Genomic DNA, 457740 nt, shown 5'->3' with positions numbered 1-457740 from the left:
GGGCTGGCAGCGGGTAGCGCCGACGGTCCCAGCGGTGCAGCAGCTCGGCCTCGCGTTGCTGCGCGGCGGCGAGCTGTGCCGCGCGGACGTGACCGTAGCCGCGCACCTGCTGCGGCAGGCGTGCGATCTCGACGGCCAGCGCGAGGCGGCGTCGCCGAGCCGCCGGGTCCGGCGCGGCGCCTTCGGAGGCGGGGTCCAGCGCGGCCCCTGCGGAGGCCGGTGCGGCATCGGCTGCCAGCCCGCCCAGAAGCTCGTCGATGCGGGCCTCGAAGGCGTGCAGCAAGGCTCTGTCGGCCCGCCGTTCGGCGCTGTGGCCGAAGGGGTCGAACCAGCGCCCGCGCAGGACCTTGCCGTGCTGCAAGGCGGACAGCAGCGGGCGCATCCAGCGATCGGACAAGACGAGCTTGCGTGGCGCGCGGCCGTCCGCGCCGAGGCGTGACAGCAGCGGCGGGGCCATCAGGAAGTCCAGCCGGTAGTCGACGCCGGGCTCGCCCTCGTAGTGCTCGCGCAGTTGCTGGCGAAAGGCCGGATCGCTGTAGAGCCGCGCCACCTCGTATTCGTCCTTGACGGCCATCAGCGGCCGCACGGCGCGGGCGACGGCGCGGCTCAGCGGCAGTGTGTCGTCCAGTCCGAGGGCCCGCTCTTGTTGCTCGACCGCGCGCACGCGGGCCTCGTAGCGCTGGGCCCAGGCGCGGTCCTGGTAGGCGCTGAGGTGGGCGATGCCGAGCGCCAGCAGACCGTCCAGAGTTTCGGGCTCATGGTCGGGCACACGTTCTGGCTCACGGTCGGGCGCCCCAACGGGCGCGGTGGCTTCGCCGGCCAGCCAGCGTGTGCAGGCCTGTGGATCGGCGGCAGCCAGCCGGCCCAGCGCGAAGGCCAGCTGGTTGGCCGGCACGGCCACGCCGTTGAGCGCGATGGCCTGTTGCAGGGCCGCCAGCTCCAGCGGCACCAGGCCCATCTGCCAGGCGTGACCGAGCGCCAGCACGTTGGCGGTGACGGTGTCGCCCAGCCCGGCCTCGGCCAGCGCCTGGGCGTCGAAGGTGCGGACCTGGGTGTCGCCGGCCGCATGGCGCAGCTTGGCCAACAGGTCGGCCACCGGCAGCTGGGCATCGGGTTGCCGGACCGAATCGGCCACCGGCACCTCATGGGTGTTGACCAGCACGCGGGTGCGGCCGTGGCGCACGGCCTGCAGGGCCTCGGGCGCACAGGCCACGACCAGATCGCAGGCCAGCACCGCGTCGGCTTGCTGGCTGTCGATGCGGACCTGGTTCAAGGCCTGCGGCGTGGCCGCCAGCCGCACGAAGCTGAGCACCGCGCCGCCCTTCTGCGCAAAGCCCATGAAGTCGAGCACGCTGGCGCGCAGTCCCTGCAGGTGCGCGGCCATGGCCACCAGCGCGCCGACCGTCACCACGCCGGTGCCGCCCACGCCGGTGACCAGCAGATCCCAGGGCGCGCCGTTCCAGTCGTGTGCCGAGGCGTCGGGCAGGGCGGCGACGGCGTCCAGCAGCGCCTGCCGCGCGGCACCGTCGGCCGCGCCGACCCGGCGCCGCAGCCGGGCACCGCGCAGCGCGACAAAGCTGGGGCAGAAGCCGTCGGCGCAGCGTTCGTCCTGGTTGCAGGCGGTCGCGTCGATGCGGCGCTTGCGGCCCAGCGCGGTTTCTTGCGGCAGCAGCGCGACGCAGTTGCTCTGCACGCCGCAGTCGCCACAACCCTCGCAGACCGGCGCGTGGATGTGCAGCAGGCGCGGGGCGGCAGCCATCTGGCCCTTCTTGCGGCGGCGGCGCTTCTCGGCCGCACAGGTCTGCTCGTAGATCAGCACGGTGACGCCACGCACCTCGCGCAGCCGGCGCTGCACCGCGTCCAGTTCATGCCGGTCGTGGAAGGTGGTGCCGGCCGGGAAGCGGTGGCGGATGCCGTCGTAGCGGCTGAGGTCGTCGCTCAGCACGGCCACCTCGCGCACGCCTTCGCTGTCGACCTGGCGGGCGATCGCGTCGACGCTGATCGGGCCGTCGACCGGTTGGCCGCCGGTCATCGCCACCGCGTCGTTGAACAGGATCTTGTAGGTGATGGACACGCCCGTCGCGACGCTGGCGGCCACCGCCTGCCGGATCGCCAGGCTGCCGGAGTGGTAGTAGGTGCCGTCGCCAAGGTTCTGGAACACATGCGGCGTGTCGGTGTAGGGCGCATGGGCGATCCAGTCGATGCCTTCGCCGCCCATCTGGATCAGGCCGGCGGTGTCGCGGTCCATCCAGTTGGCCATGAAGTGGCAGCCGATGCCGGCCCGCGCGTGCGAGCCTTCGGGCACCACCGTCGAGCTGTTGTGCGGGCAGCCGGCGCAGAAGTAGGGCAGGCGGCGCACCGCATCGGCGGCGTTGTGCAGCAGGGCCGGCGGCGTGAAGTCGCGCAGGTGGACCAGCAGCTCGCGCGGATCGCCCAGCCGGGGCTCGTCCGGGAAATGAGCGGCCAGCCAGTGCGCCACCGGCTCGATCAGCCGCGACGGCCGCAGCTCGCCGTGTGCGGGCAGCAGCGGCCGGCCAGCGGCGTCGCGCTTGCCGATCAGGCGCGGCCGCCGTTCGGGGCGATGGGCGTAGGCATGGTCGAGCAGCTCGCGCAGCTGGCCTTCGACCACGCCGGCCTTTTCCTCGATCACCAGGATCTCGTCCAGCCCTTCGGCGAAGGCCGTCAAGCGGGTCGGCTCGACCGGCCAGGCCAGGCCGACCTTGTAGAGCCGCAGGCCGATCGCGGCCAGCGTGTCGGGTGTGATCGCCAGCCGGCGCAGCACCTCCATCAGGTCCGCATGCGCCTTGCCGCAGCTGACGATGCCCACGCGCGCCTGCGGCGAGACGATCACCTCGCGGTCGATCGGGTTGATGCGGGCAAACGCACGCACCGCATCGAGCTTGTCGGCCAGGCGCGTCTCCAGCCGCAGCGAGGGCAGGTCGGGCCAGCGCAGGTGCAGGCCATCGGCTGGCGCGACATGGCCGCTGCGCGCGGCCACCGCGTCCGCATCGGCCCAGCCCGCGACCCGGGCGTGGATCGCATCGAGGTCGACCGTGGCCGAGCTTTCGACCACCTCCGACAAGGCCGCCAGGCCGACCCAGGCGCCGCTGTAGCGTGACAGCGCCCAGCCGTAGAGGCCGAACTCGATCAGCTCGGACACGTCGGCCGCTTGCAGCACCGGCAGGCGCCAGGCCATCAGCACCTCGTCGCTCTGGTGCGGCATCGACGACGAGACGCAGCCGTGGTCGTCACCGGCCACCACCAGCACGCCGCCGTGGGGCGACGAGCCGTAGGCATTGCCATGCCGGATCGCGTCGCCGGCCCGGTCCACGCCCGGCCCCTTGCCGTACCAGAGGCCGAACACGCCGTCGACGCGCCGGGCCGGGTCGGACTCGACCCGCTGCGAGCCCAGCACCTGGGTCGCGCCGAGTTCCTCGTTGATCGCGGGCAAGACCCGGATGCCGGCGGCCGCCAGCGTGTCCTTGGCCTTCGACGCTTCCTGGTCCAACTGGCCCAGCGGCGAGCCGCGGTAGCCGCTGATGAAGCCCGCCGTTTGCCAGCCGCGTGCGGCGTCCAGCGCGCGCTGCGTCAGGGCCAGCCGCAGCAGCGCCTGGGTGCCGCTCAGGAAGACGACGCCGCTGGCCGCGTCATAGCGGTCGGCAAGCCGGTAATCGGGTCGGGCAAGGGTGGGCATGGAGGCTCCGCAGCAGGCAGTCCGAAGCCATGAAGATTAGGTCGATGCGAGCGGAAATTGTTTTCTCCATGACGCCTGAATGGCAGGATCTGGAGAACATCATTCTCAGGATCGACCATGAGCGAGAACAATCCGGTTCTTGACCGCCACAGCATCGCCTTGCTGGCCGAACTGCAGCGCGACGCCCGTCAGACCGTGGCGCAGCTGGCCGAGGCGGTCGGCCTGTCGGCCACGCCGTGCTGGAAGCGCATCAAGGACATGGAGGCCAGCGGCGTGATCCGTGGCTACAGCGCGCTGGTCGACCGCCAGCGGGTGGGGCTAAACCTGGCGGTGGTGGTCGAGTGCAACCTGAGCCAGCACAGCGAGGATCTGGTGCGCCGCTTCGAGGACGCCGTGCGCGCCACGCCGCAGATCGTGCGCTGCCTGTCGACCACCGGCCAGAGCGACTACCTGCTGACCGTGCTGGTGAGCGACATCCAGCGCTACGAGGCCTTTCTGCACGCCGTCATCTTCAAGCTGCCGGGCGTGACACATGTGCGCTCCAGCATCGTGCTCAGGGAGGTCAAGTCCGAGGTGACCTTGCCCATCGTCGCGGGCGGCTGAGGCCGCCGCCGCGCTCAGATCTCGTCGATCGGCGTGCTGCGCGCGCTGGCCGGGTCGGCGGGGATCGAGAAGCGCTCGCGCGTGGTGGTGTAGAAGCTCGCGCCGAAACGTCCGACCGGGTGGTAGTCCTGCAGCCGCACGCGCCAGCGTTCGGTGTCGACCAGGCCGTCGCGGGCCCAGAGTTGCAGCACCTCGCCGATGAAGACATAGCGGCTGGGCGATTCCAGGGTCTCGCTCAGCCGGCATTCGAAGGCGACCGGCGCCTCGGCGATGCGCGGCGGGGCGACCTTGCGCGACGGCACGGGTGTCAGGCCGGCATGCACCAGCTCGCTCTCGTTCGGTGGCAGCGCGTCGCCGCAGGCGTGCATGGCGGCGGCGATGGGCTCGTCGCACAGGTGCACAACGAACTCGCGCCGGGCCAGGATGTGGGTGGCGGTGTCCTTCATCGCCCCGTTCTTGCCGACGCGGTTGATGCTCAGGAACAGCGTGGGCGGGTCCTCGCCGAGCATGTTGAACATGCTGAAGGGGGCGGCGTTGATGGTGCCGTCGGCCCCCAGCGTCGTCACCAGCGCGATCGGCCGGGGCACGATCAGGCTGGCCATCAGCTTGTAGCGGGTGTAGACGTCCAGGGTCTCGAAGTCGATGTCCATCGGCGTCCTTGTGCAAGGCCTGTGCCGCGCCGTGTCTGCGTCAGCCTGCAGAGGGCGTGGCCGCTGTCGTGGCCGCCGCCTGCAGCGCCCGCGCCATCACGCCAGCCAGGGCGGCCGAGGCCTTGCGGGCGATGGCCGGATCGGCCCGGCTGGTCAGCGCGATCGGCACCTTGGCACCCAGCACGACGCCGCTGGCGGACGCGCCGGCCAGGTACTCCAGCTGCTTGGCCAGCATGTTGCCGGACTCCAGGTCGGGCACGACCAGGATGTCGGCCAGCCCGGACACCGGCGAGACGATGCCCTTGATGCGGGCGGCCTCGGCCGAAATGGCGTTGTCGAAGGCCAGCGGACCGTCCAGCGTGGCATGGGCGATCTGGCCGCGGTCGGCCATCTTGCACAGCGCGGCGGCGTCCAGCGTCGAGGCGATGCGCGGCGTCACCGTTTCGACCGCCGACAGCAGCGCCACCTTGGGCCGCGCCACGCCCAGCGCACGCGCCAGATCAATGGCGTTGCGCACGATGTCGGCCTTGTCCTCCAGCGTCGGGCTGATGTTGATGGCCGCATCCGTCACCAGCAGCGGGCGCGGGTAGGCCGGCACCTCGAAGCGGAAGGCGTGCGACATGCGCCGGCCGGTGCGCAGGCCGCGTTCGGCCAGCACCGCGCCCATCAGCTCGTCGGTGTGCAGGCTGCCCTTCATCAACATGCCGACCTCGCCCCGCGCGGCCATCGTCGCGGCGACGGTGGCCGAGGCGTGGCTGTGCTCGGTGTCGACGACCTCGATGCCGTCCAGCGACAAGCCCAGGCCCGCAGCCAGCGCCAACAGCCGCGCGCGAGGTGCCACCAGCACCGGCACGATCAGGCCGGCGTCGGCCGCATCGAGCGCGCCGCGCAGCGAGGCCTCGTCACAGGGATGCACCACCGCGCAGCGCACGGCGGGGTGGCCCTGCAGCGTCGCCAGCCATGCCTCGGTGCGGGCCTCCGGGTCGAACAGGTGCAAGGTCGGCAGGGTCGCGCGGGGCCGGCTGACCTTGACGGTGGGCGCACGCACCACGGCGTCACCGCTGACGACCGGATCGCCATGCTGGTTGAGCACCTGGCAGTCCATGCGGACATGGCCCTGGGCATCGTCCTTGGCGCGCACGCACACGGTGACCGTCAAGGTGTCGCCAACGTGGACCGGCCGCATGAACTTCAGGCTCTGCTCGACATAGACCGTGCCGGGCCCGGGAAACTCGTTGCCCAGCAGGCTGGAGATCAGTGCGCCGGCCCACATCCCATGGGCGATGACGCCGTGGAAACGGGTGCCCTGGGCGTATTCGTCGTCGACATGGGCCGGGTTGATGTCGCCCGAGACCAACGCGAAGGCGCTGATGTCATCGCGGCTGAGGGTGCGGCGCAGCTGGGCGCACTGGCCGATGCGCAGTTCGTCGTAGGTGATGTTCTCGATGACTTCTTCAGAGGCGATCATGGCGAGGTCAGGCAAGAGGGTGGGCAAGCGGTGGTCGCAGGCGGTGGTCGCAGGCAGCAGGTCGCGCCAGCATGGCGAGCACGCCAGGCCTCAGTCTGGACCTCATCCGTGAAACCGCAAGCTCAGGAGCATGTCATGACACGACGCGTCGCCATCATCGGTACCGGCTGGGTCGGCACCAGCGTGGCCATGGCCACCTTGCAGGCCGGCGTGGCCGATGAACTCTGGCTGCACGACGCCCGCAGCGCCGTCGCGGAGGGCGAGGCGATGGACCTGGCGCACGGTGCCGCCTTCTACCCGCCGTGTCTCGTGCGGGCCGAGCCCGATCTGGCGGCGCTGCGGGCCTGCGATGTGGTGGTCGTGGCGGCCGGTCGCAACGGCAAGCCGGGCGAGTCGCGCCTGGACCTGCTGCGCGACAACGCCCGGCTGGTCGCCGACATCGGCCGCACGCTGGCCAGCGGCTTCGGCGGCATCGTCGTGCTGGTCACCAACCCGGTGGACGTGCTGACCCAGGTCATGACCGAGGCCAGCGGCCTGCCACCGGCCCGTGTGCTGGGCACCGGCACCATGCTCGACACGGCCAGGCTGCGCCAGATGCTGGGCGCGCAGCTGCGCCTGGACACCCATTCCATCCACGCCCAGGTGGTCGGCGAACACGGCGATTCGGAGGTCGTGCTGTGGTCCGGCGCCCGCGTCGGCGGCATGCCGCTGCGGCAGTGGCACGGCTGGGACGCGGCGACGCTGGAGCCACGCATCGCGCTGGATGTGCGCCGGGCTGCCTACGAGGTCATCCAGCGCAAGGGCGCCACCAACCACGCGATCGGCCTGGTGACCGCCAGCCTGCTGGGCACCTTGCTGCGTGGCGAGCGCCGGCTGCTGACGGTGTCGCGGCTGCAGACCGGTGCGGCTGGGCTCAGTGGCGTGGCCTTGTCCCTGCCGACGGTGGTCAGCGCAGCCGGTGGCAGCGAGGTGATCGAGCCGGCCATGGACGAGGCCGAACGGGCCGCGTTGACCCATTCGGCCGAGGTGCTGCGCGCGGCGATCGGCACGCTGGCGGGCTGAGCCGCCGGTCAGCGCAGCGGGGGAGGCCCGGGCGGGCGCGGCCGCTCGCGTTCGAGGTCGTCCAGACAGGCGTTGACCAGCGGCTGCGCGGCGGCGTCTCGGCTGGCGCGCAGCAAGGCGGCCACCGCATCGACCTGCCAGGAGATCCAGTCGGGCAAGGCCGTCGTCGGGCGATGTTCACCTGCGGGTCCGGCGTGCGGGCAGGCGCTCAGGACGGGCTGGCTGCGGGCGCCATGGGCAACGGCCAGCGGCAGCACGCCGCAGCCGTCGGCATCACACCGGCTGGCATGCGGGTCGTCGCGGCTCTGGATCATCCCGACCTGCCAGCGCGTGGTGTCGGCCAGATCGCTGCGTTGCCAGACCCCGTCCATCACCCTTCCGGGGGGGAGGTAGCCGGCATCGACCGTCAGCACGGCCCGCACCCGCCACCCCGGCGAGCCGCGCGAACCGGGTTGCCAGGCGCGCGCCAGCGCGTCGACTTGCGCCGCACCGCTCGGGCCATGGCCGATCAGCACCAGCGCGTCACAGGGGATCGCCGCCCGGCCTGATGGGTCTGACGGGCCGTATGGGCCGAATGTGTCGGACGGCGGCGCCGTCGCGCCACAACGGGCGTCGATGGCGGCGTGCAGTTCGTCCCGCGACGGGGCACCACCGGCCGGCCACAGCGTGGCATGGCCGGCGTCTTCCAGGGCCTGCGTCGCCGCCTGGGCGGCCGGCGTGCGGGCGTCGCCCAGCAAGACCAGCCAGGCCCGCTGCGCGGCGACGAGCGGCGGATCGCCGGTGGCTGGACTGCCAGCGTTACCGCCACCGCCACATCCGCTCACCAGCAGCATGACGAGCCAGGCCGACGCCGCACACCGCCCCAAGCTGATAACGGCGTAACTCGATTGGGAAATGACGTAATTTTTAGTCACGTCCGCAAGTTGACTGCAGGACCAAGTTGCGCCGTATCCCTCCAAGGTGGGTACGGTGCCGACATGACCCAGGCACGGGCGCAGTTTGCGCTTCGGTTACGTGACGCGATGTTGGCCGCCGGCTATGAGCCGCGGCCGGCCGTGCTGGAGCGCGAGTTCAACATGCGCCACTGGGGCAAGCCGATGACCTTGCATGGCGTGCGTCGCTGGCTCAAGGGCGAGACGCTGCCGTCACATGCCAAGCTGATGACGCTGTCCGAATGGCTGCGTGTGCCACCGGAGGACCTTGTCTTCGGCGTCGGGCCGCGGCGTCGCCTGGAGGCCCGCCAGGCGGCCTGGGACCAGGGCATCGGCTATGTCGAGCGCGACCTGTTCGAGCTGTTCCTGAAGCTGCCGCCGCCGGCCCGCAAGACGGTGCGCGAGGTGATCGTGGCGCTGGCGGTGGCCAACGGCATCGCCAAGCCCAGGGCCCCGGAATGATCCCAGGCTGTCAGCCCAGGCCGTCATCTCAAAACTGAGCGCCAGCCGGCTTCAGGCCAGTGCCGCGCGCCAGTCCTGCTGGCGGGCTTGCAGGGCCAGGTCCAACGAGGCCTGCAGGGCGGCGTCCGGGCCTTGCGGATGCAGCGGCAACAAGCGGCCCGCCGTCGACGGCGTCAGGCCCTGCAGCGGCCGGGTCAGCAGCCAGGCGCCTCGGGCGGTGCCTTCGAGGTCGTCGTCCGGCCGCAGCAGCACGCGACCCGGACAGAGCCCCGCCAGCGCGCGCAGCCAGGCGGCATTGCCGGCCAGCGGACCTTCGAGCACCAGCGGCCGCGCCGCGCCTCCAGCATCCAGTTGCGTGACCAGCTCGGCCGTCAGCTGGGCGCAGTAGAGCGCGGCCAGCGCCGGCCGCAGCGCCGCCGGCACGCAGGCCACGCCGGCTTCGACGACATGGCCGTGGCGCAGCAGCTGCGGCGTCCGCCCGGCATAGGGGCCGCCCGATTCGGCATAGGCGGGCAGGGCGAGCCAGCCTTGCGCCAGCACCTCGGCCAAGGCGGTCTCGTCGGCCCAGTGTGGATCGGCGTCGCCGCAGATCGTGGCGAACTCGCGCCCGCCCATGTAGCGCGCGGTGGCGACCGGCCGGCCGTCGGCCGCGACGTTGACGAGCTGGTCATGCGCCGGATCGAGCCGTTCGGTCGGCGCGCCCGGTGCCATCAACACGCACCAGGTGCCGGTGGACACCACCGTGGCATCGGGCTGACTGCCCAGGTAGCGCGCCAGGCAGGCGTTGCTGTCGTGCGAGCCGACATGGACCTGCACGTCGGCGGGCAGACCGAGCCGCGCGGCCAGCGCCGGGCGGACCGGGCCGAGCACGTCCCAGGCCCAGCGCATCGGCGCGAAGCGGGCGGCCAAGCCGCTGTGCACGGCCCAGTCGCTCGGACGGTCATCGGCCGGCCGCCACAGATCGGTGTGGCAGCCGAGCGAGGAACGTTCGCTGGCCGCGACCGCGCTGAACCACCAGGCCCAGTACTGCGGCCAGGCCAGCCAGTGGCGCACCCGTGCGCAGGCCGCCGGGTGGTGTTCCAGCAGCCAGTGCAGCTGGATGCCGGCGTTCAAGCCTTGCGGCAGGCGCGGGCTGCCGCTGTCGGCATAGGCATCGACGAGCGCGGCGTGGCGCGTGTGCAGGTCGCCGTAGCCGTCCCACTCGTAGTCCATCGGCGGCAGGACCAGACCGGCCTCGTCGATGCCGCAGAAGGCCGCGCCGTGGGTGGTGATCGAGATCCGCCGCACGCCGGCCCGGTCGGCCAGCGTGGGCACCGCATCGAGCAGCCAGGCCTGCAGCGCGGCCACGCCCAGGGCGGTGTAGCCGGGGCCGTCGACGGCGGCGGGCGTGCTGGCATTGGCCCGCACATGCCGTTCGCGCACATGGCCGTCGGCGTCGATCAGCAGCAGCTTGGCGTTGCTCTTGCCGATGTCGAGCACCAGCGTCAGGTCGTCGTGTCCGGCCATGGGCGCAGGCGCCTTCAGTCGAGGTGGAACAGGCAGGCCAGCGGCTCGGCCACCGGCGAGCCATCGGGGTTGGCCCGCATGATGTCGGCCATGTGGGCCCACCAGCGTTGCATCACCGGGTGCTCGGGCAGGCGGTGCATGGTGTGGCCCGGGGCACGCCGCAGCACCGCGAACAGCACGAGGCTGTCCGGGTCGAGGTAGATGCTGTAGTCGCTGATGCTGCTGTCCTTCAGCAGCGCGACCAGCTCGGGCCAGATCGCATCGTGGCGACGCCGGTATTCATCGATCTGGCCGGGGTTGAGGAACATCCGGAAGGCGAACTTCTCGGTCGCAGCGGCTAGGTCGGCGTGGCTCATGTGGTGATCCTCATGTCGTGATCTTCATGTCGTGATCTTCATGTCGCCTGGGCGGCCAGCTTGGGGGTGGGGCGACGACGCAGCCAGCGCGGCAGCACCATGGAGACGATCAGCAGCGCGCCGACGATCATCGACATGACGATGCCGGCGACGTTCATCATGCCCAGCGCAAAGGTGAAGCCGCCCATCAGCACGGCCGCCAGGGCGACGCCGACGATGCTGCCGCGCCCGCCCTCGATGGCCACGCCGCCGAGGATCACGATGGTGATGGCGTCCAGCTCCCAGCCCATCGCCAGGTTGGGCCGCGTGCTGCCGATGCGCCCGGTCAGCAAGATGGCGGCCAGCGCGGCCATGACGCCGGCAAAGATGAACAGGCCAAGCCGGTAGCGGTCCACCGCAATGCCCGAGAAGCGCGAGGCGATCGGGTTGGCGCCGATGGCGTAGACACGCCGGCCCATCACGCTGCGGTGCAGGAAGAGGCCGACGGCCAGCGTCGCCAACAGCATCACCGCGAACTCGATCGGCACGATCAGCGCGGTCGGGTCTTCCAGCCCGAACAGGTCGCCCAGGCTGCCATTGCCCCAGGTGCTGAGCGTCTCCGGGTAGCCGGTGATGGCCTGGTCGCCCAGCAGCACCAGGGCCAGTCCGCGGTAGAGCGACAGCGTGCCGATGGTGACCACGATGCTGGGCAGTTTCCAGCGCGTCACCAGCCAGCCATTGAGCGCGCCGCACGCCACGCCGGTGGCGACGGCGGCCAGCAGCATGAGCGGCAAGCTGGCGCCGGCCTGCATCGCGTAGCCCATCGCCAGCGAGGCCAGCGCCATGGTGGCGGCCACCGACAGGTCGATCTCGCCGGCCACGATCAGCAGCGCCATGGCCAGCGCGATCAGGGCCTTCTCGCTGAAGTTGAAGGTGCTGTCGGCCAGGGCATAGGGCGACAGGAAGTTGTCGACCGTCAGGCCAAAGAACAGGTAGACGAGCGCGATCAGGCCGATCAGCACGCGCTCCCAGGTATCGAGGGCCTTCATGCGCGGTTTCCTTGCGGGACGGGTGTGGCGGGGGGGGCAGGTGGGGCAGCTGATGCGCTGACCGTGCCTTCATGGCGTTCGAGGATCTGCCGGCCGCGCTGGCGCTGCGAGCCGGCGTTCAGGGCGACCGAGATCAGGATGACCGCGCCGGCTATGGCCTGCTGCCAGAACGGCGAGACCTGGATCACCGGCAGCGCGCCGTTGACCACGCCGATGAACAGCACACCCAGCGCCGCACCACCTACGGTGCCGACGCCGCCGCCGATGCTCACGCCGCCGATCACGCAGGCGGCGATCACGGTCAGCTCGAAGCCCGAGGCCAGTTCGGTGAAGGCGATCGAGTAGCGCCCGACCCACAGCAGCCCGGCGACACCGGCCAGCAGGCCCGACAGCGTGTAGGCCATCAGCAGGCGCTGCGTCACGGGGATGCCGGCGTAGACGGCCGCCGACGGGTGGCCACCAAAGGCATACAGCTCGCGCCCTTCGCGACGCCAGCGCAGCAGCCAGGCGCCGAACAGCAGCGCGGCGGCGGCAAACCACAGCAGGGCGGGCAAGCCGAACCAGGTCTCGCGCGGCAGGCCCTTGATCAGCGGGTGGATCTCATGGTCGGAGATCCAGGCGCCGCCGCTGGCCACGAAGATCGCGCCGCGGTAGGCCGACATCGTGCCCAGCGTGACCACGATGGCCGGCAGGTTGAAGCGCACGATCAGCCAGCCGTTGAGCGCGCCCAGCAGCGCGCCGATGCCAGCGGACATGGCCAGCAGCACGACCAACGGGATGCCCGGCCAGGCCCGGCCGGCCAGCGCGCACAGCATGCCGGTCAGCGCCAGGTTGCTGGCCACCGACAGGTCGACGCCACGCGTGAGCAGCACCAGCATCTGGCCGATCACCAGGATGGCGAGGATGGCCGAGTCGTTGGCGATGTCCAGGCCGTTGCGCAGCGTCAGGAAGACCGGCGCGCGGGCTCCGACGGCCAGCGCGATGGCCGCGATGATCACGAGCAGGATCCACTCGCGACGCAGGTTGAGGCTCGGGCGCGTCATGTGGCGCTCTCCGTTTGAAGGTGCAGGCCCGAAGCCGCCGCGACGATGGTTTCGGCATCGGCCTCACCGATCGCGAACTCGGCCACCGGCCGGCCACGCCGCATGACGATGGTGCGGTGCGCGAGGTGCATCACCTCGGGCAGTTCGGAGGACACCAGGATCACCGCCAGGCCCTGTTCGACCATCTCGGCGATCAGCTGGTAGACGGCCTGCTTGGCGCCGACGTCGATGCCCTTGGTGGGCTCATCGAGGATGACGATGCGTGGCTCCAGCCCCAGCCACTTGGCGATCACGACCTTTTGCTGGTTGCCGCCCGACAGGCCCGACAGCGGCGTGTCCTGACTGGCGGTCTTGATGCGCAGGCGCTCGATCATGCGGGCCGCCAGGCCCTGCTCGCGTTCGGCCGACAGCCACGGCCCGCGCGACAGGCTCTGACCGATCGCGCTGCGTGGGCCGGCCAGTCCGGCCAGGCTGATGTTGTGGCGCACCGAGAAGCCCAGGATGCCGCCTTGGCGCTGGCGTTCCTCGGGCACATAGGCCAGGCCGGCGGCGATGGCGTCACCGGGCCGGCGGATGTCGATGGTCTTGCCGTCGATGCGGACCTCGCCGCTCGCATCCGGGTTCAGGCCCATCAGGGCCAGCATGACCTCGCTGCGGCCGGCGCCGACCAGGCCGTAGAAGCCCAGGATCTCGCCACGTCGCAGCTCGAAGGACACGTCCGCGAACTCGGTCGGGTGGCTCAGGCCGTGAACCTGCAGCACGGTCGGTCCGCGCCGGTCGGCCACCGGCGGGTAGATGTCGGCGATCTCGCGGCCGGCCATCAGCGCGACAAGCTGCTGCTCCTGCGCCTCGTCGATCCGGCCGGTGCCGACCGAGGCCCCGTCGCGCAGGACCACGTAGCGGTCGCACACGGCCATGATCTCGTCGAACTTGTGGGTGATGAAGAGGACGGCCACGCCCTGCGCCTTGAGGCCGCGCACGATGCCGTAGAAGTCGCGGATCTCGGCCTGCGACAGCGCGGCGGTCGGCTCGTCAAGGATCACCACGCGGGCCTGTTGCGACAGGGCCCGGGCGATCTCGATCAGGTGGCGCTGGGCCAGGCTCAGCTCGCGCACCAGCGTGGTGGACGTGAAGCCGGCGGTCTCGCGGTCGACGACCTGGTCCAGCGCGGCCTGCGCGTCGCGGTTCATGCGGGCCCAGTCGATCACGCGCAACCACGGCGGACCCTTCATGGGCTGGCGGCCGATGAAGATGTTCTCGGCGGCGGTGAGTTCCTCGAACATCACCGTTTCCTGGTGCACGGCGACGATGCCGGCGGCCTGCGCATCCTGCGCGACCGCGAAGCGCACGGCGCGGTCGTCAAGGCGGATCTCGCCCTCGTCGGGCTGGTGCACGCCGGTCAGCGTCTTGACCAGCGTGGACTTGCCGGCGCCGTTCTCGCCGATCAGCGCCAGCGCCTCGCCGGGCACCAGGTCCAGGTCGACGCCGCGCAGCGCATGGGTCGGCCCGAAGCGCTTGTGCAGGCCACGCAGCGTCAGCAGCGCGGGCTTGGCAGGGGTGGAGGTCATGGTGGGATTCTGGACAACGGCCCGCCAAAAAGCGGGCCGTTGCGGGTCTTCAGGGAGCGGGCCTTGCCGGGTCTCGCAGCGGCCAGCAAGCGCTGGGCCGCTCCAAGGTTCCGGTCAGAAGATCTTGGCGAACTGCTCGACGTTGGACGCGTCGTAGGTGAAGGGCTCGGCCATGGCGGCCTCGTTGTCCTTGTCCAGCGTGGCGGTGCCGACGCGGCCCATCTTCAGCTTGGCGCCCGGGGCGGCCTTGGCGCCCTTGACCAGCGCGTGGGCCAGGTGGATCGACGAGTAGCCCAGGTCGATCGGGTTCCAGATCGCGAAGGACTTGACCGCGCCGCTCTTGACGTGGCCGGCCATTTCCGAAGGCAGGCCCAGGCCGGTCACGAAGATCTGGCCGGTCTTCTTCTCGTCGGTCACGGCCTTGCCGGCGGCGGCGATGCCCACCGTCGTCGGGGCCACGATGGCCTTCAGGTTGGGGTGGCTCTTGAACAGGCCGAGCGCCTCGCGGTAGCTCTTGTCGGTCTGGTCGTCACCGTAGACCACGCTGACCAGCTTCAGGCCGCTGTAGGCGGGCTGGGCCAGGACCTTCTTCATCTCGGCGATCCAGGTGTTCTGGTTGGTCGCCTGCGCAGTGGCCGAGAGCACGGCGATCTCGCCGGTCTTGCCCACGACCTGCTCGGACATCTTGACCAGCTTCTCGCCGATCAGCGCGTTGTTCGACGGCGCGAGGTGCAGCAGCCGGCCGTCCTTGCGGATGCCCGAGTCGAAGGAGATGACCTTGATGCCACGCTGCATGGCCTTCTTGGTCACCGGCACCAGGGCGTCCGGGTCATTGGCCGAGACCACGATGGCCTTGACGTTCTGCGCGATCAGCGAGTTGATGATCTCGATCTGGCCTTCGGCCGTGGCCTTGGCCGGACCGGTGTAGATGATCTCGACATCGCCCAGTTCCTTGGCAGCTTCCAGTGCACCTTGGTGGGTGGCGTCGAAGAAGCCGATGCCCATGGCCTTCACGACAAGGGCGATCTTGTCGGCGGCAAGGGCCGGCGTGGTCAGGCAGACCGACAGGGCGGCGGCGGCAATCAGCTTGTAGCGGGTGGTCATCTCGGGTGTCTCCTCGGGCGGGGTTGTGATGCCGCGGGGGTTGCGGCGGGGGGTGAAAACGCGTGGAAAGAAGGGGGCTTCGGGTCGGTCAGACGATGCCGCCGCCGCCGCCGGCAGCCGCCGGGCGCTCGGCGCCGACACGCTGGCGGTAGCCGCTGGCGCGGTAGGCGCCGACCGGGTCGATGGCACCGCCCGCGTCCAGCCGAACGCGCTGCAGGATGGGCGTGACATCGGTCTGGAAGCCCTGCTTGAGCAGGTGGGTGGCGGTCATCGCGTCGTTGCCGTCCTGGGCCGCATCGAGCGCGTGGCGGTCGACCAGCAGGGCCTGCGCGTAGGTGCGCAGGACCTGCACGGCGCTGGTCATCAGGCTCTCGATCGGATCGGTCACGTTGTGGCTCTGGTCGAGCATGTAGGCCGGCTCGAAGGGCACGCCCTCATGCGCGGCGGCCACCAGCTCGTTGAAGACCAGGAAGAGGCGGTAGGGCGAGACGCTGCCGGCGTCGAGGTCGTCGTCGCCGTACTTGCTGTCGTTGAAGTGGAAGCCGGCCAGCTTGCCTGCCGCGATCAGGCGCGCCACGATCAGCTCGATGTTGACGTTGGGGGCGTGGTGGCCGAGGTCGACCAGGCACTGCGCCTTCGGGCCCAGCGCGCTGGCGGCCAGGTAGCTGCTGCCCCAGTCCTGGATCACGGTGCTGTAGAAGGCCGGCTCGGCGATCTTGTGTTCCAGGAACATGCGCCAGTCTGCGGGCAGGCCGGCATAGATCTGTGCCGAGCTGTCGAGGTAGCGGTCGAAGGCGCGGCGGAAGTGCTGCTGGCCGGGGAAGTTGCTGCCGTCACCGACCCACACCGTCAGGGCCTTGGAGCCGAGCTTCTGGCCGATTTCGATGCATTCGAGGTTGTGGGCCACGGCCTGGGCGCGGGTGGCGGCGTCGCTGTGCGTCAGGCTGCCGTACTTGTAGCTGTGGGCCTGGCCCTTCTGGTCGGAGAAGGTGTTGGAGTTCATCGCATCGAAGGCGAGCCCGTAGGCGGTCGCCGTCTGGCGCAGCTCGGCCCAGTCCGAGCACTTGTCCCAGGGGATGTGCAGCGACACCGTCGGCGTGGCGCGGGCCAGTTGCTGGATCACGCCGCAGTCCTGCAGCTTGTCGAAGACGTGGCGCGGCTCGCCTTGGCCGGGGAAGCGGGCGAAGCGGGTGCCGCCGGTGCCCACGCCCCAGCTCGGGATCGCCACGCCAAAGGCGGCGACCTGCGCGCGCACGGTCTCGATGTCGACGCCACGCCGGGCCAGCTGCTCGCCCAGGTGGGCGTAGTCGCTGTCGAGGTCACGTTGCAGGCGGGCGTTGTGCGCGTCGATGACGCTGCGGTCGATCAGTTGAGATGACATGCTTGTTTCCTGATGTAGGCGTGCAAGTGAGCCGAACGTTCTTGCCCAGCGGCAACCGCAGAACCGGCTTTGCCGGGCTGCCCGTTGCGCCCCCTTGAGGGGGAGCGCCGCAGGCGCTGCGGGGGGGGGCCCATTTATCGGGTGAAGGCCGCCAGGTTGCCGGCGTCGACGTTGAGGATGTTTCCGGTGGACTTCGCGCTCAGGTGTTCGGCGGCGAAGAAGTAGGTGGCCTCGGCGATGTCCTCGGGGAACACGCTGCGCTTGAGCATCGAGCGGTCGCGGTAGAAGGCTTCGAGGTCCTGCTCGCTGATCTTGTTGGCGGCGGCGCGCTCCTCGCTCCACTTGCCGGTCCAGATCTTCGAGCCGCGGATGACCGCATCAGGGTTGACCACGTTGCTGCGGATGCCCAGTGGCGCACCTTCGAGCGCGAAGCTGCGGCTGAGCTGGATCTCGGCGGCCTTGGCCGCGCAATAGGCGGTGGCCTGGGCGCTGGCGACCATGCCGTTCTTGCTGGCGATCATCACGATGCTGCCGCCGGTGCCTTGTGCCTTCATCTGCTTGAAGGCTTCGCGGCCGACCAGGAAATAGCCGGTGGCGAGGATGCTCTGGTTGCGCATCCAAAGTGCCAGCGTGGTCTCCTCGATCGGTGCGGCCGAGGCGATGCCGGCATTGCTCACCAGGATGTCGACGCCGCCGAACTCGATCGCGGCGCGGTCGAAGGCGGCGATCACGCTGGCCTCGTCGGTCACGTCGCAGCGCACGCCACGGACATGGTCACGGCCATGGGCCTTGGCCAGTTCGGCGCTGACGCTGTCGAGCGCTTCCTGGTCGATGTCGGCCAGCACCACGCAGCCGCCATCGGCCAGCATGCGCCGGGCGATCGCCTGGCCGATGCCACCCGCGCCGCCGGTCACCAGTGCGACCTTGCCGACCATGGGCTTGGGCTTGGGCATGCGCTGCAGCTTGGCCTCTTCGAGCAGCCAGTACTCGATGTCGAAGGCTTCCTGCTCGGGCAGGCCGACGTACTGGTCGACCGCATTGGCCTCGCGCATCACGTTGATCGCGTTGACATAGAACTCGCCGGCGATGCGGGCGGTGGCCTTGTCCTTGGCGATCGTCACCATGCCGATGCGCGGCAGCAGGACCACGACCGGATTCGGGTCGCGCAGCGCCGGGCTGTTGGGGCGCTTGCAGCGTGCGTGGTAAGCCGCGTAGTCGGCCCGGTAGGCGGCCAGCAGCTCGCCCAGCTTGTCCTTCAGATCGGCACCGCTCAGGCCATAGACCGACTCGGGCACCACCAGCGGACGGATCTTGGTGCGCAGGAAATGATCGGGGCAGGAGGTGCCCAGCGCGGCCAGCGGCGCGAGGTCCTTCGAGTTGACGAACTCGAGCACTTCCGGCGACGTGTTCAGGTGCAGCAACTTGGGCACGATCTGCCCGCCGCGAGGGCTGCCGTCCGCTGCGGACGACCCGGCGCTTGCGGCACCTTCGGCGCTCAGCCCGCGCAGCACCGGCAGCACACGGGCCAGCGTGCGGTCCCGTTCGGCCTCCGGCAGGGCTGCGAAGGCGGTGCCGCCGAAGACCTGGACATGGCGGCGCGCCCGTTCGCTGGTCAGCCAGGTCTGGGCCCGCTCGATCAGGTCGACCGTGTTCTCGTAGCAGGCCTTGGCGCTGTCGCCCCAGCTGAACAGGCCATGGCCGCCCAGCACGATGCCGCGCAGACCCGGGTGGGCGGCATCGTGTGCGGCCAGTTGCTGGCCCAGCTCGTAGCCCGGACGCAGCCAGGGCAGCCAGCCGACGGTGCCTTCGAAGACCTGCCGGGTGATCGCCTCCGAGTTGGCCATGGCCGCGATCGCGATCACCGCATCGGGGTGCATGTGGTCGACGTGCAGGTAGGGCAGCGACGCATGCAGCGGCGTGTCGATCGAGGCGGCGCGGCTGTTGAGGTTGAAGGTGCAGTGCGGCAGGTAGCCGACCATCTCGTCCTCATGCTCGCGGCCGCGGTAGAGGCCCTTGAGGGCCCGCAGCTTGTCCATGTAGAGGGTGGAGAAGCCGTCCAGCTTCATCGAGCCGACATCGCCGCCGGAGCCCTTGACCCACAGCACCTCCACGTCCTGGCCGCTCAGCGGGTCCTTCTGCATGATCTTGGCCGAGGTGTTGCCGCCACCGTAGTTGGTGATGCGCAGGTCCGAACCCAGCAGGTTGGATCGGTACAGCAGCAGGCCCGGCTCGTCGAGCGTGGCGGCGCGGGCGTCGTCCCAGCGCGGGAAGGGGGCGGTGGTGGTGGTCATGTTCGGGTCTCTGGGTCAGGCGTTCAGGCTTCGTGTCGGGACAGCGCAGGGCGATGTCGATGCCGTCAGGTTAGTGAGGCATGCCTTCAAGAGCAATTGATGAAGCTTGATGAAGTTGATCAGGAGATGCTTATGATCTTGGCGATCCGCCGTGCCTGCTCCGGCCTTGCCCGGGGTTGGCGGCGCGCCAGCGGCAAGAACCTCGCTTCGGATCCGGGAAAGTCCCCGGAAGGCCATTCCCAGCAGGGCAGATGACGCGCCGCAGCATCATGTCCACGACCCGTGTCGGACCCGGGTCCGTCCTCCGGCAACGCCATGAGCATCCACTTCAACCTGCGCCACCTGCACCTGTTCGAGACCGTCGTTGCCAGCGGCAGCTTCTCGCGCGCGGCCGAAACGCTGGGCATGAGCCAGCCGGCCGTGTCGATGCAGATCCGCCAGCTCGAGACCGATCTCGACACCACGCTGTTCGAACGCCCGCAGCGCCAGCGCCTGACCGCTGCGGGGCAGGAACTGCTGCAGCACGCCCGCATCCTGCTGGCTCAGGCGCGGGTCGCCGACGAGGCGCTCGACGCCTTGCGCGGTACCGGCGGGACAGGCGGCGCGGGAGATGAGGCGGCGGGCGCCGCGCGCGGCTTTCGGGGCCTGCTGCACCTGGGTGTCGTGTCGACCGCGCACTACTTCGCGCCACGCCTGATGCACGCCTTCCACCAGCGCCATCCCGATGTGCGCCTGAAGCTCACCGTGGCCAAGCGCAGCGAGGTGCTGGCCATGCTCAACGAGCACCGGCTGGATCTGGCGATCAGCGGCTACCCGCCGTCCGAGGCCGACCTGGAGGCGACCAGCTTCGCGCGCCACCCGCACTGCATCGTGGCCCACCCGTCGCATCCGCTGGTCGGACGCCGCGGCCTGGACTGGGCCGACCTGCGTGACGAGCACTTCATCTTCCGCGAGGCCGGCTCGGCCACCCGCCAGTTCCTCGAACACCTGCTGCAGCAGCAGTCCATCCAGGTCCGCGCCGGGCTGGAACTGGCCGGCAACGAGACCATCAAGCAGGCGGTGATGTGCGGCATGGGCATCAGCTTCCTGTCGGCCCACACCTTCCAGGTCGAACTCGAAGCGGGCCGCATGGCACTGCTCGACGTGCGCGGCATGCCCAAGCACATCGACTGGTGTTTCGTGCAGCGCCGCGACACCCAGCTTGGCGGCGTCAACGCGGCCTTCCGGCAGTTCGTGATCGACGAGGGCGCGCTCTACGCGGCCTGCCGCTCGACGTGAGCGCGGATCAGCGCCCGGCGGGCGTGGCCACGTCGCGGAAATCCTCGAAGCACATCATGTGCACGGCCATCTGGCGGTAGACCTTGTGTGGGCCGACGGCCGCGCCGAAGCTGCGGTATTCGGCCAGGAAGATGTTCTCGCGGTGGCCCCGGTTGGCCACGCCGTCGTCGACGATCAGGCCGATCACATGATCGCGCGGGTTGTCGGGGCCGTAGCTGATGTTCTCGCCACACGCGGCCTTGCGACCCAGCGCCTTGGCGGCGCGCCGCGCCGGATCGCTGCCGTCGCTGCCGGCATGGCCGATGGCGCCGCGCGGTCCCTGGTCCTTGACGTGGCTCTGTGCTGCGCTTGACAGGCAGCCGAAGGCGCGCAGCGGCGGCACCGGCCGGGCCTGGCGGAGAAAGGCCACCGCCTCGCGCACGGCGGGCAGGCCCTCGTTCATGCGGATGCGCACGCCGTCACGCAGGTAGATGCGGTCGTCGCCGAGACCGGCGTAGTTCGCCTCGACCACCGCCGCATATCGAGCCGGTTGGGTGCGGGCGAAGTTCAGCTCGTCGAGCATGGCCTGCTGCGTGGTCCGCTGGGCGGGCGTCAGGGTGCAGTCCTTGAGGCGGGTGACGGGCACCTCCGGGCGGCCGCTCATGCCGCGCGATGAGGCATCGTTGAGGTTCGCCGGATCGGTGTCGGCGGGCATCTTGGGGCCGGCGCAGGCGCTCAGCAGCAGGGCGATGGCAAGGCAGGGCAGACGGCGTGGTGGCATGCGCAAAGTATCTCCGTGGCCACTCCCGAACCCGCCCCGGCCGGCGCCGCAGGCGTGAACAAATGTTGACCGCCGCTTGCTGAGTGGGCCACTCGGGGGCCACAAGCAGCTCACTTGGGTGTCACTTGGGGGCCGCTCGACACGAATGTCGCAAATCCGGCTCGGTCGGGATTGCCGGGATTGGCGGCTGCCGTCAACAACGCCGAGTCTGGCCCCGCTCAAACCTCCGGGTTTGCAAGGGTGGCGCCACGCGTTTTGCCCATGAACCAGACCTTGAACGCCCCGACGGTTGTCGCGCGTGTGGTTCGAAGATTAAAGTTGCGACACCACCGTTTGCAGCCCCTGAGGTATCGCTATACTCCGCTGCAGCAGTTTTTTCCGCAGTCCGTTGACTGCAACCGAAACCCACCGCTTCATGGTGGACACGCTTCCCTGATATTCGAAGGATGGACGCCATGTCGAGCATTTCCGAACTGATCAAGCAACGCGAAGCCCTGGCCGCCCAACAAGCCGCCCTGGAACAAGCGCTCAAGGAACTCCAGAACGCCGAGCGCCAGTCGGCGATCGACAAGGTTCGCGCGCTGATGGCCGAACATGGCCTGACCGTGTCGGACATCGCGTCCGTCGAAGGTCGCAAGACCCGCGGCCCGAACAAGGCCAAGGGCACCGACGGCCGCACCGGCAAGACGGTGGCGGCCAAGTACCGTCACCCGGCCACCCAGGAAACCTGGAGCGGCCGCGGCCTGAAGCCGAAGTGGCTGACGGCGGCCCTCGAAGGCGGCGCCAAGATCGAGGATTTCCTGATCGTCGCGGCCTGAACGCTTCGGCCTGAACGCTTCGGCCTTAGCACTTCGGCCTGATCGCCGACAGACCCGCTTGAGCAGGTTGAGCGGGTCGCCCGGATAGTCCGGGCCAGCGTTGAATCATGTTTCTGTCACAAGGGCTCCGGCGCAGGTCGGGGCCCTTGTCGTTTGTGGTGCGTTTGTCGTTTGTGGTGCGCTTCGTCAGGACGTTTTCAGTTTTCAGACGATCGCCCGCAACACCTGCGCGGCTTCCAGCAAGGGCGGCAGCAACCGTTGAAGGCAGGTGTCCTCGGGATAGGCCTGGGCCTGGAAGGTGATGCTGAGCGCGCCGACGCAACGGCCTTTGCGGTCCAGCAGTGGCACAGCCAAACCCCCCAATCCCACATCGACTTGCTGTTCGATGCGGATATGGCCTTGCAGGCGCGCCCGTTCAACCCGTTCGCGCAGGTGATCGGCATCGGCCACGGTGCTGGCATTGAATTTCAGGAAGTCGTGTGTCGCCAGCCACGACTCCAGCGCTTGTTCAGGCCAGGTCGACAGCACGGCAGTGCCCGGGGAAACCGCATGGGCGGGCATCCGGGCGCCGACCTGAAAACCAATGGACACCACCCGGGGGGAATTGCTGCGCACCAGATAGACCACCTCGTGGCCGTCCAGCACGCTGAAGTTGGCCGTCTCGCCGGTCGTCATCGACAGGCGTTGCAGGAAAGGCTGGACCAGGCGTGGCAGCCGGGCCGCCTCCAGATAGCTCTGGCCCAGGCGCAGCACGCTGGGCATCAGCCAGTAATGTTTACCGTCGGTGTCGGCGTAACCGTCGTGGACCAGCGTCATCAGGTAGCGGCGCGCGGCGGTGCGGGTCATGCCGGTGCGCTCGCCACATTCGGTGGCCGTCATGCGCGGCCATTCGTCGCTGAAGGCCTCGATCACGCGCAGGCCCTTGCCCAGGCCTTCGATCAGCAGGGAGCGGTCGACGGGCTGTCGTTCGGTCGTCATGGCGTGGCCTCGGTGTCTTGCCGGCGGGGGATGAATCTAGGGATAACCACTAATGCGGTCGTTGGATGATAGGCCGCGATCGGTGATCGATCGCGGGGCCCATCTTTGGCTGGTGTCGTGTCGGGCACCGACCTACATTGAATCCACTGCATCCCGCGCTTGAAACGAGGAGACAACGATGATTGACAAGCTGATCAGCGCTTATTGCCGCCTCATCGGCTACCTGATCGCCGCCGCGATGGCGGTGATGGTGGTGCTGGTGTTCGGCAATGTGGTGATGCGCTATGGCTTCAACTCCGGTTTCACCATTTCAGAGGAACTGTCGCGCTGGCTGTTTGTCTGGCTGACCTTTCTGGGCGCGGTCATCGCCTTGCGCGAGAACGCCCACCTCGGCACCGACATGCTGGTGGGCAAGCTGGGCCCGACCGGCAAGCGCTTGTGCATGGGCCTGTCGCTGGTGCTGATGCTCTACATCCTCTGGCTGCTGTTTGCCGGCAGCCTGGAGCAGTTCAAGATCAACGTCGAATCCCAGAGCCCCGTCATGGAAGCGTCGATGGGCTGGTTCTACGCCAGCGGCATGACCTTCGCGGTGCTGGGTGCGCCCATCCTGATCATGGATCTCGTGCGTCTGCTGACCGGCAAGATCGACGACGACCATCTGGTGCTGATCCAGGAATCGGAAGACGTGCCGCACGGTGAGGCCGACGCGCCCGCCAACAGCCACCAGCCACCAGCCGCTGAGCCGCTGAGCCGCTGAGCCGCTGAGCCGCTGAGCCGCGCGTCCGCTCCCACTATCCGACAACAAGGCAACGACATGACCGTCATCGTCTTCCTGGGCTCCCTGATCGCCGCCATGGCGCTGGGCGTCCCCATCGCGTTTGCGTTGCTGCTGTGTGGCGTCGCGCTGATGCTGCATATGGGCAACTTCGACGCCCAGATCCTGGCCCAGAACCTCCTCGAAGGTGCCAACAGCTTCCCGCTGCTGGCGGTGCCCTTCTTCATGCTGGCCGGCGAAATCATGAACGCTGGTGGCCTGTCGCGCCGGATCGTGAACTTCGCGATGTCCCTGGTCGGCCACATCAAGGGCGGCCTGGGCTACGTGACCATCCTGGCGGCCGTCATCATGGCCTCGCTGTCTGGATCGGCCGTGGCCGATGCCGCCGCGCTCGCCGCGCTGCTGCTGCCGATGATGGTCAATGCGGGCCACGACAAGGCGCGCTCGGCTGGCCTGATCGCCGCCGGCGGCATCATTGCCCCGATCATTCCGCCGTCGATCGGCTTCGTGATCTTCGGCGTCGCCGGTGGGGTCTCGATCACCAAGCTGTTCATGGCCGGGATCTTCCCGGGCGTCTGGCTGGCCCTGTCGCTGGTCGTGACCTGGTGGTGGCTGTGCCGCAAGGAACAGATCACCCCGCCGCCGCGCAAGACGACGGCCGAGGTGTTCGCCGCCATGCGCAAGGCCGGCTGGGCGCTGGTGCTGCCGCTGATCATCGTCTTCGGCCTGAAGTTCGGCATCTTCACGCCGACCGAGGCCGCCGTCGTCGCCGCGATGTATTCGCTGTTTGTGTCGACCGTCATCTATGGCGAGCTGAACATCAAGAAGCTGGTGCCGCTGTTCATCTCGGCATCCAAGACCAGCGCCGTGGTGATGTTCCTGGTCGCTGCGGCGATGGTCTCGGCCTGGCTGATCACGGTGGCCAACCTGCCGGGCCAGATCGTCGAGCTGCTGCAGCCGCTGCTGGACAGCCCGCGCCTGCTGATGCTGGCCATCATGGTGCTGACCATGGTGGTGGGCACCGCCCTGGACATGACCCCGACCATCCTGCTGCTGACCCCCGTGCTGATGCCGGTCGTCAAGGCCGCTGGCATCGACCCGGTCTACTTTGGCGTGCTCTTCATCATCAACAACGCGATCGGCCTGATCACCCCGCCCGTGGGCACCGTGCTCAACGCGGTGGCGGGTGCCGGCAAGCTGTCGATGGACCAGGTCACCAAGGGCGTCGTGCCTTTCATGATTGCCCAGTTCATCGCCATGTTCCTGATGATTGCCTTCCCGCAGCTGGTGATGGTGCCCGCCCGCTGGTTCTACTGATCGACGCACGACGCACGACGCACGACGCACGACGCACGACGCACGACGCACGACGCACGACGCACGACGCACGACGCACGTTGTCTGTCACCGGTCGTCGTTCTCCCTTCCCCGTCCTCTTGCCGTTCACCGTTCACCGTTCCCTGACCCACCCCCAACTCTTCGGAGACAAGACCATGAAGCGACTGTTCATCAAGACCCTGCTGGCCACCGTGGCCCTGGCTGCCGTCGGCGCCGTCTCGGCCCAGGAGATCCGCGAGCGCACCATCAAGTTCGGCCTCAACAGCCCCGAAGGCCACCCGGCCGTGGTGGGCATGAAGAAGTTCCAGGCGGCGGTGGAAGCCCGCTCGGGCGGCAAGATGAAGGTCCAGCTCTTCCTCAACGGCACGCTGGGCAGTGACCAGGCGACGCTGTCGGCCGTCAAGGGCGGCACGGTCGAGATGGCGGTGATGAACTCCGGCATCCTGGCCTCCGAGGTCAAGGCGCTCGAAGTCTTCGACTTCCCCTTCCTGTTCAACAACGAGAAGGAAGCCGACGCCATCGTCGACGGCCCCCTCGGCCAGAAGATGCACGCGGCGCTGGCCGACAAGGGCATCGTCGGCCTGTCCTACTGGGAGCTGGGCTTTCGCAACATCACCACCGGCAAGCGCGCGATCAACAAGGTCGATGACATCGCCGGCCTGAAGCTGCGCGTGATCCCCAACGCCATCAACGTCGACTGGGTCAAGGCCCTGAGCGCCAACCCCACGCCGATGCCTTTCCCCGAGGTCTACGCGGCACTGGAGCAGGGCGCGATCGACGGCCAGGAGAACCCGGTCTCGGTGATCGCCGCCAACAAGTTCTGGGAAGTCCAGAAGTTCATCGCGCTGACCAACCACCAGTACAACCCGCAGTCGGTCATCTTCAGCAAGCGCGTCTGGGACCAGCTCAACGCCGCCGAACGCAAGATCATCGACGAGGCCGCCGACGAGGCCGTCAAGGCCCAGCGTGAAGGCGCCCGTGCTGCCGTCGCCGCCAACCTCGAACTGCTCAAGAAGAACGGCATGACCGTGACCTCGCTGCCGGCCGCCGAGCTGGTCAAGCTGCGCGAGAAGATGAAGCCGGTGCTCGACAAGCACAGCGTCTCGGCCGGCCCGATCGTGGCCGAGGTGCAGGCCGAACTGGCCAAGCTGCGCAAGTAAGGCCCAAGGCTCAAGGCCGAAGCGCCAAGCGCCAAGCCCCAAGACCCGTTGTGGTCTCGCGGGCCGGACCTCGGTCCGGCCCGCATCCCTCCCGATCCCCTGAGGCTGTCCATGCGTCGCGCCATCGCCACCGTCTCCCTCTCCGGCATGCTGCGCGAGAAGCTGCAGGCCGCCGCCGCCGCCCGCTTCGACGCGGTCGAGATCTTCGAGAACGACCTGCTGCAGTTCCCCGGCTCGCCGCGTGATGTGCGCAGCATCTGCGAGGACCTGGGCCTGGGCATCGACCTGTTTCAGCCCTTCCGCGACTACGACGCGCCGGGCGCGACACAACTGGCCCGCAACCTCGACCGGGCCGAGCGCAAGTTCGACCTGATGCAGGAGCTGGGCACCCAGATGATCCTGGTCTGCTCGAACGTGCAGCCCGATGCCGTGGCCGACCCGGCGGTGCTGGCCGAGCAGTTCGCGCAGCTGGCCGAACGGGCGGGCCGACGCGGCATGCGCATCGCCTACGAGGCGCTGGCCTGGGGCACGCAGGTCAAGCTCTGGAAACAGGCCTGGGACGTCGTCCGCCGCGTCGACCATCCGCACCTGGGTCTGGCCCTCGACAGCTTCCACACGCTGGCCCTGCGCGATGACCCGACCGACATCGCACAACTGCCCGGCGACAAGATCTTCTTCATGCAGCTGGCCGATGCGCCCTGGGTCGCCACCGACGTGCTGACCCACAGCCGCCACTACCGCTGCTTCCCCGGCCAGGGCGAGCTGGAGGTCGCGCGCTTCACACGCGCTGCGCTCGATGCGGGCTATGACGGCCCGCTGTCGCTGGAGATCTTCAACGACGAGTTCCGCGCCGCGCCGGCCCGCTCCAACGCGGTCGATGCGATGCGTTCATTGCTCTGGCTGGAAGAGCAGGTGCGGCTGGACCGCGCCGCCGAAGCCGCCCGGAAGCCGCTGCTGGCGCCGACCCGCAAGGTCGCGCTGTTTGACCCACCGCCGCCGGCCCGGCTCGACGGCTGGTCCTTCATCGAGTTCGCGGTCGATCCGGCGGCCGGCGTGGTGCTGGCGCAGTGGCTGGCGCGTGCCGGCTTCGTGCGCATGGGCCGGCACCGCTCCAAGCAGGTCGACCTCTACGGCCAGGGCGATGTGCGCATCGTGCTCAACCTGGAAGCCGATTCCTTCGCCCGCAGCCACTTCGAGGCCCATGGCCCCTCGGTCTGCGCGGTGGCGCTGGCCGGGGCCGATCCGGCCGTTGCCGTGGCCCGTGCGGAGGCGCTGCTGTGCCCGCGTGCCATCGGCCGCATCGGGCAGAACGAGCTGGCCATTCCGGCGGTTCGGGCGCCCGATGGCAGCCTGATCTATTTCTGCGGCACCACGCAGGACGGCCACCCGCCCTTCGAGGCCGACTTCGTGCTGGACGCCGGTGTCGACGTGGCCGGTGCCTTCGGGCCCGGCGCCGCCGTCGATCACCTGGTGCATGCCGTGCCGGCCGGTCAGGTCGAGCCCTGGACGCTGTTCAGCCGCGCCGTGCTGGGCCTGGTGCCCGAGCGCAACGTCGTGCTGCACGACCCCTATGGCGTGATCCGCAGCCGCGAGTTCGAGTCAGCCGACAAGGCCGTCCGGCTGGCGGTGACGATGTCCGAGCGCGAGAACACCTCGGTGGCCCGCAGCGTGGCGCGCCAGCGCGGTGCCGGCCTGCAGCAGATCGCCGTGGCCGTGCCCGATCTGGTCGCCACCGCGCGCCGTCTCAAGGCCCTGGGCGCGCCGCTGCTGCCCATCCCCGACAACTACTACGACGACGTGCTGGCCAAACACGACGTCGAGCCCGGCCTGCTCGCCGCCATGCGCGAGCTGGGCATCCTCTATGACCGCGAGCCCGATGGGGCCGAGTTCCTGCAGCTCTACCTGCTGCCCTACGAGGAACGCTTCCACATCGAGCTGGTCGAGCGACGCGGCGGCTATGCCGGCTATGGCACGGCCAACGCGCCATTCCGTCTCGCCGCCATGGCCCAGTGGCGCGACGGCCTGCCGCGTCTGGCCGTGGCCGCCTGAGCTTCACAACCCCTCTGCGCAGAACCTGACCATGATCATCAACGGCCACACCGAGATCGTTGCCCATATCGGCTTCCCGACCCATGCCTTCAAGGCGCCGATGATCTACAACCCGTGGTTCGAGAAGGCCGGCGTCAACGCCATCGTCGTGCCCATGGGTTGCCAGAGCGACGACTACGCGACCTTCCTGCGCTCGGTCTTCCAGCTTGCCAACATCCGCGGCGCGCTGATCACGATGCCGCACAAGGTCGTCACCACCGCGCTGGTCGACGAGGTGCTCCCCACCGCCGCGATCGCCGGGGCCTGCAACGCCGTGCGGCGCCTGCCCGACGGCCGCTTGCAGGGCGACATGTTCGACGGCGAGGGCTTTGTGCGCGGCGTGCTGCGCAAGGGCCGTGTGCTCAAGGGCGCGCGTGTGCTGGTGGTCGGCTGCGGCGGCGTGGGCTCGGCGATCGCCGCGTCGCTGGCCGCCGCAGGCGTCGCCGCGATCACGCTGTTCGACGCCCGCGCCGAATCGGGCGAGGCCCTGGGCGAGCGCCTGCGCACGCACTACCCGATGCTGCAGGTCGTCACCGGCAGCAACGACCCGGCCGGCCACGACGTCGTCGTCAATGCCACGCCCATGGGCATGAACGACGGCGACGCGATGCCGATGGACGTCTCGCGCATCGCGCCGACCACCTTCGTGGGCGAGGTTGTCATGAAGACCGAGATGACCGCCTTCCTGAGCGCCGCCGCGGCGCGTGGCTGCCCCTACCAGATCGGCTCGGACATGCTGTTCGAGCAGATCCCCGCCTACCTCGAATACTTCGGCTTCCCGAGCACGACGCCCGAGATGCTGCGTTCGGTGGCGACCTTGAAGTACTGAGGCGCGTCGGCTGGGGCGCGGCCCATCCCGAACGCCATCGCCGCATGTGCCGAGGGCTATGCGGCAGGGTGTTACAGCGCCGCCGTGCTGGGCCGTGCGGCGGCCCCGCGTGCCTGAGCCGGTTCAGCCCTTGTTCGCCGCCGGCACCGTGCCGGCGCCGCTGCTGCCGCCGGCCGCCTGCTCGATCGCGGCGTGCAGGCGCGCCACCGCCTCGGGCTCGCCCTTGATCGCATAGGTGTCGTGCTCGCAGTGCGGGCAATGCGCCTCGAAGGCGGCGGTGATGCCGGGCAAGGCCGACACGTCGACCGCGTCCATCGCCGTCAAGGTGGCCTGGCAATGGTTGCAGGTGATGAACTTCGGCCGCAGAGCCAGTTTCTGGTCGATCGCGGCTTGCTGGCGCTGTGCCAGGCTGCCACGTTGGCGGGCTTGTCCCATGGGTGTCGTGCTTTCTCGGTGTCGGGCCGCTCAGTGTGGCAGGCCTTCGCAGATCGCCTTCAGGCGCTGCAGGGCCTTCGGGTAGGTGTCGCTCAGGAAGGCCTCGAACTCGGGGACGGCATCGACGCAGACCCGCAGCAGCGTGCCCTCGCCGTCGTTTGCCATGTCGAAGGTCTCGTAGGTCTCGTAGGCCGGGTAGATGCTGCGCGCCCGCTCGCTGTCGCGGTCCTCGACGCCGGCCACGATGTCGCCCAGGTGCCGGATCGACACCCGCTCGTGCAAGCGGTGCTCGGCGATCTCCGCCACCATGCCGTCGCCTCCCGGGGACAGGAAGCGGATCTCGGCACCCACGTGCCACGATCCCAAGAAGTAGGACCCGGCGCAGAAGACCGAGGTCCAGTCCCGGTAGCCCGCATCCGTCAGCATGTGTTGCCACACCACCGAACGTGGCGCGGCGATGTGCAAGCTGAATTCGAGCGTGGTCTTCATGGCGGTCCTCGCGTCGTGGGGTGGTCGGGCGGACAGTCTGGCGCAAGGTGGGGGCGGGCGCCCGGCTTGTCCCTTCCCCTCGGCAGGTTGCCGGCGTGCAGCCGACTCAAAGCCAGCGGCGGGTGCGGTGCCGGTAGTCCCGGTAGGCGGGGCCGAACTTGTCGGCCAGCACACGTTCCTCCGGCAGGATCTGGAAGCGTGTCACGTAGGCCCAGAAGGCCAGCGGCCCAAGCCACGTCAGCACGGCGTCGATGCGCAGCGCATAGGCCGACAGCAGCAGCAACAGGCTCAGGTACATCGGGTTGCGCGACAGCCGGTAGATGCCGGCGGTGACCAGCCGCGAGGCCCTGTGCGGCTGCATCGGATTGATCGTCGTGCGGGCCCGCCACAGCGTCCACAAGGCGGCCAGCGCGATCAGCGCGCTGAGCTGTGACAGGGCCACGCCCAACTGCATGCGCCAGGTGCTCGGATCGACCCGCAGACCGATCGCCAGCACGGCGCCCTTCATGGCCAGGCCGATGGTCAGCGCGATGACGGGCGCGGGTATCCGTGCGTCGAGGGTCTTGAAGTTGGGCACGGCAGGCCAGGCAGATCCAGGGGCGACGATCCTAGCGCCGCACCTTCAGGCCGGGATCAGGCCCAGCTGCCGCAACTGCCCGGCCAGCGCGTCGATGTCGTGCCACGGCAGGATGGGCGAGTTCTGGCGTTCGTCAGGCGGGTTCGTGGGCAGGTCGTTCGACCAGCCGCCACAGCCCACCAGCGGCAGCAGCGGACGCCGGTGCAGCCACGCCAGGCAGACCTCCGAGATCGTGCCGGCCCGCCCGCCGATCACCAGGCAGGCATCGCCCGACAGCGCCATCAGCAGGTTGCGTGCATCGCCCATGCCGCACGGCACGACGACGGTGGCAGGCCAGTCCGGCGGCGGCATCTCGTCGGGCGGGACGATGCTCAGCACCAACCCGCCCGCCGCCATGGCCCGTTCGGCCGCCACCCGCGTCGCGGGACTGCCGCAACCGCTGACGACGGTGACGCCATGGCGGGCGAGCAACTCGCCGGCCTGACCGGCGAGTTCATAGGCGGTCGATCCGGGCTCGGCGCTGCCGAGGATGCAGACCTGGGGACGGCGCATGGGGGTGGGCTTGGATGGGTTCATGACCCGGAGCATGGGCCCACGAAGGGGCAGTTGCAAATCGGGCCGGCGGCTTCAACAACGGCTTCTTCGTTCGTCAGCCCCAAAGCGTCTGCGGTCGACAGCCCGTCGGACACGGGGTGTCCGACCTACCGAAGGAGGTCACGGGGCGAGTTGGGTGCGCGGCGGTGTGGTGGTGATGGGTTTATTCATGCCGCTGTTTCGGTCATGTATTCGGTAGGTCGGACACCCCGTGTCCGACGGGCTGGTGCCGATGGGCCTCCAAATCAAAACCTGTTTGAACGCGACAGGCCTCAACGATGGTCGGCGTTTCGACGCACCATCAATTCCGGATAACCCGTCACCGGATCCTGTTCCCGATTCAATTGCCATCCCGGCAATGCCACCAGCAACACCTCGGCCGTCGTGCGGATCAGGCTGCCGACACCCAGGTGGCCGCCAACGACCTGACCTTGGGCATCGGCCACGGTGATGTGCAGATGCGCGCCGTCCGGGCTCAGGCTGCCAGCCAGGGTGATGATTTCGAGCGGGCCTTGCACGGTGACGGGTTCAGCCGCTCCTGCGTATCGAATCCGTGCGTCGTGCAGGCTGCCGATGCCGGCGACGACGAAGGCCGGACGGGCCAACGATTCCAGCGCCAGACGGAGGTCGTCGCCGGGGTTCAGACGCAGGGGGTGTGCTTGCATCGCCGGTCAATGACCACAGTGTTGTTGTTCGCAGGGTATGCCGTCGCCGTCGCCGTCCATTTCGACGCCTGGACAATTTGCCAGGAATCTCTTCGCTTCCTCACACGACGACATCTGCGAACAGTGTCTCCGGCCATCACATCGAAACCCGGCGACGGTCGGGGACACGGGTGTTGCCATGGGCGCAGGTGCTGCTTGACCTGAAGGTTTCAATGCCCAATTCCCCGTTCGATCCTGACCCGCAACAGGCTGCTTTGCCCTTGCTGCATTCAGTTCTGCGGCGCTGGGTGGCTTGCGAACCTCCTTGGTGGGGCAAGGACCCTGCTGGAACGTGACTGTGCCGTTGATCGTGCATTTGTTGATCTGGGCCCAAGCAGGGAAGGCGGTGGTGAACAACAAGGCGGCAAGGAAGGTGATATATGCATTCATGACAGACAAGATTTAAAAGAAACTTACCCCACCCCCAAGCAATACCCGCGCGCCAGCGCCAGCGTGTATTCCTCGAACGGCCCTTCGATCGCCAGCGCGGCGGCAAGTTGGTCGGGGGCTTTCAGGTAGGCCCAGGCCTGGAGCCGGGGCTGGTCAGCGTCTGCCGGGGACAGTTCGAGCGACACCCGCTGGTAGCCGGTCGGCAGGTCGACTTCTTCGAAGGCATCCATTGCCAGCAGCGCGTCGTCGTCGACCTCGAAGACCTGGCCGATGACGCGGTGGCCGCTGCCCGGCTGGTTGAGCAGCCAGGGCGCGCGGCTTTCGTGGGGCAGTTGCACGACCAGCAGCGGGAGGGCTTGCGCGGTGCGGTGCTGGCCACCGATCGGGCGGCCAGTGTTGAGGTGGCGGTTGGGGAAACCGTCCTTGAGGGTGCCGTAGACGAACAGGTGCTGGCTCATGGCGTGATCTTGGCTTCAGGCCGCGCCAGCAGGGCCCGTGCGGCCGCCTCGTCCGTCACCAGCGTGTGGCAGCCGATGCGTGCGCGGGCGGCCAGGATGGCCGGGGCGCGGTGTGCGCCGCCGGCGGCGATCAGCACGTGGCGGGCTTGTCGCACGGCATCCAGGCCGACCGACATGACGCGGTCGTTGACGGGGTGATCGACGCTGCGTCCGTGGGCATCGATGAAGTTGCACATCACGTCGGCGACCGCACCGGCCGCGCTCAGTTCGCGGCGTTCGGCCGGCGTGACGAGCTGGCTGCCCAGCGCGGTGGCGTCCGGGCTGACGTCGCCGACGCTGAGGATGGCGAGGTCCAGCGACTCGGCCAGCCGGTAGAGCGCGGCCAGGCCGCCGTGCTCGATCAGCAAGCGGCGGGTGGCCGGGCTGTCGACCAGCACGGGCGCGGGGAACAGGTGGCAGCGGGCATCGAGCAGGCTGCTCACGCGCCAGGCGAACTCGACCGGGTTGGCGTGATCGGTCTGGACCGTGCCGCCCAGCAGCGACATGACCTGCATGCCCGTGTGACGCGGCGGGCGGAAGCTGGCCAGCGAGGCGGTCAGCGTGCGGCCCCAGCCCACGCCGATGCGCTGGCCGTCGACCAGTGCCTCGGACAGGAATTGGCCCAGCGCCAGGCCGACGGCGCGGGGCGTGTCGGCCGGATCGGGCGGCGAGGGCACGACGACCGCTTCGTCCAGCCCCAGGGCCTGTTCGAGCTGCAGGGCCAGAGCGATGCATTCGCCATCGCCCTCGTCGATCCAGATGCGGACCTCGTGACGCCGCAGCGCCTCTTCGAGCATGCGCACCACCGTGCTGCGGCCCAGGCCAAGGCGCTCGGCGATGTCCTTCTGGGTCAGGCCGTGGTGGTAGTAGAGCCGCGCCGCACGCAGCCGCAGCGAGGCGGTGTCGCTCAGGGCGACCGGGTTGGCGCGGCGCAACCGGGTCATGGCAAGGCGGCGTCGCGCCGTGTTGCGGCGCGAGCCTGCAGGAAAGCCACCAGCGCCTCGTTGACGAACTTGGCCGACTCGATGTGCGGCAGGTGGCCGGCCTCGGGTGCCAGCACGGTCTGGCCGCCGAAGCCGGCCAGTCGTGCGGCGTCGTGCGGGTTGATGGCGTCGTGTGCGCCCCAGACAACCAGGCGGGGCAGGGTGCCGGGGTCGATCTGGGCGACGGCATCGGCGCTGGCCTGCAGCGTGTCGGCCTCGTCGCGCAGCGCACGGGCGATGCGGCGCAGCGCGTCGCGGCGTGCGGGTTCGGCCAGCTGGGCCAGCACCCGGGCGACCAGCACACGGCCGATCAGGCGCGGCTGCACCACCAGGCGCTGCATCAGCGCGGTGGCCTGTGCGGGGTCGTCCAGCTCGGGGTAGCCGTCGAGGAAGCCGGCGTCGATGCCCTTGCCCAAGCCGGCCGGGGCGATCAGCGCGAGCGAGCCGACCAGGTCCGGGCGATCCTGCGCCAGCCGCAGCGCGACCGCGCCGCCCAGCGAGTGGCCGACGAGGTTCAGGCGCGTCAGGCCGGCTGCGTCGACGGCCTGCGCGACCCGCGCGGCCAGCGTGTCGATGCGGCCATCGCCGACGTCTGCACCGGCGCTGCCATGGCCCGGCAGGTCGACCGCATGCAGAGAACCCAGCGGCTCCAGCGCGGGTTGGTTGAGCAACCACGACAGGCTGTCCGAGCCATAGCCGTGCAGCAGCAGCGTGTCGGTGCCAATACCTTGATCGACGCCGCCCAGGCGCTTGAGTGCAGCCATCGTGCTCAGTCGGCGCGGATGACGCCGAGCGTCGCGCCGACCGCCGCCAGGTCGTCGACCGGCACGTGGATCTCGGCCAGCACGCCGGCGGCCGGGGCCTCGATGTCGATGGTGACCTTGGGCGTCTCGATGGTCAGCAGCGCCTCGCCGGCCGCGACGGGGTCGCCGACGGCCTTGTGCCATTGCTGGATGAGCGCTTCCTCGATCTCGTTGCCGAGCTGGGGCATGACGATGGGGGTGTCCATGGGGTTTCCTTGACGGGGCTGAGAGGGAGCAAAAAGGGCGCTGGATGGGTGCTGGAACGGACTCAGAGCGCGCGTCGTGCGAGCGCCAGATCATCCCAGCCGCGCACGCCGACGCGGGCCTCGGGGCGGCCGGGCAGGAGTTCGGTGGTGACGACGTCGACGATGTCCTCGGCCTGCGGGAAATAGGTCGACTCCAGGTCCGCGCCCGGCACGATCCAGTTGGGCGCGCCCAGCACACGCGGCGGCGCCTTCAGGTCGGCAAAGGCAAATCGGGTGACGTTGGCGGCCAGCGTCATCGCGAAGCTGCCGCGCTCGGAGGCTTCCGAGACGATCAGCAGCCGGCCGGTCTTGCGCACCGAGGCGAGCAGCAGGTCGTAGTCGAAGGGCACGAGGGTGCGGGCGTCGATCACCTCGGCGCTCAGGCCGAAGTCCCGCTGCAACTGCTCGGCCGCCGCGATGGCCGGGTAGAGCGATGGGCCGATGGTCAGCACGGTGACGTCCGAGCCGGCGCGCTTGATGTCGGGCTGGCCCAGCGGCAGGCGGTAGTAGGCGGCGGGGACGCCGTCGGGCTGGAACTGCTCGACGCTGTCGTACAGGCGCTGGCTCTCGAAGAACACGACCGGGTCGTCACCGGCCAGCGCCGCTGCCAGCAGGCCCTTGGCATCGTGCGGCGTGGCGGGGTAGACCACCTTGAGGCCGGGGATGTGGGCGACCAGCGCGGTCCAGTCCTGCGAGTGCTGCGCTCCGTACTTGCTGCCCACCGAGCAGCGCAGCACCACCGGCAGGCGCAGCGCGCCGGCCGACATGGCGTGCCACTTGGCCATCTGGTTGAAGACCTCGTCGCCGGCCCGACCGAGGAAGTCGGCATACATCAGCTCGACCAGCGAACGCCCGCCGGCCATGGCGTGGCCCACGGCGGTGGCGACGATCGCGGCCTCGGAGATCGGCGAGTTGAACAACCGGTGGTAGGGCATCAGCTCATGCAGGCCCTTGTAGACGCCAAAGGCGCCGCCCCACTCGCGGTTCTCCTCGCCGTAGGCGATCAGGCGCTCGTCGTGGACCATGTGGTGCAGGACGGCCTCGAACAGGCCGTCGCGCAGCGTGATCGCGCGCATCGGCGAGAGCTTCTTGCCGTCCGCATCCAGCCCGAAGCGGGCCTTCTTGGCGTCCTGGCGGATGCGGGCACAGTTCTCCAGCGGGGTCAGCAGCGCAGCCGGCGTGGCCGGCAGGTCGCTGAGGGCGTCCGAGAACATCAGCCGGCCGATGCGGGTCGGGTCGGCCGCGATGTCGATCTCCGGCGAGATGCGCGGATCGACCGCTGCGGCCGTCACCGCCGCGATCGTGGCCGCCACCTGCGCCTTCATCGCGGCGATGCCCTCGGCGTCGATCAGGCCGGCGTCGACCAGCGCGGTGCTGTACTGCGTGATCGGGTCGTGGGCTTCCCAGGCCGCGAGTTCTTCCTTGGTGCGGTAGGCGTTGGCGTCGCTGGTGGAGTGGCCGCTGACGCGGTAGCACTCGACGTCCAGCAGGGCAGGGCCTTGCCCCGCGAGCAGCTTGGCGCGCGCGCGTTCGACCGCATCGGCGACGGCCAGCGGGTTGACGCCGTCGACCGTCTCGGCGTGCATGGCCTCGGCATTGATGCCCGCGCCGATGCGCGACAGGCGGTCCCAGCCCATGGTCTCGCCGGCGGTCTGGCCGCCCATGGCGTAGAAGTTGTTCGAGAAGAAGAACAGCACCGGCAGGCCGCCGCGCTTGCGGGCGTCCTGTTCGCCCCACAGCGCCTTGGCCTGGGCCATGGCGGCGAAGTTCATGGCCTCCCAGACGGGGCCGCAGCCGGTCGAGCCATCGCCCGCGTTGGCCACCGCGATGCGATCCTGGCCCGACAGCTTCAGGCGCAAGGCCACGCCGGTGGCGATGCCGGCCGAGGCTCCAACGATGGCGTTGTTCGGGTAGGCGCCAAACGGCGGGAAGAAGGCGTGCATCGAGCCGCCCATGCCGCCGTTGAAGCCGTTGGCGCGCATGAAGATCTCGGCCAGCAGGCCCAGCAGCAGAAAGTGCTCGGCCTCCTCGCGCGGCGTCGCGCCGGGCAGGTGTTGGCGCACCGAGCGCAGCAGCGCGCCGTCCTGGTGGCCCGCCAGGATGCCGGCCAACGTGTCGGCACCGAGCCGCTGCACGGCGGCCAGCCCCTTGGCGATGAACTCGCCGTGGCTGCGGTGGCTGCCCAGGATCAGGTCTTCGGCCTGCAGGCCCAGGGCCTGACCGACGGCGGCACCCTCCTGACCGATCGACAGGTGGGCAGGGCCCTTGTAGTTGTAGGCGATGCCGGCGTAGGCGCCCTTGGCCTTGAAGGTCGCCAGCATGGTCTCGAACTCGCGGATCACCAGCATGTGGCGCAGCACCTCGCGCAGCGCCGTGTCACCGCGCCGGGCCCTTTCCTCGGCCAGCGGCCGGGCATAGGCGTGCACCGGGATGGTGGGCACCACCAGCTGGCCGGGCTGGCGGGTCAAGGCGGGGTCGATGTGCAGGCTCTTGGGCATGGCGCTTCCGTGCAGGGCGGTGGGTTGATCCCGATTCTATGCACGTTTGTGTTTCGTGAAAAACAAAAGATCGTTCATTTTGGCAAACCAATGGAAACCCAAGCTGACACGCAACGGGTCCAAGATCGCCGGTTTCCCGTCTTGCGCCCCGGCGCTGAGGAGCACGCCATGAACCTGCGTCCCCATGTCTGTTTTGACCGCATCCTGCCGAGCGAACTGTTCGCGCCCGCTGGGACGGAACAGGTCGCCGGCCGCACCCGCGCGATATCGCCGATCGGCAAGGCCTGGATGAACGGCTCGACGCTGCGTGTGCGCTTCATCGGCGGGACGGCCGCCGAGCGCGCCAATGCGCAGACACAGGCGGGCTGGTGGCAGGCGGTGGCCAACCTGAGCTTCGTGTTCGACGACTCGCCGCAGGCTGAGATCCGCATCGCCTTCAATGCCAACGACGGCGCCTGGTCCTATGTGGGCACCGACGCCCGGTCGATCCCGGCCGATCAGCCGACCATGAACCTCGGCTTCGAGGACGGCGGCACGGCCGCGCACGAGTTCGGCCATGCGATCGGCCTGGCGCACGAACACCAGAATCCGGCCGGCGGCATCCAGTGGAACGAGGCGGTGGTGATCCGCGAACTGGCGGGCGCGCCGAACTTCTGGGACGAGGCGACGACGCGCCACAACGTGCTCTCGCGCTACAGCGCCGATCAGGTCAACGGCACCGAGTTCGACCCCGCCTCGATCATGTTGTATTTCTTCCCGGCGGCCTGGACCACCAACGGCATCGCCACCCGGGCCAACCAGGTGCTGTCGGCGCTGGACAAGTCCTTCATCGGCGGGGCAAAGATGTACCCGAAGGCTCAGGGTCCGACCGTCGCCACGGCGGTCGCGCTGACGGTCAATGCGCGGCTGCGCACGCCAGCGGCCATCGGCACGTTCGGCGAGGAAGACCTCTACACCTTCACCGTCGCGCAGCGTGGCCTGCACGTCATCGACACCCAGGGTCCGACCGACGTGGTGATGAAGCTGTTCGGCCCCGCCTCGCCCACCGCCCTGATCGCCGAGGACGACGACTCGGGCATCGGCCGCAACGCCCGCATCGCGCGTGCGCTGGTGCCCGGCCAGTACTGGGTCCAGGTGCGCCACTACAACCAGCGCAGCGGCGTGGGTGACTACTCGGTGCGGGTGCGGCGCACGGGCTGAGCGGGCGGTGTCGGCCATCGGTGCATCGCACCAGTCTGGCGCTGGCAGGTCCGTCCTGGTGCGGATCGCCACAAACGTCCTGTTGATCGACCGAATCGCGTGTCCAGGACAAGCTAACTTCGTCGCCATCCCAGCCCCACGAGACCGCGACCATGGTTCATCCGCACCAGATCATCGATGCCTCCCGGCGCGTCGGCGAGATCGCCGAGCAGAAGATCGCCCAGATCCAGAAGATCAACCGATCGACCTCCTACCTGGCCTTGAACGCGCTGATCGAAGCCTCGCGGGCCGGTGCAGCCGGTGACGGCTTTGGCGTCGTCGCGCGCGAGGTCAAGCAGGTCTCGACCCAGATCAACGAGCTGTCGCGCGAGCTGGCGGCGGACCTGCAAAGCCAGATCACGCGGCTGATGCAGCTGGGTGACCAGGTCATGGCCCGTCTGCAGGACCAGCAGGGCCAGCGCCTGGCCGATCTGGCGCTCAACATGATCGACATCATCGACCGCAACCTCTACGAGCGTTCCTGCGACGTGCGCTGGTGGGCCACCGACGCGGCGGTGGTCGATGCGCTGGAGCAGCCCGGTTCGGCCACGGCCCGCCATGCCTCGAAGCGGCTGGGCGTGATCCTCGACAGCTACACCGTCTACCTGGACCTCTGGGTGATCGACCCGCTGGGCCGAGTCGTGGCCAGTGGCCGGCCCGACCGCTACCCGCGGGTGACCGGTGCCAGCGTGCGTGGCCAGAGCTGGTTCGACCGGGCCCTGCACACCCGCGATGGCCAGGGCTTCATCGCCACCGACATCGAGACCAACCCCTGCCTGGACGAGGCGCCGGTGGCCACCTACAGCACGGCGATCCGACGGGGCGGCGCCGTCGACGGCGAGCCGATCGGCGTGCTGGCCATCTTCTTCGACTGGCAGACGCAAGCCCGCGCGGTGGTGGACGGCGTCAAGTTCGACGACGAGGAAAAGCCGCGCGCACGCGCCCTGCTGCTCGATGCGCGCCAGCGGGTCATCGCCTCATCCGACGGCGTGGGTGTGCTCGAAGAGGTGGTCGAGATCAAGCGCCGTGGCCGCACGCTGGGCGCCTACCTGGAGCCAGACGGCACCCACATCGGCTATGCCCGCACGCCCGGCTACGAAACCTACAAGGGACTGGGCTGGTACGGCATGGTGGTGCTGGCGCCCGCGCCGACCGACAAGGGCTCATCGGACGCGGAGACAGCGATCACGGCGCCGGCACACCTGGCGAGCGCCGTGCGCCAGGACCTGGTCTCGGGCATGCAGGCCACGCGCGTCGCGGCCTGACGGGTCAGGCCGACGCCAGCACCGCCTCGATCGCCGCCAGTTCATCGGCCGACAAGGCCACTGCGCCGGCCGCCTCGACGGCATCGCGCACCTGTTGCGGCCGGCTGGCGCCGATCAGCACGCTGGTCATGGCGTCGTGCCGCAGCACCCAGGTCAGCGCCATCTGCGCGAGCTTCTGGCCGCGTGCCCGGGCGATGTTGTCCAGCGCGGCGATGGTGCGCAGGCGCTGCGGCGTCAGGTCGGCGGGCTTGAGGAAGCCCACGCCCTTGGCCGCCCGTGAATCGCCCGGCACCGCGCCGCCCAGGTAGCGGTCGGTCAGCAGGCCCTGGGCCAGCGGCGAGAAGGCGATGCAGCCGATGCCTTGTTCGGCCAGCGCCGGCAACAAGGCGGGCTCGCAGGCCCGGTCCAGCAGGTTGTAGCGCGGCTGGTGGATCAGGCAGGGCGTGCCGAGCTGGCGCAGGATCGCGGCGGCCTCGCGCAGCCGATCGGCCGGGTAGTTGGACAGGCCAACGTACAGGGCCCGGCCGCTGCGCACCGCATGGTCCAGCGCGGCCATCGTCTCTTCCAGCGGCGTGTCCGGATCTGGCCGGTGGTGATAGAAGATGTCGACATAGGCCAGGCCCATGCGCTGCAGGCTCTGGTCCAGGCTGCTGAGCAAATACTTGCGCGAACCGCCGTCGCCATAGGGCCCCGGGCCCATCCGGTAGCCGGCCTTGGTGGAGACGATCAGCTCGTCGCGCAGGCCGGCGAAGTCCTCGCGCAGCAGACGCCCGAAGTTGACCTCGGCCGAGCCGGCCGGCGGACCGTAGTTGTTGGCCAGGTCGATGTGGGTGACGCCAAGGTCGAAGGCGCAGCGCAGCGTCTCGCGCTGGGTCGCCAGGCTGTCGACGTCGCCAAAGTTGTGCCACAGGCCGAGCGAGACCGCGCCCAGCTTCAGGCCGCTGGCGCCGCAGCGCCGGTAGGGCAGGCGCTCGTAGCGGTCGGTGGCGGCTTGCCAGGGGCTCGTGTTCATCGGGGTCCTTGAGGAGAGCTGACTCAGGCGTGGGCGTGCAGGGCGATCGGTCCGGCCCCGGCGCTGGCGTGGCAGACGTAGACGGCGGCGGCCTCGCCGCTGGGGGCGCGGTACTGCGCGGCAATGGCCTCGCGGGCGGCCGCGATGCGCGACTCGGGCAAGAGGGCGACGACGCAGCCGCCGAAGCCGCCACCGGTCATGCGCGCGCCACCGTCCTCGCCGATGACCCGCTGCAGGATCTCGACGAGGTGGTCGATCGGCGGCACGGTGATCTCGAAGTCGTCGCGCATGGACACATGCGACGCCGCCATCAGCGCGCCCATGCGCTTCAGGTCACCGGCGGCCAGCGCCTGCGCGGCGTCCAGCGTGCGCTGGTTTTCGGTCACGATGTGGCGGGCGCGGCGGAACACGACCTCGTCGAGCGTGCCGCGCCGCGCCAGCAGGCCGGCCTCGTCCAGGTCACGCAAGGCCGGCACGCCGTAGTGCGCCGCAGCGGCCTCGCACTGTTGGCGGCGGGTGTTGTATTCGCTGTCGACCAGGCCACGCTTGACGCGCGAATGCACGATCAGCACGGCGACGTCTTCGGGCAGGTGCACGGCAGAGACGTCCAGGCTGCGGCAGTCGATCAGCAGCGCATGGCCGGCCGTGCTGCGCGCGGAGATGAGCTGATCCATGATCCCGCAGTTGCAGCCGACGAAGCGGTTCTCGGCGATCTGCGCGAGCTGGGCGATGCGGGTCTGCGTGAGGTCCAGGTCCTGCAGCGTCTTGAAGGCCTGGGCAATGGCGACTTCGAGGGCCGCCGACGACGACAGGCCCGCGCCCTGCGGCACGTTGCCGGCCACCGCGAGTTCGGCACCGCGCAGCACCAGGCCGTCGTCGATCAGGGCCTTGACGGTGCCGCGCACGTAGTTGATCCAGGCATGGTCGGCCCGGCCGGTGACCGGCACGATCGGCGCGTCGATGCGGAACTCGTCGAGCTGGTCGCCGTAGTCGCTCGCCACCACCCGCACCAGCGGCTCGTCCAGCGGCTGCGCGGCCACCAGCGTGTGGTAGTCGATGGCGCAGGGCAGCACAAAACCGTCGTTGTAGTCGGTGTGTTCGCCGATCAGGTTGACGCGGCCGGGCGCGTGCACCACGGTGGTTGGCGCGGCGTCGAAGCTGTCGGCGAAGGACGCCAGCACGCGCGTCAGCAGGGGGGAGGTCATCGTGTCGGTCCCGGTGAGGATCAGGCCTGGGTGGGGCTCATGCCTTGTGGTGTCGGTCGCTGACCGCGCGCAGCTGGGCGGCGGCCTGTTCGGGCGTCAGGTCGCGCTGGGCCTCGGCCAGCATCTCGAAGCCGACCATGAACTTGCGCACCGTGGCCGAACGCAGCAGCGGCGGATAGAAATGGGCATGCAGTTGCCAGGCCTGCGCGTCGTCGCCGAGGTCGCCGTGCACATCGAACGGCGCGCCATGCCAGCCCATTGAATACGGGAAGCTGCAGCGGAACAGGTTGTCGTAGCGCGAGGTCAGCGCCTTCAGCGCGACGGCCAGGTCGCTGCGCTGGTCGGCGCTCAGCTGCGGCAGGCGCTGCACCGGGAAGCGCGGCAGCAGCAGGGTCTCGAAGGGCCAGGTCGCCCAATAGGGCACCACCGCCAGCCAGTGCGCCGTCTGCACCACCGTGCGCTCGCCGCTGGCGGCTTCGCGCTCGACATAGTCCAGCAGCATCGCGCGGCCGTGTTCGGCGCGGTAGGCGATCTGCTCGCGGTGCTCGGTCGCGGCCTCGTTGGGCAGGTGGCCGGTGGCCCAGATCTGGCCATGCGGGTGTGGCTGCGAGCAGCCCATGATGGCGCCCTTGTTCTCGAACACCTGCACCCAGGCATGGTCACGGCCGAGTTCGGCGGACTGGCTGCACCAGGTCTCGATCACGCCCTCGATGGCGGCCAGCGGCAGCTCGGGCAGCGTGCGGGCATGGTCGGGCGAGAAGCAGATCACCCGGCTGGTGCCGCGTGCCGAGGCCGCCGTGAACAGCGGGTCGGACGACGCCGGCGCGTCGGGCACCTGCGGCAGCAACGCGGCATGGTCGTTGGTGAAGACGTAGGTGCCGGTGTAGGCCGGGTTGACGTCGCCGCTGACGCGTGTGTTGCCCGCACACAGGTAGCAGCCCGGGTCGTGCGAGGGCAGGGCGTCGTCGCTGGCCTCTTCCTGCTTGCCTTGCCACGGCCGCTTGCTGCGGTGGGGCGAGACCAGCACCCACTGACCGGTCAGCGGGTTGCGGCGGCGGTGCGAGTGTTCGGTCGGGTCGAAGGTGTGGGCGTTGGCGTTCATGACGGTTCAGGCCACGCGTTGCAGCGTCACGATGAAGGCGGTCTCAGCCTGGGCGCGCGGCATCGGCAGGCCGGCATGGGCCAGCCAGGCGCCGTCGACCACCAGGCCGTCTGCGGTGTTGATGGCGTCGAAGAAGGCCGCCGTGTGGTGGCGTTCCTTCGAGCGCACGGTGCCCTTGGGCAGGACCTCGCGGACGCGGTAGCGCGCGCCCGCATCGAGCATCGGCAGGCGCAGCGTCGGTGCGTAGCGCAGGCTGCTGGGCTGCGGCCGGTAGGCGATCAGCACCAGGTCGCTGGCGGCCTCGTCGCCATGGGCCTGCCAGACCAGCTGGTCCTCGCCTTCGCCCAGCCAGACGCGGCCTTGGTGCAGGCGATCGCGCAGTTGTTTGTAGATGGCGATCCAGTCGCGCAGCACGCGCCGCTCGTCATCGCCGAGGTGGCGCACATCCAGCTCGACGCCCAGGTGCCCGGGCAGCGCGACGGCGGCGCGGAAGGGCATGGTCTGGCTGCGGCCCGTCGTGTGGGACGGGGCCGTGCCGACGTGCGCGCCCATGATTTCGGGCGGGAAGAACTGCAGCAGGCCGCGCTGGATCTCGATGCGCGAGAGCGCGTCGATGCAGTCGCTGGTCCAGACCCGGTGGGTGTGGCGCAGCACGCCGAAGTCGATGCGGCCGCCACCACCGGAGCAGCTCTCGATCTCGACGCCCGGATGGGCCGCGCGCAGCCGCGCCATCAGCGCATAGGCGGCATGGACCTGGGCGCGGTAGCCGGGCCGCCCGTCGCCCAGACCGGCCGGCGACAGGTCGCGGTTGTGGTCCCACTTCAGGTAGGCGATCGGGTGGGCGGCCAGCAGCGCCGAGATCTTGTCGAACAGGTAGTCGGCCGCCTCGGGCCGCGAGATGTCCAGCACCAGTTGGTTGCGCGCGGTCAACAGCGGCCGGCCGGCGACCTGCAGGGCCCAGTCGGGATGGGCGCGGAACAGCTCGCTGTCGGGGTTGACCATCTCGGGCTCGACCCACAGGCCGAACTCCATGCCCAGGGCGTTGACGTGGGCGATCAGCTCGCCCAGGCCGCGTGGGAACTTGGTCTCGTCGGGCCACCAGTCGCCCAGCGCGGCGCGGTCATGGTGACGGCCGTGGAACCAGCCGTCGTCCAGCACGAAACGCTCGATGCCCACCTCGGCCGCCGCCGTGGCGAGTTCCTGGACTGGCCCCGGATGCACGTCGAAGTAGAAGCCTTCCCAGGTGTTGAGGTGCACCGGCCGCGGCTTCATCGCGCCGCCCGGCCAGTTCAGTCGGCGGCGCAACTCGGCGTGGAAGTTGGCGGCGATGCCGTTCAGGCCCGCGCACGAACAGGTTGCGATCAGCTCGGGCGTGTGCAGGCTCTGGCCCGGCTGCAGGCGGCCTTCGCCTGGGGCCAGCCATTCGCCCATCTGCCACTGGTAGATGCCGTCGTGCAGCCACTCGATGGTCTGCTGGTGGTTGCCCGACCAGGCCAGGTGGGCGCCAAAGCACAGGCCGGCGTCCGCGGTGGTGCCCGGCGTCGTGGCGATCGCGCCGGGGAAGCAGTCGTGGCTGGTCCGGCCGCGCCGGCTTTCCTTGCGCCAGAGGCTGCGTGTCAGCGGGTCGACCTGTGGCAGGAACTCATGCATATGCTGGCCGGCAAACGAGCGCACCGTGTCGCAGTGGCTGGGCAGGCGCAGCGTCGCGGCGGCCAGCCATTGCACGTCCAGCGGCGTGTCGCCCAGGTTGTGCAGCACGCTTTGTGCGACCAGCACGTCGCTCGGGCCGTCCAGGCGCAGCGTCAGGTCCAGGCGCAGGCGGGCGACGTGGTCATGCAGGTGCAGGCAGATCGCCGAGCCGGCGACCAGCCACTCGACCTCGCAGCGGGTCCATGCCTGTGCAAAGTCCAGGCCGTCGCGGTGGGCGAGCAGGGCGCTCTGGCCGAACCAGCCCACGCCAAAGGTCGGGGCGACCGTCAGGGGCTGGTCGACGTCCAGCATGAAGCTGGGCAGCGGTCGGCTGTCGCGCAGCGGCATCTCGGGCACGCTGGCATCGCCCAGTCGCGGACCCCAGTAGCGCCACAGCGGCGCCTCATGGTCATTCACTTCGAGGACCAGGCTGCTGGCGCGGCCATGCAGGGCGATGAAGTGCGGGTCTTGCGCGTGCGTGCTGGACATGCTGGGCAGGATCGTGGCGGTCATGTCTTGGAGGGCGTCTGGGGACTTCAGGCCGCTTGCGGCAGCAGCAGATCGGTGTCGGCGATCAGGCGGGGCAGGGCGTGGCCCTGCGGGTCGAACAGGTGGATGGCGGCGGCCGGCATGGCGAGCGCGATGCGGTGGCCGGCGACCGCGTGGGTGTGGCCGGGCGCCTTGGCGACCAGGGCGTCGCCACCGGCGGCCAGGCTGTGCTCGCCGTCGCCGGCGTCGAGGTAGAGGAAGGTCGATTCGCCCAGTCTTTCCTGCCACTGCACCGGCCGCACGATGTGCTGCGTGGCCGTGCCGAGCTCGGTGTGCTCGGGCCGGATGCCCAGCGTCACCGGCGTGCCGCTCGGCAGGGCGCGGGCGTCGACATGGGCTTCGAGGCGCTCGTTCGTGCCGTTGACCGACACCACCGCGCTGGCCGGGCCGGCGCTGACCAGCGTGGCCTTGAGGAAGTTCATCTTGGGCGAGCCGATGAAGCCGGCGACGAACAGGTTGCGTGGCCGGTGGTAGAGCTCCAGCGGCGAGCCGCATTGCGCCACCGAGCCCTCGCGGGCGACCGCCTCACCGGTGTTGAGCAGCAAGATGCGGTCGGCCAGCGTCATCGCCTCGACCTGGTCGTGCGTCACGTAGACGGTCGACGCGCGGCCGAAGTCGCGGTGCAGCTTGGCGATCTCGAAGCGGGTCTGCACCCGCAGCGCGGCATCGAGGTTGGACAGCGGCTCGTCGAACAAGAAGACGCCCGGCTCGCGCACGATGGCCCGGCCGATCGCCACTCGCTGGCGCTGGCCGCCCGACAGGGCCTTGGGCTTGCGCTCCAGCAGGTGGTCGAGCTGCAGCACCTTGGCGGCGGCGCGGACCTTCTCGTCGATCACCTTCTTGTCGACCTTGGCCAGGCCCAGGCCGAAGGCCATGTTCTCGTAGACCGACATGTGCGGGAACAGCGCATAGGTCTGGAACACCATCGCCACGCCCCGGTGCGCGGGCGGCACCTCGTTCATCAGCGCGCCGCCGATGCGCAGTTCGCCGGCGGTGATGTCCTCCAGCCCGGCAATCATGCGCAGCAGCGTCGACTTGCCGCAGCCAGACGGCCCGACGAAGACGCAGAACTCGCCCTGCGCGATCTGCAGGTCAACCTCGCGGATCACCGGCGGCAGGTCGCCGTAGGCCTTGAAGACGTTCTTGAGTTCGATGCTGGCCATGGTGCGGGTGGGGCTCCGGGCGAGGGGTGGCAAAGGGGGCAAGCGGCAAGGGCGGACGGATCGCTGTCGACCGGCGCCGACCGATGTCCGCGCCGGGTTGGATTGTGTTGCTAATAAAATTAGCGATGACTGGTGAAAACCCGCATGCGCCGCTTCGGCGCTGCAGCCCGTCATCGAGCCCGGAATGTCTCTGATGCGTGCGCAAGATCCAGCAAGCGGCTGGGCGTTGTCGCCTTGCTAATAAATCTGGTAGCCGCGCAACCCAGGCTCGATCAGAAAATTACGTAACGCGCTTTAGTCGCCAGGCGTGTGCAGGGGCTGGTCGACACCCGATGAGCGGGTGCCGGGCCTGCGGCGTCAAGCGGTCTCGGGGGGCTGATCTGGCCGGTGCGCAGCTGCCGCATCGGCCTGCAGATGCCGGTACACCCGCCCGCGCGAAATGCCCAGCAGGCGCGCCGCCTGCGAGACATTGCCGGCGCATTCCGCGACCGCGCGCACGATGGTCTGGTGCTCGGTCTCGCGCAGCGGCGCGGGCGCCTCGGCGGGTGCGGGCACCGGCGGCGTGGCGCTGATCGCCGGTGCCGCGACCGCATGCAGCGGCCGGTGGCCGTCGCGGCTGTGCCAGTCGCAGCGCACCCAGAGCATCAGGCCGTTGGGCAGGGCCAGCGGTTGCGGCGCGGGGCCGCTGCTCCAGGCGATCAGCGTGTCCAGCGGCACGCCGACGTGGTCCTCGACCTGTGCAGCGGCAGGCCGGGCCGTGCCGCCGGCCATGCCGAGCAGCCGCGCGGCGGCGCCGTTGAGCCAGTCGATGCGGCCGTCACCGGTGATGCCCGCCAGGCCGGCCATCGGCGTGTCCAGCAGGCTGGGCACGATCTGCATGCGCACGACGAGGTGCTCGGTCGATTGCGCGCACAGCAAGCGGTTCTCGATCTCGGCGGCGTAGTGGCCGACCACCGTGGCGGCGTCGAAGGCGAAGGGCACACCTTCGCTGGACAGGTCCAGCACGCCGGCCAGCCGGCCACGGATGTCGTGGATGGGCGCGGCCGCGCAATGCATCAGCTGCGCATTGCCGAAGTAGTGCTCGGCGCCGCTGACCACACTGGCCTGCGCGGTGCGGGCGGTCAGGCCCGGCGCGGTCGTGCCCACGGCCTCTTCCGACAGGTTGACGCCGACCCGCGTGGTGATGGGCATCAGGCGTTCGTGGCTGCGTGCCTGCGTGAAGGTGCTGCCGACGATCACGCCTTGTGCATCGGTCAGCATGGCCGTGCTGCTGGTGCCGGCCAGCGTGAGCTTGAGGCGCTCCATCTCCTCGGCCGCCGCCGCCAGCAGTTGCTGGTTCTGGCGCAGCGTGCTGTGCACGCGGCTGGGCGTCACCGGCTCGAAGACCGCCGCACGCCGGTGGTCTGGCTCGGCCCGCAGGCAACGGGCCCAGGACTGGATCACCGCCTCGCTGACCATGCCCGAGGGCCGCACGCCGTCCTCGAAGAAACGTTGCCGGGCCAGCGCGATGCGCTGCTCGGCCGAGGCATAGAAGGGATTGGCGGGCAGGTTGGCACCGGGGGTCATCGTCGCGCGTCCACAAGGTCGGTTCCGGCGCGAGTGTGCGGTGCGCATGCCGCGGGCGGCAAGGTGTCGCGCGGCGGAACAACCACCGACGCGGGTTTGCCCGGAAGTGGCCGGCCGGCGTCGCCGACCTATCGTTTTGCCTGTCCGATGCGACACCACAGACGGCAACGTCACCACAAGAGGAGACAGCATGTTCAAGACCATCGCACGCGGCCTGGCCGTGTGCAGCGTGACGACAGCGGCGACGCTGGCCGGCGCCCAGGGACTGGCCGACCTGCGCAATGACGCGGCGACGGCCGGCGACGTCACCACCTACGGCATGGGCTGGGGCCTGCAACGCCACACGACGCTGGGGCAGATCACGCCGGCCAACGTCAAGACGCTGAGCCCGGTCTGGAACCTCAGCCTGGACAACTCGACCAATGCCTCGAACCAGCCGCTGCTGATCGACGGCACGATGTATGTCGCCTCGCACAGCCACACCGTCGCGATCGACGCCGTGACCGGTCGCCAGAAGTGGAAGGTCGGCCTGGACCTGCCGGCCGACATCGCCGGCTACCTGTGCTGCGGCATCCACACCCGCGGCATGGCCGCCCTGGACGGCGTGCTCTACCGCACCACCATCGACGCCCATGTGCTGGCCATCTCCATGGCCGATGGCAAGGTGCTGTGGAAGCAGAAGGCGGCCGACTACAAGGACGGCTATTCGATGACCGCCGCGCCGCTGATCGCCGGGGGTGCGCTGATCACCGGTGTGTCCGGTGGCGAATACGGCACCCGCGGCTTCATCAACGGCTGGGACCTCAAGACCGGTGCCAAGAAGTGGCACCGCTGGACCACCGCCGCGCCCGGCGAACCCGGCGGCGACACCTGGAAGGGCGACGCTCACAAGACCGGCGGTGGCCCGACCTGGCTGACCGGCAGCTTCGACCCCGAGCTGGACCTCGTCTACTGGGGCGTCGGCAACGGCGGCCCGTGGAACGCGGCCACGCGCGGCGGTGATTCGCTCTACATCAACAGCGTGCTGGCCTTGCGGCCGGCCACCGGCGAGGTCGTCTGGCACTACCAGTTCTCGCCCGGCGACCCGTATGACTACGACGGCGTCAACGAGTTGGTGCTGGCGGACCTCCCGATCGGCGGCAAGCCCACCAAGGTGCTGATGCAGGCCAACCGCAACGGCTTCTTCTACGTGCTCGACCGCAGCAGCGGCAAGCTGCTGTCGGCCACGGCCTTCGCCCGCACCGTCAACTGGGCCAGCGGCGTAGACCTGAAGACCGGCCGGCCGATCGACACCCCGATGACGGCCATGGTGCGCAAGACCGAGGAGATGAAGGACTTCATCGAGGTCTGGCCCAGCGCCTTCGGCGGCAAGAACTGGATGCCGATGAGCTACGACCCGGTGCGCCGGCTGGTCTTCATGAACACCATCGACGTGGGCATGAAGGTCCGCTACGTCAAGCAGGAACGCCCGGGCGGCCCGAACTGGTACCTGGGTCTGGAACTCGGCGGCTTCGTCAGCCCGGCCGATGGCAACCGGGGCGCGCTGGTGGCCTGGGACCCGGTGGCGGGCAAGCCGGTCTGGACGGCGCCCAACAAGTCACCCTACTGGTCGGGCGTGCTGTCGACCGCCAGCGGCGTGGTCTTCACCGGTGCGCAGAACGGCCAGTTCATGGCCTTCGATGCCAAGAGCGGCGAGAAGCTGTGGTCCTTCCAGACCGGCTCGGGCATCTCCGGCCTGCCCATCGCCTGGGAGCGCGGCGGGCGTCAGTACGTGACCGTGCTGAGCGGCTCGGCCCATGTCTACGGCGCCCTCGCCGGCGACCCCGACACGGCCAACGTGCCGGCCGGCGGCTCGGTCTGGACCTTCGCGCTGCCGCAGCGATGAGGTTGGCGCTCCTCCTGGCCAGCAGCCTGGTGCTGCTGGCCACGAACGGGCAGGCCCAGACGGCCGGCCCGGCCACACCGGCCGAACAGGCCGAGGCCGGCCGGCGCGTCTATGTCATGTCCTGCCAGCGCTGCCACGGCATCAACCTGGCGACCAACGGCATCGGCTTTGACCTGCGCACCTTCCCTGCGCACGACAGGGAACGCTTCGACCGGTCGGTCCTGCAGGGCGTGCGCGCCATGCCCGCCTGGGGCGGCACGCTCAAGCCAGGACAGCTCAACCAGCTCTGGGCCTACATCGGCTCGGTCAATGGCTGGGCGGTGGCTGCGCAGGCCGCGCCACCGACGGCGGCGCCGGCCCCATCAGCGCCCTGATGGGGCCTCTGCGCTGCGCCCGTCCTTGAGACGGCGCAAACCCAGGCGAGGACGCCAGGTTCTACATATAATCATTCTCTGATATATGCGGCGCAGCCGGCACGGTGGCGCCAGACCTGGAGACCTCTGCATGACCATCGCCTGGGACACCTTCACCCCTTGGGCCTCGTTGATCGGCGGCCTGCTGATCGGCCTGGCATCGGCCCTGTTCCTGATCGGCAATGGCCGCATCGCGGGCATCGCCGGCATCGTGGCCAGCCCCTTGCGGGCGCTCACCAGTGGCCGGTCCTTGCGGCCGGAAAGCACCCGACTGGTGTTCATCCTCGGCCTGCTGCTGGCGCCCTGGTTGTGGCAGATGGTGGCGCCGCTGCCGGCGGCCAGCGTCGATGTGGGCATGGCGGGCCTGGCGGTCGCCGGGCTGCTGGTGGGCGTGGGCGTGCGCATGGGCAACGGCTGCACCAGCGGCCATGGCGTGTGTGGTCTCAGCCGCCTGTCGCTGCGCTCGCTGGCCAATGTGCTGGCCTTCATGGGCGCGGGCTTCGTGACCGTCTACGTGCTGCGCCATCTGGTCGGCTGAGTCTGCAAGGAAGCACGACATGAACACCCTGAAGCACCCCAACCCAACCCTGCGCCATGTCTACGCGCTGCTGTCCGGCCTGCTCTTCGGGCTCGGCCTGATCGCCGGCGGCATGACCGATCCGGCCAAGGTCAAGGCCTTCCTCGATCTGGCCGGTGCCTGGGACCCCAGCCTCGCCTTTGTCATGGGCGGGGCCATCGCCGTGGGCGTGTTCGCCTTCGCCGCTGCCCGTCGGCGCAGCCGTTCGCTCAGTGGCGACCCGATGGAGATCCCCAGCAGCACGGTGATCGACGCCCGCCTGCTGATCGGCGGCGTCTTGTTCGGTGCCGGCTGGGGCGTCGGTGGCTTCTGCCCGGGGCCGGCCATCGTGGCGGCGGGCTCGGGCTTGTCGTCGGCCTGGATCTTCATCGTCGCGATGCTGGCCGGCATGCTGGTGCATGACCGTTGGCTGGCCCGCTGAAGCCACCTCAGTCAGATCACCCAGGAGCACCGCCATGCTGATCTTCCGCCAGCTCTTCGACACCACCTCGTCGACCTACACCTACCTGCTGGCCGACCGCGACAGCGGCGAGGCGGTGCTGATCGATCCGGTCTTTGAGCAACTGCGGCGCGACACGACGCTGCTGCGCGAGCTGGGTCTGCGCCTGGTGGCCACGCTCGACACCCACGTGCATGCCGACCATGTCACCGCCGCCTGGTTGCTGCGCGAACGACTGGGCAGCCGCATCGCGGTTGCGGCGGTGGCTGGCGCGGCCGGGACCGACCTGGCGCTGCGCCACGGCGAGCGCATCAGCTTGGGCACCCGCTGGCTGGAGGTGCGCGCCACACCGGGCCACACCGATGGTTGCCTGAGCTACGTGCTGGACGACCGCTCGATGGTCTTCACCGGTGACGCGCTGCTGATCCGCGGTTGTGGCCGCACCGACTTCCAGCAGGGCAGCCCGCAGCGGCTCTACCGCTCGGTCCATGAGCAGTTGCTGAGCCTGCCCGACGACTGCGCGATCTACCCCGGCCACGACTACCGCGGCCTGTCGGTCAGCAGCGTCGCCGAAGAGCGCCGCCTCAACCCGCGCCTGGGCGGTGATGCCAGCGAAGGCGACTTCACCGGCCACATGCTCAACCTGGCCTTGCCGCACCCCAAGCAGATGGCGGTGGCGGTGCCGGCCAACCTGCAGTGCGGTCGACCCGAAGGCGAACGCCAGCCGCCGGCCGATCCGGACTGGGCCTCGCTGACCTGGGCCTTCGGCGGCTATTGGGAGGTCCAGCCGGCTGTGCTGGAAGACCTCGGCCCGCTGGTGCAGGTGGTCGACGTGCGGGAGGCCAGCGAGGTGGGCGAGCACGCCGATGCCCTGGGCCACATCGCCGGCTCGATCAACCTGCCGCTTGGTGAATTGCCCGCACGTGTGGCCGAGCTTGATGCGGCCCGGCCGGTGGTCACCGTCTGCCGATCAGGCGCCCGTTCGGCCCAGGCTGCCGTGCTGCTGCAGAAGGCAGGCCTGAGCCGCGTCGCCAACCTCGCGGGCGGCCTGCTGCGCTGGCGCGGGCAGGGTCATCCGGTCGTTGGCTCGGGCGATTGAGCCGCGTGGGGCGGCGGGTGGGGGGTCGAACGGGGGGTGTTCGGGCTCATCGCCAGATGCCCGAGGTGGATGGGCGTTGAACGGCAAGACGATCTGCGCTTGTGCCCACTCGCTCTAAATATCAGTTTATGCGAATATAACGTCTGATTGTCCAGGAGCCCCTCATGTCGTCCGCCCTCCCTGTCGCCCTCCCTGTCGCCCTCCCTGTCGCCCTCCCTGTCGCCCTCCCTGTCGCCCTCCCTGTCGCCCTCCCTGTCGCCCACACTGCCGCCCACACCGCGGCCAGCCCCGTCACCCGCCTTCTGGTCGAAGGTCATTTCGACGCCGCCACCTGGACCGTCAGCTACCTGGTCATTGACCGCGAGACGCGCCGTGCAGCGATCGTCGACAGCGTGCTGGACTACGACCCCAAGTCCGGCCGCACCCGCACCGCCAGCGCCGATGCGCTGATCGCGCGTGTCCGCGCACTTGATGTGCAGGTCGACTGGATCCTCGAGACCCATGTGCATGCCGATCACCTGACGGCCGCGCCCTATCTGAAGCAGCACCTGGGCGGTCGCATCGCCATTGGCGACCACATCCGCACGGTGCAGAAGGTGTTCGGTGGCCTGTTCAACGCGGACGCGTCCTTTGCCCGCGACGGCAGCCAGTTCGACCACCTGTTCGCCGATGGCGAGACCTTCGCGATCGGTGGACTGCCAGCGCGTGCGCTGCACACGCCCGGCCACACGCCGGCCTGCATGACCTATGTGGTGGAGGCCGGTGAAGACCGCGTCGCCTTCGTCGGTGACACGCTGTTCATGCCCGACTACGGCACCGCCCGCTGCGACTTCCCCGGCGGCGATGCGCGCACGCTCTACCGCTCGATCAACAAGGTGCTGAGCCTGCCGCCGCAGACCCGGCTCTACATGTGCCACGACTACCAGCCCGGCGGGCGCGAGGTGCAGTACATCAGCACGGTGGCCGATGAACGGGCCCACAACATCCATGTGCGCGATGGCATCAGCGAGGACGCCTTCGTGGCGATGCGCAGCGCCCGTGATGCGACGCTGGACATGCCGGTGCTGATCCTGCCGTCGGTGCAGGTCAACATGCGCGCAGGCTCATTGCCTGAGCCTGAGGACAACGGCGTGCGCTACATCAAGATCCCGCTGAACGCGGTCTGAGCCGACCTGCGGCGCGCCTTGGTCATACAAGCCCAGGCACACGCCAGCAAAAACAAGCAAGAGCCTCACGAGGAGACAACACCATGGACATCAAGAAGCTGCGCCGCGACATCGGCGTGGGTGGACAGATCACCGTCGACGACGTCAAGGCGATCGCCGAAGCCGGCTACCGCACGCTGATCTGCAACCGGCCGGACGGCGAGGCTGGGGACCAGCCGAACTGGTCCGAGATCGAGACCCGGGCACGCGACTTCGGACTGACCACGCACCACCTGCCGGCCATCTCCGGCAAGGTCACCGACGAGCAGGGGCAGGCCTTCGGTGAGTTGCTGGCCGCCAGCCCCAAGCCGGTGTTCGCCTACTGCCGCAGCGGCATGCGTTCGGTGACGATGTGGGCGCTGTCGCAAGCCAGCCAGCGGCCCATGGCTGAACTGGTCGAAGGCGCGGGCAAGGCCGGCTTTGACCTCAAGGGTGTCGTGCGCCGCATCCTCAACGGCGGACGCACGCCCGTCGAGGTGGCTGATGCAAAACACGCCATCGTCATCGTCGGTGGCGGGGCGGCCGGCATCTCGGTGGCGTCGAGCCTGTTGGCCCGCCAGCCGGACCTGGACATCGCCATCATCGATCCGGCCGACGTGCACTACTACCAGCCGGGCTGGACCCTGGTGGGCGGCGGCGTGTTCGACGCCGCCACCACCGCACGCACCATGGCCAGCGTGCTGCCGCGCGGCGTGAAGTGGATCAAGTCGGCCGTGGCCGCCTTCGAGCCCGAGCGCCATGCGGTCATCCTCGACGGTTGCCGGGTCGTGACCTACGAGCAGTTGGTGGTCTGCCCGGGCCTCAAGCTGGACTGGGGCGCGATCGAGGGCCTGAGCGACACGCTGGGCCGCCATGGCGTGACCTCCAACTACCGCTATGACCTGGCGCCCTACACCTGGCACCTCGTGCAGCAGCTGCACCGTGGCCGCGCGGTCTTCACGCAGCCGCCGATGCCGATCAAGTGCGCTGGCGCGCCGCAGAAGGCGATGTACCTGTCGGCCGACCACTGGCGCCGCAACGGTGTGCTCGATGCGATCGAGATCGACTTCTGCAACGCCGGCGCGGTGCTGTTCGGCGTGGCCGACTACGTGCCGGCGCTGATGAAGTACATCGAGCTCTATGGCGTCAACCTGAACTTCGGCCACACCCTGACGGCCGTCGACGGCCCGGCCCGCCGCGCCACCTTCACGCGCGCCCTGCCCGATGGCACGAAGGAGAGCGTGGTCAAGGAATTCGACATGCTGCACGTGGTGCCGCCCCAGCGCGCACCGGACTTCATCCGCGTCAGCCCGCTCGCCGATGCGGCCGGCTGGGTCGATGTGGATGCGGCCACGTTGCGCCACAAGGTCCATGCCGATGTCTACGCGCTCGGCGACGTGGGCAACACCACCAACGCCAAGACGGCGGCGGCGGCCCGCAAGCAGGCACCGGTGGTCGCGCACAACCTGCTGGTCGCGCGCGGCGTGCTCAAAGGCGATGCCGCCTACGACGGCTATGGCTCCTGCCCCCTGACGGTCGAGCGCGGCAAGATCGTGCTGGCCGAGTTCACCTATGGCGGCAAGGTCGCCCCCAGCTTCCCGGCCTGGCTGATCGACGGCACCCAGCCGTCGCGGCTGGCCTGGTGGCTCAAGGAACGCATCCTGCCGCCGCTTTACTGGCAGGCCATGCTCAAGGGCCGCGAGTGGCTGGCCCAACCTGAGCAGGTGGGCTGAAGGTGAGCTGGCTGCCGACGCTGCCCATCCTCGATTGGGGTCGTCGCTACGACCGCGCCACGCTGGTGAGCGACGGCGTGGCGGCCCTGATCGTGACGATCATGCTGATCCCACAGAGCCTGGCCTATGCGCTGCTGGCGGGGCTGCCGGCCGAGGTCGGCCTGTACGCCAGCGTCGCGCCCTTGCTGCTCTACGCCTTGCTGGGCACCAGCAGCGCGCTGGCGGTCGGGCCGGTGGCCGTGGCCTCGCTGATGACCGCCACCGCGATCGGCGGCCTCGGTTCAAGCTTCGCGGTCGGCACGCCGGCCTATTGGCAGGCCGCGATCACGCTGGCCTTCGTGTCCGGTCTGATGCTGCTGGCGATGGGCTTGTTCAAGCTCGGCTTCCTGGCCAACTTCCTGAGCCATTCGGTGATCTCGGGCTTCATCAGCGCCTCGGCGCTGATCATCGCGGCCAGCCAGATGAAGACGCTGATGGGCGTGTCGGCCAGCGGGCATGACCTGCTCGAATTGCTCACCGCGTTGGTCGCCCAGGCACCGCACACGCACCTGCTGACGCTGGGGATCGGCGTGGCCGCCATGGTCTGGTTGTTCTGGACCCGCCGCCAGCTCAAGCCGCTGCTGCGGCGCTGGGGCTTGGGGCCCTTGCTGGCCGATGTCGTGGCCAAGGCCGGTCCGGTGGCGGCGATTGCCGTCACCACCGGCCTGACCTGGGCGCTGGACTGGCAGCAGTCCGGCGTCAAGGTCGTGGGCAGCATCCCGCAGGGCCTGCCGCCACTGACGCTGCCAAGCTTGGACATGGCGCTGTGGCGCGAACTGGCGATGCCCGCGCTGTTGATCGGTGTGGTCGGCTTTGTCGAGTCGGTGTCGGTGGGCCAGACCCTGGCGGCCAAGCGGCGTGAACGCATCACACCGGACCAGGAACTCGTGGCGCTCGGTGCCAGCAACGTTGGCGCGGCCCTGACCGGCGGCTTCCCGGTGACGGGTGGCTTCTCGCGGTCGGTCGTCAACTTCGACGCCGGTGCGCGCACGCCGGCCGCTGGCGTCTACACGGCGGTCGGCATCTTGCTGGCCTCGCTGCTGCTGACGCCCGCGCTCTATTTCCTGCCGCAGGCGACGCTGGCCGCGACCATCGTGGTGGCCGTGCTGTCGCTGGTCGACCTGGGCATCCTCGCGCGCACCTGGGCCTATTCAAAGGCCGACTTCGCGGCCGTCGCGGCGACCTTGCTGGCCACGCTGGCAACGGGTGTCGAAACCGGGCTGATGGTCGGCGTCGGCGTCTCGCTGGCCCTGCACCTGTGGCGCAGCAGCCGGCCGCACATCGCCGAGGTCGGGCTGGTGCCCGGCACCGAGCACTACCGCAACGTGCAGCGCCACGCGGTGCGCACCAGCGAGCGGCTGGTCAGCCTGCGGGTCGACGAGAGCCTGTACTTCGCCAACGCCCGGGTGCTGGAAGACCGCATCAACGACGCCGTCGCGCAGCACCCGGCCATGGTCCATCTGGTGCTGCAGTGCTCGGCGATCAACGACATCGATGCCAGCGCGCTCGAAAGCCTCGAAGCCATCGCCCACCGTCTGAAGGAGGCCGGCATCGCGCTGTCGCTCAGCGAGGTCAAGGGCCCGGTGATGGACCGGCTGCAGACCACGCACTTCCTGAAGGACCAGGTCCACTCGGTCCACCTGACCCACCACCAGGCCGTGATGGCGCTGGCGCCCGAGACGCTGGGCTGAGCCTCTGCCGAGGCCGAAAGGCCTCGGCAGGTCCACGTCAGGTCAGGCGTGCGCCCTTGGCATCGAACAACTGGACCTCGACAGGGACAGGCGGCTTCACAGCTTCACGGCATCGCCGCGCCGAAGCTCAGGTAGGCCCGGATGAAAGGCGGCTTGAGCGCGGCGGCAGCCTTCAGCACCTCAGCGTCCGGGGCTTGTGCGGCCAGGGCCTGGGTCAGTTGGGCCAGGGCAGCGGTCTCGTCCTGCCGGGCTTTGGTCAGCTGAGCCGAGCGTTCTGCATCCAGGCCGTGAGCGGTGGCGTCGACAGGCATCTCGTCCAGCACCCGCCAGAGCTGGCGGGCGGTGGCCAGATCCGCCTGGAAGGCGCTGCGGTCGAGCCGCGTCGCGTTGGCCAGCGTCTCCATCGCACCGTGGTAGGCCGTGTAGGCATCCAGCGGGTAGTCAATGCCAATGGCTCGACGGGCCTCGAACAGCACCTCGCGCACGTGTTCGAGGGTCTCGTGCGAGCCGGCCCAGTCGGCGCTGGCGACCTGGGTGGACGCGCGCATCAGGTGGCCTTGCACGGCCTCCAGCGCCTGGGTCCAGCGCGCATCGCCCGGCACCGCCGCAGCCAGCGCCGCCCGGCGGGCCGGCCAGCCGTCCACCAGCCGCTTCAGTGCGGCGCGGGCCTTGGCCGGGCCGGTCTCGCTCTTGGGCGCGCTGCCGGTCAGGAACAGCCGCGGGATGTAGTGGGCATCGAAGGCCAGCATGGCCTGGCGGGCATCAGCTGACAGCGTTGTGGCGGACAGCGTCGTGGCGGCCAGCAGAGGGCCGGCCAGCAGGCTGCCGGCGAGCAGGGCGACGAGGGTCCGGCGGTGCGGGATGAACGGGTTCACGGGATCTCCTTGGGTACCCGGTTCAGTATGTTCCGGGGGCGTGGAAATCACATGATCTCGATCATGTTCCGAGGCTCAGTCGAACAAGGGCGCGGTCCGTGTGTCGCCGGGCGCGGCGAGGTCCTGTTCCGCCGCCAGCACCACCCGGTCACGACCCGCGGACTTGGCCGTGTAGAGCGCCCGGTCAGCGCGCAGCAACAGGCTGTCGACGTCGTCATGGTCGCGGCAGACCGCCACGCCGAGGCTGACGGTCAGAGGCTCGCCGTGCGGCGTCGGGCTGCTGGCGACGGCTTCGCGCACCCGTTCGGCGATCTCGCGCGCAGCCTCCTGCGGGGTGCCGGGCGCGCAGATCAGGAACTCTTCGCCGCCCCAGCGCGCCAGCGTGTCGCTGCTGCGCAGATGGGTCCGCATCAGCGCGCCCAGGTGGATCAGCACGGCGTCGCCGACGGCATGGCCGTGGCGGTCGTTGACGGCCTTGAAGTGGTCCGCATCGACCAGCACGATCGCCAGCGGCAGGTCGGCCCGGCGCGACGAATCCAGCGTGCTGTGGAGCGTGTCCAGCATCGACCGGCGATTGGGCAGGCCGGTCAGCACGTCCGTCGCCGCCAGCGTGCGCATGCGCTCGGCGCTGGCGCTGGCATCGGCATGGCTGTCGCGCAGCTTGACCACGGCCCACAGCAGCAAGACATACATCGCATGCGACAGGGCGATGACCACCAGCAGCGGGCCGGACTCCCAGGTCCAGGTGGGCAGCTGATCCTGGTGCCACCACAAGACCATGGGCACGAAGATCGCCGATGCGGTGATGCTGCAGACCACCAGCGCCACTGGCAGGGTCAGGAACACGAAGGCGCAGCCATAGGCCAGCGGCACCCAGTAGAGCGTTGTCAGGGTCTGGTACCACTGCTCGGGCCCGGGGCTCTCAAGCAGCGTCAGGTGCAGCGCGGCGATCAGGTAGAGGTTGAAGGCAGAGACCGGGATCGGTCGGAGTCGTGCGTCGAGATCGGGTCGCCGCACCATCACCAGGCCGGTGCCGCCGACGATCACCGCCAGCAGTGGCTCCATCCAGATGTCCCAGGGTGTGATGACCCCTTGGTGGAGTTCGATCTGCCAGACGCACAGGATCACCGTCGCGCCGATGAACAGCAGGATGTGCAGGACCCGTGCGACGGTCTCCGGCATCGGTGACTCGGTGCGGGTGTTTGTCGGAGGCGGGCGGTGGATCGACATGGCTTGGACGGGTTGTCGGCGGGGTCCGATGCGACTTGAGTGTGTGCGACCGCCTGAATCAGGGGTTCGTCACGGTCTGCTCCAGCAAATTCATGAATGCCGGCAAGGGCAAGGGCCGGCTGAACAGGTAGCCCTGGTAGGCCCGACAACCCATGTCGGCCAGACGCACGCGCTGCGACTCCTGTTCGACGCCCTCGGCCAGCACGCCCAGGCCCAGGCTGTCGGCCAGCGCGATGATGGTGCGGGCGATGGCGGCATCGTCGTCGTCCTTGAGCAGGTGGTCGACAAAGAGGCGGTCGATCTTGAGCTGGTCCAGCGGCAGGCGCTTGAGGTAGGCCAAGGACGAATAACCGGTGCCGAAGTCGTCGAGCGAGAAGCGCACGCCCGCCGAGCGCAGCGCCACCATCTTCGGCACGATGTCGTCGAAGTCGTCGACCAGCACGCTCTCGGTCAGCTCGAGCTTCAGGCGTTTCGGTTTCGCGCCGCTGCGTGCCAGTTCGTCGAGCACGCCGCTGGCGAAATCGGGCCGGCGGAACTGGATCGCGCTGACGTTGACCGACAGGTCCAGTTCGGCCGTGGCCGGATCACGCGACCAGCGCGCCAGCTGGGCGCAGGCGGTGCGCAGCACCCAGGCGCCGAGCGACAGGATCAGGCCGGACTGTTCTGCCAGCGGGATGAAGGTGGCCGGCGAGACCCAGCCGCGCTGCGGATGCTGCCAGCGCAGCAGCGCTTCCGCGCCGGTGATCCGGGTGCCCTGTGCGTCGTGGTCGACCACCTGAGGCTGGTAGTGCAAGGAAAGCTGGCCGAGGTCGATCGCGCGGCGCAGGTCATCTTCGAGCGTCGAGCGGTCGATCAGCGCGGCCTGCATCGGGGCGTCAAAGAAGCGCAGCGCGTTGCGCCCGGCTGCCTTGGCGTTGTACATCGCCAGATCGGCCTTGCGCAGCAGGCCATCGACCGTGTCCGAGGTCGACCCAAACGGCACCACGCCGATGCTGGGCGTGCTGGTGCGCACGACGTCGCCAAGCGGGTAGGGCTGACCCAGCGCGGCCATCATCTTGTCGCCGACGACCTGGGCCATCGCCACCGCATCGGCGGCGCTACGGGCGATCGGGTCCAGCACGACCGCGAACTCGTCGCCACCGAAACGGGCCACCGTGTCCTCGCGACGCAGGCAGGCACTGAGCCGGCCGGCCACCTGGCGCAGCAGGCGGTCGCCGACCTCATGGCCCAGCGTGTCGTTGAGGTTCTTGAAGTTGTCCAGGTCGATGAACAGCAAGGCGCCATGCCGGCCATCGGCCGTGGCGGTGGCCAGGGCATCGCGCAGCCGATCGAGCAACAGGCGGCGGTTGGGCAGGCGCGTCAGCGGGTCGTAGTAGGCCAGCTGGTGGATCTCGCGCTCGGTGGCCTTGCGCTCGGAGATGTCCTCGATCACCCAGATGCTGCCGGCACCGGCTGACTGCTGATCCAGCCGGCAGACCCGCAGATGGGCCCAGAACGGGTGTCCGTCCGGAAGCCGCAGCTCGATCTCGGCCTCGCGGGTGTCCGGAAGATCGGGCAACAGCTCGCGCAGCTGCAAGCCGATCAGGCCACCGCGCGGTCGACCGAAGACCTGATCGGCCTGCGGATTGGCCAGGCGCACGACGCCGTCCTGCTCGAACACGATGCCAACGTCGACGTTGTCCAGGATCGCGCGCTGCTGCGCGAACAAGTCCCTCAGGTCGCTGCGCATGCGCTCCATCTGGCTGGCGAGCTGGCCGATCTCGTCCGATCGCTGCCAGGGCAGGGCCCGTTCGAGGTTGCCGCTGGCCAGCTGGTCCGAGAAACGGGTCAGGGCCGACAGCGGCTGCAGCACGCGGGCCCGGAAGGTCCACAGCAGCAACAGCGTCGACAGCCCCAGCTGCATCAGCAGCACCAGCCCCAGCGAGCGCAGCTCGTTCTGAACCTGCTGCTGCGCGGCGGCGGTGTTCACCGTCAGTTCGACCCAGCCTGCGAGTTCGCCGGAATGGCCCGCCGGATCGGTCTTGGCGTTGAAGCGCAGCTCGCGCCGTGCGGTGGCGAGCCTGAGCACCTGATCGCCCGGTTGACGCGTCAGCTCCAGCAAGGGCAGCCACTGCGCGTCGCGGACCTCGATGCGGATCACGCGGTCGTCGAGCATGGCCGCCGAGGCGATCCGGTCCAGGCCATTGCGGTCAAAGTTCCAGGCCGGCACGGCCAGCGCAGACGCCAGCAGCGCGGCCCGTTCGTCGAGCTGGCTGGCCGCATCGACGGCAACCTGCTGGGTGCGCAGTCGCGACAGCATCCAGCCACCGATGCCGGCCGGCACCAGCAGGCCAACGAGGATGCCCAGCACGATGCCGATGGTGAGACCACGACGGGCCAGTCGCCCCTGCAGGTCCCGCAGTCGCTGGAGCCGCTTCAGCATGTCAGGCACATGAGCTGACGGATGTCGGGCTGGGCCATGTTCTCGCGCGTCACCAGCCGGGTCTCGATGGTGAACTTCTTGTTGGCCATGCCCGGTGGCAACGGAGCCGATGCGGGTGCGGGCCGGACATCGCTCATCAGGCTGATCGCCAGCCGTGCACCCAGCAGGCCCATGTGGCGCGGGTCCTGGATCACCAGGGCGTCGATCTCGCCCGAGCCCACCGCGTCGAGCAGAAAGGGCGTTGCATCGAAACCGATGAAGATGTGCCGCCGAGGCCGGGCGACGCTGCGCAGCGCGCGCAGCATGCCGTCGGTCGACGACTCGTTGACGCTGAAGATGCCGTCGACGTCCGGATGGTTGCGCAGCAGTTCGCCGGCCCGGGCCCGCAGGTCCCCGGGTGCGCCGCCGCCAAAGACATCGGCCACCACGCGCACGGTGGGCGCGATGCGGCCCAGTTCCTCGACGAAGCCTCGGCCGCGGTCGAAGGTGGAGGCACTGCCGGCCAGCGTGCGCAGCACCAACACATCGCCCTTGCCACCGAGCCGACGTGCCATTTCCCGGGCCGCTTGTCGCCCGGCGGCGAGGTTGTCGGTGGCCACCAGGGCGCTGTGCGCGTCGCCGTCCAGCGCCGAGTCCAGGATGATCACGGGAATGCCGGCGGCGACGGCGGCCTGCACCGGTTCGAGCAGCCGCGTGCGGTCGTTGGCGGCCAGCACGATCGCGTCGACATCGGGCCGGATGTAGGACTGCAGGATGCGGATCTGCGCCAGCGCATCGCCGCTGTAGGCCGGCCCGCGCCAGGTCAGCCCGACATCGCGGCCGGCCCGCCCGGCCTCGGCCACCGCCTGCTCGACGCCGCTGCGGACCAGATCCCAGAACAACTGGTCGCTGGCCTTCGGGATCACGACCAGATGCCGCTTGCGTTCACCGGCCTGCACAGCGGCCACACCGGCACCCGCCGGCAGCAGCGGCGAGAGTGCCAAACAGACGCTCAGACGGCGTCGCAGCAGGTTACGCCCCAAGGTTCCGTCCCTGTCCTGGTCTTGACCGACCGGTTCGCCGACGACGCCGGACGTGGCCGGCGCAGCCACGTCCGGGTGACGGTCGCCTGGCTGATTCTGCGCTACCCAAGCGAAGACAGGAAGACAGGACCTTGCGTTGGCGTCCCATGTGGCACGGCACTTGATGCGCGTCAGCCCGACCGGGTTTTGCGGGCCCGCACCCCGACCAACAGGTCGTAAAGGTGTTGCGCGGCCGGCGACAGCGTGCGGCCACGTTTGCGGATCAGGCCGACCTTGCGGGTCACCACCGGATCGACCAGCGGCACGCTGACCAGCAGTGGGTGGTCGCGCCCCGGCATCGCCATGGACGGCACAGCCGCCACGCCGAGGCCGGCCTCGACCAGACCCAGCAGCGTGGTGACGTGCTGGGTCTCGTAAATGGCCTGCGGCGCCCGGGCCACGCCCGCCAGCGCCTGGTCCAGCAACAGCCGGTTGCCCGAGCTGCGGTTGACGGCGATGACGTCGTGTTCGCCCAGCTGGCTCCAGCTGACCCGCTTCATCGCCGCGATCGGATGGTCGCGCCGGCAGGCGGCCACGAAGCGTTCCTCCACCAGGGCGCGGAACTCGAGGTCGCCTTCCTGTGCGCCGATGAAGTTCAGTCCGAAGTCGGCGGCCCCGCGCGAGACCGCGTCCAGCGCCTCGTTGGCTCCGGCATCGAGGACCCTGACCCGCACCTTGGGATGGGTCTCGCGGTAGCGCAGGATGACCTGCGAGAGGTAGTAGTTGACCGTCGACGGCACGCAGGCGACGGTGACCTCGCCCATGCGCGTGGCCGCCACACCGCGGATGCTCAGCAGCGTCACGTCGAGGTCGTCGAGCAGCGCGCGCACCTGGCGTTCGAACTCGCGGCCGACGGTGGTCAGCGTGACCCGGCGCGTGGTGCGTTCGAGCAGCCGCACGCCCAGCGCCTGTTCGAGCTTGTCGATGCGCCGGCTGAAGGCGGGCTGCGAGAGGTGGACCGACTCCGCCGCCTTGCGAAAGTTGGCCAGTTCGGCAACGGCGCGAAAGGCCATCAGGTCATTGAGGTCGAAGTTGATGGCCATGAGCGGCTCCCGTCATTGATGCCGATAGGCTATCAATTGATCGCGACAATGCAATTCACGAAAGCTTGGGGGCTCACCATCATGCCGACCCATGCAATCCCTCACCGTCCCCTGCGTCCTGATGCGAGCCGGCACCTCGCGCGGTCCGTTTTTCTTGCGGGAATGGTTGCCGGCCGACGAGGCGGCGCGTGACGAGGCGCTGATCGGCGCGATCGGCGCATCCGATCTGCTGCAGGTCGACGGCGTGGGCGGCGGCAGCACGCTGACCAGCAAGGTCGCGATCGTGTCGCGTTCGAGCCAGCCGGACTGCCAGCTGGATTACCTCTTCGCCCAGGTCGGCGTCGGCCAGACCTCGGTCGACACGCGGCCCAACTGCGGCAACATGCTTTCGGGTGTCGTGCCCTTTGCGATCGAGCAGGGCCTGATCGACGCCGACGACGGCGAGACCACCGTGCGGGTCTACAACGTCAACACCCGCGCACGCATCGACGTGACCGTGATGACGCCGGGCCGGCGCATCACCTACGACGGGCTGACCGCCATCGACGGCGTGGCGGGCACCGCCGCGCCGATCCGGCTGAACTTCCTCGATGCCTGGGGTTCCGTCACCGGCTCGATCTTCCCGACCGGCCAGCGCATCGACGTCATCGACGGCGTGGAGGTCAGCTGCATCGATGCGGCCATGCCGCTGATGATCGTCCGCGCCCGTGATCTCGGCCTGGCCGGACGCGAGGCGCCGGCCGAGATCGATGCCAACCGCGCGCTGCTCGAACGCATCGAGTCGCTGCGCCGCATTGCTGGCGAGCGCATGGGCCTGGGCGACGTGTCCACCAGCGTCATCCCCAAGCCGGTGCTGGTCAGTCCGGGCGAAGACGCCGACAGCGTGACCTCGCGCTACTTCACGCCGCGCCGCTGTCACGCCTCGCATGCGGTGACCGGTGCGATCGGCGTGGCGACCGCGTTCGCCCTGCCGGGCACGGTGGCCAGCCAACCCGCTGTCACCGATGGCCCGCGCCGCATCGCCGTGCTGCACCCACAAGGCCGCATCGAGGTCGAGGTCGTCATCGACGGCCACGGCGCCGATGCGCGCATCACCCGAGCCGCGCTGGTCCGCACGGCCCGCAAGATCCTGCAGGGCGACCTGCACATCCCTGCCTACGTGTTCTCGAAGCCCCCCGAAGGAGACAAACCGATGAAGCCGTTGATCGCCCCTGTGCTCGCCGCCGCTGTGCTGGCCGCATCCGCCCCTGCCGCCCTGGCCTGGCCCGACAAGACCATCACGCTGGTGGTGCCCACCGCTGCCGGTGGCGGCAATGACGCCATGGCCCGCACCATTGCCCAGAAGCTCGGGCCGCTGCTGGGCCAGACCATCGTGATCGACAACCGGGCCGGCGCCAACGGCTCGATCGCCAGCGAATACGTCGCCCGTGCGCCGGCCGACGGCCACACGCTGATGTTCGGCTACATCGCCACCCACGCGATGAACCCGGCGCTGCAGAAGCTGCGCTACGACCCGGTGGCCGACTTCGAGCCGGTCGGCCTGGTGGGCTACTCGGCCACGCTGATGGTGGCGCACGCCAAGACCCCGGTGAAGGACGTGCGCGAGCTGGTCAGCCAACTCAAGGCCAAGCCCGATGCCTACACCTATGCCTCGGCCGGCAATGGCACGGCGCCTCACTACGCCGCCGAGCTGTTCAAGCTGGCGGCCGGGGTCGAGATGACCGGCATTCCCTACAAGGGCTCCGCCCCTGCGGTGACCGACACCATCGGCGGACAAACGCAGTTCATGTTCCCCAGCCTGTTCACCGCCTATCCGCACGTCAAGTCCGGCAAGCTGCGCGCGCTGGCCGTCGCAGGCCCGAAACGCGCGGCCCTGCTGCCGGATGTGCCGACCCTGCGGGAGGCTGGCGTCGAGGGCGTCGAGGTGCAGCAGTGGTACGGCGTGTTCGCGCCGGCCAAGACGCCCAAGGCGGTGATCGATCAGCTCAACAAGGCGCTCAACCAGGTCCTGACGGACAAGGACATCGTCAAGCGCATCGAGGACCACGGCGCCGACGTCGAGACCAGCACGCCGGCCGAACTGGGCAACATGGTCAAGACCGAGCTGACCAAGTGGAAGGCCGTGGTTCAGCGTGCCAAGCTGTCGGCCGAATGACGACACCCGTCACGCGACCACCCCGGAGATGACTCCCATGCAGGATCTCAGCACCTGGATCGGCCGCAGCGAGACGCTGCACGACACCTTCACCGCCGCTCCCGTTCGGGCGTTGAGCGCCACGCTTGACCATGCCGAGGCGCCCGATGCCGCCGGATCGCCCCTGCCACCGCTGTGGCACTGGCTCTACTTCCTGCCGATGCACCGCCAGAGCGAGATCGGGCCGGACGGCCACGCCCGTCGCGGCGGCTTCCTGCCGCCGGTGCCGCTGCCGCGCCGCATGTGGGCCGGCAGCCAGTTCGATTTCCGCCGAGCGCTGCGGGTCGGTGACGCGGTCGAACGCCGCTCGACCATCGAGAACGTGAGCCGCAAGGACGGTCGCACCGGCGCGCTGGTCTTCGTGAAGGTGCGCCACGAGCTGTACACCGCCGACGCGACCGAGCCGGCGCTGGTCGAGCATCACGACATCGTCTACCGCGAGGCGCGCCGGCCCGACGACATCGAGCCGCCACCGCAGCCCGCGCCGACCGGGGCAGCCTGGCGGCGCGAGCTGCTGCCCGACGACGTGCTGCTGTTCCGCTATTCGGCGCTGACCTTCAACGGCCACCGCATCCACTACGACCGGCGCTATGTCACCGAGGTCGAGGGCTACCCCGGACTGATCGTGCACGGCCCGCTGATCGCCACCTTGCTGATGGACCTGCTGCGCCGCGAGTGGCCTGAGGCCGACGTGGCCAGCTTCCGCTTCAAGGCGGTCCGCCCGACCTTCGATGGCAGGCCGATGGCCGTGCATGGCCAGCCCGACGCCGACGGTCGCAGCGTGCGGCTGTGGGCCAGCGATCACGAGGGCTGGCTGACGATGGACGCCGTGGCCACGTTGCGCTGATCCGGACCGGAACGCCCGTCGCAGCCTGCAGCAGCCCGTCTCAGCCCGTCTCAGCCCGCTAACGCCTGCCCGTCACCCACCGCCGGAACCCACCGACATGCAACCTTTGCAAGGCATCACCGTCGTCACGCTCGAACACGCGATTGCCGCGCCATTTGCGAGCCGCCAGCTCGCCGACCTGGGCGCACGGGTCATCAAGATCGAACGACCCGGCGTGGGCGACTTCGCCCGGGGCTATGACACGCGGGTGCGCGGCCTGGCGTCGCACTTCGTCTGGACCAACCGCTCCAAGGAAAGTGTGACGCTCGACGTCAAGCACCCAGCAGCCCGGGCGCTGCTGCAGCGCCTGGTGCTGGAGCAGGCCGATGTGCTGATCCAGAACCTGGCCCCCGGCGCCGCTGCCCGGCTGGGCCTGGGCTGGGACGAGCTCAAGCCGCTCAAGCCCTCGCTGATCGTCTGCGACATCTCCGGCTACGGCTCGGACGGCCCCTATCGCGACAAGAAGGCCTACGACCTGCTGATCCAGAGCGAGGCCGGCTTCTTGTCCGTCACCGGCACGGCCGACGAGCCCTGCAAGGCCGGGCCGTCGATCGCCGACATCGCGGCGGGCATGTACGCCCACAGCCAGATCCTGGCCGCGCTGCTGCAGCGGGGGCGCACAGGGCAGGGCGCCCACATCGACCTGTCGATGCTGGAGGCGCTGACCGAATGGACCAGCTACCCGCTGTACTACGCCTTCGACGGCGCAGCGCCACCGGCCCGCACCGGTGCCAGCCACGCCACCATCTACCCCTACGGACCCTTCCCGGCGGGCGATGGCGGCACCGTCATGCTGGGTCTGCAGAACGAACGTGAATGGGCCGCCTTCTGCGCGGTCGTGCTGCAGATGCCGGACCTGGCACGCGATCCCCGCTTCGACGCCAACCCGAAGCGCAGCGCCGAACGGGTCGCCCTGCGTGCGTTGATCGTCGAGGTCTTTGCGGCCCTGAGCACGGCCCAGGTGCTCGAACGCATCGAGGCCGCGCAGATCGCCAACGCCCGTGTCAACACCATGGCCGAGGTCTGGGACCACCCGCAGCTGCGCGCCCGGGATCGCTGGCGCGAGGTCGACACCCCCGCCGGACCGGTGCCGGCGCTCTTGCCACCGGGCAGCTGGAACGATGGCGAAGGACCACGCATGGACCCGGTCCCCGCGCTGGGTCAACACACCGACGCCGTGTTGGGCGCGCTGGGCCTGAACCCCGCCGACATCGCCGCCCTGCGCGCCGACGGAGCGATCTGAGCATGTCGCCGCGCAGCTACCTGTTCGTGCCGGGCGACCGTCCCGAGCGCCTGGCCAAGGCCTTGGCCAGCGGCGCCGACGCGGTCGTGCTGGATCTCGAAGACGCGGTGGCGCCGACCCGCAAGGCCATGGCGCGAGAGGCGATGTTCGAGGCCCTGTCGACGCTTGCAGCGGCCAGCGATGCGGCCGGGCGATGCGTCGTGCGCATCAACGATCGGTCCAGTCCCCACCATGCCGAGGACCTGGCATGGCTGGCCCGGCTGGCCCAGGCGGACATCTCGCTGGCTGGCGTCATGTTGCCCAAGGCAGAGTCGGCCGACGACATCGCCGCGCTGCGCATGGGCATCGGCACCTTGCCGGTGCTGGCCTTGATCGAGAGCGCCCGTGGCGTGCTGCAGGCTGGCGCGATCGCGGCAGCGCCGGGCGTGCAGCGGCTGGTGTTTGGCACGCTCGACTACGCGCTCGACCTCGATCTGGACCTGGACGCCTGGCCCGAGCCGCTGGCACTGGACGCCGCAGCCGCGACGCTGGCGCAGGCCTCGCGCTCGGCAGGCCTGGTTTCACCGGTGGCCGGGGTCACCGTGCAGATCGACGACGAGGCCCCGCTGCAGCGCGACCTGGCCCGCCAGCGTGCGCACGGCTACGGCGCCAAGCTGTGCATCCACCCGCGCCAGATTGCGGCCGTGCATGCCGCGTTGACGCCCGATGCCGCCACGCTGGCCTGGGCGCGGCGCGTGCTGCAAGCCATCGCCGAGGCTGGCGACCAGGCCGGGGTCGTGCAACTTGACGGCCGCATGGTCGACCGACCGGTGATCGAACGTGCCCGCCGCCTGCTCGCCCGTGCGCCGGGCTGATGCTTGCCCGAGACGTGCCGCGTCCATCCACGCCGAACGCATCCCACCCGCTTCCATTCGCATCCATTCACATCACACAAGCAACACCCCACGAGGAGGAAACCCCATGGCCGCCAGCATCATTGACTCGCAGATCTTCCAGGGCATCTTCGGCACCGAGGCCATGCGCCAGGTCTGGTCCGACGAGAACCGCACCGCGCAGTACGTTGCCGTCGAGCGCGCACTGGCGATCGTGCAGGGCCGGCTTGGCCTGATCCCGCAAGAGGCGGCCGACGAGATCGTCAGCCACTGCGAGATCGGCCAGATCGACATGGCCCGGCTGCGCGAGCAGACCGAGCGCATCGGCTACCCCATCCTGGGCGTGGTCACGCAGATCAACCAGCTCTGCCGCGACGGCCTGGGCGAGTACGTGCACTGGGGCGCGACCACCCAGGACATCACCGACACCGCGACGGTGCTGCAGATCCGCCAGGCCTTGCAGCTGGTCGACGACGAACTGGCCGCGATCGCCCAGGCCATGGCCCAACTGGCCCGCGAACACCGCCTCACGCCGATGATCGGCCGCAGCAATCTGCAGCAGGCCATTCCCGTGACCTTCGGCTACAAGATCGCCGGTCTGCTGTCGGCCGTGCTGCGCCACCGTGAGCGACTGGCGCAGCTGCGCGAACGGGTGCTGGTGGGTGAGTTCGCCGGCGCCGCCGGCACGCTGGCCTCGCTGCAGACCGGCGCGATGGAGACCCAGGCCGCGCTGTGCGCCGAACTGGGCCTGGGCCAGCCGGTGATCGCCTGGCACACCATCCGCGACAACATCGCCGAGGTCGGTGCGGTGCTGGGCCTGATCGGGGGCACGCTGGGCAAGCTCAGCATGGACGTCAAGCTGATGATGCAGACCGAGGTCGGCGAGGTCTACGAGCCCTATCACCACGGCCGCGGCTCCAGCAGCACGATGCCGCAGAAGCGCAACCCGATCAGCAGCTGCTACATCCATGCCGCGATCAGCGTGGTGCGCCAGCATGCCGCCGCGCTGATGGACGCGATGGTGGCCGACCACGAGCGCAGCACGGGCCCGTGGGAAATCGAGTGGATCGTGCTGCCGGAGGCCTTCTGCCTGCTCGCCGGCGCGTTGCGCCAGTCACGCGCCGTGCTCGAAGGCCTGGAGGTCGACCCGGTCGCGATGCGTCGCAACATCGACCTGACCGGCGGTCTGGTGATGAGCGAGGCGGTCATGATGGGCCTGGGCCACCACATCGGTCGCGAACATGCGCACGACCTGGTCTACGACCTCTGCCGCGAATCGCTCGCCCGCCGGGTGCCGCTGCTGGACCTGCTGGCCAGCCACCCGGAAATCACGCCGCACGTCGACCGGGCCGGGCTCGAACAGATGCTCGATCCGGCCAACTACCTGGGTCAGTCCGGGTTGATGGTCGACCGGGTGCTGGCGCAAATGGCTTGAGCGCACGGACGGGGTTGGGGCATCTGCCCGCACCCCGTCTCGCGCGTCACTTCCCGCCGCGCAGCTTGCCCAGCGCTGCCTGGGTCTCGCTCCACAGCTCGGCACCCACGTTGGCGGCGATGGCGGTGTTCACGCTGGCGAGCTTCTCGCGCATGCGGGCCGATTCGGTCGCCGGCAGTTCGTTGATCTGCATGCCCTTGGCCTTCAGCTCGGCCAGCGCCTTGGCGGCTTCGTCGCGGGTGTCCTTGCGCTCGAAGTCACGGGCGCTGCGGGCGGCGTCGAGCAGCACCTTCTGCTCGTCCTTGCTCAGGCCGTCCCACCACTTCTTGCTGACCGTGACGATCCACGGGCTGTAGACGTGGTTGGTCACCGACAGGTACTTCTGCACCTCGTAGAACTTGCTCGACAGGATCGTGTTGTACGGGTTCTCCTGGCCGTCGACCGTCTTGGTCTCGAGCGCGCTGAACAGCTCCGAGAAGGGCAGCGGCACGGCGTTGGCGCCCAGCAGCTTGAAGCTGTCGAGGTAGACGTTGTTCTGCATCACGCGCAGCTTGATGCCGTCCAGGTCTTCCAGCTTCGTCACAGGGCGCTTGGTGTTGGTCAGGTTGCGGAAGCCGTTCTCCCAATAGGCCAGGCCGACCAGGCCCTTGTCCTGCAGCTTGTCCATCACCTTCTGGCCGATCGGGCCGTCCAGCACCGCGTCCGCTTCCTTGGCGTTGTTGAACAGGAAGGGCGTGTCCCACAGCGCCATTTCCTTGCTGATGCCCACCAGCGTGGCGGTCGAGCCGACCATCATTTCCTGGGCACCGCCGATCAGCGCCTGCTGCATCTGCGTGTCAGGGCCGAGCGCGGCCGCGCCGATGGCACGCACCTTCATCTTGCCGCCGCTGGCCTTCTCGACCGCCTCGGCAAAGACCTTGACCGCACGGCCCTGGTTGGACTGCTCGTTCAGGCCGTAGCCGAAGCGGATCAGGCGCGGCTTGAAGTCCTGCGCCAGGCTGGCGAAGGGCGCGGCCAGCGCGGCGACAGCGGCGGTGGCGAGCAGGGTGCGGCGAAGCATGGACATGGTTGTCTCCGTTTTCAGTGGGACGGTTGGGGAAGGGAAAGTGGAGGTTCGGGGAGGGGCAGGCAGGGGCAGGCAGGGGCAGGCAGGGGCCACCCATCCACCGATCAGCGCAGCCACGCGACCGGCGCGGTCACGATCTGCGGGAAGACGACGAACAGCGCCAGGATCAGCGTGTAGGTCAGCAAGAAGGGGTTCACGCCCTTGATGACCTGGTGCAGCGACAGCCGGCCGACGCTGGCGACGACGTTGAGCACCGTGCCGACCGGCGGGGTGATCAGGCCGATCGCGCTGTTGAGCACGAACATCAGGCCGAAGTACACCGGGTCGATGCCGGCCTTGACCGCGATCGGCAGCATCACCGGCGCGAAGATCAGGATGGTCGGGGTCAGGTCCAGCGCGGTGCCGATCAGCACCAGCACGACCATCATCACCGCCATCAGCAGACGCGGGCTCTCGACCAGCGGACCGAGCCAGCCGCTCAGCGTCGCAGGCAGGTCGGCCAGCGTGATCATGTAGCTGGCCACGGCTGCCCCGGCGCACAGGAACATCACGATGGACGTGGTCCGGGCGGCCCGCACCAGCACGCCACCGATCTCGCCGGGCGTCATCTCGCGGTGCACGAACAGGGCGATCACCAGCGCATAGAAGGCGGCCACCACGGCGGCCTCGGTCGGCGTGAAGACGCCCGACTTCATGCCGCCGATGATGATGATGGGCATCAGCAGGGCCCAGAAGGCCTGCGCCGTCTTGCGCAGTCGCTCGACCATCGGCACGGGCGCCGAGCCGGCCAGGTCCATGTCGCGCAGCACCAGGCGCCAGGCCACGATCAGGCCGGCACCCATGATCAGGCCGGGCACGATGCCCGAGACGAACAGCGCCGAGATCGAGGTGTTGGTCGTCACGCCGTAGATCACGAACGGCATGCTCGGCGGGATGATGGGCGCGATGATCCCGCCCGAGGCCAGCAGCCCGGCGGAGGTGTGCATCGGGTAGCCGTGCTGCTTCATCATCGGCAGCAGGATGGTCGCCAGCGCGGCGGTGTCGGCCAGGGCCGAGCCGCTCATGCTGGCCATCAGCACGGCCGCGCCGATCGCGACGTAGCCCAGGCCGCCGCGGATGTGGCCGACCCAGGCCTGCGACATCGCGATGATCCGGCGGCTGATGCCGCCCGAGTTCATCAGCTCGCCGGCCAGGATGAAGAAGGGCACCGCCAGCAGCGGGAAGCTGTCGACGCCGGCCACCATGTTCTGGGCCAGCAGCTGGGTGTCCCAGAAGTCCAGCACCCAGGCCATGCCGGCACCGGTCAGCAGCAGGGCAAAGGCCATGTTCATGCCGATGCCCATCAGCACCAGCATCCCCAGCGAGAAAACGACGAAGGCGCTGGCCTCGGGCGTCATGCCGAACATCATGGTCACTCCACCTCGGCGCTGTGGCCGAGATCCAGGGGTTGCATGCGCAGCAGCTCGACGCAGGCCGTCAGGCCGATCGCAACCGCACACAGGAAGGCCGGCAAGGGCAGCAGCGCGGTTGGGTAGCCGAGCACCACCGAGTGGCTGTTCAGCCCGACGATGACCTGCTGCCAGGCGCCCCAGCCCATCAGCGCGCACGCCAGGATGACCAGCAGGCGGATCAGCGCGCTCATCGCCAGCATCGGCACGCGGCGGTGCTTGAGCAGGCCCACCAGGCTGGTGAAGGCCATGTGCTCGCCCGCCGGGTAAGCGGCGGTCGCGCCGATGAAGACCATCCAGACGAACAGCAGGCGCGACAGCTCCTCGCTGGCCGCGATGCCGCTGCCAAAGCCGTAGCGCAGCACGACGTTGACGAACACGGCCAGCGCCATGACGCCCAGGCAGGTCGCCATCAGCAGCTGGGTGATGCGCTGGAAGCGCGAGACACGGGTGGGCGTCGACGGGCTCATGTCGCTTCCTTCGTGGCGGTCGGGCCGTGCAGGGCGTGGGTGGCGGCGGCCGCGACCAGCGTGTGCAGCGGCAAGGTGGCGTCCAGCGTCAACACGCCGGGTTCGCCGCTCGGGGGCTCCAGCGCCTCGAACTGGCTGCTGACCAGCGTGGGCGAGAAGAAGTGGGCGTTGCGGCCGGAGACCCGCGCCTGGGCCGTGGCGATGTCCAGGTCCAGGAAGGCGAAGCGCAGACCCGGTGCGGCCGCGCGCAGGCGCTCGCGGTAGCTGCGCTTGAGCGCCGAGCAGGTCAGCACGGCGCCGTCCGGATGGGCCTGCACCTCGCGGCCAAGGCGGTCGAGCCAGCCGATCCGGTCGGCATCGACCAAGGGCTGGCCGGTCGCCATCTTGGTCTTGTTGGCCGGCGGGTGAAAGTCGTCGCCCTCGATCAGGGTCCAGCCCAGTTCCCGGGCCACCGCCTCGCCGAGGCTGGACTTGCCGCAGCCGGACACGCCCATCACGACCAGCGCGGGCATGTCAGCAGGCCTCCGTGGGTGCGGGTTGCGGCTTGGACAGCGCTATCATCGACGGACAAAAAAAGGGCCTGCAACAATGCGCCATGGCAACGACGGTCAAGGGGACAAACATGCGGGCTGACATAGGTGGATGCACGGCTGCGAACAGCGTGGCGCTGAGGCCACCTTCCGGGGCTTTCAGCGTTTGGACAGCGCTATCCTAAACAGCTTCAAACCCTTATGAACCAGGGAAAACCCGAGTCAACCGACAAGCCGCGCCGATCGCGCGCCACCGGCCGCGTCACGCTCGATGCGGTCGCGGCGGCGGCCGGCGTCAGCCCGATCACGGTCTCGCGCGCCTTGCGCGGCGAGCGCAGCGTCTCGGCCGATCTGGTCGAGCGGGTGCGTGCCGCTGCCGACCAGCTCGGCTATGTGCCCGATCCGGCCGCACGCGCGCTGGCGTCACAGCGCAGCGCCAACGTTGTGGTGCTGGTGCCGCTGCTGTCGAACGCGCTGTTCGTCGACCTGCTCGAAGCCGCGCAACGCACGCTGCAACCGGCCGGCTACCAGACCCTGATCGGCGTGACGCACTACGACCCGGTCGAGGAGGGCCAGCTGCTGCAGGGCTATCTGGCGCACCGGCCGGCCGGCCTGATCGTCACCGGCTTTGACCGCAGCGAGGCCAGCCGCCAGCTGATCGCCGCCAGCGGCGTGCCCTGCGTGCACCTGATGGAGACCACCTCGGCGCCGGGCGTCCACTGGGTCGGCTTCTCGCAGGTCGATGCCGGCCATGCGATCACGGCGCATCTGGTCGCCCGGGGCCGGCGTCGCATCGCCTTTGTCGCCGCCCAGCTGGACCCGCGGGTGCTGCAACGCGCCGAAGGCTACCGGCGCTGTCTGCGTGAGGCCGGCCTGTACGACGCCCGGCTCGAACTGCTGCATCCGGAAAGCTCGTCCATGGCGCTGGGCGCCAGTCTGTTTGAGGACCTGTTGCGCACACGGCCGGACGTCGACGCGGTCTTCTTCTGCAACGACGACCTGGCCCAGGGCGGCCTGCTGGCGGCGCTGCGGCTGGGCGTCCCGGTGCCGGAGCAGGTGGCGGTGGCCGGCTTCAACGACCTTGCCGGCAGCGACCAGATGATCCCGCCGCTGACCACCGTGCACACCCCGCGCGCCGAGATCGGGGTGGCCGCCGCGCGCATGCTGCTGAGCCTGATGCGCAAGGAGCCGGTGTCGCCGGCCGGCGTCGACGTCGGCTACCGCATCGTGGTGCGCGGCAGCAGCTGAGGCCTGGCCTCAACGTCCCCGCTCACCGACCCCTCTCAACGTCCCCTCTCAACGTCCCCTTTCAACTTCCCCTGCCACCCGCCGATAACCCCGGTGGGCATGCACCCGCTGGCCCGGAACACCGACCCACGACCGCGCTGATCCCGCGACGGTCCCATGAGAGCGGCACGCCATGCACGGCAGAGGACTCAACAGCATCCGCTGGCGCTTCACGCTGGCCAGCATCATCCTGACCCTGGCGGGCGTCACGCTGCGAGACGCCGGGCTGGACCCGGACTGGCGGCCCGATGCGGCCTGGCTGCTGACCCTGGCGCTGCTGACGCTGGCGATCGCGGCGGCAACGTTCTGGATGGCCAGCCGGCTGACCGGCCTGATCGCTTCGCTCAAGCGCAGCACCGACGCGATCGCTGCGGGTGACTTCGATGCGCCGGTCGATGTCGACTGCGCGTGCGAGGTCGGCGGCCTCGCACACAGCTTCCGCCAGATGACCTCGCGGCTGAACGCCAACATCTTGCGCATGAACGCGCTGGCCCATGTCGACGCGATCACCGGCCTGCCCAACCGCAGTGTCATCGACCATTTGCTGCGCTACGCACTGGACAGCGAGCGCGAGGGGCGCTTCCGGGCGGCCATCGTGTTCATCGACCTCGACGGCTTCAAGCGCATCAACGACACGCTCGGTCACGCGGGTGGCGATCAGCTGCTGCGGCTGGCCAGCCAGCGCATCCTGGAACGAGGGCTGCAGCGCACCCATGCGACGCTGGACACCTGCATGGACCCGTTCGGCAACCCGTGTGAACGGCTGCCCGAGGACATCGTGTTCGCCCGTTTTGCCGGTGACGAGTTTGTCGCCGTGCTGCCCGGCCAGACCGATCGCACCCGCCTGGCCGGTGTGGGCGAGGCCATCATCGAGGCGCTGCGCGAGCCCTTCCACATCAAGAACCAGGATGTGGTGGTCGGCGCCAGCATCGGCATCGCGATCGCACCGGACGACACCGACTGCGCAGAGGAGCTCCTCACGTTTGCCGATCTGGCGATGTACAGCTCCAAGCAGGCTGGCAAGGCGCGATGCATGTTCTTTGACAAGAAGATCCGCGAGACGCTGGTCGCGCGTGCCCGTGTCGAAGCCGACCTGCGACTGGCGCTGCAGCGTGACGAACTGCTGCTGCACTTCCAGCCCAAGGTCGACACCCAGACGCTGGAGATCGGCTGCGTTGAGGCGCTGGTGCGTTGGCAACACCCGATGCGCGGCCTGCTGATGCCGGCCGATTTCATCGATGTGGCCGAACAAAGCGGCCTGATGTCGCCCTTGGGCCAACAGGTGATGGTGTTGGCGCTGGCGCAGTGCAGACGCTGGCTGGACCAGGGCATTGAACGACCGGTGGCCGTGAACGTGTCACCGTCCCAGTTCGTCGAGCCCGACTTTGTGCCGGGCCTGCTGAAGCTGCTGTCGCAATCCGGCGTGCCGGCCCGCTTGCTGTCCATCGAGATCACCGAGTCGATCGCGATGACCGACTTCGAGATGAATGTGCTGCGCCTGGGCAGCCTGCGGGCGGCGGGTGTGAGGGTGGCGATCGATGATTTCGGCATCGGCTACTCCAACCTGTCGCAGCTGGCCCGCCTGCCGATGGATGAGCTGAAGATCGACCGCTCGCTGATCGCTGCCATCGGCCGCAGCGAGAAGAGCGAAGCCATCATCCGGGCCATTCTGAGCATGGCTCGTGCGCTGGGCTACCGCAGCATCGCCGAAGGCATCGAGACCGCCGAGCAGCTCGCTTTCCTGAGGGACCTGGGCTGCGACGCCTTGCAGGGCTATCTGTTCGGGCGGCCCATGCCGGCGGCACAGATCGAAGACTGGGCTGCCGCCCGCCGCGCCGGTCTGCAGGTCGCCGTGACGGCCTGAACATGGCCGTTGCCGGCCAGGGCTGCGAAGATCGCGGCATGCCAGTGCCCTCCACGCGTTCGACGCTTTCCACGCTTTCCACGCAGTCATCGGCCCCCTTGAAGGTCGCCATCGCCGGCATCGGCGCGGTCGGCGGCGTGTTCGCCGGCTGGCTGGGCTCGCGCCTGCCGCCCGGCCGCATCGCCTTGTCGGCCTGGGCCCGTGGCACGACCTTGCAGGCGCTGCGCACACACGGTCTGCGGCTGCGGCAAGACGATGGCAGCGAGCTGGCCGTGCCCCTGCACGCCAGCGACGACCCGGCCACGCTCGGCCCGCAAGACCTCGTCATCCTGGCGGCCAAGGGCCCGGCCTTGCCGGCCATGGCAGCGGGCGTGCGCGCGCTGCTGGGGCCACAGACCACCGTGCTGGTCGCCATGAACGGCGTGCCATGGTGGTTCTTCGACGGCCTGCCGGGTGAGGCGGCCGGCTGGTCGATCGAGGCGGTCGATCCCGGCGGCGTGATCGCGGCGGCCATCCCGACCGCTCATGTGCTGGGCTGCGTCGTGCACCTGAGCAGCGCCACGCCCGAGCCGGGCGTGGTGGCCCGCATCCGTCACAACGCCCTGGTGATCGGCGAGCCGGCCGGCGGGCGATCTGACCGGGTCGACGCGCTGGCCGCGCTGCTTGGCGCGGCGGGATTCGCGCTGACGTGCAGCGAGCGCATCCAGCGCGACATCTGGTTCAAGCTGTGGGGCAACATGACCATGAACCCGGTCTCGGCGCTGACCGGCGTCACCTGCGACCGCATCCTGGACGACCCGCTGGTGCGCGGCTTCTGCAGCGCGGTGATGCGTGAAGCCCAGGCCATCGGTGCCCGCATCGGCTGCGCGATAGACCAGCAACCCGACGACCGCCATGCGATCACGCGTGGGCTGGGTGCCTTCAAGACCTCGATGCTGCAGGACCTCGAAGCGGGTCGTCCGCTCGAGATCGACGGCCTGGTCGGCGCGGTGCGCGAGATCGGGCTGCGCCTGGGCCTGGCCACGCCCAACATCGACGCGATGCTGGGCCTGGTGCGCCTGTTGGCGCAGGGCCGGGGGCTGTATCCGGTCGCGTCCGTCGCGTGACGCTGACCGTGCCCGCTGACCGGACCCGCTGACCGGGTCCAAGGAACTCAGCGCACCGCCAGCTGCTTCTCGATGGCCGCGACCAGCTTGCGGTCGTCCGGGGCGACGTTGCTGACGTACTGATCGATGACCTGGCCGTCGCGGCCGATCAGGTATTTGTGGAAGTTCCAGCGCGGTGCCTGGCCGGTCTTGGCAGCCAGCTCGCGGTAGAAGGGCGAGGCTTGCGCGCCCTTGACGCTGCTCTTGGCAAACATCGGGAACTTGACGTCGAAGGTGTTGGCGCAGAACTCGGCGATGGCCTTGTTGTCGCCGCCTTCCTGGTTGAAGTCGTTGGACGGGAAGCCCAGCACCACCAGGCCCTTGTCCTTGTAGCGCGCGTGCAGCGCCTCCAGGCCCTCGTACTGGCCGGTGTAGCCGCAGAAGCTGGCGGTGTTGACGACCAGCAGGACCTTGCCGGCGTACTGGCAGAGCGACTGGTCCTTCTCGTCCTGCAGGCGCGGGAACGTGTGCTTGAGCAGAGCCGGGCAGTTGGCGGCCTGAGCCGGGGCGGGCTTGGCGGTCTGGGCGGCCGCCGGGGTGGGCAGCGTGGCGGACCCCGCAGCGACCAGCAGGGCGGCGAGGGCGGCAGCAAGGGTGGGGCGCAGGGCAGTCATGGCATCTCGATCGGTGGACACGGGCGGTTTGCCGTGGCGACGATTCTGGCGGCGGGCCTTCAGTCGTGCAGCAGGGCGGTCATCACCTGCCGGACGATGGCCAGCGCGGGCGCCTCGGCCCGGCCGGCCAGCACGACCAGGCCGAAGCGCGCGGCGGCGTCCAGCGGCGGGCTCAGGTTCAGCTCGACCAGGCCCGGCGCGGCCTTGCGGATGGCCAGCAGCACCGCGTCGCTGTGTTCGACGACGTCGACCAGGCTGGCGATCTCTTCGCAGCGCAGGGTCACGCAGCGGGCCGGGTGCGCGGCGGGGCCGTAGCGTTCGATCAGGATGCGGGCGACCTCGTCGCTCAGCGGCGTCGACGCGATCGGCCAGGCCTGCAGGTCGGCGAAGGTGATGGCCTTGCGGCGCCGGGACAGCGGGTGCCCGGGCCGGCACAGGAAGGCGCCGCGCAGCTGCGCCACCGCCTCGACCTGCAGGTCGGCCGCCGGCTCGACCGAGCGGGCGTCGACCACCAGCGCATCGAGCCGGCGTTCGCGCAGCTGTTCGACCAGCAAGGCGGTCTGGCCGCGGGCGACCTCGACCTGCACCTTGGGATGGTGTGTCGCCATGTGCTGCAGCAGCGGCGTCATCAGGAGCGCGCCGGGGCCCGAGCCCAGGCCGATGCGCAGCCGGCCGGCCTCACCGTCGCGCATCTGGCGGCCGCTGGCGCCCAGCTCGTCGGCATCGAAGACCAGTTGCCGGGCGCGCTGCAGCACCTCGCGGCCGAAGGGCGTCAGCTCGTTGCGGCGGCCGATGCGGTCGAACAGCGGCTGGCCCAGGCCGTCCTCCAGCGCCCGGATGCTGCGGCTGAGCGCCGGCTGGGTCAGGAACAGCGCCTCGGCCGAGCGGCTGAACGAGCCACTCTCGGCCACCGCGATCAGGTGACGCAACTGGACCAGGGTCATGCGGGACTCCTGAAATGGATGAGTGGAACTCATGCTATCGGAAAGAACAATGCATTGGACTGCGGGCAAGGCCGTCCATACGATGGGTTCACGCGATCCCGATCCCGATCCCGGTCCCGACACCCACCGCCGCGACGACGGCACAGGAGACAAAGACATGCACCCCATCCTTCGACGCCCGCTGCTGCTGGCCGCCGCGCTGCTGATGACCTGCGGCAGCACGCTGGCGCAGACCTGGCCGAGCAAGCCGGTCAACCTGATGGTCCCGTACCCGGCCGGTGGGCCGTCCGACGCAATCGGGCGCATCTTCGCGACGCCGCTGGGCCAGGCGCTGGGCCAGCAGGTGCTGGTCGAGAACCTGGGTGGCGTCAGCGGCGCACTGGCCGCGCAGAAGGTGCTGGCCGCGCCGACCGACGGCCAGTACATCTTCCAGGGTTCGCCCAATGAGGTGATCCTGTCGCCGCTGGCGAACGCCGCCGTCAAGCTGAAGTCGGAAGACTTCCGGCTGGTCCACCCGATCGCCGACGCGGTGATGGTCTTCGTGACCCGCAAGGACCTGGGCGCCAACACCGTCGACGAGCTGATCGCGCTGGCCCGCAAGACGCCGGACCGTCCGCTGACCTATGGCAGCGTGGGCATCGGCTCGCTCTACCACCTGATCCTGGAGAACGCCCAGCAGCTCACCGGCATCCAGCTCCAGCACGTGCCCTACAAGGGCAACGCGCCGCTGCTGCAGGACATCGCCGGTGGCCAGGTCGACTTCGCGGTGCTGGTCTACAGCGCCGGCATGGGCGCGCTGGCCGATCAGGGCAAGCTCAAGGTCATCGCCCAGCTCGGTGAACAACGCTCGGAGCTGCTGAAGAACCTGCCGACCGCCTCCGAAGGCCAGGCGCTCAAGGGCTTTGCCTACAAGATCTGGACCGGCCTGATGGTGCCCAAGAACACGCCCGAGCCCATCGTTGCGCGGCTGCACGAGACCATCGCCAAGACCCTGCAGGACCCGGCGGTGCGTAGCCAGCTGGCGGCGCAGACTCAACTGGCCTCGCCGGCCATGTCGCTGGCCGATGCGGCGAAGTTCTATGCGGCGGAGACGGCGCGCTACCGCGCCATCGCCGCGTCGATCAAGCTGCAGCCGCAGTGAGGGCGGGCGTGAGTGTCGACGCCTGCACCGACAGGCCGGTCTCTGGCCGCTACCTGCTCGCGGCGATGACGCCGCGGGTGGGTGAGTTCATCGCGCTGCGCCGCGACATCCACCAGCACCCGGAACTGGCCTTCGACGAGCACCGCACCGCCGCGCTGGTGGCCGAGCGCCTGCAGGCCTGGGGCTATGCGGTCGAACGTGGCGTCGGCGGCACCGGCGTGGTCGGCACCTTGGTGCGGGGCGATGCGTGCGCGCCCGGCGCCAAGCGCCTGGGCCTGCGGGCCGACATGGATGCGCTGCCGATCCAGGAGGCCAGCGGCGTGGCCTGGGCCAGCGCCCGGCCCGGCCTGATGCATGCCTGCGGTCACGACGGCCACACGGCGATGCTGCTGGCGGCGGCCCGCACGCTGGCCGAACACGGCCGCTTCACCGGCACGCTCAACCTGATCTTCCAGCCGGCCGAGGAGGGCGGCGGCGGTGCGCTGCGCATGATGGCCGACGGCCTGTTCGAGCGTCATCCCTGTGACGCGATCTTCGCGATGCACAACATGCCCGGTGTGCCGCAAGGCCGGCTGGTCTTCCGCGACGGGCCGGCGATGGCATCGAGCGACTACGCCAGCGTGACGATCGAAGGCCAAGGCGGCCATGGCGCCATGCCGCACCGGGCCGCCGACCCGATCGTCGCAGCGGCCAGCATCGTGATGGCGCTGCAGACGGTGGTCTCGCGCAACGTTGATCCGCTGCAGATGGCGGTGGTGACGGTGGGCGCGATCCACGCCGGCCAGGCCAACAACGTCATCCCGGCCCGCGCGACGCTGGAACTCAGCGTGCGCGCGCTCGACCGCGAGGTGCGGGTCCTGCTGGAACGCCGCATCAAGGCCCTGATCGCCGCCCAGGCCGAGAGCCTCGGCGTGACGGCCCGCATCGACTGGCGGCCCGGCTACGCGGTGCTGGTCAATGCCAAGGCCGAGACCGATTTCGCACGCCAGGTCGGGCTGGACCTGGTCGGCGCCGAACAGGTCACGCTCGACGGTCCGGCACTGAGCGGCAGCGAGGACTTCGCCTTCATGCTCGAACAGGTGGCCGGCAGCTACCTGCTGATCGGCAACGGCGTGCCTGCCGGGGCTGGCTCATCCGATGAGCCACGGCCCGGCGCCTGCATGGTCCACAACCCGGGCTATGACTTCGACGACGCCAACATCGCCATCGGCTCGGCCTATTGGGTGGCGCTGGCCGAACGGTTTCTGGCCTGAGGCGACGACCGGCGGGGCTCAGACCCTTGGCGGCCCGGCGGGCATCCCCGCCTGTCGATGCAGCGCGACGATCGCCTCGGTCATCTGGGCGTGGCTCGCCGGTCCGTCGCCCCAGCCGCCACCGGCCTTGGCCAGGGCCTTCAACACCTGCAGGCCGATGTGCTGACCCAGGCTGCGGTAGGCCTCGAACTGGCCTTCGCTGAACATCTGGTCGGCGGTCGACTCGTGAGGGAAGGACGGGCTGCGGGCGCGGTACTCGCGGATCACCTCGTCCTCATCGCCGGTCAAGGACGACTTCAGGTAGAGCAGGTAGCCCGGCTCGGCCTCGTCGGGATAGGTGATCTGGCCGATGGCCCAGTGCGCCGCGCACAGGCCGTTGTCGTGCAGGCGCAGCGCGTCCACGTCGATGTCGATGTGCACGCCCAGGTCAATGCGGGCCGATCGGATCAGCGTGGCCAGGCCGTTGAACAGGTGCTTCGGGTCGGCCTCGCCGTCGCCGATCAGCATGAAGCGGCAGCGCCGGCGCAGCAGCTCGATGCCGGCCAGGTTCTCGATGTGGCCGCCGTCCGACAGGTTGACCCAGCGGTGCTTCTCGTCGAGCCGGCTGGTCATCTCGCGCAACAGCGCGCCGGGCCTGATGCGCCAACTGAACTGCTCGCCGATGGTGCCGCGCAGCCGTGTCGTGCCCGCGCCCATCTGCAGCAGGCGGTGACCGGCGGGGATGCGCTCGCCCTCGGCCACGGCCGGCTCGGCGAAATGGGCATAGCGGTAGCTGCGGCGCTGCACGGCGGGCTGGGCGGGCGCGGCGCTGCCGCGCAGTCGTCGCCAGCCGGCGCGCAGGGCTTGCCAGCCCCGCGCTGGTTCGGACTCGACGTCGATGCGCACGCCGCCGTCTGGCTCGCGGTGCAGGCTGACACGGCCGGCGATCTCGCTCTCGGTGCGCGTGCGGCGGCGCATCAGCGCGCTGATGCTCGAACCCAGGTAGCCACCGCCCGACACGGTCGACATGTAGTCGATGTGGTCGAACAGACCTTGGCTGTGCAGGGCCTGGGTGATGCCCAGGTTGAGCGTGGCCGAGCGGATGCCGCCGCCCGAATAGCCGATGCCGATGAGGTCGTGCCGCACGGTCGGCTTGGGCATGTCGGCGATCAGCGTGCGCAGGCTGCCACCGGGCAATTGCTGCCAGCGGTGGCGGACCTCGCGCAGTTCCTCGGCGAAGACCTCGGGGAAGCCGAAGCCGGCCGGCTCGCCGTCGCGGTCCACCGCTGGCCGGCGCGGTCCGCAGAGGTCCTGCAAGCGACCGGGGTTGGGCGCCCAGATGCCCAGGCGCACATTCATCAGCGTCATGAAGGCCACCAGCGCCGGGTTGGTGGCGCGGCCCATGTTGGGCGAGGCTGCGGCGGCCGAGATCGCCATGGCGGTCGACAGGCTCATCTGCGGGAACACCCGCTCCATCAGCTCGCTGCGGCAGTAGCCGGTGGCACGTCCGCCGATGAAGCGCTTGCTGAAGATGAAGAAGTCGCTGCGCCGGTCGCGCACCCGCACGCTGTCGCTGCCCTGCAGGTTGAGCGCCACATTGATCAGGTGATAGGGCGCTGTCGAGCCGGCCTCGTGGCGCGCCAGGTCGCCCAGATCGAGGTCTTCCTCGATGTCGACGTCGCCGGTGGTGTCCGCGCCGATCAGGAAGGCCGAGGCCAGCCGGTCGCGGTAGAGACCGTGGATGGAGGTCAGGTTGACGTCGACCGTCAGCCAGCAGGCCAGCCACAACAGCAGGGCGACCGACATGACGATCAGGGCCTTGGGCTGGAAGGCGGTGCGGCGGAAGGTGTTTGCCTCGGCTTGGATCTGTGGGTAGAGCGAGAGGTCGTCGATGGTCGAGGACGCCGCGTCCCAGCGGATCTCGCTGAGCAGGTCGTACCAGTAGCCGAGGCGAATTTCTATCGCCAGCAGGCCGTCCAGCAGCTCCCGCGTGGCCGGGTCGTTGCCGCCGAGCACGCGGTGCAGCTCGGGGTAGAGCGCCAGCCCGGCTTCGCCGGTGCCGGGTTCGATGGCGGTGTCGCTGTGATTGCTGTTGTTGCTGTCGGTGTTGTTGCTGCTGCCGCTGTTGCTGTTGCTCTCGTTGCTCACCGTGTTTTCGCCGCCGCTCGCCCCCGCATCGGCTTCGGTCTTGACCAGCGGCTTGACCTGCGACCAGGTCTGGCCGCAGGCCGATGACGGGGACTCGGGTGGTTCGCCAATCAGCAGCGGAAAGTCCTTGGCCAGCAGCAGGTAGCTCAACAGGGCCGCGCGGTCATGGCGCTGTTCGATGTCCTGCCAGGCACTGAGCGGCGCCAGCACGGCGATCCGGCAGTTCAGCAGGTCGATCTCGTGGGTGATGGCGCTGGCCTGATCGGGCGTGACCGGCAAGGCGGCCAGTTGGGTCGCCAGGTCGGCTGCCAGCTCATGGGCCAGGTAGAAGGACGACTGCTGGCCCAGCTTGCCCAGCGTCGCCAGGGCGTCGGGCAGGTTGGCGGCGGGCGCCAGGGTGTCTGCGCTTTTCTGGAAGTCGGGGTCGAGCAGCGCCATCGCACCTGCCAGCTCGTCCCAGCGCCAACCCCAGCTGGCGCGGTCCCAGGCCATGCCACCGGTGCCGTTGTCCGCCGGTTCGGGCTGTGCCTCGGGGTCGTTGCCGATGCCGGCCGCGATGATGGGCAGGGTCGCCATCGCCTTGGCCAGTTCGTTGAGGGACTCGTCGACGCTGGCGTTGAGTTCGGAGAAGCGATGCTCCATCTCCTCATGGGCCACGGCCATGATCAGGACCGAGACGAACAGCGCCCCGACCAGCTTGAGGAAGTCCTTCCAGGAAAAGGCCCGGGCCAGCGTGCCCGCGATCAGCAGCAGGGTGATGCCGGCGGGCAGCAGCCAGGCCATCAGCACCGGCAGTGCGGTGTCGCTGAGCAGCGAGGCCATGGTCGACGGGGAGCCGCGCCAGGACCAGTCGACCCGCGTGTAGACGAGGAAGTCGGCCACCAGCATGACGATCAGCGTCGGGATCAGCAGCCCGAGCGCACCGACCAGCAGCAGCGCGATGCGCTGCGTCAAGCCACCCAGCAGCGACAGCAGCTTGTCCGACAGGCTGGAGAACATCAGCAGCGCACCGAGCAGCGAGGTCACCACCTGCCAGCTGACACCGCTGGCGTTGATGGCATCGTGGAAGTGGCCGAGCCAGGCGGGCAGGGCCTCGAAGGCGGCCACGACCACGATCAGCACCAGCGCGGCGCCGTACCAGCGTTCCCAACGGCTGCGCTGCTTGACGCTGCTGTCCGAGCCGGTCAGCAAGCTGCGCCGGAAGCCCCAGATCCGCAACAGGTAGGACAGGAAGGGAAACAGCACCACGGCGACCGCCGACAGGATCAGCAGCCAGGGTGTGATGTGGAAACCCGGTGCCTCGGGCTGCAGGTGCAGCCAGGCGACCACGATCGCGGTCAGCAGCAAGATGGGCAGCACCACCAGGGCGTTGATGATCATGCCGCGCAGCAGCACGGCCACCGCACGGAAGTAGTCCATCAGGCCGCGCGCGGCCATGTAGTTCGCGTTGTTGCGCACCCAGGTCAGGTAGCGCGACTCGTGCGGCCCGTCGGCCATCGGGAAGGGGAAATCGCCAGGCTTCACGCCGTGACGGCCGGTGTTCTCGGGCGCTTGCCCCATGACCATCCCCCCCCTTGTCGCCCGCAAGGAGCGACGACGTGTCGTCGGGTGTGCTGACACCGGATGCGATCGCCGATGGCCGTTCTGTGCGGCCCGGACGCGCAAAACTGATCATGCCCGGGCGGGCTTCGCTTGGGAATAGGGTCGACGAGCGACCGGCCGCCAGCGGCTCAGCGCGAACGGCGCTCCCGGTCACGCCCGGACTTCGCCGCTTGCCGACCCGCCGCCGGCGCCGCCACCTGCCAGGCCGGCAGGCGCCAGTCGAGGACCACCGCCAGCGCCCTCAACGTGGTGGTGGCCAGGGCAGCGGCCAGCAACGCCAGCCAGGGCGCGGCATCGAGGCGCTGCAGGCCCACCAGCACCCAGCCGCCGGCAAAGGCGCAGACGGCGTAGGGCCGGTGGTCGCTGAAGGCGCGCGGGATCTCGTTGCAGACGATGTCGCGCAGCACGCCGCCGAAGACGGCCGTGACCACGCCCAGCATGACCGCGATCACGCCGGGCATGGCCGCGTCCAGCGCGATCTGCGTGCCACCGGCGGTGAACAGACCCAGGCCCAGCGCGTCGGGCCACTGCATGGCGCGTTCGGTGGGTTCAAGGTGGCGCGTGCGCATGAACAGCATCGCGGCGGCACACAGCGCCAGCAGGGCCCAGACCCAGTTGGCGTGCTGGACCCAGAACAGCGGCCGGCGGTCCAGCAAGATGTCGCGCAGCGTGCCGCCGCCAAAGGCCGACAAGCCGGCGACGACGCAGATGCCCACCGCGTCCAGCCGCTTGCGGGCCCCTTCGATGACGCCCGACAAGGCAAAGGCGAGGGTGGCAACCACCTCGATGGCGGTCTGGGCCTGGGTCAGGGCCTGGGTCAGGCCCGATGGGGTGGTGATCTGCATCGTCGACATGCTGCCTGTCTGTCGATCTGCCGGCCAGGGGTCAAGCCCGGCCCGGGTCCACCGTGGCGGCGTGGCCGACCGCGCGGTGCAGGTGGGCCAGGAACTGCCGCACCGCCGGCTTGAGCAGCGCGTCATGGCGCACGATGGCACCGAGCGTGAGCTGCAGGTGGCCCTCGCTGATCGGCACCACCGTCATGTAGGGCGCAGCGGCCGGATGGAGCGCGATCGGCAGCGGCATCAGGCCGACGCATTCGCTGCTGCCGATCAGGGCCAGCAGCGCGAGGGTGGAATTGACCATCGCCGCCGGCTCGGGCGGTGTCATGCCGTGGCGGGTGAACAGCATGTGGGCGTAGCCGGTGTGGCCCGACAGGCTGGTGTAGACCCAGCGGGCATCGGCCAGCTCGCGCAGCGATCGGGCCCGGGCCAGCGGGCTGCCGCGGCCGACCACAACCGCCATCTCGATGGGCATCAGCGGCTCGACGTGGAATTCGCCAGCCGGCAAGGGATCGGGGATCGGACCCAGCGCGACGTCGACCTCGCCCTGACGCAGGTTGCCGAGCTGGGCGATGTAGAGCTCCTCGCGCACCCGCAGCTGGATGTCGGGGAACTCGCGGCCGTAGGTGCGCAAGGTCTCCGGGATCAGCAGCAGCACCGCCAGCGGCACCGCGCCGATGCTGAGTTCACCGACCATGCGGCCACCGAGCTGGTCGATCTGCGTGACCGCGTCATCGAGTTCGCGCACGGCCTTGCGGGCATGTTCGACCAGCACCTTGCCCTGCGGGGTGGGCAAGACACCCTTGGTGGAACGCTGCAGCAGCGTCGCACCCAGTTCAAGTTCGAGCTCGCGGACCATCTTGGTGAGCGCCGGCTGAGACACGCCGACCCGCCGCGCCGCGGCCCTCAGGCTGCCCTCGTCGACGGCGGCGACCAGGGCCTGCAGGGTGTTCAGCTTCATGAAAACCATGATAACCAGGGGCTATCACCGCTGCGAACAGCGGATCTTCTCCGTGCCGCCCGCCATTCCTAGACTTCGCCGCCATGGCTTGCGGTGGATCAAGGCACCGCGAGACGCTCACCGATCCAAGGAGACCGACTTGTTCCAGATCACGTTCTTGCATCGCGCCGTCGCGGCGCTGACCCTCGGCGTTGCCGCCCTGGCCCCTGCCCAGGCCCAGGAGGTCACGCTGAAGGTGCACCACTTCCTGCCGGCCGGCTCCTACGCCAACACACAGTTCATCCAGCCCTGGTGCGACAAGATCGCCCGCGAATCGGCCAACCGGATGAAGTGCCAGATCTACCCGTCGATGCAACTCGGCGGCACGCCGCCGCAACTGTTCGACCAGGCCAAGGACGGCGTCGCCGACGTGGTCTGGACCCTGCCGGGCTACACCGCCGGCCGCTTCCCGCTGACGGAGGTGTTCGAGCTGCCGTTCATGATGCAGAACCCCGAAGCGACCAGCAAGGCGCTCTGGGACTACATCCAGCAGTTCGACCAGGCCGAGTTCAAGGACGTGCATCCGATCGTCTTCCACGTGCATGGCGACGGCGTCTTCCACATGCGCGAGAAGCCGATCCGCACGCTGGCCGACCTCAAGGGCCTGAAGGTGCGCGCCCCGACCCGCCAGACCAATCGCTACCTGGCCGCGCTGGGCGCCACGCCGGTGGCGATGCCGGTGCCCGCCGTCAGCGAGGCCCTCAGCAAGGGCGTGATCGACGGCGCGGTGGTGCCCTACGAGGTGGTGCCTTCGGTCAAGATCCAGGAGATCGTCAAGTTCCACTCCGAGACCGACCCGGCCGAGCCGGCCTTCTACACCTCGGCCTTCATGTTCGTGATGAACAAGGCGCGCTATGCCGCCTTGCCGCCGGACCTGAAGAAGGTGATCGATGCCAACAGCGGCCAGGCCCTGTCCGGCCAGATCGGCAAGGTCTTCCTGAGCGCCGACGGCGAGGGCAAGAAGCTGACCGCCAAGAACACGACCAACGTGATCGGCCGTGAGGAACTGGCCAACTGGAAGAAGGCCGGCCAGCCCATCGTCGACGGCTGGGTGTCCGAGGTGACGGCCAAGGGCCACGATGGCCGCAAGCTGCTCGACAGCGCCCGCAGCCTGATCGCCGGTCACCTCGCCGGCAAGTGATCCTGGCCTGGACGCGGTGACGAAGCACCTGCCGCGTCACCGCATCGGCTGATGTGTCCTTCCCCGCCCGCGCCGTCCTGGCGCGGGTTCTTCCCCCGACGTCCCTCTGCCATGAATGAACCCCTTCCGGGCGCCGGCCCTGCCGGCGTCCCGCCCGGCTTCGGCCCTGCCGGGCGCCTGTTGCTGCGCACCTGCCAGGCCGCAGCCGTCGTTGGCGGCCTCGTGTTTGTCGCGCTGGTGCTGATGAGCATCGTCAGCATCGTCGGCCGCAAGCTGGCCTCCGCCCCCATCCCCGGCGACATCGAGGTCCTGCAGATGTGCGCCGCCGTGGCCTGCGCGACCTTCTTCGCCTATTGCCACCTGGTCGGTGGCGACGTCAAGGTCGACTTCTTCACCGCCCGCCTGTCGGCGCGCATCTGCCACCGGCTGGACGCGGCGGGCTCGGCGCTGTTTGGCGTCATCGGCCTGCTGCTGGCGTGGCGGACCACCGCTGCCGCGCTGGCCTCGCAAGAGTCCGGCGAGACCAGCGTCGTGCTGGCCTGGCCCTTGTGGATCGCGCAGATGGCCATGGTCCCGGGCTTTGTGCTGATGGCGCTGGCCGGCCTCTACATGGTCGGCGCGCACCTGCGCACGCCCGTGACGGGCGTCGCCACGAACCACGACGAGGTGCGCGCATGACCGGCATCCAGATCGGCCTGCTGATCTTTGCCTGCCTGATGGGCCTGCTCGCGCTGCGCGTGCCCATCGGCGTGGCCATGTTCGTGATGGGCTCGGCGGGCTACTTCGCGCTGTCGGGTGGCTCGTCCGCACCGCTGCTGAGCGCCTGGAAGAACGTGGCCTATGCGCGGCTGTCGAACTACGACCTGATCGTCATCCCGATGTTCCTGCTGATGGGCCAGTTCGCCACCCATGGCGGGCTCAGTGCGGCGCTGTTCCGCTTTGTCGCGGCCTTCATGGGCCACCTCAAGGGCGGCGTGGCGATGGCCTCCATCGGCGCCTGTGCCGGCTTCGGCGCGATCTGCGGCTCCTCGCTGGCGACCGCCGCGACGATGGGGCAGGTGGCCTTGCCCGAGCTGCGGCGCTTCGGCTATTCGGGCAGCCTCGCGACCGGCGCGCTGGCTGCCGGTGGCACGCTGGGCATCATGATTCCGCCGTCGGTGCCGCTGGTGATCTACGCGATCCTGACGCAGGAATCGATCGGCAAGCTGTTCATGGCCGCTGTGCTGCCGGGCCTGATCGCGATGGTCGGCTACATGCTCGTGGTGCGCTTGGTGGTCACGCTGAACCCGTCCGCCGGACCGGCCGGCCCGCGGGTGGCCTGGCCCGAGCGGCTGCGCGCGCTGGCCCAGGTGGCGCCGGTGATCGGCGTGTTCGTGGTCGTCATCGTCGGCATCTACGGCGGCTGGGCCAACCCGACGGAGGCCGCTGCGATTGGTGCAGCGGCTTGCGGCCTGCTGGCGGTCGCCGGCGGTGGCATGCGGCTGCGCGGTCTGCTGGCCAGCACGCTGGGAACGGCCCAGGCCACCGCGATGATCTTCCTGGTGCTGCTCGGTGCGGACATGCTCAACAGCGCGCTGGCCCTGTCGCAGATGCCGGTCGAGCTGGCCGCATGGGTGCAAGGCAGTGGCCTGAGCCCGATGGTGGTGATGGTCGCGATCCTGGTGATCTACATCCTGCTCGGCTGCGTGATGGACAGCCTGGCCATGATCTTGCTGACCATCCCGATCTTCTACCCGGTGGTCATGGGCCTGGAATTCCATGGCCTGTCGCCGACCGACAAGAGCATCTGGTTCGGCATCCTCGCGCTGATGGTGGTCGAGATCGGCCTGGTCCATCCGCCGGTGGGCATGAACGTCTTCATCATCAACCGGCTGGCCCGCGATGTGCCGTTGACCGACACCTTCAAGGGCGTGATGCCCTTCCTTGCCTCCGACCTCGTGCGCATCGTGCTGCTGCTGGCCTTCCCGGCGATCCCGCTGGTGCTGGTGCGCAGCTTCGGTGGCTGAACGATCCAACTTCCAGGAGCACGCCCCATGGCCCGCATCATCGGCGGCATCGCCGCCTCGCACACGCCCACCATCGGCTTTGCGGTCGACCGCAACAAGCGCCACGACCCCGTCTGGGCACCGATCTTCGAGGCCTTCGGCCCCGTCCGGCAATGGATCGAGGAGCGTCGACCGGACGTGCTGCTGATGGTCTACAACGACCACGTCACCTCCTTCTTCTTCGACCACTACTCGGCCTTCGTGCTGGGCGTGGGCGAGCGCTGGGAGGTGGCTGACGAGGGCGGTGGCGCCCGCGACCTGCCGCCCATCGAGGGCCATGCCGCGCTGGCCCGTCACATCGGCCAGTCGCTGATGACCGACGAGTTCGACATGTCCTTCTTCCAGGACAAGCCGCTCGACCATGGCTGCTTCTCGCCCTTGTCCATCATGTGCCCGCCACAAGCCGCTGCCGGCATGCCAGACGGGCCGGCGGGTGCACAGCCCGCATGGCCGGTCCGGCTGGTGCCCTTGCAGATGGGCGTATTGCAGTTCCCGATCCCGAGCGCGCGGCGCTGCTACCGGCTCGGCCAGGCCTTGCGCCGCGCGATCGAGAGCTACCCCGAGGACCTGAGCGTCGCGGTGGTGGCCACGGGCGGCCTGTCGCACCAGGTCCACGGCGAGCGCGCCGGCTTCAACAACCCCGGCTGGGACGCCCGTTTCCTGGCGACCTTCGAGCGCGACCCGGAGCGGCTGGCCGAGATGACGCAGGCCGAGTTCGCCGAGCTGGGTGGCTTGGAAGGTGCCGAGGTCATCATGTGGCTGACCATGCGCGGCGCGCTGTCGGCCCAGGTCCGGCAGATCCACCAGACCTACTACCTGCCGTCGATGACCGGCATCGCCACCGCCATCTACGAGAACCAGGCCGAGCCGCCGGTGGCCGGCGAGGTGGTCCGTCACCGGGCCCGCATGGCCGAACAACTGGCCGGCGTCGAAGGCCTGAGCGGCACCTATCCCTTTGACCTCGAACGCAGCGTGCGGGCCTATCGCCTGAACCGCTTCCTGCACGGGCTGATCGTGCCGGCGACGCGTGCGCGCTTCCTCGCCGACGAGGCCGCTTGCCTGGCTGCGTCTGACCTGAGCCAGACCGAACGTGAGCTGATCGCGCGGCGCGACTGGCGCGGCCTGATCCACCACGGTGCCATCTTCTTCATGCTGGAGAAGCTGGGCGCGGTGGTCGGCACGTCCAACCTGCACATCTACGCCGCGATGCGTGGCGAGTCACTGGAGGCATTCCAGAAGACCCGCAACGCGCCCGGCGCGCTCTACTCGGTGGCGGGCAAGGATACGGCAGCGCCGTCCTGGGACGCACCGCCATCGACCGAACACAAGGAGCCAGCATGAGCACCACGGAACGGCGCATCACCGGCCACACCCAGGTCTTCTTCATCATCGGCGACCCGGTCTCGCAGGTCCGCGCGCCGGAGGTCTACAACGCGCTGTTCGCCCGCCACGGCATCGACGCCGTGCTGGTGCCGATGCGGGTGGCGGCGGCGGACCTGGCCGGCTGGGTGCGCCACACGCTGCGCGCGCAGAACGTGGGTGGGCTGTGGGCGACGATTCCGCACAAGCCGGCGCTGGTCGGCCTGGTCGACCGCATCGACCCGCTGGCGCGGGTGGCCGGTGCGGTCAATGCGGTGCGGCGCTGTGCCGACGGCAGCACCGACGGTGCCCTGTTCGACGGCATCGGCTTCGTCAAGGGGCTGGACCAGGCCGGCATTCCCATCGCCGGCCAGCGTGCGCTGATGCTGGGTGCCGGTGGGGGTGGCCAGGCGGTCGCCGCCGCGCTGCTGTCGCGTGGCATCGGCGAGCTGGCGGTGCACAACCGCAGCCGGGCGCGTGCCGAGGCGCTGGTGGCGCAACTGCAGGCCGAGGCCGCCGTGACGGGATCGGCCAGCGTCATCCGTGTGGCCGATCACAACGACCCCGGCGGCTTCGGCCTGGTCGTCAACTGCACCTCGCAGGGCCTGAAGGCGGATGACCCGATGCCGGTCGACCCGGCCCGCATCGATGTCGGTGCGGTGGTCGTCGACATCATCATGAGCCGCGAGCCCACGCCCCTGTTGCGGGCCTGCGCCGAGCGCGGCATCGCCGGCCACGCCGGCTTCGAGATGCTGGTCCAGCAGGTGCCCGAATACCTGCGCTTCTTCGGCCATGAAGCCCTGGCGCAGACGCTGCAGCAGGACCTCACCGAGGTGCGCGCGCTGCTGCGACCGCGCTGAGCCCTGCCGGCAAGAACCCCGTTCCCATCGACCCAAAACGGCCACACGGCCATCCGGCCCTACGGCCACCCACAGGAGACAAGACCATGCACCCATCCACCCAACGCCGCGCCGGCCTTCAAGCCGCCGTCGCCGTCGCGGCCGCCAGCCTGTTCGCCCTGCCGGCCCTGGCCGCCGATGTCGTCAAGATCGCCACGCTGGTCGAGCTGTCCGGCGCGGGCGCGACCTCGGGCACCAACTTCAAGAACGGTATCGAGCTGGCGGTGCGCGAGATCAACGCGGCCGGCGGCATCCTGGGTCGCAAGATCGAGACGTCGACCTCCGACACGCAGAGCAACCCCGGCGTGGCCAAGGGCCTGGCGCAGAAGGCCGTTGACGACGAGGTGTTCGCGGTCTTCGGGCCGGTGTTCTCCGGCTCCATCATGGTCAGCATGGCCGAGACCCGGCGGGCCGAGGTGCCCAACTTCACCGGCGGCGAGGCGGCGGCGATCACCAAGCAGGGCAACCCCTACATCTTCCGCACCAGCTTCACCCAGGACACCGCGATGCCCAAGGTGGCACGCTACATCGCGCAGAACCTGAAGGCCAAGACCGTCGCGCTCATCTACGTCAACAACGACTACGGCAAGGGTGGCCGCGAATCGCTGATGGCCGCGCTGGAACCGCTGGGCGTCAAGGTCATCGCCGACCTGTCCACCGAACAGGCGCAGATCGACTTCTCCGCACCGGTCCTCAAGGCCAAGCAGGCCAATGCCGACGTGGTCTTCGTCTACACCAACGAAGAGGAATCCGCCCGTGCCCTGCGCGAGCTGCGCAAGCAAGGTGTCACCAAGCCCATCGTGGGCGAGACCACGCTGGTCGGGCAGAAGGTGATCGAGCTAGCGGGCGAGGCCGCGAACGGTGCGGTCGCCCACGTGGGCCTGACGGTCGATGCGCCGTCGCCGGCGATGAAGGCCTTCAACGCCAAGTTCCAGAAGGAATACAAGTACGTCACCGACCACAACGGCATCAAGGGCTACACCGGCATCTACATCCTCAAGGCCGCGATCGAGAAGGTCGGCAAGTTCGACCGCAAGGCAGTGGCTGCCGCGCTGCATGGTCTGACCATCTCCGCGGCCAAGGAGCCGGGTGTCATCATGGACGTGAGCATCGACGCCAACGGCGACCTGGACCGCGAGAGCTTCCTGGTCGAGGCCCGCAACGGCGGCCAGATCGTCAAGGAAGTGCTGCCCGCGCTGGGCCGCCGTTGATGACGGGCGGGCCCTGGGTCATGGGCCCGCCATGACATCCCCTTGAAGGCGGACATGAACATCTTCGACGAGCCCAAGATCGACTGCCACAACCATGTGCTGGACCCCGTCCGGCACCCCTATGCGGCGGATGTCGCCTACCGCCCGGCGGGGCAGGAGATCGGCACGCTGGCCCAGCACCGGCTGGTGATGGACAGCTACGGCATCCGTCATGCGCTGGTGGTCGGGCCGAACTCGGGCTACGGGCTGGACAACCGCTGCCTGCTGGACACGCTGGCCGCCAGTGGCGGGCGCTACAAGGGCATCGCGGTGGTCCGCAACGACACCAGCCGCGAGGAACTGCAGCGGCTGCAGCAAGCCGGCGTGGTTGGCGTGGCCTTCAACGCCACGATCCATGGCGTGGACCACTACCTCGACAGCGCGCCGATGCTGCGCCACCTCGCCGATCTCGGCCTGTTCATCCAAGCCCAGGTCACCGACGACCAGATGGTGGGCCTGGCTCCGCTGCTGCTGGACAGCGGCGCACGCATCCTGATCGACCATGCCGGCCGGCCGGTGCCGTCGCGCGGCCTGCAGCAGCCGGGTTTCCAGGCCGTGCTGGACCTGGCCCGCAGTGGCAGGGCGGTGGTCAAGCTCTCGGGCCACCAGAAGTACTCGGCCGGCCCCTGGCCTTACGACGATGCCGAGCCACATGTTCGCGCCCTCGTCGATGCCTACGGGCTGGACGCCTGCGTGTGGGCCAGCGACTGGCCCTTTCTGCGGGCTGGCGAGCGGCTGGACATGGGCCCGCTGCTGCGACTGGTCGAGCGCTGGTGGCCCGATCCGGCCGATCGGCGCCGGCTGCTGTGGGACACGCCACGGCGACTTTTTCAGTTCGGTCAAGCGGGCTGACACCGATCGGCGGGGCTGATCGGCCCCACTCTTGACCTGCATCGGTCCTCGTGATGATTCCGTCACGCTCCGGCCCCTGCTTCGGGCAACCCTGCGTGGCCGGCCCGAGACAGGTCCGGGACACTCTGAGGATTACCTTAAGCAGTGCTGGGATCGGTGCCGACACGATGAGCGATGACACGACAGACAAGACGCGCGGCCCATCCGGGGCGAGGCGCCGTTTCATCGGCCTGCTGGCCGGCGCAACAGCGGGGCTGATTGGGCATGACCTCGCCTCGGCTCAGGCCGGGCCGCCCAAGGGGCGGGTGATGCTCACCGTCCGGGGCGTCCTGAAGCATCCGAACGTGCCGGATGCGCCTGCCCGCCACCTGTTTGATGCCGACATGCTCGATGCGCTGCCGGTGCAGACCGTGCGCACCCGCACGCCTTGGCACAAGGGGCTGATCGTCTTCACCGGGCCCTTGCTGGCCGATGTGCTGGCCCAGGCCGGAGCGGCCGGCCAGATCGCCCAGATGACGGCCCTCAACGACTACCAGGTCCGCATGCCACTGGGCGAGGTGCTGCCGTACCGGCCCATCCTGGCCCGTCGTGCCGATGGCGTCGAACTGTCCGTGCGCGACAAGGGGCCGCTGTTCCTGATCTTTCCCTACGACGACGTGCCGGAGGTTCGCAACGACCTCTACCACTCGCGTTCGATCTGGCAGGTCAAAGAGATCGAGGTCCGATGACCCAGGGTCTTTTTGCCCGACTGCGGCGTGTCGGACGTGCTGCGACGGCGCGGCGCTTCTGGCAGCCGGCGCTGTCGGCGCTGGTGGTCGTGCTGGTGCTGGGCATCGGCGGCCTGCAGTACAACCAATGGAAGCGCTTCGAGGCCACCGTCAGCCTCAGTCGTGCCGGCGTCGAGTGGGACTTGTTCCAGCTGCAGGCCGAGCGCTACAAGATGATCGCCAAGCTCAACGAGGCGCTGCTCACGCGCGGCGATCCTGCCGTCATGGACGAGGTCCTGCTGCGCTACGAGGTGATCATCAGCCGGCTGGAGATCATGCGTGCGGGGTCCGGACCGCGCGAGGAGTTCCGCGCGCCGCGCAACCGTCCGCTGTTCGAGCGCATGGAAGCGTTTGCACAGGCGGGCGACACCTACTTCCATGACCGGGATCGCCCGCCGCTCTATGACGAGGCCCGCTTGCGCGACCTGCGCCGGGCGCTGGAGGACATGGCCGCGCCGCTGCAGGAGGTCGTCCTCAACATCAACACCCTGCAGAACGAAGAGGCGCTGGCGCGGGTGCAGCAGCTGCGCGAGCAGGCGGTGCTGTCCGGCGCGAGTTCGTTGGCCCTGGCCGCGCTGGTCGGGGCACTCGGACTGCTGGCCTTGCGCCAGTTGCGCACCACGCGGCAGAAGAACGCCGAGCTGATGGCGGTACAGGCCCAGCTCCAGGATGCGCTCGATCGCGCCGAGGCCAGCAACACCGCCTTGCGCGAGAGCGAGCAGCGCCTGACCGGGCTCATCGACACCGCCAAGGACGCGATCATCAGCATCGACCAGTCCCAGCGCATCATCGTTTTCAACTCGGCGGCGGAGGCCATGTTCGGCCGGACGACCGAGGACATGCTGGGCGAAACGCTGGACGTGCTGCTGCCCCTGTCGACGCGGCCGGGTCATGCCGGGTTCGTCGCCCGCTTCGGGGAACTCAGCGGTGCACCGCGTGCCATGGGCACCCTGTCGGGCCTGACGGCTCTGCGCGCCAATGGCGAGGTCTTCCCGATCGAGGCGTCGATCTCGGCCTTCGATGCCGCGGGTCGCAAGGCCTTCCTGGTCATCATCCGCGACATCACCGAGCGCGAACGGGCCTTCCGGGCGCTGCAGGCCAGCGAGGCGTCGCTGCGCGAGGCCCAGGGCAAGGTCCAGCAACTGGCTTATTTCGACAGCCTCACGCAGGTCCCCAACCGGACCCACTACGTCACCGAGATCGTTGGCATCCTGGACCGCGCCCTCGAACATCGCCGGCTCGGTGCGGTCATCCTGATCGACCTCGACAACTTCAAGGCCATCAACGACAACTGGGGTCACCGCAGCGGGGACCGCCTGCTCATCGAGTTCGCACGCCGCATCGTCGAACACGTTCCCGAAGGCACCTTTGTGGCCCGCCTCGGTGGCGACGAGTTCATCGCCGTGCTGACCGGTCTGTCGGCCGATGTGGCAGCCGCTTCGGCCGATGTGCGCGACACCTGTCGCCACCTGCTGCAGGCCCTGCAGGCACCGTGCGTGATCGACGGCCGCGAGCACGCTTGTTCGGCCAGCATGGGTGTGGCGCTGTTTGGCGACGCGCCGTTGAACGCCGATGACCTGCTGAGCCGGGCCGATTCGGCCATGTACCAGGCCAAGGCCGATGGCCGCAACGACTTCCGCTTCTTCGACCAGCAACTGCAGGCTCATCTGGTGAGCCAGGCCGAGCTGGAAGCCGACCTGCGTCAGAGCATCACCCGCGAGGAACTGAGCCTGCATCTGCAGGCGCAGGTCGATGCGCGTGGCGTGATGGTGGGTGTCGAGGCGCTGCTGCGCTGGAACCACCCGACCCGCGGATCGGTCTCGCCCGCCCAGTTCATCGCCGTGGCCGAGAGCAGCGGCTACATCCTCAGGCTCGGTCCCTGGGTGTTGCGCAAGGCCTGCGACATCCTCGCGAGCTGGTCCCGGGACGACGCGACGGCGGCGCTGACCATGGCGGTCAATGTGAGTGCCCGGCAGTTCCACCACCCCGACTTTGTCAACCAGGTGGTGGATGCCTTGCGCCAGTCAGGGGCCAACCCGACGCGGCTCAAGCTCGAACTGACCGAAAGCATGCTCGCGCGTGATCTGGGCGTCATCGCGCAGAAGATGGCCACGCTCAAGGCACTCGGCGTGACCTTCTCGCTGGACGACTTCGGCACCGGCTATTCGTCGCTCGCCTACCTGCAGCGCCTGCCGCTGGACCAGCTCAAGATCGATCGTGGCTTTGTGCATGGCCTGCCCGACGGAGCCAGCGAATCGGCCATCGTGCGCACCGTGATCGCACTGGGTCGGCAGCTCGGTTTCGAGGTCATCGCCGAGGGGGTCGAGACCGCCGATCAGCTCGCCTTCCTGCGGCAGCACGGCTGCGAGCGCTTCCAGGGCTACCTGTTCGGCCGGCCGATGCCCTTGAACGAGCTGTTGGCGGTCTGCGGACACTCCTAAACTGCGGGGCAAACAACCGAAGCGGTACAGGTTCCCTCATGTCCTCGCACGTTCTGTGGCTCGCGCTGTGCCGGTTCGGGCTGGTGCAAGGACTGCTGACGGTTCTGTGCGCCCTGGCCGCTGGCTGGCCCGGCGCGACGCTGGCGGCCAGCCCGGCGCCGCTCATCGAATCCGTGGGGACCGATGTCATCGCCCGCGATGTGGTGGCCGCGCTGGCCCAGGACCGGCATGGATTCCTCTGGGTGGCGACCGGTGACGGCCTGGTCCGTCACGACGGCATCGAGTTCCGGGCCCAGGAGCTGCCAGACAGCGATCCGGCCCGGCGCAGCGTCGGCTGGGTGCGGGCCTTGCTCCCGGCGCGTGATGGCCGGCTGTGGGTCGGCACCGAGTCGCAGGGTCTGGCGGTCCATGACCCCGCCAGCGGCCGCTTGAAGCGGTGGCCGATCGCCGTCGATGCCGAACCGTCCATGGGTCAGGTGGCCGCCCCCGATGCCCCCAATGCCCCCGCGCGTGCGCTGCCGCAGATCCAGGCCCTGGCCGAGGACATCGACGGCGCGATCTGGGTCGGCTACCGCGGCGAGGGGCTTGTGCGCATCGACCTGTCGACCGGCGCGGCGCGGCGGCTGGATGACGCCGGTCTGCCCGATGGCCGCGTCGAGGCGCTGCTGTTCGGCCGCAACGGCGTGCTCTGGGTGGGCACCTGGCGGGGACTGAGCCGGCGTTTGCCTGGCGCGGAACGCGTCGAGGCCGTGCCGCTGCCCGGCCCCGGCGCGGCCGACGGGCCGGCGCGCACCGTGCAGGCCCTGCTGGAAGATGCGCAAGGCAGGATCTGGGCCGGCACGCGCGAAGGCGACCTGCTGCTTGTCGACGGCGGGCGTGGTCCGCTGCGCACGCAACGCCTGGTCGACGGCCTGGGACGCTCCCACGGGGCGCCCGTCACCAGCCTGGCGCAGGCCCGCGACGGCACGGTCTGGGTCGGACGTGCCAATGGCATCGACCTGCACGCCGCCGATGGACGGCCGCTCGCTTCCTTGCGCCACGAGCCCGGACAGGTCGGCGGCCTGGCGGCCGACGAGGTGACCAGCCTGATCGTCGACCGCGCCGGCTGGGTCTGGATCGGTGGCATCGGCCTGGGCCTGCAGCGCCACAACCCGGCCAACCGCGACATCACCCTGGTGGGCATCGCGCCGGCCCTCGGACAACGGCCGCGCGAGGTCGATGTGCGGGGCCTGCTGGTGCGCCCCGATGGTCAGGTCTGGGTCTCGACGCTGGACGAAGGCGTGAGCGTGCTGGACGCCGACCTGAGGCTGAGCCGGCGGGTCAATGTCGACCCGGGGACGCCGACCGGTGCCCGGGAAACCGTCGTGGCGCTGGCCGAAGCGGGGGCCGGGTCGACCTGGCTGGCCACCGGCACGCGCCTGATCCTGCTCGATGCGGCTGGGCAGGTGCGCCGCAGCGTCGTGCACGGCGCAGGCCTTGTTCATGCGCTGCGTGTCGGCCCCGGTGGCACCCTCTGGGTCGGGGCGCAGGGCGGTCTGCATCGCCTCGATGCGGACGCCACCGCGCTGGCCGCCGTCTTGCGCAGCGATGGTGTGCCGCTCGGCGGCGACGTCTATGTGCTGGCAGAAGCACCGGACCGCTCGCTCTGGGTCGGTGGCCTGCAGGGGCTGCATCAGGTGCAGCCCGGCGGCGCGAGGCTGCTTCCGGTCCTTGCCGCCGAGGGCCATGGGCTGGGCAGCCCCGTCGTCATCGACCTGCTGTTCGATGCGCAGGGCGTGCTGTGGGTCGACACCGCCGTGGCCGGCCTGCACCGGATGACAGAAGGGCCCGACGGACCCGATGGCCGGGCCCGCTTCGACCGGGTCAGCCAGCGCCTGGGCATCGTGGGCAAGCCCTTTGGCAGCAACCTGTTGCAGGACCGGCGCGGGCGCATCTGGACCCATCTGCATGTGCACGATCCGCAAGCCGATCGCATCGACACGCTGACCGCTGTCGATGGCGTGCGCATCGGCAACGGCCGCTTCCGCGTCAAGGGCGTCCTGCCCGATGGCCGGCTGCTGTTCGGCGGCACCAAGGGCCTGCTGGCGGTGCGTGCCGAGGCCTGGGACCGATCGACCGACCAGCCGCCGCTGGTGGTCACCAGCCTGCGCATCCATGGTCAGCCACAGGTGACGGGGCCCTTGCCGGCGGTGTTGAAGCTGGCGTCCGGCGAACGCGATCTGGCTGTCGAGTTCGCCGCGCTCGACCTCAGCGAATCACGGCGGCTGCGCTACCGCTATCGCCTGGAGGGTCATGACGACGACTGGCTCGACACCCGCGCCGACCTGCGCGTGGCCAGCTACGGCAACCTCTGGCCGGGCGACTACCTGCTGCGGGTGCAGGCCACCAACCGCAGCGGGGTCTGGAGCGCCCAGGAGTTGGCGATCCGCCTGCGGGTCGAGCCGTCCTGGTGGCAGACCTGGGCCTTCGGGGTGGTGGCCGTGCTGCTGGTGCTGGCCGCTGCCAGCCTGGCCTGGCAGTTGCGCACCCGCGCGCTGCGCCTGCGTCATGATGAACTTGAGGCGCTGGTGCGCCAGCGCACCGCCGCGCTGGAAACCATGTCGCATGAGTTGCAGCAACGCTCTGCCGCGCTGGAGGCCGCCAGCCTGGTCGACCCGCTGACCGGCCTGCACAACCGCCGCTACCTGACCGAACAGATCGACGCGCTGGTGGCGCAGGCGATCCGCCGCCATGACAACCATCGCTTGCATGGCACGCCGCTGGGCGAGGACGCCGACCTGGTCTTTTTCCTGGTCGACATCGACCACTTCAAGGAAGTCAACGACCAGCACGGCCATGCCGCCGGCGATGCCGTGCTGCGCCAGATGCGCGCACGCCTGCAGCAGGTCTTCCGCGCGGGCGATCACCTGGTGCGCTGGGGCGGCGAGGAGTTCCTGGTCGTCGCCGTCGGCACCTCGCGGGCCGGTGCCGAACTGCTGGCCGAGCGCACGCGCGCGGCCGTGGCCGACCGGCCCTTCGTGCTCGACGACGGCAGCGTCCTGAGCAAGACCTGCTCGATCGGCTATGCCTGCCTGCCGCTGGCGCCCGTGTGGCCCCGGGCGCTGGACTGGCAGCAGGTGCTCAACGTGGCCGATGCGGCGCTCTATGCCGTCAAGGGCAGCGGGCGCGACGGCTGGATGGGCGTCATCCAGGCCGAGACCCCGTCGGTCGAGGACTTGCAGGCGCGGCTGCGCCTGCCGCTGGACGGCCCGCCCGGCCCGGTGGTGCTGACGCTGCGCCGTCGTCCGCCGACCGCAGGCCCGCAGGCCTGACGTCGGCGGCTGCTATAAGCGCAGCTTCAACCCAACCGAGGGAAAACCATGGGACTTTTTGATTCCGTCGCCGGCCAGCTGCTGGGCGCCGTCACGCAAGGCGCCGGCGCCAGCGCCGATGCACAGGGCGGTCTGATCGAGGCCATCGGCGGCCTGCTCAACAACCCCGCCACAGGCGGCATCCAGGGTCTGGTCTCGACCTTCGAGCAGCAGGGCCTGGGCGGGGTGATCCAGTCCTGGATCAGCACCGGCCAGAACCTGCCGATCTCGGCCGAGCAGATCCAGGCCGTGCTGGGCAGCAGCCAGGTGCAGGGCATCGCCCAGTCGCTGGGCCTGTCGCCCGACGCGGTCGGCGGCCAGCTCGCCAGCCTGCTGCCCCAGGTCATCGACGGCCTGACGCCGGGCGGCCAACTGCCCGAAGCCGGTGGCGGTCTGGACCTGTCCTCGCTCGGCGGCCTGCTGGGCATGCTGGGCAACAAGGGCTGACGCCGCCCGGGCGTGCCGGGCCGTGGTCGTTCAGGCGACCGTGGCGAGGATCACGTCCGACGGCTTGACCAGTGCGCTGACGGCGCTGCCGGGCTGCAGGCCCAGGTCGGCGATGGCGTGCTGGTCGACGATGGCGACGATGGCGAGTCCGCCAGCGTCCACGATCACCTCGGCGTTGACCGCGCCGGGGCGGATGGTGCGCACGCTGCCGTGAAGGTGGTTGCGGGTCGAGACGCGGGCCGGCCCGCTGGACAGCCCGGTCGCCAACATCACCGACGAGGACTTCACCAGCGCGATCACCGTCTGCTTGAGGCGCAGGGCCAGCGCCTCGGTGCTCTCTCGGGTGACGATGACCGACAGGCGCTGGCCGCCGGCCAGGTCCAGCTCGACCTCGTCGTTGACGGCCCCGGCGCGGATCGCCGCGATGCTGCCGACCCACTGGTTGCGTGCGCTGGTCTTCATGTTGAGGGCCTGGAGGATGGAGAAGTCCTGCGCCAGATCGAGTGCCCGAAGGTCCAGCAGGTCCAGGAAGCGCTGGTGCACCGCCTGGATCTGGCCGTAGCGTTCGAGCAGGCGCTGGCCGTGGTCGGTCAGGCGGGTGCGGCCACCACCACGGCCGCCGGTCACACGTTCGACCAGCGGCGTGCCGGAGAGCGTGTTCATCGCGTCGATCGCGTCCCAGGCGGCCTTGTAGCTCATGCCGTAGGCCTTGGCGGCCTGTGTGATCGAGCCCTGTTCGGCGACCGCCTGCAACAGGCCCATGCGGACCGCGCCGGCCAGGTCCTGATCGCCCATGGCCAGCGTGAGCGAGCCCTTCAGGCCCAGCGCGGGCGTGGCTGGGCGGCGGCGCGGCATCGTCATGGCGTCGTTGCCCCTCGCGGCGCGTCGACCACCCGGCCGGCCCGCACGTGCACGACCTGCTCGGCCAGATCGTCGACGTCCTCGTCGTCGTGCGTGATCAGCAGCATCGGCAGGCCCAGGTCCGTCTGCAAGGCCTTCAGTTCGCGCCGCAATTGCTGGCGCAGGGAGCGGTCGAGCGCGGCAAAGGGCTCGTCGAGCAGCAGCGCGCGCGGCTCGTGCACCAGCGCGCGGGCGAGCGCCGCACGCTGGCGCTGGCCGCCGGAGATCTGGTGCGGCAGGTGGTCGGCGATGGCCTGCAGATGGAAGTCGCGCAGCCAGCGGTCGACCACCGGGTCGGCGATGCGTCGCGGCGGGTTGAACCAGCCGCTGCGCCGGGCGAAGGCGATGTTCTGGCGCACGCTCAGGTGCGGGAACAGGGCATGGTCCTGGAACACGCAGCCCAGGCCGCGCTGCTGCGGTGTCAGCCAGGTGCCGCTGGCGCTGTCGGCCAGGACCTGCTCGGCGACGACGACACGCCCGGCGTCCGGCCGTCCGATGCCCGCGATCAGGCGCAGCGTCTGCGTCTTGCCGGAGCCGGACGGGCCGAACAGCACGATGCGGCCGGCATCGCTGCGGATGTGCATGTCGAGCTCGAAGCGCTCCGGGCCGTGGCGCAGCTGCTTGCGCAGCGAGATGTCCCAGCTCATGACCGCACCATCACGCGCCCCGGCACCAGCCGGCCGGCGCTCAGCAACACGGCGATGCAGGTCAGCGAGGTGATGGCGACCAGGAAGTGGGCGGTGTCGTCCTGTCCGGCCTGGACCGCCTCGTAGACCGCGATCGACAGGGTCTGCGTCTTGCCGGCGATGCTGCCGGCCACCATCAGCGTGGCGCCGAACTCGCCCAGCGCCCGAGCAAAGGACAGCAGCAGCCCGGCCAGGATGCCGCGCCAGGCCAGCGGCAAGGACACCCGGAAGAAGACGGCCGACTCGCTCAGCCCGAGCGAGCGGGCGGCGTCTTCCAGTTGCGGCTCGACGTTCTCGAAGGCCGCCCGGGCGGCCTTGAAGACCAGCGGGAAGGCGACGATCGTCGCGGCGATCACGGCGGCCTGCCAGGTGAAGATCAGGCGGATGCCGAAGGTCGACAGCAACCATTGCCCGAGCGTGCCCTGGGTGCCGATGACCACCAGCAGGTAGTAGCCCAGCACGGTCGGCGGCATGACCATCGGCAGGGTCAACGCGGCGTCCAGCAGGTCGCGTCCGGCCCAGCGCCAGCGCGCCATCGCGTAGCCGGTGGCGACGCCCAGGAACAGGTTGATGAAGGTCGCCCAGCCCGCCACCTTGAGCGTGAGCTGCAGAGCGATCCAGGCGCTGTCCATCAGGGCTTGCCAAAGCCGTAGCGGGCCAGCACCGTTTGCGCCGGTGGGGTGCGCAGGAAGTCGATGAAGCGGGCCCCGTCCACCGGGTTCGGCGCCGCCGCGAGTGCCGCCACGGGGTAGACGATGGCTTGGGCGGTCGGCACCGTGAGGGCGATCTTGACCCGGTCGGGCATCAGCGCCGCATCGGTGGCGTAGACGAAGCCGGCATCGACCTCGGCACGCGCGACGTAGTCCAGCGCCTGGCGCACCGAACTGGCTCCGATCATCTTGGGCGCGATCGCCCCCCAGAGCTTGGCGGCCTCCAGCACGCCCTGGGTGTAACGCCCGACCGGCACGCTGGCGGGCAGTCCGATGGCGATGCGGCCGTAGGCTGGCTGGGTCAGGTCGGCGATGGTCTTGGGCATCGTGGCGCTGCTGCCCGGCACGATCACCACCAGCGTGTTGGACACCACATCACGCCGGCTGCCGGCCTTCAACAAGCCCTGGGCCTGCGCCCGGTCCATCGTCTCCTGGTCGGCACTGATGAAGACGTCGACCGGCGCCCCCTTGGCAATCTGCTGCAACAAGGCCCCCGACGCACCAAAGTTCAGCTGCACCTTGGCACCGGGATATGCCGACTCATACAACGGTGCAATATCCTTGAACGCGTTCGTCAGGCTGGCGGCAGCCGAGACGGTGAGGTCTGCAGCAAACGCACAAGGCGTCAGGAGCAGCGCCGCAGCCAGTGGGTAGAGGTGTCGGAGCGGCATGTTCACACGTCTCAGGAATTCGTTGTATGCGGAAATATACAACGAGGCTGTCCCACCTTGACCGCTCGCGGGACCCGCTGATCCGACCAGCGCCGACGCACGCGGCGGGTTGTCTCAGGACGCAAAAAAGCCGCCTCGGTGGGCGGCTTCTCAGCTTTTTTGCGCTTTCGCGTTTTTGCTTTTTTCAACCTGTCCGCCCTTGAAGGGTGGTGCCGGCAAGAGGAGTCGAACCCCCGACCTTCGCATTACGAATGCGCTGCTCTACCAACTGAGCTATGCCGGCTTCGGCGAAAGACCGCGATTCTAGGGGGAAAAAACGCAAGTGATCAAGCGGGGGCCTCCAAAGTCTGTCGACGAGGCGAGGCGCGGGTGCCGGTTTGTTCACGGACTGCGCCGGCCGGGCGGGCCATCGGGGGCGGTGGCAGCAGCGCATCCTGCAGGCGGCCGGCGAGCAGGGCGGGCTGGAACAGCGGGGCACCGGCGTGGCGGCTGATGCCTTGTTGGCGCTGGGCGAGCAGCGCGCGCGGCTGGCGCAGGGCGGCGAGGGCGGCCTGTTGCCAGGCGTCGATGTCGTCGTGACACGCGTCGACCGCGTCGGCGGCTTTCAACAGCGCACGCACGCGGCCGGACGGATCGGCCGTGCCGGCCAGAGCGAGCACCGGCACGGCGGCGGCCAGGGCCTGGGCGAGGGGATCGGGCAGGGCGTGGTCGTGCCAGTCGGGGGTGAGCTGCAGGTAGAGATCGACGGCGCTCAGCGCACCGCGCCGCAGCGCGAGGGCGTGTGGCCCGGCTTCTGTGTGGTGCAGACGCTCCGGGGCGATGCCGGCCGCGCGGGCGAGGTCGACGATGGCGGCCCGCAGCGCGGGGTCGGCCGGCGCCAGCCACAGGTGGGCGGGAGGACAGGCCTGCAGCAGCGCGAACAGGCGGTCCAGCGCGGGGCGCGACAAGGACTCCAGCGGCGCCAGGCAGGCCAGCACCGGGGCCTTGCCCGGCAGGCCCAGGCGGGTGCGCCAGCGCGACCGCAAGGGACTGGCCGCCTGCAGCGCGTCGGCCGGGCCGGCGCAGGCGAGCGTGACGGGCCAGGGCGACAGCGTTGGCGCGCCCGGGGCGTCGTCCGGCATCTGGCAACGGTCGAAGGCCGCCAGCCGCAGCGAGGCCGGCAGGCGTGGCCACAGGCCCGGTCGGGCGTGACAGCCGTCGCCGTCCAGGTCCACCAGGGCATCGGGTTCGAGGCTCAGGACCTGTCGCGCCAGTTCGGCATCGCTGCCAGCGCCCAGATCCTCGGCATCCAGACCGGCCGGCGTGCTGACCCGGCCGTCGTCCTGCGGGGCCGACCAGTGCCAGACCTGCACGTCGAAACGGCTGCGGTCGTGCTGGGCCAGCAGGCTGCGCACGCCATCCTGATGACGCAGCAGCGCGTGGGGCGAGCCGATGTAGGCCAGCCGGGGGCGGCGGCTGGCGAGGCTGCGGCGTTCGGGCGCTGCGGCATCTGGGGCCGGATGGGCCGGACGCAGCGCGGCGCGGGTGGCGTCGTCCAGCAAGGGCGCCAGGGTGCACCACAGGGCGGTGTCCAGCGCTTGGGCGCGAGGCGCGACGGCGAGCACGGCGGCGGCGGCCGTGGCGCGGCGGTCGTCCGGTGCCACGGTGGGATCGCTCAGGCGCAGCAGCCACCAGGCTTCGAGGTCGCGCCAGGCGAGGTCGGCCGGCGCATCGGCCTCTGGCGTCGTTGCCGATGGGTCGGGCAAGGTGTCGACCGGCCGGGCGAGCCGCAGGAGTTCACGCGCACGGCTGTTCAAGCCCGCTTGCCGATACAGCCGGGCCAGCGTGGCGACCGCCTGGGCGTCGCCGGGTCGGCGTTCAAGACAGCGGCGCAGGCAGGCCGCTGCGGCGTCGGTGTCGCCCCGAGCGGCGTGGGCGCGGGCCGACAGGCGCAGCGCGCGGGCATGGCCGGCGTGGCTGGCATCGAGCTGGCGCAGGCAGGCATCGAGGTAGGACAGGGCGGCTTCGGGCTCGCCGACGCCGATCAGCAAGCTCGCCAGCGCGAGTTGCCAGTCGGTCTCGGCCGGCTGGTGGCCCAGGCCTTCGCGGTAGAGCGTGATGGCGAGGTCGGCGTCGCCGGCGAGGCCACGTTCGTCGTGCAAGCGGGCCAGCGGCCCCCGCACGCCACCGTCCGAAGGCGCCAGCGCCAGCGCGCGGGTCAGGGCGTCGATGGCGGGATCGGTTCGTGCCAGCTCGACCCGCAGCAGGCCCAGGCTCTTCCAGCCGTCCGGCCAGGCCGGCGCGACCTCGGTGACGCGGGCGTGGCAACGCTCGGCCCAGGCGAGCTGGCCGGTGGTCTGGCCGATCAGGCCGAGCAGGCGCCAGGCGTCCGGGCGCTGCGGATGGCTGATCAGCAACTGCAGGGCATGGTCGCGGGCGGCGTCCAGGGCGCCCTGCTGGCAGGCGTTGATGGCCTCGACGACGCCGGCCAGCGCGTCGTCCGGAGACTGGCGGCGCAGGGCATGGCGGCGCGACGGTGCCCACGCGGCCAGGGCGCCGGGCAGGTCCTGCACGGTGACGACGGTCGGCGCGCCGAGGTGGGCCGGTGGGGGCGACGAGGGCAGGTCCGCGTCAGGCCCGCTCGCCAGCCACCAGACTGGCTTGCCGAGCGCCCAGGCCAGCGTGGCCGCTTCCGGCTGGTGGGTCACGAGCAGGTCCAGCGTGGCGATGCGGCGGGCCAGCAGCAGGCGGTCGGTGGCTGCTGCAGCCAGGTCGGGCCAGCGGCCCAGGCGACGGGCGCGGGTCACGTCGTCCAGGCTGTCGACCGGCTCGCGCCAATGCCAGGCGCAGATCCGCAGGGGTTCGGCCAGGCCGTCGAGCAGGTCCATCGCCGGTGCGCCTTGCGGGCTGTTGTCCAGGCAACTGCCGATCCAGAGGGTGTCGGCCCGGTCGGGCTGGCCTTGGGCGTCGGCCTCGTCGAACAGGCTGGTGACGTAGGCCGCACCCAGGTGCAGGCGTGGCCAGGGCCCGTCGGCGACCGCGCCCAGCAAGGCCGGCAGCTCGCCGAGCGGGATCCAGGCGTCGACCGCGCCGACCAGATCGGGCGGCGCGTCGCCCGGGTCGAGCCGGTCCTCGGTGTGGCCTTCCCGGTCGACCGGCCAGACCGCCCAGACGCCCCAGACCCGTGCCAGCCAGTCGGCCTGCGTCGCCGGCAGGCGCAGCAGCACGCGGATGCCCCGCGCGGCCAGCGTCGCCAAGGCGTCGGCGGCGGCGAGGTTGCTGGCCAGGTCCGGGCCGGCAACGACCAGGAGCGCACGCGACGCGGCCAGATCGGCGCCGAGCCAGCGCGGCCACGGCAGCGCGGGTTCTGGATGGGAGGCGGGGGAGGGCAAGGACGGCGAGGACGTCATGACATGGCGGGCAGGGCGGGCTGCGTGGGCGCCGGACCGGATGCCGACGCTTGCCCGCCAGCCTACGCCGCCGCGGTCGTGGCAAGGACGGGAACAGGCCGACGCTTGCCGCCCATCTCGTTCTGGCAGATCTGCACGTCCACCGAGCGCGTGTGCGCCGGTTCGTGACCGATCTCACACCATCGATGGCCCCCAGCTGCGGGATCGGGTTGCAGAGCAAAAGTGTCCGGAACCTGCTAGCCATTTCCTTCGATGGTCACCCTCAAGTTTCCGGCACCGTAGGCGATATCCCGACGAGCAAGCAGATTCCCGGTCCGTCGGCAATCCGCACAACGCCCGCTCATCGCCCCGTCAACGCAGGAAACGTCCATGGCCACCATCGTCCCGTCCCTTACCACCTCCCAGGTCGCCGGCCTGTCGACCCGCTCGATCGCCGCCCTGACGACCGAGGACTGGGCCGCGTTCACCAGCGACCAGATCACGGCGCTGAGTTCGAGCCAGGTGGCTGCGATCGAGACGGCCGATCTGGCCGCGATCACCACCGAGGCCCTTGCCGCGATGGAGACCGCCGACCTGCGCGGGCTCAACACCCGTCAGATGCAGGCGCTGACGACCGACCAGATCGCCGCCTTCACGACCGAGCAGATCGCGGGCTTCTCGACCAGCCAGATCGCCTCGTTGACCAGCACGCAGATCGGGGCCCTGGGCACCGCCTCGATCGCCGCCTTCACCACCGCACAGGCCGCCGCGTTGACCGGCGCACAGCTGGCGGCGCTGAGCACCGACCAAGTCCAGGCCATCGAGACGGAAGACCTCGCGGCCCTCAACACGACCGCGCTGCGTTCGCTGGGCACCGACGCGATCGTCGCGCTGACGACCGACCAGGTCGCCGCGCTGACCACCCGCCAGGTCGGCGCGCTGACGACCTCCCAGATCGCCGCCATCGCCACCGACGACATCGCCGCGCTGACGACCTCGCAGGTGCAGGCCATCACGACGACCCAGCTGGGCGCCTTGGCCACCGACCAGATCGTTGAGCTGACGACCGATCAAGTTGCCAGCCTGCGCACGCAGCAGATCGCCGCGCTGTCGACCACCCAGGTTGGCGCGATCGCCACCGACGACATCGCCGCGCTGACCACCGCGCAGGCGGCGGTGCTGACGTCGACCCAGCTCGGCGCTTTGGGCACCGAACAAATCCAGGCCATCGAGACGGAAGACCTCGCCGCCGTGCGCACCACGGCGCTGCGCGGGCTGGCCACCGCCGCGATCGAGGCGCTGACGACCGACCAGGTCGCCTCGATGACCTCCGGCCAGGTCGCCAGCCTGACGACGACCCAGATCGCCGCCATCGCCACCGACGACATCGCCGCCCTGACGACCTCGCAGGTCCAGGCGATCACGACCAACCAGCTGCGGTCCCTGTCGACCGACCAGATCGTGGCGCTGACGACCGAGCAGGTCGGGCAGCTCGCGACCCGCCAGGTCGCTGCATTGACGACCAGCCAGATCGCCGCGGTCGAGACCGATGACATCGCCGCGCTGACCACCGCCCAGGCGGCCGCGCTCAACAGCGACCAGGTGGCCGCCCTGACGACCGCACAGGTCCAGGCGGTCGAGACGGCCGATCTGCAGGCCATCCGGACCGTCGCCCTGCGCGGCCTGCAGACCGCCGGCGTCGATGCGCTGACGACCGAACAGGCCGCAGCCCTGACCAGCGCCCAGGTGGCAGCTCTGACGACCACCCAGGTGGCCGCCATCGCCACCGATGACATCGCCGCGCTGGGCACTCACCAGGCCGCTGCGCTGACCACCGCCCAGGCGGCGGCACTCGGCAGCGCCCAGGTCCAGGCCCTGACCACCGAAGGCCTGCAGGCCATGCGCACCGCAGCGGTCCGCAACCTGGACACCGACGCCATCGGCGCGCTGACGACCGACCAGGCCGCCGCGCTGACCAGCGCCCAGGTCGCCGGCCTGAGCACCACCCAGGTCCAGGCCCTGAGCACCGACGGCGTGTCCGCGCTCGGCACCGTGCAGGTGGCGGGCATGACCTCGCTTCAGGTTGCCGCGCTGGGCAGCGCCCAGATCGCCGCCTTGACGACCGACCAGATCGTGGCGCTCAACAGCCGCCAGGTCGCCGCCCTGAACTCGACCCAGGTGGGTGCGCTCAGCACCGACCAGATCGCCGCGATGGAGTCGACCGACCTGCGTGGCATGAGCTCGACCGCCATCCAGGCGCTCAGCACCGACGGCGTCGCCGCCCTCAGCTCGACCCAGGCCGCCGGCCTGTCCAATGCCCAGGTGGCGGCGCTGACGACCGGCCAGATCCAGTCGCTCGGCACCGAAGCCTTTGCCGCCATGGGCAGCGCCCAGCTCAATGCGCTGACGACCAGCCAGATCGCCGCCCTGACCACCGACCAGCTGGCCGCCCTGACCAGCACCCAGGCCGCTGGCTTGACGACCCGCTCGCTGGCCTTGCTGGGAACCGACCAGCTGCAGGCCCTGCTGACCGACAACATCGCCGCGCTGACCTCCGCACAAGCGGCGGCGCTGACCTCGGCCCAGGTGGCGGCGCTGACGACCGACCAGGTCCAGGCGCTGGAGACCGCCGACCTGCGCGCCATCCGCTCGGCTGCGCTGCAGGCCATGACGACCGAGGGCATCGACGCCCTGACCACCGCCCAGATCGCCGCGCTCAACAGCGCCCAGGTCGCCGCCCTGACGACCGCCCAGGTGGCCGCCATCGCCACCGACGACATCGCCGCGATGACCAGCGCGCAGATGCGTTCGCTGACCACCGCCCAGATCGCCGCGCTCGGCACCGACCAGATCGCCGCGATGACCAGCGCCCAGCTGGCCGGCCTGAACACCCTCCAGATCGCCGCGCTCGGCACCAGCCAGATCCAGGCCTTGCTGACCGACAACATCGGCGCGCTGACCTCGGCCCAGGCCGCCGCCCTCAGCAGCGACCAGGTCGCCGCGCTGACCAGCGACCAGGTCCAGCAGCTCGAAACGGCTGACCTGCGCGCCATCCGCACCGCCGCGCTGCAGTCCCTGAGCACCGACGCCATCGCCGTGCTCGGCACCGCCCAGGTTGGCGCCTTCTCGACCGCCCAGGTGGCGGCGTTGACGACCGCCCAGGTTGCCGCGATCGGCACCGACAACATCGCCGCGCTCAGCTCGCAGCAGGCGGCAGCGCTCAGCTCCAGCCAGGTTGGCGCGCTGACCACCGACCAGGTCCAGGCCTTGGAGACGGCGGACCTGCGCGCCATCCGCACCGCCTCGCTGGCAGCCCTCGGCACCGACGCGATCGACGCGCTGACGACGGCCCAAATCGCTGCGATGAGCAGCGCGCAAGTGGCCGCCTTGTCCAGCACCCAGGTCGGCGCCATCGCCACCGATGACCTGGCGGCAATGACCTCGACCCAGATCCGCGCCCTGACCACCGGCCAGCTCGGCGCCCTGTCGACCGACCAGATCGGCGCGCTCACGTCCAGCCAGGTCGCCGGCATGACGACCGGCCAGATCGCCGCGCTCGACACCGCCCAGATTGCCGCGCTGGCCACCGACAACATCGCCGCCCTGACGTCCGCCCAGGTGGCCGCCCTCGGCTCGGCCCAGGCCGCCGCGCTGACGACCGACCAGATCGTCGCCCTCGAGACGGCCGATCTGCGGGCCCTGCGCACCGTCGCCTTGCAGGCGCTCGGCAGCGACGCCATCCAGGCCCTCGACACGGCCCAGGCCGCCGCGCTGACCTCCGCCCAGGTGGCCGCGCTGACGACCGCCCAGGTCGCGGCCATCGCCACCGATGACCTCGCCGTGCTCGGCACCGCCCAGATCCGCGCCCTTGGCACGACGTTGCTCGGTGCCCTGTCGACCGAACAGATCGGCGCCCTGACGACCGGCCAAATGGCCGGCCTCAACACCAGCCAGATCGCCGCACTGGGCAGCGACCAGATCGCCGCGCTTGGCACCGATCACATCGCGGCCTTGTCCTCGGCCCAGGCCGCCGCCCTGACCTCGACCCAGATCGCCGCGCTGTCGACCGATCAAATCCAGGCCATCGAGACCGCCGACCTGCGGGCCATCCGCACGTCGGTGCTGCAGGCCCTTGGCACAGAAGGCATCGACGCCCTGAGCTCCGACCAGGTTGCGGCGCTGACGTCCGCCCAGGTCGCTGCTCTGACCACCACGCAAGTGGCCGCCATCGCCACCGACGACCTCGCCGCCATGGGCACCGCGCAGATCCGTGCGCTGACCACCGACCAGATCGCCGCGCTCGGCACCAGCCAGATCGAGGCGCTGACCAGCGGCCAGCTGGCCGGCCTGACGACGCGCCAGATCGTCGCGTTGTCGAGTGACCAGATCGCGGCGCTGACGACCGACAACGTCGCCGCGCTGACCTCCACGCAGGCCGCTGCGCTCGGCTCCGACCAGGTCGCCGCGCTGTCGACCACCCAGGTCCAGGCGCTGGAGACGGCCGACCTGCGCGCCATCCGCACGGCCTCGCTGCAAGCGCTGGGCACCGACGCGATCGAAGCCCTGAGCACCGCCCAGATCGCCGCGCTCAGCTCCGCCCAGGTGGCGGCCCTGACGACCGAGCAGGTGGCCGCCATCGCCACCGATGACCTCGCCGCCATGGGCACCGCGCAGATCCGCGCCCTCGGCACGGCCCAGCTCGCGGCGCTGTCGAGCGACCAGATCGCCGCCCTGACCACCGCCCAGATCCCGGGTCTGAACACCCTGCAGATCGCCGCCTTGGCCAGCGATCAGGTGCAGGCGCTGACGACCGACAACATCGCCGCGCTGACCTCCGCCCAGGCCGCCGCGCTCACGTCTGACCAGGTGGCCGCCCTGACGACCGACCAGGTCCAGGCGCTGGAGACCGCCGACCTGCGTGCCATCCGTACCAGCGTGCTGCAGTCGCTCGGCACCGATGCCATCGGGGCGCTCGGCACGGCCCAAATGGCCGCGCTGACCTCGGCCCAGGTGGCTGCGCTGACCACCGCGCAGATCGCCGCGATCGCCACCGACGACCTGGCCGCGATGACCTCGGCCCAGGTCCGTGCGCTGGGCAGCACCCAGCTCGCCGCGCTGGGCAGCGACCAGATCGGCGCCTTGACCACCGGCCAGGTCGCCGCGCTGACCACCGCCCAGGTGGCCGCCTTTGGCAGTGACCAGATCGCCGCGCTGTCGACCGACAGCATCGCCGCGCTGACCTCCTTGCAGGCCGGTGCGCTGACCTCGACCCAGCTGGCCGCACTGACCAGCGACCAGATCCAGTCCTTCGAGACCGCTGATCTGGCGGCCATCCGCACCGCCGCGCTGCAAGCGCTGGCCACCGACGTCGTGGCCGCCCTCGACTCGGCCCAGATCGCCGCGCTGAAGACGACCCAGGTTGCCGCGCTGACGACCGAGCAGGTCGCCGCGCTCGACACCGACGATGTGGCCGCGCTGACCACGCTCCAGACCGCCGCGCTCAGCTCGGCCCAGGTTGCCGCGTTGACGACCGACCAGGTCCAGGCCCTCGAGACCGCCGACCTGCGCGCCATCAAGACCGCCGCCCTGCAGGCGCTGGGCACCGAGGCCATCGATGCGCTGACCACCGCCCAGGCCGCCGCCCTCAGCTCCAGCCAGATCGCGGCGCTGACGACCAGCCAGGTCGCCGCCATCGCCACCGACGACCTCGCCGCGCTGGGTTCGGCCCAGGTGCGCGGCCTGACCAGCGCCCAGCTCGGTGCCTTGTCGACCGACCAGATCGCCGCACTGGCGACGACCCAGGTGACCGGCCTGAGCACGACCCAGATCGCCCAGCTTGCGAGCGACCAGATCGCTGCGCTGTCGACCGCCAACGTGGCCGCCCTAAGCAGCGCCCAGGCCGCCGCGCTGACCTCCACCCAGGTGGCGGCGCTGACGACCGACCAGGTCCAGGCGCTGGAAACCGCTGACCTGCGGGCCATACGGACCGCTTCCCTGCAGGCCCTCGGCACCGAAGGCATCGACGCGCTGAGCACCGCCCAGGTCGCCGCGCTGGCCACCGCCCAGGTGGCGGCGCTGACGACCAGCCAGGTCGCGGCCATCGCCACCGATGACCTGGCCGCGATGGGTTCGGCACAGATCCGTGCCCTGACCACCGCCCAGCTCGGCGCCTTGTCGACCGACCAGATCGCCGCGCTGACCACCGCCCAGATCCCCGGCCTGAGCACGGCCCAGCTGGCGTCGCTCGGCAGCGACCAGATCGCGGCCCTGTCGACCGGCAACATCGCCGCGCTGACGGCGCTGCAGGCCGCTGGCCTGAGTTCGACCCAGGTCGGCGCGCTGACGACCGACCAGGTCCAGGCGCTGGAGACCGCTGATCTCGTCGCCATCAAGACCACCGCGCTGCAAGGCCTGAGCACCGAAGGCGTCGAGGCCCTGACCACCGCACAGGCGGCGGCGCTGACATCGGTCCAGGTGGCCGCGCTGACGACCGCCCAGATCGGCGCGATCGCCACCGACGACCTCGCCGCCCTGTCGAGTGCGCAGGTCCGCAGCCTGACCACCGCCCAGCTGGGCGCCTTGTCCAGCGATCAGGTCGCCGTGCTGACGACCGCCCAGGTCGCTGGCCTGACGACCACCCAGGTCGTGTCGCTCGGCAGCGACCAGATCGCCGCGCTGTCGACCGGTGCCATCGCCGCCCTGAGCGTGCTGCAGGCCGCCGCGCTGACCTCCACGCAGGTGGGGGCACTGACGACCGACCAGGTCCAGGCGCTGGAGACCGCAGACCTCGCCGCCATCAAGACCGCCGCGCTGCAGGGCCTGACCACCGACGGCGTGGAAGCCCTGACGACCGCCCAGGCCGCTGCGCTGACCGCCGCCCAGGTGGCCGCGCTGACGACCGCCCAGGTCGCCGCCATCGCCACCGACGACATCGCCGCGCTCGGCACCGCTCAGATCCGCAGCCTGGGCAGCAGCCAGCTTGGCGCCCTGTCCAGCGACCAGATCGGCGCCCTGACGACCAGCCAGATCGGTGGCCTGAGCACCACCCAGGTGGCCGCCCTCGGCAGCGACCAGGTGGCCGCGCTGGGCACCGCCCAGGTGGCCGCGCTGACCAGCGCGCAAGCCGCGGCGCTCAGCTCTGCACAGGTGGCGGCGCTGACGACCGATCAGGTCCAGGCGCTGGAGACCGCTGACCTCGCGGCCATCAAGACCGCTGCGCTGCAAGGCCTGAGCACCGACGGCATCGGCGCCCTGACGACCGCCCAGATCGCGGCGCTGACGACCGCCCAGGTGGCGGCACTGACCAGCGACCAGGTCGCGGCCATCGCCACCGACGACATCGCCGCGCTGACCACCAACGAGATCCGCGCCTTCACCAGCACCCAGATCGGCGCGCTCACCAGCGACCAGATCAGCGCGCTGACGACCGCCCAGACGGCGGCCCTGACCACGGCGGAGCTGGCTGCGCTGGGCACCGACCAGATCGCCGCCATCGCCACCGACGACATCGCCGCGCTGACGACGGTGCAGGCCGCTTCGCTGGGTTCGACCGCCCTCGGCGCGCTGACGACCGAACAGGTCCAGGCCCTTGAAGCGGCCGACCTGGCCGCCCTCAAGACCGGCGCCTTGGCCGGATTGGGCACCGATGCACTGGCGGTCCTGACGACCGAACAGGCGGCGGCGCTGACCAGCAACCAGCTCAACGCCCTGAGCAGCACCCAGCTGCAGGCGCTGACCACCGACACGATCGACGCCCTGACGACCGCACAGATCGCCGGCCTGTCGACCACCCAGGTCAGCCTGCTGACGACCGATCAGCTGGTCGCGCTGAGCACCGACGACATGGTGGCGCTGACGACCGCGCAGTTCAACGCGCTGTCGACGACGCAGTTCCAGGCTCTGGAGACCGGTGACATCGCCGCCATCACGACGGCCGACTTCGGCGCGCTCAACACCAGCCTGGTGGCCGCCTTCAGCACCGACCAGATCCAGGCGCTGACGACCGCTCAGATCGTGGCCTTCACGACCACGCAGATCAGCCAGCTGACGACCGATGCGGTCGTGGCGCTGACGACCGAACAGGTTGTGGCGCTGCAGACCGCCGACATCGCCGCGATGACGACGGCCCAGATCGCCGCCTTCGAGACCACCGACGTGGCGGTGCTGAGCAATGCCCAGATCGACGCCATGATCGCGGCCACCCCGATCGTGCTGGATCTGGACGGCAACGGCATCCAGACGGTCTCGGCCGCCCAGGGCGTGACCTTCGACGTCGACGCCAGCGGCTCGGTCGAGCGGACCGGCTGGGTCGGCGGCAACGACGGCCTGCTGGTGCGTGACCTCAACGCCGACGGCCAGATCAACGACGGCCGCGAGCTGTTCGGCGCCGGCACCCAACTGGCCAACGGCCAGCGCGCCGGCACCGGTTATGCCGCCATGGCCGACCTCGACAGCAACCGCGACGGCCAGCTCAGCCAGTCTGACGCCGCCTTCGGCGAGCTGAAGGTCTGGGTCGACCGCGACGCCGACGGCATCACCGACACCGGTGAGCTGCGCAGCCTGGCCGACCTCGGCATCGTCTCGATGGACCTGCATGCGGTCGCTGGCCAGACGGTGGACAACGGCAACCTGCTGGGCCTGACGTCGAGCTACCAGACGGCGGACGGCCAGTCGCACCAGATGGCCGACGTCTGGTTCGCCAAGCAGACCGACACCAGCGGCGCCGCTGCGGCCAACACCACCAGCGTGCCGGTGAGCCTGCAAGACGTGCTGGTCGAGGCGCCCGAGGCCCTGCTGCAGACCCCGGCAACGGGCGACGCCAGCACCGCCGTGGCCGACGCCGCCGCGTCCGCCTCGATGACCGCACCGGCCACCGACCTGCACGCCGCCGTCCTGCTGCCGCAGGACCCGGCCCAGGACGACCTGCTGCGCAACACGCCGCTGATCTGATGCACCTGCCCCGATCCTGATCGAAGGGAACCCCGCCGCCCGCCGGACACGCCGTCACCGAACGGCCCCCGGCCCGGCCCCGAACGCCGCGTTCCGGCCCCTGGCACCTGCCAGGGCCGACGCGGCGTTCTTCTTTGTGCGGACCGGCAAGCGACACGTCCGCCAGCGTCGACCCAGGTCCGCTGTTGTGGTGTGGCGAGGCCGTGCCGGTTCGTTCTCTGGAGGGATGGCGCGCCCGTTGCGCGGGTGCGAAGGTTCTGTCTGGCGCACCCGCCTCATGGCCAAGGTCTATCAGGTCCGGCAGGTCCTGCAGGCCATCGACAAGCTCAACGACGACCGACATGAACACTGACCGCTACACCTATCGCCTGACCTGGTCCACCGACGATCAGGAGCATGTTGGTCTGTGCGCGGAGTTCCCCTCGTTGTCGTGGCTGGATGCCAGTCCGGAGGCGGCGCTGGCCGGCATCCGGCGGGTGGTGGCCGACGTCGTGGCGGAGATGGGCGAGCGCGGCGAGGCCGTGCCGCAGCCCTACGCGGAACGGCAGTTCAGCGGGGAGTTCCGGGTCCGGATTCCGCCGGAACAGCATCGGCGGCTGGTGATCCAGGCGGTGGAGCAGGGCGTCAGCCTGAAACGGTGGGTCAGCCTGAAGTTGTCGGAAGGTTGACGCAAGCCCGGAACTGCGCCGCCGGCCCGGCCGTTTTTCGTGCTTCGGGGTGACGGCATCGGGACAACATCGGTGTCGATCAGGCGCACCTGTCGTGCGCTGGAAAGACCTCGCGCATGGCCGCCACCGACACCCTCGAAGAACGTCCCCAGGCTGAAGCCCAAGCCGTTGCCGGCGCTGGCGTGGACCCGCGCGAACGGCTGATCCAGGGCATCACGCTGCAGAACGCCGGGCGGATGGATGAGGCCAAGGCGCTGCTGCAGGCCTATCTGCTCGACCATCCGGCCGATCCGGCCGGGCTGTATTCGCTGGCGGTGATCCTGCTCAAGCAACCGGACATGCCCGCCGCGCGCGCGCTGCTGGACCGGGGGGTGCAACTCGTGCCGGGCTATGCGCCGCTGTGGTTTGCCCATGCCACCGCCTTGCAGGGCGCCGGTGAACGCGATGCGGCGCTGGCCAGCTATGACCGGGCGCTGGCGCTGCAGGCCGACTACACCGAGGTGCTCATCAATTCCGGCGTGCTGCTGCGCGAGATGCTGCGCCACGCCGAGGCGCTCGATCGTTTCCAGCGCGTGCTGGCGATCAAGCCCGAGCACGAGACCGCGCTGGCCAACTGCGCCGTGCTGCTGACCGACTTCAAGCGCAGCGAGGAAGCCACCGCGATGTTCGAGCGGCTGCTGACGCTCAACCCGGACTACGACTACGGCCCGGGCATGCTGCTCTACGAACGCCTGCACCGCTGCGACTGGACCGGCTTTGACGCGCTGCGCAGCCAGATCGTCGAGGGCCTGCGCCAGGGCAAGCGCACCTGCAAGTCGCTCGCGCTGATGGCGATCACCGACGACGCGGCCGACCACCAGCGCGCGGCCCAACTGTTCTCGCGCCAGCGTTATCCGACGCGTGAACCGCTCTGGCGCGGCGAGCGCTACCGCCACGACCGCATCCGCATCGCCTATGTCTCGCCGGACCTGCGCGAGCACCCGGTTGGCCACCTGATGGCCGGCGTGTTCGAGCGCCACGACCGGCGCCGTTTCGAGACCATCGCCATCTCACTGGGCACCGATGACGGCAGCCGGCTGCGCGCGCGCATGCAGGGCAGCTTCGACCGCTTCATCGACGCCCGCCCCTTCAGTGCGCCGCAGATCGCCCGGTTGATGCGGGCGCTGGAGGTCGACATCGCCATCGACCTGGCCGGCTACACGGCCGACTCCCGCAACGAGATCTTCTCGGAGCGGCCCGCGCCGGTGCATGTGAACTTCCTGGGCTATCCAGGCACGCTGGGCAACCCGCACATCGACGTGATCGTGGCCGACCGCCACGTCATCCCGCCCGAGCACCAGACGCATTGCGACGAGCGGGTGGTCTACCTGCCCGACAACTACCTGCCGGCCGCCGCCGGCCTGGAGATCGCTGAGCGCACACCGACACGCGCCGAATGCGGCCTGCCCGAGACTGGCGTGGTGTTCTGTTCCTTCAACCACGACTACAAGATCTCGCCGCCGATGTTCGCCACCTGGATGCGCGTCCTCGCGGCCACCCCCGGCAGCGTGCTGTGGCTGATGTCGCGCAGTGCCGCGTCGCAGCACAACCTGCGCGCGGCCGCCCAGGCCGCCGGCATCGCACCGGATCGGCTGGTGTTCGCCCAGCGGGTGCCCAGGGTGGAAGACCACCTCGCGCGCTACCGCCAGGCCGATCTGTTCCTGGACACGCATCCCTACAACGCCCACACCACCGCGTCGGACGCCCTGCTGGCGGGTCTGCCGGTGCTGACCTACAGCGGCCAGTCCTTCCCCTCACGCGTGGCGGGCAGCCTGTTGCACGCCGCCGGTCTGCCCGAGCTGGTCACGCACAGCGTGGCCGACTACGAGGCGCTGGCGATCCGGCTGGGCCAGCAGCCGGCCGAACTGGCCGCCTGCAAGCGCAAGCTGGCCGAGGCCCGGCCGGGCAGCGCGCTGCTGGACATCGACGGCTACACCCGCAACCTCGAAGCCATCTGGATCGCCCTCTGGCGCGAGAGCCAGCTGGGCGGGGTGCGTGACGCGATGTCGGGCGCCCTGCGGCGCTGAGGTCCGCGCTCAGGCCGCAATGGCCTTGCACTGCTTGGCGCAGTCGACGCAGCTGTCGGCGCAGGCCTTGCATTCGGCGTGCTTGCTGGCGTGCTTGCGGCACTCCTTCTCGCAGGCCTCGCAGGTCTTGGCCGCCACGCGGGCCAGGTCCTTGAGGATGGGGCCTTGCTGGGCCGCCACCTTGTGCAGCGCGTCGCAGACCGCCAGCAGCTGGTTGACCGATTGCGCGCAGCCCGCCATTTCCTTGTCGCCATTGCCCAGCAACACCAGGCAATGGGCCAGGCAGGCCTGACCCGTGCTGACACAGGCGCTGGCCGCCGCGATCAGTGCCGCATTGGGTGCCCCATGGCCGGCATGGCCGCCGTGGTGGTGGGCATGCGGATCAGCCGCCTGAGCGGCAGCCGCCGTGGCGAAAGCGGCGAGGGCGGTGGTGCCTGCGGTCTGGATGAGGGTGCGACGGTCCATGGTGGTCCTCCGAGCAAATGGTTGAGCGCCGAATCGGTCGTCGGCGTTCTTTCATTTTCGCTGGGCTTGCTTTGGTTTTGCCTGAGGGCCATCACGAGGAACGTGCAACCGTCCGCAACGCCAAGGCCGATCAGCGGGTCCGGCTGCGGGTGACGCCGCCCGGCAGTTCGCCGGCCGACAGCAGCAGCCCAGGCATCAGGCGGACCTTGCGGTTGCCGACGTCTTCGAGCAGGCCGGTGCGGCGGAAGTGCGACACCACGCGGCAGACCGTCTCGTTGGTCGACGCAGTGATGGCGGCGATCGTCGCCAGCGACGGCAATTCGAGCGCGACGGGCTCCTCGTCCGTCAGCCGCGATCCGGGGCCGCTGCAGCCGGTCAGCAAGAGCAGCAGCCGGCGCACCCGCTCGCCGACCGAGCCCACACGCAGATGGGCGAGGCCGGCCTGGGTGTCGCGGCGCAGCAGCGCGTGCAGCAGCAGCTCGCGCCATTCGGCATCGCTCATGCGGCGCAAGGGCGCCAGCTCGCAGTCGGTCAGGGCCTGGATGCGGCGTTCGCCCACGCGCATCTGGAAGGATTCCAGCCCGACCAGGTCACCGGGTTGCAGCAGTTGCAGGTCTTCGGGCTCGTCGATCGGGCGACGGCTGATCGCGTGACCCGACAGCAGCACATGGGGCAGCGTCAGGGACCGCAAGCCGTCGACGTCTTCACCAGCGCGCAGGAACACGCGCGCCGGCAAGCGCTCCGGCGCCGGGCTGGCGTAGCCGCCCGATCGGGTGTTGGCTTGGCCGTATTGGCTGTATTGGCCGTGCTGGCCGTGGAGGGATGCGCTCGCAAGGCCGTGCAAGGGCCGGGACGAGACATGCAATGGGTTCATGTCGGGACTCCGAAAGACAGGGTTCTGGCGTGGCCGGCCAGGGCTGGCCGCGCACGCCGCGCTGAGGACTTGTCGCCGCAGGGCGACGTCGATCAGGGCTGTGCCGGAGGTCCGCGGGACTGGGGCTGCTGCCATGACAGCCGACCGAGCAGGGGCGCGTCGGACGCGCCTCGCCAGGTGGCCGATTCGGCGGGCAGGTGGGCCGGCACGCGCAGGGCGGGCGGGCGGGGAAGGTCGGCCGCTACCACGCACAGGTCGCAATGGACCTTGGCGTGCAGCAGGGTCTTGCTGTCCTGGGTGGACGTGTCGGAGGCGTCGGACGGGTCGGACGTGGCGGTCACACCGCCGCTGCCACCGCCAGCCAGCCGACCGCCCTTGAGCGTGTCCGCCGGCGTGACGCACCAGTCGGCCGGCAGGTCCGCGGACCCGCTGCGCGACGCCAGCGCGAGTTGTCCCCAGCCGGCCATCGCGCCACCCCACAGCAGCGCCAGGCAGGTCAGCCAGACCAGCAGCATCGCCCGCGTGACCCGGCCGCCCATCTGGCGGAAGACAGGGTGTGCGCGAGGGCGGGGAGTGGCGAGGGACACGGCGTGAGTCTAGGCGTGGCGACCCCGGCTTCGGTTTGCCCGATTGACGGTGATCAATCGCATCGGCCAAAAAACGCAGCGCGCGTGAACGGATCGACACGCCCGATCGAGCGCCCGGTCTTCAGTTCGCCGCCTCAGCGCCGAATTGGCGGCCAGACCGGGCCGATATCCGGCCTTCGCGGCGGCGCCGCCTGCCTAGAGTTCCAGCTGAGAAAAGTGAAACCCGCCTCGCCCTTGTGGCCGCTGCGGATCACGTCCCCCTCAGTCCCAGCCTGGAGCCTCAGCATGCGTTTTCTCGTCGTCGGAGCCGGATTTGCCGGGGCCACCTGCGCCCGCCAGCTGGCCGAAGCCGGCCATGACGTGCACGTCGTCGACCGCCGCGAGCACATCGCCGGCAATGCCTACGACCACCTCGACGAGCACGGCGTGCTGGTGCACCGCTATGGCCCGCACATCTTCCACACCAACAGCGACAAGGTGTTCGACTACCTGTCGCGCTACACCGACTGGCGCGCCTACGAACACCGCGTGCTGGCCTCGGTCGACGGCCAACAGGTGCCGATCCCGATCAACCGCACGACCATCAACACGCTATACGGGCTGGACCTTGACGAGGCCGGTGTCGCCGCCTTCCTCGAACGTGTGCGCGAGCCTCGCGAGAGCCTGCGCACCAGCGAGGACGTGGTGCTCAACTCGGTCGGCCGCGAGCTGTGCGACAAGTTCTTCCGCGGCTACACCCGCAAGCAGTGGGGCCGCGACCTGAGCGAGCTGTCGGCCGGCGTGGCCGCCCGCATCCCGACCCGCACCAACGACGACGACCGCTACTTCACCGACCGCCACCAGGGCATGCCGGCTCAGGGCTACACCGCGCTGTTCGAGCGGCTGCTGGACCACCCGCGCATCCGCATCAGCCTGCGCACCGACTGGCGCGACCTGCGCCAGGACGATGTCGCCCAGGGCTGGGACCGGCTGGTCTATTCCGGCCCGATCGATGAGTACTTCGGCTGCGTGCTGGGCAAGCTGCCCTACCGCTCGCTGCGCTTCGAGCATCGCCATGTCGCCGATGTCGACGCGCTGCTGCTGCCGGTGGGCACGGTCAATCACCCCAACGAACACGGCTACACGCGTGAGACCGAGTTCCGTCACCTGACCGGCCAGGACCACACCGGCACGTCGCTGGTGCGCGAGTTCCCAACCGACGAGGGCGAGCCCTACTACCCGATCCCGGCGGCCGAAAACGAGGCGCTGTTCAAGCAGTACCAGGCCATGGCCGAGGCCGAGGCCGCTGGCGGCAAGGGCGTGCTGTTCGTGGGCCGGCTGGCCCAGTACCGCTACTACAACATGGACCAGGTCGTGGCCGCCGCGCTGCACGCCTGCGAGGAACTGCTGGCCGAGCTGGCCGCGCCGCTTTCCGCCACGCCGGTCCGCCAAGAGGAAACCGTCGCATGAAGGTCCACGTGCTTTGCCCGGCCACCACGGTGACCGGCGGTCCCGAGGCGCTGCACCAACTGGTCGATGCCGGCCAGCGTCTGGGCTACGACATGGCGATGGTCTATGCGCCCGAAGGTCATCCGGACCCGACCCCGCCGGTCTTTCGCATGTATGCGCCGCGCACCGCGCTGCGCGTGGCCGACACGCCCGACAGCGTCGTCATCGCCGCCGAGACCACCGCGCCGGCCTTGCTCGGGCTGCAGCACGCCACCCGCGTGCTGAGCTGGCTGAGCGTCGACCACTACCGCAACTTCGCCGAACAGGCCCGGCCGGTCCCGGGCGCGGCCAGCCCCTTCGACTTCGTGCTCGACCCGACCCAGCAGGTCGTGCATGTGGCGCAGTCCGAATACGCCCGCCGCTGGCTGGCCGACCAGGGGCTGGATGCCCTCATGCTGACCGACTACATCCGCGACGAGCTGGTCGACCGCGCGAACGCGGTGCGCGGCTCGGTCAAGGAGGACATCGTGGCCTTCAACCCCAAGAAGGGACTGGAATTCACCCGCGCGCTGATGGCCGCCGCGCCGGCCCATGTGCGCTGGGTGCCGATCCAGAACATGACCCCTGTCGAGGTGGCCGGTCTGCTCGGCCGCAGCAAGGTCTACATCGATTTTGGCGCCCACCCGGGGCGTGACCGGATCCCGCGTGAGGCCGCGCTGTGCGGCTGCGTGGTCATCACCGGCACCCAGGGCAGCGCCGCCTTCGACGAGGACCTGCCCCTGCCGCCCGGCTTCAAGTTCGACGAGCGTCAGGCCATGGCCGTGCCGCTGGTGCTGCGCCGCATCGAGACCGCCCTGCGCGACTACGACAGCCTGAGCCCGCGCTTCGAGCCCTACCGCCAGTGGATCGCCGGCCAGCGCGAGGTCTTCTTCGACGAGGTGCATGTGCTGCTCGCCACGCTCGAAGCCCGGCTGCGGCAAAAACGTGCGTTGCGAGCCGCAGCCTGAACACCCTGCGTTCGACCCCGATCCCGTTCCCGATCCGTTCTCGTCCCGGAGCCCGCATGCCCGCCATCCACCTCTGTGTCGTCCAGCCCGCCGGCCGACCGGCCGAACAACTGCAGGCGCTCGCTGGCCTGGATCTGGCGCTGATGCTGCGCACCGCCTTGCGCCAGTCCGGCCGCGGCCCGGTCACGCTGGCCAAGAACCGGCTGCGCGATGACGCGGTCAACCTCGTGATCGGCGGACACCGGGCTGTCGATCCCGCCGCCTGGGCCGATGCGGCCTGCGTGCTGGTCAATGCCGAGCCGCTGGGGCAGGGCGCCGCCGCGCTGTCGCCGCACTACCTGCGGCTTCTGCAGGAGCTGCCGGTGCTGGAACTCGACGCCGCCAACCTGGCGCTGCATGGGCCGGCGGCGGCGGGGCGTGTCGCCCTGCTGCATCCGTCGGTGGACGCGGCCCGCTCCCGGCGCACGGTGGCCGAAGCGGCCCGCCCGCTGGCCGATCGCGCCATCGAGCTGCTGCACATCGGCCGCCTGACACCTTGGCGCGTGCAACGCCTGCAAGCCCTGCAGGCGCTGGGCGTGCGCGTGGCCCGCATGGATGCCGCCGTGCACGGCCCTGAGCGTGACGAGCTGGTCCGCAACGCCCGTGCCGTGCTGCTGCTGCCCGAGACGCCGGACGGCCGCCCGGAGGCCGTCACCGCGATGGGCGTGATGGCGCTTGGCACCCCGGTGATCGCCGAACTGGCCGACACCACCCGCATCGACCCGCTCTGGCGCGAGACGCTGTTGTGCGTCAGCCCGGAACGCTGTGGCGAGGTCTTCGGACCCGGCCAGTGGAACCAGGCAGCGTTGTTCGCGCGCCTTCAGGCGGGGCAGGATGCCCACGCGCAGCCCGATCTGCAGGCCGAATGGACGGCCTTCGATGCGCTGGTCGAGCCACTCGCCGCGCAACAGGCGGCGCGCCCGGCGCGTCCCGCCCCGGACCGGCTCAACGCCGACATGGCCCACCAGGGCCATCGGCCGGGTTGGCTCAATCTGGCGGCCGATGCGGCGCTGCGGCCCGATGTGTGCGCGTCGCTGGGCGACGATCCCGCCCACGCCCCGGCGCTGGCCGAGCTGCTGGCGCAGGGCGCTGGCCGTCTGGCCCAGGTCGATCTGGGGGATCTGGGTGATTTGGGCGCTATTGGCAATCTGGGCAATCTGGGCAATCTGGGCGAGCGGGCACCGGACACATCGGCCGCTGCAACGCGCATCTTCGACCACGCCCTCAGCCTGTTGCGACCCGGCGGCGTGCTGGTGCTGCGCGCCAAGGGCCTGAGCCCCGCGCAGGCCCGCGAGCGTCTGGCCGCTCAGACCGATGCCTTCTGGCGCAGCGGCTGGTTCCGGCACCGTCTGTCGGTCGACGCGGTGCTTGCCCTCGATGCCCAGGGTCTGCCCAGCCGCGACGCCACGCCACACGCCGTGCGCATCGTGCTGCGCAAGGTCGAGACCAGCCTGGCCGAACGCACGCTGGCGCGTGTCGCCCGCGAGGACTACGCGCTGGACGATGCCTGAGTGCCGCGCGCACGGCATGTGTCGTCGCGCCCCGAACCGATCCTCCACCGCTGCTGGTCCTGCCCATGTCCGTTGTCTTTCTTGAGGAATCCCCCACGCCGATCTATGCCCGCATCGCGAGGGCGCTCGGTCAGGAACTGGCGCGGCGCGGCCATGAGGTCATGCTGGTCAAGCCTTCGGGCTTCAGCACCGCCACCTTCCCGGAATTCCTGCGCGGCCAGCAAGGCGCCGTCTACCTCTCGACCGCCGGCTCCAACGTCATCCAGCAGAGGGCCGAAGGCCGGCCCGGCCACTTCTTCGAGGAGTTCCCCGGCCGGCTGGTCTTTCTGCACCAGGACGCGCTGCTCGGCGGCCTGAGCTTCGAGGCCGCGCAGTCGCGCCTGCGGGCCTGGCAAAGGGTGGCCGGCCGTTCGGCCCACCTGTGCATCGAGCCCGACAGCGTCAGCGCGCTGGCCGCCGTGGGCATCGGCCATGCCGCCTGGGTGCCGCATGCCAGCGAGTTCGCCGCGACCACGCCGCTGGACACCGCCGACTGCCGCCACGGCGCCAGCTTCGTGGGCCATGCGCTGCCCTGGTCCTACCAGCCCAGGATGGCCAACGCCTCTCTCGAACAACTGCTCGGCGGCCTGCTGGAGCAGCGCAGCGCCCAGCTCGACACCGCCCTGCATCCGGCGCTGCTGCCCTGGGTCGACCGCAGCCTGAGCGCCTTCAGCGGCATGCCCGACGCCAGCGACGTGGCCGTCTCGCGCCAGGCCTATGTGCACTGGCTGCGCGGCCAATGCAACCTGCGCACGATGGCCTTCCGCGGCCGCCTGCTCGAACAGGCCGCCGCCGCCGGCATGACCGACGTCACCGTCTACGGCGGCGACCCGGCCTACCTGCACCGGGTCGACCGCCAGGCCACGCTGGGCCACGGCATCCGCCACGAACCACCGGTCTACGACGACGCCGCCGTGCACGGCATCTACCGCAGCAGCGCCTGCAGCATCAACATCAGCTCGCTGCAGTTCGACCATGCGGTGGTCAACCGCGTGCATGACGTCTTCATGGCCGGCGGCCTGTGCCTGACCGACCGCCGCCCCGGCCTGCCCGAGCTGACGCGCGAACACGCCGACATCAGCTACGCCACACCCGACGAGCTGCACGACCGCGTCCGCCACTTCAGCGACCCGCGCCACGCCAGCCAGCGCCGCGCACTGATCGCGGCGGTCCAGCGCGACGTCATGGCGCACTCCGGCTACCCGAAGGTGGTCGACGGGATCGAGCAGGTGCTGGCGCGGATGTGAGGGGGCGGGGCGGCGAACACCGTTCCGGTCCGGAGACCCATCGGCGACACCGCGTCGGACACGGCGTGTCCGACCTACCTTGTCCCAACACGTCGAAGGGTGACGATGGGTTGTCGCCGAACGGCCGAAGCGGACCGTAATGGCTCGTCCCACTGCCCTCGGGCGACACACGTCGTCAGGAGGTCGGACACATCGAGTTCGACGCGGTGATGCCGATGGGCATGCGGCCTTGACACGCGTTGAACACGCCCGTCGGATGTCCCGTCCCCCTGACGGCCCGGATCAAGCCCCCCCGCGTCCCCCTTTTCCACGCGCTGCGGCGGGGCGGGCTGGGCCACAGTCGGGCATGGCGAACCCACGATGGGCGAGCCCGGTGCGTGCCGCGACGAGGGCGTGCGCCGAACGACCCGAGTCCCCACCTGCACGATGACCTCAGCCGCTGCCCACGCCCATGCGCCGGACGCCTACGCGAACGGTGGCCGTGCCGTCGTCGACAGCAGCGACGACGCCTTGCTCGGTGCCGTCATCTGGCTCATCCGCCACCACGGGGTGCAGCGCACGCCGCAGTCGCTGCTGGACGGGCTGGGCATCGCGCAGATGTTGACGCCGCCGCTGGCGGTGCGGGTGCTGGATGCGGCTGGCTTCAACGCCAGCGTGGTCGAGCGTGAACCGCGCCAGATCCTGGCGCTGCTGCTGCCGGCCATCTTGCTGCTGCGCAATGGTGATGCCTGCGTGCTGGTCGAGCGGGTCGTGCGCGGCCAGCAGGTCGCCTACCGCATGCTGATGCCGCCGGGCGAGCCGGGTGGCGCGCCGGTCGAGGTGCTCGCCAGCGAGGCCGAGCTGCAGGCCGAGTACTCCGGCCATGTCCTGATGGCCACGCCGCGTCTGGGTGCGCCGCTGGCCGGTCGGCGTGCCGATGACGATCTGGTCAACCCGCGTGGCCACTGGCTCTGGAGCACGCTGCGCCGCTTCATGCCCTACTACCGCGGCGCCATGCTGGCGGCGTTGCTGAGCAATGTGCTGATGCTGTTCATCGGCCTGTTCACCTCGGTCGTCTACGACCGCGTGATCCCCAACCAGGCCTTCGTGACCCTGTGGTCGCTGGCCGCTGGCGCCGGGCTGGCGATCGTCTTCGACCTGATCGCGCGCCAGCTGCGCAGCCACCTGATCGATCAGGCCGGCAAGAAGGCCGACCTCGCGCTGGGCGCCATCCTGTTCCGCAAGGCGCTGTCGGTGCGGCTGGAACACCGGCCCGAATCGTCCGGCTCCTTTGCCCACCACCTTGCCCAGCTGGAGGTGGTGCGCGACTTCTCGACCTCGGCGACGATGTCGGCGATCAGCGACCTGCCGTTCATCTTCCTGTTCATCGCGATGATCTGGTTTGTCGGCGGCCCGCTGGTGGTCGTGCTGCTGATCGCCGTGCCGCTGATCCTCGCGCTGACGGTGGGCGTGCAGCATGTGCTGCGCAAGGCGTCGACCGCCAACCAGCGCCAGCAGGCCGACATGCAGGGCATCGTGATCGAGTCGATGGAAGGCATCGAGACGGTCCGCGCCGCCAGCGCACAAGGCCACTTCCAGCGCCAGTACGAAGAAAGCAATGCGATGGCCGCACAGGCCGCGCTGCGGGCGCGTGCGCTGTCGAGCTGGGTCAACAACCTGACGATGGTGTCGCAGCAGATCATCACCGTGGTGATGCTGGTCTGGGGCGTGCACCTGATCGCCGAAGGTCATCTGACGGCCGGCGCGCTGATCTCGGCGGTGATGTTCGCCGGCCGCGTCGTCGCCCCGCTCGGTGGCGTCGTCAGCCTGGCGTCGCGCTACCAGGGCGCCCGCGCCGCGCTGCGCATGCTCGACCAGCTGATGGCCCAGCCGAGCGAGCGCGATCCCGCCCATGCCTATCTGCCGCGTGCGCGCATCAGCGGCCAGATCGGCCTGCGCGACACCGCCTTCGCCTACAGCCAGAGCAATGCCGCCGGTGCGACCAGCCAGGGCCCGACGGTGCTCAAGGGCATCAACCTGCGCATCGAGGCCGGCGAGCGGGTCGCCATCCTCGGCAAGATCGGCAGCGGCAAGAGCACGGTGCTGCGCCTGCTCGGTGGCCTCTACCTGCCCACCGAGGGCTACACCGAGGTCGACGGCATCGACCTGCGCCAAATCGACCCGGCCGACTACCGCGCCCAGGTCGGCTTCGTGGCCCAGGAGCCGCGCCTGTTCCGCGGCTCGCTGCGCGACAACATCCTGCTCAGCCGTTCACACGCGAGCGCCAGCACGCTGGCCGAGGTGCTGCGCCTGACCGGTCTGGACCGGGTCGCCGCTGCCCATCCACAAGGCATCGAGATGCCGGTGGGCGAGGGCGGCCGGATGCTCTCCGGCGGGCAACGCCAGCTGGTGGCGCTGGCGCGTTGCCTGGTCACCAGCCCGAAGGTGTTGCTGATGGACGAGCCGACCAGTTCGATGGATGCCCAGAGCGAGATGCAGTTCATCGCTCAGCTGCGCCCGCTGGTGCGCGATCGCACGCTGGTGGTCGTGACGCACCGCCCGGCGCTGCTCGAACTGGTCGAGCGCATCGTCGTGGTCGATGGTGGCAAGGTGGTCATCGACGGGCCGAAACAGGCGGTGTTGCAGGCGCTGGCCGGTGGCCCCAAGCCCGGCGCTGCGCTGCCGCAGCAGGGCGTGACGCCCGGCGCGCTCAACACCGGCATCTATGTCGGACCGGCCGGTGGCATGGGCCAGGCCGCGCAGGCCGCGCACGCGGGTCGCGCACCTTTCAGCGTGGTGGCCTGAGCGCAGCGGGCAACGTCCAACATGGCCTTCAAGCTCAGCCTCCCGCAACCCGGCGCCTGGTTCGCCGCGCTGGCGCAACGCGCGCCGTGGCGGCGCAAGGTCGTGGCCGAGCCGGTGGATGCGGCGTCGGCCGCGCCACGTCCGGCCCTGTCGGCACCGGCACCGGCAGCGACGCCGACCGCCGAGCGACCGCAGGTTGGCACGCGCCGCAACGGCCCCGGTCGACGGGCCACCGACCAGGCTCGCCAGGAGCCTGCGATGGGCCTGGAGGCCGATCTGGCGGCACTGCGCCGGGGTGAGCGCCGGCCGCCGCCCGGCATCGACATGCCCGGTGAGGATGCCCAGACCCCGGGCCTTGCCATGCCCCGTGCCGGAGATCGCGGCTGGGGCGCCTACAGCGCCGAGCGCGACTACAAGGACGATGTCCGGCCCGACCGCCTGGGCCAGGTCCGGCCCGGTGACGAGGACTTCCTGCAAGGCCTGAAGGCCGCCCGCGCGGTCGAGGCCACGCCCGGCGCGCTGTGGCCGCTGTGGCTGCTGGCGCTGATCGTCGCTTGCGCGCTCGGCTGGGCCGCGCTGGCCAAGGTCGACGTCATCACACGGGCCGAAGGCAAGGTGGTGCCCGATGCGCGTGAACAGGTCATCGCCAGCCTGGAAGGCGGGATCCTGAGGGCCCTGCATGTGCGCGAAGGCGATCTGGTCGAGGCCGGCCAGGAGCTGGCGCAGCTCGACCCGACCCGCTTCGCAGCGGTCCAGAACGAGGGCCAGGCCCGCCAGGTCGCCCTGCGTGGCACGGCGGCCCGGCTGGCGGCCGAGGCCAACGGGCGTGCGCTGGTCTTCCCGGCCGATGTCCGCAACGACCCCAGCGTCGTGGCTGCCGAGACCGAGGCCTACGACGCCCGCCGTCGTTTGCTGGAAGAAGCCGCTGCCGTGATCCGCCGCAGCATCGGCCTGATCGACCGAGAACTCGGCACCGCCGAGGCGCTGGCCAGCCAGGGCCTGATGTCGGACGTCGAGGTCATGCGCTTGCGTCGTCAGCGCAACGACCTGCAGATGCAGGTGCAGGAGCGTGTCAACCGCTTCCGCCAGGACGCCAGCACCGAATTGCTGCGGGTGCGCACCGAACTCGCCCAGCTCGGCGAGCAGCAGATCGCCAAGGACGACCAGCTCAAGCGCACCACGCTGACATCGCCGCTGCGCGGCATCGTCAAGAACATCCGCATCGCCACGCTCGGCGGCATCGTCGGGCCCGGCGCACCCATCCTGGAGATCGTGCCGCTGACCGACCGCGTGCTGATCGAGGCGCGCATCAAGCCGGCCGACATCGGCTTTGTGCGGGCGGGGCTGCAGGCCGAGGTCAAGCTCAGCGCCTACGACTACTACACCTACGGCGGCCTCAAGGGCACGATCGAATACCTGAGCCCCGACGCGCTGGGCGACGAACGGGCGGGCGGTCCGGACAACACCTACTACCGGGCCCGCATCCGCACCGATGCGGCCACCTTGCGCGGCAAGGACGACAAGCCCCTGCCGGTGCTGCCCGGCATGACCGCCGCCATCGAGATCCGCACCGGCGACCGCTCGGTCATGCACTTCCTGCTCAAGCCCATGATGAAGGGCACCGAGGCCTTCCGCGAGCGTTGAGTCGTGCCGGTTTCACCGCGCTATTCCCGGCCGACCGGATCGCGAAGAAACGTACAGTTCCGGCAAACGCCGCCTCGCGCGGTCCTGTGGAGCCTGTGCATGTTGATCCGAGTCCGCCGCCCGTCCGCCTCGTCCGCCCCGTTCTCTTCGGCTTCTCCGTTCTCTCCCGGTGCCTTGTGCGGCAGGCTGCGTCCCCTGGCCGTGGCTGGCCTGGTCGCCTGGATCGGCGCCAGCGCGCCGGGCCTTGCGATGGCCTATTGCGACGAGGCCGATGCGGTGGCTGGTGCGCCTGCCGGTCGACCGGCCTTGCCGGACACGCAGGCCTTCAGCGCCTCCGAACTGTTCGATGGGCCGGCCCAGGGTGACGGCATGACCCAACTGGCCTCGCTGGCCCGCGAGGCCGTGCAGGCCAGCTTCGACGTGCGCGGGGCCGAACACGGCAGCCGCGCCGCCCGCCAGGATCTGCGCCAAGTCGAGGCCGGCAAGAGCCCGCAGATCGGCGTGAACGGCACGCTCGGCATCGGCCAGAGTGCCGTGGCGGGCACCACCCAATCGGTCGGCGGCGTCGGCACGGCCGGCGTCAACGCCAGTGCGCCGCTCTACGACGGCGGTCGCCTCGACGCCTTGAAGGACTACCGCCAGCGCCTCGTCTCGGCCAGCGACGAAGGCGTCGGCAACGCCCGCGAACGGGCCTTGCGTGAGGCGCTGCTGACCGTCATCGACCGCAACCGCTACCGCCTGCAGCTCAAGGTGCATGGCCAGCAGGTGGCCAAGCTGAGCTGCCTGAGCCGTTCGATCGAGCAGATCGTCGCCCGCGACCGCGGCCGCGCCAGCGAGTTGGTGCAGGCGCGCAAGGGTGTGCGCCAGGCCGAGATCGCGCGTGACGAGGTCCAGTCCCTGCTGCGCCAGGCCGATGCCCGGCTGCGCCGCGTGGTCGGCGACAACGTCGCGCCCTGGGGCGCGGTGGGCGTGCCGCTGATCGAGCTGCCGGCCCTGGACGGCTTGCTGGCCCAGGTCAACGACAGCCCCGAGATCCGCGCGCTGCGCCTGCAGGCCGAGGCCCTCGACCGGCTGGCCCGCGCCAACGCGGCCGAAGGCGCGCCGCAGGTGCGTTGGCAGGTGGGCGCCAATTCGGCTCGCCAGGCCCAGACCACCACCCACGGCTGGAACGCGGGTCTGGCGCTGAACATGGTGATCGACGACGGCGGTGCGGTGAACGCCGCCGCCAGCGCCAGCCGCGAACGCGCTGAGGCCACCCGTCGCGCGATGGAGTCGGGCATCAACGAACGCGCCAAGCAGGTCAGCACCTTCCACGACGCGGCCCGCAGCGCTTACCTCCGCGCGCGCCATTTCGCCGGTGTCCTGCAGGACAGCGACCAGCTGCGCAACGCGACCTTCGAACAATGGTCCAAGCTCGGCCGCCGCTCGCTGTTCGACCTGATCTCGGCCGAGAACGAGCACTACCAGCTGCGCATCGCCTACATCAACGCGCTGCACGACGGCTTCAGCGCCTCAGCCCAGCTGCGCAACGCCAGCTCGGGTCTGTTGCCCTGGGTGGCGCCGGAGCTGGCGGCAGTGCCGGCGCGCTGAGCAAGGTTGGGGTTCGGAGGCCCATCGGCACCAGCCCGTCGGACACGGGGTGTCCGACCTACCGAAGGCAGGCCGGGCCCAATCGAAACAAGCGCGTTTGGCAGGTCGGGGTTGGGCGGCCCATCGGCACCAGCCCGTCGGACACGGGGTGTCCGACCTACCGAAGGCGGGCCGGGCCCCATCGAAACGAGCGCGTTTGGCAGGTTGGGGTTGGGCGGCCCATCGGCGCCAGCCCGTCGAACACGGGGTGTCCGACCTACCGAAGGCGGGCCGGGCCCAATCGAAACAAGCGCGTTTGGTAGGTCGGGGTTGGGCGGCCATCGGCACCAGCCCGTCGGACACGGGGTGTCCGACCTACCGAAGGCGGGCCAGGCCCAATCGAATCAAACGCTCTTGAATGGTCGGACCAAGGTGGCTCACCGGCACCAGCCGTTCGGACACGATGTGTCCGAACGGCCGAAGGCAGGCTGGGTTCACTCGTATCAACCGTTTTCGGTAGGTCGGACACCCCGTGTCCGACGGGCTGGTGCCGATGGGCCTCCAAACGTCCACGGCGTGGAACGCGCCCACGGGCATCCTGCCCGGGTCGCTCAGGCCGTGAGCCAATGCACCGAGAACAGCTCGTCCGGATCGCTCCAGACCCGCTCGGGCTGCCAGCCGGCCCGCGCTGCCAGCGCCTGGAAGCCCGGCACCGTGTACTTGCAGGAGTTCTCCGTGTGCACGCCATCGCCTTCCGCGAAGGTGAAGGCATGGCCGGCGACGTGCACGGTCTGGGCGCGGCGGCTGACCAGGTGCATCTCGATGCGCTGGTGCGCCGGTGAATAGAAGGCCGCGTGGTGCCAGGCCGACAGGTCGAAGTCGGCGTCAGCCTCGCGGTTGGCCCTTGCCCACAGGTTGAGGTTGAAGGCCGCCGTCACACCCTCGGGGTCGTTGTAGGCCGCATGCAGCCGGGCCGGGTCCTTGATGCGGTCGACGCCGATCAGCAGGCCGCCGCCCGGGCCGATCCAGTCGCGGAAGCGCTGCAGCAGCGCGACCGCCTCGCCAGGCTCGAAGTTGCCGATCGAGCCACCGGGATAGAAGCCGACGCGGCGGCCATCGGCCAGCGGTGCGGGCAGTTGCAGCGGCTGCAGGAAGTCGGCTGTCAGCGGGCGCACCGGCAGCGTGGGCAGGGCATCGGCCAGGTCGGCCCGCAAGGCGTCCGCCGCCGCCAGCAGATGGGCGCCGGAGATGTCGATCGGCAGGTAGCCGGCGGGACGCCAGCCGCCGCGCTGCATCGCCCGCAGCAGCACGCGCACCTTGGTGGCCGAGCCGGCGCCGGGTTCGACGATCTCGGCATCCGGGCCCAGCGCTGCGGCGATCTCGTCGGCGTGGCGGGCCAGCAGTGCGGTCTCGGTGCGGGTCGGGTAGTAGGCCTCGAGCGTGCAGATGCGGTCGAACAGGGCCGAGCCGGCCTCGTCGTAGAACCACTTCGGCGACAGCCGGCGCGGCGTCGCCGACAGCCCCGCCACGAGTTCATCGGCATAGCTGGCCGCAGCAGGGGTCTCGGGGTGCATCACAGGTCCTTGGCCAGCCGCAGGCCGGTGAACTGCCAGCGCGCGGCGGGCGGGAAGAAGTTGCGGTAGCTGTCGCGGGCGTGGCCGTCCGGTGTGGCCAGGCTGGAGCCACGCAGCACCAGTTGGCCGACCATGAACTTGCCGTTGTATTCGCCGACGGCGCCTGCCGCCGGGTGGTAGCGCGGGTAGGGGTCGTAGGACGAGCGGGTCCATTGCCAGGCCACGCCGTGCGACTGCGCCAGCGCGGGTTCGGCGCGGGCAGCGGCCTCCCACTCGAACTCGGTCGGCAGCCGCGCCCCGGCCCATTCGGCATAGGCTGCCGCCTCGTACAGGCTGAGGTGGCGCACGGGCTGGTCGGCTTGACGGGACTGCACGCCATGCAAGGTGAACTGCTGGCCGTCATCGAGCCAGTGCAGCGGCGCGGTCCAGCCCTGGGCCTGCACGGTGGCCCAGCCGTCGGACAGCCACAGCGCCGCGCGCCGGTAGCCACCGTCGTCGATGAAGGCCTGGTACTCGCCTTGCGTGACCAGCCGCGTGGCCAGCGCATGGGGCTGCAGCAGCGCCTCGTGTGCCGGGCCTTCGTTGTCGAACAGGAAGCGGCCGTCGCGGGCCGGGTCGTGGCCGATGCGGGCGATGCCGCCGGGGCGTTCGATCCAGCCGGCCGCTGCACAGGCGTCCAGCGGCAAGGGGCCGGCCCGCAGCGCCGGCCGCAGCGGGTTGAGCGAGAACAGGTGCAGCAGATCGGTCAGCAGCAGTTCCTGGTGCTGCTGCTCGTGGTGCAAGCCCAGCTCGATCAGCGCGAGCACGGCGGCGACCTCCGGCTCGTCGGCACGGGCCTCGGCCGCGCCGATCAGGTCGGCCATCGCGGCATCGACCGCCCGGCGATAGGCCAGCACCTCGGCCAGCGTCGGCCGGGTCAGCAGGCCGCGTTGCGGGCGCGGGTGACGCGGCCCCAGCGCCTCGTAATACGAGTTGAACAGCAGCTGGAAGACGGGGTCATGCGCCGTGCAACCACGCGCCAGCCCGGTCGATGCGGGCTCGGCCTGCGGCAGCAGCACCAGCGTTTCGAAGAACCAGGTCGTGTGCGCCAGATGCCACTTGGCCGGGCTGGCGTCGGGCATGGACTGCACGCACAGGTCTTCGGCCGACAGGCCGTCGATGCGCGCCAGCGTCTGGCGCCTGACCTCGGCGTAGCGCTGCGCCAGCGGGGTCGCCACCATTCAGTCGACCACCTTCACGCCCTTCCAGAAGGCGACGCGGCCGCGGATCTCGGCAGCGGCTTCCTTCGGGTCGGGATAGAACCAGACGGCATCCGGGTTGGCGTTGCCATCGATGAACAGCGTCAGGTAGCTCGCCTGACCCTTCCAGGAACACATGGTGTGCGTGTTGCTGGGCAGCACGTAGTCGTCCTTGAGCGCGCTGCGCGGGAAGTAGTGGTTGCCTTCGACCACCACGGTGTCGTCGCTCTCGGCAACGACCGTGCCATTCCAGATTGCCTTCATGTGGGAGGTCTCCTGCCCGGTCTGCGGGCGTGGGTGGATCGGTGTAGTCGGACAGCGGCGGCGATTCTTTCAGCGGCGCCGGCCGTCATCGGCTGCGGTTCAGCTTGGACGGCGATCAGCATACGTGGCGAACGTTTCTTGTGTGCGACCCCGTAAGAACCATGGGGGCTCGGCCGTCCAAGCAGCACGGTCGCTGGAAAGGGTCCAGCGGCTTGTAACCCCAAGCGATCCAAGCCGATTGCAAGCAACCTTCTGGAGTTCGACATGACCGCTTCCATCACCACCCGCCTGCCTGCCGCCGCTCTCGCCATCGCCCTGGCCTCTGCCTTCACCGCACTGCCGGTCGCTGCCCAGTCGGCCGACAAGGAAAAGTGCTTCGGCGTCGCCGCAGCCGGCAAGAACGACTGCGCCGCCGGTGCCGGGACGACCTGCGCGGGCACCTCCAAGACCGAGCACCAGGCCAACGCCTGGTCCTATGTGCCCAAGGGCAGCTGCATGAAGACCGTCTCCAAGACCTCGCCCACCGGCTTCGGTCAGACCATGGCCTTCAAGGACATGATGAAGAAGGGCTGAGCCCGCGCCCGGCCGCCACTTCAGCGACTTCGACCGCATCGACCGCATCGACCTCCCGGAATCCCGATGAACACGCATCCCATCCACCGCAGCGGACCCGCAGCTGCTGGCATCGGCCTGAAGCACGGCCACGTCGCCGAGCTGCTGGCGATGCGTCCGGACATCGGTTTCCTGGAGGTCCACGCCGAGAACTACCTGGTCGCTGGCGGGCCGCTGCACCACGCGCTGACCGCGGTGCGCGAGCGTCACGCGATCACGATGCACGGCGTGGGCCTGTCGATCGGCGGTGAGGACGCGCTGGACACCGATCACCTCGACCGGCTTGCCGCGCTGCTCGATCGCTACCAGCCCACCGTCTTCTCCGAACACCTGGCCTGGTCCAGCCACGGCCAGAACTTCTACAACGACCTGCTGCCGCTGCCCTATGACGGCGCCACCCTGCAGCGGGTCTGTGAACACGTCGACCAGGTGCAGACCCGCCTGCGCCGCCGCCTGCTGCTGGAGAACCCGTCCACCTACGTCGAGTTCGCCGCGTCGACGATGGACGAGGCCAGCTTTCTCTCCGAGGTCGTGCGCCGCACCGGCTGCGGCCTGCTGCTGGACGTCAACAACCTGCATGTGTCCTGCGTCAACCACGGCCGCAGCCCCGCCACCGACCTGCGCCGTTTGCCGCTGCATGCCGTCGGGCAGGTCCATTTGGCCGGTCATGCCGTCGAACACGACAGCCTGGGCGCGCCGCTGCTGATCGACAACCACGGCTCGCCGGTCGCCGAGGCCGTCTGGTCGCTCTACCGCGAGCTGCTCTGGCGCATCGGCCCGGTGCCCACACTGATCGAACGCGACAACGACATCCCGCCGCTGCCCGACCTGCTGGCCGAGGCCGACCGGGCCCGGCGGGCGATGGATGCGCTGGTCATCGACGACACCCGGGCGGCCGCATGACCACCGCCCACCAACAGATCGCCCGAGCCTTGCGCAGCCCGACCGCGCCCCTGCCGGCGGGTCTGCGCAGCTGGAACGGCTCGGACGTCGGCCAACGTTTCGCGGTCCATCGCAACAACGTGCGTGTGGGCTTGGTCGATGCGCTGGCGCAGAGCTTTCCGGTCACGCGTTGCCTGGTCGGCGATGACTTCTTCCGCGCGATGGCCGGCCACTACGTCGCGCAGCACCTGCCGCAAAGCCGCGTCATGGCGCTCTACGGCGACACCTTGGCGGACTTCATCGACCATTTCGAGCCGGCCACCCAACTGCCCTGGCTGGGCGACGTCGCCTGGCTCGAACACGCCCGGGTCGTTTCCTGTCACGCGGCCGATGCCGAGCCGGTGCAGGCTCAGCGGGTGAGCCAGGCGCTGGCCCTGGGCGAGCGGATCGGCACGTTGCGCTTCACGCTGCAGCCGTCGGCCCGGCTGGTTCGGTCGCGCCATGCGGTGGTCGACATCTGGTTGGCCCATCAGGCGGACGACGGCGAGGTCACGCCCTTCGACCCGGTGGGCGCGCAGGACGCGTTGATCGTGCGCCCCGCCAGCGAGGTCCTGCTGCTGCGCCTGCCGCCGGGCGCCGCAGCCTTCATCGATGCGGCGATGCAAGGCCTGCCGCTGGCCGAATGCGCCGAGCAAGCTATGACCGAAGCACCCGATGTCGACCTGTCGGCGACGCTGGGCCTGTTGCTGGCCCATGGCGTCTGCACCGAATTGAACTGGCCCGAGGACACCACCCCATGAACAGCCCCTACCTCCGCGACGCCCTGGCCCTGTGCCAGCGCATCCCGCAAGACGCCATCGCCCTGCTGGCCCGTGTCTCCATCGCCAGCGTCTTCTGGCTGTCGGGCCAAACCAAGGTCCAGGGCTTCGTGCTCAACCCGCTCAGCGGCGAGGTCCAGCTCGGTTGGCCGCGCCTGTCCGACAGCGTCGTCGACCTGTTCCGCGAGGAATACCGCCTGCCGTTGATCGACCCGACGATCGCCGCCGTCATGGCCGCCGCAGCCGAACATGTCTTACCGCTGTTGCTGTTGCTCGGCCTCGCCACCCGCTTCTCGGCACTGGCCCTGCTGGGCATGACGGCGGTGATCCAGCTGCTGGTCTACCCGGGCGCGTGGCCGACACACGGGACGTGGGCGGCGGTGCTGCTGATGCTGGTGGCCAGCGGGGCGGGCCGGTGGTCCCTGGATGGGTGGTGGACGGGTCGGCGAGCCGGACGCGCTTGAAAGACGGGGTGGCACGAGGCGCCACACCGGCACCGCAGGTGCGGTGCGCTCAGCCCGCCTGCTGCCCTTGCGCCTCGACGTGATAGCGCGTCACGCGCTCCACCTCGTTCTTTGAGCCCAGCATCACCGCGACACGTTCGTGCAGGGCCGTGGGCACGATGTCCATGATGCGGCGTTCGCCGTTGGTGGCGGCGCCGCCAGCCTGTTCGATGAGGAAGGCCATCGGGTTGGCCTCGTACATCAGGCGCAGCTTGCCGGGCTTGTTGGGCTCGCGGCGGTCCCAGGGATAGAGGAAGACGCCGCCACGGGTCAGGATGCGGTGGACGTCGGCGACCATGGACGCGACCCAGCGCATGTTGAAGTCCTTGCCGCGGCTGCCTTCCTTGCCGGCCAGGCATTCGTCGATGTAGCGCGTCACCGGCGGGGCCCAGTGGCGCATGTTGGACATGTTGATCGCAAATTCCTTGGTGTCCTCGGGGATGCTCACGTCCTCGTCGGTCAGCACGAAGCTGCCGGTCTCGCGGTCGAGGGTGAACATCGCCACGCCGTCACCGACCGTCAGCACCAGCGTGGTCTGCGGGCCATAGACGCAGTAGCCGGCCGCCGCCTGCTGCTTGCCGGGCTGCAGGAAGTCTTCCTCGCTGACACCGCGCTGGTTGTTGACCTTGCGCAGCACCGAGAAGATGGTGCCGATGGACACGTTGACGTCGATGTTGCTGCTGCCGTCGAGCGGGTCGAACAGCAGCAGGAACTCGCCCTGCGGGTAGCGGTTGGGCACGACGTGGATGGAGTCCATCTCCTCGGACGCCATGGCCGCCAGGTGGCCGCCCCATTCGTTGGCCTCGATCAGCACCTCGTTGGAGATGATGTCGAGCTTCTTCTGCACCTCGCCCTGCACGTTCTCGCTGCCGGCGCTGCCCAGCACCTCGCCAAGGGCACCCTTGTTGACGCTGATGGCGATGCGCTTGCAGGCGCGGGCGACGACCTCGATCAGCAGGCGCAGCTCGGAGGTGATGTGGCCGTGCTTGCGGTGCTGTTCGACGAGGTAGCGCGTGAGGCTGACGGGTTGGGCCATGTGGGGTTCCTGCGGGACGACAAATGGAGGAGTTTCGCGATCAATCCTGCAAGGCTCGCGTGACGATTTCGCGCGTGTCCGGAGAAAGATCGGCCCGGCCGGACACCCGAATGAGGGCCTCTTGCGCCGCGCTGCGATACGGCTCGGCCAGGGTGCGCCAGCGGTCCAGGCCACGCGCGAGGCGGGCGGCCAGTTGCGGGTTGAAGGTGTCGACCTCGACGACCTTGTCGGCCCAGAAGACATAGCCGGCCGCGTCCTCGCGGTGCAGCGCGGACGGGTTCATGACAAACAGCGTGGCCAGCAGGCTGCGCGCCCGGTTCGGGTTGCGCAGCGAATAGTCCGGGTGCAGCGCCAGCGCCTTGATGCGGGCAAAGACGCGGCCGTCGCGTTCGGGCGTGCCGGCCTGCAGGGCGAACCAGCGGTCGATCACCAGGGCCTCGTCCTTGAACTGGGCGTGTACACGCGCGAGTGCCGGTTCGGCCAGTTCGTGATGGGCATGCAGCAGGGCGATCAGCGCGCCCTGCCGGTCGGTGAAGTTGCCGGCGTCCTTGACGCGCTGGAAGGCCTTGCCGGGCCAGACGGTGTCGCCGGTCCGCGCGGCATCGAGCACCAGATGCGACAGTGCCAAGTTGGCCAGCGCGCGACGCCCGGCCGAGACCGGGTCGGGGCGGTAGGCGCCGTTGTCCTGATGGGCCTCGAAGGCCCAGACCCAGTCCTCGTGCAGGGCCTGCGCCATCTGGCTGCGCAGGGCCTCTCGGGCGGCGTGGATGCGCGGCGGGTCCACCGGGATGCCGTCGGCGGCGAGCTGTTCGGCCAGATAGCCGGCGCTCGGCGGGGTCAGCACCAGGTCCTTGAAGGCGGCATCCAGCGTCGGGTCGCGCAGCACGACGCGCTGGGCGTCCAGCCAGGCGGCATCGAGCTGCAGCGGCTGGCCCGAACGCACCGCAGACAGCAGGCGCTGGACGGCCAGGCGCTGCGCCGCCTCCCAGCGGTTGAACGGGTCGGTGTCGTGGCGCAGCTGGGTGAACAGCGCCGCCTCGTCGGCCTGCGCATCCAGGATGACGGGCGCCGAGAAGCCCCGCAGCAGCGACGGCACCGGCGCGCTGGTCAGGCCGTACAGGCCGGTGAAGACGAAGGTGAGGCTGGCCTGGTCAAGCACCAGCACGCGCTCGGTGCCGCTGTAGCCGTTCTCGCCATCGAGTTGCAGCAGCAAGGGGCGGCCGTCGGAATCGAGCAGGCCCATCGCGACGGGGATCACAAAGGGCGCCTTGACCGGCTGACCGGGCGTGGCGGGGGTGTGCTGGCTGAGCGTCAGCGTGTAACTGCCTTGCTCGGCGCTGTAGACGCCGCGGGCGCTGACCCGTGGCGTACCGGCCTGCGCATACCAGCGCTTGAAGCTGTCCAGGCGGGTGGCCAGCGGGCTGCCGGGGTTGGCGTCCGCTATGGCCTGGGCGTAGTCGTCGCAGGTGACGGCCTGGCCGTCGTGGCGCTGGAAGTAGAGGTCCATACCGGCGCGGAAGCCGGCCTCGCCGACCAGCGTGGCCATCATGCGCACGACCTCGGCACCCTTCTCGTAGACGGTGGTGGTGTAGAAGTTGTCGATCGCCTGGTACTGCTCGGGCCGCACCGGGTGGGCCATTGGGCCTGCATCTTCGGGGAACTGCATCTGACGCAGCTGGCGCACGTCCTCGATGCGCTTGACGGCGCGGGCCGAGGCCTCGCCGGCCATGTCCTGGCTGAAGGTCTGGTCGCGGTAGACGGTCAGGCCTTCCTTGAGGCTGAGCTGGAACCAGTCGCGGCAGGTGACGCGGTTGCCGGTCCAGTTGTGGAAGTACTCGTGGCCGACGACGGCCTCGATGTTCCCGTAGTCGACATCGGTGGCGGTGGCCGGGTTGGCAAGAACGAACTTCGTGTTGAAGATGTTCAGGCCCTTGTTCTCCATCGCGCCCATGTTGAAGTCGCTGACGGCGACGATCATGAACCGCTCGAGGTCCAGGCTCAGGCCGAAACGGGCCTCGTCCCACACGACCGAGGCGATCAGCGAGTTCATCGCGTGTTCGGTCTTGTCGAGGTCACCGGCGCGCACATAGACCTGCAGCAGGTGGTCGCGGCCCGAGCGGCTGCGCACGCGCTGTTCGCGGCAGACCAGATCGCCAGCGACCAGCGCAAACAGGTAGGACGGCTTCGGGTGCGGGTCGACCCAGGTGGCGTAGTGGCGGCCGTGGTCGAGCCGGCCTTGCTCGACCAGATTGCCGTTTGACAGCAGCACCGGGTAGCTGCGCGCATCGGCACGCAGCGTGACGCGGAACAGCGCCATCACATCCGGGCGGTCCAGGAAGTAGGTGATGCGGCGGAAGCCCTGCGCCTCGCACTGCGTGAAGAAGCTGCCGCCGGAGGTGTAGAGGCCCGACAGCTCCAGGTTCTTCTCCGGCGCGCAGGTGTTGCGGATCTCCAGCGCGAAGGGCTCGGCGGGCAGGTTCTCCAGCACCAGCTGGCCGCCCTCGTTGCGAAAGGAGATCGACTCGCCGTTGACCAGCACGCGCGTCAGCACGATGTCCTCGCCGTCCAGCCGCAGCGGCTCGCCCGGGCGCGCGGCATTGGGCTCGACCTGCATGCGGTTGATGACCAGGGTCTTGGCTGGATCGAGGTCGAAGCTCAGGTCGACGCTGCGGATCCAGTGCGACGGGGCGGTGTAGTCCTCGCGCCGCACCAGCGGGGTCGTGCCTTCACGCATGGGAGTTCTCTTTCAGGTCGGAAGATGGGTCGGCAGCTTGTAGCCGGTGTAGTCGGCGATCGAGCCGATCACGTTCGGGTAGGCCGAGAAGGCGCTGGCGGGCAAGGTGGTGGTCAAGGCCACGGCGGCCATGCCGGCGCGGCGTGCCGCCTCGATGCCCAGCGGCGCGTCCTCGAACACAAGGCAGTGTTCCGGCGCGATGCCAAAGCGGCGGGCCGCTTCGGCAAAGATGTCCGGATGTGGCTTGCCACGCAGGGTCTCGCCGGGCGCACCGCCGAACTTGGGTTCGGACGGGCTGGTGATCGTGTCGATCAAGGCTTCAAGCCCGAAGCGCTCGAAGGTGACCGCGATGTTCTCGCGCGGCGCGGCGGTGCACAGCGCAACCTTCAGGCCGCGCTCGCGGGCCTGGGCGCAGATCTCGGCCGCACCGGCGATCAGCTGCAGCTCGCGCGCCGCGATCTCGCGGTAGAGCGCTTCCTTGCGCTCGGCCAGCATCAGGCGCCGGTCGGCATCCCAGTCGGGCCAGTGGTCGCGCACGATCTCTTGCTGGGTCCGCCCGGCGGTGGCCAGGAAGAAGCCGTCCGGGTCGTCGAAAGGCAGTTCCAGCTCGGCATGCCAGAGGATCCAGGACCGCTCGTGCAGCGGCATGCTGTCGATCAGCGTGCCGTCCATGTCGAACAGCACGGCCCGCAGTTCGTGTCCGTGTGCCATCACAGCCCCGACTTCAGGCTGGCTTCGATGAAGGCATCGAGGTCGCCATCGAGCACCTTCTGCGTCGCCGAGGTCTCGTGGTTGGTGCGCAGGTCCTTGATGCGGCTCTGGTCGAGCACGTAGCTGCGGATCTGGTGGCCCCAGCCCACGTCGGTCTTGGTGTCTTCGAGCTTCTGCTGGGCTTCCTGGCGCTTGCGCATCTCGAAGTCGTAGAGGCGCGAGCGCAGCCGCTTCCAGGCGACGTCGCGGTTGCTGTGCTGGCTGCGGCCGTCCTGGCACTGCACGACGATGCCGGTGGGGATGTGCGTCAGGCGCACCGCCGAGTCGGTCTTGTTGATGTGCTGACCGCCCGCGCCCGAGGCGCGGAAGGTGTCGGTGCGCACGTCGGCCGGGTTGATCTCGATCTCGATCGAGTCGTCGATCTCCGGGTAGACGAAGAGCGAGGCGAAGCTGGTGTGGCGCCCGCCCGAGCTGTCGAACGGGCTCTTGCGGACCAGCCGGTGCACGCCGGTCTCGCTGCGCAGGTGGCCGAAGGCGTAGTCGCCTTCGACCTTGATGGTGGCGCTCTTGATGCCGGCGGTGTCGCCTTCGGTCTGGTCCTCGACCGTGGCCTTGAAGCCCTTGCGCTCGCAGTACTTGAGGTACTGGCGCAGCAGCATGCTGGCCCAGTCACAGGCCTCGGTGCCACCGGCGCCGGCCTGGATGTCGATGAAGCAGTTGCTCGGGTCGGCCGGGTTGCTGAACATGCGGCGGAACTCGAGCTTCTCGATCAGCTCGCGCAGGCCGGCGACCTCGGCCTCGATGGCCGCCAGGCCGTCGAGGTCGCCGTCGTCCTTGCTCATGTCGTAGAGCTCGGTGTTGTCGGCGAGGTTGCGCGTCAGGTGGTCGATGGTCATGACCACGTCCTCCAGCGCCTTCTTTTCCTTGCCCAGTTCCTGGGCGCGTTTCGGGTCGTTCCAGACGCTCGGATTTTCGAGCGCGGCGTTCACCTCGGCGAGCTGCAGCGACTTGCGTTCGTAGTCAAAGATACCCCCTTAGCGCGTTCGTGCGCTCGCTGAGGTCGGCCAGGGCGGTGCCGATGGCGTTGATCTGTTCGATGTCCATGGGACGGTGTCCTTCGACGTTTTTCTTCAGGATCCTGGTGCGCGACGGTGTCGTGGCAGGGCGACCTGCTGACCGAAGCGAAGCCCGCGATTTTCGCACGCCGCTTGGGGTTGGCCTGCATGCGGACCGTGCTGGGCCACAGGGTCTCAGCGTGCCAGGAAGGGCTGGATCCACGCGGCCAGCGCATCCGGCTGGTCGTGGTGCAGCATGTGGCCGCAGCCGTCGAGGACGTGGGCGCGCAGGTCGGCGACCCAGGTCTTGCGACGTTCGACCTCGGCGCGCACGGCGTCCTGGGGCATCTGCCAGAAGCTGAAGACCTCCGTCTGCGCCGCTTCGATCCACAGCACCGGCGCGGTGATGCGGCGCCAGCAGGCTTCCATCTCCTCTTGCCGGGCCAGCATCGGGTTGCTGTGCTTGTGGGCCGGATCGGCCCGCAGCGCATGAAGGCCATCGGCCGTTGGCCGCGACCACTGTGCCGCCAGCCAGAGCGCACGTTCGATCGGCAGACGCGGGTTGTTGGCCCGCAGGCGACGCGCCACGCCGGCCAGGTCCGCATACGGGCGCAGCTCGGCCGGCTGGCGCAGCTCGTCGAGCCAGCGGGCGTAGCGATCCGGCGCCTGCACCGCCCGGGTCGGCGGCATGCCGAAGCCTTCGAGGTTGACCGCCCGGCGCACCCGCTGCGGCCGCACGCCGGCATAGAGCATGGTCACGTTGGCGCCCATGCTGTGGCCGATCAGGTCGACCGGTGCGTCCGGGCTGAGCACATCGAGCAGCGCATCCAGGTCGGCCAGGTAGTCGGGGAACCAGTAGGCGTCGACCTCCGCGCAGCGGGTCTCGCCGAAGCCGCGCCAGTCCAGCGCGATCAGCTCGCGGCCGGCCAGGAAGGTGTCGTCGAAGGCGTCGACCAGGAACTGAAAGGACGCGCCAACGTCCATCCAGCCGTGCAGCAGCAGCACCGGGGGCAAGGTGGCTGTCTGCGGGCTGCCCCAGCGCAGCAGGTGCAGGTCCAGCAGCGGCGCGCCGGGCCGGCCACGCAGGCCGATGCGTTCGGAGTGGGCGGGGCGGCGGGGCGTGTAGGCGGTGTCGGGTGTCGTCATGCGTCGGGCGGGTCCTGAAAACCGCCAGCGCGGTAGGTCAGCACGAGGGTGTCGCGCCAGCCACCCGGCTCGGCCGGCTGGATGGGAGTCGATTCATGGATCACGCGGGCGTCGTCCAGCAGCAGCGCGCTCCAGGGCTGGGCCAGCGTGAAGCGCACGCCGCGCGGGCCGTCGGCCTCGAAGACGCGGGTCTCGCCGCCGATCACGCCGTGGCGCTCGACCAGCAGCACGGCGACGAAGGCGACGCCGTCGCGGTGCGCGCCCTCGGGTGTCGGCCGGCCCACGCCGCCGGTGGTGTCGATGCGGAAGGCGTGCGCCTCGATGGCCCAGTGGCCGTCGAAGACCGGTTCGCCTGCGACCGCCGGCAAGGCCCTTGCGGCCTGCGCGAACACCTCGCCCAGGTGCTGGACGACAGCCAGGAAGGCGGGCGACGTGGCCAGCGCCGGCTGCAGGGGATCGAACCAGCGCAGCATGCCGCCGTGCAGGGCGTTGTAGGTGGTCGGCTGCCAGTGGGCGCGGTGCGGCACGGCGTCGAGCGTGCCGCTGGCGGTGTCCTGCACATAGCTGCCGTGGCGACGGCGGCGGTAGCGACCGCCGTCCTTCAGGTGGGCATCGGGCGGCAGGTCGTGCCAATGTGGCGCCAGCGCGGTCAGCGCATCGGGCGGCACCTGGGCCAGGGCGGCGAGCGCAGCGGGCGTCAGGCGCACATGGCCCTGTTCACGCAGCAGGTCGGCACAGGTGTCGAGCGCAGCGGCATCGACCGGGTCGGGGTGTCGGAACATCGGCATGGGGCGCGGATTCTGCCCTTGCCCGCTGCACCGCAGCTTGCGCGTAGGGCTTGCAACCCCGGGTCGTCCCGACGTGTCAGGGCCGGAAGGCGCCGCCTATGCTGACGCACATGAAGTCCACTGCCACGACCGCCCTCGAAGCTCCCGAAGCCGACCACCATGCCGCCCTGCACGGCGATTTCCGCTGGCAGGTGCCACCCGTCTTCAACATCGCCCAGGCTTGCGGCGAGCGCTGGGCCCGCGAGACGCCCGAGCGCATCGCCATCCTGGCCGAAGACGCCGACGGCCCGATCGACGGCCCCGACGGCGCCCTGAGCTGCGCCGCCTTGTGGCGCCAGGCCGGCGCGCTGGCGGCCAGCCTGCGCGATCGGGGCGTGGCGCCGGGCGACCGCGTCGCCATCGTCATGCCGCAGCGGCCCGAGACCGCGGTGGCGCATCTGGCGATCTGCGCGATCGGGGCGGTGGCGATGCCGCTGTCCATGCTCTTCGGTCCGGAGGCGCTGGCCTATCGGCTGGCCGACAGCGGCGCGCGCCTGGCCATCGCCGACGACTCGGCCTGGTCGGCGCTGGTGCAGGCCCGCGCCGAGGCCCCGCAACTGGCCACGCTGGTGGCCGTGGGCGAGGTGCCCGGTCCGGTCGATGCGCAGTGGTCCGAGCTGCTGGCACACCGTCACCCGATCGAGACCGCCATGGCCACAGCCGCAGACGATGCCGCCGTGCTGATCTACACCAGCGGCACCACCGGCCCGCCCAAGGGTGCGCTGATCCCACACCGCGCGCTGATCGGCAACCTGACCGGCTTTGTCTGCAGCCAGAACGCCTGCCCGCAGCCCAGTGACGTGTTCTGGAGCCCCGCCGACTGGGCCTGGACCGGCGGACTGATGGACGCGCTCCTGCCCTGTCTCTACCTGGGCGTGCCCATCGTCGGCCTGCGCGCCCGCTTCACGCCCGAACGCGCCTTCGAGCTGATGCAGCGCCACCGCGTCACCAACACCTTCCTGTTCCCGACCGCGCTCAAGGCCATGATGAAGGCGGTGCCACGTCCACGCGAGGTCTACGACCTGCGGCTGCGGGCGGTGATGAGCGCCGGGGAGGCCGTTGGCGATGCGGTCTTCCAGTGGTGCGACGAGGCGCTGGGCGTGCGCGTCAACGAGATGTTCGGCCAGACCGAGATCAACTACATCGTTGGCAACTGCGGCGCCTTCCAGGGCCGCGACGGCCGTCTGCACCCGGGCTGGCCGGCGCGTCCCGGCAGCATGGGCCGCGCCTACCCGGGCCATCGCGTCGCGGTGATCGACGACGACGGCCACGAGTGCCCGCGCGGCACGCCCGGCGACGTCGCGCTGCACCGGCTGGACGTGCATGGCCAGCCCGATCCGGTCTTCTTCCTGGGCTACTGGAAACGCGAGGACGCCACCCGCGCCAAGTTCACCGGCGACCCGTCCGACAGCTGGTGCCGCACCGGCGACACCGCGGTCATGGATGCCGACGGCTACCTCTGGTATCAGGGCCGCAGCGACGACGTCTTCAAGGCCGCCGGCTACCGCATCGGGCCGAGCGAGGTCGAGAACTGCCTGGTCCGCCACCCGGCCGTCGCCAACGCGGCGGTGGTCCCGCGCCCTGACCCCGAGCGCGGTGCAGTGGTCAAGGCCTACGTCGTCGTCGCCCCCGGTCACGTCGCCGACGACGCCCTCGTCGCGGCCCTGCAGGCCCACGTCAAGGGCAAGCTGGCGCCCTACGAATACCCCAAGGAGATCGAGTTCATCGACGCCTTGCCGATGACCACGACAGGCAAGGTGCAGCGGCGGGTGCTGAGGCTGAGGGAGGAGGAGCGGGCGAAGGGGAGGGCGCTCACCTGAACGACGTCGACATCGTGAAGGTCTGCGGATTGCCGGGCACCGCATGCATCGAGATGGCCATGTCCAAGCCGATTGGCGGGCGCCACATGCGCTTCATGGCCGGGCTGGGCGATCAGGCTTGACCGATCACCTCGGTGTCGCAGTCGCAGCCGATGCCCGCCGCGATCCAGCGCCGGGCGGCGCGTGAGATCGGCGCGGCCAGCGGGCGCAGCCATCGGGGCAGCACCTCGCGCGGCTGGCTCAGCAGGCCGCAGTGGTAGCGGGCGTCGGCTTCGCTCCAGCGCAGGGCGTCGCATGCGCCGTGGCGCTTGTGGCTGAGCAGGGCGCCGACGGGGCAGGGTTCCTGCAGGCAGCACACGCCGCAGCCGTTGCAGGGTTGACCCCAGGCGGGCTTGGTCGGGGCGGCGGGGTGGATGGCGATGACGCGCTGCGCCGCCCCACCCGGCGGCGGCGCGTCCGCGCTCGCCATGTTCAAGCGTCCTGAGCCGCGAGCCGCAAGGGCTCGCGCCGCAGCCAGGCCAGCAGCATGACCGCGCAGGCCAGGCCGAACAGCCAGCCGGGTTGCAGGGCGCCTGCGCCGGTGTTGCCGCGGTCGGCCGAGGCGATGCTGACCGCCGCGTCACCGGCGCGCAGCATCACGGTGCTGCTGCGACTGCCACTCACCTGGGTGTTGCAGGTGGGGGCGCTGGTCGGGCAGACCGTCAGGCGCACCTTGACCATGCCGGTGGCGCTGATGTCGAGCGTCGTCACCGCCGTGTCCGTGCGGTTGCTGCCGAAGCTGGCGATGCCGCTGCCTTCGACCAGCTCCCAGTGGTATCGGACGGCGCCAAAGGGCCGCGAGCGGCCCCCATCGAGCACGACGGTGGTGCCAGGATCGACCTGGGTGTTGGACGGCTCGATGGTGGCCACCGCCTGTCCCGTCGCCAGGGCGCGCGTCAGCGCGGCTTGGGCGTCGAGCAGGCCGGCGCCGCAGGTGGCGGTGGTGCAGGCGCAGCGTGCCAGCTGGGCGCTGGTGGTCACGCTGCTGCAGGTCGACACGTCGCCGCTGGCGGCGGGGAAGGCGCGGGCGCTGGCCGTCAGGTAGCCCGTCAGCTCGGCCACCGAGGCTTCCGGCCGGACCGACAGCAGCAAGGCCGCGACACCGGCCACCAAGGGCGTTGCGTAGCTGGTGCCCGCTGCCCGGTTGGTCGTTCCATTGGTGTAGCCACTCGCACCGGGGCCCGTGGTGCCGAGGTTGACGGTGCTGAGCATGGGGTAGAGACAGCTCAGCGCGACGCAGGCGCCATCGCCCCCGGGTGCGCTGATCGTGACCCGGCTGCCCAGGTTCGAGAAATAGGACTTGTGGCCGTCGTGGTCGACCCCGCCGACCGCGATCACGCCCGCGCAGTTGGCCGGGTCGCCGACGGCCACGCCTTCGTTGCCCGCTGACGAGACCACCACGGCACCCCGTTGCCGCGCGTCGTTGATCGCGGACTGGTAAGTGGCCGAGCAGGCGTTGTTGCCGCCCAGGCTCAGGCTGATGATCCGCGCCGGGTTCGGGTTGTCGGGAACACCACGAACGCTCAAGCCGGCCGCCCAGCGGATGCCGTCGGCGATGTCGGCCGTGAAACCGCCGCACTTGCCCAGCACGCGCACCGGCAGGATGCGCACGTGCCGACCGGTGCCCGCCATGCCGATGCCGTTGTGGGTCGACGCGGCGATCAAGCCCGCCATCTGCGTGCCGTGCCAGCTGCTGCTGGGATCAAGCGCCGCATCGGCGCAGACCCCTGTGCGGCGGTCGCTGGCGACGACCCAGTCGCCCGGATCGCTCGGGTCGCCATCGCGGCCGTTCCCGTCGTTGCCGACATAGGCGTCGCTGACAAAGTCATAGCCCGGCAGGAGCTTGCCCACCAGGTCCGGATGGTCCGGGCGCACGCCGGTGTCGAGCACGGCCACCACCACGTCGGCGCTGCCGGTGCTGATCGACCAGGCGTTGTCGAGGTTGGCGGCGGCGCGCAGGTTGGCATCGGGCGTGCGCAGATACCACTGGCCGGCGACCGGGTTGGTGCCCGCACCACCCGCATGGAGCGGGTCGTTGGGCGCCGCATGCCGCCAGGCGCGTCGGTCTTCCTCGACGTATTCGACCTCTGGATCGGCCGCAAGCTGGCGGGCAATGGCCTGGCCGTCCTGACCCGGATCGACCAGCAGCACCTGCCCGGCCGTGCCCACCGGCGGGCCGTCGCGCAGGCTCAGGCGGTGACGCTGGGACAGGGGCCCGGCGCGGCGCACGGGGGCTTCGTCGTCGTCCGTTGCGTCGGGTCGTGTCCGATCGAGCGACAGGACCCGGGCCTGCACAGCGCCGGTCGGCGCGGCCTCGCGGTACTTGACGATCAGCCTCTGGCTGGGCGCCAGATCACCACCTGCATGGGCTGGGGTCTGCCAGGTCAGCAAGGCCGGCACCAGCCAGCAGGCGACCAGCAGCGCCGCAGAGCGTCGAACAGGGCGGCGGAGCCGGGCGGGCAAGGGCATGGGCAGATCGGGCGCGGTTCAGGGGCGGGCGAGGAACCGTCAGTGTAGACAGCGCCCCCATGCCCAAAGCGCCGAACTGGCCGGCTTGTTGCCACCACCCACGGGGTGTCACACCGGCGTAACAGCCCGGTGGGCCGCGCGATCGCGTTGTCAGGCCGCCCAGGGCAGGCTGAGCTGGACCGGATGGGCCAGGCGCAAGCCGGTCGAGCGCGGCAGGGGTGGTCGGCCGACGGCGGGCGTGCTGCGTGCCAGCGGGCGAGCCAACGGGCGTGCCGTCGTGCGTGCTGCCGTGCGTACTGACGGGTGCAGCGGCGGCAGCAGTCGCACCGGGCGTTGCGGCGCGGGCGTGTCGGCATCCGGGTGACACAGCACGGCGGTGTCGCACAGGCCCCGTGCGATGGCGCGTTCGATCAGCGCGGTGCAGGACGCCGCGTCGAGCTGCAGCGCCAGTCGGGTCCACAGGCGCAGCACCTCGGGGTCGCGCCAAGCGTCCTCGATGGCCCAGCGGCGCTGCAGCGGGTCGGCGGCATGACCGGCTTCCAGCACCCTGGCCAGCAGGGCCAGGAAGAAGCGCTGCAGTGCATCGCGCTGGGCGGCGTGCGGCAGCAGGGCTTGCCAGCCTTGCAGCCGTGCGGTCCAGCCGCTGCGCAGCAGCAGCCGGCTCAGCAATGCCTGCAGGGCCTGCACCGGCTGGGCCAGCTGCAGCCGGTTGGGCGGCAGCACACGCAGCGGTCGCACGGCGGCCTCGGGGTGCGACATCGGCGTGACGTAGCCGAGCAGCGCGGCCAGGCGTTCGCGCTGGGCGGTGTCCAGGCCTTCGATGGCCACGCTGCGATCGCTCAGGTCGTCCAGGTCGTGGCTGTCGAGCACGGCCGCCGCACGGCGGCTCAGCATCACCAGCAGGCCGGCGTCGACCCCTTGCCGGCGGTCCAGCGTGACGAGCCGGGCATCGTCCGGATGTGGGGTGCGTGCCGGTTCGGTCAGCGCGGCGGTATCCAGCCGGCGCCGCGTGACCGGGCAATGGCTGGCGTCGATGCGGCCGACCAGGTGCGGCGTGACGCGGCAGGGCTCGAAGGCCTCGCCGCGCAGGCTCGCCTGCAGCCGCAGGTGCAGCCAACGCCGGGTGCGCTCGTCGGCCGGCCAGGGCCGCAGGCCGAACAGCGCCTGACCGGCCAGCCAGCCGCACCACATCGGGTCGCCGGATCGGGCCAGGCCGCCGGGCAGCGGCAGGCCATGGCGGGCGAAGTCGCGGCCGATGTCGTGGGACACGACGGCGAAGGCGTCCGCGGAAGCGGCGGCAGCGGCCGCGTGGCAAGCGGGGTTCAGGGCACGATCGGACATCGGGATCTCCTGCAGCGACCGGGCGGGTTTGTCCGGCTTGGGTTGCAGTTTCGGGGTCGGGTGGCTCAAGACGTGAGCCACTGCGGCGGGCCGATCTCGCAATCGGTTGCGAGTGGCTGGCAGCTGCGATGCGCCGCCGCGACGGCTGGCCGCGCCCCCCGGTCTGCGGGATCATGCGCAGGCTCGAAGCCCACCCGGGCGCCATTAACATGGTTCGACAGGGCTCTCCGGCCGGGCTCAGGGCCTGAGCCACCATCCGGACGTGACCCCTTGGCAAGGGAATGGAGAACGACGATGGACCGCACCGAACGCTTCTACAAGATCGAGATGCTGATCAAGAGCCGCGGCTCGGTCAGCTTTGCCACGCTGATGGACGAGCTGGAGGTGTCGCGCGCGACGCTCAAGCGCGACCTTGACTACCTGCGCAGCCGCATGGACGCGCCCATCGTCTATGACCGCGACAGCAATGGCTACCGCTTCGAGCAGGCGACCGGCCGGGGCGCCGGTGGCAAGGCCCGCGAGGCCAGCCACGAGCTGCCGGGCGTGTGGTTCAGCGAACGCGAGATCCACGCGCTGCTGACGCTGCACCACCTGATTCAGGGGCTGGACAACGCCGGCATGCTGGGTCGTCACCTCGCGCCGCTGCTGGACAAGCTGCACGGCATGCTGGGCACCAGCGAGGGCGAGGCCCGCGAGCTGATGCGGCGGGTGCGCATCGTCCACCCGGCCCAGCGCCCGGTGGTCGGCAAGTTCTTCGAGCGTGTCGCCAGCGCCCTGCTGGAACGGCGCCGCCTGCAGATCACCTACTACAGCCGCAGCAAGCAGAGCGAATCGCAGCGCGCGGTCTCGCCGCTGCGCCTCGTTCACTACCGCAGCACGTGGTACCTGGACGCCTGGTGCCACGAATCCGACGGCCTGCGCCGCTTTGCGCTCGATGCCCTGCGCGAGGCCGAAGGCCTGACCCAGCGCGCCAAGGACGTCGCGATGAAGACGGTCGAGGCCGAACTGGACGCCGGCTACGGCATCTACGGCGGCAAGGACGTCAAGCAAGCGACGCTGATGTTCAGCGCAGAGGCCGCCCAGTGGGTCGCCAACGAGCTGTGGCACCCGCGCCAGGTGCTCGAACCCCAGGCCGACGGCCGGCTGCGCATGAAGCTGCCGTACACCGACGACACCGAGCTGCTGATGGACCTGCTGCGCCACGGACCGGACGTGAAGGTCGAGGCGCCCGCCGCCCTGCGCAACAAGCTGCAGCAGCGCCTGCAGGCCGCCATCGGCCAATACAACGGCTGATGCCAGCCCGCGAGGACGCCGCCCCGTTCACCCCGGGGCTGCTGGTGCTGCAGGGCAACCGGCTGGAGGACCTGCTGGAGGTCTTGCTCGACTGGCTGGCACAGACGCCGCTGGCGCCGCTCGAAGAAGAGGTCCTGCTGGTCCAGAGCAACGGCATCGCCGAGTGGCTGAAGATGCGCCTGGCGCAGCGCCGTGGCATCTGCGCGGCCACCCGTGTCGAACTGCCGGCCCGCTTCCTGTGGCGCAGCTACCGCGCCATGCTGGGCCGCGACGGCGCGCCCGCCCGCTCGCCCCTGGACGAGGGCCCGCTGACCTGGCGCCTGATGCGTCTGTTGCCCGAACTGCTCGCCGATGTGCGCATGGCGCCGCTGGCGCAGTTCCTGGCTGGGCCAGTGGACGAGGCCAGGGCCGACGCTGCGCCCGATCTGGCCCGTCGCCTGCAACTGGCCCGCCACCTGTCCGACCTGCTGGACCAGTACCAGGTCTACCGCGCCGACTGGTTGGCCGACTGGACCGACGGCCGCGACGTGCTGCGTGACGCACGGGGCATCGCCCGCGAGCTGCCGGCCGAACAAGCCTGGCAGCCGGCGCTGTGGCGCGCGCTGGTCGCGGATGTGCGGACCGACCCTGTCGACGACATCGACCGCCACGATGGCCACCAAGACGCCCGCCATGACGCCCGCGACGTGCTCGCTGGCATCCGCCCTGCCGTGCACCGCCGCTTTGTCGCTGCACTGGCCGAGGGGCAGGCGCCGCGCCGGCCACTGCCGCGCCGCGTCGTGCTGTTCGGCCACAGCCACCTGCCGGGCCAGACGCTGGAGGCGCTGGCCGCCTTGGCCAGCCGGGCCCAGGTCATCCTGGCCGTGCCCAACCCCTGCCGCTACCACTGGGCCGACCTGATCGACGGCCGCGAGCTGCTGCGCGCGCGCCACCACCGCCTGCCGCACCGGTCCGGCGTTGACCTTGGTGCCATCGACCTGGCCGATGCCCACGCACAGGGCCATCCGCTGCTGGCCGGCTGGGGACGGCAAGGGCGCGATTTCCTGCGCCTGCTCGACGACTTCGAGGAACGCCTCGGCGCGCACGAATCGGACGCCTTGCGCAGCCAGCTGCCGCGTGTGGACGTGTTCGACGACGCGCCCGGCACGACGCTGCTGGCGCAGGTCCAGGCCCGCATCCGCGACGCCGTGCCGCTGACAGAACACGCCGAGCTGGCCGGAGCCGAGCTGCTGACGCCCGGCGACGACTCGCTGGTCTTCCACAGCTGTCACAGCGCCTTGCGCGAGCTGGAGGTCCTGCACGACCGCCTGCTGGACCGCCTGGCCGATGCGCGTGGCACGCTGGCACCCCGCGACATCGTCGTGATGGTCCCGGACATCGAGGCGAGCGCACCGCTGGTCCATGCCGTGTTCGGTGCCGTGCCGCCGGGCGATGCCCGCCACATCCCCTACGAGATCGCCGACCTGCGCCCGCGTGGCCGGCACCCGATGCTGCTGGCGCTCGAATGGCTGCTGCGCATCACCGAACAGCGCTGCACCGCCAGCGAGCTGCGCGAGCTGATGGAGGTCGCCCCGCTGGCACGCCGGTTCCGGCTGGCCGATGAGGACCGCGCCGTGCTGTCGCGCTGGCTGGCCGGTGCGGGCGTGCGCTGGGGCCTGGATGTCGAACACCGCGCCAGCCTCGACCTGCAGGCCTGCGGCGAGGCCAACACCTGGGCCTTCGGCCTGAGCCGCATGCTGCTGGGCTATGCGGCGGGCGACCTGGCGCTGGACCATGCGGACGAGGGCGAACGCGATCTCGCTGTCGATGTTGATATCGATGCCGATCTCGATCTCGATCTCGATCGGGAAGGCGCTGGCGACCGACGTCCGCCCGCACCGCCCTGGCACGACATCGCGCCCTACCCGGAGGTGGCTGGCCTGAGCGCCAGCGCGGCCGGTGCGCTCGATGCGCTGATCGAGGTGTTGCGACGCTGGTGGCGCGACGCCCGCGACAGCGCCACGCCCGCGGCCTGGGCCGAGCGCGCCCGCAGGCTGCTGACCGATGTCTTTGTCGCCGCCGACGATGCCGAGCGCGAGCTGCACGATGCGCTCGAACAAGCGCTTGCCCGCTGGGTCCGCGACGCCGACGAGGCCCGTTTTGACCAGTCCGTGCCGCTGGCGGTCTTGCGCGAGGCCTGGCTGTCCGGCGTGGCCGAACCCGGTCTGCGCAGCCGCTTCCTGGCCGGCGGCGTCACCTTCTGCACGCTGATGCCGATGCGGGCGATTCCCTTCCAGCTCGTCGCCCTGCTGGGCATGAACGAGGGCGACTACCCGCGCCGTGCGCCACGGGCCGACTTCGACCTGCTGGGCCTGCCCGGCCAGCGCCGGCCGGGTGACCGGGCCCGCCGCGACGACGACCGCATGCTGATGCTTGAAGCGCTGCTGAGTGCGCGCCGCCACCTGATCGTCAGCTGGGTCGGCCGCAGCGTGCGCGACCAGAGCCCGCAGCCGCCCTCGGTGCTGGTCGGCCAGTTGCGCGACTACATCGCCGCTGGCTGGGGCGCGGCGGTGCTGGCCCGCATCACCACCGAACACCCGTTGCAGCCCTTCAGCCGGGCCTACTTCGCCAGCGACACCGCCCCGCGCCTGGCCACACACGCGGTCGAGTGGCGGGCCGTGCATGAACGCCCGCCGCTGGCTGCATCGACCACCGGGGACACGCCGGTCGCAGCCGCGCCAGCAACGCTGTCCGTCGACCGCCAGCGCCTGCAGCGCTTCTTGCGCAACCCTGCCCGCGATCTCCTGGTCGAGCGCCTGGGCATCCGGCTCGATGCGGTCGACGAGGACCGCGAGCGGGCGCCCGACGACGAGCCGATGACCGTCGACGCGCTGGAAGAACACCAGCTGCTGGGCCTGCTGATCGCCCAGGCCGGCCGGCTCGATGCGACCGACGGGCAGGCGGGCGTGCCGGTCGATGCGGGGGGGCCGGCCTTGCCGGACAGCCTACCGATCACCCCCCCGATCACCCCGGCCGAACGCGACACCTTGCTCGCGACCCTGCAGGCCGCCGCCGCCGCCCTGCAGCGCGAGGGCCGTCTGCCGCTGGCCGGCCTGGGCGAGCGCTGGCAACGCCACTTCGTCGACACCAGCCTGCCGCTGCTGGCGGCCTGGCGGCGCGAGCGGGCGGCCCTGCCGCGCCGCTTGCCGGCCCTGCCGCTGCGGCACGTCCTGGAAGGGGTGGATCCGTCCGGCGCACGCGTGCGCATCGAGCTGTCGGACTGGCTCGACGGCCTGCATGGCGTCCCTGCCGATGTTCCCGCTGATGTTCCCGCCGAAGATCTGGCCGAAGACTTGGCCGAAGACTTGGCCAATCCCGTCGTGCCGGTCTGGCTGGACCTGAGCGCCAGCAAGCTGATCCAGAACAAGTCCCGAAGCCGCCCGCTGCCGCGTGCCGACAAGTTGCTGCCGGCCTGGCTGGCCCTGATCGCGGCAGCGGCCGGCGGCCAGCCGCTGCGCGCCGTGCTGATCGGCCGCGACGCCCGCATCGAGATGCAGGCGCCCGCGCCCGAGCTGGCCCGCGCTGCGCTGCAGTCGTTGCTGATGCACTGGGCCCGCGCGCGCCGCGAGCCGCTGCCGCTGGCCCTGCGCGCCGGTCTGGCGGGCTGCCGCAAGGCCATCGAGGGCCTGTCCGGCCTGCCCTGGAAGGAGGAGGTCTGGGACGCCGTTGCCCAGACCTACGACGGCGGCGGTTTCCGCTCCGGCGCGACGCCCGAGCGCGACGACCCGTCGCTGGCGCGGCTGTGGCCCGATGCCGAGGCGCTGCTGGCCGATCCGGACGCCTTCCAGGCCGCTGCCGAGGACCTGCTGATGCCGCTGCTGCGCTGGAGCCTCGACCCGGCCTGCGTGCGCGTCACCCGCTTGCCGCAGATGGCCGCCGACGGCGCTGACCCTGATGACGCCGGTGGCGCCGAAGACGACGATGAGGCCGGCGATGACTGAAGCCCTGCATCCGACCGCCGTGCCGCTCGATCCGTTGACCCTGCCGCTGCACGGCAGCCGGCTGATCGAGGCCAGCGCCGGCACCGGCAAGACCTGGACCATCGCCGCGCTGATGCTGCGTCTGGTGCTGGGCCACGGCGACGCGGCCAGCGCGCCGCCGAGGGCGTTGGCGCCCGGCGAGATCCTGGTCATGACCTTCACCCGCGCCGCCACCCGCGAGCTGAGCGACCGCATCCGCGCCCGGCTGCTGGAGGCCGCGCGCTGCTTCCGGGGTGAGACCCCGCTGGCCGAGGCGGATGCCTTCCTGCAGCAGCTGCAGGCGGCCTACCCCGACGGCCCGGCCCGCCGAGAGGCCGGCCACCGGCTGGCGCTGGCGGCCGAATCCATGGACGACGCGGCGGTGCACACCATCGACGCCTGGTGCCAGCGCATGCTGCGCGAGCATGCCTTCGACAGCGCCCAGCTCTTCGACGAGGCGCTGGAAGCCGATGAGATCGGCCGGCGACGCCAGGCCGTGCAGGACTACTGGCGCCAGGAGATCTACCCGCTGGACCCTGTTGCGCTGGACACCGTGCTGGCGCTCTGGCCGACCGTCGACGCGCTGGAGGCTCAGGTCGTGAGCCTGCTGAACCGGCTCGATGCGCTGGAGCCGGCCGTGGGCTTGTCGCTGGCCGACTGGCTGCGGCAGATCGACATCGAGCAGCGTGCCGAACTGGCCCAGCTGAAGGCCGGCTGGGCGGCGCGCATCGAGGACCTGCGTGGCTGGTTCATGGCCCGCATGGCCGACAAGGACAAGCCCTTCAATGGCAGCAAGGTGCAGCGTCGCTACGTCGACAGCTGGTGCAACCCGGTGCGCGACTGGGCGGCCTCGCCAGATGCGGCCGGTGTCGCACTCAGCAAGACGGCGCGGCATCGCCTGACGCACGAAGGCTTTGCCGACACGCTCAAGGCCGGCGTGCGTCTGGCGCCACCTGAGGTCTTCCACGACGTGGTGGCGCTGCTGGAGCAACTCGACGCGCGCACACCGCTGCACCAGGCCCTGCAACGCCATGCGGCGCACGCCATCGCGGCTCGGCTGGCCGCGCTCAAGCGCCGGGCCGGCCGGTTCGGCTATGCCGACCTGTCGCTGCGGCTGGACGCGGCCTTGCACGGCCCGCAGGGCGAGGTGCTGGCCCAGCGCATCCGAGCGCAGTTCCCGGTCGCCCTGATCGACGAGTTCCAGGACACCTCGCCGCTGCAGTTCCGCATCTTCGACCGCATCTACCGCAGCGCCCAGGACCGCGCCGAGACCGGCCTGCTGCTGATCGGCGACCCGAAGCAGTCGATCTACGGCTTTCGCGGCGCCGACATCTACAGCTACCTGCGCGCCCGCCACGCCACCGCCGGCCGCCACCATGCGCTGGACACCAACTACCGGTCGACGCAGGCGCTGGTCGATGCGGTCAACCAGGTCTTTGTGCAGGCCGAGGCCGAACGGTCCGAGGGTGCCTTCGCGCTGGGCCGGAACGGCCCGCAGGCCTTGCCCTTCGAGCCGGTCCGTGCCCAGGGCCGCAACGATCGGCTGCTGCGCGCGGGCGCTGCCTTGCCCGCTCTGCAGGCGGGCTGGTTGCCGGCCCGGCTCGGCCAGCGTCCGTTGCGCCGCTTGCTGGCCGAACACGCCGCCGGCATCTTGACCGAATGGCTATCGGACCCGACGACCGGCTGGGCAGACCTGGACGCCAACCTGCCGAGCCGGCCCTTGCGGCCGGGCGACATCGCCGTGCTGGTCCGTGACCAGCACGAGGCGGAGGCGATCCGGCGTGCGCTGGCGCGGCGCTCGATCCCTTCGGTCTACCTGTCGGAGAAGGACAGCGTTTTCGCCAGCCCCGAGGCCGCCGACCTGCTGCGCTGGCTGCGTGCGGTCGACCAGCCCCTGGACGGCGTGCTGGCCCGCGCCGCCTATGGCTGCGCCAGCTGGGACCTGCCGCTGGCCGAACTGGCCGCGCACCTGGATGACGAACGCCTGTGGGACCGCCGCGTCGCGCTGTTGTTGCGCCTGAAGGCCGTCTGGCAACGGCAAGGCGTGCTGACCCTGTTGCGCCAGACCTTGCACGCGCTGGCCTTGCCGCAACGCTGGTTGGCCGACGAGACGGTGCAAGACGATGCCGATGAAGCCGATGAACACAGCCACAGCCGTGGCCGGGGCGCCGAGCGTCGCCTGACCAACCTGCTGCACCTCGGCGAGCTGCTGCAATCGGCCAGCGCGCGTCTTGAAGGGCCGGGCGCCCTGATCCGCTGGCTGGCCGCGCAGGTGCAGGGCGGTGGCCGCGACGGGGGTGCCGGACTGGGCGCTGCCGCCGGCACATCAGCCGTCGTCAGCGACACCGAGGCCCATGTCGTGCGGCTGGAAAGCGACGCCCAGCTTGTCCAGGTGGTCACCGTGCACAAGTCCAAGGGGCTGGAATACCCGGTCGTGATGCTGCCCTTCGCGCATGCCGTGCGCGACGTCAAGCCGCGCCGCACCGAGCCGGTCGAATGGGTCGACGAGCTGACGGGCACGCGCCAGCTGGACTACCTCTGCCGCCCGATGTCGATCGAGCGGGCGCGCCACGAGCGCCTGCGTGAGGACCTGCGGCTGCTCTACGTGGCGCTGACCCGCGCCCGCCATGCGCTGTGGCTGGGTGTGGGCTTGCCGGTGCCGCGCAACAGCCAGCAGGCCGCGCCGACGTCCGCGCTGACGTGGTTGCTGATGGGCGCAACGCCGGACGACCCGGCCCAGCTCGGACTCGCGCTGCAGCGCTGGGCCGATGCGCAGCCGGCGATCCAGGTCCAGCCGCTCGTCGGCCCGCCGTCGCGCCGGGCCTGGCGCGACACCCGCACGCTGGCGCCGCTGCGGCCGCCCTCGGCCTATGACGCGACCTTCGAACGCCGCTGGGGCATCGGCAGCTTCAGCGCGCTGGTGCGCGACAAGCAGGGCGACCACGCGGCGGCGGCGGCGCCGAGCCTGCGGGCACTGGACGCCGACCGGGTCCAGGCCGAACGCAGTCTGGACGAATGGCGCGCGGCGGCGGGCGAGTTGGCGTTGCCGACCCGGACCGCCGCGCGGGACATGTGGCACCGCTGGACCCGGGGAGCGCGGGCCGGCAACCTGCTGCACGACCTGCTGGAGTGGCTGGCCGAAGAAGGGTTCGACCAGGTCGACACGCCCGAGGTTCAGGCGGCGCTGAAGCGGCGTTGCCGACAGGCGCTGGCGCAGGTCCGGATCGCTGGAACGGTCGATGCCGACGCGAATGCAGATGCGGTTGCGGATGCGGATGCGGATGCGGATGCGGATGCGGATGCGGATGCACAAGGCCTGGCCGATTGGCTGCGCGCCTTTCTGCACACACGCTTGCCGCCACTGGGCGCGGCCTTGTGCGAGGTCGGCCCGATGCTGGCCGAGATGGAGTTCTGGTTGCCCAGCCCGGCGCTGGACCCGCAGCGGCTGGACGACATCTGCCAGCGCCACCTGCTGCCCGGTCAGCCGCGCCCGATCCTGGCCCGGCGCACGCTGCAGGGTCTGCTGATGGGCTATGCCGATCTGGTGTTCGAACACGACGGGCGCTGGTGGGTGATGGACTACAAGTCCAACGCGCTCGGCGACGACGATGCCGCCTACACGCCGGCCGCGATGGACGCCGCCATGCTGTCGCACCGCTACGAGCTGCAGGCCGCCGTCTACCTGCTGGCGCTGCACCGCCTGCTGCGGCATCGGCTGGGTGATGCCTACGACCCGACGCAGCACCTCGGCGGTGCGGTCTACGTCTTCCTGCGCGGCTGGCGCGGTGCTGCGGCGGGCTGTGTGTGGCTGCAGGCCGATGCCGACGCCCTGGCCGAGCTGGAGGCTGCGCTGGGCGAAGGTGGCGCGGTGCATGAGCCGGTCGATGCGGAGCGTGATGCATGAGCGACCCGATCCACGAAACGACCGCTGTCGACGACGTGCTCGCCGACCTGGCCCGCTGGGTCGAATCCGGCTGGCTGCGTGCGCTGGATCTCGCGCTGGCACGGTTGCTGGTCACCCAATGCCCGCAAGCCGATGCCGTGCTGCCGCTGGCCGTCGCGCTGCTGGCCCACAACGAAGGGCGTGGCCACACCTGCCTGCCGCTGGACGAGTTGCTCGCGCCGCCTTCGGCCTTCAACGACCCTTGGCTGGCCGGCCCGGTGGCCGCGCAAGCCGAACTGGCCGCGACGCTGCAGCGCCTGCCGGCGCGCACCGTGGCCGACTGGCAGGCCGCCTTGCTGGGCAGTGGCGCGGTCGACGATGCACGCCGTGCAGGTCCGGGCGACCCGCAGGCCGCGCCCCTGCTGCTCGACGGCGCGCGGCTCTACCTGCGTCGTCACCACCGCGACGAGGTCACCGTGGCGCTGGCGCTGCGTCGGCGGGTCACCTCCGATGGCCCGCTCGACACCTTGCTGCGTCCCGATCCGGCCTGGGTCCGGGGCTGGCTGGACCGCCTGTTCGGCGCCTTGCCGGCCGACCGCATCGACCACCAGCGCATCGCCTGCGCGACCGCCTTGCGGGGCCGGCTCACGCTGATCACCGGCGGGCCGGGCACGGGCAAGACCTACACCGTGGCGCGCCTGCTGGCCTTGCTGCAGGCCGATCAGCAGCGGCAACAGGCGCTGGCACCGGCCGCACGGCCCTTGCGCATCGCCCTGGCCGCACCGACCGGCAAGGCGGCCGCCCGGCTGCAACAGTCGATCCGCAGCGCGTTGGACGGCTTGCGGGGGCCGTTGCAAGGCCAACTCGACTGGGACGGTCTGGTCGACGGCACCGCCAATGCCCAGACCCTGCATGCCCTGCTCGGCGCCCGGCCCGGCACCCGCCAGTTCGCCCGCCATGCCCAGCGCCCGCTGGAGGTGGACCTGCTGGTGGTCGACGAGGCCTCGATGGTCCACCTCGAGATGATGGCCGCGCTGTTGCGCGCCTTGCCCGACGGCGCCCGGCTGGTCCTGCTGGGCGACCAGGACCAGCTCGCCTCGGTCGAGGCCGGCGCGGTGCTGGGCGACCTTTGCGCTGACGCGGTCGACGTGGCCTTGCCGGCGGCGGACGCGGCCTGGCTCGCAGCCTGCATGGGCCCGTCGATGCCGGGCGTGGCGGCGAACGAGACGGCGAACGAGACGGAGGGCGAGCGGCAGGCCAGCGTGCTGGCGCCGCAAACCGTGCAGCTGCGCCACAGCCACCGTTTTGCCGGCGCGATCGGCGCGCTGGCGCGTGCGGTGAATGCGGGGGCGCTGGCCGAGGCGCGCGCGTGCCTGGGCTGGCCGCAGCAAGGCGCCCGGCCAGACCGGGTGCAACGTAGCCCGGCCGTGGCTGCGCTGAGCGGCGTCGACCCGGCCTTGGTTGTGCAGGTTGCGCTGGCCGGGCGACCGGCGGACGGTGTGGTCGATCCTGCCGATAGCCAGGCCGCGGAGGCCGCAGAGGCCGCAGAGGCTGTGTCGGCCGCCGGTGCCGGTTATCGCCAGATGCTGCAGGTGCTGGCCGGACAGCGTCCCGGTCCGAAGACCCTGTCCGCCGTGCCCGCTGAAGCCCACCCGGCGCTGCTCGAAGCCTGGGCCCGCGAGGTGCTGCGCGCCTTCGACCGCAGCCGTGTGCTGTGCGCGGTGCGCGAGGGCGACTGGGGCGTCGAAGGCTTGAACCGCGCCGTCGAAGCCGCCCTGCGCCGCGACGGCCTGATCGCGCGCCAAGGCGAGTGGTACGAGGGCCGGCCGGTGATGGTCACCCGCAACGACCCGTCGCTGGGCGTCTACAACGGCGACATCGGCATCGCGCTGCGCCAGCCACCCGGCGAGCGTGCACGCGGAGGCGCGGTTCTGGAGCCCGCTGGCTCATCGCATGAGCCCGAGCCGCTGCGCGTCTGGTTCCTCGACGGCGACCAGGTCCGCTCGGTGCTCGCCAGCCGCCTGAGCGCGGTCGAGACCGCCTGGGCGATGACGGTCCACAAGTCGCAAGGCTCCGAGTTCGGCCACACCGTGCTGGTGCTGCCGCCACGCATCAACCCGGTCCTGAGCCGCGAGCTGGTCTACACCGGCATCACGCGAGCCCGCCTGGCCTTCACGCTGATCGCCCCCGATGCTGCAGTGTTCGATGCAGCCTTGTCGCGCCGGACACGGCGGGCGAGCGGGTTGAGGGGGCGTTTGCTGGGGTGATAGCCCGCATGGGGGAGGCGCGTTCAACGCGCCGGGCGGTCCGGCATGGCGTTCTGGGCATCGGCCAACGATCTGGTTCGGTGGCTGATGGCAATAGCCCGTCGGACACGGGTTGTCCGACCTACCTGGGAATGGACGACCGAGGCTACCTCGCGACACCGGCTTTCGGTAGGTCGGACACGCTGTGTCCGACGGGCTGGTGCCGGTGGGCAACTTGCCCGAAACCGCGTTCAACGCGCCGGGCGGTCCGGCGTGGCGACGTGGGCCGCCTCATCGAGCCCGTGTTCACGGCACCCGGCGGCAGGCCCACTCTTCGTCACATCTTGCAGCCACGCGCCGGGTCGGCGAGACCCTTCGCTGCCAAGCCGACGTTCTTGTTGACCTTGCCGACCACCTGCCGCAGGTAGAAGTCCTGCACCGGGTTGTGGGCCTTGCTCAGCGTGAAGGGGCCGCGCGGGCTGTCGATGCGGGCGGCTTCCATGGCCTTGACCAGGGCGTCGCGGTTCTTGATGTCGCCCTTGACCGCCGCGAGGCCGGCGCCCAGCAGCTGGGCGGCGTCGTAGCCCTGCACCGCGTAGACATCGGGCTGCAGCTTGTAGGTCTTGGCGTATTGCAGACGGAAGGCCTGATCGCGCTTGTTGCTCAGGTCGTCGGCATAGTGCAGCGCCGTCATGATGCCGGCGGCCGCGTCGCCCTGGGCTTCGAGCGTGCCGTCGGTCAGGAAGCCGGAGGCGTAGAGCGGGATCTTGTCCTTCAGACCGGCAGCAGACCAGTCCTTGACGAACTTGACCGCGCCGCCACCGGCGAAGAAGACGAACACGACGTCGGGTTTGGTCGCCGCGATCTCGGTCAGCAAGGCCTGGAACTCGACGGTGGGGAAGGGCAGGTTGAGTTCCTTGACGACCTTGCCGCCGCCGCCTTCGAAGGCCTCCTTGAAGCCGCGCACGGTCTCGTCGCCAGCGGCGTATTTCCAGGTCAGCGTGACGGCGGTCTTGAACTTGCGCTCGGCCGCGACCTTGCCGATCGCATAGCCGGGCTGCCAATTCGAGAAGGAGCTGCGGAAGATGTTGGGCGCACACAGCGGGCCGGTGATGGCGTCGGCGCCGGCATTGGGCACGATCAGCAGCGTGTCGTTGTCCTTGGCGACCTTGGCCATGGCCAGGGCGACGCCGGAGTGCACCGTGCCGACCATCACGTCGACGTTGTCGCGCTTGACCAGCTTGTTGGCGTTGTCGGCAGCCTTGGCCGGGTCAGACTCGTCGTCGACCTTGACGAACTCGATCGCCCGGCCGCCGAGCTTGCCGCCTTGCTCGTCGACGTACTGACGGAAGCCGTTCTCGATGGCCACACCCAGGGCGGCGAAGGTGCCGGTGTAGGGCAGCATCAAGCCGACCTTGATCTTCTCCTGGGCGACGGCCTGCAGGCTCAGGCCGCCCAAGGCGGCAGCCACGGCGGTGGCGAGCGCGACGTGGCGCAGGGTGGAGGAGGGGACGATGGCGTGGGACATGGTGAGGACTCCGGAAAAGATGCCCAACACAATGCACCAGGCCGTCGCGCCGCAACATCCGGACTTGCTTGAGGATCGGCCGTTCGCAGGCCAAAAAGAGACAGGCGGTGGACCCGCTGGCGCAGGGCCACCGCCTGTGAGGTGCAGCCTTCCGTGTTGAAGCCGTCCGTGGTGCAGACGGCTTCGGCGGGCTTACTTCTTCTCGTCCTTGGCCTGCTGCTCGAAGATCGCCATCGGATCTTCTTCGACAGCGGAGGCGGCTCCGCTGGCGCCGCCAGGGCTCAGAAGGCTCGAGGGGTCGACGGCAGGCGCCTGCTCCTGGAAGTCGATCTGGACGTTGTCGACGTTGACCTCTTCCTTCTTGTCCAGCCCCCCAGACACCAGGTTCGGGAAGGCGATGATCAGGCCGACCATGATGATCTGGATCACCACGAAGGGCACGGCGCCCCAGTAGATCTGGCCGGTCGTGACCTTGGGGACCGTCTTGCCCGTGACGCGGTCCTTGTAGTCCTCGGTCGGTGCCACGCTGCGCAGGTAGAACAGCGCGAAGCCGAACGGCGGGTGCATGAAGGACGTCTGCATGTTGACCGCCAGCAGCACGCCGAACCAGACCAGGTCGATGCCCAGCTTCTCGGCGACCGGGCCGAGCAGCGGCACGACGATGAAGCTCAGCTCGAAGAAGTCGAGGAAGAACGCCAGCACGAAGATCAGGATGTTCACCACGATCAGGAAGCCGAGCTGGCCGCCGGGCAGGCTGGTCAGCAGGTGTTCGACCCACTTCGGTCCGTCAACGGCCTGGAAGCTCAGGCTGAAGACCGTCGAGCCGATCAGGATGAAGACCACGAAGGTCGACAGCTTCATCGTCGAGTCCATGGCCTGACGCAGCAGGCGCATGTCCAGACGACGGCGTCCGATGGCCATGGCCAGGGCGCCGACGGCACCCATGGCGCCGCCCTCGGTCGGCGTGGCGATGCCCAGGAAGATCGTGCCCAGGACCAGGAAGATCAGGCCCAGCGGCGGGATGAGCACGAAGGTCACGCGCTCCGCCATCTTCGACAGCAGCTTCAGCCCGGTGACCTTGTTGAACACCGCCAGCACAAAGGCCACGCCCACGCCGACGCACATCGACACGACGATCAACTCGTCGGTCGGGGTGTTGTCCGGCCGGGTCTGGGCAAAGGCGACAGCAAGTCCGACCGACAGCAGCGTCAGCAAGCCCAGCGAGGGCAGGCCGGAACTGCCGCTGGCCTCGCGGTAGACGCGCGCTTCGACGGGCAGGGCCGGGGCCCAGTTCGGACGCCACAACGTGATCAGGAGCACATAGCCAATGTAGAGACCTGTCAGGACGAAGCCGGGGATGAACGCACCCTTGTAGAGGTCGCCCACGCTGCGGCCGAGCTGGTCGGCCATGATGATCAGCACCAGCGATGGCGGAATGATCTGCGCCAGCGTGCCCGAGGCGGCGATGACGCCACTGGCAAGCCGGCGGTCATAGCCGTAGCGCAGCATGATGGGCAGCGAGATCAGGCCCATCGAGATCACCGACGCGGCCACCACGCCGGTGGTCGCGGCCAGCATGGCGCCGACCAGGATCACCGCGAAAGCCAGGCCGCCACGGATCGGGCCGAACAGCTGGCCGATGGTGTCAAGCAGGTCTTCGGCCATGCCCGATCGTTCGAGGATCAGGCCCATGAAGGTGAAGAAGGGGATCGCGAGCAGCGTGTCGTTCTGCATGATCCCGAAGATGCGCAGCGGCAGGGCCTGCATCAGCGAGGCGGGCAGCATGCCCATCTCGATGCCGATGAGGCCGAACAGCAGGCCGCAGGCACCGAGCGAGAACGCGACCGAATAGCCCATCAACAGGAAGATGACGAGCCCGATGAACATGATCGGGGCCATGTTCGCAGAGAAGAATTCCATCACTTGCGGGCTCCTTCAGCCTGAGCCCGGATGGCTTCGGCAAGTTCTTCTTCAGCGGTCTTGACGCCCTTCTTCTGGGTCGGGTCGTCGATCAGGCCCTTGAGGAAGGCCACCCGCTTGATCAGTTCGGAGATGCCTTGCAGGCCCAGCAGTGCAAAGCCGGCGGGGACCAGGGCATAGACCGGCCAGCGGATCAGGCCGCCCGCGTTGGACGACATCTCGCCCGACACCATGGCCTTGATGACCAACGGCACCACCAGGTCGATCACCGCGATGACCAGCGGGAACAGGAAGACCACGATGCCGAAGACTTCGACCTTGATCTGCGTGGGCTTGCTGAAGCGACTGAGCACGACGTCGATCTTGACGTGCTCTTGGCGCAGCATGGTGTAGCCGGCGGCGAGCAGGAAGCTGGCCGCGAACAGGTACCACTGGATTTCGAGGAAGGCGTTGGAACTGGTGTCGAAGACCTTGCGCACCACCGCGTTGGACGCGGAGACGAGCACGGCCGCCAGCACCAGCCAGGCCACCCAGCGGCCGACGAACTCATTGAGTGCGTCGATCCGCCTGGAGATGTTCAGCAAGGCAGTCAAGGAGAGACCTCCGGAAGGGGCAGGAACGTCGAAAGGGAAGGGTTGCGGCGGGGTGTTCCGCAGACGCGAAACCGGGCGGGATGAGCCCGGTTCGTGCGGGCCGTATGACACTCGAAAACCCTGATGTCTGGCATCGGGTGTTACGACTACGCGGCACTACGCACGTGAAGGTGTCAGGTGGCTGCGTCGTCACCGAGGGTCCGGCAACGCTCCACCGCATAGCGGATCAGCTCGGCCTGACCGGCGATGCGCAACTTGCGGCGGATGTTCTGGCGGTGGGTCTCGACGGTGCGCACGCTCAGGTCGAAATGGGCCGCGATCTGCTTGCTCGACAGCCCGCGGGCGAGCGCGTTGAGGATCTCGCTCTCGCGTTCGGACAGCAGCGGCCGGGCCGATTCGTCGGCGGCGACCACCGGCGTGCGGGTCAGCTCGGCACTCAGGTAGCTGCCGCCGGCGGCGATCGCCTCGATGGCGGCGAAGATCTCGCTGGACGGGCCATCTTTGAGCACATAGCCGCGCGCGCCGGCCTGCAGGGCCTGGTGCACGTATTCGGGGTTGTCGTACATGCTGAGCATCAGCACGGCCAGGCCGGGGTGGCGACGCATCAGTTCGGCGGTCAAGGCGATGCCGTTGGACTGGCGGATGCCGATGTCCATCAGCACCAGGTCCGGCTGCAGCTCGGCGATGCGGCTCAGGGCCTCGTCGACCTGGGCGGCCTCGCCGACCACCTGCAGCGAGGGCTGGCTGGCGAGCAGGGCCCTCACGCCCTCGCGCACCAGCGCGTGGTCATCGACCAGAACGATGCGCATCGGCGAGCCTAGTGGACGTGTGGGACGTGTGGGACGTGACACCGGCCGCGTCGCCCGCGACCCCTGCGGGTGGTGCGAAGCGCCGGATCGCTGCGCGCGGCACATCGGCGATCACCCGGGTCGTGCCAGGCCGCGACTGCATGCGCAGCTGGCCGCCGATAGAGGCGAGCCGCTCATGCATATTGCGCAGGCCGATGCCGCGGCGCGGGTCGTCGCGCAGGGCCTCCGCGTCATAGCCGACACCGTCGTCCTGCACCGTCAGGCGCAGACCGCTGGCGCTGTTGACCAGCCGCAGGTCGACCCGGCTGGCGCGGGCATGTCGCTGGATGTTGGTCAGCGCCTCCTGGGTGACGCGGAACAGCACCGTCTTGATCTCGTCGGGCAGGTCGATGGCCGGGCCGCGCTCGCGCAGGAAGAAGGCCAGGTCGGCGTGTTCGGCGAACTCCTCGCCGAGGTGGCGCAGGGCAGCTGGCAGGCCGAAGGTGTCCAGCAGCGGCGGGCGCAGCCGATGCGAGAGCGTGCGGATCTCGCCGAGCGCGTCCTCGATCCGGTCGCGCGCCTTGTCCAGCGTGGCCGGTGCGCCCTCAGGGCCCAGCCGGCGCAACTGGCCGATGGCGCTGTCCATCAGCAGCTTGATCGACACCAGGGTCTGGCCGGTGCCGTCGTGCAGCTCACGCGAGAGGTGGGCCCGTTCGGCCTCTTGCGACTGCACGACCTGACGCGCCATCAGCTGCAGTTGCGCATCGGCCGCCCGCGCGCCGTTGAGGTTGAGCACCAGCGCACAACCGCCGACCAGTGCGATGCCCAGCAGCGCAATGGCGGTGATCCAGGCCATGGTCGTCCAGATGTTGGCGTGGGCCCGCTGTTCGAGCTCGCGCAGCGTGATGCCGACATCGTCGAGGTAGATGCCAGAGCCCATCATCCAGCCCCAGCGCGGCAGGCCGACGACATAGCCCAGCTTGGGCACCTCGGCACGCAGGCTGGGCTTGTTCCAGACGTACTGAAAGTAGCCGCTGCCCTCGCGGGCCTTGGCGATCAGCGACTGCACGACCGGACGGCCGTCGCGGTCGCGGATCTCCCACAGGTTCTGGCCGACCAGATGGGGCTGCGGGGGCAGCACCAGGCACTCGCCGTCGAAGCGGTAGGCGAAGAAGTACTGGTCACCGCCGCCGTTGTCCAGCGAGCGCAGCAGGCGCTTGGCCTCAGCCTGGATGGCTTCGTCGTGGCGGCCGGTGTCGTAGAGCGGCTGGATCACGCTCAGGGCCAGGTCGACCGAGCGCTTGAGCTCGTTCTTCTTGCTCGACATATAGGCCGACTCGACCAGTTCGCGCTCGCTGCGCACCAGCTCTTGGGTCTGGTGGCGCACCGCCAGCGCGATCAGCAGCAGCGAGGCCAGCAGCGGCAGCACCGCCAGCAGCAGCAACTGGCGACGCAGCGCGCGCACGCCTCGCGGCTCGGTGCGGATGGACGTGGCGCTGGCCGTGCTCACGCGAGGTCCCAGGTCCGACCGATGTGCCGATGTGCCGATCAGCCCAGCTCGCAGGCCTGGCTGTAGAGCTTGGTCGAACGAGCGCCGCTGCGGCAGAAGGCCAGCACCGGACCCGGCAGGGTGTCGATCAGTTGCCGGAACGCGGCGACTTCCTCGGGGGTCTGGTAGACGCCCGACACCGGCAGGTAGGCGTACTGCAGACCGGCCGCGCGGGCGGCGGCTTCGATGACGGCGCTGGTCGGTTGTTCCGGGCCGCCTTCGAAATCAGGCCGGTTGTTGATGACGGAGCGGAAGCCGGCCGCTGCAGCGGCAGCCATGGCTTCCGGTGCGAGTTGGGGGGCGACCGAAATCTTCGCGTTCAGGGCTTGGGCGGGCAGCAGGGGAGCGTTCATGGTGAAGCGGGTGTGGTGTTGGAGTTCAGTACTTTGCAGGTTCGGCGTCTGGCGGCGATTGGTCGCGAATGCCGGCCTTCCGGTCGGCGGGCGATCAGGGCTGCAGGGCGCGTTTCACGGCGGCGGAAACCAGGCCCATGTCGGCCTGGCCGGCCAGCTTCTGCTTGACCGCGCCCATCACCTTGCCCATGTCGCCGGGGCCGGTGGCGCCCAGCTCGGTCACGATGGCGCGAACGGCGGCGTCGATCTCGTCGGCGCCCAGGCGGGCGGGCAGGTAGGCCTCCAGCACCAGCAGCTCGGCGCTTTCCTTGGCGACCAGGTCGTCGCGCCCCGCTGCACCGAACTGGGAAATCGAGTCCTTGCGCTGCTTGATGAGCTTGTCGACGATGGCGACGACCATCGCGTCGTCGAGGACCACGCGCTCGTCGACCTCCTTTTGCTTGAGCGCCGCCAGCAACAGGCGGATGGTGCCGAGTCGATCGGCGTCCTTGGCGCGCATGGCGGCCTTCATGTCTTCGGTGATGCGGTCCTTGAGGCTCATGGCAGGTCTCGGCGGAAGTGGGGTGACGGCGGGCGCTCGATCCACGATCAACGATCAGCGATCAAGCAGCAGAAAGGCGTCCTGGAAATGAAAAAGCCCACACGGCGTCCCGCGTGGGCTCATTCGTTCGACTGGCCGGCTGCATGCATCCGGTTCAGCCGCGCGGGGCGATCAGTACAGCTTCTTGGGGAGCTGCATCGAACGCACGCGCTTGTAGTGGCGCTTGACGGCCGCAGCCTTCTTGCGCTTGCGCTCGGCGGTGGGCTTCTCGTAGAACTCGCGGGCGCGCAGTTCGGTCAGCAGGCCGAGCTTCTCGATGGTGCGCTTGAAGCGGCGCAGGGCCACGTCGAACGGCTCGTTTTCCTTGACACGGATGGTCGTCATGAACTGAAGGATCCTTCGGTTGTGCCCTCGGTGGTCGGTGTCTTGATGGGGTTCCGCGCGGAGCGGTCCAAGCCGGGTAGTCCCCGGTTCGGACCGACAACCCTCTGATCACCAACTCGATCAGGCCTATTGCAGCAAAGACCGAAATTATAGACAAAGTTTTCGGAGGCTGGTCCAGCTTCACGCCACAAAATTCCCGGAGGCGGAAAACCGAAGTACTTCGGGGTGGCTTTCCGCCCTGCGTGCGAATACCTGTGCGGTCGGACCGGTGCGGCCGGCTCAGACCTTTTGCCAGGCCAGTCCGCCGCCGGCGAATATCTCGCGCAGGCGACCTTGTTCGGCCAGCTCGTTGAGGCTGCTCTGCAGCGCACGGGCCAGGTCCCCGGAACTGCGCTTGACCGCCATGCCCACCGCCCAGCCGTCGCGCGGGGCACGCGGGATCGGCAGCGGGGTGATGGCATAGCGGGGGTCGTCGCGCAGGGTCGATTCCAGTTCCGAACGCAGACCAGCCGCCACCGGCACCTCGCCCTTGCGCAGCATCAGGGCGGCATCGACGCCGTTGCCCATGTCGGTCAGCAACTGCTCGCGCAGGCGACCGTTTTCGGCGCCGATCATCAGCCAGCCGGCCAGTGACAGACCCGGCACCGCGATGCGGCGGTTGCGCAGGTCGTCCAGGCTGTCGAGCTTGGGGACGACGCTCAGGTCACGCGCGATCACCACACGTTCGCGCCAGTAGGGGCCGAAGATTTCGACCTGTGGGCTGGCATCGATCAAGGGGCGGTCGACCGGCACGTGCAGCAGCACGTCGGCGGGGCCCCAGCCGAGGTAGTGGCCACGCCAGACCATGTTGCGCAGGTCGTCGGACATGTTCTCGCCAGCCGCGAACGGCAGCACCGACGGCTGGACACCCAGGCCGCTGGCCAGCGCCTTCGCCAGCTCGATCTCGATGCCTTTGCCTTCCGTGTGGAAGGGCGGCAGGTCGTTGTAGATGCCGACGATCAGCCGGCCGCGGGCACGCACCTTTTCCAGCGCCGAGGCGCCGTCGGCCGCCTGGGCCAGGGCGCGGCTCGTGGAGGTGGCGGCGCCGAGCGCCAGGGCCAGGGCGCTGCCCTGCTGCAGGAAACGACGACGGTTCATGGCGGGACTCTCTTGGTTCGGCGCTTCGGAGGGCGCCTGGACGATCAGAAGCGACATCGGCGCCACAGAGGCGCCGAACGGGAAAGGGCTGCGGCGGCCAGCCGTCGCTCAGAGCGGCTTCTCGCGGCGGGTTTCGAGGTAGGCCTTGATCGACCAGACCGCTTCCTGCGACAAGATGCCCTCGAACGGCGGCATGTAGACCGCGCCGTTGCGGACCTTGCCGCGGCGCACGCTGCCAGCGAAATAGTCGTCCATTTCCTTCACGCAAGCAGACTTGCGGCGGGCGTCCTTGGCACTGGCGCAGTCGTTGTCGAGTTTGCGCAGGTCGGGCGCGATGCCGCCGGAGATGGCTTCCAGGCCGTGGCAGCGGGCGCAGTTCTGGTTGTAGGCCGACGTGCCGATCGCGATCGCCTTGTCGTTGGCGCGGTACGGGTTCTCGGGCCGCCAATCCTCGCCGAGCGGCGGCAAGGTGCTGGTGTCGACCGCTTGCGGCGTGACGTCACCATGGGCCAGGGCCCAGGTGCTGAGGCCGGCGAGGGCCAGGGCGGCGAGGGTGCGCGCCACGGGGCGCAGGGTCAGGGAGCGGGGCATCGACGTGTCTCCGGATCGTTGGGAAATGTGCTCGGGGCCGGAGTCTGCAACGTCCGTGCCATGCCGACTTCGGCCGTCTCGGCAGCCCAGGTGGCGGGTGGTTTGCGGGGTTGTCCGGGTGCGCTGTTGCGACTTGGCGCGCGCGACACGGTGTCGGCTTGTGTCATTCCGTGGTGCCCTTCGATGTGCTCCATCGTGAGACACACCCGGGACACTCCCGGGTGGCAAGAGGTGCCAGGCTCGACCATCCTTCGGCCTGTCCGATGCCCGGTTGTGCCGGTGCGCGCCTCCGTCACACCCGCAAGAACAGAGTCTGGAGACCTGCATGTCCACGAGTTACCTGCCGCCGATCGGCAGCGCACGCGCCCGCCTGCAGGCCGAGGAGCCCCGCCGCCCGGTCGCCTCAGCGCTGCAACTGCCGGAGGAACACGTCGAACGCATCGACCAGTCGCATGAGCGTTGCCAGGCGCTCGGCCTGTCGCGCATCGAGCGGCCCGATTTTTCGCCGCTCGGCCGCACCGACCTGTCGGTCGTGCGCGAACGCAACCAGCGTCTCTATGCCCACGCCTCGCCGGTCATGGAGATGCTGCACGACCAGATCGTCGAGTCGAAGAGCATGGTGGTGCTGACCGATGCGACCGGCGTGATCCTGCATTCGATCGGCGTGGACGACTTCCTCAGCCGCGCCTCCAAGGTCGCGCTGGCGCCCGGTGCCAACTGGTCCGAGCAGTACAAGGGCACCAATGCGGTCGGCACCGCGCTGATCGAGGAGCGCCCGGTGCTGGTCCATGCCGATGAGCACTACCTGCATGCCAACCATTTCCTGACCTGCTCGGCCGCACCCATCCTGGACCCGCGCGGCAACATCCTGGGCGTGCTCGACGTCTCGGGCGACCACCGCGGCTACCACCAGCACACCATGGGGCTGGTCAAGATGAGCGCGCGGATGATCGAGAACCACTGGCTCACCGACGACTACCGCAACGTCATGCGCCTGCACTTCCACAGCCGGGTCGAGTTCATCGGCACCTTGATGGAGGGCATCGTCGCGGTCAGCCAGGACGGCAAGCTGGTGGGTGCCAACCGTGGCGCGCTGGAGCAGCTGGGCCTGAGCGGCGCGGCCCTGCGCATGCACAGCCTGAGCACGCTGTTCGGCACCACGGTCGCCGCGCTGGTTGACCGCTTCCGCTCGCCGCTGGCGACGCCGCTGCCGCTGGAGACCAACAACGGCCGCCAGTTCCACGTCTACGCACGCTTCAACTGGCCGGTCTGGCAGAGCTTTGACACGATGCTGCGCGAGCAGACCGGCGATCTGGCGACCGGTGGCGCGGCGACGGCGGCGGGCGAGGCCGGCTCGGCGTCCGCCAGTGCGCCTACGGCCAGCACGCCGTCCCCCTTCGCGCCGTCCCCCTTCCCGCCGTCGGGGTCTGCCGGCCCGGTGTCGGGTGCCGGGTCGGTCGCCGCGTCGGGTGCATCACCCGCCGGTGGCGCCGCCCGCGACGGGCTGGCCCGACTGGCCACCGGCGATGCGGCGGTCGGATCGCTGCTCGACAAGATCCGTCGCGTGCTCAACCGCGACATCCCCATCCTCGTGCTGGGTGAGACCGGCACCGGCAAGGAACTGCTGGCCCGCGCCATCCACCAGGATTCCGACCGCGCCAAGCAGCCCTTCGTGGCGGTCAACTGCGCCTCCATCCCGGACACGCTGATCGAGGCCGAGCTGTTCGGCTACGAGGAAGGCGCCTTCACCGGCGCGCGCCGCAAGGGCGCGGTCGGCAAGATCGTCCAGGCCAACGGCGGCACGCTCTTCCTCGACGAGATCGGCGACATGCCGATCGCCCTGCAGGCCCACCTGCTGCGGGTGCTGCAGGAGCGTCAGGTGACGCCGCTGGGCAGCGCCAAGTCGGTCGCGGTCGACGTCATGCTGGTCTGCGCGACCCACCGCAACCTGCGCGAGATGATCGAGCAGAAGACCTTCCGCGAGGACCTCTACTACCGCCTCAACGGCCTGGCCGTGCGCCTGCCCCCGCTGCGTGAACGCAGCGACCTGCTGCCGCTGGTCGAACGCATCCTGGAGCGCGAATGCGGTCGCACCGCGCCCACGCTCAGCGCCGAGGTGATGCGGCTGTTCCAGGCCTATGCCTGGCCCGGCAACGTGCGCCAGTTGTTCAACGTGCTGCGCACCGCCTGCGTCATGGCGGCGGGCGAGCGCGTCATCACGCGCGACCACCTGTCGGACGACTTCATCGAGGACGCCCGTCGAGCGCTCGACGAGCGTCAGGCGCGCGCCGCCGTCACGCCCGAGGGGCGCGCCGAGTTGACGATGCCGGCGGCTGCGGCCCTGTCTTCGGCGGCTGTCGCGGCAACAGCTGTCGCCGACCTGCCGGTGTCGACCCTGGGCTCTGCGAGCCTGCCACCCGGCGTGGCCCGTGGCATGCCGGTGGAGGCAACGCCGCGCTCGCTGGAGGACATCGAGCTGATGTCGATCCGCACGGCGGTCGAGGCGGCCGGCGGCAACATCTCCGTGGCGGCCAAGCAGCTGGGCATCAGCCGCAACACCATCTACCGCAAGCTGCGCTGGAACAAGCCGGCCTGATGCGCGGCGGTCGACGGATGGGTGCGGCGCCTCAGCGCTCGGCGGGCGCCGACTCGAAGGCCTGTTCCTCGCGCTCGCGCCAGGCCCTTTGCCAGTTCAGGGCATGTCGCTCGCCACGGGTCAGCCCGGACGGAACGCCCGGCAGGGAGCTCGGCGCGGGATCGGTCTCGCCGACACCCGCAGCCAGCGCGGCATCGACCGCGCGCCGCAGGGACTGCCAGTACGCCGCCTGTGCGGCGGGCGCGGCCAGCGCGCCGATGTCACCTTGTTCGGGCAGCCAGCGCGGGCTTGGGCCCGGCAGGTCTGCGCCGATCTGCTCCAGCCGTGCCACCCCTGCGAACAGGCCGTCGAGCGTGGCGTCGCGCAGGTCGGGCGCGCCGTCGCTCCAGGACAGGCCGTGCGCCGTCGCCACGCCGCTGGGCGCATGCCACCACAGCGTCGTCACGGTGCCGGGCGTGCGTTCGATGAGCCACCAGTGCCAAGGGCCGAGCCGACCCTGGTCGCCGCTCAGCAGCGACCCGGGGCGAGGGATCGAGACCGGGTCACCCAGGTCACCGGCCTGCTTGCCCAGCCGCGATGCCAGCCGCTCGACACAGTGGCCGCAGCGTTCGGCCATGGCGGCGGCGACGTCGGCATGGGCCCACAAGCGCACGCCGGCCGGCAGCCCGGCAAGTCCGAGCACCAGCTCCGGACGCGGCCACGGCGCGATCGCGTCGCTGACGTCGCGACCAAAGCGGCAGCGGATGTTGGCGGCCAGCGCGCGCCCGTATGCCGCACTCGGCCCGGCGCCGACCAGCCAGGTGCGGGTGCCGTCGATCAGCAGCAAGAGGTTGGATATCGCGCCCCGGTTGACGTCATTGCTGTCGCCCGGTGCACCTGGCAGCCACCACAGGTCCGGGCCCAGCGCTTGCCAGCCGGCAATGGCGGGCTGGCCGGACGGCGTCGTGCAAGGGACGGCCGCGGGCGTGGGCGGCGCGTCCTGGGCGCTGGCCGTGGTCGACACGGTGCTGGACAGCAGGGTCAGCGCCAGCATCAAAGAGCGTCCGATCCGCATGGGAGCCGAAGTGGAGGCGGAAGCCGAGGTAGTAGCGGGGACAGGAGCGGGGACAGGAGCGGGAGCGATGGAGGTCACGTCAGCAAGTGGTTCGAAAAGCTGGGCGCGGTGCGACACAGTGTCACGCCGCCGCTGCGACAGCATAGGGGCGACCGGTCGTGCGACGTGCATGGAGCGCCGAACCCATGCGCCAACGCAGCGATGTGTCACCTTGGAACAGTGTTCGACGGTGCCGGGCGCAGCCGCTGGCGCGGCGTGGGTGGCTGGCTCGGTGTTTTCCATCAAAACGAACGGTCGTTCGGTGGCCGTGCGCGTCAAGTTGACGGGCCTGTCTCGCGGCATGTCTCTTGCTCGACACCGCTTTGACACCGCCCCGCGTGTCGGCGCCAAGACGCCTGTCGGGAGCGGCCCATGAACCAGGCGAGGAAGTACAGCGATGTGGGGTCAGACGTGAAGCTGGTGGTGCTCAAGGGCGGCGTGGACGCCGTGCCGCTGCCCCAGCGCAGCCAGTTGGCGCACATGCCGCCCAGTCGCACGGCGGGCGCGGCGGCGCTGTCGGGCGACGGTCGGCACTGGTTGCTGGTCAATGTGACGCCGGCCGTGGCCGACCAGTTGGCGACCGACGCCCGGCTGCTGCGCCATCCCGGGCTGGCTGATGCCGCCGTGCGCACCGTCGTGCTGACGGATGCGCAGATGGACCATGTCACGGGCTTGCTGAGCCTGCGTGACGGCGCCCCCATCCACCTGTTCGCGACGCCAGCGGTGTTCGAGGAACTCAGCCACAACCTGCCGGTGCTGCCGATGCTGGAGCACTACTGCGGCGTGCACTGGCATGTCATCCCGGTGGCCGGCGAATGCCGCAGCGCGGTGTTCCAGGTCGACGGCCAGCCGCAGCTTGAATTCACGGCGGTGGCCACCGATGGCCCGCTGCCTCGCCACAGTCACCACGCCAGTGGGCCGCAGGTCGGCTCGACCATCGCGCTGGCGGTGCGTGACCTGCAGACCGGCCAGCGCTTTTTCTGCGCTTCCAGCGTGGCCGGGGTTGGCGCCATGGCCGGGGAATGGATGCGCGAGGCCGACTGCGTGCTGCTGGGCGGCAGCCCGGCCAGCCCGGCGCATGAATCGCCGGCCGCCCTGCGCTGGACGCCCGACGCCGCCAACGAGCCATGGAGCGCCCTCGAAGGTGCGCGGGCCAGTCGACGGCTGGTGCTGGAGTCGGCCGACGATGCCCAGACCACGGTGCGTGAGCAACTGATCGAGCGCTGGGGACTCGAACCCGCATCGGACCGCATGGAGGTCGAACTCTGATGAGCCTGAACACCGGCACCCCGCCGATCCTGCGCGTCGACCGACTGGTCAAGCGCTATGGCGAGCGGGTCGCACTCGCGGGCCTGAGCCTGCAGATTCCGCCCGGTCAGCGGGTGGCCCTGCTCGGGCCCAACGGCGCCGGCAAGTCGACCTTGTTCCAGGTCCTGACGGGGCTTTTTGCGGCCGACGAAGGCGATGTCGACGTCGCGGGCATCGCGGTGCGTCGCTCGCCCTCGGCCGCCTTGCGCCACATCGGCGTGGTGTTCCAGCAGATGTCGCTGGATCTGGATCTGTCGGTCGAACGCAACCTGCGCTTTCACGCCGACCTGCATGGCCTGCCACGCAGCGTCACAACCGAGCGCATCGCGCTGGGCTGTGCCGCCATGGGCCTGGGCACCGAGCTGGGCCGCACGGTGCGTGAACTCTCAGGCGGCAACCGCCGCAAGGTCGAGCTCGTGCGGGCCTTGTTGCACCGCCCGGCGCTGGTGCTGATGGATGAGCCGACCGTCGGCCTGGACCCGAAATCGCGCCGCGACCTGCTGGCCGCCATCCGGGCCGATGTCGCCGCCCGGGCCAGCAGCGTGCTCTGGGCCACGCACCTGGTCGAAGAGGCAGAAGCGGCCGACCGCGTCGTGGTGCTGCACAAAGGCAAGCTGCTGGCAGACGGCACGCCGGCCGAGGTGGCCGCAGCGCTCGGAGGCACGCGCTTGGAGGAAGCCTTCATCCACGCCACGACTTGAGCGGAGCCACGCCCCGATGAGGGCGCCATCACGCCCCCATCACGCGCCCAACAACGATCCGAGACCGCGGCCCCGGACGGGCCGCACCGAACCGCCCCTCGATGGGCGGTCGGACCCAGAACACAGGAGACAAACGATGCGCACCCCCTTCCACGGCCGCTGCGGCCGGACGGCCCTTCTGTCCGTCCGTCCCTCGCAGCGACAGGTCCGAACGGTCAGACCGGTCCTGTTGGGCATGGCAGGCCTGCTGGCGATGACGCTGGCGCAGGCCGCAGCCTTCAAGGCCGTGCTGATTGCCCCCGAGGACGACCCGCGGCTGGACCGCAACCGGATCGAGCGGGCCTACCTGGGCCACACCGGCGGTCCGGCGGCCGATGGCATCCGGGTGGCGTTGAAGGAAGCGGCGCTCGAACTGGAGTCGGCCGGCGCGACGGTGAGCTTCGAGGTCGTCAACGTCGCCGCCACGCCGGAGGCCGCACGCGCGGCTGCCGAGAAGGCGGAGAAGGGCGGCGCGACCTTTGTGCTGACCGACCTGTCGCCGGCCCAGACGCTGGCCGTGGCCGATGCGGTCAAGCTGCCGGTCATCAACGTCGGCGATGCCAGCGACGCGCTGCGCGAGAAGGACTGCCGCCCCCGCCTGTTCCACACCCTGCCCAGCGACCGCATGCGCGCCGATGCCTTGGCGCAGACCCTGGTGGCGCAGAAGTGGTCCGGCGTGCTGCTGCTGACCGGCCCGAGCCCGGCCGATGCCCAGCGCAGCGCCGTGGCGCAGGCGGCAATCAAGCGCTACGGCCTGAAGCTGGCCGGCAGCAAGCCCTTCAAGCTCTCGGGCGACCCGCGCGAGCGTGACCTGGCCAATCCGGCGCTGCTGACACAGGGCAGCTACGACGTCGTCTGGGTGGTCGACAGCGACGGCGAGTTCGCCCGCAGCCTGCCCTACCGCACGGTCCTGCCGCGCCCGGTGGTCGGCGATGCCGGCCTGACGGCGGTGGCCTGGCATCCGCAGTACGAGCGCTACGGCGCGCCGCAGGTCTCGCGTCGCTTCACCCGCGATGCCAAGCGGCCGATGGGCGGCCATGAGTGGTCGGCCTGGATGGCCGGCAAGGCCATTGCGGCGGCGGCCGTCGAGGCCCCCAAGGGTCCGGCCGCCGCGGTGCACAAGGCTTTGGCTGCCCTGGAGTTGGACGGCTCCAAGGGCGTGACGATGGGCTTTCGTCCGTGGGACGGCCAGATGCGCCAGACGATGTTGATGACCGACGGGCAGGGCGTCGTCTCGCTGGCGCCGTCCGACGGCATCCTGCACCCGAAGAACAAGCTCGACACCCTGGGTGCTGACGCGCCCGAAAAGCTCTGCAAGGCGCGCGGATGACCTCACCGAACGATGCTGCGGCGCGCACCGGCCTGCCGCACGCGCTGCAGGCGATGTGGGCGATCGTCGCCCGCGAACTCGCCAAGTTCATGCGCCAGACCGGCCGGCTGGTGTCGGCCCTGGTGCGCCCGCTGCTGTGGCTGGCGGTGTTCGCGGCGGGCTTTCGCAACGTCTTCGGGGTGGCGATCGCTGAGCCCTACGACACCTACATCCCCTACGACGTCTACATCGCGCCCGGGCTGATCGGCATGGTGCTGCTGTTCAACGGCATGCAGTCCAGCCTGGCGATGGTCTATGACCGGGAAATGGGCCTGATGCGCCTGTTGCTGACCGCGCCGCTGCCACGCACCTGGATCTTGCTGTCCAAGCTGGTGGCGACCGCCGTGCTGTCGCTGATCCAGGCGCTGGCCTTTGTCGCCATCGCCTGGTTGCTCGGCACCGAACTGCCGGTCTGGGGGCCACAGACGCCGCACGTCATCGTCGCGGCGGTCAGCGCCGCGCTGATGCTGGGCGCGCTGGGCCTGCTGCTGAGCGTCCACATCAAGCAGCTCGAGAACTTCGCCGGCACGATGAACTTCGTCATCTTCCCGATGTACTTCATGTCCACCGCGCTCTATCCGCTGTGGAAGCTGGAGGAGGCGGGCGCCGACTGGGTCTTCCAGATCGCCCGCTTCAACCCCTTCACCCATGCCGTCGAGTGGCTGCGCTTTGCGCTCTACGACAAGGACCCGGGCATGTCGCCGTGGATCGTGCTGGGCACGCTGGCCCTTTGTTTTGGCGTCGCCAGCTGGGGCTATGACCCGCAGCGTGGCTTCGGCGCCCTGACCAAGCGTGGCTGACATGGGTGCGATCCGCAACAAGCGCGACGGCGCACCGGCGATCGAGCCGATCTGGCTGGAGTGGCTGACGCTCGGCGGCCTGCTGATCTTCGCGACCTGGCTGCTGGGCGTGCGCGGGGTCTGGGGTCTGCTGCTGCGCTCCGATCCGACGGGGCTGACGCTGGTCATCATCGTCATCTTTGCCGGTGCGACCCTGTGGTGCGGCGCCCGATCGCGGGAGCTGCAGCACCAGCGCCGGCTGATGGAGGCGGCCCGGCAACGTCCGGTGGCCGGTCATGCCGAACACGATGCCGACGGCTGGGCCGCGAGCTACTGGGCGGCGCTGGCGGCATCGCCGCGCGATGCCGATGCGCCGCTGGACCTGCTGCTTGAACAGGCGCAGGGGCCGCACCACACCGCCTGGTGGGTCAACGGCATCCAGCTCAAGCTGGGCCTGCTGGGCAAGGTGATCGGCTTCTCGATCCTGGCCATCCAGATCGGCCAGCTGCAGAGCTTTGACCCGAACCAGACCCAGGACCTGCTGCGCACGCTGACCTCGGGACTGGGCATCGCCTTGCTGACCACCATGGTCGGCCTGGTCGGCAACATCCTGCTGGGACTGCAGCTGACCCGGCTGGACCGCTATGCCGACCTCTTCATCGCCGACTGCCAGCGCCTGGGCCTGCGCCACGCCGGCACGGCCGGGCAGGGCTGAGCGATGGCACGAGCACGCCGGGCCCGGAGTGGCCGCGAGGCCGAGGTCGATCCCTTCTACGACATGTTGTTCAACATGTTGATCGCCTTCGTCTTCTGCTTCCTGATCGCCTTGCTGGCGATGAACCCGAAGGCGCTGAAGGCCGGCGACATCCCTGCCAAGGCCGAGTACATCGTCACCGTCTCCTGGCCCGACCTGAATCCCAACGACATCGACACCTGGGTGCAGGACCCGGGTGGCAACCTGGTCTGGTTCCGCGCCCGCGAAGCTGGCCTGATGCACCTGGACCGCGATGACCGGGGGCTGGCCAACGACACCATCGTCGTCAACGGCCGTCAGGTCGTGAACCCGCTCAACCAGGAGGTGGTGACGCTGCGCGGCATCGCCCCGGGCGAGTACACCGTCAACGCCCACTACTACGACAGCAAGGACGGCAAGCCGGTGGAGGTGACCGTCAGCATCGTCAAGGTCAACCCGCGCGCCGAGGTCGTGTACTACGGCTCGCTGCCGCTGGCCCGCAAGGGCGACGAAGGCACCGCCGCGCGCTTCACGCTGCTGTCGGACGGCGCGGTCACCCAGATCAACACGCTGCCGAAGTCGCTGGTGCAGCGACTCTGAACGAAGCCGATGAACACGCCGTACACGATGAACCCGATCGACATGAGCCACGCATGACCCTCGCCCTGACCCTCACCTTCGTCGTGCTGGCCGCACTGACCGTGCTGGCGCTGCTGTGGTCCCGCTGGCCTGGCTGGCTCAAGGGCCTGCTGGTGACCGGCGTGGCGGTCTTCTATTTCTGGGCCGACGGCGTGGTGCACGACCTCGCCGGCTGGCCGACCACCGACGCGCTGCCCGAACGCTTCGTGCTGCTGGCCGCCGTCATCGAGGAGCCGACCAACAAGGGCCCGGGCGCGCTGTTCATCTGGGTCCAGGCGCTGCAGGACGGCAAGCCCGTGCGCCAGCCGCGTGGCTACCAGTTGCCCTACGCCAAGGACCTGCATGCGCTGCTCAACGAGGGCATCAAGAAGTCGCGCCAGGGCGTCACGCAGATGGGCCAGGCCGAACCGAAGGCCGGTCGCAAGGGTCTGAACTGGCTGCGGCCGGGCAGCGACGAGCAGGTCGTCAAGATCCGCGACCTGCCCGCGCCGCAACTGCCGGAGAAATGACGTGAACTCGCCGATGCCACGTGAACGTCCCGGTCGACGGCGGGTCTTGTCGGCACCGCTGCGGCGCACGCTGCTGGCTGCACTGATCGGTGCGGCCATCGTTGGCAGCGTGGTGCTGGGCGGCTGCAGCCCGTCCGGCGCGGCCGTGGCGATGTTTCCGCTCGAAGGCGGGCACCGCTGGGTCTACCGCCAGACCAGCACCTGGGAGAACGACGTCGTCGAGCGCGACGAGCTGGTGATCACCAGCCGTGGTGCCGATGACCTGTCCGGCATCGGTCGTGCTTGGCACCGGCGCAGCGACTCGGGCGTCGACTACTGGCTGCGCAGCGACGACAGCGGTGTCTACCGGGTGGCGAGCAAGAACGACACCGAGGCCGAGCCGGTGGCCGATCCGGCACCGCGTTACGTGCTGCGCCAGCCGCTGGTGGTCGGCACGCAGTGGCAGGCCAGCACGACCGCCTACCTGTTGCGGCGCCGGCAGGAGTTTCCGCCCGAGATCCGCCATACCCATGCGCCGGTCATCATGACCTACACGATCGAGGCGGTCGGCGAGACCGTCGACAGCGCCGCAGGCCGCTACAGCCTGTGCGTCCGGGTCAAGGGCACGGCGCAGATGCGCCTGTTCGCCGACCCGGTGCAGGGCTGGCGCGACCTGCCGCTGACCACCACCGAGTGGTATTGCCCAGGCCCGGGCCTGGTGCGCGTGGTGCGCGAGGAACCGGCCAACTCGACCTTTCTGGTCGGGGGCACACAGACCCTGGAGTTGAACGAATGGCACTGATCCAACGCCGCCGCCTGCTGGCCTGGCTGGCTTCCTGCAGCGCCGGTTCGGCCGCCGCGCTGCCGGTGGCCAGCCTGGCGCAGGACGGCCGATTTCCCCAGCGGACCATCACCCTGTGGGTGCCGTGGCCGGCTGGCGGCGCGACCGATCTGACGATGCGCCTGCTGGCCGAACTGGCCAGCCACAAGCTGGGCCAGCGCGTGGTGGTCGAAAACCGTTCCGGCGCCGGTGGCACGCTGGTCATGCCGGTGCTGCAGCAAGCCGCGCCCGATGGCTACACCATCGCCCAGCTGCCCCAGCCGGTGCTGCGCGCGCCACATGTCCAGAAGGTGTTGTGGGACCCGATCCGCGACACCACGCCCATCCTGCAGCTGACCGGCGTGACCTTCGGCATCGTCGTGCCCGCCGCCAGCGAGCTGCGCAGCGTCGAGGACCTGTTCGCCTGGGCCCGCAGCCGTCCGGGCGAACTGACCCTCGCCACCAACGGCGTGGGCACCACCCCACACGTCGTCATGGACGACCTGTTCGGTCGTCGCAGCCTGACCTACACCCACGTGCCCTACAAGGGCACGGCCGAGCAGATGCTGGCGGTGTCGGCCGGGCAGGTCATGGTGGGCGTCAATTCCAACGGCTTCGCGCCCTATGTCGACAGCGGCAAGCTGCGCCTGCTGGCCACCTTCGGCGGCCAGCGCACCCAGCGCTGGCCGCAGGTGCCCACGCTCAAGGAGCTGGGCCACGGCATCGTCGCCAGCTCGCCCTACGGCCTGGTCGGCCCGCGTGGCCTGCCCGCCGAGGTGGTGCAGGTGCTGCACGACGCCTTCCGGTCGGCCCTGAACGACCCGGCCCATGTGGCCGAACTGGCGAAGTACGACCAGACCGTCGACTACCTCGGCCCGGACGACTACGGCCGCTCGATGCGCGAGGCCTATGCGGCCGAAAAGCGCACGGTCGAGCGACTGGGTCTGGCGCGGGGCGGCAGCGGCGGCTGAGCCACAGGCGCAGGATGGGCCTGGTGGGTCGGTTTCGGCGGACCCGCGTTCGGCTTCAGGATGCCGGCCGGGCCAGCACCAGCGTCCAGTAGCGCACGTTGCTGCGGTTGACGACGCAGGCCAGCCCGATCTCGGTGACCGAGGGCGACATCAGGTTGGCGCAGTGCGGTGGACTTTCCTGCCAGAGCTTCATCGCGGCCGCCGTGTCGAGCAAGCCCTTGCGGGCGCTGCTGGCGGGACCGCGGGCGATGTTCTCGGCCACCCGGACATAGCGGTAGCCGGTGTTGGTCACGCGTTGCGCTGGGGTGTCCTGCGCCGAACCGTCGTGCTCGAAATACGACCGGTTGGCCATGTCCAGGCTGTGGACCTGCGCGGCCTCGTAAAGCTGGGCGTTCCAGCGCACACGGCCGGCGGCCGGGTAGCGGCCCAAGCCGCCGCAGACCTGGGGCTGGGCCCGGATCAGCGACAGCCGTTCGGTCGCCACCTCCTTCATCCCGAGCTCGCCGCAGTTGGCCTCGCCGGCGGGCAGCACGGCCTCGCCCGTGATGGTCTGGGTGACCGGCTCGGGCGAGGCTTCGCCGGCAGACCCTTCGGCGCCGGTGGCGCCGTCACTGCCCCCGCCGCCACAAGCGACCAGCGCCAGGTTCAGGGCGACCAGCAGGCTCATCCCGACACGGCTCGGTCCGCTCGCGCGGGGTCGGAGGGGGACGTGATCTTCGACGGTGGGCGCGCGCTTCATGGCCAGTCAGCTTCTGGGTCGGACGGTGTCGTCGCAGCGTCGCAGCGGGACCTGCGCTCGCCTGGGTTCTGACCTGACGATAGTGTGTAAGCTGACGGCCGGGTGATCGGCCTTCGTTCGCTTTTTGCATTTCGGGGCATTTCGTTGCCGTCACGCCACCCAACTCCGTAGAACCCCCAGCCCTATCCGATGCTCGCCTACCGACACGCCTTCCATGCCGGCAACCATGCCGACGTCCTCAAGCACCTGGTGCTGGTCCAGGTGCTGCGCCACATGGCTCTCAAGGACAAGCCCTACCGCCTGGTCGACACCCATGCCGGCGGCGGCGGCTATGCGCTGGACAGCGCCCAGGCGCAGAAGAAGGGCGAGTACCTGCAGGGCATCGCCCGCCTGTGGGACGTCGACGACGCACCCGCCGCCGTGACCGACTACCTCGATCTGGTGCGGGCCTTCAACGCCCGCCAGAACACCGATGGCGGCGCGTCCGGTGGCGCCGCAGGCGGCTCCTTGCCGCTGCGCCACTACCCGGGCTCGCCGGCCATTGCCCAGGCCTTGTTGCGGCCGATGGACCAGCTGCGGCTGTTCGAGCTGCACCCGACCGAGTTCGGCATCTTGTCGGACCACCTCGGCCACGCGCGGGGCGTGCAACTCGCCCAGGCCGACGGCTTCGAGTCGCTCAAGGGCCAGTTGCCGCCGCCGTCGCGCCGGGCCGTGGTGCTGATGGACCCGTCCTACGAACTGGCCAGCGACTACGCCCGCGTGGTCGACAGCCTGCGCGATGCGCTCAGGCGCTTTGCCGAAGGGGTCTACGTGGTCTGGTATCCGCAGGTCAGCCGGGTCGAGGCCGGCCAGTTGCCGCGCCGGCTCCAGGCGCTGGCGCCCAAGGGCTGGCTGCATGCGCGCATCAGCGTCCAGCAGGCCGATGCCCAGGGCTATGGCCTGACCGGCAGCGGCATGTTCATCCTCAACCCGCCGTACACCCTGCACGCCACGCTGGCCGCCTGCCTGCCGTGGCTGGTCGAGCGGCTGGCCCAGCATCACCACGCGACCTACTTGCTGGACCAGCACGTGGTGTGACGGCGTGCCTTGACGGCGTGCCTTGACGGCGTGCATTGACGGCGTGCCTTGACGGCGCGCCTTGGCGACGATCAGGGCGCGTCCGGGCAGATCGCCTCGGCCTGTGCCAGCAGGGCGCTTGCCAGGCGGGTCATGCCCGGCGCGTGGTGCCGCACGCAGGTCTTGACCTGACGCGACAGCAGCAGGGTGGCCACATGCCACCGGTAGCTGGGCAGCAGATCGGGGTCGCCGCCTGCCGCGATGCAGGTCTGCGGCCAGGCGGCCAGCGGCCCGGCCAGGCCGGCCGCCTGGGCCGGGTCCAGCAGGCCGATCAGCATCAGCCGGGTCGACAGCAGCGCCATGTCCCAGGCTGGGTCGCCCACCATCAGGCTGTCCAGGTCGATGAAGGCGACGCCGCCGTCCGGGCGCAGCAGCAGGTTGCCGGTGTGCAGGTCGCCGTGCAGCAAGGCAGCGGGCCGGTCACCCCGCTCAGGCACGCAGCGGCCCAGCCGGTCGGCCAGCGCCTGGGCCCGGTCGGACAAGCCCGGCAGCGCCGCCCGGATCCTTTTCATGACCTTGTGGTCCAGCCGGCGGTGGACCTGCGCGCCGCTCTGGCGCGGCAACATCTCCAGGCCGTCCAGCGGCTGTCGGTGCAGGTCGACCAGGGCGGTGGCGGCCTGCTGCAGCACGGCGTCCCAGCCGCGATCCCGGGCGGCGTCTTCCAGGCGGATGCCGGGCAGGAAGCGCTCCCAGCGCAGCGCGGACGGTTCGGACTGCAGCGGGTCTGCGATCAGGGGCTTGGCGTTCAAGGGCTCGGCCATCAAGGGTTCAGCCACCAAGGGCTCGGCCATTTGCCAGCGCCGCCCCGGTTGCTGCCACAGCCGGCGCAAGGCCGTCGCATGGGCCACGCCTTGGCGCTGGGCCTTCATGACCCAGCCGGCGGAGGCGTCGGCATCCGCCGACAGCGGCGCGTCGGGCCGCTGCGGATCGAGCTGCCAGCGCAACGCCAGCCGCTCGCCCGGCGCGTAGGACAGGAGGCTGGCGCGCAAGCGGGCATGGCGAGGCAAGGTCTCCGGCAGCGCCAGCCGTGCCAGATCGGGCGACAGCCAACGGGCCAGCGGCAGGCCGGCCGGGTCGTCGGGCCAGAGCCAGGCCTGCGCGCGAGCCTGCGGCAACCACCGTGCCGGTTCGGCGGTCAAGGGCTCGGCGCCTGGCGTGGCGAACAGCAGCGTGACCCGACCGCCTGGGGCACACGCCAGCCGGTAGACCACCTGCAGTTGCCGGCCGGGCAGGTAGTAGACGTTCTCGACCTCGGCGGGTGTGGCCGGCCAGCCCAGCGAGGCGGCCAGACCGCTGTCCAGCCAGTCCGAGCCGAAGCACCAGCGCCGTTGCGGGAAGTCGGTCGGTGGCGGCGCGTCGGGGTCGTCGCCATCGCGGTGGGACCAGGGGATGTTCATGGTGTGTCTGTGCCTGTCACCGCATCGTTGGCCAGTTCCACCGGCAGGCCGCAGCGGGCGGGTCCGCCTTCCGGGTGGACCTGAACCGGCAGGACCACGACCGAGCCATTGGCCGGCTTGTAGTCGCGCGTGGCCAGCATGCCGCGCACGTCCAGCGCGCGCAGCCGGCCCAGCAGCAGGCGCAGGCTCCAGAAGTGCGCCACGACAACCACGGTGTCGCCCCGCGACAGCGGCGGCGCCAGCGTCGGCAGCCAGGCATCGACGCGGCGTTCGACATCGGCCAGGCTCTCGCCGCCGGGCATGGGCTGGTCGATGTGTGTGTGCCGCAGCCTCAGCGGCGGGCCGTCCTTGCTGCGGCCGGTGTGGATGCCGTAGTCGATCTCGCGCAGGGCCTCGTGGCGTTGCAGGACCAGTCCGTCGCGGCCAGCCTGGATCGCCTGGGCGGTGACGACCGCGCGTTGCAGCGTGCTGGCGTGCAGCGCGGCGATCGGGCGATCGCGCAACAACTCGGCGGCGCGCCGGGCCTGGGCCTCGCCGACCTCGTCCAGCGGCAGGTCGAGCCAGCCGACGTGCTGCTGGCCATTGCCGGCCGTGCGGCCGTGGCGCACCAGGATCAGGCTGCCCGTCCGGGGCATGACGGCAGCCGGCCTCATCCGCGCACCGGCCGGGCCGCTGGCTGCAGCAGCTCGTCGTAGAGCGCACCGAGTCGGTCGGCACTGCGTTGCCAGCCCAGCGTGGCGACACGGGCCGGGCCGGCCCGACCGAGTGCGTGGCGCCGGTCCGGATCGCGCAACAAGCCGCCGATGGCCGCCGCAAGGGCGTCGACGTCGTCGCTGGCCACCAACTCGGCCGGCCGGTCCCGGTCGGCCAGCTCGCCGTCGCCGACCACCTCGGGGATGGCGCCGGCCCGGCTCGCGACGATGGCCGTGCCGCAGGCCATGGCCTCGACCAGCATCAGGCCGTAGCCTTCCCAGCGCGACGGCGCGGCGAGCAGGTCGATCGCCTGGTAGAGCGTGGGCATGTCCTGCAGGTGACCGGGCAGGCTGACACGGTTGGCCGGCAGGCGCAGCGCGGCGGCGAGGGCCAGCAGCTCATCGCGGGTCGCCGTGTCATCGGCCGAGCCGACCAGCAGCCAGCGGGCCTCGGGATGTGCGTGCCGCAGACGGGCGGCGGCGCGCAGCAGCAGGTCTTGCCCCTTCTGGCGACTGAGCCGGCCGACCAGGGCGATCCAGGGCTGGCTGGCCAGGCCCGCCGGATCCGCCGGGTCTGCCGGATCCCCGTCGCCCGCCGTCCAGCCCAGTTGTGGCAGCAGGCGCTGGCGGGCGGCCAGCCGGGCCGCCGCGTCGGCGGCTGGCCGGAAGCGTTCGCCGTCGACCCCGTTGGGCACCACGACCACCCGGCCCGCCGCCAGCCCCAGGCGCTCCTCGACATGGCCGGCAACCGCCGTGGAACAGGCCACCAGCGCGGCGCTGCGCTCGGCCAGTTGCCGGTCCAGCGCCAGACTGCCGTCGGCCTGCCACTTGTTGTCGTATTGGTTGTGATAGTGCGCGACCAGCGGCAGACCGGTGGGTCCGAGCGCGGCGGCCTGCAGCCGAGCCTGCAGGTTGGGCTTGTAGGAATGGGTGTGCAGCAGCGCGATGCGGTGACGGTGGAGCCACTCGCCGAAGGCGGCTTGCCGGGCCAGCGGACCGTCGCCTGCGACGCAGCCGCTGACGCGGATGCCGGCCGCCTCGAAACGGGCCAGCCGCTCCGCACGCGCCTGGGCGGCCTGGTCGGTCTGGTCGGCACTGCTGGCCGGCGGGCTCATGACGTAGAGGTGGCGCTCCCAGCGCGCGGCCGGCAGGCGCGACAGCAACTGCCAGGCGGCCTCCGGCACGCCGCCCAACCCGGCGGTGTTGAGGACATGGCCGATGGGACGCGCCGTCATGACCATGCCCGATCGCCCGCCAGGCGCAAGGCGCGGTCGAGCCGATGACCGTAGGAGACAGGCTCCAGCGTGTCCTTCTTCAGTGCAAGTCCGAGGTGGTAGATCTCGGCGCAGAGCCGGTGCCAGCGCAGCCGCCGGGCGTCTTGCCGGATCGACTCGGGTGTGCTCGACAGGGCCCGTGCGCGCGCGCCCAGACAGGCCTCGGTCAGCGCGTCGTGGTCGACCTGTGGCCGAGCCTGAGCGGCATCCCGGGCCAGCGCCGGCACGTCCTGGCTGAGCGAGGCCAGCAAGATCCCCAGGTCACGCAGCGGGTCGCCCCGGTGGGCCAGGTCGAAGTCGGTGATGGACCAGGTCGGGTCCGCACCGACCAGAAACTGCGAGCAGACGAAATCGCCGTGGCAGAAGCCGACCGGGCCGTCGATGCCGTCGTCCGGATCGGGCAGGTGCCCGACCGCCTCGGCCAGACGCGCGACCGGGTCGACCAGGTCCGGCCGCATCCAGCCGATCCAGGCCAGATCGGTGCGGGCCTGGGCCTGCCAATGGGCGATGCTGCGCAGTGCCAGCGTCGGCACATCCAGTTGCTGCAGACGGGCGTGGCGCTGCGCGATGCCCTCGATCCAGCCGGTGGCATTGGCCGGCGTGACCTGCTCGGCCAGATCCTCGCCGGGCAGGCAGGTCTGGAAATACAGCGCCTGCTGGGGCTTGAGCGCGATCGGCGCGGAGACCCGATAGCCGTGCTGCGGCCATTCACCGACCGGCGACCCGAACGCCTGCCGCTGCGCCGCCTCGTCGATGAGTCCCAGCAGCCCGTAGGCCTGGGCATAGCGCGAGCGGCGCTTGAACTTGCCGATGGCCACACGCCCGCCCGCATGGCGCAGCCGGAAGGTCAAGCGCCGCAGCGGCACATAACGAAGGATCTGCAGCCCGGCGCCGGCCGGTGTCGCCGCCAGCCAGTTGGCCATCTCGGACAGGTAGGGGTCGTGTGGCAGCCGCAACCAGTCCAGCCGGGCCGGCGCCTGGGGGCGCAGGTCGGCGCTCAGGGTGTAGGCCAACAGGCCGCCGGCGGCGGTGGCGTCGCGTTGCTGGATCGACCAGTAGGCGCGCTCCAGCGTCCAGCGCCCGTCGGGCTGGCGCACGCCCTTGAGTTCGGCCTGTATGCGCGCGTCCGGCGGCGCCACCGGGCCGAGCCGGATCGCCTCGCGCAGGGCCTGCACCGGTTCGGCCCAGGGGTGGTCGTCGGCGACGACGGCATAGGGCCGACGCGCGGGGCGGTCGATCGGATGGACGGCATGGCTGTCGATGTCGAGCCGGTCGGCCAGCGGGCGTTGGGTGGTCATGGTCGGTCTCGCGCAGGCAAGTGCGGCGTGGTCAGCGTGCTCAGCTCGGTGGTGGCCAGGGTGGCCAGGGTGGGCGGTGTGGCGCGGGACGCGGTGGCGCCATCCCAGCCGCCACCCAGCGCCCGGTACAGCAGCACATGGGCACGGGCGCGGGCTTCGCGGGCGTCGAGCAGGGCCTGTTCATTGAGCAGCAGCTGGCGGCGGGCCTCCAGCACCACACCCAGGTCGACCGCCCCGGCCTGCAGGCGCAGCTCGGCCAGCCTGACCGCCTCGGCGCCGGCCTGTGCGGCGGCCTGTTCATGGGTCTGGCGCGCGCCGGTTTCCTCGATCACCGCAAGCGCCTCATGGACCTCGCGCCAGGCCACCAGCGCGACCTGCAGGTAGTCCTGCACCAGGGCGTCTCGGCCGGCCTCGCGCTGCGCGACCTCGGCACGGCGCTGACCACCGTCGAACAGCACGGCGCCCAGCTCGGCCGCGACCGACCAGGCGAATGCCGCCGGTTGGGTCAGGAGTGCGAGCCGACCGGCCTCGCGGCCGACCTGGGCGCCCACGGTCAGGCGGGGCCACAGGGCAGCCCGGGCGGCGGCGACATCGGCATCGGCGGCGTCCAGCATGGCCTCGATGCGGCGCACATCGGGCCGGCGTGACAGCAGCACGCCGGGCAGGCCGGCGGCCGGCAGGTCGTCGCTGCGCAAGCTCGACAGCGACAAGGCCGGCAGCGCCAGGTCCTGACCCGGCCGCGCCAGCAAGGTCGCCAGGGCTTCCAGGGCCAGGCGTTGGCGCAGGCGCAGCGGTGCGATGGCCGCTTCGCTGCTCGACAGGGCGGCCTGCTGGCGCGCCAGGTCCAGGCCATTGGCCCGACCGGCCTGTTTCTGGGCCTCCAGCAGCGCCAGCAGCCGGCGGTGGTTGGCGACATGGGCGTGGACCAGGGCCAGCCGGTCGTGCAGGCCACGCAGCTCGACATGCAGCGTCGCGACCTCGGCGGCCAGTTGCAGGCGCAGCGAGCGCTCGTCCAGCCGGGCGGCTTGCCAGGCGGCCGACCGGGCGCGGGCGGCGTCGTCCAGGCCGCCGGCCAGGTCGACCTCCCAGGCCAGTTGCAGATCGGCGCCCAGGCGTGTGGCCGCGCTGCCCGCGCCGGGCTCGCGTTCGCGTCCGGCCGAGGCCGCCGCACTCAGCTGAGGCAGCCGGGCGCCGTCGGCCTGTCGCATCAGGGCGCGCGCCTGTGCCACCCGGGCCTGGGCCGCCCGCACACCTGGCCACGCCTGCTGGGCCTGTGCGACATGACCGGCCAGCAGCTCGCCGCCGAAGCGCGCCCAGCCTTGCTGCGCGTCCGGCCAGGCGTTCGTGCGGGCCTCGGGCGGACCGGCCCATGCCGGCGGTGCCAAGGCCTCGGCGGCGGCGCGGGCCCGCGCCGGTCCGCCGTCGGGCGCGGTGGCCGGGCCCGCCAGGGGGGAGCTTGTGTTCGATGTCGCGGCCGGGCCGGTGGCGCAGGCCGTCAACAGCGCCAGCGCGCAAGCGGCGGCGCCGCCCCGTGCGATCCGTTGATGGCGACGTGGCGAAGCTTCGGCGGCGTGGCGGTCGTTCATGCGGTGTCTGTCGTTCATTGCGTCGCCAGCGCCTGGACCGGGTCGAGCCGGGCGGCCCGTCGCGCCGGCAGGTAGCCAAACAGCAGGCCGATGCCGAGCGAGGTGCCCAGCGCCAGCACGATCGGCAGGCCGGCAAAGCGCACCGGGGCGCCGGCTTGTTCGGCCAGCGCGGCGGCGGCCAGACCCAGCGCGACGCCGATCAGGCCACCGGCGCTGCAGACCAGCAGGGCTTCGAGGTTGAACTGCATGAGGATGTGGCGCATGCGGGCGCCGCAGGCCATGCGGATGCCGATCTCGCGCACCCGCTCGGTCACCGACACCCACATGATGTTCATGACGCCGATGCCACCGACCAGCAGAGAGATCGCCGCCACCGAGCCCAGCAGCAGCGTCAGCGTGTCCTGGGTCTGGCTGGCGGTCTCCAGCAGCGAGGCCATGTTGCGGACCTGGAAGTCGTCCTTGCCGTGCCGCTCGCGCAGCAGCGCACGGACGGTGTCAGCCACGGCGTCGGCACGCGCCACGTCCTGCACCTGCACGGTGATGGCGCGCAGGTGCGCGCGGCCGTAGAGCCGCAGGCGGGCGGTCGACAGCGGCATCAGCGCGACGTCGTCCTGGTCGTTGCCGGACGCGCTGGCGCCCTTGGGGGCCAGCACGCCGATGACCAGGAACGGCACGTTGCGCACCAGCACCGTCTGGCCGACCGGGTCGCTGCCGTCCTCGAACAGCTGCTGCGCCACGGTGTGGCCCAGCACAAGCACGGCGGCCGCACCGCGTTCGTCGGCGGCGCTGTGGAAGGTGCCGGCCGCCAGCCGCCAGCCGCGCGCCTGGGCGTAGTCCACGCCGGTGCCGTTGACCTGGGTGGTGACGTCGACCGAGCCGGCGCGGATCTGCTGCGCCTGTCCGTACTCCGGCACCGCCAGCCGCACGCCAGGCAGCTCGGCGATGGCAGCGGCGTCCTCGGGCAGGAGCGAGGCGCTTTCCTCGCGGGTGCGGACATTGCGCGCGCCGGGCCGCACCACCAGCAGGTCGGCGCCCATGGCCTCGATGCGTTCGAGCACCTGGGCCTTGCTGCCATCGCCCAGTGCCAGCATGGCGACCACCGAGGCCACGCCGATCACCACGCCCAGCAGCGTCAGGGCGGTGCGCAGCAGGTGAGAGCGCAGCGCGCGCTGGGCCAGCCGGAGCGCCTCGCCCAGGTCGTGCCGCCAACTGGAACGGGCCGATGGCGGGGGCGGCGTGGCGGCCACGGGGGCCGCCGGTGCGGCAGCCGGCCCGGCCAGGCGCTGGTCTTCGACGATGCGGCCGTCCTCGATGCGGATGCGGCGCCCGGCTTGTCGGGCGACGGCCTCGTCGTGGGTGATCAGCACGAGGGTGTGGCCGGCCTCGTGCAGCTCGCGCAGCAGGGCCATGACCTGTCGGCCGCTTTCGCGATCAAGGGCGCCGGTCGGCTCATCGGCCAGGATGACCTGGGCGCCGTTCATCAGCGCGCGTGCGATCGAGACCCGCTGCTGCTGGCCGCCCGAGAGCTGATCGGGCCGATGGCCGCTGCGACCGGCCAGGCCCAGGCGGTCCAGCAGCGCGGCGGCGCGGCGGCGGCGCTCTCCGGCATCGACACCGGCATAGAGCGCCGGCACCTCGACATTGGCCAGCGCGCTGTCGCCGGCCAGCAGGTTGTAGCGCTGGAAGACGAAGCCAAAACTGTGGCGGCGCAGGGCCGCCAGCTCGTCGGCGCTGCAGCGCGAGACGTCGCGGCCTTCGTGCAGATACTGGCCCCGGCTGGGCCGGTCCAGCCCGCCCAGGATGTTCATCAGCGTGGACTTGCCCGAGCCGGACGGCCCGACGATGGCGACGTACTCGCCCGCCTCGATGCGCAGGTCGATGCCGTCCAGCACCGTGCTGGGCGCCTGCGCGGTGCCGAAGTCGCGTCCGATGCCGCGCAGCTCGATCAGCGCTGCAGCGGGTCCGGCCGTGGGGAAGGCTGTCATGGTGTCGATCCAGGTGCGCGGGGCGTCAGAAGCGCTTGAAGGCGGTCGTCGCCGTGGTCGTCTGGGCGGGCTTGGCGGCCTTGCGGTCGGCGCCGTCCCGGGCTGCGCCAGCGGCACCGCCAGCCGTGACCACGCGCTCGCCCTCGGCCAGCCCGGCGACCACCTGGACGCGGCTGCGCGTGACCACCCCGAGCTGGACCGTGCGTGCTTCGAGCCGGCCGTCGTCGTGCAGGACCTGCACCTTCGACGGAGCCTGAGCCTCGCCCGTGCCGCCCTGCAGTGCCGAGCGCGGCACGACCAGCGCGCCTTCGGCGTGCTGGCGCACAAAGCTGACCTGCGCGCTCATCTGCGGGCGCAGCGCACCGTCGGGGTTGTCGACGTCGAACAGCACCTGGTAGAGCACCACGTTGTTGACGCTCTCCGGCATCGGCAACACCTGCCGGACCTGGCCTTGCCAGCGCCGGTGCGGCTCGCCCAGCGTGCTGAAGCTCACCGGCATGCCCAGGCGGATGTGCGGCACGTCGGCCTCGGTCACCTGGGCCCAGACCGTCATGCGACCCAGGTCGGCGATGCGCACGATCACCGGCGCCTGCTGGTTGGCGACCAGGGTCTGGCCCTCGCGGGCGTTGATGGCGACCACCGTGCCGGCCATCGGCGCGTGGATGCGGGTGGCGCGCAGGCTGGCCTCGTCGGCACCGAGGTTGGCCTCGGCCTGGGCGATCTGGGCGGCAAGCGCCTGGACCTGTGCCGCCGACGACCGGGCCGCTGCCGAACTGGCCTGCAGCAGCTCTTCGCTGACCGCCTCGGCGCGGATCAGCGAGCGGTTGCGCTGCCACTGCTGCATCGCCAGCTCGGCCTGCACGCTGCGGTCCAGCCACTGCGCCTGCAGGTGGCGCAGGCCGGCCCGGCTGGCGTCGACGCGGGCTTGCAGCAGGGTGGGATCCAGCTCAGCCAGCAGCGCCTGGGCCGGCACCGTCTGGCCCAGCTGGACATGCAGGCGGCGCAGTTGGCCGCTGATCTGCGTGCCAACCTCGACCGAGCGCAAGGGCTGCAGCGTGCCGAGCGCCGCGATCTCGTCGACCAGATCGGCCCGCAGCACCGATTGGGCGACGACACCGTCGGCGACGGACGACTTGGACACGCTGCGACCCGGCCAGCCCAGGATGGCGACGGCCAGGCCGGCGACAGCCAGGCCCAGCAACAGCGGGCGTTGCACGGGCCGCGCGAGCAGGCGGAGTCGGGTCATCAGGATGGGGGTCATGGTGGAACGGGTGGGCGTCGGGGCGGGAGGTGGACGCATCACGCGCCTTCGAGCAGGGGCAAGTCAGGTGGGACCGAGCCCTCGACCGGGGCCGTCTCGGCGGTGCCGAACAGCGTGCGGTAGGCGCCGGCTTGGGCGATCAGCTCGGCGTGGCGGCCCTGCTGAACGATGCGGCCGTCCTGCAGCACGACGATCAGGTCGGCATCGAGCACGCTGTGCAACTGGTGGGCGATGACGATGCTGGTGCGCCCGGCGTGGGCCGAGGCGATCGCCGCACGCACCTGCCGCTCGGCGCTCGCGTCGAGCGCCGAGGTCGGCTCGTCGAGCAGCAGGATCGGCGGGTCCTTGATCAAGGCACGCGCCAGGCACAGGCGCTGGCGCTGTCCGCCCGACAGGGTGGCGCCGCCCGGGCCGAGCACATGGTCATAGCCACCGGGCAAGGCGCAGATGAAGTCGTGGGCCCGGGCCAGCTTGGCGGCGGCGACGATCTGGGCCTCGCTGGCGTCCTCGCGGCCGTAGGCGATGTTGTCGCGCACCCGACTGCCCGACAGCAGGTTGTCCTGCAGCACCATGCCGATCTGCTCGCGCAAGGACCGGCGGGTCCAGCGCCGCACGTCGGTGCCGTCGATGCACACGCGACCGGCATGGGGCTCGATCAGGCGCACCAGCAGGCGCGCCAGCGTCGACTTGCCAGCGCCGGACGGTCCGACGATCGCGACCCGGATGCCGGCGGGGATGTGCAGGTCGATGTCGTGCAGCACCGTGCGCTCCTCGTGGCGCACGCTGACCTGCTCGAAGCGGATGTCGCCGCGCAGGACCGGCGCGGCGACCGCGTCGGCCGCGTCCTGACCCTCGGGCTGCAGCGCCAGGATCTCCTCGATGCGCTCGATCGATGCCCGCGCCTTGGCCATGCGGGCGGCCAGCTTGGACAGCTGCTTGACCGGCTTGAACATCGCGCTCACGTAGGCCATGCAGACGAGCAAGCTGCCCGGCGACAGCTCGCCGCGCAAGGTCAGCCAGCCGCCAGCGGCCAGGATCAACGCCGTCGCGGCGGCGGTCACCAGCTCGATCAGGCGACCGGCCGCCGCCTCGGCCCGGCTGGTGCGCAGGCTCTCGTCGGTGGCACGGCGACTCTCGTCGTCGAAGCGGTCGCGCTCTTGTTGCTCGCGGCCGTAGGCCTGCACCAGGCTGACCGACTGCAGCATCTCGCCGACCCGGTGGGCCAGCCGGCCTTCGTTGGAACGCTGGCGCCGGGCGCTGGCCGTGATGCGACGCAGCCTTTGCAGCAAGAGCAGCAGCAGTGGCGGAAAGCTCAGCGTGGCCAGCGCACCCAGCCGCAGGTCCAGCGTCAGCAACAACGCCAGCATGCCCACCAGCGTCAGCGCATGGGTCGTGAAGACCAGCACCGACTCGCTGCAGACGTCGCGCAGGGTGGTCGTGTCGGCGGTGATCTTGCTCATCAGCTCGCCGCTGCGGGCCCGGCTGTGGAAGGACAGGGGCAACTGCTGGACATGCTCGAACAAGGTGCTGCGCAGGCGGTGCACGATGCGAAAGCCGATGCGCTGGGTCTGCATCTGCTGGACGAAGCCGCAGAGCGCCGCCAGCAGGGCGATCAGCATCAGCGCGCCACACAGCAGGCCAATGGCGGCCAGCGGCTCGCCGCCCAGCCAGGGCGCCACCATGGCATCCAGGCCCGACGGCGGGGTGCGGGTCGGCAGCAGGACCCGGTCGAAGGCGAGCTTGAGCGGCCAGGGCGCAGCCAGCGCGGCCAGCGTCGAGCCGAGCACGCAGACAGCGGCCAGCGCGATGGGGCCGCGCACCTGACGCAGCTCGCTCAGCACCAGCGAGCGGAAACGGGAGGGGTGGGGGGGCGGTTCGGGCTGCACAGGCATCGCGGGCATCACAGGCATCACAGGCATCACAGGCATCACAGGCAACGCGGACATCACGCGCTCACGGGGCTGCGGTGGCCAGGGCCGGCGACGCGTCGCTGGCGAAGACCCGGCGCAGGCGCGCGACGTTGTGGTGGATGTCGAAGTCGCTCTCGATGCGCGCACGGGCCTGCCGCGCCAGGCGCTCGCCCAGCGCCGGATCGGCCAGCAGTCGACCCAGCGCATCGGCCAGGGCGACGGCATCGTGCTGCGGCACCTGCAGGCCGCTGTGGCCGTCGCTGAGCACCTCCGGGATGCCGGTCACATCGGTGGACACACAGGGACAGCCCAGCGCCATCGCTTCCAGCAGCACGGTGGGCAGGCCGTCGCGGTCGCCGTCGGCACCCACCACACAGGGCGCCGCGAAGACCGCCGCGCGCTGCATCCAGTGCTGCACCTCCGACGACGGCACGGCGCCCAGCAGCCGGACCTGTTCGTTCAGGTCCAGCGTGTCGATCTGGTGCGCCAGCGTGGCCATCAGCGGGCCGCCGCCAGCGATCACGCAGCGCATGCGCAGGCCACGATCGCGCAGCAGCGCGCAGGCATCGATCAGGTCGCCGAAGCCCTTCTTCTCGATCAGGCGGCCAACGGCCAGGATCAGCGGCTCGCGCGCGCCCGCCTGAAGGCTGAAGCGCCGCAGGTCCAGGCCGTTGTAGATGCGCACGACATGGTCGGGCGCCAGGCCGTAGCGCGTGATCAGGTGCTGGCGGTTGTAGTCGCTGACGGTGACGACCTGCCGTGCCGCGCGCAGGCGCAGCGCCAGCGCGTCATGGTCCAGGTCATCCAGGAAGATGTCGCGGGCATGGGCGGTGAAGGAATAGCCGATGCCCGCGCGTTCGGCCGCCAGCCGGGCCACTTCGGCCGCGCTGTTGCCGAAGTGCGCATGCAGGTGGCGGATGCCGAGGTGGCGCACGCGTTGCGCCAGTTCCTCGGCCTGGGCCGCGATCAGCGCCTCGCCGCGCTCGGTCGATGCCGCGTCGCCCAGCCGGTGCACGGCGGCGCGCACCGCGCTGACATCGGCCTGCGCGTCCTCCGGCCGGGGATGTCGCAGGGTCTCGATGCGCAGCGGCTGGCTGGCCGCCTCGTGGGCCAGGATCTCGTTGACGATGAAGGTCTGCGACAGGCGCGGAAAGGTCTTGAGGACGTAGGCGAGGCTCATGTCGGCACTCCGGGGTTCGTGACACGCGACGGCGTCGCCAGCGCCTGTTGCGCGGCGAGCAGTTCGGCATGGATGCGGGCGGGCTCGGCGCCCAGGCGATGCGACTTGCACGCCCGCCGCAGGTGATGGAAGGCGCGCCAGACCGGCAATCGCTCGCGCAGGGCGGCCATGCGCTCCGCGCCGTAGCCCTCACACAGCGCGGCCGTGCAGTCGGCCTGATGGCCCGGCCAGCGGCGATCCAGATGGATCAGCAGGTTGGCCAGGTCCAGCGCCGGATCGGCGGCACCGGCCAGATCCCAGTCGATCAGGTCGATGCCTTGCGGCGAGACGAAGAGCTGGCGCGGATGCACGTCGCGGTGAGCCAGGGTGGCCGGCGCGCTGCGGTGGCCGTCCTCATGGCGCCGCGCGATGTCGGTCTGCACCTGACGGACCAGCGCCGTCAGCGGCGCGCATTGCCGGGCCAGGGTGTCGGGCTGGGGCCGCATCAGGGCATCGATCTGGTCGTGCAGGCGCTCGCCGGAGCGCTCGGCATGGCCCAGCACGGACGCTGGCGTGCGGTGCAGCCGGGCCAGGGCGGCGCCGGTCTGCGACAGTGCGGCCAGCAGCTTGGGGCCAGCCGGAAGGTCGCTCAGCAGCTGACCGCGGGCGGGCGCCTGCAGCAGGCAGCGGCCGTCCTGGTCGACGCCCAAGGGTTGCGGGATGTGCAGCGGGTGGCCGGTGTCCTGGGTCTGCAGGACATGGCGCAGGCGCAGCAGCCGGGCGTGCTGGGCACTGGCGCCGCGGTCAGGGTAGACCTTGGCGTAGACCTTGACGGAGACGACCCCGTTGGCGTCCCGGTCGCCGAAACCGAACACCGCACTGCCGGAGGCGACACCACCGACCTCGATCGGGGCGTTGCGCGGGTCGGCCATCTGGTCGAGCGGCCCGTAGAGCTCGCGCACCGCCCGGGTGGCGATCTCGCGCGGGCTGGCGCTGGGGTGGACCGGGGCGTTCATGGCTGGACACCCCGGCTGGCCAGACGAGTCCGGGCCAGCTCGTGCAGCAGCTGCGCTGCCGCTTCATTGCCACGACGGGGCGGCGCCAGCCGGGCGGCGCATAGACGCATCCGGCCCAGGCGCTGCGGGTCGTCCAGCAGCGTGCGCACCGACTGCGCCAGCAGGCTGGCCGCCTGCGGATCGGTGGCGTCCAGCACCTCGGCCCTGCCTGCATCGGCCAGCACCTGCACGCGCCCATGCTGGTCGTCCTTGCCCCGCGCAGACGGCAGGAACAGCGCCGGCGTGTGGGTATCCAGGATCTCGTTGACGGTGTTGTAGCCACCCTCGGCAATCACCAGATCCGACAGCGCCAGCAGGCTGACCAGCTCCGGTTCGGCGGCCAGGACCCGCAAGCCCGGCAGCGGGTCGACCGTGCCGGCATAGTTGGGTCCGAGGATGAGCAGGTGCTCGACCGGCCGGCCTGCCGCCTGCCAGGTCGGCTGCAGCGACCGGTGCGCGGCCCGCACCACCTCGAAGAAGCGCTCGGCCTGGGCGGTGAAACCGCCTCCGCCCACCGTGCTGGTGAGCACGAAGGCGCCGTCGGCCAGCCCCAGGCGCTGGCGCAGCGCCTGCTGGGCCGCCGGGCTGGTGCGGCGACGGATCGTGCCGACGCAATGGGTGCGGTCGGCCAGCGCCGCCGGCACCGGGCCGTAGTCGAGCGCCTCGTGCGGCACGATGAAGCGCGCGATCCGGTCCATCAGCGGGTGGGCATGCAAGGCGCGTTGTTCGTCAGGCAGGCACTCACGCATCACGAAGGCCAGCGCGGCGCGTGTGCTGCCGACCTCGTCGGGCGCCGGCAGCAGGGTGTCGAACACGATCACGTCCGGGTCCAGCCGCTCGACCGTGGCCTGCCAGCTGCGCGTCGGATGGGCCGGATCGGCCGCGTCCTCGACCGTCAGGCCCAGGTCGTCCGGCCAGAAGCCCGCGCCCGGTGCGGTGCGCAGGTGGAAGTCGATGCGGGCATCCGGCCGGATGCGGCGCAGCGCGGCGGCGATGTTGAGCCCGCGCATCATGTGCCCGAGCCCCCGCCGGTTGCGGACCTGGAACAGCAGGCGCGGGGCCGTGTCGTGGGCGGTCAGGGTCTGCATCACGTTTCCAGATGTCCGCCGGCATGGCGGTGCAAGGGGCGGTCGGCCGCCAGCCTCAGGCTCAGGTCGGCGGCGGCGTCGCCGATCACGAGGTGGTCGAGCACGCCCGCCTCACCTCGCCGACGACGGTGCAGCAGACGTGCATGGCCGCTGCCGCAGTCCGGTGCCAGGGTGTCGAACGCCAGCGGCTGCGCGCCGCAGGCCAACACGGTCTGGTCGACCCAGGCGCCCAGCCGGTCGTGGCCGGTGACGCGCACATGCACCTGATCGCCAACCCGCCAGGCGTCGACCGCATCGACCGCCTCGTCGGCGGTGTCGGCCGCCAGCACGCTGACGAACCAGGCGCGGTCGACAAAAGGCGTTGCCAGGCGCAGCACCGGTGCCGCCTCCTTGATGCCGTAGCTGCGGCTGACCCAGCCAGGCTGGTGTTCGAGCGGCTGGGCGCTGTCGCAGGCCAGGTGCAGGCGCCAGCCCTGCGCGGCCGCCGTCCAGACCGGCCGCTCGGTCGGGCAACGCGACACGGCGGTGCGGTCCAGCCAGTCGGCCGCCAGGTGCAGGTTCAGGACGGCCTGGTGCGCTTGGCCGTCGTCGGCCGCGACGTGGTCGATCAACAGCAGCAGGCGACGCTGTGCATGCAGGACCAGGCGGGTGTGGCGCGGCGTGTACTCATGGCTCAGCGCGGTCGCGCAGGCCCAGTCGCTGCGCCGCCCGGTCATCACGCGGCGATCTGTCGCCACCACGGCCGGACCGTGCTTGCCGATGTGCCGGCTGCGGTCCAGCCGCTCCAGCCCGGCGGCCGGCTGGCGGGCCTTGGACAGGTAGCGGGTCTGGTTACGGCCGTCGATCTCGACCGTGTTGTGTGCGGCGGTGCGCTTGAAGGCGTGGCGCCAGTCGATGCCCTCGGCATCCGGCTCGGCGTGGTAGGTGTAGCGGCCGGGGTCGACCAGCACCTGCCGGCCGCCGATGCTCAGGCAGACGTTGAAGAGGTCGTAGTGGGCATGGCTGCCGGCCCCGAGTTCGCCGAAGTCGGCGAACAGGTGCTGGCTCGTCGGGCTCGCCGCGTGGCCGATGGCCCAGTCGCTGCGGCTGAACAGGTAGCCGGCCTGGGCGAACCAGGCCGAACGTTCCGGCGGTGCCTTGCCCTGCTGCCCCGCGCTGGCCAGCCACGCCAAGGCGGCATCGCCGTGGCGACGCGCACCGGCGGCCAGCAGGCGGCGGTGGTCACCGGCGTCGGCATCGTTCATCAGCGGCATGTCGCCGTCGGGCAGTTGCAGCCAGGCCGAATGGCGCAGCGCCGCGCGCAGACGCTGCTCGAGCGCGGTCGGCAGGGGGACGCCCACCGCATCGGCCGTCAGCGCGAAGGCCATGGCGGCCTCCAGCGTGATCTGGTGGTAGTGGCTGGACAGCTCGATGTGCACGCCGTCGGCGCCGAAATCGTCCAGCAGGTTGGCGCACAGCAGGGCTTGGCTGCGCTCGCGCCAGTCTTGGCTGGACGGGTCAGCCGGCAAGGCCACCGCCACCAGCCAGACCGACAGCAGCTGGAAGGTGCGGTGGTTGCGCGACGGCCGCAGGTGGGCCAGCACGTAGGCGGCCTCGTCGCGCAGTCGGCCGTGCAGGCGATGGATCAGGCGCGCGGGCAGCCCGTCGGCACCGGCCTGTTGCAGCACGGCCAGCGACAGCAGCCAGTGCTCGATGCGCTTGGCCTCGACCTGGGCGTCGCTGCTGCGCAGTTCGCCGGTGCCCATCGTCGTCAGCCAACTGTCCAGCAGCTCGCACCAGGCCTGCAGCCAGCGCGGCTCACGCGTGGCCGTCCAGCACAGCGCCAGATCGATCAGCACCGGCATCTTGTGGTGTTCGATCAGCCACTCATGGTCCGGGCTCGGGTTGTGGCGCCAGTCGATCGGCCAGGCCAGCCGGTACCGCACGCCGACCGCGCGGTGCAGGCCTGCCAGCAGGTCGTCGGCGCGGGCCTGCCGGTCCGGGCTCAGCTCGGGCCGGGCCAGCGACAGCAAGGCGTCGACCACCGGCCGTGCCAGGGCCGGCGCGGAGTCCGCGCAAACCTCGGCGGCAAGCGGGGTGAGCATCACGCTCACCAGGCGTAGGCCGGACCACCACCCAGGCGGCTGCGCGCGAAGCCCCGGGTGAGGGCCTGCAGGGCGGTGTCCAGCGACAGGGCTTCGGACTGGGCCAGCCTTTCCTCGTCGGCCATGCCGTCGTCGACGCGCCAGCCAGAGCCGGTGGCCGGGCCGTCCTGGGCGATCAGGGCCGCCGTCTGCGCCTCCACGCCGGCCAGTCCCCGCATCTCGAAGCGCGCCAGCGCGCTGCTCGGTCGCTGACCCTGCTGGAACTGCGCGGTGATGGCGCGCAGCAGCGTTTCCTCGTTGAGCTGGTCCGGATGGATGGCGCTGAACAGCCCCGCGCGCTGCATGCGGTCAGCCCGCACCGCCTGTTCGAGCGAGGGTTCGACGCGCGGCACGACCACCGCCGGCTTGCGCAGCGTCAACAGCTCGCAGACGGTGTTGTAGCCACCCATGCAGACGACCACGTCGGCCGTGTTCATGCAGCCCAACATGTCGGCGGTGAACTCGCGCAGCACCACGCTGGGCAACAGATCGGCCTGGCGACGCAGATCGCTGCGCAGGCCGGGCGGCATCTCCGGGCCGGTGATCAGCAGGCTGCGGAAGGGCAGGGGCGCGCCAGCGGCATCGGCGCTGGCGACCAGGTCCAGATGGGTCTGCAGCAGGCGATGGCCGTCGGCACCGCCTCCGGCGGTCACCAGCACCAGCGGGGCTTGCGCCGGCAGGTCGAGATCGGCGCGCACACGTTCAGCCGGGGCATGGGCGCCCGGCCGTGCCAGATAGCCGCAATACCGCACCTTGGCTGCCGAAGCGGGCGGGAAGTCGTACTCGCGCACGACGTCGAACACGCTGGCCTCGCCGACCACCAGGATGCTGTCGACGTGGCGCTCGATCGCCTCGTGGTAGCGGCCCTGCTGCCACTGACGGCGGGTGCGCGCCGGCTCGTCGAGGATGTCGCGCAGCAGCAAGGCCACCCGCGGGGCCCGCGGCCCGCGGCTGAGCGCGTCGAGCATCGGTTCGAGCTCGTCGTCGATGCCCAGCGGCTTCTTGTCGACCAAGATCAGGTCGGGCGCGAAGTCCAGCGCGGCCATCAGGATCATGTTGGCGCGCATCCGGATGGTCGAGGCGTAGTCCAGCGCCAGCGTCTTGACACCCGCCGCACCACGTTCGCTGCGGCTGACGCAGGGCAGCTTGATGTAGTCGACCCGCTCCGGAATCCGGAAGGCCTGGATCATCGGCGAGCCCGTCACCACCAGCACCGACAGCTGCGCGTCGCTGTCGACCAGGTGCCGGGTGATCTCCAGCATGCGACGGATGTTGCCCAGACCGTAGGTGTCGTGGGAGTAAACCAGGATGCGTTTCATGCGCGGGCTCCGGCAGATCGGGGTTCGAGAGAACTCGAATAATGGGATGCAATCCCATCCTCAATTGCAGAAGTCGTGCCAGCTTTGAACCCATGGCAGGCTGTGGCAAGCCTGAATCAGGAATAACGCAATGAAATCAGGGGCTTGAAGGCGAAACTGTCACCAACTTGTCATCAAGCGGCCGACTCGGGACACGCGCGGACCTGCGCAATACCACCCACCCAACGCTGATTTCACCCAACTGGGCCCCATCAGCCCAAGTCCGACGGGCCGCGCGGCGCGAAGCTCATGCGGCGCTGCAGGCCGTGCTTTTCCAGCCGGTAGCGCAGCGCGTCGCGTGTCAGGTTGAGGGCCTGGGCGGTGCGCGAGACGTTCCAGTGGCAACGCTCCAGCGCCGCCACCAGCGCCTCGCGTTCGGCCGCCACCGCCGGGTCGACCGGGATGTTCACCGGGTTCAGGCCGCCAGGGCCGCTGTGACCGCCCGGGTTGCCACCCAGGCCGCCGAAGCCGGAGTTGCCGAAGCTCGGGTTGCCGAATCCGGAACCGGCGAAGGCCCCGAAGTTGCTCGCCTGGAAGCCGTTGCCGGCCCGGCTGGAGGTCAGCCCGCTTTCCATCACCGGCATGGCCGGTGGCGCACTCTGGCGGGCCGGGGACATGCTGACCAGCGCGAGGTGCTGGTCCTCGATCGGCCCGTTGCCGCACATCAGCAGGGCCTGTTCGAGCACGTTGCGCAGCTCGCGCACATTGCCCGGCCAGCCATGGGCCAGCATGCGGCGTTGCGCCGCCGCGCTGAGTGCCGGTGGCTTGCGGCCATACCGCGCGGCCAGCTCGGACAGGAAATGGTCGGCCAACAGCAGCGCGTCCCGCTCGCGCTCGCGCAGCGGTGCGATCACCATGCGCACGACGCAGAGCCGGAAATAGAGGTCGGCACGGAAACGGCCTTCCTGCACCAGCGTCTCCAGCGGCCGATGGGTGGCGGCGATCACGCGCACGTCCACGCTCAGCTCGCGCAGGCCGCCGACCCGGCGCATGGTGCGTTCCTCCAGCAGCTTGAGCAGCTTGGCCTGCAAGCCCAGGTCCATGTCGCCGATCTCGTCGAGAAAGAGCGTGCCGCCTTCGGCCGTCTCGACCAGGCCGAGCTTGCGTTCGTTGGCACCGGTGAAGGCGCCACGCTCGTGGCCAAACAGCTCGGACTCCAGCAACTGGGCCGGCAGCGCGGCGCAGTTCAGCTCGACAAAGGGCTTGTCGCGGCGCCGGCCACCGAAGTGCAGCGTGCGTGCGACCACCTCCTTGCCGGTGCCGGTCTCACCCAGGATGAGCACGGCCGGCGGCGTGGATTGCGGCGAGGTGCTCATGTGCGACTCGGCATCGAGCAACTGCTGCAGCGAGCTGCGCAACTGCCGGATCGCCACCGACTCGCCGACCAGGCCGTGGCGCGGCAGCGCCTCGTTGTCGCGCGAGGTCAGGTAGTCGATGTTGCGGTCACGGCGGGCGTCGTCCATGGCCTTGTCCAGCACCAGCTTGAGCTTGGCCAGCGAGACCGGCTTGGTCAGGAACTCGCGCGCACCCAGCTTCATCGCCTCGACCGCCATCTCGACGTTGCCATGGCCGGTGATCATCACCACGGGCAGGGTCGGTGCGGTTTCCTGCAGCCGGCGCAGGGCCTCCAGGCCGTCCATGCCCGGCAGGTTGAAGTCCAGCACCACGGCATCGGGCTTGAAGCGATCCATCAGCGCCAGCCCTTCCTCGGCGGTCTCGGCGATGCGGACCTCGCAGTCGTGGTGCTCCAGATAGAGCCCCATGTTCTTGGCCAGGATGGTTTCGTCCTCGATCAGCAAGATGGCTTTGCGCATGTGTGATCTCCCGAGAGCTGGGTGTCGTTGTGTTTGTGTGGGCAGTACGTCGAGCAAGAAATCCTGGGCGATCAGCCGTGGGCCGGCATGCGCACGTGCACAGAGGTGCCGTGGCCGGGCGCGCTGTCGATCTCGAGCGTGCCGTCCAGCCGCTCGACGACCCGGCGCGCCAGCGCCAGGCCAACGCCCAGGCCACGCGGCTTGGTCGTGAAGAAGGGCTGGCCGGCGCAGCGCAGCTCGGCCGCGGTCATGCCTGGGCCGTTGTCGCTGATGGTGACGGTGATGCGACGCCCGCCCGCATCGAGTTCGGCCTGCACGCGGATGCGGCCGCCGTTGACGCAGGCCTCCAGCGCGTTGGACAGCAGGCTGCGCAGCACCTGCCCGATCAGCAGCGCATTGCCGCGCACGGCCGGCAGGCGATCGGGCAGGTCGGTCTCGATCTGGATGCCGCGCCGGGCGAATTCCCGCCGGCTTTCATCCAGACAGGTCTGGATCAGTGGCGACAGGGCCACCGGCACCTGTTCGGCATGCAGGGGGCGGGCATAGGACAGCAGCTCGTTGACCCACTGTTCCAGTCGGTCGCACTCGGAGATCACGTCATCGACCGCCTGCTCGACCAGCGCCGGCGTTCCGACCTGGATCAGCTCGGCCGAGCTGCGGATCGACGCCAGCGGGTTGCGGATGCCGTGGGCGACCGCTGTGCTCATCTCGCCGATGACGGCCATCTTCTCGTGGTCGAGCAGGCGTTCCTGCTGGCGCTGCATGGTCAGGTCGGCGCGCCGGATCAGGCCGAACAGGGCCATGTAGAGCAGCACGGCGCAGACCACGCCGCCCACCGCGATGTAGACATGCAACTCCTGCAGGGCCTGCTGGAGTGCCTTGGGCCGCTTGTAGAACTCGATCGCGCCGACCACCTCGCCAGCCAGCGCATCGACCACGGGCACGTAGGTCTCCATGAAGATGCCGTGCTCCAGCCGGGGCGCTTCGCGTTCCTCGACGCCATGCTCGATGAAGTCGTCGTCACGCTGGCTCACCACCTCGCCCCGCAGCGCGGCTTCGAGGTTGGGGTTGTGCTGGTACTGACGGCCGATCAGGCGCCCGTCGCTGGACCAGATCACCTCATGGTCGCGGTTGTAGACGTTGGCGCGCAGCACGTCGGGCATCGCCGCCAGATGGGACAGGGCGGTGCGGACATGCGGCTCCGGGGGCTGCTTCGGTCCGCTGACGAACAGCAACATGGGGCGCTCAACCCGCATCAGGCTGTTGACGAACTCGGCGGTCAGCACCGCCTGCTGGTTCATCAGGCGGTCCGAGAAGAACCAGTTCAGCAGCAGGGCCAGGGCCAGCGTGATGACCGAGATCGATGCCAGCGCCACGACCGCGAACCAGCGTGTCAGGCTGAAGGCCTGGAGATCGCGCTTCGAGGCAGGCGTCTGGAAGGACATGGCAGGTGCAATCGATGGCAAGAGGCGCTGCAATCATGGGAGAGGGTCCCATCCTTGATCGCAGTTTCCGTGCCCAAGCGGGGACTCCCGCACGAATCACCGTCTTTTGTGGTGATCGTCGCCAATCTTCTCGCTAAATGCGTTCAAACCACGCATTGTGGCCAGCCCCAACGGAAGGTCTTGGCGGATCGGATGGGGCATATCAACCAGGCCGTGTGCAGATGCCCCACATGGGTCCACCAACGACAACGGCGACCCGAAGGTCGCCGTTGCGTGGGCCGCGTCACCAGGACGCGGCAGGTTGGTTCAGCAGGCCCGGGGCCCGCCGGAACTCACTTCATCAGCTTGAAGACCCAGACCGAACCACCTTGCTCCAGGTAGTTGACCTTCTTGGCCACGTCGCCGCCCCACAGCGGGACCGCGCCGCCCCAGCCAGAGGCCACGGCGACGTACTGTTCGCCACCTTCGCTCCAGGTCACCGGCGGGGCCACGACGCCCGAACCGGTCTGGAACTTCCAGACGATCTTGCCGGTCTTGGCGTCAGCCGCCTGCAGATAGCCTTCCGGGGTGCCCCAGAAGACCAGGTTGCCGCCAGTGGTCAGCACGCCACCCCACAGCGGGGCGTTGTTCGGGGCTTCCCAGACGATCTTGCCGGTCTTGGGGTCGATCGCACGCATCGCGCCGATGGGGCCGTCGCCCAGCGTCTTGATGGTGAAGCCGGCGCCCAGGTAGGCCGCGCCCTTCTTGTAGGTGACGGGCTCGTTCCAGATCTCCATGCCCCATTCGTTGGCCGGCACGTAGAACAGCTTCGTGTCGGGCGAGTAGGCCATCGGCATCTGGTTCTTGCCGCCCAGGAAGGACGGTGCAGAGAACACCGAGTTGCCCTTCTTGCCGTCAGAGCCGGCGGTCGGGTCGCCCGGACGGTTTTCCGGCACGTAGTTCGGACGGCCGGTCTTCAGGTCGATGCCAGTGGCCCAGGTGATCTTCTTGACGAAGGGGAAGGCGTTCTCCAGCTTGCCGTTCTTCGCGTCCATGACGTAGAAGAAGCCGTTGCGGTCGGCCTTGCCGCCGAGGATCTTGCCGCCGTCTTCGTAGGTCACCAGTTCGTTGACGCCGTCGAAGTCCCAGCCGTCGTTCGGCGTGGTCTGGTAGTGCCAGACGATCTTGCCGGTCTTGATGTCGATGGCGACGGTGGCGCAGCTGAAGAGGTTGTCACCCTTGCGCAGGTGGCTGTTCCACGGCGCCGGGTTGCCGGTGCCGAAGTAGGCCAGGCCCGTCTTCGGGTTGTAGGTGCCGCCCAGCCAGGTGGCCGAGCCGCCGGTCTTCCACAGGTCGCCCGGCCAGGTCTGGCCGGTCGTGCCGGAGACGCCGTTTTCCTTCTTGTTGCCGTCCTTGTCGTACATGTAGCCCATGTGGCCTTCGACGGTCGGACGGGTCCAGACCAGCGCGCCGGTCTTGGGGTCACGCGCTTCGACGCGGCCAGTGACGCCGAACTCGCCGCCAGACACGCCGGTCAGCAGCAGGCCGCCAGCGATCAGCGGCGCGGCCGAGGCCGAGTAGCCGGCGGCGTAGTCGTCGATCTTTTCCTTCCAGACCACTTCGCCGGTGTCCTGGTTCAGGGCCACCAGCTGGGCGTCCAGCGTGGCGAAGATGACGAGGTTGTCGTACAGGGCGGCGCCACGGTTGATCACGTCGCAGCAGGGCATGATGCCGTCCGGCAGGCGATGCTCGTACTTCCACAGCTTGGTGCCGGTCTTGGCGTCCAGCGCAAAGATGCGCGAGTAGGACGCCGTCACGAACATCTTGCCGTTGTGGATCACCGGCTGAGATTCCTGGCCGCGCTGCTTCTCGCCGCCGAAGGAGAACGACCACACCGGCACCAGCTTGTTGATCGTCGACGGGTTGATCTGCTTGAGCGGCGAATAGCGCTGGCCCTGTTGGCCGATGCCCCAGCTCAGCACGTCACCCGTGCTGGCGGCGTCGTTCTCGATCATCTTGTCGGTCACGGCCGCTTGTGCGGACAGCGACGACAGGGAAGCTGCAACCAGCAGGCTCAGCAAACTCATCTTCATGGGGATGTCTCCTCGGCGAGGTGTGTCATGGCGGCTTGAACTTGGCCGCCCGGGAATCCTTCCTGGGCAACAAGCGTGCCAATACACAAACGGGGTTTCGGCGCATGTCCTGCTGCTTTTGACCCCCCAGACTTGCGGGTTAGTCCGCAGCGGGTGTGCCAGCCTTGAGCAAATGACCAGCCGGTGTCCGGCCTGGGACGGCCACCTCACCGTGCGTCTGTCACAGGCCGGCGTGCAGGGAAACCCGCAACTGGCCGATCAGGTCCGGCCGGGCCGCTTCAAACCAGGCCGTCGAACAGCCAGACCTCGACCGTCTCGCCAGCGGCCACCGAAGCCTGCTCGTGGCCCAGCACGACTAAGGCATTGGCCTCGCTCATGCTGCGCAGGATGCCGGCACCCTGGGCGCCGGTCAGCCGCACCGACCAGCCACCGTCGGCCGCGCGGGCGACGATGCCGCGCTGGAACTCGGTCCGGCCAGGCCGCTTGCGGATGGCGGTCTCGCAGCGCACCCGCAGCGTCGGCAGCGGTTGGGCATCGGCTCCGCCAAGCTGCAACAGCGCTTCGCGCACGAAGGCGTAGAAGGTCACGAGGCTCGCGACCGGATTGCCTGGCAGCGCAAACAACCAGCGTAGCGGCTGGCCGTCGGGTGCCGTCAAGGGGCCGAAGGCAAAGGGCCGGCCCGGTCGCATCGCCACCTTCCAGAAGTCAACCCGGCCCAGCCGCGCCAGCAGCGCGCGGGTGTGGTCGGCATCACCGACGCTGACGCCGCCGCTGGTCAGCACCACGTCGGCCTCTGCGATGGCGCGTTCCAGCGTGGCGGCCAGCGCGTCCGGGTCGTCGCGCACCAGGCCCAGGTCGAGCACCTCGACACCCAGGCGGCTCAGCGCGCCGGTCAGCGTGTGGCGGTTGCTGTCGTAGATGCAGCCCGGATCAAGCGGCTGGCCCAGGTCGCGCAGTTCGTTGCCGGTCGAGAACAGGGCGACCCGCAGGCGCCGGCGGACCGTCACCGTGCCGATGCCCAACGAGGCGATCAGTCCCAGCTCGGCCGGCCGCAACAGCCGCCCGGCCGGTACGGCAGGCTTGCCACGGGCGAGGTCCTCGCCAGCATGGCGGCGGTTCTCGCCGGGTTGCACGACGCCGGCCGACAACGTCACCACGACGTGTCCGTCGCGGTTTTCGGCGCGGCACAGTTCCTGTGGCACGACGGTGTCGAGCCCGGCGGGCATGACTGCGCCGGTCATGATGCGCACGCAGGTGCCGCTTGGCACCTGGAAGTCCGGCACCGCGCCGGCATGCAGCGTGGCGACCACCTGCAGCTTGACCTCGCCGCCGACCGGCGGGAGGTCCGTCGACGCGAAGGCATAGCCATCCATCGCCGAGTTGTCGTGCGCCGGCACGTTGATCGGCGAGATCACCGGCTCAGCCAGCACCCGGCCGAGCGCCTGGTGCAGGGCCACGGTCTCGTCGCCAGTGACGGGCACCAGCGCGGCGGCGATGGCGGCGCGGGCCTGGTCGACGCTCAGGTGCGCATCGCCGGTGATCAGGGGGGAGGGGCCGAGGGCTGCGGTCATCGGGCGGTGGGCTCGCGGTGGATCGGTGGCGGGCCCGGATGGTAGCCAGCGGGTGTCCCGTCGAGGAGAAGGAAGCACCCTGTTATGCACGGAGACACATATCGCCAGCCTCCTGCAAGATCCGCAGAATCCCATCCTACATGAACGGTCTTTCCTATCTTGCGGGCCATCCGGCCGTCTCTGCGCGATGACGACGCTGGCTTTGAGCCTGTCCACGGCCGTTGATCTGATCGTTCGCGGCGACCCTGCCGTGCGACAGATCGTGGTGTTGTCCTTGCAGGTCAGCGGTGCGGCCTGCGCCATCGGAGCGGCCTTCGGCCTGCTGCTGGGGGCCTGGATGGCGGTGGCGCGATTTCCGGGCCACGCGCTGGCGGTCTGGCTGCTCAACACCTTGCTGGCCCTGCCTTCGGTCGTGGTCGGCCTGCTGGTCTACCTGCTGCTGTCGCGCAGCGGACCGCTCGGTTCGCTGGGCATCCTGTTCACGCCCTCGGCCATGGTGGTGGCGCAGAGCATCCTGGTCGTGCCCCTGATCGCTGCGCTCACGCGTCGCCTGGTCATCGACGGCATGGCCGAAGGCGGCGACCAGTTGCGCTCGATGGGTGCCGGGCCCTTGATGGGTGCGCTGCTGGTGCTGCTGCACGAGCGCCTGTCGGTGCTGACCGTGCTGCTGACGGCCTTCGGTCGAGCGGTGGCCGAAGTCGGCGCGGTGATGATCGTCGGCGGCAACATCGACGGTGTGACCCGCGTGATGACCACCGCCATCGCGCTGGAGACCAGCAAGGGCGACCTGCCGCTGGCGTTGGCGCTTGGCCTGCTGTTGCTGGGTGTCGTCGGCGTCATCAATGGGGTGGTCGGCTGGCTGCAGCCCCAAGGACTGCGGGCGGCTGGCGAGGGTGCCGTCGGATGAACGCTGACCTGATCACGCTGCGTCGAGCAGGCGTTGTCTTCGGCGCGGTGCCGGCACTGGTCGAAATCGACCTGACGTTGCGACGTGGCGACCGGCTGGCGCTGGTCGGCGCCAACGGCTCGGGCAAGACCACGCTGCTGCGCCGCCTGCATGGCCTGATCGACGGGCCTGGCGAGCGCACGCTGCACCTGTGCGAGCGGGGCCGGCCGCCGGTCATGGCGATGCTGTTCCAGCGACCTTTCCTGCTGCACCTGAGCGCGCGCCGCAACCTGACGCTGGCCCTGTGGCTGGCCGGCGTCCCGCGTGACGAACGCCGTGCGCGCGCCGATGCGGCGCTGGAGCGGGTCGGCCTGCAGACGCTTGCCCAGCGTTCGGCCCGTGCCTTGTCCGGAGGGCAGCAGCAGCGTCTGGCCCTGGCGCGGGCCTGGGCATTGCGGCCCGACGTCCTGTTCCTGGATGAGCCGACCGCCAGCTTGGACCCGAGCGCCAAGCGCGAAGTCGAGACGCTGATCGACGAGTTCGCGCGCGATGGCGTCACCCTCGTCATGAGCACGCACAACCTCGGCCAGGCCAAGCGCCTGGCCAGCCGGGTGGTCCACCTCGAGGCTGGCCGGCTGGTGGTCGACTTGCCTGTGGACCGATTCTTCCGTGACACCCTGCCGCCCGCAGCGGCGCAATTCCTGAAAGGCGAACTTCCATGGACCACCTGAACCTGTCCGGCTGCCCGGCCACGCCCGCCCGCCGTCACCTGCTCGCAGCGGCCTTGTGCCTGGCGGGCCTGCTGGCTGGTGCGCTGCCAGCCGCTGCGCAGGAGAAGTTCATCGTCGTGGCGTCCACCACGTCGACCGAGCAGTCCGGCCTGTTTGGCCACCTGCTGCCGATTTACAAGACCGCCACCGGCACGGAAGTCCGGGTGGTCGCGCTGGGCACCGGCCAGGCGCTGGACATGGGCCGCCGCGGCGATGCCGACGTGGTCTTTGTGCATGACCAGGTGGCCGAAGAGAAGTTCGTCGCCGACGGGTTCGGCGTCAAGCGCCTACCGGTCATGTACAACGACTTCGTGCTGATTGGCCCTGCCGCCGATCCGGCCAAGGTCAAGGGCCGCGACATCGTGGCCGCACTGCAAAAGCTGGCTGGCGCGACGGCCGCCAGCGGCGCGACCTTCATCTCGCGCGGCGACAAGAGTGGTACCCACGCTGCCGAGCTGCGCTACTGGAAGCAGGCCGGCACCGACATCGCCAGCGGCGCCGCCAAGCCGACGGGCTACCGCGAATGCGGTTGTGGCATGGGCCCGGCGCTCAACATGGCCGCCAGCACCGGCGCCTATGTGCTGGCCGACCGCGGCACGTGGCTGTCATTCAAGAACCGCGCCGATCTGGCCGTGCTGGTCGAAGGTGACATGAAACTGTTCAACCAGTACGGCGTGATGCTGGTCAATCCGGCCAAGCACCCGCATGTCAAGCAAGCGGCCGGTCAGCAGTTCGTCGACTGGGTGGTGTCGCCGGCCGGCCAATCGGCCATCGCGGCCTACAAGATCGGCGGCGAGCAGTTGTTCTTCCCGAACGCGCCGCGCTGAGCCGCCGGGCCGTTCGCGGCCGGCGTCGGACGAATCGACGTACCAGGCTGGGACAGACTTTCAGGTCGTCCCCCATACCCGCATGAGTTCTACGGGTTAGGCCTAGGTAGGCATCGGCTATCGCTATGCAGATGATTGCATAGAGCTGCTCGAAGGCATGGCCTGCGGGAAGCGTTCACTCCTACCCACGGAACGACTGCGGAGAACCCCGTCATGCAGAAGAGCCTCCACATCAACCCGGACAAGTGCACGGGTTGTCTCCAGTGCGAGATGGCCTGTTCTTACGAGAACTACGGTGTATTTGCCACCGCGAAGTCGCGCATCAAGGTGTTCGACTTCCACGAGACCGGCCGCAAGGTGCCCTACACCTGCACCCAGTGCGACGAGGCCTGGTGCCTGCACGCATGCCCGGTCGAGGCCATCACGGTCGACAAGTCCACTGGCGCCAAGGTCGTCAACGACAGCACCTGTGTGGGCTGCAAGGTCTGCACGATCTCCTGCCCCTTCGGCACGATCAACTACGTGCAGGAAACCGGCAAGGTCCAAAAGTGCGACCTGTGCGGCGGCGAACCGGCCTGTGCCGAAGCCTGCCCCACTGGCGCGATCACCTTCATCGATGCCAACTGGACCGGTCTGAACAAGATGCAGGCCTGGGCGGACAAGCTCGGCAACCAAACCGCCGCGTAAGGAGCACACACATGGCATGGGCAGGAAAAATCCTTCGCGTCAACCTGAGCACCGGCACGGTGGCCTCCGAGCCGCTGAAGATGGACTGGGCCAAGCAGTACCTCGGTTCGCGCGGACTGGCATCCAAGTACCTGGTCGAGGAAGTCGACCCCAAGGTCGATCCGCTGTCGGCGGACAACAAGATCATCTGGTCGACCGGACCGTTGACGGGCACGATGGCCTCCACCGGCGGCCGCTACACGGTCGTCACCAAGGGTCCTCTGACCGGCGCCATCGCCTGTTCGAACTCGGGCGGCTATTGGGGCGCCGAGCTGAAGATGGCTGGCTGGGACATGGTCATCTTCGAAGGCCGCTCCGAGAAGCCGGTCTATCTCTACATCGCCGATGACGTGGCCGAACTGCGCGACGCCTCCGGCCTGTGGGGCAAGAGCGTCTGGGTCACTGAGGAGACCCTCAAGACCCAGCACCAGGACCCGCTGCTGCGCGTCTCCAGCATCGGCCTGGCGGGCGAGAACCAGGTCCTGTTCGCGGCCGTCGTCAACGACCTTCACCGTGCGGCAGGCCGCTCGGGTGTGGGGGCGGTGATGGGCAGCAAGAACCTCAAGGCGGTGGCCGTGCGTGGCACCAAGGGCGTGGGCAACATTGCCAACCCCAAGGAGTTCATGCGCGTCACGTTCGAGAAGAAGAAGATCCTTCACGACAACGCCGTCACCGGCCAGGGCCTGCCGACCTACGGGACGCAGGTGCTGATGAACGTGATCAACGAGATGGGTGCGCTGCCCACACGCAACCACAAGGACATCCAGTTCGAGGGCGCCAAGGACATCTCTGCCGAAGCCATGGCCACGCCCCGTGCGACCGACGGCAAGAAGCAGCTGGTGACCAACCAGGCCTGTTTTGGCTGCACCATCGCCTGCGGCCGGATCTCCAAGATCGACCAGGGTCACTTCACGGTCGAGAACAAGCCGCAGTACTGGGGCGCCTCGGGCGGTCTGGAGTACGAGGCTGCCTGGGCCCTGGGCGCCGCCAACGGCGTCAATGACCTTGAGGCGCTGCAGTACGCCAACGTGATCTGCAACGAGCAGGGCATGGACCCGATCTCGTTTGGCGCCACCATCGGCGCGGTGATGGAGCTCTATGAGATGGGCGTGCTGACGGCCGAGCAGCTGGGCATCGATGCCAAGTTCGGTTCGGCCCAGGCGCTGGCGCACTTCGTCGACATCACCGCCCGCGGCGAGGGTTTCGGCAAGGAGATCGGCCAGGGCTCACGGCGCCTGTGCGCCAAGTACGGGCATCCCGAGTTGTCGATGACGGTCAAGAGCCAGGAATTCCCGGCCTACGACTCGCGCGGCATCCAGGGCATGGGCCTGACCTATGCGACGTCCAACCGCGGCGCCTGCCACCTGCGCAGCTACACCGTGGCCTCGGAAGTGCTGGGCATTCCGGTCAAGACCGACCCGCTGACGGCCGACGGCAAGCCGGAACTGGTGATGGCCTTCCAGGACGCCACCGCCGCCTTCGACTCTGCCGGCATCTGCATCTTCACCAGCTTTGCCTGGACCCTGGCCGACGTGCAGCCGCAGGTCGCGGCGGCCTGCGGTGACGAGTTCACGCTGGAGAACCTGAACCAGATCGGCGAACGCATCTGGAACATGGAGCGCGACTTCAACAACCGCGCCGGCTTCACCAGCAAGGACGACACGTTGCCCCCGCGTCTGCTCAACGAGCCGGCCAAGACGGGCCCGGCCAAGGGACTGGTCAACAAGCTGCCCGAGATGCTGCCCAAGTACTACGAGATCCGCGGCTGGGACCACGACGGCCAGCTCAAGCCCGAGACGCGCTCGCGTCTGGGTCTCTGAGCCGGCAACGGCGGACGGTTCGGGGCTTGCCCGAACTGCCCGTCGGCCCTGTGCAAGTCCAGGCGGTCTCGGACCGCCTTTTTTGTTGTTCCGCCACGCTCTCCACCGTGTGAGCCACCAACCATCGCCACCACCATGAACCACGTGATCCTGGGTGCCGGACCGGCCGGCATCATTGCCGCCGAGACGCTCCGCAAGCATGCGCCGCACGACCAGGTGGTCGTCATCGGCGACGAGCCGGAAGCGCCGTACTCGCGCATGGCCATTCCCTATCTGCTGATCGGCAAGGTCGGCGAAGACGGTACCCACCTGCGACATGGCGCAGACCACTACGCCAAGCTGGGCATCACGCTCAAGCGTGGCCGTGCCGTCAAGGTCGATGTGCAGGCCCGCACTGTCGAGTTGCAGGACGGCAGCAGCGTGGCTTGGGACCGGCTGTTGATCACCACCGGCTCATCGCCCGCGACACCGCCGATACCGGGCATCGAGGGCCCTGGCGTGCACCCGTGCTGGACGCTGGAAAACGCGCGCGAGATCATGAAGCTGGCACAGCCCGGTGCCCGCGTTCTGCAACTCGGTGCCGGTTTCATCGGCTGCATCATCATGGAAGCCTTGGCCATGCGTGGCGTGCAGCTGACGGTGGTCGAGATGGGTGACCGCATGGTGCCCCGCATGATGGGGCCGACCGCCGGCACGATGATCAAGCAATGGGTCCAAGACAAGGGCGTCAAGGTCCACACCGGCGCGCGTGCCGAAGCCATCGAACGGGACACCGAGCCCGGCCTGCTGGGCAAGGTTGCCAAGGCCATCGGCCTGGGCGCTCCATCGCCGTCCGCGCCGATGCGCGTGCGTCTGTCGACCGGCGAGAAGATCGACGCCGACCTGGTCATCAGCGCCACCGGCGTGCGGCCCAACATCGGTTTTCTCGAGAACTCGGGCATCACCTGCCTCGTCGGTGTGCTGACCGACGAGCACATGCAGACCAATGTGCCCGGTGTCTACGCGGCGGGCGACTGCGCTGAGGCCTACGACAAGGTCAGCGGCACGACCATCGTCAGCGCCATCCAACCCAATGCGGCCGAGCAAGCCCGAGTGGCTGCGCTCAACATGGCCAGCCACATCGGTCAGCCTTCAGCGGAGCTCAAGGGCGTCACCCAGATCAACGTGCTGGACACGCTGGGCATGATCTCGGCGAGCTTCGGCAAATGGGACGGCGTGCCCGGCGGCGAACACGTCGAGCTGACCGATGCGGCCAACGGCCGTCACCTGAGCTTGCAGTTCAGCGGTGACACGCTGGTGGGCTGCAACGCCATCGGCTGGATCCAGCATGTCGGCGTGATGCGTGGTCTGGTCGAGGGCCAGGTCAAGCTGGGCGAATGGAAGCAACACCTGATGGATGACCCGACGCAGCTGATGGCCGCCTACCTCGCCTGCGCGCAGGGTCAGTCCGCGCGTGCCCATGTCCGTGGCTGACGTTGCCGACGTGCGGCAGCATCGCACCATGCGCATCACCTTCAAGCTCTACGCCACGCTCGGCGACTACCTGCCCAGTGAGGGCCGCGTCGGCAATGTCGTCCACTTGGACGTGCCCGACACCACGACGGTCGTCGACCTGGTTGAGCAGCACCGCCTGCCGCCCAGGCTGGTGCACCTGGTGTTGATCAACGGTGTCTTCATCCCGCCGGCAGAACGCGCCACCCGCGTGTTGCTGCCCGACGATGTGCTGGCGATCTGGCCGCCGGTGGCGGGCGGCTGAGGCCGCACTTCCCCTCAGGTCATCGCCGCTCAGGCCGTCCACGGCGTCTTCGACCCTCGCGGCGCGCAAGCCGCCGCGAGGGTGTACGAGTGCAGCCGCGCCGCATGGTCGTGCATCGCACCAGCGACGATCAGCTCGTCGGCGCCGGTGCGGTCAGCCAGGGCCTGCAGGCCGGCGCGAACGGTGTCGGGTCCACCCACCACCGACACCGCCAGCATGCGCTCGACTTGGGCGCGTTCGGCCGGGTTCCAGCGTGCGTCCATGTCCTCGACCGGCGGTGGCAAGGGCCCGCGCCGGCCGCGCACCATGCCCAGGAAACGCTGCTGGATGGATGTGAACTGGAAGGCCGCCGAGGCGTCGTCGTCGGCCGCAACCACGTTGACCGCGACCATCGCGTGCGAGGTCGGATGCGCCTCGCTCGGTCGATACGTGCTGCGATAGACCTGCAGGGCCTGCATCAGCTGATCGGGCGCGAAGTGCGAGGCGAACGCGAAGGGCATGCCCAGATACGCGGCCAGCTGGGCGCTGTACAGGCTGGAGCCGAGCAACCAGATCGGCACCTGCGTGCCGATGCCGGGGATGGCACGCACGGCCTCGGGCGGGCGGTTTTCGTCGGGCCGGTCGAGGTAGCCCTGCAGCTCCAACACGTCCTGCGGAAAGCTCTCTTCGTCGCCGCCCTGCAGCGTGCGGCGCAGGGCGCGGGCGGTGGCGCGGTCGGTGCCCGGCGCGCGACCCAGGCCCAGGTCGATGCGACCGGGGTAGAGCGTGGCCAGCGTGCCGAACTGTTCGGCGATCACCAGCGGCGCATGGTTGGGCAACATCACGCCGCCCGAGCCAACCCGGATCGACGTGGTGCCACCGGCGATGTGGCCGACCAGCACGGCGGTGGCCGAGCAGGCCAGGCCGTCCATGTTGTGATGCTCGGCCAGCCAGTAGCGGCGGTAGCCGATCGATTCGGCATGGCGCGCCAGTTCGAGGCTGTGGCGCAAGGCATCGGCGGGGCCTTCGCCTTCGGCGATCGGGGCGAGGTCCAGGACGGACAGCGAGACGGTGGGCGTTGAACTCATCCGGTCATGATGCCGCGCGATCAGAAACCCGTCGTGATCGCGTCCACGATGCGCCCGTCGCCATCGGCCACCGGCATCCAGCGCCACTTGTCGAAGGTCGTGCAAGGGTGCGAGATGCCCAGCCCGATGCGGTCGCCGATGCGCGGCGCCAGCGCCGGGTCGGCATCGTGCAGACGCAGGTGCGCATGTTGGTCGTTCAGGGCCACGACCTGCCAGGCTGCCGGCGTGGCAACGGCCACGCGCTCGCCGCGTCGGCACATCTGCTTCGGAACCGGCAGGCCCATGTCGAAGGACAGGTCGCGCTTGCCCGCGTCCAGGATCACCAGGCCCGGCTCCGGCGTGGCCTGCACCACCGCCCAGACCGTCAGCGCGGCGCGCAGGCCGTCTGCCTCGCTGCAGCCCAGCCGCCGGTTGGCGTGGCGCACCAGGCGCTGGTAGTGGCCGTCGTCGTGGGTGACGTAGCAGCCCGAGCGCAGCAGGCCGAGAACAGGCCGTTGCAGCGCCTCGTCGCCCGTGGGCCCGCGCAGGGCCGGCGCGATCAGGTCGAACAGGGCCGAGCCTCCGGCCGTCAGGATGACCTCGTCGGCCTCGAACAAGCCCTCGGCCTCGCAGGCCCGCGCCAGCGCGTGGGTGTCGCGCACCAGACCGTCCACCAGTGGCCTGTCCTTGCTGTCGTCGCCACTGCCCCAGAGTCCCTCGTAGGTGCTGATGCCGACCAGCCGCACGGCAGGGCTGGCCCGCACCCGTCGCGCCAGTTCGAGCGCCTCGGCCACGGTGCGGCAGCCGGTGCGACCACCGGCCAGGCCGACCTCCAGCAACACCTCGAAAGGCCGAGCGGCTTGCGGCGCGCCGACAGCCGCAATCGCCTTAACTGCCTCGACGATCTCGACCTGCTCGACCGCATCGACCAGAAAGGGCGCACGTAGCCCCGGATGCCGTGTCAGCAAGCCCGCCAGTTGGCGCAACTCGGCCGGCTGCACGACCTGGTTGGCGATCAGCACGCGTTGGCCGCCCGAGGCGATCACCGCGTCGATCTGGCGCACCTGCGACACCGTGATGCCCCAGGCGCCCGCCGCCAGCTGGGCCGCGAACAGCTGCGGCGACAGCGTCGTCTTGCCATGCGGCGCCAGGCCCAGGCCTTCGCGCCGGACGAGGGTCTGCAACCAGCCGGTGTTGTGCGCCAGCGCGGCCCGGTCCAGCACCGCCAGCGGCATGGGCAAGTCGTCGCCCAGCACATGCCAGCCCTGATCGCCGACCTGCGAGACGCGCAAGGGCTGGGCATCTGGCGGGTAGCCCTTGAAGCTGGCATCGATCAGCGGATCGAAGGCGATGCGGGGCAGGGCGGTCGTGTTCATCGGCACATCCGGGCGTCGTTCGTCATGGGGCCAGCAGCATAGACGCAGGCTGGCGTTGCCCTGGCGACAGTCTTGAACATCGCTCAGGACGAATAATCGAGGCCATGACGAATGCCAACACGGCGGCTGCCACCGCCACGACAAGCACCGAGACGCCCGCCACCTTCAGCCGTGAGCAGGGTTGTTCGGAAGCCGAATGGCAGGGCTGGTTGCCCGGTGCGGTCGGCCCGCACCCTTGGCGATCGCTGGGCCCGGGTCGGGCCGAGGTCCAGCTTGACGCCAGCCAGCCCGGCGCCCGCCTGCTGCTGGACTGGGAGACCCTGCCGCCGCGCCAGATCGCGCTGCTGCGCATGCCGCGCTTGGCGGTGCGGTTCACCTTCGAAGCCTGCAACGCCCAGGACCGCGCCCGCTTCATGGACTACTTCGACCTCTACACCCGCCGCGGCGGCGGTTGATCGACCACGATGAAGAGCCTCGGCGTCCACCTTCAGTACAGCTTCGACCCCAGTGCCCAACAAGGCGCGCAGGTCCGCAACCCCTTGTTCGACCTGCTCTGGGCCGTGCGCGAGAACGGCTCGATCCAGCATGCCGCCAAGGCGCTGGGCCTGTCCTACCGCCACGTCTGGGGCTCGCTCAAGCAGTGGCAGGAGGTGCTCGGCGAACCGCTCGTCAGCTGGTCCCAGGGCCAGCCGGCGCGGCTCACGCCGTTTGCCGAACGCCTGGTGTGGGCCGAGACCCGGGCCCGCACCCGTCTGACGCCGCACATCGAGGCGCTGAGGGTCGAGCTCGAACGCGCCCTGGCCGAAGCCCGCGATGGTGATCAGCATGTGCTGACGATCTACGCCAGCCACGACCTGGCCCTGCCCGCACTGCGCGAACTGGCCTCGCGCCAGCAGCGTCTGCACGTCGAACTGCGCTTCGCCGGCAGCGTCGACGCCCTGCGTGCGCTGGCTGAAGGGCGGTGCCGGATCGCCGGTTTCCACGTCCCGCCTTTGCCCGATTCGCCCAAGCTGTTCGCCCAGGCCCTCAAGCCCCTGCTCAAGCCCGGTCAGCACAAGCTCATCGGCTTCAGCCGTCGCGCACAGGGCCTGATGGTCGCCCCCGGCAACCCGCTGTCGCTGCGCACGCTCGCCGACGTTGTGCGCACCGGCGCCCGCTTTGTCCAGCGCCAGACCGGCTCTGGCACCCGCTTGCTGACCGACCACCTGCTGCAGGACGCCGGTCTTCCGGCAGACGCGCTCAACCGCCATGAACTGGCCGCCGAGGACAGCCACATTGCCGTCGCCGCCGCCATCGCCAGCGGTCTGGGGGACGTCGGCATGGGCATCCAGGCCGCCGCTCAGTCCTTCGGGCTGGCCTTCGTACCCATGGCGAACGAGGACTACTTCCTCGTCGGCCTGAAGGACGCCCTCGATCACCCGGCCGTCCTCAAGCTGCGCGCCGTGCTCGGCAGTACCGATTGGCAACAGACCCTGGCGGCGGTCCCCGGCTATGAACCTCCCGCCATCGGCGCCGCCGGCGAGGTGCTGTCCCTGACCAAGGCCCTGCCGTGGTGGCATTTCAAGCAGGCGAAGGCGTCGGTGGCACCCTTGGGCTTGTTGCCGACGGGATGAGGCAGCGCTCGCTGGCGGGGCTCAGGTCGCCAGCATGTGTTCAAGCTCACAGGCTTTTCACAGCTGCCCCAACCACTCGGCAGGCACACGCACTTTGCGGCGGCCGACTTGCATGGCTTCGGTCAAGACCTGGGTGATTCTGGCCAGGATGTTCTTCAGGTCCAAGACCCTCGGATACCAGCTACCGAGTCTCGCCCCTCAACACCGCATCCTCCACCCTCGGAAACAGATGCACCACGTTGCGCAGGTACTCGGTTTCCACGGCGGCCCAAGACTTGTAGGGGGTGGGTACGGGGAGCTTCAGGACCTCGGCGAGTTCGAGGCCGTTGCCAGCGGCGGTGCGCAGGCGCTGGTCGAGCCAGCGCAGGTAGTCGCGGGTCTGGAACAGGGCGAAGGTGTCGCTGCGCACAGGGCCGTGGCTGGGCACGATGACGCGGGCGTCGGCGGCTTTCAGCGTCGTGGCCAGGGTCGTGAGGCTGGCCAGCCAGGTGTCGATGCGGGCGTGCGGGGTCGTCGGGATGCGCTCGGCGAAGGCCAGGCCGCCAACGAAGGCGACGCCGCTGCGGCGGTCGATCAGGACCAGGTCGGAATCGGTGTGGCCCTGCAGCACCTGCAGCAGCAACTCGCGCCCACCGATGCGCAGCACGCCGGCATCGGCGGCTGCGTCCAGCGTGCTGGCCGGGCCGGCGGCCGGCAACAGGGCCTGCGTGGCCTTCATCCAGTCGCCGCAGAGGCGGTAGAGGTTGGTTTCGTAGGCGCCAGCCTCGCGCGCCATGCCGGCGCGGGTGGCCTCGGTGGCGCGGCGCGGCACGTCCGCGTAGGCCTGGTTGCCGAGGAAGTAGTCGGGGTGCAGGTTCAGGTGGATGACCTGGGCGACCGCCTTGCCGGTGGTGCGCTCGATCAGGGCCCGCTGCTGCTCGCCATAGAGCCGGCTGGGGCCGGTGTTGACGACGACCACGCCGGCATCGGTCTCGATGAAGCCGGTGTTGATGATGTTGCAGCCATTGGCCGGGCTGAAGTCGGCGTTGGCGCCTTCGATGACGTAAACGCCATCGGCCAGCCGGCGGGCCCGCAGGCCGTAGTCCAGGCGCGAGATGTCCACTTGCGAGGCCTGCAGGGCCTGCGGGATCTGCGTCTGGGCGAGCGCGATGGCGGCGGGCCCGGCCAGAGCGGCCGCGAGCCCGGCCGCGGACAGGAGCGTGGCGATGGGCCTCATTCGATCCTGCTGTCGATGCGGTTGCCGTTGTTGTCCACGCCCACCAGCCGCAGCGGGCCGGCGGGGCGGACCGGGAAGTCGAAGGAGAAGACGGGGTTCTCGCTGACCGGCTCAAAGGGTTGCAGGCGCAGCAGTTCCCGGTCAGCGCCGTCGCGCAGCGTGAGCTTGCTCAGGTAGAAGGCCGGCACGCCGGCCACCAGGCCGGTGTCCATCGGGTGCATGACCCGCACGCGGATGCGCGAGCCGGCGTCCAGCGCGATGGTGTCCGCCGCACCGGAGGCCGATCCTGCCGCCTCGCTGCGCTCGAACACCCGCGAACTGACGGTGCCCAGCGTGCGCGACCAGCTGCCGTCCTTGCGGGTGGCGCCCGAGACGGTGCAGCCGCCGCCGGACGAGTCGACCCAGGTGCCGCCGACATGCCAGCGCCCGTCGGCGGTGCGCACCGCTGCCCGCACGGGGCTGGCCTGTTCGAGCTTGAAGCGGAAGGACACGCGGGGCAGGGCGGCCAGCGGCTGGTACTCCAGCACCTTGCGGATGGGGTTGCGGTCGACCAGGATGACGATGCGCTCGATGCCGGTCAGCCCGTCGACGCTGACCGACACCGGCACGTTCATCGGGTCCTCGGCAAACGCCGGTCCGCTGACCTGCACCCGCGCGTCCCAGACCACCTCGCCCGCGCCGAGAAACTCGCGGCGCATGTCGGACCAGGGGTGGGACTGGTAGGGATCGCCCTCGAAGGCATCGGCCGCGAGGGCCGGTGCCGTGGCCAACAGGCAGAGGGCGCCGGCGAGCCACCGGCGGCGGGCGAGGGGCAGCGGGTGGGTCATGCGGATTCAGGCGATCAGAACTTGCGCTGGTAGCGCAGGGAGACCAGGGCGCTGCGGCCGGGGGCGGGCTCGTAGTAGCGGCCGTTCAGGTCGTTGACGATGACGCTGCCGGCATAGCGGCGATCACCCAGGTTGTCGACGCGGGCCAGCAGTTCGACCGCCCCGTTTGCATCCAGGGCGAAGCGCTGGCGGTAGCGCACGTTGGCGATGCCATAACCCGCCGCGTAGGCCGTGTTGAGGTCATTGGCTGCCGTGTTGCCCGCTGCGCGCCATTCAAGCGCCGTCTCGGCATCGCTGGCCCATGGCGCCTTCCAGGCCAGTTCGGCGTAGATCGATTGCTGTTGGGTGCCCGCGATCCGGTTGCCGGCCGGCACGACGTCGGTGCCGGTGGTGGCGTTGCAAGGGATGGCGGTGCAGGTGACGAAGTTGTCGAGGTAGGTGGCGTCCAGCACGCTCACGGCCAACATGGAACGCAGCGCTGGCGTGATGCGCCATGCGCCCGAGAGTTCGGCACCGCTGCGTTCGGTCCGGCCGACGTTCTGGAACGAGGATCTGCCGCCCTGGTTGAACGACACGCCGATCTCGTTCGCGGTGCGGATCGCAAACACGGTCGCATCCAGGGCCAGCGGACCGGCTCGCCATTTGGCACCCAGCTCCAGCTGGCGGCTGCTTTGCGCCTGCAGCGTCGTGTTGAAGCCATTGAGCGTGTTGTTGGGCGGATAGGCCAGCTCGCCCAGGGTCGGGGTCTCGTAGCCACGACCGGCGCTGGCGTGCAGCGTCATGGTGTCGCTGGTCTTCCAGCGCAGGCCGATGACCGGGTTGACGTAGCTGAAGCTGCGCTCGCCGGAATCGTCGCCATTGCTCAGGTAGGCGTCGTCGACGCTCATCGTCACCTTGCCGCCGCGCAGGCCGCCGCTGAGCTGCCAGTCATTGGACAGGTCCCAGGCGGACTGCGCATAGGCCTCGCGGGACTGCGCCTTGTTGACCTCGTTGCGTCGTGGGTTGCTCAACACGCCCACCACCTGGTTGGGTGCGGTGCCGGTGAAGTTCTCGAAGCCGCGGCGGTCGTCGGACTGTTGCTCCAGGTTGATGCCGGTGATCAGGTCCACCTGATCCCAGCGCCAGTCGAGCCTGCCGTCGATGCCGCTGTAGCTGCGATCGAAGTCGATCACGCCGCCACCGTGGCGCGGATTGGCCTGGGTGCCCGGGGTGATGGCGAGGAACTGCACGACGGCCCGTTGTCCCGCATAGGCGCTGAGCTGGCTGCCCGCCAGCGCACCGGCATCGTCGAATCGGTGTTGCCAGCTGGTGCCGAGCTGGTCCTGCTCGATGGTCTTGCGCGTGTTGTAGAGGATCGCGTTGGCGGTGGTGGAGTCGGGGTCGGTGTTGAACTGGGCCGCGTCGAGCCCGAGCGGGTCGCTGGCCCGCTGGCGCTGGTGGCTGAAGGTGGCGACGACCTTGTCGGTCGCGTTCTTCCAGCCCAGTCGCACGGTCGCCAGCTGGCGATCGGCATCGCTCTGGGGCCGGAAGCCGTCGATCTGGAAATCGGACACGTTGGCCGAGAGGTCGAAACCGTCGCCGAAAGGAGTCGCCACGCTGGCGCGCAGCTGTCGCAGACCGGCGCTGCCCGCGTCGGCGGCGACTTCCATGTTCGGCTCGCGCACCGGCTTGCTGAAGACGGCGATCACACCGCCCGATGAGCTGCCATAGATCGATGAGAACGGCCCACGCAGCACCTCCACCCGATCCGCGCCGGCGAGGTCGAAGTGGGCGACCTGACCTTGCCCGTCGGGCATCGTGGCGGGGATGCCGTCCGCATACAGCCGCATGCCACGCACGCCGAAGCCGGCGCGTGCGCCGAAGCCGCGGGAGCTGATCTGCAGGTCCTGGGCGTAGTTGTTGCGGTTGGCGACGACCAGGCCGGGCACCGACTGCAGGGCCTCCGAGAGGTTGACCATCGGGCCGGCGGCGCGCAGCGCCTCGCTGCCGACGGCATTGATCGCGTAGGGCGTGTCGACCAGCTTCTGCTCACGGGTCGAGCCGGTGATGACGACCGGTTCGAGGCGGTCGGCCTCCTGAGCCCCGGCAAGGCCGAGGTTGCTGGCGGCCAGCAGGCCCAGCGCGGCGCGCACGGCCAGCACGGAGAGACGGGGAGGGGTGGTGGGAAGAACGAACGAGGAAGCGAGCAGGGCGGACATCTTGGGCGTGGGTGTATGAGGGTCGTGGCACGGACCCTTGCGAGCCCTGGCATGTTCACCAGCGCGGGGCTGACATGCCAGTTCGCATTAACCCGCTCGGAGGGGGTCGCCGATGCGACAAGCCGACGGGGTTCAGCGGCAGGGGGTGTGGGTGTTGGAGCAGCTCGATTGCTCCAGCACGAGACACTTGCCCACCCGCTGCCTCAGACCACGCAGCCGGCCTCCGCGCCGTTCACCGTGCCACCGACCGAACCTTCGACCGCCACCGGCTCCGGGATCCGGTAGCCGTAACGCACGCCGGTCACCTCGGCCAGGATCGCCACCGCGATTTCTGGCGGTGTGCGGGCACCGTTCTTGATGCCGACTGGGCCGTGCAGGCGGGCGAGTTCGGCCTCGGTCAGGCCGAAGTGCTCCATCAGCCGCGACTTGCGCTTGGCCTGGTTCAGGCGCGAGCCGATCGCCCCCACATAGAAACAGGGCGAACGCAGCGCTTCCATCAGTGCCAGGTCATCGAGCTTGGGGTCGTGGGTCAGGGCGATGACGGCGCAGTGCGCATCCAGCGACAGGGCCACCAGCGCGTCGTCGGGCATGTCGCGCACGAGTTGGCAGCCGGGCACCTCGAAGCCGTCGGCGTATTCGGGGCGCGGGTCGACGATGAAGACTTGGTAGTCCAGCGCGCGGCCCATCTCGGCGAGGAACTGGGTCATCTGGCCCGCGCCGATGACGATCAGACGCCAGCCCGGGCCGTGGGTGCTGACAAGCGTCTGGCCGTCGAAGCTCAGGGTGTCGCCCGCCTGTGCCTCGGTCAGCGTGACGGCGCCGGTGAGGAAGTCGAGCGTGCGGCGCACCCGGCGTCCGCTGGCCAACCGTTCAAGCAGTCCCTCGATCTGGCTGTGCGGAAAGACCGGTTCGAGCACCAGCTCGATCGTGCCGCCGCATGGCAGGCCAAAGCGCGCGGCCTCGTCGCCGGAGACGCCATAGCGCACGGTGCGGGGGGTGTCGGCCAGCAAAGCGCCTTCACGGACGCGCGCGATCAGGTCGTCCTCGATGCAGCCGCCGGAGACCGAGCCGGCGATCTGGCCGTCGTCGCGCACGGCGACCACCGAGCCGATCGGCCGGGGTGCCGAGCCCCAGGTGCGGATGATGGTGCCGAGCACCACGCGGTGGCCGGCCGCTCGCCAGTTCTGCACCTGGCGAAGGATCTGGAGATCGATGTTGTCCATGGGGTTGAACCTTACTGCGGCGACATCCTGACGCCGATGCCTCTTCTACCCCTATGAAGACTTTTGCCGATCAAGACTCATGCAAAGTTGTTCATAGGGAATCGCGACAGGCAGTATCGACGGGCCGTGCTGCATAGGATGCGCCTCGAGTTGACGGCCGGCAGCGGGTGACGCCACGCACCCGAGCGGGTCCGACGACCATCAGACCCACGAGGAGACCCCCATGTCGACACAGACGATCACCCTTCAGGTCAACGGCCGCGACGTCACGCGCGCCGTCGAGCCGCAGACCCTGCTGGTCCAGTTCATCCGCGAGACGCTGCAGCTGACCGGCACGCACGTCGGCTGCGACACCTCGCAGTGCGGTGCGTGCACAGTGCACGTCGATGGCCGTGCGATGAAGAGCTGCGCGATGCTGGCCGTGCAAGCCGCCGGCACGAAGGTCACCACCATCGAGGGCCTGGCGGCCGCCGATGGCACGCTGCACCCGATGCAGGCCGCTTTCAACCAGTGCCACGGCCTGCAGTGCGGCTTCTGCACTCCCGGCATGGTGATGAGCGCGGTCGACCTGGTCCAGCACCACGGTTGCCAGAGCGATGCCCAGGTGCGTGAAGCCCTGGAAGGCAACCTCTGCCGCTGCACCGGCTACCAGAACATCGTCAAGGCGGTGTTCGTGGGTGCCGAGGCGATGAAGGCCTGACCCCGGCCTGATCCGCCACGGAACACTCCCTACGACACCCACCGGAGCACATTGCATGAACGCACGTCAAGGATTCATCGGTCAGTCGGTCGTCCGTCGCGAGGACGGTCGCTTCCTGACCGGTCGCGGTCAGTACACCGACGACATCACGCTGCCTGGCCAGACCTATGGCTATTTCCTGCGCTCGCCCTATGCGCACGCCCGCCTGCTGAAGGTTGACACCGCTGCCGCCGCCGCCGCCCCGGGCGTCGTGGGCGTGTTCACCGGCGAACACTTCAAGGCCGTTGGCGGTCTGCCCTGCGGCTGGCTGATCAACAACATCGACGGCACGCCGATGAAGGAGCCTAAGCACCCGGTGCTGGCCGACGGCAAGGTGCGCTATGTGGGCGACCGCGTCGCGCTGGTCGTTGCCGAGACGCTGGACCAGGCCAAGGCCGCCGCCGAGCTGATCGAGGTCGACTACGAGGAACTGACCCCCGTCATCACCCCCGCCAAGGCGCTGACCGCCCCGGCTTCGGTGCATGCCGAAGCGCCCAACAACCAGTGCTACCTCTGGGGCATCGGCGACAAGGACGGCGTGGCCGAGGCGTTCAAGACCGCCGCCCACATCACCACGCTGAAGTTCAAGAACAACCGCCTGGCGCCCAACCCGATGGAGCCGCGTGCGGCCAATGCGTCGTACAGCCGCGCCGACGACAACTACACGCTCTACGTCAGCAACCAGAACCCGCACGTCGAGCGCTTGCTGATGTGCGCCTTCGTGCTGGGCATCCCCGAGCACAAGATGCGCGTGGTGGCCCCGGATGTTGGCGGCGGCTTCGGCGCCAAGATCTACCTGTACGGCGAAGAGACCGCGCTGGTCTGGGCCTCCAAGCAGGTCAACCGCCCGATCAAGTGGACCTGCGAACGTGGCGAGGCCTTCCTGTCGGACGCCCACGGCCGTGATCACGACTCGTTGGCCGAACTGGCGCTGGACAAGGACGGCAACTTCCTGGCGCTGCGGGCCACGACGACGGCCAACCTGGGCGCCTACCTGTCGACCTTCTCGACCTGCATCCCGACCATCCTGCACGCCACGCTGCTGGCCGGCCAGTACAAGACGCCCAAGATCTACGCCGAGATCAACGCGGTGTTCACCAACACCTCGCCGGTCGACGCCTACCGCGGCGCCGGTCGTCCGGAAGCGACCTATCTGCTCGAACGCATCGTCGAGACGGCCGCCAAGGAAATGGGCATCGCCCCGGCCGAGCTGCGTCGTCGCAACTTCATCACCCAGTTCCCATACGCCTCGCCGGTCGGCCTGACGTATGACACCGGTGACTTCTTCGCGACCCTCCAGCGCGCCGAGGAACTGGCCGATGTGGCGGGCTTCGCCGCCCGCCGTGCCGAGTCGGAAGCCAAGGGCCTCAAGCGTGGCCTGGGTCACAGCTGCTACATCGAGGCCTGCGGCATCGCACCGTCGGCCGTCGCTGGCGCACTCGGTGCCCGCGCCGGCCTGTTCGAGGCGGGCGAGGTCCGTGTCCACCCGACCGGCAAGGTCACGGTGTTTACCGGCTCGCACAGCCACGGCCAGGGCCACGAGACGACCTTCGCGCAGGTCGTGGCCGAGAAGCTCGGCATCCCGATGGAAGACATCGACATCGTGCACGGCGACACCAGCAAGGTGCTGTTTGGCATGGGCACCTACGGCTCGCGTTCGCTGGCCGTGGGCGGCACCGCCATCGTCAAGGCGCTGGACAAGGTGATCGCCAAGGGCAAGAAGATCGCCGCCCACCTGATGGAAGCGGCCGACACCGACGTGGTCTTCGAGAACGGCAACTTCAAGGTCGCCGGCACCGACAAGTCCATCCCGTTTGCGCAGGTCTCGTTGACGGCCTACGTGCCGCACAACTTCCCTCACGACAAGCTGGAGCCGGGCCTGAACGAGAACGCGTTCTACGACCCGAGCAACTTCACCTACCCGGCTGGCGCCTACATCTGCGAGGTCGAGATCGACCCCGCGACCGGCACCACCCGCATCGACCGCTTCACGGCGGTGGATGACTTCGGCAACGTCGTCAACCCGATGATCGTCGAGGGTCAGGTGCACGGCGGCATCGCCCAGGGCGTGGGCCAGGCACTGCTCGAACACGCGATCTACGACGAGGAAACCGGCCAGCTGCTGACCGGCAGCTACATGGACTACGCCATGCCGCGCGCCGACGACCTGCCCAACCTGACGGTCGAGACCGCCAAGGGCACGCCCTGCACGCACAACCCGCTGGGCGTGAAGGGCTGCGGCGAAGCCGGTGCCATCGGCACGCCGCCGGCGGTCATCAACGCGGTCTGCGACGCCATCGGCGTCAAGGACATGGTCATGCCCGCCACGCCGTTCGCGGTCTGGCAGGCCGTGAACGGCAAGGCTTCGGCCTGATCCCGCGGACGACAAGGAGAACCATCCATGCAAGCTTTTGCGTACCACACCCCGTCCTCCGTGGCCGACGCCGCCAGCGCGGCCGCCGGCGATGACGTCAAGATCGTGGCCGGCGGCCAGTCGCTGCTGGCCTCGATGAAGCTCGGCCTGGCGGCGCCCTCGGCGCTGGTCGACCTGGGCGCCATCTCGGGCCTGAAGGGCATCAGCGTCGCCAACGGCACGGTCACCATCGGTGCCATGACCACCCACGCCACGGTCGCCGCTTCGGCCGAGGTCCAGAAGGCGATCCCCGCGCTGGCCGATCTGGCCAGCCGGATCGGCGATCGCCAGGTCCGCAACCGCGGCACCATCGGTGGCAGCCTGGCCAACAACGACCCGGCCGCCTGCTATCCGGCTGCGGTGCTGGGCCTGGGTGCGACGGTCAACACCGACCGACGCAGCATCGCCGCCGATGACTTCTTCGTCGGCCTGTACGAGACGGCACTGCAGCCCGGCGAGGTCATCACCTCGGTGAGCTTCCCGATCCCGGCCAAGGCCGCGTGGCAGAAGTTCAAGCAGCCGGCCTCGCGCTTCTCGATCGTCGGCGTGTTCGTCAGCCAGGGCCCGCAAGGCACCCGGGTGGCGGTCACCGGCGCCGGTGCCTGCGTGCACCGCGCCAGCACGATCGAGGCGGCGCTGGCCGGCAGCTGGTCGGCAGCGGCTGCTGCGGCGGTCAGCGTGTCGGCCGACGGCCTGAACAGCGACCTGCACGGCTCGGCGGCCTACCGCGCCGCGCTGATCCCGGTGCTGGCCTCGCGCGCCGTCGCAGCGGCCTGAGCCCGGAGCGACGATGAGTGACCCCGTGGTGAACCCGGTGCTCGGTCTGAACGGTGCCGGCCGGCTGGCCGACCAGCTCGGCCGCAGTCCGGTCGGCATGTTGCCCAGCAGCATCGACGACACGCAGGCCAGCCTGCTGGCGTTGGGCTATGTGCCCGAGCGCTCGCTCGCCACGGTGGTCTACCTCGCCCTCAAGCTTCAGCGTCCGGTCTTGCTGGAGGGCGAGCCCGGCACCGGCAAGACCGAGATCGCAAAGACGCTCGCGGCGATGCTGGGCCGGCCCTTGATCCGTCTGCAGTGCCATGAGGGCCTGGACCTTGCCGGCGCCGCCTACGAATGGAACTACGCCCGCCAGATGATGGAGATCCGGCTGGCGGAGGCCGGCGGGCAGGGCGGATCGGGCCATGCAGCCGACCGAGATGCTCTGGCTGCCGAGCTGTTCTCCGCGCGCTTCCTGATCAAGCGCGCCTTGCTGCAGGCGATCGACCCGGCTAACCCGGTCGCGCCGGTGCTGCTGATCGACGAACTCGACCGGGCCGACGAGCCCTTCGAGGCCTTTTTGCTCGAAGTCCTGTCGGACTTCCAGATCACGATTCCCGAGTTCGGCACGGTCAAGGCCAAGGAGCCGCCGATCGTCGTGCTGACCTCCAACCGCACCCGCGAAATCCACGATGCGGTCAAGCGGCGCTGTCTCTACCACTGGGTCGACTTCCCGACCGTCAAGCGCGAGTTGCAGATCCTTGAAGCCCGCCTGCCGCAGGTCGGCCGCGAGCTGGCGCGCGAGATCGTGGCCTTCATCCAGGGCCTGCGCAAGCTCGACCTCTACAAGCTGCCCGGCATCGCCGAGACGCTGGAATGGAGCCGCGCGCTGCTCGAACTCGACGCCATGGTGCTCGACCCCGAACTGGTCCAGCAGACCCTGGGCGTGCTGCTGAAGTACCAGGACGACATCCAGCGCGTGCATGGCAGCGAGGCTGCCCGGCTGCTGGAGGAAGCCCGCGTGGCCGCCCGCAGCCTGCAGGACGCGGCGCGCGCCTGAGCGCCACGCCAGCCCCATGCTGCCCGTTCCGAAAGCCGACGCGCTGGCGGGCCATCTGGCCGAGAACGTCATGCATTTCGCCCGCGTGCTGCGCGCCGCCGGCATCCCCGTGGGCACCGGCCGCATCGAGCTGGCCCTGACGGCCCTGAAGCTCGGTGGGCTGGAAAGCCGGCGCGACTTCCACGCCGCCCTCAGCGCCACGCTGATCGACCGGGCCGAACACCGCCTGCTGTTCGACCAGGCCTTCCACATCTTCTGGAAGAACCCCGACCTCGAAGGTCGCATGCGTGCGCTGCTGCTGCCCAAGGTCGACCTCAACGGGTCCTTGCCGCCGCCGCCCGAACACAAGCGCCTAGCCGCCGCCTTCTTTCCCAACACACAACCGCCCGCGCCGCCACCCGATCGGCAACCCGAGGACGAGCTGCAGATCGACGCCGCACTGACCTGGAACGAGCAGGAGGTGCTGCGCCACACCGACTTCGAGACCATGACGGCCGATGAGTGGCGCGACGCAAAGCGCTTGCTGCACAAGCTCGCCCTGTTCGTCGAACCGCTGCCGACCCGTCGCCAGGCCCGTGCCCACACGCCCGGCCGGGCCGACTGGCGTGCAACGATGCAGGCGATGGCACGCCAAGGTGGCTCGGTCTGGGACATGCGCTGGCGCCGCCCACGCGTCGAGCCCGCGCCGCTGGTGGTGCTGGCCGACATCTCCGGCTCGATGAGCCGCTACTCGCGCATGCTGCTGCACTTCACGCATGCGCTGGGCCATGCGGACGCGCGGGTCGACAGCTTCGTCTTTGGCACCCGCCTGACCCACACCACCCGGCTGATGCGCCAGCGTGACCCGGACCTCGCGGTCGGGCAGGTCAGCCATGCGGTGCAGGACTGGGCCGGCGGCACGCGCATCAGCGCCTGCCTGCACACCTTCAACCGCCGTTGGGCCCGCCGGGTGCTGCGTGGCAACGCGACCGTGCTGCTGGTGACCGACGGGCTGGAACACGGCGACACCTCGGCGCTGTCCTTCGAGATGGACCGGCTCTCGCGCAGCTGCCGCCGGCTGGTCTGGCTCAACCCGCTGCTGCGCTACGACGCCTTCGAGCCACGCGCGGCCGGCATCCGGGCCATGCTGCCGCACGTCGACGAGTTCATGAGCGCGCACAACCTCGACAGCCTGGCCGACCTGGCCCGGCTGCTGGCTCAGCCGGCGAGCCACCGCATCCCGCCGTCGCGCGGTTCGTTTTTGCAGGCCTTGCATGACGACACGTCTGTGCTGAGCTGATTTGCGCTGACCTGCGCTGACCCGACCTGACCGGCGCCGGGGCCAGCCACCCAGTGCACGCCCAGTGCTCGCCCAGTACCCGCCCAGAACCGCATCTGACCTTCACGTTTTCTTCAACCTTCCGGAGCTTCCCATGCAACTCGAGAACACCCAGACCCTGCCCGTCTCCCAGGCCCTTGCCTGGGAGAGCCTCAACGACATGAGCCTGATCCAGCAGGCCATTCCCGGCTGCGAGGGCATCGAGACGGTCGGCGAGAACCAGTACGAGGTCGTGGTGGTTGCCGCCATCGGCCCGGTCAAGGCCAAGTTCAAGGGCAAGCTCCACATCAGCGACATCGTCGCGCCCGTGTCCTACCAGCTCGCCTTCGAAGGCCAAGGCGGCGCGGCCGGCCACGGCAAGGGCACGGCCCAGGTGAGCTTGAGCGCGCAGGGCGACAACGAGACGCTGCTGACCTACAGCGTGCACGCCACGGTCGGCGGCAAGATCGCCCAGATCGGCTCGCGCCTGGTCGACATGGCCGCAGCCAAGATGGCCCGCGACTTCTTCGAGAAGTTCAACGCCGCCCTGACCGAACGCCACGCCCCCCCGGCCGAGGTCGCCGCCGAGGATGCTGCGCCGGCCGATACCGCCGAGAAGAAGGGCTGGTTCAAGAAGCTGGTCGGCAAGACCTGAGCGACCGTCCTGGCCAGCGCCTGACGCCCACACACGTCAAAAGGCCGGCATATGCCGGCCTTTCGTGCTTGCTTTTTCGGGTTCCTTCAGGACGACCCGAGGGCCTCGTCAGGGAACCGGAGGATTGAGAACCTGGCTGAAGAAGCCGGCGGTGGCTGCACTGCAGAAGGGTGCGACTGTCGCGTGGTAGTTCTGTGCGACAGCGGCAAGGGCATTGGCACCGGCTTCGGTTGCGATGCGGGTGATGCGCGCCTGGAAGGCAGCCTTCAGGTTCGTGATGGCGGTGGAATCACCCGTCTGGGCAACCTTCAAATCGAGCGCCCGAACGAACTGTGCCGGCATGCCAAGACCAAGGAAATAGGCCTGGGTGCGCTCGGTGTTGCTGTAGTAGACCGTTGGGTCGTCAGCACCGCCGCACATGAATATCGGGAAGGTCAGGTAGCCCGCTTGCCAGCCGGTCCGCAGATCGTTGGCCTTGGCGGCCACGCGCAGTGGGTGCGCAGGCGTACAGGTCGCCGGGCTACTGCCCGTGGCACAAGGCTGGGCGGCGATGTCGGACTGGACTGCAGCGGCATAGCTGGTCTTGATCAAGCCTGAACCGGTCGTCGCACCGTAGAAGGGCGATCCCACCACGCCACCCGGCAGGTCCGCGTCGAACAGCGCAGCCTGTGGCAGCTTGGGCGTGTTGGGGGGCACGCCGAACAGCTGGGCGTCCGTGAGCGTCGTTGGCAAAAGTGATTCGATGCCCGTCGCCCAAGTCGCGTTGTAGAGCTCCGACGCCGAGGTGTAGAGATTGCCGTAGGCACGTTGCCAGCTGTTGGTCAGCAGCGGTGCGAACAGCGTGCCGCCGACGATCGGTCCGGACTTGGCTCCGACGGTCTCCGGTGCGCTGCGGAAGATGTCGTCCGCGAAGGCTGCCAGCGCATAGGGGCCACTGCCACCGGCCAAGGCTGTCACCGGTTGTCCGGCGGCTCGCAAAGCCCGTGCCGTGGCCATGGCGACGTGTGCACCTTGCGAGTAGCCTGTCAGCAGCAGCTTGCCGTTGTCACTCACCGGGCCATTGATCTTGGCGATGGCCTTTCTGGCAGCCGTCAACGCGTCGATCATGTCCTTGGACTGCTGATCGGCGTGCAGGTAGGGGTGGTAGCCCAGACTCGACTGTTCGTAGCCGGCGTAGTTGGGGGCCACGACGATCATGCCCTTGGCGGCGTACATCGCCGCAATGATGGTGGTCTCACCTGCGGCTGCATTGGTCGAGCCGAGCAAAGCGAGGTTGTAGTCCTTGGCAGTCGTCGTGCCATGTGCATGCAGGACGATGGGGCGTGGACCGGTGCAGCCCGCGCCCGTCGGCAGATACAGGACGCCGCTGGCATTCGTCTTCTCGCCGGCACTGCCCACCGTGCCGTATTGCAGGTAGCGCACGTCGACGCCACAAGGGAGGAAAGCCGTGTCCGTCGTCGGCGGGACACCGGCGAGTTCCAGGATGGCTTGACCGTTCGCATTGGCGCTGCCGTCTGCATTGAACCGAAGCGCTGTCGTGAATGCCACGTTGGTGCGCTCGGCGAGCAGCGTCGGCGGGTTGCGCTGGATCGAGCCGCGGTCGTTGGACAGGTCGATCGTCACATCGTCGCTGTCCCCACCGCCCCCGCAGGCGGCCAGGGTGAGCAGGGCGGCGGTGGCGAGGGTGCCGAGCAGGAAGCGGTTGGAGCGCATGGGTGGGCGTCGTCGTGTTGGAGTTGAATAGCACGACCGTGCTATTTATTCGAGTATCCGACCCGTTACCCAAACGTCACAAATGGTGGAAACCCTTCAACGTCGGGCGCTGACGACGAAAAGGCGCGCGGCGGGGTCGGCGGGCGGTCGTCAGGCGGGGACGGCTGCGATCCAGCCTTCCAGCGGATCGACCCGCTCGGGCCAGCCAAGCCGGGGTCGCCCCAGCGTCCAGGCGGTCTGCAGCAGGCACAGGACGGCGTCGAGGGCGTCGCCCTTGGGATCGGCGCGCAGCGCGTGGCGCTGGTCGGCGTTGATGACCAGCCGCAGGCCCAGCGTCGGCGCGCCCGCTTCGAGCTGGGCCAGCAAGGCGGCGCGTGCGCTGTCGCGCTCGGGGGTGTGCTTCGTCGGGTCGTCGCTCTTGTAGGACGCGCGGCCAATCAGGGCGCGGGCCAGGTGGCCGGGATAGGCCTCCAGCGCGGCGCGGTCCGGATCGCCGGCATGCAGGCCGGGCAGATCGCAGCCAGCGTCCAGCAAGGCCGCGATGCCGGCGTGCAGCATGTAGGCGACCGGCGGGTTGACCCACTTCATCGACGGCGACGAGCCCGCCGGCCGGTCGCAGGCGCGGTGCGCGAACTTGCCACCGGCCGGGCGTGCGTCGCAGAAGGCGGCAAAGGTGGCCCGGATCGTGGCGCGGTCCAGCGCCAGGTAGTGCCGCATCAGCCCATGCCAGTCGGTCGGCCAGCCCAGGGTGTCGACCAGTTCGCGCGGCAGGCCGAAAGGCAGGTCGAAGCCCCCCAGCCACGGACCGGGCTCCCGCAGCAGGGCAGCGAACGATGCCTCGTCAGGGCAGGCGCGCAGGCCGGTCAGCGTGACCGCATCGCCAGCGCGTTGCCCTTCGGCGACGACGATGGGCTTGCGACGTGTCGGCCGGCTGCTGAAGTCGACGCCCAGCAGGCGCAGGGCCGGTGTGACGTCCATGCCGCAATGGCCTCGAGGGTCAGTCGGACGGGTCCGGACCGTGGCCCGGCGGCAGGCCGGCGTGGCCTTCGACCAGCTTGTGCAGCATCGCCATGAAGACGGGCCGATCGGCCTCGGGCAGTGGCCCGAGGATGAGTTCCTGGGTGGCTCGCACGCCGGGCAGGACCTCGGCCAGCAGCGCCTCGCCAGCGGGCGTCACGGTCAGCAGGCGCACGCGCCGGTCGTGCGGGGCGAGGTTGCGCTGGATCAGGCCGCGGCGCTCCAGCCGGTCGATCACGCCGCCGATGGTGGACGTGTCGAAGCCGATGGTCTCGGCCAGCGTGCGCTGGTCCAGGCCAGGCTGTTCATGGGTGGCGATCAGCGCGGCGAACTGCACCGGCGTGATCGCGTGCTCGGCCGTCTGCGCCATGAAGAGAGCGACGGCGGCCTGCTGCAGGCGTCGCACCAGGTAGCCGGGCTGGACCTGGAGGTAGGGGCGTGGCGTCGTGTCGACCATCGGGGGAAGGCGCAGTGCTGCGCAGGGGGCAAGGCGGCGGATCGTAGCCCGCCTCTGCCACGTTCAGCCCCACCGATTCAGACGGCGCGGCCGACGATGGAGGCGGTCGCGATCAGTTCTTCGAGCATCGCCATCGACACCTCGCCGGGCACGCCGAAGGGGTCGAGCACCGGACGTTCGCTGTACTTCAGCACGATCGACGGGTTGATGCGCGCCAGGTTGACCTGGCCCATGGTCCAGCCGGAGAAGCGCCGCTCGGCGATCTCGGCGTAGTGCAGCAGCGTGACGTCCTGGTGGCGCGGGTCGCTGGCGATGCGGTTGTAGAGCTGGTTGACCGGTTCACGGCCGCCTTCAAGCACCTGCATGAAGACGTCGCCGCCGTGGCAGAGGATGCCGGTGATGCCGAGCGCGGGGTTGTGCACCCGCGAGCGAGCCAGGATGGCCTCGATCAGGTCGGGCGTGACCGCGTCGACGCGGCTGGCATAGAGCAGTCGGACGAGCATGGGAAGCTTTCGTGTCGAACGGTGGTGGGCAGGTGGCGAAGGCTCAGGCCTTCTTGCGCTGCAGCAGCGACAAGAACTCGCGACGCAGGTTGGCGTCCTTCAGGAAGGAGCCGCGCATGACGCTGTTGATCATCTTGGAGTCCATGTCCTTGACGCCGCGCCAGCCCATGCAGAAGTGGTCGGCCTCCATCACGACGGCCAGGCCGTCGGGCTGCATCTTGGACTGCAGCAGGTCGGCTACCTGGGTGACGGCCTCCTCCTGGATCTGCGGCCGGCTCATGACCCAGTCGGCCAGGCGGGCGTATTTGGACAGGCCGATCAGGTTGGAGTGCTCGTTGGGCATGACGCCGATCCAGAGCTGGCCAACGATGGGGCAGAGGTGGTGCGAGCAGGCGCTGCGCACGGTGATCGGGCCCACGATCATCAACTCATTGAGGTGTTCGACGTTCGGGAACTCGGTGGTCGCCGGGGCGGCCACGTAGCGGCCCTTGAAGACCTCGCGCACATACATCTTGGCGACGCGGCGGGCGGTGTCCTGGGTGTTGTGGTCGCTGTCGGTGTCGATCACCAGGCTGGACAGCACGGCCGCCATCTTGGTCTGGACCTCATCGACCAGGGCGTCGAGCTCGCCGTCCTGGATGAAGTCGGCGATGTTGTCGTTGGCATGGAAGCGCCGCTGGGCGGCCTTGATGCGTTCGCGGATGCGTTGCGACACCGGCACGCCGTCCAGCGTGGCGACCGCATCGGCATCGGCTACGTCGTCACGGTCGTTGGCGTGAACCAGGTCAGGCAGGAGGGAAGGGTTGGACATGGCGATGGTGGCGAGCGCGGAGCCCTGTGGCAGTGACCGTTGTAAAGGATGCTAGCAGTGGCTTTCCAACCGGCGTTGGCGTGAGGCTGTCTGCGCTGGAGGGCACCGGCCAGTCGGGCGGCGGGTGACAGGGGGTGGCTCACCGATTGCGCCATCGGGCGTGGGTTTGCCGAGACGGGAGGCCACTTTGCGGGCCTGGGGCGGTGATTTTGCCGGGCGACCGCCCCTGCAAGTGCGGGGGGTCGTCAGCATGCAAAGCTTTGATCCGGCACAGACTCGGTGCATCCGATCCGGGCTTGGCAGATGCGTCGATCCAGGCCCGTGTCGTGAGTCGTCAACCCAGGCATGCAGCAGACATGCCCGCTGGAGATCGCATGCACCCACCGCCGCCCGCCCACGTCGATCCGTCGGCACCCACCCTCCGTCAGAAGGGAGCCTGAAGCCATGGCCCTCGATCCCCAGGCCCAACGCCGCCGAGCCGCCGTCGCGGTGCTTTCAGCCGTGCTCGACGAGAACGCGCTGATGCAGGCGCTCTGGCAACTGCAGGACAGCATGCGCGGTGACGCGGTGTCCGACATCATCCGCAGCGTCGATGCGCTGGCGCGTCAGCACATGCTCGATGCCGCCACCTGCCGGCGGCTCTACAACGACTTCTACAAGGCCCTGCGCGAGCCTGAGGAACGTCTGCCGATCGACCCGTGGCCGGCCATGCAGGCGACGCGTCCGGCCTCGGCGTCGGCACCGGTCGCCGCGCCGATGTACGCGCCGCCGCCGCAGGTCGCGCCGCAGCCTTACTGGCAACAGCCGCAGCAGGCCGCACCTGCCGGCTACGCGCCGGCCTATCCGCAGCCAATGCCGCCGATGCCGCAAATGCAGCCGATGGCTCAGCCGATGAGCCCGCCCGGCTACCCGCCGCCGCAGATCATTGGCTATGCCCTCAACGGCCAGCCGATCTATGGCCAGCCCGAGCAGACCGCAGCCGGCTGGGTCGCCCCAGCGGCGGCGGCGGTCGCGGCGGCACCGGCCCCGGCGCCGGTCGTCGAGACCGCCATCGCGGCCGAGCCGCCGGTGGTCTTCGGCGCGGTCATGCGCGAGCTGGTCAGCGAGGTCTACGCCTTCCACCGCGATGCCCTCGACGAGGTCCAGCGCGACGCGATGAAGGCGCTGGCCAACGCCAAGGTCAGTGCAGCCTTGCAGGGCAACTTCAAGGACGCCTGGCGGCGCGCCCGCCAGCACGACTGGCAGCTGCAGGGCCAGCACGCCGACCTGGCCGAGCTGATCAAGGTGATGTATGCGGCGCTCAACGAGGCCTTCGGCCGCGTCGGCGCCGACCAGATCCTGCAGCGCGCGATCGCGTCGGCCGAAGGCCTGCCCGAGGCGCGCCAGTTCTCGCCCAAGCGCCTGATGGCCACGATGTGATCGCTGCCGGCGACACCGATCCGATGACCGAGGAACGCTGCCCCGTCGGCAGCGCCCGCTGAATTCCCACCGCTGCCGGCCGTCCACCGGCGGCAGACCGATCCTGGAGCCCGAACATGGCCGATTTTTCTGAAAGCAAGTTCGACGATGGCCACCAGCCGATGACCAGCGAAGAGCGCAAGCTCATCTTCGCGTCGTCGCTGGGCACCGTCTTCGAGTGGTACGACTTCTACCTCTACGGCGCGCTGGCCAGCATCATCGCGCGGCAGTTCTTCTCGGGCCTGGACCCGACCTCCGCCTTCATCTTCGCGCTGCTGGCCTTCGCGGCCGGCTTCATCGTGCGACCCTTCGGTGCGCTGTTCTTCGGCCGCCTGGGCGACATGATCGGGCGCAAGTACACCTTCATGGTCACCATCCTGATCATGGGCGGCTCGACCTTCCTGGTGGGCGTGCTGCCCAGCTACGCCAGCATCGGCGTGGCGGCTCCGGCCATCCTGATCATCCTGCGACTGGCCCAGGGCCTGGCGCTGGGCGGCGAGTACGGCGGTGCGGCGACCTATGTGGCCGAACACGCGCCGCAGGGCAAGCGTGGCGCGTTCACATCCTGGATCCAGACGACCGCGACGCTGGGCCTGTTCCTGTCGCTGGTCGTGATCCTGGGCACCCGCCAGGCCCTCGGCGAAGCGACCTTTGCCGACTGGGGCTGGCGCGTTCCCTTCCTGATCTCGATCGTGATGCTCGGCATCTCGGTGTGGATCCGGCTGTCGATGAGCGAGTCGCCGGCCTTCCAGAAGATGCAGGACGAAGGCAAGACCTCGAAGGCGCCGCTGTCCGAATGCTTCGGCGAGTGGAAGAACTTGCGCATCATCTTGCTGGCCTTGTTCGGTCTCGTCGCCGGCCAGGCGGTGGTCTGGTACACGGGTCAGTTCTATGCCCTGTTCTTCCTGACCAGCGTGCTCAAGGTCGATGCGTCGACGGCCAACATCCTGGTGGCGGCCGCGCTGCTGCTGGGCACGCCGTTCTTCGTCATCTTCGGCACCGTCTCGGACCGCATCGGCCGCAAGCCCATCATCATGGCCGGCCTGCTGCTGGCCGCGGTGACCTACTTCCCGCTGTTCAAGGCGTTGACGCAGGCCGCCAACCCGGATCTGGCACGGGCCCAGGCCGGTGCGCAGATCGTCGTCGTTGCCGACCCGGCCACCTGCTCCTTCCAGGGCAGCCCGATCGCCCGCGAAATCGACTTCACCAGCGCCTGCGACATCGCCAAGCGTGGACTGGCGCAAAGCTCGGCCAGCTACGGCAACCAGGCCGCACCGGCGGGCACCGCCACGCACATCCTGATCGGCGACCAGCGCATCGACGTGCCGACGGCGACCCTCAACGCCAACGGCAACCAGTTCAGCCCGGAGTCATCGGCCCAGATCGCCACCTTCCGCAAGGCGCTGGCCGAGGGCATGACCGCAGCCGGCTACCCGAGCAAGGCTGACCCGGCCAAGATCGCCAAGTTCGAGATCGTGCTGATCCTGACGGTGCTGGTGATCTACGTGACGATGGTCTACGGCCCGATCGCCGCGACCCTGGTCGAGCTGTTCCCGACCCGCATCCGCTACACCTCGATGAGCCTGCCTTACCACGTCGGCAACGGCTGGTTCGGCGGCCTGATGCCCACCATCGCCTTTGCCATGGTGGCCCAGAACGGCAACATCTACCACGGCCTGTGGTACCCGGTGGTGATCGCGCTGGCGACCTTTGTCATCGGCATGCTGTTCGTGCGCGAGACCAAGGACGTCGACATCTACGCCAAGTTCCTCTACTGGCACCCGAACCGCGTGCGCCGCTGATCGGCCTGCGCGAGCAGCGCGGGCAGGTTGCTGGCCTCCAGCGGCGACACCTCGTCGAGCAGGCCCAGCACGCGCGGCTCGCGCAACATCACGCCGCTGCGGCGGCGGGCGTTGGCCTCGATTCCTTCGAAGGCCAATGACAGCACCAGGCCCGGGCGCAGGCTGCGCACCGGGCCGTGTCGTGCCACGGTCGTGGCGCGCACCAGGCGGTCGACGCGTGCGCGTGCGTCCGTCGACAGCGTCAGCGTCAGCGTCGCGCGTGTCAACGGGAGCAATTCCAGCGCACCGGGCGAGCCGTCGCGCGGCGCCTGCTGCGCAATGGCCTCGATCACGGCCTCGGCCTCGGTGGCGTCGCGCGGTGGGCGACTCCAGACCGCCAGCGTCAGATCGGTGTAGAGCCCGGCATCACGCCTGGTGCCAGCCTGCGCATGCAGCAGCAGCACCTGCGCCAGCAGCGGCTGGGCGGGCAAACGCCAGGCGGGCTCGGCGATGCCGTCCAGGCCATCGGCACGGGACGATCGACGGCACAGCAAGAGGCCGTCTGCGTCCGACCAGCTGCCCAGCGGCACGATCGGCACGCACGCCCAGGCTGGCGACACGTGTCGCGCCAGCAAGGCCTCCAGGCGTTCGCGCCGCGCCGTCAAGGGCAGGGCGCGCAGGTCTTCGCCATCGCAGCTCAGCAGGTCGCGCAGCCGCAGGCGCTGGCCGGTGCGCTGGGCCGCCCGCTCTGCAGCCCGCTCAGGGATCCTTTCAGAACCCCGTTCAGCAACGGGTTCGCTCACCAGTTCGCCCAGCAGTTCGATCTGCGCCGGCAGGTCATCGGCCGCCGCGACCAGACGCGGGTGATCGGCGTTGAGCAGGTGCTCGTCGGCCGACCAGAGCCAGGTCCGGCCGTTGCGGCGCGTCAGGCGCACGGGCAGTCCGACCGGGTCGGGATGGGCCAGCCAGTCGGCCGTCGGTCCGAGCCGCCCGGCGCGCTCGGGCACCGGCAGGTCCAGCACCGGCCAGGGGGCCAGCCGACCGGGCGCGGGCGCCTCTTCGGGCAGGACCGGCGCGGTCAGCGCCTGCCATGCGCCCAGGTCGACCGGACGGCGATGACCCTGCCAGGTCGACCAGCGCTGGGCGACGACCACCGCCGGCAGATCCGCGTGTTCGGCGACGGCGGCCTGCAGCAGCGTGGTCGCTGGCAGGCCGCGCAGTCGACCGGTCACCAGGCGGATCCCAAGCTCCCGACAGGGCCCCGCCAGATGGCACCAGGCCTGCATCAGGCGCTCGGCCTGCTCCTGCCCAGACAGGCCTGCCAAGGGGTGCAAGGTGTGCCGGATCCATGCCGACACGGCCGGGACGCGCGCGTCAGCGGGCTCCGGCGGCAGCAGCGCAGCGGTCTCGGCCAGGTCGCCGACGGCGCTCAGGCAGGACACGAACAGCCACTCGGGCAGGCCGCTGGCCCGCCAGGCCGCCTGCCTGATCACCGCAGCGGTGGGTGCCGGGCGCAAGGGGCGACCGCCGCCGAGCAGGAAGACGCACCAGGCGGCGTCCTCGGTCGAACACCCGTCGAGCAGCCTGACGATGCGCTCGATCGCAGCGGCATCGGGCAGGCCGGCGTCGATGTCGGCGGTGCAACGGGCAAGGCGGTCCATGCCATCAGCTTAACGGGACCGCCACGACACCCACATGGGGGTCAGTCGGTGCGTGATCGGGTCAGTGTCGGGTCATTTGCCCAACACCACCGGGCCGGATCACCCATTGATGAACGACGCGTGGCCCCCTGTTCGTGGGGTGCGGCGTCGTGAACGTGACCAACTGTTCTAGAGTGCTTCGAGACATGTTGCACGGCTTCATGTCTTGCCACCGCAGCCGGGATCGGCAGAACCAACAAATGCGGCGAAACGCGGACTGGCGGGAACACGCCGGGCCTTGACCAGGAAATGGGACAAGACGATGAGAACGATGCGTTTGGGAGCGATCGCAGCCGGTCTGCTGATCGGCACGGTGATGCTGGCCCTGGTGGCCGAACGGGTGGTGACGATGTGGCAAGCCCCGGACGCGGCGCGCCTGTCGGGCGCCAGTGCCGACATCCGTCTGCTGCTCGCAGGTGCGGTGGTGGCCTGGTCGCTGGCGATCGCGGTCGCGCTGCTGCATCTGGTGTCGCGCCAGGACCGCATCGCCGAGCAGGAGATGCGGCTGGGTCGCATGTTGTCCGAGCAGGAGGTCCACCTGGCCGCCCGGTGCCGCGAGCTGAGCGCTCAGCTGATGCACAGCCGCGAGGTCGTCATGAACGACATGGTCTCGCTGGACACCGCCCAGCAGCACCGCCAGGGCCTGCAGGAGATGCGTTTTGCCAGCGTCGAGGCCTCGATCAAGCGCATCGACGACACCTTGACCGAGCGACTGGAGGGCATGGCCGCCTTGATCAGCCACCACCTGCAGGCCAGCAGCAGCCGCCAGGTCGGGCAGGACGGTGCCGGCGGGCCGGCGCTGGAGGCGCACTTCAAGCGCATCGATCGCCAGCTGGCCCACCGCTTCGACGAGATCGAGGCGCGCATCACCCAGCCCGCCGGCCTGGGCGGTGCCAGCGGCCACGTCGACTTCGATCCGTTCTCGCCGGTGTCGGCCTATCACGGCCTGGTCGAACTCGGGCAAGCCGGGGCGCCGGTGCAGGACGACCGCGCGCTGCGCGACCTGGCAGAGCGCATCGGCCACATCGACGGCCGTCTCGAACAGCTCGCGGCCGGCACCCGCAACGATCTGGCGGAACTGGGCGCCATGCTGGTCCGGCTGGATCGGCGCATCGACCATCCGGCCCTCGCCACAGGTGCGTCGGACATCGCGCCAGTGGCCGATGCCGCCCTCAAGCGCGCCATCGATGCGCTGGGCCGTCGCCTCGATGGCATCGAGGTCTGGCTGCGCCAGCACGGCGAACACGTCGGCCTGGCCTTCACCGACCTGTCGCAGCGGCTGGACGAGCGCTCGGTCAACAACTCGGTCTTTGGCGAGCTGGGCAGCAGCATGGGCAACGGCATGGGCAACGGCATGGGCAACACCCTGGGCGGCAGCAGCCTCGCGATGCCGCTCGATCCGGGCGTCGTCGGCCAAGCGGCGGGGCCGGCATCGGGTCTGCAGGAGTTGCAGACCATGATCCTCAACCTGGCCCACCTGCAGGTCGACCTGCGGGCCGAACGCAGCCAGTTGCGCCGTCGCCTGCGCGACCTGGGTGGCGATGCGCCGGCAGCTGCGGCCGGGGCCTGATCAGCTGACGATGTAGGCCGCCGCTCCCGTCGCGATCAGCAGGCCGCTGTCGTTGACCAGGCGCATCTGGACCGCGGCGACGCGGCCGCCCAGCTTGGTGACCACCGCGCTGGCGACGAAGTGCGCGCCCAGGCCGGGCCGCAGGTAGTCGATGCGCATGTCGATGGTGCCCAGACGCGCGAAGCGGTGCATGACCTGCTCGGCCGTTTCGTCGCCGTGGCGGTCGGCAATGCCCAACATCACGGCGTTGCCGCCGGCCGCGTCCAGCGCCGCCGCGATCACGCCGCCGTGCAGTCGACCGTAGAGGTAGTGACCGACCAGATCGGGACGCATGTCGAAGGCCATGCGGTAGTCCTGCGGGTCCATCGACACCGTGCGCAGGCCAAGCACCTCGTTGAAGCGAATGCGCTGGTCGAACAGTTCGCGCAACGCGGCCTCGACACGTTGTTGTTCCTCGGCGGAGCGGCGGGGCAGCGGGGTGTGGGTCATGGGGCGTTCGAGACAGATCGAGCGGCCATGGTAGGGGCTGCGTCCTGCGTCGACCTTGCAGGCCCGCCCCTGATGGCGGCCTGCTCAGCTATCGTCCGGCGATGAGTGCCGCACGCCTGGACCGACTCGATGCGCTGCGTGGCTTCGCGATGGTCTGGATGACCGTCTTCCACGCCAGCTTCGACCTCAACAACTTCCGCCTGATCGCGCCGCAGGACTTCTACCGGGACCCGTTCTGGACCGGCCAGCGTCTGGTGATCGTCTCGATCTTCCTGGCCTGCGCTGGGGCGTCGCAGGCGGTGGCGCAGCAGCAGGGCGTGGACTGGCCGCGCTTCTGGCAGCGCTGGTGGCGCATCGCGGCCTGCGCGGTGGCGGTCACCATCGGCTCGTGGTGGATGTTCCCGAACAGCTGGATCAGCTTTGGCGTGCTGCACGGCATGGCGCTGATGGTGCTGCTTGCGCGCCTGCTGGCGCCGCTGGGCCAGCCCATGCTCTTGGCCCTGGCCGTGCTCGCCCTGGCCGCGCCGCAGTGGCTGGCCGACCCCTTGTTCGACAGCCGCTGGACGAACTGGGTCGGTCTGGTCACGCACAAGCCACGCACCGAGGACTTCGTGCCAGTCCTGCCGTGGTTGGGCATCGTGCTGATCGGCGTCGTCGCCGCGCGGACCTCGCTGGCGCGGTGGCCGTCGCTGCTGGCCGGCCCGCTGCCCGCGCCGTTGCAGCCGCTGGCCCGACTCGGTCGCTGGTCGCTGAGCTACTACATGGTCCACCAGCCGGTGCTGATCGGTCTGTGCATGGCCTGGGTGGCGCTGCGCTGATCGGATCCAGGGCAACAGCGGACGTGAAAAAGGGCGCTCGCAGCGCCCTTGGCAGTTCTCGACGACAGATGTCGGGGGTGGGTCAAAGGTCACCGGCAGACCGGCGACCTCGGCCACATCACTGCGAGAACTTGTAGTCGGTCTTGGCCTTGGCGCGCAGGTCGTCGCGGTACTTGCCGATCTTGGTCTGCTGCAGGCGCTGCTGGAGCTGGGCCTTGACCTCGTCGAGTGCCGGGAACTGGGCTTCACGCACGTCTTCCAGCTGGATCACGTGGAAGCCGAACTGGCTGCGCACCGGCTCCTGGGTGTAGGCACCCTTGGTCAGGCCGACCATCGCCTGCGAGAACTCAGGCACGTAGTTGGCCGGCGCTGCCCAGTCGAGGTCGCCGCCGTTCTGGGCCGAGCCCGGGTCCTTGGACGCCTTCTTGGCCAGGTCCTCGAACTTGGCGCCGCCCTTGAGCTCGGCGATCAGGGCCTTGGCCTCGTCTTCCTTCTCGACCAGGATGTGGCGGGCGCGGTATTCCTTCTCGCCAGCGCCGGCCTTGACCTTGTCGTACTCCGCCTGGACTTCGGCGTCGGTGACCGGGTTCTTCTTCTGGTAGTCGGCGAACAGCTCGCGGATCAGCAGGCTCTGGCGCGCGATCTCCATCTGCGTCTTGTATTCGTCGTTGCGCTGCAGGCCGCGCTTTTCGGCTTCCTGCACGAAGATTTCGCGCAGCACCAGCTCGTCCTTGACCTGGCGCTCCAGCTCCGGCGTGCGGGGCTGGTTGCCCTGCTTGGTGATCTGGGTCATGAAGGACTCGAAGCGTGCCGTCGGCACGCCCTTGCCATTGACGATGGCCACGTTCTGGGCCTGCGACACGGCCGGCAGCAACGCGACGGCGAGGGCGGCGGCGGGCACCGCGCGGAGCAGCGCGCGCAAGGCGTAGGGGAGCTGTTGCATGGGAAGAAACACCTGGTTGGAAGAAGAACCGGCTGGGTCGCGAGCGGTGCGGTGACCGTTGGCCTGCCGGCGGTGAACTGGATCGGGAAAGGCTGGATCGGGTGTGGCGTCCGGGGTGTCCGGGGCTACTCGCTCAGGGCTGCTGAGCGTTGGCTTGGCCCTCATCCGCATCGATGGCCAGCGCGTGGATACCACTGTCCATTAGATCCTTCAGGGCATCATACACAAGGCGATGTCGGGCCAGACGGGCCTTGCCGGCGAAGGCCGGGGCACGGATCACGACCGTGAAATGCCCGCCGCTGGCGGCCCCGGCATGGCCCGCGTGGGCGGCGCTGTCGTCGCGCACGACGAGGCTGTCCAGCGGTGCGAAATGCGCGCGCAGCCGGGCGTCGAGGTCGGCCGCCGTCACGCGCACCCGGGTCGTTGCCGGGGCGCTCACGAGGCCTGCTCCGGCTTCATGTGGCGGTGCATGTAGAAGCCCTGGCCGACCATGAAGACCAGCATCAGGCCCATGCCGCCGAAGGCCTTGAAGGTGGCCCAGGTGCTGGTGCTGAAGTTGTAGGCGACCCAGATATTGAGCAAGCCCATGAAGGCGAAGAAGGCGGCCCAGGCCCAGTTCAGGCGCTGCCAGGCGAACTCGGGCAGGTCGATCTGGCCGCCCAGCATGGCGCGCAACAGGTTCTTGCCGGCAACGATCGGGCTGAGCAGGAAGGCCAGCGACATCACGCCGTAGAGCACCGTCGGCTTCCACTTGATGAAGGTCTCGCTGTGGAACCAGATCGTCGCGCCGCCCATCACCGTCACCAGGCCCAGACTGACCCAGAGCATGGTGTCGACCTTCTGGCCGCGCAGCTTGAGGTAGAGCACCTGGGCCAGCGTGGCCAGGATCACCACCACCGTGGCCAGCAGGATTGGCGCCTCGGCCGGTCCCACAACCCCGCCCGAGACCAGTCCACCGAGGTGTTCCGTGGCAAAGGCTGCCGCCTCGTCCGAGCGTCCTTCGGCAACCTTGAAGGTCATGAAGAACAAGATGATGGGCAGGAAGTCGAGCAGCAGTTTCATGCGGAGTTCGGACGGGGAAGTGGTCGGGGCGTGCGAGTGAAGAGACGAGGAGGCGAAGAGACGAGGAGACGCGGGCTGGATTATCACGACCGCGTGCCAGCGGTCTGTGCCCGCGCGGCCCTGGGAACGGGCCGGCATGTGCAGTCTTGCCCCCGCATTCAGGCGGGATCGCGGGGCGTGAAGTCGATGGAGGCGGAGTTGATGCAGTAACGCTCGCCGGTCGGCGCCGGGCCGTCCTCGAAGACGTGGCCCAGGTGGGCGCCGCATTGGCCGCAACGCACCTCCACCCGGGTCATGCCGTGGCTGCGGTCGACCAGGCGCTCGACCCGGCCGGGAACCATCTCCTCGCTGAAGCTGGGCCAGCCACAACCGGCGTCGAACTTGGTGCCGGCATCGAACAGCACGGCCTCGCAGCAGACGCAGCGGTAGCTGCCGTCGGCGAAGTGGTCCCAGTACTTGCCGGTGAAGGCGCGTTCGGTGGCGCACTCGCGGGTCACGGCGTACTGGACCTTGTCCAGTTGCTCGCGCCATTCGGCGGCGGACTTGCGCACCGGGTAGTCGGGCGCATCGGTGGGCTTGGTGCTCATGGCGTGGAACTCGTCAAGTCGAAGACGGGGGCAGGATCGCCTCAGGACGAGCAGGAAACCTCAAGGCTTCCGGCCCAGTCCGGCGGCAGGGCGGTGGCGTGGCGCCAGGACGGGTCGTCGGGCAACTCGTCAAACGGCTGTCGCAGCAGGCGGGCCAGATCTTTCAGCACGTCGACGTTGCCTTCGCGGGCGGCCCGGATGGCCTCTTCGGCCAGGTGGTTGCGCAGCACAAGGGCCGGGTTGATGCGGTCCATGCGACGGCGGCGCACGGCGTCGTCGCTGCCTTCGGCACGCAGCCGTGCGAGGTAGCGGTTCAGCCAGGCATCGAAGGCGGCGCGGTCCAGGAAGAGGTCGCGCACCGGGCCGGCGGCGAGGCTGGCCTCTCGCCCTTCGACGCTGGACACGGCCGACAGCCGGCGCCAGGTCAGGGTGTAGTCGACCTTCGTCGTGGCCATCAGCTGCAGCAGGTCCTCGATCAGCACGCGGTCTTCGGGCCGGTCCACGGCCAGGCCCAGCTTGGCGCGCATCAGCGCATCCAGCGCGATCGGGAAGACCTCGCGGTAGGGCTCCAGCGCCGCGCCCAGGATCTCGGCGGCCGCTTCGGCCGGCGCATCGACCAGCGGGACCAGCGCCTGCGCCAGCGCATGCAGGTTCCACCAGCCGATCTGCGGCTGGCGGGCGTAGGCGTAGCGGCCGCGGTCGTCGGAGTGGTTGCAGATGTGGCCCGGGTCGAAGCCGTCGAGGAAGCCGAAAGGCCCGTAGTCGATGGTCAGGCCCAGGATGGACATGTTGTCGGTGTTCATCACACCGTGGCAGAAGCCGACCGCCTGCCAGTGCGCCATCAGCTCGGCCGTGCGGCGGGCGACACATTCGAGCAGCGCAGCGGCCGGGTGCTGCGCCTCGCGGCAGGCCGGTAGGTGGGCGTCGATCACGTGGTCCATCAGCTGGCGCAGGGCCGCGTGCTGGTCGTGGTGGCAGAAGTGCTCGAAGTGGCCGAAGCGGATGAAGCTCGGCGCGGTGCGGGTGACCACCGCCGCCGTCTCGATCTCCTCGCGCCGCACCAGCGTCGGCGAGCCGACCAGGGCCAGCGCCCGCGTGGTCGGGATGCCCAGCGCGTGCATGGCCTCGGAACACAGGTACTCGCGGATCGACGAGCGCAGCACCGCGCGGCCATCGGCGCGGCGCGAATACGGGGTCATGCCGCTGCCCTTGAGCTGGATCTCGCGCGGGCCGTGCGGGGTGTCGACCTCGCCCAGCAACAGCGCCCGGCCGTCGCCCAGCTGCCCCGCCCAGACGCCGAACTGGTGGCCGCTGTAGACCGTCGCGAAGGGCTGCGAGCCGGGCCAGGACGGGCCGCCGGCATGGGCGTCCAGGGCCAGCGGATGGCGCCACCAGTCGGCCGGCCAGCCCAGTTCGGCGGCGGCTTCATCGCTGGTCGCCAGCCACTCCGGATCGCTCACCGGCTGGCCGGTCATGGCCCGGCCGAAGGCAGGACCCAGGCCGGCATGACGGTTGCGCCAGGTCAGGGCGCTGGGGTCGAAGGCGGTTTCGGCCGTCTCGGCGGGCAGGAGGGTCGGTGCAAGCATCGATCCAGTTTATCGACCGCACCGTGTCCCGGACGGGCCGGGGACTTGGCGTCTACCCAGGGGTCCGGGCGGGCTCAGGGTTAGTCCTTGCGTGCCGTGGCCAGGGGCGCTTCCTATAGTCGCCCGCAAGCAAGAACACCCATCTGGAGACCCCATGAGCGCGACGAACGACCTGCCGCTGGCCGGCCGCATGATGCAGATGCCCCTGCTGATCTCTGGCTTGCTGACCCATGCTGCGCGCCACCATGGCCGCACCGAGGTGGTGTCGCGGCGCTGCGAGGGCGACACCCACCGCACGACGTGGGCCGGCATCGAACAACGCGCCCGACAGCTGGCACAGGCCCTCGCCGCGCTCGGTACCCAGCCGGGCGATCGCATCGGCACGCTGGCCTGGAACAGCCACCGCCATCTGGAGATCTACTACGCCGTCTCGGGCTCGCAGCGGATCTGCCACACCATCAACCCGCGCCTGTTCCCCGAGCAGATCGCCTGGATCGTCAACGACGCCGCCGATCAGGTGCTCTGTTTCGACCTGACCTTCCTGCCGCTGGTCGAGAAGCTCGCGCCGCTGCTCAAGACCGTGCGCCACCTCGTCCTGATGACGGACCGCGCCCACATGCCCGCGCAGACCTCCTTGCCCAACCTGCTGTGCTTCGACGAGCTGGTCGACGCGCACGACGGCGACTGGCACTGGCCCGAGTTCGACGAGAACAGCGCCTCCAGCATCTGCTACACGTCGGGCACCACCGGCCACCCCAAGGGCGCCGTCTACAGCCACCGCTCGACGGTGCTGCACGCGATGGGCGCGGCCTTGCCCGATGCGATGGGCTGCTCGACCGGCGACGTCATCTTGCCGGTGGTGCCGATGTTCCATGTCAACGCCTGGGGCCTGCCGTACGCCTCGGCGCTGGTTGGCGCCAAGCTGGTCTTCCCCGGGCCGCACCTGGACGGTGCGTCGGTGCACACACTGATGGAGGAGGAGGGCGTCACCTTCAGTGCTGGCGTGCCGACCATCTGGCTGGGCCTGCTCAACCACGTCAAGGCCAAGGGCCTGGGCTTTTCGACCTTCCGCCGCACGGTGATCGGCGGCTCGGCCTGCCCGCCGGCCATGATGCGGGCCTTCGAGGAACACGGCGTGCGCGTCATCCATGCCTGGGGCATGACCGAGATGTCGCCGCTGGGCACGCTGGCCAGCCTGAGCGCGGCGCAGCGCCAACTGCCGGTCGATGAGCAGCGCCGCATCCTCGAGAAGCAGGGCCGCGTCATCTACGGCGTGGACATGACGATCGTCGGCGACAACGGCGAGCGTCAACCCTGGGACGGTCACACCACCGGCGACCTGCTGGTGCGGGGCCACTGGGTCATCGAACGTTATTTCGGCCGCGACGAAAGCCCGCTGCGCGAGGTCGACGGCCAGGCCTGGTTCCCGACCGGCGACGTCGCCACCATCGACGCCGACTGCACCATGCAGATCGCCGACCGCAGCAAGGACGTCATCAAGTCGGGCGGCGAGTGGATCAGCTCCATCGAGCTGGAGAACATCGCCATGTCCCACCCTGACGTCGCCGAGGCCGCCGCGATCGCCTGCGCGCACCCAAAGTGGGACGAACGCCCGCTGCTGGTGGCCGTGCGCAAGCCCGGCACCGGCGTCACCCGCGAGGCCTTGCTGGCCCATTACGTTGGCCGGATCGCCAAGTGGCAGGTGCCCGACGACGTCGTCTTCGTCGACGAGCTGCCGCACACCGCCACCGGCAAGCTGCTGAAAACCAAGCTGCGCGAGCAGTTCAAGGGGCATGTGCTGCCGGGGGTCTGAACGCGTCGCAGGCAGGGGCAATCTCTGAGGGAGGGCCGAAGGAGGGCCGGGGGCCACAATGCGTCAGCCGAGGCGGGCGCAGGACTTGCATAGCCCGCCCATCGCGCCCGCTGCGCTTTTTCCTTCTTTCATGCCTGCGTTTGAGCTTTCGCCATTCGAGCGCGGTCCAGGTGCCCCACCCATGGTCCGACTCCAGATCTCCCTTGAACTCGCCTACGAGGTCACCGCCCCCGGCAGCGACTTCATCTTCGCCTTCCACGCCGCCCAGACGCGCCACCAGCGCATCGTCGAGGAGCGCCTGAACGTCAGCCAGCCGGTCGCCCGCACGCTGACGCTGGACCCCGCCAGCGGCAACCGCGTGATGCGCCTGCAGGCCATGCCCGGATCGCTGCGTTTGACCTATGACGCGACCATCGACGTCGCTCACCACATCGCGCTGCCCGAGCAGGTCGGCGAGGTGCCGGTGGCCCAGTTGCCGGTGCATGTGCTGCCCTTCCTGCTGCCCAGCCGCTACTGCGAATCCGACCGCCTCGGCCGCTTCGCGATCAGCGAGTTCGGCACGTTGTGGCAGGGCTACGGCCGGGTGCTGGCCATCCGCGACTGGGTTCAGCGCCATGTCACGTTTGCCTCCAACACGACCGACGGCAACACCTCGGCGGTCGACACGCTGACCGAGCGGGTGGGCGTCTGTCGCGACTTCGCCCACCTGATGATCGCGCTGTGCCGGGCGCTGAGCATCCCGGCGCGCTTCACCACCGGATTCGACTTCGGCGCCGACCCGGCCCTCGGCCCGCCCGATTTCCACGCCTATGTCGAGGTCTGGCTCGGCGGGCGCTGGTATCTGTTCGACCCGTCCGGCACGGCCATTCCGATGGGTCTGGTGCGGCTGGCAACCGGGCGCGACGCGGCCGATGTCGCCTTCGCCACCATCTTCGGCACGGTGCAGTCGCAGGCCCCGGTGATCCGGCTGGGCGCGGAGACCGATCCGACCCGCCACATGGAATGGCCGCGCCACCGGCCCGAGGCCTTGTCGACCGACGGCGGCCGGCTGGACGAGGTGCTGCGGCCGGGCTGAACGGCACGGGTCGCGTCCCCGCCACGGCGGGCGCTCACGGTCCCCTTAAACTCGTTTTCCCAGGCGAACGACCGTTCGTTTCTGGCGCCTGCGGGCGCCGGGCCGTCCGCCTGACGACGACACGAGGAGACCCCATGACCGCCACCCTGGCCAGCCGCGGACGCATCGCGGTGATCACCCTGGACCACCCACCCGTCAACGGCCTGAGCCTGGCCACGCGCCGGGCCGTTGCCGCCGCCGTCGACGCGGCCGAGGACGATGCCGGCATCGACGCCCTCGTGCTGGCCGGCAAAGCGCAGGTCTTCTGCGCCGGTGCCGACATCACCGAGTTCGGCAGTTCCAAGGCCGTCGCCGAGCCGCACCTGATCTCGCTGATCACCCGGCTGGAGAACTGCAGCAAGCCGGTCGTCGCCGCGATCGCCGGCACCTGCATGGGCGGTGGTCTGGAACTGGCGCTGGGCTGCCACTACCGGGTCGCAGGGCGGGGCGTGAAGGTGGCGCTGCCGGAGGTCAAGATCGGCCTGGTGCCCGGTGCCGGTGGCACGCAGCGCCTGCCCCGGGCGCTGGGCGTGGAACCGGCGCTGAACATGATCATCAGCGGCGAGCCGGTCGCCGCCGAGCGCCTCGCCCAGCTGCCCGGCCAGCGCCTGTTTGACCGCCTGGTCGACGCCGCCGAGGTGCTGGACGCTGCCGTCGCGCTGGCCACCGAGATGGCCGCCGTGCGCCCCTTGCCCCGTGTGCGTGAGCTGAAGGCGACGCACCCCAGCCCCGACGCCTACTTCCGCTTCGTGCGCAACAGCGTCGCCGCGATGAGCCGCAACCTGCCGGCGCCGGTGAAGTGCGTCGACTGCGTCGAGCAGGCGGTCAAGGCCAAGGTCGACGCCGGCCTGACCTTTGAGCGCGAGACCTTCCTCGCGCTCATGGTCACGCCTGAGAGCCGCGCGCTGCGCCACGCCTTCCTGGCCGAGCGGGCCGCTGGCAAGCTTGCCGACCTGCCGCCGGGCACCGTGCCGCGCCCGGTCGAGCGGGTCGGCGTGATCGGCGCCGGCACCATGGGCACGGGCATCGCGCTGAACTTTCTGGCCGCCGGGATCCCGGTGGTCCTGGTCGAGCAGACCCAGGCCGCGCTGGACCGGGGCGTGGCGGCGCTGCGCGGCGTGCTGGACGCCCAGCTCAAGAAAGGCAAGCTCAAGCCCGAGGCGCTGGACGCCCGGCTGGCCCTGTTGCAGCCGACGCTGGACTGGCAGGCGCTGGCCGATGTCGACCTGGTCATCGAGGCGGTGTTCGAGGACCTGGCGGTCAAGCAGCAGGTCTTCGAACGCCTGGACGGCATCGCCAAGGCCGGTGCCATCCTGGCCAGCAACACCTCCACGCTGGACGTCGACCGCATCGCGCAGTTCACCCGCCGGCCGCAGGACGTGCTGGGCCTGCACTTCTTCAGCCCCGCCCACGTCATGAAGCTGCTGGAAGTGGTGCGTGGCAAGGCCACCGCGCCGGACGTGCTGTTGGGCGCGCTGGCCGTGGCCAAGCGCATCCGCAAGACCAGCGTGGTCAGCGGCGTCTGCGACGGCTTCATCGGCAACCGCATGGTGGAGCACTATTTCCGCCAGGCCGGCTTCCTGATCGACGAAGGCGCGACGCCTCAGCAGGTCGACCGGGCGATGGAGCGCTTCGGCTTCGCGATGGGGCCGTTTGCGGTCAGCGATCTGGCCGGCAACGACATCGGCTGGGCGATCCGTCAACGCCGCGCGGTCGAACGGCCGGATCTGCGCTACAGCACCTTGGCCGACACGCTCTGCGAAGCCGGCCGCTTCGGTCAGAAGACCGGCGCGGGCTGGTATGACCATGTCGCGGGCGGCAAGCCCGGTCGCACGCAGGCCCGACCCAGTCCGGTGGTGGCGCAGATGATCGACGCCCACCGCCAGCGCCTGGGCATCACCCCGCGCCGCATCGGCGATGAGGAAATCGTCTCGCGTCTGCTGGGTGCCCTGGTCAACGAAGGGGCGCGCTTGCTGGAGGAGGGCATCGCCGCCCGCGCCAGCGACATCGACATCGTCTACCTGACCGGCTACGGCTTCCCGGCCTGGCGCGGCGGGCCGATGTGCTGGGCCGACACGCAGGGGCTGTTCAACGTCGTGCAGATGATGAAGCGCCTGTCCCGCAACCCCCACGATGACGCCGCCTTCTGGCAGCCCGCGCCGCTGCTGCGCCGGCTGGCCGACGAAGGCCGGACCTTCAACTGACACGCGCCCCCAGAACAACCGGAGACCCGCCATGACCCGAGCCGTGATCGTCTCGACCGCCCGGACCCCGCTGGCCAAGAGCTGGAAGGGATCCTTCAACATGACCCACGGCGCGACCCTGGGCGGCCATGCCGTCGCGGCCGCCGTGGCCCGCGCCGGCATCGACCCGGGCCGCATCGAGGACGTGCTGATGGGCTGTGCCAACCCCGAGGGCGCAACCGGTTGGAACATCGCCCGCCAGGTGGCGATCCGCGCCGGCCTGCCGATGTCGGTATCGGGCATGACCGTCAACCGCTTCTGCTCCAGCGGCCTGCAGACCCTCGCGCTGGCGGCCCAGCGCATCGCCAGCGGCGAGGGCGAGGCCTATGTCGCGGGCGGCGTCGAAAGCATCTCCTGCGTGCAGAACGAGATGAACCGCCACTTCTTCGACGACCCGTGGCTCGCGCAGCACAAGCCCGAGATCTACTGGCCGATGCTGCAGACCGCCGAGAACGTCGCGCGGCGCTACCGCATCGGCCGCGACCGCATGGACGCCTACGGCGCGCAGAGCCAGCAACGCGCCTGCGCGGCCCGCGCGGCGGGTGCCTTCGAGGCCGAGATCGCACCGATCACCGTCACCGCCGGTGTGGTCGACAAGGTGATGGGGCTGGTGACACGCGAAGTGACCGTGAGCCACGACGAAGGCCTGCGCGAAGGCACCACGCTGGCGGCCGTGACGAGCATCCAGCCGGCGCTGCCCGACGGCGTCGTCACCGCCGGCAACGCCAGCCAGTTCAGCGACGGCGCGGGTGCCTGCGTGGTGGTCGACGAGGCCCTGGCCGAGCGTGAAGGTCTGCAGCCGCTGGGCCGTTTCCTGGGCTTCGCAACGGCTGGCTGCGAGCCTGACGAGATGGGCATCGGCCCGGTCTTTGCGGTGCCCAAGCTGCTCCAGCGCCTGGGCCTCGCGGTCGACGACATCGGCCTGTGGGAACTCAACGAGGCCTTCGCGGTGCAGGTGCTGCACTGCGCCGATGTGCTGGGCATTCCGATGGAGCGCCTCAACGTCAACGGGGGCGCGATCGCCCTCGGCCATCCCTACGGCATGAGCGGCCAGCGCCTGACCGGCCACGCCCTGATCGAGGGCCGGCGGCGCGGCGTCAAGCATGTCTGCGTGACCATGTGCGTGGGCGGTGGCATGGGCGCGGCGGGCGTCTTCGAGGTGCTGTGAGCATGGCGGTGCATGACCTGGACGTCGTCGCCGAGCTGGCCTTACCGGCGCTGACCCTGCGCATCAGCAACCCCTTCGTGACCTGGCTCGGCTTCGAGCTGGTGCGCTACGAGGACGGCCTCGCCGCCATCCGCTTCCGGCCCCGGCCCGATCACCACAACTCCTTCGACGTGGTGCACGGCGGCGTCTGCATGACGCTGCTGGACGTCTGCATGGCCTACGCCGGGCGCAGCAGCAACATCGCGCTGGGCGATGCCGCGCCAGGGCTGGTGACGGTCGAGATGAAGACCCAGTTCATGCGCCCGGCCGAAGGCCTGCTGCTGGCCCGCGCGACCCTGCTGCACCGCACCGCCACGATGGTCTTCACCGAAGGCCGCGTCTTCGACGAACGTGGCGGGCTGTGCGCCCACGCCACCGGCACCTTCAAGTTCGTGCGCAAGCTGCCGGCGAGCGCCGGTGCGCTGAAGGAACAATCCCGCCTGCCGACCCGCAAGCTCGACGGGCCGGGTTCCGATTGACCGATCTCCAGCCCCGATGACCGCACCGATCCGACCGATGAAGACCTTGACGATGCCCACGCTGCACTGGACCTGGACCCGCTGGGAAGGCCTCAGCAAGGACGACCTCTACGACGCGCTGGCGCTGCGCTGCGAGGTCTTCATCGTCGAGCAGGAGCCCTACCAGGACGTCGACGGCCTGGACCGCCACAGCTGGCACCTGATCGGCCGCGACGACCGCGGCGCCTTGCAGGCCTATTGCCGCGTGGTCGATCCGGGCTTGAAGTACGACGAGCCCTCGCTCGGCCGCGTCGTCACCCGCGCCCACCTGCGCGGCACCGGCGCCGGCGCCGCCCTGGTCGCCGAAGCCCTGCGCCGCTGCGACGAACAGGCCTGGCCCGGCCACGCCAACCGCATCAGCGCCCAGGCCCACCTGCAGCGCTTCTATGGGGCGCAGGGTTACGTGGCGCTGGGTGAGGAATACATGGAAGACAACATCCCGCACCGGGAGATGGTGCGGGCTGGGCGGGAATAGGGCGCGTGCGTTCGGCGCCGATCCTGGTTCGGAGGCCCATCGGCGCCAGCCCGTCGGACACGAGGTGTCCGACCTACCGAACCGAGCACACCGAGCACACCGAGCACACCGAGCACACCGAGTGCACCATGTACACCGAGCACACCGAGCACACCGAGCACACCGAGCACACCGAGCACGCCGAGTGCACCGAGTGCACCGAGTGCACCGAGCGCATCGAACACACCGAACACACCGAGGCGACCGAGCGCACCGTCAGGCCGATCGTGCGCAGCGCATTCCGGTAGGTCGGACACCCCGTGTCCGACGGGCTGCTGCCGATGGGCCTCCATTCCCCGATGGTGGCCAACGCACGGTGGGGTGGCGCAAGCCGCTACCAGCCGCCGCCCACCAGATCCCTGCTCGCCCACATCGCCCGCAGGCCGACCCAGCGCACGTCGGGGCGGCTGGACGACTCGGTGCCGGCTTCGGCACCGAGGGTCCAGTCGCGGGTCGGTGACCAGCTCAGCGAGGCTGCTGCGCGACGCACCGGGGTGTTGGGGGTCAGTCCGGCATCGACAGCGACGCGGCTGGCGCCCGGGCCGCTGAGTTCGTGTCGGGCCTGGGCCTGTTCCAGCCTCAGGCCGGCGAGCCATGGCTCGTCAATCTGCCACTGCAGGTCGATCCAGCCGCCACGCGTCAGGCTGCGGACCTCGGCCTGTCCGAGCGAGCTGGTGAGCTGACCGCGGTCACGCTGGATCAGGCCGGCCAGCGTGACGGTCCAGGGCTCCTCGTGCGGGTCCCACATCAGGCTGGCGCCCAGCAGGTCGGTGCGGCCGTCGAAACAGACCAGGTTGACGGTGCTGAGGCGGCAATCGGGTGTGTCGTGGTTGTGCACCGTCGACGCACTGGCGAGCGGGATGCCGCGGCCTCGCGGCTTCAGCCGGGCGACGGCCAGGTCGGCACGCCAGGTGTCCCAGTTGCCCTCCAGATGCAGGGCAGGTGTCCACCCGGCAGAAGCGGCACCCGGCCAGGAGCGGCTGCGCCACAGGCCCAGGTCGACGCTCTGCAGGCCCTCGCTCACTCCACGTTGCCAGCGCAGGTTCAGGCCGTCGGCGAACCAGTCGCCATCCAGGGCGACCCGCTTGATGACCGGCGGCTGGGCATGTCGATCGAAGTGGCCCGCGCTCGTCAGCGCCGCGCCGAGCGGCACGCGGTCGCGGCCGAACTGCAGGCTCAGGCGGTCCAGGCCCAGGTCGGTGCGGGCCTCGATGCGCGCGGCTTCGGTGTGGACCTGACCGGTGCCATGCTGGCCAGCGGCGAGCACTAGCCCCAGCCGCGTTCCGGCCTGTGGCATGACGGCGGCGGCCAGGTCGATGGTGGCGTGTTCGAGGCCCAGTCCACGCCGGTCGTCGGGCGAGCTGCCGCTGCCGGGCAGGCCGCTCCAGCGTGATGTCGGCCAGGCGGTGTCGCCGTCGGTCTCCAGCGCCGTCACCGCTGCCGCCGCGCCAAGGCGCCAGCCAGCGGCTGCTGGAACGGGGTCCTGGCTCAGGTCGTGAGCCTGTGCGCCGGACAGCAGCAGGCCGAGGGCACAGGCCAGGCCGGGTCTGCGCACGTCAAGGCGCCGATGCGGCGCTGTCGAAGGGATTGGCATGGTCGGGGTTGCTCAGGAAGGCTTCGTCGGTCAGGGTGCGCAGGAAGGCGACGATGTCGGCCTTGTCCTGGGCATTGAGCTGGATCACGGGGATCAGGTCGCTCTTGTAGGGATTGAGGCGGCCGTCTCCCGCATGGGGCTGGCCGGCAGCGATGAAACGCCCGCCGGCGGCGTAGTTGTCGAGCACGTCTTCCAGCGTCGCGACGCTGCCGTCGTGTGCATAGGGAGCCGTGACGGCGACATTGCGCAGGCTGGGTGCGCGGAACTTGCCCATGTCGGAGGCGACCGCCGTCATCGTGATCAGGCCGAGGTTGTCGCCCGGATAGGCCCCAAGCCCGTCGACGTTGTAGAGACCGGTGTTGTGGAAAGGCGTGCGCGGCTGGGTGGTGCCCGCATGCACCACCTGGTCGTTGAAGTTGAAGCCGACGTGGCAATGGAAGCACTCGGCGCGCTCGCTGTTGAACAGGTTCAGGCCGCGCAGTTCGGCGGCCGTGAGCGTGGCGGCGCCCCGCTCCCAGCGGTCGTAACGGCTGTCGATGCTGACAAGGCTGCGCTGGAAGCTGGCGATGGCACGCACGATGTTGCCGACGGTCCAGGGGTCCGCCTCGCCCGGGAAGGCCGCCGCGAACATGGCCGGGTAGCGCGGCTCGTCGCGCAGACGCTGCAGGACGGTCGGCAGGTTGGCGTTGGTCAAGCCCATCTCGACCGGGCTGGTGCCGAACAGAGGCACCAGCATCTGCTGCTCCAGATCGGTCAAGGCCGGGTTGGCCCATGTCAGCGTGGCGTTCCATGCGACGTTGGCCAGCCCCTGCGCATTGCGCGGGTGTGACTCGCCGGTCGAGCCGATCGCCGTGGCCCGTCCGTCCGTGAAGGCCAGCGACTGCAAGTGGCAGTCACCGCAACTCTGCTGGCCATTGCCCGACAAGCGGCGGTCATAGAACAGGAAACGGCCGAGGGCGACCTTGGCCTTGCTCATCGGGTTGTTGACGGGCACCTTGGGCAAGGGCATCGACAGCGGCAGCGCCCAGGTCCAGTCACCTTGAGACACCGAGGTGTCATCGACCTGGGTACCGCCCCCGCCACCACAGGCGACCAGGGCGAGCGTGGCGATGCCGGCCGCCGCAGCGGCCAGCACGCCCGTGTATCGGCGGATCGCCGGACGGCGGGCGGCGTTCATCACTTGGCGATCGGGCGGAACACCGTGGTGCCGCTTCGGAAGGCGTTGTTGCTGGCGTCATCCGCGCTCAGGCTAGAGACCGTGATGGCGCCGGTGACTGCGTCCAGGCTGAAGGACTTGCCGATCACCGACCACATGGCCTGGCACTGCGGGTCGGTCTGGCCGCTCATGCAACCCGGCGCGCCACCGGATTCAACCTGCAGGTTGGATTGGGCAAACAAGGCACCGATGTCCACCGCGACCTTCTGCGTCCCGGCATTGAAGGCGGTCATCGTGATGGTGCTGGTGTTCTCCGACAGGCAGGTGCTGCTCGACAAGGGCACACCCGCCGTGCAGTTGGTGTCCCCGAGGTGGAAGTTGAAGGTGTTGGCGGTCGTGTTCGGCGTGACCGCGGTGTTGGTCATGCCGCCGGTGTAGATGCCCGCCGTGGTGGCGTTCTCCGGGTTGACTTCGATCTTGGCGTGCTTGTAGCCGCCGGTCCACGACCAGAACATGTCGTTGTTGGTCAGCGGCGCGACGGTGGTCGCGGCGGTGGCATCGAGGTGATTGAGCGCAGAGGGCACGCCGAGCGTGAACTTCACGCCGGTGTAGGTGCCGACCGGTGCTGTGCCGGCCACGCGGATGTTGGTCGCAGCGTCACCGGCGCAGGTGTCGGCGTCGTTTTCCAGGTCGATCAGGGTCAGGCCGTGGCCACCCTGGGTCAGCTGCCAATCATTGGAGGCCAGGGTCACGGCGACCTCCTGCCCGCTGGCGGTGATCAGCTTGACGTCGGACACATAGAAGCGCAGGTCGGTCAGCTTGGCGTTGACGCTGCCCGTGCCCATGCCGGTCAGCACGCTGGCGCAGGAAACGGGGGTGTTGGCGAGCCCATTGACGGCCGCGAACTCGATCGCGACGGCTTGGGTCGTGGCCGGCGCTTCATCTCCGCCACCACAGGCGGCCAAGGCGGCCAGGGCGAGGGTGGACAGGGCGATGCGGGCGGTGGAGATGTTCAGGAAAGAAGTCATGGTCTGTGCGGACAAGAGGTGTGGGATGCGGACACGAGCGAACGCAGGTCGACACAGGCAGGCTGCGGACCGGAGGGCTCGGGTCGAGAACAGGGGATCGCCGCGACGGTGAACGTCCGGCGGGGCGGCGCGCTCAGGCGCCGCGAGCAGGCTCAGGGAGGTTCAGGCAGCCTGAGGCTTCAGGGCGCGGGAGGGGCGCGGGCCTGGATCTCGTGCGAGTCGGGTGCCTCGCAGGGCAGCGGCTCGGTGGCGGCGGCGGGCGCTGGTGTGCTGCGCAAGACCGGCAGCGCGGCCGGCAGTTGGGCCGGCAGTGCCAGCGCGGCGGGCGCGCTGACGCAGAAGGGGCAGGCCAGGTTGGACGAGGCGAGCTCGGCGGCAGGGTCCGAGGCCGGCTCCGACGCCTGATCGCTGGCCTGTGCATCCGGGCTGACCTGGACGACGCCCATCGAGCACCACTGCGGCAACACCCCCGGCACCCCCGGCCCGCGCACGGCGTGCGCCAGGGTCGGGGCGAACACGTTCAGCAGGATCAGCGCGATGCCGATCCAGCCGATGACGCGGCGCCGGTGGAGAGTTAAATGCATGGTGCGGATTTTCTGGTTCGAGTCTTTGTCCGATCTTTGTCGATCCTGAACAAGTCCGAAGGGTGCTTCCTGACGCCGCGGCAATGTGCGGCAAGTCACGTCAGGAAGAACTGACAACGCTCAAGCTGTCGCGCGTCAACATCAAGATGGGCCCCCGAATGGGTCCTGAAGGAGGCTGGGATCGGCACGGGATGGGCCCTTCAGGCCCCCGAAACCCCTGTGGCACACTCCCGCGCTCCGTGGTTTTCCAGGCCCCGTCAGGGGCGACGAGACGTCTTGGAACAGATTCTTTTGCAGCTGGCCGCCGAACTGAAGGTTCGTCCGGCCCAGGTCCAGGCAGCGGTCACGCTGCTTGACGGTGGTGCCACCGTTCCCTTCATCGCCCGCTACCGCAAGGAGGCCACCGACGGCCTCGACGACACCCAGTTGCGCGATCTGGAGGCCCGTCTGGGCTATCTGCGCGAGCTGGAGACGCGCCGCGCGGCGATCCTCAAGAGCATCGAGGAGCAGGGCAAGCTGACGCCCGAGCTGCGCGCCGCCGTGCTGGCCGCGCCGACCAAGCAGGAACTGGAAGACCTTTACCTGCCCTACAAGCAAAAGCGCCGCACCAAGGGAATGATCGCCCGCGAGGCCGGGCTGGAGCCGCTGGCCGATCGGCTGTTTGCCGATCCGACGCTCGATCCGCGCGCCGAGGCGCAGGCCTTCATCGCAGGCTATGAAGGCGGCCTGGAGGCGCTCACCACGGCCGGCTTTGCCGACGCGCTGGCGGTGCTCGACGGCGTGCGCGACATCCTCAGCGAACGTTGGGCCGAGGACGCGGTGCTCGTCAAGCAACTGCGTGAGTGGCTGTGGGAGGAGGGCCTGTTCAAGTCCAAGCTGGCCGACGGCAAGGACGAGACGAACCCCGACCACGCCAAGTTCCGCGACTACTTCGACTACGACGAGCCCATCCACAAGGTGCCGTCGCACCGCGCGCTGGCGGTGTTCCGGGGCCGCACGCTGGAGATCCTCGACGCCCGCCTGGCCTTGGACGAGGAGGCCGTGCCCGGCACGCCCAGCCTGGCCGAGGGCAAGATCGCCATCCACCTCGGCTGGAGCCACGCGAAGCGCCCGGCCGATGACCTGATCCGCAAGACGATCGCCTGGACCTGGAAGGTCAAGCTCTCGCTGAGCCTGGAGCGTGACCTGTTCACCCGCCTGCGCGAGGACGCCGAGACGGTCGCCATCAAGGTCTTCGGCGAGAACCTGCGCGACCTGCTGCTGGCCGCGCCGGCCGGCAAGCGTGTGGTGATGGGGCTGGACCCGGGCATCCGCACCGGCGTCAAGGTCGCGGTGGTCAGCGACACCGGCAAGGTGCTCGACACCGCCACCGTCTACCCGCATGAGCCGCGGCGCGACTGGGACGGCTCGCTGCATGTGCTGGCGCGGCTGTGCGCCACCCACGGCGTCAACCTGATCGCCATCGGCAACGGCACCGCCAGCCGCGAAACCGACAAGCTGGCCGCCGACCTGATCAAGCAGTTGAAGGCGATTGCGCCGGACGCCTGGCTCGACAAGGTCGTGGTCAGCGAGGCCGGCGCCTCGGTCTATTCGGCCAGCGAGTTCGCGAGCAAGGAACTGCCCGAGCTGGACGTCAGCCTGCGCGGCGCGGTGTCGATTGCCCGTCGCCTGCAGGACCCGCTGGCCGAGCTGGTCAAGATCGACCCCAAGAGCATCGGCGTGGGCCAGTACCAGCATGACGTCAACCAGGGCGAACTGGCGCGCACGCTGGTGGCCGTGGTGGAGGACTGCGTCAACTCGGTCGGCGTGGACCTCAACACCGCCTCGGCGCCACTGCTGTCACGTGTGTCCGGCCTGAGCGCGGCGGTGGCCGCCAGCGTGGTGCGCTGGCGCGATGCCCATGGCGCCTTCCGCAACCGCCGCCAGTTGCTGGACGTCGCCGGCCTGGGCCCCAAGACCTTCGAACAGGCGGCGGGCTTCCTGCGCATCCGGGGCGGCGACAACCCGCTGGACCTCTCCGGCGTGCACCCGGAGACCTACCCGGTGGTCGAGAAGATCGTCGCCGCCGTCGGCCGTCCGGTGCAGGACCTGATCGGCAACAGCGACGTGATCCGCAAGCTCAAGCCCGATGCCTTCGCCGATGAGCGCTTCGGCGCGATCACGGTCAAGGACATCCTGGCCGAGCTGGAGAAGCCCGGCCGTGACCCGCGCCCGGACTTCAAGGTCGCACGCTTCAACGACGGCGTCGAGGACATCAAGGACCTGAGCGAGGGCATGGTGCTCGAAGGCACCGTCAGCAACGTCGCCCAGTTCGGTGCCTTCGTCGATCTGGGCGTGCACCAGGACGGTCTGGTACATGTCAGCCAGCTCAGCCACAAGTTCGTCAACGATGCGCGCGAGATCGTCAAGACCGGCGACATCGTCAAGGTGCGGGTGGTCGAGGTCGACCTGGCCCGCAAGCGCATCGCGCTCACGATGAAGCTGGACGCGCCGACGCCGTCCAAGGGCGCGCGCAACGCCGACAACAGCTTCAAGCCGGCCGCACGCGGCGAGCGTTACGCCCAGCCGGCGCGCGGCGGCAACGCGGGGCAAGCGGCGCAACCGGCGTCCGGCAATGCCATGGCCGCCGCTTTCGCCAAGCTGCAGGGCAAGCGCTGATCGAGGGCCAGGGGCGGGCTCGCTAGCATCGGCACCCTCTTGTGATGGAGGCGAACAGCCGATGAGCGCGATCTTCTACCTGACCCAGATCGAGCTGGGCCATGAGGCGGTGGCCACGCTGCCGGCCCATGCCGGGCGTGTGGGCATGCGCCGACCCCTGGTCGTGACGGACAAGGGCGTGCGCGCGGCTGGCGTGCTGGACACCGTGCTGGCGACGCTGCCCGGTGGTGCCCAGACGCCGGTCTACGACGGCACGCCGTCCAACCCGACCGAAGTGGCGGTGCGCGCGGCGGTCGAGGCCTTGCGCCAGCACGGTTGCGACGGCCTGATCGCGGTGGGCGGCGGCTCGGCCATCGACCTGGCCAAGGGCGTGGCGATCGCAGCGACCCATGACGGCCCGTTGCGGCACTACGCGACCATCGAAGGCGGCTCGCCACGCATCACCGAGCGGGTGCTGCCGCTGATCGCCGTGCCGACCACGGCAGGCACTGGCAGCGAAGTGGCGCGCGGCGCCATCCTGATCGTCGACGACGGCCGCAAGCTGGGTTTCCACAGCTGGCACCTGCTGCCCAAGGCTGCCATCTGCGATCCGCTGCTGACGCTGGGCCTGCCGCCGAAGCTGACCGCCGCGACCGGCATGGACGCGATCGCGCACTGCATCGAGACCTTCCTGTCGGCCGCCTTCAACCCGCCGGCCGACGGCATCGCCCTGGAAGGGCTGCGGCGCGGCTGGGCGGCCATCGAACGCGCCACCCGCGATGGCAGCGACCGCGATGCGCGGCTGGACATGATGTGTGCCTCGATGCACGGGGCCATGGCGTTCCAGAAGGGCCTGGGTTGCGTGCATTCGCTCAGCCACAGCCTTGGCGGTGTCGACCCTCGGCTGCACCACGGCACGCTCAACGCGGTCTTCTTGCCGGCGGTGGTGCGCTTCAACGCCGAAGCCGACAGCGTGCGGCGCGACGGCCGCGTCGCCCGGCTGGCTCAGGCCATGAGCCTGCCGGACGGCGAGCACCCGGCCGACGCGATCGTGGCGATGAACCGACGACTGGGGCTGCCCTCAGGGCTGTCGGAACTGGGCGTGGGCGCGGACCTGGACGATCGCGTCATCGCCGGCGCGATGAAGGACCACTGCCACGCCACCAACCCCCGGTTGGCGAGCGAGGCCGACTACCGGGCGATGCTGGCGGCCTCGCGCTGACGCAGGACGGCGGCCCAGATCACGCACAGGGTCCAGCACAGCCAGGCCGACCAGAGCGTGTGGCTGACGAAGTGCGCGCCGCGCACCAGCTGGCCCGTGCCGAACACGGTCCCCGCCACCAGCACCCCGATCAGCAGGCGGCGGGCCAGCCGGGGCTGCTGTTCGCGCCACAGGAAGTGCAGGCTGAAGAAGGCAAACGCCGCGACCGCATGGCCGGACGGGAAACAATGCCCGCCGCCGCCATCAACCCCGCCCAGCTGCCAGTGCGACACGTAGCGAGCAACGCCGCCGAACAGGCTCAGATCCCACGGACAGCTGGTCGAGCTGACGCGCTTGACGGCCGGGACCAGCAGCAGACAGGCCAGGGTGGCGCCGATCCAGGCGCCACGCGTGGCCCGGCCCGGCCCGGCCGGCGGTCGATGCCGCATCGGCCGAATGGCGTCGACCAGCATCAGCACCAGCACCACCATCGCGAGCGCACGGCCGCCTTCGTGCAACAGGGTGCGGGTCCACCAGGCGTCGCGCAGCGCGAAGCCTTGCTCGGTGCCGAACATCGCCGACACGGTCAGGTCCAGCCCTGACAGGTCCCAGCCCAGCACCAGCAGGCCGGCCAACACGGTGACGGTCAGATCACGCGCGCCGACACGCGGCAAGGGCGCAGCCTCGAACCAGGTGGTCATGGCGAGCCGGCCGGCCGGGTGCAGCTGGCCAGCAGGTCCCAGTCCTTCTCGTGCAGCGCGGTCTGCACATCGAGCAGGCCCAGCACGGTGTGGAACAGGTGGTCATGCTTGGCCGGCTTCGAGGCTACGCGGCGCACGCAGGCGGTGTCCAGGCCGGTCGAGCGCTGCAGGCCCTCGGAGAACCACATCACCATCGGCACCTTCTTCTGGGTGTCCGGCGCGATCGCGTAGGGCAGGCCGTGCAGGAACAGGTTGTTCTCGCCGAGCGACTCACCGTGGTCGGAGACGTAGACCATCGCGCTGTCGACCCGGTCGGACTGGGCCTGCAGCTTGGCGATCAGGGCGGCCAGCAGGTGGTCGGTGTAGAGCAGGGCGTTGTCGTAGGCGTGGGCGATCTCTTGCGCGCTGCACTTCTGCAGGTCGTCCTCCCGGCAGGCGGGCTGGAAGCGTTCGAAGGCGGGTGGGTAGCGACGGAAGTAGGACGGCCCGTGGTTGCCGAGCTGGTGCAGCACCAGCACCTCGCGGCTGGAGCCGCCTGCCAGTCGGGCGATGCGCGCGTCCAGGCCGTGCAGCAGGCCCTCGTCCAGGCAGCGCCCACCGTCGCACAGACCGGCAGGATGCAGCGCGGCGACTTCCTCGGTCGGCAAGCCTTCGCAGACGCCCTTGCAGCCGGACTGGTTGTCGCGCCACAGCACGCCCACGCCTGCGCGCGCCAGCACGTGCAGCAACGACTGGCTGCCGCGGATGGTGTCCTCGTCATAGTCGCGCCGGCCAACCGGGGCGAACATGCACGGCAGCGACACCTCGGTGTTGGTGCCGCAGCTGGTGACGTCGGGGAAGTTGATGACTGGCAGCTTGGCCAGCTCCGGCGTCGTCGCCCGCACATGACCGTTCAGGCCCCAGTTGGCCGCCCGGGCGGTCTCGCCGACGACCAGCACCAGCAGGCGCGGGCGGGTCTGGCTGGCCCAGCCAGGGCCCGGCCGGGCGTCTTCGCCGATCGGTGCGCGGGGCTTGGCGGCCCCCTTCAGGTCCTGCGCGATGACGGTGCCGATCGACCACAAGTAGTTGGCCGGCGTGATCAGGAAGCGCATCTCTTTGTGGTTGCGCATCTGCGAGGAGAAGGGCTGGAAGACCGACAGGATGGCGCCGATCAACACCGCCAGCGTCAGCGCCAGCATCGCCAGCCGCACGCCGACCGCCTTCAGCCAGCCGCTCCTTGGCACGATGTGCACATGCCAGAGCAGCAGCAGCGGCAAGCCGGCGTAGATCAGCAGGTGCAAGACCAGCGAGACCGACAGCAGCTCGCTCGCCTCGCCCGGATCGGTGCGCATCACATTGCGCAGCATCGACGGGTCGAGGTAGACGTGGAAGGTCTGCATGAAGTGGCTGGCAAAGGCCGTGGCCACGATCAGCACGGCCAGCACCGGCTTGAGGGTCCAGCGCGTGGCGACCAGGCCGATCAGCAAGGCATGCACCGCCACAAGCGCCAGACCGATGGCCAGCGCATAGCCCCAGTTGGCGGCGACGCCGATCTCGCGGCCCTGCAGCACCGCGCCGATGAACAGTCGATTGGCGCTGAGCGCGAAGAACAGGCTGGCGACCAGGACCACCTGCTCGACGCTGGCACGGATCAGCGGCGCGTCGGTCGTGTCGCGGGTGGCATCGGGGCGCATCGTGCGGGGCAGGCGGTCGGGGTTCATCGGGCGCGATTGCAGGCGATGCAACTGAAGCCGGTCTGAAGTCCCGGTGCCTGCGCCGCCGGCGAGGCCGGTGTTACCGTTCCATCGAGCCGTGAACGTCCCCTGTGCAAACTCTTTCACCCCGCCGCGATGCGACTGCTGTTGATCGAAGACGACGAGATCCTGGGCGAAGGCCTGCGCGACTACCTGCGCGCCGAGGGCCATGTGGTCGACTGGTGCACCCGGCTGTCCCAGGCCGATGCCACCCGGGGCGAGCCCTATGACGTGCTGCTGATCGACTGGCAGTTGCCGGACGGTTCAGGCGTGGCCTGGCTGCGCAACCTGCGCAGCCGGGGCGACGCGACGCCAGCGCTGGTGCTGACCGCACGCGACAGCCTTTCCGACCGCATCGAAGGCCTGGACCAGGGTGCCGACGACTACCTCGTCAAACCCGTGGCGCCCGAAGAGCTGGCCGCGCGACTGCGCGGTGTCGCGCGCCGCACCGCTGCGGCGCCCCAGGCCCGCCTGTGCTTCGGCGATGTTGAGGTCGACCTGCAGGCCCGCGCGGTCTGGCGAGCCGGTGCGCGCATCGACCTGACCGCCCGCGAGTGGACGGTGCTCGAAGCCCTGGCCCTGCGCGCCGGCCGCATCGTGGCCAAGGTCGACCTCGAACGGCTGGTGCTGGGCATGGACTCCGATGTCGCCAGCAACGTGCTGGAGGTCCACATCTCCAGCCTGCGACGCAAGCTCGGGCGGGATCTGGTCGAGACCGTGCGCGGTCTGGGGTATCGCCTGGAGGCCTCGTGAGCCGCGCCGCGCCGGCCTCGATTGCCACCCGCATCACGCGGGCGATGGCCGCCTGGTCGGTGGTCTGGCTGCTGCTGGTCACGCTGGCCGTGCTGATGTCGGTCCGGCACGAGGTCGACGAACTGCTCGACGACGCCATGCTGGCCTCGTCGGAGGTGCTGACCGCGATGCTGAGCAGCCCGGCGGCGCGCTCGCTCGGTGGGGCGGTCGACGGCATGTCGCCGCCCAGCTTCCTGCCGTCCGAGACCCGCTACGCCTGGCAACTGGTCAACCGGGACGGCCGTGTCGACCTGCGTTCGAACGGCGCCCCCGAGTCCGCCTGGCTGGCCACGCCGACGGCCGGCTACACCGATCTTCCCGACTGGCATGTGCACGGCGCCGCAGTCCCTGCCACCGGCCAGATGCTCTATGTCGCGCAGACCCAGGACGAGCGCCGCGAGGCGCTGATCGACCTGGCACTCGGCGCGGCGCTGGCCACCCTGTGTGTCGCCTTGCTGGCCTGGTTCACGCTCCATGCCATGGTGTTGAGGGAACTGGCGCCGCTGGCGCGCTTGAGCCAGCGTCTGAGCGAGCTGGACCCGGTCCGGCTGGAGCGACAACTGGGCCCACCTGAACGGGCCGAACTGGTGCCGGTGCACCAGGCGCTGGACCTGATGGGACGCCGTCTGGCGCGCCGGCTGGCGCAGGAGCGGGTCTTCTCTGCCCATGCAGCCCACGCGCTGCGCACACCGCTGGCCGGCATGGACGTGCAACTGGCGATGGCCGTGCGCGAGGCGCCGGCCAGCCTGCAAACCCGCCTGTCCCGGGTGCGCGAGGCGGGCAGCCGGATGCAACGCATGGTCGCCACCCTGTTGCTGCTGTTTCGCGCCGATGGCGTCGACGCCACGGCCCTGCGCTTGCAGACGCTGGACGTCGCCGGCCTGCTGGCACGCTGGCCGATCGAGGGCCTCGTGTTGCAGGTTCAACCCGGGCTGCAGGTGCGGGCCGATGCCGACCTGCTGGCCGCCGCCTTGCTCAACCTGATCGACAACGCCCTGCGGCACGGTGGCCACACGGTCCGCGTCGAAGCGCCGCAACCGGACTGCCTGCGCATCAGCGACGACGGCCCCGGCGTGCTGCCGGCACAGCGCCAGCGCCTGGCGCTGTGGCTGGCGCGTCTCGATGACGATGAGTTGGGTGGACCGCTGGCGCACCGTGAGGGTGGCGATGCCGGCCCGTCGTTCCAGGCCGAAGGCACCGGGCTGGGCCTGCAGATGGCGCAGCTGGTGGCGCGGGCTCACGGGGGCTCGCTGGACCTGCCCGACCTGGGCGCTGGCTTTGTGGTCGACCTGCACTGGCCCATGGCCGTGCCGCCGAGCGGCGGCGGCTAGCATCCCCGGCCATGCGAGCCCTCAGCCTGCACGCCGGTCCGCGTGCCCTGGACCATCTGCGCCGCCATGGCCTGCAGCCGAGCCACGTGCGGGCCATCGTGGCCGCTGCCGGCGGACCCAAGGGCCTGATCCTCAACGGCCTGGACCGGCACCTGTTCGGCCACTGGCTGACGGGTCCTGGACCGACCCTGCATCTGGCCGGGGCCAGCATCGGCGCCTGGCGCATGGCGGCCGCCTGCCTGCCCGACGGCGGATCTGGCGCTGGCTCGGACGCTGCCATGGCCGAGATGGCCGAGCGCTACATCGCCTGCCGCTACGACCCGCCTGCCGGCCAGACGCTGCGCGCCCACCACGTCAGCGCCAGCTATGCCGGTCTGCTGCACGACCAGCTCGGCGGCCGGCAAGCTCAGCTGCTGAGCCACCCGCGCCGTCGCCTGCATGTGGTCACCAGCCGGGGTCGCCACCTGCTGCGGCGTGAAAGGCGTTTCTGGACCGGCCTGGGCTATGGCGCAGCCTTCCTGAGCAACCTGGCGCACCGGCGCGGGCTGGGCCTGTGGCTGGAGCGGGTGCTGTTCAGCGACCGGCGCGAGGCCTTGCCCATCCCCTTGACGGATCTGCCCACCCGGCGGGTTGATCTGGCGACCGACAACCTGCTGGGCAGCGTGCTGGCGTCCGGCTCGATTCCCTTCTGGCTCGATGCCGTGCATGACCTGCCCGGCGCGCCGCGTGGCGCCTACTGGGATGGCGGCATCACCGATTACCACCTGCACTGGCCCTGGTCGCATTGGCAAGGTGACGGCACGCCAGCCATCGTGCTGGTGCCACATTTCCAGTCCAGCCTGGTCCCTGGCTGGCTGGACAAGGCCTTGCGCGCGCGCCACCGCCCGACGCCCTGGCTGGACAACGTGCTGCTGCTGTGCCCGCGCCACGACTGGATCGCCACCTTGCCCAACGCCAAGTTGCCCGACCGCAAGGACTTCCAGGGCCTGCCGGTCGAGCAGCGCCAGCGCGACTGGCGCGTGGCCGTCACACGCAGCCGTCAGCTGGCCGACGAGTTTGACGACTGGTTGGCCCGTGGCACGCCGGTCGACGAGGTCAGGCCCCTGGGCGCACCGGCCTGATCCCGCTGGCCCCTCATACCTGTCGAACAACCTTGCCAACACCTCGATGTCCCACCGCAAGCCCGCCGCCCTGACCCCGGCGATGCAGTCGTTGCTGCAGCGCATCCGCAAGGCCGGCCGGCCGGCGCTGCACCAGTTGCCTCCGGAGCAGGCCCGCGAGCTCTACCACCTTGGCGCCGAAATGCTCGACCCGCCGCGCGCGCCGCTGGCCCGCGTCGAGACGCTGTCGCTGACGCTGGCGCCTGGCGTGGTCCGTCCGGCGCGGCTTTACGCGCCACGTCGGGCCGGCGAGGGCGATCCGCTGCCGGTGCTGCTCTACCTGCATGGCGGTGGCTTCACGATCGGCGGGCTGGACACCCATGACAGCCTGTGCCGACAGCTGGCCCGCCGCAGCGGCGCGGCGGTGCTGTCGCTGGACTACCGGCTGGCGCCCGAACACCGCTTCCCGATCGCCGTCGACGACGCCTGGGCCGGCCTGGGCTGGCTGGTGGCACACGCTGCTGCGCTCGGCCTGGACGGCCGGCGCCTCGCGGTCGGCGGCGACAGCGCGGGCGGCACCTTGGCGGCGGTGCTGGCCCTGATGGCGCGCGACCACGGCCTGCCGCTGGCCTTGCAGGTGCTGATCACGCCTGGCGTCGGTGCCCATGCCGACACCGAGTCGCATGCGCTGTATGCCCAGGGCTACCTGCTCGAACGCGACAGCATCGCCTGGTTCTTCGACCACTACATCGACCACGCCCAGCGCAGCGACTGGCGCTTTGCGCCGCTGCTGGCGCCCGACCATGACGCGCTGGCGCCGGCCTGGATCGGCCTGGCCGAATGTGATCCGCTGGTCGACGAGGGTGTGGCCTACGCCGACCGGCTGCGCATGGCCGGCGTGCCGGTGCAGCTCGAACTCTGGCGCGGCGTGACGCACGACTTCATCAAAATGGGCCGCGCCATCCCCGAAGCGCTGCAGGCCCAGGCCTCGATCGCCGAGGCACTGCGCAGCGCGTTCGACCTGCCCGAGCCCGACCTGTCCTGAGCCGCATCCGACCCCCATGAGCACCCCAACGCCCCGCCTGGAACGCCACCACTTCCGCCAGCTGCACCGCCTGCGTGTGCGCTGGGCCGAGGTCGACCTGCAGCAGATCGTCTTCAACGGCCATTACCTGATGTATTTCGACACGGCGGTGGCCGAGCACTGGCGCGCGCTCGCCTTGCCGTACGGCGCGACGATGGCGGCGCTGGGCGGCGACCTGTTCGTGCGCAAGGCTGAACTCGAATACCACGCCAGCGCCCGCTACGACGACCAGCTGGAGATCGGCGTGCGCTGCCTGCGCATCGGTCGGACCTCGATGGTGCTGGGCTGCGCGGTCTTCCGCGGTGTGCAGCGGCTGGTCGACGGCGAGCTGGTCTACGTGCATGCCGACGCGAAGACGCACCAGCCCCTACCGGTGCCCGAGGCCTTGCGCGCCGTTTTCCTGGGCTACGAAGCCGGCGAGCCGATGCTGCAGGTGGCCATCGGCGACTGGGCCACGCTCGGCGCCGATGCCCATGCGATCCGGCGCGAGGTCTTTGTCGACGAACAGAAGGTGCCGGCGGATCTGGAACACGACGCAGCCGACCTCCACATCGTCACCCATGCGCTGGCCCGCAACCGGCTGGGTCTGGCCCTGGCCACCGGCCGCTGGGTGCCGCAGGACGACGGCCGCGTCGCGCGCATCGGCCGCATGGCCGTGCGCGCGTCGATGCGCGGCAGTGCGGTGGGACGTCAGGTGCTCGACGCGCTGCTGGCCTCGGCCCGCGCCGCCGGTTGCCGTGAGGCCCTGCTGCACGCCCAGGCCAGCGCCATCGGCTTCTACCTGCGCGCGGGCTTCCAGCCCCAGGGCGAACGCTTCGTCGAAGCCGGCATCGAGCACCTGGAGATGGTCAAAGCGCTTTGACCGCAGCGTGCAAGCGCCCGCTCAGGGGTTTTCGACCTGCAGCTCGATCGGGTGCCGGTCAGCCGGCGACACCGAGGCCGGCGCATGGCCCCGGTCGTCGCCCAGCGGCACCAGCAGCGGCTCGCTCACGGCCAGGGGCGGCCAGTGCGGTAGGGTCACGCGGCGTCGAACGGGCGGGTGGCCGGCGCTGGCGACGCTGCGCTCGACCAGCGTGGTCTCGTAACGCGGCGCGCCACCGCCGATCACCCGTTCGACCACCAGCACGGTCGAGCTGCGTGTGCCATAGCCGCGCTCGGGCATGTCGATGCAAATGGCGGACAAGGCGCGTTCGATCTCCAGCGGCACGCCGGTGGCCGGCAAGGCGGCATCGGCCGCGCGCTCACGCTGCTGCAGGGCGCGCAGCAACTGCTCGACCAGGTGATCGCGCGGCGCGTGGCGCGCCAGGGTGTCCTGCGTGATCGACGCCAACGCATCCTTCAAGGCGACGACCTTGGGCCAGGGCTCGTCCAGCGCGCCGTTGGACAGGCCGTAGAGACCCGCTTCCAGGCGTTGCGGGCTCGGCCGGTCGCTGCTCATCCAGTGGCTGCGCCCTTCGACCAGGTCGATGTTGACGAGGTTGAAGCCGTTGTGACCGGCCATCGCCGTGCGCACCCAGAGCTCCTCGGGCGCGAGCGGGCTGTCCAGCCAATCCGGGACGATGACCCCGCGGGTCGGGGCATCGTCGCGCTGGCGTTGCGGCGCCCGGATGTTGGTCAGCAAGGCCAGACGGCCCCGGCTGCCCAGACCGAACCAGGTGCCACCGGCCTGCAGGTCACGCCCGGCCAGGATCTGGCGACCATCGGGCCGGGCCGGCCACCAGCCCAGGCCGGCGGTCGGACGGTCATGGAACTCGTCACGGTTGGAGGCCAACACCAGCGGGAAGCGCGCGTGCTGCTCGATCGACCAGGCCACCAGGCACATGGGCGTTCAGGCTCCGGTGGCTGGATTGGGGAAGGGCATGAAGCGTTCTTCATGCCGATCGGAGAGGCGGCCTGGCGGCAGCGCGGCCAAGCCCTCGCGCAAGGCCGCCAAGCGGTCGTGCGACAAGCCGTCAGGGTGGCGGTAGATCTCCATCCACGTCAGCGGCTGGCCGGGGCGGGCGGCATCGGCGCGTTGCAGCAGGCGGGCCTGCAGGCCGGGCCAGTCGCGGCACAGCGCGGCCTGGGCCGCCAGCAGGGCGGTGCGGGCGGGGTCGACCTGGCTCGGGTCGACACCGTAGTACACGTACAGCTCCAACAACTTCTCCCGGACGTCGGACGTCACCGGCCCATTGTGTGACCCGCAGCGGGCGCCGGGATGTCGCTCAGGCGGTCGGGGTGGCGTCACCTGCCAACTGCGGCACGGCATAGGGCAGGGCCAGCAGCGTCAGGGTCGGCCCTTGGGCCGAGCCGAGGTGCAGCGTGCCCGTGCCGACCGCGCCGATCTTCAGCTCGGCCAGCGCCAGCGCCGCGTCGCCATCCGCGCCAACCGGCGCCGAGGCGGCGACCTGGCCGGCGGGCTGCTCCGGGTCCTCGCTCCAGTAGATCTCCTGGCCCGGCTTGGGCTGGGTAGCGCCGGCCAGCAAGAAGGCGCGGCGCTTGAGCTTGCCGAGGTACTGGCTGCGGGCGACGATCTCCTGGCCCGGATAGCAGCCCTTCTTGAAGTCGACGCCGCCGACCAGTTCGTAGTTCAGCATCTGCGGCACGAACAGCCCGCTGGTGGCGGCTTGCACCGGCGCGACGCCGGCACGGATGTCCAGCCGTTCCCAGGTGGTGGTCGACAGGGCGGGCAGGGCGCCCTCCAAGGCTGCGGCCGCGTCGGCCGGTCCAACCCACAGCCAGCGCGGCAGGCCCGCGTCGGGCAGGCGCACGACCAGGCCGCTGTCCAGGTCGTGACGGCTCCAGGCCTCGGCAGCGGGCGCATGACCCAGCGCGCGACCGAGGTGCGTCTGCGCCGCCTCGCCGGCCAACCCCACAACGACCAGGCCACCGCTGACGTCGCTCAGCTTGGCCTTGGCCCGCAACACGAACATCGACAGACGCTTGAGCGTGGCCGGCAGCAGGTCGGCGGCACAGAGCAGCCAGATCGTGTCGGCATCGCGGCGCGCGACGATCAGGCTGGCCAGCATGCGGCCCTGCGCGTTGCAGTAGCCGGCCAGACGGGCCTGACGGGCATCGAGCCGATTGACGTCGTTGCTCAGTTGGCCGTGCAGGAAGCTCGCCGCATCGGCGCCGCTGGCCTGCATCACGCCCCAGAAGGGCAAGCGGCAGACGCCGCCGAGGGCGTGGTCGTGACGGGATGGGTCTTGCGGCAGGGCCTTCGGGACGTCGTTCATCGTGGCGGTGGGAGGGTCCGGGAAAGGGCGCTCATTATCATCAGCCGCCATGTCCCGAACGTCCTGCCACCGCCCTTGCACCTGCGCCACTGCGGGGCTTGCGCCATGAGCCGTCGCGTGCAGAAGCCCAAGCCGGGCCCGAGCCGTCGTCGCAGCCCGGCCCGCCGTGTGCGCCGCTGGCCGTGGGTCTTGCTGGCCCTCGTGCTGCTGGTCGGCGCGATGGCCGGCGCCGTCGGGCACTGGCTCCATCGGCCGCTGAGCCTGGCGCAGCCCAGCATCGAGATGACGGTCGAGCCTGGCGACAGCCCGCGCGACATCGCCCACCGCCTGGTCGATGCCGGTGTGTTGACCGAACCGCGCTGGCTCTATGAATACTTTCGCTGGTCCGGCCAAGCGCGCGCGATCAAGGCCGGCAGCTACGAGTTCGGCGCGGGCACCCGCCCGGTCGACCTGCTGCGCAAGCTGGTCGATGGCGACGTGACGCTGGCGCGCATCCGGCTGATCGAGGGTTGGACCTTCCGCCAGTGGCGCGCCGAGCTGGCGCGTCACCCCGACCTGAAACACGAGGCCGCCACGCTGGACGATGCCGCGCTGATGGCCGCGATCGGCGCGCCCGGCCTGCCGCCCGAGGGCCGCTTCTACCCCGACACCTATGCCTTCTCCAAGGGCAGCAGCGATCTGGCCGTGCTGCGTCGGGCCCTGCACGCGATGCAGCGCCACCTGGACAACGCCTGGCAAGGTCGCCTCGATGGCCTGCCGCTGAAGTCGGCCGACGAGGCGCTGACGCTGGCCTCCATCGTCGAGAAGGAGACCGGCCGCGCATCCGACCGGCCGCAGATCGCCGGGGTCTTCATCAACCGGCTGCGCATCGGCATGCCGCTGCAGACCGATCCGACGGTGATCTACGGCCTGGGCGCGGCCTTTGATGGCAACCTGCGCCGCCGCGACCTCGAAACCGACACGCCGTACAACACCTACACCCGTGGCGGCCTGCCGCCCACGCCGATCTCGATGCCGGGACGCGACGCCCTGCTGGCCGCGACCCGTCCGGGGACGACGAACGCGCTCTATTTCGTTGCCCGCGGCGACGGCAGCAGCGAGTTCAGCAGCAACCTCGCCGACCACAACCGTGCCGTCGACCGCTACCAGCGTCGCGCTGGCAAGCCCTGACCCGAGTCCACCGCCCTTGACCGAACCCCGCACCCACTCGCCCGCGCCGGCCGGCCGCTTCATCACCATCGAAGGCATCGACGGTGCCGGCAAGACCAGCCACGTCGAGGCGATCGCCCAGCGCTGGCGCGCGCGCGGCCTGGAGGTCGTGCGCAGCCGCGAGCCCGGCGGCACGCCGCTGGCGGAGATGCTGCGCGACCTGGTCCTGAACGAGGCCATGGACCCGCTGACCGAGGCCCTGCTGGTCTTCGCCGCCCGGCGTGACCACACCGAGCGGGTGATCCGCCCGGCGCTGGCCCGTGGCGCGGTGGTGCTGTGCGACCGCTACACCGACGCGACCTTCGCCTACCAGGGTGGCGGTCGTGGCTTCGACCTGGCGGTGCTGACGCAGCTTGAAGCCTGGGTCCAGCAAGGCCTGCAACCCGACCTGACCTTGTGGTTCGACCTGCCGGCCGAGGTGGCGGCGCAACGTCGTGGCGCGGCCCGTGCGCCCGATCGTTTCGAGCGCGAGGAACTCGATTTCTTCGACGCCGTGCGCGCCGGCTACGCCCGCCGTGAGCGCGCCGATCCGCAACGGGTGCGCCGGCTCGACGCCAGCGGCACGCCCGAGCAGGTTGCGCACGCTTGGCAGGCGGTGCTGGAGTCGTTGGGATGGTGACCCGCACGGTGCCCAAGGCTGACAAGGCCGACAAGCCTGAGAAGGCCGACGCCGGTCCGCGCCTGGACCTCGACGCCGCGCGCCTGCCTTGGCTGCGTGACACGCTGGCCCGCACGCTGGCCAGCCAGCGTTCGCATGCGCTGCTGGTCAGCGGCCCGAGCGGCGTCGGCCAGCTGGCCTTTGCGCTGGCACTGGCCAAGTCCTGGCTGTGCGAGACGGCACTGGCCGATCGTCCGCAGCAACTGGCCTGCGGCCACTGCGGCAGTTGCCACCTGGTCGACGAACGCAGCCACCCGGACCTGCGCCTGATCGTGCCCGAGGCCTTGCGCGGCGAGGTCGGCCTGGATGCGGACGAGGCCGGCGAAGGCGACGGCGACGGCAAGAGCAAGAAGGCCAAGCCCAGCCAGGAGATCAAGGTCGACCAGATCCGGGCGGCGATCGGCTTTTCCGAGCTGACCGCCGGCCGCGCCCGCACCAAGGTGCTGGTGCTGCACCCGGCCGAGGCGCTCAACACCATCTCGGCCAACGCCATCCTGAAGACGCTGGAAGAGCCGCCCGGCACCTTGCGCTTCGTGCTGTCCACGGCCGAGCCGCAAAGCCTGCTGCCGACCATCCGCAGCCGCTGCCAGGTCGTGCCGCTGCCGCCGCCCGAGGTGGGGCCGGCCACGGCGTGGCTGGCTGAACAGGGCGTCGACCAGCCAGCGGTGATGCTCGCGGCCAGCGGCGAACAACCGCTGGTCGCGCTGGCGATGCACCAGGCCGGGCTGAACGCCGCCAGCTGGCTGGCCTTGCCCGAACGTGTCGCGGCTGGCGATGTCACGGCCTTCAGCGGCTGGGCCTTGCCGGTGCTGGTCGAGACGCTGCAGAAGCTCTGCCACGACCGCCTGCTGGTCAGCGTGGGCGCCACGCCGCGCTACTTTGCCGGTGCCCGGCTGGCGGCGGGTGAGGTCGCGCGGCTGACGGCCTGGGCGGCCGACCTGCGGCGCCAGGCCCGCCACGCCGATCACCCCTACAACGCCGGCCTCGCCGTGGAAGCGCTGCTGGCGCAGGCGCGCGACGCCAGCACGATCACGCCGATGAACGGCGGTGTTGGCGCGGCATCCGCACGCCAGCGCCCGCCGGGTGGGCCGATACACTCACGGCCATGAACGAACCCGCCCTGCGTCCCGCCCTTGCCTCGGCCCAACCGGCCAACCGGCCCAGCGTGATCCAGCTGGTGTTTCGCGAGAAGGGCGCGCTGTACGCGGCCTACATCCCGCTGTTTTCGGAAGGCGGCTTGTTCGTGCCAACCACCCGCGAGTACAAGCTCGGCGAGGACGTCTACCTGCTGCTGACGCTCCCGGAAGATCCGCAGCGCTACCCGGTCGCCGGCAAGGTCGCCTGGATCACGCCGGCCAACGCGTCTGGCGGCCGCACCCAGGGCGTTGGCGTGCGTTTCCCGCAGGACGAGAAGACCCGCGCGCTGCGGGTGCGGATCGAGGAAACGCTGGGCACGGCGATCCAGTCGTCCAAGCCGACCCAAACCATCTGAGGCCTGTCCTCGCTGCCCCGAAACGCCGGCTCCGTGCCGGCGGTTTTCTTTTCCGGATGCCCCGACCATGTTCGTCGACTCACACTGCCACCTGAACTTCCCCGGCTTGCGCGAGCGCCTGCCCGAGATCCTCGATGCCATGGCGGCCGCCCAGGTCGAGCGGGCGATGTGCATCTGCACCACGATGGAGGAGTTCGAGGCCGTGCACGCGCTGGCGATGGCGCACGACAACCTGTGGGCCACCGTCGGTGTACATCCGGACAACGAGGGCGAGGAGATCGCCGAGCCGGACGTCGACACGCTGGTCGCCTGGGGCCGTCGCCCGCGTGTGCTGGCGGTCGGCGAGACGGGGCTGGACTACTACCGCATCGGCGAGCGCAGCCATGCCGACATGCACTGGCAGCGCGAACGGCTGCGGGTGCATGTGCGGGCCGCGCGTGAGCTGGCCAAGCCGCTGGTGATCCACACCCGCAGCGCCTCGGCCGACACGCTGGCGATCCTGCGCGAGGAGGGCGCCGATCAGGTCGGCGGCGTCTTCCACTGCTTCACCGAGACCCGCGAGGTGGCCGAGGCGGCGCTGGACATGGGCTTCCACATCTCGTTTTCCGGGATCATGACCTTCAAGACGGCTCAGGACCTGCGCGATGTCGCCGCCTTCGTGCCGCTGGACCGTTGCCTGATCGAGACCGACAGCCCCTACCTGGCGCCCGTGCCCTACCGCGGCAAGACCAACACGCCGGCGCTGGTGCCCTACGTGGCCGCCGAGCTGGCGCGGGTCAAGGGTCTGGATGTGCAGGAAGTGGCACAAGCGACCACCGCGAACTTCGACCGCCTGTTCAGACCGGAAGGCGTCGCACCTCAAGCGGCGTGAGAAACGACTTTCAATGACGCCAGCAAGTCCTTGTCATTGAAAGAGTTTTAGAAGACTTCATGTGTCACTTGAAGTCGCCCATTGGGCCGCGCTGACAGCGTGTCAGACATTTTCTGACACGGCTTTTCGCATTTGGACCACTGACGCGGCGACGGCTCGACTCCTAGAGTTCAGTCATCGGCTCCGGGATTCGGGGCCTGTCGCAGAACCCGTCAGGAGTGCGCCATGAAAGCCCAGAACCTTCGCGTCGATGCCTTCACGCTGATGATGAACCCGCAGGTCGTCCTGCAGGCGATGGAACGTTCGGAGCGCCTGCAAGGCCTCGCCCGCCACGTCTGCCGGCCGCTGGACAAGCCGCTGATCCCGCACAAGCTCAGCGACCTCGAGGCCTGGGACCACGACATCGACGAAGATCCGTCCGAGCCCGGCGCCGACTTCGACGACGGCCTGGGCGAGTGAGCCGGCCGAGAGCCGGCGTTCCGGGCGCTGCGGCGCCTGACCTTCCGGCTCCCGTCCGTCCATGCCCGTCCGTCCGATCCTGAAGATGGGTGATGCGCGCCTGCTGCGCATCGCCCGCCCTGTCGAAGCCTTCGACACCCCCGCGCTGCATGCGCTGATCGCCGACCTGCGCGAAACCATGGCGGCCGCCAACGGCGCCGGCATTGCGGCGCCGCAGATTGGCGTTGACCTGGCGGTGGTGATCTTTGGCTTCGAGCGCAACGAGCGTTACCCCGACGCCCCGCCGGTGCCACAGACGGTGCTGGTCAACCCGCGCATCGACGTGCTCGATGCCAGCGAGGAAGAGGGCTGGGAGGGCTGCCTGTCCGTGCCCGGCCTGCGCGGCATCGTGCCGCGTGCGCGCCGCATCCGCTATGCCGGCTTCGACGAGCGCGGCACGCCCATCGAGCGCGAGGCCGAGGGCTTCCACGCCCGCGTGGTCCAGCATGAATGCGACCACCTGATCGGCACGCTCTACCCGATGCGGGTGCGCGACTTCACGCGCTTTGGCTACACCGACATCCTGTTCCCGGGCCTCGATCCCGCCTCGGACGATTGAGCCTTTGCGCACCGCTGGCGAGGGGTGACGGCGTCACGCCAACGTCAAGGAAAACCCGCAAGCTCGGCCCTACACTCGCGCCTTCGTTTTTGGCCGCCCGGGCTCCATCTTGGAAAACGTCGGTGGCGGCCGATGGTCCCGCCTTCCCCGATCCGTGCCGTGCCCCAGGAGTCCGCCATGCAGCGCTTCCACTTCCCCATCGTCATCATCGACGAGGACTACCGCAGCGAGAACACCTCGGGCCTGGGCATCCGGGCGCTGGCCCAGGCCATCGAGAAGGAAGGCTTCGAGGTGCTGGGCGCCACCAGCTACGGCGACCTGAGCCAGTTCGCGCAACAGCAAAGCCGCGCCAGTGCCTTCATCCTGTCGATCGACGATGAGGAGTTCACGCCCGGCCCCGAGCTGGACCCGGCGGTGCTGAACCTGCGAAAGTTCATCGAAGAAATCCGCTTCCGCAACGTCGACATCCCGATCTACATCTACGGCGAGACGCGCACCAGCCAGCACATCCCGAACGACATCCTGCGCGAGCTGCACGGCTTCATCCACATGTTCGAGGACACGCCGGAGTTCGTCGCCCGGCACATCATCCGCGAGGCCAAGAGCTACCTCGACGGCTTGGCGCCGCCCTTCTTCAAGCAGCTGATGGACTATGCCCAGGATGGCTCCTACAGCTGGCACTGCCCCGGCCACTCCGGCGGCGTCGCTTTCCTGAAGAGCCCGGTCGGCCAGATGTTCCACCAGTTCTTCGGCGAGAACATGCTGCGCGCGGACGTCTGCAACGCGGTCGAGGAACTCGGCCAGTTGCTCGATCACACCGGCCCGGTGGCGCAGAGCGAGCGCAACGCGGCGCGCATCTTCAACGCCGACCACTGCTTCTTCGTCACCAACGGCACCAGCACGTCCAACAAGATGGTCTGGCACCACACGGTGGCCCCGGGCGACGTGGTGGTGGTGGACCGCAACTGTCACAAGTCCATCCTGCACTCGATCATCATGACCGGCGCCATCCCCGTGTTCATGACGCCCACGCGCAACCATTACGGGATCATCGGACCGATCCCGAAGAGCGAGTTCACCCGCGAGGTCATCGAGCGCAAGATCGCCGCCAACCCGCTGCTGGCCGGCGTCGATACCACGCAGATCAAGCCGCGCATCATGACCCTGACGCAGAGCACCTACGACGGCGTGCTCTACAACACCGAGACCATCAAAGGCATGGTCGACGGCTGGATCGACACGCTGCACTTCGACGAGGCCTGGCTGCCGCACGCGGCCTTCCACAAGTTCTACGGCACCTACCACGCCATGGGCAAGGGCCGGCCGCGCCCGAAGCAGGCGATGGTCTATGCGACCCAGTCGACCCACAAGCTGCTGGCCGGCCTGAGCCAGGCCTCGCAGGTGCTGGTGCAGGATGCGCAAGAGCAGAAGCTCGATCGCCACCTCTTCAACGAGGCCTACCTGATGCACAGCAGCACCAGCCCGCAGTACGCCATCATCGCCAGCTGCGATGTCGCCGCCGCGATGATGGAGCCGCCCGGCGGCACCGCGCTGGTCGAGGAAAGCATCAAGGAAGCGCTGGACTTCCGGCGCGCCATGCGCAAGGTCGAGGACGAGTTCGGCCACGACTGGTGGTTCAAGGTCTGGGGACCCGAGCGCCTGGCCGAGGACGGCATCGGCCGGGCCGACGGCTGGGTCCTGCAGGCCAACGAGCAATGGCACGGCTTCGGCGACCTGGCCCCGGGCTTCAACATGCTCGACCCGATCAAGTCGACCATCATCACGCCCGGACTGAACATGCAGGGCGAGTTCGCCAAGACCGGCATCCCGGCGTCCATCGTCACCAAGTTCCTGGCCGAGCATGGCGTGGTGGTCGAGAAGACCGGCCTCTACAGCTTCTTCATCATGTTCACCATCGGCATCACCAAGGGCCGCTGGAACACGCTGCTGACCGCGCTGCAGCAGTTCAAGGACGACTACGACCGCAACCAGCCGCTCTGGCGCATCCTGCCGGAGTTCGCGGCCCAGTTCCCGATGTACGAGCGCATGGGGCTGCGCGACCTCTGCCAAGCGATCCACGAGACCTATGCCGAAGGCGACATCGCCCGGCTGACCACCGAGATGTACCTGTCGGACCTGCAGCCAGCGATGAAGCCCAGCGAGGCCTATGCGCACATCGCCCACCGCAAGACCGAACGGGTCGAGATCGACGCCCTCGAAGGCCGCATCACCACGTCGCTGCTGACGCCTTACCCGCCGGGCATCCCGCTGCTGATCCCGGGCGAGCGCTTCAACAAGAAGATCTGCGACTACCTGCGCTTCACGCGCCAGTTCAATGACCGCTTCCCCGGCTTCCACACCGACGTCCATGGCCTGGTCGAGGAAGACCTGGGCAATGGCAAGCGGCGCTATTACGTCGACTGCGTCAAGGCCTGAATCCGGCCCGTCCCAGGGCCTCGGTTTCGGGGTAAGCCTGGGCTGAGGTCTATGGGGTACAGCGGGGTTACATGGCAAGATGAATGTCATGTTTTCTTCGCTGGTAAACGGTTTCATCAACAGCAGTGTCCCGAAGCCGCCGGGCCACGGCGTGGCCGTGCTGCCAGAGCTAATGCGTGCGGGCCAGCCCTGGCCCATGGGTGCGCAGGTCCTGTCCGACGGCAGTGGGCTGGCTTTGAACGTCGCGGTCTGGGCGCCTGACGCGACGCGGCTGGAGGTCTGCTTCTTCGATGTCACCGGCGAGCACGAGCTCGCGCGTCTGCCACTGCCCGCCTTCAGCGACGGTGTCTGGCATGGCCGACTGGGCGCAGAGGCGCTCGACGGCCTGCGTGCCAAGGTCCTGCTCGACAGCGACCGGGCGATCGACAGCCTCGTCTACGGCCTGCGTGCCTACGGTCCCTGGGAGCCGGCGCGCGGCCATCGCTTCAACCCGGCCAAGGTCCTGCTCGACCCCTATGCGCGCGAGCTGGTGGGCGCCTATGCCGGAGACCTGTCGCTGCACCTGGGCCATGACGCCAGCGACCCGGCCCATCCGGATCCGCGCGACAACGCTGCCAGCGCGCTGAAAGCGCGCGTGCGCCTGCAGGTCCGCAGCGACCTGGCGGACCCGGCCCTCAGGACCGGACGCAGCGACGGCCCGCGTGTTCCGCCTGAGCTGACGGTGCTGTGCGAGCTGCACGTCAAGGGCGCGAGCCAGCGGCATGCTGGCGTGCCGGACCGTCTTCGAGGCAGCTATGCCGGCCTGGCCCGGCCCGAGCTGCTGGCCCACTACAAGCGCCTGGGCGTCACGACCTTGAGCCTGCTGCCGGTCCACGCAAGGGCCGACGAGGCGCGGCTGCAGCAGCTGGGTCTGAGCAACTACTGGGGCTACAGCAGCATCGCTTTCCTGGCGCCCGAGCCGCGTTACGCCAGCCGGCCGGACCACGCCGCCAGCGAGTTCCGCGACATGGTCGACGGCCTGCACCGCGAGGGCTTCGAGGTCGTGCTCGACGTGGTCTACAACCACAGCGCCGAGACCGACGAGCTGGGCCCGACGCTGTCGCTGCGGGGCCTGGCCAACGCCCGTTACTACCACCTCGACGACCAGACGCCGCGCCACTACCGCAACTGGAGCGGCTGCGGCAACTGCCTGAACCTGGCCGAGCCGCGGGTGGTCCAGCTGGTGATCGAGTCGCTGCGCCACTGGGTGCTGGAACACGGCGTGGACGGCTTCCGCTTCGACCTCGCACCGATCCTCGCGCGTGGCCGCGATGGCGGCTTCAGCGTGGCCAGCGGCTTCTTCGCCGCACTGCAGGCCGATCCGGTGCTGTCACGCGTCAAACTGATCGCCGAACCCTGGGACATCGGCCCGGGCGGCTACCAGCTCGGCGCCTTCCCGCCCGGCTGGCTGGAATGGAACGACCAGTTCCGCGACACGATGCGCTCCTGGTGGTTGCGTGGCGCGGGCGATCGCGGCGTGTTCGCGCACCGCTTCGCCGCATCCAGCACGCAGTTCCACCACGACGGTCGTTCGCCGCTGGCCAGCGTCAACTTCATCACCGCCCACGACGGCTTCACGCTGCGCGACCTGGTCTCCTACAACCACAAGCACAACGACGCCAACGGCGAGCACAACCGCGACGGCCACCACCACAACTGCAGCTGGAACGCCGGTGTTGAGGGCGACACCGACCGCGCCGAGGTGCTGGCCCTGCGGGCCCGTCTGCAACGTGCGCTGCTGGCCACGCTGCTGCTGGCCCAGGGCACGCCGATGCTGCTGGGCGGCGACGAGATCGGCCACACCCAACGTGGCAACAACAACGCCTACTGCCAGGACAACGAGATCACCTGGCTGGACTGGGCCGGTGCCGACCTGACGCTGGCGGCCTACGTCGCACGCCTGCTGCGGCTGCGGCGCGAACTGCCGTCCCTGCGCATCACCCACTGGCTGCGCGGTCTGCCCGATGCCCAGGGCCGCAGCGACGTGACCTGGTGGCATCCGGAAGGCCGCGTGCTGGCCGGCGGCGACTGGGGCGATCCGCATGACCGCGCCATGGGCGTGCGCCTGGACGCCGGAGGCGATGCGGCGGCGGTGCTGCTGCTGGTCAACCCGGGCACACGCTCGCAGCGCTTCGTGCTGCCCCCCGGGCCCTGGCAGACGCTGTTGTGCAGTTGCACGCCCGACGGCGCGCCCGGCCCGCAGCACACCCCGCGGGTCGACCCGCTGAACGCGCCAGACGGCGCCTGCGAGGTCGAGTGCCGCTCGATGCGCGTGCTGGTCCAGGTGGCGACCTGGCCGGCGGCCTGAGTGGCCGACAAGAACGATCCCGAAGATCCCGAAGATCCCGAAGATTTTGAAGACCCCACCGACCCTCACCGAAGTGCTTCCACCATGAAGATCATCCAGGTCCCCACCCAAGCGATTGCCGGGCAGCGTCCCGGCACCTCCGGCCTGCGCAAGAAGGTCACGGTGTTCCAGCAGCCGCACTACCTCGAGAACTTCGTGCAGGCGCTGTTCGAGGTTCTGGAGGACCGTCGCGGCCAGACCCTGGTGCTGGGTGGCGACGGCCGCTTCCACAACCGGGTGGCGGTGCAGGTCATCTTGCGCATGGCCGCTGCGCACGGCTTCGCGCGTGTGCTGGTGGGGCAGGGCGGTTTGCTGTCGACGCCAGCGGCCAGCGCGGTGATCCGCAAGCGCGGGGCCTATGGCGGTGTGGTGCTGTCGGCCAGCCACAACCCGGGCGGTCCGGACGGGGATTTCGGCATCAAGTACAACGTTGGCAACGGCGGCCCGGCGCCCGAGAAGGTCACCGAGGCGGTCTACGCCCGGACCCAGCAGCTGACGAGCTACACCATCGCCACCGAGGTCGACGACATCGACCTGGGCCGGCTGGGCGAACAGCGCATCGGCGACCTGGTGGTCGAGGTCATCGACCCGGTCGCCGACCATGCCGAGCTGATGCAGCAGCTGTTCGATTTCGACGCCATGCGCGCCTGGTTCGCCTCCGGCAAACGCATGTGCTACGACGCCATGGGCGCGGCCGGCGGCCCCTATGCCAAGGCGGTGCTCGAAGGCCTGCTGGGCGCGCCGGCCGGCACGGTCATCAACGGCGAGCCGCTGGAGGACTTCGGTGGCCACCACCCGGACCCCAACCCGGCGCATGCGCAGGAACTGATTGCGATCATGTCGGGCCCGCATGCACCCGACTTTGGTGCAGCGTCCGACGGCGATGCCGACCGCAACATGATCCTGGGCCGCGACTTCGTCGTCACGCCGTCCGACAGCCTGGCCGTGCTGGCCGCCCATGCCACCCGCGTGCCGGGCTACCGCAAGGGCCTGGCCGGCATCGCCCGCTCGATGCCGACCTCGCAGGCGGCCGACCGGGTGGCGCAGATGCTGGGCATTCCCTGCCATGAAACGCCCACCGGCTGGAAGTTCTTCGGCAACCTGCTGGACGCCGGTCAGGCCACCTTGTGTGGGGAAGAAAGCTACGGCACCGGCTCCAACCATGTGCGCGAGAAGGACGGCCTGTGGGCCGTGCTGTTCTGGCTCAACTTGCTGGCGTCCACCGGCCAGTCGGTCGAGCAGCTCGTGCGGGCGCACTGGGCCCGCTTCGGTCGCAACTACTACTCGCGCCACGACTGGGAAGGCGTCGCCACCGACCGGGCCGATGCGCTGATGAGCAGCCTGCGCAGCCGCCTCTCGGGCCTGGCCGGACAACGCTTTGGCAGCCTGCAGGTCGAGGCCGCCGACGACTTCGCCTACACCGATCCGGTCGACGGTTCGGTGTCGAAGGCGCAGGGCCTGCGCATCCTGCTGGCCGGCGGCTCGCGCATCGTGCTGCGCCTGTCGGGCACCGGCACCGAAGGCGCGACGCTGCGGGTCTACCTCGAACGCTACGAGGCCGATCCGGCCCGCCACGACCTCGAACCCCAGCAGGCGCTGGCCGACCTGATCACGCTGGCTGACCAGCTGGCGGGCATCCGTTCGCACACCGGCATGGCGGCGCCGGCCGTCATCACCTGAACCCCAGACCGACCGATATCCCGAGCCTCAAGGCCGCCACCTGGCCTGCGCCTTGCAATGTCCGGCCCCGTGCCGGGCGAGTCCTATCCCAGAACAGACCTACTCAACCGGAGACAACATGGACCTCACAAGAATGGCTCAAACCCGCAGCCTGACCCGTCGCTCGCTCGCCCTGGTGCTGGCCGGTGGCCGTGGTTCGCGACTGAAAGCGCTGACCGACCGCCGCGCCAAGCCGGCGGTGCACTTTGGCGGCAAGTTCCGCATCATCGACTTCGCGCTGTCGAACTGCATCAACTCGGGCATCCGCCGCATTGGCGTGATCACGCAGTACAAGTCCCACTCGCTGCTGCGCCACCTGCAGCGAGGCTGGTCGTTCATGCGCAACGAGATGAACGAGTTCGTCGACCTGCTGCCCGCGCAGCAGCGCGTGGACGAGGAAAGCTGGTACCGCGGCACCGCCGATGCGATCTACCAGAACCTGGACATCATCCGCAACTCGACCCCGCCGGACTACGTCATCGTGCTGGCCGGCGACCACATCTACAAGATGGACTACTCGCTGATGCTGGCCGACCACGCCGCCAGCGGACGTGGCGTGACGGTCGGCTGCATCGAGGTCCCGCGCGAGGAGGCCAAGGCCTTCGGCGTGATGGCGATCAACGAGGACCGCCACATCATCGAGTTCGTCGAAAAGCCGGCCGATCCGCCGCACATGCCGGGTGACGAGAACACGTCGCTGGCCAGCATGGGCATCTACATCTTCACGGCCGATTACCTCTACCAGTTGCTGGAGGACGACGCGGCCGATCCGGCCTCGGAACACGACTTCGGCAAGAACCTGATCCCCCGCGCGGTGCGCGAGAACCAGGCCATTGCCCACCCGTTCTCGATGTCGGCCATCGCCAACCCGCCGTATTCCAAGGCCTACTGGCGCGACGTCGGCACGGTCGACGCCTATTGGGCGGCCAACCTCGACCTGGCCTCGCCGACGCCCGAACTCAACATGTACGACAAGGACTGGCCGATCTGGACCTACCAGGAACAGCTGCCGCCGGCCAAGTTCGTGCACGACTACGAGGGCCGTCGCGGCGAGGCGATCAACTCGCTGGTCTCGGGCGGCTGCATCGTCTCGGGCTCGACCATCCGCAACTCGGTGCTGTTCTCCAACGTGCTGGTGCGTTCGTACAGCGCGATCAACGAGGTCGTGATCCTTCCGGACGTGCAGATCGGCCGCAACTGCCGCCTGACCAAGTGCGTGATCGACCGACGCTGCCATGTGCCCGACGGTCTGGTCGTTGGCGAGGATCCGGAACTCGACGCGCAGCGCTTCTTCCGCACCGAGAACGGCGTCGTGCTGGTCACGCGCGGCATGCTCGCCAAGCTCTGAGAACGGCACCGACCATGCGCATCCTGCAGAGCTGTGCCGAGATCTTCCCGCTGCTCAAGACCGGCGGCCTGGCCGACGTGGCCGGCGCGCTGCCGGCGGCGTTGGCCGGGCAGGGCGGCGACGTGCGTGTCCTGCTGCCGGGCTTCCCGCAGATCCAGGCCGGACTCGCCGATGTCGTCGACCTGGGCCCGCTGAGCCCGCCCGGCGCCATTGGCCTCGGGCAGGCGATCCGGCTGCAGCGCGGCATCCTGCCGGCCTGCGGCGGCGTCACCGCCTACGTGATCGACGCGCCGGGCTACTACCACCGCGACGGCGGGCCCTATCAGGATGCGCGTGGCACGCCCTGGGGTGACAACCACCTGCGCTTCGCGCTGCTGGGCTGGACGGCGGCAAAGCTGGCCGACGGCGCGGACATGTCCTGGTCGGCCGAGATCGTGCACGCACACGACTGGCATGCGGCACTGGCGGCGCCCTACCTCGCGGCGATGGGCCGTGAACAGGGGCGGCGCCTCGCCGGCACGGTCTACACGGTGCACAACCTCGCCTACCAGGGCTTCTTCGGTGCGCACCACTATGCCGACCTGGGCCTGCCCTGGGACTTCTACGGCGTCAACGGGCTGGAGTTCCACAGCCAGATCAGCTTCATGAAGGGCGGCCTGTTCTTCTCGGAGCGCCTGACCACCGTCAGCCCGACCTATGCGCAGGAGATCCAGGGTGCCGAGCAGGGCTGCGGGCTGGACGGCCTGCTGCGCTCGCGTGCCAACACGCTCAGCGGCATCCTCAACGGTGTCGACGACGCGGTCTGGAATCCGGCCAGCGATGCCTTGATCCCGTCCCATTTCGGCGCCGGCAGGCTGGCCGGAAAGGCCCGCTGCAAGGCCGAGCTGCAGCATGAGCTGGGTCTGGCGGTGACGCCTGATGCGCCGCTGCTGTGCGTGGTCAGCCGCTTGACCGAACAGAAGGGCCTGCACCTGGTGCTGCAAGCCATCGAGCACTGGGTCGGACGTGGCGCGCAGCTGGGCCTGCTGGGCAGCGGTGACGCCAGCATGGAGGCCGCCTTCCGCGAATGGGCCGCCCGTGCGCCGCAGTCGGTGGCCGTGCGCATCGGCTACGACGAGTCCTTCGCGCACCGGCTGATCGCCGGCTCCGACCTGATCCTCGTGCCATCGCGCTACGAGCCCTGTGGTCTGACCCAGCTCTACGGCCTGCGCTACGGCACGCTGCCGGTCGTGCGCCGGGTTGGCGGCCTGGCCGACACGGTGGCCGACGCGCGGCTGGAGACGCTCGACGTCGACGCCACCGGCTTCGTCTTCGACGACTTCAGCGTCGCCGGCCTGACCGCCGCCACCGACCGGGCCCAGGCGCTGCACCGCCGCTCGGCCGACTGGCGTCGCGTCCAGCAGCGCGCCATGGCGCAGCGCTTTGGCTGGACCGAGGCGGCGCAGCGCTACATGGCGCTTTACCGGGGCCTGGGCTACTGACCCGCGTCAGCGCCCGTCCCCACGACACAGAACAACGCAAGACCTGAGAAGACCGAAAGACCGGGATGGACCTCCAACAGTTCGAGCACCAGTACGACCACCTCGCCCGCGATGTCGCCGCCTTCAAGCGCGCCATTTCCAACAAGCTGATGTACAGCGTCGGCAAGGACCCCGTCTCGGCGCGTCCGGAAGACTGGCTGCAGGCGGTCTCCTACGCCGTGCGCGACCACCTGGTCGAGCGCTGGATGAACACCACCCGCGCGCAGTACGAGCAGGACGTCAAGCGGGTCTATTACCTGTCGGCGGAGTTCCTGATCGGCCGGACCTTCAGCAACGCCTTGCTGGCACTGGACCTGATGCCGACGCTGCAGCAGGCGCTGCGCGAACTCGATGTCAACCTCGACGGCCTGTTCGACCTCGAACCCGATGCGGCGCTGGGCAACGGCGGCCTTGGCCGGCTGGCGGCCTGCTTCCTCGATTCCATGGCGACGCTGGGCGTGCCGGGTTTCGGCTACGGCATCCGCTACGACTACGGCATGTTCCGCCAGATGGTGGTCGACGGCCGCCAGGTCGAGGCGCCCGACTACTGGCTCAAGGCCGGCAACCCCTGGGAGTTCCCGCGCCCCGAGGTGGTCTACCGCGTGCGTTTCGGGGGTCGCATCGAGGACAGCGGGCAGGGCCCGGCCAAGGTCCGCTGGGTCGACACCGACGACGTGCTGGCGATGGCCTACGACACCATCATCCCGGGCTACGGCACGCAGGCCACCAACACGCTGCGCCTGTGGTCAGCCAAGGCCACCGAGGAGATGGACCTGCGCGCCTTCAACCAGGGCAACTACTTCGGCGCGGTGGCCAGCAAGAACCTGTCGGAGAACGTCTCGCGGGTGCTCTACCCGGACGACTCGACGTTGTCGGGCCGCGAGCTGCGGCTGCGCCAGGAGTATTTCTTCTGCTCGGCCAGCGTGCAGGACCTGCTGCGCCGCTACCTGCGCACCCACACCACCTTCGACGCGCTGCCCGACAAGGTCAGCATCCACCTCAACGACACCCACCCGGTGCTGGCCATCCCCGAGCTGATGCGCCTGCTGGTCGATGAACATGCGGTGCCGTGGGCGCAGGCCTGGTCGCTCTGCCAAAGGGTCTTCTCGTACACCAACCACACCTTGATGCACGAGGCGCTGGAGACCTGGCCGATCGACCTGTTCGGTCGTGTGCTGCCGCGCCATCTGCGCATCATCTTCGACATCAATGCGGACTTTCTGGCCGCGCTGACCCAGCGCCACGGCTACCAGCCCGAGCTGATGCGCAAGCTCTCGCTGATCGACGAGTCCGGCGAGCGCCGCGTGCGCATGGCCTACCTCGCGGTCGTCACCAGCCATTCCATCAATGGCGTGTCGGCGCTGCATTCGGAGCTGATGAAGGCGTCGATCTTCTCGGACTTCGCCGCGCAATGGCCCGAGCGCTTCAACAACAAGACCAATGGCGTGACGCCGCGGCGCTGGCTGGCACAGGCCAACCCTGGCCTGGCCGACCTGATCGACCACCGCATCGGACGCGGCTGGCGTCGTCACCTCGACGAGCTTGAAGGCCTGCGCCACGCGCTGGAGATCCCGGGCTTCCTCGGTGCCTTCCGCCGCATCAAGCGGCAGAACAAGGACCGCCTGGCCCGCCTGGTCCACAAGCAGCTGGGCGTGACGATCAGCCCCGATGCGCTGTTCGACGTGCAGGTCAAGCGCATCCACGAGTACAAGCGCCAGCTGCTCAACCTGCTGCATGTGGTGACGCGCTACCAGGCCATCCTGGCCCAGCCGGATGCCGACTGGGTACCGCGCGTGGTGGTGTTCGCCGGCAAGGCGGCCTCGGCTTATCACATGGCCAAGCTGGTCATCAAGCTGGTCAACGACGTCGCTCGGACCATCAACAACGACCCGCGTGTGGGCGACCGGCTCAAGGTCGTCTTCATCCCGAACTACAGCGTCAGCCTGGCCGAGGTGATCATCCCGGCGGCCGACCTGTCCGAGCAGATCTCGACGGCCGGCACCGAGGCCTCAGGCACCGGCAACATGAAGTTCGCGTTGAACGGGGCCATGACCATCGGCACGCTCGACGGGGCCAATGTGGAGATGCGCGAGCAGGTGGGCGCCGAGAACTTCTTCATCTTCGGCAACACCACCGAGCAGGTCGCGGGGATCCGTGCCCAGGGCTACCAGCCCCGCGCGCACTACGACGCCGATCCGCGCCTGAAGGCCGCGCTCGACGCGATCCGCGACGGCGTCTTCAGCCCCGAAGAGCCCGGGCGCTTCCAACAGATCTTCGACACGCTGGTGAACTGGGGCGACCACTACCTGCTGCTGGCCGACTATGCCAGCTACATCGCCACGCAGGATGCGGTCGATGCGCTCTACCGCGACCCGGAAGCTTGGGCGCGCAAGGCGGTGCTCAACGTCGCCGGCATGGGCGCCTTCTCGTCGGACCGGACGATCGCCGAATACGCCAACCAGATCTGGCGCACCCGGCCGGTTGTCCTGCCGCTGCCGCACACGGTCGCCCTGGCGGCCAACGCCACGCCACCGAAGGCTTGAGACCAACGGCTGCCCAAGAGATGCTTCAGGACTTCTTTCGAGCGGCCCGGGCGCTCAGGGCGTTCGGGAAGTAAAGGGCGGTCAGGCTCGCGGTGTGCACCGGCACGGTCGCCTCTCGCAGCGGCTGGCTGGACTCGAAGCGGCGCCAGTCACGCAGCCAGTGGATGGCGTCGCAGGTTTCCAGCAGGCCCATGGTTTCGCGGTCGCCGATCAGGATGCCCTGGACCCGCAGGCCCAGTTCTGCGCGAGCCTGGTCCAGCCGTTCCAGCGTGGCCGGCACACAGCCGAACTCGCCGTCGCTGACGATCAGCAGGTCAGCGCTGCGCCAGCGGGCCTGGTGCACCCGGTCGATGGCGTGTTCGATCGGGGTCTGCACGTCGGTGCCGCCGTCGAAGCCCATGCCGATCAGTTCGAGCATCGCGTCCAGCCCGGCCCGACCAGCCTGCAGCTCGCGCGTGACCATCTCGCCCTGGCCGCCGAACGCGATCAGCAAGCAGCCGCGCTGTTCTCGCTGCGCCGTGCGCAGGGCTTCGAGCACGACGGCCTTGGCGATCTTCTCGGGCGCGCCCTGCATCGAGCCGGAGGTGTCGACGCACAAGATGATCGGCCCACGCTGGCGCGGCGCGCGCAGCGTGCGCGCCGCCTCAGGCTGGTGTGCGGTCGGGTCGACCACGCGTTCGTGCAGCACGCCCTGGCTGTCATAGGTCAACAGGCTGGCCTCGGCCAGACGGGCCCGCCACAGCCGGTGTAGCACCCGATGGCGGATCTGCGCGGCCTCGCTGCCCAGCAGGCGATCCAACCGACCTGACCGGTGTATGCCCGTCAGCTCGCCTGGCGCCCCGGGCAACAAGGTTTCGCGGGTCCGCATGGCCAGCCGCAGCGTCGTTGGATCCGCGTCGGTCGTGTCGGCCGGCGGCGCGGCCGGGTCGTGTTCGGTGCGGCCAAGCTGGCGGATCAGCTCGACCAGCGGTTGCAGGTGGGCGAGCAGGGCGCTCAGGCGCTGCGCCTCCTGCCATTCGCGCGAACGCAGCAGGCCCTGGATCTCGTCCCAGCGCAGATGCGCCAGGTCGCCCAGCCCCCGCAGCAGCGCCAGTTCGTCGCGCCAGCCTTGAGTCTGCACGGTCCATTCGGCGACGAAGTCGGCGGTGACACGCGCGATGGCCGCCTCGCGGCTGAGTGCCGGTTGCAGGTCGACGATGCGGTCCAGCGACCAGAACAAAGTGCGCAAGACCTGCAGCACCAGCGCTGGCACGCCCACGCACAAGGTCGGCAGGCCCAGCGTGGCGATGGCCGAGCGCATCGGCAACAACGCGTGGGGATCGCCAAAGTCATGTTCGGGCAGCGGCAGGCGGCCGGCTTCCAGGGCGGCCACCCACGGCGCCAGGTGGTCGATGCGCCGGGCCGTCTGCCCAGCGGAGTTGACGATGGCCGGCAACCACAGCTCGCGGGACTGAAGGTCCAGCGGGGCGTACGGTGCGTCGAGCGCGCGCATCGGGCGGCCGCGTCAGGCCCGCCGTTCCTGGTCGTCCCAGGCCACAGGCGGCGGCGCGGGCTGCGCCAGTTGCGTGTCCACGGGCAGGTCGCCAAAACCAGCCCTCAGCGTGAGCAATCGCGCATGAAGTTGGGCCAGGGCGGCGATCGTGCGGCCACGTTCACCCAGCACCCGGTCCAGCAGCTCCGGCGGCCACCAGATCCGGTCCGCCAGACGCGCTTGCAGGTCGGCCAGCCCAACACGCAACACCGCCAGATGGTCGTCGACACGCCCGATCAGCTCCTCGACCTGGGTGATGCGAGCCGCGATGTGCACGCTGCTGTAGCGCCGTCGCTGGTGGGCTTCGAGGGCGGCATTGACGATGCGCAGCATGCCGTCGTGGCTGGTCTGTCCGCCGATGGCCTTGGCGAGCGCGAGCTTGCCCGCGCCAGCGTCCGGGATGTCCTCCGCCTCAGCGCTGCGCTCCAGATCCAGCTGCTGCTCGAAAGCCTCGACCGCGCGGCCCAGCCAGGTCGGTGTCTGCGGTGCCGCTTCGACCACCTCGGCCAGGAACCACTGGGCCAATGGCCCGACCTGGTCGGGCTGGTGGGCCAGCACGTGCGGCAACAGCCAGAGGTCCAGCGGGTCGACCTGTTCGCGGCCTTCGGTCAGTGCGGCGCTGCGCAACAGGCTGGCCAGCTGGCGCCAGCGGCGGTCCGACACGGCGATGTCCCAAGCGCGCAGGCGCGGGCGCAGCGCGCCCAGGTGGTTCAGCACGGTGTCGGACAGGGGAATGTGTTCCCGCGCGGCACGCAAGGCAGCCAGTTCATGCGGCTGCCAGGGCAGGGCGTCGCAGGCGGCCGGCCGTGTGGCATCGAGCCGCAGCAACGCGCCGAAGCTGGCATCGCTCACCGGGTCAACCACGACACGCAGCAGGAAGCGGTCGTGGAAAGCCAGCAGGGCCTCCTCGGTCGGCACCTCGTTGGTCGCGCCGACGACGCTGACCAGCGGCACCGCCAGGCGCTGCTGACCGTTGTCGAACTCGCGCTCGTTGAGCAGGGTCAGCAAGGCATTGAGGATGGCCGAGTTGGCCTTGAACACCTCGTCAAGAAAGGCCACGCCGGCGGTTGGCAGGTAGCCCTCGGTCAGTCGCTCGTAGCGGTCATCCTCCAGCGCCTTCAGCGACAGGGGACCGAACAGCTCCTCGGGCGTCGAAAAGCGCGTCAGCAGGCGCTCGAAGTAGCGGCCGACGGCCATCACACCGTGCAGCCGTCGCGCCAGCTCGCTCTTGGCGGTGCCGGGCGGGCCGATCAGCAGCACGTGTTCGCCGGCCAGCGCGGCGAGCAGCATCAGGCGGGTGGCGGCACCGCGTTCGAGCAGGCCGGCTTCGAGCGTCGCAAGCTGCGCCTTCAGGCGGCTCGACAGGTGAGATTCGGTCGTCATCGGGTGATTCTGCAAGGGCGGCAGGTCGGCCGCCATGCGGGCCGTCACCCTTCCAACGAGAACGCCGCTCAAGCGGCTCGGCGCAACTTCACGTAGGCCACAAAGCCGCCTTGCGGCGCGTTGGCCAGTTCCAGCATGCCGCCCATGCGGGTGACGGTCTTCTCGACGATGGCCAGGCCCAGGCCGGCACCCGTGGTGCTGGTGTGGGTGCGGGCCTTGTCGCCGCGGTAGAAGGGCGTGGTCAGGCGAGCCAGGGTCTCGGGGCTGACACCGGGCCCTTCGTCGCGCACGCTCACGACCACCCATTGGCCGGCCCGCGCGTAGGTGACCGTCACGCGGGCGATGCCGTCCTCGGACTGGGCATAGCGGCGGGCGTTCTCGAAGAGGTTGGCGAAGACGCGGTCAAGGTCGGTCTCGTCTCCCATCACCCGCACATCGGTGGTGACGCGGGCGGTGATCTTCAGGTGGTCGTTGGAGACGCGCCGCGAGACGGTGTCGAGCAGCACGGCCAGCACGATGGGCACCAGCTTGACCTCGGTCGGCCGGGCGTAGTCCATGAACTTGTCGATGATGGCGTCGAGCTGGTCGATGTCCATGGCCATGTTGCGGCGCGCTTCCTCGTCGACCACGCTCATCTCGGTCTCGAGCCGGATGCGCGCCAGCGGCGTGCGCAGGTCATGCGAGATGCCGGCCAGCATGACGGCGCGGTCGTCCTCGATCTTGGCCAGCTCGCGGGCCATGCGGTTGAAGCCGCGGTTGACCTCGCGGATCTCCATCGTCGCGGTGTCCTCGTCCAGCCGCGAGGTGTATTCGCCCTCGCGGATGCGGCTGGCGGCCGAGCTGAGTTCCCGCAGCGGCAAGTTGATCTTGGCGGCGATGTAGGCCGAGACGATCAGCGTGGCCACAAAGGTCAGGCCCATGACCAGAAAGTAGGTCATGCCGGTGATGGCGGTCTGGACCCGGTTCGGGTCGGCTTGCAGCCAGTACTGGTCGGTCTCGATCAGGAAGCCGACCCACAGCCCGCTGCTGCCATTGACGCTGCTGGCCACCACCGTCTGCGGGCCGAGCCGGCTGCGCAGTTGCGCGCCGATGGTGCGGGTGAAGCGGTCGACCTCGAAGGGCTCCCATTTGTCGCCCGGTTCACGCGGCTGCAACTTGACGGCTTCCTGCTCGGCGATGTTCTTGACCAGTGCGACGCGGTTGACCTGATCGGTGTAGCGCAGCGCAGCGCGCGACAGGTTGACCAAGCTGGCGATCTGCTGCGCGGCCTGCACCGCACGCGGCTCCAGCTCGAAGTAGCGCAGGACATAGGTCCAGCCCAGGATGCCCACGCCCAGCATCAAGGACAGCAGCAGAAAGGTGCGCCAGAACAGGCTCAAGATGAAGGTCCGGCGGAACATCGCCAAGACACGCTGCAGCGGCCGGCGCTGGGCCGGTGCGGCGCTGCGGCGGTTGGTCGTGTGGGGCGAGACCGAAGGGGGACCCTGCACGGAGTTGGCGGTGGAGGTGGTGGCGACCATGAACGCTCGCTGATCGGTGCTGCCGGGTCAGCTGGGATACCGGGATCGGGCAGGTCGCTGGCGACGGCGGGCCTGCCCGGGGGCGAGTCTCAGGCCGCGCCGTCCGGAACGAACACATAACCGACACCCCAGACGGTCTGGATGTAGCGCGGCTGCGACGGATCGGGCTCGATCATCTTGCGCAGGCGCGAGACCTGCACGTCCAGGCTGCGGTCGAAGGGCTCGAACTCACGGCCGCGGGCCAGTTGCGCGAGCTTGTCGCGCGACAGAGGCTGGCGCGGGTGACGAACCAGCGCCTTGAGCATCGAGAACTCGCCGGTCGTCAGCGAGATCACCTCGCCTTCGCGGGTCAGGCGACGCAGCGCGAGGTCGAACTCGAAGGGTCCGAAGGTGACGCTCTGGGCCTCGCGCGAGGGCGCGCCAGGCGCTTCCATCACCGGGCGGCGGCGCAGCACGGCGTTGATGCGGGCCAGCAGCTCGCGCGGGTTGAAGGGCTTGGGCAGGTAGTCGTCGGCACCGACCTCCAGGCCGACGATGCGGTCGACGTCGTCGACCTTGGCCGTCAGCATGATGATGGGCGTGATGTCGTTGCCCGCGCGCAGGCGGCGGCAGATCGACAGGCCGTCCTCGCCGGGCAGCATCAGGTCGAGCACGATCAGGTCGACCGTCTCGCGGGTCAGGATGCGGTTGAGGGCCTTGGAGTCTTCGGCCAGCAGGACTTCGAAGCCCTCCTGGGTGAGGTAGCGGCGCAGCAGGTCGCGGATGCGGGCGTCGTCGTCGACCACGACAATGCGGTCGGTGCGCTGGGGGTTGGGCGTCGTCATCGGCGGCTCCGTAATTTGTAACAGCCGCGATTGTGCGCATGGCCCAAGCGGGTTTTTCGGCGGTCTGACCCCCTGTTACATCTCTTTCGGATCGTGGTGCCCACCGCGTGAGGACTGCCCACGTTGAGCCTGGACGCTGGTTTGCAGCGTGTTGCCCGACCCTTGAAAGGACTCCATGCCTGCCACGTCCACATGCTCGGAACGCCGCCTCGATGCACGGCTGCGCCGCTGTCGCCACGCCCTGTCCGCCCTTGGCCTGGCGCTCGTGACGGCGTTGGCCATGGCGCCATCACATGCCGCCGACATGCCCGAGGCGATGCGCGCCCACCAGGTCAGCCTGTCGGCCGAAGCCAGCACGGAGGTCCTGCAGGACACGCTCGGCGTGGTGCTGCGGGCCCAGCGGGAAGGCACCGATGCGGGCCAGGTCCAGGTCCAGCTCAAGCAGGTGCTCGACAGTGCCCTGGCGACGGCCCGGCGCGAACGCAGCGACACGCTCGAGGTCAGCACCGGGGCCTTCAACCTGTCGCCCCGCTACGGTCGGGAAGGCCGCATCAACGGCTGGATCGGCGTGGCCGAGTTGCAGCTCAAGGGCCGCGACACCGCCCGCATCGCCGCGTTGACCGGCAGGCTCGACGGCATGACGGTGCAATCGGTGCAGCACAGCTTGTCGCCGTCGGCCCGCGACCAGCAGGAAAGCGCCCTGACGGCGCAGGCGATCAAGCAGTTCCGGCAGCGTGCCGGCGAGATCGCTGAGCAGTTCGGCTATCGGGGCTACACGCTGGTCGACGCCCAGGTCACGCGGGTCGAGAACGAGGAGGGCGGACGGCCCCCCGTGATGTTCATGAAGGCGGCCGCCGCGCCGATGGCCGACGCGGCGCCATTGCCCGTTGAAGGTGGCAAGAGCCGCCTGGGCGTGACCGTGCAAGGCACGATCCGCATGACGCCCTGAGGGGGGGGCGTCTGCCGGTCGACTTACTGGGCGGTCCAGCCGCCGTCGACGCTCCAGGCCACGCCACGCACGTTGTTGGCGGCGGCCGAGCACAGGAAGACCGCCAGTTCGCCCAGTTCCTCGGGCGTGGTGAACTGCATCGACGGCTGCTTGTCGCCCAGCAGTCGGCGGATCGCCTCGGCGTTGTCGACGCCCTCGGCAGCGGCCCGCGCATCGACCTGTTTCTGCACCAGGGGGGTCAGCACCCAACCCGGGCAGATCGCGTTGCAGGTCACGCCGGTCGTGGCGTTCTCCAGCGCGGTCACCTTGGTCAGGCCGATCACGCCATGCTTGGCCGCGACATATGCCGACTTCTGCGTCGACGCGACCAGGCCATGCACCGAGGCGATGTTGATGATGCGGCCCCAGTTGCGCGACTGCATGCCAGGCAAGGCCAGGCGCGTGGCGTGGAAGGCCGAGCTCAGGTTGATCGCGATGATCGCGTCCCAGCGTTCGACCGGAAAGGACTCGACCGGTGCGACATGCTGGATGCCGGCGTTGTTGACCAGGATGTCGACGCCGCCGAAGGTCTCGCCGGCGTAGGCCATCATGGCCTCGATCTCGGCCGGCTTGCTCATGTCGGCGCCGTGGTAGCCGACCTGCACACCCAGCGCGGCGACCTGCGCCTTGGGGCCTTCGACATCGCCGAAGCCGTTCAACACGATGTTCGCGCCCTGGCGAGCCAGCGAGAGGGCCACGCCGAGTCCGATGCCGCTGGTCGATCCGGTGACCAGCGCTGTCTTGCCCTTGAGCATGAAAGATTCCTTGAGCAGTTGGGTACGATGACGATTATGAAGGGGGGTCCTTTGCCCACCATGACAAGCCAGCACATGCCAGATCCGCGCCTGCATCACGTCGACTGCCTCGATACCACCGGCTTGCACCGGATGGGCTATTGGGAATGGGGCGCGTCCGACAACCCCGACGTGGTCGTCTGCGTGCACGGCCTGTCGCGCCAGGGCCGCGATTTCGACACCCTCGCTCAGGCATTGGCACCGCGCTGGCGCGTGATCTGCCCCGATGTGGTGGGCCGCGGCCAGTCCGACTGGCTGGCCGATCCGATGGGCTACCAGGTACCGGCCTATGTGGCCGACATGGTCACGCTGGTCGCGCGTCTGGGCGTGGCCAAGGTGTCCTGGGTGGGCACCTCGATGGGTGGCTTGATCGGCATGGGCCTGGCCAGCTTGCGGGGTTCGCCGGTGCAGCGCCTGGTGCTCAACGACGTCGGGCCGGTGATCGAATATTCATCCTTGCAGCGCATCGGCACCTACCTGGGCGCGCCCGTGCGCTTTCCCGACGAGGCGCAAGGCGCCGCTTTCCTGCGCAGCATCTCGGCCAGCTTCGGCCCGCACACCGACGAGCAATGGGCTGCCCTGTCGCGGCCCCAGTTCAAGCGCAGTCCCCAAGGCGATCTGGTGCCGCATTACGACCCGGCCATCGCCGCTGCCTTCAAGGCCGTGACGCCCGAGATCGCCACAGCTGGCGAGCAGATCCTCTGGTCCGCCTACGACCGCATCCAGGTACCCACCTTGCTGCTGCGCGGGGCCGAATCGGACCTGTTGTCGCCGGCCACCGCACAGGCCATGACCCAACGCGGACCGAAGGCCACGCTGGTCGAGTTCGGTGGCGTGGGCCATGCACCCACACTGGTCGCGCCGGACCAGGTCGCGGCGGTGCAGGCCTTTCTTGAGGCTGGTCGCTGAGGACGATCTCCCATGAAGACCACCGGCCTTGAGCGTGACGCCGAGGCCCGCACGGCGTTATCGCCCATCCTGGCGCTGGCCGACGAGGTCGCGGCCGGGGGACAGCCGCAGGACGCCGCAGCCGAACAGGAAAGGCTGGGCAAGGCGCGCGCCTTCGCGCTGCCCCTGCTGAGTGGGCGGACCTTCGACACCGGCGAGGACGCGCTGACCCATGCCGACGGCGTGGCGCGCATCCTGGCCGACATCGGCGCGGCGCCTTCGATGCAGGCCGCCGTCTACCTGGTCTATGCGGGCGACTTCCTGACCGATCCGGAGACTGTGGTCGAACAGGCCTTCGGGCCGTCCTACGCCCGGCTCGTCACCTACACCCGCAAGCTGGTCAAGCTGCAGCGCAACGCCCGCGACGCGCTGGCCGACGAGACCGATGCCGAGGTGCTGGCCGAGCAGCTCGAACGTGTGCGCAAGATGCTGCTGGCCTTCTCGCACGATCTGCGTGTCGTGCTGCTGCGCCTGGCCTCGCGTCTGCAGACCTTGCGCTTCTACGCAGCCAGCCGCCAGCCTTGTCCGAGAGCGCTGGCGCGCGAGACCCAGCAGATCTTCGCGCCGCTGGCCAACCGGCTGGGCATCTGGCAGATCAAGTGGGAGCTGGAGGACCTGTCCTTTCGCTTCCTGCAACCGGAGCCCTACAAGCAGATCGCCCGCTGGCTGGACGAGAAGCGCGTCGAACGCGAAGCCGGCATCGAACGCGTTCGCCAGCAGCTCGCCGAGGCGCTGGCCCTCCAAGGCCTGCCGGCCCAGGTGCAGGGCCGCCCGAAGCACATCTACAGCATCTGGAAGAAGATGCGCGGCAAGGGCCTGGACTTCTCGCAGGTGCTCGACGTCCGCGCGCTGCGTGTGCTGGTCACCGACGTGCCGGCTTGCTATGCCGCGCTGAGCCGCGTGCACGAACTCTGGCTGGCCATGCCAGAAGAGTTCGACGACTACATCGCCCGCCCCAAACCCAACGGCTACCAGTCGCTGCACACCGTGGTGATCGATGCAGACCAGCGCCCGATCGAGATCCAGATCCGCACCCGTGCGATGCACGAACATGCCGAGAGCGGCATCGCCGCGCACTGGGCCTACAAGGAAGCAGGCACCAAGGGCTATGCGGGCGTCAGCGCGGCGGGTGACTTCGAGAGCCGCGTCGCTCAAGCGAGGCGTGCCGTGCTGCATCAATTGCTGGCCTGGGAACGCGAGCTGGCCGGCGCCGACGAGGATGGGTCGACTGGCACGTCGCAGGTCGTCGTCGATGGCAGCACCGGCAAGGGCCTGTTCGAGGACCGCATCTACGTGCTGACGCCGCAGGCCACCATCATGGAACTGCCGGCCGGCGCGACCGCGGTCGACTTCGCCTACCACCTGCACACCGAGCTGGGGCACCGCTGCCGCGGCGCCAAGATTGACGGCGCGCTGCAGCCGCTGAACACGCCGCTGCGCAACGGCCAGACCGTCGAGGTCGTGACGGTCAAGGAGGGCGGTCCATCGATGGACTGGCTCAACCCGCAGCTCGGCTTCCTGCAGAGCCAGCGCTCCAAGGCCAAGGTGCGGGCCTGGTTCAACGCGCGTGCACAGCAGGAAACCATCGCGCGCGGCCGCGAGGCCGTCGAGAAGCTGCTGCAGCGCGAAGGCCGCACCGCCTTCAGGCTCGATGACCTGGCCGCGCAGCTCGGCTTCCGCACGGCTGACGCGCTGTTCGAGGTGGTCGGCAAGGACGAGTTCTCGCTGCGCAACATCGAGCAACTGTTGCGGCCACCGGAGCCGGTCGTGGCCGAGGAAGCGCCCATCCTCAAGCGTGCGCGCAGCCAGTCCAGTGGCGGACGTGGCGTGCTGGTGGTCGGCGTGGACTCGCTGCTCACACAGCTTGCGCATTGCTGCCGGCCTGCGCCGCCGGACCGCATCGGCGGCTACGTGACGCGCGGGCGCGGCGTGTCCATCCACCGCGCCGACTGCATTAACTACCGCGAGATGGCGCAGCGCAGTCCTGAGCGGGTCATCCCCGTGGCCTGGGGCGAGAGCCGCAACGCAAAGGGCGACAGCGCCGTCTACCCGGTCGACATCGCGATCACGGCACAAGACCGGCAAGGCCTGCTGCGCGACATCTCCGAGGTCTTCGCCAAGGAGAAGATGAACGTCACCGGCGTGCACACGCAGACCCTGCGTGGCACGGCGGCAATGACCTTCACGATCGAGGTGTCGGATGCCTCTCGACTGGCTCACGTCATGAGCCAGCTCGGGCAGGTCAAGGGCGTCCAGCATGCGCGCCGCCGCTGATTCTCAAGAAGTTGGGGTCCGACGCTTGACGACTTTCAGGCCCATGCTATGATTCAATTCTTCCCAGGCGCGTAGCTCAGTTGGTTAGAGCACCACCTTGACATGGTGGGGGTCGTTGGTTCGAATCCAATCGCGCCTACCAAATTTCCTGAGGTTGCTGAAGGGCACCGGCCACAAGCCGGTGCCCTTTTTGTTTGGCCTGATGCCTGTGACCGAGCGTCGGTGACAAACCCCAGTGCGACCGCTCAGGCACGATCCATAGAATCGGCAACGATTTGCCCCAGGAGACCGCATCCATGCCAGCCACCCGTCGCACCGAGGCGACCGACAACGGTCCGACCGCAGGCCTGCGCGTTCTCAAGAAGTACCCGAACCGCCGCCTCTACGACACGCAGACCAGCAGCTACATCACGCTGGCCGATGTCAAGCAGATGGTGCTGGATGCCGAGAACTTCGAGGTCCGTGACGCCAAGAGTGGCGAGGAGATCACACGCAGCATCCTGCTGCAGATCATCCTGGAAGAGGAGACCGCTGGTGTGCCGATGTTCTCGACCCAGATGCTCGCTCAGATCATCCGGTTCTATGGCCACACCATGCAGGGCCTGATGGGCGCCTACCTCGAGAAGAACCTGATGGTCTTCATCGACCTGCAGAAGCGCTACACCGAACAGACCGGTGGCCTCTACGAAGGCAAGCCCTTCAATCCCGACGCCTGGTCGCAGTTCATGTCGATGCAGGCCCCTGTCATGCAAGGCTTCATGAGCAGCTACCTGGACCAGTCCAAGTCCTTGTTCGCGCAGATGCAAGAGCAGATGCAAAAGCAGGCGGGCAACTTCTTCCCCGGTATGCCCGGACTGGGTCCCAGCGGCAAGGAATGACCGGGCGGGCAGGGCACTGGCTCAGCGTCTGAGCCAGCTGTCCATCACTGGCCAGATCGTGTCGAGGATCAATGGGTGTGCCGCAGCCACAGGGTGGATGCGGTCGGGCTGAAACCACTTCGTCGCGTCCCCGTTGTCGACCAGCGCAGCCAGCATGAAGGGCACAAGCGCGGTCTTCTCGTCCTTGGCGACGCGGCTGAAAATGGCCGCGAAGTCACGCGCATAGGCTGCCCCGTAGTTGGGCGGCATCTGCATGCCGACCAGCAGGACAGCGGCGCCCTCTGCTCGTGCGGCCTTCACCATCGCTCGCAGGTTGTCCTCGGTCATGCGCAAGGGCAGGCCGCGCAAGGCATCGTTGCCGCCCAGTTCGATCACGACGTGGCTCGGGCGATGTCGTGCCAGCAGGGCGGACAGCCGCGAGCGTCCGCCCGAGGTCGTCTCGCCACTGATGCTCGCGTTGACGACCGTGGCCGCGACCTGGCGCTCGGCCAGTCGACGCTCCAGCAGCGCAACCCAGCCACTGCCACGTGGCAGGCCGTATTCGGCCGACAGGCTGTCGCCAACAATCAGCAACGTGCGTCGGGCGGGCGCAGCGTTGGCGGCATCCATCGTGCTGGTCAGCAGCCCTGCCAAGGACAGCGCCAGGATGCGCGCGATACAGTCGCGCCGGTTCGCAGCCACGCCCGCACGGGTCGCTGGCATCGGTGCAATCAAGAGAGGACGGTTCATCAGCGTGGTCGAGCAATCAGCCATCATCGACGTGCAAGGCGTCACCAAGCAGGTGCGTGACGCCAACGGGACGCTCACGATACTGCATGACATCCGCTTCCAGCTCGCACCCCGAGAGTCGGTGGCCATCGTCGGCGCATCGGGTTCGGGCAAGAGCACCCTGCTGTCCATCATGGCGGGGCTGGACGTGCCCAGCGCCGGTACCGTTCAGCTCGGCGGCGTCGATCTCTTCAGCCTGGACGAGGACGGCCGCGCCGCCTTACGAGGCGAGCGCCTTGGCTTCGTGTTCCAGAGCTTCCAGCTGATGGCCCATCTGACCGCGCTCGAGAACGTCATGCTGCCCCTCGAGTTGCGCGGTGACCGAGAGGCCCGCCAGCGCGCCACCGACATGCTCGGGCGTGTCGGCCTGGGCAGCCGGCTCGGCCACTACCCGCGCCTGCTGTCGGGTGGTGAGCAGCAACGTGTGGCGCTGGCCCGGGCCTTCGTGATCGAGCCTGCATTGCTGCTCGCCGACGAGCCCACCGGCAGCTTGGACCATGCTACCGGCGAAAGCGTGATGCAGCTGATGCTGGAGCTCAACCGAGCCGCCGGCACGACGCTGGTGCTGGTCACGCACGACCCGGCGCTGGCCGCTCGTTGCGACCGTCAACTGCGCATCGAGGCGGGTCGGCTGGTCGATTGAGGTGGTCGCGCAGACGTCAGCCGCTACCATCGTCCGATGCCCGCTCCCACCCGCCTGCTGTTCGGTTTTCATGCCGTCACCATCCGCCTGAAGACCGCGCCTGCGTCGGTCCAGGAGATCCACATCGATGCCAGCCGGCGCGACGCCCGCATGCACCAGTTCATCGAGCGCGCCCGCGCGGCTGGGCTGCGCATCGTCGACAGCGACGACGCACGCCTGACTCAACTCAGCGGCAACACACGCCATCAGGGCGTCGTGGCGCGGGTCGAGCCGGTGGTGCTCAACAAGTCGCTCGATGACCTGCTCGATGCGGTCGAAGGACCGCCGTTGCTGCTGGTGCTCGACGGCATCACCGACCCGCACAACCTCGGCGCCTGCCTGCGCGTGGCCGACGGTGCCGGTGCCCATGCGGTGATCGCCCCGCGTGACCATGCCGCCGGCATCAACGCCACGGTCGCCAAAGTGGCCAGCGGTGCGGCAGAAACGGTCCCGTACTTCATGGTGACCAACCTGGCGCGCACTCTGGGTGAACTCAAGGAGCGCGACATCCGCATCGTCGGCACCAGCGATGACGCGCCACGATCGCTCTATCAGTCTGATGTTGCCGGGCCGACCGCCTGGGTGCTCGGTGCCGAAGGCGGCGGCATGCGCCAGCTCACGCGCAAGACCTGCGACGAGCTGGTCAGCATCCCGATGCGCGGCACGGTCGAAAGCCTCAACGTGTCGGTGGCGTCTGCCATCTGCCTCTACGAAACCCTGCGTCAACGGAGCTGAGTGCGACCATGGCCCTGAACCTCGCCAAGACCTTTCCCCACGCCTGGCGCGTGGCAGCAGCCATGACGATGGCGGGTGGCCTGCTGCTGCTCGGAGCCTGTACCCAGGAACGGCAGAACGAGATCCGCCGCAGCATCCAGAACTGGACCGGCACCGATGGCGTGCTGGAGGTCTATGCTGGCGACAAGCTGGTGCGGCGCTTCGTCAAGATCGACAAGCTGAGCACCGCCTACGGCACCGATGACGGCGCTGCACGGCCCTATCGCTATGGCTATGGCGTGCTCGACGCCAACCTCGATGGCAAGGTCAGCGACGGCGAGAAGCGCGTGTACTTCGAGTTCAGCGACTATTCCACCGCCTACGTGTTCTACGAGAACCCGTCCTGAACGACGGTCAGCGCGGCCTCAGCGTCGCACCACCTGGAGGGCCTCTGGGTTCACGATGTGGGTCGGCTTGCCTTGCAGGAAGTTCACAACGTTCTGGAAGGCGGCGCCAAAGTAGCGCTCATAGCTGTCGAGCTCCACGTAGCCGATGTGGGGCGTGCACACCGCGTTCTCCAGCCGCAGCAGCGGATGGCCTTGCAAGGTCGGCTCGCTCTCGAAGACGTCGACCGCTGCAAGCCCCGGGCGCCCTCGGTTGAGCGCGGTCACCAGCGCGTTCTCCTCGACCAGCTCGGCGCGCGAGGTGTTGACGAACAGGGCGGTGGGCTTCATGAGGGCGAAGTCGCTCATGCCGATCAGCCCACGGGTCGCGTCGGCCAGTCGCAGGTGCACGCTGAGCACGTCGCTCTGCTCGAACAGTTCTTCTCGGCTCGCGTAGACCTCGTGGCCATCGGCTTTGGCACGTTCCAGGCTCTGCGGGCTGGACCAGATGCGAACGTCCATGCCGAAGGCGCGACCGTAGCCGGCCACCAGCTTGCCGATGCGGCCGTAGCCCCAGACCCCGAGTCGGCGGCCCTTGAGCACCAGACCCAGACCGAAGTTCGGCGGCATCGAGCCGGCCTTGAGCCCGGCCTGCTGCCAGGCGCCATGCTTGAGGTTGCCGATGTATTGAGGAATGCGTCGCATGGACGCCATGATCAGTGCCCAAGTCAGCTCTGCCGGAGCGGTCGGATCGCCAACGCCTTCGGCGACGACGATGCCCAGCCGGGTGCAGGTCTCCAGGTCGATGTGGGACCCGACCCTGCCGGTCTGCGCGATCAGACGCAAGCGGGGCAGCTTCTCCAGCAAGGCGCGAGGGAAGGGCGTGCGTTCGCGGATCAGCACCAAGACTTCGGCATCGCGCAGCCGCACCGCCAACTGGCCGATGCCCTTGACCGTGTTGGTGTAGATCTTCGGGCCATAGGGCTCCAGCAGCGCGGCGCAAGGCAGCTTGCGCACGGCGTCCTGGTAGTCATCAAGAATGACGATGTTCATGGGCGTTCTTCTCGTTCGCGCCATTGTGCCCCGAGCCCCCTTCGACGCTTTCGGGGTTCTCCGGAAGTCGATGGCGCCCTCGAAGCAGGCACCATGGCGCCATGATCTTGCAGCGACCTGGACCATCGGCGGCACGCCCGAATCCGTCACCGAGCACGCCCGTGCGGTGTCGCTGGCTGCGCGTGCTGGGCGCCTGTGTGCTCGGTGGCATCGTGCTGCTGCTGGCGACCTACGCGGCCTATCGGCAGCAGGTCCTGCCCAGAGCGGACGGCACGCGCACCGTGATCAGCGCCTGGGGTGACGTTCGCATCGCACGCGACGGCCATGGCGTTCCGAGCATCCACGCCAAGCGCCTCGAAGGCGCCCTGTTCGGCCTCGGTTACGCGCATGCGCAGGATCGCCTCTGGCAGCTCGACCTGCACCGCCGGATCGGCTCCGGCCGACTGGCCGAGGCCTTCGGCGTTGCGGCCCTGGACAACGACCGCTTCATCCGTGCCCTGGGCGTGCGCCAGGCCGCCGAGGCGCAATGGGAACGCTTGGATGCCCCGACCCGACAGGCGTTGCAGGCCTATGCCGATGGCGTCAACGCCTGGTCACAGCAGCACCTGAAGGCGCGGCCGCCGGAGTTCCTGCTGCTCGGCCTGCGCCCAGAGCCCTGGACGCCCGTCGACTCGTTGGCCTGGTCGATCATGATGGCGTGGGACCTGGGCGGCAACTGGAGCAGCGAACTGCTGCGGCTGCGTCTGGCGGCCCGCATGGACCTGGCTCGCATCCATCAGTTGTTGCCGCCTTACCCTGGCGAGCAGCCGCTGCCGGTGGCCGACTACACCGCGCTGGCCCGCGACTGGCAGGTGCAGGGCGGCGAGGTCATCGAGCGCCTGATCGGCATGGCACCCGAGTCCGGTGTCGAAGGCGTCGGCTCGAACAACTGGGCCGTCGACGGACGTCGCAGCGACAGCGGCCTGCCTCTGATCGCCAACGACCCGCACCTGCGCCTGAGCACACCGTCGCTGTGGTACCTGGCGCGCCTGTTCGCGCCGGGACTGCACGTCGCCGGCGCAAGCATCCCCGGCCTGCCGGCCGTCGTGCTGGGCCAGAACCAGGACATTGCCTGGGCCTACACAAACACGAATCCCGACGTGCAGGACCTCTACATCGAGGCCATCGACCCGGCCGATCCGATGCGCTATCGAACACCCGATGGCTGGGCCCGCTTCGAGCAGCGCGAGGAGCTGATCGCCGTGCGAGGCCAGGCCGAGCCTGTGCGGCTGCAGGTGCGCACCGGCCGTCACGGACCACTGATCTCGGACGCCGCAACCGCCGCCACGCAAGACTTGACCGGCAGGGCAGGGCAGCCCTACGGATTGGCGATGCGCTGGACGGCGCTCGATGCCGACGTCACGACCATCGCTGCAGGCATCGGCTTCAACCAGGCCCGCTCGATCGAGGACTTCGTCGCCGCCGCGCGCGGCTACGGTGCGCCGATGCAGAACATGCTGGTGGCTGACCGGCGCGGGCCGCACGGGCGCATCGCCTTGCTCTTGCCCGGGCGCGTGCCGGTGCGGGGTGCCCTTCACGACCTGCATGGGCAGGTGCCGGCGCCCGGCTGGCAGGCGCGCTACGACTGGGTCGGCCAGATCGATCCGGCCGAGCTCCCGCTGCAGGTCGATCCCGCCAGCGGCTGGCTGGCCACCGCGAACCAGCGCACGACGCCCGATGGCTACCGGTATTTCCTGAGTTCAGAATGGACCTTTCCGCACCGGCAGCAGCGCATCGAGGATCTCTTGCTGGCCCGGCCGCTGCATGACGTCGACAGCTTCGCCGCCATGCAGCGTGACGTCCGATCGCTGTCGTCGCGGACCCTGTTGGCGGCCTTCCGCTCGGCGACGTGGCGAGGCCCCGCGTCGAACGGCGATGCCGCATGGATCGAACAACTGGCGCGCATCCAGGCCCGTTTCGACGGCGAGATGAGCGCCGATTCGACCGGCGCCAGCCTGTATCAGGCCTGGGCGCTGGCCGTGACCCGTCGCGTGCTGGCCGATGAGTTGGGTCCGCTGTGGGGTCGTCAGTTCAGCGAGCGGCGCAGCTTCCGGGATGCCTTGACCGGCATCCTGGCGGACCAGGATCGGTGGTGGTGCGACGACAAGGCCACCTCTGACCGCACGGAAAGCTGCGCTGAGCAGGTCGATGCCGCCTATGCCGACGCCATCGCCGACCTGCGCCAACGGCTCGGCGAGGACCCGACCACCTGGCGCTGGGAACGGCTGCACCGGGTTCGGGCCGAGCACCGGCCTTTCAGCCAGATCGCGCCGCTGCGCCGGCTGTTCGAGCTGCGGGTCGCCGTGCCGGGCGACAGCCACGGCATCAACGCGATGCGCGTCAACCTGCGGGCCGACCCGGGCGATGCGCGGACCTACCAGGTCGAGCACGGGCCCGGCCTGCGGGCGATCTACGACCTGGCAGCGCCAGCCCGTTCGCGCATCGTGCAGTCGACCGGCCAGTCGGGCATCGCGCTGTCGCCGGACCATGGCAACTTGTTGGCGCTCTGGTCGCGGGGTGAGGGCATCCCCCTCTGGCCGGTCCGGCCGCCTGCCCGTGAGCTGAGCTTGCGGGCGATCAAACCCTGAGAGCATTAAGGTTCATTTATCGCGCATGTTCTGGACACCTGAAGCACGGATGACTATCCTTTTTTGAATCCGGGACGTCAGGTCGATGTCCCGTCTCATCAAGGCCGTCACGCCGTCGGTCAGGAAGGCAGTCGAGACATGACCGATCCCCAAAGCTTGCCTGCCAAAGCGCAGGAGCTGAAAGCCTTCCTAGTCCTGTCCGTCCTTCTGGCGCCCGTGCTGGCGCTCGGGCTGGTGTCAGGCTATGGCTTCATGGTCTGGATGATCCAGCTGCTCGCCGGCCCTCCGGGGTCACTGTCCTGAGGCCCACGAAGGTGGGCCTCGACGAACTCCACATCGCCAGCCTGGTGGTGCACACATCCCCGAGCCGGGTCGAGCGGATCGCCGCGCAGATCGTCGCCATGCCCGATGCCGTCGTCCATGCGACGTCGGAGCGGGGCAAGCTGGTCGTGACGCTGGAGGCTTCCAGCGCACCCGCCATGAGCCTGAGGGTGTCGGACATCCAGCACATCGACGGCGTGATGTCGGCGGCCCTGGTCTACCAGTGCGCCGACAGCCTGGACGCCATGAACGAGGAGCTTCCTGATGCGTAGGCGCGACTTCATCCGCCAATCCGCCGCTGCAGCCGCTGGGTCTGCTGCCGGCATTTCCGTGCCGACGCCGGCACAGACCGCTGCCGGCGAGGCCGGCGTCAAGTGGAGCAAGGCGCCCTGTCGCTTCTGCGGGACCGGCTGCGGCGTCAACGTCGCGGTGAAGGACAACCGCGTCATCGCCACGCAGGGCGACGTGCAGGCCGAGGTCAACAAGGGCCTGAACTGCATCAAGGGCTACTACCTCTCCAAGATCATGTACGGCGAGGACCGGCTGACCGCTCCGCTGCTGCGCATGAAGGACGGCAAGTACGCCAAGGACGGCGAGTTCGAGCGGGTGTCCTGGGACACCGCCTTCGACGTCATGGCCGAACAGTTCAAGCGTGCCCTGAAGGACAAGGGGCCGACGGCGGTGGGCATGTTCGGCTCGGGCCAGTGGACGATCTGGGAAGGCTATGCCGCGCTCAAGCTGATGAAGGCCGGGTTCCGGTCCAACAACATCGACCCGAACGCGCGCCATTGCATGGCCTCGGCCGCGGTGGGCTTCATGCGCACCTTCGGCGCCGATGAGCCCATGGGCTGCTACGACGACATCGAGGTCGCCGACGCCTTCGTGCTCTGGGGCTCGAACATGGCCGAGATGCACCCCATCCTCTGGACCCGTGTGACCGACCGGCGCCTGAGCGCGCCCGACGTCAAGGTGGCGGTGCTGTCCACCTTCGAACATCGCTCCTACGAACTGGCCGACATCGAGCTGACCTTCACGCCGCAGTCCGACCTGGCCATCCTCAACTTCATCGCCCACCACATCATCAGCACCGGTCGGGTCAACAAGGCCTTCGTCGAGAAGCACACCACCTTCCTGCGCGGCAACACCGACATCGGCTACGGCCTGCGGCCCGATCACCCGCTGCAGAAGGCGGCCAAGAACGCCGGGCCGATGGCGGGCGGCTCCAAGCCGATGACCTTCGACGAGTTCGCCGCTTTTGTGGCGACCTATGACCTCGAGTACACGGCGCGCCTGAGCGGTGTGCCCAAGAACCGGCTGCTCGCGCTGGCCGAGTTGTATGCGGATCCAAAGATCAAGGTGATGTCGTTCTGGACCATGGGCTTCAACCAGCACACCCGCGGGGTCTGGTGCAACAACATGGTCTACAACATCCACCTGCTGACCGGCAAGATCTCCACGCCGGGCAACAGCCCGTTCTCGCTGACCGGCCAGCCCTCGGCCTGCGGCACGGCCCGCGAGGTCGGCACGTTTGCCCATCGCCTGCCAGCCGACTTGGTGGTCACCAACCCAAAACACCGGGCACATGCCGAGGAGATCTGGCAACTGCCGCCCGGCACGATCCCCGATGTGCCCGGCTACCACGCGGTGCTGCAGAACCGGATGCTCAAGGACGGCAAGCTCAATGCCTACTGGGTGATGGTCAACAACAACATGCAGGCCGGCGCCAATCTGGCTCAGGAGGGCTATCCCGGCTACCGCAACCCGGCCAATTTTGTGGTCGTCTCGGATGCCTACCCGACCGTGACGGCGCTGGCCGCCGACCTGATCCTGCCGGCCGCCATGTGGGTCGAGAAGGAGGGCGCCTATGGCAACGCCGAGAGGCGCACCCACTTCTGGCATCAACTGGTGTCACCGCCCGGCGAAGCCCGCTCGGACCTGTGGCAGTTGATGGCGTTCTCCAAGCGCTTCAAGGTCGAGGAGGTCTGGCCGGCCGACCTGCTGGCCCGCAAGCCGGCGTACCGCGGCAAGACCCTGTACGACATCCTGTTCCGCAATGGCGTGGCCGATCGTTTCCCGGTCTCCGACATCGAGGCTGGCTACGCCAACGCCGAGGCGAAGGAATTCGGCTTCTATCCGCAGAAGGGCCTGTTCGAGGAATACGCGCAGTTCGGCCGTGGCCACGGACACGACCTGGCTCCGTTCGATGTCTACCACCAGGGCAGGGGACTGCGCTGGCCCGTGGTGAACGGCAAGGAGACACGTTGGCGCTACAAGGAAGGGACCGATCCCTACGTCAAGCCGGGATCGGACTTCCAGTTCTACGGCTTCCCCGACGGCAAGGCGCGCATCTACGCGCTGCCCTACGAACCACCGGCAGAGTCGCCCGACAAGGACTATCCGTTCTGGCTGTCAACCGGCCGTGTGCTTGAACACTGGCATTCGGGTTCGATGACCCGTCGTGTTCCCGAGTTGCACAAGGCGGTGCCTCATGCGGTCTGCTACATGCATCCCGACGACGCCCGAGCGCTGGGCCTGCGTCGCGGCTCGGAGATCGAGATCAGTTCCCGGCGCGGCAGCATGCGCACCCGCGTGGAGACGCGGGACCGCAACAAACCCCCGCGCGGCCTCGTGTTCGTGCCGTGGTTCGATGCGAGCCAGCTCATCAACAAGCTGACGCTCGATGCCACCGATCCCATCTCGTTCCAGACCGACTTCAAGAAATGCGCCGTCAAGATCGTCAAGGTCTAGGGCGAACCGGCCTGGAGGGCCTGTCATGAGATCCAGCCTGTTCCTGTGCCTGGCCGCGTGGATGGCCACGTCCGCCGGGTTCGCCGCGCACGCCGCGCCGCTGCTCGATGCGCTGCGTGGCGCCACGCCCATCACCGGCACCACCGCGCCTGCGCGTCTGGGCAATGCGGTCAACGACGACCAGCGACTCCCGCGGAGCTATACGCAGCAGCCGCCGGTGATCCCGCACCGCATCGACGGCTACCAGGTCGACCGCAACTTCAACAAATGCCTGGACTGCCATGCGCGCGAAAGGACATCGCTGTCGCAGGCCGTTCCGGTGAGCGCGACGCACCACGTCGATCGCAGCGGCAAGGTCCTCGACCACATCTCGACACGACGCTACTTCTGCAAGCAGTGCCATGTGGCGCAGGAGAACGTGCCACCTCTGGTGCGCAACGACTACCGCGCCGAGCCCGCCAATGCCAACGCAGCGCCGATCCGCCCCTAGCATGACAAACAGGACCACAGCCATGCGCCTGCGCCTTCGACAGTTCTGGCAAATCGTCCGCCGCCCGAGCGTTCACTACAGCCTCGGACTCCTGACCATCGGCGGCTTCATCGGTGGCGTCATCTTCTGGGGCGCCTTCAACACGGCCATGGAAGCGACCAACACGGAAGCCTTCTGCACCGGGTGCCACGAGATGCGCGACAACGTCTTTGCGGAACTGAAAACGACCATCCACTACAGCAACCGCTCGGGTGTGAGGGCCATCTGCTCGGACTGCCACGTGCCACACAACTGGACCGACAAGATCGCCCGCAAGATGCAGGCGTCCAAGGAGGTCTGGGGCAAGGTCTTCGGCACCATCGACACACCCGAGAAGTTCGCGGCCATGCGCCTGGAGCTGGCTCAGCATGAATGGTCCCGCCTCAAGGCCAACGACTCGCTCGAATGCCGCAACTGCCACCAGTACGAGTCCATGGATTTCACCCGCCAGAGTGTGCGTGCGCAGACGATGCACGCGACCTATCTGGCCAACCAGGAGAAGACCTGCATCGACTGTCACAAGGGCATCGCGCACCGTCTGCCGCATGTGCCACCCGGCGCAGCGCCGACCGACACGTCCGGTCAAGTGGTACCGGCCAAGTGACGTGACGTGAAGCGACCCGATGTCCAGACCTCGTCTGAAGCATCTGGGTCATCACGTGATGCGCAACGATGTTGATTATGTCAACTTGCGCCACGACCAAACCCGCATAAGCGCTCCTACATGGATCGCCGTTTTCGTTCATGGCGCGTTCATGTCGGTCTTTCGGGTGATGTGACGCACGCCCGGCGCCGGCTTGGATCGGCTCATGCTGAATCGCTTGCCCACGCCTACCCAGCTTCCACCGCTGGGCCTCATGCTCGACGACATCGGCGCGCCGTCCAGCGCCGCGATAGCCAAGGCACTGGACGTCACGGTCAGGACCGTGGAACGCTGGCGCTACATCGACCAGGCGCCGCGCCCGGTTGAGCTGGCCTTGTACTGGCTGACGCGGTGGGGTCAGGATGCGGCGGCCTGTGAGGCCGTCAACTTTCGGGCGCTGCAGCAGACGGAGCTGGCCATTCTTCGGGGCGAAGTCGCCCGCCTGCGCGGCGAGCTGGCCCGCGTGCTGGCCGTCGCCGATTTCGGCTGCGCAAACGACGCGGCCGCGACGGTGAGCCCGGCGCGGCCGTTGGAACAGGTGGCACCGGCTCGGCCGGTGCTGCAGGTGGTCAGGGTGTGACGGTGACGGACGCGCAGTTGTCGGCGTGATTGATGCCGCTCCACTGAGCTGCCCACGACTCAGGGCGCAACTTCACACAGACGGTGTGCCCTCCTGCTGGCATTGGCGCGAGGTCGACGGCCAGTGACCCGGTGAAGATCCCCGAGCCCGCCGTTCCAGTCTTCAGGGTGTACTCGGTCACGCACGACACCCCAGACACTACGCCGTCGATGATGACCTGGCACGGAACGTCAATGACGGCTGAAGCCGGCGAGAAGGTCCCGGTGAACTTGGTCGATGCGCGAATGCGAATGGTGTCTGTCGTGGTCGCTGGATCTGGCGTGGCCGATCCATCGTATTCCGCGAAGATCCCCGTCAGGTCGGTTCCTGTCGTGCCATTGCCCCCTGCGGTGCTGCCGGTGCCTCCCGTACCGCCCGTGCTGCTGGTGCCTCCGGTGTTGCCGGTGTTGCCGGTGCTGCCGGTGCCTCCGGTGCTGCCGGTGCTGCCGGTGCTGCCGGTGCTGCCGGTGCTGCTGCCGCCGCTGCTGTCGTCACCCCCTCCCCCACACGCCGCAAGGACCAGGACCAGAAGGACAGCGATGAAATGGCGCATGGGTCTCCCCCAAGTGATGAAGGGTCAGACCTTGCCCGGCCGCATTCGCTTGGGTGTACCCCCCAGACGGTGGAGCCCTAGCGGCCCGTCCACTGGCGCGCGATCCACGCACGCAGCGGGGGCACGGCGCCGATGACGGCCGCCGCGATGACCGTGGCGGCCAGCGTCACCAGGGCCTGCCGGCCGATCTCAGATGACAGGCGGCGCGACACGCTGGCGTTGCCGCTCGTCCAGGCGGTCCAGGTGGGCTTCGATGCGCGCCATGCTCGCTTCGATGGCCGACACGCGGCCGGCCAGCGTCAGGGCGCTTGCTGACCAGCCGATGACGGCGCCGGCCGAAGCCGTCACCACGGCCATGACCAGGCGGTGCAGCGCATCACTTGCCATGTCGCACCCCTTCCCGCTTGACGATCGCCAGCGCGCCCGCGATCAGCGAGCCCCAGGCCATCGGGTCGGTGCCTCGGCTGGCCAGCAGCGCCGGGGCGGCATTGACGATCAGGCCGATGCCGGCCAGCGAAGAGGCTTCGAAGAGTCTGCTCATGGTCATAGTCCTTGTGGACCGTAGATGGTCCCGTCTGGTGTGGTGTTCGTGGCGCCCTCCCAGGGCGTGCCGGCCCATGGGTCGGGGCGGCCCGTCGTCGACGGCCCCCGGATCTGCCCGGCGTGGTCGTAGACGGTGGCGGCCGGTGTGGTCGACCTGGCCGGGCTGGTGCCGTGGACGGCGGTCGACTCTGCCGTGACCGTGGCGGGGTTGAGCCACTCGAACACGGACGCGCCCAGCGAGAAGTTCGGGTTGTCGGTGACGGTCGCGCCGATGGCGTTGACGCCCCGGTGCGCGAGGTTGTTCGAGCTGGTCGGGTCGATGGCGCCGGCCGCGATGCCCCGCCATGCTTTCCAGGCGACGACGCCCACGGCCACGGCCGCCGCCGCGATGGCGAGGCCCTTCGCTTGGTCGGCGGTCGGCGCCCTCATGACAGCGCGCCCCCGGCGGCCGTGTAGGCGTCCAGCAGCGCGGACAGGCGCCGCTCGGGCTGGCCGTAGCCGGCGCCGGGCAGGCTGGCCCATTCTGCGCGGCACAGTGCCACAGCATCGGCAATGCGGCCCTCGGCGATTGCGTCGACGGCGCCGCGCCGCCGGATCAGCCACAGCGCGGCCATGTCCTGCGAGATGGGGCCGAAGTCCGGAAGGCGCAGCGCCCTCCGCGCTTCGATCCAGGTGGGGCGGATGATCTGGTAGCGGCCGGCGGCCGTGCTGACCAGTCCGCCGTAGGCCGCCCCCAGCTTGTCCAGCGGCTCGCCGCGCCACTCGCCGGACACGGCCGGATGGTCGGACAGGTCGCGGATGGTGTGGCGGTAGCCGTAGCAGACGCGGTACGGCTCTGGCGCGCGGTCCGTGCCCTCGGCGCTGGCGATCATCGACAGGAACGCGCGGGCGTTGGTGCTGTCGCGGTCCTGGCCGGCGCGGTAGTTGTCCCACATCGCGGAGGCTGCGCCCCAGGCGTCGACCGCATCCAGTGCGGTGGTTCCGGTGTCCTGCGCGGCGGCGTCGGCGGTCTTGGAGAGGGCAGCGGCGGCGAGGAAGCCGGCCGTCGTGAGGGTGAGCGGGGTCATGAAAACCACGCCTTCGCGTTCACCGTGAATTTTTGGCCATTTTCAGCGACGACCAAAAGGCATGTTGACAGCGAGATTTCGCACTCGATCCGAATCAATTGCTTTTCTGCCAGGTAGTAATTCGCAATTTTTTCGTGTACATACCTCCCCCCTGAAGGGAGTGGCCCAACGAAATCAGACGGGTACAAATTCGAGTCAACCTCAGTCCCTGCCATTGCTACTAGAGTTGCAGCGGTGGAATTGGTCGAACTTATGCCATATTTAAAGCCTGTACCGCCGATTTTCTTTTTTGTCACGTATAAAGAGAAAATGCCGGCCTGATCGCTTTGAATTTCAATGTATTCAATTGCGGCTAGATTGCCTGTTTCTTGCTGCAGAAATACAAGGTTTTTTCCGGACACTCTTTGTGCGCCGCTTTCTTGACACACGTAAACGATTTGCCCGTTTGTAACCTTGATTTTGTGTTGATCGGTTGTTGTGATGTTGCCGCTATCGACGGTAACTTGCCCAGCCATGCGCCGCGTGCCGCCGCGCCCCCGCTCCATCACTAGAACACTGAGTTCCGTGTAATTTACGCCACACGTAATCTGAAACGATGAGTATTCGAGTTCTGCAAAGATTCCAGCTTTCGCATTTTTCCACACATCAGTGATCTGACCATCTGCGCCATAGAATGTAACGTTCACTTCTGAAATTTCGTCGTGCGTGCTTCCGATTATTTCGAAGTATCTCCCGGCCTTCATGTAGGTTTTGGTTTCGTTGCCTTTCAGCGAAACTTTGATGATTTCCATTGCAGTCAGGCTTTCTTCTTCACGATCATCCAGGCCACGACCAGGACGGCCGCGCCAATGGCCAGCGCGCGGCCGGAGCCTGCGACGGTGGCCGCAGCCTTGGCGCCGGCCGCGTCGGCGGTGTTGAGGGCGGTGTTCACGTCGGACCGGGCACGCGCCAGCGCGTCGGCCGCGTCGGCGCGGACCTGCGCGGAATTGGCTTCTGACCTGGCGGTCATGTCGCCCATCGTGCGGATCGCCTCGGTGCCCATCGTGGCGGCTATGCGGAATGCATCGCCTTGAGCCTCGCCCTGCGCCTGTAGGAGCTGGGTGCCCATCTGCCACATATTGGCTAGGCCGGGGTCTGTGCCGGTAAATGATTCGTAGTTCGACGAATAGTTGTGACTGTTGTCGCCCGACTGGTCGTGCGTGTATGTGTTGGTGTGTGTGTCGTGCGAGTCGACGTTGTGGCTATCGGTTTCCGTCTGCTTGTTCGCAATGCCGTTTCCGCCGCCGCCGCCCAGCAGTCCCCCAAGAATTCCGCCCAATCCCATCAGCGCCTCACTGCCAGCATGACCAGCACAGCCGCGACTGCAGCGCCAGCCGCCCACGCCCAGGCCGGAATTGATTTCCCGGATGCCCCCGAGCTGCTTGCCTCCGGCTCAGGTGCGACGGCCGTCGACGCTGATCCGCGCGATCTCCCTGTGACGACGGAGACTGCAAAAGTTGGCCCGCCGCTGCGGCTGTTGCCGTTCTGGATCTGGTCTGTCTTCGAGCTTGGCCCGTTCTCGACCACGCCCGTAAGTGCCTGCGCTGCGGCGCCGTAGGGGTTCGCGCCCATCATCGCTCCGGCTGCACCCGCCGCAGCGGACCCGCCGCCGCTCGAAATGTTCCGCGACGCGGTGCCGGCGCCGCTGGGCGCCGCCCCGCCGGACACCCACTGCTGCAGGAGCTGGGCGCCGATCTGGTCGGTGGTGCTGCTCACGTCAGCCCTTCCGGGTGACGAAGTACGCCAGCAGCAGCCCGCCCAGGATCAGCGGTAGGCCCAGCTTCAGGCCGCCGGCCTGCGCGGGCGCGACTGCGCCCCCTTGCTGCGTGTAGGTCCGGCCGTTCTGGCCGGCGATCGTGCCGGGGCTGGTGTTGCCCATCGTGCCGGTCGACTGGCCCGGGTAGCGGTTGTCGATCATGCGGGTGGCGCCGTACATGACCAGCGATTCCCACCAGGCGGCCGGCTGCTGGCCGGTGGTCGCCGGGGCGCCGCTGGAATAGGCGCCCATCTTGGCGGCCTCGGCGATGTCGTCGGGCAGGTAGCCCGTCTCTCCGGTCGCCATCGAGTCGGACGGAAGGGCGCCGCTGGTGTTGCCGGCGTAGAAGTCTTCGAAACTCATGTCCATAGCGGCGCCGCCCGGCTCAGAGCTGGCCGTTCAGGGCGTAGCCCTCGGCGTAGATTGTCAGCGTGTCGGCCCCCGTCACCGTGGCGCGCACGTCCAGGTTCTGGACCGGGACGCCCTTGCCACCGGCCAGCGTGAAAGCCGTGTTCAAGGCGTTGGACACCAGCACGTCGGGCATGAAATCAACGACGTGATACCCGGCCTGCGGCGTCATTCGGAAATCCTGCTGTCTGAAATTGGCCAGCGCCACCGGCAGGGCTTCGTAGATCTCGACGCCATCGCGGCGTACACGGACGTTCGCCAAGTTGGTGTTCTTGATGATCAGCCGCTTGAGCTGAAAACCTTGCGGGCCGAAAGGTAGGTAAATCATTTCCTCGGATGCGGCCGCCAGCGTCTTCTGCTGCACCATGACGCGGGAAATGATTTTGTTCGCGCTGGGCGATTCGACATCTGCGTACGCCTCCAGCACGAAGCCGGACGGCGTGAAATTGCCCATGTCGATTTCCAGCGTGAAATCTTGCACCCCGGCCTCCTGCGTGGCCGCGATGGTGCCCAGGGTCATACCCACCTCTTCGCGCGCCTGGCGTTCAGTGAAGTCGATGACCAAGAAACTGGCGTTGATCGCGTTGCCCTTGTAGGCGTTGAGCACGTCCATGTCGGCGGCCGTGTTCCAGCGCATGAACTCCTTGTTGTTCAAGCGCAAGACGATGTTCGACATCACCGCCTTGGCGACGTTGGTGCCCAGGCGGAGGTAAATCTTCTGGTAGCACACGCCCAGCGGAAGCCGCAAGGTGGTCTTCGTGTTGGCCGTGGCGTTCTGGAACGCGGGAAGCTTGATGGTGCGCATGGGTCGTGTGCCTTGGGGTTGATCAGCCGTTCAGGGCCTTGGTGACGACGCCGTTCACCATGGGGATCTTCCGCGCCACGAAGATCGTGACGAGAACCACGGCGGTGGTGATGACAGCCTCTTTCAGGTGCTTCTGCATGGTGGTGTTCCTGTGTGGATGGTGGTGGATGACCGGCCGGAGTTGGCACCGCCGGGCCAGTACGTCGCAAGTCGACCGGCCTGTACGTAGGGGCTACGTCGCCTCTCGCACGTACGGCACCTGGCGCTCGGTCATGCGGCCGGCGCGCGACACGTCGATACGGCCCTGAACGATGGTCCGCGCCCGCCGGTCCCGCTCCAGGTAGCGGATCGCCACCCCGCCGCCGTCGCGCTCATCCGTGCCCAGGGCGGACACGGCGGCGTCGTCGCAGTCCAGCTCACGAGCCATGGCGCGGCGGTCGGCGTCGTAGCCCAAGATGAAGCACCTGACCCGCGTGCAATTGCCCAGGAAGGTCTTGTCGATCAGCGTGGGGCGCTGCGCCGCGCCGATGACGTGCAGCCCCTTGTGTCGACCCTGCGTGATGAGCCTTCGCCATGCTGGCGGGGCGTGACTGGCCGTGGTCACGTCCGACAGCTCCTCGGCCACGAAGACCAGGCCGCCGGCCTCGAACACCAGCAAGCACACCAGCGCGAACGCTTCGCCCAGGGCCAGCGCCCCGCCGGGCACGTAGCGCGTACGTACGGGGCCGGACGGCCCGGCCGCCCGTACCTGGCGCACCAGCTCACCAAGTGAGCCAGTGGCCGGGGCGTGGCGGCCGTACTCGTCGCGCGGGTCCCAGATGACGAGGCGTGCCGGCGCCAGCTCGGCCAGCCGGCGGGTGATGCTCACCCCTTTGCCGGACCCGCTGGCGCCGATATAGCCCTCAATCGCGGGGCGGTTCTTGACGCTCACGGCCGCACGCCCTCGGCGTCCTCGGGCTGGTCGGGAAGCTCGGCTTCTTCGACCCATCGCCTGGCGGCCTGCTCGGCGCGGTGCTGGCGCATCGCGGCGTAGGTCGCAGCGGCCGGCGGAAGCGTGGCGGCCGCTAGGCCCAGGTACGGGCCCCAGGTCGACATGAGCCCGCCCACGGCCCAGCCGTGCCGGTCGATGACGGCGCCGCCGGCCTGCGCGATCTGGCGGATCTGCGCATCGGACCAGACCTGGCCGAAGTCTGGCCACCAGGTCATGGCAGGGCCGGCCATCATGCGCAGCAGCTCCAGCACGCCCAGCAGCTCGGCGGCCGTGTCCAGCGCCGGCACCGGCTCGGCCTGGCCGGGTGCGCCGGGTGCCGGCGGTGACGCGGCCGCATCGAGCGCGACGGCCTGCGCCTCCAGCGCGTCCAGGGCCTGCGACGAGGGGGCCGCAGTGCCCTCCCCTGCGGTGTCGGGGCCGGCCATCAGCGCAGCTCGGCCGCTACGGCGGCCGCCTCGTATGCGCGGCACTCGACCAGCATCCGCCGGGCCTCGGTCTGCAGCACGTCCAAGCGGGCGCGGGCGCTGGCGATGTAGGCCGGCGGAAGACGCGGATCGGCCTCGATGTGGCGCCGGACCTGGCCGGCGGCGTCAGCGAGTCGCCGGGCCATGTCGCTGGATTTCTCGGGTGTGGTGGTGGTCTTGCTCATGTCATCCCCATCGGATGCGGAAGCCCCCGGCCTCGGCCGGCGGCGTGGAAGGCGCAGCCGCAGCCGGCGCGGCGGCCGGTGCGGGTGCGGGTGGTGGTGCGGGCTCACCGGATGAGCCCGCACGCTCGATCAGCAGCGCCCGCAATCGCGTGTCGGACTGATCCGAGCGTGCGAACGTCTGGCTGTTGCACGCGTTGCACGTCACGTAGGCCAGAGCCTTCGTGCTGACGCGCAGCGCGGCGGCCTGCGATGCGCAGACGGGGCACCTGCAGCGCCCGATCTCGTTTTCGCGGGCGCCGGCCATCAGGCGCCGCCGGGCGTCGTGGCGGGGTCGGCGGACTGCTCAGCGGCCTGCGGCTGCATGGCCGCCAGCTCGGCCGCAGTCGCGGCCATGAACTCCGCGAAGAGTTCAATCAACTTCTGGACCGGCGCCGGCACGAATGCGCGGTTGGCTGCTGCGATCAGGTCTTGGGTCTCGGTGCAAATCTCGGTCGTGGTGCGCATTTCGCGTGCTCCATGTGTGCCACCGGCCCAGCCGCCGGTGACGTGTGGTGGTCGGCGCGAACATCCGCGCCTCATCCGCTGGCTGGCGCGGACAGTTATTGACAGGACTCCAAGGCCGCGCGGCTGCGCCGCTCGGCTGGGTGGACTGCATGCGCTGGATCGTCTCGGCCGCCCTCGCCTTCGGGACGACGATCCAGGTAGACCGCTCGGACTCGACCTCTACGCGGCCGGTCCACTGGCGACGAAATCCGCCGGCCTTGAGCATCGGCATAGGCACCCACTCGCTGCGCTGCTCGACGTGCTGGACGCCCACCGGCCGCGCCGGGGTCGGCTCGCCGTAGCGGCCGATTTCCCCGGTCTGCTCCTGCAGCAGCCGCACGCGCAGCAGCCGGCGGGGCACGCGGGCGCCGCCTTGCAGTTCCAGGTAGGTCGCCCAGCCGTGCGCGGCGGTGTACTGGCGCACGGCCTCGGTCTCGCCGGCCGTGTCGGCGCTGGCGGTGACGTTGACCGCATCGAGCATCAGCGCCACGGCCGGCGCGGTGTCGGCCTGCTCGGGGTGCAGCCGGCGCAGCTCGCGCCAGATGCCCACCGGCGCGCCGCCGATCTGCTGGAACTGGCGGATGCGCCACGTCGACGCCCACGCCTCGACGCGGGCCGATGACTCCATGGCGTCATTGCCGAAGAGGTCGCGCCCGACGTTGTTCCCGTCGATGTTCTTACTGACGTACTTCGCGACGTAGCCGGCCGCCGATCCCCGCTTCCAGTCGATTGCCTCGATGGTCACGCGGTGCGCGGCTGCGCCCGGCTCGGTCGGGCTGTCGGCCTGTAGGAAGTAGCGGTCCAGCAGCGCCGCGAGTAGCTCACTCGATGAGCCACCCTCATGACGACTCGGCCGGCGTCCGGTGCCGGCGCCGACGCGCTCGGGGTGGAACAACAGGGCGTGCCAATGCGGCGTCCCGTCGTGCTGCGGCTCGGCGATCCGGAAACCATAGACGTCCAGCCCCTGGCGGTCTGCTGCGGAACGGAACTTGGCCCACTGGCCAGCCAGCCATCGCTGCGCCTCATCGGGCTGGGTGCCGTCGTAGACCGGGTTCGGCTCAACGCCCCATCCCGTCCGCTTGCTGCGCATGGCGTGCATCCGGCTCGGACACGTGACAGTCACGAAGCTGGCGCCGTGCGAACACTCGCGGGCGATGACCTCGAATCCGGCAATGCGGGTCATCAGCTCATGCCGGCGAATCTGCTTGTTCGCGGCCCCCTTCGCGGCCAGCTCGGCCAGCGTGTAGGACTGGCCGGTTTCGTTCACGGCCGTCACCGACTGCAATGCCGCCTCATTGCGCACGACCTGGCCGCGTCGACGGCGGCAGGCGTCGTCACTGGCGTAGCAGCCGGCGTGCCGATGCACCAGGCCGATGGTCCGCGCCGTGCCCTCGCACGCCTGCGCATGCAGCCGGCGCAGCACGCGGCGCCACCAGCGCGGGCACTGTACGCGGCGCAGCGCCCCGGTGATCGTGACGCCCCGGCCGTCCGGCCAGCGGTCGCCCAGGCCGCGCGCGTCCAGCCAGTGTCGGGCTTCGATGACCTGGCCCAGCATCTGCAGCCGCTCCCGCTGGTCCGGCTCGCGGTCGGCCAGCCGGCCGGCGGCGATGCGCTGGACGAGGCCAAGCCGGCGGGTCATGTCGCGGGCGCTGGCGTCAGCCTCGGCCCTGATCTGGCCGTCTCCGGCGTCCGGGGCGAGGCCGGCCACGGCCGCCCGCCGGACGGCGCCGACAGTCGACAGCAGCCGCAGATTGCGGGCGCGGCGGTCCGGCTCGGAAGACCACCGGGCCAGCATCCGCGCCGCCCAGGCGGTCGGCAGATCGTCGACCAGGCCGGCGGACCATTCCGAGTCGGTGGTGTAGGCCAGCGCGGGGCCGGGGAGGTCGGGGCGGAGGGGCATGGTCAGAACAGGGGCAACTGCCCCGGCTGGTCGGCCTGCTGGATCCGACGCCAGTAGGTCGGCCCCTCGTCCGCGGCCGCGTCCCGCAAGTCGCGCCAGACGCTCGGCGCCACCTCGGTCAAGCCGGAGAGCGAGTAGCCGTGCCCTTCCCTCCCGTCATCGACCGGCCGCCCCTGGCGGTCCACGCCCCAGCGGCGGCATTGCCATGTCTCGGAGTCGGTCCACTCGTGCGGCGGCCAGACGCGGATGACCTCGAAGCAGTAGCTGAAGCCGGTGCGGCTGACGGGGCGAAGGAAGGTGCCGGGGGTCATCACCGGCCCCGCAGCGCCTGCGCCGCCTCATCCAACAGGGCCGCAATGCCCGGCGCGCTCACGACACACCCCGCAGCACGACCCCAGGAAAGCCCGGAAAGTCATCGCTGTTTTCGCCGCACCCACCCGCCGGAACCAGCTCCCTGGCGTCGATCGATCGATTCATGGCCATGAACGGGCAATCCGGCCAGTCGTGCCGCAGCCCATACGGGAGCACCCGGCCGGTGAGAGTCAGCACCGCCGACAGCTCTTGCATCCTCGTCGCGTGGTCGATGGTCTTCATGCCACGCATCCCGGCCGCGCGTTCAGCGCCTGGCAGTCCGGGCACGCGCCGCAGACCCGCCGCAGCGCGTCCAGCGGCTCGACGTGCAGATGCTGGCCCGCGCCGGCCACAGCCAGCACGGCGCACGGCTCGCCGTGGCGCATCGTCAGCGCCGTGACCGTGGCGTACAGCCAGACGCCGCGATCAGCGCCGAACTGGAAGGTCACGCGGTCGCCCGCGTAGATCGTCGCGTCCCGCGCGGCGAGTGCCGATAGCTGCGCCTGCAGCGTCGCGACTTGGAGGGCTAGCGCCTCCGGTGTGGTGGTGTGCATGGTCTCCCCGGCTCCCCTTCCCGTCCTGCCCTGCGCCCTTGCATGAGGGCGCCACGGCGGCCGGGTGACGGGTGAGGAGACGAGGTGTCAGAGGCCCGGCCGACGTGACAGGGCAGATTTCAGCGGCGTCATCTGCATTGATGAAGCGACGATTTCTTGGCTCGGATAGCGTCCGGCCTACCGCATTCAGGGCCTGCGTCGATGTCGCATCGCGCGGTGATTGCCTGAGTGCCGGTTTCGAGATTTACCCGATGAATACGGGGAAATTTCGATTCACACAGCGGACAGCTTGCGGGGCTGTCTGTTGATTATGTCAACTCGCGCCACGACCAAACCCGCATAAGCGGTGCAAGCTAATTTGGCCCGTCTGCGCGGCGAGCTGGCCCGGGTGCTGGCCGTCGCCGATTTCGGCTGCGCAAATGACGCGGCCGCGACGGTGAGCCCGGCGCGGCCGTTGGAACAGGCGGCACCGGCTCGGCCGGTGCTTCAGGTGGTCAGGGTGTGACGGTGACGGACGCGCAGGCCGGCCCGGCCGTGGTCACGTCGGCGCGGGACGCCACGCTGGCCGGCCTCAGCGTGATGCAGACCGTGTGCTGACCGACAGCTTGAGCTGGCGCCGTGATGGCCAGCGTGCCGAAGAATTCCCCATCACCCGGCTCGCCTGACACGAGCTTGTAGGTGATCGCACACGCGACACCAGGCATTGCCCGCCCGTCGATCTCTGCATCGCACGGAATCGTCAGCTCGTCGTCACGGGGCCTGAAGTCGCCAGTGAAGAGCCCGGATGCTTGGACGTCCAGCCGCTGGCCCGTCGTCGACGGGTCGGGCGTGACGATACCTGAGAGCGAAGAGAACGTGCCGTCCAGCGTCGACAGCTTCGACAGCGTGCCGGTGCTCGTGGTTCCGCTGCTGTCGTCACCCCCTCCCCCACACGCTGCAAGGACCAGGACCAGAAGGACAGCGGTGAAATGGCGCATGGGTCTCCCCCCAAGTGATGAAGACCCGGACATTGCCCGGCCGCATTCGCTTGGGTGTACCCCCCGAAGGGATGAACATCAGCGGGTCGGCATCTGCCTTCGCTTGTGTCGGACGCACGCTGTTGGGCCCTTGGGCGGCAAAATGCGCTCCCCTCGACCGCGATCCCCACGAGCTGCACGATGACTGTTCCGCGCCTGCCTGCCGACCTCGACTTCATCGTGGCCCATGCCCTCAACGAAGACATCGGCACCGGTGATGTCACCGCGCAGTTGGTGGACCCTGCGACGCACGGCCGGGCGCGCATCGTCGCGCGTGAGACGGCCGTGATTTGCGGACAGGCTTGGGTCAACGCGGTGTTCCGGGCGCTGCAATCGCCGGTGCGCATCGAGTGGACCGTTGCCGAAGGTGCGCAGGTGGCGGCCGATCAGGTCATCTGCCTGCTGTCCGGCCCGGCGCGTACGCTGTTGACGGGAGAGCGCACCGCCTTGAATTTCCTGCAGACGCTGTCGGGCACGGCGACCACGGTGCGCCGCTATGTCGACGCCGTGGCGGGCACCGGCACGCGCATCGTCGATACCCGCAAGACCTTGCCGGGGCTGCGCAACGCGCAGAAGTACGCGGTCGTCTGTGGCGGCGGCGTGAACCACCGGATCGGGCTGTACGACGGGATCCTCATCAAGGAGAACCACATCGCGGCCGCCGGTGGCATCCGGCAGGCGATCCAGCAAGCCCGGGCGCTCGGTGCGGCGGTGCCGCTGATGACTGAGGCCGAGAACCTCGAAGAGGCCCGCATTGCGCTGGACGAGGACGTCGACCTGCTGTTGGTCGATGACTTCTCCTTGCCCGACATCCGCCTAGCCGTGCAGAAGGTTCGCGAGCACCGGGCCTGTGGCGGCAAGACCTTGATCGAGTACTCCGGCGGCGCCACGCTGGAGACCATCCGCGCGCTGGCCGAGACCGGCGTCGACCGCATCTCGGTCGGCTCGCTGACCAAGCATCTGCGCGCCGTCGACCTGTCGATGAGGTTCGCGGAGGACTGATTAGAATCCGCGCCACGCGGGTGTAGTTCAATGGCAGAACGGCAGCTTCCCAAGCTTCATACGAGGGTTCGATTCCCTTCACCCGCTCCAGATTTCGCGTGATCCCACCAGAAGCCGGCGCTCGCCGGCTTCGTCGTTTCCGAGCCATGAACACAGACCAAGAACCGACCGCGCCAGACCCCACCGAGGCGTCGCCGCATCCGGCCCGAGCCATCCGCAGCTTCGTGTTGCGGGCCGGGCGCATGGGCACTGGGCAGCAAAAGGCACTGGCCGATCTGAGCCCGCGCTTCGTCGTGCCTTACCGACCGGAGTCGCTGGACGTGGCGCAGACCTTCGGGCGGCAGGCCGACACCATTGTCGAGATCGGCTTCGGCATGGGCGGTGCCACCGCCGAGATCGCGGCCGCGCGGCCGGGGGAGGACTTCATCGGCATCGAGGTGCACACACCCGGCGTCGGGGCCTTGCTCAAGCTGATCGGTGAACGTGGCTTGAGCAACTTGCGCATCGTCCAGCACGATGCCGTCGAGGTGCTGGAGCACATGGTGACGCCAGGCTCGCTGGCCGGTGTGCACGTGTTCTTCCCGGACCCTTGGCACAAGAAAAAGCACAACAAGCGACGACTGATCCAGTCGGGCTTCGTCGCCAAACTGGTGTCACGGCTCAAGCCCGGCGGCTACCTTCACTGCGCCACCGACTGGCAGCCCTATGCCGAGCAGATGCTGGCGGTGTTGTCCGCCGAGCCTGGCCTGGTCAACACCACGGATGAGGCCGTGGGCTACGCCCCCAGGCCCGACTACCGGCCGCTGACCAAGTTCGAACAGCGCGGCATCCGGCTGGGCCATGGTGTGTGGGACCTGGTGTTCCGGCGCCGCGAAGACGCCGTGTCCGCCGCTGTCGACCTCACTCGGACCAGTTGATCCAGCCGCTGCTCGCGCTGACCAGCACCACGATGCCGAAGGCGATGCGGTACCAGGCAAACGGCACGAAGTTGTGGGTCGCCACGTAGCGCAGCAGCCAGCGCACGCACAGCCAGGCCGACAGGAAAGAGAACAGCAGGCCGACCGAGAACATCGGCAGGTCGGCCATCGACAGCAGCGCCCGCTCCTTGTAGAGGCTGTAGGCGCCCGCGCCGATCAGCGTCGGAATGGCGAGGAAGAAGCTGAAGTCGGTCGCCGCCTGGCGCGACAGGCCCAGCAGCATGCCGCCGATGATGGTGGCGCCCGAGCGGCTGGTGCCGGGGATCATCGCCAGGCACTGCACGAGGCCGACCTTCAGCGCGTCCAGGGGCTGCATGTCGTCGACATGGGCGATGCGAACGCTGGCCTGGCTGCGCTTCTCCGCCCACAGGATGATCAGCCCGCCGATGATGAAGGTGCTGGCCACGACCACCGGTGTGAACAGGTGAGCCTTGATCGCCTTGCCAAACAGCAGTCCCAGCACGACGGCCGGAAAGAAGCCGATGGCCACGTTGATGACGAAGCGGCGCGAGCGCTCTTGCGAGCCCAGGCCGGCGGCCGTCTCACGCAGTCGCTGCCAATAGACCAGGATCACGGCGACAATCGCGCCCGTCTGGATCGCGATGTCGAAGACCTTGCTCTTGTCGTCGGTGAAGCCCAGCAGCGAGCCGGCCAGGATCAGGTGGCCGGTGCTGGAGATGGGCAGAAACTCGGTCAATCCCTCGACCACACCCATCACCGCAGCCTTGATCAGCAAGACGAGATCCACACGCACTCCCTCGGCGCCTACGGGGCGCCAGCCGTTCCAGACATGAAAAAACCCCGACCCGCGGGGCTGACTCGATCACTGCGACAAGACCTTAGCACGGGGTCGACACGCGCCGAATGACCGCCTCCACGCACCTGCCCACATGGTCACGCTCAAGCTGAAGAAATCACCCGATGCCGGGTTGCCGTCGTCGTCCACGTCGCCCGCCAACCCGTCAGGACCACGTCGCACGCCGGTGCGCGGCCTTGCCGCCGCGCGCCAGCGCCCCACGCTGGCCGAGGCGCAGGCTGAACGGGCCGAGCGCGAAGAGTCGTTCCGGCTGCGCAACGAGTCCGCGCAAGGGCAGTTCGGAACGCCCCGCCAGGATCCGCGCCAGGACGCTCGACCGGGCCCGCGCGACGACCGACGTCACGACCCGAGAAGTGGTCACGCTGGTCACGGTGGTCAGGTTGGCCCCGCCAGCCCCCGCCGCGACGCCCGTCCCGATGGTCGCTTTGACCCGCGCGGCGAGCCCGGCCGAGGCCCGCGTGATCCGCAACGCCCAGGTCCGCATGGCGCCCCTCGCCATGACGATCGACGGGTTGATCGACGCGATGGCCCGCCGCGCCAGGAACAACGTGTCGATCCACGTTCGGCGCCTCGCGCGGACCACCGAGACGACCGGCGCGGACCGCCGTCCGGTCCGCGTGGCGACGATCGCCGCCCCTTCGATCCGCGCGGGCCGCAGCACGGGCCGCATTTCGCCCAGGGTCAGCACGGCCGCCCTGCCCCACGCGTGGATGACCGTCGCGCCGGGCCGCCACACGAGGAACGCCGCTGGCCCGACCGCGGACCCGGCCCCGGCTATGGCCGCGACACGCCGGCACCGCAGGCGCGACGTGACGATCGCAGCCCCGATCGCCCCTTCGTTCGACCATCGGAACGCCTCAAGGCGCGCGCGGCCGGCCACACGACGCCTCAGGACGAGCACGCAACGCCAGACGCACCGGCCCTGCGCACCGACGGCGAGCGCCTGTCCAAGCGCATGACGGCACTCGGCCTGGCTTCGCGCCGCGAGGCCGATACCTGGATCGAGGCGGGCTGGGTCCGGGTCGACGGCAAGATGGCCGTGCTCGGTCAGCGCGTGGGTCCGGATGCCCGCATCGAGGTCGATGCCGCCGCGCACCAGCAGCAGGCCCAGCGGGTGACCATCTTGCTGAACAAGCCGATCGGCTATGTCAGCGGTCAGGCCGAGGACGGCCATGAGCCCGCCGTTGTCCTGCTGCGGCCCGAGAACCAATGGGCCGAGGACAAAAGCGGCACGCGTTGGCATCCGGGCCAGCTGCGCGGCCTGGCACCGGCCGGTCGCCTGGACATCGATTCGGTCGGGCTGCTGGTGCTGACACAGGACGGACGCGTCGCCCGCCAGCTGATCGGCGAGGACTCGACCATCGAGAAGGAATACCTCGTGCGCGTGGTCAAGGAAGGCGGCGGCCAGCTGTCCGACCAGGCCCTGGCCTTGCTCAACCACGGCCTGGAGCTGGACGGCCACAAGCTCAAGCCGGCCAAGGTCAGCTGGGCCAACGAGGACCAGCTCCGCTTCGTGCTGCGTGAAGGCCGCAAGCGCCAGATCCGCCGCATGTGCGAGCTGGTCGGGCTGACCGTGGTGGGCCTCAAGCGCGTGCGCATCGGCAGCGTCGTGCTGGGCCACCTGCCGCCGGGGCAATGGCGTTACCTGCGTCGCGAGGAGTTCTTCGGTTGACCCAGGTTTACGGTTCCCGCGCCGATTCCTTCCACAGCCGTCGGCACCACCGCCGCCGGCTGCTGGAGGCGCTGGCGGTGTGCGTGGCGCGCCATGGCTATGCGCAGACGACCATCGCCGACATCGCGGCGGCGGCGCATGTCTCCAAGCGGACCTTCTACGAGCACTTCGCCGACAAGCAGGCCTGCATGATTGCGCTCTACGAGAGCGCCAGCGAGGCCAGCCGGCGCCAGCTGGGCTTGGACGATGCGGAAGGCCTGAGCTGGGCCGAGCAGGTTGAACGCGCGGTGCGCCGCTACTTCAGCCACCTGGCCACCCGGCCGCTGCTCATGCGTGCGCTGTTCATGGAGGTCCTGTCGCTGGGACCGGAAGGACTTCGTGCCCGCCGCGCCAACCTGGACGCCTTGGCAGAAGCGATCCAGCACAGTGCCGACACACAGGGCGTGACGTTGCCGGCGGCCGAGGCGGCCGCGCTGATCGGCATGTTGTCCGAGTGGATCCTGCTGGCGATCGAGCAGGACCGCGTCGCCGCCCTGCCCGATGACGCCCCGGCGGTCGCCGCGATGCTGCGGGCGGCCATCCTGGGGCGTCGTCTGACGGCCTGAGCCGTCGGACGACGGGCCGAACCGTTCAGCCGACCCAGCGGCGGGCGTTGCCGAACATGCGCGCCCACGGGCTGCGCGCGCTGACATCGCCCGAGGTCCAGCTCATCTGGACGTTGCGGAAGACCCGCTCCGGGTGCGGCATCAGCACCGTGAAACGGCCGTCGGCGGTGGTCACCGAGGTCAGGCCGTCCGGGCTGCCGTTGGGATTGAGCGGATAGGTCTCGGTCGGGCGGCCGGCGCCGTCGACGTAGCGCATCGCGCGCAGCACCTGGCCGGCGTCGCCGCGCTGGGAAAAGTCCGCGTAACCCTCGCCATGCGCCACCGCGATTGGCAGACGGCTGCCGGCCATGCCCTGGAAGAAGACCGACGGGCTGTCGAGGATCTCGACCAGCGAGAGGCGGGCCTCGAACTGCTCGCTCTTGTTGCGGGTGAACTTGGGCCAGTGCTGGGCGCCCGGGATGATCGGGCTGAGCGCGGCCATCATCTGGCAGCCATTGCACACGCCCAGCGCGAAGGTGTCGTCACGACCGAAGAAGCCCTGGAACTGCTCGGCCAGGCGCGGGTTGAACAACACCGATCGGGCCCAGCCTTCGCCGGCGCCCAGCGTGTCGCCGTAGCTGAAGCCGCCGCAGGCGACAAAGCCCTGAAAAGCCGACAGCGAGGCGCGGCCGGCCTGCAGGTCGCTCATGTGCACGTCGTGGGTGTCGAAGCCGGCCTGGGCCATGGCGTAGGCCATCTCGACGTGCGAGTTGACGCCCTGCTCGCGCAGGATTGCGACCTTGGGCCGGGCCTTGGCGATGTAGGGGGCGGCCACGTCCTCGGCCGCATCGAAGCTGAGCGCAACGTGCAGACCGCCGTCCTGCAGCGTGCCGGCCAGCGCATGTTCGCTGTCGGCGCAGGCCGGGTTGTCGCGCAGCGCGGCGATGCGCCAGCTGACCTCGTCCCAGGCCTGTTGCAGGTCTTGCAGCGGTGCGGCGTAGACAGACTTGGCATCGCGCCAGACCTCGACCACGCGGCGCTCGTTGGTCTTGCCCACGACATGGCTGTGGCGCGACAGGCCGTGCGTGCGCAGGGTGCGCAGCACGGCGTCGCGCTCGGCGGTCGGCACCTGGATGACGGCGCCGAGTTCCTCGTTGAACAGCGCCTTGAGCGTCAGCTCATTGCGACGTTCACCGACCTGACCGGTCCAGTTCTTCGAGTCACCGGTGTCGGCCCGGCTGTCGCTGATGCCGTCGCCTTCGGTGACCAGCAGGTCGACGTTGAGGCTGACGCCCACCTGGCCGGCAAAGGCCATTTCGCAGGCCGCCGCCCACAGGCCGCCGTCGCTGCGGTCGTGGTAGGCAAGCAGCTTGCCCTCCGCACGCAGCTGGTTGATGGCGGCGACCAGGGCCTTGAGCTGGGCCGGGTCGTCCACGTCGGGCACGCCGTCCTTCAGGTGGCAACCAAACTGGCCCAGCACCTGCGCAAGGATCGAGCCGCCCATGCGCTGGCGGCCCTGGCCCAAGTCGATCAGGATCAGCGTGGTGTCGGTACCGGCCGGCGTGTCGGTGCGCAGCTGCGGCGTCAGCGTGCCGCGCACGTCGTCCAGCGAGACAAAGGCGGTGACGATCAGCGAGACCGGCGCGACGACCTGGCGGGCCTCGCCGCCAGCGTCGGTCCAACGGGTGCGCATCGACAGCGAATCCTTGCCGACCGGGATGCCGATGCCAAGGGCCGGGCACAGGTCCATGCCGACGGCACGGACGGTGTCGTACAGCGCGGCGTCCTCGCCAGCCTCGCCGCAGGCCGCCATCCAGTTGGCGCTGAGCTTGACGCGCGAGAGGTCCAGCGGCGCGGCCAGCAGGTTGGTGATCGCCTCGGCCACCGCCATGCGGCCAGATGCCGGCGCGTCCAGGGCGGCCAGCGGGGTGCGTTCGCCCATGCTCATGGCCTCGCCGCGGAAGCCGGCGTAGTCGGCCAGCGTGACGGCGCAGTCGGCCACCGGCACTTGCCACGGGCCGACCATCTGGTCGCGGTGGCTGAGGCCGCCGACGCTGCGGTCGCCGATCGTGATCAGGAAGCGCTTGGAGGCCACGCTCGGGTGACGCAGCACGCTCAGGGCGACCTCGTCGAGCTTCACCCCGGTGAGGTCCAGCGGCTGGCCTTGACGGGCCACACGCGCGACGTCGCGGGTCATCTTGGGCGGCTTGCCCAGCAGCACGTCCATCGGCATGTCGATCGGACGATCGCCACCGGGGCCGTCTTCCAGCACCAGCGATAGCTCGTCGGTGGCCGTGCCGATGACGGCGAACGGGCAGCGCTCACGCTCGGCCAGCGCGGTGAACAGCGGCAGGCTGTCCGGCGCGATCGCGAGCACATAACGCTCCTGGCTCTCGTTGCACCAGATTTCCTTGGGTGCCAGGCCGGTCTCTTCGAGCGGGACCCGGCGCATGTCGAAGGTCGCGCCCTTGCCGGCGCCGTCGACCAGTTCGGGGAAGGCGTTGCTGATGCCACCGGCGCCAACGTCGTGGATGGCCAGGATGGGGTTGGCGGCGCCCATCGTCCAGCAGTGGTTGATGACCTCCTGCGCGCGGCGCTGGATCTCGGGGTTGCCGCGCTGGACCGAGTCGAAGTCCAGCGACGCGGCGTTGGTGCCTGCCGCCATCGAACTGGCCGCGCCGCCGCCCATACCGATGCGCATGCCCGGACCGCCCAGCTGGATCAGCAGCGTGCCCGCGCCGAACGGCAGCTTGTGGGTCTGGCCGTCGGCGATCACACCCAGGCCGCCGGCGATCATGATGGGCTTGTGATAGCCGCGCCGCACGCCGGCCACGTCTTGCTCGAAGACGCGGAAATAGCCCGCCAGGTTGGGCCGGCCGAACTCGTTGTTGAAGGCCGCGCCGCCGAGCGGCCCGTCGATCATGATCTGCAGCGCGCTGGCGATGTGCTCGGGCTTGCCGACCGGCGCGCGTTCCCAGGGCTCGTCGGTGCCGGGCAGGTGCAGGTTGGAGACGCTGAAGCCCGTCAGGCCGGCCTTGGGCTTGGAGCCGCGACCGGTGGCGCCCTCGTCGCGGATCTCGCCGCCCGCGCCGGTCGACGCGCCCGGAAAGGGCGAGATCGCGGTCGGGTGGTTGTGGGTCTCGACCTTCATCAGCACATGGCCGACCTCGTCGCGGGCGACGTAGCGGGGTGCACCGGCGCCGGGCTCGCTGTCGATCGGCAGCCAGCGCTGCAGCGGGCCGCCGGTCATCACCGCAGCGTTGTCGCTGTAGGCCACGACGGTCGATTGCGGCGCGAGCTTCTCGGTGTTGCGGATCATCCCGAACATCGACAGCGGCTGGCGTTCGCCGTCGACGATGAACTCGGCGTTGAAGATCTTGTGGCGGCAGTGCTCGGAATTGGCCTGCGCGAACATCATCAGCTCGACGTCGCTGGGGTTGCGCGCCAGTCCGGTGAAGGCGGCGACCAGGTAGTCGATCTCGTCGTCGCTGAGCGCGAGGCCAAAGTCCTTGTTGGCGGCGACCAGCGCCGAGCGGCCCTGCCCCAGCACGTCGACATGGGCCATCGGTTCGGCCTGCTGGGCATCGAACAGATGGCGGGCGGCCTCGCGTTCGGCGGCCACGCTCTCGGTCATGCGGTCATGCAACACCAAAGCACAAGCCTGCCATTGCGCTGTGCTCAGGCCCTTGGCCGCACCGCGCAGGCTGTCGATCACGCCGCGCACGCCGCCGCTCTTCAGGCCGATGCGGAACTCGGTGACACGCTCGACGCGGTGGATGCCAAGGCCGCAGTTGTGGGCGATGTCGGTGGCCTTGGAGGCCCAGGGCGAGACGGTGCCCAGACGCGGCATGACGACGATCAGCGCGTCATCGGCGGAGGGCTCGCCGGCCTCGTAGGGATCGCCGTAATCCAGCAGCGCGGCCAGGCGCTGTTGCTCGTCGGTGGTCAGCGCTTCATTCGACTGGACCCAGTGCACATGACGGGCATGGACCGAGACGATGCGCTCGTCGATGGCCTGCAAGCGAGGCAACAGTGCCTGGGCGCGGAAGGTCGACAGGGCATTGCCGCCCTCGACATGCATGAACTGGGGGCTGAGGCTGGAGGAAGTCGACACGCGCAAGGGTCCCGCTAGGCTGGGGCGACGTGGCCAGGGCTGGCCGTGTTCGCCGGGGCACAAAAGACAGACAGCCGGGAAATCCCGGCTGCGGCGGCGCGGATTTTAGGTGAGGTGCGCGTCCAGCAACTCGCCGACATGCTCGGCGATGGCCAGACAGGCGGTCAGCCCCGGCGACTCGATGCCGAACAGCTCGACCAGCCCGGGCAGGCCATGGCGCTGCGGCCCGTCGATGCGGAAGTCGGCCGCCGACTGTCCGGCGCCGGCCAGCTTGGGACGCACGCCGGCGTAGTCCGCCCGCAAGGCGTCGTCAGGCAGGTCGGGCCAGTAGCGCCGGATGGCTGCGGCCAGGCCGGCCATGCGCCTCGGGTCGACCGCATAGTCGATCTGCCCCGGATCGTCGATGCCTTGCAGCCATTGCACGTCCGGTCCGAAACGCAGTTGTCCGCCCAGGTCCAGCGTGACGTGCACGCCCAGGCCGTCGGCCTCCGGCACCGGATAGATCAAGCGGCTGAAGGGCGAACGCCCGGCCAGGCTGAAGTAGTTGCCCTTGCACAGGTGCAGTCCGGGCAAGGCCGGAGCGTCGTCCGGGCGTGGCCCGATCTGGCGCGACAGCAGCGGCGCCCACAGGCCGGCAGCGTTGACCAGCTCGCGGCAACGCAGCCTGGTCGAGGGCGTGTCAGGGGAGCCAGGGGCGTCATCGAGCGCGCCAACTTCCAGCAGCCAGGCGCCGTCGTGGCGTTCGGCGCGCCGCAGCGGAGAGCCGAGCGCGAGCACCGCGCCGGCCGCCTCGGCGTCACCGAGCAAGGCGGTCATCAGAGCGTGGCTGTCGATGATCCCGGTGGCCGGCGACCAGAGCGCCGCGACGCAGGCCAGCGCCGGCTCGATCGCCCGGGCCTGGGCCGCGCTCAGGTGCTGGAGCGCTTCGCGGTCGTGCAGGCCATTGGCATGCGCCTGATCGGCCAGCCGCTGCAGCTCGGGCAGTTGGTCCTCGGAGGTCGCCACGATCAGCTTGCCGCAACGCTGCATCGGCACGCCGTGGTCGGCGCACCAGGTGCTCAGCAGATGACGACCCCGCACACACAGCCGGGCCTTGAGCGAGCCGGTAGGGTAGTAGATGCCGGCGTGCAGAACCTCGCTGTTGCGCGAGCTGGTGGCGCTGCCCCAGGTCGTCGCGGCCTCCAGGATCACCACCTCACGGCCGGCGCGGGCGAGTTCACGGGCGATCGCCAGCCCAATCACCCCGGCGCCCACGACCACGCAATCGACGTGATCGACGTCATCGGCGCTGGTGTCCAGGTCGATGTCCAGGTCGATCTCCAGGGCGCTTGCAGGCGTCGTCATGGGCTGATTTTGTCGACCTTTGCGACGCAGCGGCGCGCATCCGCATGGCGTCCACGGGCATGGCCCGATGCAATAATTCCGCGCTTATGACGATCACCATCAAGACCGCCGCCGACATCGAGGCGATGCGCGTGGCCGGGCGCCTCGCCTCCGAGGTGCTGGACATGCTGACCCCACACGTGCGGGCCGGCATCACGACCAACGAACTGGACAAGCTGGCACACGACCACATCGTCCACGTCCAGCAGGCGATCCCCGCGCCACTGAACTACACGCCGCCGGGCTACACGCCCTACCCGAAGTCGATCTGCACGTCGATCAACCACCAGGTCTGTCACGGCATCCCGAACGACAAGGCGCTGAAGAACGGCGACATCGTCAACATCGACGTCACCGTCATCAAGGACGGCTGGCACGGCGACACCAGCCGGATGTTTGTGATCGGTGAAGGCTCGATCGCCTCGAAGCGGCTGTGCCAGCTGACCTACGACGCGATGTGGAAGGGCATCCAGAAGGTTCGACCGGGCGTCACGCTCGGCGACATCGGCCACGCCATCCAGACCTTCGTCGAGAACCAGGGACTGAGTGTGGTGCGCGAGTTCTGCGGCCACGGCATCGGCCGCAAGTTCCATGAGGAGCCGCAGGTGCTGCACTACGGCCGCCCCGGCACGCTGGACAAGCTGGTGCCGGGCATGGTGTTCACCATCGAGCCCATGGTGAACGCCGGCAAGCGCGACATCAAGGAAGCCGGGGACGGCTGGACCATCGTGACGCGCGACCGCTCGCTGTCGGCCCAGTGGGAACACACCATCGTCGTGACCGAGACCGGCTATGAGGTGTTGACGGTCTCGGCCGGCAGCCCGCCCATCCCCGCCTTCGTGACCGCCGGGGCTGCGTTGCCCGCTGGCACCTGAGCCCGCCGATCGACAGCCCGCGAGGATCCGGATGGACACCGCCGTCGTGACTGAAACAGCCGCGGCGCTCCGCCCGGCCCTTCCCTTGCCCGAACTGCGCCGACTGGTGCGCGACGGCCGCCTGAGCCTGATCGACCAGTTCCAGCGCGGCCGTGCCTCGGCACCGGCCGCCAGCCGCTTGGTGCGCCTGCTGGCCGAACACACCGACGACGTGCTGGCCCAGCTTTGGGACCAGTCCGGCCTGCCCAAGGGCGCCGCGCTGGTGGCCGTCGGCGGCTATGGCCGGGGCGAGCTCTACCCGTATTCGGATGTCGACGTGCTGCTGCTGATGCCGCACGACCTGGCGCCGGCCGACACCACGTCGGTGGTGGGCGACGAGCGTCAGCATGTCGAGGCCTTCATCACCGCCTGCTGGGACATCGGCCTGGAGATCGGCTCGAGCGTGCGCACCGTCGACGAATGTGTCGCCGAGGCCCTGGCCGATGTCACCACCCAGACAGCGATGCTCGAATGCCGCTTCCTGTGCGGCAGCAAGCGCCTGTTCGAGCAGTTCCGCCGTCGCATCCAGGAGGTGCTGGACCCGGCCGAGTTCATGATCGCCAAGACGCTGGAGATGCGTCAGCGCCACACCAAGTACGAGGACACGCCCTACTCGCTCGAACCCAACTGCAAGGAAAGCCCGGGCGGCCTGCGCGACCTGCAGGTGCTGCGCTGGGTGGCGGGTGCGGCCGGTCTGGGCAAGAGCTGGAGCGAGATGGCCAGCAAAGGCCTGATCACGCGCTTCGAGGCCCGCCAGCTGCAGCGCAACGAAGGCCTGCTGCGCCTGATCCGGGCCCGCCTTCACACCGTGGCGAAGCGGCGCGAGGATCGCTTGGTGTTTGACCTGCAGACCGCCGTGGCCGAGAGCTTTGGCTATGCCTCGACGGCCGAGCGACGTGCCAGCGAAGCGCTGATGCGGCGTTACTACTGGGCTGCCAAGGCGGTGGTGCAGCTCAACCAGATCCTGATGCTCAACATCGAGGAGCGCATCAACGGCATGCACGACGCCGCGATGCGGCCGATCAACGCGAAGTTCTTTGACCGCGGCGGCATGATCGAGGTCGCCAGCGATGACCTCTACGAAAAAGACCCGCACGCCATCCTCGAGACCTTCCTGACCTTCCAGCAGTCCGTCGGTGCCAAGGGCTTGTCGGTGCGCACGCTGCGTGCGCTCTACAACGCCCGTGAGCTGATGGACGCGAAGTTCCGCGCCGATCCGGAGAACCGCCGGCTGTTCATGGAGATCCTGCAGCAGCCGCGTGGCCAGACCCATGCGCTGCGGCTGATGAACGACACCTCGGTGCTGGGCCGCTACCTCTGGGTCTTCCGCCGCATCGTCGGCCAGATGCAGCACGACCTGTTCCACGTCTACACGGTCGACCAGCACATCCTGATGGTGCTGCGCAACGTGCGCCGCTTCTTTATCCCGGAGCACACCCACGAGTACCCGTTCTGCTCGCAGCTGGCGGCCCACTGGGACCGGCCCTGGGTGCTGTTTGTCGCGGCGCTGTTCCACGACGTCGCCAAGGGCCGTGGCGGCGACCACTCCGACCTCGGCGCGATCGAGGTGCGGCGCTTCTGCCGCGACCACGGCATCGACCGCGACGACGCCAAGCTGATCGAGTTCCTGGTCCAGGAACACCTGACCATGTCGCGCGTGGCGCAGAAGGAAGACCTGTCAGACCCCGAGGTGATCCGCACCTTCGCCGAGCGTGTGCGCGACCCGCGTCGGCTGACCGGGCTCTACCTGCTGACGGTCTCCGACATCCGCGGCACCAGCCCCAAGGTGTGGAACGCCTGGAAGGGCAAGCTGCTGGAAGACCTGTACCGCTCGACGCTGCGTGCGCTGGGCGGATCCCAGCCCAACAACGCCGCCGACATCGAGATGCGCAAGCAGGAGGCTCGCCAGATGCTGGCCCTGCATTCGATGCTGCCGGGCTCGCAGGAGGCGCTCTGGCAGACGCTGGACCTGAGCTACTTCGCCCGCCACGACAGCGGCGAGATTGCCTGGCATGCCCGCTCGCTCAAGAAGCGCGTGGACACCGTCACGCCGGTCGTTAGCGCCCGCCTGTCACCGGTCGGCGAAGGCCTGCAGGTGATGGTCTATGCACCCGATCGCCCGGACCTGTTCGCGCGCATCTGCGGCTACTTCGACAGTGGCCAGTTCAGCATCCTGGACGCCCGCGTGCACACCACCCGGGCGGGCTATGCGCTGGACACCTTCCAGGTGATCACGCCCTACATCGACCAGGCCTATCGTGACCTGATCGTGATGGTCGAGACCCAGCTTGCGCTGGCCCTGGCCAGCGACAAGGCCCTGCCGGAACCCGGCACCGGCCGGCTGTCGCGCCGGGTCAAGTCCTTCCCGGTCGCCCCGCGTGTGCAACTGCGACCGGACGAGAAGGCGCAGCGCTGGCTGCTGTCGGTCTCGGCCAGCGACCGCTCCGGCCTGCTCTACCGCATCGCGCGTGTGCTGGCACAACACCGCATCAACCTGCAGCTGGCCAAGATCAGCACGCTGGGCGAGCGGGTCGAGGACACCTTCCTGGTCGACGGCGCCGCGCTGCAGCACAACCGCAGCCAGATCGAGTTCGAGACCGAGCTGCTGGCCGCGCTGGCTTGATCAGGCCGCGTCGTCGGTTTCTGACACCGCGTCGGCCACTGGCTCGGGCGCGGCGACCGGCTCGGGCGGCAAGGTCCAGCCGTCGATGCGCTCGAACACCGCGATCGACTCGACGTGGGCCGTGTGCGGGAACATGTTCACCGCGCCAGCTGCGACGCTGCGGTAGCCAGCCTGGTGCACCAGCAGGCCGGCATCGCGGGCCAGCGTCGCCGGGTTGCAGCTGACGTAGACGATGCGCTGCGGCGGCTGGTAGCCCTCGATCGGCTGCTGTCGAACAGCGGCCAGGGCCCGCACCAGCGCGAAGGCGCCTTCGCGTGGCGGGTCGATCAGCCAACGTTCCGCGCTGCCGTAGGCGGCCAGGTCGGGCGCGGCCATCTCGAACAGGTTGCGGGCCGCAAAGCTGGTGCGATCGGCCAGGCCGTTGCGCACCGCGTTCTCGCGCGAGCGGGCCACCAGCGTCTCGCTGCCTTCGATGCCCAGCACCTCGCGCGACTGCGTCGCCAGGGCCAGCGTGAAATTGCCAAGGCCGCAGAACCAGTCGATCACACGTTCATCGGCTCGCACGCCCAGCAGGCCCAGCGCCTTGACCACCAGCACGCGGTTGATGTGGTGGTTGACCTGGGTGAAGTCGGTCGGCTTGAAGGGCATGGTCAGGCCGAACTCGGGCAGGCCATAGGCCAGTTCGGGGCCGTCGTCCGGGTCCAGCCGGTGGACCGTCTCCGGTCCCTTGGGCTGCAACCACCACTGCACGCCGTGTTCGGCGCCAAAGGCCTTCAGGCGCGCGCCGTCGTCAGCGCTCAGCGGCTCCAGGTGACGCAGCACCAGGGCGGTCACGAGGCCGGCCGGCGAGTCGCCCACCGCCAGCTCGATCTGCGGCAGGCGGTCGCGGGCGTCCATCGAGGCGATCAGCCCGCGCAGCGGCAGCAGCATCGCGCTGACGTGCGGCGGCAGCACCGCGCAGGTCTGCATGTCGGCCACGTAGCGCGACTTGCGCTCATGAAAACCGACCAGCACGACGCCCTTCTTGACGACATGACGCACCGACAGCCGGGCGCGGTAGCGATAGCCCCAGGTCGGGCCTTCGACCGGCCGCAACAGCTGCTCGGGCCGGACCTTGCCGAGGTGCCAGAGGTTGTCCTCCAGCACACGCTGCTTGATGGCGACCTGAGCGGCGCCATGCAGGTGCTGCATCTTGCAGCCGCCGCAGGCACCGGCGTGCAGGCCGAAATGCGGACAGCCAGGGCGCACACGCTGGGCGCTCTCACGCCCGATCTGCACCAGCGTGGCCTGTTCCCAGTTGTTCTTGCGCCGGTTGGTGTGGGCTTGGACACGTTCACCGGGCAAGGCACCCTCGATGAACACGACCTTGCCTTCGGCATTGCGGGCGACGCCCTGCGCTTCAAGGTCGAGCGCGTCGACCAGCAACCATTCGTCCGCAGCAGTCATGGCACAGCCTGGCTTGATGCCCGCGCAGTGCACGGCGGGCGCTGCTGCAGGCGGGTGGGAATCAGCGATTCGGGAGGTAGCGGGCCGGATCGACCGGCTTGCCGCGGCGCCGGATCTCGAAGTGCAGCTGCACCCGGTCGGCATCGGTCGATCCCATCTCAGCGATCTTCTGACCACGCTTGACGGCCTGGTCCTCGCGCACCAGCAAAGCCTGGTTGTGGGCGTAGGCGGTGAGGAAGGTGTCGTTGTGCTTGATGATGACCAGGTTGCCGTAACCGCGCAGACCGGAGCCGGCGTAGACCACGCGACCATCGGCTGCCGCGATCACTGGGTCGCCAGCCTTGCCACCGATCGCCACGCCCTTGTTGCGACTGTCATCGAAGGCCGCGACCACCGCGCCTTGCGCCGGCCAGATCCAGTTCAGGTCGTCATCGCCCTGGGCCGATGCGGCAGCCGCTGGCGCAGGCGTCGGCACCGCCGGGGCAGGCACGGGAACCGGCACCGGCAAGACCGCCGTGCCCGTGGCCGGTGGCAGCGTCTTGCTGTCGGATGCAGGCTTGTCGACCGGACGCGGGGGCGTGACCGCCCGCACGGTGGAAGCACCCGGATCCTGTCCAGGCGGCAGCACCCGCAGCACCTGACCCACCTCGATGCGATCGGGGTTGTCCAGGCCGTTCCAGCGTTGAAGGTCACGCCAGTTCTGGCCGGTTTCCAGGCCAACGCGGATCAAGGTGTCACCCGGACGCACGGTGTAGTAGCCGGGCTTGCCAGCGTTCTCGACGCCGGGTGGAGCCTTGGGAACTTCAGGGCTTGCCGCTGGCGTCGGCGCCGGTGTGGTCTGGCGCACGGCCTGGGTGTAGCGGTCCTCGACGGGCGCCTGCACCTTCGGTGCGCCGGCACAAGCCACCAGCAGCAGCACGCTGGTGCCAAACACGACAAAACGCGCTGCACGGGCAGCGATGGGCTTCAAGGTCATGGGCATCGGGGGGCAGGAATTCCGGTCATCGAGGATGAGCGCCTGGCGCCTTGCGCGGGGTCATCTCAAGCCGGCCTGTGGTCACGGGTGCCGGATTCTAAGGGGACGAAACGGACGGTTTCATGGCGTTGCTCGACCCATCGCCCGTCGGCCATGCGATCGACCACGATCAGCACCTGTTCCCGCGATTCCGGTGCGCTCTGTACGGGCGCGACCAGTCGTCCACCGGGTGCCAGTTGATCGAGCCAGGCCTGCGGGAGGCCGAGTCCGCCCGCTGCGGACACGATGCCGTCGTAGGGCGCGTTGGGCGCATGACCGAGACGGCCATCACCAAAGACCAGACGCAGATTGGCGGGCCGGATCGGCGCCAAGTTCTCGCGGGCCTTGTCGTGCAAGGCCTTGAGGCGCTCGACCGAATACACATTGCGCGCCAGTCCACACAGCAAGGCGGCCTGATAGCCACAGCCGGTGCCGATCTCAAGCACCCGCGACAGTGCCGCGCCACCGGGCCGGGCCCGCAGCAGCGCAAGCATGCGCGCGACCACCGAAGGCTTGGAAATCGTCTGGCCCAGCCCGATGGGCAGGCTGGTGTCCTCATAGGCCTGCGAAACCAGGGCGGGGTCGACAAACAGGTGCCGAGGCACCTCACCGAAGACCCGCAGCACCTCGGCGTCGGTGCAGCCATCCAGGCGGATTCGATCGACCATGCGGGCGCGGAAGCTGGCCGAATCCAGGCCGAGACTGCCATGCGTCCGTGAGGCCATGGGCGATGGAGCGGATGAGGTCCTCGCGGGTGTCACCTTCGACGCCGCGGGGCGGGTGTCATCCAGCGTGAGCGGGAAGCGCTTGCGGCGCGGCGTGTCGAGGTCGCTCATGAACCTCAGGCCGGACCGGCGCGCCAGCGGCTCGCCCAGTTGCCCAGTCGGGCATGGTCGGTGAGGTCGACCTGCAGGGGGGTGATCGAGATCCGGCCGTTGGCGACGGCGTGGAAGTCGGTGCCATCGCCCGCCTCCCGCGCATCTCCGGCGGCGCCGATCCAGTAGATCGGCTCGTCGCGCGGGCTCATCTGGCGGATCACGGGCTCGCTGGCGTGGCGCTTGCCCAGTCGCGTGACCTCGATCGGCGCCTCGGCCGCATCGGCGCGGCTGGGGATGTTGACGTTGAGCAGCCAGTGCTCGCGGGCCCAGGCCGCATCCAGCGCCATGCGCAGCACCCGCCGCATCGCGGCTTCAGCCGCATCGAGGTGGCCCCATCCCTTTTCCGATAAGGAGAACGCGATGGCCGGCACACCGAACAGATAGCCCTCCATCGCGGCGGCGACAGTGCCCGAATAGACCGTGTCGTCGCCCATGTTGGCGCCGTTGTTGATGCCGCTGACGACCAGATCGGGCCGGTCGGACAACAAGCCCGTCATCGCCACATGAACGCAGTCCGACGGCGTGCCATTGACGTAGCGGTAGCCGTTGGATGCCGTGTGGACCGACAAGGGTCTCGTCAAGGTGAGGGCGTTGGACGTGCCGCTCGCGTTCTGCTCCGGCGCGACCACCTCGATCGTTCCGAACTCGCTGCAAACCCTCGCCAGGGCCTGAAGGCCCGGGGCGAGGTACCCGTCGTCGTTGGCTACCAGGATGCGCATGGGCGGATTGTAGGGATCGTGCGGTTTCAGATCGGGAGATGGTTCAACCGTTTGCGCCCCGCGCATCAAGTCAAGCTTCACCTGCAAGAACCCGAAAAACCCTGTATCGGAGCCAGGTCACGGCGTCGTATCGGGTGGCCTCACCCATCCGGCCCCTGGTCCTCGGGGGACAACATACAGGGCCGCCGACGCACGCCGATAATCGCTTGACCGAACGCCGAACACTGCACCGACCATGTCCGTTCCCTTGCCCTTGCGGGCCCTTGTCGTCGAAGAAAACGCCGCCGCTCGCCAGTTCATGGTGCGCGTTGTCAGAGAGAGCTTCAGCGACGACATCGAGTTCAAGGAGGCCGGCGATCTCGAGGCCGCCAGGCAGTTGCTGGGCCTGTCGGCATGCGGCTCGCAGCGAGACCCAGGATGTCTTGGTTTCGATCTGGTGCTGTGCGACCTGGAGTCGGCCGATGGCGACGGACTTGCGCTGCTGGCCCAGCTGAGCGATGACCCATCGATCAAGGTCGCCACCACGCTGCATTCGGACGATGAGCACCTGTTCCCTGCGCTGCAATGTGGCGCCCGCGGCTACCTGCTCAAGGAAGACCGCTTCGAGGTGCTGGTCGAGGAGCTTCAGAAGATCGCTCGCGGTCAGCCTTCCTTGTCACCCGCCATGGCGCGCCGCATGCTGGGTTTCTTCCGCGAGATCGCCGCCTCGGACGCGCCCAGGCCAGCCGGTGCCCGCGATCCTGTGATCGACCTGCTGGCGGAGCGTGAACGAGACGTGTTGACGTTGCTGAGCAAGGGCTACGCGGTCAAGGAGATTGCCCGACAACTGGGCATCGCCTGGTTCGTCGTCAACGACCACATCCGCACGTCCTGGCGCAAGCTGGTCCAGGCCAGTTCGCCGGAAGCGGCTCTGCGACAGGCCAGGCGCACCTTCAACGATTGAGAACGACGGAGGCTCGTATGGGAAGCCAGAGTGGCAGGCCAGCTTGGCGGGCCACCATGCAAAACGCCCGGCAAGCCGGGCGTTTTTTCGTGTGCGGTGGGGTGGCTGATGGGACTCGAACCCACGACCACCGGAATCACAATCCGGGGCTCTACCAACTGAGCTACAGCCACCGCAGAGACATAAAGTATAGCCTGAGACTCTCGACTGTCCAGTCACAGGTGCTGTTTTTCATCGACGCAAAGGGCGTCGATCGACATCAGCGCGCGACGGACGACGCGGCCGCAGCCGGCGCGGTGACCTCGGCCTTGAACTGTTTGCGCAGGGCCTTGTAGTACGCAGCGGTCTCGGCCTGCGTCCAGAGCTGCGCGTATTGAAGCGCGGCGCGCTGCGGCTCCATCACGGCCGGATCGGCACCGAGGACCTTGTTGATGCGGGCGATCGCGTATCCGCCCTGCCCGAGGTCCACGCCCACCCATGCGGGCAGCGTGTCGGTCGCCGCACGCATCACCGCCGTCAACACGGCCTGCGTCTGGCCGCGGGGTTCGAAGCGGGACACCGTCATCGCCGCACCAAGGGCCGCGCCGGCGGGCTGCTGCTTCCAGCTTTCGAGCGCAGCCTTGCCTGCTGCGACGGCGGCAGCGGCGGCCTTCTGGTCGATCACCAGCTGGCGCAGCCGATCGCCGAGTTCTTCCATCGTCTGGCGACGTGAGGGCGCATGTTCGGTGACGTGCACCGCTGCCAGCTGGTTGCCGCCGAGTTCGATGGGCGCCGAGTTGCGCTTGGAGGCCAGCGTCTGCGGGTCGAACAAGGTCTCGATCAGCTTCGGATTACCGAGCAACGGCGTGCTGGCCGGATCACCACGGCCGAACTTGTCGGCCTTCAGGATCGTCAACTTCAGCTTGGTGGCCACGGCCTGCAGGTTGTCTTCCTGCTCGACCAGATCGGTGAACTGTTCAGCCAGTTCGGCATAGCGCTTCTGGGCCAGTTGCTGGCGCACCTCGGCCTCGATCTCGCCACGCACGCTCTCGAAGCTGCGGCGGTCGCCGCCACGGATGTCCAGCACCTCGACGATGTGGAGTCCGAACTCGCTCTCGACGATGCCGCTGAGTTCGCCCTTGCCCAGGCCATAGACCGCGTCCTCGAAGGGCTTGACCATCGCGCCGCGCGAGATCCAGCTCAGGTCGCCACCTTGCGCGGCCGAGCCTGGGTCATCCGACTGCTTGCGGGCCAGCTCGGCAAATGCCTTGCGATCCGCCTTGATCTGCTGGAGCAGGCCTTCGGCCTTGGCGCGGGCCTTGGCCTTGTCGTCGGCACTGGCTGATGAATCGATCTTGACGAGGATGTGGCGCGCGTTGCGCTCTTGCGGCGTCTCGTAGCGCGACACGTTCTCGTCGTAGAACTTGCGGACATCGTCGGCCGCCAGGGTCACGGACTGTGCGGCCGACGCAACGTCGAGCACCACATACTCGAAGGAGACCGTCTCGCGCGACTGGAAGCGGGCCGCGTTCTTCTCGTCGTCGTAGAAGGCCTTCAGTTCGGCATCGCTGACCTGGACCTTGGCGCGCTGGTCCTGGACCGGGAAAGTCGCCACCTGGATCTCGCGTTGCTGGAAATAAGGATCGAGCGCCCGCGTGGTCACGGCGGTCGATGCCGGCACGGAAGCCCCCAGACCCAGCATCACCTGGCGCATCGCCACGTCCTGCTTGAGCTGCTGCGCGAACTGCGCCGAAGTCATGCCGCGCATCGACAGCAGCTCGGCGCGGACCGAGCCATCGGGGTTGCGCAGACTCTCGAAGTTGGGGTCGCTGCGGAACAGCCGCTGCAGACGCTGGTCGGTCGGATCGAGCCTAAGGTCGCGCGCTGCGGCGAACATCACCCGTTCGCGCACCAGTTGCTCAAGCACCTGCTGCCGCACCATCGGGCTGTCGAGCAGCTTGGCATCGACGTTGGGCATGTTCGCGCGCATGCGCTCGGCCTGGTCGCGGTGGGCTGCATCCCATTCGGCCTGCGTGATCGGCTGCCCGTCGACATGGGCGACGGCGAGGTTGCTCTCGTTGAAGCTCTGATAGCCCTGGATGCCGAAGGCGACGAATGACGGGAAGATCACGATCACCAGGCCGAGCTGCAGCAGGCGGTTGTGGCGACGAACGAAATCGAACATGGAGACTCTCGGGGTGGCGTCGTGACGTGATGGGGATGACCGGTGTCACACGACGGTGGTGGGTGCTGAGGGGCTCGAACCCCCGACCTACGCCTTGTAAGGGCGCCGCTCTACCAACTGAGCTAAGCACCCGTCGTGTGCAGAAATCCGATCTGGTTTCAGTTGATGGCGTCCCGCAGGGCCTTGCCCGGTCGGAACTTCGCCACCTTGCTGGCCTTGATCTTGATGGCCGCGCCTGTGCGCGGGTTGCGGCCTGCGCGCGGCGCGCGCTTGGTGACCGAGAACGTGCCGAAGCCGACCAATGCCACGCTGTCGCCCTTGCGCAAGGCAGTACCGACGCCGCCGATCACGGCCTCCAGAGCCCGCGCAGCGGCAGCCTTGGAGATGTCGGCCTGTTCGGCGATGTGTTCGATCAGTTCGGACTTGTTCACGGAAGCATCCTCGGGACTTGCGCCCCCTACGCATCGGCACGGACCACGGTCTGCGCCTGGTGATGCAAGCGGTCCGGATCGAACCGCCTTGCCCAGGCTGCGGCGCCGGATTCTAAGGCCCCGCCATCACCCATCCGAACGCCAGGACCGGGGGCTGCGCCAGTCGTTCACGCAGGCAGGCAGCCGGCATCAGGACCGGGCCGACGGGCTGCGAACCACCAGCAACACGCCCGACACGCTCAGCACGATGCCAGCGGCCATGCTGGCATCAAGCCGTTCGTCAAACAGCAGCCAAGCCAGCACGGCGGTGCACGGCGGGACCAGGTACATCAAGCTGGTGACGCGGGTGGCCGCGCCGCGTGCGATCAGCAGGTAGAGCAGCGAGCTGCCACCCAGCGTCAGCACCAGTACCGACCACGCCATGGCACCGAACAGATCGGGGTGAAGGTCGACCGTCGCACCACCCAAGGTCAGCTCGGCCAGCGCGATGGGTGCCGTCAGCGCCAGAGCGGCCATCATCTGCACGCCGCCAGCCGTGCGCACATCACATGGACGCACGTGGTGCTTCTGATAAAGCGTGCCGGCCGTGATGCTGAGCAGCGCGACGAGGGCCAGGCCGAGATTGATCGGCGTCACCTCGCCATGGCCCAGCTTCGGACCGACCACCAGCGCCAGGCCACACAGGCCCATCAAGAGCCCGACCCAGTGGCGCCGGCCCAGTCGTTCATGACCCGCCGACCCGACCGCAGCGCCAGGCCGTGCCGTGACCCACAGCGTCGTCAACAAGGGCTGCAGGCCAACGATCAAGGCCACGGTGCCGGCGCCGATGCCCCAGCGCACGGCCGCCCAAACGCCACCGAGATAGCCCGCCTGCATCAGCAAGCCGGTGACGGCCAGGTGCCCCCACTGCTTGGCGCTGGTCGGCCACGCGGCGTCAGCCAGCCGGGCCCACAGACCCAGGCACAGCATCGACAGGAAGAAGCGCACCGCCAGGAAGGTGAAGGGCGGGGCATGCGGCATCCCATAACGTGCGACAACGAATCCGGTGCTCCAGATCAGCACGAACACGGCCGGCATGGCGGCGATCCAGCGGTCGCCGCTGGTCGACGGCGTCGAGCCTGCGACCGCCACTCAGCGGACCTTTGCGCGGATCTCGGGCACCGCCTTCTGCAGGTAATAGACCATGGACCAGATCGTCAGCAGCGCCGCAACGATCAACAACCAACTGCCCCAGTAGCGCGTGTCGAACAGGCCGAACAAACGACCATCGAGCAGCAGGAAGGGAATGGCGATCATCTGGGCTGCTGTCTTGAGCTTGCCGAGCATGTGCACGGCCACGCTGCGTGAGGCACCGATCTGCGCCATCCATTCCCGAAGCGCGGAGATGGTGATCTCGCGCCCGATGATCACCAGCGCCACCAGGGCGTGGACACGATCGAGTTGCAGCAGCACCAGCAACGCCGCGCAGACGAGCAGCTTGTCCGCCACCGGATCGAGGAAGGCGCCGAAGGCCGAGGTCTGGTTGAGCCTGCGGGCCAGGTAGCCGTCCAGCCAGTCGGTCAGCGCGACCAGCACAAACAGCGCGGTGGCCGATTCATTGCGATGTTCGATCGTCCACGGCAGGTAATAGATGCCCACGATGAGCGGAATGGCCACGATGCGGGCCCAGGTCAACAGCGTTGGTAGCGTCGTGAACATGGTGGGGATTGTGCACAGGTTCACACGACAGCCCGTCGCGTCCTCACCTCAGGGCCTGGTGGATCTGCTGCGCCAGCTCAACCGAGATGCCTTCGACCCCCGCGAGCTCGTCGACGCTGGCCTGTGCGACGCCCCGAGCGCCGCCGAAGCGCTGCAGCAGCCGGGCCCGCTTCTTCGGGCCAACGCCCGGGATGTCTTCCAGGCGGCTGCCACCCGTGCGCACCGAGGCCCGCTTGGCGCGCATGCCGGTGATGGCGAAGCGGTGCGCCTCGTCGCGGATCTGTGCGACCAGCATCAACGCGGCCGAGTCGCGACCGAGGTAGACCTTGTCGCGCCCGTCGGCGAAGACCAGTTCCTCCAGACCGACCTTGCGGCCCTCCCCCTTCTCGACGCCGACGATGATGGACAGATCGATGCCGAGCGATTCGAAGACCTCGCGCGCCACGCCGACCTGGCCCTTGCCGCCGTCGATCAGCACAAGATCCGGCAATCGCCCTTCGCCTTGCCGCGCGGCTTCAACCAGCTTGGCGTAACGCCGCTGCAGCACCTGGCGCATCGCGGCATAGTCGTCGCCGCCCTGGATGCCGGTGATGTTGAAGCGCCGGTACTGGGCGGGTTGCATCCGGTGGGCCTCGAACACCACGCAGGAGGCCTGCGTCGCCTCGCCCTGCGTGTGGCTGATGTCGAAGCACTCGATGCGCAGGCTGTCGAGCGCGGCGTCCTCGCCTTCGGGTGCGAGGTCCAGCGCCTCGACCAGCGCGCGGGTGCGGGCCTGTTGCGAGCCTTCTTCGGCCAGCAGGCGGGCCAACGCGATCTCGCCGCCCTTGATGGTCATGTCCAGCCAGATCCGGCGCTGGTCGCGCGGCTGGTGCTGGGCGCTGATGCGTCGTTGCGACGGACCGCCCAGTGCGTCCAGCAGATCACGCGAGACCGCATGGCTGGTGACCAGCAAGGCGGGGCAGTCGACGCCCAGGTAGTGCTGCGCCATGAAGGCCTCCAGCACGGTTTGCTCGGCGCTGCGTGCTTCCGTCGATGCGACGACGTGGCCGTTTTCATCGGCCTCATCGCTGTTCGCGTCGTCGGCTTCTGCCGCGCTCAAGGCCAGCGCGTCCTCGATGTGGGCCGGGAAGTAGGCCCGGTCACCGAGGTGTCGGCCGCCCCGGATCATGGCCAGGTTGACGCAGGCCTTGCCGCCCTGGACCTTGACCGCCAGCACGTCGACGTCGCGGTCGTCACCGGTGTCGATGGCCTGCTGGTGCAGCACCTTGGACAGCGCGCCGATGCGGTCGCGCACCTCGGCAGCCTTCTCGTATTCATAGGCCTCGGCGGCGGCCATCATCTCGTCCTGCAGGCCGGCCAGCACGGCCTCGGTCTCGCCGTCGAGGAAGCGCACGGCATCACGCACGTCGCGGGCGTAGTCCTCGCGGCTGATCTCGCCGACACAAGGTCCCGAGCAGCGGTGGATCTGGAACAGCAGGCAGGGCCGGGTTCGGTTGGCGTAGACCGTGTCCTCGCAGGTCCGCAGCATGAAGACCTTCTGGATCAACTGGATGCCTTCCTTCACGGCCCATGCGCTCGGGTAGGGCCCGAAGTAGCGGTGTCGCCGGTCGACCGCGCCACGGAAATAAGCCACCCGCGGAAACTCGTGCGTGACCAGCTTGAGATAGGGGTAGCTCTTGTCGTCCCGGAACAGGATGTTGAAGCGCGGGTTCTGCGTCTTGATGAGGTTGTTCTCAAGCAGCAGCGCCTCGGCCTCGTTGCGCACCACCGTGGTCTCGAGCCGGTCGATGCGGCCGACCATGTGGCCGATGCGCGTGCCGGCGTGATCCTTGTGGAAGTAGCTCGAAACACGCTTGCGCAGGTTGCGCGCCTTGCCGACGTAGAGCAGACCGCCCTGAGCGTCAAAGTAGCGGTAGACGCCCGGCAGTTGTGGCAAGGCGGCGACCTCGATCAGCAGGCGCTGCCAGGTCAGCTCGCGAGCGCTGGCAGGCTCGTTCGCCGCGACCGGCGCGGCTGCAGCCGTCTGTTCTTCAGGCGAGGCTGGCGTGGCGTCGTTGGCGGGGTCCGGGTGCATGCGAAGATTTTGCCGTCTTCGACCTGTGCACCATGACGCCGATCCCGCCATTCCCGCCGACCCATAAGCCTGCCGACCGCCCTGCCCTCGCGCCTGGCCTGCGCTGGGACGTTTTCTGTCGCGTCATCGACAACCACGGCGATGTGGGGGTGTGCTGGCGCCTGTCGGCCGACCTGGCCGCGCGTGGCCATGCCGTGCGCCTGTGGATCGACGATGCCAGCGCGCTGGCCTGGATGGCTCCACAAGGTGCGGCGGGCGTGCAGGTGCTGCCGTGGCGTGATCCGCTGGCCGACGAGGTGCCTCTTGACGTCGTCGTCGAAGCCTTCGGCTGTGACCCGCCAGCAGCCTTCGTCGAACGCATGGCCGCATGCCACGCGCCACCGCTGTGGATCAACCTCGAATACCTGAGCGCCGAGGCCTATGTCGAGCGCTCCCACGGCCTGCGTTCGCCGCAGATGGCCGGACCGGGCCGCGGGCTCGACAAGTGGTTCTTCTACCCCGGCTTCACCGAGACGACCGGCGGGCTCTTGCGCGGGGCCGGCGTGGCACTGGCACCGTCCCCTCGCGCGCTCGACCGTCCGCTGCACCTCACGCTATTCAGCTACGACCCACCGGGCCTGAGCGCCTTTCGGGATGCGCTGTCCACCTTGCCCGGCGGCGCCTGCGTCGACGTGACGCCCGGCTGGTCGACCCGCGTGGTGCAGGAGCAGCTGGGTCTGGCGCTCCAACTGGCCGGACCGACCCGCGACGGGCGTCTCACCTGGCGAGCCTTGCCACTGGTGTCGCAGCCCGGCTTCGATGAACAACTTCGCCGCAGCGACCTCAACCTGGTGCGCGGCGAGGACTCGCTGGTCCGCGCGATCTGGGCCGGCAAGCCCTTGGTCTGGCAGCTCTATCCGCAGGACGACGGCGCCCACGCCGACAAGCTCGAAGCATTTCTGGCGCTCTACCTGAGCGGTGCCCCGACCGGACTGGCTGCGGCGCTGTCGACCGTGTGGCGATCCTGGAACGGGCTGTCAGACGACCCCGAAGCCGCCGCCGCGTGGGCCGACCTGTTGCCGCCTAAGCCGCTCTGGACGGTCTGGCAGCACTGGGCACACCAACAGGCGATGGCGCTGTCCAGACCAAGCGATCTGGTGTCCCGGCTGCTGGACTTCGTCGCCCGCCATCGGGTTGCCAGTCAAACCGTCTAGAATCGCGGGCTTTGCGCAGGGCAGCGGGGCCGCGACGTCCGCCTGGAACACCTTCCAAGACCGCCCTCCGAGACCAACTGGGAAACTGGGACACCGAGATGAAGATTGCACAGGAAATCCGCGCCGGCAACGTGATCATGCAGGGCAAGGACCCGATGGTCGTGCTGAGGACTGAATACAGCCGCGGTGGCCGCAATGCTGCCACCGTGCGCATGAAGCTCAAGAGCCTGCTGAACAACTCCGGCACCGAAGTCGTGTTCAAGGCCGACGACAAGATGGATCAGGTCATCCTCGACAAGAAGGAATGCACCTACTCCTACTTCGCCGACCCCATGTACGTCTTCATGGACACGGACTTCAACCAGTTCGAGGTCGAGGCCGAGAACATGGGCGACGCCATCAGCTACCTGGAAGACGGCATGCAGGCCGAAGTCGTGTTCTACGACGGCAAGGCCATCTCGGTCGAACTGCCGACCTCGCTGGTCCGTGAAGTGACCTGGACCGAACCGGCCGTCAAGGGCGACACCTCGGGCAAGGTTCTGAAGCCCGCCAAGATCTCCACCGGCTTCGAGATCCCGGTTCCCATCTTCGTGGCCCAGGGCGACAAGATCGAAATCGACACCCGCACCCACGAGTACCGCAAGCGCGTCTGATCCACGCCGCTTGAAGCACAAAGGCGCCTCACGAGGCGCCTTTTTCTTGGCCGATGCGCTGATGACCTGCGCTCAGCCCACCTCGCGGAAGCTGACCTCCAGCCGCACGTCGCGCTCTTCGGCGCCATCCACGCTGCACTTGAAGCGCCGCACCGCCCGCTGCACGGCGCGGTGGTATTCCTTCGGGCCGGACAGAGCCTGCACGTCGACCACCTGGCTGCCTCGGACCTTGATCAGCACCTCGACCACGCCGGTGATACCGACACGGTTCCACTCGTCGGCCAGCGTGGACTCCAGGATGCGACGGTAGCCAGGGCAGACCACGGCGACTTCGACGCCGACAGGTCCACGCGTCGCCGGGACAGGCGGAGCCGGAGCCGTGGCTGGCGCGGCAGCTGGTGTCGGTGTCGGTGGCGGTGACGGCGCGGGTGGCGCCGGAGCCGGAGCCGGCGGTGCCGGAATCGGCAGGGGGTCGATCGGCCGAGGCTCAGGCGTCGGCGCAGGTATCGCCGCCGGTATCGGCGCCGGACTGGGTGTGGGTGCAGGTGTCGGCGGCGGTGGCGGCACGGGTGCCGGCGGCGGCGGGGCCTTCGGGGGTGTCACGGGCCGGGGTGCCTCGACCAGTCGGGCGGGCGCAGGGGGCGGCGGCGGCGGCGGTGGCGGCGCATCCAGGATCGCCGCCTCGATCACCTTCAACCGAGCCGGCAACTCCCGCAGCGTCGGTTGCAGCAGCCACCAGCCCATCAGCACGTGCAGCCCCACGACCAGCGACAGGCCGATGCGGCGGGTGCGACGCGAAGCGTCCAGCGCCGCCTGTTCAGCCACCTCGTCGATCCCCGTGTGACGCACGTTCATCGCCGAGATCCTCACGGCCCGACTGGCACGCTGGCCACGCCCAGCCGGCGCAGGCCGGCCTGGTCGGCGGCGACCATCACGCTGGCCAGTGCCCCGTAGCTCGCGCGGCCGTCGGACTCGATGCGCAGCGGCACGCCGGTCGGCTGCGCCGCCAACGCGGCCATGCGGCGCTGCAGGTCGGCGCGGTCGGCCAGCGGTTCACCGTTCCAGCTGAGCGTGTCATCGGCACCGATGCGCAGCGTCACCGGCACCGGCGGCGGCGCAGTGGCCACCGTCTTGGAGACCGGCAGACGCAGGTCGACGGCGTGAAGCTGGATCGGGATGGTGATGATCAGCATCACCAGCAGCACCAGCATCACGTCGATCAGCGGCGTGGTGTTGATGTCCATGATCGGCGCGTCGTCGTCGCCTGATCCACCCAGCGGGGTCATCGCCATGTCTGCAGACTCATTGACGGGGTGGCGGTTCGGTGATGAACGACACCTTGGCAATGCCGGCCAGCGTGCAGGCCTGCAACACCGGCGCGACCATCGCATAGCGGGCCGTCGCATCGCCGCGCAGATGCACCTCGGGCTGCGGCTGGCGCTGGGCGACGTCGCGCAGCCGGGCAAGCAGCGCGTCGCGGTCCTTCAAGGGCTGGTCGAACCAGTGCAGTCCGCCACGGGCATCGACCGACACGATGATGTTGTCGGGCTGGCTCTGGCGCGGCTGGTTGCGTTCCTTGGGCAAGGCCACTGGCGCGGACAGGTTCACCACCGGAATCGTGATCAGGAAGATGATCAGCAGCACCAGCATCACGTCCACCAGCGGCGTGGTGTTGATGCTGGCGATGACCTCGTCGCCATCGTCCTTGATCGGCTCGAAGACCATGTGTGCGCCGCCCTCAGCGCGCCTGCGCGGCCTGTGCCAGCAAGACCGCGTGCAGGTCGCCAGCAAAGGCACGAACCTCGTCCATCGCGGCCTTGTTGCGACGCACGAGCCAGTTGTAGCCCAGCACGGCAGGCACCGCCACGGCCAGTCCGATGGCGGTCATGATCAATGCCTCGCCGACCGGGCCGGCAACCTTGTCGATCGAGGCCTGTCCTGCCACGCCGATGGCGGTCAGCGCGTGGTAGATGCCCCAGACCGTGCCGAACAGGCCGATGAACGGCGCCGTCGAACCGACCGTGGCCAGCAAGGCCAGGCCGCCCTGCAGCCGCGAGTTGACACGTTCGATGGCGCGCTGGATCGACATCGTGACCCAGGTGTTCAGGTCGATCTGGCCAAGCAGGCCGTCGTGCTTGCGCGTGGCGTCGACGCCAGAGTTCGCCAAGGCCCGGAACGGGCTTGCCGCGTCCAGCGCCTCGATGCCCTGTTGCAGGTCAGTGGCCACCCAGAAGCGTGCCTGGGCTTCACGCGCATGTCGACCGATGTGGGACTGTTCAATCAGCTTGACGACGATCACATACCAGCTGCCCACCGACATCAGGGCCAGCATCAACAGCACCAGGCGAGCCACCAGATCGCTGCCGGCCCAGAGGGCCTGCAAACCGTAGGGGTTGTCGATCGCCGCTGAGGCGACGTCGACCGCTTGCGTGGCCATGGCCTCGGATGCTGCCTGGGCACAGGCCAGCATCGGCAGCAAACCGGCGGCCAGCACGACAGCCGATGGCATGAGCCGTTGGCGCCGCAGGCTCACTGGATGAGCCTGCCAAAGCATGACGCGAAAGCGTCGGCACAGAGGCCTTGGTTGAAGCTCGGGCTGACCCGTCATATCGTCCTCTTATCGCAGGCAGCGGCCTGGCGAACAGGCCCGATTTTCAGAAGCTGGCCGACACCTGGAGCCCGAACACACGCCCGGTCGGGTCGGCAAGGCGCGGATCATAGCCAGCCTGGAATGAGCGGGTTTGCAGGCTCAGCGGCGGGTCACGGTCGAACAGGTTGCGGACCGTGAAGGTCGTGAGCCAGGTCTCGGAAACACGCCACTGCACCCCCAGATCGTGGGTGATGTCGGCCACCACGCGGCGCATGGCCAGTTGGTCCTGGTAGCCGGAGCGGTAGCGTTGCGAGCCACTGACGAGCCAGTCGCCGCGCTGCCAGCTCAAGGTGGCCACATGCTGCCAGCGCAGCACCGGACCGTCATCGCCATAGACCCCGACAGCCTCGCGCCACGCCCCACCGGTCTCACGCTGGTAGCGGTGACTCAGCACACGGGTGCCATCCAGCCGGACGGACCAGCGCCCGGATGGTCCGCGCGAGATCAGCCACTGCAGGCCGAGGTCCAGCCCGTGCGTGCGCAGCGCGCCGAGGTTCTGAGTCGGCAGATCCACGTAGGCGATGGTGTCGGCGGTGCCGCTCAAGCAGGCCGGAAAGTCGTCGCGCCGCAGTCCTTCGCCGGGTCCGATCGGCAACTGGCTGCAGCGCACGATGCGGGCGCCATAGCGCGACGGATCGTCAAACACAGCCCCATCGGCCAAGGCGCCGATGGCCTGGCGCACATGGATCTGCCAGACATCGAGCGCGACGCTCAGCGTCGGGATGGGCAACCAGTGACTGCCCAGCGTGAACTGACGCGAGCGCTCGGGCGCCAGGCTGGACAAGGGCTGCCCGTTGGCGGCCGGGCCCGAGCTTCGGACCCGGAACTGAACGCCACAGGCCAGCGCCTGATCGGCCGTGGACAGGCCGTTGATCGCCGTGCCGCCTGGGCAAAGCAGCGGGTCGTCACGGACATCGGCGGTGTAGCCCAGGGCGCTGGGCCGGTGCAGGTCGTACAGAGTGGGCGGACGAAAACCGGTGCCGTAGCTGCCGCGCAGGGTCCAGGTCGGCGTCGGCCGCCAGCGCAGCGCCACCTTGGGGCTCAGGGCCGTGCCGATGTCGTCGTAGCGATCGACCCGGAAGGCCGTTGTCAGGTCCATCCGTTCGGCCAGGGGCCAGAGCAGCTCGGTATGGAAGGCATCGATGCGCCGCCCGCCCTCGGTGTCAGCCCCGGCATCGAGACCGAGGCTGGACAGAGACGACACCCCGTCGGCGACCTGGAAGGCCGAGCGTTCACGGCGGTGCTCCAGTCCGAAGGCGGCAGGTACCGGTCCGAGCGACGTCTGCATCAGGTCGCCCCGAAGCTTCAGGTCGACCACATCCTGCGTGGCACGTCCGGACTGCACGACGGCGCGGACCTGCGCCGCCTCAATGGCCTGCTGGCCCGCCAAGGTCTGCGGACCGAAGGGGTTGATCAGGCCGTCCCAGACGCCTTGCTGCATCAGGTTGTCGTCGACGAAGCCCGATCGCACGCGCTCGACGCTGCTGCTGCGGGCGCGCCCAACGGCGGTTTCCAGAGACCAGCCGCCCGACAGCTCACCACGCAGTCCCAGCAGCGTCCGACCCGACAAGGTGGTCGCCGATCGGATGCGGGGTCCTGCCGCGAGTTCACGCCAGGAGACAAGGCCGCCGGGTACCTGCAGGGTGGGATCGGGTCCATAGAGGTCCGGCACGTCTTGCACGACGCCGGGGGGCACGTTGGGGAAGAACGGGGTGCCGGCTGGCATGAAGAGGTCGACCGACGCGGCACCGCTGTTGGCCACCACTTGATGCCGCGACCAGACATGGTCGGCGCTCAAGGCCCAGCCGGTCCCCAGGTCTCGTTCCACCCGCAGCAGCGCCAGCCGCTGCTGGTTGGCCGGGATCGCATCGACGGTTGCCGCGATGTCGTAGCGACACAGGCCCTGGCTGCCCAGCACCGAGTTCGGCTGCGCACACGTCGGCGCGGCCGGGTCGTAGCCATTGATCGATCCGGGATGACCGTAATAACTGGTCAGCCGATCGGTGTCGCCCAGCAGGACACCCGTGCGCGAGGCCGCGCGACGATGGGCCGGCAGGCGTTGCTGGTCGCGCAGGTCGAGCGCGTGCATCCAGCGCCACCCGGTGTCGTCCGACGACCCACTGACCAGCGAAAAGCGCCGCACGAGCCCGCCGCCCAGGGTTGAACCCTGGGCCTCGGCCGCGATCTCGTTGGCGTCCACCTCTCGTCTCAGGACCACGTTGACGACGCCGCCGATGGCGTCCGCGCCATAGACCGCAGACGCACCATCGCGCAGCACTTCGATGCGGTCGACCGCCGCGAGCGGGATCGCGTGGACGTCGACGGAAGCGCCGTCATAGGGATGGTTGACGAGCCGCCGGCCGTCGAGCAACACCAGCGTGCGAGCCGATCCGGACCCGAGCGTGACGCCGAGCCCGCGCAGATCGACTTCTGCCTTGCCGCCGTTGAGATTGCCCACGCTGTCAGCCACGTCGACACGCGACTGATTGGCCGCGACGTAGGTCAACGCCTGCGCCAGGGTGGTCACGCCGCGCTGGCGCAACTCCACCGCCCGCAGCACCGTGATGGGGGCACCGACATCGCCATCGGGGCGTCGCAACAGACTGCCCGTGATCTCAACGCGCGGTAGTTGGCCCGTGGCGGCGATGGGATCGGCCACGTCGCGAGACCCATCAGCCGCATGGACAGACGACGTGCAGACGACCAAGCCAAGCGCACACAGGCGGATCGACAGGGCCCGCGTCAGGTGATGGGCGCGGGAAGGCTTCTGGTGGCGCCTGGGGGCCCGATGCGTAGATGACATGCGCGACAAGTCGGTAGGCTGAATCAGCAAACCGTCATTGTCGAAGTCGAACCGGGGGGGTCAGCGTGACTTCCGCGAGATGTACGCTGGAGTCGGTGACTACCGCGCAAGTAGCCGTCGCGCACATGCAACAAATTCTGCAGAATCTGATCGCTCTGATCTGACAAACCCGACATCGGCATCGCTAGGCGCCCCTCGAGTTTTCTGGCAGACAAAAGAAAAAGCCCCTCGGCGCAAACCGAGGGGCTTTCAATGTTGGTGGGCCCTGAGTGACTCGAACACTCGACCAACGGATTAAGAGTCCGCTGCTCTACCAACTGAGCTAAGAGCCCGCAAGAACTAGATCATAACACTGTTTGGTGGGTTGTGCGTGACTCGAACACGCGACCAACGGATTAAAAGTCCGCTGCTCTACCGACTGAGCTAACAACCCGCCTTGATGCTTGGCATCAACCCTGCGCGTCCCACCACCGGTTAGTCAGGCCTTGCGACCTCGGTACCAAGCGGTGATCTTGGGGAGTATCGGTAAGACTTCGGTAGGTCTTGCCGATACTCTCGTCGGAACGTTCCCGGGGTTACTCCAAACATCCCATCTTGACGCTGGCGACTCGGCAGTTTTTGCCCAGTCCCCACCAAGCGTGCTTCAAGCGTTTCAACACTTGATCAATTGGAAGTCGTACCCCGGAAAGCCAAAGATTATAGGCAATGAATCGGAGGTCACGCAAGACCCTCGGACACCGTTGACGACGCTGCCACGGTCTTGCTGGCGACCCGGGCCCGCAACTCGGCCAGCGCCGCTTCTGCGGCCGTCATGCCGAACGTGGCGGTGACGGCCACCGTCGAACCGTAGCCCGCGCAGTTCAGACTGCCGTCGGTCGCACAGGCGTCACCACCTGCTTGGGGCATCGCCACCGCTTCTTCCGAGTAGACGCAGATCGGCCCGAGCACTTCCCGCGGACCGATCGGCCCGGACACGCCCATCGCCTTGCGCAACTGCTGGCGCAGTCGGGCCAGCAAGGGATCGTGCGTGACCCGGGCGAGATCAGCGACGCGCACGCGCTGCGGCTGGGTCTTGCCGCCGGCCGCCCCGACCGTCACCAGTGGAACGCCGGTCTGCACCGCCCAACGCGCCAGCAGCAGCTTGGCGCGACCCTGGTCACAGGCATCGATGACGATGTCGACGGGGCCTGGCAACAGGCCCGGCCAGTTCTCGTCTTCCGCGAACTGCTCGACCGCGCGCACATCACAAGCGGGGTGGATGTCACGCACCCGTGCGGCCATCACCGCGACCTTGGCCGCACCCACGCTGCTGCCCAGGGCCTGGACCTGGCGGTTGATGTTGGATTCGGCGATCTGGTCGAAATCGATCAGCACCAGCTGCGCCACGCCACAGCGGGCCAGCGCCTCAGCGGTCCAGGAGCCCACGCCGCCGAGTCCGACCACGACGACACGCGCCTGCCGGACGGCCCGATACCCGGCATCGCCCCACAGGCGACGCAGTCCGCCGAAGCGGCGCTCGTGATCGGCATCTGCGCTCAGGTCAGGCTCGGTCACGGTCGTCACATCGAGCGTTCAAGTTGCCAGCTCAGGAAACGCAGACCCGCCACACAGCCCGCGACGATGGCACCCAGGGCGACGATGCTGGTCAGACCCAGCGTCGAGATGCCCGACAAGCCTTGTCCGATGCTGCAGCCCATCGCGGTGACGCCGCCGATGCCCATCAGCACCGCGCCAACCAGGTGTCGGGCCGTGTCGGCCGTGTCGCGGAAGCCTTCCCAGCGGAACTCGCGCCGGACCAGATGCACGGCCAGCGAGCCGAAGAAAACACCCAGCACGGCGACCAGGCCTGTGGTCGTGCGCCGGCCGGCATCGGTGTAGAAGACCAGCCATTCATAGCCCTGGGCCACCGGTGACACGAAGTTCAGCGCCTCGCCACGACGGCTCGCGGTGCCGAGGAAGGCCTCCTCAAGCGTCTCGGGATGTTCAGCCAGATGACCGAACTGCAAGGACACCCACCACACCGCCAGCAACAGGGCGCCGACGCCCACGCCGCCCAACAGAACCTGGCGCTCGCGGCCCTCGGCGGCTGACAGCACCCAGGCGATCACGCCGCCGCCGACCAGCACACCCAGTCCGAGCGCGACCTGCCCGGTCGACAGGCCCAGCGCCGACGCCAGCACGCTGGGGAGATCCTGCGGGGTGGACAGCGTGATGGCCCAGGCATCGACGCTGTTGACCCGCAGCACTGCGGTCAGGCCTCGCAGCGTCATCCAGGCGCTCAGGCCCATGACGACCAGCACCACGAGCGCCTTCAGGCTGCCCGAACCCAGGCGCTGCAAGTTGCGGCTGCCACAGCCCGAGGCCAGCACCATGCCGAAGCCGAACATCGCGCCGCCGACCAGGGCCGAAGCCCACAACCAACGATCGCCGCCATAAAGCGTCCGGTCGGCGACGAAGCTGCCTTGGGCGACCAGCAGGTTGAAGCCCAACACCGCCACGCCGATCGCCAGCATCCACATGCGCAGCCGGCGCTGATCGCCGAAGTTGACGACGTCGGCGATCGCACCCATGGTGCAGAACTGGGTTCGCACGCCCAGCGCGCCGAAGGCAAAGGCCAGAATGAAGACGGCCCAGAGAACCTGGGCCGTCAGCATGTTCACGTTGATATCTTCCATGGCGCCGGATTCTAGAAGCCCGGCACCCGGCGATGTCACAAAGGCGTGCTCACTTGAGCTGTGCGATGCGCTCGCGACCGGACTGCGCGGCCTCGGACTGCGGGTAGTTCTTGACCAGCTCGTCGAGCGTCTTGCGGGCTGACTTCGGGTCCTTCAGCTCGACCTGGCAATTGGCCACCGCCAACAGCGCCTCGGCGGCGCGGGGGTGGTCAGGCGTCGTTGTCACGAGCGCGCGGAAGGTCGCCATCGCTTCCTTGACGTCGCCCTTGCCATACAGCGCGTTTCCCAGCCAGTACTGCACATGGCCGCCATAGCTGCTGCCGGCGAACCGGCGCTGGAAGGCCTGAAGCGCGTCGACGGCTCGCGCAAAGTCGCCCTTGCGCAAGACGCCGATCGCATCGTCGTAGGCCCTCTTCTCGGCCACATCGACGGTAATCTCACGGCCGTCCAGGCTGACCTTCTGCGGTTCGAGCCGGCGCAGGCGTTCGTCTTGAGCGGCCAGCGCCGCCAGCAAGTCCTTCTGCTTGCGCTGGAGATCGGCCAGCTCGCGCGTGGCATCGCGGTTGGACTGGCTGACCTGCTCGTCCTGACCCCGCAGACGCGCCATGTCGCCGCGCAGCAGTTCGATCTGGCTGTTGAGATCCAGCACACCACGACGCAGCACGTTGAGCTGCTCGGTCATCTCGGTGTTCTCGACCTTGCGGGCGGCCTGCTGCTGCTGGAGCTGCTGGTTGAGCTGGGTGTTGGCGGCTTCGGCCTTGTCCAAGCGGCCACGCAGTTCCAGGATCGCCTTGCGGGCTTCCTCGTCATCGAACAAGCCGGCCTGGGCCGTCGGCACCAGACCCAGCAGCGGCAGGCAGGTCAGCAGGGCTTGCGCCAGCCGGCTCAGGGTCATGGGGCGGGATGTCGTGTTCATCAGCGATCCTTCAACTCGACGCGACGATTCTTGGCCCAGCTGGCCTCGTCGTTGCCGCTGGCAGCTGGGCGTTCCTTGCCATAGCTCACGGCTTCGGTCTGGGCGCCGCCGGTTCCCAGCAGGCCGAGCGCACGCACGACCGCATCGGCGCGCTTCTGGCCCAGCGCGAGGTTGTATTCACGGCCACCACGCTCGTCGGTGTGTCCCTCGACCAGCAAGCGCCGCTTGCGATCGGCGCTGAGGTAGCGGGCATGGGCCTCGATGACGTTGCGGTAGTCGTCCTTGACGACATAGCTGTCGAAGTCGAAGTAGACGACGCGCGGCAGGCCGGCATTGCCACCGGCCCCGTTGTCTGCGCTGCCCAGGTCGATCGACGGGATGCGGTTGTCGCCCGGCAGGGCCGTGCCGCCGGCCTGGCCGCCGTTGACCGTGCCCACGCCGGCTGCACCACCCGCGCCGCCGCCGGCCAGGGCGGACGACGCGCCGCGGTTGCGGTCCTCGACCGGTGCGGGCGGATCCAGCCGGGTCGACGACGCACACGCCGACAGCAGCACGACGACACCGGCCGCTGCGGCCAGGCGCAGCGGGCGGATCCAGTGGTCATATGTGGGATTCATCTCGGGAGGCTCCAGGCCGCATCGAGGCGGCCACTGTTCGGTGAATTCTTCGGTGGGAACGGTCCGGGCCTTGCGACTCAGCGACCGAAGGGTCCCCAAGTCGGCTCGCGGACGTCAACCTGCGGGACACCCAGACGGGCCTTGATCGCACCGTCCAGCGTGGTCGTCATCAGCACGTCGCGGCCACCGGCGCGGGTCGCGTAGATCAGCATCCGGCCGTTGGGCGCGAAGCTGGGGCTCTCGTCCTCGTTGGTGTCGGTCAGGGTGCGGATGGTTCCGGTGGCGATGTCCATCAGCGTGAGCTGGAAGTTGTTGCCGCCGTTGCGCGAGATGTAGGCCAGGCTGCGACCGTCCGGGCTGATCGCGGGGCTGATGTTGTAGTTGCCAGCGAAGGTCACCCGATCGACCGCCCCGCCGGCAACCTGCACGCGGTAGATCTGGGGGCCGCCGCCACGGTCGCTGACGAAAAAGAGGCTCTTGCCATCGGGGGCCCAGGTGGCCTCGGTGTCGATGCTGCTGCCATTGGTCAGGCGCCGGAGGTCGCCGCCGTTGCGGTTCATCAGCCAGATCTGCGACGGCCCGTCGCGGGTCAAGGTGACTGCCAGCATGCTCCCGTTGGGCGACCAGGCCGGTGCGCTGTTCGAGCCCTTGAAGTTGGCCACCACACGGCGCTTGCCGGCGTAGACATCCTGCACGTAGACGACGGCCTTGCGTTCCTCGAACGAGACGTAGGCCAACTCGCGCGCATCGGGCGACCACGAGGGCGACATGATGGGTTCGGGGCCGGTCAGCGCCACCTGAGCGGCCTCGCCGTCGGCATCGGCGATCCACAGCGTGTAGCGCCCCGCCGCCTTCGAGACATAGGCGATGCGGGTCGAGAACACGCCGCGTTCATTGGTCAGCTTCTCGTAGATGAAGTCCGACATTTCATGCGCCACGCCACGCAACTCGTCCTTGCCGGACGGCGGGGCGGCCTTGCCGCCGAGATCGGCGCCCTTCACCACGTCCCAGAGCCGGTAGCGCACATCGAACCGACCGTCCGCCAGCCGAGCGATCGACCCGGCGGCCAGGGCATCGACCGCCTTGGCACGCCAGTCCGGATAGGCCGGCCGGGCGTTCTCGTCGGTGACCCCGTTGATGCCGTCGAGGACCCGGAACAGCCCGCTGCGCTCGAGGTCGGCGCGCACGATCGCGGAGATCGGCACGGGCGACTTGTCCTCGTCACGCAGGCGCGCCAAGCTGATCGGGACCTGGGTCGCACCGACGCCGGAGATCTCGACCCGGAACTGCGCCAGCGCGGCCGGCGACCAGGGCAAGGCGAGGCCACCCAGCGCACTCAGCGCCAGGCGTGAAAACTGTCGACGGGAAGTCATCTTGCTCTTGTGGATCCGTGGTTTGCGGGGCCGTTCAGCGAGGGCCGGCGCCCGGGGTGCGGGGAATATATCCCATGGTTACAGAGGGTCCGTGACAGGCTGTTCCAGACCGATGCGAGCCACCGGCACGCGTTGCACACGGTCGCCATGGCAGCATCCGCGCATCCGGATCGACCCCTTGGAGACCGCCTTGACCGCCGCCGCAACCACCCCATCGACCCATCCGATCAGCCGCTATCCGACGCCTGCCCTGGACAGCCTGCCCGACGACCTGCGCGAGCGCATCCTGGCCGTCCAGGCCAAGGCCGGCTTCGTGCCCAATGTCTTTCTGGCACTGGCCCACCGACCGGACGAATGCCGCGCCTTCTTCGACTACCACGACGCGCTGATGTTGCGGCCTTCGGGCCTGAGCAAGGGCGAGAAGGAAATGATCGTCGTGGCGACCTCGGGCGCGAACCGCTGCCTCTACTGCGTGGTGGCGCACGGCGCGATCCTGCGCATCTACGAGAAGTCGCCGCTGCTGGCCGACGCGGTGGCGATCAATCACCACAAGGCAAGCCTGAGCCCGCGCCAGCACGCCATGCTGGATTTCGCGCTGAAGGTCGGTGGCGATTCGTCGCAGGTCGACGAATCTGACTTCGAAGCCCTGCGCCAGCACGGTTTCAGCGACGAGGACATCTGGGACATTGGCGCCATCACGGCCTTCTTCGGCCTGTCCAACCGCATGGCCAACCTGCTCAGCCTGATGCCCAACGCCGAGTTCTACCTGATGGGCCGCGTGCCGCGCGGCTGATCAGACCCGGCGCCGGGACCCATCACGCGGCGCTGTCGGGCACCGGCTCATCCAGCCCCGGGATCATCCCGACCGGCAGGTTCTGGTAGCAGACCGGCCGCAGCCAGCGGCGGATCGACAGCGTGCCGACCGAGGTGGCGCCGAAGTTGGTCGACGCCGGGTAGGGTCCGCCGTGGACCATGGCGTCACACACCTCCACGCCCGTCGGGAAACCATTGGCCAGCACCCGGCCCGCCTTGCGTTCCAGGATGGGCAGCAGGCTGCGCGCCAGGGCGGCGTCACCGGCATCGTCAGGCTCCATGTGCAACGTGGTGGTCAGCTGGCCGCTCAGGGAGCGCGCCACCGCGTGCATCTGGTCCGGGTCGTCGACCTTGACGATCAGGCCGAGCGGGCCGAACACCTCTTCGGCCAGCGTGTGGTTGCCGAGCCAGTCGCTGGCGTCGACGCGGTAGAGGTAGGGCGTCGCCTGGCGCAGGTCGCAGGTCGACGTCAGCAGCGTCTGCACGCCCGTGCCGGCGGCCACCCGGTCGCGCCCGGCGCGGTAGGCGGCGGCGATGCCGTCGGTCAGCATGACCTGGGACGGCACCTGGGCCAGCGCGGCCACGGCCGCCTCGGCGAAGGCCTCGCCGTCCGTGCCGCGCAGCACCACCGCGATGCCGGGGTTGGTGCAGAACTGGCCGGCACCCATGCTCAAGGACGCCGCCCAGCCGGCGCCGATCTCGCGCCCGCGCCGGGCCACGGCGGCCGGCAGCAGGAACATCGGGTTGACCGAGCCCAGCTCGCCGAAGAAGGGAATGGGCTCAGGCCGCGAGGCGCACAGGTCGAACAGGGCACGGCCGCCGGCCAGCGAGCCGGTGAAGCCGACCGCGCGGATCAGCGGATGGCGGACCAGCGCCTCGCCGACATCGCGCCGGCCGCCCTGAATCAGCGAGAACACGCCCGCCGGCATGCCACAACGGGCCGCCGCCGCCGCGATCGCCTCGGCGACGATCTCGGAGGTGCCCGGGTGCGCCGAGTGCCCCTTGACCACCACCGGGCAACCGGCCGCCAGCGCGGACGCCGTGTCGCCGCCGGCCACCGAGAAGGCCAGCGGGAAGTTCGACGCACCGAAGACCGCAACCGGGCCGATCGGGCGCTGCACCAGGCGCAGTTCTGGACGCGGCAGCGGCTGGCGATCCGGCAGGGCCGCGTCGTGGCGCCGGTCGAGGTACTCGCCTCGCCGGATGTGGCTGGCGAACAGGCGCAACTGGCCTTGCGTGCGGCCCCGCTCGCCGACCAGGCGGGCAGTGGGCAAGCCGGTCTCCTGGCTGCCGATCTCGGTGATGGCCGAGGCGCGCGCGTCGATCTCGTCGGCGATGGCGTCGAGGAAGACCGCCCTCGCCTCCCGCGTCGTCTGGGCAAAGGTCCAGGACGCTTCCTCGGCTGCACGGCAGGCCGCGTCGACGAGTTCCGGCGTGCCGCTGCAGAAGGTGTGCGCGGGCCCGCTGGCCGGGCTCGACAGGAATGTCGTGGCGGTCGCGACGCGTTCGCCGGCGATGACGTGGCGGCCGTGTGGCGAGTCGCTGGAGGGTGTCGTCATGGTGTGTCCTGTTGGGGTTCGGTGCGGGGCGGCTTCAGGTGGGTGGTCGTTCGCCGCCCAGCACATGGCTGATGTCGTCGCTGGTCTCTTCGAGCTGGACCAGCGTGGCCTGGCGCGCCGCGAGCGGGTCACGCACCTGCAGCGCGGTCAGGATGGCCTTGTGCCGGGGCAGCGACAGCGCGTGGGTGTCGGGCATCTTGCTGCTGAGCTTGATCGACTCGCGCAAGGCATGCGAGAGCATGGTGCCGATGTAGGCCAGCAGCGGGTTGCCCGAGGCCTCGGCGATGCGGCGGTGAAAGGCGACGTCCGGCTCCAGCAATTCCTCGGGCGTCGTGGCGGCCTCCATGCCGGCATAGGCCTCGGCGATGCGGGCGATCTCGGCATCGCTGGCCGACCGTGCGGCCAGCGCGGCGGCGGCCGGCTCGATGATGCGGCGCACGGTGAACAGGGTCTCGACGAAGGTCGTGGCCGGCTGGGCCTCGATGAACCAGTAGAGGACATCGGGGTCGAGCAAATGCCATTCGCTCTGGGCGCGGACCACCACGCCGGTGCGCTGCCGCGATACCACCAGGCCCTTGGCCGACAACACCCGGATGGCCTCGCGCAGCACCGGTCGGCTGACCTCGTAGGCGGCGCACAGCGTCGCCTCGGCGGGCAGCTTGTCGCCCGGCGCCAGCTCGCCCGAGACGATGCGCAGGCCAAGCTCCCGCACGATGCGCGCGTGCATGCTCTTGCTCTCGCGCGGGCGTCGGTAGTCTTCGTTCTTCACGGCGGGCGTCGCGCTTCTGGCGTTCTGAGGTCGGTGGGCCGCGATTGTGCCGGCCGCTCCCGCAGGCGTCCGGCCCGGTCCGGCTCGATCAGCGCTTGTTGCGGTTGTAGACGTCGACGAACACGGCGGCCAACAGCACCAGGCCCTTGATGACCTGCTGGTAGTCGATGCCGATGCCCAGGATGGACATGCCGTTGTTCATCACGCCCATGATGAAGGCACCGATCACCGCCCCATAGACCCGCCCCACCCCACCCGAGGCTGACGCGCCGCCGATGAAGCAGGCGGCGATCACGTCCAGCTCGAAGCCCTGGCCGGCCTTGGGCGTGGCGGTGTTCAGGCGGGCCGCGAAGATCAGGCCGGCGACCGCCGCCAGCACGCCCATGTTGACGAAGGTGCCGAAGGTCAGCCGGTCGGTGCGGATGCCCGACAGCCGCGCGGCCTTCTCATTGCCCCCCAGCGCATAGACCCGCCGTCCGACGGTGGTGCGAGTGGTGACGAACTCATAGGCCACGATCAGCACGGCCATCACCATCAACACGTTGGGGATGCCCTTGTAGGTCGACATCAGCGTGACCAGGGCGACCAGCACCGCCGCAAAGACCAGGTTCTTGAGCCAGAACAGCAGGCCGGGCTCGACCGCCATGTGGTGGGCCTGCGCGACCCGTCGCGCGCGCCACTTCGACACCAGCAACGCGACACCCGCCAGCACGCCGAGCAGCACCGACAGCAGCCGCAGCGACTCGCCCTGCAGCGGGTCGGGCAGGAAGCCCGAGCTGAGCAGCTGGAAGGTCGGCGGGAAGGGCCCGACCGACTGCCCGCCCAGCACCGCCAGGGCCAGACCCTTGAAGATCAGCATGCCCGCCAGCGTGACGATGAACGACGGGATCTTGACGTAGGCCACGAACCAGCCCTGGGCCGCGCCGATCACCCCGCCCAGCACCAGGCAGATCAGCGTGGCCGGCACGTAATGCATCTCGAGGTTCACCATCAGCACGGCCGCCACCGCGCCGACGAAGCCGCAGACCGAGCCGACCGACAGGTCGATGTGGCCGGCCACGATCACCATCAGCATGCCCAGGGCCATGATGATGATGTAGCTGTTCTGCAGGATCAGGTTGGTGATGTTCAACGGCTGCATCAGCGTGCCATCGGTCATGACCTGGAAGAAGGCCATGATCGCCACCAGCGACATCAGCATGCCGTATTCGCGCATGTGGTGGCGCAGGTAGGCCAGGCCACTGGCCGTGTCGTTCTGTGCCTTCATGTCAGCGGCCTCCGGACTTGACGATGGATCTCATGATCGATTCCTGTGTGGCCTGCGCGCCGTCCATTTCGGCGACGAAGCGGCCCTCATTCATGACGTAGATGCGGTCGCACATGCCGAGCAGCTCGGGCATCTCCGAGGAGATCATGACGATGGTGCGACCCTGGGCGGCCAGTTCGGCCATCAGGGTGTAGATCTCGTACTTGGCGCCGACGTCGATGCCGCGGGTCGGCTCGTCGACGATCAGCACCTGCGGGTCGGCGAACAGCCACTTGGCCAGCACGACCTTCTGCTGGTTGCCACCGGACAGATTGCCGACCTGCTGGAAGACGCTCGAACAGCGGATGCCGAGCTTCTGGCGGTAGTCGCTGGCGACCGCGAACTCGCGTCCCGGGTCGATCACGCCACGCGTGGAGACGCCGCCCAGGTTGGCCAGGCTGACGTTGCGCACGATCTCGTCACCCAGCACCAGGCCCCAGCCCTTGCGGTCCTCGGTGACATAGGCCAGACCCTGCCGGACGGCGCGTTCGACCGTCGACACGTCGACCGTCTGGCCCTTGAGACGGACCTCGCCGCGGATGCGCTGGCCGTAGGAGCGGCCGAACACGCTCATCGCGAACTCGGTGCGGCCCGCGCCCATCAGGCCGGCGATGCCGACGATCTCGCCGCGCCGCGCGTGCAGGTCCACGCCTTTCACGACGACCCGGTCCGGATGCAGGTGGTGGTGGACATGCCAGTCGCGCACCTCGAACACCGTCTCGCCGATCTGCGGCGTGCGGTGCGGGTAGCGGTCGGCCATCTCGCGGCCGACCATCGCCCGGATGATCAGGTCCTCGCTGACCGAGGCGCTGCCGTGGCAGTCCAGCGTGGTCACCGAGGTGCCGTCACGCAGCACCGTGATGCGGTCGGCCACGCGTGTGATCTCGTTGAGCTTGTGCGAGATCAGGATGCAAGCGATGCCTTGTGCTCGCAGGTCGACCAGCAGGTCGAGCAAGGCGTCGCTGTCGGTCTCGTTGAGGCTGGCGGTGGGCTCGTCGAGGATCAGCACCTTGACGTCCTTGGACAGCGCCTTGGCGATCTCCACCAGCTGCTGCTTGCCCACGCCCAGGTCGTCGATCAGCGTCGATGGCGACTCGACCAGCCCGACCTTGGCCAGCAGCGCGCGGGTGCGGCTGTGGGCCGCATGCGGGTCGATCACGCCATGCTGCGCGATCTCCTGGCCCAGAAAGATGTTCTCGGCAATCGACAGCAGCGGCACCAGGGCCAGCTCCTGGTGAATGATGATGATGCCCAGCCGTTCGCTGTCGGCGATGTCGCGCAACTGGCGCGGCTGGCCGTCAAAGACGATCTGCCCTTCGAAGCTGCCGTGCGGGTAGACGCCGCTGAGCACCTTCATCAGCGTGGACTTGCCGGCCCCGTTCTCGCCAACGATGGCGTGGATCTCGCCGGGCTGCACCGCCAGATCGACGCGATCCAGCGCCTTCACGCCGGGGAAGGTCTTGCTGATGCCGCGCATCTCGAGGATGGCACTCAAGGATGTTCTCCCGCAGGGAAGACGACCCGGGCACACCGCCCGGGTCGTGCTTTCAAGGTGGCAAGGCTTGCGGCCCACCAGGGCTCAGCGAACCTGGCTTTCCTTGTAGTAGCCGCTGTCGATCAGCACCTTCTTCCAGTTGCTCGCGTCCACGCTGACGGGCTTGAGCAGGTAGGACGGCACGACCTTGATGCCGTTGTTGTAGGTCTTGGTGTCGTTGACCTCTGGCTGCTTGCCGGCCATCACCGCGTCCACCATGTTGGCGGCGACCTTGGCGAGCTCGCGGGTGTCCTTGAACACGGTCGAGTACTGCTCGTTGCGCAGGATGGACTTGACCGACGGCACCTCGGCGTCCTGGCCGCTGACCACCGGGCAAGGCTGCTTGGCGCTGCAGTAGCCCACGCCCTTGAGCGAGGACAGGATGCCGATCGACAAGCCGTCATACGGGCTCAGCACCGCGTCGACCTTGGCGTTGCCATAGAAAGCCGACAGCAGGTTGTCCATGCGGGCCTGGGCGACCGCGCCGTCCCAGCGCAGCGTGCCAACCTTGTCCATGCCCATCTGCTTGCTGCGCACCACCAGCTTGCCGCTGTCGATGTAGGGCTTGAGCACGCTCATGCCGCCGTCGTAGAAGAAGAAGGCGTTGTTGTCGTCGGGCGAGCCGCCGAACAGCTCGATGTTGAACGGGCCCTTGCCCTGCTTCAGACCGAGCTTGTCGACGATCGATCCGGCCTGCAGCACGCCGACCTGGAAGTTGTCGAAGGTGGCGTAGTAGTCGACGTTCTTGCTGCCCTTGATCAGGCGGTCATAGGCGATGACCTTGATGCCCTTGTCGGCCGCGCTCTGCAGCACCTTGGTCAGCGTGGTGCCGTCGATCGAGGCGATCACCAGCACCTTGACACCCTTGGTCACCATGTTCTCGATCTGGGCGAGCTGGTTGGGGATGTCGTCCTCGGCGTACTGCAGGTCGGTCTTGTAGCCGCGCTCCTTGAGCACCTTGACCATGTTGTCGCCGTCGGCGATCCAGCGGGCCGACGACTTGGTCGGCATGGCGATGCCGACGGTGCCCTTGTCCTGGGCGAGGGCCGGCAGGGCCGCGCCCAGAAGGCCGAAGGCGATGGCCGCAGCCAGGCTTTTGAACGTGTTCATCGAAAGTCTCCTGTGTCGGTGGGTTGGGGGTGACAAGGCTGTGACGGGCCGACCGATCAGCGGCTCCATCGCAGCACCAAGGGATCGAGTCGGCGCGCAGTGGCGAGCAGGCTCGCCCGCGTCGCCGGATGCAGCGGCGCGAAGGGGTGGCGGGGGGCGTCGCAGGCGATCACGCCACCCGCCTTCATCAAGGCCTTGGCGGTCAGCAGCCCCCCCTGGCGGTTCTCGTGGTTGATCAGTGGCAGCCAGCGCTGGTAGAGGTCGGCCGCGCGTTCGGGCTCGCCGGCAAACCAGGCGTCGGTGATCTGGCGGATGCCGTCCGGGAAGCCCCCGCCGGTCATCGCCCCGGTCGCGCCGGCCTCCAGATCGGCCAGCAGCGTGATGCCTTCCTCGCCGTCCCACGGCCCTTCGACCGCCTCGCCGCCGAGCGCGATCAGCTCGCGCAGCTTGCTGGCGGCGCCGGCGGTCTCGATCTTGAAGTAGGCAATCTGCTCGACCTCACGGGCCAGCCGTGCGAGGAAGGCCGGCGACAGCGGCGTGCCGGCCACCGGGGCGTCCTGGATCATGATGGGGATGTCGATCGCGTCGGACACACGCGCATAGAACTCATGGATCTGCGCCTCGCCGCAGCGGAAGGTGGCACCGTGATACGGCGGCATCACCATCACCATCGCCGCGCCCAGGTCCTGTGCCTGGCGGCTGCGGGCCGCGCAGATGCGCGAGCCGTAGTGCGAGGTCGTGACGATCACCGGCACCCGGCCGGCGACATGTTCAAGCTGCACCCGAGTCAGCGTCTCTCGCTCGGCATCCGACAGGGCGAACTGCTCGGAGAAGTTGGCCAGGATGCACAGGCCATCCGAGCCCGCGTCGATCATGAAGTCGATGCAGCGCTTCTGGCTGTCGAGATCAAGCTCACCCGATGCGGTGAAAGTGGTCGGGACGACCGGGAAGACGCCGCGATAGGGGCGGCTGGGCGATGGCAGTGACACGGCGTGGCTCTCGGAGGGTGTCGGGTGGATGCGCGTGAATGCGAATGACGTCAATGCGAATGACGCGGCACCTCGGCGCCACGACAGCCGACGAGGAAGTCGAAGTCGCAGCCCTGATCGGCCTGCAGCACGTGGTCGACGTAGAGGGCGCGGTAGCCGCTGCGGTCGCGTGCATCGGGGCGATGGGCGGCGCGCCAGTCGGCCAGCCGGGCTTCGAGTTCCTCGGCCGGGATGTCCAGGTGCAGCCGGCCCTGATGGCAGTCGAGCTCGATCCAGTCGCCGTCGTGCACCACCGCGAGCGGGCCGCCCGCGCTGGCCTCGGGAGCGACGTGCAGCACCACCGTGCCGTAGGCCGTGCCGCTCATGCGGGCGTCGGAGATGCGGACCATGTCGGTCACGCCTTGTGCCAGCAGCTTGGGAGGCAGGCCCATGTTGCCGACCTCGGCCATGCCGGGGTAGCCGCGCGGTCCGCAGTGTTTGAGGACCAGCACCGAGTTCGCATCCACCACCAGATCGGGGTCGACGATGCGGGCCTTGTAGTGTTCGAGGTTCTCGAACACCACCGCCTGGCCGCGATGCACCAGCAGCTCGGGCGTCGCCGCAGAGGGCTTGAGCACGGCGCCCAGCGGCGCGAGGTTGCCGCGCAGCACCGATATCGCGCCATCGGCACGCAGCGGCCGGTCGAGCGGGCGGATCACCTCTTCGTCGTGGATCGGCGCCTCGCGCACGTTGTCCCAGATCGACAGGCCGTTGGCGGTCAGCGCACCCGGGTGCGGCAACAGGCCCGCCTCGCCCAGGCGGCGCAGCACGGCGGGCAGGCCACCGGCGTAGTAGAACTCCTCCATCAGGAAACGACCCGAGGGCTGCAGGTCGACCACGGTCGGCGTGCCCCTACCGACGCGGGTCCAATCGTCGAGTTCAAGCGGCACGCCGATGCGACCGGCGATCGCCTTCAGGTGGATGACCGCATTGGTCGAACCACCGATGGCGGCATTGGCGCGAATCGCGTTTTCGAAGGCCTCACGGGTCAGCAGCTTCGACAGCCGCAGGTCTTCCCAGACCATGTCGACGATGCGCATGCCCGACATGTGCGCCAGCACATAGCGGCGCGAGTCGACCGCCGGGATCGCCGCGTTGTGCGGCAGGCTCACGCCAAGAGCCTCCGCCATGCAGGCCATGGTCGAGGCGGTGCCCATCGTGTTGCAGGTGCCGGCCGAGCGTGACATGCCAGCCTCGGCCGACATGAACTCATGCAGCGTGATCGTGCCGGCCTTGACCTGTTCGGACAGCTGCCAGACAGCGGTGCCTGAGCCGATGTCGCGGCCCTTGTGCTTGCCGTTGAGCATCGGCCCGCCGGTCACGACGATGGCCGGCACGTCGCAGCTGGCCGCGCCCATCAGCAGCGCGGGCGTGGTCTTGTCGCAGCCGACCAGCAGCACCACCGCGTCGATCGGGTTGCCGCGGATGGCCTCTTCCACGTCCATGCTGGCGAGGTTGCGGGTGAACATCGCGGTGGGCCGCAGGTTGGACTCGCCGTTGGAGAAGACCGGAAACTCGACCGGCAGACCGCCCGCCTCGATGACGCCGCACCGGACGTGTTCGGCCAGCTTGCGGAAGTGCGCATTGCACGGCGTCAGCTCGCTCCAGGTGTTGCAGATGCCGATCACCGGCTTGCCACGGAACTCATGGTCCGGGATGCCCTGGTTCTTCATCCAGCTGCGGTACATGAACCCGTTCTTGTCGTCCGGGCCGAACCATTCGGCCGAGCGCAGCTTCACATCGGATCGGGACATCAGGGGCCTCGTGACAGAGATGGCGGGAGCTCGCAGCGGACCGTTGGCCCGCCGTGGACGCGATCATAAAGTCATACTTTTTAATCAAGGACTCGGTGAAAACACCAAGATCTGGCGATGAAGCGTCCACTCGTAAACTTCAAAGGTCCGACTATTTGGACGATCGCACCCAGGATTCAGGAAGCCGCATGACCCCCTCCGCACTCGCCCGCTACCCCAGCCTGGAAGGCCGGGTGGTCCTCGTCACCGGAGGCGCCACGGGCATCGGCGCCACCTTGGTCGAGCACTTCGTCGCCCAAGGAAGCCGTGTCGGCTTCATCGATCTGGCGGCCGAGGAAGGGGCCGCGCTGGCCGCCCGCCTGGCGGCGTCGCCGGGCACGCCGGCAGGGGTTCCAGCGACCGCGCCGGTGTTCGTGCCGGCCGACCTCACCGATGTCGACGCCTTGCGCGCGGCGATCGCCCAGGTGCGCCAGGCCCTCGGGCCGATCGGCGTGCTGCTCAACAACGCGGCCAATGACCGCCGCCATTCGATCGAGTCGGTCACGTCCGAGAGCTGGGACCACGGCATCGCCGTCAACCTCAAGCACCCCTTCTTCTGCGCCCAGGCGGTCATCGAGGACATGCGCCAGGCGGGCGGCGGGAGCATCGTCAACTTCGGCTCGCTCAGCTGGATGATCAAACAGGGTGGCATGCCGGTCTACACGACCAGCAAGTCGGCGATCCAGGGCCTGACCCGCTCGCTGGCGCGCGACTTCGGTCCGCACCGGGTGCGCGTCAACACGCTCTTGCCCGGCTGGGTGATGACCGACAAGCAGCTGCGCCTGTGGGTCAACGACGAGACCCGCGCCGAGATCTCCCGCAGCCAGTGCATCGACGCGCCGCTGCTGCCGGTCCACATCGCCTCGATGGCGCTGTTCCTCGCGGCCGACGACAGCGCCATGTGCACCGCCCAAACCTTCACCGTCGACGGGGGCTGGACATGAGCAGCGCCGTGCACCGCAGCCCGGGCCAGCTGCTGGTCGACGCGCGCCACAGGCTGGGCGAATGTGCGCTCTGGTGCGAACGCCGCCAGGCGCTTTGGTGGACCGACCTCGAAGGCGCCGCCCTGCAACGCTGGGACAGCGCCAGCGGCGCGGTCAGCCGCTGGCCCATGCCCGACCGAGTCGGCTCCTTCGCCTTCTGCGAAGACCCGGACCTGCTGCTGCTCGGCCTGGCCGGCGGCATCGCCCTGCACCGCCTGTCGACCGGCACCACCTCGGCCCTCGTGCCGGTCGAGCCCGGCGTCGCCACCACCCGCATCAACGACGGCCGTTGCGACCACGAGGGTCGCTTCGTCTTCGGCATGTACAACCAGACCGACGACGAAGGCCCGATCGGCGGCTGGTACCGCGTCCATGCCGACCTCACGGTGGAGCCCCTGCCCTTGCCGCTGACCGGCGTCGCCAACAGCACCTGCTTCAGCCCTGACGGGCGGCGCCTGTACCACACCGACTCGCCCGGCCGCACCGTCTGGTGCCGCGACTACCACGCCGACGGCCGCATCGGTCCACCCGAGGTCTTCCTCCGCCTCGACGCCAGCGAGGGCTACCCCGACGGCTCCTGCGTCGACGCCAGCGGTGGCGTCTGGACGGCCTGCTGGCAAGGCCACGCCGTGCGCCGCCACGACGACCAGGGCCGCCTGACCGACGTCGTCGACCTGCCCGCTCCCAACATCACCTGCCCCGCCTTCGGCGGCGCGTCTCTCGACCAGCTCTTCCTCACCAGCGCCCGCAAGGGCATGGACGAGGCCGCGCTGGCGGCATGGCCCGGCAGCGGCGGGGTGTTCCGGGCCGCAACCCGGCACAGGGGGTTGGCGGAGCGGCGCTTTGAGGTGCGGGTGGGCGTGTCGCCAGCCGATCAGCGCCATGTGCAGCGTTGACGCAGGCCTGCCACGGCGAGGCCCCTGCGTCATTGCGTCCTTGCGACGTGTCAGCGCGCTCGGCGCGACAAGACCCGCTACGCAGCCTGGCCGGGCATCAACAGGCCGCTGGAACGGTCGCGCCTGAAATCAGCACGACGGGCGTGCGGCGAACACGGCCTTCAGATCTTGATGAAGTTCGTTGCCGACAAGGGCCCGAACGGCAGCTCAGAAAGTCGGCCGCCGACGGCCAGCGAGCCGAGATCCACCGGGAAATAGCCGATGGCGTCGAGCAACTGGCGCACCGCCTGCTTGGCATCGGCGTCGTCGCCGGCATAGAACTGCACGCGCTGGCCGCCCGACACCTCGGGCTGCGCCAGCACGTTCACGTCCAGGTGGTTCAGCGCCTTGACGACGCGGGCGCCGGGCAGCATGTCGCGAACCACCTCGCTCGATGAGCGGCCACCCAGATCGATCGCCTTGATGCCGTAGGCGGCCAGCGGGTTGCTCGGGTCCTTGGCGTCGGGCGACAGCGGGTCCAGGAACTCGACGGGGTTGGTCCCGTCGATGACGATGCGTTGGTTCCAGGCCGGCAGACCTGTCAATGCGCTGCCCAGGTCGGTCCAGCGCACGGCGATCAGCACGATGTCGGCCGAGGCCGCCTCGGTCACGGTTCCGGCCTGGACGGAACTGCCCAGTTCGGTCACCAGCGCAGCCAGTGACTCGGGCCCGCGGCGGGTTGAAATCGTGACGGCCATGCCCTTGTTGGCCAGGGCCCGTGCCACGTTGGAACCCAGTCCGCCTGATCCGATGATGCCGATCTTCATGGTGTCTTCCTTTGCTTGGTGAGGGGCGTGAACAGGCTGAATCGTCAGCGCCCCTGCGCACCGATGGATTCGAGTGGACGCCGCGAAGTGGCGGCGACGTTGAATGGGTCCGGTGGCGGCCGAGGCCGCCGGGCGGTCGCCTTAGTCGAGCCGCCCGGCCTCGCGCAGGCGCTGGCCGATGCGGCGGATCTCCGCTGTGCCCTGCGCAAGCGCGAGCCTGTTCGTGTGCACCGAGTACGACCCCATCACCAGATCGTGCGGGTGCGCGACGGCCGAGCCGAGCACGAAGGACGTGTCGGCGCGCGCCTGGAAGTCGATCGGTGCGCCCGAGGGCTCGAAGACCACCAGCTCACCGGCATCGATCGGCTCGCCGGCCGTCAATTGCCCGGTGGCAACGGCGACCCAGGCAACGGTGTGCCCGGTCGGTGGCACATAGCGCCAATGCATGCCCGCGCCCAGGCGAACCGACAGATAGCTCATATCCGACGGGGCCTCGATGACAGCCTGAGCCGCACCGTGGTGCCCCAGCAGCACACGCGCCGGGCCGTCGACCGGCACCTGCTCCGGCGCGAGGTAGCGGCTTACGGCCGTGGCCAGTTCGAGCGCAGCCGGCAAGGCGACCCACAGCTGGAAGCCACGTCCGGCCGTGTCACCGACTGGCGCGCCCGTGTGCCAGACGCCGCCGCCGGCGCGCATCCATTCCACGCCACCGGCGGGCAGGATGCCGGCCTGGCCGGTGGTGTCTTCATAGCGCACATCACCCTCGGTCATGAAGGTCAAGGTGGCGATGCCTGAATGCGGGTGCATGCCAAAGCCCTGGCCGAGCGCGCCCGGCTGGAAGTTGACCAGGTCGAGAAAGATGAAGGGCTTGAGCACACGGCCCAGGTCGCCGGGGCTCATCAAGCGCGTGATCGGCCCGTGCGTGGTGCCGCGCGTGCGGTGCACGATGGTCCGGCTGGCGTGTGCCGTGGGGGTGGGGTCGCTGGTCATGGTCGGCCTCGGTGATCCAAGGCTTGCAGCGTAGGACGGCCGGCAATCCACGACTAGACAGCACAATCGGCTTGAACTCATCCAAAAATGGAATCAATCAGACGATGCTTGACCTCAACGACGTGGCGGTGTTTGTGCAGGTCGTGCGCTTCGGCAGCTTCGCCGAGGCCTCACGTCGCCTGGGTATGCCGCCGAACACGCTGAGCCGGCGCGTGCAGCAGCTCGAAGCGCAACTCGGGACCCGGCTGATGCAGCGATCCACCCGCAGCCTGGCCTTGACCAGCGCCGGGCAGGCCTTCCATGCCCGTTGCGCGGATGCGGTGGACGGGCTGGTCAACGCCGGTGATGAGTTGTTGTCGGGCACGGCGGAACCCAGCGGGCTCGTGCGCGTCGCGGCGCCGGCCGACTTCTTCGACCTGTTCCCGATGGAGTGGCTGACGGAGTTCCTGTCCGCACATCCACGCGTCCGGGTCGACTTCGTCCTCAGCGATGCGCGCGCCGACCTGATCGCCGACCGCATCGACGTGGCCATCCGCGGCGGACCCCTTGAGGATTCGGGCTTCTTTGCCCGCAAGGTGCTCGACGCCGGTGTCGACGCGCTGGTGGCGAGCCCCGCCTACCTCTCGTCGCGCGGCTCACCGGGCGAGCTGACGGAGCTGGTCGAGCACGACTGCCTCGTCTTTGCCAACCCCGCCGGCCGCACCACCTGGCACTTGAAGGGCCCGGACGGGGTGGATGCCGAGGTGCAGGTGGCCGGACGCTTCAGCGGCAACACCGCACAAGCCTTGCGCAAGGCGGCGCTGGCCGGCCTGGGCATCGCCTTGTTGCCCGCCACGATGACCCGGCGCGACCTGCGCGAGGGCCGTCTCGCCCCGGTGCTCGCGCCCTACCACCGCGCAGGTCATGGCGTGAACCTCGTCTACCCGAGCCGACGCCACGTGCCGCTCGCGGTGGCCGCCTTCATCGATCTGGTGGTCGAGAAACTCGGCGCCGTCGAGGAACTACCGACCACGGATGACGACCGCTCCCCGGATGCACCGCCAGCGCGGATGCGATCGGGCGATGCGCGCTGAAGCGCGTGGCCGCAGGCGGGCAACATCGCCGGGCCTGCATGTGTCGGGCATGCCCTGCCGACCGAGAAGGCCGGGTTCATGGCTTGGGCAAGGTGTTGAACGTCAGACTTGGATCCGCCCCTGGCTTCATCGCCCCAAGGGGCTCGACGTCCAGCCCCAGCGCTCCATTGCTCGCCGGTCGCGTGCGACTTCGGCGTCGACCGAGTTCTGTGGCAGCTGGCGTAGACAGTCGGCCAGGGCGACCGGGTCCGGGGGCTCGGGTGGCGCCAGCGGCGCTGGAACCTGGGGTGATTGCCCGTCCCAGACGTGGCGGTTGACGAAGCGCGGCGCCTGGGGTTCGCAGTCGTGTTCGTAGCGCGGCGGGTCGTCGTGGGCGTGGGGGCTGAACTCGATGGTGCGCTCGAAGATCAGCGTGCGCCCGCCAGGCGGGGCTGGCCAGCGGGGCATGGCGGCCATGGCGTCGCGCGCCAGGCGTTCCGCCACGGGTGAGGTGGACCAGACGGTGTCCAGGCGCGCCAGCGTGCCGTCGGGTGTGATCTCGACCCGGAACCGCACCGAACCCTGGTCAGGTCCTTCGACGGCCGTGCCCATCTGGCTGCGCACCTGCTGGGCCCAGCTGTGGCGGTAGGCCTTGCCGTTGCGCGGGGTGTAGCTGCTGGCGAAGGCCCATGCTTCTGCGGTGGGCGGCGGCGGGGCAGCCCGCGATGCCGCCGGGCCGGCTGCACGGGGCACCACCCCGTCCTGCGGCACCCATCGTGGCAAGTCGGTGATGGGTTCGTTGATCGGTTCGGTGATGGGTTCGGCGGTGGGTTCGGCGCTGTCCGCCGTTGAACGTGTCGGTGCCCGGCTTGGCCGCCATGGCGGTGCTGCCGGTGGTGCTGGCACGCGGGCGGACAAGACCACACGGATCTCGCGCGCGGGTTGTGTCGGCGGCGGCTGGTTCAGCGGCGGCTGGCTTGGCGTCGGTCCGAACTCGGCAACCCCGGTCAGCACCAGCGCGTGCCACGCCAGCGACACGGCCAAGCCGACCAGCAAGGCGCTCTGAGCGCGTGGCCGGTCTCCGTCCACCCGCTGCGGCCGGCCACTCACATCAGCACGATGTCGTATTGCTCCGGGTTCATCGTCGCCTCGGTCTGCAGGGAGATCGGCTTGCCGATGAAGTCGCTCAGGCCGGCGAGGTGCTGGCTTTCTTCGTCGAGCAGCATCTCGACCACGGCGGCGCAGGCGATGACGCGGAATTCCTTGGGGTTGAACTGGCGGGCTTCGCGCAGGATCTCGCGCAGGATGTCGTAGCAGACGCTGCGTGCCGTCTTGGTCTGGCCCCGGCCGCTGCAGGTCGGGCAGGGTTCGCACAGCATGTGGGCGAGCGATTCGCGGGTGCGCTTGCGGGTCATCTCGACCAGGCCGAGCTGGGTGAAGCCGCTGATCGTCGTCTTGGTGCGGTCGCGCGCAAGCTGTTTGCGCAGTTCGGCCAGCACCTGCTCCTGGTGCTCGGCGCGGGTCATGTCGATGAAGTCGATGATGATGATGCCGCCCAGGTTGCGCAGCCGCAGCTGGCGGGCGATGGCCTGGGAGGCTTCGAGGTTGGTCTTGAAGATGGTGTCGTCGAAGTTGCGCGCGCCGACGTAGCCGCCGGTGTTGACGTCGATGGTGGTCAAGGCCTCGGTCTGGTCGATCACGAGGTAGCCACCGGACTTCAGCTCGACACGCCGACCCAGGGCCTTCTCGACCTCCTGGTCAATGCTGAACAGGTCGAAGATGGGCCGCTCGCCCCTGTAGTGCTGCAGCCGGCCGACCGCGCTGGGCGTGTACTGGGAGCCGAAGCTGCGCAGCAGCTCGAACTGCATGCCCGAGTCGATGCGGATGGACTGGGTGTGCTCATTGACCAGGTCGCGCAGCACGCGCTGGATCAGGTTGAGGTCCTCGTGCAGCAGCGCGCCGGCAGGGCTTTTGAGCGCCAGGGCGCGCATGGTCGCCCAGGTCTTGCGCAGGTAGGCGATGTCGTCGGCGAGTTCGCGGTCGTCGGCGTCCTCGGCATTGGTGCGCAGGATGAAGCCGCCGCCACCGCCCTCCTCCCGCGTGCCGACCAGCGCCGCCATGCGCTGGCGCAGCTGGTCGCGCAGTTCGGGCGAGCCGATCTTCTGGGAGATGCCGATGTGGTCGTCCTGCGGCAGGTAGACCAGCAGCCGGCCGGCCACGCTGATCTGGGTCGACAGCCGCGCACCCTTGGTGCCGATCGGGTCCTTGATGACCTGCACGACCAGGCTCTGGCCCTCGAAGACGAGCTTCTCGATCGGCGGCATCGAGGCCGCGTCAGCATGCGGTCCGCGCCCGTGCGGCTGGCCGGCCACATGCACGTCGGCGACATGCAGGAAGGCGGCGCGTTCAAGGCCGATGTCGATGAAGGCGCTTTGCATGCCGGGCAGCACACGCACGACCTTGCCGAGGTAGACGTTGCCGACGAGTCCACGTTCGAGCGTGCGTTCGAGGTGCAGCTCCTGCACCGCGCCGTTCTCGACCACCGCCACGCGGGTTTCCTGCGGGGACCAGTTCACCAGGATGTCTTGCATGCTCAAGCGCGCTTTCGTGGGCCGGCCGTGTCAGGGCGCGGCGGTGTCGGGTACAGCAGCGTGGGGTCAGATCGGCTGGCCGGCTGGCCGCCGACGGATCACGTCAGAGGGGCCAGCCGTAGCGGCGCAGCAGCACGGCGGTCTCATGCAGCGGCAGGCCCATGATGCCCGAATGGCTGCCGTGCACGACGCTGGCCCAGGCACCGGCCCGGCCCTGGATGCCGTAGGCGCCGGCCTTGCCCATGGGCTCGCCGGTATCGGCATAGGCGCGGATCTGGCGCGCCGTCAGGGGCTCGAAGCGCACCCGCGAAACCTGCAGCGCGGCCTCGGTGCGGCGGGCGGTGCCGACGGCGACGGCAGTCAGCACGCGGTGTTCGCGCCCGGCCAGCTCGGCCAGCATCGCGCAGGCATGGTCGGCGTCGACCGGCTTGGCGAGGATGCGCCGCCCGATCGCCACGGTCGTGTCGGCGCACAGGATGGGCGCGGCGGGCAGGCCCAGCGCCTTCAGGCGGCGCCGCGCGGCATCGAGCTTGGCGGCGGTGACACGCTGCACATAGGCCGCTGGCGACTCGCCCCGGCGCTCGGCTTCAAGCGCCTCGGCGTCCTCTTCCGGTGACGGCAGCAAGGGCCGGTGGACGATGCCAAGCTGGTCCAGCAGCTGGGCCCGGCGCGGGCTCTGGGAGGCAAGGTAGAGCCAGTCGGGTCGTGCCATGGCGGTCAGGCCTCAGGTCATTCGCGGTGGTAGGGATGGCCGATCGACAGCGTCCAGGCGCGGTAGAGCGCCTCGGCCAGCATGACGCGCACGAAGGCGTGCGGCAGGGTCAGGTCAGACAGGCGCAGGCTCTCGTCGGCACTGGCGCGCAAGGCGGGGTCGAGGCCATCGGGGCCACCGACCAGCAAGGCGGCGTCGCGGCCGTCCATCTGCCAGGCCTTGAGGCGCTCGGCCAGCTGCACGGTGGTGACACGGGTGCCGCGCTCGTCGAGCACGATGCGGCGCGCGCCGCGCGGAATGGCGGCCTCGATGCGCTGGGCTTCGGCGGCCATCAGCGCATCGACCGGCTTGCCGCTCTGGCGCGATTCGGTCTTGACCGCCTTCAGTTCCAGCCGCAGTTCGGGCGGGAAGCGCTTGGCGTAGTCGGCATAGGCCTCATCGGCCCAGCCGGGCAGGCGCTGGCCGACGGCGACGAGCAGGAGCTTCACGCAGGGACGGGTTCAGGCGCTCGGGCGCAGCGGATGCGCCCGGTGCGATCAGCTGCTGCGCTTGCGGGCCGGAGCCGCCTTCTTGGCCGGTGCTTTGGCCGGTGCTTTGGCCGGTGCCTTGGCAGCGGGCTTGGCGGCGACCGTCTTCGCAGCGGCCTTCTTGGCCGGTGCCTTGCGAGCCGGCGCCGGTGCGGGCGCTGCAGCCGGAGCGGCCTTGCGGGCTGCCGCCTTGCGGGCGGTGGTCTGCGTGGCGGCCTGGACCGTGGCCGTCGGCGTCTTGCGCTTGAGGACCTTGCCCTCGGGCAGCACGACCAGCGACTGCACATTCGTCGGCGCGCGCCGGCCGGTGGTCTTGCGGGCCACTGCCTTGCGGCCGACCGCCGTGCCCGGGGCGTCGGCCTTGCCGGCGTTCGGAGCGGTCTTGGAGGCCGGCTTGCGCGCGGCGGTCTTGGAGGTCTTGCGGGCCGGGCGGGCGGCGCCACGCAGGGTCAGCTCGTCCTCGTCGTCGTCGACGCGGGTTTGCGAGGCGCGCACCGCGTTGTCGGCTTCGGTCAGGTGATCCTCACGGGCGATGCGAGGGCTGCGGCGCTTGGGCGCGGGGGGCGGCGTCTCGTCCTCTTCCTCGATCGGCTCGCTGGCCTTGACCAGTCCGCCCTTGGCGGCGCCGAGCTTGATGCGGACCTGCTTGCCGCCCCAGATCTCTTCGAGGTGGTAGTACTGGCGAATCGCGGGTTGCATGACGTGCACGACGGCCGCGCCGCAGTCCACGATGATCCATTCGCCGTTGTCGCCACCTTCGGTGCTGAGGATCTGGCCACCCGCACTGCGGACCGCGTCGCGCACGCTCGCGGCCAGCGCGTTGGTCTGGCGGTTGCTCGTGCCCGAGGCGATGACCACGCGCTCGAACAGGGGCGAGAGGTGTTCGGTGTTGTAGACGACGATGTCCTGCGCCTTGACGTCTTCGAGACCGTCGACGATGGCACGTTGCAGCTTGCGGATGTCCATGCGGGTGGTGTTTGGTGCGCGCTTGTCAGGGACGCTGTTGGGGGACGCCGGATGACGCGCGGTCCGTGGCGGTGACGGGCCCGGCGTCGGGCGTTGCGGGCCTGTCCACAGGCTGCGCGGGGACGGGATGGTACAGCCCCCGACGCCCGATGAGATCGGCCACCGCAGGCGAGAGCCACGCGGGTGCGAGAAGCTGCGCGGACTCGCCCGCCGCGAGCCGGCTGCGGATGGCGGTCGCGCTGGCCGGATGTGGCGACATCGGCAGGACCTGCCAGCGATGCGGCACCGTGGCCAGCTCGCCCGACGGCTGCGGCGCCACACCGTCGCGGGCGGCCACTGCCAGGCCCACGCGAGCGAGCAGCTCGCGCCAGTCGCGCCAGCTGCAGAAGTTGGCATGCTGGTCCTGTCCGATCAGCAGCCACCAGTCGGTATCGATCGGCTCGGCGGCCTGCAGGGCGCGCACCGTGTCGATCGTGTAGCTCGGCCCCTCGCGGTCGACCTCGATGCGTTCGAGACGCTGGCCGGGCGCGCTGCCGATGGCCGCCTCGACCATGGCCATTCGGTCTGCGGCCGGAGCCAGTTGCCGGTCGGCCTTCTGCCAAGGCTGGCCGGCGACCACCCAGCGCAGTTCCGTCAGCCCCAGTTGGCCCATCGCGGCCTGGGCCAGCGCCAGATGGCCCTGATGGACCGGATCGAAGCTGCCACCGAACAAGCCGATGCGTCGCCCCGGACGGGCCGGCATCGGCGCTGTCATCTCACTCACCCACACCGAGCCAGTCGCGCGGACGCAGGAAGTCGCTGTAGAGACGTGCCTCGGCCGTGCCGGGCTCGGGCGACCATTGGTAGCGCCAGTCGGCCTGCGGCGGCATCGACATCAGGATGGATTCGGTCCGGCCACCGGACTGCAGGCCGAACAGCGTGCCGCGGTCCCAGACCAGGTTGAACTCGACATAGCGGCCACGGCGGTAGCGCTGGAAGTCGCGCTCGCGCTCGCCATAGGGCGTGTCGCGGCGACGCTGGGCGATCGGCAACCAGCCCTTGAGCAAGGCGTCGCCGACGTCGCGCAGCATCGCGAAACTGCCGTCCGGGCCGAGTTCGGCGAAGTCGTCGAAGAAGATGCCGCCAATGCCACGCGGCTCGTTGCGGTGCTTGAGGAAGAAATACTCGTCGCACCAGCGCTTGAAGCGCGGATAGAGCGCCGCGCCGTGCGGCGCCAGCGCGTCCTGGCAAGCCTGGTGGAAGTGCACCGCATCTTCCTCGACGCCGTAATACGGCGTCAGGTCCATGCCACCGCCGAACCAGCGCACCGGCACGCCCGCGTTCGGGCCCTGGCTCGGCGTGGCCGACAGCATGCGCACGTTCATGTGCACGGTCGGCACATGCGGGTTGCGCGGGTGGAAGACCAGCGACACGCCCATCGCCTCGAAAGGCGCGCCGGCCAGCTCGGGCCGGTGCTGCGTGGCCGATGGCGGCAAGGCCGTGCCGCGCACCTGCGAGAAGGCACAGCCGCCGCGTTCGAGCAGCTCGCCGCCCTCGACCAGGCGGGTGATGCCCTTGCCTTCGAGCTTGCCGCCGGGCGGGCGCTCCCAGGCGTCGGAGATGAAGGCATGGCCGTCCTGCGCCTGCAAGGTGCTGCAGATGTGTTCCTGCAGCCCCAGCAGGTAGGCACGGACGGTGTCGTTGCTCAGCGCGGTGTCTGCCATGGAGAGCCTCCCGGTTCAGCGCTTGATGGCGCGGTGGCCGATGTCACGGCGGAACTGCATGCCGTCGAAGTGGATGCCCTGCAGGCCCTGGTAGGCGCGCTGGGCGGTCTTGACCGAGTCGCCCAGTCCGGTGACGCACAGCACGCGCCCGCCGCTGGTGACGACCTGGCCTTGCGCGTCCAGGGTCGTGCCAGCGTGGAAGACCATGCAGTCCTCGGCCTCGGCGGGCAGGCCGCGCACGACGTCACCCTTGCGCGGCGCGTTCGGGTAGCCACCGGCGGCGAGCACCACACCGAGCGCGACGCGCCGGTCCCAGTCGAGCTGGACGGTGTCGAGCGTGCCGTCGGTGGCGTGCAGCAGCACCTCCAGCAGGTCGCTCTTCAGTCGCATCAGGATGGGCTGGGTCTCGGGGTCGCCCATGCGGGTGTTGAACTCGAGCGTCTTGACCTGGCCCTGCGCGTCGATCATCAGGCCGGCGTAGAGGAAGCCGGTGAAGGGCACGCCGTCGCGGGCCATGCCGGCGATGGTCGGGCCAATGATCTCGTGCATCACCCGGTTGTGGATGTTGGGCGTGACCACCGGGGCGGGCGAGTAGGCGCCCATGCCACCGGTGTTCGGGCCGGTGTCGCCGTCGCCGATGCGCTTGTGGTCCTGGCTGGTCGCCAGCGGCAGCACGTTGCGGCCGTCGCACAGCACGATGAAACTGGCTTCCTCGCCCTGCAGAAACTCTTCGATGACAACCCGTGCGCCGCCACTGTTGTGTAACACGCCCAGGGTGTTGTCGACCAGCATCCAGTCGACCGCCTCATGCGCCTCGGCCAGCGTCATCGCCACGACCACACCCTTGCCGGCGGCCAGGCCGTCGGCCTTGATGACGATGGGCGCGCCCATCTGATCGACATAGGCGTGCGCCGCCGCCGCGTCGGTGAAGGTGTCGTACGCCGCCGTCGGGATGGCGTGGCGCTTCATGAAGGCCTTGGCAAAAGCCTTGGAGCTCTCCAGCTGCGCGGCCGCCTGGGTCGGGCCGAAGATGCGCAGGCCGCGTCGGCGGAACTCGTCGACCACGCCCTGCGACAGCGGCGCCTCGGGGCCCACCACGGTCAGGCCAATCTTCTCGGCCTGCGCGAAGTCGGCCAGCGCGTTGACGTCGCTCAGCGCGACGCTGGACAGCGCCGGACTGAGCGCGGTGCCGCCATTGCCGGGCGCGACATAGACCTTCTGCACCCGCGGCGACGCCGCGAGCTTCCAGGCCAGGGCGTGCTCGCGGCCGCCGGAACCGATCACCAGGACTTTCATGGGGGAGCGTGTGTGGGAAATGGGAGGAACGGCGGGGCCGGATGTGCTGGGAACGTGGACGACGCTCAAGCGTCGATCTCGGCGTTGTGAAAGACGTCCTGCACGTCGTCAAGGTCCTCGATGACATCGAGCAGCTTCTGCATGCGCGCGGCGTCGTCACCGGTCAGCGGGATGCTGTTCTCAGCGCGCCAGGTGACCTCGGCGATCTCGGCCTGGAGGCCAGCGGCTTCGAGCGCGTTCTTGACCGCTTCAAACGCGGCGGGCGGGGTCAGCACCTCGATGGCACCGTCGTCGTCGCGGATCACGTCATCGGCGCCGGCTTCGAGGGCGATCTCCATGACCTGATCCTCGGACGTGCCCGGCGCGAAGACCAGCTGGCCGCAGTGCTTGAACTGGAAGGCCACCGAGCCTTCGGTGCCCAGGTTGCCGCCGTACTTGCTGAAGGCATGCCGGACCTCGGCGACGGTGCGCACGCGGTTGTCGGTCATGGTGTCGACGATGATGGCCGCGCCGCCGATGCCGTAGCCCTCGTAGCGGATCTCCTCGTAGGTGACACCTTCGAGCGAGCCGGTGGCCTTGTCGATGTTGCGCTTGACCGTGTCGGCCGGCATGTTGGCCGCCTTGGCCTTCTCGACCGCCAGCCGCAGGCGCGGGTTGGCGGTGATGTCGCCACCACCCTGGCGGGCAGCGACCATGATCTCGCGGATCACGCGGGTCCAGACCTTGCCGCGCTTTTCGTCCTGGCGGCCTTTGCGATGCTGGATGTTGGCCCACTTGGAATGACCGGCCATGGATGCTCCTGATGCGTCGTCGGATGGGCCACGGCAGAGGAAAACGGCTGGCGGGACCGCTCCCTCTCAGAGCCGGTGCCCCGGGTTTCTTCGATAGACTGCCATTCTACTTTTGGCCCTGAGCCTCACCCCCGGAGACCCAACCATGGCCGACCCGATCCTGCTCGCCCAGCATGGCGAGATCCGCTGTGAACTGCTGCCCGCCCTGGCCAACCGCCACGGCCTGATTACCGGGGCCACCGGCACCGGCAAGACCATCACCTTGCAGAAGCTGGCCGAGAGCTTGTCTTCCATCGGCGTGCCGGTCTTCATGGCCGACGTCAAGGGCGACCTGACCGGCATCAGCCAGAAGGGTGGCGACAACGCGAAGCTGCTGAAGATCCTGGCCGAACGCGGCCTGGACACGCCCGCATGGGCCGCTTGCCCGACCACGCTGTGGGACGTCTTCGGCAAGCAGGGCCACCCGGTGCGCGCGACGGTCTCGGACATGGGCCCGCTGCTGCTGGCGCGCATGCTCAACCTCAACGACACGCAGCAAGGCGTGCTGTCGCTGGCCTTCAAGATCGCCGATGACAACGGCATGCTGCTGCTGGACCTGAAGGACCTGCGCGCCATGCTGCAGCACGTCGGCGAGAACGCGGCGACCTTCCAGACCGAGTACGGCAACATCAGCGCGGCCTCGGTCGGCGCGATCCAGCGCGGCCTGATGCAGATCGACGAACAGGGCGGCGACCAGTTCTTCGGCGAGCCCATGCTGGCCATCGACGACTTCATGCAGACCGTCGACGGTCGGGGCGTCGTCAACATCCTCGCGGCCGACCAGCTGATGGCCTCGCCCCGGCTGTATGCGACCTTCCTGCTGTGGATGTTGTCCGAGCTGTTCGAGACCCTGCCCGAGGTCGGCGACCTGGACAAGCCCAAGCTGGTCTTCTTCTTCGACGAGGCCCACCTGCTGTTCAAGGACGCACCGGCCGCGCTGGTCGAACGCATCGAGCTGGTCGTGCGCCTGGTGCGGTCCAAGGGCGTCGGCGTCTACTTCGTGACGCAGAACCCGCTGGACATTCCCGATGCCGTGCTGGGCCAGCTGGGCAACCGCGTCCAGCACGCCCTGCGCGCCTTCACGCCGCGTGACCAGAAGGCGGTCAAGTCGGCGGCCGAGACCATGCGCGCCAACCCGGGCCTGGACATCTCCGAGGCCATCACCGAACTCGGCGTGGGCGAAGCCCTGGTCAGCCTGCTCGACGAGAAGGGCCGACCCGGCATCACCCAGCGGGTCTACATGGTGCCGCCGGGCAGCCGCATCGGCCCGATCGACGCGGCCCAGCGCCAGGCGCTGCTGGACGGCTCGCTGGTGGCTGGCGTCTACGAGAAGACGGTCGACCGCGAATCAGCCTACGAGATCCTCAAGGGCCGCGCCAACACCAGCGCCGACACCGCTGAGGCTCGCCAGACGGCTGGCGCTGCGGCCCCGGCCGGCGGCAACACGCCAGACAGCGGCGGAAGTGGAAGTGCGAGCGGCAACGACATCGCCTCGGCCGTCATGGGCGGCCTGGGCAGCCTGCTGTTCGGCAGCACCGGCCCGCGTGGCGGCCAGCGCGACGGCATCGCCCAGACGCTGGTCAAGTCCGCCGTGCGCCAGGTGGGTTCGAGCGTCGGGCGCGAGATCGTGCGCGGCGTGCTGGGCTCGCTGCTGGGCGGCTCGGCCAGCACGCGCCGGCGTCGCTGAGCGCCAACGCACGTGATGGCCCTGCTGCTGCGCCTGATCCTGATCGCCCTCGCCTTGTCGGGCGTGGTGCTGGTGGCCGCACGCCTCGGTGCCTTCAGCGGCCGGCCGCCGAGCGATCTGGGCGTGCGCGACGGGCGCCTGAAGCCGCCGTCGACCACACCCAACAGCGTCAGCAGCCAAGCGAGCCTCTACCCGGACCACCCGCAGCGGGCCTATGCCCAGGTCGAGCCCTACCCGCTGCGCGGCACGCCGGCCGAAGCGATGGCCGACTGGGCCGCACGCATCGCCGCGCAGCCCGGCGCGCGCATCGTCGACCAGCGCGAGGACTACCTGCGCGCCGAGTTCACGACGGCGTGGATGCGCTACGTCGACGACGTCGAGCTGTGGGCCGATGCGGCCAGTGGCGTCATCCACGTGCGTTCGGCCTCGCGCCTGGGCCATGGCGACCTGGGCTTGAACCGCCGTCGCATCGAGGCCCTTCGTGCAGGGTCGGCGCCCTAAAATCTTTGGCTTGGTTCGCCCACCGGAACGTCCTTGCCCTGCCCGGTTCCGGGCCCTTGCCGCGTACCCCCAACCAGATCCAGAGCCTGCATGAGCGCACCCTCCAGCGACGCCAACCCGGCCGCCGTCAAGCCCGCCAATTTCCTGCGCACGATCATCGAGCGCGACCTTGAGGCCGGCACCTACGCCGGCCGTCATTTCGCCGGCACGCCCGGTGACGCGACCCACCATGCCGCCGGCCCGCTGGACGCCGCACGCGTGCGCACCCGCTTCCCGCCCGAGCCCAACGGCTATCTGCACATCGGCCACGCCAAGAGCATCTGCCTGAACTTCGGCTTGGCGCGCGACTTCGGTGGCGTCTGCCACATGCGCTTCGACGACACCAATCCGGAGAAGGAAGAGCAGGAATACGTCGACGGCATCCTCGATGCCGTGCGCTGGCTGGGCTTTGGCTGGGACGCGCCGGACGCACATGCGCCGGGCCAGAACCGCAGCCACCTGTTCTACGCCAGCAGCTATTTCGACTTCATGTACCGCGCGGCCGAGCACCTGATCGAGCGCAGTCTGGCCTATGTCGACGAGCAGACGCCTGAGGACATGCGTCGCAACCGCGGCGACTTCACGACGCCCGGTACCGACAGCCCCTTCCGCAGCCGCAGCCCGGCCGACAACCTGGCCCGCTTCCGCGAGATGCGCGCCGGCCAGCATGCCGATGGCGCGATGGTGCTGCGCGCCAAGATCGACATGGCGTCGCCCAACATCAACCTGCGCGACCCGGCCCTCTACCGCATCAAGCACGCCGAGCACCACGCGACTGGCACGGCCTGGTGCATCTACCCGATGTACACCTTCGCGCACCCGATCGAGGACGCGCTGGAACGCATCACGCACTCGATCTGCACGCTGGAGTTCGAGGATCAGCGGCCCTTCTACGACTGGCTGCTCGAACGCCTCGCCGAAGGCGGTCTGCTGGCCCAGCCGCTGCCCAAGCAGTACGAGTTCGCGCGGCTGAACATGACCTACATCATCACCAGCAAGCGCAAGCTCAAGCAGCTGGTCGACGAGGGCCACGTCAGCGGCTGGGACGACCCGCGCATGCCCACCATCGTCGGCCTGCGCCGACGCGGCTACACGCCCGAGAGCCTGCAGCTGCTGGCCGAGCGCACCGGCGCGAGCAAGGCCAACAGCTGGATCGACTACAGCTGGCTGGACATCGCGCTGCGCGACGACCTTGAAGGCAAGGCCGCGCGGGCGATGGCGGTGATCGACCCGATCAAGCTGGTGCTTGGCAACTGGTCCGAGGTCTTCGGCAGCGACGACCACACCGAGGCCTGCAGTGCGCCAGCGCACCCGCAGCGCCCGGAACTGGGCCAGCGCCAGTTCAGCCTGGGCCGTGAGGTCTGGATCGAACGCGACGACTTCGCCGAGCAGCCGCCCAAGGGCTTCTTCCGGCTCTTCCCGGGCAACAAGGTGCGGCTCAAGTACGGCTATGTGATCGAGTGCACCGGCTGCGAGAAGGATGCCGACGGACGCATCACCGCCGTGCTCGCCCGGGTCGTGCCCGACACCAAGAGCGGCACGCCGGGCGCGGACAGCGTCAAGGTCAAGGGCGTCATCACCTGGGTCGGCGTGCACGACGGCATCGCCGCCGAGTTGCGCCTGTACGACCGACTGTTCAGCGAGGCCCAGCCCGATGCCGGCGGCAAGGACTTCCTGAGTGCCCTGAACCCGGCGAGCAAGTCGGTCACCACCGGCTACCTGGAACCGTCGCTGCGCGACCTGCCGGCCGACCAGCGCTTCCAGTTCGAGCGCCACGGCTACTTCGTCACCGACCGCATCGACCACCGCGCCGACCGCCCGGTGATCAACCGCATCACCGGCCTCAAGGACGGCTGGACCAAGTGAGCCCCGCGATGACCAAGCCCAAGCCCGCGTTGCGCAGTGGCCCGATCCGCACGCGCACCCACGAGCTGGAGCTGCTGGCCCCGGCGCGCGATGCCGACATCGGCATTGAGGCCGTCAACCACGGGGCCGATGCGGTCTACATCGGCGGGCCCGACTTCGGCGCGCGCCACAACGCCGGCAATGGCGTGGCAGACATCGCCCGGCTGGTGGCCCACGCGCACCGCTACCACGCGCGCATCTTCGTCACGCTCAACACCATCTTGCGCGACGACGAGCTGGAGCCGGCACGTCGACTGATCCACCAGTTGCACGACGCCGGCGTGGACGCGCTGATCGTGCAGGACATGGGCCTGCTCGAACTCGACCTGCCGCCGATCCAGCTGCATGCCAGCACGCAGACCGACATCCGCACGCCCGAGAAGGCGCGTTTCCTGCAGGACGTCGGCTTCTCGCAGATGGTGCTGGCGCGCGAACTGGACCTCGGCCAGATCCGCGCCATTGCCGACCAGGTGCCGCGTGCCACGCTCGAGTTCTTCGTGCATGGCGCCCTGTGCGTGGCCTACAGCGGCCAGTGCTACGTCAGCCACGCCCACACAGGCCGCAGCGCCAACCGGGGCGATTGTTCGCAGGCCTGCCGTCTGCCCTACACCGTCACCGACACGCAGGGCCGCATCGTCGCGCACGAGCAGCATGTGCTCTCGCTCAAGGACAACAACCAGAGCGCCAACCTGGCCGCGCTGGTCGATGCCGGCATCCGCAGCTTCAAGATCGAGGGCCGCTACAAGGACCTCGGCTACGTCAAGAACATCACCGCCCACTACCGCCAGCTGCTGGACGGTCTGCTGGAACAGCGACCCGAGTTGGCGCGTACCTCGCACGGCCACAGCCGCTACACCTTCACGCCTGACCCGGACCGCAACTTCAACCGTGGCTCGACCGACTACTTCGTCAACGGCCGTCAGTCCGACATCGGCGCCTTCGACACGCCCAAGCACGCCGGCCTGCCGCTGGGCTGGGTCACCAAGGTGGCGCGTGACCACCTGGAGGTCCAGCTCGACGAGGGCGTCAGCCCGCTCAACAACAACGACGCGCTGACCTACCAGGACCTGCAAGGCGAACTGGTCGGCATGCCGATCAACACGGCCGAATGTGTCGATGCGGCACGGCGTGTCTGGCGGCTGGTGCCCAAGGATCCGCTGCCGGCCTACAAGGACCTGCGGCGCGACCTGGCGCTGCGACGCAACCGCGACATGGCCTGGGACCGGATGCTGGACAAGCCTTCGGCCGAACGCCGCATCGGCGTCTGGATGAGCCTGTCCGACACCACCGACGGCCTGGCGCTGACGCTGGTCGACGAGGCCGGCACCGAGGCCGTCGCCACCTTGGCGGTGGAACGCCAGCCGCCACGCGACCTGGCACGCGCCGAGTCGACCTTGCGCGAGCAGCTGGGCAAGCTCGGCACCACGGTCTATGCGGCCCACGAGATCCGCATCGCCTGCGCCCAGCCCTGGTTCGTGCCGGCCAGCGCGCTCAATGCGCTGCGGCGTGCGGCGGTCGAGGCGCTGGATGGCGCGCGCGCCAAGGCGCTGCAACCCTTGCCGCGTGACGCGGCGGTGGCCCCGCCGGTGCCCTATCCCGAGGACACGTTGAGCTACCTGGCCAACGTCTACAACCAGAAGGCGCATGACTTCTACGCCCGCCACGGCGTGCAGGTGATCGAGTCGGCCTACGAGAGCCACGAGGCCCTGGGCGAGGCCAGCCTGATGATCACCAAGCACTGCGTGCGCTGGTCGCTGAGCCTGTGTCCCAAGCAGGCCAAGGGCGTGCAAGGTGTGCAAGGCACGGTGCGGGCCGAGCCGATGACGATCCGTCACGGCGACGAGGTGCTCACGCTGCGCTTCGATTGCAAGCCCTGCGAGATGCACGTGGTCGGCAAGATGAAGCCCAATGTGCTGGCACAGGCGAAGCGCGAAGAACGCCAGCGCCTGGCCGAGGGCGTGCCGATGACCTTCTACAAGGCCCGGCCGACGGCCTGAGCGACGCCCAGGCCGGGCTGTCGATCGGTGCGCCGCGATCAGTGCGCCACGATCAGTGCACCGCGACCGGCGCCTCCAGCGTTTCCGGCGTGGTCTTCTCGCCGGGCACCGAACGGCGTGCCAGCAGGGTGTAGACCGTCGGCACAACAAACAGCGTCAGCAGCGTGCCCAGCGACATCCCGCCGACGATGACCCAGCCGATCTGGCGCCGGCTCTCCGCACCCGCCCCGCTGGCCAGCGCCAATGGCAAGGCGCCCAGGACCATCGCGCCGGTGGTCATCAGGATCGGCCGCAGGCGCAGCGTGGCGGCCTCCATCGTCGCTTCGACCACCGCCTTGCCCTGCTGGCGCAACTGGTTGCTGAACTCGACGATCAGGATGCCGTGCTTGCTGATCAGGCCGACCAGCGTGATCAGGCCGATCTGCGAGTACACGTTCAAGGTCCCGCCGCTCCATTGCAGCGCGGCCAACGCGCCCACCATCGACAAGGGCACCGCCAGCAAGATGATGAAGGGGTCGACGAAGCTCTCAAACTGGGCCGCCAGCACCAGGAAGATGAACAGCAGCGCCAGCACGAACACCAGCCCCAGCGCGCCGCTGGAGGCGCGGAACTCCCGGCTGACGCCGTTCAGTTCGGTGGTGTAGCCCGCCGGCAGCACCTTAGCCGCCGTCTGGTCCATGAAGGTCAGCGCCTCGCCCAGTGAGTAGCCGGGTGCGAGGTTGGCGGTGATCGACACCGAGCGACGCTGATTGAAGTGGTTCAGCTCGCGCGGGCTGACCGACTCGCGGATCTTCACCAGCGAGGACAGCGGCACCATGGTGTCGTTGCGGCCGCGCACGAACAGGCGGTCGATGTCCTCGGGCGTCGTGCGCCCGCCGGCCTGCGTCTGCACCAGCACGTCGTACTGGTCGGCATCGCGCTTGTAGCGGGTCACGGCGCGGCCACCGAGCATGGTCTCGACCGTGCGCGCCACCTGGTCGACGGAGACGCCGGCATCGGCCGCGCGGTCGCGGTCGACCTCCATGACGATCTCCGGCTTGTTCAGCCGCAGGTCGCTGTCGGGCTGGACGATGCCCGGGTTCTTGCCCATTTCGGCGATGAACTGCTGCGACACACGCGACAGGTTGGCGTAGCTGTCGTTGGTGACGACCACGAAGTTGATGGCCCGTTCGCGGAAGCCCTGGCCCAGGCTGGGCGGGGTGATCGGGAAGGCCGTGACACCTGGCAGGTTGGCGAACTGCGGCTGCAGCGCGCGGGCGATTTCCTGGGTCGAGCGGGTGCGCTCGGACCAGTCGACCGTGCGCAGGATGGCGGTGGCCTGGGCCACCGTCGGGTTGCCGGTGATGACGAAGTTGCGGTCCAGCTCGGGGTACTGCTCCACGATGCGTTCGAGCGCCTGCGCATAGCGGGCGGTGTAGGCCAGCGTGGAGCCGTCCGGTGCGTTGACGTTGGTGATGATGACGCCGCGATCCTCGATCGGCGCGAGCTCGCTCTTGGCGGTCGTGAACAGCCACCAGCTGCCGCCGGCCGAGGCCAGCATCACCAGCAGCACGATCCAGCGCTGGTGCAGCACGAAGCCCAGCGCGGCGCTGTAGCCGCGTGTCAGCCGGGTCAGGCCGGCTTCAATGATGCGGTCGAATACATTCGGCTTGGCCTCGTGGCGCAGCAGCACGCTGCACATCATCGGCGTCAGCGTCAGGGCGACGAAGCCCGAGACGATCACCGCGCCGGCCAGCGTCAGCGCGAACTCGACGAACAGCCGTCCGGTGCGCCCGGGCGTGAAGGCCAGCGGCGCATAGACGGCGGCCAGCGTCATCGTCATCGCGACCACCGCGAAGCCGATCTCCTTGGCGCCCTTCAAGGCGGCCTGGAACGGTGCGAGGCCCTCCTCGACGTGGCGGAAGATGTTCTCGAGCACGACGATGGCGTCGTCGACCACCAGGCCGATGGCCAGCACCAGCGACAGCAGCGTCAAGGTGTTGATCGTGAAGCCGGCGGCGGCCATCAGCGCAAAGGCGCCGATCAGGCTGACGGGGATGGTCACCAGCGGAATGACGGCCGCGCGCAGGTGGCGCAGGAAGACGAAGACGACCAGCGCGACCAGCACCACCGCCTCGCCGATGGTCTTGTAGACCGACTGCACCGAGCGGTCGATGAAGACCGCGTTGTCGTTGGCCACCACCACCTTCAGATCGCCCGGCAGGTCCTGCTGGACCCGCGGCAGGATGGCCCGGATGGCCGCCGACACCTCCAGCGGGTTGGCCGTCGCCTGGCGGACCACGCCCGTCGAGATCGCCGGCTGGCCATTCAGCCGCACGATCGAGCGCTCGCTGGCCGGCGCCTGCTCGATGCGGGCGACGTCGCGCAGGCGCACCGTGTAGCCGTTGACCGCCCGCAACGCGACCTCGCCGAACTGGGCCTCGGTGTTGAGGTCGGTGCGCGAGGTGACGTTGAACTCGCGCTGGCGGCTTTCGATGCGGCCGGCCGGCACCTCCAGGTTCTGTCGCCGCAGGGCGTCCTCGACGTCCTGGGTGGTCAGGCGGTAGGCGGCCAGCCGTTCCGGGTCCAGCCAGATGCGCATCGCGTAGGTGCGGTCGCCGTTGATCGTCACGTCGGCCACGCCCGGCACGGTCTGCAGGCGCGGCTTGACGACGCGGTTGATCACGTCGGTCATCTGCAGCGCCGTCATCGAGGCGCTGCTGAAGGCCAGGAAGACGGTCGGCGTCGCATCGGCCTCGACCTTGGCGATGACAGGCTCGTCGATCGCATCGGGCAGCCGGCCACGCACCCGCGAAACCCGGTCGCGCACGTCGGCCGCCGCGTCATCCGGGCTCTTCTCAAGCTTGAAGCGCACGGTGATCTGGCTTTGTTCGGCCCGCGAGATCGACGTGATGATGTCGACGCCGTCGATCCCGGCGATCGAATCTTCCAGCGGCTTGCTGACCTGCGACTCGATGACCTCGGCCGATGCCCCCGTGAGCTTGGAGCGCACCGTCACCACCGGCTCGTCGATGCGCGGGTACTCGCGCACCTGCAGCCGGGTGTACGACACGATGCCCACCAGGATGAGCATCAGCGACATCACCGTCGCGAAGACCGGCCGACGGATCGAAATTTCTGACAGACGCATGGCGCGCTCCTGCTGTGCGATGGGGCCCGGGAACGGCTGGACTCAGGGCGACTTGGCCGCCTCGACCGCGACGGTGCCGCTGGCGGCCCTGCCGGCTGCAGCGCCCGACGCCGCACCGGCACCCGACGCCGCACCTCGCGGGCCGGCCGGCCGGTTCAGGTCGACCAGCCGGACCGGTGCCGGCGCGTCACCACGGCCAAGACGCGACTGGCCGGCGGTCACGACCGCATCTCCGGCTTGCACATCACCCTTGATCTCGACGATGCCCGGCAGGCGCATGCCGATCTGGATCTCGACCCGGCGGGCCTGCTGGCCCTTCTCGGCCGGCTCGATCTTGAAGACGTACTGCTTGTTGCCCAGCGGCACCAAGGCTTCTTCGGGCACCACCAGCGCCTTCTCACGCACGGCCATGACGGTCCGCACGCGGGCGAACATGCCCGACTTCAGCACCTGGCCGGGATTGGCCATGCGCGCACGCACCAGCAGCGCCCGTCCGTTGGCATCGATTTGCGCATCCACCGCCTCGACCTGGCCCTTGAAGGACTTGCCGGGCAAGGCATCGAGTTCGGCCTCGATCGACGCGCCGGGCTTGAGACGCCCCAGCACACGTTCGGGCAGGCGGAAGTCCAGCCACATCCGGCTGTTGTCCTCCAGGCCGACGAGATCGGCGCCGTCCTTGACGTAGTCGCCGACGTTGACCGTGCGGATGCCGGCCAGCGCATCGAAGGGCGCGACGATGCGCATGCGCGCCACCTGGGCTTCGGCCAGCCGGACCTGGGCCTCGGCGACCGCCAGCGTCGCGGCGGCCTGGTCGACCGCGCTGGGACTGAGGAAGTTCTGTGCCGCCAGATCACGGCTGCGCTGCAGGTTGGTGGCCGCGATCCCGGCCTGGGCCTTGGCCTGCGCCAGCTGGGCCTGCTGCAGGCTGTCATCGAGCTGGACCATCAACTCGCCGCGACGCACGCGCTGGCCGTCGCGGAAGTTGAGCGCCTGGATCCGCCCCGACACCTCCGGGCGCAGCACGATGCTCTGGTTCGATCGCATGCTGCCGACGGCATGGACCTCGTCCTCCAGGCGGCGCTGCTCGACCTTGGCGACCTCGACCGGCGCCGGGCCACCCTCGCCACGCCGTCCGCCAGCGCCAGCGCCGGCGCCTGGTCCCGGCGCCGCAGGCCCACTGCCCGCAGCAGCCACCGGGCCTGAGGCCCCCGACTCGGCAGCAGCCGACTTGCCCAGGTTGCCGCGGTTCTGGACCCAGTAGGCGGCGCCCAGGAGGACGAGCAGACCGGCGATGGCGAGGGCTTTTTGCGTGATCTTCACAGGCGTGGATCCAAGGAGGAAGCGAAGGCAGCCGGCGACCTGGCGCCGATGGATGAAGGCGGGATTGTCGGGGCCGTCGATGTCATCCTGACCAAGGGCTTGCACGACATCTGCAACACGGGCGGCCGAGGTCGCACGCCTCTCGGAACGTCAGCGTTGACGGGCGCTGTCGACCCCACGGTTGGCCAGCGCATCGGCGCGCTCGTTGCCCGGATCCCCGTTGTGGCCGCGCACCCAGCGCCAGTCGACGCGATGCAGCGCGGCCAGCGCCTCCAGTCGCTTCCAGAGGTCGGCGTTCTTGACCGGCTTGCGGTCGGCGGTCAGCCAGCCCCGCGACTTCCAGCCGTGGATCCAGGTCGTGATGCCGTTCTTGACGTACTCGCTGTCGGTGTAGACGGTGATGCGGCAGGTCCGCTTCAGACTGGCCAGCGCCTCGATCACAGCCGTCAGCTCCATCCGGTTGTTGGTGGTGCCGGGCTCGCCCCCCCACAGTTCCTTCTCATGCCCCCCGCTGACCAGCCAGGCGCCCCACCCACCCGGGCCGGGGTTGCCCTTGCAGGCGCCATCGGTGTAGACCACCACCTCCGGCAAGGCAATGGCCGCTGCGGCCGCTGCGGGCGCTGCGGTGGCGGGGTTCGCGGACGGCGGGTTCGTGGGGGCGGCGGTCGGTTCGGGCATGGCGTCAGGGATCGAGCGTCGATCAGGGTCGGGGCAAGCCCGCGAGTATCGGTTGACCGATCTAGACCCGGCCGTCACCACCCTGACGCGAAGCCACGGCCGCCGTGGCCGCCTTGGGCGCGGGACGACGCTTCCATGCCTTGCCAACCAGACGCATCGCCTTCACCCGCTTGACCGCCACCATGACGTAGGCCGAGCCGAGCACCGGCCACCAGCGCGGCCCGGCACGGTCCAGCCACGCGGTGCGATCCAGCCAGGTCGCGCTGGCCAGCGGCGGGCGCCAGCAACCGAACTGGCCGCCCTCGTGCTCGAAGCCCAGCAGGCGCAACCAGTCGCGCAGCCGGCGCCAGCCGATCAGCTCGGTGCCGCCGGGCACCGAAGGCTGCATCCAGCCCAGCCGGGAAGCCACGTCGGTACCGGCCTTGTAGGCGCCCCACAGGCTGGCCGGGTTGAAGCCGATGATGACCACGCGGCCCTCGGGCATCAGCACCCGTTCGACCTCGCGCAGCGTCTCGTGCGGGTCGGCGGCGAGCTCCAGCGTGTGCGGCAGCACGACGAGGTCCAGGCTGTTGGCGGGGAATGGCAAGGCGTCGTATTCGGCCAGCACGCTCAGGGGCAAGGGGGCGGGTGGGAAGATCGCCGTCTCGTCTTGCGGCTGCGGGGCCAGGGTCGCCAGGTCCAGGTCGCCACTGCCATCGGTCACCAGCCAGCGGTGCGACATGCGGTTGCAGCGCAGTCCCTGCAGGGCCGGCCAGCCCAGTTGCACCGCGTGGTAGCCAAACAGGTTGCTCACGAGGGCATCCATGCGGGCCTGTTCCCAAGCCACCAGGTAGCGCCCCGGAGGGGTCGTCAGCCAGTGGTCGATCCCTATAATCGCGGACTCTTTTGCCATGAATCTGGTCGCGCTACCCGCCTTCGACGATAACTACATCTGGATGCTCCACGACGGCCACAAGGCCCTCGTGGTCGACCCGGGTGATGCCGACCCGGTGTGCGTCGCGCTCGAACGTCTGGAGCTCAAGCTCGCAGGGATTCTAGTGACGCACCACCACGGCGATCACGTGGGCGGCGTGGCAGCCCTGCTGGCCTCGCACCCGGCGACCGTGTGGGGTCCTGCACGCGAGGCAATGCCGATCCCCGTCATCGCGGTCAGCCACGGGCAACGCATCGAGATCGCGGCCTTCGACGGCCTGATGATCGACGTCATCGACGTGCCTGGCCACACCGCCGGCCATGTCGCCTACGTCGTGGCGGCCATGGCCGGCGAGGCACCGATCCTGTTCTGCGGCGACACCTTGTTCTCGGCGGGCTGCGGCCGGCTGTTCGAGGGCACGCCGGCGCAGATGCTCGACTCGCTGGGCCGGCTCGCCCGCCTGCCCGCCGAGACCCGGGTCTGCTGCGCCCATGAATACACGCTGGCCAACCTGCGCTTCGCGCACGCGGTCGAACCCGACAACCCGGCCATCACGGCCCACCAGGCCCGCTGCCTATCGTTGCGCGATGACCTGCTGCCGACGCTGCCCAGCTCGATCGGGCTGGAGCGCCAGATCAACCCCTACCTGCGCGGCGACCAGCCCCAGGTGCAGGCCAGCGCCGCACTGCGTGGCGCCAACCCGGCCGACCCGGTGTCCGTCCTGGCGACGATCCGGGCCTGGAAGAACGAATTCCGATGACTTTCACCCCTGAGACCGAACGCATGCTGCGCGGGCTGATCACGTCGCTGACCGCCCTGCTGCTGACTGCCTGCGCGACACCCGGCCCGATCCCGGAGCAGGACCTGCCCCCGCCGCCACCGCAACTCACGACCTTGCCCACCCGCGTGCCGGTCACGCGCGAGGGCCCTTTGGCGCCGATCCCCGGCGTGCCCGAGGTGGTGCGCCCCGTGCTTGCCCCGGCGCCGCTGGCGGCGGCCTCCGCGCCTCTTGCGGCACCGGCCGACGTCGTGACCGGACCGGGCTTCGAGGTCGGCTCGCTGCCGCCCCCGCCAACCAGCGCGGCCAACCTGCCGGCCCAGCCGGAGTCCGGTGCGGGCGCAGCCGGCAAGCCGATCGACGTGCCGGGTGCCCTACCGGCCGAGCCAGCCGAAGTCCGCAAGGACCTCTGGCAGCGGGTGCGCGAGGGCTATGCCATCCCCGACCTGGGTGGCGCGCATGCCTTGCTGGTGGCCGAACATGAGCGCTGGTATGCCAACCGTCCGGACTACGTCGATCGCATGACCACACGCGGCGGACGCTACCTGTTCCACATCGTCCAGGAGGTCGAGAAGCGTGGCATGCCGACCGAGCTGGCGCTGCTGCCCTTCATCGAGAGCGCGTTCAACCCGCAGGCCATGTCGACCGCCAAGGCCTCGGGCATGTGGCAGTTCATCCCCTCTACCGGGCGCCACTACGACCTGACACAGAACGTCTTCCGCGACGACCGGCGCGACGTGCTGGCGTCGACCCGTGCGGCCCTGGACTACCTCGGCCGTCTGAATGCCGAGTTCAACGACTGGCAACTCTCGCTGGCCGCCTACAACTGGGGCGAGGGCAATGTGCGGCGCGCGATCGCACGCAACCGCAAGGCTGGCAAGCCGACGGACTACGCCAGCCTGCGCATGCCCGCCGAGACACGCCATTACGTGCCCAAGCTGCTGGCGGTGCGCAACATCGTCCGCCAGCCTGACGCCTTCGGCCTGACGCTGCCGGCCCTGGAGAACCACCCGTACTTCCTGAGTGTGCCGATGCGGCGCGACATCGACGTGGCGCTGGCCGCCAGCCTCGCCGAGATGTCGGTCGACGAGTTCAAGGCGCTCAACCCGTCGATGAACAAGCCGGTCATCCTGGCAGCCGGCACGCCCCAGATCCTGCTGCCCTACGACAACGCCGAGGGCTTCAAGCGCCGCCTGGATGACCATGTCGGACCGCTGGCCAGCTGGACCGCCTGGGTGGTGCCCGCGACGATGAAGCCCGCCGATGCGGCGCGCCGCATCGGCGTGTCCGAGGCGACGCTGCGCGAGGTCAACCGCATCCCGCCGCGGGTGCTGGTCAAGGCTGGCTCGACCCTGCTGGTGCCGCGTCACGCCCAGCGCGAGGCCGACGTGCCCGAGCACCTGGCCGACCACGCGCACATGGCCCTCGCCCCGGACCGGCCCCTGCGCAAGGTCTCGATCCAGGTCCGCAAGGGCGACACGGTGGCGAGCCTGGCGCAGCGCCATCGCGTCAGCGCGGCGCAGCTCGCGCAGTGGAACCGCATGACCGAGAAGGCGCGCCTGAGCGCCGGCCAGAAGCTGGTGATCTGGCAGGCGGCCCCCGTCAGCAAGAAGCGCAGCCAGGCGGCCCCTGCGACGCGCAAGAAAGCTGCGGCAAGGCCGTCGCGCACGGCCCAGGTTGGCCGCACGCGGCCCTGAGGGCAGCCGCTCAGCGCCGCTCGCTGAGCGCGTGGGCGATGGTGCCCAGATCGACGTATTCGAGTTCGCTGCCGACGGGCACGCCGCGCGCCAGCCGGGTCACGCGGATGCCGCGTGGCTTGAGCGCCTCGGCGATCACATGGGCCGTGACCTCGCCCTCGGCGTTGAAGTTGGTCGCGACGATGACCTCCTCGACCGCCACGCCCGAACCGGCGCCCTCGCCGTCCCAGACCCGCTCGATCAGCTCGGGCAGTCCGATGGCATGGGCGCCGATGCCGTCCAGCGGACTCAGCCGCCCCATCAACACGAAGTAGAGGCCGCGGTAGCTGCCGGTGCGCTCAAGCGCCGCCTGATCGGCCGGCGTCTCGACCACGCAGAGCTGGCGCGCGTCGCGGCTCGGGTCCAGGCAGGTCGTGCAGACCGGCTGTTCGGTGAAGGTGTGGCAGCGCGCGCAGTGGCGCACCTGCGCCACCGCCGTCTGCAAGGCATGCGCGATCTGCTGAGCCGCCGGTCGGTCGTGCTGCAGCAGGTGGTAGGCCATGCGCTGGGCCGACTTGGCGCCCACGCCGGGCAGGCGCTTGAGCGCCTCGACCAGCGCGCCCATCGCGTCGACCGGGACAGGGCCCTGCGTCATGCCGGCAAGCCGATCAGAACGGGAACTTCATGCCCGGGGGCATGGGCATGCCGGCGGTCAGCTTGCCCATCTTTTCCTGGCTGACCGACTCGGCGCGGCGCACCGCGTCGTTGAAGGCGGCGGCGACCAGGTCCTCCAGCATGTCCTTGTCATCGGCCAGCAAGCTGGGGTCGATGGCGATGCGCTTGACGTCGTGCTTGCAGGTCATGACCACCTTGACCAGGCCGGCACCGGACTGGCCCTCGACCTCGACCAGGGCCAGTTCGTCCTGGGCCTTCTTGAGGTTGTCCTGCATGGCCTGGGCCTGTTTCATCAGGCCGGCGAGTTGTCCTTTGAGCATCGTGTGTCCTCTTTTGGAAAGCGGTGGGAGTCAGGGAAAAACAGGAAAGAAACCGTGAAAACGTTGGTGGCGACCGGGCCAAGTCGGGCTGCTGCCGGGGCGATCAGCGCGGCCGGATCGAGCCCGGCACGATGCGCGCCGACGGGTAGGCCGCCAGCAGCTGGCGCACCACCGGGTCGGCGTGGATCAGGTCCTCGGCCTCGGCCTGGCGCAAGGCCTTCGCGGCGCTGTCCCGGCGTGCGGCGCTGTCGATCGCGACGCCGGCCTCGACCTCCAGGCGCTGAGGCCGATCAAACAGCGTGGCCAAGGCGGCCTGCAGGCGCTCGCGATGGCTGGCCTGGCGCAACGATTCCCGTTCGACCTTGAGGCGCCAGACCGTCTGCCCATCGACCTCGTCGCAGCCGGTGCACTGGGCCTGCCAAGCGAGTTCACGCACCAGACCGGCGACGGCGCCGCGCTCGAACAGCGCATCCATGGCCTGCATCCAGCGGTCCTGCGCAGGCGTGCGATCGAAGGTGATCTGGGCGACGCGCTTGGGCTGCGGATCTGCATCGCGGGGGGCTTCCGACGGCGACGCGGCCACGGCCGGTCGCGCCGGCTCGCGCATCGCTGGGCCAAGCGCTGGACCCACCGCGTCGTCCGCCGGCTCCTCGCGCACCCAGCTGGGCTCAGTCACTTCCTCCCAGGGCGGTGCGTCATCGGCGACCTGGGGACGTGCGGGCTGAGCGGCCGTGCGAGCCGCCGGAACGATGGGCGCTGGGGTAGGCGCTGCGGTTTGCGCTGTGGCGGGCGCCATGGCCGGCGCTGTGTCGGGAGCCAGTCCCGGCGCCGCCTGCGCGGCCGGTGCCGGTGCCGATGCGGTTGCCGATGGCGGCAGTGCGACTGCGAGCGGCGCAACGGGTGCGGTTGACGCCACCGGGGCTGCACGGAACTCGGTGGTCGGACGCAGCAACTCGCGGCGGGCGACCGGCGCCTCGGTGCGCACGGCGCTGGTCGTGCTGGCGACCGGCTTGTGCGGGGTCGACGGCGATGTCGGCGTCACAGCGCCCTTCCCCGCCGGACGGAAGGCCAGCAGGCGCAGCAAGACCATCGTCAGGCCGCTGTACTCATCGGGTGCCAGCGCCAGTTCGGCGCGGCCATGCAAGGTGATGCTGTAGAGCAGTTGCAGCTCGTCGGCCGACAGCAGCGGCAGGAGCGCCTGCAAGGTCGCGGCGTCCGGGTCGGCCGGATCGAGCGCCTGCGGCACCGCCTGGATCACGGCCAGGCGCTGGGCCAGGTCGGAGAGTTCCTCCAGCAGACCGGCGGCCGACAAGCCCAGGCCGCGCAGCCGCTCGACCGCGTCGACCAGGCCGGCGCCGTCCGATGCCCCCAGCGCCTGGACGATGCGCACGGCGTGGGTGCGATCGACGGCGCCCAGCATCTGTCGCACCGCCGCCTCGGCCAGTTCGCCGCCGGCATAGGCGATGGCCTGGTCGGTCAGCGACAGCGCATCACGCATGGAGCCGTGGGCCGCCCGCGCGATCAGGCGCAGCGCGGTGTCCTCAAAGGGCACCTGCTCGGCGCCGAGCACGGCCTGCAGGTGTTCAGCAACGGTTTCGCCAGCCATCGGCCGCAGGTTGAACTGCAGGCAGCGGCTCAGCACGGTGACCGGCACCTTCTGCGGATCGGTCGTGGCGAGCACGAACTTGAGGTACTCCGGCGGCTCTTCGAGCGTCTTCAGCATCGCGTTGAAGGCGGTCGTCGAGAGCATGTGCACCTCGTCGATCATGTAGACCTTGTAGCGGCCGACCACCGGCTTGTAGACCGCCTGGTCGAGCAGCTGGCTGATCTCGTCGACGCCCCGGTTGGAGGCCGCATCCAGTTCGACGTAGTCCACATGCCGGCCGGCATCGATGTCGCGGCAGGCGCTGCAGACGCCGCAGGGCGTGGCGGTGATGCCGCCGTTGCCGTCGGGCCCGGTGCAGTTCAGGCTCTTGGCGAGGATGCGCGATACCGTGGTCTTGCCCACGCCGCGGGTGCCGGTGAACAGGTAGGCATGGTGCAGCCGCTGCTGCGTCAGCGCATTGGTCAGCGCCTGCACGACGTGGCCCTGGCCGACCATCTCCGAGAAGGTGCGCGGGCGGTACTTGCGGGCCAGGACGACGTAGGACATGGGCGGCGATTCTAGGGGTCATGCCACGCCCGCCCGGACGGGCCGGGCCATCGGCTGGCCGATAATCCGGCGCATGAATTACGCACCGACGAACGGCCACGCCGACGCTACCCAGCCCCCTCCATCGACCACGACCCCGACCACGCTCAGCTACGACCAGGCCGGCGTGAACTACGACCTGATCGACCCCCTCAAGATCGCCGCGCAACGTGCGGCGGCGTCCACCGCGAGCCAGCTCGCGCACCACGGCTTCAGCGAGATCCTGGCCTCGCGTGGTGAATCGGCCTATGTCGTCGACGTCGGCCCCTTCTACCTGGCCTCGATCGTCGAATGCCTCGGCACCAAGACCCTGGTGGCCGACGAGATGGCCCGCCTGACCGGCGTCAGCCGCTACGACGCGATCGCGCAGGACACCATCGCCATGGCGATCAACGACCTGATCACCGTTGGCGCCACGCCGCTGGTGGTGCAGGCCTACTGGGCCGCCGGCGGCTCGGACTGGTTCGGCGACGCGCAGCGCTCGCAGGCCCTGGTGGCCGGCTGGAAGAGTGCCTGCGAGACCTGCCAGGTCGCCTGGGGCGGCGGCGAGACGCCCGCGCTGGCCGGCATCGTCGAGAGCGGCCGGGTCGACCTCGCCGCCTCCTGCACCGGCCTGGTCAACCCGAAGCAGCGCCTGTCCCTGGGCGACAAGCTCGGCGCGGGCGACGCCATCGTGCTGCTGGCCTCCAGCGGCATCCATGCCAACGGCCTGAGCCTGGCACGCAAGCTGGTCGAGCGCCTGCCGCAGGGCTACCTGACCGAGGTCGCGCCGGGCCTGAGCTATGGCGATGCGCTGCTGGCCCCGACCACGCTGTACTCGCCCGTCACCGAGGCCCTGTGGAAGGCCGGCATCACGCCGCACTACTGCGCCAACGTGACCGGCCACGGCTGGCGCAAGCTGCTGCGTCACCCGGCCGAGCTGAGCTACCGCATCCACACGCTGCCCAGCGTGCCGCCGGTGCTGACGTTCATCCAGCAACAAGCCCGCCAGGACGACCGCGAGGCCTACAGCACGCTCAACATGGGCGCGGGCTTCGCGCTCTACGTGGCCGCCGAGGACGCGCAGCGCTGCGTCGAGATCTCGCGAGCCCAGGGCATCGAGGCCTGGGTGGCCGGCACGGTCGAGGCGGGCCCCAAGTGCCTGGACATCGAGCCGCTGGGCATCCGCTGGGGTGGCGAAGACCTGCAGCTGCGTTGAGTCGAACCGGCCGGATCGCCACACCGTGATCCCCTGGCTGCCCGAAGACGAGCCGGTGGACGCCGGGCCGGACGCGTTGATCTGGCCCTTCCCGCCGACGGCTGCCGCGCTTGGCCCCGAGACCGATGCGCCGGGATTGCTCTGTGCCGGCGGTCGCCTGAGCGTCGCCCGCCTGATGCTGGCCTACCGACAGGGCATCTTCCCCTGGTACAGCATCGGCCAGCCGGTGCTGTGGTGGACGACCGATCCGCGCATGGTCCTGCCGGTGGCTGAGTTCCGGCTGCACCGCTCGCTGCGCAAGACCCTGCAGCGCTTTCTGGCGACCCCCGGCTGCGAGATCCGCGTCGACAGCGCGTTCGAGGCGGTCCTGCGCCACTGCAGCGGCACGCCACGCGCGGGCCAGTCGGGCACCTGGATCGTCGACGAGGTGCGCGCCGCCTACCTGAGGCTGCACCGGGCCGGTCGGGCCCATGCCTTCGAGACCTGGATCGACGGCGAACTGGTCGGCGGGCTCTATGGCGTCAACATCGGCCGGATGTTCTACGGCGAATCGATGTTCGCCCACCGAACCGACGCCTCGAAGTTCGCGCTGGCCGCATTGGTGGCCTTCTGTCGCGCCCAAGGCATCGCCTGGATCGATTGCCAGCAGGAGACCGCGCACCTGGCTTCGATGGGTGCCCGGCCGGTGCCACGTGCGCGCTTTGAACGCCATCTGGTCGAGGTGGTCGACCTGCCCATGCCAAAAACTTGGTCCTATGATCCGGCGAACTGGTCGCAGCTGGCGCTGCGCACCGATCCCCCAGGTTCCGATCCGCCGACATCCGAGGCCGCGTGACGCACCCGACCGACCTGCCCCTGGCCCAGCTGCAGTTCTACGCCACCGCGCCCTACCCCTGCAGCTACCTGAGTGAGCGCATGGCCCGCTCGCAGGTCGCCACGCCGTCGCACCTGATCAATGCCGACACGTATTCGGGCCTGGTCGCCGCCGGCTTCCGGCGCAGCGGCATGTTCACCTACCGGCCCTATTGCGACGGCTGCCAGCGCTGCGTCCCCTTGCGCATCCCCGTGGCCGACTTCGCGCCGCGCCGGGCCCAGCGGCGGGCCTGGAAGCAGCACGGCAACCTGGTCTCGCGGGTCATGCGGCTGGGCTTTGTGCCGGAGCACTACGCGCTCTACCTGCGCTACCAGAACGATCGCCACGCCGGCGGTGGCATGGATCAGGACTCGATCGACCAGTACACCCAGTTCCTGCTGCAAAGCCGCGTCAACTCGCGCCTGGTCGAGTTCCGCCTGCCGAGCAGCGAGGACGGCCGGCCCGGCGAACTCAAGATGGTGTCGATCCTCGACGTGCTCAACGACGGCCTGTCAGCCGTCTACACCTTCTACGCGCCCGAGGACCGGGCCAGCTACGGCACCTACAACGTGATGTGGCAGATCGCCCAGGCGCGTGAGCTGCGCCTGCCCCACGTTTACCTGGGCTACTGGATCGAAGCCAGCCGCAAGATGGCCTACAAGGCCCAGTTCAACCCGCACGAACGCCTGGTCGACGGCCAGTGGCAGCGCCACGTCGGCCTGGACGCTGTCGGCGACTGAGCCGGGCCTCAGGCCCGCACGAACAGCGTTCGCAACGGCACCTGGCCCAGCTGGCGGCTGCAATGGCCATGCACCTTGGCATCGAAGGTGGCGCCCGCCGGCAGCACGTCGGCCGAATAGAAGTGGTCGCCGGGCAGGAAGACGCGGGTGCTGCCGTCCTGCAGGCCGATCTCCATGGCCCCGCCGATCACGAACAGCCACTGGGGCTCGCCGGTGCAGTGAAAGTCGCTGCGAAAGCCCACCGGGCTCTCGCGCAACTGGAAGCCACCGCTGGCCATCAGGGCCGACAGCCGCGCCTGCGGCTTGCCCTGGTCCAGCGGGATCTGCGCCTCTTCCCAGCAGGCGCGGCCGTCGGCACCGGTGACGAGGCGGACCTGGGTGAAATAAAGGGTGTGGTCAAGCGTGTCGGACATGGTCTCTCCTGGCCAAAAACGGCGCGGACCATAGCACGCAGCCCCGCCGTGACAGCGCCAGAATCGGCCCGATCCCTCCTTCGATCCGGCCTCTCAGCCCAACACCCAAAGACCGACACCATGAGCGAGATTTCCTCACCCACCGATGCTGCCCCGGGCCGCATCGCCCTCGTCACCGGCGCCGGCAGCGGCATCGGCAAGGCCTGTGCGCAGGCGCTGCTGCACGAGGGCTGGACCGTCGTGTACGCCGGCCGCACATCGGCCACGCTGTCGGCCGCGATTGCCCAGGCCGACGCCAGCCAGGCGGGCTGCGGTGAGCGCGCCTGGTCGCATGGGGTCGACGTTGGCGACGAGGCCTCGGTCGCCGCACTGTTCGCGGCCATCCGGGACCGCCACGGGCGGCTCGACCTGCTGTTCAACAACGCCGGCATCTTTCCGCCTGGCGGCACGCCGGACGTGATGGACGGCGCGGCCTGGCGGCGCTCGGTCGACACCAACCTCAACGGCGCCTTCTACTGCCTGTCGGCGGCCTTCGCGCTGATGCGCGCGCAGTCGCCACAGGGCGGTCGGATCATCAACAACGGCTCGATCTCGGCCCATGCGCCACGCCCCAACTCGATCGCCTACACGACCACCAAACACGCGATCACCGGCCTGACCAAGGCGGCGTCGCTGGACGGCCGGGCCTTCAACATCGCGGTCGGCCAGATCGACATCGGCAACGTCGCCAGCGAGATGACCGAGCGCATGGCCGCCGGCATCCTGCAGGCCGACGGCAGCATCCGCCCGGAAGCCCGCATGGACATGTCGGCCGTGACCGAGACCTTCATGGCCATGGCTCGCCTGCCGCTGTCGGCCAATGTGCTGTTCACCACCGTGATGGCCACGCGCATGCCCTTTGTCGGGCGCGGTTGACGACCTCGGCGCGCCTGTCGACGTGCATCCGGGTTTTCCCGATGCACCAAGCACAGGCGCCGGGCGCGCCGCGCTGGTGCGCCCGGCGGACGCCGCCCACGTCCGCGGCGCTTCTTCCCTCTGAGCGCGTCCCCTGAGGCCGGCTGGCACGGCTCCTGCAATACCTCCTTCAAGCCCCGGTGCAATGGCGTACCGGTGGCAACAGGCATCGGACAAAGGCGTCCGACCCGTTCCCAGCGACGACGTCGCGGGTGCGTGGTCGAGACGCCTTTTCCTTTTTTGGCATCGCCCCCCCTTTCCATTTCCAGCCCTTCCACTCGTCGGAGATCGAACATGTTCAAGCCCGAAGGACTCATCAGCGCAGGTCGCCGCCGCTTCATCCAGGAGACGACCGCGGTGTCCGCCGCCGTGGTGGCGGGCTCGGCCCTGTCGACCCATGCCTGGGCGGCCGGCTCCGACGCCCCGGAGAAGAAGGAAGTGCGCATCGGCTTCATCCCGCTGACCGACTGCGCCTCGGTGGTGATGGCCTCGCTGATGAAGTTCGACGAGAAGCACGGCATCAAGATCATCCCGAGCAAGGAATCGTCCTGGGCCGCCGTGCGCGACAAGCTGGTCAACGGCGAACTCGACGCGGCCCACTCGCTCTACGGCCTGATCTACGGCGTGCACCTGGGCATCAGCGGGCCAAAAAAGGACATGGCTGTCCTGATGACGCTCAACCACAACGGCCAGGCGATCACGCTGTCGAAGAAGCTGGCCGACAAGGGTGCGGTCGACGGCGCCGGGCTGGCCAAGCTGATGAAGGCCGAGCCGCGTGAATACACCTTCGCGCAGACCTTCCCGACCGGCACGCACGCGATGTGGCTGTACTACTGGATGGCGGCCAACGGCATCAACCCGATGCAGGACGCCAAGGTCATCACCGTGCCGCCGCCGCAGATGGTGGCCAACATGCGCGTGGGCAACATGGACGGCTACTGCGTGGGCGAGCCGTGGAACCACCGCGCGATCGCCGACGGCATCGGCATCACCGCGATCACCACGCAGGACATCTGGCGCGACCACCCCGAGAAGGTGCTCGGCACCACCGCCGAGTTCGTGCAGAAGAACCCGAACACGGCACGCGCCATGGTCATGGCCATTCTCGAGGCCAGCCGCTGGATCGACACCGGCCTGCAGAACAAGATGAAGATGGCCGAGGCGATCGCCGAGAAGTCCTTCGTCAACACCACCGTCGACGTCATCAACCAGCGCATCCTGGGCCGCTACCAGAACGGCCTGGGCAAGACCTGGGACGACCCGAACCACATGAAGTTCTTCAACGACGGCGCTGTCAACTACCCCTACCTGTCCGACGGCATGTGGTTCCTGACCCAGCATCGCCGCTGGGGCCTGCTCAAGGCCGACATCGACTACCTGGGTGTCGCCAAGGCCATCAACCAGACGGCGATCTACAAGGAAGCGGCTACCCAGCTGAAGATCAACCTGCCAAAAAGCGACATGCGCAGCAGCAAGATGGTCGACGGCGTGACCTGGGATGGCAAGGACCCAGGCAAGTACGCCAGCGGCTTCAAGATCAAGGTCGCCTGAGCGGTCGCCCCCTGACCACGCCGCCCGATCCCGCACCCCAGACACGCACAGGAGCGACCTCGATGAGCGCAAGCACGCTGGCCATCTCCGGCCTCACGCCTCCCGCAGCCCCGCCACAGTCCGGCCCGGCCCACCCGGTGTCCTCACCGCCCCTGGCCGTGGTCGCGGCCCACCCGGCTGCGGCGGACCTGGCCGAGGCCGTCGCCCTCTCCCAGGGCGACACGGCAGCGCGCGAACAGACCGCCGCGCTGCTGCGGGCACAACGCCGGGTGCTGCTGACCAAGGTCGTCGCACCCGTGCTGGGCTTGCTGCTGATGCTGCTGGTCTGGCAGTTGGTGGCGCAGACCGGCGACAAGCAACTGCCCGGCCCGATCGCCACCTGGGACGCCGCCGTCAAGCTGTTCGCCGACCCTTTCTACGTCAAGGGCCCGAACGACCAGGGCATCGGCTGGAACGTGCTGTCCTCGCTGCAGCGGGTGGCCCTGGGCTTTGGCCTGGCCGCGCTGGTGGGCATCCCGCTGGGCTTCGCGATCGGCCGCTTCAGCTTCCTCAACCAGATGCTCGATCCGATCATCAGCCTGCTGCGCCCGGTCTCGCCGCTGGCCTGGCTGCCGATCGGCCTGATGGTCTTCAAGGCCGCCAATCCGGCGGCCATCTGGACCATCTTCATCTGCTCGATCTGGCCGATGGTGATCAACACGGCGGTCGGGGTGCGGCAGGTGCCGCAGGACTACCTCAACGTCGCCCGGGTGCTCAACCTCAGCGAGTGGACGATCCTGCGCAAGATCCTCTTTCCCGCCGTGCTGCCCTACATGCTGACCGGCGTGCGACTGGCCGTCGGCACCGCCTGGCTGGTGATCGTTGCCGCCGAGATGCTGACCGGCGGTCAGGGCATCGGCTTCTGGCTGTGGGACGAGTGGAACAACCTCAACGTCGCCCACATCCTGATCGCCATCTTCGTGATCGGTGGCGTCGGCCTGCTGCTGGAAGCCCTGCTGGTGGCCTTCGCCCGCCGCTTCGAGTACCGCTGATCCGACCGAGCCCCACGACACGTCGCCACGCCTTCAAGGACCCGAGATGACCGCCTCCGTGAACCAGAGCCGCTTCCTGAGCATCAGCCAGGTCGGCATGACCTTCCCGACCCGCAAGGGCCCCTTCGTGGCGCTGCGCGACATCAACCTCGACGTCGCCCGCGGCGAGTTCATCGCGTTGATCGGCCATTCCGGCTGCGGCAAGTCCACGCTGCTGAACCTCGTGGCCGGTCTGACGACGCCGACCAGCGGCGTGCTGCTGCTTGACGGCCGCGAGCTGCGTGGCCCCGGCCCGGACCGCGCGGTGGTGTTCCAGAACCACTCGCTGCTGCCCTGGCTGACCTGCCTGGACAACGTGCTGCTGGCCGTCGAACGGGTCTTCGGCGCGACCGAGAAGAAGGCCCAGTTGCGCGAGCGCGCCCGCGCCGCCTTGAACCTGGTCGGCCTGACCCATGCCAGCGACAAGCGGCCCGGCGAGATCTCCGGCGGCATGAAGCAGCGTGTGGGCATCGCCCGGGCGCTGGCGATGGAGCCCAAGATGCTGCTGATGGACGAGCCCTTCGGCGCGCTCGATGCCCTGACCCGCGCCAAGCTGCAGGACGAGCTGATGAAGATCGTCGCTGCGACCGGCTCCACCGTGATGATGGTGACGCACGACGTCGACGAGGCGGTGCTGCTGTCCGACCGCATCGTGATGCTGACCAACGGCCCGGCCGCCACGATCGGCGAGGTGCTCAATGTGCCGCTGCCGCCGGTGCGCGAAGCCGCCCGCAACCGCCTGGAGATGGCCCACGACGCCCGCTACCTGCAGGCGCGCGAGTCGGTGCTGGAGTTCCTGTACGCCAAGCAGGCCCACGTCGAGGCGCACGCGGCATGACACGCGACGATCTTCCGGCACCACGGCCGCGCCTCGTCCTCGTCGGCAACGGCATGGCCGGCATGCGCACGCTGGAGGAACTGCTGAAGATCGCACCCGAGCGCTACGACATCACCGTGTTCGGCGCCGAACCGCATCCGAACTACAACCGCATCATGCTCAGCCCCGTGCTGGCCGGCGAACAGACGATCGAGCAGATCGTGCTCCACCCACTGGACTGGTACGCGCGCCACGGCATCACGCTGCACCTGGACCGCAAGGTCGAGCGCATCGACCGTGTTCGACGGGTCGTGGTGGCCGATGACGGCAGCGAGGCGCCGTATGAGCGGCTGCTGATCGCCACCGGCTCCACACCCTTCATGCCGCCCATCCCCGGCCGTGCGCTAGACGGCGTGCTGGCCTGGCGCAACATCGCCGACACGCAGGCCATGATCGAGGCGGCGCGAACGCGCCACCATGCCGTCGTCATCGGCGGTGGCGTGCTGGGGCTGGAAGCCGCCAACGGCCTGAGCCAGCGCGGCATGTCGGTCAGCGTGGTCCACCTCGCCGCCTGGCCGATGGACCGCCAGCTCGATGCCGCTGCGGGTGCGCTGCTGCAGGCCGAACTGGAACGGCGTGGCCTGCGCTTCGAGCTGGGCGCGCAGACCGAGGCCCTGCTGGGCGATGAACAGGGCCGCGTGCGTGCCGTGCGTTTCCAGGACGGCCGCGAGATCCCCGCCGACTTGGTCGTGATGGCCGCCGGCATCCGTCCGAACACGGCCCTGGCCGAAGCCGCCGGCCTGCGCTGCGAGCGCGGCATCGTCGTGCACGACACGCTGCAGAGCGTGACCGACCCGCGCATCTACGCGGTTGGCGAATGTGCCGCCCACCGCGGCATCGCCTACGGGCTGGTCGCGCCGGTGTTCGAACAAGGCCGCGTCTGCGCCACCCACCTGGCCGAGTCCGGCATCGGCCGCTATGTGGGCAGCCAGGTCAGCACGCAGCTCAAGGTCAGCGGCATCGCACTGTATTCGGCCGGCAACTTCACCGGCGGTGACGACCATGAAGAGATCGTGCTGAAAGACCCCGCAGCAGGCGTCTACCGCAAGCTGGTGCTGCACCGGGACAAGCTGGTCGGTGCCTGCCTGTATGGCGACACCTCCGAAGGCGCCTGGTATCTGCAGCTGATCCGCGAAGGCCGCGACGTGCGCGGCATCCGCCACGCGCTGATGTTCGGTGCGGCCGCCCTGGCGTCCTGATCGAACGTTCGACCCACCTTCCGCCCGACCGCATCCCAGCCATGGCCGAGACCCGTTCCACCTGCCCCTATTGCGGCGTCGGCTGCGGCGTCGTCATCGCGCACGAGGCCGGTGCGATCACCGGCGTGCGCGGCGATCCTGACCATCCGGCCAATTTTGGACGGCTGTGCACCAAGGGCAGCACGCTGCACCTGACGGCCACGCCGGTGCTGCTGCAGACCGCCCGCCTGCACCGCCCGATGGCCCGCACCCAGCGGGGCGCGCCACTGGCACCGATCGGCTGGGACACGGCGCTGGACCGGGTCGCGGACCGCCTGGCCGCCACCATCACCGATCACGGCCCGGACGCGGTCGGCTTCTACCTCTCCGGCCAGTTGCTGACCGAGGATTACCACGTCTTCAACAAGCTGGCCAAGGGCCTCATCGGCAGCAACAACGTCGACACCAACTCGCGCCTGTGCATGAGCAGCGCGGTGTCCGGCTACAAGTCCAGCCTGGGCGCGGACGCCCCGCCCGCCTGCTACGACGATCTGGCGCTGGCCCGCACCGTCTTCATCACCGGCAGCAACATGGCCTGGGCCCACCCGGTGCTGTTCCGCCGACTCGAAGACGCCCGAGCCGCCCGGCCCGACATGAAGCTGGTGGTGGTCGACCCGCGCCGCACCGAGACCGCCGCCGTCGCCGACCTGCACCTGGCGATCCAGCCCGGCACCGACGTGATGCTGCATCACGCGATGCTGCACATCATGCTGGCCGAAGGCCTGCACGACGCAGCCTGGATCGCCGCCCACACCAACGGCTTCGAGGCCCTGCGCGAACGTGTGCGCGACCTCACCCCGGCCCGTGCCGCGCGCATCTGCGGCGTGCCAGAAACAGACATCGTGCAGGCCGCCCGCTGGTTTGCCGGCCAGTCGACGGACGGCGGGCGATTCCCGACCCTGAGCCTGTATTGCCAAGGACTCAACCAGAGCAGCAGCGGCACCGACAAGAACACCACGCTGATCAACCTCCACCTGACCACCGGCCAGATCGGCCAGCCCGGTGCCGGGCCACTGTCGCTGACCGGTCAGCCCAATGCGATGGGCGGGCGCGAGGTGGGCGGCCTCGCCACGCTGCTGAGCGGCCACCGCGACCTCGGCAACCCCGAACACCGCGCCGAGGTGGCCCGCCTGTGGGGCGTCACCGATGTGCCGGCCCGGCCGGGCAAGGCGGCTGTGCAGATGTTCGAGGCGGCGGCCGACGGCGAGATCCGCGCCCTGTGGATCGCCTGCACCAACCCCGCTCAATCGCTGCCCGACCAGGCCATGGTCCGGCGTGCCCTGGAACGCTGCGAGTTTGTCGTGCTGCAGGAGGCCTACCGCCACACCGCCACCACGCCCTATGCCGACCTGGTCCTGCCCGCCAGCAGCTGGGGCGAGAAGGACGGCAGCGTGACCAACAGCGAACGCCGCATCAGCCGCGTGCGCCCCGCCATCGATGCGCCCGGCCTGGCCCGCCACGACTGGCTCATCGCCCGCGACGTGGCCCAGCGGCTCGAAGCGCGCCTGCCCTCGCGCCGCACGCCCGAGTCGGCCGGCCGTTCGATGTTCGATTTCCGGACGCCCGAATCGGTCTGGCTCGAACACCGCGAGATGACCCGCGGCCGCGACCTCGACATCACCGGTCTGGACTGGGCTGCGCTGGACCGCGCCCCGGCGCAATGGCCGTGCCCGCAAGGCCAGACCACCGGCACGGCCCGGCTCTACACCGACGGCCGCTTCGTCACGGGCGACGGCCGCGCGCGTTTCAGCGCCCCGGCCCCGCGCGGCCCGGCCGAATCCTGCGACGACGACTTCCCGCTGGCCCTGACCAGCGGCCGCCTGCGCGACCAGTGGCACGGAATGAGCCGCACCGGGACGCTGGGCCGGCTGCTCGCCCACACGCCCGAGCCGGCGCTGCAGATGCATCGGCGCGACCTCGAACGGCGTGGCCTGACCGGCGGCGACCTGGTGCGCGTGCGGACCCGGCGCGGCGAACTGGTCCTGCCGGTGCAGGCGAGCGACGAGCTGGCCGAGGCCCAGGTCCATCTGGCCATGCATTGGGGCAGTGAGGTGCTGGGCGGTGCCGGCAGCGCGGGCGTCAACACGCTGACGCAGCCGATCTGCTGCCCGTCATCCGGCCAGCCCGAGCTGAAACACAGCGCTGCACAGGTCGAGGCCGTCGACCTGCCGTGGCGTGCGGTGGCCGCCGCCTGGTTGCCCGAATCCGACTGGGTCAGCACGCGAGAAGCGCTGCAGGCGCTGATGGCCCGGCAAACCTACGCGAGCTGCGTGCCCTTCGGCCGCGAACCGCAAGGCCGCGTCGGCCTGCTGCTGCGTGTGGCCGCCGACCAGCCCTTGTCAGCGGACTGGCTGAGCCAGCTTCAGGCGCTGTTGAAGCTGGACGCCGGCACCGTGCTGCGCTACGCCGACCGCCACGCCGGCCAGGACCGCGCCATGCACCTCGACAAGGCTGGCCGCCTTGACGCCTTCCTGCTGTCGGGCGACACGCGAGCGGCCTCGTGGATGCTGGACCTGCTCCAGCAAGACGGCGACGCCGCCGCACTGGGCCGTTCCCTGCTCGCCGCCAGCCCGACCTCACCGTCTCCGCTGCCCGCCCGCAGCCCGCAGATCTGCGCCTGCCTGGACGTCAGCCTGCAACGCATCCAAGACACGCTCGGCGCCCTGCCCGAACACAGCGCCGACCCGGCCGACCGGCTGGCACGCCTGCAAGGTGAACTGAAATGCGGCACGCAGTGCGGTAGCTGTCTGCCCAAGCTGCGCACGCTGGTGCAGGACAGCCTGACAGCGAAGGTGGTCGTGCAGGTGGCGGTGGCAAGCGCCGCGCGGACCAGCAGCCCGAGGTCCATCAGCCCAATGGCTTGATCGCCAGGCTAGGCGCTGACGCGGGTGACCCGTGAAGGTGCTGCCTTGCGCGGCCGCGTGCTGCGGGCCCTGTCTGGCCTGGGCGCGGGGATGCACGAAGCTGCCATTGCGAGGGTGTCATGCCCAGGCGTTGCAGGAAGACGCGCCCGAAGGCCCCAGGGCTGACATAGCCCACGTCGGCGGCCACCTGCTTCACCGGCAGACCCTGGCGCAGCAGCGAACGGGCGAGACCCAGACGCCAGCCGGTCAGGTATTCGCCGGGGGGCACACCGACCGTGCGCGTGAAGTGCGCGGCGAAGCGGGCCCGCGACATGCCGGCCTGCTCGGCCATCACCTCCAGGGTCCAGGGACGCGCGGGATCTGCATGCAGCGCGCTGATGGCCTTGGCCAGTCGGGGGTCGGCGAGGCCGGCCATGACGCCGCCGTCCACCAACTGGTGGGCCATGGCATGGCGCAGAAGCTGGATCACCAGCACCTCGGTGAGGCGGTCCACCACCGCGCCATGTCCGCAGCGGCCGGCCTGCGCCTCGCCAAACAGCAGTTGCTGGGCGAGATCAAGGCCGGGCAGTTGGGCCAACGGCACGCTCAGCAAGGCCGGCAGACCGAGCAGCAGCGGGTTCTCGTCACCGGCGCCGAAATCGATCGACGCACACACGACATCGGCGCCCTCGCCCTCTCCTCCGTCGAGCCGGTACGCACCGGCACGCGGGAAGAACAGCACGCTGGGTTCGCTGACCACACGGTGCCGCCCCAGCGTGTCGGTCACGCCCAGAGGCCCGCGCCGCAGCAGGTGCAAATGGCCGATGCCGGCACCGCCATCGAAGTCGGTGATGCCGCACAGCGCGCCGCTGTGGAACACACGTGCATGCAGTTCGAAGCGCTGGAGCAAGGCAGACAGACGGTCAGACATGGCGCACGCGGATGAGACGAATGGTTCAATATTGGAGATGAACGGATGCCAATCATCTCATTGAAGGCACTACATTGCGGCGACCCCCATCCGCCTTCTGGAGACCTGACATGTCGACGACCTCCCTGCCGTCCCCGCTGATCCCGCGTCAGCCTGTGCCGACCCTGGAGGTGCCGACGCTGGACCACGGCAGCTTTACCCTGGCGGAGGACGCCGCTGCGAACTTCACGCTGGTGGTGTTCTATCGCGGCCTGCATTGCCCGGTCTGCCTGAAGTACCTGCTGGAACTCGGCCGCCTGCAGCCCGAGTTCACCAAGCGTGGTGTGAAGGTGATCGCGATCTCCAGCGATGGGCGCGAGCGCGCACAAGCCATGGCCGACAAGCTGAAGGCTCCTGAATTGCGGATGGGCCACGACCTGGGCCTGGACAAGGCACGTGAGTGGGGGCTGTACATCAGCACCTCGCGCGGCGTCACCTCCATCGGCATCGAGGAACCGGCGCTCTTCTCCGAGCCCGGCGTGTTCATCGTGCGGCCCGACGGCACGCTGTACTACGGCGCGGTGCAGACCATGCCCTTCGCGCGGCCGCACTTCGACGACCTTCTGGGGGCGCTGGACTTTGCGCTCGACAAGAACTACCCGGCTCGCGGCGAGTACATCGGAGCGGTATGAACGAGATGCGCCTGCTTGGTCTCACCCGGCGCCGGGCCCTGTTCGCAGGGCTGGCCGGGCTGAGCACGGTCAGCGGGCGGGTCGGCGCGAAGACCTTCGCGTCGCCTGACCCGAAGCCCTGGGCGGTCCATGCCGTGCCGGCAGACGAACCGATCCGACAGCTGCATGCGGGCGGACCCTCAGGCTTGTTGGGCACCGGCGCGAGCGGCAGCTTGTGGGCGTTGTCGCTGAACGGCCAGGCGCCACGCCGCATCACCCATGGGCTCGACCCGAGCACGCCCATCGCCACGGGCCATGGCCGCATCGCCGCGCGGATGGCCGACGGCGGACTGTGGGTCTGGGAAGGAAGTGAAGGGGGCGGAGGGGGCGGCCACGCGCGCCCATCGACGGCGGCGAGCCTGTCGGTCCATGCGGGACTGCTGGTCCTGCCGCTGGCGGTGCTGGCGGTGGTGACGGTGGTGAACCCGAGCGCGCAGCCTGCCAACGCGCTCAGCCATCGACTGGCCCGATTTGAACCCGACCCGGCTGGACGCTGGCGCGAAGTGGCGCGGTCCAGCGACGCCGTGCTGCCCGACGCGCGACCGGTGCAGGTCGACCTGGATGGCCGCGGTGACGGCGGCCACGTCGTGGTGCTGGCCGGCCCGGACGGCAGCCGCTACGACCATGGCGTCCTGGGCGATGCGATTGAAGCCACGCGGGTGCTCTGGCTCGAACGCCACGGGCTGGACGTGTTGCGCGAACTGAGCTTGCCCGCACCGCATGTGTTCGAAGACATCGCGCCCCGGCCGGTGATGCTGCCCGGCACGCAGGGTGGGCGCGGCTTGCTCACGGTGCGATCCGGCCCTGACGGCGGGCAACTGGCGCTGGTGACAGCCGACCTGGCACGGCCCCGGTCCCTGCGTCTGTCCTCGGTGGGCGACACCGTCGGCGGCCATCACCGCTGGCTGGCACCCACGACCGACGGCCAGCACATGGCGGCGGTGCACACACCGCACATCGGTGGCGTGCTGCACGCCTATCAGAGCGACGGCGAGCGACTGCTCCGTCGCCGCCTGCTCGCCGATGTCAGCACCCACCGCATCGGAACGCGCGAGATCGACCTCTCGGCTTGGCTGCAAGGCCTGTTGATCTTGCCCAGCCAGGACGGCAGGCAGCTGCGGCTGTTGAACCCGGCAGCCGACTGGACCGAGTTGACGGCGGTGGAACTTCCAGGTCGCGCCACCCTGACCGCCGCCTTGCCAGACGCTGCTGCACTGGCCGTCTTGCTGGACGGGGGCCTGGTCGTGCGGATGGGGGCGGCGGGGCGCTCGGCCTCTGGCGGTTGATCGCCACAAAGGAACGCCACGAAGGATCGCCGGGCCGGTGGGCGCGGCTCGATGCGCGCGCCCGCCTACACCCGCGCCGGCGGCTTGCTCAGTGCACCGCCACGCCCGTCGCCTTCTGAATGTCCTCATGCGACACGCCCGGCGCGGCTTCGACGAGCTTCAGGCCTTCGGGGGTCACGTCCAGCACGGCGAGGTCCGTGATGATGCGGTTGACCACGCCGACGCCGGTCAGCGGCAGGGTGCACTGGGGCAGGATCTTCAGGTCGGTGCTGCCGTCCTTCTTGGTCGCGACATGCTCCATCAGCACGACCACGCGGCCGACGCCGGCCACCAGGTCCATCGCGCCGCCCATGCCCTTGACCATCTTGCCGGGGATCATCCAGTTGGCCAGGTCGCCACGTTCGCTGACCTGCATGGCGCCCAGGATGGCCAGGTTGATCTTGCCGCCGCGGATCATGCCGAAGCTGTCGGCGCTGCTGAAGATGCTCGATCCCGGCAGCGTCGTGACGGTCTGCTTGCCGGCGTTGATCAGGTCGGCGTCGACCGCGTCATCGGTCGGGAAAGGGCCGATGCCCAGCAGGCCGTTTTCGCTCTGCAGCCAGACCTCCATGCCTTCTGGCACGTGGTTGGCGACCAGCGTGGGCAGGCCGATGCCCAGGTTCACGTAGTAGCCGTCCTGCAGTTCACGCGCCGCGCGGGCGGCCATCTCGTCTCGGGTCCATGCCATGTCTTGCTCCTCGGTCCTGGGACCTGGTTCAGGCCGCCGCCTTGCGGACGGTGCGTTGTTCGATGCGCTTCTCGGGGGTCTCGTTGAGCACGATGCGGTGCACGAAGATGCCCGGCAGGTGGACCGCGTCCGGATCGAGCGCGCCGGTCTCGACGATCTTCTCGACCTCGACCACGGTGATCTTGCCGGCCTGCGCCACGTTGGGGTTGAAGTTGCGCGCGGTCTTGCGGAAGACGAGGTTGCCGCTCTTGTCGGCCATGTAGGCCTTGACCAGCGAGACCTCGGGCGTCAGCGCACGTTCCATCACGTAGGTGTGACCGTCGAACTCGCGCAGTTCCTTGCCCTCGGCCACGATGGTGCCCACGCCGGTCTTGGTGAAGAAGGCCGGGATGCCCGCACCGCCCGCACGCAGCTTCTCGGCCAGCGTGCCCTGGGGCGTGAACTCCAGCTGCAGCTCGCCGCTGAGGTACTGGCGCTCGAACTCCTTGTTCTCGCCGACGTAGCTGGAAATCATCTTGCGGATCTGGCGCGTCTGCAGCAGCTTGCCCAGCCCGAAGCCGTCGACGCCGGCGTTGTTCGAGATGACGGTGAGGTCCTTGACGCCGCTGGCCTGCAGCGCATCGATCAGGGCCTCGGGGATGCCGCACAGGCCGAAGCCGCCAACCGCCATCAGCTGGCCGTCGTGGACGATGCCGTCGAGCGCGGCGGCCGCGCTCGGGTAAACCTTGTTCATGCGTGGGTCTCCGATGGAGGGGTCACAGGGGATCTTGGAACGGCCTGCAGCGTACTACTTAAGCCCTTACGTAGTGGATACGTAGAATTGACTCAGGGTTAGCCCGGAGCCTGCATGACCGCCAGCGATCTTGACCTTGACTACCGCACCGCCTTCGACCTCGCACCCATCGGCATGGTGCTGTCGCGCCACCGCCTGATGGTCGATTGCAACCGCCAGATGCTGGCGATGTTCGGGGCCCAGCGCGAGCAGCTGATCGGCCTGAGCTTCGAGGTGCTCTACCCCAGCACGGCCGAGTTCGAGCGCACCGGCGCGCGCATCGTGGCCAGCCTGGACCGCGATGGCCGCTATGCCGACGAGCGGGTGATGAAGCGCCTGCACGCGCCCCATGGCGACGAGCTGTTCTGGTGCCATGTCTCCGGTCGCGCGCTGGACCCGACGCAGCCGCACGCGGCGGGCATCTGGACCTTCGAGGACCTGTCCGCGCTGCGCCAGCTCAAGGCCGACCTGACCCCGCGCGAGCGCGAGATCGCTGCACTGCTGATCGAGGGTCTGACCAGCAAGCTGATCGGCAAGCGCCTGACCATCAGCCCGCGCACGGTCGATGTCTACCGGGCCCGCCTGATGCGCAAGTACGAGGCGTCGACCACGCCCGAGCTGGTGCACAAGCTGCTCAGCGCCTAAGGCCAGAAAAGCCAATCGCGCACGCGCACGCCGCAGAGCCCGCGTCTCGTCGAGGGGCCGTTCCGTGACCGTTTGACGCTGCCAAGTGCGGGGCGTATGTTGCGCCGCACGTCTGGTGCGGCCGGCATCGACCGCGACGTTCACGAACGACAACGAGGAGCCCCGAATGATCCAGTTCCAGGTCAATGGCCAGGCGCGCAGCGTCGACGCCGACCCCGAGATGCCCCTGCTGTGGGCCCTGCGCGAAAACCTGCAGCTCACCGGCACCAAGTTCGGCTGTGGCATGGCGCTATGTGGCGCCTGCACCGTCCACCTCGACGGTCAGGCCGTGCGCTCTTGCCAGACGCCGCTGTCGGCGGTGGCGGGCAAGAAGGTCGTCACCATCGAGGGTGTCGGCGCGCAAGCGGTCGGCAAGGCCGTGCAGACCGCCTGGATGAAGCTGGACGTACCCCAGTGCGGCTACTGCCAGTCTGGCCAGATCATGAGCGCCTGCGCCCTGCTCAAAGACCAGCGCAAGCCCAGCGACGCCGACATCGACGCGGCCATGAGCGGCAACATCTGCCGCTGCGGCACCTACAACCAGATCCGCGCGGCCATCAAGGACGCGGCGCAGAACCTGGCCAAGGGAGCCTGAGATGACACACATCCACCACCCGCAAGACAAGTCCGACGCGGCCCACACCGCTGTCACCGCCGACACGAAGGCGGCGCAGCACGCCGGCCAGCCGCTGCTCGAACGGCGCGCCTTCCTGGGCACCAGCGGCGCGCTCGTGCTGGGCTTCGCGCTGCCCTCCGGCGCGCTGGCCGCCGGCCGCCAGGCGTCGATGACAGAGGGTCATGTGCTCAATGCCTGGGTGCGCATCGGCAGCGACGACACGGTCACCGTCATCTGCGGCTCGGCCGAGATGGGCCAGGGCGTGCTGACCGCGATCCCGATGCTGCTGGCCGAGGAACTCGACGCCGACTGGGCCCGCGTTAAGGTCGAACAGGCACCGGCCGATCCGGCCTACAACAACCCGATGTTCGGCATGCAGGCCACCGGCGGCAGCACGACGGTGCGCGGCCACTGGGAGCCGCTGCGCAAGGCCGGCGCCGCGGCCCGCGCCATGCTGATCGCCGCTGCTGCTGAGCGCTGGAAGGTCGATGCGGCGCAGTGCCGCACCGCCGCTGGCGTGGTCACCGGACCGGGCAACCGCCGCGCCCGCTACGGTGCGCTCGCCGAGGCAGCGGCGCGTCAGCCGGTGCCCGCCAATGTGGTGCTCAAAGACAGCAAGGACTTCAAGATCCTGGGCCAGCCCAAGAGACGCCTGGACACGCCCAACAAGCTCAACGGCAGCGCGAAGTACGGCATCGACGCCCAAGTCCCCGGCATGCTGGTCGCGGTGATGGCGCGCGCACCGATGCCGGGCGCCAAGGTCCGCACGCTCGATGACAGCGCCGCCAAGGCTGTGCCCGGCGTGCGCCAGGTCATCAGCATCCCGCACGGTGTGGCCGTGCTGGCCGACGGCTACTGGACGGCTCGCAAGGGCCGCGACGCGCTGAAGATCGACTGGGACCAGGGCGCCACCGCCGAGCTGACGACCGCCAAGGTCGAGCAGATGCTGGGCGACGCGGCCAAGGCCGGTGCACCGTCGGTGGCCAAGGCCGCTGGCGATCTGGCCGCCGGCCGTTCCGGCGCCACGAAGCAACTGGAGGCCGACTACAGCGCGCCCTACCTCGCCCATGCCTGCATGGAGCCGATGAACTGCACCGCCTGGGTCAAGGGCGACGAGGTCGAGATCTGGGCCGGCACCCAGAGCCAGGGCCCGGCCCAGGGCATCCTCGGTTCGGTGGCACAGGTCGCGCCGGCCAAGGTCAAGGTCCACACCATGATGCTGGGCGGCGGCTTCGGCCGTCGCTTCGCGCCCGACTTCGCCATCGATGCGACGCTCTTGTCCAAGCTCAGCGGCAAGCCGGTCAAGCTGATCTACACCCGCGAGGACGACATGGCGGCCGGCTTCTACCGCCCGGCCGCCGCCGCGCGCTTCACCGGCGCGCTCGATGCGGCGGGCAAGCTGCTGGCCCTCAGCGCGGACGTGGCCTCGCCGTCGATCATGGGCGGCTCGGGCTTCATGAAGATCCCCGAAAACGGCGTCGACCACTTCGCCGTCGAAGGCATCGCCGACATGCCCTACGACATCCCCAACCTGCGGCTGGCCTACAGCCGTCAGGAGCCGGGGCCGCAGGTCTGGTTCTGGCGCTCGGTCGGACACTCGCAGAACATCTTCTTCATGGAAGGCTTCATCGACGAGCTGGCCCAGGCCGCCGGTCGTGACCCGTACGAGTTCCGGCGTGAGCTGCTGGGCAGCCAGCCGCGCTACAAGGGCGTGCTGGAGGCAGCGGCCAAGGCGGCTGGCTGGGGCAAGCCACTGCCGGCGGGCGTGTTCCGTGGCATCGCGGTGGGCCAGAGCTTCGGCAGCTACGTGGCCGAGGTGGCCGAGGTCTCGGTGGCGGCCGACGGCACGCCCAAGGTGCACCGGGTTGTCGCGGCGGTGGACTGCGGTCAGGTGGTCAACCCGGCCATCGTCCAGCGCCAGATCGAGGGCAGCATCGTCTACGGTCTGAGCGCTGCGCTCTACGGCAAGCTGGAGATCGAGGCGGGCCGGGTCAAGACCAGCAACTTCCACGACTACCCGATGCTGCGCATGAACGAGATGCCCAAGGTCGAGGTCCACATCCTCGCCAGCAGCGAGAAGCCCGGCGGCATCGGCGAGCCCGGCACGCCGCCGGTCGCTCCGGCGGTGGTCAACGCGATCGCCGCAGCCACCGGCAAGCGCCTGCGCAGCCTGCCGATCGACGCGGGCAAGCTGCGTCGGGCCTGAGCCTCAGGTCGGGCACCGCATGAGGTTTGAAGGGCGCCACTGGCGCCCTTCATTCGTTTAAGCGTCGCTCTTCAACGACGCCGCAGCCGATCCACGTCGAGGCTGCCGTCGGGCATCAACCAGGCCCGCAGTTCGACCTCGTCGCCGGGGCCGGGCTGCTTGTCGCGCCGGCCGCCCGGCGGCAGCACCAGGCCGTCGAGCGTGCCGTCGGCCGACATCACACCACGCAGGCGGATGCGGGCACCGCCCCGGATTGGCGCGGGCTTGCCGGTGGCGTCCCGGGCACCCTGGCGGATCCAGTCGTCGACCAGCTTGATCTCGTCGGCGCCCAGCCAAGGCGGACCGTCGTAGGGCATGCGCGGCCGGGCATGGCCCTTGACTCGACGGGACAGCTCGCTGGCTTCGGGTCGACCCGGCACGACCCGGGCGCGGTCATTGGCCGAGACGGTCGCCTCATAGCTGTTGAGCACATAGCCCTCCGGGGCCGGGCCCATCAGACCCTGCGGGCTGTGGCACTTGGCACAGCGGGTCGCCAGGATCGGCGCGACATGGGCCCAGGTCGGCGGCTGGCCGGCGGCGGGCTTGGGCGCAGCCACGGCCGCAGCTGGCGCGATGGCGCCGCCGGCGGGCAGGCCAGCGGCGATCCAGCGTTCCACGCGGGCGATGTCGGCGTCGTCCACCCACGGCGGGCCGGTCAGCGGCATGCGTGGCAGGCTGATGCCCTTGAGCCGCTTGACCAGTTCGCTGCTGCCCGGCTGACCCGACACGACGACGGCGCCGCGTGTGCTGCCCTTGGTGAGACCGGCCAGCGTGTCCAGCGCCAAGCCCGCCGCCGCGCCCGCGCCGCTGTGGCAGAGCACGCAGCGCTGCTGGAACAGCGGCTGCAGGTCGGCATAGGTCGGCGGTTCGGCGGCCAGGCTGGCCAGCGTCGACACGGTCAGCGCGAGGCCGGCGATCCAGCGTGGCATGGCCGTCATCCGCGCTGGCCTGTGGACAGCACCTCGGGGTTCAGGGCGGTCGGCGGACGGCCGCCGGTGAAGCGGGCGATCAGGTTGTCGGCGGCCAGGTTGGCCATGGCCATGCGGGTCGGGATGCTGGCGCTGCCGATGTGCGGCGTCAGCACGACGTTGGGGACCGTGAGCAGGTCCGGATGCACGGCGGGCTCGCCCTCGAACACATCCAGGCCAGCGGCGGCGATCACGTTCTGGCTCAGCGCCTGAGCCAGTGCCGCGTCGTCGACGATGCCGCCACGGGCGACGTTGGTCAGCGTCGCGGTCGGCTTCATCTTCGCCAGTTGCGCCGCGCCGATCAGGTGGTGCGATGCCGGGCTGTAGGGCAACACGATGATCAGGTGATCGGATCCCTGCAGCAGGCCGTCGAAGTCGACCCAGCGCGCGCCCAGCGGCTGCTCGATCTCGGGCGCCAGCTTCGAACGGTTGTGATAGATCACCTTCATGCCAAAGCCCAGCGCGCCGCGCCGGGCGATCGCCTGGCCGATCCGGCCCATGCCCAGGATGCCGAGCGTGCGGCCATGCACGTCCTGGCCGCACATCATGTCGACCGACCACTTCTGCCACTTGCCAGCCCGCAGGTAATGCTCGCTCTCGGCGAGGCGGCGGGCGGCGGCCATCATCAGCGCGAAGCCCAAGTCGGCAGTGGTCTCGGTCAGCACGTCCGGCGCATTGCTGGCCAGCACGCCGTGTTCGGTGCAGGCCGGCACGTCGATGTTGTTGTAGCCCACCGCCATGCTGCAAACCGCCTTGAGCTGCGGGCAAGCCGCCAACAAGGTGCGGTCGATCGGCTCGCTGGTGGTGACAAAGACGGCGTCAAAGCCTTGCAGGCGCGCGATCAGCGCGTCGCGGCTCCAGACCGCGTCGTCGGTGTTGACCTCGAGGTCGAAATGCTCACGCAAGCGGTCGATCACGGGCGTGAAGACATTGCGGGCGACCAGCAGGCGGGGCTTGGCGGACATGTCGGTTTCCTGGGCTCGGGTGGGTCGAAGTAGGGATTTCAGCAGCGCGACGTCAGCGCATCCAGATGAAGGTCATCGCGATGAACAGTGGGATCAGCACCGCGCCGCTCCAGGCCATGTAGCCGAAGAAGCTGGGCATCTTCACGCCACGATCTTCGGCAATGGCCTTGACCATGAGGTTGGGCGCGTTGCCGATGTAGCTGTTGGCGCCCATGAAGACGGAGCCGGCCGAGATCGCCGCCAGCACCGGTGCCAAGGTCGTCATCAGCACCTGCGGGTCGCCACCGGCGAGGTTGAAGAAGACCAGGTAGGTGGGCGCGTTGTCCAGGAAGGACGACAGCAGGCCAGAGGCCCAGAAATACATCGCCGGGATGGGCTGGCCGTCGGGCGCGGTCACCAGGTTGACGACCGGCGCGAAGGCCCCCGCGCTGCCGGCCTTGAGCATCGCCAGCACCGGCGTGATGGTCAGGAAGATGCCGGCGAAGAGCTTGGCCACCTCCTGCATCGGCGCCCAGTTGAACTGGTTGTCCTGATGCACGCGGCGATGGGTCAGCTGCAGCGAGGCCACGATCACGCCCAGCAACGCGACGTCGCGCACCAGTTGTTCGAGCCCGACCTGGAAGCCGGCAACGTCGATGTGGATGCCGGGCTTCCAGGTGCCGCTCATCAGCACCAGCGCGACGATCACCAGCAGCAGCAGCAGGTTGACGCGGCCCTCGATCGCGAAGCGGTCGTCGTCGGGCGTCGGGTCGGCGCGCTCGACGCCTTCACGGCGGTAGAACCAGGTGTCGACGAGCCAGAAGATCGCCAGCAGCGCGCCGACAAGGAACAGCGTTTCCGGGAAGACGTGGCCCAGGGTCCAGAAGAAGTCGACGCCCTTGAGGAAGCCCAGGAACAGCGGCGGATCGCCCAGCGGCGTCAGCGAGCCACCCGCGTTGCTGACGATGAAGATGAAGAACACGACGACGTGGGCCGCGTGCTTGCGGTTGTCGTTGGCGCGGATCAGCGGCCGGATCATCAGCATCGACGCGCCGGTCGTGCCCATGAAGCTCGCCAGCACCGCGCCAATCACCATCAGCAGCGCGTTGAAACCCGGACTGCCGTGGAAGTTGCCCCGGATGTGGATGCCGCCAGCCACCGTGTAGAGCGCCGTCAGCAGCACGATGAAGGGCAGGTACTCGGCCACCAGCGCATGCACCAGACCCTGCCCGGCCAGGCCGGCGCCGAACACCGCCGCGAAGGGCAGCAGGAAAGCCAGCGACCAGCCGGCCGTGATCTTGCCGAAATGGTGGTGCCAGACGACGGGCATCAGCAGCGGGCACAGCGCGATCGACAGCAGCAGGCCGGCAAACGGGATCGCCCAGGCGGCGGACAAGGTGCTGCCGTCGACCTCGGCCGCGTGTGCAAGCGGCGTGACCAGCAGGCTCAGGCTGGCCAGCAGCCAGGCGAGTCGGGGTTGGCGTCGAACCAGGGACATCAGGGCTCCAGCGGGTGGGGAGAGGGTAAGCGGGGCGCCCGATGCTAGCGGCGCACTGCGGGCCCCGCGCCGGCAATCGCCCCTACGTGGGAGCACGCAGGGCGCCCCGTGCGTGCCAGTCTTCCCAGGCCAGTTCGAGCGTGCGCCGCTGCACCGCGACGGTCTGCGCCAGGTCGATCCCGTAACCCCCACCCATGCAGATCGCCACCGGAATGCCCCGCTGGCGCAAGGCCGCGTAGACCCGGCGATCGCGTTCGGCGACGCCGTCTGCCGTCAGCTTCAGGCGGCCCAGCCGGTCGCCCTCGTGCACGTCGGCACCCGCGTTGTAGAAGGCCAGCCCGGGCAGGCCATCGGCATGGGCCGTCCACAGACGGTCGAGCGCGGCATCCAGCGCGGCCAGGTAGTCGGCATCGCCGCAGCCGTCGGGCAGGGCCACGTCGTCGTCACTGGCGACCTTGCGAAAGGGGAAGTTGTGCTGGCCGTGCAGCGACAACGTCCAGACCGTCGGGTCGTCGGCCAGGATCGCGGCGGTGCCGTTGCCTTGGTGCACGTCCAGGTCGATCACCGCCACACGCAACAGGCGGCGATGGTGGCGGTGCCATTCGGCCTGCATCAGCCGGGCGGCCACGGCCACGTCGTTGAAGACGCAAAAGCCACTGCCGGCATCGGTGCTGGCGTGGTGGGTGCCGCCGGCCAGGTTGGCGGAGACGCCCTCGTGCAAGGCCGCGCGGGCGGCGGCGATGGTCGCGCCGACCGAGCGGCGCGAGCGCTCCGCCATCTGTGGTGACCAGGGGAAGCCGATCTCACGCTGCTGGGCGGCGCTGAGGTGGCCGTGCAGCACCGCATCGACATAGGACGGCGTGTGCGCCAGTGCCAGTTCACCGGGCGATGCGGACGGCGCCTCGACAAAGCGCGCCTGCGGCAGCGCCACCGCCAGCGCGTCGTGCAGGTCGCGGTACTTGCGCATCGGGAAGCGGTGGCCCTCCGGCAGGGGCAGCACGAAGTGATCGCTGTAGTGGCATTGCATGGCGGAATTGTGTCTGCAGGCCGCCAGATGCCCGGAAAGGACGCCGGCTAGAGCTTCCCCCCTAATCTCTGCTGCACTGCAGCAACGACGCTTGCTTTTGCGTTCCGGGCTCCTATACTGACCCCATTGCTGCAGTGCAACAAACACGCCGCACCCCTTCATGTCACCCAAGGAGCCCTCGATGAACACGTCCCCTGAGCAATTCGCTGCCGCCGGCAAGGCCAACCTCGAAGCCGTGCTCGAACTGAGCCAGAAGGCCTTCGAAGGCGTCGAGAAGCTGGTCGAACTGAACCTGCAAGCCGGCCGCGCCACCCTGGCCGAGTCGACCGAGACCGCCAAGGCCCTGCTGGCCGCCAAGGACGCCCAAGAGCTGCTGGCTCTGCAATCGTCGCTGGTTCAGCCGGCCACCGAGAAGGTCGCCTCCTACAGCCGCCAGGTCTACGAAATCGCCTCGTCGACCCAGGGCGAAGTCGCCAAGCTGGCCGAAGCCCAGTTCGGCGCCGTCCAGGCCCAGATCACCTCGCTGATCGAAGCCGCCCTGAAGAACGCCCCGGCCGGCAGCGAAGGCGCCGTCGCCTTCGTCAAGTCGGCCATGAGCGCCGGCCAGAACGCCGTCGAATCGGCCCAGAAGGCTGCCAAGCAAGCCCAGACCGCCGCCGAAGCCAGCTTCGAGCAACTGAGCCAGACCGCGACGACCGCCGCCAAGGCCGCCACCACCGCCGCCGCTCCGAAGCGCCGCACCGCTGCGTGATTCGGCCGGCTCGGGCTTGATCTGGCGCAAGCCAGGATTCAGCCTGCTGCAGCACACTGCCGTCATGGCGGTTGGCTTCCGGGCCACCGTCCCCCGACGGATCCGCGCAGACCGATGTCTGCGCCACAAGTTGTCTCCTCGGTACCGCGCGAAAGTCTTCTTTCCAGGTACCTTTCAACCCGGCTGATGGCCGGGTTTTTTTATGCCTGCGCCGCTTTCGTCACGGTGCAGCCTCACTCGCAAGCCAGGCACGACCGCCGGGCTTGAACAGATCCCGCACAATCGATTCATGCATTTCCTGCGCACGCGCACCCACATCGTCTGGCTCGGCATCCTGCTGGTCCTGATGCCGCTGATGGCACCCGCCATCAGCCATGCGGTCGTGCGTGCGCAAGGTGGCGACGCCGCCGTGGCGGCCTGGATCGTCGGTCTGGACGACCGCGGCTGGTGCAGTCCGCAAGGGTCCGCCCAGGTCTCCGGCGACGATGCCGGTGTGGAGGCTGCGGACGAAGCGCCCGCTGCACACCGGGCTGCGGCCTGCGACTACTGCAGCTGGCCGGCCGGCCTGAGCGCGGTCCCGATGCTGCCCGCCGGGCTGCTGGATCCGGCCCTGCTGCCGGATGCTGCGCCACGCCACACGGGTCGGGCCACACAGGCCCACCCCTGGCCGTCGGCCCACGGCGCACGAGCGCCACCCGCGGTGACGGCACGGCAGGCCTGACAGCGCCTGCCACACGGCATGGCCGAAGGCGTCCGCGCGGCCCTGCCCTGTTTTTGCCCAGCTTCTGTCCGATCCCCCCGATCGGTCCGGCACGCGGCCCCGATCACCGACCATCCCCCTGCGGCCCGCCACAGCACGGCAGCCGCTCACCACGCCTGAACACCATGACACGCGCTTTCTGCTCGGCCACGCGCCGCCGTTTTGCCCTGACCCTGACCCTGTCCGCCGCCCTCGGCATGGGCAGCCTGGCCGCCCATGCGGCTCCGGCCGATGACCAGCAGGCCATCCGTCACGTCCTGATGAAGACCTTCGACCGCCCGGAAGCGCGCCTGCAGGTCGATCCGATCGTCATCCACAAGGACCACGCGATCGCCGACTGGCAACAGGGTGATCGCGGTGGCCGCGCGCTGATGCGCCGCAGCGACGACGGCCGTCAGTGGGAGATCAACCTCTGCGCCGGCGATGGCCTCAAGCACGTTCACATGCTGGAGCAAACCGGCATGGCCGCTGCCGACGCGCGGGCCCTGTCGGGCGCGCTGGCACGTGCCGAGTCCCGCCTGGACAAGGCCACGCTGGCCCGGCTTGCCAGCTTCGAAGGCATCGTGCGCATGGGCCCGAACGGCGAGCATCCCCCGGTGGCCGGACATGGCGCAGCGGCGCACGGCGGACACGATGCACATGGCTCGCACGCAGGCCATGACGACCACAAGGCCCAACACGGCGGTTCGAAGGCCGCGAAGCATTGACCGCGCCGCAACGCCCAGGAGCCCGAACCATGAACAAGCGTCACCTGTTGCGCACCCTGAGCGTCGCCCTGCTGGCGACCGGTGCCCTGACCACCCTGCCCGCCCTCGCCCATGGCAGCCGGGCTGGCGATGTCCGCATCGACCACCCCTATGCCACGCCGACGCCACCGGGCGTGCGCAGCGGCGCGGTCTACTTCCGTGCTTTGGCCAACACCGGCAAGCAGCTTGATCGCCTGCTGGCCGCCGAGACGCCCGTGGCCGGCAAGGTCGAGTTCCACGAGATGAAGATGGCCGGCGACATCATGAAGATGCGCGCCCTGCCCTCGATCGACCTGGCCCCGGGCCAATCGATCGCGCTGCGCCATGGCGGCGAGCTGCACATCATGCTGCTGGACCTGCGCAAGCCCCTGCAGGAAGGCGACCGTTTCCCGGTCACGCTGACCTTCGAGCGCGGCGGCAAGGAAGAGGTCATGGTCTGGGTCCAGAAACCCCGGACGGCCACCCAGGACATGGACAAGAACCACGGCAGCCACGCCGGTCACTGAGCCTTCGACGCTGGTCGCCCACCCGCCCGCCCGTCCTTCCCGAATCGAACTGGAAACGTCTTGACCTTCGCCCGACGCACCTTCAACCGCTCACTGCTCGCCACCACGGCGACGCTCGCACTGGGCGGCCTGCTGACCGCCTGCACGAAGGCCCCACCGCCGTTCAAGAACATCGACATCACCGATGCCGAATACGCCAAGGGCTTCTCGCTGAGCGACCCGGACGGCAAGGTCCGGACGCTCGACGACTTCAAGGGCCGCCTCGTGATGGTCTTCTTCGGCTTCACGCAATGCCCGGACGTCTGTCCGACGGCCTTGACGCGGGCCATCGAGGTCCGCCGCCAGCTCGGCCCGCAGGGCGACAAGCTGCAGGTCATCTTCATCACCGTCGACCCCGAGCGCGACACCGCCGAGCTGCTCAAGGGCTACACCGCCGCGTTCGACCCGAGCTTCCTCGCCTTGCGGGGCGACGACGCCCAGACCCGCGCCACGGCGCGCGACTTCAAGGTCTTCTACAGCAAGGTGCCGACCGGTTCGACCTACACGATGGACCACACCGCGCTGTCCTACGTCTACGACACGCAAGGCAAGTTGCGCCTGGCCGTGCGGCACAACCAGACCGCCGACGACATCACGCACGACCTGAAGATCCTGCTCGGCGCGGGTTGAACGCCCCAACCCCACTCGATCCTTCTCGTCCCTTCCAGAACCCCTCCAGAACCCTTCAACCTCCTTCCAGGACACCCACATGAACCGCTTCAAGACCCTGACCCTCGCCCTGACCACGGCCCTGAGCCTGGCGACCTTCGCCGGCAGCGTGCAGGCACAAGCCGCCGTGCAGGCCAAGGACCCCTGGGTCCGCCAGACCATCGCGACCCAGAAGGCCACCGGCGCCTTCATGACGCTGACCGCCAGCAGCGATCTGAAGCTGATCAGCGCCAGCTCGCCGGCCGCTCGCGTGGTCGAGATCCACGAGATGGCGATGGAAGGCGACATCATGAAGATGCGCGCTGTGCCGTCGCTGGACCTGCCCTCGGGCAAGGCCGTGGAACTGAAGCCGGGCGGCTACCACATCATGCTGATCGACGTGTTCAGCCCGCTCAAGGCCGGCGCCACCGTCAAGGTGGAACTGGAGGTCGAGGACAAGGCCCAGAAGCGCTCGAAGATCACCGTCGACGCACCGGTTCGCGCCATGGCAGGCATGCCTGCCGCCGGCCACGGTGACCATGGCGCGCACGGCGCCCACAAGGGTCACTGATCCTTGTCGGATGTCGTGCCGAGCAGCCGCCGGCGCGACATCCTGCACAGCGCAGATCGGAAGGGCTGGGCTAGCATCGTTTGCTGAATTTTTCAGTTTCGATGCCGACCCGGCCCTTCTTCATGCCCCACGCATCCGCTTGCCTGTCGCCACCTGTCGGCCCTGCGGCCGCCTGCCATGCCGAACGCTGAAACCCAGCTTCGGCACCTGGCGGCCACGATGGTCGACCTCTCGGGCCTGCGTGAGCGCGGCGCTCTTGAGGAACGCCTGATCGCCGGCCTGGCCGAGATGCTGTCGGCTCGCTCGGTGGCGCTGTGGATCCGTGACGTTGACATGAAGGTTGACATGAAGGTCGACGTGAAGGTCGACATCCAGGCCGCCCCCGGCGACGAGACCCTGCCGACGCCCGGCTGGCGCCTCGCGCGGGCCGTGTCCGCCGGTGCCCTGCCCGTCCCCGATCGTGTGCGCAACCGTCTGCGCGACTGGGTTGCCCATGCCGAGCGCGGCGCCCAGCCCGCCGAGCATCCCGGTCTGTGGGTGCTGCCGCTGCTGCACGGGCACACGCCGGTCGCACTGGTGGAGATCGAGCGCGAGCCGCCGGTCGATGCCGCCGAGCGCGCCCGCACCGAGCAGTTGCTGCGGCTCTACGGCAACCTGCGCCGCCTGCTCGATGACAACGAGTGCGACGAACTCACCGGCCTGCTCAACCGCAAGACCTTCGACGAGAGCTTCATGCGGCTCGGCCCCCTGCGCCAGGTCGAGCCGGTGGAGCTGTTGCCCCTGCTCGAAGACGGTGATGACGACGAGCGCCGCAGCCGGCCGGCGGGTGAGCAATCGTGGCTTGCGGTGGTGGACGTCGACCACTTCAAGCGTGTCAACGACCGCTACGGCCACCTGGTCGGCGACGAGGTGCTGCTGCTGCTGTCACAGCTGATGCGCGACACCTTCCGCCAGAGCGACCGGCTCTACCGTTTTGGCGGCGAGGAGTTCGTCGTGCTGCTGCGTTGCCCGGACGGCCAAGGCGCACGCGCCGCGCTGGAACGGCTGCGGCGGCGCGTCGCCGAACGCGACTTCCCTCAGGTGGGCCAGCTGACCATCAGCATCGGCTACACCCACATCGACGCCGACGACACGCCCGAAAGCGCCTTTGGCCGCGCCGATCAGGCCGTCTATCACGCCAAGCAGGCGGGAAGGAACCAGGTCCACGAACACGCCGAGCTGGTCGCGCTGGGCAAGCTGAACGCGCCCGAGCCGGTCAGCAGCGGCGTGGACTTCTTCTAGGCCTGGCCGTCGAGCGGATCAGATCGCCTCGTCCGACCCGAGCAGGAAGTCCTGCTTGCCGAGGTCGACACCGTTGTGGCGCAGCAGCGCATAGGTCGTCGTGGTGTGGAACATCACGTTGGCCAAGGCCCAGTGGCGCAGGTAGTCGGCGCCCTTGAGCGTGCGGGTGGCGTCGCGGCCGACCGGGAAGGTCACTTCGACGTCCTCGCGGCCGTCCAGCGCGTCGGCCGGCACGGATTCCAGAAAGGCCAACGTGCTGGCGATGCGGGTCTTCAGCTCGGCCAGCGTGGTCTCGTTGTCCTCGAACTTCGGCGCCGTCAGGCCACCGACCCGCGCCACCGCGAGCTTGGCCGCGTCGCAGGCGATGCGCACCTGCGAGGTCAGCGGCAGCATGTCAGGCGCCAGCCGGGCCTGGGCCAGCACATCGGGACTGAACTTGCGGGCCGCCGCGTTGGCGATCGCCTTGTCGAGGAAGTGGTCCATGTTGCGCAGGGCGCGCTTGAAGACCGGCAGGAAGGCGGAGGTCAGGGTGATGGTCATGTCGGTTCCAGGCGAAAGTGGAGTGATCGGGGGGTGAATCGACGTTTATGCGACGAGTGTGCGACGCCTGCGCGACGCGTGTGCGCCGGACATCGCCGGGCCTCAGGCGTCCAGGGTTTCCAGCCAGGCCTGTGCGCTGCGCGCGCTCAGGCGGAAGTCTGCAGCGACCTTCTTGCGCGCCAGCAGCTCGCCCGCCGCGTCGTGTGCGCTGAGGGTGGCGCTGGGCATGTCCTCATCCGGTTCGATGTCCAGCGTGACCTCGACCCGGCCAGCCGGCGTGTCGATGCGCAGGCGCTGATGCAGCTGCGCATGCAGCTGCTGCTCATGCCGGCGCAGGACCTCGTGGGCGGTCTTGATCCAGGTGTTGAAGGCGTTGATGTCCAGCGGCTTGGGGTTCTTCTTGTCGCGCCCCATGGTCCAGGGCGCGACCAGCACCGGCTCGGACTCGCCGCGCCGCGTCATCGACACGGCCCAGCCCTCGTCGTCCTCGTTCTTGATGACGCAGGCGCTCCACAGCGCGTCGCGCCAGAGCTTGGGCGACTGGACCGGCGCCCAGTCGTCGTCAAGCCCATCGGCCGCATCAAGGCCGGGCTCAGACACGCTCGGCAACCCAGCCCTGCACGCTGGCGAGCGCGCCGTCCAGCTTGCTGGCATCGGTGCCGCCAGCCATGGCCAGGTCCGGCTTGCCGCCGCCCTTGCCGCCAACCTGCTGGGCGACGAAGTTGACCAGCTCACCGGCCTTGACCTTGGCCGTCGCATCGGCGGTCACGCCGGCCGCCAGCTGGACCTTGCCGCCGTCGACCGCCGCCAGCACGATGGCCGCGCTCTTGAGCTTGTTCTTGAGCTGGTCCATCGTGGCGCGCAGCGTGGCGGCATCGGCACCCTCGAGCGTCGCGGCCAGCACCTTCAGGCCCTTGATGTCGATGGCCTGGGCGACCAGGCCGTCGCCCTGCGAGGAGGCCAGCTTGCCCTTGAGCGCGCCGAGTTCCTTCTCCAGCGCGCGGATCTGGTCCTGCAGGCCGGCGATGCGCGCGGGCACCTCGGGCACCGCCGCCTTGAGGGCGCTGGCGACGTCGTTGACGGTCCGCTCCAGGCCCTGCAGATAGGCCAGCGCGTTGTCGCCTGTGACGGCCTCGACACGCCGGATGCCCGCTGCGACGCCGCTCTCGGCCACGATCTTGAACAGGCCGATGTCGCCGGTGCGCCCCACGTGCGTGCCGCCGCAGAGTTCTTTGCTCGAACCGATGGTCAGCACCCGCACGGTCTCGCCGTACTTCTCGCCAAACAGCATCATCGCGCCGCTCTTTTGCGCATCGTCGAGCGCCATGACCTGCGCCGCCGCAGCGGCATTGGCCAGGATCTCGGCATTGACAATGGCCTCGACGCGGCGCACCTCGTCATCGCTCATCGGCGCGTTGTGGGCAAAGTCGAAGCGGGTGCGTTCGGCATTGACCAGGCTGCCCTTTTGCTGGACATGCGCGCCCAGCACCTCACGCAGCGCCTTGTGCATCAGGTGGGTGGCGCTGTGGTTGCGCACGGTGCGGCTGCGGCGCTCGGCGTCGACGCGGGCGGTGTAGACGTCACCGACCTTGACCGAGCCCTCGACCACGCGGCCGTGGTGGCCGAACACGTCGGCCTGGATCTTGATCGTGTCCTCGACCAGCACGCGGCTGCTGGCGTTGCGCAGCTCGCCGCTGTCGCCGGCCTGGCCGCCGCTCTCGGCATAGAAGGGCGTGTGATCGAGCACGATGACGGCATCGTCACCGGCGTCGGCCGAGGCCACCGGGCTGCCGTCGACGTAGACGGCGACGACCTTGGCGGTCTCGCAGACCAGGTGCTCATAGCCGTGGAAGGTGGTCGGCGTGCCGCTGTATTCGAGGCCGGCGGCCATCTTGAACTTGCCGGCCGCGCGGGCCTGTTCGCGCTGGCGGTTCATGGCCGATTCGAAACCGGCTTGGTCGACCGTGACACCCCGCTCGCGGCAGACGTCGGCGGTCAGGTCGACCGGGAAGCCGTAGGTGTCGTGCAGCTTGAAGGCGGTCTCGCCGTCGACCGTCTTGGCACCACCGGCCAGCGCGCCTTCGAGGATCTCCATGCCGTGCTGGATGGTCAGGAAGAAGCGCTCTTCTTCCTGCTTGAGCACCTCGGTGACACGGGCCTGGGCGGCGCGCAGCTCGGGGTAGGCCTCGCCCATCTGCGTGACCAGCTCGGCCACGATCAGGTGGAAGAAGGGCTTGCGCGCGCCAAGCTTGTAGCCGTGGCGAATGGCGCGACGGGCGATGCGGCGCAGCACGTAGCCACGGCCTTCATTGCCGGGGATGACGCCATCGGTGATCGTGAACGAGCAGGCGCGGATGTGGTCGGCGATCACCTTCAGGCTGGGCGAGGCCGGGTCGATGTCCTGGCCACCGCTGGCCTCGACGGCCGACTTGGCCGCCGCCAGCAGCGCGACGAACAGGTCGATCTCGTAGTTGCCATGCACATGCTGCAGCACCGCCGTGATGCGCTCCAGGCCCATGCCGGTGTCGACCGAAGGCTTGGGCAGGCGGTGCATCACCCCGTCTTCGGTGCGGTTGAACTGCATGAAGACGTTGTTCCAGATCTCGATGTAGCGGTCGCCGTCCTCGTCCGGGCTGCCCGGCGGGCCGCCGGGGATGCCTTCGCCGTGGTCGAAGAAGATCTCGGTGCAGGGGCCGCACGGACCGGTGTCGCCCATCATCCAGAAGTTGTCGGACATGTAGCGGCCGCCCTTGTTGTCACCGATGCGCACGATGCGCTCGGCGGGCACGCCCACCACCTTGTTCCAGATCTCGTAGGCCTCGTCGTCCTCGGCGTAGACCGTCACCCACAGCTTCTCGGTGGGCAGCTTGAAGTGCACGGTCAGCAGTTCCCAGGCGTACTGGATGGCGTCGTGCTTGAAGTAGTCGCCGAAGCTGAAGTTGCCCAGCATCTCGAAGAAGGTGTGGTGCCGCGCGGTGTAGCCCACGTTGTCGAGGTCGTTGTGCTTGCCGCCCGCGCGGATGCACTTCTGGCTGGTCGTCGCGCGTGTGTAGGCGCGCTTGTCAAAGCCCAGGAAGACGTCCTTGAACTGGTTCATGCCGGCATTGGTGAACAGCAGCGTCGGGTCATCGCCCGGGATCACCGGCGAGGACGAGACGATGGTGTGGCCCTTGCTCTCGAAGAACTTCAGGAAGGTGTGGCGGATGTCGGAGGCTTTCATGGGCGTCGTCAGGTTCGGGATGGGCAATGACTTGGAAGGGATGAGGCTCAATCGAGAACCATGACGCCGGCGCGCTGTGCGGCAGCCGCCATGCGGGCGTCCAGCGTGGCCAACGCGCAGCGGCGCTGCACGGCCAGGTCCACATAGGCGGCATCGTAGGCGGTCAGGTCATGGGCGCTGGCGGCCGCGTGGCGTTGCTGCACCGACGTGTCGGCGCTGCCCAGCACTTCGATGCCATAGGCGTCCAGGCGGGCACAGACCTCGGCCACCTCGTCGCCGCGCAGACGGCCACGACGCACCACGTGGCGCAGCACGTTGGCCACCTCGAAGGGCCAGAGCGCGGGGACCACCAGACGGCCCTCGATGGCCTGATGCAGGCTGACAGGCAACTGCTCGTCGGGCATCACCATGGCCAGCGTGTAGGAGCAGTCGACGACGATCACCGGCGCCCCTCATCGCGCCACTGCAGGATCTCGTCGACCGTGATCGGCCCTCCTCGCTCGGCCATGCGCCGTCCGATGCCTTGCAACTCGGACAGGGCCTGGCGGCGCCGAGCCACCAGATCGGCCGGCACCTCGTTGATCGGCACCAGCTTGGCCACCGGCTTGTTGTGCCGCGTGATCACCACCTCCTCGCCGCGTTCGGCGCGAGCGATCAACTCGGACAGGTGCGTCTTGGCTTCGAACAGACCGACGGTTTCCATGGGGTACTCCAGGCTGGCGTGAGGGACGTGCGCGAATTGGTTGAATCAACCAGATTCTAGCCGTGCCGACCCGCCTCGGCCTCACACCGCCTGACGCCGGCTTTCCAGGAAGGTGTAGAGCCGCTCATCGTCGCAGTAGGCGACGTTGAAGCGCATCCACGGCGTCGGGGCCAGGTCGGTCGTGAAGAGGTGGCCGGGGCCCAGCAGCAGGTCGTGTTCGGCGGCCTGGTTGCTGGTCTGCACGGCATCGGGCATGTCGGCGTGGCGGGCCCACAGAAACATGCCGGCCTTGGGCTCACAGAAGATCTCGAAGCCGAGGTCATCGAGCCGCTGGGCGACCCGTTCATGGGCCTTGGCCAGGCGCTCGCGCAGGGCCTTGAGGTGCTTGCGCCAGCGGCCTTCGGTGAGGGCACCAAAGGCCAGGCGCTCGCCGAACTCGGAGCTGGTCAGGCCGGCAATCATCTTGAGCTGGGCCAGGTCCTCGACCAGATCGGGGTGGGCGACCAGATGGCCGACGCGGATGTTGGGCGAGATGGTCTTGCTGTAGCTGCCCACATGCACGACCCGGTTGAGCTGGTCGAGGCTGGCCAGCGACGGGCGCGGCTCCGGGTCCAGGTCGGCGTAGATGTCGTTCTCGACGATCAGCACGTCGTGTTTCTCGGCCAGCTGCAGCACGCGGTGCAGCTGGGCCAGCGTGGCGACCGAGCCGGTCGGGCTCTGCAGGCGCGGCTGGGTGAAGAACACCCGTGGCTGGTGTTCGACCAGCGCGGCCTCCAGCGCTGCGAGGTCGTAGCCGCCGGGCGTGCGCGGCACCCCCACCAGCCGGGCGCCCTGGAAGCGCAGGCAGAACAGCAGGTTGGCATAGCCCGGGTCGTCGACCAGCACGGCGTCGCCGGGCCGCACCAGGCGGCGCGCGCACAGGTCCAGCGCCTGGCTGCTGCCCTGGGTCAGCAGGACCTGCTCGGTGGTCGCGGCCACCTCCTGTTCGGCCAGCGTGTCGCGGATCAGCTGGCGCAGCGGCGGATAGCCCTTGGGGTCGCCATAGCCGCCGAGGTCGACGTCATCGCCGGCCAGGCCGCGCAGGCTGCGCTTGAGGCCGTCCTCGAACAGCCAGTCACCCGGCAACCAGCCGCAGCCGGGCTTCATCGACAGGTGGCGGTTCTCGAAGATCTTGCGCAGGTACCACATCGAGTCGAACGAGGTGCCCGCGATACCGGCCGGCGAGGCCACATCGACCGAGGCCACCGCGCCCTCGCCGCGCTTGCGCACGAAGAAGCCCGAATGTGGCCGCGACACCAGCCAGCCCTGCGCCACCAGCCGGTCATAGGCCTCGACCACCGTGAAGATGCTGACCTGGTGGGCATGCGCGAACTGGCGGATCGACGGCACCTTGGTGCCCGCGCGCAGGCCGCCTTCCTCGATCTGTCGGCTCAAGGCCTGGACGATCTGCACCACCAGCGGGGTGGCGGACTTGGGGTTGAGCGTGAACATGGCGGGAACGGAGCAAGCAGTGGAACGGGCCAGCCGGGACCGACAGACAGCGCGGCGCTGTGCCGGTCGGCGGCCCAGCACAGTGCATCGGTGCGGGGTGGCTGCCTGTACATGGTAGACGCCGGGTGCGGCCCCTACATTGCCTCGTCACCCGCCCACCCGGAGTCCCACGATGCAACGCGAACCCCACCTCAACAACGCTGCCCTGATGGCGCGCCGCCGCGCCGCCCTGCCCAGCGGCCTGGGCCAGAGCCACGAGATCTTCGTGCACCGCGCCGACAACGCCGAGGTCTGGGATGTCGAGGGACGCCGCTACATCGACTTCGCCGGTGGCATCGCGGTGCTCAACACCGGCCACCGCCACCCGCGCCTGGTCCAGGCCATTGCCGAACAGCTCGACCGGTTCACCCACACCTGCTTCCAGGTGCTGGCCTACGAGCCCTATGTCGAACTGGCCGAACGCCTGAACGCCAAGGCGCCCGGCCACTTCGCCAAGAAGAGCTTCTTCCTGACGACCGGCGCCGAGGCGATCGAGAACGCCGTCAAGGTCGCCCGCGCCTACACCAAGCGCCAGGCGCTGATCGCCTTCGGCGGCGGCTTCCACGGCCGCACGATGATGGGCATGGCGCTGACCGGCAAGGTCGCCCCCTACAAGACCGGCTTCGGCCCCTTCCCCGCCGAGGTCTACCACGCCAAGTTCCCCTGCGAGCTGCACGGCATCAGCGTCGACGACGCCATGGCCTCGATCGAGGCGATCTTCAAGTACGACGTCGAGGCCGCCCGCGTCGCCGCCATCATCCTGGAGCCGGTGCAGGGCGAAGGCGGCTTCTACGTCGCCCCGCCGGAGTTCGCGCGCCGCCTGCGGGCGCTGTGTGACCAGCACGGCATCGTGCTGATCGCCGACGAGGTCCAGACCGGCGCCGGTCGCACCGGCACCTGGCTCGCTTGCGAACAATGGGGCCCGGATGCCGTGCCCGACATCATCACCATGGCGAAGTCGCTGGCCGGCGGCATGCCGCTGTCGGCCGTCATCGGCCGGGCCGAAATGATGGACGCGCCCGGACCCGGCGGCCTGGGTGGCACCTATGCCGGCAACCCGCTGGCCTGCGCCTCGGCACTGGCCGTGCTGGACGTCTTCGAACAGGACGGCCTGCTCGAACGCGGCCGTGCCGTCGGCGAGCGCCTCAAGGCCGGCCTGTCGGCCATCGCCGCGAAGCACCCGGTGATCGCCGAGGTGCGCGGCCCCGGCGCGATGGTCGCCATCGAGCTGTGCAAGGACGGCGATGCGCACCAGCCCGACGCGGCGCTGACCGGTGCCATCGTCAAGGAAGCCGCCAAGCGCGGGCTGATCCTGCTGTCCTGCGGCACCTATGCCAACGTGATCCGCGTGCTGGTGCCGCTGACGGCATCCGATGCCGTGCTCGACGAGGGTCTGGCCATCATGGCCGACTGCTTCGCCGCGCTGGCCTGACCCGTTCCGCCCAAGCCACCGACCGCCTCAGAAAGACCTCCATGGCCAGCCACGCCGCCTTCAACTGGGAAGACCCCCTCAACCTCGACGCGCAGCTCAGCGGCGATGAACGTGCGGTGCGCGACGCCGCCCATGCCTATTGCCAGGAGCGGCTGGCACCGCGCGTGCTCGAAGCCTTCCGGCATGAGAAGACCGATCGCGCCATCTTCCAAGAGATGGGCGAGCTGGGCCTGCTGGGTCCGACCATCGCCGAGGCCTACGGTGGCTCGGGCCTGAACTACGTCAGCTACGGCCTGGTGGCGCGCGAGGTCGAGCGCATCGACTCGGGCTACCGCTCGATGATGAGCGTGCAGTCCTCGCTGGTGATGGTGCCCATCGAGGCCTTCGGCACCGAGGCGCAGAAGCAGAAGTACCTGCCCAAGCTGGCCCGTGGCGAGTGGGTCGGCTGCTTTGGCCTGACCGAGCCGGACCACGGCTCCGACCCCGGCAGCATGGTCACGCGCGCCCGCAAGGTGGCGGGCGGCTGGAAGCTCTCGGGCGCCAAGATGTGGATCACCAACAGCCCCATCGCCGACGTCTTCGTGGTCTGGGCCAAGGACGACGAGGGCGCGATCCGCGGCTACATCCTCAACCGTGGCGCGGCGGGCCTGAGCACGCCGGCGATCCACAGCAAGGTGGGCCTGCGCGCGAGCATCACCGGCGAGATCGTCATGGACGAGGTGTTCTGCCCGGACGAGGACGCCTTCCCCGACGTGCGCGGCCTCAAGGGCCCCTTCACCTGCCTGAACAGCGCCCGCTACGGCATCGCCTGGGGGGCACTCGGCGCGGCCGAGGACTGCTTCCACCGGGCCCGCAGCTACACGCTCGATCGCCGCCAGTTCGGCCGTCCGCTGGCGGCCAACCAGCTGATCCAGAAGAAGCTGGCCGACATGCTGACCGACATCGCGCTGGGCCTGCAGGGCTGTCTGCAGCTGGGCCGGCTGAAGGACGCAGGCACGGCCTCGGTCGAGGCCACGTCCATCCTCAAGCGCAACAGCTGCGGCAAGGCGCTGGACATCGCCCGCATGGCGCGCGACATGCTCGGCGGCAACGGCATCTCCGACGAGTTCGGCGTGGCGCGGCACCTGGTCAACCTGGAGGTGGTCAACACCTACGAGGGCACCCACGACGTGCATGCGCTGATCCTGGGCCGCGCCATCACCGGCATCCAGGCCTTTTCATGACCCCCCCCAGGAGCGCCATGGGCGCTCCCCCCCAGGGGGGCGCCGTCAGCGGACCGGCAGAGCCGGATCCGCGACGTCCGCTGGACAAAGACCCGCCGGCGATGCTTCAGGGCATGCGCGTCTTGGACCTGTCGCGCGTGCTGGCCGGGCCCTGGGCCGGTCAGCTGCTGGCGGACTACGGTGCGGACGTCATCAAGGTCGAACGACCCGACGTGGGTGACGACACGCGCGGCTGGGGCCCGCCCTGGTGGGGCCCGGCCGATGCGCGCATGTCGGCCTACTACCTGAGCGCGAACCGCGGCAAGCGCTCGGTCGCCATCGACCTGGCCACGCCCGAGGGCGCGGCGATGGTGCGCCAGCTCGCGGCCGAGGCCGATGTGCTGCTGGAGAACTACAAGGTCGGCCAGCTCGCCCGCTACGGGCTGGATGCGGCCAGCCTGATGTCGCTCAACCCGCGCCTGGTCTATTGCTCGGTCACCGGCTACGGCCAGGACGGGCCCATGGCGCAGGCCGCCGGCTATGACTTCGCCATCCAGGCCACCGGCGGGCTGATGAGCCTGACCGGCGAGGCCGAGGGCACGCCCGGCACCCAGCCGCAGAAGGTCGGCGTGGCCGTCACCGACCTGTTCACCGGCGTCTACGCCAGCACCGCGATCCTGGCGGCGCTGGTCGAACGCGGTCGCACGGGACGCGGTCGCCACATCGATGCGGCCCTGCTGGACGTGCAGGTCGCCATGCTCGCCAACCAGGCCAGCAACCACCTGATCGGTGGCACGGTGCCGCGCCGCATGGGCAATGCACACCCGAACATCGTGCCCTACCAGGTCTTCGAGACGGCCGACGGCCACATCGTGCTGGCCATCGGCAACGACGGCCAGTTCACGCGCCTGTGCGAACTCGCCGGCCATGCCGAGGTCGCCACCGACCCGCGCTACGCCCGCAACCCGCAACGGGTCGCCCACCGCGCCGAACTGGTGCCCCTGCTGGCCGACTGGCTGCGCACACGCACCACGCAGGCGTGGATGGACCTGCTGGAGCCGCATGCGGTGCCCTGTGCGCCCATCCTCGACATCGCCGGCGTGTTCACGCACCCGCAGGTGCTGGCCCGGGGCTTGCGTGTGGACCTGCCGTCTGGGTCGGCCTTTGACCACGCCGACCACCCCGCCAACGACCACCCCGCCATGCCACTGGTGCGCAACCCGATGCGCGTCGATGGCCAGGCGGTGGTGGCCGATCAGGCCCCTCCTGCCCTGGACCAGCAGGGCGACGCGATCCGCGCCGCGCTCGCCCGTGGCGAGGGGTGGCCCACGCGATGAGCCAGCGAGCCGTCCTTGTTCCCAAGGCGGCCCGCCGCCCGTGCGCAACCCCCTGTTTCTGTGTACCGGCTGCACAGCCGATACAGCCATCGCGCTGTCTGCGCTCGGCTGTACATGGCGCCACGCAGGTCCCGGCCGCAACATCGCCGCGCTCACCCTGAGACCACCATGCCATCTGCCGCGATCCTTCGTCACCCCACGCTCGACATCACACCGGCCGCCACGCCCGCGCCGGCCGATGCCGACACCCTCGTGCGGTTCCGTGGCGTGCAAAAGACCTACGACGGCGAAACGCTGGTCGTGCGTGGCCTGGACCTCGACATCCGGCGCGGCGAGTTCCTGTCGCTGCTGGGCCCGTCGGGCTCGGGCAAGACCACCTGTTTGATGATGCTGGCCGGCTTCGAGTCGCCGACCGCTGGCGAGATCCTGCTCAACGACCAGCCGATCACGCGCACGCCGCCGCACAAGCGCAACTTCGGCATGGTGTTCCAGAACTACGCGCTGTTCCCGCACCTGTCGATCGCCGACAACGTCGCCTATCCCCTGACCGTGCGCAAGGTGCCCAAGGCGCAGATCGCCGAACGGGTCGCCAAGGCGCTGGCGATGGTGCAGCTGACCGGCCGAGACCAGCGCTTCCCGTCGCAGCTCTCGGGCGGCCAGCAGCAGCGTGTGGCGCTGGCCCGCGCCCTCGTCTTCGAGCCGCAGCTGGTGCTGATGGACGAGCCGCTGGGCGCCCTCGACAAGCAGTTGCGCGAGCACATGCAGATCGAGCTGAAGGCGCTGCACCGCCAGCTTGGCGTGACCTTCGTCTACGTCACCCACGACCAGGGCGAGGCCCTGACGATGAGCGACCGCGTGGCCGTCTTCAACGACGGCGAGATCCAGCAGCTCGATGCCGTCGACCGGCTCTACGAGACGCCGTCCAACCGCTTCGTCGCCGGCTTCGTCGGCGACAGCACGCCGCTGGCCGGCACGCTGGGCGCCCTCGCCGGCCACCCCACCAAACCCGGCAGTCCGTGCGAGCTGCGGCTCGACGGCGGCGCGCGCCTGAGCGGCATCAACGTCAACGGCGCGGCCGATGGCGCGGCGGTGCTGGCCTCGGTGCGACCCGAACGCATCGAGGTCCGCACCGAAGCCGATGCCGTGCTGGCACCCAACACGCTGCCGGCCGAGGTCGACGACGTCATCTACTTCGGCGACCACCTGCGGCTGCGCTGCCGTGTTGCCGGACAGGCGCCCGCCACCGTCAAGCTGCCGCTGTCCGGCGCCTCCCATCCGCAGGTCGGCCAGCGCATCGGCCTGCACATCCCCACACCGTTCCTGCGCGTGTATGCCTGAGCAGGCCCGCAAGAGCCGGCCAGGCGCTGACCCGATCCAACCGGATCATCCCCAACCCCGAGGAGTTGCTCGCATGAAGAAGATTGCCCACTGGTCCGTCGCGGCCGCCGCCCTGCTCGCGCTGCCCGCGCTGGCCCAGACCTCGCTGACGGTCGTCAACTTCGGCGGTGCCAACGGCGCCGCGCAGAAGAAGGCCTACTTCGAGCCCTTCGAGAAGACCGGCGTGGCCAAGATCGTCGGCGTCGAATACAACGGCGAGCAGGCCAAGATCAAGGCCATGGTCGAGACCAAGAAGATCAGCTGGGACGTCGTCGAGGTCGAGAGCCCGGACGTCAACCGTGGCTGCGACGAAGGCCTGTTCGAGAAGCTCGACTACAGCCGAATCGGCAACAAGGCCGACTTCCAGCCGGCCGCCGTGCATGAGTGCGGCATCGGCGTGTTCGTCTGGTCGACCGTCATGGCCTACAACGGCGACAAGCTCAAGGACGCGCCCAAGAACTGGGCCGACTTCTGGGACGTGAAGAAGTACCCCGGCAAGCGTGGCCTGCGCAAGGGCGCGCGCTACAACCTCGAATTCGCGCTGATGGCCGACGGCGTCAAGTCCGCCGACGTCTACAAGGAACTCGCCACCAAGGCCGGTGCCGACCGCGCCTTCAAGAAGCTGACCGAACTCAAGCCCAGCATCCAGTGGTGGGAAGCCGGCGCGCAGCCGCCGCAGTTCCTGGTCGCCGGTGACGTCACCATGACCACCGCCTACAACGGCCGCATCGACGCGGCCCAGCGCGAGGGCAAGAACCTCAAGATCAGCTGGACCGGCGGCATCTATGACCTGGACTACTGGACCATCGTCAAGGGCTCGCCCAACAAGGACGCGGCGCTGAAGTTCATCGCCTTTGCCTCGTCGCCGGATGCCCAGGCCGAATACGCCCGCAACATCAGCTACGGCCCGACCAACAACAAGGCGCTGGCCAAGCTCGATGCCAAGGTGCTGGACCTGCTGCCGACCTCACCGGCCAACAGCCGTGATGCGCTGCAGTTCAACATCAAGTTCTGGGCCGATGCCGGTGAGGAACTCGAAAAGCGCTTCGCCTCGTGGGCGGCCCAGTAAGGCCTCGACCGACGTCCTGCTGACGCTGTTTCCAGCCGCCTGAAAGTGCCCCGCCGATGACCGCCACCGTGCTCGATGCCCCTGCCCTGCGCAGCTCCCTGAAGCGGGTGCAGGTGCGTCAACGCTGGCTGGCCATCGGCCTGACACTGCCGCTGCTGGTCTTCTTGCTGGCCACCTTGCTGGTCCCGATCGGCGCGCTGCTGCTGCGCGCGGTCGAGAACCCGGAGGTGGCTGGCGCCCTGTCCCGCACCGGCGCGGCCCTGTCATCCTGGGACCGCCAGGCCGAGCCGCCGGCTGCCGCGTTTGCCGGCGTGGCCCAAGACCTCGCCGCGATCGAGGAAGGCGCGCAGGCCGGCGCGCTGGCGCGGCGCCTGAACACCGAAGCCTCCGGCGCCCGTTCGCTGGTCATGGCCACCTACAAGGCCGTGCACAACCCGGAAGCCTGGGGCGCCGACCTGGGCACGCAGTCGCCCGAACAGATCCGCGCGCGTCTGCTCGAACTCGATGCCCGCTGGTCCGACCTGAAGTACTGGCAGGCGATCGCCAAGAACGCCTCGCGCTGGACGCCCGACTACCTGCTGACCTCGGTCGACCTGCGCCGCACGCCCGAGGGCGAGATCGCCCGCGTCGAGCCCGACCAGCGCGTCTTCGGCCGCATCCTGCTGCGCACCTTCGAGATCAGCGCGGTCGTCACCGTCTGGTGCCTGCTGCTGGCCTATCCGCTCGCCTACTGGCTGTCGACGCTGCCCGCGCGCCGCGCCAACGTGCTGATGATCCTGGTGCTGGTGCCCTTCTGGACCTCCATCCTCGTGCGCGTGGCCGCCTGGATCGTGCTGCTGCAGCGCGAGGGGCTGGTCAACAAGTCGCTGATGGCGCTGTCGGTGCTCAACGAGCCGGCCGCGCTGCTGTTCAACCGCACCGGCGTGGTCATCGCGATGGTGCACATCCTGCTGCCCTTCATGATCCTGCCGCTCTACAGTGTCATGAAGTCGGTGCCGCCGACCTATCTGCGCGCGGCGGTGTCGCTGGGCAGTGCGCCGCTGGCGGCGTTCTTCCGCGTCTACGTGCCGCAGACCTATCCCGGCATCGGTGCCGGCGCGCTGCTGGTCTTCATCCTGAGCATCGGCTACTACGTCACCCCGGCCCTGCTCGGCGGCGCGGACGACCAGATGCTGAGCTACTACATCGCCCAGTACACCAACGTCGACATCAACTGGGGCATGGCCTGCGCGCTCGGCGCGGTGCTGCTGGTGACCACGCTGATGCTCTACGGCGTCTACCGCCGGCTGGTCAAGTCCGAGCTGAGCCTGGGCTGAGGAGACACCGACCATGCTGCCCAAGGCCCTCGCGCTGCCCATCTTCCCGGCCTACTACACGCCGCTCGACAAGCTCGGCTGGTGGGCCCTGCGACTGACCGGCGTGGCGGTGCTGCTCTTCCTGCTGCTGCCCATCCTGGTGATCGTGCCGCTGTCGTTCTCGGCCAGTTCCTTCCTGGCCTACCCGATGCCGGGCTGGAGCCTGCAGTGGTACGAGAACCTGTTCACCTCCGACGACTGGGCGCGTGCCGCACGCAACAGCTTCATCGTCGCGCCAGCCGCCACGCTGATCGCGACCGTGCTGGGCACGCTGACGGCGGTCGGCCTGGCGCGCACCCAGTTCCCCGGCAAGGGCCTGCTGATGAGCGTGCTGATCGCGCCGATGGTCGTGCCCATCGTGGTGGTCGGCGTGGCCTGCTACCTGTTCTTCGCCCGCATCGGCCTAGCCGACACCTATGTCGGCCTGATCGTGGTGCATGCCGCCCTCGGCGCACCCTTTGTCGTCACCACCGTGCTGGCGACGCTGCAGGGCTTCAACCACAACCTGGTGCGCGCCAGCCTGAGCCTGGGCGCCGGGCCGCTCCAGACCTTCTGGCGCGTGACGCTGCCGGTGATCGCGCCGGGCGTGATCTCGGGCGCGCTGTTCGCCTTCGCCACCTCCTTCGACGAGGTCGTCGTCACGCTCTTCATCGCCGGCCCACAGCAGGTGACGCTGCCGCGCCAGATGTTCACGGGCATCCGCGAGAACATCAACCCGACCATCGCGGCGGTGGCCACGCTGCTCACGATCTTCACGACCGGACTGATGCTGGTGCTCGAATGGATACGCGGGAAAAGGGCATGAGGGGCATGACGGGCATGACGGGCATGACGGGCATGAATCAGCGGGCCGAGCGCCGCGCCGCTCCCAAGCCGGCCCGCATCCCCACGGGGGATCGGCCCGTGCACCCACGGGACGAGGGCTCGACATGAACCAACCCCTCGGCGGCAACGAGATGCCGCGCTTTGGCGGCATCGCCAGCATGATGCGGCTGCCGCTGGCGGACTCGCCCGAGGGCCTGGACGCCGCCTTCATCGGCGTCCCGCTGGACATCGGCACCAGCCACCGGCCGGGCGCGCGCTTCGGGCCGCGCCAGATCCGCGCCGAGTCGGCGCTGATCCGGCCCTACAACATGGCCACCGGCGCCGCGCCCTTCGACGCGCTGCAGGTCGCCGACCTGGGCGACGTGCCGATCAACACCTACTCGCTGGACAAGTCGCTGGCCATCATCACCGCCTACTACGCGCGCGTGCTGGCCGCCGGCTGCCGGCCGTTGACGATGGGCGGCGACCACACCATCGCCCTGCCCATCCTGCGCGCCATGGCCGCGCGCCACGGCCCGGTGGCGCTGGTGCATGTCGATGCCCATGCCGACGTCAACGACGACATGTTCGGCGAGCGCATCGCCCACGGCACACCCTTCCGCCGCGCGGTCGAGGAAGGCCTGCTGCGCACCCAGCAGGTCTGGCAGATCGGCCTGCGTGGCAGTGGCTACGCGGCCGATGACTTCGACTGGCCACGCCGCCAGGGCTTCCGCCTGGTGCTGGCCCACGAGGTCTGGTGGCAGTCGCTCGCGCCGCTGATGGCCGAGGTGCGCGCCACCATCGGCGATGCGCCCTGCTACCTGAGCTTCGACATCGACGGCATCGATCCGTCCTACGCCGGCGGCACCGGCACGCCCGAGATCGGCGGGCTGACCGTGCCGCAGGCGCTGGAGATCATCCGCGGCTGCCACGGCCTGAACCTCGTCGGCGCCGACCTGGTCGAGGTCTCGCCCCCCTACGACCCCAGCGGCAACACCGCGCTGCTGGGCGCCAACCTGCTCTACGAGATGCTCTGCGTGATGCCCGGCGTGCCACGCCGCTGAACCCCCGGTGAGCCAACGCTTAGCCGCCCCGCGTAGAGTTGACCGACGCCCTTCCCCACCCGCTTTCGCCCAACGCTGCACACGACCATGGACACCCAAACCTCCCCGCTGGCCCTGCTCGCCGACCCCACCCTGCTGCGCACCGATGCGCTGATCAACGGCGAGTGGGTTGCGGGCGCTTCGCGTTTCGCGGTCGAAGACCCGGCCACCGGCCTACGGCTGGCCGACGTCGCCAACACCGGCGCGGCCGACGCCGAACAGGCCATCGCGGCAGCGAATGCGGCCTGGCCCGCGTGGAAGGCCAAGCCCGCCAAGGAACGCGCCGCGATCCTGATGCGCTGGTTCCACCTGCTGGTCCAGCATGCCGATGACCTGGCCCGCATCATGACCGCCGAACAGGGCAAGCCGCTGTCCGAGGCGCGCGGCGAGGTCATGTACGGCGCCAGCTTCATCGAGTGGTTCGCCGAGGAAGGCAAGCGCGTCTACGGCGAGACCATCCCGACCACCGATCCGAACAAGCGCTTCATCGTGCTCAAGCAGCCGATCGGCGTCTGCGCGGCGATCACGCCGTGGAACTTCCCGATCGCGATGATCACCCGCAAGGTCGCCCCGGCCCTGGCCGCCGGCTGCCCGGTCGTCATCAAGCCGGCCGAGCAGACGCCGCTGTCAGCGCTGGCCTGTGCCGAACTGGCCCTGCGCGCGGGCATGCCCGCTGGCGTGCTCAACATCCTGACGGCCGACGCCGACCGCTCGATCGAGATCGGCAACGTCCTGTGCGCCTCCGACGTGGTGCGCCACCTGAGCTTCACCGGCTCCACCGAGGTCGGCCGCATCCTGATGCGCCAGTGCGCGCCGACGATCAAGAAGCTCAGCCTCGAACTGGGCGGCAACGCACCCTTCATCGTCTTCGACGACGCCGACCTGGACAGCGCGGCCGAAGGCGCCCTGATCAGCAAATACCGCAACGCCGGCCAGACCTGCGTCTGTGCCAACCGGCTCTATGTGCAGGCAGGCGTCTACGACGCCTTCGTCGAGAAACTGGCCGCCAAGGCCCGCGCCATCCAGGTCGGCAACGGCTTCGCACCGGGCGTCAACCAGGGCCCGCTGATCGACGCCCAGGCCATGAACAAGGTCGAGTCCCACGTGGCCGACGCCCTCGCCAAGGGCGCCACGCTGGTGACCGGCGGCAGCCGCGCCCCGGGCGCACTGGCCGAGCGCTTCTACACGCCGACGGTGCTCGCCAACGTCACCGCCGACATGCTCTGCGCCCGCGAGGAAACTTTCGGCCCGGTCGCCCCGGTCTTCCGCTTCGACACGGAAGCCGACGTCATCAACCTGGCCAACGCCACCGAATTCGGCCTCGCCAGCTACTTCTACAGCCGCGACATCGGCCGCATCTTCCGCGTCGCCGAGGCACTAGAAACCGGCATGGTCGGCATCAACACCGGCCTCATCTCCGTGGCCGAAGTCCCCTTCGGCGGCGTCAAACAATCCGGCCTCGGCCGCGAGGGCTCGCGCCATGGGATCGAGGACTATGTGGAGATGAAGTACTTGTGTATTGGGGATGTGATGAGGTGAGGTGGGAGGGCAGGCTCGAGGGGCGATCGGGTTGCTGGATGGAAGATCCGGTGAAGACTGGACTGAGACATTCAGTCCGCGTGGGCGAGCGTCGCCGGCCACCTGAACCGGCCGTTCGGTTTGTGCCGCAGTCTGTGACCGCAGTTCCCAGGAAGCTGCCATCGCGCCAGATTGCCCGGGCAGACCGCACGCCATCGCCCAAGTGCTCGGCCGAGTCCGCTCTCTCAAGGGTCAGTGTGGCGGTACCGACCCGGAGCAGATCTTCGAATCGCCCGCCACGCTGCGAAAATGCAGTCACTCATGTCTGCGCTGGAATGATGAGTTGCTCCGAGTCCGCAGTTGTCGATAGCCAGCGCGTCGGCGGCTTCAATGGCGAGGTCCCGAGCCCACGCCTCGTGGGGCAGGATTTTCCGCCCGAATAGGTGATACTTCTAAATGATCGGGAGCCAGGAAGCATGCAGGGAAGAAATGCCGAAGAAATCTTAAAGCCGCTGCGGCTGGTGGCTAGCGCAGGACAGTTGGCTGACATTGTGAGCCCCGGAAGTGACGTGATGCGCATGGTGAGCACGCAATGAAGTTGAACCTCAGCGATGAGATCGCTAGCCTTGAGTCGATTCGCGGCAAATATGCGAAGGTTTTTCCTGGCTACATCACCCACATACGCTTTCCCCGCTTCAAGAACATAGCGGACGGGACGCGCATTGACTTTTCATTTCCAGTCACAGCCTTGGTCGGGTCCAATGGCTCAGGGAAGACCTCGGTTCTGAACGCCTTGTATGGCGCGCCCGCCGGGCGGTCCACCGGACAGTACTGGTTCAGCACGAAGGTTGACCCTATTGAGGAAGGGGAGGGCAGCCCGAGTCGCTTCATTTACGGCTATCGCAATGCCGCCTTCAACGGCATCGTTGAAACGCGCAAGGCTAGAGTGCGCAAGACGCGCAATGGGTTGCCTGATCCCAACTATTGGGAGCCGACAAAGGAAAGTCCTGGTGACGGCATGGTCGAGCCTGAATTGAAGCCGAACAAGTCTTATGGGGGACGCTCCAAGGACCGGTGGAATCCGGTGTCGCGCAAGGTTCTGTACATCAACTTCCGAAAAGAATTGAGCGCGTTCGACAAGTACTTCTACTTCGGGAAGGAGCCCGTACCTCATGCACCTCCGCCCAAGGGGGCAAGGGTGTCCCCGCTGCGAATTTCAAGCAAAATGGATCAGGTGCGGCACGATGCCGAATTGCTTGCGCGCGTCATAGAATCCGGCAACACGGCCTATAAGTATCGCAATCGCAAGGTGGCGACGGAGAACCGGCTGCTGAATCAGGAAGAGCTTGAAATAGCGAGCTTCGTATTGGGTAGGCAGTATGAAGAAGCTCGTTGGATTCGGCATCGACTCTTCAAGGGAGACGGTGGGCTGAGCGTGGTTTTTAAGACCAAGCATGGTCGCTATTCTGAGGCGTTCGCTGGCAGCGGAGAGGTCGCGGTAACAAGCTGCGTAGTCCAGATTCTCGGCGCGCAAAGGGGCACGCTAGTTCTGCTGGATGAGCCGGAGGTCTCCTTGCACCCTGGTGCACAAGAGCGCTTGCTGGCATTCCTGTCGAAGATGGCCAGAACCAAGCAGCTCCAGGTGGTCTTTTCTACGCACTCGCCGCATCTCATTGCCGCGCTGCCCGACGATGCGATCAAGGCCTTCCATCAGCTTGACGATGGCCGATTTGTTGTCCTGGATGCCAGCCACCCGTATGCCGCGTTTCGACGACTTGGGGTCGTTGACGGAGGTGAAGTGCGGGTGCTAGTGGAAGACCAGCTTGCCAAATCTGTCGTGAAGCAGGCGCTGATGCTGTTTTCAGACCAAGCCCAAGCTGCGATCTTCAAGGTTGAGTACATGACAGGCGGTGCTGAGGCAATCCTGAAGTACCAGGTTCCTGTGTTGATGTCGGCGCCTGGTCATACGCTGATACTGCTCGATGGCGACAAGAAGCGATTAGACGAGTTCGTCGATCCAGACACAATCGCGGCGGCCGATGATGGAAGTCTCGGCGCAAGGATTTTGGAGGCTGTGGGTGTCGAGCCCGCCTTCACCGTGGATGGCGGGGTTGCTGGTGGTAATGCGGTCCAGCGGGCGGCGGCCCAGCGTCGCTACCTTGCGTGGCTGAGACAAAATGTACACTTTATTCCAACGCTGTGCCCAGAGGCGCTGGTTCTGATCGCCGCTGGAAAAATCGACGCTGCTGCGACGACAGCCCAGCACCACAAGGACCGCTTGCGTTCCCTGACGGTCGAGTTGTACGGTCAGGACGCCACCAATCAGCGCACTGACATGCACGGTGAAGAGCTTCTGGCCCGTAACCGCGCTGGATCGGCAGAGCTGGCCCAACTTGCGCAGATTCTTGTCGCGCATCTTCCTAAGGCGATGGCCCGCCATCGTCAAAGTGATCAACCTTGAAGCATCGACGTCCTTGTACGAATGATCCGCGCTAAGAAACCAGCAGAACGGAAGCTATATGCCATTGACCTATTTAGCGGTTGCGGCGGGCTGAGCCTCGGGCTCAAAGGCGCGGGCTTCACAGTGGCCGCAGCGGTAGAGTTCGACTATAAGGCGCAAGAAACCTACCGCCTTAATCACCCCAACGTCCGACTTTACGCCGAGGACATTCGCAAGCTCGATCCTCGGGAAATTCTTGAACAGGCGAGTCTTGCCGCTGGGGAGCTTGACTTGTTGGCTGGCTGCCCACCATGCCAGGGCTTTTCCCGCCTGCGCACCAAAAACAAGATGACCTCGGTGAACGACGACCGAAATGATCTCGTGGATGACTTCCTCCGCTTCATCGAGGTCATGAAGCCGAAAACGGTGATGCTTGAGAACGTTCCTGCACTGGCAAAGGATGCACGATTTCTCGGCATGCAGAACAGGTTGCGCGCGCTTGGCTACGAGACCGTAGTCCACGTACTGGACGCGGCTGACTACTCAGTACCTCAGCGACGCAAACGGCTCATCATGCTCGCGTCGAGGGTACATGTACCGGCGGTCGGAGAAAAAGCAAAGATGCGCCTAACGGTTCGGCAAGCTCTAAAGGGCATGGTTGAGCCAGGGCAGGGACGGGACAAGCTTCATAGCCTGGGCGAAAACCGGTCACAGAAGGTCCGAGACCTCATAGCGCTTATACCGAAGGATGGGGGCAGCCGTTGTGACTTGCCCGCGAAATACCAGTTGGACTGTCACAAGCGCAGCGATGGCTTCAGTGATGTCTACGGTCGCCTCTCTTGGGATGATGTATCTCCTACCATCACCAGCGGTTGCCACAACCCATCAAAAGGACGTTTTTTGCATCCGGGACAGGATAGGACCATCAGTCTGCGCGAAGCTGCAGTGTTGCAAGGATTTCCGCGCTCCTACAAGTTCAACGTTGCGCATGGTAAGGAGTCAATTGCTCTCATGATCGGGAACGCGCTGCCGCCCCCTTTCATCACAGCCCACGCCCGCTCACTTCGGGTAGGGCTATTGCAGTCTGGGGCTTAGCAATGGCTGAAACTTGCCATTCGTGAACGACAGCTCCTGGCCAGCCCGGTCCTCAGTCGGAATCGCCGACAGCTAACCTCCGCCAGCGAGGACGCCGGCCGTAATGTCAGCTTGCTGGCTCGGCTGCGAACGCGCGCTGCCGGCCAAGAGCAGGAATCCCCATGCGCCCGCAAAACAGACCTCTTTGGTCTACCGCATCCACCATGCAGTTGATCATTTGCGCAGGTGTTGAACCAACCTACACTTGATTCGCGGTCCCCATGATCAAGCCAAATTGCCGAGTGCAGCCGCCGCACGCTTACACGACCGAGA

393 protein-coding genes, 7 tRNA genes and 1 pseudogene (2 of these 401 running past the window's edge) are annotated in these 457740 nt (G+C 69.4%); 187 read left to right on the top strand and 214 right to left on the bottom strand.

All coding sequences use genetic code 11. The features are described 5' to 3' along the window. Positions 1-3694, bottom strand: the 5' portion of a protein-coding gene (locus EV685_RS07635) for an indolepyruvate ferredoxin oxidoreductase family protein (RefSeq protein WP_130481399.1). Its footprint begins 53 nt before the window's first position; 3694 of the gene's 3747 nt are visible here — the first part of the coding sequence; its start codon is at positions 3692-3694; its stop codon lies off the left edge, out of view. A 117-nt stretch (positions 3695-3811) separates the two neighbouring features. Between EV685_RS07635 and EV685_RS07630 the strand changes: the two genes are divergently transcribed. Further along, entirely contained in the window at positions 3812-4297 is a 486-nt protein-coding gene (locus EV685_RS07630) for an Lrp/AsnC family transcriptional regulator (RefSeq protein WP_130481398.1), read from the top strand. A gap of 14 nt (positions 4298-4311) precedes the next feature. On the opposite strand, the gene EV685_RS07625 is transcribed toward EV685_RS07630, so the two are convergent. Then, entirely contained in the window at positions 4312-4947 is a 636-nt protein-coding gene (locus EV685_RS07625) for a flavin reductase family protein (RefSeq protein ID WP_130481397.1), read from the bottom strand. A 40-nt stretch (positions 4948-4987) separates the two neighbouring features. After that, on the bottom strand, positions 4988-6415 hold the full coding sequence (locus tag EV685_RS07620) for a bifunctional enoyl-CoA hydratase/phosphate acetyltransferase (RefSeq protein WP_130481396.1): 1428 nt from the start codon (positions 6413-6415) through the stop codon (positions 4988-4990). A gap of 135 nt (positions 6416-6550) precedes the next feature. Between EV685_RS07620 and EV685_RS07615 the strand changes: the two genes are divergently transcribed. Further along, positions 6551-7477: an L-lactate dehydrogenase gene (locus tag EV685_RS07615; RefSeq protein ID WP_130481395.1), complete on the top strand. Its 927-nt coding sequence runs from the start codon at positions 6551-6553 to the stop codon at positions 7475-7477. 8 nt (positions 7478-7485) lie between these two features. Here the strand turns inward: EV685_RS07615 and EV685_RS07610 are convergent, their stop codons facing one another. Continuing rightward, positions 7486-8310, bottom strand: a complete 825-nt coding sequence (locus EV685_RS07610) for a hypothetical protein (RefSeq protein WP_130481394.1) — start codon at positions 8308-8310, stop codon at positions 7486-7488. A gap of 144 nt (positions 8311-8454) precedes the next feature. On the opposite strand from EV685_RS07610, the gene EV685_RS07605 reads away from it, so the two are divergent. Beyond that, positions 8455-8871, top strand: coding sequence for an XRE family transcriptional regulator (locus EV685_RS07605; protein WP_130481393.1), 417 nt, complete (start codon positions 8455-8457; stop codon positions 8869-8871). A gap of 51 nt (positions 8872-8922) precedes the next feature. On the opposite strand, the gene EV685_RS07600 is transcribed toward EV685_RS07605, so the two are convergent. The 8 genes from EV685_RS07600 to EV685_RS07565 all read right to left on the bottom strand — a co-directional run bounded on the left by EV685_RS07600 (position 8923) and on the right by EV685_RS07565 (position 19148). Then, positions 8923-10377 (bottom strand): FGGY-family carbohydrate kinase, encoded by a 1455-nt coding sequence (locus EV685_RS07600; protein WP_130481392.1) that lies wholly within the window; start codon positions 10375-10377, stop codon positions 8923-8925. Between the two features lie 14 nt (positions 10378-10391). Next, positions 10392-10733 carry an L-rhamnose mutarotase gene (locus EV685_RS07595; protein WP_130481391.1) on the bottom strand — a complete coding sequence of 114 codons (342 nt, stop codon included), beginning with the start codon at positions 10731-10733 and terminating at the stop codon, positions 10392-10394. Between the two features lie 38 nt (positions 10734-10771). Next, a complete protein-coding gene (locus EV685_RS07590; RefSeq protein ID WP_130481390.1) occupies positions 10772-11761 on the bottom strand; it encodes an ABC transporter permease in 990 nt (329 codons plus the stop codon). Continuing rightward, positions 11758-12804, bottom strand: a complete 1047-nt coding sequence (locus tag EV685_RS07585; protein WP_130481389.1) for an ABC transporter permease — start codon at positions 12802-12804, stop codon at positions 11758-11760. Before EV685_RS07585 ends, EV685_RS07590 begins: the two co-directional genes overlap by 4 nt. Further along, complete coding sequence (locus EV685_RS07580) at positions 12801-14372, bottom strand: sugar ABC transporter ATP-binding protein (protein ID WP_130481388.1); 1572 nt, start codon at positions 14370-14372, stop codon at positions 12801-12803. Before EV685_RS07580 ends, EV685_RS07585 begins: the two co-directional genes overlap by 4 nt. Before the next feature lie 114 nt (positions 14373-14486). Continuing rightward, on the bottom strand, positions 14487-15476 hold the full coding sequence (gene rhaS, locus EV685_RS07575; RefSeq protein ID WP_130481387.1) for a rhamnose ABC transporter substrate-binding protein: 990 nt from the start codon (positions 15474-15476) through the stop codon (positions 14487-14489). An 88-nt stretch (positions 15477-15564) separates the two neighbouring features. Next, entirely contained in the window at positions 15565-16857 is a 1293-nt protein-coding gene (gene rhaI / locus EV685_RS07570; RefSeq protein WP_130481386.1) for an L-rhamnose catabolism isomerase, read from the bottom strand. Positions 16858-16991: 134 nt separating this feature from the next. Next, positions 16992-19148 (bottom strand): bifunctional rhamnulose-1-phosphate aldolase/short-chain dehydrogenase, encoded by a 2157-nt coding sequence (locus EV685_RS07565; protein WP_130481385.1) that lies wholly within the window; start codon positions 19146-19148, stop codon positions 16992-16994. A 99-nt stretch (positions 19149-19247) separates the two neighbouring features. Here EV685_RS07565 and EV685_RS20770 point away from each other — a divergent pair, with 99 nt between their 5' ends. Beyond that, positions 19248-19403, top strand: a complete 156-nt coding sequence (locus EV685_RS20770) for a hypothetical protein (protein ID WP_207224780.1) — start codon at positions 19248-19250, stop codon at positions 19401-19403. 60 nt (positions 19404-19463) lie between these two features. After that, a complete protein-coding gene (locus EV685_RS07560; protein WP_130481384.1) occupies positions 19464-20426 on the top strand; it encodes a LysR family transcriptional regulator in 963 nt (320 codons plus the stop codon). A gap of 7 nt (positions 20427-20433) precedes the next feature. Here EV685_RS07560 and EV685_RS07555 read toward each other — a convergent pair whose 3' ends face one another. Beyond that, positions 20434-21186: a CAP domain-containing protein gene (locus tag EV685_RS07555; RefSeq protein ID WP_130481383.1), complete on the bottom strand. Its 753-nt coding sequence runs from the start codon at positions 21184-21186 to the stop codon at positions 20434-20436. A 455-nt stretch (positions 21187-21641) separates the two neighbouring features. Here EV685_RS07555 and EV685_RS07550 point away from each other — a divergent pair, with 455 nt between their 5' ends. Next, positions 21642-22004: an H-NS histone family protein gene (locus EV685_RS07550; RefSeq protein WP_130481382.1), complete on the top strand. Its 363-nt coding sequence runs from the start codon at positions 21642-21644 to the stop codon at positions 22002-22004. A gap of 204 nt (positions 22005-22208) precedes the next feature. Here EV685_RS07550 and EV685_RS07545 read toward each other — a convergent pair whose 3' ends face one another. Continuing rightward, a complete protein-coding gene (locus tag EV685_RS07545) occupies positions 22209-22982 on the bottom strand; it encodes an IclR family transcriptional regulator domain-containing protein (RefSeq protein ID WP_130481381.1) in 774 nt (257 codons plus the stop codon). Between the two features lie 178 nt (positions 22983-23160). Here EV685_RS07545 and EV685_RS07540 point away from each other — a divergent pair, with 178 nt between their 5' ends. The 5 genes from EV685_RS07540 to EV685_RS07520 all read left to right on the top strand — a co-directional run bounded on the left by EV685_RS07540 (position 23161) and on the right by EV685_RS07520 (position 29172). After that, positions 23161-23739, top strand: a complete 579-nt coding sequence (locus EV685_RS07540; RefSeq protein WP_130481380.1) for a TRAP transporter small permease — start codon at positions 23161-23163, stop codon at positions 23737-23739. A 57-nt stretch (positions 23740-23796) separates the two neighbouring features. Then, positions 23797-25074 (top strand): TRAP transporter large permease subunit, encoded by a 1278-nt coding sequence (locus tag EV685_RS07535; protein ID WP_130481379.1) that lies wholly within the window; start codon positions 23797-23799, stop codon positions 25072-25074. Positions 25075-25250: 176 nt separating this feature from the next. After that, on the top strand, positions 25251-26255 hold the full coding sequence (locus EV685_RS07530; protein WP_130481378.1) for a TRAP transporter substrate-binding protein: 1005 nt from the start codon (positions 25251-25253) through the stop codon (positions 26253-26255). Positions 26256-26366: 111 nt separating this feature from the next. Then, entirely contained in the window at positions 26367-28304 is a 1938-nt protein-coding gene (locus EV685_RS07525; protein ID WP_130481377.1) for a bifunctional sugar phosphate isomerase/epimerase/4-hydroxyphenylpyruvate dioxygenase family protein, read from the top strand. Between the two features lie 34 nt (positions 28305-28338). After that, on the top strand, positions 28339-29172 hold the full coding sequence (locus EV685_RS07520; protein WP_130481712.1) for a shikimate dehydrogenase family protein: 834 nt from the start codon (positions 28339-28341) through the stop codon (positions 29170-29172). A gap of 123 nt (positions 29173-29295) precedes the next feature. Here the strand turns inward: EV685_RS07520 and EV685_RS07515 are convergent, their stop codons facing one another. From EV685_RS07515 to EV685_RS07465, 11 genes are all read right to left on the bottom strand, one after another. Next, a complete protein-coding gene (locus tag EV685_RS07515; protein WP_130481376.1) occupies positions 29296-29607 on the bottom strand; it encodes a hypothetical protein in 312 nt (103 codons plus the stop codon). A 30-nt stretch (positions 29608-29637) separates the two neighbouring features. Continuing rightward, positions 29638-30096: an SRPBCC family protein gene (locus tag EV685_RS07510; RefSeq protein WP_130481375.1), complete on the bottom strand. Its 459-nt coding sequence runs from the start codon at positions 30094-30096 to the stop codon at positions 29638-29640. A gap of 106 nt (positions 30097-30202) precedes the next feature. Beyond that, positions 30203-30673 (bottom strand): methyltransferase family protein, encoded by a 471-nt coding sequence (locus tag EV685_RS07505; protein WP_130481374.1) that lies wholly within the window; start codon positions 30671-30673, stop codon positions 30203-30205. A 45-nt stretch (positions 30674-30718) separates the two neighbouring features. Beyond that, positions 30719-31225: an SLOG cluster 4 domain-containing protein gene (locus EV685_RS07500; RefSeq protein ID WP_130481373.1), complete on the bottom strand. Its 507-nt coding sequence runs from the start codon at positions 31223-31225 to the stop codon at positions 30719-30721. A gap of 314 nt (positions 31226-31539) precedes the next feature. Further along, the gene (locus tag EV685_RS07495) at positions 31540-31932 is read right to left on the bottom strand and encodes a PPC domain-containing DNA-binding protein (RefSeq protein ID WP_130481372.1); all 393 of its coding nucleotides are present in this window, start codon (positions 31930-31932) and stop codon (positions 31540-31542) included. Positions 31933-31938: 6 nt separating this feature from the next. Beyond that, on the bottom strand, positions 31939-32112 hold the full coding sequence (locus EV685_RS21175) for an excalibur calcium-binding domain-containing protein (RefSeq protein WP_275938343.1): 174 nt from the start codon (positions 32110-32112) through the stop codon (positions 31939-31941). A gap of 272 nt (positions 32113-32384) precedes the next feature. Then, a complete protein-coding gene (locus tag EV685_RS07485; RefSeq protein ID WP_130481370.1) occupies positions 32385-32819 on the bottom strand; it encodes a gamma-glutamylcyclotransferase family protein in 435 nt (144 codons plus the stop codon). Beyond that, a complete protein-coding gene (locus tag EV685_RS07480) occupies positions 32816-33802 on the bottom strand; it encodes a sugar-binding transcriptional regulator (RefSeq protein ID WP_130481369.1) in 987 nt (328 codons plus the stop codon). Before EV685_RS07480 ends, EV685_RS07485 begins: the two co-directional genes overlap by 4 nt. Then, entirely contained in the window at positions 33799-34605 is an 807-nt protein-coding gene (locus tag EV685_RS07475) for an alpha/beta fold hydrolase (RefSeq protein ID WP_130481368.1), read from the bottom strand. The genes EV685_RS07480 and EV685_RS07475 overlap by 4 nt, the downstream gene beginning before the upstream one ends. Before the next feature lie 5 nt (positions 34606-34610). Then, positions 34611-34850, bottom strand: a complete 240-nt coding sequence (locus EV685_RS07470) for a lipoyl domain-containing protein (RefSeq protein WP_130481367.1) — start codon at positions 34848-34850, stop codon at positions 34611-34613. A gap of 62 nt (positions 34851-34912) precedes the next feature. Next, positions 34913-37387, bottom strand: coding sequence for an alpha-ketoacid dehydrogenase subunit alpha/beta (locus EV685_RS07465; RefSeq protein ID WP_130481366.1), 2475 nt, complete (start codon positions 37385-37387; stop codon positions 34913-34915). A 168-nt stretch (positions 37388-37555) separates the two neighbouring features. Here EV685_RS07465 and EV685_RS07460 point away from each other — a divergent pair, with 168 nt between their 5' ends. Then, positions 37556-38587, top strand: a complete 1032-nt coding sequence (locus EV685_RS07460) for a M12 family metallopeptidase (RefSeq protein WP_130481365.1) — start codon at positions 37556-37558, stop codon at positions 38585-38587. Between the two features lie 152 nt (positions 38588-38739). Beyond that, entirely contained in the window at positions 38740-39891 is a 1152-nt protein-coding gene (locus EV685_RS07455) for a methyl-accepting chemotaxis protein (RefSeq protein WP_130481364.1), read from the top strand. Between the two features lie 4 nt (positions 39892-39895). On the opposite strand, the gene EV685_RS07450 is transcribed toward EV685_RS07455, so the two are convergent. From EV685_RS07450 to EV685_RS07425, 6 genes are all read right to left on the bottom strand, one after another. Beyond that, on the bottom strand, positions 39896-40903 hold the full coding sequence (locus EV685_RS07450; RefSeq protein WP_130481363.1) for an aldo/keto reductase: 1008 nt from the start codon (positions 40901-40903) through the stop codon (positions 39896-39898). 23 nt (positions 40904-40926) lie between these two features. Continuing rightward, on the bottom strand, positions 40927-42108 hold the full coding sequence (gene galK, locus EV685_RS07445; protein ID WP_130481362.1) for a galactokinase: 1182 nt from the start codon (positions 42106-42108) through the stop codon (positions 40927-40929). 37 nt (positions 42109-42145) lie between these two features. Next, positions 42146-43210 carry a UDP-glucose--hexose-1-phosphate uridylyltransferase gene (locus EV685_RS07440; RefSeq protein WP_130481361.1) on the bottom strand — a complete coding sequence of 355 codons (1065 nt, stop codon included), beginning with the start codon at positions 43208-43210 and terminating at the stop codon, positions 42146-42148. Positions 43211-43216: 6 nt separating this feature from the next. Continuing rightward, the gene (locus EV685_RS07435; RefSeq protein ID WP_242615471.1) at positions 43217-45412 is read right to left on the bottom strand and encodes an alpha-galactosidase; all 2196 of its coding nucleotides are present in this window, start codon (positions 45410-45412) and stop codon (positions 43217-43219) included. Between the two features lie 23 nt (positions 45413-45435). Beyond that, on the bottom strand, positions 45436-46611 hold the full coding sequence (locus tag EV685_RS07430) for an ABC transporter ATP-binding protein (protein WP_130481360.1): 1176 nt from the start codon (positions 46609-46611) through the stop codon (positions 45436-45438). 357 nt (positions 46612-46968) lie between these two features. Beyond that, positions 46969-48177: a helix-turn-helix domain-containing protein gene (locus EV685_RS07425; RefSeq protein WP_130481359.1), complete on the bottom strand. Its 1209-nt coding sequence runs from the start codon at positions 48175-48177 to the stop codon at positions 46969-46971. A 190-nt stretch (positions 48178-48367) separates the two neighbouring features. On the opposite strand from EV685_RS07425, the gene EV685_RS07420 reads away from it, so the two are divergent. The 8 genes from EV685_RS07420 to EV685_RS07385 all read left to right on the top strand — a co-directional run bounded on the left by EV685_RS07420 (position 48368) and on the right by EV685_RS07385 (position 57237). After that, positions 48368-50062 carry a PQQ-dependent dehydrogenase, methanol/ethanol family gene (locus tag EV685_RS07420; protein WP_130481358.1) on the top strand — a complete coding sequence of 565 codons (1695 nt, stop codon included), beginning with the start codon at positions 48368-48370 and terminating at the stop codon, positions 50060-50062. Positions 50063-50064: 2 nt separating this feature from the next. Next, entirely contained in the window at positions 50065-50436 is a 372-nt protein-coding gene (locus EV685_RS07415; protein WP_165396740.1) for a c-type cytochrome, read from the top strand. Positions 50437-50566: 130 nt separating this feature from the next. Then, positions 50567-51013 carry a YeeE/YedE family protein gene (locus EV685_RS07410; RefSeq protein ID WP_130481356.1) on the top strand — a complete coding sequence of 149 codons (447 nt, stop codon included), beginning with the start codon at positions 50567-50569 and terminating at the stop codon, positions 51011-51013. A 19-nt stretch (positions 51014-51032) separates the two neighbouring features. Continuing rightward, positions 51033-51473 (top strand): YeeE/YedE family protein, encoded by a 441-nt coding sequence (locus EV685_RS07405; protein WP_130481355.1) that lies wholly within the window; start codon positions 51033-51035, stop codon positions 51471-51473. A gap of 37 nt (positions 51474-51510) precedes the next feature. Beyond that, positions 51511-52590: an MBL fold metallo-hydrolase gene (locus EV685_RS07400; protein WP_130481710.1), complete on the top strand. Its 1080-nt coding sequence runs from the start codon at positions 51511-51513 to the stop codon at positions 52588-52590. A 164-nt stretch (positions 52591-52754) separates the two neighbouring features. Continuing rightward, positions 52755-53756 carry an MBL fold metallo-hydrolase gene (locus EV685_RS07395; RefSeq protein ID WP_130481354.1) on the top strand — a complete coding sequence of 334 codons (1002 nt, stop codon included), beginning with the start codon at positions 52755-52757 and terminating at the stop codon, positions 53754-53756. A gap of 83 nt (positions 53757-53839) precedes the next feature. Continuing rightward, entirely contained in the window at positions 53840-55507 is a 1668-nt protein-coding gene (locus tag EV685_RS07390; RefSeq protein WP_130481353.1) for a bifunctional protein tyrosine phosphatase family protein/NAD(P)/FAD-dependent oxidoreductase, read from the top strand. A 2-nt stretch (positions 55508-55509) separates the two neighbouring features. Beyond that, complete coding sequence (locus tag EV685_RS07385; protein WP_242615470.1) at positions 55510-57237, top strand: SulP family inorganic anion transporter; 1728 nt, start codon at positions 55510-55512, stop codon at positions 57235-57237. Between the two features lie 104 nt (positions 57238-57341). Here EV685_RS07385 and EV685_RS07380 read toward each other — a convergent pair whose 3' ends face one another. The 5 genes from EV685_RS07380 to EV685_RS07360 all read right to left on the bottom strand — a co-directional run bounded on the left by EV685_RS07380 (position 57342) and on the right by EV685_RS07360 (position 63868). Next, positions 57342-58112, bottom strand: coding sequence for a hypothetical protein (locus EV685_RS07380; protein ID WP_130481352.1), 771 nt, complete (start codon positions 58110-58112; stop codon positions 57342-57344). 75 nt (positions 58113-58187) lie between these two features. Then, positions 58188-59294, bottom strand: a complete 1107-nt coding sequence (locus EV685_RS07375) for a GGDEF domain-containing protein (RefSeq protein WP_165396739.1) — start codon at positions 59292-59294, stop codon at positions 58188-58190. 106 nt (positions 59295-59400) lie between these two features. Continuing rightward, a complete protein-coding gene (locus EV685_RS07370) occupies positions 59401-61764 on the bottom strand; it encodes a putative bifunctional diguanylate cyclase/phosphodiesterase (RefSeq protein ID WP_130481350.1) in 2364 nt (787 codons plus the stop codon). Continuing rightward, positions 61758-62747: a substrate-binding domain-containing protein gene (locus EV685_RS07365; protein WP_165396738.1), complete on the bottom strand. Its 990-nt coding sequence runs from the start codon at positions 62745-62747 to the stop codon at positions 61758-61760. The genes EV685_RS07370 and EV685_RS07365 overlap by 7 nt, the downstream gene beginning before the upstream one ends. 209 nt (positions 62748-62956) lie before the next feature. Then, complete coding sequence (locus tag EV685_RS07360; protein ID WP_130481348.1) at positions 62957-63868, bottom strand: LysR family transcriptional regulator; 912 nt, start codon at positions 63866-63868, stop codon at positions 62957-62959. 91 nt (positions 63869-63959) lie between these two features. Between EV685_RS07360 and EV685_RS21255 the strand changes: the two genes are divergently transcribed. The 5 genes from EV685_RS21255 (at position 63960) to EV685_RS07335 (ending at position 70498) form a co-directional block, all read left to right on the top strand. Further along, positions 63960-66023, top strand: a complete 2064-nt coding sequence (locus EV685_RS21255; protein ID WP_130481347.1) for a 4-oxalomesaconate tautomerase — start codon at positions 63960-63962, stop codon at positions 66021-66023. Positions 66024-66060: 37 nt separating this feature from the next. After that, entirely contained in the window at positions 66061-66909 is an 849-nt protein-coding gene (locus EV685_RS07350) for an HTD2 family dehydratase (RefSeq protein ID WP_130481346.1), read from the top strand. A 97-nt stretch (positions 66910-67006) separates the two neighbouring features. Next, positions 67007-68191 (top strand): CaiB/BaiF CoA transferase family protein, encoded by a 1185-nt coding sequence (locus EV685_RS07345; RefSeq protein ID WP_130481345.1) that lies wholly within the window; start codon positions 67007-67009, stop codon positions 68189-68191. A 2-nt stretch (positions 68192-68193) separates the two neighbouring features. Then, positions 68194-69045, top strand: coding sequence for an HpcH/HpaI aldolase/citrate lyase family protein (locus EV685_RS07340; RefSeq protein WP_130481344.1), 852 nt, complete (start codon positions 68194-68196; stop codon positions 69043-69045). A gap of 106 nt (positions 69046-69151) precedes the next feature. Further along, positions 69152-70498 (top strand): class-II fumarase/aspartase family protein, encoded by a 1347-nt coding sequence (locus EV685_RS07335; RefSeq protein ID WP_130481343.1) that lies wholly within the window; start codon positions 69152-69154, stop codon positions 70496-70498. 46 nt (positions 70499-70544) lie between these two features. Here EV685_RS07335 and EV685_RS07330 read toward each other — a convergent pair whose 3' ends face one another. From EV685_RS07330 to EV685_RS07315, 4 genes are all read right to left on the bottom strand, one after another. Then, positions 70545-71564 (bottom strand): TRAP transporter substrate-binding protein, encoded by a 1020-nt coding sequence (locus EV685_RS07330; protein WP_130481342.1) that lies wholly within the window; start codon positions 71562-71564, stop codon positions 70545-70547. 104 nt (positions 71565-71668) lie between these two features. Further along, positions 71669-72961 carry a TRAP transporter large permease gene (locus tag EV685_RS07325; RefSeq protein WP_130481708.1) on the bottom strand — a complete coding sequence of 431 codons (1293 nt, stop codon included), beginning with the start codon at positions 72959-72961 and terminating at the stop codon, positions 71669-71671. 14 nt (positions 72962-72975) lie between these two features. Next, positions 72976-73482 (bottom strand): TRAP transporter small permease subunit, encoded by a 507-nt coding sequence (locus EV685_RS07320; protein ID WP_130481341.1) that lies wholly within the window; start codon positions 73480-73482, stop codon positions 72976-72978. After that, positions 73479-73994 (bottom strand): gluconokinase, encoded by a 516-nt coding sequence (locus EV685_RS07315; RefSeq protein WP_130481340.1) that lies wholly within the window; start codon positions 73992-73994, stop codon positions 73479-73481. The genes EV685_RS07320 and EV685_RS07315 overlap by 4 nt, the downstream gene beginning before the upstream one ends. A gap of 219 nt (positions 73995-74213) precedes the next feature. Here EV685_RS07315 and gntR point away from each other — a divergent pair, with 219 nt between their 5' ends. The 3 genes from gntR (at position 74214) to EV685_RS07300 (ending at position 78269) form a co-directional block, all read left to right on the top strand. After that, positions 74214-75260, top strand: a complete 1047-nt coding sequence (gene gntR / locus EV685_RS07310; protein ID WP_130481339.1) for an HTH-type transcriptional regulator GntR — start codon at positions 74214-74216, stop codon at positions 75258-75260. A 172-nt stretch (positions 75261-75432) separates the two neighbouring features. After that, positions 75433-77163 carry a putative bifunctional diguanylate cyclase/phosphodiesterase gene (locus EV685_RS07305; protein WP_130481338.1) on the top strand — a complete coding sequence of 577 codons (1731 nt, stop codon included), beginning with the start codon at positions 75433-75435 and terminating at the stop codon, positions 77161-77163. 98 nt (positions 77164-77261) lie between these two features. After that, entirely contained in the window at positions 77262-78269 is a 1008-nt protein-coding gene (locus EV685_RS07300) for a 2-dehydropantoate 2-reductase (protein ID WP_130481337.1), read from the top strand. Positions 78270-78316: 47 nt separating this feature from the next. On the opposite strand, the gene EV685_RS07295 is transcribed toward EV685_RS07300, so the two are convergent. Next, complete coding sequence (locus EV685_RS07295) at positions 78317-78922, bottom strand: glutathione peroxidase (protein WP_130481336.1); 606 nt, start codon at positions 78920-78922, stop codon at positions 78317-78319. Between the two features lie 59 nt (positions 78923-78981). Next, positions 78982-79866 (bottom strand): LysR family transcriptional regulator, encoded by an 885-nt coding sequence (locus EV685_RS07290; protein ID WP_130481335.1) that lies wholly within the window; start codon positions 79864-79866, stop codon positions 78982-78984. A 157-nt stretch (positions 79867-80023) separates the two neighbouring features. Between EV685_RS07290 and EV685_RS07285 the strand changes: the two genes are divergently transcribed. Further along, positions 80024-81007, top strand: a complete 984-nt coding sequence (locus EV685_RS07285) for a tripartite tricarboxylate transporter substrate binding protein (protein WP_130481334.1) — start codon at positions 80024-80026, stop codon at positions 81005-81007. Positions 81008-81072: 65 nt separating this feature from the next. After that, positions 81073-82260, top strand: a complete 1188-nt coding sequence (locus EV685_RS07280; protein WP_130481707.1) for a M20 aminoacylase family protein — start codon at positions 81073-81075, stop codon at positions 82258-82260. Between the two features lie 18 nt (positions 82261-82278). Here the strand turns inward: EV685_RS07280 and EV685_RS07275 are convergent, their stop codons facing one another. The 3 genes from EV685_RS07275 to EV685_RS07265 all read right to left on the bottom strand — a co-directional run bounded on the left by EV685_RS07275 (position 82279) and on the right by EV685_RS07265 (position 87789). Continuing rightward, the gene (locus tag EV685_RS07275; protein ID WP_130481333.1) at positions 82279-85953 is read right to left on the bottom strand and encodes a hypothetical protein; all 3675 of its coding nucleotides are present in this window, start codon (positions 85951-85953) and stop codon (positions 82279-82281) included. A gap of 164 nt (positions 85954-86117) precedes the next feature. Then, positions 86118-86834, bottom strand: a complete 717-nt coding sequence (locus EV685_RS07270) for a trimeric intracellular cation channel family protein (RefSeq protein WP_130481332.1) — start codon at positions 86832-86834, stop codon at positions 86118-86120. Positions 86835-86874: 40 nt separating this feature from the next. Further along, complete coding sequence (locus tag EV685_RS07265) at positions 86875-87789, bottom strand: LysR family transcriptional regulator (RefSeq protein ID WP_130481331.1); 915 nt, start codon at positions 87787-87789, stop codon at positions 86875-86877. A 139-nt stretch (positions 87790-87928) separates the two neighbouring features. Here EV685_RS07265 and EV685_RS07260 point away from each other — a divergent pair, with 139 nt between their 5' ends. From EV685_RS07260 to EV685_RS07210, 11 genes are all read left to right on the top strand, one after another. After that, complete coding sequence (locus EV685_RS07260; RefSeq protein WP_338054437.1) at positions 87929-88969, top strand: TRAP transporter substrate-binding protein; 1041 nt, start codon at positions 87929-87931, stop codon at positions 88967-88969. 111 nt (positions 88970-89080) lie between these two features. Further along, entirely contained in the window at positions 89081-89647 is a 567-nt protein-coding gene (locus EV685_RS07255; RefSeq protein WP_130481330.1) for a TRAP transporter small permease, read from the top strand. Further along, the gene (locus EV685_RS07250) at positions 89644-90975 is read left to right on the top strand and encodes a TRAP transporter large permease (protein WP_130481329.1); all 1332 of its coding nucleotides are present in this window, start codon (positions 89644-89646) and stop codon (positions 90973-90975) included. Before EV685_RS07255 ends, EV685_RS07250 begins: the two co-directional genes overlap by 4 nt. A gap of 27 nt (positions 90976-91002) precedes the next feature. Further along, entirely contained in the window at positions 91003-92355 is a 1353-nt protein-coding gene (locus EV685_RS07245) for a gallate dioxygenase (protein WP_130481328.1), read from the top strand. After that, positions 92352-93233, top strand: coding sequence for a shikimate dehydrogenase family protein (locus EV685_RS07240; protein ID WP_130481327.1), 882 nt, complete (start codon positions 92352-92354; stop codon positions 93231-93233). The genes EV685_RS07245 and EV685_RS07240 overlap by 4 nt, the downstream gene beginning before the upstream one ends. Before the next feature lie 86 nt (positions 93234-93319). Continuing rightward, positions 93320-94483: an ABC transporter substrate-binding protein gene (locus EV685_RS07235; RefSeq protein ID WP_130481326.1), complete on the top strand. Its 1164-nt coding sequence runs from the start codon at positions 93320-93322 to the stop codon at positions 94481-94483. 54 nt (positions 94484-94537) lie between these two features. Beyond that, positions 94538-95374 (top strand): amidohydrolase family protein, encoded by an 837-nt coding sequence (locus EV685_RS07230; RefSeq protein ID WP_130481325.1) that lies wholly within the window; start codon positions 94538-94540, stop codon positions 95372-95374. A 308-nt stretch (positions 95375-95682) separates the two neighbouring features. After that, complete coding sequence (locus EV685_RS07225; protein WP_130481324.1) at positions 95683-96102, top strand: putative pterin-binding protein; 420 nt, start codon at positions 95683-95685, stop codon at positions 96100-96102. Then, positions 96099-98582, top strand: coding sequence for a putative bifunctional diguanylate cyclase/phosphodiesterase (locus EV685_RS07220; protein ID WP_130481323.1), 2484 nt, complete (start codon positions 96099-96101; stop codon positions 98580-98582). Before EV685_RS07225 ends, EV685_RS07220 begins: the two co-directional genes overlap by 4 nt. 38 nt (positions 98583-98620) lie before the next feature. Continuing rightward, entirely contained in the window at positions 98621-101893 is a 3273-nt protein-coding gene (locus EV685_RS07215) for a ligand-binding sensor domain-containing diguanylate cyclase (protein WP_130481322.1), read from the top strand. A gap of 48 nt (positions 101894-101941) precedes the next feature. Further along, entirely contained in the window at positions 101942-102379 is a 438-nt protein-coding gene (locus tag EV685_RS07210; RefSeq protein WP_130481321.1) for a YidB family protein, read from the top strand. A 30-nt stretch (positions 102380-102409) separates the two neighbouring features. On the opposite strand, the gene EV685_RS07205 is transcribed toward EV685_RS07210, so the two are convergent. From EV685_RS07205 to EV685_RS07180, 6 genes are all read right to left on the bottom strand, one after another. Further along, complete coding sequence (locus tag EV685_RS07205) at positions 102410-103240, bottom strand: TOBE domain-containing protein (RefSeq protein ID WP_130481320.1); 831 nt, start codon at positions 103238-103240, stop codon at positions 102410-102412. Further along, positions 103237-103926, bottom strand: coding sequence for a sulfate/molybdate ABC transporter ATP-binding protein (locus EV685_RS07200; RefSeq protein ID WP_130481319.1), 690 nt, complete (start codon positions 103924-103926; stop codon positions 103237-103239). The genes EV685_RS07205 and EV685_RS07200 overlap by 4 nt, the downstream gene beginning before the upstream one ends. Continuing rightward, complete coding sequence (modB, locus tag EV685_RS07195; protein ID WP_130481318.1) at positions 103923-104597, bottom strand: molybdate ABC transporter permease subunit; 675 nt, start codon at positions 104595-104597, stop codon at positions 103923-103925. Before modB ends, EV685_RS07200 begins: the two co-directional genes overlap by 4 nt. Continuing rightward, complete coding sequence (modA, locus tag EV685_RS07190; RefSeq protein WP_130481317.1) at positions 104597-105346, bottom strand: molybdate ABC transporter substrate-binding protein; 750 nt, start codon at positions 105344-105346, stop codon at positions 104597-104599. The genes modB and modA overlap by 1 nt, the downstream gene beginning before the upstream one ends. Positions 105347-105553: 207 nt before the next feature. Continuing rightward, positions 105554-105629: transfer RNA gene (locus EV685_RS07185), tRNA-Thr, on the bottom strand. Positions 105630-105672: 43 nt separating this feature from the next. Next, a complete protein-coding gene (locus EV685_RS07180; RefSeq protein ID WP_165396737.1) occupies positions 105673-108735 on the bottom strand; it encodes a tetratricopeptide repeat protein in 3063 nt (1020 codons plus the stop codon). Positions 108736-109104: 369 nt separating this feature from the next. Here EV685_RS07180 and EV685_RS07175 point away from each other — a divergent pair, with 369 nt between their 5' ends. The 3 genes from EV685_RS07175 (at position 109105) to EV685_RS07165 (ending at position 120397) form a co-directional block, all read left to right on the top strand. Continuing rightward, positions 109105-117663: a hypothetical protein gene (locus tag EV685_RS07175; RefSeq protein WP_130481315.1), complete on the top strand. Its 8559-nt coding sequence runs from the start codon at positions 109105-109107 to the stop codon at positions 117661-117663. Positions 117664-118004: 341 nt separating this feature from the next. Then, a complete protein-coding gene (locus EV685_RS07170; RefSeq protein WP_130481314.1) occupies positions 118005-118331 on the top strand; it encodes a type II toxin-antitoxin system HicB family antitoxin in 327 nt (108 codons plus the stop codon). A 116-nt stretch (positions 118332-118447) separates the two neighbouring features. Continuing rightward, positions 118448-120397 carry an O-linked N-acetylglucosamine transferase, SPINDLY family protein gene (locus EV685_RS07165; RefSeq protein WP_130481313.1) on the top strand — a complete coding sequence of 650 codons (1950 nt, stop codon included), beginning with the start codon at positions 118448-118450 and terminating at the stop codon, positions 120395-120397. Between the two features lie 9 nt (positions 120398-120406). On the opposite strand, the gene EV685_RS07160 is transcribed toward EV685_RS07165, so the two are convergent. The 3 genes from EV685_RS07160 to EV685_RS07150 all read right to left on the bottom strand — a co-directional run bounded on the left by EV685_RS07160 (position 120407) and on the right by EV685_RS07150 (position 122323). Then, on the bottom strand, positions 120407-120862 hold the full coding sequence (locus tag EV685_RS07160) for a four-helix bundle copper-binding protein (RefSeq protein ID WP_130481312.1): 456 nt from the start codon (positions 120860-120862) through the stop codon (positions 120407-120409). 130 nt (positions 120863-120992) lie between these two features. After that, a complete protein-coding gene (locus EV685_RS07155; protein ID WP_130481311.1) occupies positions 120993-121736 on the bottom strand; it encodes a helix-turn-helix domain-containing protein in 744 nt (247 codons plus the stop codon). A 92-nt stretch (positions 121737-121828) separates the two neighbouring features. Beyond that, complete coding sequence (locus EV685_RS07150) at positions 121829-122323, bottom strand: DUF2946 family protein (protein ID WP_130481310.1); 495 nt, start codon at positions 122321-122323, stop codon at positions 121829-121831. A gap of 285 nt (positions 122324-122608) precedes the next feature. On the opposite strand from EV685_RS07150, the gene glf reads away from it, so the two are divergent. The 7 genes from glf to EV685_RS07115 all read left to right on the top strand — a co-directional run bounded on the left by glf (position 122609) and on the right by EV685_RS07115 (position 133612). Then, positions 122609-123772 carry a UDP-galactopyranose mutase gene (gene glf, locus EV685_RS07145; RefSeq protein WP_130481309.1) on the top strand — a complete coding sequence of 388 codons (1164 nt, stop codon included), beginning with the start codon at positions 122609-122611 and terminating at the stop codon, positions 123770-123772. Continuing rightward, complete coding sequence (locus tag EV685_RS07140; RefSeq protein ID WP_130481308.1) at positions 123769-124758, top strand: hypothetical protein; 990 nt, start codon at positions 123769-123771, stop codon at positions 124756-124758. The genes glf and EV685_RS07140 overlap by 4 nt, the downstream gene beginning before the upstream one ends. Positions 124759-124814: 56 nt before the next feature. Then, positions 124815-126308, top strand: a complete 1494-nt coding sequence (locus EV685_RS07135; protein WP_130481307.1) for a hypothetical protein — start codon at positions 124815-124817, stop codon at positions 126306-126308. 65 nt (positions 126309-126373) lie between these two features. Continuing rightward, positions 126374-127594, top strand: a complete 1221-nt coding sequence (locus tag EV685_RS07130; RefSeq protein ID WP_130481306.1) for a glycosyltransferase family protein — start codon at positions 126374-126376, stop codon at positions 127592-127594. A 426-nt stretch (positions 127595-128020) separates the two neighbouring features. Then, positions 128021-130378, top strand: a complete 2358-nt coding sequence (locus EV685_RS07125; protein ID WP_130481305.1) for a type I secretion system permease/ATPase — start codon at positions 128021-128023, stop codon at positions 130376-130378. 21 nt (positions 130379-130399) lie between these two features. After that, positions 130400-132022: an HlyD family type I secretion periplasmic adaptor subunit gene (locus EV685_RS07120; RefSeq protein ID WP_130481304.1), complete on the top strand. Its 1623-nt coding sequence runs from the start codon at positions 130400-130402 to the stop codon at positions 132020-132022. A gap of 201 nt (positions 132023-132223) precedes the next feature. Beyond that, the gene (locus EV685_RS07115) at positions 132224-133612 is read left to right on the top strand and encodes a TolC family protein (RefSeq protein WP_165396736.1); all 1389 of its coding nucleotides are present in this window, start codon (positions 132224-132226) and stop codon (positions 133610-133612) included. Between the two features lie 590 nt (positions 133613-134202). Here EV685_RS07115 and egtD read toward each other — a convergent pair. From egtD to EV685_RS07100, 3 genes are read right to left on the bottom strand one after another with little or no spacing between them, the layout of a single operon-like run. Next, entirely contained in the window at positions 134203-135165 is a 963-nt protein-coding gene (gene egtD / locus EV685_RS07110) for an L-histidine N(alpha)-methyltransferase (protein WP_130481302.1), read from the bottom strand. Further along, positions 135165-136385, bottom strand: coding sequence for an ergothioneine biosynthesis protein EgtB (egtB, locus tag EV685_RS07105; RefSeq protein WP_130481301.1), 1221 nt, complete (start codon positions 136383-136385; stop codon positions 135165-135167). The genes egtD and egtB overlap by 1 nt, the downstream gene beginning before the upstream one ends. Further along, on the bottom strand, positions 136386-136667 hold the full coding sequence (locus tag EV685_RS07100; protein WP_130481300.1) for a DUF427 domain-containing protein: 282 nt from the start codon (positions 136665-136667) through the stop codon (positions 136386-136388). A 264-nt stretch (positions 136668-136931) separates the two neighbouring features. Here EV685_RS07100 and EV685_RS07095 point away from each other — a divergent pair, with 264 nt between their 5' ends. The 4 genes from EV685_RS07095 to EV685_RS07080 all read left to right on the top strand — a co-directional run bounded on the left by EV685_RS07095 (position 136932) and on the right by EV685_RS07080 (position 139443). Next, a complete protein-coding gene (locus EV685_RS07095; RefSeq protein WP_130481299.1) occupies positions 136932-137240 on the top strand; it encodes a BufA1 family periplasmic bufferin-type metallophore in 309 nt (102 codons plus the stop codon). A gap of 66 nt (positions 137241-137306) precedes the next feature. After that, positions 137307-138182 (top strand): MNIO family bufferin maturase, encoded by an 876-nt coding sequence (gene bufB / locus EV685_RS07090; RefSeq protein ID WP_130481298.1) that lies wholly within the window; start codon positions 137307-137309, stop codon positions 138180-138182. Beyond that, the gene (locus EV685_RS07085; protein WP_130481297.1) at positions 138179-138961 is read left to right on the top strand and encodes an HvfC/BufC N-terminal domain-containing protein; all 783 of its coding nucleotides are present in this window, start codon (positions 138179-138181) and stop codon (positions 138959-138961) included. The genes bufB and EV685_RS07085 overlap by 4 nt, the downstream gene beginning before the upstream one ends. Beyond that, positions 138958-139443 (top strand): DoxX family protein, encoded by a 486-nt coding sequence (locus EV685_RS07080; RefSeq protein WP_130481296.1) that lies wholly within the window; start codon positions 138958-138960, stop codon positions 139441-139443. Before EV685_RS07085 ends, EV685_RS07080 begins: the two co-directional genes overlap by 4 nt. 49 nt (positions 139444-139492) lie before the next feature. On the opposite strand, the gene EV685_RS07075 is transcribed toward EV685_RS07080, so the two are convergent. The 6 genes from EV685_RS07075 to EV685_RS07050 form a co-directional block, all read right to left on the bottom strand. Then, entirely contained in the window at positions 139493-140518 is a 1026-nt protein-coding gene (locus EV685_RS07075) for a class 1 fructose-bisphosphatase (protein ID WP_130481295.1), read from the bottom strand. Positions 140519-140558: 40 nt separating this feature from the next. Then, the gene (gene pepN / locus EV685_RS07070; RefSeq protein WP_130481294.1) at positions 140559-143252 is read right to left on the bottom strand and encodes an aminopeptidase N; all 2694 of its coding nucleotides are present in this window, start codon (positions 143250-143252) and stop codon (positions 140559-140561) included. 12 nt (positions 143253-143264) lie between these two features. After that, positions 143265-143963, bottom strand: coding sequence for an HAD family hydrolase (locus EV685_RS07065; protein WP_130481293.1), 699 nt, complete (start codon positions 143961-143963; stop codon positions 143265-143267). Further along, a protein-coding gene (gene prfB / locus EV685_RS07060; RefSeq protein ID WP_130481292.1) for a peptide chain release factor 2 occupies positions 143963-145067 on the bottom strand; the annotation gives its coding sequence in 2 pieces (ribosomal slippage) (positions 143963-144985 and positions 144987-145067; 1104 coding nt in all). Before prfB ends, EV685_RS07065 begins: the two co-directional genes overlap by 1 nt. A gap of 146 nt (positions 145068-145213) precedes the next feature. Then, the gene (locus EV685_RS07055) at positions 145214-146164 is read right to left on the bottom strand and encodes an alpha/beta fold hydrolase (RefSeq protein WP_130481291.1); all 951 of its coding nucleotides are present in this window, start codon (positions 146162-146164) and stop codon (positions 145214-145216) included. Beyond that, complete coding sequence (locus EV685_RS07050; RefSeq protein WP_130481290.1) at positions 146161-146946, bottom strand: 2OG-Fe dioxygenase family protein; 786 nt, start codon at positions 146944-146946, stop codon at positions 146161-146163. The genes EV685_RS07055 and EV685_RS07050 overlap by 4 nt, the downstream gene beginning before the upstream one ends. Before the next feature lie 116 nt (positions 146947-147062). Here EV685_RS07050 and EV685_RS07045 point away from each other — a divergent pair, with 116 nt between their 5' ends. Then, positions 147063-148811, top strand: coding sequence for an acetate--CoA ligase (locus EV685_RS07045; protein WP_130481289.1), 1749 nt, complete (start codon positions 147063-147065; stop codon positions 148809-148811). A 112-nt stretch (positions 148812-148923) separates the two neighbouring features. On the opposite strand, the gene EV685_RS07040 is transcribed toward EV685_RS07045, so the two are convergent. The 3 genes from EV685_RS07040 to EV685_RS07030 form a co-directional block, all read right to left on the bottom strand. Beyond that, on the bottom strand, positions 148924-149280 hold the full coding sequence (locus tag EV685_RS07040; protein ID WP_130481288.1) for a hypothetical protein: 357 nt from the start codon (positions 149278-149280) through the stop codon (positions 148924-148926). Positions 149281-149282: 2 nt separating this feature from the next. After that, positions 149283-151319 (bottom strand): S8 family peptidase, encoded by a 2037-nt coding sequence (locus EV685_RS07035; RefSeq protein ID WP_130481287.1) that lies wholly within the window; start codon positions 151317-151319, stop codon positions 149283-149285. A 150-nt stretch (positions 151320-151469) separates the two neighbouring features. Further along, positions 151470-152660 (bottom strand): hypothetical protein, encoded by a 1191-nt coding sequence (locus tag EV685_RS07030; protein ID WP_130481286.1) that lies wholly within the window; start codon positions 152658-152660, stop codon positions 151470-151472. 294 nt (positions 152661-152954) lie between these two features. Between EV685_RS07030 and EV685_RS07025 the strand changes: the two genes are divergently transcribed. From EV685_RS07025 to recD, 4 genes are read left to right on the top strand one after another with little or no spacing between them, the layout of a single operon-like run. Continuing rightward, entirely contained in the window at positions 152955-153953 is a 999-nt protein-coding gene (locus EV685_RS07025) for a helix-turn-helix transcriptional regulator (RefSeq protein ID WP_130481285.1), read from the top strand. Further along, positions 153953-157933, top strand: coding sequence for an exodeoxyribonuclease V subunit gamma (locus tag EV685_RS07020; protein WP_130481284.1), 3981 nt, complete (start codon positions 153953-153955; stop codon positions 157931-157933). The genes EV685_RS07025 and EV685_RS07020 overlap by 1 nt, the downstream gene beginning before the upstream one ends. Beyond that, positions 157926-161855, top strand: coding sequence for an exodeoxyribonuclease V subunit beta (recB, locus tag EV685_RS07015; RefSeq protein ID WP_130481283.1), 3930 nt, complete (start codon positions 157926-157928; stop codon positions 161853-161855). Before EV685_RS07020 ends, recB begins: the two co-directional genes overlap by 8 nt. Continuing rightward, complete coding sequence (gene recD / locus EV685_RS07010; protein ID WP_130481282.1) at positions 161852-164101, top strand: exodeoxyribonuclease V subunit alpha; 2250 nt, start codon at positions 161852-161854, stop codon at positions 164099-164101. Before recB ends, recD begins: the two co-directional genes overlap by 4 nt. A 316-nt stretch (positions 164102-164417) precedes the next feature. Here recD and EV685_RS07005 read toward each other — a convergent pair whose 3' ends face one another. The 10 genes from EV685_RS07005 to pedF form a co-directional block, all read right to left on the bottom strand. Further along, the gene (locus EV685_RS07005; protein WP_130481281.1) at positions 164418-165608 is read right to left on the bottom strand and encodes an ABC transporter substrate-binding protein; all 1191 of its coding nucleotides are present in this window, start codon (positions 165606-165608) and stop codon (positions 164418-164420) included. Positions 165609-165800: 192 nt separating this feature from the next. Next, positions 165801-167528 carry a TRAP transporter large permease gene (locus tag EV685_RS07000; RefSeq protein WP_130481280.1) on the bottom strand — a complete coding sequence of 576 codons (1728 nt, stop codon included), beginning with the start codon at positions 167526-167528 and terminating at the stop codon, positions 165801-165803. Then, positions 167528-168121: a TRAP transporter small permease subunit gene (locus tag EV685_RS06995; protein WP_130481279.1), complete on the bottom strand. Its 594-nt coding sequence runs from the start codon at positions 168119-168121 to the stop codon at positions 167528-167530. The genes EV685_RS07000 and EV685_RS06995 overlap by 1 nt, the downstream gene beginning before the upstream one ends. A gap of 173 nt (positions 168122-168294) precedes the next feature. After that, entirely contained in the window at positions 168295-168930 is a 636-nt protein-coding gene (locus EV685_RS06990; RefSeq protein WP_130481278.1) for a response regulator transcription factor, read from the bottom strand. Next, positions 168908-170419, bottom strand: a complete 1512-nt coding sequence (locus EV685_RS06985; protein ID WP_130481277.1) for a cache domain-containing protein — start codon at positions 170417-170419, stop codon at positions 168908-168910. Before EV685_RS06985 ends, EV685_RS06990 begins: the two co-directional genes overlap by 23 nt. A gap of 38 nt (positions 170420-170457) precedes the next feature. Beyond that, positions 170458-170811 (bottom strand): protein tyrosine phosphatase family protein, encoded by a 354-nt coding sequence (locus EV685_RS06980; protein ID WP_130481276.1) that lies wholly within the window; start codon positions 170809-170811, stop codon positions 170458-170460. A 94-nt stretch (positions 170812-170905) separates the two neighbouring features. Continuing rightward, positions 170906-171352 (bottom strand): GatB/YqeY domain-containing protein, encoded by a 447-nt coding sequence (locus EV685_RS06975; RefSeq protein ID WP_130481275.1) that lies wholly within the window; start codon positions 171350-171352, stop codon positions 170906-170908. Positions 171353-171523: 171 nt separating this feature from the next. Continuing rightward, the gene (gene rpsU, locus EV685_RS06970) at positions 171524-171736 is read right to left on the bottom strand and encodes a 30S ribosomal protein S21 (protein WP_012346814.1); all 213 of its coding nucleotides are present in this window, start codon (positions 171734-171736) and stop codon (positions 171524-171526) included. Positions 171737-172015: 279 nt separating this feature from the next. Beyond that, positions 172016-172873 (bottom strand): substrate-binding periplasmic protein, encoded by an 858-nt coding sequence (locus tag EV685_RS06965; protein WP_130481274.1) that lies wholly within the window; start codon positions 172871-172873, stop codon positions 172016-172018. A 108-nt stretch (positions 172874-172981) separates the two neighbouring features. Continuing rightward, a complete protein-coding gene (gene pedF / locus EV685_RS06960) occupies positions 172982-173464 on the bottom strand; it encodes a cytochrome c-550 PedF (RefSeq protein ID WP_130481273.1) in 483 nt (160 codons plus the stop codon). Positions 173465-173789: 325 nt separating this feature from the next. Between pedF and EV685_RS06955 the strand changes: the two genes are divergently transcribed. After that, entirely contained in the window at positions 173790-176060 is a 2271-nt protein-coding gene (locus EV685_RS06955; protein ID WP_130481272.1) for a sigma-54-dependent Fis family transcriptional regulator, read from the top strand. A gap of 31 nt (positions 176061-176091) precedes the next feature. On the opposite strand, the gene EV685_RS06950 is transcribed toward EV685_RS06955, so the two are convergent. After that, a complete protein-coding gene (locus tag EV685_RS06950) occupies positions 176092-177093 on the bottom strand; it encodes a hypothetical protein (protein ID WP_130481271.1) in 1002 nt (333 codons plus the stop codon). Positions 177094-177525: 432 nt separating this feature from the next. Between EV685_RS06950 and EV685_RS06945 the strand changes: the two genes are divergently transcribed. The 9 genes from EV685_RS06945 to EV685_RS06905 all read left to right on the top strand — a co-directional run bounded on the left by EV685_RS06945 (position 177526) and on the right by EV685_RS06905 (position 185000). Further along, on the top strand, positions 177526-178422 hold the full coding sequence (locus tag EV685_RS06945) for an MBL fold metallo-hydrolase (protein WP_130481270.1): 897 nt from the start codon (positions 177526-177528) through the stop codon (positions 178420-178422). Further along, positions 178422-179162 carry an ABC transporter ATP-binding protein gene (locus tag EV685_RS06940; RefSeq protein ID WP_207224778.1) on the top strand — a complete coding sequence of 247 codons (741 nt, stop codon included), beginning with the start codon at positions 178422-178424 and terminating at the stop codon, positions 179160-179162. The genes EV685_RS06945 and EV685_RS06940 overlap by 1 nt, the downstream gene beginning before the upstream one ends. 235 nt (positions 179163-179397) lie before the next feature. Next, on the top strand, positions 179398-180531 hold the full coding sequence (locus EV685_RS06935; RefSeq protein ID WP_130481269.1) for an ABC transporter substrate-binding protein: 1134 nt from the start codon (positions 179398-179400) through the stop codon (positions 180529-180531). Further along, positions 180528-181370 (top strand): ABC transporter permease, encoded by an 843-nt coding sequence (locus EV685_RS06930; RefSeq protein ID WP_130481268.1) that lies wholly within the window; start codon positions 180528-180530, stop codon positions 181368-181370. Before EV685_RS06935 ends, EV685_RS06930 begins: the two co-directional genes overlap by 4 nt. A 1-nt stretch (position 181371) precedes the next feature. Beyond that, complete coding sequence (locus EV685_RS06925) at positions 181372-182064, top strand: hypothetical protein (protein WP_130481267.1); 693 nt, start codon at positions 181372-181374, stop codon at positions 182062-182064. 3 nt (positions 182065-182067) lie between these two features. Beyond that, entirely contained in the window at positions 182068-182682 is a 615-nt protein-coding gene (locus EV685_RS06920) for a hypothetical protein (RefSeq protein ID WP_130481266.1), read from the top strand. A 53-nt stretch (positions 182683-182735) separates the two neighbouring features. Beyond that, positions 182736-183230: a hypothetical protein gene (locus EV685_RS06915; protein ID WP_130481265.1), complete on the top strand. Its 495-nt coding sequence runs from the start codon at positions 182736-182738 to the stop codon at positions 183228-183230. Positions 183231-183243: 13 nt separating this feature from the next. Next, entirely contained in the window at positions 183244-184011 is a 768-nt protein-coding gene (locus EV685_RS06910; protein ID WP_242615469.1) for a hypothetical protein, read from the top strand. After that, entirely contained in the window at positions 184002-185000 is a 999-nt protein-coding gene (locus EV685_RS06905; protein WP_130481264.1) for a tripartite tricarboxylate transporter substrate binding protein, read from the top strand. The genes EV685_RS06910 and EV685_RS06905 overlap by 10 nt, the downstream gene beginning before the upstream one ends. 55 nt (positions 185001-185055) lie before the next feature. Here EV685_RS06905 and EV685_RS06900 read toward each other — a convergent pair whose 3' ends face one another. After that, positions 185056-185667, bottom strand: coding sequence for a CAP domain-containing protein (locus EV685_RS06900; protein WP_165396735.1), 612 nt, complete (start codon positions 185665-185667; stop codon positions 185056-185058). 261 nt (positions 185668-185928) lie between these two features. Between EV685_RS06900 and EV685_RS06895 the strand changes: the two genes are divergently transcribed. Beyond that, complete coding sequence (locus tag EV685_RS06895; protein WP_130481262.1) at positions 185929-186816, top strand: 23S rRNA (adenine(2030)-N(6))-methyltransferase RlmJ; 888 nt, start codon at positions 185929-185931, stop codon at positions 186814-186816. Positions 186817-186887: 71 nt separating this feature from the next. On the opposite strand, the gene EV685_RS06890 is transcribed toward EV685_RS06895, so the two are convergent. The 17 genes from EV685_RS06890 to moeA all read right to left on the bottom strand — a co-directional run bounded on the left by EV685_RS06890 (position 186888) and on the right by moeA (position 211943). After that, the gene (locus EV685_RS06890; RefSeq protein WP_130481261.1) at positions 186888-188252 is read right to left on the bottom strand and encodes an aminoglycoside phosphotransferase family protein; all 1365 of its coding nucleotides are present in this window, start codon (positions 188250-188252) and stop codon (positions 186888-186890) included. Next, a complete protein-coding gene (locus tag EV685_RS06885; protein WP_165396734.1) occupies positions 188249-188887 on the bottom strand; it encodes a histidine phosphatase family protein in 639 nt (212 codons plus the stop codon). The genes EV685_RS06890 and EV685_RS06885 overlap by 4 nt, the downstream gene beginning before the upstream one ends. A gap of 14 nt (positions 188888-188901) precedes the next feature. Beyond that, complete coding sequence (locus EV685_RS06880) at positions 188902-190179, bottom strand: glycosyltransferase family 4 protein (protein ID WP_165396733.1); 1278 nt, start codon at positions 190177-190179, stop codon at positions 188902-188904. Then, complete coding sequence (locus EV685_RS06875; protein ID WP_130481258.1) at positions 190176-191516, bottom strand: aminoglycoside phosphotransferase family protein; 1341 nt, start codon at positions 191514-191516, stop codon at positions 190176-190178. The genes EV685_RS06880 and EV685_RS06875 overlap by 4 nt, the downstream gene beginning before the upstream one ends. Further along, a complete protein-coding gene (locus EV685_RS06870; protein WP_165396732.1) occupies positions 191513-193102 on the bottom strand; it encodes an efflux transporter outer membrane subunit in 1590 nt (529 codons plus the stop codon). The genes EV685_RS06875 and EV685_RS06870 overlap by 4 nt, the downstream gene beginning before the upstream one ends. A gap of 14 nt (positions 193103-193116) precedes the next feature. After that, a complete protein-coding gene (locus tag EV685_RS06865) occupies positions 193117-195087 on the bottom strand; it encodes a MacB family efflux pump subunit (protein WP_130481256.1) in 1971 nt (656 codons plus the stop codon). 25 nt (positions 195088-195112) lie between these two features. Further along, the gene (locus tag EV685_RS06860; RefSeq protein ID WP_207224777.1) at positions 195113-196348 is read right to left on the bottom strand and encodes an efflux RND transporter periplasmic adaptor subunit; all 1236 of its coding nucleotides are present in this window, start codon (positions 196346-196348) and stop codon (positions 195113-195115) included. A gap of 38 nt (positions 196349-196386) precedes the next feature. Next, positions 196387-198249, bottom strand: coding sequence for an ABC transporter ATP-binding protein (locus tag EV685_RS06855; RefSeq protein ID WP_165396731.1), 1863 nt, complete (start codon positions 198247-198249; stop codon positions 196387-196389). Positions 198250-198301: 52 nt separating this feature from the next. Beyond that, positions 198302-199438 carry a glycosyltransferase gene (locus EV685_RS06850; protein ID WP_130481254.1) on the bottom strand — a complete coding sequence of 379 codons (1137 nt, stop codon included), beginning with the start codon at positions 199436-199438 and terminating at the stop codon, positions 198302-198304. Next, entirely contained in the window at positions 199435-200433 is a 999-nt protein-coding gene (locus EV685_RS06845) for a phosphotransferase family protein (protein ID WP_130481253.1), read from the bottom strand. Before EV685_RS06845 ends, EV685_RS06850 begins: the two co-directional genes overlap by 4 nt. Beyond that, complete coding sequence (locus EV685_RS06840; RefSeq protein WP_130481252.1) at positions 200430-201560, bottom strand: glycosyltransferase; 1131 nt, start codon at positions 201558-201560, stop codon at positions 200430-200432. Before EV685_RS06840 ends, EV685_RS06845 begins: the two co-directional genes overlap by 4 nt. After that, on the bottom strand, positions 201560-203644 hold the full coding sequence (locus EV685_RS06835; protein WP_130481251.1) for an alginate lyase family protein: 2085 nt from the start codon (positions 203642-203644) through the stop codon (positions 201560-201562). The genes EV685_RS06840 and EV685_RS06835 overlap by 1 nt, the downstream gene beginning before the upstream one ends. A gap of 5 nt (positions 203645-203649) precedes the next feature. Beyond that, positions 203650-205002 carry a glycosyltransferase family protein gene (locus tag EV685_RS06830; RefSeq protein WP_130481250.1) on the bottom strand — a complete coding sequence of 451 codons (1353 nt, stop codon included), beginning with the start codon at positions 205000-205002 and terminating at the stop codon, positions 203650-203652. Between the two features lie 251 nt (positions 205003-205253). Further along, entirely contained in the window at positions 205254-206855 is a 1602-nt protein-coding gene (locus EV685_RS06825; RefSeq protein WP_242615468.1) for a sigma-54-dependent transcriptional regulator, read from the bottom strand. 71 nt (positions 206856-206926) lie between these two features. Beyond that, entirely contained in the window at positions 206927-208300 is a 1374-nt protein-coding gene (locus EV685_RS06820; RefSeq protein WP_130481249.1) for a sensor histidine kinase, read from the bottom strand. 332 nt (positions 208301-208632) lie between these two features. Beyond that, positions 208633-210372, bottom strand: coding sequence for a PQQ-dependent methanol/ethanol family dehydrogenase (locus EV685_RS06815; protein ID WP_130481248.1), 1740 nt, complete (start codon positions 210370-210372; stop codon positions 208633-208635). Between the two features lie 278 nt (positions 210373-210650). Beyond that, a complete protein-coding gene (gene moeA, locus EV685_RS06810) occupies positions 210651-211943 on the bottom strand; it encodes a molybdopterin molybdotransferase MoeA (RefSeq protein WP_130481247.1) in 1293 nt (430 codons plus the stop codon). 187 nt (positions 211944-212130) lie between these two features. Here moeA and EV685_RS06805 point away from each other — a divergent pair, with 187 nt between their 5' ends. From EV685_RS06805 to thiS, 7 genes are all read left to right on the top strand, one after another. Beyond that, a complete protein-coding gene (locus EV685_RS06805) occupies positions 212131-212850 on the top strand; it encodes an ABC transporter permease (RefSeq protein WP_130481246.1) in 720 nt (239 codons plus the stop codon). Continuing rightward, the gene (locus EV685_RS06800; RefSeq protein ID WP_130481245.1) at positions 212847-213560 is read left to right on the top strand and encodes an ATP-binding cassette domain-containing protein; all 714 of its coding nucleotides are present in this window, start codon (positions 212847-212849) and stop codon (positions 213558-213560) included. The genes EV685_RS06805 and EV685_RS06800 overlap by 4 nt, the downstream gene beginning before the upstream one ends. Further along, on the top strand, positions 213548-214426 hold the full coding sequence (locus tag EV685_RS06795; protein WP_130481244.1) for an ABC transporter substrate-binding protein: 879 nt from the start codon (positions 213548-213550) through the stop codon (positions 214424-214426). The genes EV685_RS06800 and EV685_RS06795 overlap by 13 nt, the downstream gene beginning before the upstream one ends. A gap of 213 nt (positions 214427-214639) precedes the next feature. Continuing rightward, positions 214640-215113, top strand: a complete 474-nt coding sequence (locus EV685_RS06790; protein ID WP_130481243.1) for a 4Fe-4S dicluster domain-containing protein — start codon at positions 214640-214642, stop codon at positions 215111-215113. An 11-nt stretch (positions 215114-215124) separates the two neighbouring features. Continuing rightward, on the top strand, positions 215125-216972 hold the full coding sequence (locus tag EV685_RS06785) for an aldehyde ferredoxin oxidoreductase family protein (protein WP_130481242.1): 1848 nt from the start codon (positions 215125-215127) through the stop codon (positions 216970-216972). 135 nt (positions 216973-217107) lie between these two features. Further along, positions 217108-218445, top strand: a complete 1338-nt coding sequence (locus EV685_RS06780; RefSeq protein ID WP_130481241.1) for an NAD(P)/FAD-dependent oxidoreductase — start codon at positions 217108-217110, stop codon at positions 218443-218445. A 28-nt stretch (positions 218446-218473) separates the two neighbouring features. Then, positions 218474-218728, top strand: a complete 255-nt coding sequence (gene thiS, locus EV685_RS06775) for a sulfur carrier protein ThiS (protein WP_130481240.1) — start codon at positions 218474-218476, stop codon at positions 218726-218728. A 29-nt stretch (positions 218729-218757) separates the two neighbouring features. Here the strand turns inward: thiS and EV685_RS06770 are convergent, their stop codons facing one another. Together EV685_RS06770 and EV685_RS06765 are read right to left on the bottom strand one after the other, a co-directional pair. After that, positions 218758-219795: an LLM class flavin-dependent oxidoreductase gene (locus tag EV685_RS06770; protein ID WP_130481239.1), complete on the bottom strand. Its 1038-nt coding sequence runs from the start codon at positions 219793-219795 to the stop codon at positions 218758-218760. A 20-nt stretch (positions 219796-219815) separates the two neighbouring features. Beyond that, positions 219816-221150: an alanine racemase gene (locus EV685_RS06765; protein WP_130481238.1), complete on the bottom strand. Its 1335-nt coding sequence runs from the start codon at positions 221148-221150 to the stop codon at positions 219816-219818. Between the two features lie 104 nt (positions 221151-221254). Here EV685_RS06765 and EV685_RS06760 point away from each other — a divergent pair, with 104 nt between their 5' ends. Both EV685_RS06760 and EV685_RS06755 read left to right on the top strand, forming a co-directional pair. Further along, positions 221255-221605 (top strand): hypothetical protein, encoded by a 351-nt coding sequence (locus tag EV685_RS06760; RefSeq protein ID WP_130481237.1) that lies wholly within the window; start codon positions 221255-221257, stop codon positions 221603-221605. 9 nt (positions 221606-221614) lie between these two features. Next, the gene (locus tag EV685_RS06755; RefSeq protein WP_130481236.1) at positions 221615-222763 is read left to right on the top strand and encodes a substrate-binding domain-containing protein; all 1149 of its coding nucleotides are present in this window, start codon (positions 221615-221617) and stop codon (positions 222761-222763) included. A 181-nt stretch (positions 222764-222944) separates the two neighbouring features. On the opposite strand, the gene EV685_RS06750 is transcribed toward EV685_RS06755, so the two are convergent. From EV685_RS06750 to EV685_RS06735, 4 genes are all read right to left on the bottom strand, one after another. Further along, on the bottom strand, positions 222945-223979 hold the full coding sequence (locus tag EV685_RS06750) for a quinoprotein relay system zinc metallohydrolase 1 (RefSeq protein WP_130481235.1): 1035 nt from the start codon (positions 223977-223979) through the stop codon (positions 222945-222947). Then, a complete protein-coding gene (locus tag EV685_RS06745; protein ID WP_130481234.1) occupies positions 223976-224806 on the bottom strand; it encodes a quinoprotein dehydrogenase-associated SoxYZ-like carrier in 831 nt (276 codons plus the stop codon). The genes EV685_RS06750 and EV685_RS06745 overlap by 4 nt, the downstream gene beginning before the upstream one ends. A gap of 14 nt (positions 224807-224820) precedes the next feature. Beyond that, positions 224821-226947 (bottom strand): TonB-dependent receptor family protein, encoded by a 2127-nt coding sequence (locus EV685_RS06740; protein ID WP_242615467.1) that lies wholly within the window; start codon positions 226945-226947, stop codon positions 224821-224823. Positions 226948-227207: 260 nt separating this feature from the next. Further along, positions 227208-228227 carry an XdhC family protein gene (locus EV685_RS06735; RefSeq protein WP_130481232.1) on the bottom strand — a complete coding sequence of 340 codons (1020 nt, stop codon included), beginning with the start codon at positions 228225-228227 and terminating at the stop codon, positions 227208-227210. Positions 228228-228450: 223 nt separating this feature from the next. Here EV685_RS06735 and EV685_RS06730 point away from each other — a divergent pair, with 223 nt between their 5' ends. From EV685_RS06730 to EV685_RS06705, 6 genes are all read left to right on the top strand, one after another. After that, entirely contained in the window at positions 228451-228927 is a 477-nt protein-coding gene (locus EV685_RS06730) for a (2Fe-2S)-binding protein (protein ID WP_130481231.1), read from the top strand. A 55-nt stretch (positions 228928-228982) separates the two neighbouring features. Continuing rightward, positions 228983-231340, top strand: coding sequence for a xanthine dehydrogenase family protein molybdopterin-binding subunit (locus EV685_RS06725; RefSeq protein WP_130481230.1), 2358 nt, complete (start codon positions 228983-228985; stop codon positions 231338-231340). 27 nt (positions 231341-231367) lie between these two features. Beyond that, a complete protein-coding gene (locus EV685_RS06720) occupies positions 231368-232156 on the top strand; it encodes an FAD binding domain-containing protein (protein WP_130481229.1) in 789 nt (262 codons plus the stop codon). A gap of 97 nt (positions 232157-232253) precedes the next feature. Continuing rightward, entirely contained in the window at positions 232254-233195 is a 942-nt protein-coding gene (locus EV685_RS06715) for an AAA family ATPase (RefSeq protein ID WP_130481702.1), read from the top strand. A gap of 16 nt (positions 233196-233211) precedes the next feature. Continuing rightward, entirely contained in the window at positions 233212-234474 is a 1263-nt protein-coding gene (locus EV685_RS06710; RefSeq protein ID WP_130481228.1) for a vWA domain-containing protein, read from the top strand. Positions 234475-234607: 133 nt separating this feature from the next. Next, the gene (locus EV685_RS06705) at positions 234608-235147 is read left to right on the top strand and encodes an SRPBCC family protein (protein WP_130481227.1); all 540 of its coding nucleotides are present in this window, start codon (positions 234608-234610) and stop codon (positions 235145-235147) included. Between the two features lie 108 nt (positions 235148-235255). Here EV685_RS06705 and EV685_RS06700 read toward each other — a convergent pair whose 3' ends face one another. The 5 genes from EV685_RS06700 to folE form a co-directional block, all read right to left on the bottom strand. Further along, complete coding sequence (locus EV685_RS06700) at positions 235256-236860, bottom strand: alpha/beta hydrolase family protein (RefSeq protein ID WP_130481226.1); 1605 nt, start codon at positions 236858-236860, stop codon at positions 235256-235258. 150 nt (positions 236861-237010) lie between these two features. Then, positions 237011-237838 (bottom strand): DUF429 domain-containing protein, encoded by an 828-nt coding sequence (locus tag EV685_RS06695; protein ID WP_130481225.1) that lies wholly within the window; start codon positions 237836-237838, stop codon positions 237011-237013. Positions 237839-237857: 19 nt separating this feature from the next. After that, complete coding sequence (locus tag EV685_RS06690) at positions 237858-238334, bottom strand: MarR family winged helix-turn-helix transcriptional regulator (RefSeq protein WP_130481224.1); 477 nt, start codon at positions 238332-238334, stop codon at positions 237858-237860. A gap of 77 nt (positions 238335-238411) precedes the next feature. Continuing rightward, entirely contained in the window at positions 238412-238837 is a 426-nt protein-coding gene (locus EV685_RS06685) for a BLUF domain-containing protein (protein WP_130481223.1), read from the bottom strand. Positions 238838-238880: 43 nt separating this feature from the next. Continuing rightward, positions 238881-239648 (bottom strand): GTP cyclohydrolase I, encoded by a 768-nt coding sequence (folE, locus tag EV685_RS06680; RefSeq protein ID WP_130481222.1) that lies wholly within the window; start codon positions 239646-239648, stop codon positions 238881-238883. Between the two features lie 444 nt (positions 239649-240092). Between folE and EV685_RS06675 the strand changes: the two genes are divergently transcribed. Together EV685_RS06675 and EV685_RS06670 are read left to right on the top strand one after the other, a co-directional pair. Further along, positions 240093-241067, top strand: coding sequence for a hypothetical protein (locus EV685_RS06675; RefSeq protein ID WP_130481221.1), 975 nt, complete (start codon positions 240093-240095; stop codon positions 241065-241067). 116 nt (positions 241068-241183) lie between these two features. Next, a complete protein-coding gene (locus tag EV685_RS06670; RefSeq protein WP_242615466.1) occupies positions 241184-242908 on the top strand; it encodes an MFS transporter in 1725 nt (574 codons plus the stop codon). On the opposite strand, the gene EV685_RS06665 is transcribed toward EV685_RS06670, so the two are convergent. Further along, on the bottom strand, positions 242878-244548 hold the full coding sequence (locus EV685_RS06665; protein WP_130481220.1) for a DNA ligase-like domain-containing protein: 1671 nt from the start codon (positions 244546-244548) through the stop codon (positions 242878-242880). The two genes, EV685_RS06670 and EV685_RS06665, sit on opposite strands and share 31 nt — an antisense overlap. Positions 244549-244858: 310 nt before the next feature. Between EV685_RS06665 and EV685_RS06660 the strand changes: the two genes are divergently transcribed. Then, positions 244859-246157 carry a hypothetical protein gene (locus EV685_RS06660; protein ID WP_130481219.1) on the top strand — a complete coding sequence of 433 codons (1299 nt, stop codon included), beginning with the start codon at positions 244859-244861 and terminating at the stop codon, positions 246155-246157. Here the strand turns inward: EV685_RS06660 and EV685_RS06655 are convergent, their stop codons facing one another. Next, complete coding sequence (locus tag EV685_RS06655) at positions 246158-246646, bottom strand: thioesterase family protein (RefSeq protein WP_130481218.1); 489 nt, start codon at positions 246644-246646, stop codon at positions 246158-246160. 101 nt (positions 246647-246747) lie between these two features. Between EV685_RS06655 and EV685_RS06650 the strand changes: the two genes are divergently transcribed. Then, entirely contained in the window at positions 246748-247464 is a 717-nt protein-coding gene (locus EV685_RS06650; protein WP_130481217.1) for an acetyltransferase domain-containing protein, read from the top strand. 118 nt (positions 247465-247582) lie between these two features. On the opposite strand, the gene EV685_RS06645 is transcribed toward EV685_RS06650, so the two are convergent. The 5 genes from EV685_RS06645 to EV685_RS06625 all read right to left on the bottom strand — a co-directional run bounded on the left by EV685_RS06645 (position 247583) and on the right by EV685_RS06625 (position 251642). Then, entirely contained in the window at positions 247583-248407 is an 825-nt protein-coding gene (locus EV685_RS06645) for a peptidylprolyl isomerase (RefSeq protein WP_207224776.1), read from the bottom strand. Positions 248408-248540: 133 nt separating this feature from the next. Then, positions 248541-248846 (bottom strand): BolA family protein, encoded by a 306-nt coding sequence (locus tag EV685_RS06640; protein WP_130481216.1) that lies wholly within the window; start codon positions 248844-248846, stop codon positions 248541-248543. Continuing rightward, positions 248843-249469 carry a septation protein A gene (locus EV685_RS06635; RefSeq protein ID WP_130481215.1) on the bottom strand — a complete coding sequence of 209 codons (627 nt, stop codon included), beginning with the start codon at positions 249467-249469 and terminating at the stop codon, positions 248843-248845. Before EV685_RS06635 ends, EV685_RS06640 begins: the two co-directional genes overlap by 4 nt. Before the next feature lie 158 nt (positions 249470-249627). Continuing rightward, positions 249628-250056, bottom strand: a complete 429-nt coding sequence (gene msrB, locus EV685_RS06630; RefSeq protein WP_130481214.1) for a peptide-methionine (R)-S-oxide reductase MsrB — start codon at positions 250054-250056, stop codon at positions 249628-249630. Positions 250057-250097: 41 nt separating this feature from the next. Continuing rightward, complete coding sequence (locus EV685_RS06625) at positions 250098-251642, bottom strand: protein adenylyltransferase SelO (protein WP_130481213.1); 1545 nt, start codon at positions 251640-251642, stop codon at positions 250098-250100. Positions 251643-251796: 154 nt separating this feature from the next. On the opposite strand from EV685_RS06625, the gene EV685_RS06620 reads away from it, so the two are divergent. The 7 genes from EV685_RS06620 (at position 251797) to EV685_RS06590 (ending at position 259299) form a co-directional block, all read left to right on the top strand. Further along, positions 251797-253455, top strand: a complete 1659-nt coding sequence (locus EV685_RS06620) for a 3-(methylthio)propionyl-CoA ligase (RefSeq protein WP_130481212.1) — start codon at positions 251797-251799, stop codon at positions 253453-253455. 181 nt (positions 253456-253636) lie between these two features. Further along, entirely contained in the window at positions 253637-254530 is an 894-nt protein-coding gene (locus tag EV685_RS06615) for a transglutaminase-like domain-containing protein (protein WP_130481211.1), read from the top strand. Between the two features lie 134 nt (positions 254531-254664). Beyond that, positions 254665-256773 carry a 3-hydroxyacyl-CoA dehydrogenase NAD-binding domain-containing protein gene (locus EV685_RS06610; protein ID WP_130481210.1) on the top strand — a complete coding sequence of 703 codons (2109 nt, stop codon included), beginning with the start codon at positions 254665-254667 and terminating at the stop codon, positions 256771-256773. A 31-nt stretch (positions 256774-256804) separates the two neighbouring features. Continuing rightward, complete coding sequence (locus tag EV685_RS06605; RefSeq protein WP_130481209.1) at positions 256805-257980, top strand: acetyl-CoA C-acyltransferase; 1176 nt, start codon at positions 256805-256807, stop codon at positions 257978-257980. Between the two features lie 2 nt (positions 257981-257982). After that, on the top strand, positions 257983-258498 hold the full coding sequence (locus EV685_RS06600; protein ID WP_130481208.1) for a PaaI family thioesterase: 516 nt from the start codon (positions 257983-257985) through the stop codon (positions 258496-258498). Between the two features lie 16 nt (positions 258499-258514). Then, positions 258515-259012, top strand: coding sequence for a GNAT family N-acetyltransferase (locus EV685_RS06595; protein WP_242615465.1), 498 nt, complete (start codon positions 258515-258517; stop codon positions 259010-259012). Positions 259013-259140: 128 nt separating this feature from the next. After that, positions 259141-259299 (top strand): hypothetical protein, encoded by a 159-nt coding sequence (locus EV685_RS06590; protein ID WP_165396730.1) that lies wholly within the window; start codon positions 259141-259143, stop codon positions 259297-259299. 86 nt (positions 259300-259385) lie between these two features. Here the strand turns inward: EV685_RS06590 and EV685_RS06585 are convergent, their stop codons facing one another. The 4 genes from EV685_RS06585 to EV685_RS06570 form a co-directional block, all read right to left on the bottom strand. Beyond that, positions 259386-260606 carry a TonB-dependent receptor gene (locus tag EV685_RS06585; protein ID WP_130481207.1) on the bottom strand — a complete coding sequence of 407 codons (1221 nt, stop codon included), beginning with the start codon at positions 260604-260606 and terminating at the stop codon, positions 259386-259388. Between the two features lies 1 nt (position 260607). Then, positions 260608-261822, bottom strand: coding sequence for a methanobactin export MATE transporter MbnM (locus EV685_RS06580; RefSeq protein ID WP_130481206.1), 1215 nt, complete (start codon positions 261820-261822; stop codon positions 260608-260610). Next, positions 261822-262829, bottom strand: a complete 1008-nt coding sequence (locus EV685_RS06575; protein ID WP_130481205.1) for an MbnP family copper-binding protein — start codon at positions 262827-262829, stop codon at positions 261822-261824. The genes EV685_RS06580 and EV685_RS06575 overlap by 1 nt, the downstream gene beginning before the upstream one ends. A gap of 179 nt (positions 262830-263008) precedes the next feature. After that, entirely contained in the window at positions 263009-263413 is a 405-nt protein-coding gene (locus tag EV685_RS06570) for a DUF2946 family protein (protein WP_130481204.1), read from the bottom strand. 276 nt (positions 263414-263689) lie between these two features. Here EV685_RS06570 and EV685_RS06565 point away from each other — a divergent pair, with 276 nt between their 5' ends. Together EV685_RS06565 and EV685_RS06560 are read left to right on the top strand one after the other, a co-directional pair. Further along, complete coding sequence (locus EV685_RS06565; protein ID WP_130481203.1) at positions 263690-266071, top strand: Tex family protein; 2382 nt, start codon at positions 263690-263692, stop codon at positions 266069-266071. 61 nt (positions 266072-266132) lie between these two features. Then, the gene (locus tag EV685_RS06560; protein ID WP_130481202.1) at positions 266133-267272 is read left to right on the top strand and encodes an iron-containing alcohol dehydrogenase; all 1140 of its coding nucleotides are present in this window, start codon (positions 266133-266135) and stop codon (positions 267270-267272) included. On the opposite strand, the gene EV685_RS06555 is transcribed toward EV685_RS06560, so the two are convergent. Beyond that, positions 267242-267952 carry a phosphatase PAP2 family protein gene (locus EV685_RS06555; protein WP_130481201.1) on the bottom strand — a complete coding sequence of 237 codons (711 nt, stop codon included), beginning with the start codon at positions 267950-267952 and terminating at the stop codon, positions 267242-267244. The two genes, EV685_RS06560 and EV685_RS06555, sit on opposite strands and share 31 nt — an antisense overlap. Continuing rightward, a complete protein-coding gene (locus EV685_RS06550) occupies positions 267949-269652 on the bottom strand; it encodes a phosphoethanolamine transferase (protein ID WP_242615464.1) in 1704 nt (567 codons plus the stop codon). Before EV685_RS06550 ends, EV685_RS06555 begins: the two co-directional genes overlap by 4 nt. Positions 269653-269781: 129 nt before the next feature. On the opposite strand from EV685_RS06550, the gene EV685_RS06545 reads away from it, so the two are divergent. From EV685_RS06545 to EV685_RS06525, 5 genes are read left to right on the top strand one after another with little or no spacing between them, the layout of a single operon-like run. After that, positions 269782-270438 carry a response regulator transcription factor gene (locus EV685_RS06545; protein WP_130481200.1) on the top strand — a complete coding sequence of 219 codons (657 nt, stop codon included), beginning with the start codon at positions 269782-269784 and terminating at the stop codon, positions 270436-270438. Beyond that, entirely contained in the window at positions 270435-271808 is a 1374-nt protein-coding gene (locus EV685_RS06540; protein WP_242615463.1) for a sensor histidine kinase, read from the top strand. The genes EV685_RS06545 and EV685_RS06540 overlap by 4 nt, the downstream gene beginning before the upstream one ends. A gap of 11 nt (positions 271809-271819) precedes the next feature. Next, entirely contained in the window at positions 271820-272929 is a 1110-nt protein-coding gene (locus EV685_RS06535) for a patatin-like phospholipase domain-containing protein (protein ID WP_130481199.1), read from the top strand. Positions 272930-272975: 46 nt separating this feature from the next. Next, on the top strand, positions 272976-273953 hold the full coding sequence (locus tag EV685_RS06530; RefSeq protein ID WP_242615462.1) for an alpha/beta hydrolase: 978 nt from the start codon (positions 272976-272978) through the stop codon (positions 273951-273953). 16 nt (positions 273954-273969) lie between these two features. Further along, positions 273970-274854 carry a YbgC/FadM family acyl-CoA thioesterase gene (locus EV685_RS06525; RefSeq protein ID WP_130481198.1) on the top strand — a complete coding sequence of 295 codons (885 nt, stop codon included), beginning with the start codon at positions 273970-273972 and terminating at the stop codon, positions 274852-274854. A 21-nt stretch (positions 274855-274875) separates the two neighbouring features. On the opposite strand, the gene EV685_RS06520 is transcribed toward EV685_RS06525, so the two are convergent. Genes EV685_RS06520 through ygfZ form a run of 3 tightly spaced genes read right to left on the bottom strand, consistent with a single transcriptional unit; the run spans position 274876 to position 277207 of the window. After that, complete coding sequence (locus tag EV685_RS06520) at positions 274876-275814, bottom strand: NRDE family protein (RefSeq protein WP_130481197.1); 939 nt, start codon at positions 275812-275814, stop codon at positions 274876-274878. Between the two features lie 6 nt (positions 275815-275820). Next, complete coding sequence (locus tag EV685_RS06515; RefSeq protein WP_165396729.1) at positions 275821-276156, bottom strand: DUF4936 family protein; 336 nt, start codon at positions 276154-276156, stop codon at positions 275821-275823. A 40-nt stretch (positions 276157-276196) separates the two neighbouring features. After that, on the bottom strand, positions 276197-277207 hold the full coding sequence (gene ygfZ / locus EV685_RS06510; RefSeq protein ID WP_130481195.1) for a CAF17-like 4Fe-4S cluster assembly/insertion protein YgfZ: 1011 nt from the start codon (positions 277205-277207) through the stop codon (positions 276197-276199). A gap of 219 nt (positions 277208-277426) precedes the next feature. On the opposite strand from ygfZ, the gene mltG reads away from it, so the two are divergent. From mltG to EV685_RS06445, 13 genes are all read left to right on the top strand, one after another. Continuing rightward, positions 277427-278377 (top strand): endolytic transglycosylase MltG, encoded by a 951-nt coding sequence (mltG, locus tag EV685_RS06505; RefSeq protein WP_242615505.1) that lies wholly within the window; start codon positions 277427-277429, stop codon positions 278375-278377. Positions 278378-278393: 16 nt separating this feature from the next. Beyond that, entirely contained in the window at positions 278394-279035 is a 642-nt protein-coding gene (gene tmk / locus EV685_RS06500) for a dTMP kinase (protein WP_130481193.1), read from the top strand. Further along, positions 279029-280183, top strand: a complete 1155-nt coding sequence (locus tag EV685_RS06495; RefSeq protein ID WP_130481192.1) for a DNA polymerase III subunit delta' — start codon at positions 279029-279031, stop codon at positions 280181-280183. The genes tmk and EV685_RS06495 overlap by 7 nt, the downstream gene beginning before the upstream one ends. Then, positions 280180-280566 carry a PilZ domain-containing protein gene (locus EV685_RS06490; protein ID WP_130481191.1) on the top strand — a complete coding sequence of 129 codons (387 nt, stop codon included), beginning with the start codon at positions 280180-280182 and terminating at the stop codon, positions 280564-280566. The genes EV685_RS06495 and EV685_RS06490 overlap by 4 nt, the downstream gene beginning before the upstream one ends. A gap of 67 nt (positions 280567-280633) precedes the next feature. Beyond that, a complete protein-coding gene (locus EV685_RS06485) occupies positions 280634-281437 on the top strand; it encodes a TatD family hydrolase (RefSeq protein ID WP_130481190.1) in 804 nt (267 codons plus the stop codon). A 225-nt stretch (positions 281438-281662) separates the two neighbouring features. Further along, positions 281663-281896, top strand: coding sequence for a hypothetical protein (locus EV685_RS06480; RefSeq protein WP_130481189.1), 234 nt, complete (start codon positions 281663-281665; stop codon positions 281894-281896). Positions 281897-281957: 61 nt separating this feature from the next. Then, positions 281958-282494: a peptide deformylase gene (def, locus tag EV685_RS06475; RefSeq protein WP_130481188.1), complete on the top strand. Its 537-nt coding sequence runs from the start codon at positions 281958-281960 to the stop codon at positions 282492-282494. Positions 282495-282671: 177 nt separating this feature from the next. After that, positions 282672-284930, top strand: a complete 2259-nt coding sequence (locus EV685_RS06470; protein ID WP_130481187.1) for an arginine/lysine/ornithine decarboxylase — start codon at positions 282672-282674, stop codon at positions 284928-284930. An 88-nt stretch (positions 284931-285018) separates the two neighbouring features. Next, positions 285019-287277, top strand: coding sequence for a glycogen debranching protein GlgX (gene glgX / locus EV685_RS06465; RefSeq protein ID WP_130481186.1), 2259 nt, complete (start codon positions 285019-285021; stop codon positions 287275-287277). A gap of 84 nt (positions 287278-287361) precedes the next feature. Further along, positions 287362-288996, top strand: coding sequence for an alpha-D-glucose phosphate-specific phosphoglucomutase (locus EV685_RS06460; RefSeq protein WP_130481185.1), 1635 nt, complete (start codon positions 287362-287364; stop codon positions 288994-288996). Between the two features lie 118 nt (positions 288997-289114). Further along, the gene (gene glgC, locus EV685_RS06455; protein WP_130481184.1) at positions 289115-290383 is read left to right on the top strand and encodes a glucose-1-phosphate adenylyltransferase; all 1269 of its coding nucleotides are present in this window, start codon (positions 289115-289117) and stop codon (positions 290381-290383) included. A gap of 14 nt (positions 290384-290397) precedes the next feature. Continuing rightward, on the top strand, positions 290398-291864 hold the full coding sequence (glgA, locus tag EV685_RS06450) for a glycogen synthase GlgA (RefSeq protein ID WP_130481183.1): 1467 nt from the start codon (positions 290398-290400) through the stop codon (positions 291862-291864). A gap of 65 nt (positions 291865-291929) precedes the next feature. After that, positions 291930-294446 (top strand): glycogen/starch/alpha-glucan phosphorylase, encoded by a 2517-nt coding sequence (locus tag EV685_RS06445; RefSeq protein ID WP_130481182.1) that lies wholly within the window; start codon positions 291930-291932, stop codon positions 294444-294446. 25 nt (positions 294447-294471) lie between these two features. Here EV685_RS06445 and EV685_RS06440 read toward each other — a convergent pair whose 3' ends face one another. From EV685_RS06440 to ompR, 4 genes are all read right to left on the bottom strand, one after another. Beyond that, a complete protein-coding gene (locus tag EV685_RS06440) occupies positions 294472-295938 on the bottom strand; it encodes a VWA domain-containing protein (RefSeq protein ID WP_130481181.1) in 1467 nt (488 codons plus the stop codon). Between the two features lie 12 nt (positions 295939-295950). Continuing rightward, positions 295951-297360, bottom strand: a complete 1410-nt coding sequence (locus EV685_RS06435; protein WP_130481180.1) for an AAA family ATPase — start codon at positions 297358-297360, stop codon at positions 295951-295953. A gap of 68 nt (positions 297361-297428) precedes the next feature. Further along, on the bottom strand, positions 297429-298880 hold the full coding sequence (locus EV685_RS06430; RefSeq protein ID WP_338054434.1) for a sensor histidine kinase: 1452 nt from the start codon (positions 298878-298880) through the stop codon (positions 297429-297431). An 89-nt stretch (positions 298881-298969) separates the two neighbouring features. Beyond that, positions 298970-299704: an osmolarity response regulator transcription factor OmpR gene (ompR, locus tag EV685_RS06425; RefSeq protein ID WP_130481179.1), complete on the bottom strand. Its 735-nt coding sequence runs from the start codon at positions 299702-299704 to the stop codon at positions 298970-298972. Positions 299705-299879: 175 nt separating this feature from the next. Here ompR and EV685_RS06420 point away from each other — a divergent pair, with 175 nt between their 5' ends. Continuing rightward, entirely contained in the window at positions 299880-300653 is a 774-nt protein-coding gene (locus EV685_RS06420) for an SIMPL domain-containing protein (RefSeq protein ID WP_242615460.1), read from the top strand. Between the two features lie 23 nt (positions 300654-300676). Here EV685_RS06420 and EV685_RS06415 read toward each other — a convergent pair whose 3' ends face one another. Next, positions 300677-301447, bottom strand: a complete 771-nt coding sequence (locus EV685_RS06415; RefSeq protein ID WP_130481178.1) for a 3-hydroxybutyrate dehydrogenase — start codon at positions 301445-301447, stop codon at positions 300677-300679. Positions 301448-301522: 75 nt separating this feature from the next. Here EV685_RS06415 and EV685_RS06410 point away from each other — a divergent pair, with 75 nt between their 5' ends. The 4 genes from EV685_RS06410 to phaR all read left to right on the top strand — a co-directional run bounded on the left by EV685_RS06410 (position 301523) and on the right by phaR (position 305586). Then, positions 301523-302395 carry an alpha/beta fold hydrolase gene (locus EV685_RS06410; RefSeq protein WP_130481177.1) on the top strand — a complete coding sequence of 291 codons (873 nt, stop codon included), beginning with the start codon at positions 301523-301525 and terminating at the stop codon, positions 302393-302395. A gap of 12 nt (positions 302396-302407) precedes the next feature. After that, entirely contained in the window at positions 302408-304708 is a 2301-nt protein-coding gene (locus EV685_RS06405) for a RelA/SpoT family protein (RefSeq protein ID WP_130481176.1), read from the top strand. 65 nt (positions 304709-304773) lie between these two features. Further along, positions 304774-304850: transfer RNA gene (locus EV685_RS06400), tRNA-Val, on the top strand. Between the two features lie 154 nt (positions 304851-305004). After that, positions 305005-305586, top strand: a complete 582-nt coding sequence (gene phaR, locus EV685_RS06395) for a polyhydroxyalkanoate synthesis repressor PhaR (RefSeq protein ID WP_130481175.1) — start codon at positions 305005-305007, stop codon at positions 305584-305586. Positions 305587-305607: 21 nt separating this feature from the next. Here the strand turns inward: phaR and EV685_RS06390 are convergent, their stop codons facing one another. Further along, a complete protein-coding gene (locus EV685_RS06390; RefSeq protein WP_130481174.1) occupies positions 305608-306288 on the bottom strand; it encodes an arylesterase in 681 nt (226 codons plus the stop codon). Between the two features lie 31 nt (positions 306289-306319). Between EV685_RS06390 and EV685_RS06385 the strand changes: the two genes are divergently transcribed. The 3 genes from EV685_RS06385 (at position 306320) to EV685_RS06375 (ending at position 308157) form a co-directional block, all read left to right on the top strand. Continuing rightward, entirely contained in the window at positions 306320-306997 is a 678-nt protein-coding gene (locus EV685_RS06385; protein WP_242615459.1) for an ABC transporter ATP-binding protein, read from the top strand. Positions 306998-307033: 36 nt separating this feature from the next. Beyond that, positions 307034-307771 (top strand): 23S rRNA (guanosine(2251)-2'-O)-methyltransferase RlmB, encoded by a 738-nt coding sequence (rlmB, locus tag EV685_RS06380; protein ID WP_130481172.1) that lies wholly within the window; start codon positions 307034-307036, stop codon positions 307769-307771. 62 nt (positions 307772-307833) lie between these two features. Next, positions 307834-308157: a hypothetical protein gene (locus EV685_RS06375; RefSeq protein WP_130481693.1), complete on the top strand. Its 324-nt coding sequence runs from the start codon at positions 307834-307836 to the stop codon at positions 308155-308157. 18 nt (positions 308158-308175) lie between these two features. Here EV685_RS06375 and EV685_RS06370 read toward each other — a convergent pair whose 3' ends face one another. Beyond that, positions 308176-309186: a D-2-hydroxyacid dehydrogenase family protein gene (locus EV685_RS06370; protein ID WP_130481171.1), complete on the bottom strand. Its 1011-nt coding sequence runs from the start codon at positions 309184-309186 to the stop codon at positions 308176-308178. Positions 309187-309347: 161 nt separating this feature from the next. Here EV685_RS06370 and EV685_RS06365 point away from each other — a divergent pair, with 161 nt between their 5' ends. The 7 genes from EV685_RS06365 to EV685_RS06335 all read left to right on the top strand — a co-directional run bounded on the left by EV685_RS06365 (position 309348) and on the right by EV685_RS06335 (position 316634). Next, on the top strand, positions 309348-311813 hold the full coding sequence (locus tag EV685_RS06365; protein ID WP_242615458.1) for a penicillin acylase family protein: 2466 nt from the start codon (positions 309348-309350) through the stop codon (positions 311811-311813). A 138-nt stretch (positions 311814-311951) separates the two neighbouring features. Then, positions 311952-312116, top strand: a complete 165-nt coding sequence (locus EV685_RS06360; protein WP_130481169.1) for a periplasmic nitrate reductase, NapE protein — start codon at positions 311952-311954, stop codon at positions 312114-312116. Positions 312117-312127: 11 nt separating this feature from the next. Next, positions 312128-312406: a chaperone NapD gene (locus EV685_RS06355; protein ID WP_242615457.1), complete on the top strand. Its 279-nt coding sequence runs from the start codon at positions 312128-312130 to the stop codon at positions 312404-312406. Next, positions 312399-314882, top strand: a complete 2484-nt coding sequence (gene napA / locus EV685_RS06350) for a periplasmic nitrate reductase subunit alpha (RefSeq protein WP_130481167.1) — start codon at positions 312399-312401, stop codon at positions 314880-314882. The genes EV685_RS06355 and napA overlap by 8 nt, the downstream gene beginning before the upstream one ends. A 25-nt stretch (positions 314883-314907) precedes the next feature. Further along, complete coding sequence (locus EV685_RS06345; protein WP_130481166.1) at positions 314908-315372, top strand: nitrate reductase cytochrome c-type subunit; 465 nt, start codon at positions 314908-314910, stop codon at positions 315370-315372. A 22-nt stretch (positions 315373-315394) separates the two neighbouring features. Next, complete coding sequence (locus tag EV685_RS06340; RefSeq protein ID WP_130481165.1) at positions 315395-316015, top strand: cytochrome c3 family protein; 621 nt, start codon at positions 315395-315397, stop codon at positions 316013-316015. 253 nt (positions 316016-316268) lie between these two features. After that, entirely contained in the window at positions 316269-316634 is a 366-nt protein-coding gene (locus tag EV685_RS06335; protein WP_130481164.1) for a hypothetical protein, read from the top strand. Here EV685_RS06335 and EV685_RS20765 read toward each other — a convergent pair. From EV685_RS20765 to EV685_RS06275, 13 genes are all read right to left on the bottom strand, one after another. Continuing rightward, positions 316624-317226, bottom strand: a complete 603-nt coding sequence (locus tag EV685_RS20765; RefSeq protein WP_207224775.1) for a hypothetical protein — start codon at positions 317224-317226, stop codon at positions 316624-316626. The two genes, EV685_RS06335 and EV685_RS20765, sit on opposite strands and share 11 nt — an antisense overlap. Before the next feature lie 189 nt (positions 317227-317415). Beyond that, positions 317416-317613: a hypothetical protein gene (locus EV685_RS06325; RefSeq protein ID WP_130481163.1), complete on the bottom strand. Its 198-nt coding sequence runs from the start codon at positions 317611-317613 to the stop codon at positions 317416-317418. Then, the gene (locus EV685_RS20585) at positions 317603-317767 is read right to left on the bottom strand and encodes a hypothetical protein (protein WP_165396728.1); all 165 of its coding nucleotides are present in this window, start codon (positions 317765-317767) and stop codon (positions 317603-317605) included. The genes EV685_RS06325 and EV685_RS20585 overlap by 11 nt, the downstream gene beginning before the upstream one ends. Before the next feature lie 2 nt (positions 317768-317769). Further along, the gene (locus tag EV685_RS06320) at positions 317770-318198 is read right to left on the bottom strand and encodes a hypothetical protein (RefSeq protein ID WP_130481162.1); all 429 of its coding nucleotides are present in this window, start codon (positions 318196-318198) and stop codon (positions 317770-317772) included. Further along, on the bottom strand, positions 318195-318836 hold the full coding sequence (locus EV685_RS06315) for a glycoside hydrolase family 24 protein (protein ID WP_242615456.1): 642 nt from the start codon (positions 318834-318836) through the stop codon (positions 318195-318197). Before EV685_RS06315 ends, EV685_RS06320 begins: the two co-directional genes overlap by 4 nt. After that, on the bottom strand, positions 318833-319627 hold the full coding sequence (locus EV685_RS06310) for a hypothetical protein (protein ID WP_130481161.1): 795 nt from the start codon (positions 319625-319627) through the stop codon (positions 318833-318835). Before EV685_RS06310 ends, EV685_RS06315 begins: the two co-directional genes overlap by 4 nt. A gap of 5 nt (positions 319628-319632) precedes the next feature. Continuing rightward, positions 319633-320160, bottom strand: coding sequence for a hypothetical protein (locus EV685_RS06305; protein WP_130481160.1), 528 nt, complete (start codon positions 320158-320160; stop codon positions 319633-319635). Continuing rightward, positions 320160-320591: a hypothetical protein gene (locus tag EV685_RS06300; protein WP_130481159.1), complete on the bottom strand. Its 432-nt coding sequence runs from the start codon at positions 320589-320591 to the stop codon at positions 320160-320162. Before EV685_RS06300 ends, EV685_RS06305 begins: the two co-directional genes overlap by 1 nt. Before the next feature lies 1 nt (position 320592). Beyond that, a complete protein-coding gene (locus EV685_RS06295) occupies positions 320593-320994 on the bottom strand; it encodes a hypothetical protein (RefSeq protein WP_130481158.1) in 402 nt (133 codons plus the stop codon). A 22-nt stretch (positions 320995-321016) separates the two neighbouring features. Then, on the bottom strand, positions 321017-321844 hold the full coding sequence (locus EV685_RS06290) for a major capsid protein P2 (protein WP_130481157.1): 828 nt from the start codon (positions 321842-321844) through the stop codon (positions 321017-321019). A gap of 232 nt (positions 321845-322076) precedes the next feature. After that, entirely contained in the window at positions 322077-322775 is a 699-nt protein-coding gene (locus EV685_RS06285) for a hypothetical protein (RefSeq protein WP_130481156.1), read from the bottom strand. Next, positions 322772-323260, bottom strand: coding sequence for a hypothetical protein (locus tag EV685_RS06280; RefSeq protein WP_130481155.1), 489 nt, complete (start codon positions 323258-323260; stop codon positions 322772-322774). The genes EV685_RS06285 and EV685_RS06280 overlap by 4 nt, the downstream gene beginning before the upstream one ends. Then, positions 323260-323484, bottom strand: coding sequence for a hypothetical protein (locus EV685_RS06275; protein WP_130481154.1), 225 nt, complete (start codon positions 323482-323484; stop codon positions 323260-323262). Before EV685_RS06275 ends, EV685_RS06280 begins: the two co-directional genes overlap by 1 nt. A 14-nt stretch (positions 323485-323498) precedes the next feature. Here EV685_RS06275 and EV685_RS20580 point away from each other — a divergent pair, with 14 nt between their 5' ends. After that, a complete protein-coding gene (locus EV685_RS20580) occupies positions 323499-323645 on the top strand; it encodes a hypothetical protein (RefSeq protein WP_165396727.1) in 147 nt (48 codons plus the stop codon). A gap of 248 nt (positions 323646-323893) precedes the next feature. Here the strand turns inward: EV685_RS20580 and EV685_RS06270 are convergent, their stop codons facing one another. The 5 genes from EV685_RS06270 to EV685_RS06250 form a co-directional block, all read right to left on the bottom strand. Further along, positions 323894-325927, bottom strand: coding sequence for a replication endonuclease (locus tag EV685_RS06270; RefSeq protein WP_130481153.1), 2034 nt, complete (start codon positions 325925-325927; stop codon positions 323894-323896). A gap of 2 nt (positions 325928-325929) precedes the next feature. Next, positions 325930-326238 (bottom strand): hypothetical protein, encoded by a 309-nt coding sequence (locus EV685_RS06265; protein WP_130481152.1) that lies wholly within the window; start codon positions 326236-326238, stop codon positions 325930-325932. Positions 326239-326296: 58 nt separating this feature from the next. Further along, positions 326297-326521: a hypothetical protein gene (locus tag EV685_RS06260; RefSeq protein ID WP_130481151.1), complete on the bottom strand. Its 225-nt coding sequence runs from the start codon at positions 326519-326521 to the stop codon at positions 326297-326299. Next, a complete protein-coding gene (locus EV685_RS06255; protein WP_130481150.1) occupies positions 326518-326832 on the bottom strand; it encodes a hypothetical protein in 315 nt (104 codons plus the stop codon). The genes EV685_RS06260 and EV685_RS06255 overlap by 4 nt, the downstream gene beginning before the upstream one ends. Positions 326833-327326: 494 nt before the next feature. Then, entirely contained in the window at positions 327327-327809 is a 483-nt protein-coding gene (locus EV685_RS06250; RefSeq protein WP_130481149.1) for a hypothetical protein, read from the bottom strand. 180 nt (positions 327810-327989) lie between these two features. Between EV685_RS06250 and nadC the strand changes: the two genes are divergently transcribed. The 3 genes from nadC (at position 327990) to trmB (ending at position 329767) form a co-directional block, all read left to right on the top strand. Further along, a complete protein-coding gene (gene nadC, locus EV685_RS06245) occupies positions 327990-328850 on the top strand; it encodes a carboxylating nicotinate-nucleotide diphosphorylase (protein WP_130481148.1) in 861 nt (286 codons plus the stop codon). Between the two features lie 16 nt (positions 328851-328866). Beyond that, positions 328867-328940 (top strand) — tRNA-Gly (locus EV685_RS06240). A gap of 56 nt (positions 328941-328996) precedes the next feature. Then, positions 328997-329767 carry a tRNA (guanosine(46)-N7)-methyltransferase TrmB gene (trmB, locus tag EV685_RS06235; protein WP_130481147.1) on the top strand — a complete coding sequence of 257 codons (771 nt, stop codon included), beginning with the start codon at positions 328997-328999 and terminating at the stop codon, positions 329765-329767. On the opposite strand, the gene EV685_RS06230 is transcribed toward trmB, so the two are convergent. Both EV685_RS06230 and EV685_RS20920 read right to left on the bottom strand, forming a co-directional pair. Continuing rightward, the gene (locus EV685_RS06230; protein ID WP_130481146.1) at positions 329751-330575 is read right to left on the bottom strand and encodes an undecaprenyl-diphosphate phosphatase; all 825 of its coding nucleotides are present in this window, start codon (positions 330573-330575) and stop codon (positions 329751-329753) included. The genes trmB and EV685_RS06230 overlap by 17 nt on opposite strands. 214 nt (positions 330576-330789) lie before the next feature. Next, on the bottom strand, positions 330790-331332 hold the full coding sequence (locus EV685_RS20920; RefSeq protein WP_242615455.1) for a hypothetical protein: 543 nt from the start codon (positions 331330-331332) through the stop codon (positions 330790-330792). Positions 331333-331350: 18 nt separating this feature from the next. Here EV685_RS20920 and EV685_RS20915 point away from each other — a divergent pair, with 18 nt between their 5' ends. Together EV685_RS20915 and EV685_RS06220 are read left to right on the top strand one after the other, a co-directional pair. Then, positions 331351-332316 (top strand): pseudouridine synthase, encoded by a 966-nt coding sequence (locus EV685_RS20915; protein WP_242615454.1) that lies wholly within the window; start codon positions 331351-331353, stop codon positions 332314-332316. Then, the gene (locus tag EV685_RS06220; protein WP_242615453.1) at positions 332313-332921 is read left to right on the top strand and encodes a TetR/AcrR family transcriptional regulator; all 609 of its coding nucleotides are present in this window, start codon (positions 332313-332315) and stop codon (positions 332919-332921) included. Before EV685_RS20915 ends, EV685_RS06220 begins: the two co-directional genes overlap by 4 nt. Positions 332922-332946: 25 nt before the next feature. Here EV685_RS06220 and purL read toward each other — a convergent pair whose 3' ends face one another. Continuing rightward, positions 332947-336981: a phosphoribosylformylglycinamidine synthase gene (gene purL / locus EV685_RS06215; RefSeq protein ID WP_130481691.1), complete on the bottom strand. Its 4035-nt coding sequence runs from the start codon at positions 336979-336981 to the stop codon at positions 332947-332949. A gap of 138 nt (positions 336982-337119) precedes the next feature. Next, the gene (locus EV685_RS06210) at positions 337120-338358 is read right to left on the bottom strand and encodes an NAD(P)/FAD-dependent oxidoreductase (RefSeq protein WP_130481143.1); all 1239 of its coding nucleotides are present in this window, start codon (positions 338356-338358) and stop codon (positions 337120-337122) included. A gap of 86 nt (positions 338359-338444) precedes the next feature. On the opposite strand from EV685_RS06210, the gene map reads away from it, so the two are divergent. Both map and EV685_RS06200 read left to right on the top strand, forming a co-directional pair. Continuing rightward, positions 338445-339272 carry a type I methionyl aminopeptidase gene (gene map / locus EV685_RS06205; RefSeq protein WP_130481142.1) on the top strand — a complete coding sequence of 276 codons (828 nt, stop codon included), beginning with the start codon at positions 338445-338447 and terminating at the stop codon, positions 339270-339272. Between the two features lie 31 nt (positions 339273-339303). Continuing rightward, positions 339304-341934: a [protein-PII] uridylyltransferase gene (locus EV685_RS06200; RefSeq protein WP_130481141.1), complete on the top strand. Its 2631-nt coding sequence runs from the start codon at positions 339304-339306 to the stop codon at positions 341932-341934. Here EV685_RS06200 and rlmD read toward each other — a convergent pair whose 3' ends face one another. From rlmD to surE, 4 genes are all read right to left on the bottom strand, one after another. After that, positions 341935-343380 (bottom strand): 23S rRNA (uracil(1939)-C(5))-methyltransferase RlmD, encoded by a 1446-nt coding sequence (gene rlmD, locus EV685_RS06195; protein WP_207224774.1) that lies wholly within the window; start codon positions 343378-343380, stop codon positions 341935-341937. Between the two features lie 61 nt (positions 343381-343441). Then, positions 343442-344356: a peptidoglycan DD-metalloendopeptidase family protein gene (locus EV685_RS06190; protein ID WP_130481139.1), complete on the bottom strand. Its 915-nt coding sequence runs from the start codon at positions 344354-344356 to the stop codon at positions 343442-343444. A gap of 65 nt (positions 344357-344421) precedes the next feature. After that, complete coding sequence (locus EV685_RS06185) at positions 344422-345231, bottom strand: protein-L-isoaspartate(D-aspartate) O-methyltransferase (RefSeq protein WP_130481138.1); 810 nt, start codon at positions 345229-345231, stop codon at positions 344422-344424. A 5-nt stretch (positions 345232-345236) separates the two neighbouring features. Beyond that, a complete protein-coding gene (gene surE / locus EV685_RS06180) occupies positions 345237-345992 on the bottom strand; it encodes a 5'/3'-nucleotidase SurE (RefSeq protein ID WP_130481137.1) in 756 nt (251 codons plus the stop codon). A 235-nt stretch (positions 345993-346227) separates the two neighbouring features. On the opposite strand from surE, the gene EV685_RS06175 reads away from it, so the two are divergent. Continuing rightward, complete coding sequence (locus tag EV685_RS06175) at positions 346228-346935, top strand: response regulator transcription factor (protein ID WP_242615451.1); 708 nt, start codon at positions 346228-346230, stop codon at positions 346933-346935. A gap of 97 nt (positions 346936-347032) precedes the next feature. Here EV685_RS06175 and EV685_RS06170 read toward each other — a convergent pair. From EV685_RS06170 to uvrC, 7 genes are all read right to left on the bottom strand, one after another. Then, positions 347033-347108: transfer RNA gene (locus tag EV685_RS06170), tRNA-His, on the bottom strand. 86 nt (positions 347109-347194) lie between these two features. Further along, a complete protein-coding gene (locus tag EV685_RS06165; RefSeq protein ID WP_130481136.1) occupies positions 347195-349099 on the bottom strand; it encodes a SurA N-terminal domain-containing protein in 1905 nt (634 codons plus the stop codon). A 56-nt stretch (positions 349100-349155) separates the two neighbouring features. Next, positions 349156-349231: transfer RNA gene (locus tag EV685_RS06160), tRNA-Val, on the bottom strand. A gap of 26 nt (positions 349232-349257) precedes the next feature. Further along, positions 349258-349530, bottom strand: coding sequence for an HU family DNA-binding protein (locus tag EV685_RS06155; protein WP_130481135.1), 273 nt, complete (start codon positions 349528-349530; stop codon positions 349258-349260). Positions 349531-349719: 189 nt separating this feature from the next. Continuing rightward, a complete protein-coding gene (locus tag EV685_RS06150; RefSeq protein WP_130481689.1) occupies positions 349720-350607 on the bottom strand; it encodes a DMT family transporter in 888 nt (295 codons plus the stop codon). A gap of 54 nt (positions 350608-350661) precedes the next feature. Then, on the bottom strand, positions 350662-351228 hold the full coding sequence (gene pgsA, locus EV685_RS06145) for a CDP-diacylglycerol--glycerol-3-phosphate 3-phosphatidyltransferase (RefSeq protein WP_130481134.1): 567 nt from the start codon (positions 351226-351228) through the stop codon (positions 350662-350664). Between the two features lie 43 nt (positions 351229-351271). Continuing rightward, positions 351272-353302 (bottom strand): excinuclease ABC subunit UvrC, encoded by a 2031-nt coding sequence (gene uvrC / locus EV685_RS06140; RefSeq protein ID WP_130481133.1) that lies wholly within the window; start codon positions 353300-353302, stop codon positions 351272-351274. A 32-nt stretch (positions 353303-353334) separates the two neighbouring features. On the opposite strand from uvrC, the gene earP reads away from it, so the two are divergent. Further along, positions 353335-354495 carry an elongation factor P maturation arginine rhamnosyltransferase EarP gene (earP, locus tag EV685_RS06135; protein WP_130481132.1) on the top strand — a complete coding sequence of 387 codons (1161 nt, stop codon included), beginning with the start codon at positions 353335-353337 and terminating at the stop codon, positions 354493-354495. A 98-nt stretch (positions 354496-354593) separates the two neighbouring features. Further along, positions 354594-355148, top strand: coding sequence for an elongation factor P (gene efp, locus EV685_RS06130; protein ID WP_130481131.1), 555 nt, complete (start codon positions 354594-354596; stop codon positions 355146-355148). Between the two features lie 72 nt (positions 355149-355220). Here the strand turns inward: efp and EV685_RS06125 are convergent, their stop codons facing one another. The 12 genes from EV685_RS06125 to tolB form a co-directional block, all read right to left on the bottom strand. Next, on the bottom strand, positions 355221-356003 hold the full coding sequence (locus EV685_RS06125; protein ID WP_130481130.1) for a hypothetical protein: 783 nt from the start codon (positions 356001-356003) through the stop codon (positions 355221-355223). Positions 356004-356014: 11 nt separating this feature from the next. Then, entirely contained in the window at positions 356015-356440 is a 426-nt protein-coding gene (locus EV685_RS06120) for an ExbD/TolR family protein (protein ID WP_130481129.1), read from the bottom strand. A gap of 10 nt (positions 356441-356450) precedes the next feature. Next, entirely contained in the window at positions 356451-356873 is a 423-nt protein-coding gene (locus EV685_RS06115) for an ExbD/TolR family protein (RefSeq protein WP_130481128.1), read from the bottom strand. A gap of 13 nt (positions 356874-356886) precedes the next feature. After that, the gene (locus EV685_RS06110; protein WP_420820812.1) at positions 356887-357657 is read right to left on the bottom strand and encodes a MotA/TolQ/ExbB proton channel family protein; all 771 of its coding nucleotides are present in this window, start codon (positions 357655-357657) and stop codon (positions 356887-356889) included. 145 nt (positions 357658-357802) lie between these two features. Next, positions 357803-360397 carry a TonB-dependent receptor domain-containing protein gene (locus tag EV685_RS06105; protein ID WP_165396726.1) on the bottom strand — a complete coding sequence of 865 codons (2595 nt, stop codon included), beginning with the start codon at positions 360395-360397 and terminating at the stop codon, positions 357803-357805. A gap of 460 nt (positions 360398-360857) precedes the next feature. After that, positions 360858-360933: transfer RNA gene (locus EV685_RS06100), tRNA-Lys, on the bottom strand. Positions 360934-360958: 25 nt separating this feature from the next. Next, positions 360959-361034, bottom strand: a tRNA-Lys gene (locus EV685_RS06095). A gap of 284 nt (positions 361035-361318) precedes the next feature. Then, positions 361319-362164, bottom strand: coding sequence for a tRNA threonylcarbamoyladenosine dehydratase (locus EV685_RS06090; protein WP_420820811.1), 846 nt, complete (start codon positions 362162-362164; stop codon positions 361319-361321). Next, on the bottom strand, positions 362161-363276 hold the full coding sequence (locus tag EV685_RS06085; protein WP_130481125.1) for a YeeE/YedE family protein: 1116 nt from the start codon (positions 363274-363276) through the stop codon (positions 362161-362163). The genes EV685_RS06090 and EV685_RS06085 overlap by 4 nt, the downstream gene beginning before the upstream one ends. A 49-nt stretch (positions 363277-363325) precedes the next feature. Beyond that, complete coding sequence (ybgF, locus tag EV685_RS06080; RefSeq protein ID WP_130481124.1) at positions 363326-364192, bottom strand: tol-pal system protein YbgF; 867 nt, start codon at positions 364190-364192, stop codon at positions 363326-363328. Continuing rightward, positions 364192-364809, bottom strand: coding sequence for a peptidoglycan-associated lipoprotein Pal (gene pal / locus EV685_RS06075; protein WP_130481123.1), 618 nt, complete (start codon positions 364807-364809; stop codon positions 364192-364194). The genes ybgF and pal overlap by 1 nt, the downstream gene beginning before the upstream one ends. Positions 364810-364886: 77 nt before the next feature. After that, complete coding sequence (tolB, locus tag EV685_RS06070) at positions 364887-366182, bottom strand: Tol-Pal system beta propeller repeat protein TolB (protein WP_130481122.1); 1296 nt, start codon at positions 366180-366182, stop codon at positions 364887-364889. A gap of 190 nt (positions 366183-366372) precedes the next feature. On the opposite strand from tolB, the gene EV685_RS06065 reads away from it, so the two are divergent. After that, positions 366373-366975 (top strand): peroxidase-related enzyme, encoded by a 603-nt coding sequence (locus tag EV685_RS06065; protein ID WP_338054433.1) that lies wholly within the window; start codon positions 366373-366375, stop codon positions 366973-366975. Between the two features lie 22 nt (positions 366976-366997). On the opposite strand, the gene EV685_RS06060 is transcribed toward EV685_RS06065, so the two are convergent. The 7 genes from EV685_RS06060 to EV685_RS06030 all read right to left on the bottom strand — a co-directional run bounded on the left by EV685_RS06060 (position 366998) and on the right by EV685_RS06030 (position 376055). Beyond that, positions 366998-368554 carry an aldehyde dehydrogenase (NADP(+)) gene (locus EV685_RS06060; protein WP_130481120.1) on the bottom strand — a complete coding sequence of 519 codons (1557 nt, stop codon included), beginning with the start codon at positions 368552-368554 and terminating at the stop codon, positions 366998-367000. A gap of 34 nt (positions 368555-368588) precedes the next feature. Then, on the bottom strand, positions 368589-369281 hold the full coding sequence (locus EV685_RS06055; protein WP_130481687.1) for a FadR/GntR family transcriptional regulator: 693 nt from the start codon (positions 369279-369281) through the stop codon (positions 368589-368591). A gap of 130 nt (positions 369282-369411) precedes the next feature. After that, entirely contained in the window at positions 369412-370590 is a 1179-nt protein-coding gene (gene mmsB, locus EV685_RS06050; protein ID WP_130481119.1) for a multiple monosaccharide ABC transporter permease, read from the bottom strand. Position 370591: 1 nt separating this feature from the next. After that, positions 370592-372106: a multiple monosaccharide ABC transporter ATP-binding protein gene (gene mmsA / locus EV685_RS06045; protein WP_130481686.1), complete on the bottom strand. Its 1515-nt coding sequence runs from the start codon at positions 372104-372106 to the stop codon at positions 370592-370594. Positions 372107-372208: 102 nt separating this feature from the next. After that, positions 372209-373273 (bottom strand): multiple monosaccharide ABC transporter substrate-binding protein, encoded by a 1065-nt coding sequence (gene chvE / locus EV685_RS06040; protein WP_130481118.1) that lies wholly within the window; start codon positions 373271-373273, stop codon positions 372209-372211. A gap of 56 nt (positions 373274-373329) precedes the next feature. Continuing rightward, the gene (locus EV685_RS06035; protein WP_130481117.1) at positions 373330-374262 is read right to left on the bottom strand and encodes a dihydrodipicolinate synthase family protein; all 933 of its coding nucleotides are present in this window, start codon (positions 374260-374262) and stop codon (positions 373330-373332) included. Positions 374263-374312: 50 nt separating this feature from the next. Next, positions 374313-376055: an IlvD/Edd family dehydratase gene (locus tag EV685_RS06030; protein ID WP_130481116.1), complete on the bottom strand. Its 1743-nt coding sequence runs from the start codon at positions 376053-376055 to the stop codon at positions 374313-374315. Positions 376056-376243: 188 nt separating this feature from the next. Here EV685_RS06030 and EV685_RS06025 point away from each other — a divergent pair, with 188 nt between their 5' ends. Then, entirely contained in the window at positions 376244-377038 is a 795-nt protein-coding gene (locus EV685_RS06025; RefSeq protein WP_130481115.1) for an SDR family NAD(P)-dependent oxidoreductase, read from the top strand. Then, positions 377035-377973, top strand: coding sequence for an SMP-30/gluconolactonase/LRE family protein (locus EV685_RS06020; RefSeq protein ID WP_130481114.1), 939 nt, complete (start codon positions 377035-377037; stop codon positions 377971-377973). The genes EV685_RS06025 and EV685_RS06020 overlap by 4 nt, the downstream gene beginning before the upstream one ends. Positions 377974-378134: 161 nt before the next feature. Here the strand turns inward: EV685_RS06020 and EV685_RS06015 are convergent, their stop codons facing one another. Continuing rightward, complete coding sequence (locus tag EV685_RS06015; protein ID WP_130481113.1) at positions 378135-378779, bottom strand: NADPH-dependent F420 reductase; 645 nt, start codon at positions 378777-378779, stop codon at positions 378135-378137. A gap of 141 nt (positions 378780-378920) precedes the next feature. Then, the gene (locus EV685_RS06010; RefSeq protein WP_130481112.1) at positions 378921-379769 is read right to left on the bottom strand and encodes a pirin family protein; all 849 of its coding nucleotides are present in this window, start codon (positions 379767-379769) and stop codon (positions 378921-378923) included. A gap of 104 nt (positions 379770-379873) precedes the next feature. Here EV685_RS06010 and EV685_RS06005 point away from each other — a divergent pair, with 104 nt between their 5' ends. Then, positions 379874-380842 (top strand): LysR family transcriptional regulator, encoded by a 969-nt coding sequence (locus EV685_RS06005; RefSeq protein WP_130481685.1) that lies wholly within the window; start codon positions 379874-379876, stop codon positions 380840-380842. Between the two features lie 126 nt (positions 380843-380968). Here the strand turns inward: EV685_RS06005 and EV685_RS06000 are convergent, their stop codons facing one another. After that, on the bottom strand, positions 380969-381574 hold the full coding sequence (locus tag EV685_RS06000) for an energy transducer TonB (RefSeq protein WP_130481111.1): 606 nt from the start codon (positions 381572-381574) through the stop codon (positions 380969-380971). Positions 381575-381611: 37 nt separating this feature from the next. Here EV685_RS06000 and EV685_RS05995 point away from each other — a divergent pair, with 37 nt between their 5' ends. Beyond that, complete coding sequence (locus tag EV685_RS05995) at positions 381612-381887, top strand: hypothetical protein (protein WP_130481110.1); 276 nt, start codon at positions 381612-381614, stop codon at positions 381885-381887. A gap of 40 nt (positions 381888-381927) precedes the next feature. Here the strand turns inward: EV685_RS05995 and rng are convergent, their stop codons facing one another. From rng to EV685_RS05955, 8 genes are all read right to left on the bottom strand, one after another. After that, the gene (rng, locus tag EV685_RS05990; protein WP_130481684.1) at positions 381928-383412 is read right to left on the bottom strand and encodes a ribonuclease G; all 1485 of its coding nucleotides are present in this window, start codon (positions 383410-383412) and stop codon (positions 381928-381930) included. Between the two features lie 103 nt (positions 383413-383515). Next, a complete protein-coding gene (locus EV685_RS05985) occupies positions 383516-384124 on the bottom strand; it encodes a Maf family protein (protein WP_130481109.1) in 609 nt (202 codons plus the stop codon). Between the two features lie 17 nt (positions 384125-384141). Then, entirely contained in the window at positions 384142-384612 is a 471-nt protein-coding gene (gene rlmH, locus EV685_RS05980) for a 23S rRNA (pseudouridine(1915)-N(3))-methyltransferase RlmH (protein ID WP_130481108.1), read from the bottom strand. A 48-nt stretch (positions 384613-384660) separates the two neighbouring features. Beyond that, positions 384661-385617, bottom strand: a complete 957-nt coding sequence (gene rsfS / locus EV685_RS05975) for a ribosome silencing factor (RefSeq protein ID WP_130481107.1) — start codon at positions 385615-385617, stop codon at positions 384661-384663. 25 nt (positions 385618-385642) lie between these two features. After that, a complete protein-coding gene (nadD, locus tag EV685_RS05970; RefSeq protein ID WP_130481106.1) occupies positions 385643-386359 on the bottom strand; it encodes a nicotinate (nicotinamide) nucleotide adenylyltransferase in 717 nt (238 codons plus the stop codon). A 13-nt stretch (positions 386360-386372) separates the two neighbouring features. Then, on the bottom strand, positions 386373-387320 hold the full coding sequence (gene hemF, locus EV685_RS05965) for an oxygen-dependent coproporphyrinogen oxidase (RefSeq protein WP_130481105.1): 948 nt from the start codon (positions 387318-387320) through the stop codon (positions 386373-386375). Positions 387321-387335: 15 nt separating this feature from the next. Beyond that, positions 387336-388616, bottom strand: coding sequence for a phosphoribosylamine--glycine ligase (purD, locus tag EV685_RS05960; protein WP_130481104.1), 1281 nt, complete (start codon positions 388614-388616; stop codon positions 387336-387338). A gap of 65 nt (positions 388617-388681) precedes the next feature. Then, the gene (locus tag EV685_RS05955) at positions 388682-389407 is read right to left on the bottom strand and encodes a YebC/PmpR family DNA-binding transcriptional regulator (protein WP_130481103.1); all 726 of its coding nucleotides are present in this window, start codon (positions 389405-389407) and stop codon (positions 388682-388684) included. 145 nt (positions 389408-389552) lie between these two features. On the opposite strand from EV685_RS05955, the gene EV685_RS05950 reads away from it, so the two are divergent. The 4 genes from EV685_RS05950 (at position 389553) to EV685_RS05935 (ending at position 395575) form a co-directional block, all read left to right on the top strand. Beyond that, entirely contained in the window at positions 389553-391133 is a 1581-nt protein-coding gene (locus EV685_RS05950) for a helicase HerA-like C-terminal domain-containing protein (RefSeq protein ID WP_130481102.1), read from the top strand. A gap of 15 nt (positions 391134-391148) precedes the next feature. Further along, on the top strand, positions 391149-391634 hold the full coding sequence (locus EV685_RS05945; protein ID WP_130481101.1) for a DUF1499 domain-containing protein: 486 nt from the start codon (positions 391149-391151) through the stop codon (positions 391632-391634). Positions 391635-391724: 90 nt separating this feature from the next. Then, complete coding sequence (locus EV685_RS05940) at positions 391725-393539, top strand: glutamine--tRNA ligase/YqeY domain fusion protein (protein WP_130481100.1); 1815 nt, start codon at positions 391725-391727, stop codon at positions 393537-393539. An 8-nt stretch (positions 393540-393547) separates the two neighbouring features. Further along, positions 393548-395575, top strand: a complete 2028-nt coding sequence (locus tag EV685_RS05935) for a peptidase U32 family protein (protein WP_130481099.1) — start codon at positions 393548-393550, stop codon at positions 395573-395575. Positions 395576-395627: 52 nt separating this feature from the next. Here the strand turns inward: EV685_RS05935 and EV685_RS05930 are convergent, their stop codons facing one another. The 4 genes from EV685_RS05930 to EV685_RS05915 all read right to left on the bottom strand — a co-directional run bounded on the left by EV685_RS05930 (position 395628) and on the right by EV685_RS05915 (position 401595). Beyond that, positions 395628-398705 carry an efflux RND transporter permease subunit gene (locus EV685_RS05930; RefSeq protein ID WP_130481098.1) on the bottom strand — a complete coding sequence of 1026 codons (3078 nt, stop codon included), beginning with the start codon at positions 398703-398705 and terminating at the stop codon, positions 395628-395630. A gap of 42 nt (positions 398706-398747) precedes the next feature. Then, on the bottom strand, positions 398748-400025 hold the full coding sequence (locus EV685_RS05925; RefSeq protein ID WP_130481097.1) for an efflux RND transporter periplasmic adaptor subunit: 1278 nt from the start codon (positions 400023-400025) through the stop codon (positions 398748-398750). Positions 400026-400175: 150 nt separating this feature from the next. Beyond that, the gene (rnhA, locus tag EV685_RS05920; RefSeq protein ID WP_242615500.1) at positions 400176-400616 is read right to left on the bottom strand and encodes a ribonuclease HI; all 441 of its coding nucleotides are present in this window, start codon (positions 400614-400616) and stop codon (positions 400176-400178) included. Between the two features lie 148 nt (positions 400617-400764). After that, positions 400765-401595, bottom strand: coding sequence for a class I SAM-dependent methyltransferase (locus tag EV685_RS05915; RefSeq protein WP_130481095.1), 831 nt, complete (start codon positions 401593-401595; stop codon positions 400765-400767). Here EV685_RS05915 and gloB point away from each other — a divergent pair. Continuing rightward, positions 401594-402376, top strand: a complete 783-nt coding sequence (gene gloB / locus EV685_RS05910; RefSeq protein WP_130481094.1) for a hydroxyacylglutathione hydrolase — start codon at positions 401594-401596, stop codon at positions 402374-402376. The two genes, EV685_RS05915 and gloB, sit on opposite strands and share 2 nt — an antisense overlap. Beyond that, on the top strand, positions 402373-404091 hold the full coding sequence (locus tag EV685_RS05905) for a transglycosylase SLT domain-containing protein (RefSeq protein ID WP_242615449.1): 1719 nt from the start codon (positions 402373-402375) through the stop codon (positions 404089-404091). The genes gloB and EV685_RS05905 overlap by 4 nt, the downstream gene beginning before the upstream one ends. Before the next feature lie 10 nt (positions 404092-404101). Here EV685_RS05905 and recR read toward each other — a convergent pair whose 3' ends face one another. The 3 genes from recR to dnaX all read right to left on the bottom strand — a co-directional run bounded on the left by recR (position 404102) and on the right by dnaX (position 407217). Next, complete coding sequence (recR, locus tag EV685_RS05900) at positions 404102-404725, bottom strand: recombination mediator RecR (protein ID WP_130481093.1); 624 nt, start codon at positions 404723-404725, stop codon at positions 404102-404104. A 13-nt stretch (positions 404726-404738) separates the two neighbouring features. Further along, positions 404739-405065 carry a YbaB/EbfC family nucleoid-associated protein gene (locus tag EV685_RS05895; protein ID WP_130481092.1) on the bottom strand — a complete coding sequence of 109 codons (327 nt, stop codon included), beginning with the start codon at positions 405063-405065 and terminating at the stop codon, positions 404739-404741. A 103-nt stretch (positions 405066-405168) separates the two neighbouring features. Continuing rightward, positions 405169-407217 (bottom strand): DNA polymerase III subunit gamma/tau, encoded by a 2049-nt coding sequence (gene dnaX, locus EV685_RS05890; protein WP_130481091.1) that lies wholly within the window; start codon positions 407215-407217, stop codon positions 405169-405171. A 73-nt stretch (positions 407218-407290) separates the two neighbouring features. Here dnaX and EV685_RS05885 point away from each other — a divergent pair, with 73 nt between their 5' ends. From EV685_RS05885 to EV685_RS05875, 3 genes are read left to right on the top strand one after another with little or no spacing between them, the layout of a single operon-like run. Next, positions 407291-408454 (top strand): AIR synthase-related protein, encoded by a 1164-nt coding sequence (locus EV685_RS05885; protein WP_130481090.1) that lies wholly within the window; start codon positions 407291-407293, stop codon positions 408452-408454. 25 nt (positions 408455-408479) lie between these two features. Beyond that, positions 408480-409289 (top strand): leucyl/phenylalanyl-tRNA--protein transferase, encoded by an 810-nt coding sequence (gene aat, locus EV685_RS05880; protein WP_130481089.1) that lies wholly within the window; start codon positions 408480-408482, stop codon positions 409287-409289. Next, entirely contained in the window at positions 409286-410047 is a 762-nt protein-coding gene (locus EV685_RS05875; RefSeq protein WP_130481088.1) for an arginyltransferase, read from the top strand. The genes aat and EV685_RS05875 overlap by 4 nt, the downstream gene beginning before the upstream one ends. Positions 410048-410055: 8 nt before the next feature. Here the strand turns inward: EV685_RS05875 and EV685_RS05870 are convergent, their stop codons facing one another. Then, positions 410056-410460, bottom strand: a complete 405-nt coding sequence (locus EV685_RS05870; RefSeq protein ID WP_130481087.1) for a cupin domain-containing protein — start codon at positions 410458-410460, stop codon at positions 410056-410058. A 120-nt stretch (positions 410461-410580) separates the two neighbouring features. On the opposite strand from EV685_RS05870, the gene EV685_RS05865 reads away from it, so the two are divergent. The 6 genes and pseudogenes from EV685_RS05865 (at position 410581) to EV685_RS05840 (ending at position 419014) form a co-directional block, all read left to right on the top strand. After that, a complete protein-coding gene (locus EV685_RS05865; protein WP_130481086.1) occupies positions 410581-411375 on the top strand; it encodes an SDR family oxidoreductase in 795 nt (264 codons plus the stop codon). 333 nt (positions 411376-411708) lie between these two features. After that, positions 411709-412965, top strand: a complete 1257-nt coding sequence (locus EV685_RS05860) for a CmpA/NrtA family ABC transporter substrate-binding protein (RefSeq protein WP_130481085.1) — start codon at positions 411709-411711, stop codon at positions 412963-412965. Positions 412966-413027: 62 nt separating this feature from the next. Then, a complete protein-coding gene (ntrB, locus tag EV685_RS05855; protein ID WP_130481084.1) occupies positions 413028-413996 on the top strand; it encodes a nitrate ABC transporter permease in 969 nt (322 codons plus the stop codon). 46 nt (positions 413997-414042) lie between these two features. After that, entirely contained in the window at positions 414043-414873 is an 831-nt protein-coding gene (locus EV685_RS05850) for an ABC transporter ATP-binding protein (RefSeq protein WP_207224773.1), read from the top strand. Then, positions 414870-416102 (top strand): annotated as a pseudogene (locus EV685_RS05845) (NAD(P)/FAD-dependent oxidoreductase); the annotation flags it as partial. The gene EV685_RS05850 and the pseudogene EV685_RS05845, both read left to right, overlap by 4 nt. Before the next feature lie 50 nt (positions 416103-416152). Next, complete coding sequence (locus EV685_RS05840; protein WP_130481082.1) at positions 416153-419014, top strand: nitrate reductase; 2862 nt, start codon at positions 416153-416155, stop codon at positions 419012-419014. Here the strand turns inward: EV685_RS05840 and EV685_RS05835 are convergent. Next, the gene (locus EV685_RS05835) at positions 418998-419924 is read right to left on the bottom strand and encodes an AraC family transcriptional regulator (RefSeq protein WP_130481081.1); all 927 of its coding nucleotides are present in this window, start codon (positions 419922-419924) and stop codon (positions 418998-419000) included. The two genes, EV685_RS05840 and EV685_RS05835, sit on opposite strands and share 17 nt — an antisense overlap. Before the next feature lie 110 nt (positions 419925-420034). On the opposite strand from EV685_RS05835, the gene EV685_RS05830 reads away from it, so the two are divergent. Continuing rightward, positions 420035-420595 (top strand): peroxiredoxin-like family protein, encoded by a 561-nt coding sequence (locus EV685_RS05830; protein ID WP_130481080.1) that lies wholly within the window; start codon positions 420035-420037, stop codon positions 420593-420595. Positions 420596-420600: 5 nt separating this feature from the next. Beyond that, positions 420601-421920: a hypothetical protein gene (locus tag EV685_RS05825; RefSeq protein ID WP_242615448.1), complete on the top strand. Its 1320-nt coding sequence runs from the start codon at positions 420601-420603 to the stop codon at positions 421918-421920. 88 nt (positions 421921-422008) lie between these two features. Here the strand turns inward: EV685_RS05825 and EV685_RS05820 are convergent, their stop codons facing one another. Together EV685_RS05820 and EV685_RS05815 are read right to left on the bottom strand one after the other, a co-directional pair. Then, positions 422009-422647, bottom strand: coding sequence for a CoA transferase subunit B (locus EV685_RS05820; protein ID WP_130481079.1), 639 nt, complete (start codon positions 422645-422647; stop codon positions 422009-422011). Positions 422648-422675: 28 nt separating this feature from the next. Continuing rightward, positions 422676-423380, bottom strand: a complete 705-nt coding sequence (locus EV685_RS05815) for a CoA transferase subunit A (protein ID WP_130481078.1) — start codon at positions 423378-423380, stop codon at positions 422676-422678. Positions 423381-423494: 114 nt separating this feature from the next. Between EV685_RS05815 and EV685_RS05810 the strand changes: the two genes are divergently transcribed. The 3 genes from EV685_RS05810 (at position 423495) to EV685_RS05800 (ending at position 426925) form a co-directional block, all read left to right on the top strand. Further along, on the top strand, positions 423495-424064 hold the full coding sequence (locus EV685_RS05810) for a PAS and helix-turn-helix domain-containing protein (protein ID WP_130481077.1): 570 nt from the start codon (positions 423495-423497) through the stop codon (positions 424062-424064). A 115-nt stretch (positions 424065-424179) separates the two neighbouring features. Continuing rightward, on the top strand, positions 424180-424698 hold the full coding sequence (locus EV685_RS05805; protein WP_420820819.1) for a (2Fe-2S)-binding protein: 519 nt from the start codon (positions 424180-424182) through the stop codon (positions 424696-424698). A gap of 1 nt (position 424699) precedes the next feature. Next, a complete protein-coding gene (locus EV685_RS05800) occupies positions 424700-426925 on the top strand; it encodes a xanthine dehydrogenase family protein molybdopterin-binding subunit (RefSeq protein ID WP_130481075.1) in 2226 nt (741 codons plus the stop codon). Between the two features lie 71 nt (positions 426926-426996). Here the strand turns inward: EV685_RS05800 and EV685_RS05795 are convergent, their stop codons facing one another. The 4 genes from EV685_RS05795 to EV685_RS05780 all read right to left on the bottom strand — a co-directional run bounded on the left by EV685_RS05795 (position 426997) and on the right by EV685_RS05780 (position 431401). Further along, positions 426997-427893: a c-type cytochrome domain-containing protein gene (locus EV685_RS05795; protein WP_130481074.1), complete on the bottom strand. Its 897-nt coding sequence runs from the start codon at positions 427891-427893 to the stop codon at positions 426997-426999. A gap of 5 nt (positions 427894-427898) precedes the next feature. Then, complete coding sequence (locus EV685_RS05790; protein ID WP_130481073.1) at positions 427899-428897, bottom strand: 2-hydroxyacid dehydrogenase; 999 nt, start codon at positions 428895-428897, stop codon at positions 427899-427901. Between the two features lie 52 nt (positions 428898-428949). Then, positions 428950-430374 carry a sodium:proton antiporter gene (locus EV685_RS05785; RefSeq protein WP_130481072.1) on the bottom strand — a complete coding sequence of 475 codons (1425 nt, stop codon included), beginning with the start codon at positions 430372-430374 and terminating at the stop codon, positions 428950-428952. An 82-nt stretch (positions 430375-430456) separates the two neighbouring features. Then, positions 430457-431401 (bottom strand): histone deacetylase family protein, encoded by a 945-nt coding sequence (locus tag EV685_RS05780; RefSeq protein ID WP_130481071.1) that lies wholly within the window; start codon positions 431399-431401, stop codon positions 430457-430459. Between the two features lie 181 nt (positions 431402-431582). On the opposite strand from EV685_RS05780, the gene phaP reads away from it, so the two are divergent. The 7 genes from phaP to EV685_RS05745 all read left to right on the top strand — a co-directional run bounded on the left by phaP (position 431583) and on the right by EV685_RS05745 (position 436703). Further along, positions 431583-432152 (top strand): TIGR01841 family phasin, encoded by a 570-nt coding sequence (gene phaP / locus EV685_RS05775; protein ID WP_130481070.1) that lies wholly within the window; start codon positions 431583-431585, stop codon positions 432150-432152. 289 nt (positions 432153-432441) lie between these two features. Continuing rightward, positions 432442-432873 (top strand): DUF2946 family protein, encoded by a 432-nt coding sequence (locus tag EV685_RS05770; protein ID WP_165396725.1) that lies wholly within the window; start codon positions 432442-432444, stop codon positions 432871-432873. A gap of 164 nt (positions 432874-433037) precedes the next feature. Next, positions 433038-433619, top strand: a complete 582-nt coding sequence (locus EV685_RS05765) for a copper uptake system-associated protein (RefSeq protein WP_130481068.1) — start codon at positions 433038-433040, stop codon at positions 433617-433619. A gap of 29 nt (positions 433620-433648) precedes the next feature. Next, positions 433649-434164: a copper chaperone PCu(A)C gene (locus EV685_RS05760; RefSeq protein ID WP_130481067.1), complete on the top strand. Its 516-nt coding sequence runs from the start codon at positions 433649-433651 to the stop codon at positions 434162-434164. Between the two features lie 60 nt (positions 434165-434224). Next, positions 434225-434833 carry an SCO family protein gene (locus EV685_RS05755; RefSeq protein WP_420820809.1) on the top strand — a complete coding sequence of 203 codons (609 nt, stop codon included), beginning with the start codon at positions 434225-434227 and terminating at the stop codon, positions 434831-434833. A 79-nt stretch (positions 434834-434912) separates the two neighbouring features. After that, positions 434913-435422: a copper chaperone PCu(A)C gene (locus tag EV685_RS05750; protein ID WP_130481066.1), complete on the top strand. Its 510-nt coding sequence runs from the start codon at positions 434913-434915 to the stop codon at positions 435420-435422. A gap of 177 nt (positions 435423-435599) precedes the next feature. Next, on the top strand, positions 435600-436703 hold the full coding sequence (locus EV685_RS05745; RefSeq protein ID WP_130481065.1) for a diguanylate cyclase domain-containing protein: 1104 nt from the start codon (positions 435600-435602) through the stop codon (positions 436701-436703). An 18-nt stretch (positions 436704-436721) separates the two neighbouring features. Here EV685_RS05745 and EV685_RS05740 read toward each other — a convergent pair whose 3' ends face one another. From EV685_RS05740 to EV685_RS05715, 6 genes are all read right to left on the bottom strand, one after another. After that, positions 436722-437243, bottom strand: a complete 522-nt coding sequence (locus EV685_RS05740) for a DUF1993 domain-containing protein (RefSeq protein ID WP_130481064.1) — start codon at positions 437241-437243, stop codon at positions 436722-436724. Positions 437244-437345: 102 nt separating this feature from the next. Continuing rightward, the gene (locus EV685_RS05735) at positions 437346-437843 is read right to left on the bottom strand and encodes a hypothetical protein (RefSeq protein ID WP_130481063.1); all 498 of its coding nucleotides are present in this window, start codon (positions 437841-437843) and stop codon (positions 437346-437348) included. Continuing rightward, complete coding sequence (gene alaS / locus EV685_RS05730) at positions 437836-440463, bottom strand: alanine--tRNA ligase (protein ID WP_130481062.1); 2628 nt, start codon at positions 440461-440463, stop codon at positions 437836-437838. Before alaS ends, EV685_RS05735 begins: the two co-directional genes overlap by 8 nt. A 47-nt stretch (positions 440464-440510) precedes the next feature. After that, complete coding sequence (locus EV685_RS05725; RefSeq protein ID WP_130481061.1) at positions 440511-440906, bottom strand: type II toxin-antitoxin system VapC family toxin; 396 nt, start codon at positions 440904-440906, stop codon at positions 440511-440513. Further along, positions 440903-441166 (bottom strand): type II toxin-antitoxin system Phd/YefM family antitoxin, encoded by a 264-nt coding sequence (locus tag EV685_RS05720; protein WP_130481060.1) that lies wholly within the window; start codon positions 441164-441166, stop codon positions 440903-440905. The genes EV685_RS05725 and EV685_RS05720 overlap by 4 nt, the downstream gene beginning before the upstream one ends. Positions 441167-441247: 81 nt before the next feature. Continuing rightward, positions 441248-442657, bottom strand: a complete 1410-nt coding sequence (locus EV685_RS05715; RefSeq protein ID WP_130481059.1) for an aminotransferase-like domain-containing protein — start codon at positions 442655-442657, stop codon at positions 441248-441250. A 172-nt stretch (positions 442658-442829) separates the two neighbouring features. On the opposite strand from EV685_RS05715, the gene gabT reads away from it, so the two are divergent. From gabT to EV685_RS05660, 11 genes are all read left to right on the top strand, one after another. Next, entirely contained in the window at positions 442830-444128 is a 1299-nt protein-coding gene (gene gabT / locus EV685_RS05710) for a 4-aminobutyrate--2-oxoglutarate transaminase (RefSeq protein ID WP_130481058.1), read from the top strand. A gap of 41 nt (positions 444129-444169) precedes the next feature. After that, positions 444170-445351, top strand: a complete 1182-nt coding sequence (locus EV685_RS05705; protein ID WP_130481057.1) for an acyl-CoA dehydrogenase — start codon at positions 444170-444172, stop codon at positions 445349-445351. Positions 445352-445464: 113 nt separating this feature from the next. After that, positions 445465-446667, top strand: a complete 1203-nt coding sequence (locus EV685_RS05700; RefSeq protein WP_338054431.1) for a CaiB/BaiF CoA transferase family protein — start codon at positions 445465-445467, stop codon at positions 446665-446667. Between the two features lie 168 nt (positions 446668-446835). Beyond that, positions 446836-448005, top strand: coding sequence for an ABC transporter ATP-binding protein (locus EV685_RS05695; protein ID WP_130481056.1), 1170 nt, complete (start codon positions 446836-446838; stop codon positions 448003-448005). A gap of 73 nt (positions 448006-448078) precedes the next feature. Then, positions 448079-449113 carry an ABC transporter substrate-binding protein gene (locus tag EV685_RS05690; RefSeq protein ID WP_130481055.1) on the top strand — a complete coding sequence of 345 codons (1035 nt, stop codon included), beginning with the start codon at positions 448079-448081 and terminating at the stop codon, positions 449111-449113. A gap of 56 nt (positions 449114-449169) precedes the next feature. After that, entirely contained in the window at positions 449170-450429 is a 1260-nt protein-coding gene (locus EV685_RS05685; protein WP_130481054.1) for an ABC transporter permease subunit, read from the top strand. A gap of 13 nt (positions 450430-450442) precedes the next feature. Beyond that, a complete protein-coding gene (locus EV685_RS05680) occupies positions 450443-451273 on the top strand; it encodes an ABC transporter permease (protein WP_130481053.1) in 831 nt (276 codons plus the stop codon). Between the two features lie 124 nt (positions 451274-451397). Continuing rightward, positions 451398-452336, top strand: coding sequence for an agmatinase (speB, locus tag EV685_RS05675; protein ID WP_130481052.1), 939 nt, complete (start codon positions 451398-451400; stop codon positions 452334-452336). A gap of 87 nt (positions 452337-452423) precedes the next feature. After that, entirely contained in the window at positions 452424-453914 is a 1491-nt protein-coding gene (locus EV685_RS05670) for an NAD-dependent succinate-semialdehyde dehydrogenase (protein ID WP_130481051.1), read from the top strand. Positions 453915-454485: 571 nt separating this feature from the next. Beyond that, the gene (locus EV685_RS05665) at positions 454486-456354 is read left to right on the top strand and encodes an ATP-binding protein (protein WP_130481050.1); all 1869 of its coding nucleotides are present in this window, start codon (positions 454486-454488) and stop codon (positions 456352-456354) included. A 21-nt stretch (positions 456355-456375) separates the two neighbouring features. Further along, positions 456376-457428 (top strand): DNA cytosine methyltransferase, encoded by a 1053-nt coding sequence (locus tag EV685_RS05660; protein ID WP_130481049.1) that lies wholly within the window; start codon positions 456376-456378, stop codon positions 457426-457428. Between the two features lie 264 nt (positions 457429-457692). Here EV685_RS05660 and EV685_RS05655 read toward each other — a convergent pair whose 3' ends face one another. Next, on the bottom strand, positions 457693-457740 hold the 3' portion of the coding sequence (locus EV685_RS05655) for a hypothetical protein (RefSeq protein ID WP_130481048.1). It continues 930 nt past the right edge of the window; 48 of the gene's 978 nt are visible here — the last part of the coding sequence; the start codon falls outside the window, past its right edge — the gene reads right to left on this strand; its stop codon occupies positions 457693-457695.

It is taken from the genome of Sphaerotilus mobilis (assembly GCF_004216565.1).
In the GTDB taxonomy this organism is placed as follows: Bacteria; Pseudomonadota; Gammaproteobacteria; order Burkholderiales; family Burkholderiaceae_C; genus Sphaerotilus; species Sphaerotilus mobilis.
Note: the sequence above shows the minus strand (reverse complement) of the source record. Positions and strands in the feature narration are given on the sequence as shown.

What these genes read in the sequence shown, in the direction of transcription:
- EV685_RS05685 (WP_130481054.1), top strand. Translation starts at nt 449,170, where the DNA reads ATGACCGCCACCGTGCTCGATGCCCCTGCCCTGCGCAGCTCCCTGAAG.
- EV685_RS07495 (WP_130481372.1), bottom strand. Translation starts at nt 31,932, where the DNA reads ATGCAAGCACACCCCCTGCGTCTGAACCCCGGCGACGACCTCCGTCTG.
- EV685_RS06415 (WP_130481178.1), bottom strand. Translation starts at nt 301,447, where the DNA reads ATGCTCAAGGGCAAGACAGCGCTGGTCACCGGATCGACCAGCGGCATC.
- EV685_RS07080 (WP_130481296.1), top strand. Translation starts at nt 138,958, where the DNA reads ATGAACAGCCCCTACCTCCGCGACGCCCTGGCCCTGTGCCAGCGCATC.
- EV685_RS07040 (WP_130481288.1), bottom strand. Translation starts at nt 149,280, where the DNA reads ATGGCGAGCGCGGACGCGCCGCCGCCGGGTGGGGCGGCGCAGCGCGTC.
- EV685_RS06800 (WP_130481245.1), top strand. Translation starts at nt 212,847, where the DNA reads ATGAACGCTGACCTGATCACGCTGCGTCGAGCAGGCGTTGTCTTCGGC.
- EV685_RS06610 (WP_130481210.1), top strand. Translation starts at nt 254,665, where the DNA reads ATGACCGCCACCCTGGCCAGCCGCGGACGCATCGCGGTGATCACCCTG.
- EV685_RS07595 (WP_130481391.1), bottom strand. Translation starts at nt 10,733, where the DNA reads ATGAGCCACGCCGACCTAGCCGCTGCGACCGAGAAGTTCGCCTTCCGG.
- EV685_RS07350 (WP_130481346.1), top strand. Translation starts at nt 66,061, where the DNA reads ATGCAGGATCTCAGCACCTGGATCGGCCGCAGCGAGACGCTGCACGAC.
- EV685_RS06880 (WP_165396733.1), bottom strand. Translation starts at nt 190,179, where the DNA reads ATGACGGCGCGTCCCATCGGCCATGTCCTCAACACCGCCGGGTTGGGC.
- EV685_RS05850 (WP_207224773.1), top strand. Translation starts at nt 414,043, where the DNA reads ATGACCGCCTCCGTGAACCAGAGCCGCTTCCTGAGCATCAGCCAGGTC.
- phaP (WP_130481070.1), top strand. Translation starts at nt 431,583, where the DNA reads ATGAACACGTCCCCTGAGCAATTCGCTGCCGCCGGCAAGGCCAACCTC.
- EV685_RS06905 (WP_130481264.1), top strand. Translation starts at nt 184,002, where the DNA reads ATGGCACTGATCCAACGCCGCCGCCTGCTGGCCTGGCTGGCTTCCTGC.
- EV685_RS07275 (WP_130481333.1), bottom strand. Translation starts at nt 85,953, where the DNA reads ATGGTCATGGGGCAAGCGCCCGAGAACACCGGCCGTCACGGCGTGAAG.
- EV685_RS05750 (WP_130481066.1), top strand. Translation starts at nt 434,913, where the DNA reads ATGAACCGCTTCAAGACCCTGACCCTCGCCCTGACCACGGCCCTGAGC.
- def (WP_130481188.1), top strand. Translation starts at nt 281,958, where the DNA reads ATGCCCGTCCGTCCGATCCTGAAGATGGGTGATGCGCGCCTGCTGCGC.
- EV685_RS07280 (WP_130481707.1), top strand. Translation starts at nt 81,073, where the DNA reads ATGACGCCGCGGGTGGGTGAGTTCATCGCGCTGCGCCGCGACATCCAC.
- EV685_RS07500 (WP_130481373.1), bottom strand. Translation starts at nt 31,225, where the DNA reads ATGCGCCGTCCCCAGGTCTGCATCCTCGGCAGCGCCGAGCCCGGATCG.
- EV685_RS07455 (WP_130481364.1), top strand. Translation starts at nt 38,740, where the DNA reads ATGGTTCATCCGCACCAGATCATCGATGCCTCCCGGCGCGTCGGCGAG.
- EV685_RS05885 (WP_130481090.1), top strand. Translation starts at nt 407,291, where the DNA reads ATGAATTACGCACCGACGAACGGCCACGCCGACGCTACCCAGCCCCCT.
- EV685_RS06690 (WP_130481224.1), bottom strand. Translation starts at nt 238,334, where the DNA reads ATGGTCGACACGACGCCACGCCCCTACCTCCAGGTCCAGCCCGGCTAC.
- EV685_RS06620 (WP_130481212.1), top strand. Translation starts at nt 251,797, where the DNA reads ATGAGCGCGACGAACGACCTGCCGCTGGCCGGCCGCATGATGCAGATG.
- EV685_RS06840 (WP_130481252.1), bottom strand. Translation starts at nt 201,560, where the DNA reads ATGCAGACCCTGACCGCCCACGACACGGCCCCGCGCCTGCTGTTCCAG.
- EV685_RS06770 (WP_130481239.1), bottom strand. Translation starts at nt 219,795, where the DNA reads ATGAGTTCAACGCCCACCGTCTCGCTGTCCGTCCTGGACCTCGCCCCG.
- EV685_RS05720 (WP_130481060.1), bottom strand. Translation starts at nt 441,166, where the DNA reads ATGGAAACCGTCGGTCTGTTCGAAGCCAAGACGCACCTGTCCGAGTTG.
- EV685_RS07235 (WP_130481326.1), top strand. Translation starts at nt 93,320, where the DNA reads ATGCACCCATCCACCCAACGCCGCGCCGGCCTTCAAGCCGCCGTCGCC.
- EV685_RS06980 (WP_130481276.1), bottom strand. Translation starts at nt 170,811, where the DNA reads ATGAACGCTCCCCTGCTGCCCGCCCAAGCCCTGAACGCGAAGATTTCG.
- EV685_RS06835 (WP_130481251.1), bottom strand. Translation starts at nt 203,644, where the DNA reads ATGCTCACCCCGCTTGCCGCCGAGGTTTGCGCGGACTCCGCGCCGGCC.
- trmB (WP_130481147.1), top strand. Translation starts at nt 328,997, where the DNA reads ATGAACACAGACCAAGAACCGACCGCGCCAGACCCCACCGAGGCGTCG.
- EV685_RS06360 (WP_130481169.1), top strand. Translation starts at nt 311,952, where the DNA reads ATGACCGATCCCCAAAGCTTGCCTGCCAAAGCGCAGGAGCTGAAAGCC.
- EV685_RS07565 (WP_130481385.1), bottom strand. Translation starts at nt 19,148, where the DNA reads ATGACCACCACCACCGCCCCCTTCCCGCGCTGGGACGACGCCCGCGCC.
- EV685_RS05670 (WP_130481051.1), top strand. Translation starts at nt 452,424, where the DNA reads ATGGACACCCAAACCTCCCCGCTGGCCCTGCTCGCCGACCCCACCCTG.
- EV685_RS05930 (WP_130481098.1), bottom strand. Translation starts at nt 398,705, where the DNA reads ATGCGTCTGTCAGAAATTTCGATCCGTCGGCCGGTCTTCGCGACGGTG.
- EV685_RS07370 (WP_130481350.1), bottom strand. Translation starts at nt 61,764, where the DNA reads ATGCTGAAGCGGCTCCAGCGACTGCGGGACCTGCAGGGGCGACTGGCC.
- EV685_RS06925 (WP_130481267.1), top strand. Translation starts at nt 181,372, where the DNA reads ATGGGTGCGATCCGCAACAAGCGCGACGGCGCACCGGCGATCGAGCCG.
- EV685_RS07240 (WP_130481327.1), top strand. Translation starts at nt 92,352, where the DNA reads ATGAGCACCACGGAACGGCGCATCACCGGCCACACCCAGGTCTTCTTC.
- rng (WP_130481684.1), bottom strand. Translation starts at nt 383,412, where the DNA reads ATGCAAGACATCCTGGTGAACTGGTCCCCGCAGGAAACCCGCGTGGCG.
- EV685_RS05790 (WP_130481073.1), bottom strand. Translation starts at nt 428,897, where the DNA reads ATGTCCGCCAAGCCCCGCCTGCTGGTCGCCCGCAATGTCTTCACGCCC.
- rhaI (WP_130481386.1), bottom strand. Translation starts at nt 16,857, where the DNA reads ATGTCATCTCAACTGATCGACCGCAGCGTCATCGACGCGCACAACGCC.
- EV685_RS06715 (WP_130481702.1), top strand. Translation starts at nt 232,254, where the DNA reads ATGTTGCCCAGCAGCATCGACGACACGCAGGCCAGCCTGCTGGCGTTG.
- EV685_RS07225 (WP_130481324.1), top strand. Translation starts at nt 95,683, where the DNA reads ATGCTCACCGTCCGGGGCGTCCTGAAGCATCCGAACGTGCCGGATGCG.
- EV685_RS06815 (WP_130481248.1), bottom strand. Translation starts at nt 210,372, where the DNA reads ATGAAGATGAGTTTGCTGAGCCTGCTGGTTGCAGCTTCCCTGTCGTCG.
- EV685_RS06750 (WP_130481235.1), bottom strand. Translation starts at nt 223,979, where the DNA reads ATGAGGCCCATCGCCACGCTCCTGTCCGCGGCCGGGCTCGCGGCCGCT.
- EV685_RS07055 (WP_130481291.1), bottom strand. Translation starts at nt 146,164, where the DNA reads ATGACGACACCCGACACCGCCTACACGCCCCGCCGCCCCGCCCACTCC.
- EV685_RS06280 (WP_130481155.1), bottom strand. Translation starts at nt 323,260, where the DNA reads ATGGCCGGCCCCGACACCGCAGGGGAGGGCACTGCGGCCCCCTCGTCG.
- EV685_RS21175 (WP_275938343.1), bottom strand. Translation starts at nt 32,112, where the DNA reads ATGGCAACACCCGTGTCCCCGACCGTCGCCGGGTTTCGATGTGATGGC.
- EV685_RS06460 (WP_130481185.1), top strand. Translation starts at nt 287,362, where the DNA reads ATGAAGATCATCCAGGTCCCCACCCAAGCGATTGCCGGGCAGCGTCCC.
- EV685_RS07170 (WP_130481314.1), top strand. Translation starts at nt 118,005, where the DNA reads ATGAACACTGACCGCTACACCTATCGCCTGACCTGGTCCACCGACGAT.
- EV685_RS07580 (WP_130481388.1), bottom strand. Translation starts at nt 14,372, where the DNA reads ATGACCTCCACCCCTGCCAAGCCCGCGCTGCTGACGCTGCGTGGCCTG.
- uvrC (WP_130481133.1), bottom strand. Translation starts at nt 353,302, where the DNA reads ATGCACCCGGACCCCGCCAACGACGCCACGCCAGCCTCGCCTGAAGAA.
- EV685_RS06920 (WP_130481266.1), top strand. Translation starts at nt 182,068, where the DNA reads ATGGCACGAGCACGCCGGGCCCGGAGTGGCCGCGAGGCCGAGGTCGAT.
- ntrB (WP_130481084.1), top strand. Translation starts at nt 413,028, where the DNA reads ATGAGCGCAAGCACGCTGGCCATCTCCGGCCTCACGCCTCCCGCAGCC.
- recB (WP_130481283.1), top strand. Translation starts at nt 157,926, where the DNA reads ATGACTGAAGCCCTGCATCCGACCGCCGTGCCGCTCGATCCGTTGACC.
- EV685_RS06265 (WP_130481152.1), bottom strand. Translation starts at nt 326,238, where the DNA reads ATGACCCCCGGCACCTTCCTTCGCCCCGTCAGCCGCACCGGCTTCAGC.
- EV685_RS06700 (WP_130481226.1), bottom strand. Translation starts at nt 236,860, where the DNA reads ATGCGCTCCAACCGCTTCCTGCTCGGCACCCTCGCCACCGCCGCCCTG.
- EV685_RS06730 (WP_130481231.1), top strand. Translation starts at nt 228,451, where the DNA reads ATGTCGACACAGACGATCACCCTTCAGGTCAACGGCCGCGACGTCACG.
- EV685_RS06390 (WP_130481174.1), bottom strand. Translation starts at nt 306,288, where the DNA reads ATGCCAGCGACCCGTGCGGGCGTGGCTGCGAACCGGCGCGACTGTATC.
- EV685_RS07470 (WP_130481367.1), bottom strand. Translation starts at nt 34,850, where the DNA reads ATGGACACCCCCATCGTCATGCCCCAGCTCGGCAACGAGATCGAGGAA.
- EV685_RS07405 (WP_130481355.1), top strand. Translation starts at nt 51,033, where the DNA reads ATGAACACCCTGAAGCACCCCAACCCAACCCTGCGCCATGTCTACGCG.
- EV685_RS07135 (WP_130481307.1), top strand. Translation starts at nt 124,815, where the DNA reads ATGCCCGCCATCCACCTCTGTGTCGTCCAGCCCGCCGGCCGACCGGCC.
- EV685_RS05815 (WP_130481078.1), bottom strand. Translation starts at nt 423,380, where the DNA reads ATGAACAAGGTTTACCCGAGCGCGGCCGCCGCGCTCGACGGCATCGTC.
- EV685_RS06335 (WP_130481164.1), top strand. Translation starts at nt 316,269, where the DNA reads ATGCTCGACGACATCGGCGCGCCGTCCAGCGCCGCGATAGCCAAGGCA.
- EV685_RS07030 (WP_130481286.1), bottom strand. Translation starts at nt 152,660, where the DNA reads ATGTCCGATCGTGCCCTGAACCCCGCTTGCCACGCGGCCGCTGCCGCC.
- ompR (WP_130481179.1), bottom strand. Translation starts at nt 299,704, where the DNA reads ATGACGACGCCCAACCCCCAGCGCACCGACCGCATTGTCGTGGTCGAC.
- EV685_RS06405 (WP_130481176.1), top strand. Translation starts at nt 302,408, where the DNA reads ATGAAGACCACCGGCCTTGAGCGTGACGCCGAGGCCCGCACGGCGTTA.
- EV685_RS06295 (WP_130481158.1), bottom strand. Translation starts at nt 320,994, where the DNA reads ATGAGTTTCGAAGACTTCTACGCCGGCAACACCAGCGGCGCCCTTCCG.
- EV685_RS06110 (WP_420820812.1), bottom strand. Translation starts at nt 357,657, where the DNA reads ATGCCATCGGCTGTCGTGCTGGCCGCCGGTTTGCTGCCGATGCTGGCC.
- EV685_RS06060 (WP_130481120.1), bottom strand. Translation starts at nt 368,554, where the DNA reads ATGACGACACCCTCCAGCGACTCGCCACACGGCCGCCACGTCATCGCC.
- EV685_RS06760 (WP_130481237.1), top strand. Translation starts at nt 221,255, where the DNA reads ATGACGAATGCCAACACGGCGGCTGCCACCGCCACGACAAGCACCGAG.
- EV685_RS06535 (WP_130481199.1), top strand. Translation starts at nt 271,820, where the DNA reads ATGCGAGCCCTCAGCCTGCACGCCGGTCCGCGTGCCCTGGACCATCTG.
- EV685_RS07425 (WP_130481359.1), bottom strand. Translation starts at nt 48,177, where the DNA reads ATGACCCCCGGTGCCAACCTGCCCGCCAATCCCTTCTATGCCTCGGCC.
- purL (WP_130481691.1), bottom strand. Translation starts at nt 336,981, where the DNA reads ATGCATGTCGAGGGCGGCAATGCCCTGTCGACCTTCCGCGCCCAGGCA.
- EV685_RS07545 (WP_130481381.1), bottom strand. Translation starts at nt 22,982, where the DNA reads ATGACGACCGAACGACAGCCCGTCGACCGCTCCCTGCTGATCGAAGGC.
- efp (WP_130481131.1), top strand. Translation starts at nt 354,594, where the DNA reads ATGAAGATTGCACAGGAAATCCGCGCCGGCAACGTGATCATGCAGGGC.
- EV685_RS05680 (WP_130481053.1), top strand. Translation starts at nt 450,443, where the DNA reads ATGCTGCCCAAGGCCCTCGCGCTGCCCATCTTCCCGGCCTACTACACG.
- EV685_RS06435 (WP_130481180.1), bottom strand. Translation starts at nt 297,360, where the DNA reads ATGACGACCGAATCTCACCTGTCGAGCCGCCTGAAGGCGCAGCTTGCG.
- EV685_RS07560 (WP_130481384.1), top strand. Translation starts at nt 19,464, where the DNA reads ATGAGCATCCACTTCAACCTGCGCCACCTGCACCTGTTCGAGACCGTC.
- EV685_RS06735 (WP_130481232.1), bottom strand. Translation starts at nt 228,227, where the DNA reads ATGGACAACATCGATCTCCAGATCCTTCGCCAGGTGCAGAACTGGCGA.
- EV685_RS06005 (WP_130481685.1), top strand. Translation starts at nt 379,874, where the DNA reads ATGCTTGACCTCAACGACGTGGCGGTGTTTGTGCAGGTCGTGCGCTTC.
- EV685_RS07125 (WP_130481305.1), top strand. Translation starts at nt 128,021, where the DNA reads ATGACCTCAGCCGCTGCCCACGCCCATGCGCCGGACGCCTACGCGAAC.
- EV685_RS06860 (WP_207224777.1), bottom strand. Translation starts at nt 196,348, where the DNA reads ATGACCCCCATCCTGATGACCCGACTCCGCCTGCTCGCGCGGCCCGTG.
- pedF (WP_130481273.1), bottom strand. Translation starts at nt 173,464, where the DNA reads ATGCCCCGCTCCCTGACCCTGCGCCCCGTGGCGCGCACCCTCGCCGCC.
- EV685_RS05955 (WP_130481103.1), bottom strand. Translation starts at nt 389,407, where the DNA reads ATGGCCGGTCATTCCAAGTGGGCCAACATCCAGCATCGCAAAGGCCGC.
- EV685_RS05935 (WP_130481099.1), top strand. Translation starts at nt 393,548, where the DNA reads ATGACCAAGCCCAAGCCCGCGTTGCGCAGTGGCCCGATCCGCACGCGC.
- thiS (WP_130481240.1), top strand. Translation starts at nt 218,474, where the DNA reads ATGCGCATCACCTTCAAGCTCTACGCCACGCTCGGCGACTACCTGCCC.
- EV685_RS06260 (WP_130481151.1), bottom strand. Translation starts at nt 326,521, where the DNA reads ATGAAGACCATCGACCACGCGACGAGGATGCAAGAGCTGTCGGCGGTG.
- EV685_RS07160 (WP_130481312.1), bottom strand. Translation starts at nt 120,862, where the DNA reads ATGGACCGTCGCACCCTCATCCAGACCGCAGGCACCACCGCCCTCGCC.
- EV685_RS05820 (WP_130481079.1), bottom strand. Translation starts at nt 422,647, where the DNA reads ATGGCATGGACCCGAGACGAGATGGCCGCCCGCGCGGCGCGTGAACTG.
- EV685_RS06605 (WP_130481209.1), top strand. Translation starts at nt 256,805, where the DNA reads ATGACCCGAGCCGTGATCGTCTCGACCGCCCGGACCCCGCTGGCCAAG.
- EV685_RS07285 (WP_130481334.1), top strand. Translation starts at nt 80,024, where the DNA reads ATGCACCCCATCCTTCGACGCCCGCTGCTGCTGGCCGCCGCGCTGCTG.
- mmsB (WP_130481119.1), bottom strand. Translation starts at nt 370,590, where the DNA reads ATGAAGGCACAGAACGACACGGCCAGTGGCCTGGCCTACCTGCGCCAC.
- EV685_RS07180 (WP_165396737.1), bottom strand. Translation starts at nt 108,735, where the DNA reads ATGACGTCCTCGCCGTCCTTGCCCTCCCCCGCCTCCCATCCAGAACCC.
- EV685_RS06795 (WP_130481244.1), top strand. Translation starts at nt 213,548, where the DNA reads ATGGACCACCTGAACCTGTCCGGCTGCCCGGCCACGCCCGCCCGCCGT.
- EV685_RS06685 (WP_130481223.1), bottom strand. Translation starts at nt 238,837, where the DNA reads ATGCTCGTCCGACTGCTCTATGCCAGCCGCGTCGACGCGGTCACGCCC.
- chvE (WP_130481118.1), bottom strand. Translation starts at nt 373,273, where the DNA reads ATGAACACGTTCAAAAGCCTGGCTGCGGCCATCGCCTTCGGCCTTCTG.
- EV685_RS06340 (WP_130481165.1), top strand. Translation starts at nt 315,395, where the DNA reads ATGCGCCTGCGCCTTCGACAGTTCTGGCAAATCGTCCGCCGCCCGAGC.
- EV685_RS06705 (WP_130481227.1), top strand. Translation starts at nt 234,608, where the DNA reads ATGCAACTCGAGAACACCCAGACCCTGCCCGTCTCCCAGGCCCTTGCC.
- EV685_RS06310 (WP_130481161.1), bottom strand. Translation starts at nt 319,627, where the DNA reads ATGGAAATCATCAAAGTTTCGCTGAAAGGCAACGAAACCAAAACCTAC.
- EV685_RS05995 (WP_130481110.1), top strand. Translation starts at nt 381,612, where the DNA reads ATGGGTTCGTTGATCGGTTCGGTGATGGGTTCGGCGGTGGGTTCGGCG.
- rlmB (WP_130481172.1), top strand. Translation starts at nt 307,034, where the DNA reads ATGCCCGCTCCCACCCGCCTGCTGTTCGGTTTTCATGCCGTCACCATC.
- EV685_RS07255 (WP_130481330.1), top strand. Translation starts at nt 89,081, where the DNA reads ATGAATGAACCCCTTCCGGGCGCCGGCCCTGCCGGCGTCCCGCCCGGC.
- EV685_RS06625 (WP_130481213.1), bottom strand. Translation starts at nt 251,642, where the DNA reads ATGCTTGCACCGACCCTCCTGCCCGCCGAGACGGCCGAAACCGCCTTC.
- EV685_RS07395 (WP_130481354.1), top strand. Translation starts at nt 52,755, where the DNA reads ATGTCGTCCGCCCTCCCTGTCGCCCTCCCTGTCGCCCTCCCTGTCGCC.
- EV685_RS07435 (WP_242615471.1), bottom strand. Translation starts at nt 45,412, where the DNA reads ATGACCGCCACGATCCTGCCCAGCATGTCCAGCACGCACGCGCAAGAC.
- ygfZ (WP_130481195.1), bottom strand. Translation starts at nt 277,207, where the DNA reads ATGAACGACGTCCCGAAGGCCCTGCCGCAAGACCCATCCCGTCACGAC.
- EV685_RS06520 (WP_130481197.1), bottom strand. Translation starts at nt 275,814, where the DNA reads ATGTGCCTGGTGGCCTGGTCGATCGAGCAGCACGCGCGCTTCCCGCTG.
- EV685_RS06165 (WP_130481136.1), bottom strand. Translation starts at nt 349,099, where the DNA reads ATGTTCGATTTCGTTCGTCGCCACAACCGCCTGCTGCAGCTCGGCCTG.
- EV685_RS07000 (WP_130481280.1), bottom strand. Translation starts at nt 167,528, where the DNA reads ATGGAATTCTTCTCTGCGAACATGGCCCCGATCATGTTCATCGGGCTC.
- EV685_RS05870 (WP_130481087.1), bottom strand. Translation starts at nt 410,460, where the DNA reads ATGTCCGACACGCTTGACCACACCCTTTATTTCACCCAGGTCCGCCTC.
- EV685_RS06010 (WP_130481112.1), bottom strand. Translation starts at nt 379,769, where the DNA reads ATGACCAGCGACCCCACCCCCACGGCACACGCCAGCCGGACCATCGTG.
- EV685_RS07175 (WP_130481315.1), top strand. Translation starts at nt 109,105, where the DNA reads ATGGCCACCATCGTCCCGTCCCTTACCACCTCCCAGGTCGCCGGCCTG.
- EV685_RS20580 (WP_165396727.1), top strand. Translation starts at nt 323,499, where the DNA reads ATGCGGAAGCCCCCGGCCTCGGCCGGCGGCGTGGAAGGCGCAGCCGCA.
- EV685_RS06440 (WP_130481181.1), bottom strand. Translation starts at nt 295,938, where the DNA reads ATGCGCGCGCTCGACGCACCGTACGCCCCGCTGGACCTTCAGTCCCGC.
- nadD (WP_130481106.1), bottom strand. Translation starts at nt 386,359, where the DNA reads ATGCCGGCCCGTCCGGGGCGACGCATCGGCTTGTTCGGTGGCAGCTTC.
- EV685_RS05665 (WP_130481050.1), top strand. Translation starts at nt 454,486, where the DNA reads ATGAAGTTGAACCTCAGCGATGAGATCGCTAGCCTTGAGTCGATTCGC.
- tolB (WP_130481122.1), bottom strand. Translation starts at nt 366,182, where the DNA reads ATGACTTCCCGTCGACAGTTTTCACGCCTGGCGCTGAGTGCGCTGGGT.
- EV685_RS06665 (WP_130481220.1), bottom strand. Translation starts at nt 244,548, where the DNA reads ATGGACCGCCTTGCCCGTTGCACCGCCGACATCGACGCCGGCCTGCCC.
- EV685_RS06915 (WP_130481265.1), top strand. Translation starts at nt 182,736, where the DNA reads ATGACCCTCGCCCTGACCCTCACCTTCGTCGTGCTGGCCGCACTGACC.
- EV685_RS06525 (WP_130481198.1), top strand. Translation starts at nt 273,970, where the DNA reads ATGAGCACCCCAACGCCCCGCCTGGAACGCCACCACTTCCGCCAGCTG.
- gloB (WP_130481094.1), top strand. Translation starts at nt 401,594, where the DNA reads ATGAATCTGGTCGCGCTACCCGCCTTCGACGATAACTACATCTGGATG.
- EV685_RS06710 (WP_130481228.1), top strand. Translation starts at nt 233,212, where the DNA reads ATGCTGCCCGTTCCGAAAGCCGACGCGCTGGCGGGCCATCTGGCCGAG.
- EV685_RS07315 (WP_130481340.1), bottom strand. Translation starts at nt 73,994, where the DNA reads ATGCCCGCGCTGGTCGTGATGGGCGTGTCCGGCTGCGGCAAGTCCAGC.
- EV685_RS07205 (WP_130481320.1), bottom strand. Translation starts at nt 103,240, where the DNA reads ATGACGATGCCGCGCCGCCGCCCAGCCACGCCCGCGCTGGGCCTGAAG.
- EV685_RS06410 (WP_130481177.1), top strand. Translation starts at nt 301,523, where the DNA reads ATGCCAGATCCGCGCCTGCATCACGTCGACTGCCTCGATACCACCGGC.
- EV685_RS05695 (WP_130481056.1), top strand. Translation starts at nt 446,836, where the DNA reads ATGCCATCTGCCGCGATCCTTCGTCACCCCACGCTCGACATCACACCG.
- EV685_RS05860 (WP_130481085.1), top strand. Translation starts at nt 411,709, where the DNA reads ATGTTCAAGCCCGAAGGACTCATCAGCGCAGGTCGCCGCCGCTTCATC.
- EV685_RS06345 (WP_130481166.1), top strand. Translation starts at nt 314,908, where the DNA reads ATGAGATCCAGCCTGTTCCTGTGCCTGGCCGCGTGGATGGCCACGTCC.
- EV685_RS05760 (WP_130481067.1), top strand. Translation starts at nt 433,649, where the DNA reads ATGAACAAGCGTCACCTGTTGCGCACCCTGAGCGTCGCCCTGCTGGCG.
- EV685_RS06580 (WP_130481206.1), bottom strand. Translation starts at nt 261,822, where the DNA reads ATGAACGCCGCCCGCCGTCCGGCGATCCGCCGATACACGGGCGTGCTG.
- EV685_RS05810 (WP_130481077.1), top strand. Translation starts at nt 423,495, where the DNA reads ATGACCGCCAGCGATCTTGACCTTGACTACCGCACCGCCTTCGACCTC.
- rsfS (WP_130481107.1), bottom strand. Translation starts at nt 385,617, where the DNA reads ATGGACATCCGCAAGCTGCAACGTGCCATCGTCGACGGTCTCGAAGAC.
- moeA (WP_130481247.1), bottom strand. Translation starts at nt 211,943, where the DNA reads ATGACCGCAGCCCTCGGCCCCTCCCCCCTGATCACCGGCGATGCGCAC.
- EV685_RS07305 (WP_130481338.1), top strand. Translation starts at nt 75,433, where the DNA reads ATGCACGGCAGAGGACTCAACAGCATCCGCTGGCGCTTCACGCTGGCC.
- EV685_RS06190 (WP_130481139.1), bottom strand. Translation starts at nt 344,356, where the DNA reads ATGACCTTGAAGCCCATCGCTGCCCGTGCAGCGCGTTTTGTCGTGTTT.
- EV685_RS07320 (WP_130481341.1), bottom strand. Translation starts at nt 73,482, where the DNA reads ATGAGCCCGTCGACGCCCACCCGTGTCTCGCGCTTCCAGCGCATCACC.
- EV685_RS07540 (WP_130481380.1), top strand. Translation starts at nt 23,161, where the DNA reads ATGATTGACAAGCTGATCAGCGCTTATTGCCGCCTCATCGGCTACCTG.
- EV685_RS06725 (WP_130481230.1), top strand. Translation starts at nt 228,983, where the DNA reads ATGAACGCACGTCAAGGATTCATCGGTCAGTCGGTCGTCCGTCGCGAG.
- EV685_RS07410 (WP_130481356.1), top strand. Translation starts at nt 50,567, where the DNA reads ATGACCATCGCCTGGGACACCTTCACCCCTTGGGCCTCGTTGATCGGC.
- EV685_RS05835 (WP_130481081.1), bottom strand. Translation starts at nt 419,924, where the DNA reads ATGTCTGACCGTCTGTCTGCCTTGCTCCAGCGCTTCGAACTGCATGCA.
- EV685_RS06670 (WP_242615466.1), top strand. Translation starts at nt 241,184, where the DNA reads ATGGCCGATTTTTCTGAAAGCAAGTTCGACGATGGCCACCAGCCGATG.
- EV685_RS07615 (WP_130481395.1), top strand. Translation starts at nt 6,551, where the DNA reads ATGACACGACGCGTCGCCATCATCGGTACCGGCTGGGTCGGCACCAGC.
- EV685_RS07155 (WP_130481311.1), bottom strand. Translation starts at nt 121,736, where the DNA reads ATGAACCCATTGCATGTCTCGTCCCGGCCCTTGCACGGCCTTGCGAGC.
- EV685_RS06555 (WP_130481201.1), bottom strand. Translation starts at nt 267,952, where the DNA reads ATGACCACCTGGTTCGAGGCTGCGCCCTTGCCGCGTGTCGGCGCGCGT.
- EV685_RS06375 (WP_130481693.1), top strand. Translation starts at nt 307,834, where the DNA reads ATGACGATGGCGGGTGGCCTGCTGCTGCTCGGAGCCTGTACCCAGGAA.
- recD (WP_130481282.1), top strand. Translation starts at nt 161,852, where the DNA reads ATGAGCGACCCGATCCACGAAACGACCGCTGTCGACGACGTGCTCGCC.
- glf (WP_130481309.1), top strand. Translation starts at nt 122,609, where the DNA reads ATGCGTTTTCTCGTCGTCGGAGCCGGATTTGCCGGGGCCACCTGCGCC.
- EV685_RS06150 (WP_130481689.1), bottom strand. Translation starts at nt 350,607, where the DNA reads ATGCCGGCCGTGTTCGTGCTGATCTGGAGCACCGGATTCGTTGTCGCA.
- EV685_RS06870 (WP_165396732.1), bottom strand. Translation starts at nt 193,102, where the DNA reads ATGAACGACCGCCACGCCGCCGAAGCTTCGCCACGTCGCCATCAACGG.
- EV685_RS06895 (WP_130481262.1), top strand. Translation starts at nt 185,929, where the DNA reads ATGCTCGCCTACCGACACGCCTTCCATGCCGGCAACCATGCCGACGTC.
- galK (WP_130481362.1), bottom strand. Translation starts at nt 42,108, where the DNA reads ATGACCTCCCCCCTGCTGACGCGCGTGCTGGCGTCCTTCGCCGACAGC.
- EV685_RS07120 (WP_130481304.1), top strand. Translation starts at nt 130,400, where the DNA reads ATGGCCTTCAAGCTCAGCCTCCCGCAACCCGGCGCCTGGTTCGCCGCG.
- EV685_RS07075 (WP_130481295.1), bottom strand. Translation starts at nt 140,518, where the DNA reads ATGGCCCAACCCGTCAGCCTCACGCGCTACCTCGTCGAACAGCACCGC.
- EV685_RS07390 (WP_130481353.1), top strand. Translation starts at nt 53,840, where the DNA reads ATGGACATCAAGAAGCTGCGCCGCGACATCGGCGTGGGTGGACAGATC.
- EV685_RS06085 (WP_130481125.1), bottom strand. Translation starts at nt 363,276, where the DNA reads ATGGAAGATATCAACGTGAACATGCTGACGGCCCAGGTTCTCTGGGCC.
- EV685_RS05830 (WP_130481080.1), top strand. Translation starts at nt 420,035, where the DNA reads ATGTCGACGACCTCCCTGCCGTCCCCGCTGATCCCGCGTCAGCCTGTG.
- EV685_RS07130 (WP_130481306.1), top strand. Translation starts at nt 126,374, where the DNA reads ATGTCCGTTGTCTTTCTTGAGGAATCCCCCACGCCGATCTATGCCCGC.
- EV685_RS20765 (WP_207224775.1), bottom strand. Translation starts at nt 317,226, where the DNA reads ATGCGCCATTTCATCGCTGTCCTTCTGGTCCTGGTCCTTGCGGCGTGT.
- EV685_RS07480 (WP_130481369.1), bottom strand. Translation starts at nt 33,802, where the DNA reads ATGACCCGGTTGCGCCGCGCCAACCCGGTCGCCCTGAGCGACACCGCC.
- EV685_RS07600 (WP_130481392.1), bottom strand. Translation starts at nt 10,377, where the DNA reads ATGGCCGGACACGACGACCTGACGCTGGTGCTCGACATCGGCAAGAGC.
- EV685_RS06955 (WP_130481272.1), top strand. Translation starts at nt 173,790, where the DNA reads ATGTCCACGAGTTACCTGCCGCCGATCGGCAGCGCACGCGCCCGCCTG.
- EV685_RS07045 (WP_130481289.1), top strand. Translation starts at nt 147,063, where the DNA reads ATGAAGTCCACTGCCACGACCGCCCTCGAAGCTCCCGAAGCCGACCAC.
- EV685_RS07330 (WP_130481342.1), bottom strand. Translation starts at nt 71,564, where the DNA reads ATGTCCATGCTTCGCCGCACCCTGCTCGCCACCGCCGCTGTCGCCGCG.
- EV685_RS06210 (WP_130481143.1), bottom strand. Translation starts at nt 338,358, where the DNA reads ATGACGACGCCTGCAAGCGCCCTGGAGATCGACCTGGACATCGACCTG.
- EV685_RS05915 (WP_130481095.1), bottom strand. Translation starts at nt 401,595, where the DNA reads ATGGCAAAAGAGTCCGCGATTATAGGGATCGACCACTGGCTGACGACC.
- EV685_RS07550 (WP_130481382.1), top strand. Translation starts at nt 21,642, where the DNA reads ATGTCGAGCATTTCCGAACTGATCAAGCAACGCGAAGCCCTGGCCGCC.
- EV685_RS07625 (WP_130481397.1), bottom strand. Translation starts at nt 4,947, where the DNA reads ATGGACATCGACTTCGAGACCCTGGACGTCTACACCCGCTACAAGCTG.
- rpsU (WP_012346814.1), bottom strand. Translation starts at nt 171,736, where the DNA reads ATGACGACCATCCGTGTCAAGGAAAACGAGCCGTTCGACGTGGCCCTG.
- mmsA (WP_130481686.1), bottom strand. Translation starts at nt 372,106, where the DNA reads ATGCGCGGCATCAGCAAGACCTTCCCCGGCGTGAAGGCGCTGGATCGC.
- EV685_RS06890 (WP_130481261.1), bottom strand. Translation starts at nt 188,252, where the DNA reads ATGAACATCCCCTGGTCCCACCGCGATGGCGACGACCCCGACGCGCCG.
- EV685_RS07530 (WP_130481378.1), top strand. Translation starts at nt 25,251, where the DNA reads ATGAAGCGACTGTTCATCAAGACCCTGCTGGCCACCGTGGCCCTGGCT.
- EV685_RS05770 (WP_165396725.1), top strand. Translation starts at nt 432,442, where the DNA reads ATGCATTTCCTGCGCACGCGCACCCACATCGTCTGGCTCGGCATCCTG.
- EV685_RS07450 (WP_130481363.1), bottom strand. Translation starts at nt 40,903, where the DNA reads ATGAACACGAGCCCCTGGCAAGCCGCCACCGACCGCTACGAGCGCCTG.
- EV685_RS06865 (WP_130481256.1), bottom strand. Translation starts at nt 195,087, where the DNA reads ATGACAGCCTTCCCCACGGCCGGACCCGCTGCAGCGCTGATCGAGCTG.
- EV685_RS07465 (WP_130481366.1), bottom strand. Translation starts at nt 37,387, where the DNA reads ATGCCCAAGAGCCTGCACATCGACCCCGCCTTGACCCGCCAGCCCGGC.
- EV685_RS06935 (WP_130481269.1), top strand. Translation starts at nt 179,398, where the DNA reads ATGGCAGGCCTGCTGGCGATGACGCTGGCGCAGGCCGCAGCCTTCAAG.
- EV685_RS06255 (WP_130481150.1), bottom strand. Translation starts at nt 326,832, where the DNA reads ATGCACACCACCACACCGGAGGCGCTAGCCCTCCAAGTCGCGACGCTG.
- EV685_RS06550 (WP_242615464.1), bottom strand. Translation starts at nt 269,652, where the DNA reads ATGAACCCCGACCGCCTGCCCCGCACGATGCGCCCCGATGCCACCCGC.
- EV685_RS06545 (WP_130481200.1), top strand. Translation starts at nt 269,782, where the DNA reads ATGCGACTGCTGTTGATCGAAGACGACGAGATCCTGGGCGAAGGCCTG.
- EV685_RS06645 (WP_207224776.1), bottom strand. Translation starts at nt 248,407, where the DNA reads ATGCAACAGCTCCCCTACGCCTTGCGCGCGCTGCTCCGCGCGGTGCCC.
- EV685_RS07605 (WP_130481393.1), top strand. Translation starts at nt 8,455, where the DNA reads ATGACCCAGGCACGGGCGCAGTTTGCGCTTCGGTTACGTGACGCGATG.
- EV685_RS06490 (WP_130481191.1), top strand. Translation starts at nt 280,180, where the DNA reads ATGAACGAACCCGCCCTGCGTCCCGCCCTTGCCTCGGCCCAACCGGCC.
- modB (WP_130481318.1), bottom strand. Translation starts at nt 104,597, where the DNA reads ATGGACAGCGCCTGGATCGCTCTGCAGCTCACGCTCAAGGTGGCGGGC.
- EV685_RS06020 (WP_130481114.1), top strand. Translation starts at nt 377,035, where the DNA reads ATGAGCAGCGCCGTGCACCGCAGCCCGGGCCAGCTGCTGGTCGACGCG.
- map (WP_130481142.1), top strand. Translation starts at nt 338,445, where the DNA reads ATGACGATCACCATCAAGACCGCCGCCGACATCGAGGCGATGCGCGTG.
- EV685_RS06695 (WP_130481225.1), bottom strand. Translation starts at nt 237,838, where the DNA reads ATGGACGTCACACCGGCCCTGCGCCTGCTGGGCGTCGACTTCAGCAGC.
- EV685_RS06575 (WP_130481205.1), bottom strand. Translation starts at nt 262,829, where the DNA reads ATGACTTCTTTCCTGAACATCTCCACCGCCCGCATCGCCCTGTCCACC.
- EV685_RS06120 (WP_130481129.1), bottom strand. Translation starts at nt 356,440, where the DNA reads ATGGCGATGACCCCGCTGGGTGGATCAGGCGACGACGACGCGCCGATC.
- EV685_RS06825 (WP_242615468.1), bottom strand. Translation starts at nt 206,855, where the DNA reads ATGCGCAAAGCCATCTTGCTGATCGAGGACGAAACCATCCTGGCCAAG.
- EV685_RS07510 (WP_130481375.1), bottom strand. Translation starts at nt 30,096, where the DNA reads ATGAAGACCACGCTCGAATTCAGCTTGCACATCGCCGCGCCACGTTCG.
- EV685_RS20585 (WP_165396728.1), bottom strand. Translation starts at nt 317,767, where the DNA reads ATGAGCAGACTCTTCGAAGCCTCTTCGCTGGCCGGCATCGGCCTGATC.
- EV685_RS06570 (WP_130481204.1), bottom strand. Translation starts at nt 263,413, where the DNA reads ATGCATTTAACTCTCCACCGGCGCCGCGTCATCGGCTGGATCGGCATC.
- EV685_RS06595 (WP_242615465.1), top strand. Translation starts at nt 258,515, where the DNA reads ATGACCGCACCGATCCGACCGATGAAGACCTTGACGATGCCCACGCTG.
- EV685_RS07460 (WP_130481365.1), top strand. Translation starts at nt 37,556, where the DNA reads ATGAACCTGCGTCCCCATGTCTGTTTTGACCGCATCCTGCCGAGCGAA.
- EV685_RS05840 (WP_130481082.1), top strand. Translation starts at nt 416,153, where the DNA reads ATGGCCGAGACCCGTTCCACCTGCCCCTATTGCGGCGTCGGCTGCGGC.
- EV685_RS07360 (WP_130481348.1), bottom strand. Translation starts at nt 63,868, where the DNA reads ATGGCCATCAACTTCGACCTCAATGACCTGATGGCCTTTCGCGCCGTT.
- EV685_RS06530 (WP_242615462.1), top strand. Translation starts at nt 272,976, where the DNA reads ATGTCCCACCGCAAGCCCGCCGCCCTGACCCCGGCGATGCAGTCGTTG.
- EV685_RS07230 (WP_130481325.1), top strand. Translation starts at nt 94,538, where the DNA reads ATGAACATCTTCGACGAGCCCAAGATCGACTGCCACAACCATGTGCTG.
- folE (WP_130481222.1), bottom strand. Translation starts at nt 239,648, where the DNA reads ATGTCCAACCCTTCCCTCCTGCCTGACCTGGTTCACGCCAACGACCGT.
- recR (WP_130481093.1), bottom strand. Translation starts at nt 404,725, where the DNA reads ATGACGCAGGGCCCTGTCCCGGTCGACGCGATGGGCGCGCTGGTCGAG.
- EV685_RS06855 (WP_165396731.1), bottom strand. Translation starts at nt 198,249, where the DNA reads ATGCCCGCGATGCCTGTGCAGCCCGAACCGCCCCCCCACCCCTCCCGT.
- bufB (WP_130481298.1), top strand. Translation starts at nt 137,307, where the DNA reads ATGAACACGCATCCCATCCACCGCAGCGGACCCGCAGCTGCTGGCATC.
- EV685_RS07005 (WP_130481281.1), bottom strand. Translation starts at nt 165,608, where the DNA reads ATGTCCCACGCCATCGTCCCCTCCTCCACCCTGCGCCACGTCGCGCTC.
- EV685_RS06430 (WP_338054434.1), bottom strand. Translation starts at nt 298,880, where the DNA reads ATGGTCGCCACCACCTCCACCGCCAACTCCGTGCAGGGTCCCCCTTCG.
- EV685_RS06250 (WP_130481149.1), bottom strand. Translation starts at nt 327,809, where the DNA reads ATGCGCCATTTCACCGCTGTCCTTCTGGTCCTGGTCCTTGCAGCGTGT.
- napA (WP_130481167.1), top strand. Translation starts at nt 312,399, where the DNA reads ATGCGTAGGCGCGACTTCATCCGCCAATCCGCCGCTGCAGCCGCTGGG.
- earP (WP_130481132.1), top strand. Translation starts at nt 353,335, where the DNA reads ATGACGCCGATCCCGCCATTCCCGCCGACCCATAAGCCTGCCGACCGC.
- EV685_RS06025 (WP_130481115.1), top strand. Translation starts at nt 376,244, where the DNA reads ATGACCCCCTCCGCACTCGCCCGCTACCCCAGCCTGGAAGGCCGGGTG.
- EV685_RS20770 (WP_207224780.1), top strand. Translation starts at nt 19,248, where the DNA reads ATGAAGCTTGATGAAGTTGATCAGGAGATGCTTATGATCTTGGCGATC.
- EV685_RS06590 (WP_165396730.1), top strand. Translation starts at nt 259,141, where the DNA reads ATGTACACCGAGCACACCGAGCACACCGAGCACACCGAGCACACCGAG.
- EV685_RS05800 (WP_130481075.1), top strand. Translation starts at nt 424,700, where the DNA reads ATGACACACATCCACCACCCGCAAGACAAGTCCGACGCGGCCCACACC.
- EV685_RS05745 (WP_130481065.1), top strand. Translation starts at nt 435,600, where the DNA reads ATGCCGAACGCTGAAACCCAGCTTCGGCACCTGGCGGCCACGATGGTC.
- EV685_RS06445 (WP_130481182.1), top strand. Translation starts at nt 291,930, where the DNA reads ATGGACCTCCAACAGTTCGAGCACCAGTACGACCACCTCGCCCGCGAT.
- EV685_RS06305 (WP_130481160.1), bottom strand. Translation starts at nt 320,160, where the DNA reads ATGGGATTGGGCGGAATTCTTGGGGGACTGCTGGGCGGCGGCGGCGGA.
- EV685_RS05780 (WP_130481071.1), bottom strand. Translation starts at nt 431,401, where the DNA reads ATGCAATGCCACTACAGCGATCACTTCGTGCTGCCCCTGCCGGAGGGC.
- EV685_RS07250 (WP_130481329.1), top strand. Translation starts at nt 89,644, where the DNA reads ATGACCGGCATCCAGATCGGCCTGCTGATCTTTGCCTGCCTGATGGGC.
- EV685_RS06885 (WP_165396734.1), bottom strand. Translation starts at nt 188,887, where the DNA reads ATGCCCCGGACGGGCAGCCTGATCCTGGTGCGCCACGGCCGCACGGCC.
- EV685_RS07165 (WP_130481313.1), top strand. Translation starts at nt 118,448, where the DNA reads ATGGCCGCCACCGACACCCTCGAAGAACGTCCCCAGGCTGAAGCCCAA.
- EV685_RS06200 (WP_130481141.1), top strand. Translation starts at nt 339,304, where the DNA reads ATGGACACCGCCGTCGTGACTGAAACAGCCGCGGCGCTCCGCCCGGCC.
- EV685_RS05740 (WP_130481064.1), bottom strand. Translation starts at nt 437,243, where the DNA reads ATGACCATCACCCTGACCTCCGCCTTCCTGCCGGTCTTCAAGCGCGCC.
- EV685_RS06655 (WP_130481218.1), bottom strand. Translation starts at nt 246,646, where the DNA reads ATGACCCACACCCCGCTGCCCCGCCGCTCCGCCGAGGAACAACAACGT.
- EV685_RS07555 (WP_130481383.1), bottom strand. Translation starts at nt 21,186, where the DNA reads ATGCCACCACGCCGTCTGCCCTGCCTTGCCATCGCCCTGCTGCTGAGC.
- EV685_RS06910 (WP_242615469.1), top strand. Translation starts at nt 183,244, where the DNA reads ATGCCACGTGAACGTCCCGGTCGACGGCGGGTCTTGTCGGCACCGCTG.
- EV685_RS05785 (WP_130481072.1), bottom strand. Translation starts at nt 430,374, where the DNA reads ATGTCCCTGGTTCGACGCCAACCCCGACTCGCCTGGCTGCTGGCCAGC.
- EV685_RS06015 (WP_130481113.1), bottom strand. Translation starts at nt 378,779, where the DNA reads ATGAAGATCGGCATCATCGGATCAGGCGGACTGGGTTCCAACGTGGCA.
- EV685_RS07430 (WP_130481360.1), bottom strand. Translation starts at nt 46,611, where the DNA reads ATGGCCAGCATCGAACTCAAGAACGTCTTCAAGGCCTACGGCGACCTG.
- EV685_RS06270 (WP_130481153.1), bottom strand. Translation starts at nt 325,927, where the DNA reads ATGCCCCTCCGCCCCGACCTCCCCGGCCCCGCGCTGGCCTACACCACC.
- EV685_RS06275 (WP_130481154.1), bottom strand. Translation starts at nt 323,484, where the DNA reads ATGAGCAAGACCACCACCACACCCGAGAAATCCAGCGACATGGCCCGG.
- speB (WP_130481052.1), top strand. Translation starts at nt 451,398, where the DNA reads ATGAACCAACCCCTCGGCGGCAACGAGATGCCGCGCTTTGGCGGCATC.
- EV685_RS06635 (WP_130481215.1), bottom strand. Translation starts at nt 249,469, where the DNA reads ATGAAACTGCTGCTCGACTTCCTGCCCATCATCTTGTTCTTCATGACC.
- EV685_RS06950 (WP_130481271.1), bottom strand. Translation starts at nt 177,093, where the DNA reads ATGCTGGCGCTGACCCTGCTGTCCAGCACCGTGTCGACCACGGCCAGC.
- EV685_RS07095 (WP_130481299.1), top strand. Translation starts at nt 136,932, where the DNA reads ATGACCGCTTCCATCACCACCCGCCTGCCTGCCGCCGCTCTCGCCATC.
- EV685_RS06030 (WP_130481116.1), bottom strand. Translation starts at nt 376,055, where the DNA reads ATGTCCCGATCCGATGTGAAGCTGCGCTCGGCCGAATGGTTCGGCCCG.
- EV685_RS06480 (WP_130481189.1), top strand. Translation starts at nt 281,663, where the DNA reads ATGAAAGCCCAGAACCTTCGCGTCGATGCCTTCACGCTGATGATGAAC.
- EV685_RS06325 (WP_130481163.1), bottom strand. Translation starts at nt 317,613, where the DNA reads ATGGCAAGTGATGCGCTGCACCGCCTGGTCATGGCCGTGGTGACGGCT.
- egtB (WP_130481301.1), bottom strand. Translation starts at nt 136,385, where the DNA reads ATGGTGGCGACCCCGCTGGCGCAGCGCTACGCCGAGGTCAGGCGCCAG.
- EV685_RS06785 (WP_130481242.1), top strand. Translation starts at nt 215,125, where the DNA reads ATGGCATGGGCAGGAAAAATCCTTCGCGTCAACCTGAGCACCGGCACG.
- EV685_RS07375 (WP_165396739.1), bottom strand. Translation starts at nt 59,294, where the DNA reads ATGCCGGAGACCGTCGCACGGGTCCTGCACATCCTGCTGTTCATCGGC.
- EV685_RS05905 (WP_242615449.1), top strand. Translation starts at nt 402,373, where the DNA reads ATGACTTTCACCCCTGAGACCGAACGCATGCTGCGCGGGCTGATCACG.
- EV685_RS07215 (WP_130481322.1), top strand. Translation starts at nt 98,621, where the DNA reads ATGTCCTCGCACGTTCTGTGGCTCGCGCTGTGCCGGTTCGGGCTGGTG.
- EV685_RS05865 (WP_130481086.1), top strand. Translation starts at nt 410,581, where the DNA reads ATGAGCGAGATTTCCTCACCCACCGATGCTGCCCCGGGCCGCATCGCC.
- rhaS (WP_130481387.1), bottom strand. Translation starts at nt 15,476, where the DNA reads ATGACCACCCGCTACAAGCTGATTGCCGCCGCCGCCCTGTCGGTCTGC.
- EV685_RS06660 (WP_130481219.1), top strand. Translation starts at nt 244,859, where the DNA reads ATGCGTTTGGGAGCGATCGCAGCCGGTCTGCTGATCGGCACGGTGATG.
- EV685_RS06845 (WP_130481253.1), bottom strand. Translation starts at nt 200,433, where the DNA reads ATGAACGCCCCGGTCCACCCCAGCGCCAGCCCGCGCGAGATCGCCACC.
- EV685_RS07140 (WP_130481308.1), top strand. Translation starts at nt 123,769, where the DNA reads ATGAAGGTCCACGTGCTTTGCCCGGCCACCACGGTGACCGGCGGTCCC.
- EV685_RS05660 (WP_130481049.1), top strand. Translation starts at nt 456,376, where the DNA reads ATGATCCGCGCTAAGAAACCAGCAGAACGGAAGCTATATGCCATTGAC.
- EV685_RS07535 (WP_130481379.1), top strand. Translation starts at nt 23,797, where the DNA reads ATGACCGTCATCGTCTTCCTGGGCTCCCTGATCGCCGCCATGGCGCTG.
- EV685_RS06290 (WP_130481157.1), bottom strand. Translation starts at nt 321,844, where the DNA reads ATGCGCACCATCAAGCTTCCCGCGTTCCAGAACGCCACGGCCAACACG.
- alaS (WP_130481062.1), bottom strand. Translation starts at nt 440,463, where the DNA reads ATGAAAGCCTCCGACATCCGCCACACCTTCCTGAAGTTCTTCGAGAGC.
- EV685_RS06965 (WP_130481274.1), bottom strand. Translation starts at nt 172,873, where the DNA reads ATGAACCGTCGTCGTTTCCTGCAGCAGGGCAGCGCCCTGGCCCTGGCG.
- EV685_RS06850 (WP_130481254.1), bottom strand. Translation starts at nt 199,438, where the DNA reads ATGAGCCTCGCCTACGTCCTCAAGACCTTTCCGCGCCTGTCGCAGACC.
- msrB (WP_130481214.1), bottom strand. Translation starts at nt 250,056, where the DNA reads ATGAGCACCAAGCCCACCGATGCGCCCGACTACCCGGTGCGCAAGTCC.
- EV685_RS07325 (WP_130481708.1), bottom strand. Translation starts at nt 72,961, where the DNA reads ATGACGCCCGAGGCCAGCGCCTTCGTCGTTTTCTCGCTGGGGATGCTG.
- EV685_RS07065 (WP_130481293.1), bottom strand. Translation starts at nt 143,963, where the DNA reads ATGGCACACGGACACGAACTGCGGGCCGTGCTGTTCGACATGGACGGC.
- dnaX (WP_130481091.1), bottom strand. Translation starts at nt 407,217, where the DNA reads ATGTCCTACGTCGTCCTGGCCCGCAAGTACCGCCCGCGCACCTTCTCG.
- EV685_RS06615 (WP_130481211.1), top strand. Translation starts at nt 253,637, where the DNA reads ATGGTCCGACTCCAGATCTCCCTTGAACTCGCCTACGAGGTCACCGCC.
- EV685_RS07025 (WP_130481285.1), top strand. Translation starts at nt 152,955, where the DNA reads ATGGACCGCACCGAACGCTTCTACAAGATCGAGATGCTGATCAAGAGC.
- EV685_RS21255 (WP_130481347.1), top strand. Translation starts at nt 63,960, where the DNA reads ATGCAATCCCTCACCGTCCCCTGCGTCCTGATGCGAGCCGGCACCTCG.
- EV685_RS06875 (WP_130481258.1), bottom strand. Translation starts at nt 191,516, where the DNA reads ATGACCACCCAACGCCCGCTGGCCGACCGGCTCGACATCGACAGCCAT.
- EV685_RS07515 (WP_130481376.1), bottom strand. Translation starts at nt 29,607, where the DNA reads ATGGGACAAGCCCGCCAACGTGGCAGCCTGGCACAGCGCCAGCAAGCC.
- EV685_RS06780 (WP_130481241.1), top strand. Translation starts at nt 217,108, where the DNA reads ATGAACCACGTGATCCTGGGTGCCGGACCGGCCGGCATCATTGCCGCC.
- EV685_RS06420 (WP_242615460.1), top strand. Translation starts at nt 299,880, where the DNA reads ATGCCTGCCACGTCCACATGCTCGGAACGCCGCCTCGATGCACGGCTG.
- EV685_RS07035 (WP_130481287.1), bottom strand. Translation starts at nt 151,319, where the DNA reads ATGCCCTTGCCCGCCCGGCTCCGCCGCCCTGTTCGACGCTCTGCGGCG.
- EV685_RS07345 (WP_130481345.1), top strand. Translation starts at nt 67,007, where the DNA reads ATGCAACCTTTGCAAGGCATCACCGTCGTCACGCTCGAACACGCGATT.
- EV685_RS07335 (WP_130481343.1), top strand. Translation starts at nt 69,152, where the DNA reads ATGGCCGCCAGCATCATTGACTCGCAGATCTTCCAGGGCATCTTCGGC.
- EV685_RS07620 (WP_130481396.1), bottom strand. Translation starts at nt 6,415, where the DNA reads ATGATCGCCTCTGAAGAAGTCATCGAGAACATCACCTACGACGAACTG.
- EV685_RS06830 (WP_130481250.1), bottom strand. Translation starts at nt 205,002, where the DNA reads ATGAAACGCATCCTGGTTTACTCCCACGACACCTACGGTCTGGGCAAC.
- EV685_RS06755 (WP_130481236.1), top strand. Translation starts at nt 221,615, where the DNA reads ATGAAGAGCCTCGGCGTCCACCTTCAGTACAGCTTCGACCCCAGTGCC.
- surE (WP_130481137.1), bottom strand. Translation starts at nt 345,992, where the DNA reads ATGCGCATCCTGGTAGCCAACGACGACGGGTACCTCGCCCCGGGCCTT.
- pepN (WP_130481294.1), bottom strand. Translation starts at nt 143,252, where the DNA reads ATGCGTGAAGGCACGACCCCGCTGGTGCGGCGCGAGGACTACACCGCC.
- EV685_RS05940 (WP_130481100.1), top strand. Translation starts at nt 391,725, where the DNA reads ATGAGCGCACCCTCCAGCGACGCCAACCCGGCCGCCGTCAAGCCCGCC.
- EV685_RS06055 (WP_130481687.1), bottom strand. Translation starts at nt 369,281, where the DNA reads ATGCACGCGCGCATCGTGCGGGAGCTTGGCCTGCGCATCGTCTCGGGC.
- EV685_RS05895 (WP_130481092.1), bottom strand. Translation starts at nt 405,065, where the DNA reads ATGCTCAAAGGACAACTCGCCGGCCTGATGAAACAGGCCCAGGCCATG.
- mltG (WP_242615505.1), top strand. Translation starts at nt 277,427, where the DNA reads ATGGCCGGCGCCGTCGGGCACTGGCTCCATCGGCCGCTGAGCCTGGCG.
- rlmD (WP_207224774.1), bottom strand. Translation starts at nt 343,380, where the DNA reads ATGACTGCTGCGGACGAATGGTTGCTGGTCGACGCGCTCGACCTTGAA.
- glgA (WP_130481183.1), top strand. Translation starts at nt 290,398, where the DNA reads ATGCGCATCCTGCAGAGCTGTGCCGAGATCTTCCCGCTGCTCAAGACC.
- EV685_RS05795 (WP_130481074.1), bottom strand. Translation starts at nt 427,893, where the DNA reads ATGCCACGCTGGATCGCCGGCCTCGCGCTGACCGTGTCGACGCTGGCC.
- EV685_RS06495 (WP_130481192.1), top strand. Translation starts at nt 279,029, where the DNA reads ATGGTGACCCGCACGGTGCCCAAGGCTGACAAGGCCGACAAGCCTGAG.
- purD (WP_130481104.1), bottom strand. Translation starts at nt 388,616, where the DNA reads ATGAAAGTCCTGGTGATCGGTTCCGGCGGCCGCGAGCACGCCCTGGCC.
- EV685_RS06930 (WP_130481268.1), top strand. Translation starts at nt 180,528, where the DNA reads ATGACCTCACCGAACGATGCTGCGGCGCGCACCGGCCTGCCGCACGCG.
- gntR (WP_130481339.1), top strand. Translation starts at nt 74,214, where the DNA reads ATGAACCAGGGAAAACCCGAGTCAACCGACAAGCCGCGCCGATCGCGC.
- EV685_RS07220 (WP_130481323.1), top strand. Translation starts at nt 96,099, where the DNA reads ATGACCCAGGGTCTTTTTGCCCGACTGCGGCGTGTCGGACGTGCTGCG.
- EV685_RS07085 (WP_130481297.1), top strand. Translation starts at nt 138,179, where the DNA reads ATGACCACCGCCCACCAACAGATCGCCCGAGCCTTGCGCAGCCCGACC.
- EV685_RS06315 (WP_242615456.1), bottom strand. Translation starts at nt 318,836, where the DNA reads ATGACCCCGCTCACCCTCACGACGGCCGGCTTCCTCGCCGCCGCTGCC.
- EV685_RS07420 (WP_130481358.1), top strand. Translation starts at nt 48,368, where the DNA reads ATGTTCAAGACCATCGCACGCGGCCTGGCCGTGTGCAGCGTGACGACA.
- modA (WP_130481317.1), bottom strand. Translation starts at nt 105,346, where the DNA reads ATGCCGCTCCGACACCTCTACCCACTGGCTGCGGCGCTGCTCCTGACG.
- EV685_RS07525 (WP_130481377.1), top strand. Translation starts at nt 26,367, where the DNA reads ATGCGTCGCGCCATCGCCACCGTCTCCCTCTCCGGCATGCTGCGCGAG.
- EV685_RS06185 (WP_130481138.1), bottom strand. Translation starts at nt 345,231, where the DNA reads ATGAGCGACCTCGACACGCCGCGCCGCAAGCGCTTCCCGCTCACGCTG.
- EV685_RS06560 (WP_130481202.1), top strand. Translation starts at nt 266,133, where the DNA reads ATGAGCGCGATCTTCTACCTGACCCAGATCGAGCTGGGCCATGAGGCG.
- EV685_RS07210 (WP_130481321.1), top strand. Translation starts at nt 101,942, where the DNA reads ATGGGACTTTTTGATTCCGTCGCCGGCCAGCTGCTGGGCGCCGTCACG.
- hemF (WP_130481105.1), bottom strand. Translation starts at nt 387,320, where the DNA reads ATGGCAGACACCGCGCTGAGCAACGACACCGTCCGTGCCTACCTGCTG.
- pal (WP_130481123.1), bottom strand. Translation starts at nt 364,809, where the DNA reads ATGAATCCCACATATGACCACTGGATCCGCCCGCTGCGCCTGGCCGCA.
- EV685_RS06675 (WP_130481221.1), top strand. Translation starts at nt 240,093, where the DNA reads ATGGCCCTCGATCCCCAGGCCCAACGCCGCCGAGCCGCCGTCGCGGTG.
- nadC (WP_130481148.1), top strand. Translation starts at nt 327,990, where the DNA reads ATGACTGTTCCGCGCCTGCCTGCCGACCTCGACTTCATCGTGGCCCAT.
- phaR (WP_130481175.1), top strand. Translation starts at nt 305,005, where the DNA reads ATGCCAGCCACCCGTCGCACCGAGGCGACCGACAACGGTCCGACCGCA.
- EV685_RS05690 (WP_130481055.1), top strand. Translation starts at nt 448,079, where the DNA reads ATGAAGAAGATTGCCCACTGGTCCGTCGCGGCCGCCGCCCTGCTCGCG.
- EV685_RS07630 (WP_130481398.1), top strand. Translation starts at nt 3,812, where the DNA reads ATGAGCGAGAACAATCCGGTTCTTGACCGCCACAGCATCGCCTTGCTG.
- EV685_RS06745 (WP_130481234.1), bottom strand. Translation starts at nt 224,806, where the DNA reads ATGACCCACCCGCTGCCCCTCGCCCGCCGCCGGTGGCTCGCCGGCGCC.
- EV685_RS06765 (WP_130481238.1), bottom strand. Translation starts at nt 221,150, where the DNA reads ATGAACACGACCGCCCTGCCCCGCATCGCCTTCGATCCGCTGATCGAT.
- EV685_RS07585 (WP_130481389.1), bottom strand. Translation starts at nt 12,804, where the DNA reads ATGACGCGCCCGAGCCTCAACCTGCGTCGCGAGTGGATCCTGCTCGTG.
- ybgF (WP_130481124.1), bottom strand. Translation starts at nt 364,192, where the DNA reads ATGAACACGACATCCCGCCCCATGACCCTGAGCCGGCTGGCGCAAGCC.
- EV685_RS07295 (WP_130481336.1), bottom strand. Translation starts at nt 78,922, where the DNA reads ATGACTGCCCTGCGCCCCACCCTTGCTGCCGCCCTCGCCGCCCTGCTG.
- EV685_RS06115 (WP_130481128.1), bottom strand. Translation starts at nt 356,873, where the DNA reads ATGGTCTTCGAGCCGATCAAGGACGATGGCGACGAGGTCATCGCCAGC.
- EV685_RS07340 (WP_130481344.1), top strand. Translation starts at nt 68,194, where the DNA reads ATGTCGCCGCGCAGCTACCTGTTCGTGCCGGGCGACCGTCCCGAGCGC.
- EV685_RS07265 (WP_130481331.1), bottom strand. Translation starts at nt 87,789, where the DNA reads ATGAAGCTGAACACCCTGCAGGCCCTGGTCGCCGCCGTCGACGAGGGC.
- egtD (WP_130481302.1), bottom strand. Translation starts at nt 135,165, where the DNA reads ATGCACCCCGAGACCCCTGCTGCGGCCAGCTATGCCGATGAACTCGTG.
- EV685_RS06320 (WP_130481162.1), bottom strand. Translation starts at nt 318,198, where the DNA reads ATGAGGGCGCCGACCGCCGACCAAGCGAAGGGCCTCGCCATCGCGGCG.
- EV685_RS06470 (WP_130481187.1), top strand. Translation starts at nt 282,672, where the DNA reads ATGCAGCGCTTCCACTTCCCCATCGTCATCATCGACGAGGACTACCGC.
- EV685_RS05765 (WP_130481068.1), top strand. Translation starts at nt 433,038, where the DNA reads ATGACACGCGCTTTCTGCTCGGCCACGCGCCGCCGTTTTGCCCTGACC.
- EV685_RS06990 (WP_130481278.1), bottom strand. Translation starts at nt 168,930, where the DNA reads ATGCGCATCGTTCTGGTCGATGACCACGCGCTGGTGCGCGAGGGCGTG.
- EV685_RS07610 (WP_130481394.1), bottom strand. Translation starts at nt 8,310, where the DNA reads ATGCTGCTGGTGAGCGGATGTGGCGGTGGCGGTAACGCTGGCAGTCCA.
- EV685_RS07485 (WP_130481370.1), bottom strand. Translation starts at nt 32,819, where the DNA reads ATGAGCCAGCACCTGTTCGTCTACGGCACCCTCAAGGACGGTTTCCCC.
- glgC (WP_130481184.1), top strand. Translation starts at nt 289,115, where the DNA reads ATGGACCTCACAAGAATGGCTCAAACCCGCAGCCTGACCCGTCGCTCG.
- EV685_RS07290 (WP_130481335.1), bottom strand. Translation starts at nt 79,866, where the DNA reads ATGACCCTGGTCCAGTTGCGTCACCTGATCGCGGTGGCCGAGAGTGGC.
- gabT (WP_130481058.1), top strand. Translation starts at nt 442,830, where the DNA reads ATGCAACGCGAACCCCACCTCAACAACGCTGCCCTGATGGCGCGCCGC.
- EV685_RS05825 (WP_242615448.1), top strand. Translation starts at nt 420,601, where the DNA reads ATGCGCCTGCTTGGTCTCACCCGGCGCCGGGCCCTGTTCGCAGGGCTG.
- EV685_RS07270 (WP_130481332.1), bottom strand. Translation starts at nt 86,834, where the DNA reads ATGCAGATCACCACCCCATCGGGCCTGACCCAGGCCCTGACCCAGGCC.
- EV685_RS05715 (WP_130481059.1), bottom strand. Translation starts at nt 442,657, where the DNA reads ATGTTCACGCTCAACCCCAAGTCCGCCACCCCGCTGGTGGTGCAGATC.
- EV685_RS07020 (WP_130481284.1), top strand. Translation starts at nt 153,953, where the DNA reads ATGCCAGCCCGCGAGGACGCCGCCCCGTTCACCCCGGGGCTGCTGGTG.
- EV685_RS06370 (WP_130481171.1), bottom strand. Translation starts at nt 309,186, where the DNA reads ATGAACATCGTCATTCTTGATGACTACCAGGACGCCGTGCGCAAGCTG.
- EV685_RS07200 (WP_130481319.1), bottom strand. Translation starts at nt 103,926, where the DNA reads ATGAGCTGGGACATCTCGCTGCGCAAGCAGCTGCGCCACGGCCCGGAG.
- EV685_RS07050 (WP_130481290.1), bottom strand. Translation starts at nt 146,946, where the DNA reads ATGTTCCGACACCCCGACCCGGTCGATGCCGCTGCGCTCGACACCTGT.
- EV685_RS06805 (WP_130481246.1), top strand. Translation starts at nt 212,131, where the DNA reads ATGACGACGCTGGCTTTGAGCCTGTCCACGGCCGTTGATCTGATCGTT.
- EV685_RS06790 (WP_130481243.1), top strand. Translation starts at nt 214,640, where the DNA reads ATGCAGAAGAGCCTCCACATCAACCCGGACAAGTGCACGGGTTGTCTC.
- EV685_RS06940 (WP_207224778.1), top strand. Translation starts at nt 178,422, where the DNA reads ATGAGCCTGAACACCGGCACCCCGCCGATCCTGCGCGTCGACCGACTG.
- EV685_RS07245 (WP_130481328.1), top strand. Translation starts at nt 91,003, where the DNA reads ATGGCCCGCATCATCGGCGGCATCGCCGCCTCGCACACGCCCACCATC.
- EV685_RS05705 (WP_130481057.1), top strand. Translation starts at nt 444,170, where the DNA reads ATGGCCAGCCACGCCGCCTTCAACTGGGAAGACCCCCTCAACCTCGAC.
- pgsA (WP_130481134.1), bottom strand. Translation starts at nt 351,228, where the DNA reads ATGTTCACGACGCTACCAACGCTGTTGACCTGGGCCCGCATCGTGGCC.
- EV685_RS07440 (WP_130481361.1), bottom strand. Translation starts at nt 43,210, where the DNA reads ATGAACGCCAACGCCCACACCTTCGACCCGACCGAACACTCGCACCGC.
- EV685_RS07100 (WP_130481300.1), bottom strand. Translation starts at nt 136,667, where the DNA reads ATGAAGGCAATCTGGAATGGCACGGTCGTTGCCGAGAGCGACGACACC.
- EV685_RS06650 (WP_130481217.1), top strand. Translation starts at nt 246,748, where the DNA reads ATGAGTGCCGCACGCCTGGACCGACTCGATGCGCTGCGTGGCTTCGCG.
- EV685_RS07475 (WP_130481368.1), bottom strand. Translation starts at nt 34,605, where the DNA reads ATGGCTGCACTCAAGCGCCTGGGCGGCGTCGATCAAGGTATTGGCACC.
- EV685_RS06945 (WP_130481270.1), top strand. Translation starts at nt 177,526, where the DNA reads ATGAACCAGGCGAGGAAGTACAGCGATGTGGGGTCAGACGTGAAGCTG.
- EV685_RS05700 (WP_338054431.1), top strand. Translation starts at nt 445,465, where the DNA reads ATGCGCGTCTTGGACCTGTCGCGCGTGCTGGCCGGGCCCTGGGCCGGT.
- EV685_RS06175 (WP_242615451.1), top strand. Translation starts at nt 346,228, where the DNA reads ATGTCCGTTCCCTTGCCCTTGCGGGCCCTTGTCGTCGAAGAAAACGCC.
- EV685_RS06600 (WP_130481208.1), top strand. Translation starts at nt 257,983, where the DNA reads ATGGCGGTGCATGACCTGGACGTCGTCGCCGAGCTGGCCTTACCGGCG.
- EV685_RS06820 (WP_130481249.1), bottom strand. Translation starts at nt 208,300, where the DNA reads ATGTCCTTCCAGACGCCTGCCTCGAAGCGCGATCTCCAGGCCTTCAGC.
- glgX (WP_130481186.1), top strand. Translation starts at nt 285,019, where the DNA reads ATGTTTTCTTCGCTGGTAAACGGTTTCATCAACAGCAGTGTCCCGAAG.
- EV685_RS05985 (WP_130481109.1), bottom strand. Translation starts at nt 384,124, where the DNA reads ATGGCACGACCCGACTGGCTCTACCTTGCCTCCCAGAGCCCGCGCCGG.
- EV685_RS06975 (WP_130481275.1), bottom strand. Translation starts at nt 171,352, where the DNA reads ATGAGCCTCAAGGACCGCATCACCGAAGACATGAAGGCCGCCATGCGC.
- EV685_RS06900 (WP_165396735.1), bottom strand. Translation starts at nt 185,667, where the DNA reads ATGAGCCTGCTGGTCGCCCTGAACCTGGCGCTGGTCGCTTGTGGCGGC.
- EV685_RS06125 (WP_130481130.1), bottom strand. Translation starts at nt 356,003, where the DNA reads ATGAACGTGCGTCACACGGGGATCGACGAGGTGGCTGAACAGGCGGCG.
- EV685_RS07590 (WP_130481390.1), bottom strand. Translation starts at nt 11,761, where the DNA reads ATGAAGGCCCTCGATACCTGGGAGCGCGTGCTGATCGGCCTGATCGCG.
- EV685_RS05950 (WP_130481102.1), top strand. Translation starts at nt 389,553, where the DNA reads ATGGCCGACCCGATCCTGCTCGCCCAGCATGGCGAGATCCGCTGTGAA.
- EV685_RS06485 (WP_130481190.1), top strand. Translation starts at nt 280,634, where the DNA reads ATGTTCGTCGACTCACACTGCCACCTGAACTTCCCCGGCTTGCGCGAG.
- EV685_RS06720 (WP_130481229.1), top strand. Translation starts at nt 231,368, where the DNA reads ATGCAAGCTTTTGCGTACCACACCCCGTCCTCCGTGGCCGACGCCGCC.
- EV685_RS05945 (WP_130481101.1), top strand. Translation starts at nt 391,149, where the DNA reads ATGGCCCTGCTGCTGCGCCTGATCCTGATCGCCCTCGCCTTGTCGGGC.